Here is a 461373-nt window from a genome sequence, read left to right as displayed (position 1 = left end):
GCATCGCCGCCAGCGGCAATACCAAGTTCCTGCGTGCTGACCTCAGCGGCTCAGGCGATATCGATGCCGAGCACCTGGCCGCCGACAAGGCCAGCGTCAGCCTGCAAGGCTCCGGCACGAGCACCGTCTTCGTACGCGACGCCAGCAACCTGACCCTGCGCGGCAGCGGCGACATCCACGTCCACGGCAACCCGCGCCAGCGCGAGACGCAGAAAAGCGGCTCGGGCGAAATTACCTGGCACTAACGTTCTCTTCCAGCCAACTGACCGCCTGCTCGCCGGCCGCCTTGCCTTGCGCCAGGCAGGCCGTCAGCAGGTAGCCGCCCGTCGGCGCTTCCCAGTCCAGCATTTCCCCCGCCAGGAACACGCCCGGCATGGCGCGCAGCATGCTGCCTTTGACACCGTCGAATTCCACGCCGCCGGCGCTGCTGATGGCTTCATCGATGGGGCGCGGACGCACAAGTCGGACGGGCAGCAGCTTGATGGCGTCCGCCAGCCTGGCTTCATCGGCGAAGTCGGCCGCGCTCAGGCATTCGCGCAGCAAGCCCGATTTCACGCCCTTGATGCCCAGACGGCTATTCAGGTGGCTGGACATGGAGCGGGAACCGCGCGGGCGCGTCACTTCCTCGAACACGCGTTCATGCGTGTGGTCGGGCGCCAGGTCGAGCCAGATGGTGGTGCTGCCCTCGGCGGCGATCTGCTCGCGCAGCGCGGCCGACAGCGCGTAGATCAGGCTGCCCTCGACGCCGCCCGCCGTAATGACGAACTGGCCCTGGCGCTTGATGAGCAAGCCATCGATGTCGCGCGCCGTGATGGCCACCGTCGCCAGCGGTTCGCCGGCATGGCGGCTGCTGAAATACTCGCTCCAGTCCACGTCGAAGCCGCAATTGGCCGGCGCCAGGGGCGCCACGGCCACGCCCTGCTCTCGCAGCAGCGGCACCCAGGCGCCGTCCGATCCCAGCCGCGCCCAGCTGCCGCCACCGAGCGCCAGGATCACGGCGTCGAAAGCGAATAACCGCTCGCCGTCCGGCGTGGCGAAGGCCAGCTGGCCGTCTTGCCAGCCCGTCCAGCGGTGGCGCATGTGAAATTGCACGCCCGCCTCGCGCAGGCGGTGCAGCCAGGCGCGCAGCAAGGGCGCCGCCTTCATGTCCGTCGGGAAGACGCGGTTCGAGGAGCCGACGAAAGTATCCACGCCCAGGCCGTGCACCCAGTCGCGCACCTTTTGCGGGCCGAACTGGTCCAGCGCCGGCTTGAGCCAGCGGGCCTGCCTGCCGTAGCGCGAGACGAAGGACTGGTAGTCTTCCGCATGCGTGATATTCATGCCGCCGCGTCCCGCCAGCAGGAATTTGCGGCCGACGGACGGCATGGCATCGAACAGCTCCACCCTGGCTCCCTGGTCGGTGGCAGCCTGGGCGGCCATCAGGCCGGCAGGGCCGCCGCCGATGACGGCGATGTGAAAGGGAGGAAGGCTGGAATGGGTCATGGCAAGCTGGAAAGACGGTGAAAACCCCGGCATTTTAGTCGAGATAAGGCGCGGGGATGGCAAGAATGCCGAAAAATGATGCATACTGCGCCAACATGCTGCAGCGATCGGCACTTTGACTTCACGAGACAACGAGACGACAAGAGGAGAAACACATGGGTGCAGGATTCTGGATTTCCCGTTATTTGCTGGCCAGTTCGATCTTATTCATCATCCTGACGGTGGTCGAGTACAGCAAGGGCACCACCAGCCAGGCCGACATCCTCAGCGCGCTGGCCTGGTCGCTGGTGGCGTCGGCCATCTTCATCGGTTCGAAATACTGGCGCTACAAGAAAGCCATCGCCTGCGCCACGTGCAGCGGGGACAAACCGAAAACCAAGTCTTCATGAAAAAACGGCCACTTCGATGAAGTGGCCGTCTCATTTGGAAGCGGGATCAGCCGCCCGTCACGGGTGGAAAGAACGCCACCTCGTCGCCGTCGCCTACCACGGTAGCGGCATCGCACATCACCTGATTATGCGCCATGCGCAGCGCCCGCCCCTGCGCCAGCGCGTATTCCCAGTTGCCGCCGCGGGCGATCAGGAGATTTCGCACCTCGCCCACCGTCAGCCGTGACGCGGCCTCCGCGCTCACTTCCAGCACTTCATGGCCGGTTCCCACCAGCTCGCGCACGCTGGCAAAAAATCGCAGATTGATCTTCATCGCTACTTCCTTAGTACAGCAATTCGTTAAACGGGATAAACCGCAGCATGTCGCCGCGCGCAATCGACAGCCCCGGCGGGCAATCGATCAAGCCGTCGCCCCACACGGTGGACGTCAGCACGCCCGAACTCTGGTTGGCGAACAGTTCCAGCTCGCCCTCCTCATTGACCTTGGCGCGCAAGAACTCGTTGCGCTTGTCCGCCTTCAGGCGCTCGAACGCGGCCGGCAGCTTGTAGCTGCGCGGTGCCAGATTCCCCGCCACGCCTTGCAGGCGCAGGATGAAGGGGCGCACGAACAGCAGGAACGTGACGAAGCTGGAGACGGGATTGCCAGGCAAGCCGATAAAGAACGCATCCTGCACTTCGCCAAACGCCAGCGGCTTGCCCGGCTTGACGGCGATCTGCCACATGTTCAGCCGCCCTTCCGCTTCCACGGCCGGCTTGATATGGTCTTCCTCGCCTACGGACACGCCGCCCGAGGTGATGATCAGATCATTGCCCTGGGCCGCCTGGCGCAGCACGGCCTTTGTCGCTTCCAGGCTGTCGGGCACGATGCCCAGGTCCGTGATCTCGCAGCCCAGATTCTCCAGCAGGCCGCGCAAGGTAAAACGGTTCGAGTTGTAGACGGCGCCCGGCGCCAGAGCCTCACCGGGCATGGCCAGCTCGTCGCCCGTGAAGAAGACGGCGACGCGCACCTTGCGCAGCACCGGCAGCTGCGCCAGGCCCACCGAGGCGGCCAGGCCCATTTCCTGGCTGCGCAGGCGGCGGCCGGCACCGAGGATCTCGCCGCCGGCGCGGATATCCTCGCCCTGGCGGCGCACCCATTCACCCGCCTGCGGCACGTGACTGACCGTCACCACGCCGTCAAGCAAGGTGCACTGCTCCTGCATCACGACGCAATCGGCGCCATCCGGGATCAGGGCGCCCGTGAAGATGCGCGCCGCCGTCCCCGGCTGCAGGGGCTGGCCCACGTGGCCGGCCGCGATGCGCTGCGACACGGGCAAGCTGGCCGCGCCGCTGGCGCAATCCTGCGCGCGCACGGCATAGCCATCCATCTGCGTGTTGTCGCGCTCGGGGACGTTCAGGGTCGACGTTTGCGCGGCCGCCAGCACGCGGCCGTTGGCGCGCATGGTGTCGACCAGCTCCACTTCGGCCACCGGGCGCGCCGCGCCCAGCATGAAGGCTTGCGCCTCGGCCACGGACAGCATCGGTTTGCGTTGTGCGGTCGGATCGTTCATCACAGGCCCGCTCATCACAAACCCGTGTTGGCGGCGATATACGCCTTCATCTTTTCCACGTCCGCATCCATCACGACGAATTTTTGCGGCAAGTCTTCGATGTTCTCGAAGCCCTTTGGCCGTTCCGCGTCCACGCCCAGTGCTTCGAGGATGGTTTCGTTGAACTTGGCCGCCAGCGCCGTTTCCAGCACGATCATCGGCACGTTGGGCTCCAGGTGCTCGCGCGCCACCTTGATGCCGTCGGCCGTGTGCGTGTCGATAGTGATGCCGTAGTCGTCGGCCACGTCGCGGATGGTATCGAGGCGGTCCTGGTGCGTGGACTTGCCCGACTTGAAGCCGTACTTGGCCACCAGCTTGAATTCGTCGCCGTCGCTGCCAGGCTTGCCGGACAAGTCGAAGCCGCCATGCGTTTCCACTTTCGTGAACAGGGCGCGCACGCGGTCGCTGTCGCGGCCCACCAGATCGTAGACGAAGCGCTCGAAGTTCGACGCTTTCGAGATATCCATCGACGGGCTGCTCGTATGGTAGGTCTCGGCGGACTTGCGCACGCGGTAGACGCCCGTGCGGAAGAATTCGTCGAGCACGTCGTTTTCATTCGTCGCCGCCACCAGTTTCGAGATGGGCAGTCCCATCATGCGGGCGATATGGCCGGCGCAGATATTGCCAAAGTTGCCCGACGGCACCGTGAACGACACTTTTTGCTCGTTGCTGGTGGTGGCCGCCAGGTAGCCGCGGAAGTAGTACACGACCTGCGCCACGACGCGCGCCCAGTTGATGGAGTTGACGGTGCCGATCTTCTGTTTCGCCTTGAAAGGCAAGTCGTTCGAGACGGCCTTGACCATGTCCTGGCAATCGTCGAACACGCCTTCGACGGCGATGTTGTAGATATTCGGGTCTTGCAGGCTGAACATCTGCGCCGTCTGGAAGGCGCTCATTTTCTTGTGCGGCGACAGCATGAAGACGCGGATGCCCTTCTTGCCGCGCATCGCGTATTCGGCCGCGCTGCCCGTGTCGCCCGACGTGGCGCCGAAGATATTGAGTTCGGCGTCGTGCTTGGCCAAGGTGTATTCAAACAGGTTGCCCAGCAGCTGCATGGCCATGTCCTTGAAGGCCAGGGTCGGGCCGTTCGACAGCGCCTGCAGCATCAGGGTGGTCTGGCCGCCCTTGACGACGTTTTCTTCGAGCACGCGCAGCGGCGTGATGTCGGCCGCGTTTTCGCCGGCGCGGGCGTTCTTGTAGACTGCCTTGGTATAGGTTTTCGCCGTCAGTGCCTTCAGGTCCGCGGCCGGGATATCGGTGGCGAACTTCTTCAGGATTTCGTAGGCCAGGTCGGCATACGACAATGTGCGCCAGGCGCTCAGCTCGGCACCAGTGACTTGCGGGTAGTGTTCAGGGAGATACAGTCCGCCATCGGGGGCGAGGCCGCCCAGGAGGATGTCGGAAAATTGCTGCAAAGATGACTGTTGCGACTGCAATGGCGCTTTATCAGCGCGGGTAGACACGTAATGCATAGATTTGAAGAGTCCAGTTGAGCTGAGAGCGGTTAATCATGAATGGCAGCGGATATTATAGTGCCAGCCGCCGTCCAAGGCGAATCGCGTGGCGCCAGCCAGGTCAGGATGTGACAATTGGAGAGCCTGGATATTGTCAATGCAGCCATAATGGCATGAGATCAAGCCAGGCAAACATGGCCGGCGTGCGTACTGGCGTGCGCCGCCGATTTGCGCCACACTGTGCTTTCTGCCCTGTAAAGTGCCAATCATGGAGTCGAAAACCGGCCATGCCGATCAGTAAAAAACCGTATTTGCAAAGCGCCGCGCTGCGCCCCGACGCTGTCGTCGACATGGACCACTATCCGTTCACAATCCCCGCCATCCGCGACTTCGTGCACATGGACTTCCACCGCGACGTGACGTTTTTCGTGGGCGAGAATGGCAGCGGCAAGTCGACCATGCTGGAAGCGCTGGCCGTGGCGCTGGGCTTCGGCAAGGATGGCGGCACGCGCAACGTGCGCATCGCCCTGCCGTCGGACGAGGAATCGGGCTTGCACGTACACTTGCGCCTGAGCAAGAGCTACAAGAAGCCCGAGGACAGCTATTTCCTGCGCGCCGAAAGCTTTTTCAACGTCGCCACCTACATGGACGACATGCCCGAATACCTGGCCAGCTACGGCGGCAAGTCGCTGCACGCGCAATCGCACGGCGAAGCATTCATGGCGACCCTGATCAACAAGCTGCGCGGCAAGGGCTTGTATCTGCTGGACGAGCCCGAGGCGGCCCTGTCGCCGAGCCGCCAGATGGCGGCGCTATCGGTGATCCACCAGCTGGTGCAGGACGACTCGCAGCTGATCATCGCCACCCATTCGCCGATCCTGCTTGCCTACCCGAACGCGAAAATCCTGATGTTTACGGGCGGCGGCATCCACGAAGTGGCATATGAAGACACGGAACACTTCGCCGTGACGCGCGATTTTTTGAATAACTACCCCAGGAGGCTGGAGCAGTTGTTCGAGGAGGAGTGAGGGTGATGGCTTGCTGCCGTGGTGATGTCGGCTTACGCCGACCGTGGCGTATCGTAGGTCGGATTAGCGCTCCGCGCGTAATCCGACACTACCAGCAACACATCAGCAAGCGGCGTGGTTGACGGTGATTACATGCACGGCCAGGCCGCCCAGCGACGTTTCCTTGTACTTGTCCTGCATGTCCGCGCCCGTCTGGCGCATGGTTTCAATGACTTCGTCGAGGCTGACGAAATGGGTGCCGTCGCCCTTCAGCGCCAGCGAGGCGGCCGTGATGGCTTTCACGGCGCCCATGCCATTGCGCTCGATGCAGGGGATCTGCACCAGGCCGCCGATAGGGTCGCACGTCATGCCCAGGTGGTGTTCGATGCCGATTTCGGCCGCGTTTTCGATCTGCTCGTTCGTGCCGCCCAATGCCGCCACCAGGCCGGCGGCCGCCATGGCGCACGCCACGCCCACTTCGCCCTGGCAGCCCACTTCGGCGCCCGAGATCGAGGCATTGCGCTTGCACAGCATGCCGATGGCCGCTGCCGTCAGCATGAAGCGGCGCACGCCGCCGACCGGATCGCTGGGGCGGCAATCCTGCGCGTAGTAGCGCAGCACGGCCGGGATGATGCCGGCGGCGCCGTTGGTCGGCGCAGTAACCACGCGCCCGCCGGCCGCGTTTTCCTCGTTGACGGCCATCGCGTACAGGCTGACCAGGTGCACGGCATCGTGCGGCAAGTCATTGGCGCGGTTGTCGGATGCCTTCGCTTCCTGCGCCAGGCGCCACAATTTCGCGGCGCGGCGCTTCACGTTCAAGCCGCCCGGCAGGTTGCCCGTCGTTTCCAGGCCGTGCGCGATGCAGTCGCGCATGACGTGCCAGATGCGGTCCAGTCCTTCATTGAGTTCCGCGTCGCTGCGCTTGACGCATTCGTTCGCGCGCAGCATTTCAGGGATCGACAGGCCGCTTTCCACGCCATGCGCCAGCAACTGCTCCATGGTATCGAAAGGGAAGACGACCCGTGCGCTGGCGGCCGACTCCACGGCCGCTTCGGCTTGGGCCTCGCCCGCTTCGCGGATAAAACCGCCGCCGATCGAGTAATACACCTTGTCGACCCGGCTGCCGTCCGCCAGTTTCAGGGTAAAACGCATGCCGTTCGGATGTTCAGGCAGGGATTCGCTCTTATGCCAGATCAAGCCCGTGGCGGCCGTGAACGGCACCACGTGCGTGCCCAGCAAGGCGATCTCGCCGGCAGCCTCGATGGCGGCCAGCTTGCTGTCGACGGCATCGGGCGCCACGTCCTGCGGCGTTTCGCCCATCAGGCCAAGAATGACGGCCTTGTCAGTCGCATGGCCCACGCCCGTCAGCGCCAGCGAGCCATACAGGGCCGCCTCGACGCCCACTACCTGGTCCAGCGGACCGTATTCGACCAGGAACCGCCGCGCAGCCACCATCGGCCCCACCGTGTGGGAACTCGACGGCCCGATGCCGATCTTGAACAGGTCAAATACGCTCATATCCATGTAGTGTCTCTTTATATTAGTATGTTTTTAAATGCGCGGGCGTGCTTCAGGCAGCCTTGGCGGCGTGACCCACGTCGACATTGGCCAGCATGTCCGTGACCATCTGCTCGACGCCGATCTGCGCCTTCCAGCCCCAGTCCGCGCTGGCCTTGCTGTCGTCCAGGCTTTGCGGCCAGCTGTCGGCGATGGCCTGGCGGCTGTCCGGCTTGTAGCTGATCTTGAAGTCCGGCACCATGCGCACGATGGCCTTGGCCAGCTGCTCGGGGTTGAACGACACGCCGGCTACATTGTAGGACGAACGGATCTTGATCTGCGACACAGGAGCGTCCATCAGTTCGATGGTGGCGCGGATGGCGTCGGGCATGTAAATCATCGGCAAGGTGGTGTTCGCATCGAGGAAGCAGTCATAGCGCTCGCCGCGCAAGGCCGCATGGAAGATGGCGATGGCGTAATCGGTGGTGCCGCCGCCCGGAGGCGATTTGTAGCTGATGATGCCAGGATAGCGGATGCTGCGCACGTCCACGCCGTACTTGTTGAAGTAGTACTCGCACAGGCGCTCGCCGGCCAGCTTGCTGATGCCGTACATCGAGGTCGGGTCCATCACCGTCATTTGCGGCGTATTGACTTGCGGCGTATTCGGGCCGAAGGCGGCGATCGACGATGGCCAGAAGATGCGCAGCGGCTTGCCTGCCTCGCCGCGCTCGCGCGCCAGTTCCAGGATATTCAGCAAGCCATCCATGTTCAGGCTCCACGCCTTCAGCGGCGCCGCTTCGCCCGTGGCCGACAGCATGGCCGCCAGCTGGTACACCTGGGTGATGCCTTCATCGGCGATGATCTTCGCCAGGCCGTCCTTGTCCAGCACATTCAATTGCGCATAGCGCTTGGCCTGGTACAGGTTGTTCGTGCCGATGTCGCTGGCGATGACATTGTCCGCGCCGTGCTGCTGCGCCAGCGCGCCCACCAGCTCACTACCGATTTGGCCGTTTGCGCCAATGACTAAAATACGTTCCATCTTCTTATCCTGATTTCTTGTTAATTGGTAGTGGTCAGCAGACCGAGTTCCTTGCCAGCCTGCTCGAAGGCGGCCAGCACTTGCACCAGCTGTTCGCGGGTGTGGGCAGCCGACAGCTGCACGCGCACGCGGGCCTGGCCCATCGGCACGACCGGGTAGAAGAAGCCCGTCACCAGCACGCCCAGTTCATACAGGCGGGCGGCGAACTTCTGCGCCACGGGAGCGTCGAACAGCATCACGGGAACGACGGGATGGGTGCCCGGCTTGATGGTGAAGCCGATGCGTTCGATCTCGCTGCGGAAGAAGGCCGTGTTGTCATGCAGGCGGTCGCGCAGTTCCGTCGACTTGGCCAGGCGCTCCAGTACCGACAGCGAGGCGCCGGCGATCGATGGCGCCAGCGTGTTCGAGAACAGGTAGGGACGCGATTTCTGGCGCAGGGTGTCGATGACTTCCTTGCGCGCCGACGTGAAGCCGCCCATGGCGCCGCCCAGGGCCTTGCCCAGGGTGCCCGTGATGATGTCGATGCGGCCCATCACATTGTGGTGTTCGTGCGTGCCGCGGCCCGTCGCGCCCATGAAGCCGGAAGCGTGGCATTCGTCGATCATCACCAGCGCGCCGTACTGGTCGGCCAGGTCGCAGATCTTGTCGAGTTGCGCAATCGTGCCGTCCATCGAGAACACGCCGTCCGTGACGATGACTTTATGGCGCTTGCCGGCGGCAATCGCCGCTTTCAGCTGCACTTCCAGGTCGGCCATGTCGTTATGCAGGTAGCGGTAGCGGCCAGCCTTGCACAGGCGGATGCCGTCGATGATGGACGCGTGGTTCAGCGCATCGGAGATGATGGCGTCGTTTTCATCAAACAGTGGCTCGAACACGCCGCCGTTGGCGTCAAAAGCCGCCGCGTACAAAATCGTGTCTTCGGTCCCCAGGAACGCGGAAATCGCCTGTTCCAGTTCCTTGTGCACGGTTTGCGTGCCGCAGATGAAGCGCACGGACGACAGGCCGTAGCCGTACTTTTGCGTGGCGGCAATAGACGCTTCCTGCGTCTGCAGGTCGCCGGACAGGCCCAGGTAGTTATTCGCACACATATTGATCAGGGTACGGCCATCGTCGCACACCACTTCGGCGCCCTGGCGCGAGGCGATCACGCGCTCGGGCTTGTACAAGCCCTGCTGGCGCAGTTGATCGAGATTCTGTTGCAGACCGCTGAAAAAGGTGTTCTTCGCTTGCTCGCTCATGATGATCCTTGTGTGTCCCTGTTGTATGTGTGGTATCCGGGTGACCTCAGCCGCCATAGGGAAAAGCGGCCGCTTGACCGGTGCGCGCAGTATGCTGTACCGTGAAGCGCTGTTTGAAGTCTACACGTTTCCGTGTTTTTCCTCAAAATCCACTATTTCGAACTGAAATTCAATATAGTGGATATTACCCAAGCCTTTTGAACTTTGCAAGCCACCTGCCGATGAAAACCAGCGTTTCGACCAATTCTCCCCCTGAAGTAGGCGCCACCCTGCAACGGCTGCGCCTGGCGCGCGGCCTGACACTGGAGGATTTGTCGCGCATCGCGGGCGTCTCGAAGTCCATGCTGTCGCAGATCGAGCGCGAAAAAGCCAATCCCACCATCGCCATCACGTGGCGCCTGGCCAACGCCCTGGGCGTGCAGATCGGCGAATTGCTGTCCAGCGCGGAAAAAACCGTGGAAACCATCCGCATCACGGACGCCCACGAAACCCCCACCCTGCCCGGCGACCACGCGGGCTACGTGCTGCGCATCCTCGGGCCGATGGAACTGGCCGGCAAATACGAATGGTATGAAGTGACGCTGGCGCCGGGCGGCGAACTGGCGTCGCAACCGCACGATCCGGGCACCACCGAGCATTTGACGGTGATCCACGGCAACCTGGAGCTGGAAGTGGGCGCGGCGAAGAAAAAGGTCAAGAATGGCGGCACGGCACGCTATCCGGCGGACCAGCCGCATACCATCCGCAACCTGGGTAAGACGGAAGGCAAGGCCTTATTGGTGGTAATCCATAGATAGTTGCTTTTCAGCGGTGTGCAATAAGCTCTTTCGCCCATGCTAAGATTTTGGATTAGACAAGATTTTCACTGTCTTTCATGGAGCCTTAGCAATGACGATTTCCGAAAGCACCACCCTCTTCCACCAAAAAAAGGTCGTCCAGTACGACCCTGATATTGCGCTGCAATCCGGGCAGGATATCGTCTACCGCCTCTCGCTCGAGTATGACGACAAGCGCAAGATGCCGGACCTGATCGCCGGCTTCCTGGAAAAAACCGACAAGCATGCGCTTGAAGCGCTGATCATCGGCATGTGGGGCGACCCGTACGAGGCAGGCGCCGACGAGGTGATCGCCGCGCTGGCCAGCCACGCGCCGCAGTTGCCGAACTTGCGCGCCCTGTTCATCGGCGACATGACGTACGAGGAATGCGAAATCTCGTGGATCGTGCAAGGCAGCTACAAGCCGCTGCTGGACGCTTTCCCGCAGCTGGAAGAACTGCGCATCCGTGGCGGCAATGAATTGATCATCGAACCGTTCGCGCACCAGAACTTGCGCAAGTTCACCATCGAGTCCGGCGGCCTCGATCAGAAGATCGCGCAGGCGCTGGCCCAGTCGAGCATGCCCAAGCTGGAATACCTGGAACTGTGGCTGGGCACGGAGGACTACGGCTTCTCGGGCGACGTGGCGCTGTACCAGAAAGTACTGGCGCAACTGGCCACGCCAACCCTGCGTTACCTGGGCTTGCGCGATGCGCAGATCGCCGACGAGCTGGCCGTCTGGCTGGCCAACGAGCCGCTGCTGGCCACGGTCGAGACCCTGGATCTGTCGCTGGGCACCCTGGGCGACGTCGGCGCCGAAGCACTGCTGCACGGCACGCAATTGGGCAATCTGAAGCGCATGGACCTGTCGCATCACTATATCTCGGAAGCGAACCAGGAAAAACTCAAGGCCCTGCCCTTCCCGGTCAGGCTCGATGATCCGCAGGAAGACGACGAGGACGACGACGAAGTCTATCGCTATGTCGCCGTCGGCGAATAAATAGGGATGCTCTTGCTGGCCACCGGCGGCAGCAAGCGCGTGCGCCTGATGCAGGCGGCGCGCGCGCAACTGCGCCTGCCGCCCGCGCAGGTGCTGGAATGGCGCGACTGGCTGGCGCGGCCGGCGCTGCTGGAGGAAGCCCTGCGCCAGCCCTGCCTGTTCAAGATCGAGCCGCCCGGCGACGATCCGGCCGCCCACCTGCTGTTGCTGCATGACGGTTGCCGGCGGCTGGGCCGGCCGCCGGTCGAGGCGCCCGCGCATGGCGAGCTGCTGGCGATGGATGCCTGGTTTGCGGGCTTTGCCTCTGCAATGGCCTCGCTGGCGGCGCAACTGGTCGAGCTGCCGCAGGCGCGCGTCTTCAATGCGCCGGCCGACATCACCCTCATGACGGACAAGCTGGCTTGCCAGCGCCATCTGGCCGCGCACGGCATCGCCATTCCCGCCCTGCTCGGCCCCGTGCACGGCTATGACCATCTCCAGTCGCTGCTGCATGAACACCAGCTTGACCGCGTGTACCTGAAACCGCGCTACGGTTCGTCCGCGTCGGGCGTCGTTGCCTACCGCAGGAACAGAACTGGCCGCCAGCAAGCCACCACCTCTGCAACCTTATCGCGGGCGGACGGCCAGATACGCTTGTTCAACGTCAAGCGCATGGCCCGTTACGAGATGCAGCACGACATCGCCGCCCTCGTCGACGCGCTGGCCGCGCAACAGCTGTATGCGGAAGCATGGCTGAACAAGCCGCGCTGCGGCGACAGCCACTACGACTTGCGCGTCGTGACCCTGGCGGGCCAGCCCGCGCACCGGGTGGCGCGCATCGGCGACCGGATGATGACGAATCTGCACCTCGACAACCGGCGCGGCGATGCGGCAGACCTCTTGAACGCAGCCGACCTGGCGGCGCTGGAAGCGGCCAGCATCCTGGCCGCGCGCGCCTTCCCCGAGAGCCACGTGACGGGCTACGACCTCGTGGTGCGCCAGGGCCAGGCCAATGTGCTCGAAGCGAATGCCTTCGGCGACCTGCTGCCAGGCCTGCTGTGGCAAGGCGCGGACACCTATATAGCGCAACTGACACATGTTTAAAGACACACCAGCCATCCCCGACATGCGCGCCGTCGTGGGCAGCCACGACATCGTCTTCATCACGCTCGACACCCTGCGCTTTGACGTGGCGCAAGCGCTGCATGAAGCGGGCGAACTGCCCGTGCTGGGACGTTTTTTACCACCTGGCGGCTGGGAACGGCGCCACTCGCCCGCCACGTTCACGTATGCGGCGCACCAGGCCTTTTTTGCCGGCTTTTTGCCCACGCCCGCGGCGCCGGGCCGCCATCCGCGCCTGTTCGCCAGCGCTTTTGCCGGCAGCGAAACCACCTCGCCGCACACGTTTGCGTTCGAGGAAGCGGACCTTCCCGCCGCCCTGGCCGCGCGCGGCTACCGCACCATCTGCATCGGCGGCGTGGGCTTTTTCAATAAACAGACGGCGCTGGGCACGGTGCTGCCGTCGCTGTTCCAGGAAAGCCACTGGAGCGCCGGCATGGGCGTGGCCAGCCGCCATTCGACGCAAAAGCAGGTGGCGCTGGCCATAGCCCGCCTGGCCGCCAGCGACGAGCGCACTTTTTTGTTCATCAATGTGGCCGCCCTGCACACGCCGAACCGCGCCTACCTGCCCGGCTGCCGTGCCGACTGCCTGGAAAGCCATGCGGCGGCCCTGCGCTATGTGGATGGCGCGCTGGCGCCCCTGTTTACCGCGTGCGCCGCGCGCGCGCCCACGTTTGCCATCGTCTGTTCGGACCATGGCAGCGCGTATGGCGAAGACGGCTACCGGGGCCACAGGGTCGCCCACGACAGCGTGTGGCAGGTACCGTACGCGCACTTTTTTATCGTCCCCGAGACCGATACCGATACACCTCCCAAGGAATCCCCACCGTGAACCCAGCCGAACAACCTGGCACCCTGGCGCAGCGCATGCGCCACACGCCCTATCAGGCGTATTCATATTCGTATCCGCACAAGGCAGCCTATCGCGCCTTGCCACAGGCGGCGCCGCTTGCGCCCCTGTGGGCGCGGCAAGACCGATCCGCCCTCTTCGCCTACATCCACATCCCGTTTTGCGAGATGCGCTGCGGCTTTTGCAACCTGTTCGCCATGGCACGCCCCGGTGCAGACATGGTCGAGCGCTACGTGCAGCAAGTGCTGGTGCAGATGCGCGCCCTGGCCAGCGCGCTGGGCGAACGGCGCTTTGCCCGCTTTGCACTGGGCGGCGGGACCCCCACCTATCTGTCGCCGGCGCAGCTGGACACCTTGCTGTGCGGCGCGCGCGACATCCTCGGCATCGACCTGCAGCACACGCCGGCCGGCATCGAAGCGTCGCCCGAAACCATCACGGCCGAGCGCCTGGCCGTGTGCCGCGCGCACGGCATCGACCGGGTCAGCCTGGGCATCCAGAGCTTTGCCGCCGGCGAGATGCGCGCGCTGGCGCGCCCCCAGCAAAACGCCACCGTGCACCATGCCATCGGCCTGATACGCGCGGCCGGCTTTCCCACCCTGAACCTGGATCTGATCTACGGCATCGCCGGGCAAACCGTGGCCAGCCTGCTCGCGTCCATCGACAGCGCGCTGGCCTTCCAGCCGGAAGAAATCTACCTGTATCCGCTGTACGTGCGCGAACAGACAGGCCTTGGCAAGATCGCGCGGCGCAAAGGCGCCGATACGCTGAATCCCATCATGCTGGCACGCGACGGCGACAGCCGCCTGGCCCTGTACGCGGCCGCGCGCGACCATTTGCGCGCCCAGGGCTATGAGCAGGTATCGATGCGCATGTTCCGCGCCCCGCATGCACCGGAACAGAACGGCCCCTCGTACTGCTGCCAGAACGATGGCATGGTGGGGCTGGGCGCGGGCGCCCGCTCCTACACGGCCAGCCTCCATTATTCGAGCGAATACGCGGTGGCGCGCACGCAGACCATCGGCATCATCGAACAATACCTGGCGCTGGACGAGGCGCGCTTCGCGCAGGCCGAACACGGTTACCAGCTCGATGGCGAAGAACAGCGCCGCCGCTACGTGATCCAGTCGCTGCTGACGGAACCAGGCCTGGACCGCGACGCCTACACGGCGCGCTTCGGCAGCCGCTGCGAAGCAGACCTGCCGCAGCTGGCAGAACTGCACGCGCTGGAACTGGTGGAAGAGAGCGGCCCCCTGCTGCGCCTGAACGACCGGGGCTACAGCTACGCCGACACCATCGGCCCGTGGCTGGCATCCGACACCGTGCGCGCGCTGATGGCGCAAGAGGGACAGGCGTGCTGACAACGCCGCCGGGCACGCTGTCCCTGCTGTACCGGGGTACTCTGGCGAGCTGCAACTACGCCTGCGGCTACTGCCCGTTTGCCAAGAAGCGCGACAGCCGCGCCACCCTGGCACGCGATGCGCGCGAGGTGGCGCGTTTTACCAGCTGGGTGGCGGCACAAAAGCGGGACATCGGCATCCTGTTTACGCCGTGGGGCGAAGCGCTGGTGCGGCGCCATTACCGCGCAGCCATGCAGACGCTGGCCAGCCTGCCGCACGTGCGCCAGGTGGCGCTGCAGACGAATCTGTCCGGCCCCCTGAACTGGCTGCAAGGGATGGACGGGCTGGAAAAAATCGGCCTGTGGTGCACCTACCACCCGGACCAGACGACACTGGCCCGTTTTCTCGAACGCTGCGCGCGCCTGGACACGATGGGCGTGCGCTATTCCGTCGGCGTCGTGGCGATGAACGAGCACCTGGACGCCATCCGCGCCCTGCGCGCGGCGCTGCCGGCCCACGTCTACCTGTGGCTGAACGCCTATGACCGCCGTGGCCCCCACTACTACAGCGAGGAAGACCTGGCCTGGTTTGACGCCGTCGACCCGTGGTTCGCGCACAACCGCCGCCCCTCTTCCTCGCGCGGCAAACCATGCCTGGCGGGCGAAACGTCGCTGTCCGTCGATGGCGACGGCGAACTGGCGCGCTGCCACTTCGTGCCCGAGCGCCTGGGGAATTTATATGAGGATGACCTGGCTGACATGCTGCAAGAAAAATCCTGCCCGCGCTTCAAGTGCGATTGCTATATCGGCTATGCGCAGCGCAAGGATTTGCCGTTCCAGGCCGTGTTTGGGGAGGGGGTACTGGCGAGGATTACGGAGGCAGGTCGGAGTAGGTCGGATTAGCGGCGGCAGGCCGCGTAATCCGACACATTGTTGGCGCTGGTGGTGTCGGATTACGCCCTGCGGGCTAATCCGACCTACCGCTACCGGCTTACTGCGCCGCCACCTTGGCCGGCTCCACCACCACTGGCGTCATCTTCAGCGAACGGCTGAGGAAGCCCCAGCGGTCCGCCACTTCTTCGATCTGCTTGGTCGTCGGCTTGCCGGCGCCATGGCCGGCCTTGCTGTCGATGCGGATCAGCACGGGTGCCGCGCCGCCTTGCGCTGCCTGGGCAGCGGCGGCGAACTTGAAGCTGTGGGCAGGCACGACGCGGTCGTCATGGTCGGCCGTCGTGATCATGGTGGCTGGATAGCAGCCGCCCGCCTTCAGGTTGTGCAGTGGCGAGTATTTCACCAGCGCCTTGAACTGCTCGGCATCGTCCGACGAACCGTAGTCAGGCACCCAGCCCCAGCCCACGGTGAACTTATGGAAGCGCAACATGTCGAGCACGCCCACTTGCGGAATCGCCGCGGCGAACAGGTCCGGACGCTGCGTCATGGCTGCGCCCACCAGCAGGCCGCCATTGCTGCCGCCGCCGATCGCCAGCTTGGATGGCGAGGTGACCTTGTTATCCACCAGCCATTGCGCCGCGCCGATAAAATCGTCGAACACGTTTTGCTTGTTCAGCTTGGTGCCAGCCTGGTGCCAGGCTTCGCCGTATTCGCCGCCGCCGCGCAGGTTGGCCATCACGTAGACGCCGCCCATTTCCACCCAGGCAAGATTCGCCACGGAGAAGCTCGGTGTCAGCGAAATATTGAAGCCGCCATAGCCGTACAGATAGGTCGGGTTCGTGCCATCCAGCTTCATGCCTTTTTTCGAGACGATGAACATCGGCACCTTGGTGCCGTCGCGGCTGGTGAAGAATTGCTGGCGCGTTTCAAAGGCGTTCGGGTCGAAATCGACCTTCGGCTGGCGGTACACGCTGCTCTTGCCCGATTTCATGTCGTAGCGGTAGATGGTCGCTGGCGTCGTGAAGCTGGTAAACGAGTAGAACGTTTCCGTATCGCCACGCTTGCCCGCAAAGCCGCCCGCCGAACCGATGCCCGGCAAGGCCACTTCGCGCACCAGCTTGCCATTCAGGTCGACGATCTTGATCTGCGTTTGCGCATCTTTCAAGTAATCGAGCACCAGCTGGTTATTGATCAGGTTGACGGCAACGAGGGTTTCCGCGCTTTGCGGCACGATTTCCTTCCAGTCGGAGGGCAGCGGTTTACGCGTATCGATGGCGATCACGCGCGATTTTGGCGCCTTGTTGTCCGTCTTGAAGAAGAATACGGGGCCGTCATTGTCGATGAAGGAGTAGGAAGCGTCGAACGCTTCCAGCAAGCCGACCACCTTGGCGTTCTTTTGGCGCAAGTCCTTGTAGAAGATGCGGTTCTTGCGTTCCGTGCCTTGCGTGGCCGTGATGATCAGGTAATTGCCGTCATCGCTGACGGTGCTGCCGCCAAACGCCCATTCCTTCTGATCGGGACGGTCGAAGACCAGCACGTCGTCGCTTTGCGGCGTGCCGATCTTGTGGAAATACAATTTCTGGAAGTAATTGATATCGGCCAGCTTGGTGGCTTCGTTCGGCGCGTCATAGCGGCTGTAGAAGAAACCGGTGTTGTCCTTGGTCCACGAAGCGCCGGAGAACTTGGCCCACTTGATGTGGTCCGTCAAATCCTTGCCCGATTCAATGTCGCGCACTTTCCACTCGTTCCAGTCGGAACCGGAAGCCGACGTGGCATACGCCAAATACTTGCCGTTCGGGCTGATCGAGGTGCCGGCCAGCGCCACCGTGCCATCCGTGGACAGGGTATTCGGATCGAGCAGCAGACGGGGCTCGTCCGTCAATTTTTTCACCGTGTACAGCACGGCCTGGTTCTGCAAGCCGTCATTGCGGCTGTAGAAGTAACGGCCGCCCTGCTTCGTTGGCGTAGAGAAACGCTCATAGTTCCACAGCTTGGTCAGGCGCTGCTTGATCGCGGCGCGCTCCGGGATGGTACCCAGGTACGACTGCGTCAGCTTGTTTTGCGCCGTCACCCACTCGCCCGTTTCCGCGCTGTTGGCGTCTTCCAGCCAGCGGTACGGATCGGCGATGGTGGTGCCGAAATAGCTGTCTTGCTGGTCGACTTTTTTGCTGACAGGATACGTCACGGCAGCGCCGTCGCCGGCCGGGCACGATGGCGTCGCGGCGCTTTGCGCCAGGGCATTGCCACCGAAGGCGGCCATCAAGCTGAATATGAGGGTTGCACTACGTAATTGCATGGGTTGTCGTCTCATTGTTGGATGTCGGGGAAAGCATACCGCTCAAGCACGGCTGCCTATGTTGACTTTCGCCAAGAGAAATCATAGCGCGGATTGCCACTTTTAAAGCACAGTTATCGGATGGATTTGCCGTCTTTTGTTTGGGTAAATTCCATGGATGACCATGATAAATCTCGCTTTCGCCGGAATCGGCAAACTGACGTTCATGCAAGAAACATTATCAAAAACAAAGTCGTTTCATCAAGTTGTCATAAATCTTCTTTACTATCGGCAACATGTTCATGGCCCGTCCAGAGGCCGTGCCGCCACATCCGCCTATGCACACTCTCGCCCTCCCCACCGCCACCGCCGCGCCGCCCGGCGCGGTCCCATCGAATGTGGCTTACCTGAAGCCGCCATCGGTATCCATGAGCATCGAAGGGACGGATGCCTTGCATGAGATCATCGCGGGCCGCAAGCTCAGCGCGCTGTTCCAGCCCATCATCCACATGCACAGCGGCGACATCATCGGTTACGAAGGCTTGATACGAGGGCCGTCCGACAGCCCCTTGCACGCGCCGATGAATCTGTTCAAGGTGGCGCGCGCGCATGACCTGACCCTGGAAGTGGAACACCTGTGCCGGCAAGTGGTGCTCGAACGCTTTGCCGAACTGCAGTTGCCGGGCAAGCTGTTTCTCAATGTCAGCCCCGAATGCCTGCTGCTGCGCAATGCCCGCCATGGCGAAACCCTGGAATACATCGAACACATCGGCATCAATCCGGACCGCGTCATCATCGAGCTGACGGAAAACCAGCCCACGTATGACTACGAGCTGATGCGCGAAGCGGTGCTGCATTACCGCAATATGGGTTTCCAGATCGCTATCGACGACCTGGGCGAAGGCTTTTCCAGCCTGCGCCTGTGGTCCGAACTGCGCCCGGAATACGTGAAAATCGACATGCATTTCATCCAGGGCATCAATAATGACCCCGTGAAACTGCAATTCGTGCGCTCGATCCAGGAAATCGCGGAGAAATCGGGCACGCTGGTGATCGCCGAAGGCATCGAAGCGCAGACGGAATTGCTGGTCTTGCGCGACCTGGGCGTGGCGTTCGGACAAGGCTATCACCTGGGCCGGCCCAATGCGGTGCCGGCACGGGCCCTGCCGGCGGAAGTGGTGCAGGCGCTGGGGCGCAATGGCGTGGCCGTGTATCCGCAGCGCAGCAGCCTGGAAAAGAATGGCGCCAGCATCCGCAAGCTGCTGCACCGGGTGATAGCCGTTTCGCCTGAGAAAAATAATAACGAGGTGTACGACATCTTCCTGAAAGACCCGAAGCTGATGATCATTCCCGTCGTCGACGACGGCGTGCCGCTGGGCTTGATCAGCCGCTTCGAAATGATCGACCACTTCGCCCGCCCCTACCAGCGTGAACTGTACGGCAAGAAATCATGCAGCCTGTTCATGGATGCCACGCCCCTGATCGCCGACCACGAAACGAGCTTGCAGGAACTCAGCTACACCATGGTGCAGTCGGATGCCCACCACCTGTTCAACGGCTTCATCATCACCGAACACGGCCGCTACCTGGGCATGGGCACAGGACACGACCTGATGCGCGAAATCACGCAGATGCAGATCAACGCGGCCCGCTATGCCAACCCGCTGACGCAACTGCCCGGCAACGTGCCCATCAACGAGCATATCGACCGCTTATTGCACAGCGGCAGCCGCTTCTGGGTCTGCTATTGCGACCTCGACCACTTCAAACCCTTCAACGATGTGTACGGCTACCGCAAGGGCGACGACGTGATCCAGCTGACGGGAGAAATCCTCAGCGGTCATTGCGACCCGAACCGCGACTTCATCGGCCACATCGGCGGCGACGATTTCATGATTTTGTTCCAGAGCGAAGATTGGGAAGCGCGCTGCCAGGCCATGCTGGACGACTTCGCGGCCGCCATCCTCGCCTACTACAGCACCAGCGACTGCGAACGGGGCGGCTATATCAGCGAAGACCGGCAAGGCAAGAAAGTGTTTTACTCATTGATCAGCCTATCGCTGGGCGTCATCAAGGTGGAGGCGCACCAGTACTACACGCACCATCAGATCGCCACGCAAGCGGCCGAAGCAAAGAAGCAGGCAAAGAAAATCCACGGCAACAGCCTGTTCCTGGACCGGCGGCAAGGTGGGGGCGTGGCGCGCATGGATGCGTAGCCAGGGCCAAGAATCAGAAGCTGAACGGGAATCGGAGACGCACGATCAAATCCGCACGAGGTCGCCAAACGCATTGCTGCCGCGGGCATCGGGCACGAATGCCAGGCTGATGTGCGCCCCGTCGCGGCGCGCCTGCACGCGGTAGCTGCCCACAGGCACGTCCACGAAGAGGCCGCCGTATGCCGTGTCCGGTTCAAGGCCGCCACCCGTGACATCCTCCCCGGCACCGATGAAGACGCGGCCCGAGACGACAGCCAGATGCACTTCCACATGCGGTTCGGCAAGTTCGGCGTGCAAGGCAAGTTCATACGCGCCGTCGCCGCCCACGTTAAAAAACGCCACCTGCCCCGCATTCACGGCCGCCAATTCCGCACTGGGAAGGCTCCACCAGTCGCAGTCCTCTTCCAGCTTGTGGCGCAAGAGCGCCGGGTCGAACACGCACACGGTCGCCGTGCCGGTCACAATGCTGACGGAGGGGCCTGCCGTCATGCGGCCAGCGGCGCCGGCCCCAGCAAGGGCTGGCTTTCCACATACTGCGCACTGGCTTGCGCCTGCCACGGGAAATGGCCATCGCGCGACGGCCAGACGATCTGGTACAGCGTAAAATCATCGCCCTGGTAATACCAGCGCGCATAGCCGACATAGTTGCGGTATTGCTCGACGGGCACGCGCACGAAGGCGCACTGATGGCCTTCCAGCAAGACATCCGTGGTAGCCGTGAAATCCGTGATGGCGCCGCTGCGCGCGGCGTCCAGCGCCACATCGAGTATCTGGTGGGCCATGGCGCGCGGCAAGCCCATGATGAGGAACTCAGGCTGGCCGAAACTGTGACAAGCGCCTATCGTGAAGGCATAGCCGGGACCTTCTTCATCCGCACCGATATGCACGCCATGCCAGCCGTGCGTGGCGATGTCGTCGATGACTTTTTGCTCGGATGCATCCTCGCCTGCCTGCCTTACCATGGTTCACCTTTCACTGTGCCAAAAACCTTGCCGCCTTCGCGACATGCTTACCGGCAATTATCGCATGCAGCCCGCGTCTACGCCCACGCTTCAGTCGCGCGGAGGCCGCGCAGGGAAGCGCACCTGGTGCCATTGCCGCATGCGCTGCTGCGCCTCTTGCAGTTGGGCCGGCTCCAGCCTGGCGCCAGCCGCCTCCCTGGCCCTGGCAGCCCCGCTGTCGCCGCCCTCGGCCGCCAGTGCCAGCCACATGTAGCCACAGACGGGATCCTTCTCCACGCCGCGCCCGCTGTTATACATGCCGCCCAGGTTGTATTGCGCCAGCGCATGGCCCTGGCCGGCCGCGCGCGCATACCATTGCACGGCCAAGCCGTCGTCTTGCGGCACGCCATGGCCGTTCGCATACATGACACCCAGGTTGTTCTGCGCGCTCGCATCGCCCTGCTCGGCGGCCGTGCGATACCAGCGCACGGCGCACACCTCGTCGCGCTCCACGCCCTGGCCGTTGGCATACATCACGCCCAGGTTGAACTGCGCATTCGACGCGCCCTGGTCCGCCGCCCTGGCGTACCAGTCCAGTGCCTGGCGCAAGTCGCGGCCCACGCCGCGTCCACCCGCAAACATGCCGCCCAGATTGTATTGCGCCATGCAATGGCCTTGCATGGCGGCACGCCGGTACCAGACGACGGCACGCGCCTCGTCCTTGTCCACGCCCTGGCCGCGCGCCAGCATCAGGCCCAGGTTGAACTGGGCGTCGGCGTCGTCCTGCTCGGCCGCCCGCTGCAGCCAGGCATACGCGCGCAGCTGGTCGGGCGCCACGCCCAGGCCTTCCGCATAGGCCACGCCGAGTTGCCGCTGCGCCACGGCCAGGCCCTGGGCGGCGGCCTGGCGGAACCAGGCCAGCGCCTGCGCATCGCTCTGCACCACGCCCTGGCCCCGCTTGTAGACGAGCCCCAGGTTCAGCTGCGCCTGCGCATCGCCCTGCAAGGCTGCCTTGCGGAACCAGGCCAGGGCCAGCGCATCGTTCTTTTTCGCCCCCAGCCCTTGCGCATAGGCTTCGCCCAGCAGCGATTGCGCGCTGGCCACGCCCTGTTCGGAGGCGCGGTAAAACCACGCCAGGGCCAGCTCGTCGCTCTGCAGTACGCCCCGTCCCTTGCGGTACATCTGCCCCAGGTTTTGCTGCGCCGAGGCATCGCCCTGGGCGGCCGCGCGGCGAAACCACAGCACGGCGTCCTCGTCGCTCTGCGCCACGCCGCGGCCGTGGTAATACAGGGCGCCCAGGTGGTTCTGCGCGAAGGCCAGCCCTTGCAACGCGGCCAGGCGTAGCCAGACAAAGGCGCGCGCATCGTCCTGCGCCACGCCTTCGCCCTTCTTGTACATCAATCCCAGGTTGAACTGGGCGTAGGCATTGCCCTGCTCGGCCGCCGTGCGGAACCAGATATACGCCTGATGGCTATCTCTGGCAGTATGGTGCTTGTCCATGTGCGCCCCCATCCACATTGCGCTTGCCGGCAGCACGCGCAAAACGGCGGCCCAGGGCGGCGAAATCGTGTGTTGCTTAAATTTTAAATTCGATGCGGGGGAAGGACTTGAGCAGGCTCAAACGAAATAACAAAATTATATCGTTTGATGAGCCTGCTTAGAGGGGAATGGCGCTCAACGGCGCGACGGGTGCTTTTGCAGGAATTGCGGTACTTTCGCGGCGGCCAGCTTGTTCAGCGACACGAGCAAGTCCGCGTCGACATCGGCGATGCCATAGCTGCTGCGCAAATGGCGGCCGATATGGATCAGCACTTGCGCCGCCACTTCCGCATCGGACTCGGCCCTGTGGGCGGCGCTCTTGAAGGCGATGCCCAGCTGGCTGGACAGCAAGCCCAGCTTGTAGCTGGCCATGCCGGGAAACACGCGGCGCGACAGTTTCAAGGAACACACGAGCGACTGGTGCGCCGGTGTCAGGTTCAGCCTGGCGCTTTCCGCGCGCAGGAATTTCTCATCGAAGCTGGCATTGTGCGCCGACAGGGCATCGCTGCCGATGAAGTCCAGCAGCTGCGGCACCACCTCGGCCACGGGCGGCGCCTTGTCCACCATCGCCTGCGTGATGCCCGTCAAGCCCGTGATGAACGAGGGAATGCGCGCATTGCAGTTGATCAAGGTTACATAGCGGTCCGTGATCCGCCCGCCCTCGATGCGCAGCGCCGCCACTTCCGTGATGCGGTCGCCCATGTCGGGCGATAAACCGGTCGTCTCGAAGTCGATCATGACGATCGGTTTGTCAAACACATTCATGGGGCGCTCTTTCGTGGGTGCGGCATTGGGTGATGATTATCAACCAAATTTACGCACGGCGTCCAGCGCGAGTCCCGCGCCAATACTGCCGAACAGATCGCCCTCGACCTTCCGCGCGGCCGGCACCAGGGCTGCGATCTTTTCGCGCAGCAAGCGCACGCCGCTGGAGCCGCCCGTGAAGAACACGGTGTCGACGGCTTCCGGCGCCACGCCCGCGTCGCGCAGCAGGCGCAGCACGGTTTCTTCCACGGAACCGCACAGGTGGCCGATGGCCTCGTCGAACTGCGTGCGTTTGAGCAACAGACTCTGCGCGGGCGACAGGCGGTCCAGTTCCAGCTGCACTTCGGCCGCGTCGGACAGGGCAATCTTGCCCTCTTCCACTTTCATGGCCAGCCAGTGGCCGGCGCGCTCGTCGATCAGCTTTTGCAGACGCCCCATCTTGTCTTGCTCGCGCGCATCGCGGCACACGTCGGCCAGCTGCACCCAGATCTTCTTCGTGTACGCCAGGTTGATCGTGTGCCAGGTCGCCAGGTTGAAATAATAGCTGGATGGCACTTCGCTATTGTTATGCAGGCGGCTGCCATAACCGAGCAAGGGCATGACGGATGACAGGCTCAGGTATTTATCGAAATCCGTGCCGCCAATGTGCACGCCGCCGGTGGCAAGGATGTCGTCGCGCCGCTCGGTCTTTTTCGCCCGTTCCGGCGACAGCCGCACCAGCGAAAAGTCGGAGGTACCGCCGCCGATGTCGGCGATCAGCACCAGTTCTTCCTTGTCGATTTGCGACTCGTAGTCGAACGCGGCGGCAATCGGCTCGAACTGGAAGGCGACGTCCTTGAAACCGACGGAGCGGGCCACTTCGGCCAGGGTGTCCTGCGCCAGCTGGTCGGCTTGCGCATTGTCGTCGATAAAGAAGACGGGACGGCCGAACACGGCGGACGAGAATTCGCGGCCGGCGGACTGCTCGGCGCGGCGTTTCACTTCGCCAATGAATTGCGCCAGTAACATGCGAAATGGCAAGGCGCGGCCACCCACTTCCGTCTGGCCATCGATGAGGCTCGTGCCCAGCAAGCTTTTCAGCGAGCGCATCAAGCGCCCCTCGTAACCGGCCAGATAGCCGGCCAGCGCCGCGCGGCCAAAACTGACTTCCTCGTCTTCCGCATTGAAGAAGACGACGGACGGTAAGGTCGTCTTGCCATCTTCCAGGCCAAGCATGGTGCTCTGCCCGGGACGTGCCCAGCCTACCGTGGAATTTGACGTGCCGAAATCGACGCCGCAAGCATTGGCCATGTCGACCCTTCCCTGAATAAAGGGGCGTTATATTATCAGAAGGCAGGCCATTGCACCAGCAAAACCCGTTCGACGGGGTCAACAGCATAAACTTGCTTTGCATCAAGTAGCGGCCGCGCGCAAAAGCTACTCTTGGAAGTGATGCCGAGCAACTCGGCCAGCTCCCGGAGACCCATCGTGCCCCTCGCCCGCCTGCGCCACCCGCGCCACCTGCCCGCTGCCTTGCTGCCTGCTACCTTGCTGGCGGCCTTCCTCGTTTCCCTGGCCGGCTGCGGCGGCGGTTCGGCCGATACCCAGGCCGGCGCCGGCTGCTCGCTGCACAGCACGGCAGGCTGCGGCGGCAGCCCGCCGCCCACCGTGCCGCCCGTGAAGCCGCCAGTCACCCCGCCCGTGACGCCACCCGTGATTCCGCCGGTCACGCCGCCCGAGCCGGCCAGCCTGGCCAGCGCCGTCAACCTGGTCTTTTCCAGCACGGAACTGGCCTCGGCGGGATTGGCTGGCAGCGAAGTGAGCGTCACGGCCCTCGTCAAGGATGGCGCCAACCTGGCCTTGCCAAACGCAAAAATTTCTTTTGCCGCCGATTCCGGCATCCTCGGCAGCGTCGATGCCGTGACGGACAAGAACGGCCAGGCGCGCGCTTTGCTGGGGACCGGCGGCGCCAACAGCAACCGCAGCATCACCGTGACGGCGCATGTCGGCACGCGCAGCGGCAAGGGCACGGTGGCCGTCACGGGCAGCAGCGTGGAAGTGCTGGGCCCGGCCGCCTTGCTGCTGGGCCAGGGTGCCGACCTCACCGTCACCGTGCGCGACTCGGCGCGCAAGCCCGTGGCCGGTGCCGCCATCGCCTACAGCACGGGTGGCGGCAACGGCGTGCGCGTCAAGGATGGGAGCGCGGCGCTCAGCAATGCGCAAGGCCAGCTGGTGCTGCGCCTGACGGCTGGCAGCCTGGGCAAGGATGCCGTTTCCGTCAGCGCCCTGGGCGCCGCCGCCACGCAAGCGTATGCCGTAGCCGGCAGCGACCTGCGCCTGAGTCCGGCCGTGGGCCAGGACGCCAGCGGTGCGGACGTGCTGCCCGAGATCGCCACCCTGGCGTGCCAGCCCATCGACGCGCGCTATGACAGGGCGGGCGTGGCGCAAGCGGGCAGCGCCAGCCTGTCGACCTCGCGCGGCAGCCTGTTTGCGGACAGCGCCTGCAGCCAGGCCTTGCCTGCCAGCCTGATTTTCAGCGATGGCAACTTGCCGCGCAGCTACGTGCAATCGGCCAACGCGGGCGTGGCGACCGTCACGGCCGCCGTGGCAGGCGGGCCCACGGCGCAGACGCGGCTGGAATTCATCGCGCCATTGAGCGGCGCCAGCAAGCTGGCCGTGCAAGCGGATCCGGCGGTGCTGCGGGCCAATCCCGGCAATGGCGTGCCCGCCGACAGCATCAGCACAAGTATCAGCACAATCAGCGCCGTCGTGCGCGATGGCGCCGTTAACAACCTGGTCAAGAACGCGCCCGTGCTGTTTTCCATCTTGAGCGACCCCAGCGGCGGCTACCTGCGGCAGGCGGGCCGGGTACTGACGGGCAGCGATGGCCTGGCGCGCGCCGTGTATGTGGCGGGGCCGGCCGACAGCGGCCGCGACAGCGTGTTGATCCAGGCCCGCATCGAAGGCGCGCCGCAAGCGGCGGCCACGGCCCTCGTACGCCTGACGGTGGCGCGGCAAGCGCTGTCGATCAAGCTGGGCACGGGCAGCCTGCTGCGCGAATATTCACCCAGCGTGCTGCAGAAGGACTTTGCCGTATTCGTGTCCGACAGCGCCGGCAATGCCGTGCCCGGCGTTGCCATCACGGCCGCCGCCTGGCCCAGCCGCTACGCCAAGGGATATTATGTATGGCAAGCGGACAAGCCCGAATTCCCCGACACGGGCGTCTGGCGCCTGGCCCTGCCCCTCTACAGCTGCGCCAATGAAGATGTCTTGCGCAACGGCATCTTTGACGCCGCCTACGACCGCAACGGCAATGGCGTGCTCGACCCGGGCATCCCCCTGACCGTCAGCGCCAGCGGCCTGAGCGACGCGCTGGGCATGGCCACCGTCACCGTCAGCTATCCGCGCAACTACGGTTCCTGGGTGGACGTCGTGCTGACTGTGCGGGGCACCGTCAGCGGTACGGAGGCGAGCGCCACGGCGGAATGGCCATTGCCTACCATGGCCAGCGATTTCAGCGCCCGCCGCGTGGATCCGCCGGGACGCCTCAGCCCCTATGGCAGCGGGCCGTGCGACAGCAGCGATTGAGGGGCTGCCGAGCACTTGCCATTCAGTCATATTTTTTGCAACATGAACAATAAGCGTAAATAAGCATGTAGTCTTGCCATAAGGCAATCTTTTGCGCTATGCTCATTCTGCCCGCCCAGGCCGTCACAAGCGGCCGGGCCTGCAGGAATACTTTGAGACAGGTTGCTTGCCAGACCAATATGCGAAAAAAGAATACTGTAGCCCGGACACCCATCACCACCACCCGCGCCATACCCGGCGCCGGACGGCGCGTGACCTCGTATGACGTGGCCCTGCTGGCCGGCGTGTCGCAATCGGCCGTGTCACGCTGCTTCAAGCCGGGCGCCAGCATCTCGCCCGCCACCCATGCCAAGGTCATGCAGGCAGCCATCACCCTCGACTACATCCCGAACGCGGCCGCGCGCAGCCTGATCACGCGCCGCTCGAACTTGGTCGCCGTCATCATTTCCAACCTGGCCAATCTGTACTATCCGCAAGTGTTGTCCGACCTGAGCCAGCAAATCGCCCGCCTGGGCAAGCGTCTCTTATTGTTTACCCTGGAGCGCGAAGCAGACATCGGCAAGGTCTTGTGCGATGTGTGGCAATACCAGGTCGACGGCGCTGTCGTGGCCGCCTGCCTGTCGGACGAGCAGATGGCTGAATTCGGCCGGCGCGACGTGCCGCTGGTGCTGTTCAACCGCAGCCCGCGCGAACATGCCGTGCACGCCGTGCTGTGCGACCAGGCCGAAGCGGCGCGCCTGCTCGTCTCGCGCCTGGCCGAGGCAGGCCACCGCCAGTTTGCCATCATCGACGGCCCCGGCGACTCGGCCGTCGCGCAGGAACGCAAGGCTGGCATGCTGGACCGGCTGCTGACCCTGGGCTTGCCCGCGCCCATCGTCGTCAGCGGCAACTACGACTATGCCAGCGGCGGACGCGGCTTGCGCAAGGTCATCGACCGCCTGGGCCGCGTGCCGGACGCCGTCATTTGCGGCAACGACATCATGGCCATCGGCTGCCTGGACACGGCGCGCCACCAGATGGGCATCCAGGTGCCGCTGCAGATGTCGGTGGCCGGCTTCGATGCGCTGGAAGCGTCCGGCTGGCTCAGCTACGACATCACCACCCTGCGCCAGCCCGTGCAAAAGATGGCCACCGATGCCGTCGCCATGCTGGGCGAACTGATGGAGCGGCGCGGCGGCATCGCCGAGCGGAGACGGTATTGCTCGTATCTGGTCGAGGGGAGTACGGCGCGGCTGACTGCTGAGCAGCCCCACTTCGGCATGATGGCCGCCGCCTGAAAACAAAAAAACCTCGCATCGCTGCGAGGTTTTTCACTTGCAAGACCAGGAAATCAACCGAAGATCTTGCCCTTGAGCATATTCAAGCCCTGGCTGACGAGGTCATTGCCTTCCGGTACCTGGCCGTCCGGGGTCAGCTTGTCGATCAGCTGGGGCAGCAAGGCTGCCAGGCCGCCCGAGGCCGCGTCCGGTGCAACGCCCGCTTTTTCAGCGATCTGGGTGATCGTGTCGCTGCCCAGCGCATCCTTGATCTGTTCGCCGGAGACGGGCGCATTCGCGCCGGTGCCGATCCAGCTGGCCACCTGGTCGCCCAGGCCGCTTTCCTGGAACTTCTGCAGCAGGCCGGGCAAGCCGCCATGCTGGTTGACCAGGTCCATCACGCTGGCCATCAATCCCGATGGGGCTTCCCCGTCAGCACTTTTATTGCCCAAAGCGCTCATCGCCTGTCCTGCAAGTTGGTCTAGCAAACTCATCGTATTCTCCTGAACGCTATCGATTAGTGCCGCGTGACTGCGGCGTCGGTATGGCGCAGACCATTCTCCGCCATGGAAATCATTATACTATGAATAATAAAAATGCTATAATTACAATCTCAAGGCGAACGCACAGACGGCCTCACTGTCGAGGCGCCCACCTCCATCATATTTAGTTCGGCACAACTTGCAAGCGTAAATTGATCGTGCGCAAAAACGTGTAGAATTAATTTTCCTACTTACTGAGGAGTATCAACATATGAACATCAATAAAGCGGTAGACAAGGCTTACGAAAAAAAGACGTTCAAGGAAATCGCTGATGCCCCCGTCGACGCGCTGCAAGGCGTGAGCGAGAAGGATGCGGAGCTGCTCAAGCAGGCATTCAATATCAAGACCGTGCGCGATCTGGCGAACCTGAAATACTCGAAATGGGCGCGCGCCATCGTCACCCTGGCCGATACGGAAGAATAGACCGGGCCATGCTTTTGGCATCCCCGTCAGCACAGCCCGCCCGAATCGGCGGGCTTTTTCATTCCAGACAGCCAGCGGCTGGCAAGGCGATAGCCGCTGGGAGGCGCCCTTGGCCACGCCGCTGACCCTGCCCGGCATCTGCTGGCCCCTGCAAGCGAGCACAGGCCATCTTGCCGTTACCACATCCCACATCACGGGCCACTTTCGCGCCGGTGCGGGGCTGGACGCCATCGTCCTGTGCGATCTGCTGCCCGCTGGAAAATTTCGCAACGGCGCGGCGCGCCACTGGTGCCGCACGCACCAGTGCTACTGGGGTACGCAAGCCGATCTGGCCGGCTGGCAAGCAACACAGCCCATGCGTTGCCGCCAGCACGCCAGCCCCATGGGCTATGTGCTGTATCCGGAATTGTTCGACCCCACGCAATTTCACGCCAGCACCCTGCGCCTGGGCAATGATGGCCTGCTGCAACTGCGCGCCCGGGCCAATGACGGCGGCGCCCTGCTGGCGCGCGACGCGGCCGCGCTGGCCATCGACTGTCGCGCCCTGCCCGGCCTGTTTCCTCCCGACATAGTGCAACTGAATATCACGCCGCCCGCCGCGCAGGCGTTCGCCGCCGCGCTACAGGCTGGCGCACCGCTGGGCTGCAGCGACTGCGCCCGCTGCAGCCACCCGCACCTGGATCTGGGCGACTTCGCGCTGGTGCCGCACCGTCGCCACAGTTGCGGCCATTGTGGCCACGACGCCTCGCACAGCGCCACGGCCATCGTCTCGACACCGCTGTGGCGGCTGCGCGAATACGCCGCCCGCCTGCCTGGACGCGGCATGCAATACTTCTGAAGGTGCGCCCGCCCACAGTCAGGCAAGGCACTGCCGGGTAGACTGGCTCCATTACCATCACGAGGACGGTCCCATGCCACCAGCGCAGCACCAGGATGAAAATGACCAGCCAGGCGATGCAGGCGACTTGTCCGACCTGCTCAGCGAATTGCGCATCCTCTTGCCGGGCGCGCAGATGCTGACGGCTTTCCTCATCATCCTGCCCTTCAATGGCGGCTTCGCGAAGATCGTGCAGGCGGAAAAAATCGTCTTCCTGCTGACGTTTTTCCTGTCCATGACCAGCCTGGTGCTGCTCAGCGCGCCAGCCATCCAGCACCGCGTGATGCGCCCCCTGCAAGACCGCGAACGCTTCAAGCGCGTGGCCGACCGCATCATGATGTGCGGCGCCTTTTCCCTGGCGCTGGCGTTTATCTTAGGTACCAACCTGGTGATGTCGGAAGTGTTCGGCCACGTCGCCGGCATCATCGCCTGCGTGCTGATGGGCGCGCTCATCATTTGCATGTGGTGGTGGCTGCCCTTGCACTTGAAGCACGCCAGGAAAATCTAGAACACCTAACCAAACCTACTGCGCGTCGCGATTTGCGGCCTCCGATGCTCACTGTGCTCAAGCACAGCTCCGCTTCTCAGCCACAACTCATCCCGCTCGCTACGGTTTTGTTAGGTGTTGCTAAGCGGCTGCGCTCGCCTGCTGCAGCAAGGTTTCCCGGAAAATCCCCACCAGCGGACGCAAGTTCACCTTGTGCCAGGCCAGCCACAATGGCGTGCGATAGCTGAACCACGGCAATTCCCTTACGACGACGCCGGCCGGCGCGTGCTGGCGCAGGCTGTGCTGGATCATGGCCATGCCCAGCCCGGCCGCCACCAGGCCCAGCGCTGTCAGCGGTTCCGTTGCTTCCATGCGGATATCGGGCGTAAAACCGGCGCGCGCGCAGGCGGCGATGAAATTATCGTGTTTCAGCACGCTTTCCTTGTGCAGCACGGCAATCCATTCCTCCCCCGCCAGATCGTCCGGGCTCAGCTCGGCCTTGTGCGCCAGCGGATGCGTTTCCGGCAAGGCCAGCAGCATGGGGTCGCTCAGTACTTGCGCGCAATCGAGGTCCGGGTCGTTCGGCAGCGGCGGCTCGCACAGCAGCGCGATATCGAGGCTGCGCTGGCGCAAGCCTTCGATCTGCTCGGCCGAATGCAGGTTGTACAGGGCAATGTGCACTTGCGGCCGCGTGGCCCGCAAGGCGCGCAAGCCGTCCGGCAACACGCCCGCATGCATGGCGTTTTCGATGTAGCCTATGCACAGGCCACCCTCGTCGCCGCGCCCCAGCCGTTTCGCCAGCGCTTCCAGGCGGTTCCCGTGGGTGATAAACGCGCGCGCTTCGGCAAGGAAGGTATGGCCATCGCGCGTCAGGCGGATGCGCTGGGCGCTGCGCTCGAACAGGGTCAGGCCCAGCCTGTCTTCGAGCTGGGCGATTTGCCGGCTCAGCGGCGACTGGGAAATATGCAGGCGTTCGGCGGCCCGTCCCACGTGTTCTTCCTCGGCGACGGCGATGAAGTATTGCAATTGGCGTATGTCCAGCATATCAGACCTTTCAGGACTCAAGTTGCGCCAATTATGTCTTGGACAGGCTTAACTTGTCCAGCTATTCTGTCTTCACTGATCCACACATTGAAGGAAAACATCATGACAATCAAACACTTACTGACAGGCAAACTGGGTTTCGGCACGGCGCCGCTGGGCAATATGTTCCGCAACATTCCGGAACAGGAAGCGCTGGCAACCGTCGACGCGGCGTGGGAATCGGGCATCCGCTACTTCGACACGGCCCCGTTCTACGGCGCCGGCCTGGCCGAACTGCGCCTGGGCGCCGCCCTGAAGCAGCGCCGCCGCGACGATTACGTGCTCAGCACCAAGGTCGGCCGCCTGATCCTCGATGAACTGGAAGACCCCACTGCCCGCGAACTGGGCGAAAAAGGCGGCTTGTTCGAATTTGGCCGCAAGAACAAGATCGTCGATGACTACTCGGCCGACGCCACCCTGCGTTCGATCGAAGACAGTTTGAAACGCCTGGATACGGACCACCTCGATATCGTCTGGGTCCACGACATCGCCCAGGATTTTCATGGCGACAACTGGCTGGCGCAATTCGAGATTGCCCGCACGGGTGCCTTTCGCGTGCTGACCCGCTTGCGCGAAGAAGGCGTCATCAAGGCCTGGGGCGTGGGCGTGAACAAGGTGGAACCGCTGGAACTGACCCTGGACCTGGCCGAAGCCCAGCCGGACGCCTTCCTGCTGGCCGGCCGCTACACCCTGCTCGACCATGAACGGGCGCTGCAGCGCCTGATGCCGGCCGCAGCAAAACAGAACGTCGACATCGTCGTGGGCGGCCCATACAGTTCAGGCATCCTGGCCGGTGGCGCGCACTTCGAATACCAGAAGGCTTCGCCCGAAATCATTGCCAAAGTAGAACGCATCAAGGTGATTGCGGCACGCCACGGCGTCAGCGTCAAGGCTGCCGCCCTGCAATTTTCCCTGGCCAATCCGGCCGTGGCCGCCGTGATCCCCGGCGCCAGCCGTCCGGAACGCCTGGCCGAAGACCTGGCAGCCTTGAACAGCGTCATCCCCGCCGCATTCTGGCAAGACATGCGCGCCGAGCAACTGGTATCGGCCTTCGCCCCCCTGCCCGGCGACACTCTCTGATATAGACAAGGAATTCATCATGGCACATACCACTACTTCGATCGACATCGCCGCCACGCCGGCACAAGTGTGGCAACTGATCGGGGGCTTCAATTCGCTGCCCGACTGGCTGCCCTATATTCCCAGCAGCACATTAAGCGACGGGGGCCGCATCCGCCATCTGGCCAACCCGGCCGGCGACGTCATCGTCGAGCAGCTGGAAGCGTACGACAATGCAGCGCGCAGCTACAGCTATTCCATCCTGCAGGCGCCGTTTCCCGCCGCCGATTACCTGTCCACCCTGAAAGTGGAACCACTTGCCGGCAGCGATGGCGCGCAGGTCACCTGGTCGGGCCGCTTCACGCCGGTGGGCGTGAGCGAGCAGGAAGTGACGGACCTGTTCCACGGCATTTATGTGGCGGGACTGGAAGCGCTGCAGCAATCGTTAGCGAAGTAATACGCAAGGAAGACCATTTCCGCCACAGCCAGCTTTTCTTCGCTCTCCCTGTGGCGGAATCGCGCAGATTCCGTGTTATCGTTAACAACAAGAGCAAACGCTGTTGTGTGCAGTGCAGCAGATTTTAGCCGGCGCCCTGCAGAGCTTGCCCGAATCTCTTACAATGTTGTCTTTGGGCAGCTCTTCTAGCCCGAAAATACCGGCCATCCGTCGATTCTGGTGGCGCATTGCCACCTCCGGCTGGGCCACTGCGCGCCCCTCCGCCCTGTCATTCTTTACCCAACTAACAAGAACATGCACGCCTCCGTAGATCCCCTGATTCCGCGCGTCACCGCGCCTTTTGGCGCTGGCTATGCCGACCTGGCCCTGGCCATCGGCGGCCTCGCCATCGGCACGGGCGAATTCGCCTCCATGAGCATCCTGCCCGTGGTGGCCGACGACCTGGGCACGACCTTGCCGCAGATGAGCCACATGATCAGCGCCTACGCGCTGGGCGTGGTCATCGGCGCGCCTCTGATCACGATCTTCCTGGCGCGCATGCCGCGCCGTTTGATGCTGATCTGTCTGATGCTGATGTTCGCTGGCGGCAACTTGCTCAGCGCTATCGCCCCTAACTATGGCTTGCTGGTCGTCGCCCGCTTCGTGGCCGGCATCCCGCACGGCGCCTACTTTGGCGTGGCGGCGCTGGTGGCGGCCGCCCTGGCCGAACCGGACCGGCGTGGCCAGGCCGTGGCCCGCGTCCTGATGGGCTTGACCGTGGCGAATATCTTTGGCGTGCCGCTGGCCACGTATATCGGCCAGACACTGGGCTGGCGCTCGGCCTTTTTGCTGGTCGCCGCGCTGGGCTTGCTGACCATGCTGATGGTGCGCATCTTCGTGCCCATGGTCGCTGCCGGCGATTCGAGCCCGCGCCGCGAACTGGGCGTCTTCCGCCGCCTGCAAGTGTGGCTGACCCTGCTGATGGTGGCGATCGGCTTCGGCGGCATGTTCGCCGTCTACACGTTTATTACGCCAACCCTGCTGGAAGTGACGAAAGTGTCGCCCCTGGTCATTTCCATCTTGCTGGCCATTATCGGTATCGGCATGACCGTGGGTAATCTGATCGGCGGCTGGCTGGCCGACCGCTCGCGCCTGTGGACCATCTTCGGCGTGCTGCTGTGGAACGTGGCCGCCCTGGCCGCCTTTACCTATACCAGCAGCAATGTCTGGCTGACGGCGATCAACCTGTTCGCCATCGGCGCCGGCATCGCCGTCGCCCCGGCCGTGCAGACGCGCTTGATGGACGTGGCCGGCGACGCGCAAACCGTGGCCGCCGCCCTCAACCATTCCGCCTTCAACATCGCCAACGCGCTGGGCGCCTGGGCCGGCGGCATCGCGATCGCCATGGGCATGGGCTTGCGCTCGACGGGCTGGGTGGGCGCCATGCTGGCCTGCGGCGGCATCGTCGTGCTCGGCATTTCCGTGCTGGTGGAAAACCGCAGCCGCAATGTGAGCGGCGCGCAGCCGGCTTGATGGTGAATGAGCGGCCCCCCCCTTGCGGGCGCCGCTCATATGCGAGCATCTATTCTTCGGTGGCAAACGCCACCGCCGCCTCGCAATGAATCGCCGTGGTATTAAATAGCGGCAAATCGACATCGCCGGGCTTGACCAGCAATGGGATCTCCGTACAGCCCAGAATCACGCCCTGCACGCCTTGCAGCCGCAGTTTCTCGATGATCTCAAGGAAAATGTTCCGGCTGGCGTCGGTAACAATATTCTGCACCAGTTGCGTGTAGATAATGTCATGCAAGATTTCCTGGTCGGCCTCATCGGGCGTCACGGTCGTGATGCCCAACTGCTCCAGCGCATCGTGATAAAAGCGGCCCGTCATGGTCTGCTTAACGCCCAGCAAGCCGACCTTGCGCACACCCGACTGCTGCACCCGCTTCGCAGTTTCCTCGACGATGCTGATAAAAGGCAAGCCGATCCGCGGCACGACGGCCGGCGCGAAGCGGTGCGCACCGTTCGCGCACAGCAGGAAGAAATCCGCGCCCATGCCTTGCAGACGCAGCCCTTCGCCGATCAGAAATTGTTCGATGGCATGCGAATCGGGCTGCGCCGCGTGCGCAACGAAATCGGCCTGGTCCATGCTGACCAGCATGATGCGCGCGCTGTGCGCGGGCCCGATGCGCGCCACCAGCATTTCATTGATGAGCCGGTAGTATTCCAGGGTCGAGGCCCAGCCGATGCCGCCAAGTAAACCGATAGTCCTGTTTTGCACATTATTCCCAGCGAAAAGAATTGCGCAAATTATACGATAGCGACCACCCGCCACGCGCATGCCGACCTTAGGCGTCGATCCACGCAAACAACGCCTTGTCCGGCGTGGCGGATTGGTGCCAGGTCGATTGCAACTCCATCAGAAATCCGGCCAGATCGAAGGGATTGACATCCAGCCCGCTCCATGGCGCCGTCTGCGCCCATGCCACCGCGATATCGGCCAAGTCGTCGGCCGCCAGCCGCTCGAGAGCCTGTCCCATGGCCTGCGCAAACACGTAAAGCTCACGCCCCGGGATAGACACGGGCCTGATGACAGGCGCTGCCGAGTGGGTCAGCAATTGCCCCAGCGACGCAAAATCCAGTTCGCCGGGCAAGACAATGCCCGTAACGGAAAAGGAGTCAAAGGCATCTTGCCAGCTGGCACATGCGCGCATCTCGGCATCGGAACAGACAAAAATATCGATTTTTTTCATATTGCAGCCATTTGGCACAATCAAACGCTTGCCGCATCATGTTGGTTGGATGTCGCGCGGCTGTATTCGCGCTCGAACGCGGCCATGTTCTCCGCCTGCGACCACAGGCTGGCGATATAGTGAAATTCTTCCTCGAACGGCTGCTCGAAATCGGCCACGTCGATCGCGTATTCGCAATTGCGGCTCAGCATGACCAGCCAGTCGGGATAATCGAGCGCCGGGTACAGGCGGGTAAATATGGCATCGAGCGACGACACGCTTTCCTGGCCCGCCAGATAGGCGGCGCGCAGTTCGACGATGTATTTGCCAGCGAGGAATTCCTCCTCCACGCGCGCGTCGCCACGGTAGCGTCCGATGATGGCCTCGGCCAGCGGCAGCACCTCGTCGCGGCCACGGGCGCTGGCCAGCAGCACGATATTCAGGTCGTCACCCTCCTGGTCCAGGCGCAAGCGCTCCACGGCCCAGTCCACGCACCTGTCGGCATGGCCAAATCCCATGCGCAGCTGGAATACAGCGATTTCAAGCTCTGTCAGTTGTTCCATGTCTTTCCATCTATTACCGGTAACGGTCACACCGAGCATATTTCAATTGCATCCCGCCCCCCCATGTCTCAAGCCTTTTTTGCGCGAATACCACTATCGCGCACGAATGACAGCCAGCGCGACCATCTCCCCGGCAGGCCATCGTTGTCCGCAGATTCGCGCCAACAGTCGTCATAGGGCCACAGATCATCATGCGCTTTCGTGCTGCTGACCAAGCATCGCTGCGTCAGCAGCTCAACTCTTTCCCCCAAGGTCAACTCCGAGGAGCTCCCTGCATCTGCCGTTTTTGCCGTCAGAACGTGCTTGCCGTCGACATTGTAAAATCGCGTGTCGTCCAAGATATAGTCGCGGCGGAAAGACGTGCGCCATTGCGAATTGCCACCCCACCCATGCGACAGGTCGTTGACAGGTCGCCCCTTGCGTCGGTCAGCCCAGTACAGCGTCGATGCATCGGCGATACCTGGCTTGAAGACTGTCTTGCCAGCGCAGACATCCACGCCGCCACGCGAAAACAGCATGTTGCCAAGCATGACGCACGGCCATCGCCACGCCATGATCGCAGCAGGCGCACGCGCAGACTCAGCAGGCTTGAGTTCCACTATCTCATGATAAAAAGGCGAAAATTGTGCTGGCCGCAATACCGTCATCCCCAATGCCTCGACAAACGCCTCATACTCAGCGAGCAACAGCGGCGGTCCGGCCCAGCCTTCCCCATTGCCGCGCTCCTGTTGCAGGGGCAAGACCAGCACCTGGCATATGCGGCTGAACGCATGCAGTGCCCACAACTCCTCTTTGCTCGCCGACGGAACAGGGTTTCCTTGCCTTTGCGCAAATGAACGCAGCCAGGCCAACGCATGCGGATTATCGTGCAACCAAGGAATGAGCAGGTCTGCATACACGCCATCGCCTTCATAATCGAGCAAGGCATCGTGTAGCGCGCGGGCGTCATCGGACAAGTCAAGCAGATCCCATTTTTCCTGTATCACGCTCTGGAACAATTGCTGTTTATGCTGCATATATCGCTTACCCCGCCTGCAGCATCTTTTGCAGCACCGCATCGAGCTCATAAAAATCCACGGGCTTGGTCAGGTGCAAATCAAAGCCCGCATCGGACGCCATCTGGCGATCCTTGTCCTGGCCCCAGCCCGTGACGGCCACGAGGATGGCATCCTTGCCGCAGGGTTCACTACGCAGCAGCCGTGCCACGTCGTAGCCATTCATGTGCGGCAAGCCGATGTCGAGCAATATCACTTGCGGCATGAAGCTGTGCGCCGCCTCCATGCCGGCCGTGCCGTCGTAGGCCGTGCGCACGTCATAGCCGAGGATGTCGAGCGCCAGCGCCAGGCTTTCGGCCGCGTCGGCGCTGTCGTCGATCACCAGCACCTTGCCTTCGCGCGTGCCGGCCAGCAAGCGGCGGTTGGGCTCGGGCGGCGCCAGCAGAGGCACGGCCGGCAACGGCAGGCGCAATACAAAGGTGCTGCCCTGCCCCACGCCATCGCTGTGCGCGCTGATGCTACCACCATGCAATTCGGCCAGGCCCCGCACGAGAGACAGGCCGATGCCCAGGCCGCCCTGGGCCCGCGCCAGGGCCGGCTCCAGCTGCGAAAACAGCTCGAACACCTTGTCCAGGTGCCCGGGTGCGATGCCGATGCCCGAATCGCGCACGGTAATGTGTACTTCGTTTGCCGTGCAGGTCACCTCCAGCCCGATGACGCCATTGGCGGGCGTGTACTTGACGGCGTTGGTCAGCAGGTTGGCGATCATCTGCCCCAGGCGCGTGGCATCGGCGTCGAGCCAGATAGGCTGCGGCCATTGCTCCACGAGCACTTTGTGGCCGGATTGCGCGGCCAGCTCCGCCACGCTGTGCAGGGCCGCTTCCACCACGGGCGCCAGTTCCACGCTGGCGCGGCGCAGTTCCAGACGGCCCTGCGTGATGCGCGACACTTCCATCAAATCGTCGACCAGGTGCGTCATGTGCCCCACTTGCCGGCCCAGCACGTCCCGCGCCCAGCACAGTTGCGGGTCGTCCAGCTGCGTCAGGCGCAGCACTTCCAGCACATTGCGCATGGGCGCCAGCGGGTTGCGCAGCTCATGCGCCAGGGTGGCCAGGAACTCGTCCTTGCGCCGGTCGGCGGCCGCCAGCTGCTCGTTGAGCTCGCCGGCCTCCTTGCGCGCCAGCTGCAGCTGCTGTTCGTATTTGCGCCGGTCGCTGGCGATAAAGACGGCGATCTCGTCATAACGCACGCCCTCGTGCACGCGGCGCACGGCGTTGAACAGCATGGGGATGGATTGCCCCTGGCGCTGGCGCATGTCGAGCAAGATTTCCGACACGCTGCCCTGCACCTGCATCAGGGGCAGCCAGTGCGTCTGGTGGAATACGCGCCCGCCGATGGTCAGCAAATCCTGTAATGTCTTTTTCCCGAGCAATTCCCCGGCGCCATAGCCGAGCCAGCCACAGAAGGTGGCGTTCGCCTGCACGATGGTGCCATCGGCCGTGCACAGCAGCAAGCCGCACGCCGCGTGCTGGAACAGGGTACCGGTATCAGGCAGGGAAGGCATCGTGTCGCGCATTACAGGTGCAGGCCATCGAGAAAATGACGGATGGTGCGGTAGCTGGCGTCGGGCACGCTCATGTGCGGACAATGGCCCACATTCTCGATCACCTGCAGGCTGCTGTGCGGCAGCATCCGGCGCAGGTACTCGCCCACGGGCAGCGGTGCGATGAAGTCGTCGCTGCATTGCACGATCAGGGCAGGCGTGCTGTTGTGCGGCAAGACGGCGCGGTGGTCGGACAAAAAAGTGGTTTGCGCGAAATGCCGGGCGATGGCCGGATCCGTGCGGCAAAAACTGTTCACCAGGTCTTGCCCCAGCGCCGGCTGGCCGGGCGCGCCCATGATGGCGGGCGCCATGCCGGCGGACCAGCCCAGGTAATTGCTCTCCATGGCATCGAGCAAGTCATCGATATCGGCACGGCTGAAGCCGCCCCGGTAGCCGGCCGCCGCATCGTCGACATAGCACGGCGACGGCGCAAGCATGACTTGCGCGGCGAACAGATCCGGCTCGGCGATCGTCGCCAGCAAGGCGCTCATGGCGCTGACGGAATGGCCGATGCAAATCACGGGGCCGCCGCCGACCACATGGATGACCTGGCGCAAATCGGCCCCATGCGCGTCGAGCCGCGCATAGGTATCGAAATCATAGGCGGCCAGGTCCGAAGCGCCGCTGCCGACCAGGTCGAACAGCACGGTGCGGTAGCGCGCACGAAACAGCGGCTCCAGGTAGCGCCACATGGTTTGATCACAGCCAAAGCCGTGCATGAACACCATGGTAGCTGCCGCGCCCGCCTGCGGTGCACCGCTGCGTTCGCTAATGCGGACATTGTTCCTATCTTCTATGCGCATGCCGCTTCAGCCTTGAATATTTCCACATGGAATGTAAATTAACTTCTTGCTAGCATCTTAGCATGCGCTATTTAACATTGGGCAACACCATTGGCGCTGGACAAACGCTGCGCCACGGCGGATAATGAGAACGATTCCCATTATCAAAATACCAGGCCCGTGCCTGGCTTTTCCCTGTGCGCCCCGGTGGCGCCCGCTGGCGGCAACAAGCCGGTTTTATGTTGAAGGTTTGTACCGCATGCGCGCTTTCTGGACTGTCATACACCGCTGGGCCGGTCTTACCATCGCCCTCTTCCTCATCGTTGCCGGCCTCACGGGCGCCGTCACGTCATGGGACCATGAACTGGATGAATGGCTCAACGCCGACATCATGGACACGCCGGGCCGCGGCCCCCTGCAGCAACCATTTGCGCTGGCGCAAAAAGTCGCTGCCGCCGACCCGCGCGTGGAAGTCAATTACATGACCCTGGGCCTGGAAGAAGGCCATGCGGCCGCCTTCATGGTGCGCCCGCTAACCGACCCGGCCACGAACAAACCGTTCGTGCTCGACTACAACACCGTCTACATCGACCCCGTCACGGCGCAGATCACGGGCACGCGCGATTCGACGGCCATTTCCCTGTCGCGCCGCAGCCTGATGCCGTTCTTGCGCCATCTGCACTACAGCCTGCACGTGCCCGCCTTCTGGGGCACGGACCGCTGGGGCTACTGGCTGATGGGGAGCGTCGCCCTGATCTGGCTGCTCGACAGCATGGTGGCGTTCTACCTGACCACGCCGCGCCGCTTGCGCCCGCGCGCGCAAGACGAAACGCCGCGCCACCGCGATGCCGCCAGTTGGTGGCAGCGGTGGAAACCGTCGTGGGTGCTGCGCTGGGCGGCCGGCGGCTACAAGCTCAATTTCGATCTGCACCGCGCGGGCGGCCTGTGGGTGTGGATAATCATTATTGTCGTCGCGTTTACGTCGTTCTCGCTGAACCTGTACCGCGAAGTGTTTTATCCCGTCATGTCGCTGGTCTCCACCACCACGCCGGGGCCGTACGAAACCCAGACGCCGGCGCCCTACGGCACGTATATCACGCCCGTGATCGGTTTCGAGCAGGCGGTGGAGATCGCCAAAAAGCAGGCCGCGCAGCGCGGCATCACCTCGCCCATCGGCGGCATTTATTATGGCGGCAACTATTCGTTCTACAACGTCTCCTTCTTCGACCCCGCCGACGAATTCGGCGCGGCCGGCATGGGCCTGTCGAACCTGTACGTCGACGGCATGGATGGCAGCATCATCGGCCAGCACAAGCCGTGGGAAGGCACGGCCGCCGACGTCTTCGTGCAACTGCAGTTCCCCCTGCATTCAGGCCGCATCCTCGGCTTGCCCGGGCGCATCATGATGTCCTTCATGGGCGTGATGGTGGCCATGCTGTCCGTGACGGGCATCGTCATCTGGGAGAGGAAACGGCGCGCGCGCCGGCTGCAGGCGAAAAAGCCAGCAAACTTCACCTGAAGCAGCGACTCCATCACGGCGCAGGCGGACCAATGCAGTCTGCGCCGCATACCTTGCCAGCGGCCTGATCACGCGCAACGCACAAGGCCAGCACACCTCCCCACTTTACAACCCAGTAGCCGGCACATGCCGGCTGCCTGCGCTGCGCAGGTTCCGTGCGCCAGTCCGCTGACACCATCAAATGCAGTTTACTTGCAATAGCGTCAGGCGCAAGCTATTATTGCAACTCAATTGCATTTGCACCTTCACGCCGGGCCTGCGTCCAGCACCACCTTCCGCCTTTTTAGAAAGTCCTATGCGCCATCACGTATTCGCAGCTGCCATGCTGTCCACTGCCCCGCTCGCTTACGCGGCGGACGACGTCACCCTGCAAACCATCAAGGTCCGGGCAGACCGGCCTTCCAGCATCGACAGCGTCGTCCTCGTCGAGAATACGCAAGCCCAGAACCGGACCTTGGGCGGCATGCTCGAACATGTCTCGGGCGTGCAAAGCAGCGCCTTCGGGCCGAATGCGGGCGCGCCGGTGATACGCAGCCTGAGCGGCAGCCGCGTGCAGATCCTCGAGGATGGCCAGTCCATCCTCGGCATGAATGCGCTCAGCGGCGACATCAACATCCCGTTCGATCCGCTGTTTGCGCGCAGCGCGACCGTCAACAAATCGTCGGACGCCGTGCGTTTCGGCGGCAATGCGATTGGCGGCAGCGTCGACGTGGATTCCGGCCTCATTTCCAGGAAGATGGAAAGCAAGGAGAAGGACCTGGAATTTGTCCTGCGCAAGGGTTTCAACGATGCCAATGCCCAGGGCTTGCGCATGAACTTCAACGATGGCAAGCACTTCTCGACGAATCTGCAACTGTCCTTCCAGAAGATCGGGCATTACGATATTCCCGGCAACAGCAAGGCCAGCGTGTGCAACAGCCAGCTGTTTCCCTTGAAGGGCGGCGTGAATACCTTCCTGGCCGACAGTTGCCAGAAGGAAGCGCGCATTCAGCAAATCTACAACAAGGCTTCACAACCGTTTATCGACCAGTTCATGACGGAAAATCCGGACTGGGCAGATGGAGACTTTTCCTTCTATACCAATCAGCCGACGTCCGTCTGGCAGCGCAAGACCTACGTCAATCCGGCCAACCCCGCTTACGTGCCCGGTACGCCGTCGACGATCCAGAACAAGATCAACAAGGACGTGACCCCGGACTACCACGGCACCCTGGGCAACAGCTATGCCAGCAATTCCCATTTTGCCGTCGGCAGCACCTACTTTTTCAACCGTGGCTACGTGGCCGTCAGCATCGATACCAAGAATAGCGAGTATGGCGTGCCGGGTTTTTCCATGGAAAACAAGTCTTTCGGCGCGAACTATGACGAAGGACTGCCCGTCGGCGTGGTGATAGAGCAAGATAAATATGCGCTGGAAGCCAATCTGCTCGACCCCGTCGCGTACATTGAAAGCGCGCAACTACGCGTGTCCCACCTGAGCAATGCCTCGGGAGAACGCCTCGGTGCGGCCAAGGCGAATGACTACCAGTTCGACACCAATCAGGCCGAGCTCCTGCTGGCGCACCGGCGCGCAGGGCCATTGAGCGGCTTGCTTGGCCTCAGCCATAAAGCCAGGGATATCGCCGGCAGCGGCCCGCAGCTTTACCTGCCCGATGCGAGCACGACCAGCCGCGCGCTGTTCGTCAAGGAAAGCCTCGACGTCGACTGGGCCACCTTCGACGCGGGCTTGCGCCATGAAAAAGTGGAGCACGAGATCCGCAAGAGCGGATTCAAGACGTCGAGGAATGCGAGCAATTCCCGACTCGAGGACAGGTCGTTCAGCCTGAACAGCTACAGCCTGGGCGCCTCGGCCAAGCTTGGCCAGCTGTTCGGCGCGAAGCTGCGCTATGCCTCCTCGGAAAGAGCACCCGACGTCAATGAGTTGTATGCGAGCAACCGGCACTATTCGATCATGACCCAGGAAGAAGGCAACCAGGACTTGAAGGCGGAGCGCGCTCGAAATACCGAACTCACCGCCCTGTTCGGCAATCGCGGCTTTGCCATGTCGGCAACGGGCTATGTCATGAAGTACGAGAACTATCTCTACCTTGGACACTCGGGCGCCCAGATGGCCAATCGCCTGCCCTTGAAATATTGGAAGCAGACCGATACGACGGTCAAGGGATTCGAGATCGACGCCTCCCAGGTCATACAGCTTGGCAGCTACGGAAAACTGAACCTGTCCGCATTTGCCGACCTGGTCAAGAACAAGGCGGACAACCCCGACAAGCTGCGCGCGCACAACGATGGCGCGTATCTGCCCAACATGCCCACCAACCGCTATGGCGCGAATCTGCTGTGGGAAAACATGGGGTGGAAGGCCAGGCTGTCCGGCACCCGGTATGACAAGCAAAAGTACCTGGGCAAGAGTGTCAGCGAGGAAGTGCCGCTCGACGGCTACACCATGGTGAACTTCCAGGTGAGCCGCGCGCTGCAGGTGCCGAACTCGCCGTTTGCAGGCATCGACGTGTTCATCAGCGGCACCAACCTGCTCGATGACGATGCCCGGCCGCACAATTCTCCACTGAAATACATCGCGCCCTTGCCGGGCCGTGGATTCCAGATTGGCTTGAGCGCCAGGCTTTAAGGCACGGCGCCGTTGCGCTCCCGCTGTACCAGCGCCAGCAGGCTGTCGCCCCGGTTGCCTTCGCAGCAGATGGCCACGCCGTCCGTGAAGTCGGGCGCCGTCAGCCGCGTCAGGACGCTGCCGGGCGGCATTTCCAGCGCCAGGCGGGCGCCCCGCTCCCACGCCAGGCGCACGGTACTGCTCCACTGTACGCGCTGGGCCATGTTGGCCGCCAGGCTGTCGCGGATGCGGGCCGGGTCGAACAGCGCGCGCGCCGCGCTGCTGCTCAGATAGACGAGCGATGGCCGGCGCAGGGCCACGCCCTCGAAGGCGGCGGCCATGTCGCCCGCGGCGGCCTCCATCAACGGGCAATGCGACGGCACGCTGACGGCCAGGCGCTTGGCCTTGCTGGCGCCGTGCGCCAGGGCCAGCGCCATCACAGCTTGCAAGGCGGCTTCGCTGCCGGCAATGGCGATCTGGCGCGGCGCATTCAGGTTGGCGACATACACGGGCGTAGCTGCGCCGTGCACCTCGGCCAGCACGGGTTCGAGTTGCGCCAGATCAAGCCCGATGATGGCCGCCATGCCGTAGCCGTTGGGATATGCCTGCTCCATCAGCTCTCCGCGCCACGCCACCAGGCGCAAGGCATCCGCATAATCGAGCGCGCCGGCGACGACGGCCGCTGCATACTCGCCGATGGAAAAGCCGGCCACCATGTCGGGCAGCGCGCCGCGCGCCGCCAGGGAACGCGCCATGGCCACGCCCGCAATCAGCAAGCACAGTTGCACGGCCCGCGTCGACGCCAGCGCGGCAGCCGTGTCCAGCGCCAAAGGATCGTGGCCCAGCACGCCCGCAGCTTCGGCCAAAGCCCCCGCCACGGCCAAGTCGTCGGGCAGCGCATGCAGCATGCCCGGATACTGGGCGCCCTGGCCCGGAAAGGTAAACAACACGCTCATGCCAGCTCCCAGGGCGTGGCCGTCAGCACGGGACCGTGATCCGTTTTCAGCAAGACCTTGCCCCGGCCCGCCGCCCACTCGGCATACGCAAAGCCGCCACTGCCCGTGTCGATCTGCAGATCCAGCCGGCACGCCGTGACAGTCGCCGCGATGGTACGCAGGGCGCCGGCCTGCGCGGCGTCCGGCGGCGCGGCGATGCGCAGCACGAGATCGAGGTCGCTGTCGGCGCGCAGCACAGGCAAGCCGCTGGCCAGGGCGAAGCCCACGCCGCCCGTTGGCCCCCAGGCCCAGCCCGTGGCGTCGAGCAGCGGCGCCACCTGCCGCAGCGCACCGAGCGCAGTACAGTCAAAACCGGACGACGGGGTATGCGCCAGCCGCGCCAGCATTTCCGGCGTGACGCTACGCACGACGGCGGCCGCGTCTATTTCAAACCCGTGCCGCTCGCTGCGCAGCCGGCCGCGCAAGCCCACGGGGATGCGCCCGGGCGCGCTACTGGCGCGCCGCACCACCAGCGGAGCCGCCTGCAGCCACACTGCATCGCACCAGGCGGGCAAGGATGCGCCGTCCGGCAGGCCGGATACCCATAGCAAGTCATGCGCGCGCCAGGCTTCCATCAGGCCACCACCGCCTTGACGGCAAAGAACAGCAACGATGGTCCCAGCAAGCAGCCCAGGCCCGTGTGAAACGTGGCCACCAGCGCGCCATACGGCACCAGCTTGCGGTCCGTGGCGGCCAGTCCGGCCGACACGCCGCTGACGGTGCCGGCCAGGCCGCCGAAGACCATCGCCGAACGCGGCGTTTTCAGGCGCAAAAAGCGCGCCGCGGCGGGCGTGCCCACCATCACCAGGATAGCCTTGATGAGGCCTGCCGCGATGCTGAGCGCCATGACGTCGGAGCTGGCGCCGATGGCCGCGCCCGTGACGGGGCCGACGATGTACGTGACGGCGCCGGCGCCGATGGTGGTCATGCTGACGGCGTCCGAATAGCCAAAGGCATAGGCGACACCGGCGCCAACGAGGAAGGGCAGCACCACGCCCAGCACCAGCGCCACCAAGCCGATCAGGCCAGCCTTGCGCGCTTCCGTCGCCTGCACTTCGAAGGCCGTGGCGACGATGGCAAAATCGCGCAGCATGGCGCCGCCCATCAGGCCGATGCCGCCGAACAGCGACAAATCGGCCAGTCCCTTGTGGCCGCCGCTATGCACGCCGCCCCAGTAAGCGAGGCCCAGGCCGATCACGATGGCGATGGCCGAGCCGTGCACGCGGCCGAAGGTCAGGTACTTCGACAGGGCGATCGACAGCAGCATGATCAGGCCGACAAAGGCGAATGCCGTCACCAGGCCATTGTGGATGGCGGCTTTTTCAAAGATTTCAAGCATGACGGTGCTCCTTCATCAACATCGAGTCGGCTTGCACGCGGTCAGCTTCAGCGGCAGCGATTGCAGCAGGGCTTTCCGAACGGTTAATCAGCGAAATCACGGCGCCGCAAACGAGCACGGAACCGATGGCGGCCAGCACGGCAACCGGCCCGCCGCGCAGGGCCGCCACCACGTCCTGCTGCGCCGCCATCGCCACCACCACGGGAATATACATGGCGCCCCAGTATTCGACGCCCCGCTCCGTCATCTGCGGCAGCCACGCGCGGCGCTGCATATAGAGCCGGGCGCAGATCAATAGCAGCATGGCGATGCCCACGCCGCCCACGTTGGTCTTGACGCCCATCAGCTGCCCGAGCAGGTCGCCCAGGAAGATGCCGAGCAAATGGCACAGGGCCAGCAGTGCGGTTCCGTAAATGATCATGATTGTCTCCGTTATAGGAATAGGAATGACTTGATGTCTTCTCTTTTGATGCACCATCCGCCTACCACTGCTGCCCCAGCACCTCCCTTACTTTTGCCGACGCCTGGCGGTGCGGCGCGCCCAGACGGCTGGCCAGTCCCCGTTCCGGATCGGTGCGGATATCACTTAGCGCCGCCTGCAGGCTGGCGTCGACGGCGGCCGTATCCTGCGCCGACGGATCATCGGGCTGCGCCACCTGCAAGGTTTGCCACAACAGTCCCAGGCTGGCGTAGTTCCTGATGTCGTAGGCCATCGGCGCGATGGTCGCGGCCAGCGCTTCGAGCGCTGCCACGGTGCGCAGGGTGATGCGCGCCGCCGACGCCTTGCCCATGGCGTGCACCATCACTTGCGGATCGTCGAGCGCGACCAGGCGGTTGGCCTGGTAGCCGTGCGCGAGGAACGCGCCCGACATGGCCTTGCCGACGATCAGGCCGATCACGGGATGGCCGGCCAGACGCGCCTCGGCGTAAGCCCCCGCCGCGCCGGCCAGCGCCTGGTGGATGCCGTACGCTTCCTCGCGCCTGCCATAGGCCTGGCTGGCCACGTCGATGACGGCGACGATGGGCCGTTTCACGGCCAGCGCGCGGTCCTCGGCAACCACCTGCTGCACCGCGCGCGCCAGCTGCCACGCCTCGGCCAGGCCGATTTCTCCCGTGCGGGCACGCGCAAAACGGTTGTCCGGGTCGGGTAGCACGGCGAGGTAGCGCGCCGGCTCCCCCACCAGCGGCGCGTCGACCACGCGCACGGAAGGCGGATAGCCGTCCAGCGGCGCAGCGTTGTTCGTGAGTGCCGCCAGCCAGACGGCGCCGCGGCTCGTATCGGTGATGGCGTTCATGCTGCTGCTCCTTTGCTGTAGATCAAACGCACGGCTTCCGGCGTGGCTTGCGGGCCCGCGTCCACTTGCGCCAGGCGGGCCAGGAAGACGTCTGCCTGGTCGCTGCGGTGCTGCGCCGGCACGCCGCGTGCGAACAATGCGGCCACGGTGGCGCGCATCTGCGCCGTGTCGTCTTCCACATAGGCGTCGGCCAGGCCGCTGTGGAAGCGCTGCTCGCCGCCCGTCAGGCTCCAGATGAAGGGCTTGTTGCGCGAGTCGAATTCGTCCACGCCCGCTTCCTGCTCGATCACGGCCGGGCCGTTGAGACCCAGCCGCGCCTCGCGCGTGACGACCAGATAGCTGCACAGGCCCGCCGCGATCGACATGCCGCCGTAGCAGCCCACGGTGCCGGCGGCAATCCCGATGACGGGCTGGTAGCGGCGCAGGTCGACGATGGCCGCATGGATGTCGGCAATGGCAGCGAGGCCCAGGTTGGCTTCCTGCAGGCGCACGCCGCCCGTCTCGAACAGGATCACGGCCCGCGTCGGCACGCCATTGCGGTTATCGCGCGCCGCCAGTTCCAGCGCCCCGGCGATCTTCGCGCCGCCCACCTCGCCCATGCTGCCGCCCTGGTAAGCGCCCTCGATGGCCAGCACCACGGCCGGCTGGCCGTCGAACAGCCCCTTGGCCACCACCACGCCGTCGTCCGCCTGCGCCGTGACGCCTTGTTTCGGCAGCCAGGGCGAAGCGATGCCGTAGAACGGGTCGAGCAGTTCGCGCATGCTGCCATCATCCAGCAAGGCCCTGGCCCGGCTGCGTGCGCCCCGCTCGATGAAGCTGTCGCGCTCCAGCAATTCCTTCAAGGTACTCATGCCGCCCTCCCCGCTTGCAATTCTTCATAGGCTTGCTCGATGCGCATGCGCACCACGCCCGGCGTGGCGCCGCAGTCGTTGATGATGATGGTCGCCGCCGGCAGCGGCTCGCCGCCGAACACGCGCTGCAACAGCGCATCCCATACAGCACCCTTGCCGTCGACGGAGGTGTTGACGACGATGCGGATCACGCCGTCGTCGCCCGGCTGCAGCAGCACTTCCAGGTCGCCCGAGCCGACGACGCCGGCCAGGGCGCGCCCCGATGCCGGTGGCCCGGCCGGGAATGTATAGTCACGCGTTTCCATGCGCTTCTCCTTCTGTCAATCGGTCGAGGAACAGGGTGGCCGCCAGCAAGTCCGCCGCGCCGCCCGGCGACACGCCGCGCGCCAGCGCCACCGCTTCCAGCGCCAGCAGCGCCTCGGCGCCGGCGGCAGTGGCCGCGCCGCCGGCGGCCAGCACCCGCGCCGCTCCCGTCTGCAACGCCAGCAAGGCAGGCTCGCCGCCGCGCGACAGCACGCAGGTGTCGTCCAGGCCGCTGAGAATGGCCAGCAAGGCGTTCAGCCGCGCCGTCGTTTCATTGTCGCCGCGCAGCCGCGAGGCGTGCAAGGCGGGCAACCCGGCGCCCGTCACCAGGGGAAAACCGGCGCGGGCCTGGCCCCGCGCGCCATCGACCCGATACTGGCGGCACGCCAGCTCGCCCTTGTTGCCGGTGGCACCAGGCGCGCCGCGGTCATGCAAGCGGGCCAGTGCGCCGGCCCGCGCCGCCACGACGTGCGGCGCCAGCGATGCGCCCCTAGCCCCCTGCTGCGCCGCCGCCGTCACCAGCAGGCCCAGCGCCCAGATGGCGCCCCGGTGCGTGTTCACGCCGCCCGTGGCTGCCAGCATCAGCGCCTCGCCATCGCGGCCGATGGCGCCGATGCGCTGGCGCAGCAGGTCGTCGTCTTCACTCTGCGCGCCGGCGTCGGCCATGGCTTGAAACACGGGCTCCAGCACGCAAGCCGACTGGCACATCAGGGCCCAGTTCAAGTCCGCATGGGCGCCACGGCTGCGCAAATCGACCAGACCCGGTTTCGGCGTCAGGGTCACTTCATCGAGCAGCGCCTGCAGCACTTGCCGACCCAGCGCGGCGGCGCGTTCCCGCACCGGCACTGTCATCATCATTGTCGTCATCATTGTGCTCATTACCAGCTCCTGAATTTGGCGGGCGGTTGATACAGGCCGTCGGACCATTCGACCAGGTCGGCGATGCTTTTCGCGGCCAGCAGCGAGCGGTTCGCCGCGCCGCGCTGCACGCCGATATCCTCGGGCAGCGCGATCAGGCCATCGGCGCGCAGTTTGGCCGTCGTCTTCGGGTCGTGGCGCAGGCCGATGGGCGTCACGCCGGCCACGGCCGCCAGCATGGCCTTGCGCTCGTCCAGCGAACGGGCCTTGTACAGGTAGGCGATGCCCTCTTCCGTCAGCACGTGGGTGACGTCGTCGCCATAGATCATGACGGGCGCCAGCGGCATGCCGCTGGCCTGGCCCACGGCCACGGCGTCGAGCGATTCGACGATGGTCGGCTGGCCGCCGTCCTGGAAGGTTTCGACCATCTGCACCACCAGCTTCTTGCCGCGCGCGAGCGGGTCGTCCGTCTCGATCAGGTCCAGCCAGGCGGGCGTCGGGTGGCGCCGGCCGTGCGGATCGTGGCCCATATTGGGCGCGCCGCCGAAGCCGGCCAGGCGGCCATTCGTCACGGTCGACGAATTGCCCAGACCATCCATCTGCAGGGTGGCGCCGATGAACAGGTCGACCGCGTACTGGCCGGCCAGCTGGCACAGGGCGCGGTTCGAGCGCATGGAGCCGTCGCGGCCCGTGAAGAACACGTCGGGCCGCGCGGCCGCATAGCCTTCCATGCCCAGCTCCGCGCCGAAGCAGTGCACGCTCTCGACCCAGCCCGTCTCGATGGCGGGGATCAGGGTCGGATGGGGGTTGAGCACCCAGTTGCGGCAAATCTTGCCCTTCAAGCCCAGCTGCTCGCCATACGTGGGCAAGATCAGTTCGATGGCGGCCGTATTGAAGCCGATGCCGTGATTGAGCGACTGCACCTGGTGTTTTTCATACACGCCGCGGATCGCCATCATGGCCATCAGCACGTGCACGGGCTTGATCACGCGCGGGTCGCGGGTAAACAAGGGTTCGATGAAGAACGGTTTGTCGGACTGCACGACGAAATCGATCCACGAGCCGGGCACGTCGACGCGCGGCAAGTCGCTGACGTCGTCGACGATCTGGTTCACCTGGGCGATAACGATGCCGTCGCGAAAGGCGGCCGATTCCACCAGCGTGGGCGTATCCTCGGTGCTGGGGCCCGTGTACAGATTGCCCTGGCGGTCGGCCATGTAACCGGCCACCATGACGACGTTGGGCGTGAGGTCGACGAACAGCCGCGCATACAGCTCGATGTAGGTATGGATGGCGCCCACTTCCAGCAAGCCATCCTGCAGGAACTGGGCGATGCGCAGGCTTTGCGTGCCGGCAAACGAAAAATCGAGCTTGCGGGCGATGCCCCGCTCGAACAGGTCGAGGTGCTCGGGCAGGCTGACGCTGGGCATGATCAGGTGCAGATGGTGGATCTTATCGGGATTGACCTGGGTCAGCATGCGGGCGAGGAAATCGGCCTGCTTCTGGTTATTGCCTTCGAGGACGACGCGGTCGCCCGGCGCAAGCAGCGCTTCGAGCACCGCGACCATGTCGCCCTGTTGCAGCACGGGGCCGCTCGCGTACTGGCGCACGGCCTCCAGGCGGCGGCGCTTCTCGGTGCGCCGCGTGTCCCATTGTTTTTGCCGCTGCCCTGGCGCTGCTGTGGCGGTTGACATCTTGCCTCCGGAATGAGCTATCGAACCCCGACGATAGAGCGAAAACGGAACCGCGACAATCAACCTGCTACCATGTTCATTACCCTGAAGTTAATGAACTCACGATAATCACGGTGATTATGGCCATCAACGAAGAAATTACCCTGAAAAAGCTGGAAGTGTTTCTCAGCTTCATGGAATTGAACAACCTGGCCCGCGTGGCCGATGCGCTGGGCCAGAGCACCGTCAGCGTGCACCGCGCCCTGCATTCGCTGGAAGACGGCTTGCGCTGCCCCCTGTTCAAGCGCGAGGGCCGCAGCCTGATCCCCCTGCATGCGGCCTACACCTTCGCCGAATCGGCGCGGCGCGCGCTGGCAGAGTGCGAGGAAGGCGTGCGCAAGGTGCGCGAAATGTCGGGCATCAATCCCGTGCGCCTGAAGATCGGCTCCCTGTATTCATTGACCCTGCACTGCATCCCGCAACTGGTGATCGCCCTGAAGCTGCGCCGGCCGGGCCTGGACATCGACCTGACGCTGGGATCGAACCGCGAACTGCTGCAAAGCCTGGCCGATGGCAGGCTGGACGCCATCATCGTCGGCGTGCAGGAAGACGAGCAGCATGCGGGCCTCGTGGCCGTGCCCCTGTTCCAGGACGACATCTTCCTGGCCGCGCCGCTGGCTTCGCCCTATGCGGGGGCCGCTTCCGTGGATTTGCAGGCGCTGCGCGACGACAAATTCGTCACGCTCAACGAGGGTTTCGTCACTTCGCAAAGCTTCAACCATGCATTCGAGCTGGCGGGATTCGTGCCCGACACGGCCATGCGCGTGGGCGACATCTTCTCCCTGATCAACCTGGTGAGCGGCGGCATCGGCTACAGCCTGCTGCCCGGCCGCGTGCGCGCCTTCAGCTCCCGCATCGAACTGATTCCGCTGGACGCGCGCTACGGCTCGCACCAGCAAATCACCCTGCTGATGCTGAGCAGCCGCGAGCGCGACCCGAATCTGCTGGCACTGGCGGCGGAATGCAGGTTGTATGGGCGGCGCGAGCCTGCTCTACCCAAGACTTTGACTTAACATCTAAACAATGGCAAAGCAAACCATGGCCCGAACCCTCAACCCGGGCTCCCCGGGCCCAGCGGACCTGAAAAATGCCCAGGGCAAGGCGCGCGGGCGCAGACAGTACGAATGTACGGCAAGCCCAAGCAACGCAGCCATGGGCATTTTCTCAGGCCCGCGATCCAGGCCCGCACTTAAATAGCACTATCCCAAGGCGCCGACAACCTCACCGCGCAGTTGATGAGGCCCACCATCGAGTAAGTCTGCGGGAAATTCCCCCACATCTCTCCCGTCACGGGATGCGTATCTTCCGACAGCAAGCCCAGGTGGTTGCGCGCCATCAACATCGTTTCGAAGATTTTCCTTGCTTCATCTTTCCTGCCGATGCGGGCCAGGGCGTCGATGCGCCAGAAGGTGCAGATGTTGAAGGCCGTTTCCGGTTTGCCGAAGTCGTCGGGCGCTTCGTAGCGGCGCATGTAGGGGCCGTCGCACAGCGATGCTTCCAGCGCATCGACGGTGGCGATGAAACGCGGGTCCATGGGGTCGATGAAATTGACTTCCGCCATCAGCAGCACGGACGCGTCCAGGTCGCGCCCACCCAGGCTTTCCGCGAAGGCCTGGCGCTCCTCGCTCCACGCTTCGCGCAGCAACCTTTCGCGGATCAGCACGGCGCGGCTGTTCCAGTGGTCGGCGCGGTCCGGCAAGCCCAGCTTGTGCGCGACCTTGGCCAGGCGGTCGCAGGCCGCCCAGCTCATCAGCATGGACGAGGTATGGACCCTCGCCCGCGTGCGCAGTTCCCACATGCCCGCGTCCGGCTCCGCATGCAGGCGGAAGGCCTGGTCGCCCACGGCTTCCAGCGCGGCGAACTCGGCTTTTCCCGCCCGGTGGAACAAGCGGTGGTCGAGGAAGGCCTGCGCCGCGCCTAATACAATGTTGCCGTAGACATCGTGCTGGAAGTGTTCCTGCGCCTGGTTGCCGACGCGCACGGGGCCATTGCCGCGGTAGCCGGGCAAGTGGTCGAGCATGGATTCGGGCAACTGCTCTTCCAGGCCGATGCCGTACAGGGGCTGGATGTGGCCGCCTTTCGAGCGGGCGACGATATTCGTCAGCCAGCGCAAATACTCTTCCATCGTGCCCACTTCCGACAGGCTGTTCAACGCCCGCACGACGAAGAAGGCGTCGCGCAGCCAGCAGTAGCGGTAATCCCAGTTGCGGCTGCTGCCGGGCGCTTCCGGAATGCTGGTGGTCATGGCGGCGATGATGGCACCCGTGTCCTCATATAAAGACAGTTTCAGGGTGATGGCGGCGCGGATGACCACGTCCTGCCATTCCAGCGGCACGGCCAGGCGCCGCGTGTAGGTGCGCCAATAATTGATGGTTTCCTTTTCAAAGATGCGCGCCGTCTCGTCTATGCCGCCGGCCAAGGTTTCATCCGGGCCCAGCAGGAAGTTGGCCGTGCCCCCAAGCACGAAATACGTTTCGCTCAGTACATAATTGAGCGACACATCCGTGTTCAGGCGCAAGGTCTGTTCCGGCCCCACGTAGCGGATGTGGTGGCTGCCCTGCGTGATCTGCGGCGCCAGCTTGCCCCAGTCGTAGCGGGGGCGCAGGCGCACCCGGATGCGCACGGCATGATCGAGCGGCCGCACCCGGCGGATCAGCATCAGCGGGCGGAACATGCGGTCGCGGCTGAGGAATCGGGGCGCGAAATCCGTGATTTCCACGCCGCGCCCATCCGTGTCGTACAGCCGCGTGCGCAGCACGGCCGTGTTCGGCTCATAAAACTGTTCGCTGCGAGCAAAGTTTTCAATGTCGATGGCCCACACGCTGCCGTTTTCCGTGGCGTCCAGCAAGCCGTTGAAGACGGGATCGCCATCGAAACGGGGCAGGCAGGACCAGACGACCTGCCCCGCCTGGTCGATCAGCGCGCTGAAGGCGCAATTGCCCACCACGCCGCAGTTGAGGGATGCTTGCGCGGACGCGCCGCCGGGGGTGTCATCAGCTTGTTCAGTGGATATGGTCATCGGCTACTCCTTGAAAGGCGATACGGACGCGGCCAGCAGCGCGGCGCGCAAGGCGCCCGGGCTGGCCAGGCGCAGGGTGGCGGCGCTGGGGCCCTTGCCCACTTTCACGCCCTGCCCGCCTGCTAGTTGAACATAGGCAAAGCCTGCCTCGTCGGTGGTGTCGTCGCCCGCAAACACGGGCCGGCGGCCGGCGAATGGGATTTCCTGCATGAAGGCGGCAATCGCGCCGCCCTTGTCGGTGGCGGCCGGCTTGGCTTCCAGGACCATTTTGCCATGCAACAGCAATACCCCCGGGCACGCTTGCACGGCCGCCGTCATTTCCTGCAGGCACAATTGCTCAAGTTCGGGCGCCAGCCGGTAATGCAGGGCCACGGCACCGCGCTTCTGCTCCACCAGCAAACCGGGGTACCTCGCCGCCAACGCCTGCGCACGCGCCAGCACGGGCGAGACATCGGGCGTGGCCGCCACATGCAGCACGCCATCGGCGCCGCGCCGCTCCACGCCATGCACACCGGCAACCGGCAGGGTCAAGGGCGCCAGCATGGCATCGAGCTGGACTATGGGACGCCCGGAAATGAGGGCCAGCGCGCCGCCGTGGCGCTCGGCCAGCAGCGCCAGCGCTTCAACCACGCCCGCTTCCAGGCGCACGCCATCGGGCGTGGACGCCAGGTCGACCAGGGTGCCGTCGAAGTCGAGGAAGACGGCTGTGCCAGGTGTACCCAGCAGTTGCAGCAAGGCCGCGCTATCGTCAGGGGTATCGTCCATCAGATCCCCTTGCGCCGCTTGATGCGGCTGTGGGCGTCGATCTTGGTCATGACCTTGTCGCGCTGGCGCAAGCGGGCCGCGTCCAGCAGCATGCGCCCGGCCCAGCGGTAGACATTGAAATGTTTCACACGGGCCCGCATGCTCTTCATCCGCTCGCGCTGCTCCACGGGCGGCATCACAAGGGCGCGGTACAGGGCATCGGCGCCCTGCTCGATGTGATACGGGTTGATGATCAGCGCTTCATGCAGCTCGCGCGCGGCGCCCGTAAATTGCGACAGCACCAGCACGCCCAGCTCGTCGTCGCGCGCGGCGATGAATTCCTTGGCCACCAGATTCATGCCGTCATGCAAGCTCGTCACCATGCACACTTCCGAGGCGCGGAAATAGCGCTGTAAATCGTCCTGGCCGTGGTGCTCGGCTTTCAGCAGGATGGGCACGTAATCTCCGCTGCCGAAGCGGCGGTTGATGCGCTCGACCATCTTGCGCACGCGCGCGTCGAAGCTTTGATATTCATCGAGCGAAGCGCGGCTGGGGGCGGCGATTTGCACAAAGGTAAAATTGCCCACCATGCCAGGCTGCTGTTCCAGCATGCGCTCGACGGCCTGGAAGCGCTCGACGATGCCCTTCGTGTAGTCGAGGCGGTCCACGCCGATGCCCAGCAAATGGTCTTGGGACACGCCCAGCTCGCTGCGGATTTGCGCGCGGCAGGTGGCTACGTCCGGCTGCGCCGGATTGTCTTCCGGCCATGCGATGGAAATCGGGTAATCCTCGACCTGCGTCATCTCGCCGCCATAGGAAATCGTCGACGCTTCCGGCTCGATGCGCGTTTCCAGGTAGCGGTCCACCGTTTCCAGAAAATTCTTGCGGTGGAATGGCGTATGGAAACCGAGGATGGTGCTGCCCAGCAGGCCGTCGAGGATTTCTTCGCGCCAAGGGCAAATGCCGAACGATTCCGAGTTCGGCCAGGGGATATGCCAGAAAGTGATGATCGTCGCTTTCGGCAAGGCTTCGCGCACCATGCGCGGCAACAAGGCAAAGTGGTAATCCTGCACCAGCACGACGGGATTGTCCGTCTTCGCCTCCGCGATCACGGCGTCGGCGAAGCGGCGGTTGACCTTCACGTACTGCTCCCAGTCGGACGAGCGGAACACGGGGCGCACGTGGGCGATATGGCACAGCGGCCACATGCCTTCATTGGCGAAGCCATAATAGTAGCCCTGCTCTTCCTCGTCCGTCAGCCACACGCGGCGCAAGGTATAGCTGGGATTGTCCGGCGGCACTGGCACGTGGTCGAGCTTATCGACCGTCTCGCGGTCGGCGGAACCGGCGCCGTGCGCGATCCACGTGCCGGAACAGGCGCGCATCACGGCTTCCACGGCCGTCACCAGGCCGCTGGCGGGACGCTGCACGGTGACGCCGGCATCTGTTTTCGTGTGGATATACGGTTCGCGGTTCGACACGACGAGCACCTGGTCGCCCTGCAAGTCCGCTTCCAGCAAGGCGCGCAGCTTGTCCGGCGTCCAGTCGGACGACCAGCCGTTGTCGCCCTGGCGTTCCAGGTGGTATTCCTGCAGCAATTCGCGCAAGTCGCCGATCAGCGGCTGCATTTCCGGCGGCGGCGCGGGCGCCGCGGCGGGCGCCGTAGCGGCGGCCACTGCCCCATTACTTTTCGGCAGCAATTCGCCCCGTAGAATATCCTTCACGGCCGACAGCCAGCCGCGCCAGCTCAAATGGGCCACGAACACGGTCATCAGGGAAATCAATACGGCCAGCACGGCCAGGAAGGCAAAGATGAAGCGCTTGGTATCCGTATTGCGGCGCTCGACAAAGCTCATGTCCTGCACCAGTACCAAACGGCCCAGCTGGGATGCATCCTGCATGACGGGCGTTTCGCTGATGTGGACTTGCCCTTGCGGCAATTGCGCCAGGGATTTGTACAGGCCGCCCGTGGAAGGCGTGCTCCAGCAGCCGATGGAAGCGGGATATTGCGCGGACTGGTAAACCAGGTGGCCCGCGTTGTCGCAAAAGCCGATGGCGATCAGGCGTTCGTCGCGCGTGGCGCCCTGGAACAGTTCGCCGATGCGGGTGGCATCTTGCGCGGGCAGGTATTCGGTGAGCGAGGGCCGGAGGGTTCCAGCGAGCAATTCTGCCCGGCTGTCGAGGTCGCGCACATACCAGCGCAGGGTGATATTGTCGAGCAGGGGTACCACAATATAAGCAAACAATCCCAGCACCAGAGCCAGTGGCAGGATGAAGCGCAAGGACATTCGGAGTGATCGTACTATCATCGTTTTCCTTTGCAAAAACAAAAAGCATGGCAAGTATGACTATGTTTCCACTGCGGCGACGCCCGTTTGCTTTCCGTATTGAAATATCAACATGGCATGGCGCAGCGCAGCAATTTCTTCCAGTATCCACCTTGACGCAGGTCTTATCCGTACGGCAACGCACGCCCCCGTTACGCCATCTGCCCGTAAAATACCCGCTTCCGACATCCCCCCCACCAATTTCAAGGAGTTTTCGCCTATGGATCTCAGCACGTTCCACTCGCTGATGGGAGGCCCGCTGCGCTCGGCACTGACCGTGTTCGTTTCCGCCCTGCTCGTCACCGTGGTCGCCATCGGCGTGCACCGGGCCGGCATCAGCCTGCTGAAAAGACTGGCCAATGGCCGCCCATTCACCACCAATGCCACGCGTGTGGCCTTCCGCGCCAGCCAGCTGTGCGTGATCGTCTTCGGCCTGCGCATGGTGCTGGCCGGCGCGCCCGACGACACGCCGGGGCTGGTCGCCATGTCGCATATCACCAGCGTGGCGCTGATCATCGCGCTGACCTGGCTGGCCATGCAATGCATCCAGGCGCTTTCCATCACGATTTCCGAAGTCAACCCCGTCGACGTGGCTGACAACCTGCGCGCGCGCCGCCTGATCACCCAGGCCCGCGTGCTCACGCGCAGCGCGCACGCCATCGTCGTGATCCTGGGCCTGGCCTTCGTGCTGCTGACCTTGCCCGGCGCGCGGCAGATCGGCGCCAGCCTGCTGGCCTCGGCCGGCGTGGCGGGCCTGGTGGCCGGTATCGCCGCCCGTCCCGTGCTCGGCAATTTCATTGCTGGGTTGCAAATTGCATTTTCGCAACCCATCCGCATCGATGACGTTCTGATCGTCAATGGCGAATGGGGCAAGGTCGAAGAAATCAAGGGCACGTATGTCGTCGTGCGCGTGTGGGACGAGCGCCGCCTGATCGTGCCGCTGCAATGGTTCATTGAAAACCCGTTCGAGAACTGGACGCACAGCTCGTCCACCCTTCTGGGCACGGTGTTCCTGTGGCTCGATTTCAGTATCCCGCTCGAACCGCTGCGCGCGGAACTGACGCGCATCTGCGAGTCCGCCACGCAATGGGATGGCCGGGTCTGCACGGTGCAGGCGACAGATTCGAACGAGCGGGCCGTGCGCGTGCGCTTTCTGATCAGCGCGGCAGATTCAGGCCTGGCCTTCGAGCTGCGCTGTATCGTGCGCGAGCAGATGCTGGCATTTATTACGGCCCACTACCCGCACGGCCTGCCCCGTTTGCGCTCCACGCACGACCCCATCGAGCTGCACGCCATGCAGGCGCAGAACGACAGCGTGTCACTGCACAAGGCTTGAAAAACCTGCGGCGCGCTGCCCTTGCCCGCGCGCCGCTACAATGGTTCGCATGAGCACCACCGCCTGGTTCATCCTGATCGGCTGCCTGATGCTGGCGCGCGGCCTGGGCGCCGACGGCATCGCGCGCCTGCCCTTGACCTCGGCCATGGCTTACCTGGGCGTGGGCCTGCTGCTGGGCCCCATGTTCCTCGGCCTGTTTGCGTTCGACCTGGTGCAGCAAGCGCCCCTGCTGGAAACCCTGACGGAAATCGCCGTCCTCATCTCCCTGTTTTCCGCCGGCGTCAAGATGCCCGTGCCGTTCAGCCTGGCGCGCTGGCTGCCGTCGCTGCGCCTGGCGTGGCTGTCGATGGCTATTTCCGTGGCCCTGGTGGCCGCGTTCTCCTATTGGGTGCTGGGCCTGCCATGGGGCGCGGGCGTGCTGCTGGGCGCCATCCTCGCGCCCACCGACCCCGTGCTGGCCACCGACGTGCAGCTGCGCCATGCGGGCGACAGCGAGCAATTGCGCTTCATCCTGACCAGCGAGGCGGGCATGAACGATGGCAGCGGCTTTCCTTTCGTCATGCTGGGCCTGGGCTTGCTGGGCCTGCATGAACTGGGGCCGCACGGCGCCACCTGGCTGTGGCGCGATTTGGTCTGGGCCAGCGCAGGCGCCATGGCCCTGGGCGCGGCCGGCGGCGCGCTGCTGGCCTGGCTGGGCTGGCAGGTGCGCGCCAAGGAACCGAAACACGCGATGCTGGACGATCTGGCGGCCCTCGGCTTGATCGCCCTCGTCTACGGTCTGACTACCTGGCTGCACGCGTGGGGCTTCCTGGCCGTCTTCTTTGCCGGCGTGGCCTTGCGCCAGACGGAACTGCGGCTGGCCGGCGCACCGAAAGACCGGCAAGGCTTGCTGCAGGCGGAAGAAACCCATGCCGTGTCCGCCACCAAGCCGCACGGCAGCGACGTGCCGCTGACCGTCAGCGGCGAATCCCTTGTCTTCAAGGAACACCTGGAACGCCTGTCCGAACTGACCCTGGTGCTGTTGCTGGGCGGCGCCGTCACGGCCGCCGCCTGGAACTGGCAAGCGTGGAGCGTAGCGCTGTTCCTGCTGCTGGTGGCGCGCCCGGCCAGCGTGATGCTTGGCTTGCTGGCTTCGGGCACCAGCGTGCGCCTGCGCGGGCTGGCCGCGTGGTTCGGCGTGCGCGGCATCGGCTCGATGTACTACCTCAGCTATGCCATCGCGCATGGATTGCCGCGCGGCCTGGCGCGCGAACTGGCCGACATCACCCTGGTCGTCGTCATCCTGTCCATCGTCGCGCACGGCCTGACGGTCAAACCCCTGCTGGAGCGCTACTGGCGCAAATAGGCGCCGGCACCCCCATTACCATTGCTGTGTAGCAATGTTTTGTCAATTGCCCCTATGGCTGGCAGAAATATTGTTAAGATCATTCAAAATGGCAAAAGAGAGAAGCAATGAAACGAAGAAGCGTGCTGGGACTGGGCGTCTCACTGGCCCTGCTGCAAACGGGCTGCGCCACCGATCCGGCCAGGCTGGCGTGGGAAACGGCATTTGACGGCTTTATGCGCGATGGCCTGGCCCGCACGGAAACGCCGGGCATGAGCGTGGCCGTGGTGCGCGGCGAGCGCACCATATTCGCGCGCGGCTATGGCTGGGCCGATATCCAGGCCGGCAAGAAAGCCGATGCCAACACGGTGTTCCATGTCGCCTCCGTCAGCAAGCTGGTCACGGCCACGGCCATCATGATGCTGCTGGAACAAGGCGCCTTCCAGCTGGACGACAAGGTGGCGGCCCACCTGGACTTCCCGCTCATGCATCCGAAGTTTCCCGATGTGCCCATCACCTTCCGGCATTTGCTCAGCCACACCTCGGGCATTTCCGATGCCGTGTACGAAAAGACGACAGCGTTTGCCGTGCAGGGCGACCCGCGACTGCCCCTGCGCGACTTCGTCAAGGGCTATCTGTCGCGCGGCGGCGCCTGGTATGACGCGGATGTGTCGTTTGCCGCCCGGCCCGGCACGGAATGGCGCTACAGCAATGTCGGCATCGCCCTGCTCGGCTATCTGGTGGGCCGCTTGAACCCCGATGGCCTGGACGCCTTTGCGCACGAGCACCTGTTCGAACCGCTGGGCATGGACAGCACGGCCTGGAACCTGGCCGGCTTGCCGCGGCGCGCCGTCGTCGCCCAGCCGTATGCGCACAAGGAGCCGGGCCTGCAAGTGTTGCCGCCCGTCGGCTATCCGGACTGGCCGGCCGGCCTGCTGCGCAGCTCCGCGCATGACTTTGCCCGTTTCCTGGCCATCTTCAGCAATGGCGGCCGGGTCGATGGCCACCGTTACTTGCAAGACTCCACACTGCAATTGTTTTTCGCCCCGCAAGCGGCCCCAGTCGTGCCTGCCGATGCGTCCGTGCGCCAGGCTTTGGTGTGGCAGTTGCGCGACGTCGACGGCAAGCCGCTGGCCACGCACAGCGGCGGCGACCCGGGCGCCGCGTCCGTCGTCTGCGTCGACCGGGCCAGCAAGACTGCCGTGCTGGCCTTCGCCAACGTCAGCGCCGACAAGGAGTTTCGCTCATTCCAGAAGGAAGTCGTGCTGCGCCTGCTGGCGCATGGCGGCAGCGGCGCGCCAGCGAGGTAGGCATGCCGCTTGTGTGAGCGGACGCACGGTGGCGCGCGGGCAAGAAAGTATGCTGTGCTGGTCAGACTTGACACTCAACGAGGAGACCAGCATGACTAACCGTATCGGCAACAAGGACGTGGCGCAGCAGCGCAGCAAGAGTGAAAAAGCCCGCATCAAGGCGCAGAACATCGCCAGCGAAGCGGTCAAGAGGGCCGAGGCCAGGGCCCGCTACCGCAATGCCGTCAAGGGCCAACCGGGCCAGCCCGCTCCCGGCGGTTAGACGCCGAACCAGCCGCGCAATTTCTCGGCGGCCCGTTCCTTGACCTCGGCCGTGATGTAGGTGGCGACCGTGGCGACAGCCGCCGCCAGCACGGTCAGGTCATCCGCATAGCCAACCACGGGCGTGATGTCGGGAATCGCATCGATGGGCGAAATGAAATAGCCGAGCGCGCCATAGATCGCCGTCTTGGCCCACAGCGGAGTATTCGGCTGCTGTGCCGCGTAGTACAGCCACAGAGCTTTCTCGATGACTTCGCGTCCCGCCGTCTTGGCGAACTTGACGACCTTGTCCCAGAAGCTGTCATCCGTGTATTTCTTTTCATACTGTTTGTCGGCCTGGGGGGCGTGGTCCTCTTCCAGATTCTTTTTTCTGCCAAACATCTGCTGCTCCTGTCTGCCGCGCACGGCGTTACGAATGCGCACCTTAGCATAACGGCGCGGCGGGTGTGCGGCCTGCAAGGTAAGCTATCGTCATGGAAATATCTGCCACCACCACGGCCCGCGCCGCCGGCCTGCGCTACACGGGCGACCACCAGGGCGGCATCGCCCGCCTGGGCAAGCCCGGCAAGTTCCGCTACCGCGACGCGGACGGGTCGATCCTGCGCGATGCCACCATCTTGACGCGCATCAAGGCACTGGCCATTCCACCGGCCTGGACGGGCGTGTGGATCTGCCCGCACGCCAACGGCCACCTGCAGGCGACGGGACGCGACGCGCGCAGACGAAAACAGTACCGCTACCATGCGCGCTGGCGCCAGGTGCGCGACGAAGTGAAATATGAGCGCATGCTCAGCTTTGGCCGCGCCCTGCCCGCCATCCGCGCCGCCGTCGCGCGCGGCATGCAGTTGCCGGGCTTGCCCCGTGAAAAAGTGCTGGCCACCATCGTGCACCTGCTGGAATTGACGATGATGCGCATCGGCAACGAAGAATATGCGCGCACAAACAAATCGTTCGGCCTGACCACGCTGCGCACGCGCCACGTGCAGGTCGACGGCAGCGCCGTGGCCTTCCATTTCAAGGGCAAGAGCGGCGTGCGCCACGATATTCGCCTGAGCGACCGGCGCCTGGCCAGGGTGCTGCAGCGCATGCGCGAACTGCCGGGGCAGGAACTGTTTCAATATGTCGATGCGGAGGGCGAGCGCCACGGCATCGGCTCGGGCGACGTCAACGATTACCTGCGCGAGGTGACGGGCGAAGATTACACGGCCAAGGATTTCCGCACCTGGTCCGGCACCTTGCTGGCCGCGCTGGCCCTGCAAGCGTTCGAACAGGTCGACTCCGATGCGCAAGCCAAGAAAAACATCGTGCAGGCGATCGAGTCCGTGGCTAAAAAGCTGGGCAACACGCCGACGATCTGCCGCAAGTGCTATGTGCACCCTGCCGTGCTGGAGTCGTATCTGGATGGCAGCTTATTGGAAGGCATGCGCGCGCGGGCGCGGCAGCAAATGCAGGACGACCTACAGGCGCTGGCGCCGGAAGAAGCAGCCGTGCTGGCCTTGCTGCAGCAGCGCCTGCAGGCGCAGGCCGTCAACCAAGGGGCGCTCAAGCCTGGCGCGCGGGCTGCGGCTGGCACTGGGCCGACAGTGTGAGGGCATCGCTGCTGCAGATGGGCAAGGCGCCATGGCCAGCATCGCGCGCCACGGGCGCCGGCGCGGCATCACTAGCCGGCGTCTCGCCCGTATTGGTCAAGGTGGCCGCCAGGGTCGAGAAAGTAAACAGGCAGATCAGCAGGAACGGCTTGTTCACGTGAATGGACTGGTCTGGCTTTTGCATCGCATACTCCGTCGGAATGGTTGGCTGTTGCAGCATGAACATGATCATCGCGTGTTTCCGCAAGGCATACAATCAGACAGTTTCGACAAGACGGGTAGGACAGCGCTGACAGGCTCAGCCATAACGTCCCGTGTCGGCAGATTTGACACCTGCTCCGGCCCGCCTCGACCAAGCCCTTGTTTTTACAGAAAAAATTGTTCGGGAATGCTTCCTGCTTGACCTCTTGCCTGGGCACGCTTGGCGCCAGTCAACGGGGGAACGATCATGAGCTTTATCAAACAGGCGCTGCTGGTGCTGCTGCTATGCGCAATGTCTGCCGCGCACGCCACGAGCATCGGCTACACGGCGACTTCGCTGGGCGGCACGCAGTGGCGCTACGACTATACGGTCAGCAATACCACCCTGGCCATGTCCATCGAGGAATTCACCTTGTTCTTCAGCGTGGGCCAGTATGCCAACCTGCACAGCGTCTCCACTGCACCCGGCTGGGACGTACTGCTGGTGCAGCCCGATCCCGCCATCCCCGCCAGCGGCTACCTCGACGCGCTGGCGCTGGCGGGCGGCATCGCGCCCGGCGCCACGGCCACGGGATTTTCCGTCACCTTCGACTACCTGGGCGCGGGCAGCCCCGGCGCCCAGCCGTTTTCCATCCTCGACCCCGTCTCCTTCATCGAGCTCGAAGCGGGCGCCACGCAGCCGGCCGCCGTCGCCCTGCCCTCTACATATTGGCTGCTGCTGGCCGGCGTGCTGGCCATGGCCGGCCTGCGGCGCCGGCAACTGGCGGGCGCCGCGCTGGCCTCATTGCTGGCGCTGGGCCTGTGCGCGTGCGGCGGACCGAGCGATCCGACGCAGCCGCCCGCGCCGAAGGTCATGCTGGCCGGCACCGCAACCGCCGTCCAGGCCGCCGGGGACTTCGAAGTGACACAGCTGGAAAAGGTGGCCGAACAGCGCGTCAGCCGCACGGCCTGGGACTATACCTACCGCGTGCATATCCGCAACAACAGCGGCGCCGCGGCCAGCAATGTGCAAGCCGTGCTGGCCAGCGTGCCCGAAGGCAGCACCATCATCGATGGCGACGTGCTGGCCGGCAGCATCGATGCGGGCGCCACCGTCACGCCCGACGACACCATCATCGTGCGCATCGAGCGCAACATCGCCTTCCAGAGCAGCGGCCTGGCGTGGACTTTCAGCGCCAATGCCGGCATCGCACTCGATCCCGTGCGGCCCGCGCAGGTGGTCGTGCTGTCGCTGGCCGAGCTGGGTTTCACGGACGGCGCCGACAGCGTCAAGGCCAGCGGCGCCGACAGCGTCAAGGCCAGCGGCGCCGTCACGGACGTGCTGCTGCAGGACGGCAGCCTGCGCTTTTCCACGCCTGGCGACACGGGCGTGGACCAGCACGCGCAGTTTTTCCTCAGCAAGGGCAACAGCGTCACCACCCTCGACCTGCTGATCCAGACGGAATTGCCCACGGCCGTGGAAACCTATGTGGAGCCGGACGACGATGGCAACGTGCCCGCCACGGCGCCCGTGCTGGCCATCACCGGACTTGGGCCGAACAACCGGCTGCAGGCGACCGCGCTGGAATTTCGCCTGATGGGCGCCGCCCCCACGAGCCTGCAGGAGGACAGCGATGGCCTGCTGTCGACGCCGGGCGGCGCTTCCGTCAGCCTCAAGCAGTATTGGGTCTTCGATGCGGCCAGCAACAGTTTCCGCATCAGCGCCGCGGCCATGCAGCAGATGCTGATACTCCTGCCCAACGGCACCTACGAGATAAACCTCAATTTCGTTTCGCAGGACGGTGAATTCACGGCCAGCTATGCCCTGATTGCCATCAAGTCCGGTACCATGCTGCAAGGCCAGCTCCGCACTCCCGCGGGCGGCAATGCCACGGGGCTGGCCGGCAAGAAGATGTTATTGGCCGGCTACAACAGCCACCAGCGCCAGGTGGCCGTGGTCGACGCCACGGGCGCCTTCCATTTCGACGGCGTGCTGCCCGATACCTACCAGCTGACCTTAAACGATCTCGTCCACCCGGGCGTGGTCAGCGTCAGCACCGCCGTCTTCGACAACAGCACCACCATCAACGTGGACATCGTCTATCCGTACGGCCCCGGCCTGGCCCAGCGCGCCGCGCCGCAAAGCTACGCGGCCGCCACTGTCACGCAGGATGGCGCCGGTCCGCCCGCGCGCGCCGAGGCAGCCGCGCCCCGTGCCGTGCCGGACGTGACGCCGCAGGATGACGAGGGCAGCAAAACGTTCACGGCCACGGCCGCCGCGCAAAACCAGACCATCAGCGTGCCCGTCAGCTACACGGTACCCAAAGGCACGAAAAACGTGGGCGTGAAAATCACCGTCAGCACGGCCGAGTACCCCGTCTATACGACGGCGCAAAGCCAGTACAACGATACCTGGTCGTACGCCGTGACGGGACTGCCCGGCGTCAACCTGGCCGCCACGGGTGCCGTCAACCAGACGCATTACACGCAGGGCAGCATCGTCAGGACGGAATGCGTCGATGTCACCAAGCAAACCCAGGCCGGAGCGTTGAGCCTGGGCGGCAACGTTAGTGCCACGAATATCGGCGACAGCTCCCTGGCCACCGTGACGACGGTGGAACTGAGCCTCGTGTGCAAGGGTTTGAAGGTGACGCAGGCGAAATTCAGCTCGCCCAACAAGGCCGCCCACCCCGTGCTGCAGCCGATCAAGCTGACGGGCAATCTGCCGGGACCGTATGTATCCGTCTCGCAAGGAGCGGCGACGGCCACCCACACCTTGCCGCTGGAACTGCACTACACGCCGGCGGCGGCGACGATTACGGAGGTCAATATCGGCATTTCGGCCGGTGGCGGCAATCCCGCCTTCAGCACGGTGAATTTATTGTCCCAGGTCAATACCAAGAGCGCCGGCAAGGTGAAATTCCCCAGCCTGGTGCTGCCCGTCTTTGCCGGCGCCAAGCTCGACAAGAAGGCCGTCGTCACGGTGCGCCTGAAGGGCCGCATCGACAATACCGACGCCAGCTCCGACCCGGCCGAAGGGGGGCAAGTGCAATTCAAGGGCGATACGGCCTACATTCCCCTGTATCTGGCCAATAATGAAGCGGCGCTGGCGGCGCGGCGCTATGGCGCGCGCGATGCGGGCGGCGATTCGTGGGCCACGCGCCTGGCCATCGCCTGGCTGGCGGGCAATGCCTACCGCTTCGACGACATCAGCGGCCAGCACGTAACGCAGACGACTACGGGCCGCTCCATCCTCGGCCACAGCGGCCACAGCGACGGCCAGCAGATCGACTTGCGCTATGCGGACGGCGCGGGCGGCTACACGGATACACTGGGCGGCCAGAACAATGGCGCCGACATTGAGAAACTGATCATTGCGGCAAAGGCGGAAGTGGTCAACAACCCGGCGCAAAAGCCGAAGCTGGCGGCCTTGCTGGCCTGGATCGCGGCCAACCGCGCCATGCTGGCCCAGGAGGCGCTACCGGCCAGGACGCGCGTCGTCTACATCGGCCCCAGCTTCGTCAAGCTGGCGCTTGTCAACGGGCGCTTTTCCGCCGATCCGGCCGACAAGATCCCCGGCGCGGGCGCCTGGCTCAAGCCGATGAAAGTCCATATCGAGAAGGGACACCTGAGCCACTGGCACATCAGCCTGACGGCCCATCCGTGACCGCCACGCCGCGATGGCGTCAGGCGGGCAAATCGGACAGTTCCAGTTCCGAAAAGCCCGCCCGGCGCCGCGCTTCCAGGTTGAACGGGCCGCGCAGGGTCGGGGCTTCGTAGCGCAGCGCCAGCTCGGCATACGTGGCGCGCAATTCCAGGCCCCTTTGATCGCACAGGTAGCCATACCAGCGGTTGCCGATCTCGACGTGCCCCACTTCATCGCGCAGGATGATGTCGAGGATGGCGGCGGCGGCCATGTCGCCCGCCTGCGCCAGCTTGGCGCGCAGCGGCGGAATCGCGTCCAGGCCCCGCGCTTCCAGGGTGCGCGGCACCAGCGCCATGCGTGCGAGCACGTCGCCGCGCGTCTTGTCGACCATTTCCCACAGGCTGTCATGGCCAGGGAAATCGCCATACGTGTGGCCCAGCACCTGCAGGTGCGCCTGCAGCATGGCAAAGTGCGTGGCTTCCTCTTTCGCCACGCGCAGCCAGTCCGTGTAGTACTCGGCCGGCAAGTCCGGGAAGCGCCACAGGGCGTCGAGGGCCAGGTTCATGGCGTTGAATTCGATATGCGCGAGCGCATGCACGAGCATGGCGCGCCCTTCCGGCGTGATCATCGAACGCCGCCCCACCAGGCGCGGCGGCACCAGCTCCGGACGCACGGGGCGGCCCGGCACGGGGCCGGTCGGCGCCAGCGGCGCCTGCGCATCGAGCGCTAGCTGCGCTTCGGCCATGGCTGCCACCATCGCCACCTTGGTCGCCGGGTCCGGTTCGAGCAGGCAGGCCAGCGCAGATGCGCGCAATTCCGCTGGCGCGGTGGAGGTCAAGGGAGATGGTTGCATGGGGCTGCTTTCTGGCGCGTTGCTTGGTAAGGCGCGCAGTGTATCAAATTGCCTGCCCCAGCAGCCAGTCGAGCAAGGCCTGCACCCGTGCCGGCAGCGCGGCGCGCCCGCTGTGCACGAGGTAATACGCCTGCGGGCTGGCCAAGGCAAAACCGCCAAACGGCAAGACCAGCTGGCCGCTGGCCAGCCACGGCTGTACCAGCTGGCGCCGGCCCATGGCCACGCCCGCGTGGTGGATGGCCGCCTGCGCGCACAGGTCGGCGCGGTCGAAGCGCAGGCTGCGCGCGGGCAGACTCACGTCTGGCGCCTGCCTGTCCAACCACAGGCGCCACTCCGCATCGGGCGCGCAGGCGGGCCAGGCCAGCGTGTCGTGCAGCACCGTCGCGCTGGACAAGTGATGTGGCGTCTCCAGCAGGCCGTGTTCGCGCGCATAAGCGGGACTGCAGACGGGCGCCAGCCATTCATCCATCAGCTTGCGCGAGGCCAGGCCGGGAAAGCTGCCGTCGCCATAATGCAAGGCCAGGTCGACCTGGCCGGCGCGAAAGTCCACGCTATCATTACCCACGCGCAAATCAATCGACACGTCCGGATACTGCGCAGCGAACCCTGCCAGGCGCGGCACCAGCCAGCATTGCGCCACCGAGGGGCGCGCATGCACGGTGACGCTGCCCATCAGCGTGTCGCTGCCGGCAATGGCCGCATGCAGGCCATCCCAGCCCGCCTGCAGGGCGGCAAAGATGCGCTCGCCGTCCTGCGTCAGCCTGACTTGCCGCGTCAGGCGTTCGAACAAGCGCAGACCCAGACCCGCCTCCAGCCGGGCGATGCGGTGACTGACGGCGCTGGGCGTGAGCGCCAGTTCCTGTGCCGCCAGCGCGAAGCTGGCATGGCGCGCCGCTACGAGAAAGGTGTGCAGGTTGGCGAACTGGCTGGCCGTGAGCACCGCGCCGGCCGGCATCAAGCGGCTCCGGCCGCCAGCAGCGCGCGGCCCCGCGCCACGTAGGCGGCCATTTCCGCCTCGGGAACCATGCTGCCGCCCGTGCCCCACACCAGATGCGTGGCCTGCGCCAGATTCTGCTGATATTGCGGCGCAGCCAGCACGAAAGGGATACCCGCGAAACCGGCCACGGCCGACGGTTCCAGGCGCAGCTGCTCCGTTTGCTCCAGCGTCGCCAGCAAGCGGTACAGTTCTTCATCCGTGACGGTGGCGTAGCCATCGATCAGCCGCTGCATGGCCCGTCCGACGAAGCCCGACGGACGTCCCACAGCCAGGCCATCGGCGGCCGTGACATTGTCGATGCCGATCTCCTGCACGCTGATCCGATCGTGCAAGCCCGTGTGCACGCCCAGCAGCATGCACGGCGAATGGGTCGGCTCGACAAACACGCAGTGAACATGGTCGCCAAAGGCCAGCTTCAAGCCGAATGCCACACCGCCGGGGCCGCCGCCCACGCCGCACGGCAAGTACACGAACAGCGGGTGCGCGGCATCGACCGTGACGCCGCTTGCGGCGAATTGCTCTTTCAGGCGCTGGCCCGCCACCGCGTAGCCGAGAAACAGATCGTGCGAGTTTTCATCGTCGACAAAGTGGCAAGCCGGATCATTCTCCGCCTGCCTGCGGCCCGCTTCCACGGCCACGCTGTAGTCAGTAGCGTACTCGACGACAGTGACGCCGTGGCTGCGCAATTTGTCCTTCTTCCACTGGCGCGCATCGGCCGACATGTGCACAGTGGCGCGAAAGCCCAGGCGCGCGCTCATGATGCCGATCGACAAGCCCAGATTGCCCGTGGAACCGACGGCGATCGCATACTGGCCAAAGAAGGCCCGCACGGCGTCGCTGGCCAGCAAGCTGTAATCGTCGCCCTCCTTCAGCAAGCCGGCGTCCAGCGCCAGCATTTCCGCATGTTTCAGCACTTCATAGATGCCGCCACGGGCCTTGATGGAGCCGGAAATGGGTAAATGGCTATCCTGCTTGAGCCACAGCCGGCCGCCAGGCATGCCAAGCGCCGCCTGCATGGCTGGCAGCGGCACGACGGGAGACTCGATGATGCCGCCGCTGGCCTGCGTTTCCGGGAAAGCCTTGGCCAGATAGGGCGCAAAACGGGCCAGGCGCGCGCTGGCGGCCGCCACATCGTCCGCCGTCAAGCCCACGTCGTTCAAGGCCTCGGCCGCCGGCGCGATGGCGGGATTAAACCAGCTCAAGGGCTGCAAGGCCATCAGTTCTGTAATCAGGGGAAATCTTTCGCGCAGCGCGGCGATGGCGGAAGTGGGCAGCATGGCAACCTCGTGAAGGAACAAGCCCTGATTAGACCGCATCCGGGCGCCGCTGGCAAAGGATGGTTGATCAGGCAATGGGTGACGAAGAATCACCTGTAAGGGGATTGGTGGGGGCGATAGCATACCCAGAGACACCCATCCGGCCGGTCCACCGTGCACACTTGCGGCCTCGCGGCGCAAAACCCGGGCTCCGGCCTTTTGAATCAGCTGTCATCATCAGACGAGATATCGCTGGCAGTATCTATCCCGGCATCGGCGATCACGCCTTGTTTTATATTGCTACCAGCCAGATAGCTGACAAATGTCACCTTATCTTTGGCATCATACAAATTCAGTGCATTGCGCATACGGTTTTCGAATGCCTTGTACTTGCTGTTATTCGTCCCCCGTCCTGAGCGAAAACATTTTTGGGATCCATTCCATTGCCACCATTTTGAGTTGGCTGTGCGATTTGATGGCTGCTGTACGCCAGCGAATGAAAATCCATCGATTGCATCGGTTGATGGTAGCTACTGCCTGCCTCTTGCGTGTGAGTCGGCTCGCGCGCAAGCGATTTGCCTGCTTGATCTTGTGTCTTGTGAGCGTGCGTATGCATATTTCCCTTTTCAGATCTTCTTTTATTTCTATAAAATGGACCTGAAGACTGAAATGCTCATTATTTCAGGCTGCACACTAAACGTCGTCAAGACACTATAAAAGGTCAGTGGTACAGGCACAAGCTGAAGTCGTGGCGAACGGAGGCGGCATCAGCTTAGCCACCACCCTCCTCTGCACTCCAGATATCGCTCTTGGCGGGCGTCACTGTCACTTCGATAGCTTGCGCGCCAGACTTCATCGCCAGCAAGCGCTCCCGATACAAATAGAATGCCGCCTTACATACTTTATCCGTGTAATAGGCATTGAATCCGCCACTGATTGCGGCGCCGGCAACGGGAATGACATTCGCTAATTTGGCTTTTGTCAGATTGATGCTGAGGGCTTTCGCGATGGACAAGACTGCCTGAACAAACACGCTTTTTTCCAGCTGCTCCCACGTCTTCTTCTTCGCCACTTCCTGTGCAATTTTCACCAGATGCGACAAGGCGGCTTGCTTCCCGCCATCTGTAGTGCTCGATGCAAGCGCCAGGATATTCAACGAAAAAAGTCGCTCTTCCTGGGATGACATGTCAAAGCCGCAGTAGGTGCCGTATTCTCCAATTGCACGCAGATTCATTGCCAGCAGCGCTACCATGTCTGCCGGAATGGCGGCCAAGGCAACCAGTGGATTAATGACTGCCGTCCCTCCCGCAGCGGCACCCTCCACCAGCGCGATACCCTCATATTTCGTATCAAGCCAGCCAATTGCCCTATCAATTGTTTGCAGATCGAGCAACTGCACTTGATCCAGCTGTGTAATTTCCTGCTTGGATATTTCGGATAGCTCCTTGAGAATGGCAGGTGGCCTGACGGACCATTGCGAAGCATCATTCACCAAGCCCACGACACCATTCATCGCCTTGGCACAGGTTTCTGTGAAACCAGGAATTTTATCGGCTGCAGCCCCCGCAATTGCAAAGGGTTTGTTGACGTAACCCATAGCCGTGTCAAACCAGGTTTGACGTGGATTTTTCCACGCATGAATTTGCACAAGAGCGCGTTTTTCATATTCTGACAGCAAAAAAATCTCCTGAAATAGTGGCAAATGTGGCGGGATCGCAAAACATAAAATCGGGCATCCCGCTGCGCTACCCGATAACTTGAATCAAGGGAAATCTGCTACGCTTTCAACACAGCAGAACCGGCTTCATACCACACCCTAATACCGCATTCAACCTTGGCTATCGCCATCCAGCCCCTGGTTTCCATGATGGTTTCCATATTGACGGGGCGAACGCCGGTTTTCTCCAGCCATGCGTTGGCCAATACCAGCGACCTGTCCATGCCATCAGAGAGTGGGCTGCCCGAAGTGGAGGAACGAAAATCTTTAAATGCGATCATGTACACCCTTGTTGTGAGCCCGCATCATTGCAGCAGATAAGGCCAGCATCGCATCCATGTGCGCAACGCCTGATGCAGGCGCCGTAAAGGATAACAAATTAATGAAAAGAAACATGCACACATTCTCACAAGCACCCGGCCAGCGCCGATGCGGTGCATTCGGCAGGCGCCTTCCACCTGCCGCAGCGGCAACTGGAAGGCGCCCGCGGATTGCCAGCCTTAGAACTTCAGCTGCAGCCCCAGATCAATCGACCTGCCCTCGGCCGGCAAGGCTTGCAGCGCCCCACCGTTCGTTTTCAAGCCCGACAGGTACACGCCGCCCAGCGGGTCTGCATACGCGCGGTTGAACAGGTTGCTCACGCCCGCGCTCAGGCTGGCCATCTTGCCCAGCGCCACGCTGCTGCGCAGGTTGACGAGCGCATAACCGCCCGTTTCGGGTTCGAAGCGGCGCGCGTCGACCTTCTCCTTGCGCGCCACGATCTTCGTCTCGATGCGGTTGCTCCAGGCGCCCAGCTTGTGCTCGACGGCCAGCAAGGCGTTGAACGGCATCATCCGATACAGGTCGCCGCCATCGCTGCGCTTGCCCCGCGTATATGCGGCGTTGCCGCTGGCCATGAAACTGCCCCAGCGCGTGCTGCTGGCCAGCGGCAGCTGCCATGCCACATTGGCGCCGTACAGTTTGGCGTCGTGGTTGGCAAAGCGCAGCAAATTACCGTTCGCGCCCATTTTCATGTACGGGTGGAAAGATGCCAGCACGTCGACGTCGATGTAATTGTCGACCTTGCTGTAGTACGGGTTGACGCGCACGAACCAGCCCTCCTCGCCGCCGCCATGCCAGTCGGCCGTGAACGCCGCCGTGTAAGCCGTCTCGGGCTTGAGGTCGATACTGCCCACATAGCCATTGCCATCGCCAAACCAGTTGGTCATGGTCATCGCCATCGAGCCGCGGCCCCACGAGTAGCGCTCGTACAGGTTGGGTGAGCGCACCTTGCGCGCCAGTGCGAATTCATAGCTGCTGGCCGCATCGGGCGTGAAGGTGGCCTGGGCGGAGGCATCGATATTCGTGTCGCGCTGGCTGCGGCTGCGCGCATTGAACGCCCTGGCTGCCATCACGTCCGGCATGTTCATCATGTTGGTGCCGTACGATTGCACGTCGCCCGTATCCATGCGCACGGATTCGCCGCGCAAGCCCAGCACGCTCGTCCAGCGCGCATCCTGGCCATGGCGCGTCTCCAGCTCGCCAAACAGCACGGTACGGTCGCGTTTGCCGTCGTTGATGTTCAGATAGGTGCGCGGCCCCATCATCATGGAACCGGGCACGGCTGGCCAATAGTCGTCGAGGCGAAAACCGTGCCACTCCTGGCCCAGGCGCAACTCGCCCGCAGCGGTCGGCAAGCTGGCCATCAGCGCATAGCCCGTGTTGCGTCCATGCGTAATCATCGGCATCGTGCCCGTGCGCTCGGGCGTGAAAAAGCCCATTTCGTGGTCCGTCTGCTGCCAGTAGGCGCGCGCGTCCAGCACGCCCCAGGCAAATGTGCCCTGGTAAGCCAGGTTGGCGAACTGGCCGTGGTTATCCGTCATGTCCATGTACTGGTTGGGAAAACCCTGGTACGGGATGTGCTGCACGCCGGCGCGCAGGGTCAGCTGCTGGCCATCGCGTTTCGCCGCCAGCACGATGGACTGGTTGATGCTTTCAACCATGCTGGCCAGCACGGTGTTGCCATGCCCATCTTCATAACTGTGGCCGCGCGTGTAGGCGCCGCTGTAGCCGATGCTGAGCATATCATTGGCTGCCGAGGCATTCACGCTGGTCGCCACGCTGTTGTTGACGCTGCGGCCGGACACGGCAAAGCTGCCTTGCGTGAGCAGCCCTGCGCCGGGCTGGGCGAACACGGGGGCGTTTGACTGCACCTCGATGGTGCCGCCGATGCTGTCGCCGCCCGCGCTGACGGGCGTCACGCCGGCAATCAGCTTGATGCGCTGCACCTGCTGCGGGTCGATATAGGACAGCGGCGCATTCATATGGTTGGCGCAGGCCGACGTCAGTTCCATGCCGTCGATGCGAATCTTGATGCGATCATCGGCGAAACCATTGACGACTGGCAAGCCGGACACGCCGCCGCCGGCCGCGACGCTGTAACCGGGTGTACTGCTGAGCATCAGCGCCGTGTCGGCGGCGGGACGGTAGCCTTCCTTGACGCCCGCGACGATGACTTTCATCTCGGGCAAGACCTCTTCAGTGCGGGTTTGCGCCACGGCGGGCATGGCGATGGCGATGGCGAGGGAAATCAATAACGGTAAATGTTTCATGGTGCTGCTTTCAGATTCTGTATAGGTAAAACGAACAGACGCAAGCGCACGACACGCGCGGCGCAAGGCAGTTTAGGGAAAGGGACAGATCAGAAAGCGGCGGGCGGCCCGCGGGGCTGGACGGGCGTCCAGGCGAACAGGGGCGTGGCGGATTGGTAGAACAGCAGGGGCAGCAAGCCCGTGAGGATTTCTCCGGAAGCGAGCACGAGGGTCGTGGGGGGAATATCGAGGGTGGCCGCATGCATGCTGCAGCACGGGCAATCGCCCATGCGCATGCCGCCCTTGGAGGTATCGGGCGCGTCCGTGGAGAATGCTGCGGGCAGCATGTTCATGCCGCCCGCCACCGAGCAGATTTCCAGGCTGGGCACGGCCAGGCCGCTGGCGACCGTCAGCGCGCGCGACACCGTAGGGGCGAGCGTGGCCAGGAAGATGGCGATACACGCGATCCACAGGACGATGCTTGCCTTGCCTTTGCTGATGAACATGGCAACATTGTATCAGGGCAAGCACCCTGCGCACAGGGTCCAGGTCAAGCCTTCCCTACCAATCCACCTTCATCGACAGCTTGACGGCGCGCGGCGCGCCGGACGCCAAGCGCGTGCCGGCGCCGGCCCAGTAGCGCTTGTCGGCCGCATTTTCCACGTTGAGCTGCCACACGACGGCCTTGTCCATCACGCGGCTCGCATAGCGGGCGCCCGCGCTGAACAGGCTCACGCCGCCGAGGAAAGCCTGGTTCAGGTCGTTGACGGGACGGGCGCTGTAGTAATACGCGCCGCCGTTGAAGGACAGGCCCGGCACGGCGTCAAACGCGTAAGCCAAAAAGGCGCTGGCCGTGCGTTTCGATGCGTTTTCCGGCGCCTTGCCGTTGTAGTCGGCGTTGATGTGCGCAAAGCTTGGGTCGAGGAACTGGGCTGACGTCTGCCACGACAGCTGGCGCGTCAGCTTGCCCTGGGTCGACAGCTCCAGGCCACGGTAGCGCTGTTCGCCATCGGACGTGAACACATTGCTGGCGTTGGTGTAGTAGCCGGGGCGCGTGATGTCGAACAACGCGGCGGAGAGCAAGGTGCCGCTTGGGGTCAGCCAGCGCGCGCCCAGCTCTTTCTGTTTGCTGACTCCGGGCGCCATCTTGACGCCCTGGTTGGCGGTGCCCGTCGGCCCCGTCTCCCCCTCCTCCAGCCCGCGCGCCGTGGACACGTAAAACGACAGCTCGGGCGTGGCCTTGTAGATCACTGACGCCATCGGCGTCGTCTTGCTGACGTCGTAGTGGCTGGCGCCCTGGTCGCTTTGATAGCTGCTGCGGCGCACGCCGATGACGCTTTGCCATTGCGGGTTGAAGACCATGCGGTCAAGCGCGTACAAGCCCGTGTCGCGCGTGTCGAGCGCGGCCGTCGTGGGCGCCGTCGGCTTGGGACCGAACACGACATTCGTCACGGGCACGGGGTTGTACAGGTTTTGTGAGGCAATCGTATAGTTGCTCTGGTAAATCGGATCTTGCGACTTGTCCGTGCGCGAGGCGCCCAGGGTCAGTTCATGGGCGATAAAACCCGTATTGAAATTGCCAGCCAGTTCCGCGCGCAGCAGGTCCGACGCCGTCACGCTGTGCTGGATATTGCCCGTGATGCGGCCCGCGCCCGTGGCCAGCGCGGCCGCGTTGTTCAGGCGGAAGATGGCCAGGCGGCGGTCGCGCGCCGTTTCCGAGTGGCCCGCTTCCACCGTCAAGGCCCAGCCATCCGTGATGGCATAGTCGGCGCGCAATTGCGCGTTTTTCGTCTGCGCCTCGAAATTCGACCAGTCGGGGCCGATCAGCTTGCGCGGATCGACGGCACGGGGCAAGCTGATCACGCCTTTCACGGCCGTGGGCAAGGCCACGCCCGCCTGCTCCGTCACCCTGCGGCGCTCGTATTCCAGGTCCGCCTTCAGCAGCAGTTTGTTCGTTACTCTCCAGTCGAGCGCCGTGGAAAGGAAACGGCGGTTGCCGTTGCCGACATGGTCCAGCCAGGAACCCAGGGTGCCGCCGGCCGCGTTGATGCGCACGCCGAATTCCTGCTGCGCGCCAAAGCGGCGGCCCACGTCGACATGCGCCACGGCACTGCCGCGGTCGTCGAGGCTCAGGCCCATGCTCGTGACGGGCTGGCTGCCGGCCCGCTTGGTGACGAAGTTGACGACGCCGGCCGGCGAGGTAAACCCGTAATACAGGGCCGAGGCGCCCTTCAGCACTTCCACCCGCTCCTTGTTCTCCATGGGTACTTGCGAGAAGTTCATGATGGGCATGGAGCCGTTCAGGCGGTAATTCGTGCGGTTTTCCACGGCGATGCCGCGTATCACCAATTGATCCCAGGTCTCGCCGCCATTTTGCTGGCGCGTCACGCCCGCCGTATTGCGCACGGCGTCGTACAGGCCGGACACGGCTTGCTGCTCCAGCAATTCGCGCGTGATCACGTTGACGGTCGACGGCACGTCCATGATGCTGGCGCCACGAAAGCTGCCCGCCTCCGTGGTAAGCGGCACCAGGCCCTGCGCGCGGGCGCCCGTCACCTGCACCGCTTGCATGACTTTCTCATCGCCAGCCGTCAGGTCGTCCTGGCCGCTGGCCCCGTTGGCCGCCAACGCGGCGTGGGAAGCGAAGGCCAGCGACAGGGCTGCGGCGACTGGAAGTAAACGGGTGCGTGGAAAAGCGACAGGCATGACATCGGGCTTTCAATGAGAAAATATGTACAAATGGAAACTTACGGTTAGTGCTCATGATACCGGTAATGGGAATCATTATCAATAAAAGGTGAGTTTGTGTGAGTTTTACAGAAGAAACAAGATCACCGGGGCACCTGTTATCACTTGAACACGTTTGGATTTTGCAGACGAGGCCGCAAAGAGGCATACTGACAGCCACGGCGCGCAGATTGCGCCGCCTAACAAGAATATTAAAGGTAAGTTCGTGAACACAATCGACAACAAAAGCGTGCAGACGAAAACCTTTCGCTGGAAACGCTGGCAGCGCTGGGCCGTCGGCACAGGCTGCGCCCTGGCCGCCTACAGCGCGGCCGGCTTCTGGCTGGTGCCCTACGTCATCAAAAACCAGTTACCCAAATTTGCCGAGAAAGAACTCGCGCGCCAGGCCAGCATCGCTGACGTGCGCTTCAATCCGTTTACCTTGCGCCTGGAAGCGGACCAGATCGCTTTCAAGGAAGCGCCCGGCGCGGATGGCAAGAGCGGCGCGCCGCTGCTGTCCATCGGTGCCCTGGCCGTGCAGCTGGAATGGAAATCCATCGTGCGCCGCGCCTGGAGCCTGGCGGAAATCCGCATCACGGCGCCGCAAGCGCAACTGACGATCACGCCGGACGGCAAGTTCAACCTGGCCGAAGTGCTGGCCACCTGGCAACGCAACCATCCGGAAAAGAGCGACGGCGGCATGCCGCGCCTCGTCATCGCCCACTTTGCGCTGGAACAAGGCAAAGTGGATTGGCAAGACCAGAAGGCGGGGTATGCGGACAACTTCACGCCGATCAACTTTACGCTCGATAATATCTCGACCCTGCCCGACGCCAACGGCAGCTACAGCCTCAGCGCCGATGCGGCGCGCGGCGGCAAGCTGCACTGGCGCGGCACGGCCTCGCTGAGCCCCATCCGTGGCGAAGGCGAACTGATACTGAACGACGCTTCCCTGCCCGGCCTGGCCGCGTATCTGAAAGCCTATACGCGCGCCACAGTCACGAGCGGCCAATTGTCGGCGCGCCTGCCCTACGCCTTTTCCTATGCGGACGGCAAGCTGGAAGCCACCGTCAAAGGCGCGGGCCTGGCCTTGCGCGACCTGGCGCTGGTGCAAGATGGCAAGGGCGCGCCATTCACATCGCTGGATGCCTTGGGCATCGCCGGCGTGAACGTGGACCTGGCGCGCCAGAACGTCACCGTGGACAAAATCAATCTGTACGGCGGCAAGGTGGCCGTGCGGCGCGACAGCAAGGGCGAGATCGACGTGGCGAACCTGATGCTGCCGGGCAATCCCGCTCCCGCCGCCACCGCGCCAGCCGCACCAGCCAAGCCGGGCAAATGGAAGGTGGATTTAAAACAGCTGGCGCTGGCCAATGTGGACGTGTCCGCCATCGATGAAACCGTCTCGCCAGCCTTGCAGCTGAGCGCGAAACAATTGCAACTGCAGCTGCAACTGGGCTTGCAACAAGGTCCAGCGGGCATGGCCACCGTGATCGACGGCGCGAGCTTCAGCCTGGCCGACCTCGCCATGCAGCGGGGCGCGCAAACACCGTTCAAGCTGACCCAATTGGGCTTTACAGAGGGCAAGATCGACCTGGCGGCACATACCGTGCACCTGGGCGCCGTGACGGCCAGCGGCGCGCAGATCGACCTGGCGCGCAACCGCCAGGGCGAATTTGCGATTGCGCAAAAGCTGCCCGTGTTTGCCTCCGGCAAAGCCGACGCAGACAAGGAAACTCCGTCCGCGCCCTGGTCCACCAAGGTAGACAAGGTGGAACTGAGCAAGTTCGGCGCCCGTTTCGACGATGCGGGCACTGGCATCAAGGGCAACCTGCAGGATGCCAGATTGTCCCTGCAAAACGTCAGCAACGACATGCAGCAGGCGCTGCCTTTCGAGCTGGGCGTGGGCCTGCGCGAAGGCGGCTTGCTCACGGCCAATGGCAAGTTCGTGCCGGGCACAGGCGCCGTCGATGCGCAATTGAATTTGAAACAGCTGACCCTGGCCCCTGTGCAACCCTTGCTGGCGCAGCATGTGAAACTGAAGCTGGCGGGCGGGTCGTTCTCCGGCAGCGGCCGCCTGACGACGGGCGGCGGCGCGCCGAAAGTGCCGAAGGTACGCTATGTGGGCGGCGTGGATATCGCCGGCCTCGTGCTCAATGAAACGGATGGCAAGCGCTTTGCCTCGTGGAAGAGCGTGCGCGCCGACAAGCTGACGGCCAGCGTGGGGCCCGATTTTGTCGACATCCCCGAACTGCGCGTGGTGGAACCGAACGCCCAGCTGATCATCGAAAACGACCGCAGCCTGAACGCGCAGCGCCTGCTGGTCAAGGCGCCGGAACCAGCCACTGCACCCGCCCCGGCTCCTGCCACCGCCACGCCGGCAGCGGACGCCGCCTTCCCCGTGCGCATGCGCCGCGTGCGCCTGCAAAACGCCAAGCTGGACTTTGCCGACCTCAGCTTGCGGCCCCAGTTCGCCGCGAAGATATATGAATTGAATGGCGTCGTCACGGGCCTGTCGACGAAACGCGATGCGCGCAGCCAGATTGAACTTGACGGCCGCATCGACGAATTCGGCCTGGCCCGCGTGCGTGGCCAACTCAATCCGTTTGCGCCCACCGACAATACGGACTTGAACGTGGTCTTCAAGAATGTCGATATGGTGTCCGCCTCGCCGTACACGATGAAGTTTGCCGGCTACAAGGTGGCTGAAGGCAAGATTTCGCTGGACTTGCAATACAAGGTGCGCAACCGCCAGCTCGACGGCACGAACCAGATCGTGCTCGACAAGCTGACCCTGGGCGAGCGCATCGACAGTCCGGACGCCTTGAAACTGCCTTTGGAACTGGCGCTGGCCATCCTCAAGGACTCGGACGGACGCATCGACCTGGGTTTGCCCGTGTCGGGCGACATGAACGACCCGCAATTCAGCTATGGCGCCCTGATCTGGAAAGCCGTGGGCAATGTGCTGACGAAAATCGTCACGGCGCCCTTCCGCGCGCTGGGCAATTTGCTGGGCATCAGCGCCGACAAGCTCGAAGCCATCGACTTCGATGCGGGCAGCGCCGTGCTGCTGCCGCCGGAACGGGAAAAACTCAAGCAGGTGGCGCAAATCCTGGCCAAGCGCGAACAGCTGAAGCTGGCCGTGCCCGGTCAGTACAGCGATACGGACGCGGCCGCCCTGCGCGCCCAGGCCGTGCGCCGCGCCGTCGCCGCCAAGGCCGGCATCAAGCTGGAAGCGGGCGAGGAACCGGGACCGTTGAACCTGGGCGAGCGCAAGATACGGGGCGCCCTGCGCGACCTGTACGGCGAACGCTTCGGGAAGGCCGAGCTGGACAAGCAGAAAAAGGCGGCGGAATCGGCCGTACCAGCCACAGCGGCCGCAGCGGCGGCATCCGCCAGCGCCTCCGCCCCGGTGGCGGCCAAGATCCCCGTCTTGCAACGCCTGGGCAAACTGATCGAGGGAGAGCCGCAAGTGACCGACACGGGCGCTTTCTACAACGGCTTGCGCGAGCAGCTGGAAGCCAGGCAGCCCCTGCCTGCCGACGCCTTGAACAAGCTGGGCGCCCAGCGTAGCGCGGCCATCCTGGCAGCCCTGCAGCAGGACGGCACGCCTGCTGCCAGGGTCAGCGCGGGCGCGCCGGAAAAAACGGAGGCTGCGCCGGGCAAACTGGTGGGCTTGAAGCTGGGATTGGCAGCGAAATAAAAAAGGGCGTTGTCTGCAATAAGCTTGCGGACAACGCCCTTTTATCAGGAAGTGAATTTATTTCTTGGGCTGATATTGTTGGCGGTCAAATCCGCTGACATCAAATTCAAATACGGGTGCGCCTTCCTGAAAAATATCCACGGCAATCCGCACTCTTTTCGCTTTTTGCAGTTTTCCCAGGAATTTCTCATAATTGCGCAAGAAAATCGTATCTGAACTATTGTCCGCAGGAGCCACTGCGGAATAATTCACGGGCTTTTCGTCATCAAATCTCACCAGCACCGTGCAATCTTGATAGGAGGGGCACAATATCTGCCCCTTTCTAATGGAAAAAATCACATCTTTACCTTGACGGTATCCTGCCCGCAAAGTCAATTTGGCGTTTTGTAATCCGCTGTAGGGGAAGTCAAAATTAACGCTATTGGTGCTATACACGTTAGCGAAATAGGTCGTGCCGCCATCCATCTTGTCTTCACTCACATCATAATTCCACTGTTTTCCCGTCACAACTGTTTCGGCCACGGCAGCGGCGCTTGCCACTGGCGCAGAGGCTGCGGCACCGGCTACGGGAACTGGAGCGTTTTTCGCCTTTTCAAGCGCCAGCTCGGCTTCCAGCGCGGCGATCTTTTTATTCGCCGCATCCAGTTCGGCATTGGGTGTTTTAGGAGAACAAGCACCAAGGGAAAGTAATGCGGCAGTTATTACTGAGAGGGTCGTCGTTTTCATTAAGTCAGTCACAGATATGCGATATGGTCCGCTTCTGAGTCTAACAAACGGCATTCCCACAAGCAACATGCAAATTTGAAAACTCGCCAGCCCGACAATGAATGACGCTGCGGCGCCGCCAGCAGTGGCGGCGCCGCAGCGAGCGTAATTATTTCGTTTTCCCCGCCTCCTTCACCGCCTCGTCCGGCAAGGCAAACGCCACCAGGCTATCGCCCATCTTCGTGCCGAGCGAACCGTGGCCGCCGGCCATCACCACGACATATTGCTTGCCCGTCTTGTCGGAGACATAGCTCATCGGTGTCGCCTGGCCGCCGGCCGGCAGGCGGGCTTTCCACACGGTCTTGCCGTTGCGCACGTCGTAGCCGCGGATGTAGTAGTCGAGCGTGCTGCTGAGGAAAGCCACGCCGCCGCCCGTGGTGCTGATGCCGCCCAGGCTGGGCACGCCCAGCGGCAAGGCGATGGGGACTGGGGCGCTGTCGCGCGTGGTGCCGTTCTTGTGCATCCACACTTTTTTCATGGTGCGCAAGTCAACGGCGGCGATATAGCCCCACGGCGGTGCCTGGCACGGGAAGCCCAACGGCGACAAAAAGGGCTTGATTTCCACGGCGAATGGCACGCCCGTCTGCGGCTGCAAGCCCATTTCCGAACCAGTGCCGCCCTTCGCATTGGCTTGCGCGCGCGGCACCAGGCGTTCCAGGAAGCCCATGTAGTCGGGGTTGACCAGCAGCAATTGACGCACCGGATCGACGGCCGCCCCGCCCCACTCGAAGATGCCGAGCGGGCCCGGCGAGATAATGGCGCCCTTGATCTTGCCTTCGGCCACCGTCTGCGGCGTGAACGGGCCTTCGTAGCGGTGCTGGCGGAAGATGATGCGGCAAGCCAGCTGGTCGAACGGCGTCGTGCCCCACATATCCGTTTCGCTGATGTTTTTCTCGGGCAAGAAAGTGAGGGCCGAGAATGGCTGCGTGGGCGACAAGCGGTCGCCGGGAGCCGGGTTATTCGTCGGCACGGGTTTTTCCGGCGCCGGCACCACCAGGCTGCCATCGCGCCGGTCGATCACATAGATATCGCCCCGCTTGGTTGTGGCCACCACGGACGGTACTTTCCCTTTCGGCGTGTCGATATCGACCAGGGTGGGCTGGCCGCCGATGTCCATGTCCCAGATATCGTGGTGCACGGTCTGGTAGACCCAGCGTACCTTGCCCGTCGCCAGGTCCAGCGCGACGATGGCGCTATTGTATTTCTCGCCATGGGGATTGCGGTTGCCGCCCCATGTATCGGGCGTTTCATTGCCCATCGGAATATAGACCATGCCCAGCTTTTCATCGACGCTGGACACGCCCCAGGAATTGGGCGAGTTGTTCGTGTAGGTCTTGCCATCGGCAATCGGCGCCGTGTCGTCCGGGTTCGAGGCATCCCAGTTCCACATCAGCTTGCCGGTGACGGGATCGTAGCCACGGATCACGCCCGACGGCTCTTCCGTGGAAAAGTTGTCGGTGACGCTGGCGGCCATCACCACCACGTTTTGCGCCACGGCCGGCGGTGACGTGGGCATCAAAAAGCCCCGTTTCTTCATGCCCATGCCGTGGTACAGGCCGATCACGCCGTTTTCGCCAAAGCTTTTGCACGCTTCGCCCGTATCGGCATTCACGGCGATCAGGGTCGCATCCATGGTGGGCGCCAGGATGCGGCGCGGACATTCCATGGTGGCAGCTTCGGGGGCCGGGTCGCCCTTGGCGCGGCCCGCGTTGACGTCCCAGTACGCCACGCCGCGGCAGATCATGTGCTGGTAGCTGGATGCGTCGCGGTTGATCTTCGGATCGTGGCGCCAGATCTCCTTGCCCGTGTCCGGGTCCAGCGCGATGACGATGTTATGCGGCGTGCACAGGTACAGCATGCCGTTCACTTTCAGGGGCGTGACTTCGTTGGCGATCTCGCCCGGGTCGTTCGGTCCCTTGAAGTCGCCCGTGTGGTAGGTCCAGGCCTCTTTCAAGCCGGAAATATTCGCCGGCGTGATCTGCGCGGCCGGCGCATAGCGGTCGCCATAGCCGGAGCGGCCATACGCGGCCCAGTCGTTGGGCGCCACGCCGGGCGCGAAATCGCCTTGCGGCGTGGCGGCCATGTTCTCGGCCGGCACTTCGCCGTGCAAGGTGTAGTAATCCTGGAACAGCGAGAACACGCCTATGGCGGCCGTCAGCACCACGGCGGCGGCCAGCGCGCTCTTGCCCGCGTCGCGCGGTTTCGCCCCGGCCGTCAACGGCGGATCGAGGCGGCGGTCGATGAACGGCAGCAGCAGCCAGACGGCGGCGGCAAACCAGATATCGAGGCGCGGCAGCAATTGCCACCAATCGAATTTCACTTCGATCACGGACCAGATCAGGGTGGCGAACAGCAGCAGCGCGAGAAACAGCTGGGCGCTGCGCCGTCCCTTCCACACGAGCGCACCCGCGATAAGCATGCCAATACCGGCCACGACGTAATACCAGGAACCACCGAGGCTGACGAGCCAGGCGCCTCCGCCGGCAAGCGCCAGGCCCAGCACGATGAAGATGACTGCGGTGATGATAAGCAAGGGTCCAGGCCGGGCAGAGGCAGTCATGATGCTCCTTTACAAGAGTCAGTCGGCGGCACGCGCCTGCGCACCGTATTTGATGGCGATCAAGGAAATTGCATTTTTTCACTAATTGGCAAAGCGTGCCACACGCCACAGCGTCCGATGCATGCCGTGTGGCTTTTTATACACGAGCTGAGCGTACAGCCCGCCACAACCATATGATTTTTGATGAAAAAAATAAATAAACTAAATAAACAACAAATTTCTCGAATAAAACGATTTTTTATCGTAAAATGAAAACATCCAAGCCAAGCATTTCAGGTCAGTCATCACGCAGGATCACTTGCATAGACCGCACTGGAGCACTGCCATGAACGCATTCCTTGCCATTCACCCTTTCCTTCGCTGCGAAGACCTGTCGCTGATGCGTCCGGCGCTGGCGCTGGCAGGCCTGCTGTTGCTGCTGGCCGCCCTGCTCTGGCGCCGCACCCGCTGGCACCAGGCTGGCCGCGCGCCGGGCGCTGGCGGCACGCCGGCCGATCTGCATGCGCTGCTGCAAACGCGCAAGGCGGCGGCGCCGGCCAAAGCGGCTGACAGCGCACCGCCGCCGCAAGCGCCCAAGGCGCCGGATACGCCGCCATTCGAGGCAGCCCGCCTGGACGCCATGTTCGGCCACGACCGGCGCCTGCAGGGCGAGATTCTGGCACTGTTCGTGGCCGAGTCGCGCGACCGCCTGGCCGGCATCGCCCATGCACTGCGCTGCGAGCGGACGGCCCCGGCAAGAGTGCTGGCGCAGGAAATTCTCGACGGCAGCCACGCCATGGGCTTGCTCCCCTTGCAGGCGCTGGCGCGCCAGGCCGTGCATGCGGGCTTTTCCAACGATATCGGCGCGCTGCGCCGCCTGCACGCGGAACTGCTGGTGGCGCTCGATGCGCTGTCGCAAGCCGTCACGGCCCTGCAAACGGCGGACGTGGCGCGGGCCGATGACTGCAGCGGCGTAGCAAGCCAGCCATGAGCGTGCATCAGGACCCGGTGCGCGACATGCAAGGTTTTTAGTGAATTCATCTAATTCGTTAAAATTGATTTCTTCAGCGCGATTGCGTATCATTCCCTTTAACTTCATCCGCGACCATAGAACCCATCATGCACACTGCAGACGTTTGCACTACCCAAAAGGCCGCCGAAATCCTCGGCATCTCGGTCACATCGGTGCAGCAACTGGTCGAGGCCGGCGTTATCGAAGCCTGGAAGACCAAGGGTGGCCACCGGCGCATTCCCCTCGCGGCTGTCGAGGCTTACAAGGGCAATCCCGGCCAGCCGGGCCAGGACCAGCGCGCGGCGCGGACCAGCCGCCCCGCCCCATCGGGCCGCCCGCCCTCGATTTTGGTGATCGAAGACAATCCCATCGAACGCGCGCTGTATGAAAAGCAGATCGGCGCATGGGGCTTGCAGGCAAGCTTGCGCTTTTGCGAGAACGGCTACCAGGCGCTGATGGAAATTGCCCGCGACCAGCCCGATATCCTGCTGGCCGACATCATCATGGAAGGCATCGACGGCTACGAGGTGATCCGCACCATCCTGGCCGACCCGCTGCTGGCGGACATGCACATCGCCATGCTGTCGAGCCTGACGCCGGAGGAACTGGAAGAACGGGGCGGCGTACCGCCCGGCGTGGTGTTCTTTGCCAAGCCCGTCAATTACGACGAACTGCGCGGCTATCTGCGCGCCTGCTGCGCCGGCCATGCGCGGCGCAACAGCCTGGCCGCCTAGCCCGCCACCGCTTCCCCTCTCGTCCCGGAGCCGCCATGCCAGCCTATCGCCACATCGATCCTGCCGTGCTGTTCCAGGCCACCGGCCGCGACCTGGAGATGTTCCGCGCCCTGTCGCAGACCTACCTCGATACGTCGCCAGCCATGTTTGCGCGCGTGGAGCAGGCCGTGCGCGGCGGCGCGGCGCAAGCCATCGTGCATAGCTGCCATACCTTGCGCGGCACCGTGGTCCTGCTGGGCGCCAGTACCCTGGTGGCGCGGCTGGCGGAACTGGAGCACCTGGTGCGCCACCGGGGCGTGGCGGCGCCGGGCTGGCTCGCTGAAACGGCAGCGCTGGTCGGCGCAGTGGAGCAGGAGGTACGCCGCAGCATGCTTGAATACACGGGCGCGCAGGCATGAACGCGCGCCAGGCCCTTCTGCGTCTGGCGCACCGCTACCGGCCACGCACCACGGCGGCCGTCGCGGGCCTGGTGCTGGTGGGCCTGCTGGCGCTGGGCATCGTCGTCTCCGGCGTGCTGCTGCACCACGAAGCCGTCGATGACTGGAAACAGGACCTGTCCAAGCTGTCGCTGCTGCTGGCGGAAAACACGGCGCAGAGCATGACGGCGGCCAGCCTGGTGCTCGACAGCGTCAGCAACGAAATCGAAGCCGCCGCCCCCGTGGACGCGCAAGCGCTGGCAGCAACCGCCGGCACGCCGGCCATGCACCAGATGCTGTTGCACAAGATCGGCGGCGTGCCGCAAGTGGATGTGGTGTCCATCGTCGGCAGCGATGCCAGCGTGCTGGCCTTCAGCCGCGCCTTTCCCGCGCCCCCCATCCGCCTCGACGAGCGCGACTACTTCGAGTATCACCGGCGCCATGCGGACGGCGGCATGCATGTCAGCGCGCCCGTGCAAAACAAGGGCAATGGCGCATGGACCTTCTATATCAGCCGGCGCATCAGCGGGCCGGACGGCCGCTTCCTGGGCGTGGTGCTGGTCGGCCTGTCGTGCGACTTCTTCAGCAAATTCTTCCACAGCACCAGCATCGGCGAACACACGGCCTTTTCCCTGTACCGCAGCGACTACACGCTGCTGGCCCGCTGGCCGGCCGTGCCCGCCATGATGGGCAAGCGCAACCTGACGGGCAGCACCTACCGCCTGCTGGAACAGGGCAAGACCGATGGCGTGCTGCAAGTGGACTCGCCGCGCGCGGCCGACCAGGGACGCGCGGTCAACCGCCTGGCCGGCATACGGCTGGTACGCGACTATCCGCTGGCCATCAACGTGACGGTGACGGACGAGGTCTACCTGGCGGGCTGGCGGCGCATGCTGCGCACCATGGGCGGCGCGGCCGTGGTCAGCCTGCTCGTGCTGGCCGCGGCCATCGCCCTGATCATGTCCCTGCTGCGACGCCAGGAGCGCGACGCGGCCATGGCGTCGCAGACGGGCGCGGAGGCGGCGAATGCCGCCAAGCCGCCGGCGCCCGAGACAGCGCCGCCATCCGCATCCGAATCTGCACCGGCGCCGGCGCCGGGCGCGCGCATCCTGCTGGTCGAGGATACGGCGCTGAACCGCCAGCTGGTATGCCTGCAGCTGGGCACCTGCGGCTACAGCATCGACACGGCGGAGAACGGCGCGCTGGGCCTGCAGGCGCTGGCCGAACAGCAGTACGACCTGGTCCTGATGGATGGCATGATGCCCGTCATGGACGGCTACCAGGCGTGCCAGGCCCTGCGCGCCCGCGAAGCGGCCAGCGGCGCGCCACGCCTGCCCGTCATCGCCCTCACGGCCGGCGTCACCGCAGACGACCGGCAGCGCTGCGTGGCGGCCGGCATGGACGATTATCTGGCCAAGCCCTTCACGGCCGCCCAGCTGCGCGCAATGGTCGAGCGCTGGCTGGTGCGCTAGCCGGCGGCTGCCGCCTGGCGGCAAATTGGCCACACTATCACCTGCGTAGTCATGCGTAAAAGTTGTTCTCCGTGCATATCAGGTATAGCATCGCCACATGAGCTATCACACAGATGCGGCGGCGTTGCGCAGGCGACTGATCGAATGGCTGTTCTTGCTCCTCGGGCTGCTGATCGTCGCTGCCGCCCTCGCCTACGCGCACCTGGCCGAGGCGACGCGGCACGATGCGGCCGAGCGTGAACGGCTGAGCGTGCTGACAGCGCTGCTGGCAAAAAATATCGAAGTCGACCTGGCGGCGACGAATCAGGTACTCGACGGCGTGATCCGTGATTATCTTGCCGCCGGCGCCGCACCCGACGCCGGGCAAGCCCTGCCACGGCGCCTGGCCGCGCTGGTCGACGCCATGCCGGGCGTGCGCACCATGCTGGTCATCGATGCCAGCGGCAAGCCGGTCGCCACCAACATCCCGGAGCTGGCCGGCCAGGATTTTTCGCGCCGCGGCTACTTCCAGACGGCGCGCGACGCGCCCGATGCGCGCATGCTGTATATCTCGGCCCCTTTCCTGTCCTTCAGGCGGGACCTGGTCATCACGGCGTCGCGCATGGTGCAGGACCGGCAAGGCCGCTTTGCCGGCGTCGTGGTGGCCACCTTCGACCGCGAATACTTCACGGCCAAGTTCCGCACCGCCATGTATGCGGCCGATGTCTGGGCCGTGGTGGTGCATGGCGACGGCCGGCAATTCCTGAACTATCCGGCCAAAAGCGCCAATGGCGGCAATGTGGACCTGCCCGGCAGCTTCCTGCGGCGCTTCCGCGACAGCGGCTACCAGGCGGGCGTGCTGAGCGGCGTCGAGATTGCCGGGGCCGGTGCCTCCGCCGCCCCCCGCGTCATGGCCATGGCGACCATCGCCCCGCCTGAGCTGCACATGGACCGCGCCCTGATCATCGGCCTGAGCCGCGAAGAAGCGGCCATCGCCGCCCCGCTGCGGCAGCAGGCGCTGGGTTACACCCTCTGCTTTGCCATGCTGGCCCTGGCCGCGGCCAGCCTGCTGTTCTGGAGCCAGCGGCGGCGGCGGCAGCAAGCCGCCTGGCAGGTGGAGCAGGAAAGGGAACGCCAGGCCATGCAAGCCGTGTCCGATAGCGAAACGCGCTTTCGCACCTTGATCGAAGATGCGCCCGTGGCGATCGCCATCCTGCGCCACGGGCACTTCGTGTATTCCAATCCCCGCTACCGCCACCTGCACGGCTACGCGCTCGAGGATGACCTGAGCGGCCTGCCCTGGCGCACCATGCTCACGCCCGCCTCGCAAGTGGCGCTGGCAAGCAACGAGGCGCTGATCGAGGCCGATTCGGCCAGCGAACAGATGTTTGAAGCCGTCGGCGTGGACAAGCAGGGCCGGCCCGTGCCCATCCTCAAGACCAGCACGCGCGTGATGCTCAAGGATGGGCCGGCCACGCTGATCTTTGCCCAGGATATTTCCGCGCAAAAGCAGGCCGAGGCGGCCATGCTGCTGGCGCGCGATGGCGCCGAGGCGGCCAACCGTAGCAAGGCGGAATTCCTCGCCAACATGAGCCATGAAATCCGCTCGCCGCTCAACGCCATCCTCGGCATGGCATGGCTGCTGGAAAGGGGCAGCCAGGATGAAGAAGGACTGCTGATGACGCGCAAGATCCGCGCCGCCGGCCAGTCGCTGCTGGGCATCATCAACGACGTGCTGGACGTCTCGAAAATCGAGGCGGGCCACATGACCATCGAGCAGGCGCCGTTCCGCCTGGCCGAAGTGATCGAAAAGATTGCCGCCAGCATGGGCGTGGCCGCGCATGACAAGCCGGTTGAGGTGCGGATCGGGCCGCTGCCCGATGGCATCGACCACGTGCTGGGCGACGCGCTGCGGCTGGAACAGGTGCTGGTCAACCTGACCAGCAATGCCATCAAGTTCACCGCGCAAGGCACGGTCGAGCTGACGAGCACGCTGGAGAGCCGGGACGGCGACGCCGCCGTGCTGCGCTTTTGCGTGCGCGACACGGGCATCGGCATCGCCCCCGAAGTGCAGGAAGCGATCTTTTCCGCCTTCGCCCAGGCCGACACTTCCACCACGCGCCGCTTCGGCGGCACGGGCCTGGGCCTGACCATCTGCCGCCAGCTGGTGCGCCTGATGGGCGGCGCCCTGCACCTGAAAAGCGCATTGGGCCAGGGCAGCGCATTCAGTTTCACGGTGCCGCTGCAACTGCTGCCCGCCGGCGCCCTGTCAGCGCCCGACATGCAGGGCATGCAGGACCTGCGCGTCTTGCTGGCCGATGGCAACGCCGGCACGCGCGAAGCGGTGGGCGCCGTGGCGCGCGGCCTGGGCTGGCACGTGCATGCCGTGTCCGGCGGCCAGGCGGCACTCGATTATGCGCTGGCCTGCGCCGGGGATGCGCGGCCCGGCGTAGTGCTGCTGGCCGCGCGCATGCAGGGGCTCGATGGCGAAGCCACGGCGCGCGCGCTGCGCGAATACTTGCCGCCGCAGGACTGTCCCGTCGTCATCCTGGCAGCCAGCGGCGCGCCGGCGACAGCACCCGCGCGACGGTGCACCGACCCGGCCAATGCCGCCGATGCCATCCTCAACGAACCGGTGACCGCTTCCAGCCTGTACAACGCGACGATGGAGGCGCGCCAGCAGCGCGCCAGGGCCGCCGGCCTGGACGCCAGTCTCGTTCCGCTGGAAGAGCGCCAGCTGGCCGGCGTGCGTGTGCTGGTGGTCGACGACAGCGAGATCAACCGCGACGTGGTCAAGCATATCCTGTGCGACCAGGGGGCCGTGCCCTCATTCGCCTGCGATGGCCGGCAGGCGCTGGACTGGCTGCTGGCGCACCCCGCCGACGTCGACATCGTGCTGATGGATGTGCAGATGCCCGTCATGGATGGCTTGCAGGCGACGCGCGCGCTGCGCCAGCTGCCGCAATTCCAGGACCTGCCCGTAGTGGCACTGACGGCTGGGGCGTTCCAGACACAGCGCGCGGCGGCGCTGGAAGCGGGCGTGAACCATTTCATCAGCAAACCGTTCGACGTGCCGCAGACCATAGCCCTGATCGCGCGCGCGCACCGGCGCCATGCGCAAGGGCTGCCGTCCCTGCCGCCGTCCATGGCCGAAATGGCGATGCCCGTGCCGCCAAACGGCGCGGCGCCCGCGATCGACCTGGCGCAGGGGATGGCGCAGTGGCTCGATGCAGCGCCCTACCGCCAGCATCTGTCGCACTTTGGCAGCACTTATCGCAACACGGTGGACGCCATGCGCGCCCTGCTGGCGGCCAATGCCCGCAGCGACGCCGCCGCGCTGGCGCACAAGCTGGCCGGCGAGGCCGGCAGCCTCGCCCTGCCTGCCACCCTGCATGCGGCCCGGCATGCGGAACAGCTGCTGCACGCCGGCGACGATGCGGCCGCCGCCCTCGATGCACTGGAACAGGCGCTGGCGCAGGCCATCGAGGCCGTCGCCGCCTTTACAGCACAGACGCCGCCGCCCGAGCAGATGGCCATACCAGAAACGCAACATGGCCGGGCATGCCAATGATAAACTTGCCAATATGAAAATTTGGGAGACGCCATGATCTGGTGCAGGGATTTACTGCTGAAAGCCTTGATGCTGGGCCTGCTGCTATTCGTGGTGGGCGAATCGCTGTCCTACTGGACGCCGGAAATCAGGAAACTGCTGGCCTGGCGCCCTTCCTGATACCAGCCTAGCCTTCGCGGCCATCCACCCTGGCGCGCCACAGGTACGGCGCATACACGCACGCATACAGGCCAAAGGCCAGCGACCAGCACGCCCCGGCCGCCAGCAGCAGCGGCATGGAGAGCGAAACGGGACCGACGGCGGCCAGCAGGCGCGCCAGCGCGCCCAGCTGGATCAGCCAGTACATCGCCGCTTCCGCCCTGCCGCCTTTCAACGGGCGGCCCGTGTGGCCCAGGGTGGTGCGCGTCATCATGCCGATGATCAGGCCCGCCATCGACCCCACCGTCAGCGCGTGAAACGCGGCGCTGGCCGGCAGCAGGTGCAGGCTGGCCAGCGCCAGCAGCGCGAAGCCGATGCCGATCCACGCATACGACAGGTGCAGTATCCACAGCAGCGGCACGCGCAAGGTGCGCTGTGGCTGCCATGCCAGCAAGTTGGCCAGCGACACGCCGGCAGCACAGAAGGCCAACGGCGCCGTCAGCCAGGCCGGCGCACCAGCCAGCCACGCGATCGCAGCCGCCGCCATGCAGGCCACGGCGATCAAGGCCCGCTGCGGACTGGCCACGGGCGTACTGCCTGGCGCGCCATTGCGGGTGAACATGGGAATCACGCGCGCGCCGATCACCGATTCGATCAGCACGATGATGAAGATGGCCGCCTGCACGGGCACAAACAGCGACAGCGGCAGCCAGCCCAGCACGGACGCGTGGAACAGGCCATTGGCCAGCGCCAGCAAGGCCAGCAGACCGACGAGGAACAGGTTGCGCGTATTGCCCGAGCGGCGCAGCACTAGGTACAGGGGCCAGGCGGCCAGCGGCAGGAACAGCCAGTCGACCAGCGCTGGCAGCAGGCCGGCGCCGCACAGCATGGCCACGCGCCCCGCCAGCCACAACGCTGCCAGCGCCATCAGCTGGGCGCCGTGCGGCGTGGGCAAGCCCGTCCAGTTGCGCCCTGCCGTGTAGAGGAAACCAACAACGACGGCCAGCGCGAAGCCGAACACCATTTCATGCATATGCCAGCCCAGCCCCACGTGCAGGCCGCCCGCAAGCACGCCGAAATAGCTGGCTAGCCACAGGGGAATGCTGATGGCCGCAAACACGGCCGCCAGCAGGTAGAACGGGCGGAAACCCAGTTGCCAGACGGCGTGGCCGGCATGCCAGGGCGCCGCGCCAGGGGCGGCGGCAGAAGGAGATGGTTCGCTGATCGGGGTGATGGCCATGATGGGCTCGCTTTTAAAGATATATTCAATATACTACTTTAAAAGCACAAGGACGGCTATCGGCAAAAAGAACTAGCGAAATAGATGGCAGTGGTGGGCTTGGGTCCGACCCGGCGGGCCAGACCCTTCTACCGGGCTACTTGCCCTGGCGGTGCTCGACCGCATACACGGCAGCCTGCACGCGGCTGGTGAGGTTGAGTTTTTTCAGCACATTCTGCACGTGGATCTTGACCGTGCTTTCGGCCAGGTCGAGGGTGCGGGCGATGCCCTTGTTGCTCTCGCCGCGCGACAGGCAGTCGATGATTTCCTTTTCGCGCGGCGTGAGCTTGTCGAGTTCCGACACGGGTTCCTCGCGCCGCGTGCCCGCCTGCAGCTGCGCCACCAGCTTGCCCGTCATGGCTTCGGCGATGACGACTTCGCCGGCGGCCGCGCGGCGGATGGCGCGCACCAGGTAGTCGGCATCGATATTCTTGATCAGGTAACCGCAGGCGCCCGCGCGCAGGGCCGTCGCCAGGTCTTCCGCGTCTTCCGACACGGTCAGCATGACGATGGCCGTGTCGGGGCAGTCGTGCTGCATCAGTTGCAGCGCTTCGACGCCGGACATGCCGGCCATGTTCAGGTCCAGCAGCACCACGTCGGGCTGCAGCTGGATGGCGCGCTTGATGCCTTCCACGCCATCGGCCGCCTCGCCCACGACGGAAAAATCCGTATGCCGCTGCAGCAGCGAGCGTATGCCGCTGCGGAACAGCGCGTGGTCGTCCACCAGCATGACGGTGATCGGTTTATCGGGAGTCTCCATTTTTTGTACTTTCAGATAGTTACTTAGGCGGCGCGGCGCTGTTCGCGCGACAGGTGCAGTTCGACGGTCGTGCCGCCGCCGGGGCAGGCGTGCACGTCGAACGTGGCGTCGATGCGCTGTGCGCGCTCGCGCATGATATGGATGCCGACATGGCTGTCGCCCTTTTCCAGCACGGCGGCAGCATCGAAGCCGACGCCATTATCGCTGATCGTCAAGGTAAAGTCCTGGTGATCGGCGAGGCGCACCTCGACGTGGCTGGCCTGGGCGTGCTTGCGGATGTTCGACAGCGCTTCCTGCACGATGAATAATAACTGCAATTGCTGCTCGCGGGGGAATGGCGCGCCGTCGACGTCGGCCAGCAGATCGGCCTCGATGCCTGTCTGGCGGCGGAATTTGTCCACCGCCGCGCGCAGGGAGCCGATCAGGTCATCCTCCATCAGGCGGCTGCGGAAGTTCGCCAGCAGCTCGCGCACGTCCTCGTAGCTTTCCTTCACGCCAGCATGCAGGGCCGGCACGATGCCCGCCACCTCGTCGAAACGGGCGTTGCGCACGGAGTCGTCGAGCATCTGCACTTGCAGGTTGAGGAAATTGAGGCTTTGCGCGATGCTGTCGTGCAGGCCTTGCGCCACCAGGTTGCGCTCTTCGGAAATGGCCATTTCGCGCTCGCGCGCGGCCAGGCGCAGGTTTTCCAGCGCGATGCCCAGCAGCTGGCCCAGGGTTTCCAGCAAGGCCAGCTCGCGCGCGGAAAACACGCGCGCATGGCGGAAATGCAGGTTGAAAAAGCCCAGGTGCTGTTCATGCGCGTGGATATGGAAGACGGAGACGGTGGCAAAGCCTTCGCGGTGGCAGCGCAGCTCGTGCGCCTTGTCGATGCGGCGCATGTCGTGCACCTTCGCCACCTTCATCTCGACGGCCGTGCCGCACAGGCAGTCGCCCACCTTCAGGCAATGCTCGGACGCCACCAGTTCCTCGGACAGGCCCGTGTGCACCACCATGTGCAGGTTGCCCCGCTCGGCGTCGAGCACGCGCACGGTGGAGCCATCGGCTTCGAAATAGTCGACGATGCGCTGCATGAAGCCGCCGCAAATGTCTTCCAGGGGCTGCGGGCGCTGCAAAAAGGCGGCGCTTTCGTACAGCAGCGCCAGTTCGCGGTTGCGGTATTCGAGGGTGGCCGTCTTGCTGCGCACGCCCTCTTCCAGGTTGCCGTACAGCGCCTGCAGGCGGTCGGCCATCTGGTTGAAGCCACTGGCCAGCTGGCCGAATTCGTCATTGCTTTCCACTGCCAGGCGCACGCTGAAATCGCGCTCCTTCATGCGCTGCATGCCAAGGCGCAGCCGCGTCACCGGTTCGATGATCAGCATGAACATCAGGTAGATCATGCTGACCGTACCGATGACGGCCATGCCGACGAGGATCAGCTGCGAGGCGCGCAGCCAGAAGGTGCGCTGTTCGCTATCGTGCTCGATCAGGCGCACCAATTGATCGACCTGCCCCACGAAGGTATCGGCGTCATGCTCGAACTGGCGCGCGCGCGCGGTGGAATCGGCGGCCAGCGCGGACGGACGCAGGGCGCCGCGCCAGGCAACGCCGATGCGCTCGAATTCCGACTTGATAGCCGTGCTGGGAGGCAGGAACAAGGGGCGCTGCGGGTCGCCGTGGCCGATCTTGGCCAGGGTCTCGTCGATCAGCATCGCCTGCTGGCGCGCCTGTTCGCGGGCGTCGCTGGCAAGCAGCAGAGTCAGGCGGTAGGTCTGCATGCGCAGCCGGCCCGTCTCGTTGATGGCGGCCGAACTGCCTTCCAGCTGCCACGACAGGAACAGGGTGCAACCGATGGCGCTCAAGGCCAGCACCAGCATGAGCAGCAGCGCGCCGACGATCTTGGTCGACAGCTTCTGCCAGGAGGAAAACATCGCCTTGAATTTCATACCGCCCTTGAATGTAAATGCAAACTGCCTCAGCCGCCCGTCTGTGCCATGAACCGGATGATTTTATCGGGCTGCGTATTAAAATCATGCTGCTGCGGCTTGAGTTCGATGGCGGCGCGGATCGCCGCTTCGATCTCCGCATCCGTGGCCCCGCCGCGCAGCATGGGGCCGAAGGCGAATTTCTCTTCCTGGCCCAGGCACAGGTACAGGGTACCATCGACGGACAGGCGCACGCGGTTGCAGGTGGCGCAAAAATGCTGCGACATGGGCGTGATGAAGCCGATGCTCGAGCGCCCGTCGGCTGTCGCCATGTAGCGCGCCGGCCCGCCACCGAGCTCCATCGCCTGCGGCACCAGGCCAAAGCGGGCCGCCAGGCGCTCGCGCACGGGGCCCAGCGGCATGTAGCAGGCATTGCGGCCCGTGCTGCCCATGGGCATGGCTTCGATCAGGCGCAGGATGAACTGCTGCTCGATGCAGAACGCCGCCATGGCCTCGATCTGGCCGTCATTGACGCCGCGCATGGCCACCATATTGATCTTGATCGGGTCGAAACCGGCCGCCTTGCCCGCCATCAGGCCATCCAGAATCGGTTGCAGGCTGTCGCGCCCCGTGATCTGCTGCATGCAGGCGCGGTCCAGCGAATCCAGGCTGACGTTGATGCGGTCCACGCCCGCCGCGCGCAAGGCCACGGCATGCTTGCCCAGCTGCGTGGCATTCGTCGACAGCGACAGGTCCTGCAGGCCAGGCAGCGCCGTCAGCCGCTGCGCCAGTTGCGGCAGGTTGCGCCGCAACAGGGGCTCGCCGCCCGTCAGGCGCACGCGGCGCGTGCCGAGGCGAACGAAGATGCCCAGCAGGCGCTCGATCTCGTCGAACGTCAGCCAGTCCTTCGGTTCCTCGAAGCCGCGAAAGCCCTTGGGCATGCAGTAACTGCAGCGCAAATCGCAACGGTCGGTAACGGACAACCGCACATAATCGATCGAACGGCCAAAACGGTCCTGCAACTTGACGCTACCCATGACGCTACTCCTGTTTCTTTCTTGATTGTAAAGGCTGGGGCACGATCTGGCTGTGCCCCAGAAGGCCTAGCGGCCTACGCCTTTCGGACTACGCCTTTCAGCCTACTGAACCAGCGGACTGGCTGTGCCTTCCAGCTCGACACCGGCGATCTCGGCGCGCCCCACCAGCAAGTGCAGGTACTGGTGCACGGCGCGCTGCCACGCGGCGCGCGACAGGCGGTCGGCGATCTGCGCCTGCACCGCCTCATAGGCGATGGCCTGGCCTTCGACGCGGCGCAGTACTTGCACGATGTGGTAGCCGAAGCGCGTTTCCAGCAAGTGGCCGGCCAGCGCGCCCTCTTCCAGGCGGAACAGCAGCGCGTCGAATTCCGGCACGCTCTGGCCCGGCGACAGCTGGCCCAGATTCCCCCCCAGGGCGCCGGACGGGCAGTTCGAATACTGCGCCGCCAGTTCGCCGAAACGCTCGGGCGCCAGTTTCAGGGCATCGAGCACAGCTTGCGCCGTCGTGCGCAGCAGCTCCAGCGGCGCCTCGGGCGTCACCTGGAACAGGATGTGGCGCGCCTCGACCAGCGCCCCGCTACTGAACAGCTGCGGGCGCTGCGCATAAAAGGTGCGGCAAGCCGCATCGTCGGCGGGCGGCACGCGCACCTCCTGCGCAAACAGCGCTTCGATGCGGTCGTCAGTACTGCCGCCCTGCACGCCGAGGCGTTCGGCCTCGTCGAGCAGGAGCCGGCGCAGCACCAGTTCATGCACGGCCTGTTTCAGCGGATTGCCGGCGCCGTCGTGATGCGGCAGCTCCTGCGCGATGTCGGCATCGTCGATATCGATGCCATTGACGGAGATTCCCATGATGTAGCTCCTTTCTTAGCGGCGGCGCACCAGTTGATAGGCGCGGCCCAGATATCCAATGGCGCCAAAGCCGCTCCACACGTGCACCAGGCGGGTGAACGGGAAGATGACGAACAGCGACATGCCCATGAACAGGTGCAGCTTGAACACCAGCGGCGCATCGACGATGAAGCTGGCCGCGTCGCCGCGGAAGGTCACGATGTGCTGCGCCCAGTTCATCAGCAAGACCATCATGTGGCCATCCATGTGCGAAGCCGAGACGAAGATCGACGACAGGCCCAGCAGCAAGGTCAGCAAGATCCACACCATCACCAGCTTGTCGCCGGCCGTGGTGACGGCGCGCAGCCGTGCATTGCCGAAGCGGCGCGCCAGCAGGATCAGGATGCCGACCAGGCACAGGCCGCCCATCACGCCGCCGGCCGCCATGGCCACGCCCTGCTTCAGGCTATGCGACACGCCCAGGGTATCCCATACCCAGACAGGGGTCAGCAAGCCGGCCGCATGGCCGAACAGCAGGCCGATGATGCCGATGTGGAACAGGATATTGCCCAGGCGCAGGCTGCCGCGGTGCAGCAGCTGGCTGGAATCGGACTTCCACGTATATTGCTCGCGGTCGAAACGGATCAGGCTACCCAGGAAAAAGATGGCCAGCGCGATGTATGGATAAATGCCATACACAAATTGATGCAAGTAATTACTCATGATGTACTCTCCTCATGCGGACGCGATTCAAGCGGCGCGCCGCGGCTGCGGGTGAAAATGCACGGGATGGACGCCGCCCGGCGCTTGGCGCAGCAACGGCTCGACGCCGTCCGCACCGGGACCGAAGGTTTCCAGCGCTTCGTCCATGTCGCGCACCGGCGGTTCGGCCAGCATTTCTGCCGCCACGGGGCTCAGCCGTTCGAGCAGCGTGAAGACGGGCGCGTACGGGCTGCCGTTGGCCGTCAGCTTGCGGCCGATGTGCGCCAGCACGTGGACGGCGTCGCCCAGCAGCGGTGCCGAGACTTCCTCGTCGAGCTGCGCCAGAAACTCCAGGAACAGGGGCACGAAGTCGGGCAAGTCGTCGCCCACCATTTGCAGGCCGTGGCGCTTGTATTCCTCCATCAGGTCGACCATGGCCTGGCCCCGGTCGCGCGATTCGCCGTGGATATGCTCGAACAGGTGCAGCGAGTGCGACGGATTGCGGTCGAAGGTGGCCACGTACTGCTGCTGCAGGTCGATCAGGCTGCTGCTTTCCAGGTGCGCCAGCAAGGGCCGCAGCAGCGCGTGCTGCTCCGGCACGGCCGCCAGCGCGGCGCCGAGCTGCGGCAGGTGCGCGATCAGCTCTGGCTCGGGATACAGCAGCAGGCGAGACAGGACTTGGTAGTGATGCATAGCGTGTTCCATATGAGCTCCTTAAGCGCCTGGCGCCGTTTTGCGCGACTTCGGCATCTGCATGAAGATGGCCGAACCGTGCTTTTTCTTGCCGAACAAGGTCGGCTCGCTGGTGCCGTCCGAGCAGCCATTGCCGAAGCTGAAGCCGCACGAACCCTTCTCGTTGAAACTGTCCTCGGCCATTTCCTTGTGGCTGCTGGGGATGACGAAGCGGTCTTCGTAGTTGGCGATGGCCATGATGTGGTACATGTCCTCCACCTGCGCCTTGGTCAAGCCCACCTGTTTCAGAACCGTGAGGTTCTCCACCTTCTCGACGGTCTTGCTGCGCATGTAGGCACGCATGGCCAGCATGCGGTCCAGTGCCGTGACGATGGGCGGCTGGTCGCCGGCCGTCAGCAGATTGGCCAGGTACTGCACGGGAATGCGCAGGCTTTGCGTGTCCGGCAGCATGCCGTTCACGCCCAGCTTGCCCGATTCGGCCGCCGCCTGGATCGGCGACAGAGGCGGCACGTACCACACCATCGGCAAGGTGCGGTACTCGGGATGCAGCGGGAACGCCACTTTCCACTCGACGGCCATCTTGTAGACGGGCGACTTGACGGCCGCTTCCAGCCAAAGGTCCGGGATGCCCTGGCGGCGCGCCTCGGCGATGATGGCCGGGTCGTGCGGATCGAGGAACAGGTCGAGCTGCGCCTGGTACAGGTCCTGCTCCTGCGGCACGGAGGCGGCAGCCTCGATCTTGTCGGCGTCGTACAGCAGCACGCCCAGGTAGCGTATGCGGCCCACGCACGTTTCCGAGCACACGGTCGGCTGGCCCGCTTCGATGCGCGGGAAGCAGAAGGTGCACTTCTCCGCCTTGCCGGACGACCAATTGTAGTAAATCTTCTTGTACGGGCAACCGGAGATGCACATGCGCCAGCCGCGGCACTTGTCCTGGTCGATCAGCACGATGCCGTCGTCTTCGCGCTTGTACACGGAGCCGGAGGGGCAAGACGCCACGCACGTCGGGTTCAGGCAATGCTCGCACAGGCGCGGCAAGTACATCATGAAGGTGTTTTCGAACGTGCCGTACATCTCCTTCTGCATGTTGTCGAACAGTTTATCTTTGCTGCGCTGGGCGAATTCGCCGCCCAGGTCATCTTCCCAGTTCGGACCCCACTCGATTTTCTCCATCTTTTTCCCCGTCAGCACGGAGATCGGACGGGCCGTCGGCGGCGTCTGCGACAGCGGCGCGCTTTGCAGGTGCTCGTAGTCGTAGGTGAACGGCTCGTAATACTCATCGATGGCCGGCAGGTTCGGGTTGGCGAAGATGTTGGCCAGGATTTTCAGACGGCTGCCCTGGCGCGGCTCGATCTTGCCCGCGTCCGTGCGGCGCCAGCCGCCATTCCACTTGTCCTGGTTTTCCCACTGCTTCGGATAGCCGATGCCCGGCTTGGTTTCCACGTTGTTGAACCATGCGTATTCGACGCCGTCGCGGCTGGTCCATACGTTCTTGCAGGTGACGGAACAGGTGTGGCAGCCGATGCACTTGTCCAGGTTCAGCACCATGCCGATTTGCGCTCTGATTTTCATACTATGCTCCTTCTTCCTGCAACGGGCCTTCGAGCCAGTCGACCTTGTTCATCTTGCGCACCAATACGAATTCATCGCGGTTGGAGCCCACCGTGCCGTAGTAATTGAAGCCGTACGCCAGCTGGGCGTAGCCGCCGATCATGTGCGTCGGCTTGGGCACGGCCCGCGTCACCGAGTTATGGATGCCGCCCCGCTTGCCCGTCATCTCCGCGCCAGGCACGTTGATGATCTTTTCCTGGGCGTGGTACATCATCGTCATGCCGGCCGGGATGCGCTGGCTGACGATGGCGCGCGCCGTCAGGCTGCCGTTCACGTTGAACACTTCGATCCAGTCGTTGTCGACGATGCCGGCCGTCTTCGCGTCGGTCTCCGACAGCCACACGTGCGGTCCGCCGCGCGACAGGGTCAGCATGCGCAGGTTGTCCGAATACGTGGAGTGGATGCCCCACTTCTGGTGCGGCGTCAAAAAGTTCAGCGCCAGTTCCTTGTTGCCGTTCGGCTTGGTGCCCAGCAGCGCTTCCGTCGTCTTCGTGTTGATGGCCGGCTTGTACACGCACAGCCCTTCGCCGAAATCGCGCATCCACAAATGATCCTGGTAGAACTGCTGGCGGCCCGTCAGGGTGCGCCAAGGGATCAGTTCATGCACGTTGGTATAGCCGGCCGTGTAGCTGACTTCCTCGCTTTCCAGGCCCGACCAGGTGGGAGAGGAAATGATCTTGCGCGGCTGCGCCTGCACGTCGCGGAAGCGGATGCTGTCATGCTCGCGCGGCAGCGCCAGGTGCGTATGCTCGCGTCCCGTGATGGCGGACAGCGCGGCCCAGGCCTTGACGGCCACGTGGCCATTCGTTTCCGGCGCCAGCGACAAAATCATCTCGGCCGCGTCGATGGCCGTATCGAGGCGCGGCTGGCCCTTGGAGACGCCTTCTTCGAGCACCGTGCGGTTGATGCCGCGCAGGACCTCGACTTCATGCCCCGTTTTCCAGGAAATGCCCTTGCCGCCGTTGCCGATGGTTTCCAGCAGCGGGCCGATCGAGGTGAACTTCTTGTACACGTCGCGGTAATTGCGCTCGACCACCGTCATGTTCGGCATGGTCTTGCCGGGAATGGCGTCGCATTCGCCGGCGCGCCAATCCTTGGGATCGAAAGGCTGGCCCAGTTCGCCCGGGGTGTCGTGCATCAGCGGCGTGAGGATGATGTCTTGCTGGGTGCCCAGCAGCTCGCCGCCGATTTCCGAGAATTTCTCGGCGATGCCCTTGTAGATTTCCCAGTCCGACTTCGATTGCCACAAGGGCTGCACGGCTTCCGACAGCGGGTGGATGAACGGATGCATGTCCGACGTATTCAGATCATCCTTTTCGTACCAGGTGGCCGTCGGCAGCACCACGTCGCCATACAGGCAGGTGGTCGACATCCGGAAGTCCAGCACCACCAGCAGATCGAGCTTGCCTTCGGCGGCCGGGCGCACTTTCACCTGCTTCGGCGTGATGCAGTCGTCTTCGTCACTGAGCAAGCCGTTCTGCGTGCCGAGCAGGTATTTCAGGAAGTACTCGTGGCCCTTGCCGGAGCTGCCCAGGATATTCGAGCGCCAGACAAACATATTGCGCGGGAAGTTGGCCGGGTTGTCCGGGTCGTCGCACGAAAACTGCAGCTGGCCCGCCTTGATCTGGTCGAGCGCATATGCGGCCGGCGCCTGCCCCGCCGCCTTGGCGGCCTTGGCCACTTCCAGCGGATTGGTCTGCAGTTGCGGCGCCGATGGCAGCCAGCCCATGCGCTCGGCCTTGGCGTTGTAGTCGAGCAGGGTCAGGTCGCCCGTGCCGCCGGCCGCCGATGGCGAGGCGATATCGCCCGTTTCCAGCTTTTCATGGCGCCACTGGCTCGTGTGGGCATAGAAGAACGAGGTGCCGTTCATCTGGCGCATCGGACGCACCCAGTCCTGGGCGAAAGCCAAAGGCGTCCAGCCCGTTTGCGGACGCAGTTTTTCCTGGCCCACGTAATGGGCCCAGCCGCCGCCCGACTGGCCGATACAGCCGCACATCATCAGCATGTTGATGATGCCGCGGTACGTCATGTCCATGTGGTACCAGTGATTCAGGCCGGCGCCCACGATGACCATGCTCTTGCCGCGCGTCTGGTCCGCGTTTTCCGCGAACTGGCGCGCCACGGTGATGACATCGGCACGTTTCACGCCCGTGTGCTTCTCCTGCCATGCGGGGGTGTACGGCACGTCGTCGTCATAGCTTTCCGCCACGTTTTCGCCGCCGAGGCCACGGTCGATGCCGTAGTTGGCCAGGGTCAGGTCGAACACGGTGGTGACCAGGCCCGTCGTGCCGTCGACCAGGCGGATGGTTTTCACCGGTACCTTGCGCAGCAACATGTCCGACGCATCCTTGCCGCCGAAGTAGGCAAAGCCCACTTCCGTGACGGCATCGCTGTCGTTGATCATGGAGAGCATCGGCACGATAGGCTCGCCGCTGCCGCCCGCTTTTTGCTCCAGGTTCCACTTGCCCGATTCGCCCCAGCGGAAGCCGATGGAGCCTGCCGGCGCCGTGATGGCGCCCGTGGTTTCATCGATGACGAGGGTTTTCCATTCCGGATTGTTGGTTTCGTCGAGGTTGTTGTCCAGGTGCGAAGCGCGCAGGAAGTAGTCGGGCACCAGGGTGCCGTTATGCTCCTTGAGCAGCACCAGCATGGGGAAGTCCGTGTACTGGCGCGCATAGTCGCGGAAGTAGGCGCTCTGCCCTTCCGAGTGGAATTCCTTGAGGATGACGTGGCCCATGGCCAGCGCCAGCGCGGCATCCGTGCCCTGCTTCGGCGCCAGCCAGATGTCTCCGAATTTCACCATTTCGCCGTAGTCGGGCGAGATGGCCACGGTTTTCGTGCCCTTGTAGCGCACTTCCGTGTAGAAGTGGGCGTCCGGCGTGCGCGTCATCGGCACGTTCGAGCCCCACACCATCAGATAGGTCGAGTTGTACCAGTCGGCCGATTCCGGCACGTCCGTCTGCTCGCCCCACACTTGCGGGCTGGCCGGCGGCAAGTCGCAGTACCAGTCATAGAAACTCAGGGCCACGCCGCCGATCAGCGACAGATAGCGCGTGCCGGAGGCATAGCTGACCATGGACATGGCGGGAATCGGCGAAAAGCCGACGACGCGGTCCGGGCCGTATTTCTTGATCGTCAGCGCATTCGCGGCGGCGATGATTTCATTCGATTCGTCCCAGGTGGCGCGCACGAAGCCGCCCAGGCCGCGGATGGACTTGTACTGCTGCGAGCGCACGGGATCCTGGCTGATCCAGTCCCAGGCCGTGACGGGGTCCATGGTCTTGCGCGCTTCGCGCCACATTTCCATCAGGCGGCCGCGCACCATCGGGTATTTCACGCGCTGCGCCGAATACACGTACCAGGAATAGCTGGCGCCGCGCGGGCAGCCGCGCGGTTCGTGGTTCGGCAGGTCGGGCCGCGTGCGCGGATAATCGGTTTGCTGGGTTTCCCAGGTGATCAGGCCATTCTTGACGTATACCTTCCAGCTGCATGAGCCGGTGCAGTTCACGCCATGCGTGGAGCGCACGATCTTGTCGTGCTGCCAGCGCTGGCGGTAGGCGTTTTCCCAGATACGGTCTTCATCGACCACGGTGCCATGGCCGTTTGAAAACGGCTCGGCGGGCTTGCTAAAAAATTTCAGGCGGTCCAGAAAGTGACTCATGCTACCTCCACATTGCGCCGCGGACAGCGGCGCCAGGTCTTAAAAAACGCTGCAAGCAGGATGGCTCAAGCGTCGATACAAACAGTCTATCGATGTGCCGTGCCCGGCGGTATTGGCAAGAAGTCGGTTTCCGGCACCAGGAATGCATAGGCGCGTAGTCACCCGGATAGTCACTATTGCCTATGGGCGGCAAGGCGGCGCTGCGGTATACCTGTCGTCATCGTTCAACACAGAGAAAGAGCACCATGTCGATTACCGATTACGCCAGCCTGCTGCGCAGCGCCCGCAACCAGGAGCAGCCGCAACGCCTGCTGTTCACCTTTACCCAGGCGCAGGCCCAGCCTGGCGGCCAGGGCAAGTCCCTCACGCCCGTGATGTGCGCCGACAAGCTGCCCGAGGAACTGGACAGCTTCGAGACATTGAAAGAGGAGTCGAAACAGATGCAGACGCACTGGGACGTGGTCTTCGTGGCGGGACTGGCGGGCCAGGACGGCCAGCCGCCCGCGGCGCAGGAATGCGAGGCGCCCCTGCGCGCCATGGTGACGGCCATCGAGCAAGGCCGCATCGACAGCCTGCTGGCGTTTGACCGCAGCGGGGATTTGTTACGTTTTAGCTGAATCCGGCCAAGGGCGCTCGTGCAGATGACGCGCCCGTTCGATCGGGCAGACCAGCGGCAAAAACTGCTGCTGGCGCGCCGAATATGCCATCAGGGCCCCGCTGTCGATGTCGAAATACCATCCATGCAGTTTCAACACCCCCTGCTCCACCCGCCGCTTCAGCCAAGGGTAGGTAAGCAGGTTGTCCAGCGACTGCAGGATGCTGGCCAGCTCGCACGCGTGGTGCTGTTCCGCCGACGAGCGGTGCGCCAGCTCGCGCCGCACCCTTTGCGCCACCGGTTCGGCGATGCGCATCCACTGTCCCACAAAGTCCGTTTCCTGGCCTTCCGCGCGCGGCTGCGGTTCCAGCAGCGCGCGGATGCCGCCGCAGCGCGCATGTCCGAGCACGATGACCCTGGCCACTTCCAGCTTGCAGACGGCGAACTCGATGGCCGAGCTGACGCCGGGCGGCGCGTCGGGCGTACACGGTGGCACCAGGTTGGCGATATTACGCACGACGAACATGTCGCCCGGGTCGCTGCCCGTCAGCAGCATGGGATCGACCCGCGAATCGCAGCAGCCGATCAGCAAGGTCGAAGGCCGCTGCCCGTCGCGCAGGCTGTCGTACAAGGTTTGCGGCTCGCTGAAATACTGCTGCTGAAACAGGCTGAAGCCGTTGACAAATTTTTCCAGTTCTTCCATGACTACCTCGAATACTTTATACAGCGCCCGGCAAGCAGGACTTGCCAGGCGTTCTGACGCCAACTAGCAAGGCATCGGCGCATTCTTGCGCGCATAGCACCACCATGTGATGGCGATGCAGCTCACATAAAAGCCGATGAAGCACCACAAGGCCGCGTCGGGGCTGCCCGTCAGCGCAATCGAGGTGCCATAGCTTTTCGGGATGAAGAAGGCGCCATACGCGGCCACGGCCGATGTAAAGCCCAGGACGGCCGCGCCTTCCTTGTTGGCGTCGACGATGGCTTGCTCCTGCTCCGCCTTGCCCTTGCCGGCGGCCGCGCGCTGGTGCTCCGTCAAAAAGATCACGGGGATCATGCGGAAGGTCGACGCATTGCCGACGCCCGTGCCGGCGAACAGCAGCATGAACATCCAGAAGAAACCATTGAAGCTGCCACCCACGCCCGCTTGCGGCATGAAGTACAGCACGCCCAGCACGGCGCCGATCATCAGCAGGAACGACCACAGAGTGACGCGGGCGCCGCCCAATTTATCGGAAATCACGCCGCCGGCCACGCGCGCCAGCGCACCGACCAGGGGGCCGAGGAAGGCATAATCGAGCGGATTCACGTCGGGGAACTGGATCTTGATCAGCAGCGGAAAGGCAGCCGAATAACCGATGAAGGAGCCGAAGGTGCCCGTGTACAGCCAGCACATGAGCCAGTTGTGCTTGCGCTTGAAGATCACGGCCTGCTCGGAAAACGAAGCCTTCGCCGACGCCAGGTCATTCATGCCGAACCAGGCCAGCAAGGTGCTCAAGGCGATGAACGGCACCCAGATGAAGCCCGCGTTTTGCAGCCACATGTCCTTGCTCACGCCATTTTTCACCCAGGTGAGCGAATCGCCGCCCCAGGCGCCGAAGACGGCGAAGGTGATCACCAGCGGCACGACGAACTGCACCACCGACACGCCCAGGTTTCCCAGGCCCGCATTCATGCCCAGCGCGAAACCCTTGCTGGCCTTCGGGTAGAAAAAGCTGATGTTGGCCATCGACGAGGCGAAATTGCCGCCGCCGAAGCCGCACAGCAGCGCCAGGATCAGCATGGTCGGATAACCCGTGTTCACATCCTGCACGGCCAGGCCGATACCGATGGCGGGAATCAGGAGCGAGCCAGTGGAAATGGCCGTCCAGCGGCGGCCGCCGAAGATCGGCACCATGAACGAATAAAAGATGCGCAAGGTGGCGCCGGACAGGCCCGGCAAGGCCGTCAGCCAGAACAGCTGGTTGTTACTGTAGGTGAAGCCGATGTTGGGCAGGTTGACCACCACCACGCTCCACACCATCCACACGGCGAATGCCAGCAGCAGCGCGGGAATCGAGATCCACAGATTGCGCGCGGCCGTGGCCTTGCCCGTGTTTTGCCAGAAGCTCGGGGTTTCCGGCTCCCACGTATTGATCATGTAGCGGCTCATGCTTTAGCTCCTGCAGGTTGATTGATAGTGGCCGCGCGCAGCGGCTTGAACGAGAAATGCATCCAGACGAGGGAAACGCAGACGGTGCCGTACAGGAGCATGAAGGAGCTCGAACGCACGCCGGTAAAGTCCACCAGGGCGCCGAACATCACGGGCAGGATGAAGCCACCCAGGCCGCCGGCCAGGCCGACCACGCCCGAGACGGCGCCGATATTGTCGGAAAAATCATCGCCGATGAACTTGAAGACGGACGCCTTGCCCACGGCCATGGCGATGCCGACGATGAACAGCAGCACGGTGAACCACAGCGGCGACAGGCCGATATGGAAAGCCAGCGGACCCGTGACGGTTTCCACGACCATCTGCGTTTGCGGATAGGACAGCAGGAAGAAGCACACCCAGCACACCCACATCACGGCCCAGGTGACTTTCGCCGCACCGTATTTGTCGGAGATCCAGCCGCCCACGGCGCGCAGCACGCCGCCCGGCAGCGAGAAGCACGCGGCCAGCAGCGCCGCGTGTTTCAGGTCGAAGCCGTATTCGGCCACGTAGTACTTCGTCATCCACAGCGCCAGCGCCACGTAACCGCCAAACACCACCGAGTAGTACTGGCAGTAGCGCCACACGCGGGGATCCTTCAGCACCTTCATCTGCGCCGAAAAGCTCTCGCCCGATGGCGCCAGATGCGATTTGTCCGTGTACGAAAACAGCCAGAAGATGATGGCCGTGGCCAGCATGGCCACCGCATACACCTTGGGCAGCATTTGCCAGCCGAAGGCGGCGACGATGCCGGGCGCGACGAATTTGGTCAGCGCGGAACCGGAATTGCCGGCGCCGAAGATGCCCATCGCCAGGCCGCGGCGCTCCTTTTCATACCAGCGCGCCACGTAGGGCGTGCCGACGGAAAACGAGCCGCCCGCCAGGCCGACGAACATGCCCAGCACGAGGAAATGCCAGTAGGCGGTGGCGTAGGAAATCAGGTAGATCGGCACCACGCTGGCCAGCATCAGCCAGAAGAAGACGCGGCGTCCGCCGTATTTGTCCGTCCAGATGCCCAGCGGCACGCGCACGAGGGAGCCCGTCAGCACGGGCATGGCGGCCAGCAGGCCGAATTGTGTTTCAGTCAAACCCAGGCTGGTCTTGATGGGGATGCCCAGTACGGCAAACATCATCCAGACTGCAAAGCAGATGGTAAACGCGAAGGTGCTGCTGATCAGCACGGACGCCTGCTTGCGCCGCATGCCGGGTTCGACTGCCTTGTTACTACTGTTGTTCTTAGTGCCATCTAGGGTAGCCACGATGTTTCTCCATGAATGCACTGGCCGTCTGGCCAGCCGTCCCGACCAGCTTACGTGGCAGAGGGGAAAGGCACTATCGGCCACAGGGTGATTCTGGAAAGGCAATCTGGATAGCCGCATCGGCAAAAGTGACTAGATGGCGGAGGATGGATCTAGCCTGGATGGCGGGTGTTTTACAAACGCAGGTATTTTTGGCACACTCGGCGCCTGGAGAAAAAGGAACGGCATGCAGAACAAACACGACATGCACGAAACAGAGCCGGTCATCACCCGCGCGGCCCTGGCCGGCGATGTGGCAGCCATGCTGGCCTGCGACGCGTATGCGCAGGTGCACGCCAGCCGCGGCGATGCCGTGCGCGCCGCCGTCGGCAAGGGGCACTGCCAGGTGGCCATCCGGGCTGGCCAGGTCGCCGGCTATGTCCTCACGCACGACGACTTCTTCGGCTACGGCTTCGTCTCGCTGGTGATAGTCGCTCCCGGACAGCAGCTGCGCGGCGTGGGCTTGCGCCTGCTGGCCGCCGCCGAAGCCGCGTGCCAGACAGCCAAGCTGTTCACCTCGACGAACCAGTCCAACCTGGCCGCGCAACGGCTGTTCGCCAGAGCGGGCTTCGTGCGCAGCGGCCAGATCGACCATCTCGACGAGGGAGACCCGGAGCTGGTGTACGTGAAATGGTGCCGCTGATCGCGCCTCATCCCGACGGCGTATGGCGCGGCGCGCCAAAGGCGGCTATGCTGGCGCCACCGTCAATCAACGCCCACCACATCACGCATGGATTATCTGAGCCTCAAGCATTTCCACATGGGATGCGCCGCCGCCAGCGGCTTTCTTTTCCTCTTGCGCGGCGCCTGGATGCTGCGCGCCTCGCCCGCCTTGCAGCAGCGCTGGGTAAAAATCCTGCCGCACCTGGTCGACACGGCCTTGCTGGCCAGTGCCATCACGCTGGCCGTGTGGAGCGGCCAGTCGCCGGGCAGCCAGCCCTGGCTGGCTGCCAAGCTGTGCGCGCTGGTGGCTTACATCGTGCTGGGCACCATCGCGCTAAAACGCGGCAAGACGCCGGCCGCGCGCGGCGCCGCCTTCGCGCTCGCCGTGCTGGTATTCGCCTACATCGTCGCCGTGGCCGTCACCAAACAGGCCTGGCCGCTCTGATGCATCAGAAGATGTAGCGCAGGGTGACGCTGGCGTTGCGCGGCGCGCCCCAGTAAGCCTGGTTATACATGCCAAGCTGGCTGTAGTAACGCTTGTCGAACAGGTTGTTGATGTTCGCCTGCAGGGACAACTGGCGCGACAGCGCGTACTTCGCCATCAGGCTGGCCACGGCATAACCGCCCTGCTCCACGCGCTGCGTGCCTTTCGGCCCGGTGGCGTCGCGGTAGGCGCCGCTCTGCCAGTTCACGCCGCCGCCCACGGACAAGGCACGCCAGTCGCCGGGCATCTGCCAAGTGGAAAACACGCGCGCCAGCGTCTGCGGCACATAGCTGTTCAGGCGCGCGCCGGTATTGTCTTTGGCCGCCGCGTGCGACACGCTGGCCGAGACGTTCCAGCCCTGCGCCAGCTCGCCCGACAGATCGAGCTCCACGCCCTTGCTGGTGGTGCCCGATGCCGCGAAATACGCCTGCGTCAGCGAATTGCCGACAAAATGGCCAGTATCTTCCTGCGCCAGGCCATCTTGCGCGATGCGGAACACGGCCAGCGCCGCGTTCAATCGGCCGCCGAAATACTCGCCCTTCACGCCCGCTTCCAGATTCTTGCCCTGCACGGGATCGAGGTAGCGGCCGAACCGGTCCTGGTAGCCCTGCGGCTTGAAGATCTTGCTATAGCTGGTGTACAGCGCATGCTGTGCATCGATATCCCACACCAGGCCCGCATACGGCGTGACGGCATGCTTGGCATAGGCGTAGCTGCCGCCCCAGTCATCGACATGGTCCGCCTTGTAGCGGCTGTAGCGCGCGCCGACGATCAGTTTCAAGGGATCGGCCAGCGAAAAGCGCGCCGTGCCGTAGATGCCGCGCTGCTGCACCGTATCGAGCAGTTGCCAGCGCGAGAAATTCGGGTCATTCCAGTCCGGCTCCGGCGTCACGCCCTGCCATTGATGAAAATTGCCGTAATCGACGCTGCCACCCGAGATGCCCGGGTTGCTGGAGAACTGGTTGCTGCCCGAGACGCCAAACGCCAGATCGTGCGTGCGCCCCAGCAGCTGCAGCGGTCCCTGCACATAGGCGTCGACGCTGTCCTGGCGCCGCGTGCCCGAGTAAAACCCGGTGTAGCCCGTCACGCCCTGGCCCGTGGCCTTGTCCGGCCAGGTATTGGCGAAAAGCTCGGCTGCCGAATAATTGCCCCAGCCGTGATTCAGCATGGCCGTCAGGTTCCAGCCCTTGCCCAGGTCCTGCTCCAGGCGCAAGAACGCCGTCTGGCTGGTGCTGAACCAGCGGCTCCAGGTGGTTGCCGTGGTGGCAGAACGGGGCAAGGTGGCCCGTTCGCCATCCGCATACCACAGCGGCAAGCCGCCATACATGCCGCCGCGCGGGCGGTTGTCCTGGTATTCATAGCCGGCGATCAGCACGCTGCCCGGTGCCAGGTCCGCTTCCACGGTGGCATAGGCCATGGCTTTCTTGCCGTGATACAGGTTCACATACGATTCGCTGTCCTGGTAGCTGGCCACGACGCGCCCGCGCACCTTGCCATCGCTGCTCAAGGGCGTGGAGAGGTCGGCGCTGGCGCGCGCATTGTGCCAGGAACCGAGGCTCAGGGCCGCATTCCCGGCCATCTGCTTCGATGACGCGCGCTTGCGCACCAGGTTGATGGTGGCCGACGGTTCGCCCGCGCCAGTGAGCAAGCCCGTGGCGCCGCGCACGATCTCGACCCTGTCGTAGGCCGTCATGTCCAGGGTGCTGTCGCCCACGTTGTAGGCATTGTCGACCGTGGTGGGAATGCCGTCGTACTGGTAGCTGGCGATGGAAAAGCCGCGCGCGAAGAACGAGGTACGGTCGCTGTCGTAGCGGTTGATGGCCACGCCGGCCGCGTTTTGCAGCACCTCTTCCACCGTTTGCAGGTTCTGGTCATCCATCTGCTGGCGCGTGACCACGCTGACGGCTTGCGGCGTCTCGCGCACGGACAGGCCCAGGCGCGTGGCCGAGCGCATGGTCTGCGTCGTATACGAGCCGCTGCCTTCCGTCGCGCCATTCGCATCAAAGCTGGCGCTGACCTTCATCTCCGGCATGGTCTGGCCGCCATCGGAAGCTGCCACGTCGAGCACATAGCCGCCATTCGCCTGCGGCACGGCGCGCAGGCCCGAACCGGCGACGATGGCGCCCAGCGCTGCAGGGATGCTGTAGCTGCCCGTCAGTCCGGCGCTGCGCTTGCCGGCCACGGTGGCGGCCTGGTAAGAGATCATGGTGCCCGTCTGCTGGCCGAAACGCACCAGCACCTGTTCCAGGGTGCCGCCGGGTATCGCCAGTTCGATGCGCGCCCCATTGGCTGCCTGGGCAATAGGTGCGGCGGCCAATGCGCCGCCGGCGGCGAGCAGCCACAGGGCGTGGCTGACGGCCAGCGCCGCCACGCTGCGGCGGCATGTGCGGGAAGCGGAAGATGGGTAAGTAGGTGTTGTGCTGGGCATGCGGACTGTTTTCCTGAAAGTGAATGAGGGGTTCACTCGCTATGCCACGCGAAAATCGAAAAACCCTCACATTTTCAGAAAATAATCATGGATGCTTCCGATGCGGCACCACGCTCACCCAGAAGCGCGTGCTCTGGCGCACATCGACGGGCAAGGTACGCGTCAGCATGTCCAGCACTTGCGTCGTGTCGGCCAGCGGATAGATGCCTGAGACGCGCAGGTGGGCGACGGCAGGATCGCAGGCCAGGCGGCCATGCCGGTAGCGGGCCAGTTCGCCGACAAAATCGGCCAGCGGCATGTCGTGCGCCACCAGCATGCCGGCCGTCCACGCATCGGCGCCGGCAGGCAGAAGCTCGGCGGAGCCAACGCTGCCCGCCGTGAAAGTCGCTTGTTCGCCCGCCTGCAGCCTGCGCGCCGCATCGGGCGCTTGTTCCGGCACGATGTCGACAGCGCCCGCGAACACGCCCAGGCGCGTGGCTTCGCTGCCGGCTCGCACGGCAAAGCGCGTGCCCACGGGTTGCAAGCGGCCCTGGCCCGTGCGCACGAAAAAGGGCCGGCCAGCCGCATCGTGCGCGGTCGTGACCATGATCTCGCCTTTGAGTACCGTCACCAGGCGCTGGCCCGCATCGAAACGCACGTCAATGGAGGTGGCCGTGTTGAGGGCGATGCGCGTGCCGTCTGCCAGCACGATGTGGCGCAATTCGCCCGTACCCGTGCGGTAATCGGCCAGCCAGAAGCGCGCCTGCTCATCGCCACCAGCCAGCCAGGCGCCGCCACCCACAGCCAGCAGCGCCAGGAGTTTCAAAGACTGGCGCCGCGCCGCATTCGCTTGCGCGTGCAGCGGCTTGCGGGCCAGCGTGCCGTGCGCCAGCGGCGCGGGCAAGGCGCGCATGCGCGCCATGCAGCCTTCCACATGCTGCCAGGCTTGCTCGTTTTCCGGGTCGCTGCCGCGCCAGGCGCGCCATGCCTGCTCCACTTCCGGCGTGGCGTCACCGGCCTGCAGCCGCACCAGCCATTCGACAGCCTGCAAGCTGGCCGCTTCCGGCGTGAGGGCACCCATCACGGCGCCAGCGGAGAAAAGAAGCACTGGTGCATGGCTTTGACCAGGTAGCGCTGCACGGTGGCCAGCGAGACATTCAGCTCGGCGGCGATGGCCGCCTGCGGCATGCCATCGAGCTGCGACAGCAGAAAGGCGCGGCGCACGGCAGGCGCCAGGCCATCGAGGCGGCGGTCGATGTCGAACAGGGCTTCGAGCAGGATCGCCTGCGCCTCCGGGTCGGGCGCGCATTGCGCCGGCAGGCTGGCCAGGTTTTCCAGGTAGGCCGCCTCCAGGTCGCGCCGGCGGTACAGATTGCCCAGCACGCCCTTGGCCACCGTCGTCAAAAAGGCACGCGGCTCGCGCGCGGCGATGGTCTCGTCGCGATTGAGCAGGCGCATGAAGGTGTCGTGCGCCACGTCGGCCGCGTCAAACGCATTGCCCAGCTTGTGCCTGAGCCAGCCTTGCAGCCAGCGGTGGTGATCGTGATACAGGCTGCCCACCTCCTGGTGGACGCCGGATTGGGCAGGCGGCACGGAAAATCCTCACACGCAAACAATAATGATTCGCATTCTAACTGGCATGACACGGCTGGCGCAACCGCCGCGTAGCACGTAGAAATGATAGTATTTACAACATCTTGCACATGCCTCTCCCCTGGCCGTGCCCTACCCTGAAAGCCAAACATGCTCTTGTCTGAACTGCTGACCAAACTGACCTGCGGTGACCTGGAAGGAGAGGAACTCGACGAAGCCGTCGCCGCCATCACCGATGCGCCCTCCGCGCCACGCGACGAGTGGATCGACAGCGATGCGCAAGCCTACGCGGTGGCGATCCTCTGGCACCTGGGCGGCTATATGGCGTCGAGCGACAAGCTCGACGAACTGCACGAACAGATACAGGACATGTTCGACGCATTCCCCGACTTCCCGTACGAGCTGCTCAAGGACAGCGACGGTAGCGCGCTGCCCTATTTCGAGTGGCTGGACAAGGAACTGGCACAGCGCGCCGTGGACGAAGGCGGCTATGACCTGATCCAGATCGACGGCAACGGCAGCGACGAAATGGATGCGCTGGTCGTGTACCGGCGCGATACAAACGACATCATCCAGGCGGCGGCATTGATGGGAGTGACGATAGGCCGGCCGCTCACCTACTATCGCGGCATCGAAGCGATGGTGGGCAAGCGACCGGGCTGAAAACCAGCGCTTATTGCATCGGCAAGGCGTTCACATCGACGGTGGGCGCCTGGCCCGTGGCCGGACGCGTGAAGTTCTGGCTGGTTTGCACGTAATCGGCAAAGAAGCCGCCGTTATGCAGGTAGAACTTGCCGTTTTCCAGCCCGCCCGCATAATCCATGCGCTGCGCATTCGTGGCCGTGGCGTCGCCGGTGAACCTCCCTGCCGTCACTTCCGACCAGGTGCCCGATGCATTCCTTGCCCACTGGTTGCCGAACTGGACGCGGCGTTCCGTGTAGCCCAGGGTATCGATGAAGTTCTCGAGGAAGGAATGCACGCCCGTCAGATACGTACTGATGGCCGGCCGCTTCCAGGTGGCGATGTAGCGCCATTTGCCCGTCTCGGGCGCGAAGAACCAGGCCGAGTAATCGCTGCCGCCATTGCCGTCGGGCCGCGCGCGCGTGATGAAGCGGTACGTCGTGCCGGCTGCCCAGTTATACGACAGATAGGTCTGGCCTCCCGTGCCCTCGCCGCCAAAGGCGTTATCGACCACGCCGGCACCCTTGCTGACCAGGGTGGTCTTGGCGCCATTGTCGGCGTCCCACACGGAAAACAGTATCCAGCGCTCGCTCGGTGATTTCACCTGGATGCCCATGTAGCCCTGGCCAAAGCCGTTGGCCATGAAATAGGAGCCGATGGCGTCCTGCCCCTTGGGTATCGTCATCTCGTTATAAAAATACTCGGTATTGGCCGGCACCGTGTAGCCCATGTGCACGGACGGGCCGCGCCGCGACCAGTAGTAATTGGCGGGGTCATTGGCGTACGTGAGCGCGGCGTTCGACGTCACCTTCAGCGCGGTGACGTCGCCGAACGTGGCCTTCACGCGCGACAGCCCCTGCAAGTCCACCTTCACATAGCCGGCCGCCGCCACGTTCACCGTGCCCACGGCATAGGTCTTGCGCGCCTTGCCGGCCAGCTTCACGTCGAAGGGCTTGCCGTTGATCTTCACGCGGATGTTGCTGTTGCCGCCATCGGCCAGACTGGCGTCAAGCGCCACCTGGACAGGGCCCGCCCCGGAGACGCGGAAATACGTGCTGGCGACGGCAGCCGGATTGCTCCAGCCGGCCAGGCCATGTTCGCCGATGACCGCGCCCTCGTTCCCGCCCGTGATGAAGGCGTTGCCGGCCAGTTCCACGGTGGCGGTGGTGGCCGGCGCGGCCACGCTGGCGGCCAGCAAGGCGGTGCCGCCCATGTCGGGGGTAGCGGTGGCAGTGGCGCCGCCGCATGCGGCCAGCAGCAATGGCATGGAGGGAAGGACTGCGTAGAGTAATGAACTTCTGTGTTTCATCAACGTCTCCTGGTGGTACGGCGTGCAACAGGCGCAAGAAGTCCTGCGGCGTGCGCCGCGGTTTGAAAAGCTGGGATGGCTGGAAAAAACCCGCTACGGCGGCAGGCGCGGTAGCGGGTCGTGAAGGCTTAGTACTTGCCGTCGAGAGCGAAGATAGGCTTGCGCGCTTTCCACTGGCCGCCCGTGAAGTCCGGGAAGTCCAGGGTCTGGAAGTTGGCGGCGATCGACTGCTCGGACAGCGGCGTGATGGCGCTCCACGTCACGGCATCGTAGATATCGATCGGCATCGGCGCGTTGGCCTTCAGCGCTTCGACAAAGGCGTGGATGACGAAGAAGTCCATGCCGCCGTGGCCCGCGCCTTCCGCTTGCGCCGCATATTTGCGCCAGACCGGGTGCTCATACTTGTCCTGGTAGGTCTTGAAATCATCCCACTGGTGCGGCTTGCTGACGCCCTCGATATGGATGGAATTGTTCAGGTCCATCCACAGGCCGTCCGTGCCTTGCACGCGGAAGCCCAGCGAGTACGGGCGCGGCAGGCTCGTATCGTGCTGCAGGATAATGGTTTCGCCGTTCTCGCACGCCAGGGTGGTGGTGACCACGTCGCCCAGCTTGAACTTGACCTTGGCGTTCGCATGCTGTGCGCCGCCCGGCTGCTTGACGATGTAGTCGTGCAAGCCGCGCGCCTTGGTGGCGAAAGCGTTGATGCGCGTAAAACGGTTGCCGCGGTTGATGTTGGTGTACATGGCGCACGGGCCGATGCCGTGGCTCGGATACAGTTCGCCATTGCGTTCGACCGAGTGCTGCGTGCGCCAATGGGCTTCCGACCAGCCCTTTTCGCCGAATTCCACGCCGCCGCCATACGGCTTGGCCGGATTGCCGCTGTTGAATTTCACGGCGCGCAAATCGTGCTGGTAGCCGCCCTGCAGGTGCAGCAGTTCGCCGAACAGGCCCGCGCGCACCATCTGCAGCGCAGCCATCACGTCGCGGCGGTAGCACACGTTTTCCAGCAACATGTATGGCGTGCCCGTTTTCAGCTGGGTATTCAGGACGTCCCAGTGGTCTTGCAGGGTGATGCCGGCCACCACTTCGCAGCCGACGGCGATCTTCGCCTGCATGGCGGCGATCGCCATCGGCGCGTGGAATTCCCACGGCGTGGCGATGATCACGCCATCGAGGCCGCCCGCGTCCAGCATGCGCTTGTAGGCTTTCTGGTCGCGGTCTTCACCATACGTGCGCGGACGGGGCTTGCCAGCTTTGGCCACCTGGCCCAGCGCGTGTTTCAGCATGATCGGCTCGATATCGCACAGCGCAACCACTTCCACGTCATCGCGGCGCACCAGTTCAGCCAGCAGTACCTGGCCGCGCATGCCCGTGCCGATCAGGCCCAGGCGGACCTTGTCGCGGCCGGCCGCAGGGGCGGCGCTGGCGTCGCCAGGCAGCAAGGCGCTGCCGGCCATGGCGCCACCGGCCAGCGCGGCGCTGGCGGACAGGAAATTGCGTCGATTGATTTGTGTTGTCATTGGTCTCTTCTCGCTTCCATTGGTAATGTTCGTCACCGGCCCGCCTTGCAGCGGGCCGGCTGCAGTTTAATAGGTGTATTCCGCCGTGAAGCGCACGGAACGCGGCGCCGTGCGGCCAGCCACCTGCAGGTAGTTGCGGGCGATGGCGCCATGGTCTTCGCGCGTTTCGTTATAGCGGGTCACGGTCTGGCTGTTGAACACATTGAAGACATCCACTTTCAGGCTCAGGCCCTTGACGGCGCTGGGAGTATAGGCCAGATTCATGTCCAGCTGGGCTTGCCAAGGCAGGCGACCCTGGCTACCGCGCGGCGCCGGCTTGCCATTGCAATAGAAGTATGAATCGCCGTAATCGTTCTCGAACCGCAGGTTATCGGGCAGCGCGCCGATGCAGTTGCGCGGCGCGCCGGAGGTCAGCGACAGGTTGGCGCCGACCATCACGTCCGGGATGACCTGCATGAAACCGTAGGCCTTGAACGCGTGGCGATGGTCGCCTGGCAGGTAGCCATAGGCGTTGTACATCAGTTCCTTGTGGTCGTCGCTGACGGTCAGACCCACGTCACCGCCGCCGATGCTGTCCGTCTGGCCTTCCATATTGCCCTTCAGCGCAGACAGGGTGTAGGTCAGCTTGCCGTACCAGCCGTTCGTGTACGGGTGCTCGACGAACAGGTTCAAGGCGCGGTAGGTGCGCGATGGCAGCGGATTGCCCCACTCCGCCGCCGAAATATCCACGCGGCGCAAGCCTTTGCCATCGTCGAAGTCCACCATCAGGCTGTTGTCGCGGCCAGGGTTGATGATGGCGCACTGGAAGCCGCCCCAGTTGCTCGTGTCGACGCTGTTGCGCGTGGCCCAGGCTTGCAGCGGACGCGCATCGCAGACGTCGTCGTTGGTGTCGTTCAGCTTGCGGTACAGGACGCTGGCGCCCACTACCAGTTTCTTGCTCAGGGCGCGTTCGAAACCGAGCGAGAATTCATCCTGCGACAGCGGTTTCAAGCCGATGGCCGTCACTTCGCGCGCGTCGCGGCTCTGGCCGTACGCGTTGTTGGCCGAATACGGCTTGCTGATGGCGTGCAGGCCCGTCGGCGCGCCCGTGACGGGATCGACACCCGTGTAGGTGTACATCTCGCTGGTGGCCAGGAAGGGGCTGGCCATGTTGCTCGACAAATTCGACGGCACCGGCAAGTGGTAACGGCCGCCGTTGGCGAAGAATTTCAGGGTGCCGTCACCCAGGTAATCCCAGGTGGCGCCCACGCGCGGGGCGATCATGTTGCGCTGCGAAATGAAGGCCACGCCATCGGTGCTGTAGTTGGTGAACTGCTCGCGGCGCAGGCCCAGGTCCAGCAGCACCCGTTCCGTGACCTGGTAGTGATCCTGGATGTATTGCGCCGACTGCACGCTGGTCGGACGCGCCAGGTTGGCATTCAAGTCCTTGCTGACGTAATAGCCCTGCGCGCCGTAGCCGCCACCCTGTGCCGGTGTCTCGAACGCGCCGTTGATGGCCCGGTTCGGATCGTCCGCTTTCAGATAGCTCCAGCGGTAGCCGCCCGCCAGGCTCAGGCCCACCTTCGATTCCACGTCGATGCGGTCGATGCCGCCACGCAGCGAGTGCTTGCCCAGCTTGTATTCGAGGTCCAGACGCTTGGCCTTCTGGCGGTCTTCCGACGATGGGTCGACCAGAGTGCCCGTCACCGTTTGCGGATTGGCGTACGTCAGGCCAGGCACCTGGGTCGAGGTATTCGACGACGTTTGCGCCAGCAGCGGATTGTAGCCATTCGGCGTGCGGGTGTGCGACGTGCGCGATTCGCCCATCATGGCCGTCACGGTCAGGTTGTCCGTCAGGTAGCCCGTGTACTTGAAGATGTCGATGTTGGCGCCCGGCGCGGCCGATGATCCGCAGCAGTTGACCGTCGTCTCGCCCTTGCCCGCCTGTACGCCATTGCTCGCATGCGTGGCGTAGCTGTAGCCATACGCCTGGCTATCCGTCTTCGTGCGGTCATACAGCTTGGTGTATTCGAAGTGATGGTCGTCCGTCAGGTTGTAATCCAGCTTGGCCATCATGCGGTTCACCTTGCTCTGGCTGGTGCTCCAGCCGCGCGCCAGGGCCGTGCCCGAGTCGGCGGTGGCGGCAACGGCCTGGCTGTCCGTGCTCGTCTGTTCCAGCGCCACGAAGGCGAACAGTTTGTTCTTGATCAGCGGACCGCTGCCATACAGGCCCACCACCTTGCTGGTGCTGCCATTGTCGCGGTTCCAGTACAGCAGATTGCCATCCGTCTTCGGATTGGCGCCCGTGTTCGGGTAATAGGTGTTTTCCGGCTCGCCTTTCAGCGAACGGGGGATGATGGACACCTTGCCGCCGAATTCGACCTTGTTGCCGCCACTCTTGGTGGTGATGTTGATCACCCCGCCCGTGGAGCGGCCAAACTCCGAGCCATAGCCGCCCGACAGCACCTGCAGGTTCGAGATCGCGCCGAACGGCAGCTCCGATGCGCCCACCTGGGTCAGGATATTCGTGATCGGGAAGCCGTTGACGTAAAAGGCGTTTTCGGACTGGCCCGAGCCGCCGATCGATGGCGCATTGCCATACACGCTGTTGGTGCCGCGCGACACGCCCGGCGTCAGCTGCACGATGGAGGCGACGTCGTTCCCGACCGGCAGCGCTTTCAATTCCTTGGCCGTGAAGATCACGCCATTGTTGGTGTTCGACACGTCGATCGGATTGCGCGACGCCTTCACCACGACGGTCTGCTCCTGGCCCACCGTGCCGGCGGCGCTGGCCGGGCCGAAGTTCGCTTCCGCGCCCGCGCCGATCAGGGCTTCGACTTCCTGCGACGCTTCCACCGAACCGGCGCGCAGCACGCGCACCGCATAGCGGCCTGGCGGCATGGAGTTGGCCACGTAGCGGCCCGACGTATCGGGCGTCAGGCTGCGCTGCACGCCCGTCGCCAGGTTTTCCAGCACCACGGTGGCGCCGGCCGGCGCACTCACTTCACCGAAAATGGTGCTGGTGGCGTTCGACTGTGCCCAGGCCTGGCCTGGCACGCCGGCCGCCAGTGCGATCACTATCGCTGCGGCGCGGCTGATGTCGCGCAATTTGAGTCGGGTGGTATGCATGCTGTCTCTCCGTCTATATCGAGGGTTATGCGCGCCCTCCCCGCTCCAGGGCGAAGTCGGGGGGATGCAATTTTTATGGTGGTCGTCGGCCGGTGCAGCCAGGCAGTTGCACCTTCCGGGAAATCAGTCCGCATCGGCTGATTTTCTTTTCTTGGGATTACTTTAAAAAGAAAAATAAGTATCGTCAACAAAAAGAAAGTTATAACGTAAATTTATCGCTAAATTGAGCAAATAAAGAGTATTTATCTTTCGATTTAATCAGATTCGCGGCAGATAACTTTCGTTATCGTGGTATGACAGATACACGCGCAGGCAAGGAGTCGTCCGGCAGAGGATAATCCGCGTGGCAATCCGGGAAGAGCAACGCGAAAGAAGACATGCCTATCCTCTTTCACTTACGTTTATCTTTCGTATTGTGCATATTGGAGTATTGTATTTTCTTTTTCATGGCAATACCCCGGCCCGCACCATGCCGGCTGACGGACCGGGGCATCGTCACGCTCTAAAAGAACTTGTAGCTGGCCGACAGGGCAAACTGGCGGCCGAACAGGTCCTGGCTATGGTTGTAGCCTTCCCAGCCGTTCGGGTCGTAGTACGGCTGCTTGTTGAACGCGTTTTTCACGTTCAGGCCCACGTCCAGGTTCTTCAGCGGCTTCCAGCTGAAGGCCAGGTTCACCGTGGTGTATGACGGCGCGCCCTTGCACTGGCCGGCCGGCAAGGCCACCGAGGCGGCAGTGCAGTTTTCCGGCGTGTTGTCCTTGTCCCAGGGACCATACGCCCAGCGCGTCTTGCCTGAATAGTTGATAAAGACGCTGCTGACGAAGTTGCGGTAGCTCCAGTCGGCGTTGACGGTAGCGCGGTAGCGCGGCGAATCGTAATAGCCGACGGTATTGCCCTTGATGTCGCTGCCGTCTTCGCTGTCATGGGTGTCGCGCTTGCGGATGGTGGCCGCGATGCCAGTGCTCAGCTTGCCCCAGTCGCCGAGCGCAAAGCGCGTGCGCGCATCGATGTCCACGCCATCCATCAGGGTGCGGCCACGGTTCGAATACGAGTTGATCAAGCCGCCCAGGTTGCCCACCGAGTAGCCGGGCACGCCGCCGGCGCACACGCCCGCATTGGCGGGATTGGCGCACATGGCCGCCACGGCCGCGACGTTGCCCCGGTCCGTATCCGTCAGGTCGTTGCGGATGGCGCTGGGCGTGCCGGCCAGGGTCGGGCCGTACTTGGCCACCAGTTCCGTAAACAGTTCGTTGAAGTCCTGGCGCACGATTTCGTCGCGGCGGTTGATGAACCAGTAATCGATGGAGATGCTCACGTCCTTGGCCGGCTGCAGCACCAGGCCCACGGTCGATATCTTCGCCTTTTCCGGACGCAGATTCTGGTTCGGCGGCGTCAGGCCGCCCACCGTCGTGGAGCAGTTCGAATTGAGCAAACTCTTGCCCAGGTCCGCATCCGTCGCCACCGCGGACTTCATCAGGGCGCGCGCCATGGCATTCGTTTCGTCGCAGCGCACGGTGTCGCGGATGCCGCCCACCTGCGCAAAGACGCCGCCCGTTCCCGATTCGGCCAGGTTGGGTGCGCGGAAGCCTTCCGAATACGTCCCGCGCAGCATCAGGTCGGGCCGCGCGCGCCAGATCACGCCCAGCTTGGGCGCCAGGTTGGCGGCGAAGTGCGGGTATTTGTCCAGGCGCGCGGCCGCGTTGACTTCCAGGGTGTCGCTGAGCGGCACCACCACTTCGCCAAACACGGCGGCGATGGTGCGCTTGCCATCGAACCAGGAACCGCCCTGCTGCGTAATCAAGCCATTCGCCGCATCCGCGTTGCCGGGCGTGAGGAAGCTCTCGCGCATGATGTTGGTGCCCACGGCGGCGCGCACTTCGCGCTCGCCCAGCTTGAACAGGGTGCCTTCCAGCTTCGCATCCCACGTCATCAGCTTGGTCCACGATTCGATGGCGAAGGTCGGGTAGGCCGCGCGCACCAGCGCCGCATTGGCCTCGCTGATTTCGCCGAACTTGTAGGCGGGATTGTCGGAGATATACGTGCGGCCGCTGACGGGATCCTTTGTGAACGGGCCGAACGCCTGCTCGAATCCCTTGATGTTGATGTTCGCCGTCTGGAACAGGGTCGAATGGCTGCCCGCCACGCTGAGCGCCGTTTCAAAATCCCAGCCGCCGCCGATGCTGCCGCGCAGGCCGACGAGCGCGCGGTAGTTTTCATCGACATTCTTCTGGCCGAAGTGGCCCGTCGCATCCTGCAGCAGGTAATTCAAGCCGGCCGCGCCGCCCATCTTCGCCACCATATCGGCATCGAGCTTGCCTTTCAGGTAGACGTTGTTCGGGCTCAGGAAAGGCGTGGCGAAGGTATTCAGGGTATTGCCCGTATTGCGCGCGAACCAGTTATTCGTGCTGCCGCTATTGAAGCTGGACGGACCATTCTCGCCGCGCATCTTGATGTGGGTGAAGGCGCCTTCCGCGAACGCTTCCATGTCGCCGCCGAGTTTCAGCCGGCCGCTCAGGTAAGCCGTGGCGCGCTCCGAGGTAGGCCCCGTGTCAAGCTGGTTGGGCAGCGCATTCCACACGCAGCGCGTGCCCGACGCTTCGGTGATGCTGTTGTTGCAGCCATTGACGGCGCGCTGGGTGCGCGCATTGTTCTTCGCCTTGTCGAAGACAAAAAAGGTCCCGGGATTCATCGTGCCCGGTTCGCTGCCCACGCCCACGCGCATGTTCGGGATGAAATTGGGATTGTTCGCATAAAAATACGCGGGACGCTTGCGCCAGGTATCGGCCAGCGCGATGCGGTCGCGCTGGTAGACGTTCACGGAACCGTAGATGTTGTAGCCGTCGCTGGCCAGGTCGCCCAGGCCATACAGCACGCTGGCCTGGCGCTCGCCATAGGCTTTCACGCTGGGCGAAAATTCGCCATTGGCGCGCGCTTCCAGGCCTTGATACGACTTCTTGGTGATCACGTTGATGACGCCGGCCACGGCATCGGAGCCATATACGGCCGATGCACCGTCCGTCAAAATCTCCATGCGCTCGATGGCGGCGGCGGGAATGGCGTCAATATTGACGAACATGGTCTGGAAACCAGCCGGCGCGCCATAGAACGACAGGCGGCGGCCATTCAGCAGCACCAGGGTGCCCTGTGCACCGAGGCCGCGCAAGTTCGCTTGCGAGCCGCCATCGGAACCCGTGAACATCGAGCGGAAGTCCTGCTGCGCCGGACGGGCCGCGGGCAGGTTGTCCAGCACTTGCAGCAAGGTGAGCGCGCCCATGTTTTCGATCTGCTTGGCGTTGATCACCTGTACCGGCGACGCCGTTTCCGCGTTGATGCGCTTCAGGCTGGAACCCGTCACTTCGACGCGAGCCAGTTTCTCCTCCTCCGCTGCCAGCGCCATTGATGCCAGCGCAGTTGAGCCCAATCCTACCGCCGCCATGGCGGCCATCAGTTTTTTCAAGTGCATTCCCATCTCCCTTTTTATAAGTGATTTGTTTTCGTCAGGCTGCAAGAGCCCCTCCCCGGTCCGAAGAGGGGCTCGTTTTTAGTGAAATGATTGAGTGCCTAGCGCGGCTTGACCGTCGCGCCTTCCGTGCCGGTCAGCACGGCATTGGCCCAGTTGCCGCAGACCTGGGCCGCTCGGGCGCCGCGCGCGCCCAGGGTGCGCAAACTGAGCTGGCTCAGGCCGCGCACGTCGATTTCGGGTTTGACCACCCCGGGAGCCGTGACCAGGCCGCTGTCGTACAGCAGCCGCTCACCGCTCCAGACCTGGAATTGCAAGCCGCCCGCGCTGCGGCAGCTATCGTCCACGCCCAGGTCGGCGCGCAGCAGATTCCAGTTGCCCGCCAGCTGCAAGTCAATGCGGCTGGCAGGTCCCACGCCGAGGCCCTTGCGGAACCACAGCCCGTTCATGCGCATCTCGGCCGCCTTGCCGGCTGGCCGGTCTTTCGCGATATTCTTCGGCAGCGCCAGGTCCGACAGATAGCGCTGCACCTCCGCGCCTTCGGCCACGCGGTGTTCGAGTACGCGGAATTCGGACAAGGTGACGGGCGCCACGTCGGTGGCCAGCGCCGCATCGAACGCGCGCGCCACCGGCGCGCCTTGCGCCGCCGTCACCATCGGGTCCAGGGACGCCGCGCCATCGCCTTCCGGATTTTGCGTGCTCATCACGCGGAAGCGCAGCAAGCGCCCGGCCGTGGCGGGGAAGCTGATGGTCTGCGTCCCCTCTTGCAGTTTCAGGGTGCCGCGTGCCATCGGAGCGCCCCACTCGCCGTTGTTGTCGCCGATGTAGATTTCATAGTCGCGCACCTGGCCATGCTTCCAGTGCTGGTCGTTGCGCGGCGCCAGTTCGATGCCGTCCACCAGGCGCCGTTCCGTAAAGCCGACCACCCATTCGTGCGGACCGCTTTTCACGGACGGGCTGCGCACGGTGCGGAACCACGTCTCCGGCTTGCCATCGAAGGCGTTTTCCAGCGGGTAGCCGCTTTCTTCCGCAGGACGCGCCACCACCTGCATGGCGTCGGCCGGCAAGGCGCGGCCCGGCACGGGAGCGGCCGGGAAATCGGCGTCGGCTCGCGCCACGGCCAGCGCGCCGGCGACTTGCAGCATCAAAGGCTGGCGGATGTCCTGCGCCGCCACTTTCACGTGCAGGGTGCCTTTTCTATCGGCCGCATCGAAGAACCAGCCTTCTGCCGCCTTGTCGTAGGCGGCACGGTCGGCGAATGCCGCGATCAGCCGTTCGCCGGCGCGCACGGCGGCCGGGGCCTGGCCGGCCAGCATGCGCAGCGCATAGCCGCGGCGCCCTTCCTGGCCCTGATACTTGCCATCAACGACGCCGATATCGACCTGCACGTCGGCGCCCGTCTGGCGCATGCGGATGACTTGCTGGCTGAAGGCGCCGCCCTGGTACTGGCGCGTGTTGCCGTCGTCTTCATACAGGGTGTAGTCGGAATCGCCTTGCGGATACACATCGAGCGTGAGCTGGTCCTTCGGCTTCTGGCCGTCGTACAGCATTTCCGGATACATGGGCAGGATGGCGCCGGCGCGCACGAACACGGGCAGCTTGTCCAGCGTGACCTGCATATCCAGGTCGCGCCCTTGCGCGTCCGCCGTGGCCTGGCGGCCATCCCAGTAGTCGTACCACGTACCCTGCGGCAGGTGGATGCCCTTGCGCCAGCCGCCGCTGACGGCCTGGCTGCGGTAGACAGGCGCCACCAGCACATCGCGGCCCAGCAGGAATTGATATTTATAGGCTTCCGTGTAGGCGGCCGGGTCTTGCGGATAATCCCACATCAGGCCCCGCACCAGCGGCGCGCCCGATTGTTCGGCTTCGCGCACGAGGGTATACATATACGGCGTCAAACGCATCTTGAGCTTCAGATAGCGGCGGTTGATGTCGCGGTACGGCTGCTCGAACCACCACGGATGCTTGCGCTCGGCCGCGGCCCAGCCGGACATGCCCATCAGGACGGGCGTAAAACTTTTCCACTGCAAGTCGCGCAGATAGGTTTCCGGGCTGCCGCCAAAGATGGCGTCCACGTCGCCGGACGCATACGCCTGGCCGGACAGGCCCGAGCCGATCAGGGTCGGGATGTGCCAGCGGATGTAATCCCAGCTGGCGCTCTGGTCGCCCGTCCATGCCACGGCGTAGCGCTGGATGCCGGCCCAGCCCATCACCGTCCACAGGAACGGGCGGCTGTCGGAGTTGTTCAGGATGCCGTCATACGCCGACTTGTTCGCATCCATGGCGAACTGGTAGCCCTTGCCCGTCCACGCCACGTCCAGCTTTTGCACGCGGCTGCCCGCCTGGCCCACTTCCCAGGCAATCTTGTCGACGCCGTTTTCCGTCCACAGGCCCGTGCGGAAGCCATAGCCTGCCAGGCCCTTCACCGTTTCCGGCAAGTTCGTGTAGCCGCAGCCATAACCGTCGTTGGGCAGGATCCAGCCGCCCGGCATGTCGTGTTCGCGGTACTGGCGCGCCACGCTTTCCACCACGTCCGGCGTCTTGCCCGTGGGGCCGTCCGTCCAGCCCTTCGGCACGGAGCCGGGCTTTTTCACGTTGTCGCCATCGTTGTAGCAATCGGCGTCGCCGTATTCCAGCGCCCAGCGGGGCAGCATGCGCGCGCGGCCCGTCAAGTCCGTGTAGCGGGCGACGACGTCGCGCAGATCCTTGCCGACGAAGAAATACGCATCGAAGCGGCCTTCCGCGTGCTGCAGCGAGATCTGCTCCTGGTCGCGCAAGTCGTAATTGCCGTCTGCCCAGGTATTGCGCAGCATGCCCCAGCCCCGTGAACTCATCAAGAATGGCGCGGGATTCGGCCGGTCGCCCTCTTCCCAGCCGCCCGAATACGACACGGGCACCTGCTTGCCCTTGAATTCGAAGCGGCCATTCTGCTGGCCGCCGCCAAAGTACCGCTCGCCCGGCAGGCTCGATAACACTTGCACGCCCTGTTTGTCGTCGAGCGACAGCGGCTGCACCTCGCGCCACAGGGGCACCGCGTCGCCCTTGCGCAACAGGGTAAAGCGCAACGGTTTGCGGTCGATACGCAGGCTCAAGGCATCAGTGCTGATCAGGATGTGGTCGGGCTGTTCATTGATCCGGTACGCCACCTGCGCGGCAGGCTGGCCCACGACGATGGGCGCGGCCTTGTCGCCTGGCCCCGTCAAGCCGCCTTTGCCGCCCGCCTGGATGCGCAGCACGTCCGCCTGCGGCAGGCTGATACGCAGCTGCATGCCCGTATCGCTGCGCACATCCCAGCCCACTGCCTCGCCCTTGGCCACGTCGGCCGCGCGCACGGCGGAGAGCGACTGCAGATTGCCGATAGTCGCGGCATGCAGGCCGGGCGCAGACAGGGTGGCAAGGGCGGCGAGGACACAGGCGGCAAGGACGCGGCGGGGAAGCGGGAGAGGGTTCATCTGCTGGCTTTCAGAAGTGATTCAATGAAATTACTTTAAGAAGAAAAATAAATATCGTCAACCAAAAGAAAGTTATGGCGCCAATTTATTAATAAAATGCCTAAAATAAGCCAATTTATCTTACGTTTCATTCAAATTCCACAGCGCAATCTTTCGTTATCGTCGCATTTCAGCGACAAGCCGCGCCGCCACACGCTTTTGCGCTGCACCGCAGCATGTTTCACGGCCTTTAAAACGACATTATTTCGCAAGGCATACAACTATTTACTTTCGTTTTGCTTTCGTATTTGACTTTTCGAAATTTAGTATTTATGCTTTCTCCAACAAACACTTTACTGACACTCCATGACTACCCTTCTTCAGCGTGACATTCAAACCTGGCGCGACATCGGCGGCCTGCACACGGCCGAGGAAATCGCGCACCAGCCAGCCATCTGGCGCGCGCTGGCCACTATTTTGCGCAACGAACAAGCGGCCCTGGCCGCCTTCCTCGGCGACACGCTGTCCAATCCGCAGCAACGCGTCATCCTGACGGGCGCCGGCAGCTCGGCCTATGTGGGCGAAATCGTCGTCGATACCCTGAATGCGGCATGGCCCGCGCAGATCCGCGCCATCGCCACCACGACTTTGCTGACGCACCATGAGCTGTATCTGGAAGCGGACGCGCCCACCCTGCTCGTCTCGTTTGCCCGCAGCGGCGACAGCCCGGAAAGCCTGGCGGCCGTGGAACTGCTGCGCCAGGTCGTGCCCGGCGCGCGCTTCCTGAACATCACCTGCAACGCGGACGGCAAGCTGGCGCGCCAGGGCGCGAACGACGCCAATACGTATAACCTGCTGATGCCGGAAGGCAGCTGCGATCGCGGCTTCGCCATGACCAGCAGCTTTAGCAGCATGCTGCTGGCAGCCCTGTCGGTACTGGGCAAGGACACGGATCTGAACCGCCTGGAGACCCTGGCGCAGCTGGGCGAGCAAGCCTTGCGCGACTGGTCGGCCCCCGTGGCGGACCTGGGCTCGACTCCCGTGCAGCGCGTGGTCTACCTGGGCAGCGGCCCGCTGGAAGCGCTGGCCAAGGAAGCGGCATTGAAAATCCTGGAATTGACGGGTGGCCGCGTGATGGCGATGGCGAATACGCCGCTCGGTTTCCGCCACGGCCCGAAATCGGCTGTCACCACGGAGTCGCTGGTGATCCTGCTGCGCAGCAGCAAGCCGCTGGCGCGCCAGTACGAAGACGACCTGTTGAAAGAACTGCAGCGCGACAGCGTGGCGCAGACGTGCCTGACCGTAGGCATCGGCGGCGACCTGTCAGCCGATGCGCCGGCCTGGCCAGACGCCTGGCTGGCTCCGCTGTGGCTGCTGATGGCGCAGCAATATGCGCTGCACCAGTCCGCGCTGCTGCAACTGCGTCCCGACAATCCATTCGCCGGCGGCATCGTCAACCGTGTCGTGCAGGGCGTCACCATCTATGGCCATGACCAATTCTAACCACACAGCCGGCTACCACGGCATCGACATCGGCGGCAGCAAGATGGAGCTGGTCGCCTTTGCCGACCGCGACGGCGCGCTGACGGAAGTGTTCCGCGAACGGGTGGCCACGCCGGGCGACGATTTTGCCGCCTTCGTGCAAGCCATCGTCGACCTGGTGGCGCGCGGCGACGCCGCCCTGGGCACGACGGCGCCTGTCGGCATCGGCCTGCCCGGCGTGATCGACAGCGCCAGCGGCCGGCAACTGAGCTCCAACGTGCCGGCCCTGAACGGCCGCCTGGTGGCGCAAACCCTGCAGCAGGCCTTGAAACGTCCTGTCGCCATCGGCAACGATTGCCAGTGCTTCGCCCTGTCGGAAGCGCAAGGCGGCGCGGCCGACAATGCCGCCAGCATGTTCGGCGCCATCCTCGGCACGGGCGCTGGCGGCGGCTATTGCGTGGGTGGCCAGCTGCTGCGCGGCTTTAACGGCGTGGCCGGCGAATGGGGCCACTGGAGCCTGCCCGCCACCCTGCTGGCGCAGCATGGTTTGGCCGATTACCCCTGCCCGTGCGGCAAGGCGGGCTGCCTGGAGCGCTATGTCTCCGGCCCCGCCATGCGCAAAATCCACGCGCACTTTGGCGGCGACGGCGCAGAGCCTTTGGCCATCGTGGCGCGCGCCAACATGGGCGATGCCGTGGCCCAGCGCACGGTGGCCGTGCACCTCGATGTGCTGGGCCACGCGCTGGCCGGCCTGGTGCTGGCCTATGACCCGCACGTCATCGTGCTCGGCGGCGGCCTGTCCAAGCTGCCGCACCTGTACGACAAGCTGCCGGCCGCCGTCAAGCGCCACCTGTTCCCCGGCGTGCACGTGCCGCCCATTTTGCCGCCCCGCTTTGGCGATGCCGGCGGCGCGCGCGGCGCGGCCCTTTTGATACGACAACATACAAAGGCGTCAACATGATGAATCAAGCGGAAAACCCGACTTTTACCCTGTCCCCGATCCAGCAAGTGATCAAGGCGCACCGCCGCGGCGAGCGCGTGGGACTGTACGCCGTCTGCTGCAGCCACCCGAGCGTGCTGCACGCCGCCATGCGCGTGGCCAGCGAGTACGACACCGTGCTGCTGGTCGAGGCGACGTCGAACCAGGTCGACCAGTTCGGCGGCTACACGGGCATGACGCCGGCCGTTTTCCGCGACACCATGCTGGCACTGGCCCGCGAACAGGGTTTTCCCGCCAGCCGCCTTGTGCTGGGCGGCGACCATCTGGGTCCGAACGCCTGGCAGCACCTTGATGCGGCCACCGCGATGAACCACGCCGAAACCCTGATCGCCGCGTATGCGTCGGCCGGTTTCCACAAGATCCACCTCGATTGCAGCATGCGCTGCATTGATGACCCCTTGCAGCTCGACGATGAAACCGTGGCCGCCCGTTCGGCGCGCCTGTGCATCGTCGCCGAGGAAGCGGCAGCCGCCGCCGGCTTCGCGCCACCCGTCTACGTGATCGGCACGGAAGTGCCGATTCCCGGCGGCGAAGCGTCGCTGGCGCAGGCCGGCGCCGTCACCAGCCCGCAAGCGGCGCGCCGCACCCTCGACGTGCACCGCCGCGCGTTTCTCGAGAACGACCTGCATGGCGCCTGGCGGCGGGTCATCGCCATGGTGGTGCAGCCGGGCGTCGATTTCGACCAGAGCAGCATCCAGCATTACGACGCGGACGCCGCCACCGAGCTGTCGGCCTTTGTCGCCGAGCAGCCTGGCCTCGTGTTCGAAGCCCATTCCACCGACTATCAGCGCGAGTCCGCCCTGCATGCCATGGTGCGCGACCACTTCGCCATCCTGAAAGTGGGGCCTGCCGCCACCTTCGCCCTGCGCGAGGCGCTGTTCGCCCTGTGCCAGATCGAGGAAGAACTGCTGCCGGCGCACGCCACCTCGCAGCTGATGCAGGTGCTCGACGACGTGATGGTGGCCAAGCCGAAGAACTGGATCAAGCATTACCTGGGCACGCCGGAAGAACAGCGATTGATGCGCCGCTACGGCTTGAGCGACCGTTGCCGCTATTACTGGGGCGAGCCGGAAGTGGCGGCCGCCGTCGGCAAGCTGCTGGCCAATCTGGACACCGTGGCCATTCCGCTGCCGCTGCTGAGCCAGCATTTGCCGGAACAGTACCTGGCCGTGGTGCAGGGCAGCTTGCCAGCGCAGGCGCCAGCCTTGATCGAGCACAAGATCGGCAGCTTGCTGGCGCAATATGCGCGCGCCTGCAACCGCAATGCGGCAGTGGCCGTCATTGCCGAAGCGGCAATCTGTTAAGCTCGGTATTTTTCATTTTTTACTGAGCCCGCCACCATGCGAAATACCAGCCAACGCCGTGAATCCATCCTCCAAATGCTTGCCCAGCAGGGCTCGGTGCAGGTGACCGATCTGGTGGAAAAGCTCGGCGTGTCCGCGGTCACCATCCGCAGCGACTTGAATGCGCTGGAAGCGCAAGGCATGGCCACGCGCAGCCACGGCGGCGCGACCCTGACGCGCACGCCGCCGCCCGAGCACACGATACGCCAGAAGGATGCCATCAACCACGAGCAGAAGGAGCGCATCGGCGCCTATGCGGCGCGGCTGGTGGAACCGGGCGACAACATCATCATCGACTCGGGCACCACCACCATTTCGCTGGCGCGCCATCTGCGCGATGCGACGGGCGTGACGGTGGCCACGAATGGCCTGAACATCGCGTGGGAACTGGCCGACGCGCCGGGCGTGGACCTGATCCTGACCGGCGGCCTGCTGCGCAAGCAGTCGCTGTCGATCCAGGGCAGCCAGGCGGAAACCTGCCTGCAGGCGTACAGCTTCGACAAGCTGTTCCTGGGCGTGGACGGCTTCGACCTGCAATTTGGCGTGACCACCCACCACGAAGCGGAAGCAAGCCTGAACCACAAGATGGTGGAACGGGCCAAGAAAATCATCGTCCTCACGGACGCCTCCAAGTTCGGCCGCGTCAGCCTGCACCGCATCGTGCAGCTGGACCGGGTCGATACCGTCATCACCGATGCCAGCATCAGCCAGGAGTACCGCGAAGGGCTGCAAAAGCTGGGCATCGAACTTTTTATAGCGGAATAACACATGCTGAGCGGCAGAATCCTTACCCCATCTGGCTGGATCACGGGCACCATCACTTTTGACCAGCGCATCGTCCAGATACAAGAAGACCCTGCCGCCGACAGTGCGCTGACCATCCTGCCCGGCTTCATCGACCTGCACGTGCATGGCGCGGCCGGCGTCGACATCATGGAGGGCGGCGACGCCGGCGCCACCGTGGCGCAGTTGCATGCGCGCCACGGCACCACGGCCCTGCTGGGCACGACCCTGACAGCCAAGGAGCCATCGATCCTGCGCGCCCTGCAAGGCCTGGCCGGCGTCATCGCCGAGCGCCCGGCCAACGGCGCGCGCATGCTGGGCGTGCACCTGGAGGGCCCGTTCCTGAACCTGCACCGCCTGGGCGCGCAGCCGCCCGACGTGGTGCAGGCCAGCCTGGCGCTGGTGCAGCGCTTTCACGCCATCGCCCCCATCAAGGTCTTGACCATGGCGCCGGAAATCCCCGGCCACCTGGAACTGATCCCGCAACTGGCGGCGATGGGCATCCGCGTGCAGATCGGCCACAGCGCCGGCACGTATGACGAAGGCGTCGCGGCGTTGCAGGCCGGCGTCTCCGGTTTTACGCACCTGTACAACGGCATGACGGGCATGACGCATTACGACCCCGGCATGGTGGGCGCGGCGCTGGCGCATGCGGAATACGCGGAAATCATCCCCGACCTGCAGCACGTAGCCAAGGGTGCCCTGCGCGCGGCCCTGCGCGCCATCCCGCGCCTGTACGGCGTAACGGACGCCACCTCGGCCACCGGCATGCCCGATGGCGAATACGGCCTGGGCACGCAGCGCGTCTACAAATGCCTGGGCTGCGTGCGCCTGGCAACGGGCTCGCTGGCCGGCAGCGTGCTGACCATGGACCAGGCGCTGCGCAATTTCGTCGACCTGGGCCTGGACCTGGCCGACGCCTCGAACCGCTTGTCGCTGTACCCGGCCGACTACCTGGGCGAATCCGAACGGGGCCGCCTGGCGCCCGGCGCCTGGGCCGATATCGTCGTCCTCGATGCCAACTTGCAGCCAGTGTCCGTCTTCGTCGAAGGCGCGGCCATCGATCTTTCCACCCGCTAGATTCAGTCTCTAGACCCAGCCCCCCAACCTCAACCCCGTCCCGGAGTTTTCATGCACGACACGTCACACAAGGCCCCCGTGTGGGCCATGCGCTACCTGCTATTTATTGCCGGCATGGGGGGATTGCTGTACGGCATAGACATCGGCATCATCGCCGGTGCCCTGCCCTACCTGGAATCGACGGCCTCCGTGGCCTGGAAACTGACGGCTCAGCAGCTGAGCTTTATCGTCGCCGCCGTGCTGCTGGGCTCCGTCCTGTCATCGCTGTTCGCCGGCGCCCTGGCCGACCTGCTCGGCCGGCGCTGGGTGATGTTCCTGGCCGGCGCCCTGTTCAGCGCCAGCATCCCGCTGATCGCCCTGGCCGACGGCTACACGCCGCTGTTGCTGGGCCGCCTGCTGCAAGGCATCAGCGGCGGCTTGATCGGCGTCGTCGTGCCCCTGTACCTGGCAGAATGCCTGCCCGCGCAACAGCGCGGGCGCGGTGCCGCCCTGTTCCAGCTGCTGCTGACCATCGGCCTGGTGGCCGCCGCCCTGATCGGCCTGCTGCAAGCGCAGACGGTGGAAACGGCCACGCAGGCGGCGCAAGCCTTGCCGGAAGCGGGCCGCATCGCCGCCATCTTCACTGCCAAGGACCACGCCTGGCGCAGCATCTTCTGGGTCTGCCTGACGCCGGGCCTCGTATTTACCATCGGCGCCCTGCTGCTGGCCGAATCGCCGCGCTGGCTGGCGCAACGGGGCCGCATCGAGCAGGCGCGCCAGTCGCTGCTGCGCACGCGATTGCCAGCCGCCGCTGACATCGAACTGCGCGAGATGCAGGACACGCCGGAGAATACGGCCAAGGCAAGCGGCAAGGCCAGGGATCCGCTGCTGAGCCGCCGCTACGTGCTGCCCTTCCTGCTGGCCTGCCTGATCCTCGCCTGCACGCAGGCGACGGGCATCAATTCCATCCTCGCCTATGTCGTCAATATCCTCAACCAGGCGGGCCTGTCGGGCGCCTCGGCCAATATGGCGGACGTGTTATTGAAAGTACTGAACGCCGTGATGACGGTGGTGGCCGTGCTGCTGGTGGACCGCAAGGGCCGCAAATTCCTGCTGATGCTGGGCACGGGCGGCATCGTCGTCTCGCTGCTGGCGGCCGGCCTGCTGTTCCGCGGCGCCGAAGCGCACCTGGCCGACGTGCGCCCCGCCATCGCGGCGCAAGTGCAAGCGGACAGCCTGTCCTTGCACCTCGATGCGGCTACCTTGACGGCCCTGGGCGCGGCGGCCGACGGCACGCCGCAACAGCTGACCATCGCCTACGCCTACGGCCCGTTCACGAATGTGAAAAGCCTGCGCAGCGACGATCCCGTGCTGCGCCAGGTGTCCATCGCCCGCGAAGACGCCGTGCAGGCCGACAGCGTGATCGGCGTGTTCTTCCGCAAGCTGCACCTGAACCCGTTCGCCGACCCGGCCGCCGGACGCGAAGCGCCGCTGCGCATCGAGAAGGCCAGCCTGGGTCCCGTGCCCTCGTCCACCCACGGCTGGCTGGTAGCGATTGCCATCTGCGTGTTCGTTTCCAGCTTTGCAGTCGGCCCGGGCGTATGCGTGTGGCTGGCCCTGTCCGAGCTGATGCCGACCCGCATCCGCTCGAACGGCATGAGCATCGCCCTGCTCGTCAACCAGTTCGTCTCGACGGTGATCGCCGCCATCTTCCTGCCGACCGTGGGCTTGCATGGTTACTCGACGCTGTTCTTCTTTGGCGCCGGCTGCACCGTGCTGTACTTCCTGGCGGCCGCGTTTTTGCTCCCTGAAACGAAGGGCAAGACCCTGGAAGAGATCGAGGCGCATTTTTCAAAGTAAACCCACGTAACCATTTGTAGCAGTCTCCTTTCCAGCCCCGGTTCATCATCCCGGGGCTTTTTTTTGCCTGCCAGGCAAGCTGACAGGGCTGGCGCGCGCGGCACTGTACGGTTTTTCTTCAGGAATCACGGGCGCCTGGGCTAGAATCTGGCTGCGTCGTGCTACTCACGAGGCGGCAATGGCGCCATGACAAAAACCACCAGGAGACACAGTGAGCTTATTTAGAACCAAGAATTTGGATGACATGATTGCCCACAGCAAGAAGCCAGGAGGATTGGCCAAGGTGCTGGGGCCCTTCGACCTTGTCCTCATGGGCATTGGCGCCATCGTCGGCACGGGCATTTTCGTACTCACCGGCACGGGCGCACTGACGGCCGGCCCCGCCCTGTCGCTGTCGTTTGTCGTGGCGGCCGTCGCCTGCTGCTTCGCCGCCCTGTGCTACGCGGAATTCGCCTCCACCGTGCCCGTGGCCGGCTCCATCTACACCTACAGCTATGCCACCCTGGGCGAGCTGGCCGCCTGGATGATAGGCTGGGACTTGCTGCTCGAGTACGGCCTGGCCGCTGCCGCCGTCTCCGTCGGCTGGTCCGGCTACTTCCAGTCGCTGCTGTCGGGCTTTGGCATCGCCCTGCCCGTCGCACTCACCGCCGCGCCGGGCGCGCTGCCCGGCGTGACGACCTTCATCAACCTGCCGGCCCTCGTCATCATGCTGCTGCTGACGGCCATGCTGGGCTGGGGCGTGCGCGAATCGGCGCGCCTGAACAACATCATGGTGGCCATCAAGGTGGGCGTGGTGCTGCTGTTTATTATCTTCGGCGCGCGCCACGTGCAGCCGGCCAACTGGCAGCCCTACATGCCGTTCGGCTACCACGGCATGCTGAGCGCCGCCGCCCTCGTCTTCTTTGCCTTCATCGGCTTTGACGCCGTCACCTCGGCCGCCGAGGAAGTCAAGAAGCCGTCGCGCGACCTGCCTATCGGGATCATCGGTTCGCTGGCCGTGTGCGCCGTGCTGTACGTGGTGGTGTCGGCCATCATGACGGGCATCGTGCCATACCAGAAATTCCTCGGCGTCGACCATCCCGTCTCGCTGGCCCTGCAATATGCGGGCGAAAACTGGATCGCCGGCTTCGTCGACCTGGGCGCCATCCTCGGCATGACCACCGTGATCCTCGTGATGGCCTTCGGCCAGACGCGCATCATCTTCGCCATGTCGCGCGACGGCCTGCTGCCCAAGCGCCTGTCGACCGTGCACCCGCGCTTCCACACGCCGTTCTTCGCCACCTGGCTGGTCGGCATCGTCTTCGGCCTGATCGCCGCCGTGATCCCGCTCAACATCCTCGCCGAGCTGATCAACATCGGCACGCTGGCCGCCTTCACCATGGTGTCGATAGCTGTCGTGGTGCTGCGCAAAAAGCGTCCCGACCTGCCGCGCGCCTTCCGCTGCCCCGGCGTGCCGTATGTGCCGGCGCTGGCCGTGATCCTGTGCGTGGGCCTGATGAGCTTCCTCAGCTGGGTCACCTGGGTGGCCTTCACCATCTGGCTGGTGATCGGCCTGGTGATCTACTTCGGCTACGCGCGCCGCCGTTCGCTGCTGCATCCGCAACAGTAATCCCGTCACTGCGCCATCGCAGTAAGATGGCGGTCTCGCAACTCTGCAGGCCGCCATCCATGCAACCTTCCCCCGACCTCATCGCACAGCTGGACCAGAGCACGGACCAGCTCAAGCGCGCGCGCCTGCGCAACATGCAGTGGCTGGCCGTTGGCTTGCTGCTGCTGGCCGCGCTGGTCTTCGCCGTGGCCCGTTCGCAGCGGGGCGGCCACCCCGCATGGGGCTATGTGGAAGCGTTCGCCGAAGCGGCCATGGTGGGGGCGATTGCCGACTGGTTCGCCGTCGTGGCCCTGTTCCGCCACCCGCTGGGCATCCCCCTGTGGCATACGGCCATCATCCCGAACAGCAAGGCGGACATAGGCCGCAGTCTGGGCGCCTTCGTGGAAAACCATTTCATCACCGAGCAAGGCATCGCCGAGCGCATTGTGCAAGCCGACCCCGCCGCGCGGCTGGGCGCCTGGCTCGGTGACGAGGTCCACGCGCAGCGGCTGGGCATGGCCAGCGCCAGTGTCGCCAGGCAGCTGCTGGCGATGGCCGATCACGAGAAACTGGGGCGTCTGCTGCGTGTACAGGCCAGCAGCTACCTGGGTCAATTGAATCTGTCGGACGTGGCGGCCGACTGCATCGATGCGCTGATCGCCGACGGCAAGCCGCAGGAACTGCTGGACTTCATGCTCGACCGCAGCGCCGCCTACCTGGACGACGAAGGTCACCACGCCGCCATCGGCGACTTCGTGCTGGGCGCTTTCCAGATCGAGAACGCGCTGGTGAAAAAAGCCGTGAAAGCGTACGAGCCCCGCATGATCGCCTCGCTGCAAAAATTCGCCCTCGCCGTGCGCGTCGACCCGCAGCACCCGCTGCGCCAGCGCATCGCCGGCTGGATCGCCGACAGCGCCTTGCACCTGAAGGCCGACCCGCAGTGGCAGGCAACGGTGCGCCGCTACCAGTTGCAGCTGGTCGCCAGCGACACGGTGCAAGCCATGCTGGGCGACGTCTGGAAGCACATCAGCACGCGCCTGCTGGCCGACCTGCACGCCGACCAGCCCGTGCTGGCGCAAGCCATCGCCAGCCTGGCACGCAACACGGGCAAGGTGCTGGAGACGGACAAAGCTGCGCGGGCATGGCTGAACGACGCCATCGTCGCCGGCAGCGGCTCGCTGGTGCGCCGCTACCGGGGCGAAGTGGGCGCCTTCATCGCCGCCCGCCTGGACCTGTGGAGCAAGGATGAAATGAGCGAACGCATCGAACTGGCCATCGGGCGCGACCTGCAATTCATCCGCATCAATGGCACCATTGTGGGCGGCCTGGCCGGCTTGCTGATTTATTCAGTCAGCCAGGCGTTTTAGCGCCACTACCAGCGAAGAATATCCCCGCACGGCGCCGCATGCGACGGAAAGTGCGGCAGCACCTCCTCGGCCAGTTCCTGCAGCACCTCCGCAGCCGGGCGCTGGCCATGCTGAATGCCCAGCGCCGCATGGTTGACGCCCGCTTCGCGCCACTCCCCCAGCAAGTCGATCAAGCCCTTGCGCCCCGTGCGCAGCACATAGCCGCTGCGCATAGGCGTGCGCGGATAATCGGGGTCGTCCACCAGGTCCAGCCACTCGTTGCACATGTGCGGACGAAAGCCGCCATCCGGTATGCAGGCGCGCCAGGCGCGGATCTTTTCCGCCAACCGGCGCGGCCCGTCCGGCGTATCCGTCGCTTCCGGATACGTCAGCCAGCCGTCGGCATGACGCCCGATCCACGCCAGCGGCTGGCCCGAGGAACTGGTGACGACCAGGGGAATGACGCCCGCCACGGGCTTGGGCAGCAGTTCGAGGCCAGCCAGGCTGCCCAGCGGGCCGTCGATGCTGGCGGGGCCTGCCTGCAGCAACTGGCGGAACATGTGCACGGCCTGCGCATAGCGCGCGCCGCGCGTGGCATGCGGCACGCCATACGCGGGAAATTCGCTGGCGCGGTCGCCCGACGCCGTGCCCAGCACCAGGCGCCCGCCCGACAGCTGGTCGATGCTGGCGGCCGCCTTGGCCAGGTCGATGGGATGGCGAAGGGTAAAAATGGCGCTGCCCGTGGCCAGCGCCAGCGCATCCGTGCGTGCCGCCAGATACGCCAGATAGGTCCATGGATCGAACAGCTGGCCCGCATCGCCGAAGCGCGGGTCGAACAGGGGAATGTCGCGCACCCAGGCGGCGGCAAAGCCTTGCCGGTCCATGGCGGCGACCAGGTCGGCCTGGCCGGCCAGCGCCCGCATGTCGCCCTGGTAAAAACGCAGCGGCAGATAAATGCCGAGGGTGAGCGCGCCGGGCGCGAACATGCGGCGGTAGCCGCGGTGCTGCGTGAAAGCCTGCGACGAAGCGCCTTCTATGATGTCAATGCTCATGTTGTTCCTTGATAAAAATCAGGCGCCCGTGGCGGGCGCGGGAATGGAGATGCCCAGCTGCACGGCCTGACGGGCAGCCACGCGGGCATACCAGGCGGCCACGTGCGGCCAGTCATCGAGTTCGAAGCCGACGATGCGGACGATATGCAGCCAGCCAAAGCTGGCGATGTCGGCGATGGAATAGCCGTCGCCGGCCAGGTAGGCGTTGTCCGCCAGGCGGCCATCCATGGTGGCCAGCGCGGCGTCGCACAGCTGGCGAAAGTGCGCCGTGGCGGCCGCATTCGCGCCTCCGCCTGCGATCTCGAAATGCACGCGCTGACCCAGCATCGGCCCCATGCTGGCCGCGTGGAATTGCAGCCAGGTGATGGCGGCCCAGCGCTGCGCGGGAGCCTTCGGCAGCAGCCGCCCCGTTTTCTCGGCCAGGTACAGCAATATGGCGGCCGATTCGAACACGGTGATGCCCGTCTCGTGGTCGACCAGCACGGGAATGCGCCCGTGCGGATTGAGGGCCAGGAAAGCGGGCAGCCGGTGTTCGCCCTGCTCGATGCGCACATGGCGCAGCCGGTATGGCAAGCCCAGTTCGGCCAGCGCAATCGTGGCTTTGAAACCGTTCGGCGAGCTGTCGGTGTAGAGCTCCATCATGGCGCCGCCTCCTGGCGTGCGGCCTTGCCGGGCAGGATGGCGATGGCGCACGCCAGGCCCGCCACGACCAGGCAGGCGGAAACAAGGATGGCGCTGCTGTAGCCTTGCGCAGCCGTGCCGCCGCCGGCCAGCACGGCGATGCTGACAGCCACGCCCACGGCCAGGCCCACGGCGGACCCGACTTCCTGCGTGGTGGTCAGCATGCCGCCCGCCAGGCCATGGTCCGCTTCCGGCACGCCATCGATGCCGGCCACCGTCCAGGCGGGAAACGCCAGGCCGTAGCCGATGCCGGCCAGTACGGTACCGGGCAGGATGGAGGCGCCCCAGGCAGCCAGCGTGGCCAGCGAACTGCCCAGCATGGCCAGCCCGCCGATGAACAGCAGCATGCCGCCGACGATGACGGGCTTGGTGCCGCAGCGGGCGATCAATGCCGGCCCGGCCCACGCGCTGGCCACGGTAAAGGCGACGGCCATCGGCAACAGTCCCAGCCCCGTGCGCGTGGCACTGAAACCCAGCACTTCCTGCATGGCCAGCGCCACCACGACAAAGGTGGGACCCAGGGCCGTGTTGGCCAGCAGGGAGACGATATTCGCGCCGCCCGTGGAGCGGCGCAGGAAGACGGCCAGCGGCATCAGCGGCGCGGCCACGCGTCCCTCCACCCAGACGAACAGCGCCAGCAAGGCCAGCGCCAGCGCGACCAGGGCAAACGTGAGCGGATGCGCCAGTCCCACATGCTCGCTATTGGCAAAGGCAAACACCAGCGTCGCCGCGCCCGACGCCACCAGCAGCGCACCCCACACATCGAGCGTGCCGCCAGCGGCAGCGCTATCCGCATCGGGCCGGCCCAGGGGCAAGGCCGGCGACAGGGCCAGCACCAGCAAGCCGACGGGCACGTTAATCCACAGCACCCAGCGCCAGCCCAGCATATCCGTGATGAAGCCGCCCAGGATCAGTCCCGCGACAAAGCCGCTGGCCGCCACGGCCGTCCAGGCCCCCAGCGCCCGGTTGCGCTGCGCCGGCTCGGGAAACACGGCCAGCAGCAGCGAGAACGCGGCCGGCGAAAACATGGCGGCGCCGAAGCCCTGCAGCGCGCGCGTGGCTACCAGCATGGCCGGGCTGTGCGAAAAACCACCGAGCAGCGAGGCGGCAGTGAACAGCAGCAGCCCCGTGATGAAGACGCGGCGGCGGCCAAACATGTCGGCCGCGCGCCCGCCCAGCAGCAGGAAGCCGGCGATGGCCACGCCATAGGCATTGATCACCCATTGCAGCCCGCCGGGCGTAAAGCCCAGACTCTGCTGGATTTGCGGCAAGGGAATCATGGTGATGGAAAAATCGAGCAAGGCAACGAATTGCGTGGTGCACAGCAACACCAGACAAAGTTGCCGATGTGAAAGTAACATGGAGATCCTATCGATATAGTTTTACTCGACGTCAAAAGAACGCCGCATGCCCCTATAATGCGTTTTTCCAGAGCGAAACTGAAACGATGATTTTTCGCGTACAACTATAGAAAAACTATATCGATGAAGCATCCTTTACCGCTCCAGGCGCTGCGCGCCTTTGTCGAAGTGGGCCAGCGCGGCAGCATCAAGGCGGCCGCCGAGGCGCTGCACGTGACGTCCGGTGCCGTCAGCCAGCAGATCCGCCTGCTGGAAGAGCGGGTCGGCATGCCCCTGTTTACGCGCGAACGCCAGGGCTTGCGCCTGACCGAGGCGGGCGCCATGGTCCACCCCGCCCTGCTGGGCGCCTTTGCGCAGATCGCCGGCGCCAGCCAGGCGCTGGAAGACATGGGCGCGCGCCAGACGCTCACCGTCAGCACGGTCGCCACCTTTGCCGCCGCGTGGCTGGTGCCGCGCCTGGGTCGCTTCAACCAGCGCCATCCCCATATCGAGGTGCGCGTGGAAGCGACATCCGCGCTGGTCGACCTGCGCCGCGACCGGGTCGACGTGGCCTTGCGCCACGGCCTGGGCGACTATCCGGGCTTGCAGGTGACGCGATTGATGGCGCCCGTGCTGGTGCCCGTCGCCAGTCCATCCCTGATGGCGGGCCAGCCGCCCATCGCCACGCCGGCCGATTGCCTGCGCTACCCGCTGCTGCACGATACGGACCGCGCCGACTGGCCATTGTGGCTGGCCGCGCATGGCGCCCCGGACGACAGCACGGATGCGGCGCGGGCGCGGCGCGGCTCGGCCTTCGAAGATGACTTTCTATTGATACGCGCAGCCGAGGCGGGCCAGGGCCTGGCCCTGGTGCCGCAGCTGTACGCGCAGGAGGAAATCGCCGCCGGGCGACTGGTGCAAGTGCTGGACTTGCCCTGGCCCGCGCGCTTTGCCTACTACCTGGTGGCGCGGCCCGACGCGGCCACGCGCCCCGCCGTGCAGGCATTCATGGCATGGATCTGCGAGGAAGCGCAGGCAGTGCGCTAGAGCGCATGGCCTGCGGCCACGCACGACACCACGCCGCAGGCGGTGCTGAACGGCGCCGGTACGCCGGCGCGCCCCATGGCGATGCACGTTGCGGCCGGCAATATGGCCAGCAACAGGGCCAGGTAGCCGATCGCCTTCAGGCGCCGCACGGACGCATTGCCGGCACCCGCACCTGCCCCGTGTGAATAGCCCTTGCCCGCCTCTTCGCTGCCGCTTGCCGACATTTTCGTATGCATGTCAATCTCCTCTATCCACCGTGAGCGGTCTTGCTTCACTTCTTGCTTAACTACATCTTGCTACATAAATTTCTCAAATACAACAAATAAATTCACGAAAAAAACGTTTTTCTTATTCGGTGACCGGCAGAACGATGGAGGAAATATGTCCCGTCATAGTGAAAAATGGTTCACAGCAAGCTTTTCACGCCATCCAGGCCCGAACCCGCATGGATTAAAATTCAATATAATCATTTGAATCGCAATATTCGTTTAAATGGCTTTTATTCGAACTGCCATCCAGGTGGCAAGCCGCCTGCCGTACGCATCCGGCCAAACTTGATGTAGATCATAATTTTTTGAACAAGCTCTTGCTACCCTGTAAAAAAATGACAGGAGCCCTGGATGAGCAAGACGCAGCCGAGCGACGCGGAACACAACATTGAACATGAGCGCCTGGGCAGCGCCTGGCAAGGCGTGCCAGTGCCCGACTATCCGGAAAGCGCGCCGGAAGGCGCCACCCTGGACCTGCTGCTGAGCGCCTGGCTGGGCAAGTTCACGGGCGGCATTTCGCCTGCCGCGCTGGGCAACGCCTATGCCGACTGGCTCAGCCACCTGGCGCTGGCGCCATCGAAGCAGCAAACCCTGCTGCAGGAAGCGTGGAAGAAGATCGGCCGCTGGCAGCAGTACGCGCTGCAGTCGGCGCTGGCCGGCAGCGCCACTGAGCCGCCGTGCATCGCGCCGCTGCCGCAGGACCGGCGCTTCGACGACCCTGCCTGGCGGCGCTGGCCGTACAACCTCGTCTACCAGGGCTTCTTGCTGCAGCAGCAATGGTGGCACCGCGCCACCACGGGCGTGCGCGGCGTCTCGCCGCACCACGAAGATGTCGTCACGTTCACCGTGCGCCAGTGGCTCGACATGCTGGCGCCGTCGAACTTCATGCTGACCAATCCCGTGGTGCAGCAAGCGGCCCTCGACAGCGGCGGCGCCAGCCTGGCGCGCGGCATGGCCCACACGGCCGGCGACTGGCAGCGCGCCGCCATGGGAGCGCATGCCCCCGATGCGCACCGCTACAAGGTGGGCCAGAACCTGGCCGTCACGCCGGGCAAGGTGGTCTACCGCAATGACTTGATCGAATTGATCCAGTACGCTCCCGCCACCGCCAAGGTGCATGCCACGCCGCTGCTGTTCGTGCCCGCCTGGATCATGAAGTTCTATATTCTCGACCTGTCGCCGCACAATTCGCTGGTGCGCTACCTGGTGGGCCAGGGCCACACGGTATTCATGATTTCCTGGAAAAATCCGCTGGAAGAAGACCGCGAGTTGTCGCTGGAAGACTACCGGCAGCTGGGCGTGATGGATGCGCTCGACGCCGTTGCCCGCATCACGGGCGCGCCGCAGGTGCATGCGGCAGGCTACTGCCTGGGCGGCACCCTGCTGGCGATCGCCGCCGCGACGATGGCGCGCGACGGCGATGCGCGCCTGGCCAGCCTCACCATGCTGGCCTCGCAGGTCGACTTCAAGGAGCCGGGCGAACTGTCGCTGTTCATCGACGATAGCCAGGTCAGCTTCCTGGAAGCGGCCATGTGGAAGCAGGGCTACCTCGATACGAAGCAGATGGCGGGCGCCTTCCAGCTGCTGCGCTCGAACGACCTGGTCTGGTCGCGCCAGCTGCGCCATTACCTGATGGGACAAGACGAGCAGGACAGCGACCTGATGGCCTGGAACGGGGACGCCACGCGCATGCCCTGCCGCATGCATGCGGAATACCTGCGCCGCCTGTTCCTGCACAACGACCTGGCCGAAGGCCGCTACCGCACGGCGGGCCGCCACATCGCCCTGCGCGACATCGACGCGCCGATCTTTGCCGTCGGCACCCTGACGGACCATGTGGCGCCGTGGCGCTCCGTGTATAAACTGCAGCTGCTGACCGACACGGACGTCACCTTTTTGCTCACCTCGGGCGGCCACAATGCGGGCGTCGTCTCGCCGCCGGGCCAGCCGCGCCGCAGCTACCAGCTGGCCACGCACGGCCACGATGCGCCCTATGTCGACGCGGACAGCTGGCAGCGCGACGTGCCGCACCATGACGGTTCGTGGTGGCCCGCCTGGCAAGCGTGGCTGGAAGAACGCGCGGGCGCGCAAGTGGCGCCACCGGCCATGGGGCTTGCCCTGGGCGACGCGCCGGGCAGCTACGTGCTGCAGACCTGATAACCGACAACCGAGGAAAACGCCATGCCCTATACCACCCTGCTGGTCCACGTCGACAATTCCCGCCACTGCGCCCAGCGCATCCGCCTGGCCGTGCGCCTGGCCGTCGCCGAAGGGGCGCACCTGATCGGTTCGGCCATGAGCGGCATCTCGCGCTACGCGTATGGCGGCGGCGTGAACGCGCTGCAGTTTGCGCCGGCGCAGATGCAGGCGCTGCGCACCCAGGCCAGCGAGGCGCTGCACGACTTCGAGCGTATCGCCCGCGAGGAAGGCCTGGGCGCCTACGAAACGCGCTTCGTCGACGACGACGCGCAAGGCGCGCTGCTGCTGCAGGCGCGCTATTGCGACTTGCTGATCCTGGGCCAGACGGATGCGCAGGATACGCCGTCGCGCGTTATCGCCGGCACGGCCGAATACCTGATGCTGCATTGCGGCCGGCCCGTGCTGATGGTGCCGCACGCGCCCTCCGCCGCGCCGGCGGGCGCCGCGCAGCATCCGCTGCTGGCCTGGAACGGCAGCGCCGAAGCGCTGCGCGCCATCACCGATGCGCTGCCGCTGCTGCAAAGGGCGCGGCAAGTCACCCTGGCCGTCGTCAATTCGCACGCCCAGCCGGCCGCGCACGGCGAGCAGCCGGGCGCCGACCTGGCCCTGTACCTGGCGCGCCATGGCGTCAACGTCGAGGTGCTGCAGCACGATACGCCGCCGGGGCAGGACGTGGGCGCGGCCCTGCTGGCCATGGCCGCGCAGCGGCGCTGCGACCTGGTCGTGATGGGCTGCTACGGCCACATGCGCCTGCGCGAAGCGCTGCTGGGCGGCGTCACCCGCACCGTGCTGCAGGAGGCGACGTTGCCGGTGCTGGTGTCGCACTAGCGCGGCCGGCGGGTACTTCAGCCTTCCTTCACCCGCCCCTCAGCTGTACTTCATGCGCGGCGCCGATACTGGCCATGTCCCCGTCCAGCAAGGAGTGCCGCATGACCAGACCCACCGATGCCATCCCCCGTTTCCACGCCCGCAGGCGCCTGCTGTTCGGCATGGGCGCGCTGGCGGGCCTGGCCGCCTGTGGCGGCGGCAGCGGGCCGCGCGCCGCGGCGGTGATCGACCGGCAGATCGGCGTCGCCCCCGGCGTCAGCCTGTACGTGCGCGACTGGCCCGCGGCGCCAGGCGTCGCCAGCGGCGACGTGATCGTGCTGCTGGCAGGTCTGGGCGCCAATGCGCACGCCTTTGACAGCCTGGCGCCCGCGCTGGCGCGCCGCCACCGCGTGCTGGCCGTCACGCGGCGCGGCTATGGCGCCTCCAGCAAGCCGCTGCCCGGGAGCGACGCCAACGATATGACGTATGCTCCCGCCACCCTGGTGGCCGACCTGCTGGCCGTGCTGGACGCACTGAAGGTTCAACGCATCATCCTGGCCGGCCACTCCATCGCCGGCAACGAGCTGACCCTGTTCGCCGGCAGCCACCCGCAGCGCGTGCGGGGACTCGTCTATCTGGACACGACCTTCGATTACCTGACCAGCGGCGGCTATGAGGAACCCCAGTCCACGCCCTTCGACGAACCGCCGCCTGGCCCGGCCGACTTGGCATCGCTGGACGCCTCGATCGCCTATGCCAGGCGGATCAACAAGCAATGGTGGCCGGCGCTGGAAGCGAACTGGCGCGACGCGCTGGAAGTGCTGCCCGGCGGCGCCGTGCAAGCGAATACCCCGCCCGCCGTCGCCAGGGCCATGGACATGGCCGCTCACAATTTTTCGCCCGACTACCGCCGCGTGCGCGCGCCGGCGCTCGTCGTCACGGTCGATCCCGGCACCTTGCGCAACCTGTTTCCATGGCTGCTGCAAGCCGATCCCGCCACCCGGGCCGAAGCGCAAGCGCTGCTGGACTTTATCCGCCCGCTGCGCCTGGCCGACGGCGACCGCCTGGCCGCCGCCCTGCCCGGCAGCAGCCATCTGGTGATACGCAACGGCTTCCACAGCGATTTCTTCATCGAATACGAGAGCACGGTGGTCGGCGCCATCGAGGCCATGCGCTGGGAAGGTCTACAATGAGCGTGCACCTGCCCGCCGCGCGCTTGCCTTGAGGCACGCGCGCGGCCTACGCTGTTTTCCTACACCACAAGGAGTTCCGCATGAGCCAGCAAGCCACCATCATCCTCGTCCACGGTTTCTGGGGCGGCGCCGCCCACTGGAGCCGCGTCATCCTCGAATTGCGGCGCCAGGGCCACACGGCCATCCGCGCCGTCGAACTGCCCCTGACGTCGCTGGCCGACGACGCCGAGCGCACGCGCAAGATGGTGGCGCAGGTCGATGGCCCGGTATTACTGGTAGGACACTCCTACGGCGGCGCCGTCATCAGCGTGGCCGGCAATGCGCCGAATGTGATCGGCCTCGTGTACATCGCCGCCTTCGCGCCTGACGCGGGCGAAAGCCCGGGCAGCATCACGCAGGAACACCCGCCCATCGGCGCGGCCAATCTGGAAGGCGACAGCGACGGCTATCTGTGGGTCAAGCCCGGGCAATACCATGACAGCTTTTGCCAGGACCTCGACGCGGAAGAAGGTGCCGTGCTGGGCGTGGTGCAGAAAGCGCCGCTGGCCAGCACCTTCGGCGACACCGTCAGCGACCCGGCCTGGAAGCATAAACCCAGCTGGTACCAGATTTCCACTGCCGACCGCATGATTGCCCCCGTCAACCAGGAGCGCATGGCCGCGCGCCTGCAGGCGCGCAAAGTCATCACGCTCAACGCCAGCCACGCCTCGCTGGCCTCGCGTCCCGTGGAAGTGGCGGCGCTGATACTGGAGGCGGCAAGCGCGCTGGCCGAAGCGTAAGCCTGCCGGCTACAGCCAGCCTTCGCGCTTCAGGCGCCGGTGCAGCCACCAGCAGCCGGCGATGATGACGACGATCACGGCCGGATAGCTTCCGCGCCACTTCAGTTCCGGCATGAATTCGAAGTTCATGCCGTACAGGCTGAAGACCATGGTGGGCACGGCCAGGATGGCGGCCCAGGCGGCCAGGCGCTTGACGACCTCGTTCTGGCGGATCGAAATCTGCCCCAGCGCCACCTGCATGGCCGAATTGACCAGTTCGCGCATCTGCCCCGCCGTGTGCGTGACCCGTTTGACGTGGTCGAGAATGTCGCGGTAATAGATGCGGTTTTCCTTGGGCACGATATCGCCATGGAAACGGATCAGCTGGGTGCAGATGTCATGCAGGGGATTGACGGCCGCGTCGAGCTTCAGCAGTTCCGTCTTGAGCTGGTAGAAATCCTGCAGCTTGTCTTCGCTCAAGCTGGGCTTGAACAGCTGCAGCTCATGGTGCTGGAAGCGGGCCTGCAAATGGTCGATGCAGGGCTGGTACTGGTCGACGATGAAATCGATGATGGAATACAGCACGTAGCCAGGGCCGCTGGCCAGCTTCTCGGGCACGCTTTCCTTGCGCTCACGCAACTTCGCATAGCCGGCAGAGGCGCCGTGGCGCACCGTGATGATGAAGCGGGGGCCGAGAAAGACGTGGGTTTCGCCGTAGACGATGGCCTCGCCGTCCAGGGTGGCCGTGTGCATCACCATGAACAGGGTGTCGCCGTATTCTTCCAGCTTGGGCCGCTCGTGCGCGCCCTGCGCATCCTCGACGGCCAGTTCGTGCAAGCCGAAAGCCGTTTGCAGCGCCTGCATGGCCGTGACGTCGGGGCTGGCCAGGCCGATCCACACGAAACAATCGGGATCGCCGAGGAAGTCGCCCACCTTGTCGATATCGAAATGGGCGATCTTCCTGCCATCGCGATAGGCTTCGCCATTGACGACGGCGGCGTGGGTACTCAAGTCCATGGTGATTTTCAAAGAATGGCGGCAGTGCCGGGGGGCCAGTATAGCGGAAAGAGCATGATTGCCATGCCAATCCGGCTGCCGCATTGACATTCAGGCACGCCAATGTAAAATGAGAACCATTCGCATTCAAGAAGAACCTGCACTTGCCGGCGGCCTGGGGGAACTTCAGCGCCAACCTGGAGTGTATCGTGACGTCTGCCGTATCCCCCGCCGCCGATCCTGTCGCACTGCTGTATGGCCAGCACCATCCGTGGCTGCTGCGCTGGCTGCGCGGTAAATTGTCCTGCACGGATCACGCGGCCGACCTGGCGCAGGATACCTTCGTCAAGCTGCTGGCCACGCCCGGCGAGCGCGCCGTCACCCTGCGCGAGCCGCGCGCCTACCTGACCACCGTGGCGCGCCGCCTGCTGATCGACCATTACCGCCGCCAGTCGCTGGAACAGGCATGGCTGGCCACCCTGGCGCAGCTGCCCGCCCCCGTCGCGCCGTCCGCGGAAGACCGAATGCTGATCCTGGAAACCCTGCACCAGATCGACGCCATGCTCGACGGCCTGGGGGCAAAGGTGCGCACGGCCTTCCTGCTGTCGCAGCTGGAAGGCATGGCGTATGCGGACATCGCCGCGCGCCTGAACGTCAGCGAGCGCACCGTCAAGCGCTACATGGTGCAGGCGTTCGAACAATGCATCCTGCTGCTGGCCTGACATGAGCGCGACTCTCGATGCGCGCGCCGCGCACGAAGCGGCGCACTGGATGATGCGCCTGCAAGGCGGCGAACTGGACGCTGCCGCGCAACAGGGGCTGGCCCGCTGGCGCGCCGCCCACCCCGACCATGAAACGGCGTGGCAACGGGCCGAGCAAGTGTGCCGCACCTTTGGCATGCTGCCTCCGCCGCTGGCCATGCCCTTGTCCAGGCAAGTGCTGGACCGTCCGGCCCGCGCGCAGCGCCGCGCCATCCTGAAGACCCTGGCCGTGCTGATCGTCGCCGGCCCAGCCGGCTGGGCCATGCTGCGCGTGGCGCCATGGCAGGCCTGGACGGCCGACCTGCGCACGGCGACAGGCGAAATCCGCCACCTCACCTTGGCCGACGGCAGCGGCCTGAGCCTGAATACGGCCAGCGCCGCCGACATCGTCTTCGGCGCGTCCCTGCGCCTGGTGCACCTGCGCGGCGGAGAGATACACGTGGCGACCAGCCCCGATCCCCTCGGGCGTCCCTTCATCGTACGCACCAGCAACGGCAGCGTCCGCGCCATCGGCACGCGCTTCACGGTGCGCCAGGAGGACCGTCTGCTGGGCGCGCGCACCCACGTGGCCGTCTCGCAGGGCGCCGTGGAAGTGCGGCCCGCCGAAGGCCCGCCCGTCATCGTGCAGGCGGGCTGGCAAGCCAGTTTCGATGAAACGGCCGCCGGCGCGCCGCAGCCGCTGGCGCCGCATGCGTCCGCGTGGCTCAAGGGCCTGCTGTACGCGGACGACACGCCGCTGGACCAGGTGCTGGCGCAGCTGGCCCGCTACCGCCACGGCGTGGTGCGCTGCGATCCGGCCGTGGCGCGGCTGAGGGTGTCGGGCGTGTACCAGCTGCGCGACACGGACGCTCTGCTGGCCCTGCTGCAAGCGTCGCTGCCCATCCGCGTAAGGCGCCACAGCCGTTGGTGGATTTCCGTCGAGCCCGCATAAAAATTTTTGAGAACAATGTCCCTTTCCGTCATGTGCCCCGTCAATCCACACAGGACCAACACATGAACGAAGGGAAACAAGCAATGAAGCATTACCGCCACACCAGCATTACCCTGGCCCTGCTGGGCAGCCTGGCCTTGAGCGCGCCCGCATCCGCCCAGCAGCACCCGCAGCAGGCGCCCGCGCGCCACTACCAGGTGGCCGCCGGCCCCCTCGGCACCGTCCTGTCCGCGTTTGCGGCCGACGCCGGGGTCAGCATTTCCGGCGCCGCCAGCCTGTATGCGGGCTTGAACAGCCGCGGCTTGAACGGCAACTACCAGGTGGCCGACGGTTTCGCCCGCCTGCTGGACGGCAGCGGCTTATACGCTGTCGACCAGGGCGGCGGCCACTACGCCGTGCGCAGGCTGCCATCGGCGGCCGACGCGGCCACCCTGCCCGGCATCGCCGTGCGCGCCACGGCCGAGCGCAGCACGAGCACGGAAGGCACGGGCTCGTACACGACGCCGGCCACGGCCAGCGCCACGGGCCTGGTGCTGTCGCTGCGCGAGACGCCGCAATCGGTCAGCGTCATCACGCGCCAGCGCATGGACGACCAGGACTTGCTGACGGTGCGCGACGTGCTGCGCAATACGCCCGGCATCGCCGTCAACCAGTTCGACACGGAACGCAGCACCTTTTCCGCGCGCGGCTTCGACGTCGACAACTTCCAGTACGACGGCGTGCCCACCACCTATAAGGTGCAGTATTCGGGCGGCGAATCGGAAATGGATTCGCTGATCTACGACCGCGTGGAGGTGACGCGCGGCGCCACGGGCTTGCTGACGGGCGCCGGCTACCCGTCCGCCTCGATCAACCTGGTGCGCAAGCGGGCCAGCGCCAAGCAATTCGAAGGGCAATGGTCGCTGGCGGCCGGCTCGTGGAGCGATTACCGGGGCACGCTCGACCTGGCCACGCCGCTGAACGGGGACGGCTCCGTGCGTGGCCGGGTGGCGGGCGCCTGGCAAGACCGCAAGTCGTTTACCAATGGCTATTCGAACCAGCGCCAGCTCGTCTACGCCACCGCCGAGGCGGACCTGGCGCCCGGCACCGTGGCCATGGTGGGCGCCAGCTACCAGAAGAACGATCCGAAAGGCAGCAACTGGGGCGGCTTCCCCCTGTGGTACAGCGACGGCTCGCGCACCGATTTCGACCGTTCCGTCACGACGGCGCCCCGCTGGGCCGCCTGGGCCACGGAACAGACGAATGTGCACGCCACCGTCGAACACGCGCTGGGCCAGGGTTGGAAAGCGCAGGCGCAAGCCATGTACAGCAAGCATACGGAAGACACGCCGCTGGTGTTCCTGGCGGAACGGCCCGATAGAATCACGGGCCTGGGCATGCTCGGCTATCCGAACCGCTACATCGGCGCGCGCGACCAGAGCAGCGCCGACGTGAAGCTGTCCGGGCCATTTACCCTGGGCGGACGCCAGCATGAAATCATCGTCGGCGCCAACTACACGCTGCAGCACGCCGAGTTCAGCGTCAAGGAAGCGCTCGACCCTGAACCGATCGGCAATTTCCTCGCCTGGGATGGCAGCTACCCGCAGCCGGCCTGGGGCGAACTCGTGCTGTCGGAAAAATACACGACCAAGCAATATGGCGCCTACGGCGCGGCGCGGCTGAACCTTGCCGAGCACACCAAGCTGATCCTCGGCGGGCGTTTGAGCCGCTGGGACAAGGACCGCATCGGCTTTGACGGCAGCGCCCGCTTTGCCTTCGCCAAGAGCAAGTTCGTGCCCTACGCGGGCGTGGTGATCGATCTCAATGAAACGTATTCGGCCTATGCCAGCTACACGGACATCTTCCGCCCGCAGGAAAACCAGGACCGCGCGGGCGCCTGGCTGGACCCGCTGACGGGGCAAAGCATGGAAGTGGGCTTGAAGGGCGAACTGGCCGAGGGCCGGGCCAACGGTTCTATCGGCATCTTTGAAATCAAGCAGGACAAGCTGGCCCAGCCGGACGGCGCGCACCGGGTTCCCGGCACCACCACGCAAGCGTATTATGCGGCGCGCGGCGCCACCAGCCGCGGCATCGAGGGGGAATTGTCGGGCCGCCTGGCGCCGGGCTGGAACGTGACGGCCAGCGCCAGCCACTTCCGCGCCAGGGACCGCGAGCAGCAGGACATCAACACCCTGTCTCCACGCTCGACGGCGCGATTATTTACCACGTGGAAAGTACGCCCCGACCTCACCGTGGGCGGCGGCGTCAACTGGCAAAGCAAGTTCTACTTTGACGACGAAGGCCCGGACGGCAAGGAAAGAGTGACGCAGGAAGCCTACAGCACGGTGAGCCTGATGGCCACGTACCAGCTGTCGCGCCAGCTGACAGCCCAGCTGAACGTGGAAAACGCGCTGGACAAGAAATACATCAACATCAATACCTATGCGCAAGGCACGTATGGCGTGCCGCGCAGTGTCAGGGGGACGTTGACCTACCGCTTCTGATGCGCATGCAGGCCGGGCGGCATGCGCCCGGCCTGCGCTGACTACGCATCAATAGCGGTAACTCAAGCTCAGCATCGCATTGCGCGGATCGCCATAGCTGACCCGGCGGCCCGTGCTGATGCCGTAGTAAGTGCGGTCGCCCAGATTATTGAGGTTGAGCGACACGGCCAGGCGGTCGGAGATCTGGTAGCGCGCCATGACGTCAAAGACGGCATACGAGCCCTGGTGCACGGTGGTGGTGCCGCCGCGTACGGCCCGGGTTTTCTGCCAGGTGTGCGATTGCCAGCGGGCGCCGCCGCCCACCGTCAGGCGCGGCATCGGCTGCCAGGTGCTGTACAGGCTGAGCTGGTCTTCCGGCGCCAGCGTGTTGACCTTGCCGCTGGCGTCGCGCGCGATCTTGTGCGTGTAGCCGGCCTGCAACTGCCAGCCCGGCATGAGCTGGCCCGACACTTCCAGTTCCACGCCGCGCGAACGCACGCCGTCGATGGCGCGGTAGGCATCCATGCCCGTCACCTTGTTGACCTCGTCAACGTATTCCGCGTAGTTATCCTGGCGCACCTCGAAGGCGGCCGCACTGGCGTTCAGGCGGCCATTCAGGAACACGCCCTTCACGCCCGCCTCGATATTCTTGCCCAGCATCGGGTCCAGGGTCTTGTTGTCGACGTCGCGGCTGTTTTGCGGACTGAAGATATCGCTGTAGCTGGCAAACGCCGTCAGATCCGGCGCAAAGTCCCAGGTCAGGCCCGCATACGGCGTGAAGATCGACGACTCGTCGATGTCGGCCGTGGGATTGACGTAGGACGACAGGCGCCCGCCCACGATCACGTGCACGCCCTGCGGCAGCGAAAAGCGGCCCGTCGCATACACGGCCTTCTGACGGATGACTTCGCGGGCCGTGTCCAGCTCCCATTTTGGCTCAGCCACGATGCCCCGGTAGGTATAAATATTGTCGACCTTGATGAAGGAATACGGGCTGAAGACGTCGTCCGACTGCTTGCGGTAGGCGTTCGCGCCCACCACCAGCTCATGCGTGCGGCCCAGCAGGGTGAACGGGCCCTTGGCGTACATGTCCAGGCCATTGCTGGTGGCGTCGCTGTTGTACTGGCGCGCCGTGACGGACGTGCCGCTGCCGTCCGCCTTCGGGAAGCCGTCAAGGTAGGCGACGGGCGCATACAGCGCATTGGCCTGGTGGATCAGGCGCAAATTGGCCAGCCAGCCATTGTCAAACGTGTGCTCGAGCGAAGCGAAGACGGATTTGGCTTCCGTCTGCTGCGTGCTCCAGGTGGGCGCGCCGTTGAACGAACGGGGCATGGTGAAGCGCTTGCCGTCCGCGTCGAACAGGGGCGCGCCACCCCAGTCGCTATTGCGCGGCACGGTGTGCTGGTAGTCGGCGCCCACGGTCAGCAAAGTGCGCGGCGACAGATCCGCTTCCAGCGTGCCATACGCCAGTTCGGAGCGGCGCTGGTAGCGGTCGACAAAGGAATGCTTGTCCTGGTACGAGGCCACGGCGCGCGCGCGCACGCTGCCGCTGTCGTTCAGGGGGCCGCCCACATCGACCATGCCGCGGTAATTGCTCCACGATCCGGCCGACAGGTCGGCCAGCGCGCGCAGTTCGCGCGTGGGCTTCTTGCGGATCAGGTTGACGGTGGCGCCCGGCGTGCCGGCACCGCTCATCAGCGCATTCGCGCCCTTCAGCACCTCGACCCGGTCGTACAGGTCCATGTTGGCCAGGGACTCGCCCAGGTTCAGCGAGGCGTCGCGCGTCCACGGCAAGCCGTCGTAGCTGAAATTGTCGAGCGAAAAACCGCGCGCATAATAGATCGTGCGCTCGCTGTCGATGTGCTGCACGTACACGCCGGGCGTGTGGCTGAGCACCTCGCTGAGCTGCACCAGGCCGAAATCGTCCATCTGCTGGCGCGTGACGACGCTGACCGCGTGCGGCGTCTCGCGCGGCGACAGCACCAGGCGGTTCGCCGTGCTGACGGCGCCCGTCGTGTACGAGCCCGTGTCTTCCGTCACCTGGCCCAGGTAATTGGTGGTGATGAGCACTTCCGGCATGGTCGCTTCCGGCTGGACGGCGGAAGCTTGTGGTGCGGCTGCTTGTACCGTATAGACGCCGCTACCGGTCTTGAGCAAGGCCAGCTGCGTGCCCTGCAAGGCGCGGCGCAAGGCTTGCTCTGCCGTGAAATCGCCCTGCACGGCCGCCCCGCTGACGCCGCGCGCCAGGTCCGCATCGATGGAGATGCGCACGCCGCCACGGCTGGCAATGGCGATCAGGCTGGCATTCAGGGGCTGGGCCGGCACGTCATAGCGCACGGTGGCTGGCGCGATCTGGACCGATGGCGTCTGCGCCAGGACGGCAGGCACGGCGCAGGAAAGTAACATTACAGCCAGGGGAATCTGGCGCATCAACAATGGTGGCATGCTGGGACTCTATCTTGATGGTGAAGGAAAAGTGGGGCTACACCAGGTATGAGCCGCGACGCGCCAAAAGTGACAGTGCTGGCGCAAAAATATTTCAGCTTGCCTTCAGATCAAGGCCCGTCCACCAGCCACCGGGGCCCTGGCGCAGGGTCACGGGCAGGGTTTCGGCCAGCGCCAGCAAGGTGGCACCGCTGTCGTCGAGCGAGTAATTGCCCGACACGCGCAGCGCCGCGGCCGCCGGCGTGATGTCGATATAGCCGTGGCGGTAGGGACGCAAGGCCGCCACCACTTCGCCCAGCGGCTGGTCGACGGCCAGCAGCATGCCCTGCTCCCACGCCGTCGCCGGCCCTGCCGCCATGCCGGACAACATGGTCAGGCGGTCCTCGTCAAACCGCGCCGCCTGGCCCTGGCGCAGCACGCGCGCCAGGCCTTTGCCGGCCGAGCGCACTTCGAGGTCGCCCTGCACGGCCAGCGCGATGGTGCCCAGCGCTTCGCGCCGCAACATCAGTTCGCTGCCCAGCGCCGTCACCGTGCCGTGCGTGCTGCGCAGCAGGAAGGGATGGGCGCTTGCCGGCTGTGCCACGCGGGCCAGCAGCTGTCCCTGGCGCAAGGTGACTTGCCGGTGTTCATGGGTAACGTCCGTGTCGGCAGAGGAACGGGCATCCAAGGTCAGCACGCTGCCGTCGGCCAGCGCAAAGCGGCCCCGCCTGGCCGTGGCCGTATGCAGGTCCGCGCTCCAGTCCGGCAAAAACGGGCTGCCGCGCAGCAGCCAGGCGCCGCCGAATGCCGCGCCCGCCAGACACAGGGCGCCCTGCAGCAGCTGGCGCCGCTTGTTGTCGTGTTGCGCGGCGCGCGCCAGGGTTTGCCCGACGGTCCCCGCCCCGCCCGCCGCCTGCAGCGGGCCGACGCTATGCTCGACGGCGCGTCCCAGGGTATGCCACGCGGCCGCATGGCGCGCATCGGCGGCCAGCCAGCGGATGAAGGCCTGGCGCTGGCCCTCGTCCGCCTCGCCCGAGCTGAGCTCGACCAGCCAGCCAATGGCCGCATCCTGTACCGCAGGGGACATGCTCATGCGGAATCCGCCGCAGCCAGGCAGCAGCGCAAGCCTTGCGCCATGTACTGGCGCACCATGCTGGCCGACACGCCCAGTTCAACAGCGATCTGCGCATACGTGAGGCCGTCGAGCTGGCTCATCAGGAAAGCGCTGCGCGCCTTGCTGGACAAGGTATCGAGGGCGCGCGACAGGCGCTCCAGCGCTTCGAGCAGCACGGCACGCTCTTCCGGCGACGGCTGCACGGCGTCCGGCAGCTGCGCCAGGGTGTCGATGTACGCCTGCTCGATATCGCGCCGCCGCCACTGCTGCAGCAAGATGCTTTTCGCCACCGTCGTAAGATACGCGCGCGGCTCGCGGATGGCGGCCAGGCGCCCCGCATGCAATACGCGCAGAAACGTTTCAGAAGTGACATCTTCCGCCTCGGCCCGGTTACGCAAACGCAACAGCAGGCGCTGCAGCAGCCAGCCCTGGTGGCCCGTGAAGAGGCTGGCGGCCAGGGTCGTGTCATTCGAAGGGAAAGGCAAGGCAGACAAGAGCGGATCCGGCGACTTTAATGATAATGATTCTCATTATATTGCAGAGACCGGAGGATGTCGCGCAATTTTGCTATGCATATTGACATGCCGCGCCGCCAGCTGCGCCTATTCCAGCTTGAACAGGACATTCACGCTCTTTTCCAATGCGATGCTGCCCGGCGCACGGACGGCCGACGAAGGCTCCGTGGGAGGAATAAAGGGCGGCGGCGCGAAACCCTCATTGCCCGAACGCATCAGCGCGCGCTCGATCGATTGAAACGACACTTCCGATATGGCCATGACGGACGCAATCTTCCGGTTGAACGATTTGGCAATGCGCGCCGCCTTCGTCTCCGCATCCCTGGCAGCCTTCAAATCCAGTTCGGCGACCAGCGCGTCGTGCGCGCTGGTCTTGAATTCCGTATCCATCCGGGTGATATTTTTCATGGCGGCCAGCTCCGACACCAGTGGCGTCCATGCCGCCAAGTCCCGGACCCAGACGCGCAGGTTGCGGTTGATGACATACATGGGCGGCGAATCGCGTTTTTCCCTGCCTGAATAATCGAGCGTGCGCATGATTTCGGAGGCCTGGATATCCGCTTGCGCAATTTTCACCTTGCCCAGCAACTGGAAGACCTCCGCGGCACCAGCATTGACCACGCCCAGCGTCTTTGCCGCATCGGCGCCCCGGCTGGCAACGGTGATCTCCATGACGGCCATGTCCGGCGGCACTTCCACCTGGGCCGTCCCTGTCTGGAAAATGAAGGGGTAATCGGGCAAGGACGAGGCCTGGGCGGCCATATTCAAGTTAAACAGACCCACCACCAGCAACAGTGTGCGCTTCATGCCTCTCCCATACGATCGAATAATGTTTCGACAATATAGCAGTGCAGATACAAGAAACCAATAGCCCGCCCCGTTCAGGCAATACGGGCCGATTCCGGCAACTTCGCCAACAGCTTGTCCAGGGTCACCGGATAGTCGCGCACGCGCACGCCGGTGGCGTTGTAGACGGCATTGGCGATGGCCGCCGCCACGCCGCAGATGCCCAGCTCGCCCACGCCCTTGGCTTTCATGGGCGAGGACATGGGGTCGGTTTCATCGAGGAAGATGACATCCTGGTGCGGGATGTCGGCGTGCACGGGCACTTCGTAGCCGGCCAGGTCGTGGTTGACGAAGAAGCCGCGGCGCTGGTCGACCACCAGTTCTTCCATCAGGGCCGCGCCCACGCCCATGGTCATGGCGCCGATCACCTGGCTGCGGGCCGCTTTCGGGTTCAGGATGCGGCCGGCCGCGCACACGGCCAGCATGCGGCGCACGCGCACTTCGCCCGTGTCGCTGTCCACGCCCACTTCGACGAAATGGGCGCCAAACGTCGATTGCTGGAATTTTTTATCGAGGTCGCCGTATTCCATATGGTCTTCCGCGACGACGTCGCCATGGTAGGCGGCGGCAGCGAGCGGCACGCTGCGCTCGCCCTGGCTCACCTGGCCATCGGAAAAGCGCGCTTCTTTTTCATCGAAGCCCAGCTTGCCGGCGATGGCTTGGCGCAGGCGCACGCAGGCCGCGTAGACGCCGGCCGTGGAACTGTTGCCGCCCCATTGCCCGCCCGAACCGGCCGAGACGGGAAAATCCGAATCACCCAGGCGCACGACCACCTTGTTCAATGTCACGCCCAGCATTTCCGCCGCCGTCTGCGCGATGATGGTATAGCTGCCCGTGCCGATGTCCGTCATGTCCGTTTCCACCGTGATCACGCCATTGCCATCGAGGCGCACGCGGGCGGCGGACTTCATGACGAGGTTGTTGCGGAAGGCGGCCGCCACGCCCATGCCGACGAGCCAGCGGCCGTCGCGCCGCAAGCCCGGCTGTGTCGATCTCTCCTTCCAGCCGAATTCCACGGCGCCCGTGCGCAGGCAGTCGATCAGGCGGCGCTGGGAAAACGGCCTGCTCGGCTTTTCCGGGTCCACTTTCGTGTCGTTCAGGATGCGGAAAACGATGGGATCCATTTTCAGCTTGTCGGCCATCTCGTCCATGGCAATTTCCAGCGCCATCAGCCCCGGCGCCTCGCCCGGCGCACGCATGGCATTGCCTTCCGGCAAGTCGAGCACGGCCAGGCGCATGGCCGTCATGCGGTTCGGCCCCGCATACAGCAGCCGCGTCTGCATCACGGCCGTTTCCGGCTGGCCACCTTTCAAGTCGCCGGACCACGATTCATGGCCAATGGCCGTGATCTTGCCGTCGCGCGTGGCACCGATGCGCAGGCGCTGGATGGTGGCGGGCCGATGCGTCGTATTGTTGAACATCAGGGGCCGCGTCAGGGCCACCTTGACGGGACGCTGCGCCGCGCGCGCGCCCAAGGCCGCCAGCAAGGCTTCCGCGCGCACGAACAGCTTGCCGCCGAAGCCACCACCGATGTAGGGCGAAACGATGCGCACCTTGTCTTTCGGTATGCCCAAGGTACGGGCCAGGTCGCCGCGGCCCCAGTCCACCATCTGGTTCGCCGTCCACAGCGTCACCTTGTCGCCCTCCCAGGCGGCAATCGAGGCGTGCGGCTCCATCATGGCGTGCGACTGGTCAGGCGTCGTATAGGTGGCGTCCAGGCGCACTGGCGCATTGGCAAAGGCGCCAGCGAAGTTGCCCGTCTTGCTGTCGGGCTTGCCGTCCTTCGGCTTGGCCGCCGTGCCCTTTGCTTTCGCCAAATCGAAGGCGCCCTTCTGCTCGACATATTTGACGTCGAGCAATTGCGCAGCTGAGCGGGCCTGTTCGAAGGTTTCCGCCACCACCAGCGCGATGGCCTGGTGGTAATGTTCAATCTCCGGACCACCGAGCAGCTTCGCCGTGTTCATCTTGCCTTTGCCTAATTTTCCCGCCAATTCCGCCGTCACCACGGCCAGCACGCCAGGCGCGCGCCGCGCGGCGCTGGTGTCGATGGAGGCGATGCTGCCCCTGGCTATCGCAGCGCCGACCACATGGCCATAGGCCGCATGCGGCGCGGCCTTGTTCTGTTCATACGCATACGGCGCCGTGCCCGTGGTTTTCAGGGGGCCGTCGATGCGGTCCGTGGGACGGCCCACGACTTTCAGCTGGTCGATGGGATTGGTGGTCGCAGGTATCGTGAATTTCATGGCCCTAGCCTTTCTTCGCTTGCGCTTCAGCCAGCACCGCGGCAATCGTGCGCTGCGCCAGGGTCACCTTGAAGGCGTTGTCGTCAGTCGGTTTGGCGCCGGCCAGCAACTGCCGGGCCACGGCGGCGGCGCCATTCGGTATGGCCTGTTCGGCGCCAGAAATTCTCCACGGCTGCGGCGCGACGCCGCCCAGGGCCAGCCTGCCCGTGCCATTGGGTAAGATGATGGCCGCCACGGACACCAGCGCGAACGCGTACGAGGCGCGGTCGCGCACCTTGCGGTAGACATGCGTGCCGCCGGCGGGCCGGGGCAAGGTCACGCTGGTGATCAGTTCGCCCGGCTGCAGTACTGTTTCCAGCTGTGGCGTGTTGCCCGGCAAGCGGTAAAAGTCGGCGATGGGGATGGTGCGCACGGCGCCGTCGGCCCGCACCGTGTCGATGGCAGCGTCAAGCACGCGCATGGCCACGGCCATGTCGCTGGGATGCGTGGCGATGCAGGCATCGCTGCCGCCCACGATGGCCAGCGGCCGGCTGAAGCCGGCGATGGCCGAGCACCCGCTGCCCGGCACGCGCTTGTTGCACGCCTGGTTCGTATCATAAAAGTAAGGGCAGCGCGTGCGCTGCAGCAGGTTGCCGGCCGTCGTCGCCTTGTTGCGCAGTTGCGCCGAGGCGCCGGCCAGCAAGGCGCGCGACAGCACGGCATAATCGCGGCGCACGGTGGCGTGGGCTGCCAGGGCCGTATTGCGCACGAGGGCGCCGATGCGCAAGCCGCCGTCGGGAGTCGCTTCCACCTTGTCCAGGGCCAGGCCATTGACGTCGATCAAATGCGTGGGCGTTTCGATCTCCAGTTTCATCAGATCGAGCAGATTCGTGCCGCCCGCGATGAAGCGGGCGCCCGGCGTGTGCAGGGCGGCAGCCGCCGCTTCGGCCGGCGTGGCGGCCTTCTGGTAGCTGAACACTCTCATGCCCGCCTCCCCGCCACTTCGGCGATGGCCTCGATAATGTTGGAGTAGGCGCCGCAGCGGCAGATATTGCCGCTCATACGCTCGCGCAATTCTTCCGGAGTCGCCTGCGGGGCCGCATTCAAGTCGGTGCTGACGTGGCTGGGGATGCCCTGGCGGATCTCTGACAGCGCGGCAACGGCCGAACAGATCTGCCCGGGAGTGCAATAGCCGCATTGATAACCGTCATGCGCGACGAAGGCGGCTTGCATCGGGTGCAGCTTGTCGGGCGTGCCCAGTCCCTCGATGGTGGTGACCTTGGCCCCGTCATGCATCACAGCAAGAGTCAAGCAGGCATTGATGCGCTGGCCATCGAGCATGACGGTACAGGCGCCGCACTGGCCGTGGTCGCAACCCTTTTTGGTGCCCGTCAGGTGCAGTTGTTCGCGCAAGGCGTCGAGCAAGGTGGTGCGCGTGTCGAGTTCCAGGCTGTGGCGCCGGCCATTGACGTCCAGGCTGACTTGCATCAGGACGGGTGGCGGAGAAACACCGGCCTGGGTGGCCGTATTCACCGCTTCCGCCGCTCCCGCCACGCCGGGCACGGCCGCTGCCGTGGCAGACAGCGCGCCGGCGATCAGCAAACCGCGCCTGCCGGCATTGATGTGATTACACTCTGTCATCTCGCGCTTCCTCCTGGCTGTGGACTGGCTGGGTGGGCGCATGCAGGCCCGAAGCACCAGTCTGACGGCCGGATTACTGCGCGTCTGTACGCGAACGAACGTAAAACATCCGTGAGCGCCTATCCCTGGCGCAGGCGCAGGCTGCGCCGGGTCGTGCCGACGCCCCCCTGCGCCGCGTAACCCGTGTGGCGGGCGCAATGGTCAAGCGCCTGGCGCAGGGCCGTATCGACATTCCGCAAGGACATGTCGTGCCGCTCGGCCACTTCCTGGCGGGTCAGCTCGTCCACGCGCAGCGCTTCAAGCACTTGCCGGTGGCGCCGCGGCAGCAAGTCGACGGCCTGCGCCAGCCGCCGCACATCCGCCTGCAGCTCGGCCAGGCGTTCCGGCCCGGCCGCCGTATCGGCGAGGAAATCGACGAGGCCGGCAGCGCCGTCCCCATCGCCCTCGTCCGCATACAGCCAGGCGCGGTTGCGGCGCAGGCTGTCCATGGCCGCATTGCACGCCACGCGGAACACATAGGCGACGGGGCTGTGCGCCAGCGCGGCACCATCCCCTGCCGCCAAGCTGCCCAGCCGCAGCCAGGCGTCGTGCAGGCTGTCGCTGGCCAGCTCGGCGCAGCCCAGGTGGCGCGCCAGGCGCCGGTGCAGGGCCGCGTAATTGCTTTCCAGCACCGCCTGCAGGCGGGCGCCCTGCCCTGGCGGCGGAACTGGCAGGGGCGCCACGTCGTTGGCCGCCTGCAGACGGGGCCGGATGGCAGGCCGGCACCAGGCCATGCCGGTATGCCCCGCCATGCGCAAGGGCAAGGCAGCAGCCACATGGGTCATGCCGGCCATCATGGCGACAACCTGCTGCGCTCTTGCGCCGTCAGCTGGCGCGTGGCCGATTCCGGCAACGTCCCCAGGCCCAGCACGCGCACGGCGCTGCGCGGGTTGTAATCGGCCGCCTCGATGCGCGCGCCGTCGGCCGGAGTGGCTTGCGCGCTGTCGGGCGGCGCTTCGCTGCCAAAGCCCAGCACGCGCACCGTGAACACGGATGGCTGCGCGGAACGGGTGGCGGCGCGCTCGCGCTGTACCACTTCCTGCGCCGCCGCCGTGGCCTGTGTCGCCGCCGCGCTGGCGTTCGTCATGGCCGCCACGTTGACGGACGCCACCGTCGGCATGCCCTTCGCTTCGCCCTTGACCTGGATATTCGCCGCGTTCATCACCTTCAGCGCAGCCAGGTTGACGTTGCCCGAGACGCGGATGCCCGCCTCGCCCGCATCGATGGTGCCCAGCGGGGCCAGCAAGTCCACGTCGCCGGCCGGCACTTCCGCGATCGGCGCCAGGGTGGCGATGCCGGCGCCCGTGCTCGGCACGTCGGACGACAGGGTCACGTTGCCCCAGTTGTCATACACGCGCTTGGGCGGCGTGTAGACGATGGTCGACTTCGAACCGCGCCCCGCGTTGATGTCGCCCTGCGACGACCAGCCCAGAATGTCGCCGCCAAACGTCGTCATGATGCGGCTCTGGCCCAGCAGGATGCTGCCGTGCGAAAACAGGTCGATATTCCCGCCGCCCTTGGTGATGACGCCCGAGGTGGCCGGCGGCGCCTCGCCCTCGATGCCGAACACCTGCCTGCCGCCCGGCGTCAGCAGCTCGATGTCGCCGCCGAAGTTCGTGTGCACGTAGCCGCTGCGGGGGTAGTAATCCCAGCGCTGCTCGCCGTCATTGCGCACCGCGTACAGGCCGCGGTACATGACGATGTCGCCCGCATAGGCAATCGCCTTGCCATTGGTGTCCGTGGCCGGCGCCAGGGCCGCGATGGCGTTGCGGCTGCGCAGGAAGCTGCCATAACGCGAGCTGTCCCAGTCGTTGTACTCGCGCCCGCCCGCCTTCAGCTCGGCGAAATACACAGTGCGGGCGAACACGCGCTGCTGCGGCTCGGGCAAGGCGAGATAAAAGGCCAGCGCTTCGGCAGGCGTGCCCTTGAAACCGTAACGCTCACCGAGCCAGATCGCCAGTTCGCTGTCGTACGATTTCACCACCTTGCCGGCCTGGTCGGCCAGCGGCACGCCCTTCTGCGCCACGTTCGCCGGGTCGAGATACGGCTTGACGAAGCGCAGGTAATCGAGGCCGGCCGCGCCCACGCCCGCCTGCATGGCGATGCCGGCGCCCGGGCGCTTGTCGCCCGCCACGACGGGACCGAGGCTGACGACGCTGCCCTTGTCCTGCATCAATATGTTGCGCCCGGCGCTGATATCCAGCGTGCCGGGGCCGGCCACGTTGAAGGAGCTGTTCAGGATGTCGCGGCCGGCGGAGACCACCGATACGTCAAACGCATTGTTGTGCACGAACAAGTTGCTGTAATTGCGGAACATCATTTCGCCGTCGCCCCTGCCACTCACGGCTTCCAGCTGGGCCGTGCCGCTGCTGACGATATCGCGGCCCGCCTTCATCCACACCGGTTGTCCCCCCTCGTACCACGTGATGCCCGCATGCCTGGCATCGTAGAACTCGACCATGCGGCCGCTATTCACGCCCACCAGGTCGCCCTTCACGGCATAGATACGCGCCACTTGCGTGCCGCTGTTGGCGGGACCGGCGGCGGAATCGGGGCCGAACGCGAACAGCGGCAAACTCCACTGCGACGACGGTACGCCCGTGCTTGAGACATTGCCGCCTGCGGAAGTCAGGCTGCCAGGCCGGAGGTTCCAGGCCTCGAAGGCCGGCTTGAACGGCGTCGCCATGCTGTCGGCGGCAGCGCCGGACTGGCTGACGGCATAGCCGCCTGCATAGATGGAATCGCCGGCCAGCCATTGCAGCTGGGCATTGGGAGACGGCGCCAGCAGCAACGGCGAGGCATACGCGGATGCACCACCCCAATCCGTGATGGTCTTGCCGTAGTAAAGGCTGCCATGCGGCGCCGCGACCCGCACGATGGATGGGTAGACGATGGCCAGGTCGGTGGCCGTGTCGATGCCCGCCGTCAGCGGCGTCATGTTGCCGCCGGCGGAGAGCAGGTCGAGCGCCGTGCGCGGCGTCCACAGGCTGAACCAGCTGTAGCCGGCGCCCGCTTCGCCCGACGCGCTGGTAAACGACGAAGCGTTGAACATGGGTACGCGGCCGGGGTCGGCCACGTCCTGCAGCACCTGGTCGCCCAGGGTTGCGACGCTGAACGTGGCGTCACCGGGCACCAGGGTCATGCCCCCCTGCGGCGTCGCGCGCGTGGCGCGGAAGGCGTCGAAGGCGCGTGTTTCCAGCGGCACGTGGTCGGTCGAGCGCGTGCCGTACTGCAGCGCGACGCCGCCCAGCTGCGCAGCCGCCACCTCCACGTGGCCGCGCAAGTCGGCCAGCGCGCCATTCAGATGCCCTCCGCTGGATTGGCTGGCGGGATTGAGATCGCCGCCCACGCGCAGGTCCAGGTCGCCGCCGCCCGTCAGTTGCAGGCTGCCATCGGCCAGCACGCGGCCCGTGCTGCCCACCGCCAGCAGCAAGCCCTGCGAGCGCGGATTGATGTTGGTATTGAAAACGGTGGCAACCTTCGGTGCCAGCACGCCCGCATCGCCCGCCACGTCGGCGCGCACATTGCCGCCGCCCAGTGTGCCGAAGCCAGTAAAGCCCAGCACGGTATCGGCCAGGGTATCGCGGCCCACGTAGCTGCCGAAATTGATCCACCACGCCGTCGGCTGGGCCGGACCACCCGTGGCCACGCCGCCGCTGCCCTGGCGCCACAGCCAGTTGCCCACCGCCACAGAATCGCCCAGGCCATCCTTTTTGACGGGACGCCCGTTGCTGGCCGCCGCCGCGCCCACCAGCGAACCGCTCAGGTCGCCAGCCACCTGCAGCAGCAGATTGCCGCCCTGGTCCGGATACCAGGCGCGGTAGAGGCTGTCGGCGCCGCCATCGACCAGGCGTTCATGCGCACCATCGGGGTTGGACAGCACCGTGCCGTCCAGGTTGCGCGCGCGCGGCAGGTTGTACGGGTCGCCGGCCGCCGTCGCCACCGACGACATGCCGGCCGTGTACACGCCATACAGGCTGTCCATGCGCAGGTCGCCGCCGCTGACGAGGTCCAGGTCGCCCGTGCCCGTGCGCAGCACGCTGTAGCGCAGGCTGGACGCCTTGTAGTCATACGTGGGGCTGGAACTGGTGCACCAGGTGGGGTTTTCCTCGCAAATGGTCAGCCATTTCAGCCCCACCGGATCGACCACGTCGCCCGCCTTGACGCTGGGGTCGGCGAATTCTTCCGCGCCGGCCTTGGTCCAGACATAGGCCACCTTCAGCACGCACATGGTCGCGTCGCCAGCGCAGAATTCGGCCACGGTCTGGCCAAACTGGCTGATGAATTCCTCGGTGATGGGCGTGCCTGCCACGATGCCGACGATGCCCTCGCGCTCGCCCAGCTCCTGCGCCGCCTGCGTCCAGTGCTGCACGCCCTTCGGCGGCACCAGCACGCCATACATGCCGTAATGGCTGTCGGCCAGGCGCAGGGTGCCGTGATCCGGATGCGCCTGCACGCTGCGCGTGTCGGCCGCCTCCAGGTCGGCGCCGGCCGCCAGGCGCATGCCCCACGATTGCGAGCCTTCGGCCAGCATGGATGCGATGGCCCATAGCTTGCCCTGGCGGCCCGCCACTTCCGGGCGCAGTTCGATGGCCGTCACACCGGGCAGCAGCTTGACGTCGGTGCCGTTCGGGATCAGCGCGCCGACCGGCAGCGCCAGCTTGCCATTCAGCGTGACCACGTTGCGCTCGCCCAGCAAGCCCGGCAAGGCGATGCCTTTCGGCCAGGTCATGGCGCGCACCTTGACCATTTGCGCGATCACGCTGCCCGCATCGAGGCGCATGCCGGCAGTAAAGGTCTGTTCCGTGGCCAGCAAGGTGCCCGCCGCGTGGACGATATTGCCGGCGCTGTCGCGCACGGCTGCCGCCAGTACCGTGCCGGCCGGCAAGGTGAGCGCCTGGTTCAGGACCACGGCCACGGGCAGGCGCGTGTTGGCGCGGAAACTCAGGGCCTTGACGGGCACGTCGTAATTGAGCGTGGCGCCGCCCGGAAAGATGGTGCCGTCGGCCAGGGTCACGCCCTTGCCCGGCACGATGACGTCGCTGCCGTTGAAGTCGCGCCCCGGCAGCAGGCGCCAACCACTGTCGTCCTGGGTGGAAGGCGGCGGCGCGAAGCCGTCATTGATACTGCCATAGATGCTCAGATCGCCGCCGGCGCGCAGCAGCAGGCTGCCCACTTCGCCCGAGCCGCACAGATTGCTTACTTGAAAGCGCGGGTTCAGGCTGGCGTAGCGCATGCCCGACAGGTCCAGGTCGCCCTGCACCACCAGGTCGCCGTCCGCCGTCTTGCTGACGATATCGACGCCGGGACGCAAATGCAGCGCATCGGCATACGCGGCCGTGGCCAGGCCCGCCAACTTGCCGTTGCGCAAGTTCGTGTTGGCCAGCGCCGCATCGATGAAGGCCGTGCTGTCCCCGTGCTTGCTGTCAAGATACGCCTGGTTGATCACCTGGTAGGGGCGGCCGCTGGCCGACAGGTCTGGCACGGGCTGTCCATCGGCGCCCGGCACCAATGCGTAGGCCGCGTCGTCGTAGCGCTGCATGGCGTTGACGGCGATGGATTTCGCGCCGCGGATGGTCAAGCCGCCGCCGGCGGCGATGGCGACGTCGCCAAAGGTGGCGGCGTCAATATCCGTGCGCGCGCCGCCGCTGCCCAGGCGCGGCGCGCTCAGTTCCACCGTGCCGCGCGCGGCGCCGTCGTGCTCTCCCTTGCCCTTGCCGGCCACGGCCGCCGTGCCGTGGCGCACGTCGATCTGCGCGCCGCCAGCCAGGTCCAGTGTGCCCTCGCCCGCGTTCAGTTCCACCATGGCGCGGTTCGGGCTGTCGATGATCTTGCCATAGCTGTCGACGCGCAGGACGGTGCCATGCGCGTCGAGCACGGCGTTGCCGGCCAGGGTGACGCCATGCTTGCCGGCCAGGCGGATGCTGCCCACGCGCTCGCCGCTGGCATCGATCACGCCAGCGACGGCCAGGCGGCCGTTGTCGACGGACACCTGCACTTCGCCCGCCTTCATTTCATTACCGATGGTCAAGTCGCCCTGTTTCAGCTGGAAGTTGCGCCCGCCCGTCACCGCGCCTTCATTCAGGCGCTGGTTGAGCGAGGCGAACTGGCTGTCCAGGGTGCCGCCCGCGCCCAGGGTGTGTGCGCGCACGTCCACGCTACCCTTCTTGTACGGCACCATCGTGCCGCCCGCGTCGTAGCTGCCGCTGGCGCCTCCCAGGATCTTGCCCTGCAAATCGACCATGCCGGCCGCGCCATCGAGGGCCACGGCCTTCAGGCTGCCGGCGCGGTTGTTCTCGGCCGACAGGTCGATCACGGCGCCCGCAGCCTGGCGGATATCGCCGGCGCGGCTGTCCAGGGTCACGTCGCCGCCCCAGCTGTATTTATCCACGTCGAAGAAGGTGCTCTTGCGGCCCGCCATGTCGATGCGTGCCCCGTCGGCCACGGTGATGTCGTGCCGGGCGCTGACCGTGAGCTTGCCGCTCGGCAGCACTACGGCCGTGGCCACGCTCACGCTGTCGCCGTTCAAGCTCAGCTGGGCTCCCAGCGCGTCATTGTTCCTGACGGGAGCCGCTGGCGCCGCGCCGGCCGGCGCCGCCACCTTCAGCGCGCCGCCCGCCGTATAGCTGTGCGCGGAACCGGCGTCCCCCGTCAGCAGCGGCGTGCCGATGTTCAGATTGCCGCCGCTGTACTGGAAACCCTTGCCCGTCTCATATGCGCCCTGCGACTGGTAGACGGACAGGCTGCCCTTGTGGTTGGCCGTGACCTGGCCCGACGCTTTCAGGTTGACGTTGGCAAAGCCCAGCGCCAGGCGGTCGAACGAGGCGACGCCGGCCGGCTGGGTGAAGGGGCCGAAGCCGAAATCGATGCGTTCCGCCTCCAGGTTCAGGGAGCCGCTGCCCGTGCCGGCGCCGCGCGCAATCACATTGCCGGCCGCGGACAGGGCGCCGCCCCAGACCAGGTTGGCCGTGCGGATGGTGGCCACCGTACCCACATCGCCCTGGCCATACATGGCCGGGGTGGTCAGCACCAGGCGCTCCAGGTTCGATTTTCCGCTCGTCTTGTCGTAGGTATCGAGCACCACGTCGCCATAGAAATTGACGCTGTCGGCCGCGTTCAGCATCAGCGCCTGCAGGGCCGGCGCGCCCGTGCTGGTGTCGCCGCGCAGCAGGCGGTCCAGCACACCCTGGTTCAGGGTCAGGCCGGTGGGGCGCGTGCCACTGGCCTGGGCCGCCGCCAGCGCCTCGTTGGCGCCGATATTGATGGCGCCAACGGCCAGGCTCAGGTTGCGCGTGCCGTAGCGGGCCGTGTCGTCCAGCTGGAAGCTGCCGCTGGTGGCCAGCAGCAAGGTGCCTTCCGAGTACAGGCTGGCCGTGCCGGCGCAGGCGTCGTCGCACATGCCGATGCGGATGCCGCCGCGCGTCGCGCCACTGACGGGCGCCACATTGAGCATGCCGTTCGAGGCGGCCAGCACGTGCACGTCCGGGCGGCTCTTGTAGATGAAGCCGTCGTTGGCGTCGTACGCGGCCTTGCCACGGCCCAGGGTGCTGATGCCGGCGCCGGCCGCGATATCGATCACGCCATCGCCCAATTCCTCATTGCCAGGGTCCTGGGCGACCAGGAACACTTCGGGCGCCGACAGGACGGCGCCGGCGCGCAGGTAGATGGCGCGCGCCGACTGGACGCCGAAGTTCACATAATTGCCGCCCTGGCCATATTCCACGGTGGGGGAATTGCCCACCACGATGCGGGCCGCGCCGATATTGTTCAGGCTTGAAGCACGTATGCTGACCTGCCCGGCGCCGCTGCTAGCCGGCGCGCCGTCGGCAAGGATTTCGATATTGCCGGCGGCGCTATCGTTCGACATCAGCACCACGGTGCCGCCATAGCCGCCATCGGCCGCGGCGAACTTGCCCGTGCCCCGGAACTGGAATGTGTCCAGACCGCCGCCTTGCGCCAGGGTCAGCTTGAGCGTTTTCGCATCGGACGGCAGCATCGCGCGGGGTATGCCGCGCGTTTGCGCATCAGCCAGGGCAAACGCCGCATAGCCCATTTCATTGTACTGGGAATACGTGCGCAAGACCTTGGCCGGCGTGAGTATCAGCTGGCTGGCCAGCGGCGCGCGGATGTCCGTGCCGGCAATGGACAGGGTGCCGGGCGCGGCCCAGGAACCGTTGCGCAGCGGCTGCGCCAGATTGCCGGCGCTGCCCTGGCCCGCCAGGCCGTTCAGCTCCACGCGGAAGGCGCCTGGCAGCAAGGCATAGGTCGACGGCATCAGCGTGTAGGTGCCTGCCGCCAGGCCCGGCACGCCGCTGCCTATCGTCACCTGCCGGCCCACTGCCGGGTCGGACGCCGCCTTTTCGCCGCCCGCGGGTGCCTGCGGCGCCTGCGCGCCCGGCACGATGGCGTACACGGGATTGGTGGCCAGGCCAGGCAGGACGAAGCCGCCATTCGCCCCCACCTGCATCAGCGGATGGTAGCGCGCGTCGGTGGAGCCGCCGCGGCCCGCGATGAAGCCGGCCCCCGTCAGTTCGCCGCCGCCGGACAGGTCGAGCAGCGCACCCGGCTGCACGTCCACGGCCACGCCCGCCATTTCCACGCCGACGCGCAAGCTGCCCTGCGCATTGAAGCCGCCCACGCCCATGAAGGTGGCCAGCTTGCCGTCCACGTTCCAGTTCTGGCCGTCGACGGTGCCGCCATACGGCATGACAAGACCGGCGCCGCTGACGGAGGTGATGCTGTTGGCCAGCAGATTGACGCTCAGGCTCTTGTCATTGTCATAGCGGGCCGCGCCGATCGCCAGGCGGCCCAGCGGCGCACGCACCACGCCGCCCTGCTCGATATGCGCGGCCTCCAGGTCCAGCGAGCCGAAGGCGGAAGACGGCATGGCCGGCACGCCAGCCGTGCTGCGGCCGATGGTCAGGCTGTGCGCCGGATCGTAGCCGAACTTGCCGTTGACGGAGCTATAGCCCACGCGCACGGCCGCGCCGGCCCCCGTGGCCGGATACAGCTGGGCCACAACGAGGGTCATGTCGCCCGGCGAGGACAGCACCGTCGACGGCTGGTTGCCATCCCAGCCCAGCGGCGACAGCAGGAAGCGCAGGTCGCCGCGGCTGGTCAGGCGCACGTCCTTGGCGAGGATGTCGACCATGCCGCGCACGTCGATCAGGTCGCCCGCTATGCTGATCTGGCTGGCGACCGGCGATTCTCCCGCACTGCCTGGCGTCGTATAGAAATCGCGGCCGGCCGGCTTGATGCTGGCCAGGCGCACATACGGCGCCGCGATGCTGACCTTCGCGCCGGGCTCACTGCCGGGCGACAGCAGCGGCGCACCGTACAGCTGGAAGCTTTGCCGCATCGTCAGCGACACGTCGCCATCGAAGCTGGCGGCGCCCAGCAAAGCCAGGTTGCCGAAACCGCCCGCCTCCACCTGTTCCACGGAAAAGCGGCCATGGCCGTATTGCAGCGCCTGCGGCCCGTCCTCGGCCGCTTCCCGCGCCGTCACGCCGCCGGCCAGGTCGCTGGCCACCTGGCGCTGCGTCAGCCGCAGCTGGCGGCCCTGCAGCACCTTGGGCGTGGCCAGCACTTTCAGGTATTCGGGTGTGCCCGTGGCCACGGACAGGGTGCCGCCCGCCGCGCCCGCGCCGCCGGCCCTGGCCCGCAGCTGGCCATCGAGGTACAGGCCATTGTTCGACGCCAGCGCGATGCTGCCGCCCGCGCTGGCCACGTCGACGGCGTCGCCATTGACGTCGAGCACGGCGTGCGCGCCGGACGCATCGAGCACGGCACCGTCGCGCACGACGACGAACAGGCTGGCCGCCGAAGTGCTGCCCTGCGCATGGTCGATCTCGCCGCCGACGACGATGCTGCCGCCATCGACCACCTTGCCGTAGCGCCGGCCCTGCGCATCCGTGGCGCTGACGGCGCGCGATGCCACGTCGAGCACGGCATTCTCGCCGATCCAGATGGAGCGGCCATGGCCGGCCGCCTCCACCGCTTCGGACACAGGCCGGTCGACGGCCACGCTACCGAGGCTGACCTTGCCGCCCCAGGCGTTCAAGCGCCCTTCCACCGTCAGCTGGCCCACGCTGGACAGCTTGATGGACTGGCCCGCATCGACGCTGACCACGGCATTCTTGCCCACCAGCAGTTCGGCGATGGCCATGTCGGCCGCGCCGGACTGCATGTCGCCCACCTGCACGGCCAGGCTGGCACCCTTGCGCTGCGTCAAGGTACCCTTCAGCGGGTTTTCCGTGACCTGTTCCGGCGTCCACAGGGCCAGTTTTTCATTCTCCACCACGCGCAGCACGGGCATGCGCACATCCACCTGCGTGCCGTCCGCCACCGTCACGCCCTGCTTGCCGACCAGGCTATAGCTGGAAAAACCCTTGTCGAAGAAGCCGCCATCCAGCTGCACGGTGCCTGCCTCGGGTTTTTCAATGTAGCCGATCATGATCTTGTTGGCCTGCAATTCCAGCTTGCCGCCGCCGGCCACGCCATGGCCGCGCACTTGCGCGCCTTCGCCCAGCACCAGGTCCGCCTTCGCGCCATAGCTGGCCAGGGTCACGTTGCCGCCCTTGCCACCCTGCTGTTTCGCCTGCGCCAGGATGGCCGCGCCCGAGCTCACGTCGATCAGGCTGCCATTGCCGATGCGCACGTCGCCGTACGTTCGCAACGATACGCTGCCGCCATTCAGGTATGGCAGGCCGGCGGCGGCCAGCGGATCGCGCAGCACGTTACTGAGCAGACCGCTGGTATCGAGGCTGACGCCATCGGCCAGCACCAGTTTGCCCGGGGGCACGCCCGGATTGACGAAGGTATCGAGCATGCCCAGCGCACCGATCTGGTTCAACACGTTGCCGGCCGCGATGCTGCCGCCACGGCTGCGCAGGCTGGCGTTGATGGCCACTTCCTTGCCGAACAGGGTGATATTGCCGCCATCGGCCACCTGCAGCGCGCTGTCGACGGTGATCGCGCCTTTCGCGGCGATGCGGATGGCGCCCAGTTGCTGGCTGTTGAGCAAGTTGGTGTCGAGCAGCAGCTTGCCCTGACGCTCTGCAGCCAGCACGTCGGCCACGTCGAGGCCGGCGGCGATGCCGTCCTGCACGCGCGTCAGGCGCACCTCGTCCATGACGGCCGACAACGCATGCTGCAGCACGCCCGTGCGCTTGTCGAACATCGGCTGATACTGGCCGACGATCAATTGCCCCCGCTGCGCGGCCGCCAGCTGCGACTGCTGGTAGCCGTCCAGCAGCGCCTGCGGCGCCTGTGCCTGGCGCTCGCCCTGGAAGACGTCGCCCGCGATACCCCCTTCCAGCACGGCCGACCCCGTCGCCACCACCAGCTTGCCCGCGTCGCGGCCCACCGTGTAGCCGTTTTCCAGGCGCTTTTGCGCGGCGATCAATGGATTGGCATAGAAGGCGCTGGCATCCTTGCCCCAGCGCGCATGTTCTTCCTCGTAGCCCTTGTACACGCCCGCATACGCCAGGTCGGCGGGCGCGCTGCCTGCCTCATACAGCTTGCCGTCCGCGCCTTTCAGCCAGGTCTGGCGCAGCGCGCCCGTCTGCACGTCCAGGGTGCCGCCCGACAGGTTGATGCTGGAGCCAAGCTGCGTGACGACATCCTTGCCGCCGAAGCTGACCGTGCCGCCCTGCGCCATCCATTCACTGACGGAATGGCCCTGTGTGCCCAGATAACCGGCCACTTCCAGCAAACCGCCGGCCGTGTACCAGCGGTCGCTGTCGTAGCCGTTCGTGCCTTTCGGTACGAACACGAGCTTGCGGCGGTCGACCCAGATATTGTTGTTGATCAAGGCCTTGCCGTCGCGGTTGACGGGCGCGTCGCGCTGCTCGTTGCCCTGCACGTTGATCTCGACATTGTTCGCCTCCATCGCCACCTTCACGCCGACGGCGCCGGAAACGTCGAGCTGGGCGCCATCGCGCAGCAGGCTGCGGCTGGCCGCGTTGACGGCGATCTGGCCGCCCGTGGCCAGGGTCAGCGAGTCGCCCATGAATTCCACCGTGCCGGCGCTGCCGATCTCGATGCGCGACTGGTCGCGGCGGTCGTTCACGGCAAGGATGTTTTCCGTGGACGTCACGGCGGGGCCACGCATGGCGTCGCGCTGGCTGTCGAGCGCCGTCGTCTTGCCGTCGTCTTCGACCAGGATGGCCGTGGTGGCGCCGCGTCCCACGGTGACGGCAGCGTCGCTGCCCAGCGCGTTCAGGTGGATGGTGCCGCGCGTGGCCGTGGTGGTGGTGGCAAGCAGCACGCCGTCCTGCTGCACCGTGCGCCCGGCCAGGGTGATGTCGCCTTCGCGCGCCTGGATCAGGCCCGTGTTGACGACCTTGCCCGCCGTGCTGCCGGCCGCGAACTGCGGCACGACTTCGCTGCCGCGCGTGGTCGACAGCGGGTTGCCATCCGTGCCCACGCCTGTCTTGATGGTAAAGCTGTCGCCGGCGGCCAGCAGGGTCTGGCCCTTGGGCGTGCTGATCTCGCCCGCATTGTGCACTTCTTTACCCAGCAGCATCACATAGCCGCCGCCTTCCGTGCTGCCCTTGGGCGCATTGCTGGCCAGGCGCGCACCGGCCTGCACCTGCACCTTGCCGGCCGCATCCGTGAACGTCGTGGCGCCGGCCGTGCCGGGACTGTAGATGCCGTTTTTCTGGAATTGCGTATCGCTGACGCGGGCCGCGGCCGCCACCAGGCTGCGCGTGTCGACCTGGCTCGTGCCTGTAAACACAATGCCGTTGCGGTTGACGAGCAGCACCGTGCCGTCGGCCTTGATCTGGCCCTGGATCTGGCTGGGTCGCGCTTGCGGATCGTTGACCCGGTTCAATACGGCCCAGTCCTTCTGCTGCTGGAAGGTCAGAGTCGTGTCCTTGCCCACATTGAATGTTTCCCAGTTCAGGATGGCCTTGTCCGCCGTCTGCTGCACCACCACGGCCGTCTTGCCGTTCGCGACTGTCTGCACTGGACCCTGGGCATTGAGCCAGCCGGCCGTCAGGCTGTTGGTGTCGACCTGCAAGCCGCCCTGCGCCAGGCCATTTGGCACACTGGCGCCGCCGGCGGCAGCCTGGCGCGCCTGGGCCTGGGCCGCCTGCTGCGCGGCGATGGCGCGCGCGGCGAGGTTCAGGTTATTGAGCGAGCGCTGCAACTGCTGGTTTGCCTGCTGTTGCTGGCCTTCGGGCCGGCTACCCAGCGGCAGCGGCTGGCCATTCGGCAAACGGCCAGAGTTGGCCGCCGTATTTTGCGCCGCGCCCTTGGCCGCGAACCAGCCGCCGCTGAACGCCTGCTGCGCGCGGGCCGGCGTGCTGAAGGCGCCCGCCATCAGCATGGTGGTCAATGCGTAAGCGAGCGGCGTGAGCCGCAAGCGGCTGCCCAGCGTGGAGTTACGCTGCGCGCCCGTGTCAACGGTGGGGACTGGGCGCTGGGCAGTGTGAAGCTTGGTCATGGCAATGGTTTCCTGGCTAGAGAGAAGGGAACGGAGCCTGGCGTTGGCGCAAGCGTCCATGCCTCCATGACGTAGCTGGGCGGCGGAAGGGATAATGCTTTTGAAGAAATAATATGAAAAAGTTGCGTGGCAGCCGACACGCCATCAGCTGAGCAGCACGATGCCGCCCGGCAGGCTGGTCATTTGCGCGCCATACAGGTCGCGTATCATCGCCAGCGCGCCATCGGTTTGCCCGATGGAAAAGCGCATGCGCACGAGGCGGCGGCCCAGCTCGGCATTGCGCAGCACCACCCGGCCGGGCCGGTAGCGGTTGATTTCATCGACGACATCGGCCAGCGGCTTGCCGACAAACGACAGCGCGCCCGTGCGCCACGCGTTCGCTTCGCCCTTTGGAGCGGCCGTGGCCGCCTGCACGCCCCGCTCGTCGTACACCAGTTGCTGTCCCGCATCGAGGGTCTGGCGCCGCTGTTGCCAGACCACCTCCACGGCGCCCGCCAGGCAGGTGACGCACACGGCGTCGTCCGTGTGGCGCACATTGAAGCGGGCCGACTGCGCCAGCAAGCGCCCCGCGCCCGCCAGCACCGACACGGGCTGGCGCGCGCCGCTGGCGAGGATTTCCGCCTCGCCGCCCAGCAGTTCGATCGCTTCCGGCGCCCGCACATTGATGCGCGTCTGCGTATTCATCTGCACCGTCATCTGCTGCGACAGGGCCACTTGCCGCTGTTCGCCCGTGCCCGTGCGGTAGTCGGCGCTCAGCTCCTGCAGCGAAGGCCAGGCGCCCAGCGGTGGACGCAAGGCCAGCACGGCCACGCCGGCCGCCAGCGCGCCACCAAGGAAAGCCCGCCGGCCGGGGCGCGCCGGGAACGCCAGCACGGCCGCCCCCTGCGGCGCGGCGGCGGCGCGGGTCAGGGCGGGGTCCAGTGCCTGCCACACTTGCTTCAGTTCGCGCCAGGCGCGCGCATGGTCGGGGCTGCGCGCACACCAGGCGCGCAAGGCGTCGGCGTCGGCCTGCGTAAAATCGTCGGCACGCAGGCGCGCCCACCAGGCGGCGGCTTGCTGGCCGATGTCAGCATCGCTGTCGGCAGTATGGGAAGGGGCGCGTGGATCGCGGTCAGGAGCAGTCATGGGATTCATCAATATTTACGCCGGCCCGACACATCGCTGCGCTGGGCGGCATCGGCGCCGGCCATGCACGTTTTACAGTGTTGCATGGCGGCCTGCAATTCTTTCTTCACCATCGCCACGGAAATGCCGAAGCGCTCGGCGATTTCCGCGTTGAGCATGCCGTCGATGCGCGCCGCCGTCAGGATGGCGCGGCGGCGCGGCGACAGGCCCGCCAGCGCAGAGTCGAGCGCCTGCACGTCGAGCCGGGCCGAGACGATGCGCGCCGGGTCACTGATGTCGTCACCGGCCTCGTCGGCCATGTGCATCAGCTCTTCGCGTTCGCGCTCGGTGACGATGATGCGGTCGCGGCGATACGCATCGGTGGCGATATTGGCCGCCATGCGCAGCAGATAGGCGTCGGGATTGTGGACGGGCGCGGCGGCGGGACCAGGCGACACCATCGCTTCGAGGCGCAGCCAGGTTTCCTGCAGCGCATCGGCCGCATGGTGCTTGCAGCCGACCACCCTTTCGAGGCGCCAGCGCAGCACGGCATAGCGCGCACTGAGGTGGCCTTTGAGCTTGGTGCGCAGGTCGGGCATGCTCATGGCGCGTTTCTACCCGGCGCGCCAGCGGTGCAATCGACTTCGCTGCCCGGCCCTTGCGGCAGCAGCAGGATGGAAACGGGCTGCGGCATCGACGGCAGCGGCGCGGCGCCCACTCGCATGCCCAGCACCACGCGCGCAATGGCCGTATCGCGCGCGCGCAAGCCCGTGCTGTCGAGCAGGTGTACCCGGTCCACCACGCCGGCGCGGTTCAGATACAGCTGCAGCGCCAGGCGGTAGCCGCCGGGACGCGTCTGCGCCGCGCGGCACAGCAGCCCCAGCAGCACGTGCTGCAAGCGACTGACATAGGCCGCATGGTCGCCGCCGCCCTGCGTGGCGCCCGGTATGTCGGCGGCGGCCACGATGTTGACTTGTGGCAAGTCAACAGCGGTGGCTGAAGCGCCGGCCGGCGCATACACGATGACGGCTTGCGCATCGGACAGGCGCGATTGCAGGCCAGTGCCTTCCAGCAAGGCTTGCAGGGCCGCGCCGGCCGCATGGGGGCCGCGCACGGCGGCCGACTGGCGCTGCGCGTAGTGCTGGTCCATCAGCACGGCGATGCCCGTGCGGCGGCTGTACAAATCGAGCGCATCGCCGAGGTTTTGCGCGGCGATATCGAACTGCAGCACGGTGCCATCGGCCGGCTGCGCCCGCACGGGCCCCACCGCGGCCAGGAAACCCAGCAGTACCAGGTATCCCGCCAGCGCGAGCACATGAACGGATGCCGGGCTGCCTGTCATATCGCTATCGTGTCGCTATCGTGTGAGGGTGGAAATAGGCGGAAGCGAGGTCTTGCCAAGTGATAATTCTTGTATCAACTGCAATAGCCTACACATAAAAAATGACGGCTTCGTGACATGGCCGCCGCGTGCAAATTTCGCCATGCGGGACGTCGGGCGCGGCGCTTATTTCGGCTACACTGGCTGCTACTCTCCCTTTCAGACGCCTGATGATCGAAAAGAATCTGCCCGAGCTGGTCATGCTGAAGCGCCTCATCGACGAGGGCGGCAGCCACCTGGAAGTGGCCGCGCCCTGCAGCATCGCCATGGATGGGCGCGAGTTTCCCGTGTACTCGATCGCCATGGGCAATCCCAGCCCCGACGTGCCCGTGCTGGGCTTTTTCGGCGGCATCCATGGCCTGGAACGCATCGGCACGCAAGTCATCCTGTCTTTTCTGGAAAGCCTGGTCGCGCGCCTGCGCTGGGATGCCACCCTGCACCAGCAGCTGGAAAGCATGCGCCTCGTGTTCATGCCGCTGGTTAATCCGGGCGGCATGTGGCAAGCCACGCGCTGCAATCCGCAGGGCGTGGACCTGATGCGCAATGCGCCATTGAGCGCGCGCGAAAAAGTGCCGTTCATGCTCGGTGGACAGCGCTACAGCGCCCGCCTGCCCTGGTACCGCGGTGCGGCGGATGGCCCGATGGAAGTGGAAAGCCAGGCCGTGTGCGACCTGGTCGAGCGCGAACTGCTGTCGCGCCAGTTCAGCATCGCCCTCGATTGCCATTCCGGTTTCGGCTTGCGCGACCGCATCTGGTTTCCCCATGCGCATACCAAGGTGCCCATAGCCCACCTGGCCGAGATCGGCGCGCTGGAAGAACTGTTCAGCCAAAGCTACCCCAACCACAACTATGTGTTCGAGCCGCAAAGCCGGCAATACCGCACGCATGGCGACCTGTGGGACTATCTGTACCTGAACGGCACCAGCTACAGCGGGCGCGTGTTCCTGCCGCTGACCCTGGAAATGGGTTCCTGGCTGTGGGTCAAGAAAAACCCGCGCCAGCTGTTCAACCGGGTCAGCATCTTCAACCCCACGGCCGCGCACCGCTTGCAGCGCGTGCTGCGGCGGCACCTGGTGTGGTTCGATTTCCTCATGCGCGCCGCCAGCAGCCACGGCCGCTGGATGCCGGAAGGCTTGCTGCGCAAGGCGCAGCGCCGGCGCGCGCTGGCGCAATGGTACGAATCATGAGCGGATCGTCCACCTGGGTCCTGCTGCGCGGCCTGATGCGCGAACAGCGCCACTGGGGAAGCTTTCCCGCCACCCTCGCGCGTGCCCTGCCCGGCGCCAGCATCGTCACGCCCGACTTGCCCGGCAATGGCACGCGCCACGCGCACGACAGCGCCACCCGCGTGGCCGCCATGGTGGAAGACTGCCGCCGGGAGTTGCTGGCGCGCGGCATCCCGGCGCCTTACCACGTGCTGGCCCTGTCGCTGGGCGGCATGGTGGCCGTGGAATGGGCCAGCAGCTACCCGCAGGAAATCGCCCGCTGCGTGCTGGTCAACACCAGCATGCGGCCGTTCAATCCGTTTTACCGGCGCCTGCGCTGGCAAAACTACGGCGCCCTGCTGCGCCAGCTGCTGCTGGGCGATGCAAGCAGCCAGGAAGCGCTGATATTGCGCCTGACGAGCCGCAGACATGCACATGGCAACCCCGCGCTGCTGGCCGATTGGCTCGGTTACCAGCAGGAATATCCGGTCAGCCGGCGTAACGCGCTGCGCCAGTTGCTGTCGGCCGCCCGCTACCGCGCCCCGGCAATCCGCCCGGCCATGCCCGTGCTGGTGATGGCCGGCGCGCTAGACCGACTCGTCGACCACCGCTGCTCGCAGCGCCTGGCGCGCGCCTGGCAGGCCGATTGCCTGATCCACCGCGATGCCGGTCACGACCTGCCGCTCGACGAGGGGGAATGGCTGGCACAATCGGTGGCGCGCTGGCTGGGCGTGGCAGCAGCAGACAATGACAAGACAAGCACGGCACCATCATCATGCAGATAAGCACCCACACCGACCAACTGACAGCGCTGGTGGAAACCGGCGTGCACGAACAGATTTTTCCGGGCGCGGCCTGGGCCGTGGGCACCCTGGATCACCACGTCATGGGCGCGGCCGGGCGGCTCACGCCCGAACCCGCCAGTGCAGCGATGCAAGTCGACACCTTGTTCGACATCGCCTCGCTGACCAAGATCATCAGCGTCTGGCCGCTCATCGGCAGGCTGGTGAAGCAGAAACGCCTGCGCCTTGACAGCCGGCTGGCCGACGTACTGCCCGGCACCCAAGGTTATGCACTGGCGCCCATCACGATTTTCCAGCTGCTGACGCACACGGCCGGCTTGCCGCTGCGCGCCCGCCTGCGCGCCAGCTATGGCGAGGTGTACGACGATATCGTGCGCGGCGTGCTACGCGAACCGCTGGAAGGCGTACCAGATCAAGCTGTCGAATACACGGACCGCGCGGCCCTGATCCTCGGCCTGGTCATCGAGCGCCTGCTGGGCATGCCGCTGGACGTGGCCCTTGCCGAGCATGTGCTTCAGCCGCTGGGCATGGCCGCCACGGGATTCGGTCCTGTGGCGACCCGGCACGGCCAGCTGGTCGCGCCGACCGAGTATTGCGAGCAGGCGGGCGCCCACCTTGCCGGCGTGGTGCATGATTTTTCGGCCCGGCTGCTGGGCGGCGTGTGCGGCATCTCCGGCCTGTTTTCCAACGTGCCCGACCTGCAGCGCTTCCTGCAGGCGATGTTGGCGCCGCGCCAGCACGGCGGCGTGTTTGACGCCGATTGGCTGAAGGAATCGCTGACGGTGCGGACGGGCGAGCTGCAGCCGTCGCGCGGCCTGTTCTGGCACCCGGCGGCAGGCACGGGGCCAGATGACGACGTCTGGTGCCATCTGGGCTTCACCGGCACGGCGATGTGGCTCAGCCCTCGGCGCGGCCGCTATGCGGTGCTGCTGACAAACAAGCTGTATTACACGCGCGACTCCGCCAGGATCAACGAACTGCGGCGCGACTTCATGCGCGGCGCGTTCGATCTCTGAAACCGGAACTGGCGTACACGCAGGCGCCCGGTCGCAGCTTCTCCTGCGCAGCATGGAGGACGGCACAACGCACACGCCCCTCTCCCTCCGCTCCCTGACGCCCCCATCCACAGGTTTACTACCCTATCCGGCGGTCCAGCGGACCCCTGTTGTATTAAGAATTTCACGGAATGCTTTAGGACCAGTCCTATTTTTTCAGCTTTGCCCGCTCGGTATATTTGAAGTTGCTCATTGAGAAAAATACAATATTTCGATGAGCACTAGCCGCTGATGCATCAGGCCACACCGGTGCCACACCAGGCACCATGCGGCCAGGCGGCGAGTCACGTTATTGGCAACCACAACAATGGCTTCATATAACCAAAGAGGGTGCAATGTTACTCAACGAAAAAAAAATCGTCGTACTGGTCCGGCTGGCGCTGGCAACAGCCGCCAGTTTCAGCATTGCGGGGCAGGCACAGGCGCAGCAAACAGATGCGGGTACGCCCGCCTTACAAGAGGAAAAGCAGTCAGACAATCAGGCAAAAGCGGCTGAAAAAGCCGCCCCGCAAAGAGTCTACGTCACGGGCTCGAACGTGCGGCGCATCGAACTGGAATCGGCCTCTCCCGTGCAGATCATCACGCGCGAAGAACTGACGCGCGGCGGCGCCACTTCCATCAACGAGGTACTGCGCACCATCTCCGCGAATATGGGGGGGGTCAATGAAAACAAGACCAACGGATTCACGGCCGGTGCCGCCGGCATGAACCTGCGCGGCATCGGCAGCCAGGCGACCTTGATGCTGATCAACGGACGCCGGTTGGCCGCATATGCGCAACCGGACTTCCAGACCACCTTCGTCGATCTCAACTCCATTCCCGTCGGTGCCGTCGAGCGCATTGAAATCCTGAAGGATGGCGCCTCGGCGATCTACGGCTCCGAAGCGATGGCCGGTGTGATCAACATTATCCTTCGCAACAGTTACGAAGGCCTGGAACTGAGCGGTTCGCTGGGCCAGTCCAGCCGCAACGATGGCGAAACGCAGCGCGCCACCATCACCTTCGGTAAAGGCAGCCTGGTCAAGGATCACTTCAACGCCTATGCCACGCTCGACATGCGTTCGCGCAAGGAAATGTATCTGCACAAGCGCGACGCCTACCTGGGTACGGATGATTTGCGCGCCTGGGGCTACAAGGATAATCGCACGCTTTACACCTACCCTGGCAACGTTTTCTGGACCGACAAGGCGACTGGCCGGTATGTGATACGTACCCTGGACAGTCAATGTCCGGCGGACCGGCTGGTGCCGGCATCGTCGATTCTGGAAGCGAATGCCATGGGGCAAGCCTGTGTCTTCGACAATGCAAAAGACAGCACTATCAACGCGGGCGGCAAGACGGATCGCATCGGCCTGACGAGCAGGATTACCTGGCAGGCAAACGCCAGCACCACCGTATTCGGCGAGTTCATGTTGAACCGGAACACCGCGACGGTGACCGGCATCCCGCACTGGTTTGCAGGCCAAAATGGCCAGCCGACTCTTAGCCTGCCCATTACCCACCCGCAATACCCGAAAGAACTGATTGGTCCGGACGGCAAGACCCTTGCCGGCGGCAATGGCACGTTACGAGTGCGTGCCTCGCTGCGCGATTTCCCTTCCCAGGGCATGAAGAATACGACCGATTTCAGCCGCTATCTGGCAGGCGTCAAGGGCGACTATAAGAACTGGGATTGGGAGACGGCCATTCTTTTCACTGGCAGCAAAGTCCAATCCCACAATAGCAGCGCCATTCTGACCGCGCCCCTCGCCAAGGCCTACGAGGAAGGCCGCTTTATTTTTGGCGGCGGCAGCGCCAACGAGTCGCTGTACCGCACGATATTAAGCAGCTCCGACAGTACATTCAAGTCGTCCCTGGCACAAATCGACGCCAAGGTTTCCGGCGAATTGTTCACGCTGCCCGCCGGCGCCGTGGGTGTAGCGCTGGGTACGGAATTCCGACGCGAATCGCTGATGACCTCGCCCGACCCCCGCTCCATTGCTGGCGAACTCTTGCATCAAGCGCAATCGCCTCCTGGCATAGCGAACAGCCGCCATATCACCTCCGTGTTTGGCGAAGCCACCATTCCTCTGGTAAAGAACCTGGAAGCGAGCTTGGCTGCAAGGCATGACCGCTATTCTGACTATGGCAGTTCGACGACGCCAAAGCTGGGATTGAAATGGTCGGTCACGCCAGCATTCATGTTGCGCGGTACGTATGCGGAAGGTTTCCGTGCACCCACGCTGGTAGAAAATTCGACCGATATACGCAATGCCTATCTCACGTACAAGGATCCGGCCCGCTGCAATACCAATTTTAAGTTGGGCTGCAACAGTAACTTTTCGTATCGCAGCGGGGCCAACAAGGATCTCAAGCCGGAGACGGCAAAAAGCGTCACCCTTGGCATGGCCTGGGAGCCCAGCAGCGCATTCCTGAGCACGCTCGATGTGTGGCAGATCAAACGCGATAGCGAAATTTCCACCTTGGACCTGTCGAAAGTGCTGGATAATCCAGCGGCCTACGCCAACAATTCCGCCGTGTCCGTCGTACGCGCACCGCTCTCGTCCGCCGATCAACTGGCAGGGGCGACTGCGGGCGAAATCACCGCCGTTACCATGCTACTGACCAACTTGGCAGTGACACAGGTCCGCGGCCTGGACTTGAAGATGGTGGGCCGGCTCAACCTGGGCGAATACGGCACCCTGCATCCACAGCTGAACCTGAGCCATACCCATTCATACCAATATGCGGCATCGCCGGACGACAAACCGGCTCAGCAGGCTGGTCTCGCAGGAGTTCCTACCGTGCAGGGTAATCTGGGCGTGGCCTGGAAAAAGGCCGCCTACCAGCTGTCGGCGGATGTGGATTTTATCGGCAAGATGTCGTCTTTTACAGACCGAAGCCAACCATGCAAACTGGCAACAGAAGGTTATCCCGCCTTGTGCAAGGGCATCGCCTCTTTCACCGTCTTTAATCTGGGCGGCAGCTATTCCGGCTTCAAGAACACCAAGCTGAGTTTTGCGGTGCGCAATGCCTTTGACCGGAAATCGCCATTCTATCCACATTACGGCAATAACTTCATTTCCGGCCTGCATAGTGCAATGGGACGCTACGTCCAATTGACGGCCGATTACACCTTCAAGTAAGCCATGCATCAGGCCGCGCCAGTTTCTCTGGCGCGGCCTTGCCTGCCCTTGCCCCATTTTTCATGGAGATATAAGTGAAACACACTCCCACTCTCACCCTGCTCGCCTTGCTGCTCACCGGAGCCGGCATGCATACCTGCCCGGCCCACGCCGGCGAGACGATTCCTATCGCGGACTTCTTCAAGAAAAGCGAATTTAGCGGCAGCCCCGTGCTGTCGCCTGACGGACAGAACCTTGCCGTGCTCACGCCTCGCAACGGACGCTTTGTGCTGGCCATTATCAACCTCGAGACGCGCGCCTCCACTGTCGTTGCCTCCGATCCGGATTGGGATGTCGCCAGTCCGCTGTGGGTAAACAACCAGCGCCTGGTATTCAGCATCAGCAAGGGCAGCAGCGAAGTAATGGAAAAACAGACGGGCGGCGGCTTGTTTGCCGTCAACCGCGATGGCAGCGCTTTCCGCATCCTGGTAGCCAGCGTCAAGGACGCCATCAGTACCGGCAAACCCTACAAACCGGTGCGGGTATTGAAGCGGGTTGGCGACGACAGCAACGACTTGATTGTCTCCAATAACGAGCGCGGCCGCGGAGCCGACCTGGGCGCCAGCGACGTTTTTCGCCTCGACACGACTACTGGCCGCAAAACCTTGCTGACGTTTCACAATCCCGGCGCCGTCAGCAGTTGGCAACTCGATCACGCCAACGTGATCCGCGTAGCCTCGGCATTGACCGTGGAGCCGGGTAGCAAACGCATCAAGCAGACTGTCTACCATCGCGAAAGTGAATCCGCGCCGTGGAAATCCATACACCAGGCCTATCTTGACGAAGGCAAGGAAATGACGCTGCTGGGTTTTGATTTCGACAACAAAACCTTGTTTGTCGGAGGCCGCTTCAATGGCCGCGACAAGGCCGGCGTGCATATCTGGAACTTTGCCGATAACAGCGCTGGCGAACTGATTGCCGAAGATGCGCAGGCCGATGTCGACGATGGCCTGTTGTTTGACGTTGCGCGCAAGAAAATCATCGGCGTACAGGTGGATGGCATGAAAACGACGAAGCACTACTTCGATCCGGAATATGCCCGCCTGCAGGCGTCGTTGAACGCCAGCTTGCCTAACGAAGAGGTCAATTTCCAATGGCGCGGCGACCACGCGGTCGTCACCGCCACCAGCGTCAACAATGTGGGCAAGGTATATCTGTTCGATACCCACAAGAAAACGCTGGAATCGCTGTACAGCATGCAGCCCCTTCTGGACGGCAAGAAGCTTTCAGAACAAAAAGTGATCTCATACCAGGCGCGCGATGGACTGAACATTCCCGCCTACCTCACCTTGCCGCAAGGACGCCCTGCCAAGGCGCTGCCGCTGGTCGCCTACATCCATGGCGGACCGCATGCGCGCGATCATTTCGGCTATGACGGGCTGACTCAAATGCTCGCCTCGCGCGGTTACGCCGTGCTGCAGCCGCAATTTCGCATGTCGACGGGTTTTGGCTGGAAACACCACACGGCGGGCTGGAAGCAATGGGGCCTGGCCATGCAGGACGATATTACGGATGGCATCGAGGATTTGGTGAAGCAGGGCATCGTCGACCGCAAGCGCGTATGCATCATCGGCGCCAGTTACGGCGGTTACGCCACCATGTACGGCCTGGTGAAAAACCCGGATCTGTACAAATGCGGCATCAACTGGGTAGGCGTTACGGATGTCAAGATGCTATTCACCGTCAACTGGTCCGACATGTCCGGTCCGGTGATGGACGACATCGGCTCCAAGATGCACGGCGATCCGAAAACCGATGAAGCGTATTTCCAGAAAGCCTCGGCCATCGGCAATGCGGCCAGCATCAAGGCGCCCGTGCTGATGGCCTACGGCAGCGAAGACGTGCGCGTGCCGCTGATACACGGCGAGAAAATGCGCGATCAATTGCGCAAGCAAGGCAATACCGTCGAATGGATGGTGATGACGGGCGAGGGACATGGCTGGGCCAAGGAAAGCAATCAGATTCTGTGGGGCGAGAGCGTATTCCGCTTCATCGACCGTTATATCGGCCCAGGCGCGGCACGCTAACGTCGGGGCTTTTCAGAACAGTCCGATTTTCCCTGAAAGTCGGACTTCCTATACTGCATCCATCTTAAACTGTCGGGAAAATCGCCATGAGCGCTGCCGTGTATGCCCTTCCATCCATCACGATGAGACAGCGCCTGCCGGCGCGCCCCTTCGCAATGCCCGGCAACGGGCTGCAAGAAAGCAGAAAAATCCCGCAAGCGACCAGGCACCATCCATCTTCCCTGCCCAGCGACGCGGACGTCATCCATGCCATCCATTCGGGTGAGGGGCTGCGCGTCGTCTACCAGCCCCAGTATGACTTGCACAGCCGGCGCGTTGTCAGCGCGGAAGCGCTGCTGCGCTGGAACCATCCACAGCATGGCAGCGTGCCGCCGTCGGTACTCATTCCCATGGTGAACCGGCTCGGCCTGCATCTGCCCCTGTTCGACCTGGTCGTCAAGGAAGTCATCGCCATGTTGCAGCACCTGCGCCGTCAAGGTGGCGACGTGCCGGTTGCCGTCAACGCCTCGATCGATACCGTGTGCACGCCCGGCATGGCCGATCTGCTCGCCACAAAAATGTGGGATGCCTGCCTGCCGACGCGGCTGCTGAAAGTCGAAGTCACCGAAGACTTGCCGGTTCTCGACGAACTGTGCCTGTCGGCTTGCCTCAACACCTTGCGGGCGAAGGGCTTTCCCCTGTCGCTCGATGATTTCGGCGCCGGTTCCGCCACCTTCAACGTCCTGTTCAAGATGCCTTTCGATGAAGTCAAGATCGACGGCGCCTTCATTCGTGACATGGAAACCAACGCCCATTCGCACGCCATCGTCGCCACCCTCATTTCACTGGCACAAAGACTCAACCTCAAGCTGGTGGCCGAAGGCATCGAGAACGAATCGGTGCTGGCGGCCTTGCTGGGCATCGGCTGCCATATCGGCCAGGGCTATGCGCTGGCGCGCCCAATGGAGCGCGAAGAGTTTATCCGGCGTCAACTGACCAAGCCCGTGGCAATAGCATGAGCGATCTGATGCAATTCCCGCATAGCTTGGTCGTCGATGCAATTGGTACCAAGACGGGAGTCCACACACATGACAGCACAGCGCTCGTCGAGCGGCTCTTGACATACATGGGCCTGCGCAATGACGCCTGCTTAGCGCGCGAGCTGGGAGTGCCCCCCTACGCGGTCAGCAAGCTGCGAACAGGAAGTAGTGCGGTCGATACCGACATGCTGATACGCATGCACGAGGCATCCGGCCTGTCCATCGGCGAACTACGGGCACTTATCGTCGTCCACACGCGTCACTTACACACCTGAGCTACTGGCACCACACCGCCAGTTGGCAACGGCGTGAACCGCGCGTAAATTGAGCGCCCGGATGGCAACGAGCACGCAAACCCTACTGATAAGTCAGGCTGTAGGTCGCCACGGCATTAGCCCAGCCGGGTGTGACATTAGTCGCCGTTTGCAGATAGCGCGCGCCCAACTTGATGCTCACCGAGGTGGTATAGACCTTGAGATTGGGCACGCTGATATCCTTGGACAAGATCCAGGGTTGGCCAGATGCGTCGAGCAATTGTACCCCCACACCGGTAGCGGTCCATTTCTGCGCCGTCAGGCCCAGCACGCCTTTGCTAGCATCGATAGCAGTTTCCCCCGGCGCTATGCGGATCTTGACATTCACCGGCAAAAAAGAAGGAGCTTGGATAATGCCATCTTGTGAAGAGGATGGCGACGCAGCAGTGGTTCCAACATTAAATCTGCCAGGAAAACCAGGGCAGTCGGTCAAGCGGACCTCGAAAGTGACCGTCGGCGTAAAGGATCCGATCCCTTTCAGGGACGATACCTTATGACGGCTCAACGGCACGCTGACATTGGGAGTCGTGCAGGTTTTGCTGACAACCTGGATACTCCCTCTCAAGCTAAGCGTAGCGAAGTTCACTTCATTGCCGCCATCAAATTTTGCACTGTACCTCACCTGGCCTAAATCGCTTGCAAGTATGACTCCCGCTCCCACTGGTCCAGTCTTGACCAGAATAAACGCCGTTGCCGGTGAGAACTTCAACCAGTGGGTGCGACACGAAGTACGGTTATTCATCCCGCTGCACAGATAGTGCAAGCCGACGAAGTCTCCATTACCGCCCAAGAGATATTGCCCGCGCCCGTCCCACCACATCACACCGATGCCAGGTACGCCAGTTGCGTAGATCCTATTGCCTGGAATGGTATCAACACTTGCACCAATGTCTGCGAGCCTGCCGCTAGTCCTTCCTGATAAACGCCGCGCGTCGCATTCAATCTGCACACCGCTACCGCTTTGAAGAAAAACCTGTTGGTAGAGCCAGCTACCAACAGGCAAGTCGCGCGGTACGACAAGGCTGCCGATCTGCAGCGCCATTGTTCCGTTAAAAGGGCCGCCTACGGCAAAACATCTGGGCGCAGCCTGGGCAGGTCGCGGCGCCGCGCACAGTATCAGCACAGCTAGCAAGAAAAGCACTCCACGGATGTGCATGGTTTCTATCCTCGGTAATGTGCGCAACAATTTGCTTGTGTTTGCTGGCCGCGGCGGCCCCAGCCGCATCAGCCTGACGGAACCGAAGTCCTACTGATAGTTCAGGGTGTACGTCGCCACGGCATGGGCCCAGCCGGGCTTCACCTCGGCCGCCGTTTGGAGATAGCGTGCGCCGAACTTGATAGTCAGCGAATTGGAATTGCCGTTGATATTGGGTACGCTGACATCCTTCGACAAAGGCCAAGATTTGCCTGATTCGTCAAGCAGTTGTACACCCACTCCAGTGGCGCTATACTTCTGCGCCGTCAGACCCAGCACGCCATTGCTGGCATCGATCGCAGTGTCCCCCGGCACTATCCGGATGGTGAGTTTATTCTGCACAAACTCAGGGCCTTTGATAACCCCGTCCTGCGAAGAGATTGGCACTTTATCTTTATTAAATGTGCCGGGAAACCACGGACAATCGGTTAAGCGTATCTCGAAGCTGACCGTCGGCGTGGACTTTCCTATTCCCTTCAAGGGCGTTATCATTCTTCGGCCCATTGGCACATTGACATCGGATGTCGTGCAGGTTTTGCTGACAACGCTAATACTGCCTGTCAGCCTTAGTGAAGAAAACTCCACATCACCGCTACCCGCAAATGCCGCACTAAAGCTCACCCGGCCCAAATCGCTTGCCTGTATGACCCCCGCTCCCACCGGCCCGGTTTTTATCAGTGTCATCGACGCGTAATCTGGCACCTTCAACCAGTCGGTAGTACATATATAATTATCGGAGCTGTTGCAGTCAACGTCTGATGCGTTTCTTAATTCCGTGTCATTTAACCATGAACGTCCGCCCCACCACATCACGCCGATACCTGGTACGCCGGTAGCATAGACGAAGCCGGACGCATAGGCCGGAAGCGCAGGATTTTTGATGACACTGCCGCCGACGCCGAAAACTTTTGCGCCTTGGCTACCTATTGTGCGCCCCCTATCGCATCCCATCCTCACGCCGTTACCGGTCTGCTGAAAATACTGTTGATAGAGCCAAGTACCGACGGGCAAATCACGCGCCACGGTAAGGCTGCTGACCTGCAGAGGCATCGCTGCCACAAAAGGGCCGCCATAGGTAACACAGCTTGTGAGTGCAGCCTGGGCCAGCCGTGGCGCGGTGCACGCCAGCAGCCCGGCCAGCAGGAAAAGCAGTCTACGGATATTCATGGTTTTCTCTTTCGGGTGATTTTCATAGCGGTTTCATCATGTTGGCTGGCTGCGTCGGCCATGTGCATATCCCGGCGTGGCGACCGCGCCGTCAAAAGTTCAGACGGCACCTGTACATCGAGACGCTGGAAGCCGGCCTCATGGCGCCAGTTGGCGCCACGGATCGACGCCAGTACCTGCTGACACGGAAGCAGCAATTGCTCTTTGGACAGCTGCACGCCATACTCCTGCAAATCCACCGTGCTCATGCAAGGCGCCGGGCGTTGTTCTCCGTCCAGCGGCAGGAACGCAACATCACGCCGTTCCATGCGCTTGCCATTGACGAAGATGTCGACCGTATGCGTGCCGCCCAACAGTTCAACGTTGCGTTCATCGTCGGACGCCGCCTGGGCCGTGATCTGGTCAGGCGCACACACGGCAGCGGCTTGCTGCAATTTCCCGCGCTCGCCCTGCAACAGCGCTGCGGCGACGGGCACAGTGCAACGCTCGTGCGCCTTCCCGCCCCAGGTAATCGACAACTGACGGCTGTTTTCCTTCAGGCGCGCATACAACTGCCCATCCTGGCCCACCATGCCCACGGACTGCCCTTGCTCATCCTTGACCGTGGCGCCAAACGGCAGCGCGTCGCCGCCCGGCAGGCGCACCTGGAACAGGACCGCGCGGCCTGTGTTGGTGCCATATTTGAGGAAGACCACGGCGCCATCGCGCGGCGCCACCTGCTGGCTTGTTTCGCGCATTTCCACATCCATCGACGAGCCCACGGGATCGATCGCCACTTCGTTCAGTTCATATGGACGCAGATACGGCACCACCGCATTGCCGCTGGCGTCAAGCCTGAGACCCGGATAACCGGCCACCTTGGCGCCTGCGGCGCCAGGCGCGTGCACCACGGCCATGGTGTCACCGCGGTGCGGCGACAAGGTCACGCCACCAGGATGGGCCACCACGCTGCCGTTCATGTTGAACGAGGCGCTGGTATAGTCCTGGCCTCGCCCCAGGGTGGCGCCGGCAAACGCCCGCGCCCCCGTGTACTGGCCATTCAGCGTCCCACTGCTGGTGCCGCTTATGCCGTCGCGGCTGACCGACGCGCCGTATCCATACTGGCGATCCTCGCCAGCCGTGCCGCTGACGGTGGCCAGCTGGCTGTAGCGGCCATCGGCGTTGCGTGACAACTGTGCCGACATTTGCGGCGCGTCCATACCTGCGCTGCCACCAAGCGGCAAGTTGACGGACAGCAGCAAGCGGTTTTCCATGCCGCCGGACGACATCCGGCTGCGATTGGCGCTGATGCCGTAGCTGATGCGCCCCATCCGCTTGTGATAGCTGAACTGGTATTGCAAATCCTGCCCTTCCCGGTTCCAATAGTTTTGCGTATAACCGCTGATGCTTAGGTTGCCCCACTCGCCCAGGCTCTGGTCGGCCGTCAGCGACAGCCGGTTGCGGGGGCGATCCAGCATGTTCGTGGCATAGCCCTGCCGCTCGGCATCAAGCGCCTGCATAGCGTTGGCGAAATCCAGGTAGCCGCTGGTGGAAAAACGGTAAGCGGCCATCGAAAAGTTACTGCCAGTGCTCAGGATATTCTTGTTGTACGACAGACGCAGACTCTGGCCTTTTGCTTTCTCGGCATCCACGGCTGTCTGCGCATGGCTCAGATCGACGGACATGGCGCCGATCGGCGTGGCAAATGCCATGCCGCCCAGCAGCGCCAGATAGTCCGCGCTGGCTTGCACGCCGCCATAGCCGGTCATGCTGTTATTCAAGCCGTACTGCAGGGTGCCTTGCAGGAAATGCGCTTGCCGGCCCAGATAATGGCTGCGCGTCACGCCAGCCGTCGCGCCGAAACGCAGAGCACCCGGACGCAGCAGCTGCGTCACGGCGGCATACGGCACCACAAAGCGCTGTTCGCTGCCGTCCGCTTCGGACACGGTCACGTTCAGGTCGCCGCCGTAGCCAGTGGCGTAAAGGTCGTCGATGACGAAGGCGCCTGGCGCCACCGTCGTTTCCAGCAAAATATTGCCTGCCTGGCGTATCGTCACGCGGGCGCTGGTGCGGGCGATGCCGCGCACCACGGGCGCGTAGCCGCGCAGCGAGTTCGGCAGCATACGGTCATCGCTGGCCAATTGCACGCCGCGGAAGGACTGGGTGTCGAAAATCTCGCCACTGGTATTTGAGTCGCCCAGGGTCAGCTGACTTTTAAGCGGGATGATGTCGCGCCGGGCATAGGTATCGAGCACCTGGTACTGGCTGCCGCCGGTTTGCCGCCAGCTCAACGCCCCCTTGTGGCGCAAGCGCCACGCGCCGATGTTGAAGCCGCCATCAAGGCCCAGGTAGGCAGAACTGTATGCATCACCGCGACTCTTGCTGTAATTGCTGTTGAAGTTATAGCCCAATATGCCGGACGTGACGCCGCTATCCCACAATTCCGGGCTGACATAGCCGCGCGCATCGCGGCGCAGCGAAATCTGCGGAATACTGATGTCGACTTGCTGGCTCTCCGGCACGAAGGTGGCGGTCGCATTCTCGATCAGCTTGCCCAGTTCGGCACAGTTGTCCGCTTCCAGCAAGGCCGTCGCTTCCGGGGACAGACGAGCCATGTCGACGCCAAGCAATTCAAGTAGCTTGCGCGATACGCACACCACCGGATGGCTGCCATCGTCATTGGCGTGAATCCTGATATCCTGGCGGTTTTTCAGCTGGCCGTTGAGTGCGATATCGGCACGGTAAGTGCCTGGCAAAACAGGATTTCCTTTTTGATACACCGCCAGATCCAAGCCGCGCGACCCTTCCGGCAAGAACGCACCATTGAACTCGACCTCACCGGCGCGCACGGTCGGCGTGACCAGGGCACAGGAACTCAACGCCACCAACCTGACTATTGTGCACGCAAGCGTACTGGCGACCGGACGATAACACTGCGGCCGCTGATAACGGATACGTAAGCGAGCCGGTATCATTTCACACCTGAAGGTGCAAGTCTGGTGCTCGGCACCGACACGGCGCGCCGGGTCGGCACTTGCGCCCCGTAATCGTTTATCGCACTAAACTCCACCTGCGCGCCGGCGGCCGGAAAGGTTTTCAAGGTTGGCAGGGCAAATTGCTTCGTTTGACCAGGTTCAACCATGCCATCTTCACTATAATTTCGCTCGGCGCCTGAAACCAGGGTCAAGGCCACCAGCGAGACGTGAAAGGCAGATGGATTGTACGCTTCTAAGGCGTAACCTTCCCCATTACCGAGGGAGATGATACGCCATTGCACTTGTCCGATTGCCTCATCAGGAGAGCCGGGCAAGCCCTCATGACGATAAAAAACCTTGATGCGCGTACGGAACGCCATCTGCAAGGTATTTTCATCGGCCTGCTGCGCTTTCGGAGGAATTTCCAGCACATTCAGCCAAAACACGGATTCCTTATTCGAAGGCAAGGGCGTACCGGCAAACATCATACGCAAGCTCTGGCCCTTGCCCGGATCGATGCGAGCCAGTGGCGGCGTCAGCACGAATGGAGCTTTGGCCGTGGCAGGTGTCGAGGCGACATCACCGCTATCAACCCACGCTTGCACCAGTGCAGGCCGCACACCATCGTTATTCAGCTTGACGGTGATTTCTTTCTGCTTGGCTGGATACACCTGGCGCGTGCCGGTAATCACCACACTGGCCAGAGTGGAAGAACAAAACAGCAAGGCCAGGCTGAAGATAAGCGGGCGTTGCAGTGAAGAGCGACGAAACATGCGCGGATTCCTCGATAATTACCGCGAGAGCACCCAACCTTCCGGGCCAGGATGCTCTCGCTGGACTGTTTGATTACTGATAGTTAATCGAATACGTCACGGTACCGGCCACGGTGCCGGCAGTTGCTTCACCGGTCGCGACATATTGCACGGCATACGGCAGAACCGTGTCGCCGCTGGCGGCCTTGGTGACGCGGCTGGTGCTGGCGATCTGATCCAGGTCACCAGCCTTGATCGCCTTACCGTTTTGGGCATCGACCAATTGCAGCTGAACAAACTTGGCAGTTCCGGTGCTTTTGACGTTGAAGGTGAGCGGATCGACGCCTGGACCCGTTTCAAAAAACGCGGCAGCCGTTGTCGTGCTACCTGTGCAAGCGCTCAGATGAATGTTGAAACCGGTCTGGCCGGCAATGTTCTTGGCCGTCTTCAGCATGGCGGCCGACAGCTTGGGCAAGGTAACGGTCGAAGTGGCACCATTGACAGTAACGACGCAAGTCGAGTCCAACAGCTCACCGTTGAAGGTGATGGTGCCATCGGATGCGAAAGCGGACTGTGTGGTGGCGGCGGCGAGCAGAACGGCAAGGATGCGGGCGTGGAAACTCATTGAAGCGACTCCTGAAAAATATAGATAAATGCGCTCCTTTTAATGGGAACGCGGCTGTTGTTGCAGGTTGTACTGTACAGAGCCACGATACTTGTCGATATGAGAATGGTCTTAAAAATCCGGGCGGCAAGGCAATGCATGCTTATTTACACGTCGGCCCCAGAAGGCGCACGATGCGCGCGTGTCGATCCGGCCTTCTGGCATGGCTTGAAAAATGGACTAGGAGTCAGGAGTGAGGAGGGAGGGGACGGGGAAACAGCGCTTCACGGCAGACGAGCACACCGTATGGCCGTTGACTTGCGCGGGTGGAAAAGCGCCTGCAAGGTGGTGCTTGCAAGCGGGGTACATGACGGCCGGCCAATCAGCCAGGCGGTACCGCCTTGTCCGCAGGCGCCAATATTCTCTGCGCCAGCCAGACCAGAACGGTCGCCAGCACAAGGGGCAAGACAAGCTGCACCAACACCAGCGTCGTCCAGCCGACCATCTCTTTCAGATGAGTGAAAACCACCTCCGCGACAAGAATCCCCAAGTTGAACGCGACATAGAACAAGCCCACGGCCCGCATGTTCTGCATAGGTGGCACCGCTTGAATCAGGGCCGCCAGGATATTGACAAAAAATACCGAGGTCAAACCAAAACCCACCAGGAACGCCAATAACATGAGAATATCCAAGGTCATATGCCATCCGCAAAATAGCAGACCACTGACAGCGGCTATGATGGGAAGAGCAATCAGCAGCGTTTTCATGGCACCGTACCGGTCCCCCAGCCAGCCAGCCAGCGGCGACAGCAAGGCGGAAATCATGGCGACACTTATCACCATGTGTACTGTCTTGATGGGAAATTCCAATATCTCGCGCAGGTGCGCGCCACACAGGTATTCAAACTTACCCGCGCTCACTGGCATGCATACGGCTGCCAGAAACAGCAACAGCGGGCCTCGAGACCAGACCTCCCCCACCGGGCTTCTGACTTCAGGACGGACGAAACTGCGTTCGTCGGCGGTACTGATCTGCTGAAAAAAATGCCAGATCAGGATATACAGAAGAATAAGGATGAGCATGCCAACCAGGGCCGGTAACAGAGGCAGCGTCCCCTGTTCATTGATAGCATCGTGAATGGCGGTAAATCTGTTAGCGACCATGTTAACGGCCGTGGCAAGACAGTTCATGAGTCCCACCACTAAGGCACAATGGCGCGGAAAATACGTGGCCGCGATACTAATCCAGGCACAGATATTCATCGTACACCCTATACCACCCAGCAAGCTCCAGCAGCACAGCTCAAATGGCGAGCGGGAAAACAGGCCCATTAACGCAGCCACCGCAAGCAGTAGGAATCCGCTGAGCAATATTTTCTTGCGCGACAGGGTTGCTGGCAGGACTGCCAGCACGAGTCCCGTTAAACCCATGCTGGCAAAAAGGAGCACTGCGGCTATCGGGAGATTGCCGAGTGTGTCAGGCAGGCCGAATGGCAAAGGCTGGGATGCCAATGGCAGCAGCGCCGGATCCATGTTGGACAGCACCAGGAACAGCAAGGTAGTAGGCAACATCAACGCCAGCATCCCCATGGCCTCTTTTTTATTCTTGTTCATCCTGCGCAACATGATGCTCCTTCAAATTGAAATCAATGCTGGCCGCGGCTACGCCAGGCGGCCACGACGTCCTGCAAAAGCTGCTCGCAACGCGCATCGCCGAGCACTTCCGCACCGCGCAACAGGCTCTCGAGCTGCCCTGCCGGCTGCGCCATCTCCGTCCATTGCATGGCCAGGGCCGCGCCATGCAGGCGATGCGCGGCGCGCACCGCACCATCCCGCTCGTGCATGGCCATGGCCTGCAGCAAGTCTCCCATATCGTTGGCGAATGCTGCGCGCACTTGTGGCATATCAAATACCGCCAGGGTCTCCATCGGCGGCGCATGCAGCACCAAGCTCACGTCGCACCAGAGTTCGACGATATCCTGCAGTTTCGCCAACCGGATCGGCTTGCTCAATATGCCATCCATGCCGGCCTCAAAGCAGCGTTCCGCATGATCCTCGCCCGTCGAGGCGGAAATCGCGATGACCGGGCAGCGCGCCTGTTCCAGGTCCGCTTCGCGCCTGCGCCATTCGACCGTCAGACTGTAGCCGTCGATGTCGGGCAAGTCGCAATCCATCAGCACCAGGTCATATTCGCGCAGGCTGAAGCAGGCCAGGGCCCTGGCGCCATTCTCGGCAATGTCCGCATCGCAGCCGAGGCTGGCGAGCTGGGCCCGCAACACGGCCTGGTTGGCCGGCACATCCTCGATGACCAGGATGGACAGGCGCTGCGCCGCCGCGCCGCCCACCGGAGCGGGCCGGGTAGCGACCACGTCGGCCGCAGCAGCGGAGCCGGGTGCCCGATCCGCAGGCAAGGAAATCAGCATGCGCGTGCCCCTGCCCATCTCGCTGTCGATGGTGATCGTGCCCTGCATCAGGTTCACCAATTCACGGCAAATGACCAGGCCCAGGCCGGTGCCGCCCGAGCGTTTGTAGGTGCCCTCCACCTGTACATACGGGCGAAACAGGGTTGCCTGCATGGCAGCGCCGATGCCGATGCCCGTATCGGCAACGGCAATTTCCAGGCGCGCCTGGCCCTGCCCGTCGTCCGGCATGGCAATCTGTATCTCGACGCCGCCGCTTGCCGTAAATTTGATGGCGTTCGAGACCAGGTTGTGCAGCACCTGCAACAGCCTGGCCTCGTCCAGCATCAGCAGCGGTACCGCCACATGCACCGCCACATCGAGCGTGATGCCCTTCTCCCGCGCCCGCAGCTGCTGCAGGGCTGCCACGTCGTTGGCCAGGGCTGCGACATCGACCGCATCGAGGCTCAGCGTCAGTTGTCCCGCCTCCAGCTTGGACACGTCGAGCACGTCGTCAAGCAAACGCAGCAGGATATTCCCGCCGTTGCTGGCCAGGTCGACAAAGTGGCGCTGCTCCGCATTGATGGAGGTAAAGCGCAGCAATTCCACGGCGGCCAGCACGGCATTCATGGGCGAGCGGATTTCATGGCTCATCACGGCCAGGAACATGGCCGCCCTGCGTTCGTTGCGCAAGGCGCGCCGGTGCGCGCTGTATGCCTGGTATGCCAGGCCCGCCAGGATCAGCAGCAAGGCGCCAGCCAGGCCGGCATGCTCGCCAAAGTGGTCCCCCGCGAACAGCATGCCCGAATGATCATCGCCCGGCGCCCCCAGCCAATCCTGGCGTACCAGCCGGATTTGGGCCGGACTCATCGAAGCGAGCGACTTGTTCACGATCGATACCAGCAAGGGATCGCTATCGCGCAGCGCCATGCGCACATCGGACGTCATCGCCACGGGCAGTTCCGAAAAATAAAGCTGTGCGCCTTCATCGCGCATTAAATTTGGCAATAGCTGCGCCTTGCTGCCGACGGCAACGTCAGCGCCGCCCTGTGACAGCAGCGCCAGCGCCTGCCGCATGGTGGGACTGACAACGATGCGCATGCCGTCATGGCGCTCGCGCAGGAAGGCGCCGAGCAGATCCGCTTCCGCGGCCGGCAACGCCACGGTCTTGCCATCGAATGCGATGCCATCGGGACCAAGTTCACCCTGTTCACGCGTGGCGGCGATGGCCGCGGTTGAGAGATAGGGCAAGCTGTAGCTGATGCCGGGCACCTGCGGCGGCGTGCCAATGCTGCGCACCGCGGGAAGACAATCAACGCGCCTGTCACGCAGCGAGGCCAGGCCGCTGTCCGTGTTAGCCACGGTGACGATGTCAAAGTTCAGGTTGCTATGCCGCTCAATAACTTTGATGTAATCCGCGCCGATGCCCACCCCGGTCGCGCCGCGCTGGACGGCTTCGAACGGCGGCCGGTTCTGCAACATGCCCAGTTTCAGCACAGGATGCGCGCGTACCCAGGCTTGCTCCGCGGCGTTGAGCGCATACGCCCTTTCCTGCCCCTGCGCCGCCATGCAGCAGGCGGCCAGCAGGAAAGCGGCGATGCCGGCTCGCCAACGCCTCATGCTTCGCCTATGGTATGCCTGATCTTGAACAGTTCATTATTCGACGTGACACCGAGCTTGCGGAAGGCGGTGGTCTTTTGCGAGCTGATGGTCTTGATGCTGCGCTTGAATTTTTCCGCGATTTCCGTCACGGTCATACCCGCCAAATAGCAGCGAATCACCTCGCGCTCGCGCGCCGACAGCGCAGCTCCCAGCAGCAGCGCGTCAGCGCCGTCCTCTCCCTCTCGCGCATCGAAGGTAGTGCTCGCTTCCGCCACCCGATAGGACATCTCGGCGCTCAGGTACACGGCACCGGTGACCACCTTGCGCAGCGCCTTGACCAGCTCCGCCATTTCTTCGCCCTTGCCGACAAAACCGCGGGCGCCGACGCGCAAGGCCAGCGCCACCGTGGCTGGCTCATGATGCGTGGACAGCACCAGGATGGGACAATCGGGGAATTTGGCCCGCAATGCGCGGATCAGCGACACGCCATCGAGTTCGTCCGGGCCAAGCGCATAGTCGAGCAACAGGACGTCAGCCGGCGCCGCGAGCATGCCCGCGATCAGCTCCCGGCTGGTACTGTAGGCACCCACCACGTCGATATCCTGTTCGGCGCTGAGGCGCGCCACAAGCCCATGCCGCACCACTGCGTGATCATCGAGCAAGGCAATACGTAAACGTTTCATAGGCATGGGCAAGGACCAGACGCTGTATGAAAAAAGTTTCTTTTGATGAGATTACTCCTATTTGTGCCACGACCGCCATACAAGATGCAGTTTATTAACATAGGTGCTCCTGCGCAACAAAAATACTTCAATACGCCCTGCTGCAGACACACACGCAATAAAGTTGCTTATACTGCATCACCCAAAAATACGCCTTATTTATTGCTGACACTGGCGAAAAAATCGCGCAACTCCATAGGCCGCGCTAGTGCATAGCCTTGCCCCGTGGGACAGCCAAGCTGGCACAGCGCCTCGATGCAAGACGCATCTTCGATACCTTCCGCCACCACTTTCAGATTCATCAGCCGTGCCAGGTTCACCGTGGCGGTAATGACGGCCTGCGCGGAAGCACTGGTTTTCATGTCGCGCACAAACGCGCCATCGATCTTGACCTCGTCAAAGGTCATCTTGGCCAGCAGATTCAGAGTCGATGCCCCTTGCCCAAAATCATCGAGCGAAACGGGAAATCCTTTCGTCCGCAGCGTATTGAGCGAGGCGGACAGCAGCAGCTCATCGTCGACCGGCAGATCGCCGGTCAATTCAATTTTCAGCAATTGCGGCGGCACGCCTGCCCGCTGCATTTTTTCAGCCAGCCGCTGCGCGAGACCTGGCGTACACACGGTTTCGGCGGAAGCATTCAGGGCAATGGGCAAGGTCACCTGGCTGCTCTTGAGCACCAGCAGGACGTCGATCACGCGCGTCTCGATAAAACTGAACAACAGCAGATGCAGGCCAAGGCGGTTGACCATGGGAATCAGCACCGATGGCGGCACTTCGCCAACGCCGGGATGATGCCAGCGCAGCAGCGCCTCGGCGCCGATGATGCGCCTGGTACGCAAATCGTACTGCGGCTGCAGCATCACGCGCAGGTTCTTGCCTGTCGTCAACGCTTCGATCACATCGGCTTCCGTGGGGCCATCGGGTGACGCAAAACAGCATGCCTGCCGCTTGATCGACGGAACCAGCAGCAAGGCGCGCAAGGCCTCGGTAAACGCGGCATTGCCGCCACCGTAGACCATGCCGACATTGATGCCGGCGCGATGCGCCAGGCGGGCATGCGCCAATAATGCCGTCACGGACAAGCCGCCGATGCGAGCAACCGCCGGTTTTTCCAGCATCGCCGCGGCTTGCCCATGCAGCAAATTGAGCAGCGTCGGCTGGCCTACCCACAGTACATGCGGAAAACGCGCCAGCGGGCTGGTCGCATCCAGCGTCTTGAGCAAAGTCGGCACCATCAGGCCACCATGTTCGACATCCGCGACGATCACGTCAACATTCCCTTCGCGCAAGAGCGAGGGAATCAAGCTCAAGGAATTGATACTTTTCACATTGGCAACTCCAATGGCGTTCAGCATCGTGCCCAGCCATCGCGCACCACCCTTGTCTGAATCAGGCGACAAGGTCAGCACGCGCAGGGAGTGGAATTCGCTACGCACAGGGGAGCTGATGGTTTTCACGGAAGTTTTCCTTGAGTTAAGACACATGGGGAGGGACAAAGAGTGGGGATGCCAAGAAGTGACGCGCGGCAAACCTCTTAGTTGTTGTCCTCGTCATCGGGCATGCCGAAACGCGTGCGATGATCGCCCATGCATGCCCGCAGCTCATGAATACTCAGCCGGCTTACCTCGTGCATGCGTATGAGGATGGCGGCGCTGACCGGCAGCGAGCCATGTCTGATTTTGGAAAGGATGGGAGCCGATACCTGCAATTCACGCCCCAAGGCGGCATCGTTCTTCAAGCCCAGGAAATCGATGAGCACATCGAGCAGATCGGCGTTACGAAAACCGCTTGCAGCATTCTGTGGAAGCCGGTTGCGTAATCCCGTCACGCGTGGGGAACGCTGCTGCTGTATTTGCTTTGTCATAGCCGCTACTTTCAATAAGGAAGATCAGGAACCGGCCACGCCATGCGCATGGCGGCTGGCGCGAACCGGTGATGTATTGAAGTGTAGCGACAGACTTTCTTGACCGAAATCAGAACAGTCCTAAAATTCCCAATGAGAATTTAAAGCGACCTCCTACAGCCGCAGGCTGACGAAAATCGCCAGCAGCAGCGCGCTGGCCGCCGCCAATAGTGCGCTGTTGAAACTGTGCGACTGTGCATACAGGCTGCCGGCCAGCACGGGGCCGATGATCTGTCCGATGCCGTACACCACCGTCATGATGGCCATCATGTTGGCGCCAAACTTGCCCGCCTTGCCGGCGGCCCGCTGCGCGGCCGGCATGGCGATGGTCACCGTGCCGACAAACGTGCCGCCGACGAGGATGGCGCTGAGCAGATAAGCGGCGGCCGATGGCGCCAGCACGGGCAGCGCCACGCCCAGCGCCTGCAGCAGCAAATTGAGCCTGAGCGCCTGGCGCGTGCCGAGGCGCTCGTGCAGCCGGTGCCACAGGAAACACGAGGGCGCCGCGCCCAAACCGAATACGGCCCACACGTGGGCGGAGTTCAGTCCGGGCAAGGCCGCGCCGACCAGCACGGGCAAATACGTGGCCGTGACGATGTAGCCGAGTCCCGCCAAGCCGTAGATCAGCACCAGCGGCCATGGCGCCACGGGCGCCAAAGCGGTTGCGGCAACTTGCGCCGGCGCATCCGGCGCCGCCTGGCCGCTGGCGGCAATGGCGGGCGCGGCCGCCAGCCCCGCCAGCACGGTGACGCCGGCCAGCAGCAGCCACATGCCGGCACTGTGCCAGCCCAGGTGCGATGCCAGCACCAGCAATTCGGCCGACACGGCGATGCCGGCGCCCACGCCCGCGTACAGCAGCGGCGCGCCGCGCGCATGCCGGCGCCGTTCCAGCAGCCACAGCGAGGCGGCCACCATGGCCAGGGCGCTGAACACGCCGGCCACGCCGCGCACCGTCACGATGAGCCAGACGGGCATCGGCAAGGCCAGCACGCCCAAGCACAGCGCCGTACCGGCCACCGACCACAGGCACAGCCGGTGCGCGCTGTGCGCCCGCGCGCGCATGGCCAGGATGGCGCCCAGCAAGTAACCGGCATAGTTGGCCGAGGCGGCCAGGCTGCCGTCGCGCAAGCTCAAGACGCCTTCCCGCATCATGTGCGGGTAGATGGCCGTGAAGGCGAAGCGGCCAAAGCCCATGCCGGTGGCGAGGATGGTTGCCGCGGCCATGGCCTCGCGCAGCCTGGCCGACGCGCTCACGGCGCCGCCTTGCCGAGTTGCGCCAGCAAATGCTGAAAGGCGGGCACGTCGAATCCGGCGCGCCACACCAGCACGGTATCAATCTGCCCGGCGGGCAGCGTTGTCAAGATGGCAGGCGCATCCGACAGCGCCAGCACGCTGGCCGGCAGCAGAGTCACGCAAGCGCCGGCCGCCACGCAGGCGATCATGGTGTGATACGAACTCATTTCCTGCACCTGCCACTGCGTGCTGCCGGCCACGCCCAGCAGCTCTTCGGCGATGCCGCGGTAGGTGCAGCCCTGCGGAAACGCCGCCAGCGAGCGCGTGCGCACGTCCGAGGCGCGGCGCACCTGTCCTTCGCTGGCCGGCAGCAGCAGACACAGCTCCTCACGCCACACGGCTGCCGATGCCAGGCCCAGCTCCGCCAGGGCGGCGGCGGCGCCGAACGATGGCGGCAAGGCCACGAAGGCACAGTCGAGCAAGCCCGTGCGCACTTGCTCGATCAGGGGGCGCGACGGTCCCGTGCTCAGCGCCAGGCGCGTCGCCGGATGGCGGGCGTGATATGCGGCCAGCAATGCCGGCAAGCGGCTGGCCGCCGTGCTTTCCATGCTGCCGACGCGCAAGGTGCCGCCCTCGCGCCCGCCCGTGACGACATGCCGGGCTTCTTCCGCCAGCGCCAGCAGGCGCTGCGCATACTCGAGAAAGCGCTCGCCGGCAGCCGTCAGGGCCATGCGTTTATTGGTGCGCACGAACAACTCGGCGCCAATATCGGCTTCCAGCTGCTGGATGCGCGTGGTGACACTGGACGGCGCCCGTCCCAGCCGCGCTGCGGCCTGGGTGACACTCAGTTCACTGGCAACAGAGCAAAAAATTCGCAATGATTCGGTATCCATGTAATTCTTTATTTTGAAATGATTATGCTATTATATTCTCAAAATGCGAATCAAATACAGCATCCTCAACTTCATGAAGGAAACATCATGACTTCAATCCAGCCCTTCCTCGACCGTCTCGGCTTGCAACTGCCCATCATCCAGGCGCCGATGGCGGGCGTCTCCACGCCCCGGATGGCCGCCGCCGTCTCGAATGCGGGCGGCCTCGGTTCGCTGGCCATCGGCGCCGGCACGGTGGCGCAGGCGCGCCAGATGATCATGGACACGCGCGCGCTGACGGATGACCCCTTCAATGTGAATGTGTTCTGCCATGCGCCGGCGGTGAGGGATGCGCAACGCGAAGCGGCTTGGCTGGCCCATCTGGCGCCGCTGTTCGCGGAGCTGGGCGCAAGCGTGCCCGTGGAACTCGACGAGATCTACAAAACGTTCATCGGCAACGGGGCGGCATTCGATCTGTTGCTGGAGCAGCGTCCCGCTGTCGCCAGCTTTCATTTCGGCCTGCCAACGCCACAGCAGATTACCGCCCTGCGCCAGGCCGGCATCTACACTATGGCCACGGCCACCAACCTGCGCGAGGCGGCCCTGATCGAACAGGCCGGCGTCGACGCCATCGTGGCGCAAGGCGTGGAAGCGGGCGGGCATCGCGGCGTCTTCGACCCGCAAGCGCCGGACGAGCGCCACAGCACAGCCGTGCTGCTGCGCCTGCTGGCGGGCCGCAGCGCCCTGCCCCTGATCGCCGCCGGCGGCATCATGGATGGACAAGGCATCCGCGCCGCGCTGGACCTGGGCGCCGCGGCCGCCCAACTGGGCACGGCCTTCGTGCTGTGTCCGGAATCATCGGCCAATGCCGGCTACCGGACGAACTTAAAAGGCGAGCGGGCATCGGCCACGCGCCTGACCAGCGTGCTGTCGGGCCGCCTGGCGCGCGGCATGGCGAACCGCTTGATCGACCACGGCGAAGCGCCAGGCAGCCCGCCACCGGCCGACTACCCCGTCGCCTACGATGCCGCCAAACAATTGAACGCGCTGGCCAGCCGGCACGGCAACAGCGAATTCGCCGCGCAATGGGCCGGCCAGGGCGCGCCGCTGGCGCGGGAAATGGACGCGGCGCAGCTGGTGGCCACCCTGGTCAGGGAAATGACGGTTTAAGGCCTCCGCCGAATCGGTGCAGGTGCATATCCGGCATGAAAAAACCGCATGCGTCAAGCTTCATCCTGCAGTTCGGCCAAGCTTCACCTTTCGCGGCCGCCCGGCTTATTTTTTATACCGCGTCGCCAGTAAATAAACGCCAACCGCCAGGCTGACCATGCCGACCAGGCTCAATCCGGCTCGCGAGAAACCGGACCAGAACAATGAACTTGCCAAGGCTGCGGTCATCACGGGCTGCAATTTAAAAGCACACATGCCGATAACAAAAAAAATCAGTCCGCGGACCGTACGAGGAGACCAACTATTCATTTTCTTCCCATTCCTGTAAGCGCGCACCGGCGCCGGCTGGCAAATCTTACACCAGACGTGCTTTCAGGAAAGTAGCAAATTTCGCGCGCCCTATCCACGCCTACGCCGGCTGCTGCTGCGTGGTGCAGTGAATGCCGCCGCCACCGGCTGCGATGGCGTCGATATTCAGCTGCACGATGTCGCGCCCGGGGAAGTGTTCGCGCAGCTTGGCTTTCGTGTTGCGGTCGGCTGCCGCGTCGCCGAATTCCGGGCATAGCACGGCGCCGTTGCAGACATAAAAATTGATGTAGCCGGCGGCGAAATCCTTGTTTTCATAGCGCGGGCGTACCTGGCCCGGCCCCGGCAGCACCACCACCTGCAGCGCACGGCCACGCGCATCCGTGGCCTTGCGCAGGATGTCGAGGTGGCGCCGGGTTACGGCGTGCTCGGGCGAGGATGGGTCGCTGTCGAAGCCGGCCGCGACGACGCCGGGAGCGCAGAAGCGGGCATAAAAGTCCGTGTGGCCATCGGTGATGTCCTGGCCGGCGATGCCGGGCAGCCAGATGACTTTCTCGATGCCCAGCAGCCGGCGCAATTCACGTTCGCATGCTGCCTTGCCAACGCCGGGGTTGCGGTTGGCATTCAGCACGCAGCTTTCCGTGATGATGGCCGTGCCCTGCCCATCGACTTCGATGCCGCCCCCTTCCAGCACCAGGCTGCTTTCCAGCACGGCAACGCCGGCGCGTCCGGCCACGAAAGGGGCCACCAGCGCATCGTCGTCATAGTCCTGCTTTTCGCCCCAGCCATTGAAATTGAAATTCACGCCTGCCAGCGCCCCGCCCGCCTTTTTCACGAAGACGGGCCCCGTGTCGCGCATCCACAGGTCGTCGATGGGCTGCACCAGCAGCTTGACCTTGTTGCCGCACAGGCGAGCCGCCACGTCGTAGTCTTCCTCGTTGACCAGCATATGCACGGGTTCGACGCTGGCAATCGCCTGCGCGATGCGCGCCAGGTCCGCCTGCGCGCCCGCCTTCAGGCGCTTGCCCCATACCTCGTCATTCGCGCCGAAGGCCATCCAGGTGGCGGCGTGGCGCTCGCCTTCGTCGGGCATGCGCCAGCCCGCGCCCGCCGCCAGGGCGGGCAAGGCCGGCAAGCCCACGGCCGCCGCCAGGCCCATGGTGCCAATCAGGAAATGTCGTCGTTGCATGCTGATCTCCTTTATGCAATTTCCTGTTGCGTGGTGCAATGGATGCCGCCGCCACCGGCCGCGATGGGATCGATATTGATCTGGATCACGGCGCGCCCCGGATACAGCTGCGCGTACTGCGCCCTGGCGCTGGCGTCCGCCTGCGCGTCGCCGAATTCCGGCAGGAAAATGGCGTTCCTGGTGGCATAATAATTGATGTAGCCGGCGGCGAAGGTATTCGGGTTGTTTCCAGGCCGAATTTTCTCGGGGCCGTCGATGACGACGATCTGCAGCGGCTGGCCGTTCGCATCGGTGGCGCCGCGCAAGATCTCCAGGTGGCGCCGGGTCAGCGCGTAATCGTACGATTCCGGGTCCATCTCGCGGTGCGCCGCCACCACGCCGGGGCGCACGAAACGGGCGTAAAAGTCCGTGTGGGCATCCGTGATGTCCTGGTTCTTGATGCCTGGCAGCCAGATCACCTTGCGGATGCCCAGCAGGCGCAGCAATTCCGCTTCGCAATCGGCCTTGCTCCAGCCCGGGTTGCGGTTGCTGTTGAGCACGCAGCTTTCCGTGATGATGGCCGTGCCCTTGCCATCGACTTCCAGCGCGCCCCCTTCGAGCACCAGGCGCGTGGCCAGCAGCGGCACCCGGGCCTGGGCCGCGACCACGTCGGCCACCTGCCCATCCTTGCCGGACTGCTGCTTGTTGCCCCAGCCATTGAAGTTGAACTTCACGCCGGCCCGCTCGCCATTCGGCTTGCGCACGAAGACGGGCCCCGTGTCGCGCATCCACACATCATCCATCTCGGCGGGAATCAGGTTCACGCGCGCATCGAACAAGGGCCGCGCGCCGGCCAGCTCGTCCGGGCGCACCAGCATGTTGACGGGTTCATACGCGGCGATGGCATTGGCGATGCGCACCAGCGCCAGCTGCACCTGCGGCACTTGGGCGCGCGTCCACACGACGCTGGATGCGCCATACGCCATCCACGTCGCCTTGTGGGCTTCGGCCTCGTCGGGCATGCGCCAGCCATCGGCCTGCTGGGCGCCAGCGCCACTATTGATCGGTGGCGGTGGCGCAACGGGGCCGGTTTCCGGTCCGCCATCGGCGCCACCGCCGCAGCCGGCCAGCAAGCCGCCCAGGGCCAGCGCGCTGCCACCAGTCATGCAATGGCGCAAGAAATAACGACGTGTGTTCATGATTCATCCTTATAAATAAGCCACTTGGCATGCACGGCATTGTGGCGGGATCAAGACATGAAAACAAATGATATGATTTGCCTTAATTCATTAGGTTTTCTCATATGTCAGAACATCGCATTCCTTCGCTGAAGTTGTTGATGGGCTTCGAGGCAGCGGCCCGCCACGGCAATTTCTCGCGCGCGGCCGACGAGCTGCACGTGACGCAGTCGGCCATCAGCCACCAGGTGCAATTGCTGGAAGAACAAGTCAAGCAGCCGCTGTTCCGCCGCGCGGGACGGGGCGTGGAGCTGACGGTGGCCGGAGAAGTGCTGCTGCGCAGCGTGCAGCGCTCGATGACCGTGCTGCGCAGCGGCCTGGGGCGCATCGCCACCTATCTCGATCCGGGATTGGTCGTGCTGGTATGTCCGGCGCCACTGCTGCACGGCTGGCTGCAGCCCCGGCTGCGCGCGCTGGAATCGCAGCTGCCCGAATTGTGTCTGCTCTTGTCGGTCGATGAAAGCGCCCGTTTCGTCGATGAGATCGACGTCGATATCGCCATCAGCGACCGCCCCCTGCTGCAAGCGGACTTGCAGGAAATCCCCCTGCTGCACGATGAATGGATGCTGGTGGCCAACAGCGAGCTGGCGGCGCGGCTGGCCGGCGTGTCGCAGGATGCGCATCACCTGCACGCGGATCTGGTTTGCCTGGAAGAAAGCCTGACGGGCGACGCCACGGCGCCTTTATTCCTGGGGCCGCTGGCGCGCTTTCGCAAGCGGGCCATCTACGACGATGCGCGCCTCTTGCTGGACGCCACCCTGGACGGGCGCGGCATCGCCTGCCTGCCCCGCTTGCTGGCCGATGCCAGCCTGGCGCGTGGCCAGTTGCACATCCTGCCCGATTATCCGCGCGTGCCCGGTGCCACCTGGTGGCTGTCGGGCGTGGCGGAACACCCCCGTTCGCCCATCGTCGGGCAAGTATTCGACTGGCTGCGCGCGCAGGGGCAATGATCAGGGCAGCGGCGCAAGTGCCGCTGCAGGCCTTCGCGCATAGTCGATGCCGCTGGCCCAGCGGTTTTCCCAGTGCGCCAGGTACGATTGCGCCAGGCGCTCACTGTGCCACACGACGAGCACGTTTTCGCTGTTGGCGGTGGCCGCATCGGCCGTGTAATTGAAGCTGCCATTCTGCACGGTCACGCCATCGGCCACGATGTACTTGTCGTGATGCAAGGCATAGCGGGAAATCAGGCGCGTGGGAATGCCCGCGCCGACGAGCCTGTCCAGCGCAGCGCGGCTGTTCTTGCGCGCGTTGCGCCGCGTATCGGCCAGCACCCTGACATCCACGCCCCGCTGCCGCGCCCGCAGCAAGGCCTCGACCACATGGGGCGAGCTGAACGAATAGGCGGCCAGCCGTATCGTCGATGCCGCACTATCGATGACCTTGAGCACCAGCGCCTCCGCCCCGCCATCGGGAGAAAACGCATTCTCGATGGTGACTGTGCGCGCGGCGTCGGCGGCAAGCGATGGGACAGGAACGCCGTTAGCCAGGCACAGCGCAACGGCAAGTACAAGATTTTTCATCGCAGGCATTTCCCTGTTTCAATACAATGTTGACACAGCCTGCAGGCAGACTCGGAGCTTGGGCGACCGTCGGCTTTCGCCCCGAAGCGGACGTTTACAGATCGACTTCTCAAGTTCAAAGTCGTTGTTCAGCTAAACGTCGCCATCGCTATCGTCATCTGGACCGTAGATGTCCAGATCGAACTCGATTCCGCGTGAACCAAGAGCAAACATGGTTTCCGGACTGATCGAGAGGCCGTCGTTCGTACTCTGCATAAACGCGCCACAAAACATATCCACATCATAGGAAGAGGTCAGGGCCTGCCAGACCATAAGATCGTTAGTCATTTTGGCCAGCAACCATTTGATCTGACCATCAAGGTCTTCCGGCTCCGTGCGCTTAGCCGTAAGGAGCCAACTCCCGCAGGTAATTGTTCGCTCCCTTCCCGATGGATACTTGATCACTTCTCCCTTTACTCTTGCTTGGGTTGGTTCGCATTTCAACATGCGCGAGATTTCCGCCGGCTGGAGTTCGTCACCGAAAATTCTTAGGCCTGCTGCTGATTCACGGATTAGTCCCATAATTAGTGTAATCGTTCGTTATCCCGAGTTAAAAGGTCGGTTTCGGTTAATGCTTCAGAGTCCGCTCATGGCCGCCTGCTGTCGTTGGCAGCTTCCGCCCCATTGCTGCTGCTTGAAGTCACATTGAACGTCAAAGTAATCGCTGCGTCTCAGTCCGTCAAATGCACCATGGTGTGATCCATTTGCTGCAACTTTGCTTCGATCTGATTCAAGGCATGTAGCTTTTCTTCGCGATGAGACCAGTCCCCGGCGGCCAGCGCCTGGGCTCTTTGCTGCCCGATAGCGTCCAATGCCAGTTGTCGCGCCTGTTGGTTGCATGCCGCTCTTAACTTTATCTCCGCAAATGCGAGGGCAATCGACGCTTCGCAGCGCACATCATCGTCCATGGCGTGTATGTCGGCGTATCCCCACTGCTTTGCCAGTTTCTCGAGGAATCGAATTGGCGTGACATCCTTGTGCGTCTTGTGCCACTCGCGATAGCTCCCCAGAAGATCAGCTCCAGTATCATTACCGTTCGGCGAGAAATCATCCGTGCAGTTCCAAAAAAATGGATCATCCAGCATCTCGCGTGCCTTGGGATGAAAGTCTTCCCAGTCGATTCCCAACTGCTCCCAGGCTGACATCCCATCACGCTTGGCTTGTGCCGCTGCCTTCAGCCCGGATGCCAGGAGTTGAAGAGCTTCCTCGGAATCCGGGACGCGTTTCCTGGCAGCGTCACAGTGGTCCAGAAATTTCTCCAGGCTAAAATCATCAGTGCGCTTCAATCGCTTGCTCAATAGCCCTAATGCATGGATGACTTCATCCACACCTGCTTTAAAAAGTGGCAAAGACAATGTTGAAGAATGCGTCCAGTCCCGGCCTTCCATCAATTCGCTGGCGATGGCGATCTCGACCTTGCCCTTTGCTCTTCGATAAGTGACCTTGGGCAGCGTTGCGCGGAAATTGTTGTGCGTCTCCAACAGAGATTCCAGCGTCTTCTGTGCCGGACCAGAGTCCCTGAAGTGAAGCGTGACCGCAATTTCCTGAATCGCGCCGCCAAAATTGCCGCCTCCCGCCAGAAGAAAATCCCCAATCGGAGACAACGTAGTGTGACCGCCGTAGCAATTATAGGAATTTGCGACTACATGGAAATCCATTGAATGCTGCCTTTCATCCGAAATATCAATTGTTCTGAACATGCCGTGACTACGGCAGCCGGTGCCGGAACGTCGGTTCGATGTTGCGCGCATGCAGCCAGCGCACGATGTCTTCCAGCGTGGCGTCCTGCAGCAGCAAGCCGGGCTGGGTAACGGGCATGACCGTTGGCATCGGGGTGGCGGAGGGAACGGAGACAGGCGCTGCCTCGGCCAGCCCCGCATGTCCCTGCAACTGCGCCAGCGCCTGCGCGAATTGTCCCGGGTTGATGCTGCGCAAGCTTTCCAGGAAGCCCAGCTGGGCGGCTGGCGGCGGCGGCATGTCCAGGCCCGGTTCGTCGACGAAGGCGGCGCCCATACTGGGGTGGATGAAGGCGGCCCACTTGCCGGACGGCTGCAGGCTTGGCGGCAGCGCCACCTGCTCCACGTAAGCGGGCGGCGCCACGGCGAGAATGTCGGTCGAGGCAGGCAAAAAAGTGGAACGCAGCAGCTGCACGAACTGGCGCGCCTGGGCGGCGGGCACGGGCGTGGCCAGTGACAGCCATAACTGGAACGCCGTGCCCGAGATGCTGACGGCGGGCGCCGGCAAGTCCAGCTCGTGCTGCACGGCATTGGCGATCGTGCACAGCGCGCTCCAGTGCGCCTCGCCGCCGCCCTTGCCGCCAAACTCCAGCACCAGCGCGCGCGCCAGGCCGCTCCCGGTCACGAGTTGCACCGCTACCGTCTGCTCGCCCGACAGATGGCGCGCCAGCACGGCCGGCGTCAGCGGCTGCGCGCCACCGTCCGCATCGACGTATTGCTGCTGTTCATCGAACAGATACAGGCGGGTGAGTTCAGAAATCAGTTTATGCATGGGCGGCCTCGTAATGACGTTGAGCAACACTTGTCAACGTGCCCAGATTATAGCCTCCCCTGCCCCTGTATCTCAGCGCGCCGGCATGCCGGAAGCCTGCCGCGACCGTCCGGCGCCAAACACCAGCCAGCTGGCCACGGCGAACAGGCAGGCAGCCACGCCGCCGTACAGCATCACGGCGCCAAAGCCTTGTGCCAGCGCAAGCTTCGCCACGCCATCCGGCAGCGCGGCGGCGCCCTTGCCTGCCGACAAATTCTCCGCCATGGCGCGCAAGGTGGCCGCGTCCAGTCCCCCGGGCAGCTGCTGCCGCAAGGCGGACTGGATGGCTTCGACGAGGATAAAGCCCATCAGCGCGATATTGATGGACAGGCTGACCATGCGCGCGCTGATGTCGATGCTGGAAGCCATGCCGGCCCGTTCGCCGGGCACGGCACCCGTCGTCGTGTTGGTGACGGGCGTATTGGTCAATCCCAGGCCCGTGCCCGCCAGCAGGCAGCCGGGCAGGATCGTCAGCCAGCTGGCGGCGTCCGCATGGCTGCCCCAGCACATCAGCAGCAAGCCCGTGCCGATGGCCAGCAAGCCGGCAGGGATCACCGTATCGGCCCGGTAGCGCAGCGCCAGCCGCTCGGCCAGCGGCGGCACGAGCAAGGTGGGCAAGGTGTAGGCCAGCAAGGTCAGGCCCGTACCCAGGCTGCTATAGCCGAGACCGTGCTGCACGTACAGGGGCAGATAAATCATGAGGGGCCAAAAACTGCAGTTCATGCCCGCCGAACCGAGCAGTGCGCCCGAGAAGCGGCGGATGCGGAACACGGAAAAGTCGATCATCGGTTCGGCCTGGCGCCGTTCGATGACGGCAAACGCGGCAAAACCGGCCAGCGCCACGGCCAGGCTGGCCACCGTGCGGGGATCGCTGAAACCCAGCGCCGGCCCCTGCGTGATGCACCACGCCAGGCTGAACACGGCCAGCGACAGGGTAGCGATGCCCGCCACGTCCAGCTTGCGCCGCTGCGGGTCGCGCGACTCGCTCACGCCCAGGCCCGCCAGCAGCAGCGCAACGACGGCCAGCGGGCCGTGCACGAGAAATACCCATTGCCAGTTTGACAGCGCGACGATGGCCGCGCCGATGATGGGGCCGAAGCCCAGGCCCAGGCCAAACACGATGCCCCAGGCGCCAAACGCCCTGCCCCGTGCCGCGCCGGCCGGGAACTGCTGTGACAGCACGGCCACCTGGCAAATCAGCATGGCGCCGCCGGCCATGCCCTGCAGCGCGCGCGCGGCGATCAGCACGCCCGTGCTGCCGGCCCAGCCGCACGCCAGCGAACTGAGGCCGAACAGGACCAGGCTGGCGAGCAGCAAGCGCTTGCGGCCATAGCGGTCAGCCAGGGTGCCCGTGGCCATCAGCACGGTGGTGCAAGCCAGGGTGTAGGCGTTCATGATCCACTGCAAGTCCTTGAAGTCGCCATGCAGCACGGTTTCCAGCGTGGGCAGGATGACGGGCACGCTGGAAATTTCCAGGCCGAACATGAGAGAGGCCAGGCAGACGGCGGCCAGGGTCAGTGCATTTTGTTGCGAATTAGTCAGGTGCATCGAAGCCTTGATGTCGGTAGTCATGGAGGTGCGCGTGGAGACGGCGCACTGCGAGCCGCCATTCTAGAAAGCCTGAACTCATGAGGGAAATGATAAAATTTTGTACAATTCATTCATTTTCATCATGAATCACGGGAACCCCATGGACTTCGACACCGCCCTGCTGCGCGCCTTTGTGGCCGTCCAGGAAACGGGCGGCTTTACGCGCGCCGCCGAACGGCTGCACCTGAGCCAGTCCGCCATCAGCCACCAGATCCGCCGCCTGGAAGAGCAAGCGGGCACGGCGCTGCTGGTGCGCACGACGCGCAGCCTGAGCCTGACGGAAGATGGCGAGGATTTCCTGCGCCACGCGCGGCAGATCCTGGCTGCCCAGGATGCGCTGTCGCGGCGTTTCCAGCGTTCCTCGATTGCGGGCGCCGTGCGCTTTGGCGTGCCGGAAAATTTCATGGGCGTGCGCTTGCCGGCCCTGCTGGCGCAGTTCGCGCATCTGTTTCCCTCCGTGCGCCTGGATGTCACGGTGGGCACCTATCTTGACTTGCAAAAACTGGTCGCGGCCGATGCGCTGGACCTGGCCGTCGTCATGGTTCTGGCGGACGGGCAAGATGAGGCGGCCGTGCTGCGCCGCACGCGCTTCGTCTGGGCCGCGGCGCATGACTTCCGGCATGACGGCGCGCTGCCCCTGCCGCTGGCGTTTTCGCCGGCGCCCTGCATGCACCGGCAAGTGGGCGTCGACGCCCTCGATGGCGCCGGACTCGACTGGCGCGTGGCGTTCACCTCGCCCAGCCAGCAGGGCTTGCGCGCCGCCGTGCTGGCCGGGCTGGCCATCACGGCCTTGCCGCAAGGCGACCTGGAAGCGGGCATGGTGGTCATCGATGGCCAGCATGGCTTGCCCGCCCTGCCCGCCGCCCAGTTCCAGCTGCTGTGGCGCGCCGCCGGCAGCACGGCGGCGGCCGACGCGTTCGGACAATTGCTGCGCGAGTGGTCAACCGCTGCGGCGGCATGACAGCGCAGACAGCAAGCCCGGCAGCGAAGCATGCAATGGCAAAAAAGTGTACCCTTTCAAGCTGCATTTTCTGGCCAAAGGAAATCCTCTCCATGACATCCCGTACTTTTCTCGTCACTGGCGCGACCCGCGGCATCGGTTATGCCATCAGCACCTTGCTGCATCGGCAAGGCCATCGGGTCGTCGGCATCGCCCGGCACATCGAAGACATGGACTTTCCGGGCACGCTGGTGGCCTGCGATCTGGCCGACCTGGCGCAGACGGAGGCAGTGCTCAAGGCGCTTGAAAAACAGTTTGACATCGACGGCATCGTGAACAATGCAGGCATTGCCTCGCCCCAGCCACTGGGTCAAATCAACTTTGCCACGTTGCAGAACGTCTTCGATCTGAACGTGCGCGCCGCCATCCAGGTGACGCAGCAATTCGTGGAGGCGATGAAGCAGCGCCGGTATGGCCGGATAGTCAATATCTGCAGTCGTGCCATCCACGGCAGCGTGAACCGCACGGCCTATTCCGCCGCCAAAAGCGCCCTGGTCGGCTGCACGAGAACCTGGGCCCTGGAATTGGCCGAACACGGCGTGACGGTCAATGCGGTCGCGCCAGGCCCCGTGGAAACGGAACTGTTCCGCAAGACCCGTCCCGTCGGCAGCGAGATGGAACGCCAGGTTCTTGGAACAATCCCGATGCGGCGCCTGGGACAGCCCGATGAAATTGCCGCCGCCGTCGGCTTCCTGCTATCGGAACAAGCCAGTTACGTGACAGGTCAGGTGCTGGCGGTGGATGGGGGCGGCAGCTTGGGTGGCCGCGCCTGACAAGTCAGCACCAGCAGCAAGGCCAGCGCCAGCATGGCAGAGGCGCTGCCCAGAGCCACCGTCACGCGGTGCGCCAGCAGGGGCACGCCTGCCAGCTGGCCCGCGCCCAGGCCGGCCACGGCCACCAGCGCCGCCAGCCCCAGCGAACTTCCCAGCTGGTGCGCCACGTTGACGATGCCCGAGGCGGCGCCCGCATCCCGCGCCGGCACGCCGGCCACGCCGGCCGCCGTCAGGGGGCTCAAGGCCATGCCCTGCCCCGCGCCGATCAGCACCATGGGCAAGGCCACCCCCAGCCAGTAAGCCGTGCCCGCGTCGACGCGGCTCAGCCATGCCATGCCCAGCAGGGTCAATCCCAGTCCCATGGCCAGCAAGCGCGCATTGCCCAGGCGGCGCGTCAAACGCGGCACGCACAGGGCGACGCCGAAGTTGACCAGGGTCATGGGCAGGAAAGCCAGGCCAGTCAATGATGGCGGATAGCCGAGCACCACTTGCAAAAATTGCGTGGTGAAAAAGAAAAACCCGATCATGGCGCCCAGGAACAGCACCCTGGCTCCGTACGCCGCATTGCGCTGCGCATCGGCAAACAGGCGCAGCGGCAGGATCGGTTGCGCGGCGCGCCGCTCGATGAAGATGAAGGCGGCCAGCAGCAGCACTCCCGCCGCCAGCGCACCCTGCGTCAAGGCATCGCCCCAGCCGGCGCCGGCCGAGCGGATCAAGCCATACACGAGGGCCGACATGCCCATGGTCGAGCTGGCCGCGCCGGCCACGTCGAACTGGCCCCCGCTGCGCGCGCTTTCCGCGATGAAACGGCGCGCGGCCACCAGCATGGCGGCGCCAATCGGCAGATTGATGAAGAAACCGACCCGCCACGACAGCCATTCGGCCAGCACGCCGCCCAGCACCAGCCCCACGCTGGCGGCGATCCCCGCCACGGCGCTGTACAGGGCGATGGCCCGCGTGCGTTCGCGCCCCTCCGCAAACGTGGTTTGCAGCAAGGCCAGGGTCGACGGCGCCAGAATGGCCGCGCCCACGCCCTGGAAGGCGCGCGCGGCAATCATCATGGCCGGCGACTGCGCCAGGCCGATGGCCAGCGACGCCAACGTGAACAGCGCCAGGCCCAGCTGCAACAGGCGGCGCCGGCCATACGCATCGCCAGCGCGCGCGGCCAGCAGCAGCAAGCCGCCAAACGTCAGGGTGTAGGCGCTTTGCACCCAGGCCAGGCCCGTATCCGTAAAGCCCAGTTCCTGGTGGATTTTCGGCAAGCCCGTCAGCACGATGGACGTGTCGAGCACGATCATCACATAGCTGACGAGGATGATGGCAAGGATGGCCGCCTTGTGCGGCGCGGCGGAGATAGCGGAATCGGGAGCAGTTTTCATGCCTACACTGTAAGGCTGGCGCATTACCATGAATAGATGCTAAAGTCCGCATGAACTTATTAGCGCAACTAATGAATTGGAAAGACATCCGCCATGGCACAAACCAACTTCAACGACATCCTCGCCTTCGTGGCCGTGGCCCGTGAAGGCAGCTTTACCCGGGCGGCGGCCAAGCTGGGCGTGTCGCAGTCGGCGCTGAGCCAGACCGTGCGGGCGCTGGAAGAACGGCTCGACTTGCGCCTGCTGGTGCGCACCACGCGCAGCGTCTCGCCCACGGAAGCGGGCGAACAGCTGCTGCGCACGGTGGCGCCCCGCTTCGACGAGATCGAGGCGGAACTGGCCCTGCTCAGCGAGCGGCGCAACAAACCGGCCGGCAACATCCGCATCAGTGCGGGAGAACACTCGGCGCTGACGGTGCTGCAGCCGGCCATCGCCCGTTTGCTGCCGGACTATCCCGACATCCACATCGAAGTCGTCGTCGACAACGGCATGACCGACATCGTGGCCGCGCGCTGCGACGCGGGCGTGCGCCTGGGCGAGCAAGTGGCCAAGGACATGATCGCCATGCCCATCGGTCCCGATTTCCGCATGGCCATCGTCGCTTCGCCCGCGTATTTCAGCCGCCATGTGCCGCCCGCCACGCCGCAGGACTTGATGGCGCACAACTGCATCAACATGCGCCTGCCCACCCTGGGCGGCCTGTTTGCCTGGGAGTTTGCCAAGCATGGGCAGGAACTGAAAGTGCGGGTGGAAGGACAGATGATCTACAACAACATGGCCATGCGCCTGCATTCGGCGCTCGATGGACTGGGCGTGGCTTGCATGGCTGAAGATGTCGTCCTGCCCTATGTAGCCGATGGCCGCCTGGTCCGCGTGCTGGACGACTGGTGCCCCACGTACGCGGGCTACAAGCTGTATTACCCGAGCCGGCGCCACCCTTCTCCCGCGTTTACCTTGCTGCTCGACACCTTGCGCTATCCCCGGGTTTGAGCCAGCGCAATCCCGCACCGGGCATGCGCAGTCACCAAACGAACACGCGTTTACCGTGCGGCTGCGCAGGACTATAGTGGCTGTTTTCCCACCTGTTCAAGGATCGCCATGAAACTCTTTTACTCGCCGGGCGCCTGCTCGCAGGCACCGCACATCATCCTGCGCGAAACGGGCACGCCGTTCACCCTGGTCAAGGTCGACCTGGGCCAGCACAAGACGCAGGAAGGCGGCAATTACTACGAACTCAACCCGAAAGGCCAGGTGCCGCTGCTGGCGCTCGATGATGGCACGACCTTGAGCGAAGGCCCCGTCATCGCCCAGTACATCGCCGAACAGGCCGGCAGACAGGACCTGTTGCCGCCCGTGGGCAGTTTTGCCCGCTACAAGGTGCTGGAATGGCAGAACTACATCACGTCCGAGCTGCACAAATCGTTCAGCCCCCTGTTTGACTCCCGCATCGACGCCGCCACCAAGGCACTGTTCATCAAGCAACTGGGCAAGAAATACAAGTGGGTGGACAGCCGCCTGGAAGGCCAGGCTTACCTGACCGGCGACACGTTCACGGTCGCCGACGCCTACCTGCTCGTCATCACGGGCTGGGCGCCAGGCGTGGGCGTGGATTTGTCTGCGCTGGCGCAGGTACAAGCTTTCCTGGCGAGAGTGGGCCAGCGCGACAGCGTCAAGGCGGCGCAGGCAGCGGAAGCATAGACCCGGGCGTCTTAAAAGCAGTGTTGCGGGGCGGGGAAAGACCGCTCCTTGACGGCGCCGACATAGGCGGTGAAGGCGCCGCCGATGCTGGCCTGCCCCGTCATGAAGTCGCGCACGAAGCGCGCCTTCTTGCCGGGAAACACGTTGAGCATATCGTGCATGACGAGGATCTGGCCCGAGCAATCGGGCCCGGCGCCGATGCCGATAGTGGGAATGGCCAGCAGTGCCGACACTTCCCGGCCCAGCGTGGCAGGGATGGCTTCGAGCAGCAATAGCGCAGCGCCAGCCGCTGCAGGGCCAGTGCGTCGGCTTTCAACACCGCCGCGCCTTCCGCCGTCTTGCCCTGCACCTTGAAGCCGCCCAGCTGATGCACGGATTGCGGCGTCAAGCCCAGGTGGGCGAACACGGGTATGCCCCGCTCGGTCAGGAAACGCACCGTGTCGCACAGCCAGCTGCCGCCCTCCAGCTTGACCATATGTGCGCCCGCCTGCATCAACTGGACGGCGTTGGCATACGCCGCTTGCGGCGTGGCATAGCTGCCGAACGGCATGTCGGCCGCCAGCACGGCCGTACGGTTGCCGCGCGCCACGCTTGCCGTATGGTAAGCAATATCGGCCACGCTGACAGGCAAGGTCGTGCCCTGCCCCTGCACCACATTCCCAAGCGAATCGCCGACCAGCAGCAGCTCCACGCCGCAAGCGTTCATCAGGGTGGCGAAACTGGCGTCATAACAAGTCAGTGCGGCAATCTTTTGCCCCGCATCGCGCATCGCCAGCAAGGCTGGCGCCGTCAACGGCTTACTGTGCAGCAAGTGTGCATTGTGGTCTGGCGCGGCCATGCTTTCTCATTTCATTAAGTTAAGTTTTTTCGGACTTGCCGTGCATCACCATGATGGTTTGCTGCATCAGCGCGCACAAGGTTTCCTTGCCATCGCGCACGGCGAACACTTCGGCTTGCGTGACGATCAGGGTGCGCCCAGGGCGCACCACCTTGCCGCGCGCGATCAGTTTCTCGCCGTCGGCGGGCGCCAGCAGGTTCATCTTGTATTCCACCGTCAGCACGGATGCGCCGTCAGCCACCATGGTCATGGCCGCGTAGCCGGCGGCCGAGTCCGCGATCATGCCCACCACGCCGCCATGCACGAAGCCATGCTGCTGCTCGATGCCGCTCCAATGCGGCACATGGATTTCCGTGCTGCCATGCGCCACCACGGGCAGGCTGGCCTGGATCAAGGTCATGGCGTTCTGCAAATCAAAACTGGCGCGAACTTTGTCGGCGAATTGCGGATCGGGAAGTCGGGTCATGGTGGACTGCTTTCTCAAGTGAACAGGGAAAAATGACTACGGCTCCACTCTACCCTGCTTCTGACGCGCTGCGAACAACAGCGTCAGCGGGCCGCTTGCACTGACCAGCACGATGCCAGCCAGCACCAGCGCCGCGCCAAGGAGAAACGCCATCGATACATGCTCGTCCAGCAACATGGCGCCCAGCAGCATGCCGAACAGCGGCGTCAGGAAGGAAAAAATGCCCAGGCGCGATGCCAGGTAGCGGCGCAGCAAATGAAACCACGCCAGCAGGCTGGCAAATGAGACGATCACGGACTGGAACACCAGGTTGCCGATCACCAGGGGCGTGGCCGCGAAGTCCAGCTGGCCGAGCAACGCTGCCGCGCCCAGCAGCAGCACGCAGCCCGCCGTCAACTGGTACAGCACCACCTGCGTGGCAGGCACGTGCGCCAGGCGTGAACAGCGCACCACCAGGGTCGTCGCGCCCCAGGCCGCGCCAGCGGCCAGGCACAGCAAGTCGCCCAGCAAGCCGTGCGGGTTGGCCGGCGCGCCCGCTGACGCGGTGCCGGGCAAAAAGGCGACGACGATACCGGCAAAGGCCAGCGCTACGCCAGCCCATTGCAGCGGGGCAAGGCGCTCCGACGCCAGCCTGAAATGCAGGCCCAGCGCCACAAACAGCGGGCCCGTGTAGAGAAACACCACGGCATGCGCGGCGCTCGTATATTGCAATCCAGCTCCCAGCAGCACGTATTCGAGCGCGAACAGGCTGCCGGCCAGCAAGCCCGGGCGCCAGGCGGCGCGCGCTTGCGCCAGGTTTTCGCGGCGCGCCAGCATCAGCAGGCCCACCAGCATGGCCGCCAGGCCCGAACGCAGCGCGATCTGCAGTACGGGCGCCATGTCATGCGCGACCGCCTTGATACCCACCTGCTGCAAACTCCATACGAGGCACAGCAGGGTCATGACGACCACTGCCTGCCCATCCATTGCCTTGCGCGTTTCCACGGTATTCCTTCAGATAGTCGGCAGCAGGTAGTATGGCGGGTGCAGCTTTGCTTGATATAGTGAGAAACCGACAGCACCTCGCGCAATACAGCCACCCGCAAACATTTTCATGTCCGCTACCAAACACTTGCTGACCGCGCCCTACAGCGGCGCCCTGCCCGCTCCCATCTGCTTTCGCAGCGCAGCCATGCCCGCTGCGGCCAAGTATCCCAGCCACAGCCATTCCTGGGGCGAATTCGTCTATGCGCTTGGTGGTGTGGTGGAGGTGCTGGTGGCAGGAAAACACTATTTGGTGCCGCCCCAGTACGGCATCTGGCTGCCGCCGCGCGTGGCGCATACGGGACAAAACCGCCATCCCGCCTTCCACAGTTCGCTGTATGTAAGCGAAGAACTGTGCCGGGCGCTGCCCCCCGCGCCCTGCGCGCTGGCCGTCACGCCCTTCGTGCGCGCCATGCACGAGCACTTGCGCGCCCACCCGCCCGGCTTGCCGCAGACTATCCATGAAGAGCGCCTCTTGCAGGTCTTGCTGGACCAGCTGGCGCGCGCCACGCCCGTGGGCAGTTACTTGCCCAGCTCGGATGACCCCATGCTGGGCAAGGTACTGGCCATGCTTGACAGCAACCCCGGCGACCACCGCCCGCTGGCCGCTTTGGCACAGGCCGTCAACACCACCGAGCGCACCCTGATGCGCCGCTGCCAGCGCGACCTGGGCATGAGCTTTGCCCAATGGCGCGCGCGGCTGCGCGTCGTCAAGGCCATGGCCATGCTGGAAGCGGGCCAGACAGTCGAAAGCATTGCGTTCGACCTGGCGTATGCCAGCTCCTCGGCCTTCATCACCATGTTCCGCAAGGTGACGGGAGAAACGCCGGACGAGTACCGGCGGCGCAGCACCTAGCCGAACTCGTCCTTCCCCCGCAAGCGTGCCCGCGGTGCGAAAATGCCCGCCTCTGCCATTGCCGGATTCCGCCCATGCCGCACGCTGTCCTCGCTACCCTTGCCACCCTTTCCGGGCGCGACGCGCGCCGCATCGCGCGCCATGCGCCGGCGGCCGACGCCGCCCGCTTCCTGCATCCGGCCCAGCAAGCCTTGCTGCACCGGCGCGGCTGGCTGACGATGCTGGCGCCGCGCAGCGCGGGCGGCGCCGAGCTGCCCTTGCCGCAAGTGGTGCGTCTGGAAGAAGCCGTGGCGGCCGTCGATGGCAGCATGGGCTGGGTGCTGACCCTGTGCGCGGGCGCCGGCTGGTTCGCCGGCTTTCTGGCGCCCGACATGGCGCGCGCAATCATCGGCACGCCCCGGGTCTGCCTGGGCGGCAGCGGCGCGGCCACCGGTGATGCGGAAGAAGAAGGCGACGGCTACCGCATCTCGGGCAGCTGGGACTACGCCAGCGGCGCGCCGATGGCCACCCACTTCACCCTGAACGCCCGGCTGCGGCGCGATGGCCAGCCCCTGCTCGATGAGGATGGCAAGCCGCGCATCCGCGCCTTCCTCGTGCCCGCCGCGCTGGTGCAACTGGTGCCCTCGTGGAACAGCATCGGCATGCGCGCCAGCGCCTCGCACAGCTACCGCATCGACGGCCAGTGGCTCAGCAAGGCACATGGCTTTACAATCAGTCCCGACACCGCGACGGCCGATGGCCCCCTGTACCGCTACCCGTTTTACTCGCTGGCCTACGTGACCCTGGCCGCCAACGTGGCCGGCATGGCCGCGCATTTCATGCAGCTGGCAGAGGAATGCATGCGCCACCGCCGCCATGCGCGCGCCGGCTTGCCGCTGCTGGACGTGCCGGAAGTGGCGGCCATGCTGCAAGACAAGCAAGACGCGTTCGCGGCCGCCCGAGCCCGTTTTTACGCCGTGCTGGACAGCAGCTGGGCGCAGGTGGCGGGCGGCGCGGCGCTCCACGCGGACGCCATGCAGGCCGTGCAAGACCGTTCGCTGGATATGGTGGCCGTGTGCCGCGCCGCCGTCGATGGTCTGTACTCCTATTGCGGCCTGTACGCGGCCCGCGAAGACAGCACCATCAACCGCGTGTGGCGCGATTTTCATACGGCCAGCCAGCATTCCTTACTGCTGCCCTGACGGCCGCAGCTTCAACGGTTCGACAATCGTCAGCACCACCAGGAAGGTCAGGCAGGAAATGGCCGCCATGAAGCCGAAGACATAATCCCAGCCGTAGTGGTCGAGCAGCATGCCGACGATCCACGGCGTAGCGGCGCCGCCCAGCTGGCCGCCCATGTTCACGACCGCATTGGCGACGGGGAATTTTTCCTTCGATACGAATTGCATCGGATACACCATGTAGGCGGAAAAACCTATGCTCAGCAGCACGCCCGTGAGGAACAGCAGCGCGCCGTATTGCAGCGGGTCGGCTGGCGCATGGATGAGCAAATACATCATGACGGCCGTCGACAGGGCGGAAATGAGCATGCCGGGTTTCCTGCGCTTGTCGAGCACGCGGTCGGCCAGCAAGCCGCCGAGGATGTTGCCGAAGACGGCGCCTACCCACGGTGCGGCCGCCACCATGCCCATGTTCATGATGGAAAACTGCTTTACCGTCAGCAAATACGTGGGGATCCAGGCCAGCAGCACGCTGGAAATGCCCAGCTGGCAGCAATAGCCGAGCGCGCAACCGAGGATATTCCACGAAGCAAACACGCCACGGCTGGTGCTGACAATGGGCACCGCGCGCACGCGGATCAGCCTGTCGAGCCAGGGCATGGACCGCGACGTGGCCGCCGCGCCGGTGCTGCTGCCATCAAGCGCCTTTTCTTCGATGACGGCCAGTTCTTCGGCATTGACGAAGCGGCTCTCCAACGGCTTGTTGGTCACCAGGAAATACCAGAAGATGGCCAGGATTACGCCGGGCACGGAAAACCAGATGAACACTTCGCGCCAGCCCCAGGCGGCGATGATGGCAGCACCGAGGATCGGCGTGATGACGGGGCCGAACTTGACGGCGGACAAGAACAGACCCGACGCCGTTCCCTTCTCGCGCGAAGGAAACCAGTGATTGATGGTGGTCGTCACGCCGATCGGCAATGGTCCTTCGGCCAGGCCCAGGCCGATGCGGCACAGTTTTAATGACAGCAAGGAGCCCACGAGCCCCGTCAGTCCCGTGGCAATCGACGTGAGGATCATGGAAATCGTAAACACCTTGCGCACGCCAAACTTCGACAGCAGCCAGGCGGAAGGCAGTTGCGCCAGCGCATAGGCGACGAGGAACAGGCTGACGAGGCCGCCCGCGTCGGTATTACTCATTTCAAATTCCTTGCGCAAGAACGGCAAGACCACGCCCAGGTTGGCGCGGTCGGCGGCGGCAATCGTGTAAACGATGAAAAACAGGGCCGCAACGACCCAGCGGTAGCGCGTGGGACGCGATGCGACGGGCGCCGCAGCCGAGGCGGTGATGGTGGTATGCATGGGGTGTCTCCTGGTTTTTATAGTGGTGTTCGCGTATCAGCCCAGCTGCAGCCGGCGCAGCGTCTCGTCCAGGCCCAGCAGTTCGACGGTCGTGGCGCCGTCTCGGATCTGCTGGCGGAATTGCGCTTCCTTCTCTTCGCGCTGGCGGCTTTTCAGCAGCACGTCGTCCACCTCGTGGCGCCGCACCACCACCACGCCATCCTGGTCGCCGACGATGATGTCGCCGGGATCGATGCCAACGTCGCCGATGGTGATGGTCACGTTGAGGCGCCCCGGCTGGTGCTTGCCCGTGCCCTTGATCGACAGGCCCCTGCTAAAGACGGGAAAGCCGGCCTGCGTCATGGCGGCCGCGTCGCGCACGGCGCCGTGGATCACCAGGCCGGCCAGGCCGATCCGCTGCGCTTGCTCGGTAAACACGTCGCCCCACACGCCCGCTTCCATGAAACCCTTGGCGTCGACCACCAGCACGTCGCCGGGCCGGGCCTTGAGCATGGCGTAGTGCAGCATCAGGTTATCGGCCGGCCGCGTATCGACGGTCAGGGCGGGGCCGGCCAGGCGCATGCCGGGCGCAATCGGCTTGATGCCGCTGTCGAGCGCGCCTTTCGCGCCCTGCGCTTCATAGATGGTGGCCGCGCCCAGCTGGCGCAGGGCGTGAAGGGTGGCAATGGAAACAGTCTGATCCATGGTGTGCTTTCAGGTAAGTGGGGAAGATGACTTGCTTCAGGCGGCGGGCACGGGCTTGCGCTGCAAGGTGTGATAGCCGAACTGGCGCCGCGCGTCGCGCAGGGACATGCCGTCCAGCGCGGCGGCGACGATGGCGTGTTCGACCGCCTGCATGGCCAGGGCGCGCTGGAACACCGCATGTGCCCTGCCCGCCGGCACGATGACGATGCCATCCTGGTCGGCCACGACGATGTCACCTGGCGCCACGCGCACGCCGGCCAGGCTGGCGGGGGCGCCGATGGCGTCCACCTGTACGCGGTCCTTGCCGGTGCGCATGAAACGTCCCAGCGCAAACAGCGGGTAGCCGGCGGCGTCCGCTTCCGCCGTGTCGCGGCACACGCCATCGATGACCGTGCCCGCCACGCTGCGGTGCGCCGCCAGCTGGCTCATGATGCCGCCCCACACAGTGCAATCGCCGCGGCCGGCGTTGTCGAGCACGGCAATGGCGCCAGCAGGAATATCGTCGAGGTAATCGCCCACCGTGCCGTGGCACTGGCTGTCGATGGGGGCGAAACGCACGGTGAAGGCGGGGCCGAACAGGCGCTGCGGTCCGGCCACGGGAACGATGCCGGGCACGCTGCCGGGCAAGCCGAAATAGTCGAGCGCGTCCGACACTTCCGCGCTGCTCAAGCCCCGCGCCTGCGTGAATACACTGTCTTCCATGAAACATCTCCAGATCTTGTTGTCGTGGAACCCAGTTTCATATAAAGTGTTTTCAATATCAAACATCGATTATTGACTCTTAAATCAATAAAAATGAACTTAAGACAGTTGCGGTATTTTTGCGAGGTGGTGGAAGCGGGCAGCGCCGCGCACGCGGCCGAGCGCCTGCACGTGGCGCCGACGGCCATCAGCATGCAGCTGGGGCAGCTGGAAACCCACCTGGGCGGCGAGCTGTTCGACCGTTCGCGCCGGCCCATGGAGCCGACGCCGCTGGGCCGGTTTTTCTATCCGCGCGCCAAGGAGCTGCTGCAGCAGACGGCGCGCCTGGACGACGAGGCCAAGGGGCTGGCGACGGGCAGCCACGGCTGGCTGGGCATCGCATTTACCCGCTCGGCCACATTTTCCGTGCTGCCGCGGGCCATCCGGCAATTTCGCGCCGCCTATCCCCAAGTGCAGCTGGACCTGGTCGAGGCGCTGTCCGAATACCAGCCGGCGCAGCTGCGCCAGGGGCGCATCGATATTGGCCTGTCGCGCTTCATCGGTCCCTGCGAAGCGCCGCCCGACCTGTGTCACGCGGTCACACTGAACGACCCGCTGGTGGCCGCCCTGCCCCTGCACCATCGACTGGCGGGACGGACATCGCTGCGTGCAGCCGAACTGGCGGACATTCCCTTCATCCTGTATCCGAAAGATCCGATCAGCCCGTTTGGCCAGCAGATTGTCGCCGCGCTGAAGGCGGCGGGCGCCGAGCCGGCCGTGGCGTATTCAGCCGTGGAAATCTACACCGCCCTGTCGCTGGTGGCCGCCGGCCTGGGCGCCACTCTGGTGGCCCGCTCGATCGCGGAAAACAACCGCACCGATGTGGTCTTCCTGCCCGTGGACGATATCGCCACCAGCACCACGGTGGTGGCCGTTACGCGGGCCGATGAAAAAAGCCGCCTGGTGGCGGCTTTCCTGGAGATCCTGGCGCACGGCGGGCAGCCCTGATTACCTGGGGTAGCTGGCATCCGCCACCTGTTCCAGCCACGTCACCGCCGTGCCATCTTGCGCCTCCGCAATCGCAACATGCTGCATGGCGGACGTGGCCGTCGCGCCATGCCAGTGCTTGACGCCGGGCGGTATCCACGCCACGTCGCCGACCGCCAGCGCCTGCAGCGGGCCCTGCCAGTGCTGTACCCAGCCACTGCCTTGCGTGACGATCAGGGTCTGGCCCAGCGGATGCGTATGCCAAGCCGTGCGGGCGCCGGGCGCAAAGGTGACGATGCCGCCGCCCACGCGGGCCGGAGACGGCCGCTGGAACATGGCGTCGACTTCGACCGTGCCCGTGAAATAGGCGGCGTCGCCCGTGATGGTGGGCATGGCGGCGGCGCGCGTGACGGTGACGGCGGCGTGCGTGGCAGCGGCCTCGGCAGACGCGGAGGCAGAGACGGCCCCGGCGGGCAGGCAAAGCGGCAAGAGTGCTGCGGCGTATCGATGCATGGGTGATTTCCTTTCTTGCCGGTAAGATCGGCTCCCAGAATGGGCGTGCCGCCGGGCAGCCGGCTTCGCCTGTCCTGGCAATCCAAGCTTAACAGCGCTGGCCCGCGCTGATTAGCGGCGCATAGCCACTAGGACCTATAAGCTGGGCTGATGAATGGGCCGATGCGCGGCCGATGCGCCACTTGTTTCGCAGGAAAGGCAGGCGGACGCCATGCAGGCCGCATTGCCTGATAATATGCAGACATTGCTACTTCTCGCTCCCCTATCCATGCACGTCAACACGCTCAGCAGCCTGGCGCAACTTTTGGCCAGCGCCGAAACGGAAACCCTGGCCTTTCCCACCAGCATCAATACGGCACTGCTTTTGCAAAAGGAACTGGCCAACCCGGATTGCCACTCGGCCGACATCAGCCGGCTGCTGCTGTGCGAACCGACCTTGTCGGCGCGCGCTGTGGCGCTGGCCAATTCGGCCCTGTTCTCGCCCGGCCATACGCCCGCCATCACCAGCGTGCGCGCCGCCGTCGAGCGACTGGGACACCGCAACCTGTATTCGCTGGCGACGGCGGCCGTCATCCGCCAGCTGAACGCGGGCATCCGCGACGAAGCCTTGCGCGCCCGCGCCACCCAGCTGTGGGCGCACACCGTGCACGTGGCGGCGCTGGCGCATGGACTGGCCAGCGCCGTCACGCATACGGATGCCGATACGGCGCTGTTTGCCGGCATCGTGCATGAAGTGGCCGGCTTTTATTTGCTGGCCCAGGCCGACAAGACCCCGGGCCTGTACGCCCACCTGGAAACGCAGATGGCGTCCGCCCTGGAAGTGATCGGCCGCTCGCTGATGCGCCAGCTGGGCGTGCCGCAGCCGGTGGCCGATGCCGTCAATGCCTTGCCCGGCTCGACCATCATGCTGCCGCCCGAGGGCTTGCGCGACACCCTGCTGCTGGCCAAGGCGCTGGCACCCGTCCCTTCGCCGCTGCCGCAGGCCGGCATCACCGTCAGCACGCAGCTGCAAGCCTACCTGGAACACGATCCCGTTCTGCAGGCGCTGCGCACGCAGCCGTCGGCCGAAGCAAAGGGCCTGATCGAGGTACTGCTCAGCTGATGGCCGATCTGCTATGATGGCGCGGGCCGGGATGGACCCGGTCCGCTTTCATTGATGTCCACTGGAAAACTGCCTTGACTACCTCCACCTTACGCATGCTCGGCCTGGCCGCAGCTCTGACCATGGCGTGCAACGCCAACGCCGACAGCTTCGTTTCCTCGGCCTCCAGCGCCGGCTCCCAGTCGAGCGGCAGCATTTCCGACTCGCTCAACGGTTCGAGCAACAGCTCCTCGCGCGACAACAAGGTGGCCAATGGCCCCTACCGCATCATCGACGTGGCCGCCGTGCCGGGCCGCGACGGCATGACGCGCCTGACCATGCAGGCTGACGCCACGGCAACGCCGCTGGTGCTGGACTTGCCGCAAGCGGCGCTCGACAAGCAGCAGCTGGCGCAGGGCGACGTGGTGCATGCGCAAAACCGCGCCTACGGCATCGAATTCTCGCGCAACGACACGCGCGCCGCCTTCTTCCTCGTGCTGGCCGACGACTGGTACGGCGAAATGGCCACGCGTCCCGTCAGCCTTTGATTCGTTTTCTCCCGCGCCGCCCGGCGCTGATGCTGGGAGTTTGCGCCATCTTCAGCATGGGCGCCGCCCAGGCGGGCACGTCGCTCGCCTCCTCGCGTTTTTGCGACCGCGCACAGGAGCTCACGGCCACGGAACAGGATCGCCTGTTGCGCTTTGCCGCCGTCGTGCGCGAGGAACTGGCCGCCAGCGAAGGCAGCGTGGCCCTGATCAGCCGCTCCGGCCTGGACCTGGCCCGCTTCGGCATCCGCTATTCGCATGCGGCACTGGCCTGGCGCCACGACAACGACAGCGGCTGGTCCGCGCGCCAGCTGTACTACGCTTGCGACGAGGGCCGCCCGCGCATCTTCGACCAGGGCACGGCCGGTTTCGCCATGGGCACGGAAAACCCGGCGCTCGGCTACATCTCGCTCGTGAAACTGCCGGCCGAGACCGTGCCGCCCCTGCGCCGCGCCCTGCTCGACCCCGTGCGCGTGCAGCAGTTGCTGGCAGGCCGCTACAGCGCCAACGCGTATGCCTTCAGCCTGAAATACCAGAATTGCAATCAGTGGGTGGTGGAATTGCTGGCCTCGGCCTGGGGTGAGCTGGCCGCCGGCAGCGACTTGCGCGCCCGCGCCCAGGACTGGCTGCGCGCCGCGCCCTATGCGCCCGCCCCCGTCGACGTGGGTGCGCGCTGGCTGATGCTCGGTTCGATCTTCGTGCCGCTTGTGCACATTGATGACCACCCGCCGGAAGCCATCGGCACGATGCAGCTGGAAACGAGCCTGCCGGCCAGCCTGGAAGCGTTCGCGCGCCAGCGCCTGCCGGCCAGCGAGCGCGTGGAAATCTGCCACGATGGCAAGCAGGTGGTGGTGCATCGGGGCTGGGAACCGATCGCCGACGGCTGCGTGCCCGGCGCAAACGACCGGGTCATCGCCCTCGACGATACCTAGCTCCCCTGGGCAGACTAAGCTGCCAGGGCCGCTTCGACGTGATCCAGCAGGCGCGCTGATTCAAGCCCCTGCCCCATCTGGCGGGCCACCTCGCCGCACGCCAGCTTGACCTCGGGCGCGGCGAGCAGGCGCGCCAGCTGCCGCCGCATGCGCCCCGCCGACAGGCGCCTGGCCAGCAAGACATCCCCCACACCGATCCGTTTGGCGCGCCAGCCATTATCGAACTGGTCGTACGCGAACGGCACGATCAGTTGCGGGATGCCCGCGCGGAAGGCGTCCGCGCTGGTACCGATGCCGCCATGGTGCACCACGGCCGCCGTGCGCGGCAACAGCGCCGCAAACGGTGCGTGCGCTTGCCACATGACGCTGGCCGGCAAGTGCTGCGGCAGTTGCGCCGCATGGGGCGTGAGGAACAGGCCGCGCCGCCCCAGCCGCTGCAAGACTGCGAGGGCGATGCTGAAATAGCGCTGCGCGTGCTGGTGCCCGGTACCGGGCGTAAACACGATGGGTGGCTCGCCCTCGCCCAGAAAACGTTCCAGCTCCGGTGGCAGCGCCGCAGCGCCATGCGTGGCGGCGCCGGCGAAATCGGCTTGCGCGAAATGCGGCGGCCAGTCCGCCTGCGGGGCGGCGAACCACGCGGGAAACAAGCCGAGCGAGGCGTCCGGCGCGGCCAGCATATGTGCAAAAAAATGCGCTTCCGGCGGCAAGCCGTGCTGCGCGCGCGCGCCGTTCAGGCCAGGCAGCATCACCGGATCGATCATGCCGCGGTGGATCATCCGCCACAGGGCCTGGCGCCAGGCCAGCGGCACCCAGGCGGGAATGCGCAAGGAGCCGGCCGCCAGGAAATCATGGCTGCTGCACAGGTTCGATGGCGCGAGATACGCCGCGACGATGCGCAGGTCCGGCCGCGCGGAGCGCGCCAGGGCCGCCATCGGCACGAGGATGGGATGGCACAGCACCACGCAAGCCTCATCGGCCGGCAAGCCTTGCACGACGTCGCGCACGGCGCCCAGGTGCGGCACCAGGCCATTCCACACCACGCCCCAGCCCTTGCGCTCATCCCACAGGCCGGGGTCGTCCAGCATGGCCTGGCCCTCTTCCGCGCTGCCGAAGGTGCGATATGGCAGCCGCGAGGCTTGCGCGGCCGCTTCCTGCCAGCCCGGCACCAGCAGCAGCACGCGCCGGCCCCGTTGCTGCAAACCCTGCGCCAGCGCGATAAACGGCTGCATGTCGCCGCCGGTGCCACTGCTGGCGACGATGACGAGCGGCGTCGTGGCGGCCTGGCCCGCCAGCGGGTCAGCTCGGGGCAGCATCGAGCGCCTCGCCGATCGCATAGAAGCGTCCGCCGGCGATGTAGTGCAGGCTGCGCCAGGATGGATCGGCCTGTTCGAAATGCCAGTGCCCGTCGCGGAACACGCGCGTGTCGGCCCAGGCGCCCACCACTTCGCCGATGAACAGGTCATACGCAACCTGGTTGTGCGCTTCGGGGATCAAACGGCAGGCCAGCCAGGCGGAACAGCCGGCCACGAACGGCACATCAACGCCGTCCATGTGAAACAGCTGCACGCCAGCGCGCGCCAGTTTATCGGGCTGCGCATCGAGGCTGTGCGTGCCGACGGCGTGGGTCAGTTGCAACTGCGCCGCCGTCGGCACCTGGATGACAAACGTGCCGCTGCCTTCGACCAGCGCGCGCGTGCGCGTTGCCTTGTCCAGCACCACGGTCAGTTTCGGCGGCGCGAAATCGAGGGCGCAGGCCCAGGCGGCGGCCATTACGTTATCGATGCCGGCGTGGCGGGCCGAAACGAGGATGGACGGACCGTGATTGAGCAGGCGGTAGGCTTTTTCCAGCGGCACCGGGGCGATATGGTGGTCAGCGGCTTCCATCAACGCCCCCGGCGCGCGGCAGCGGCAAAACCATATCCCATTGATCGAGGCCAGGTCCGATGCCATCCGGCGTCACCTTCGCGGCCACGAAGCCGAAGCGCGCATAAAAGCCCTGCGTGTGCTGGCTGGTATTCATGGTCACACTGGTCAGCTGCGGCATGGCGCTGATCGCATCGAGGCGCGCCTGCGTCAGTGCCTGGCCCAGCCCCTGGCCGTGCAGATCCTGCGCCACCATGCCCCAGGACAGGCTGGCAGTCATGCCGTCCGCCTCGATGGCGTGGCCGCCGCAGGCGACGATGCGCGCATCACCATCGATGACGCGCTCGATGACAAGATAGGGCTGCGCCGCTGCATCGATCCAGGCGGCAAAGCGGACGCGCTCCGAAGGGTCGAAAAAGCGCGGCGTATTGCCGTCGAAGAGGGCCAGGCAGGCGTCGCGGTCGCTGGCCTGGTAAACACGTACTGTCTGCATTGTCTGTACTCGCAAGTAGATGAACGAGAATTATACGGGGGCGCGTTCACAAAAGGTGCTCGGACGTCACCATGTGCACGCCCGGGGCGGCGGCAATCGCCACTTCCAGCAAGGCGCTGGCGATGCGCGGCGCGGGATTGATGCGCCAGCGGCGCGGCAGCACGGGAGCCAGCACGCGCAGGATGCGCAAGGCGGCGCCCTCGCCCGCCCGCGCCTCCTCGCGTTCGCCGCCGATCAGGCCCGGCCGCACGTGCGTGAGCGATCTGAAACCCAGCACTTCCAGGTCGCGTTCCAGCTCGCCCTTGACGCGGTTATAGAAGAAACGCGAGGCCGCGTTGGCGCCGGCGGCGGAATTGAGCGCATACGTGGGCGTGCCGGCCGCCAGCGCCAGCCGCGCCGCGGCCAGCGGATAGCCATGGTCGACCCGCCGGAAGGCCTGCCGCGTGCCCGCCACCTTCATGGTCGTGCCCAGGGTGCAGATGACGGCGTCGGCCTGCCACCAGGGCGCATCCACCGGCAAGCGGTCGAAATCGACAAGGGGCGCGTCCAGCTTGGGATGCGCCGGCAAGGCCTTGCGCACGGGCGCGACGATGGCCGTGACGCGCGCGTCACTCAGCGCCAGGCGCAGCACTTCGCGGCCCACCAGGCCCGTGGCGCCTATCAGTATCAGTTTCATTGCTTCTCCCCGCATGCTGGACGCCACACGATACAGCATCGGGCGCCCAGCCAGTGCATCAGGCGCCCGCGTGCGTGTGATAGATCTTGCTGACGATGGTCCACTCGCCCTGCACCTTGAGCAAATTGAAAAAGTCGGTAAAGCGGAAACCCGAGATATCGTCCGTATCGACGCGCGCGCTGGCCGCCGTGCCCACGATGTCGATGCGCACGATGGCCGCCTTCGCCTGCGGCGATGGCCGGAAGGCGCTGTCGATGATCTCGAACAAGCCTTCGATGGGTCCGCCCGTCAGTTTATCGCCGCCATCGACGCCGAAAATGGTGGCCTGGCTGCTGAAAGCCGGGCGCATGATGCTGCTGTCGGCCTGCGCGCCGCCCGCATTGTATTGATTCAGCACGGCGACAATCGCCTGGTAATCCTGCACATACGTAGGGTTGTTCATGTTGCGCTCCTTGGGTGGGTGAAGAGAAATCAGAACTGGCTGGCGGGCCAGTCGGTATAGCCGTTGGCGCCACCGCCGTAATACGCCTCGCGCGGCGCCACGGCCAGCGCCACGCCATGGCGCAGTCGCGCCACCAGATCCGGGTTGGCGATGAAGGGACGGCCAAACGCCACCGCATCGACCTTGCCTTGCGCGCGGCGCGCCTGCGCCAGCGGCAAGTCATAGTGGTTGTTGCCGATGTACGGGCCGTTGAACAGCGCCCGCAGCGCATCGAGGTCGATGCCATCGGGCACATCGCGCGAGGTGGCCGTGGCGCCCTCGACGAAGTGCAGGTACGCCAGTCCATGCCGGTTCAACCGTTCGATCAGGTAGCCATAGGTGGCCATCACGTCGCTGTCGATCGGCGTGTTGCCCGCATCGGGCGTGACGGGAGACAGGCGGATGCCGACCCGCGCCGCGCCCCACACGTTCACTACGGCGTGCGTTACCTCCAAGGTCAGCCGCGCGCGGTTTTCGATGCTGCCGCCATAAGCGTCCGTGCGCCGGTTGGTCGAGTCCCGCAAGAACTGGTCAAGCAGGTAGCTGTTGGCCGAATGCACTTCGACGCCATCGAAACCGGCGCGCAGCGCGCATGCGGCCGCATGCGCATACTGCGCGACGACGCCGGCGATTTCCCCCGTTGCCAGCGCGCGCGGCATGGACACGGGCTGCATGCCGCTGGCGGTGTAGGTGCTGCCCTCGGCCCGGATGGCGGATGGCGCGACGGGCGCGGCGCCATCGGGCTGCAGGCTGGCATGCGAAAACCGTCCCACATGCCACAGCTGGCAAACGATCTTGCCGCCGGCCGCATGCACGGCATCGGTGACCAGCTTCCAGCCGACCACCTGCTCGTCCGTCCAGATTCCCGGGGTCAGGGCATAGCCGCGGCCCTGGGCCGAAATATTCGTCGCTTCGCTGATGATCAGGCCGGCGCTGGCGCGCTGGGCGTAATACTCGGCGTGCAAGGCGTTCGGCACGCCATCGTCGCCCATGCGGCTGCGCGTGAGCGGCGCCATGACGATGCGGTTGGCCAATGCCAGCGCGCCCAGATCGACCGGGGAAAATAAATCGCTTTCATGCTGTTCGGTCATCGTATTGCTTTCATGTTAAGTCAGAAAAAACCGGACATAACTGACCGGTCGTCTAGTTAATGGTCAAAAAAACGGCTACGACAGCAGCTGTTGCGTGGTCGCCATGGCAGCGTCGAACGGTCCGCCGCTCCTGGCCACCTTGACCATCAGGGACGCGCCCAGCCACAACTGGTAAAGGGATTCGGCCAGCACGCGCGCCGGCATTGCCACCGCCAAGGAACCGTCGAGATGGCCCGCTTCCACGCACTGAGTCAGGCGGTCCAGGATGGCGCCCGTACCGTGCTGCAGCACGGCGCCCATGTCCACGGACAAGTCGCACACTTCAGCGCCCAGCTTGACCACCAGGCACTTGCCTTCCGGCGCGCTGCTGGCCTGCGTCGCGCGCCAGTAGTCAAAATAGGCCAGCAGCCGCTCGCGGGCATTGCCAGGCCCCGCCAGCAAGGCGTCGACCGTCTGCAGATAGGTGGTGAAATAGTCATCGAGCAAGGCTTGGCCAAACTCTTCCTTCGACTTGAAGTAATAGTAGAAGGAACCTTTCGGCACGCCAGCCGCCGCCACCAGTTCGGCCAGGCCCACGGCCGTATAACCCTTCTCGGCCATCAGGGCCTTGGCGATATCGATCAGGTGCTGGCGCATGTCGGCGGAAGATTTTTTGCTCATGCAGCCAGTATAGCAAAAAATCTGACCGGTCGTCTAGTTAACTATCTCCCCCTCTGACATCACCCCAGACGCAGCGCCAGCGCGGCCAGGGTCACCAGCAGCACGGGCACGGTCAGCACGATGCCGACGCGGAAATAGTATCCCCAGGAAATGTGGATGTTCTTGCTGTCGAGCACATGCAACCACAGCAAGGTGGCCAGGCTGCCGATGGGCGTGATCTTCGGGCCCAGGTCGCTGCCGATGACGTTCGCGTAGATCATCGCCTCGCGCACGGCCCCCTGCGCCGTCGTCGGGTCGATGGCCAGCGCGCCGACGAGCACCGTCGGCAGATTGTTCATCACGGACGACAGCAAGGCCGTCAGCACGCCCGTGCCCATGGCCGCGCCCCACACGCCGTACTGCGCAAAGTGGTTCAGCATGTCCGTCAGGTAAGCCGTCAAACCCGCATTGCGCAAGCCGTACACGACCAGGTACATGCCCAGCGAAAAGACGACGATGTGCCACGGCGCATGGCGCAGCACGTGGCGCGTGGAAATCACGTGGCCCTTGCCGGCCACGCCCAGCAACAGCGCGGCGCCCACGGCGGCGATCAGGCTGATGGGCACGCCCAGGTGTTCTTGCGAGAAGAATCCCACCAGCAGCAGCGCCAGCACCAGCCAGCCGGCGCGAAAGGTGCCCAGGTCGCGGATGGCGGCGTCCGGGCGCTTCAGTTGCGCCACTGCATAGTCGCGGGGAATATCCCGGTGGAAAAAGAGCAGCAAGGCCCCCAGGGTGGCGGCCACGGCGACGACGTTGACGGGCACCATCACGGATGCATATTCGGCAAAGCCGATCTTGAAGAAATCGGCCGAGACGATATTCACCAGGTTCGACACCACCAGCGGCAGGCTGGCCGTGTCGGCGATGAAGCCGGCCGCCATCACGTAGGCCAGCGTGGCCTTGGCGGAAAACTTCAGCGCCCGCAGCATGGCGATGACGATGGGCGTCAGGATCAGCGCGGCGCCGTCATTGGCGAACACGGCGGAAACGAGCGCGCCGAGCAAGACCAGCAGCACGAACAGTTTTCGTCCGCTGCCGCCGCCCCAACGCGCCACGTGCAGCGCGGCCCATTCGAAGAAGCCGGCCGCGTCCAGCAGCAGGCTGATGATGATCACGGCGATGAAGGTGCCGGTGGCGTTCCACACGATATGCCAGACGACGGGGATGTCGCCCCAGTGGATCACGCCGGCCAGCAAGGCGACACAGGCGCCGATGACGGCGCTCCAGCCGATGCCCAGGCCGCGCGGCTGCCAGATGACGAGGATTAAGGTGGCGAAAAAGATCAGGAAAGCGGTCAGCATGCGGTGAGGTTCCGTTCGATGCGGCGTCGCGGGCACCATGCGCCGCAGCCTGCGTATATCAACAATATTTCCATAATACTGGAATTATTGAATCAAAGCAAAGCTGCGGCGCATTTTCTTACTTGAGCGCGATAGCGATATCCACCAGTCCCACCGTGCCGTTGCCGATGGCGGACGCCGCCGACGTGGCCGCGCCGCCGCTCAGCACCGCCGCGCCTGTCGCCAGATCGATGCGGTACAGGGAGCTGGGGCCCGTGGCGGCAGTGCGCAGGGCCGCCAGCGCCAGGCCGTTGGCGCCGCCCGCGATATCGAAGCCCACGTCGCCCGCCGCCGCCACGCCCAGCAGCCCCACGTTGACGAGGGTACCGTCATTCGGCGGATTTTGCAGGGCGAGACTGGCGCTGGCCGTGTCGATATCGAACAGCATGGTTGCCGTCGTGCCGGCAAAGCTGTTGCTGTAGGCCGCCGCCGTCACGGCCGGCGTCGCCCCTGCCCGGTTGATGGCGCCATCGGTGGTGGTGGCGCCCGTATCGACATTGATGCGCAAGCTTTGCCCCGTGTTACCGATCACGCGCAGGCGGTCGGCGACGGGATTGAAGTCCACGCCAAAGGCCGTGCCGGCGATGGCCGTGTAGGGCGCGCTGGCGTCCGCCGCATCGGCGGCCAGCGTCGCCTTGACCGTGGCCGCGCCAGTGGCCGGATCCATGGTGACGATGCGCCCCGCCGAGGAGATGCCGTACAGCAGGCCATCCTTGGGACGGATGTCAAAACCCAGCAGGCGTTCGCCCGCCGCCAGGCCCGTGATGGCCACATTGGCATCCAGCGTGTTCGGCGTGGCCGTCTTGAAGGTGACGATGCGGGCGTCGTCCGTCAAGCCATAGGCGATGGGCGCGGCCGGCACTTTCAAGGCGATGCCGCGCAGGTCTTCCGTCACGCCGATGGCCGCCACCAGGGTCGCCGGCGCAGCAGCAGCCGCCAGGTTCACGGTGTACAGATTGCGCACGCCGGCCACCGTCATGACGGCGTAGCCCGTATTCGTGCGTGCATCGATGTCGAAACCGGCCACGCCGGTCGCCGCCACGCCCAGCGGCACGGCACTGGCCAGGGTGCCGTTGTTGGGCGGATTTTGCGTGTACAGGGTGGCGTTGGCCGCGTCGATGACAAATAAAGTGGTACTGGCCGTGCCGGCGAAGCTGTTGGTATAGGCGGCGGCCGTGATGGCGGTGCTGGCCACGCCGCCGTTGATGTTGCCATCCGTCGTGGTCGCGCCCGTATCGACATTGATGCGCAGGCTTTGCCCCGTGTTGCTGACGATGCGCAGGCGGTCGGCCACCGGGTTGAAATCGACGCCGAATTCCGTGCCGGCCAGTGCCGTATAGGGGGCCGTCGCGTCGCCCGCATCGGCCGCCAGGGTGGCTTTCACGGTGGCGGCGCCCGTCACGCCATTCAGGTTGTAGATGCGCCCCGTGCTGCCGACGCCATACAGCTGGCCATCGGCGGGACGGACATCGATGCCCAGCAGGTTTTCGCCGGCCTGCAAGCCCGTCACGGTGGCCGTGGTGCGGATGGTGGCTGGCGTGGCGCGGTCGAACGACAGCAGCTTGTTGCTGGCGGTGAGCACGAAGACATCGCCGGCCACCACCACGGGCGGCGGTGGCGTGACGACGACATCATCATGGTCATCGCCGCCGCAAGCGGCGAGCGACATGGCGACGGCGGAAACAAGCAGCAGCTTGGCAAATGGCAAGGTCGGTAATATCGGCATGATCGTGGCCCCTGAAAGAGTGGAAGTGCCGCTCGTGCCGCCGTTGCGGTGAGCGCACCCCTGTACTACGCGCCGGGCCGGCGTTTGGATGCAGTGGCACAAAAAAAGTTATTTCGGCTCGATTTATGGTTGTGTTTAGGCAACTTTTTCGGTGTATAGTCTTGGGCAGGAAAATCAACAACATGGAGCGGACCGTGGCAATCGTGTATCAGACAACAAACTTGGAGGAAGCGCAGCTGAGCGTGGCACTGGTGGAACGCAGCCAGGCTGACCTGCTGGTGCGCCGCGTGGACAGCATCGGCCAGGCGCAAGGCGACGCCCTGTGGTACATCACCCATGACCGCCAGAGCGCCACCGTCATCGTGCGCTTCACGTCACCGAATACGGCGCAGGTAAAAGTCTGTCTTGTCGACGACGACGGCGAGGAGGGTTGGCAAGGGCGACGCCCGCGCAATATCCACCTGTAGCGCATGAAGGCCCGTGTACACTGACTTGAAGGAAGCATCGCCATGGATTTGATCTTGCTGGAACCCGGCAACCCGGAACTCGTGTTCGGCAAGACGCCGGACGGTGGCAGCGCCGGCATCGACGCCATCTGGCGCGATGGCGGCGCCCTGCAGGACCTGGGCCCGTGCATCGAGCTGGTCTCGCTGCACCAGGGTATGAAACAGCAAATGACGACGGACGTCAGCAATTCGGCGCGCACGTCAGGGCGGCCCGTGATCACGGAATTTACCTGCGTCAAATATGTCGACCAGACGTCCATCAAGCTGTATGAACTGTGCCTGCGCGCCGAGCCACTGGGCAGGGGTGCGGCCCAGCCGACCAGGCTGTACATCGCCCGTTATTCGAGCGGCAAGACGGCCAACATCATCACCATTGCCCTGCGCGACGTCCTGATCAGCGAAATCCAGCTGCAAACCCATCCCGACGACATGCCCACCGAGCAGTTCAAGCTGAGCTTTACGGAAATACTCTGGAGCCACAGCGTGCAGCAGGCGGATGGCCAGCCAGGTACCCAGTACACGACAGGCTGGAGTCTTGCGCGCAACCGCCCGATCGGGGTGTTTACAGCGTAACAGACGGGATAAACGCATGAACGACGCTGCAAATTCGCCTGACATCGCCGGCATCAGGAACGCCGGCCTGGTGCTGCTCCACCCGTTCCTGCCGGCAATGTTCCAGCGGCTGGACTTGCTCGCCACTGGCGGCGATGGCAGGCCGCAGCTGCGCGGCGAACACGGCGCGCACGCCGTTCACTTGCTGCAATACCTGGTCGATGGCAGGAGCGATGCACCGGAGCAGCAATTGCTGCTGAACAAGCTGCTGTGCGGCCTGGAACCGGACTTCCCTGCTCCACCCGTCGACCTCGGAGAAGAAGAAAGGGCCCTGTGCGAACAAGTGCTGGCCGCCGTGATGCGCCATTGGCCAGCGGTGGGACAAACCTCGCCCGAGGGATTGCGCCAGGTCTTTCTGCAGCGCGAAGGCCGACTGCAAAAAGGCGACGGGAAATGCACGCTGGCTGTCGCGCGCAATCCCTTCGATGTACTGCTGAGCCGCTTGCCGTGGAACCTGGCTGCCATCCGGCACCCGTGGATGCCGCAACCGCTGTTGATCGACTGGCCCGGCGCGTAGCCTGGCAAGCCCACGCCCGGCTGGCCGCCACCCCGCAAGGCGGGCTACTCCGCCAGCCCGCCCCCCAGCGCCTTGTACAGGGCCACGGACGACTTGAACTGGTCGCGCCGCACGTCGAGCAGGGTTTGCTGGGCAGCATACGACTGGCGCTGCGCGTCGAGCAATTCCAGGCGGCTGTCCTGGCCCGCGTCGTAGCGCAGCTGCGACAGCCGCTGGCGCTGCTGCGCCGCAACCACCACGCGCTGCTGCGCATCGATCTGCTGCGCATACGTGGCGCTGCCGGCCAGCCCGTCGCGCACGTCGCGGAAGGCCGCCTGGATGGCCTGCTCGTATTGCAGCACGGCCATGTCCTTGCGCAGGCGCGACAGTTGCAATTCCGCGCGCAGCTGGCCGCCCTGGAACAGCGGCTGCGTCACTTGCGGCGCGAACGACCAGCTGCGCGCGCTGCCACGGAACAGGTCGCCGAGCTCAGGGCTGGCAAAGCCCAGCGACGCCGTCAGCGACAGACGGGGGAAGAAGGCGGCGCGGGCCGCGCCGATTTCCGCATTCGCCGCCACCAGCGCGTATTCCGCTTGCAGGATGTCGGGACGGCGCGCCAGCAAGTCCGACGGCAGGCCGGGCGGCAGCTGCGTCAGCACGGGCTGGCCATCGAGCGGCCGGCCCGCCGGCAAGTCCGTTGGCAGCGGCGCGCCCAGCAGCAATTCCAGGCTGTTGCGGGCCAAGGCGCTGGCCCGCTCCCGGGCCTGCACGTCCGCTTCCGCCGTGGCCGCCTGTCCTTCCGCCTGCGCCACGTCCAGGCCGCTGCCCTGCTGCGCGCCGTGCAGGCGCTGCGTCAGGGTCAAAGCCTGGCGCCAGTCAAGCAGGGTTTGCCGCGCCAGCGCCAGCTGCTCCTCGGCCAGCCGCTGTTCCAGGTACGCATCGGCGACAGCGCCGATCAGGGCCATGTGCGCGGCGCGCTGGCCCTGCTGCGTGGCCAGGTAGCGCGCAAACGCCGCGTCCGACAAGGACCGCAGGCGGCCGAACAGGTCGATCTCGAACGCGCTCATGGCGATGCCGGCAGAAAATTGGCTTTGTACTGCGTGGTTCTGGGTCACCGCATCGGCGCCGCGCTGGCGCACGCCGCCGGCATTCGCGCCGATGGCCGGATAGCGGCCCGCATCCTGGATCTGGTACTGCGCCCGCACGGCTTCCACGTTAAGGGATGCCACGCGCAAGTCGCGGTTGTTTTCCAGTGCGATGTCGACCAGACGCTGCAGGCGCGCATCGAGCAGCATCTGGCGCCAGCCCAGGTCGGCCGCAGTGTCGGCCATGCCTGGCGCGGCGACCTCGCCATAGCTGGCCGGTATCGGCGCCGCCGGCTTGACCAGCGGCGGCGTCAATGAACACGCCGACAACAGCCCGGCGATCGGTAACAGATGAAACCAACGCATTACAACTCCCCTTCCACCGCCTTGACGGCGATGCGATTACTGCGTTTGTTGAAATAGCTGCCCATCTTGTCGACGGCGCCCAGCACCACGACAAAGAACACGGGCACGAAAAACACGGCCAGCACGGTGGCGGTAATCATGCCGCCGAACACGCCCGTGCCGATCGCATGCTGCGTTTCGGCGCTGGCGCCCGTGGCCAGCATCAGCGGCACGACGCCCAGCGCGAAGGCCAAGGACGTCATCAAGATCGGACGCAAACGCAAGCGGGCCGCTTCCACCGTCGCCTCGACCAGACCCTTGCCCTGCGCCTGCAGCTGGCGCGCATATTCGACGATCAGGATCGCATTCTTCGCCGACAGGCCGATGATCGTGATCATGCCCACCTTGAAGAACACATCGTTCGGCATGCCGCGCAACATCACGGCCAGCACTGCGCCCAGCAAGCCCAAAGGCACGACCAGCATCACGGAGACGGGAATGCTCCAGCTTTCATACAGGGCCGCCAGCACGAGGAAGACCACCAGCATCGACAGCGCCATCAGCATGGGCGCTTGCGACGCCGATTCCTTCTCTTGCAGCGACTGCCCCGTCCACGCCAGCGCGAAGCCGGGCGGCAGCTGTTTCACCAGGCGCTCCATTTCCAGCATGGCGTCGCCGCTCGATACGCCCGGCGCCGCGCTGCCCGAAATGCGCGCCGCAGGATAACCCTGGTAGCGCACCAGTTGCAGCGGCGACTCGCTCCACACGGGGCGCACCAGTTCGCCCAAGGCCACCATGCCGCCCGCGTTATTGCGGATGCGCAGGGCCAGCACGTCGTTCAACTGCATGCGCGACGGCGCATCGGCCTGGATGATCACCTGCTGCATGCGGCCCGCATTCGGGAAATCGTTGACATAGGTCGAGCCCATGGCCGCCGTCAGCATGTCGGCAATGGCCGTAAACGACACACCCAGCGCTTCCGCCTTCGTGCGGTCGATGTCGAGGCGCACGCTGGCGCCTGGCGGCAGGCCGTCCGGATACACGCCCGCCACCTTGCTGCTTTGCGCGGCCAGGCCCAGCAGCTGGTTCTGCGCCGCCTGCAGGGCAGCGATACCCTGGTTGGCGCGGTCTTGCAAGCGCATGGAAAAGCCGGACGAGTTGCCCAGTTCATCGATGGCGGGCGGCATCAGGCTCATGATCACGCCCTCCTTCGCCTGCGACATGGCTTCCTGCGCCAGCGCCACTTCTTCCTGCGCCGTGGCGCCGTTGCGCTGTTTCCAGTCCTTCAGCATGGTGAAGGCCAGGCCAGCATTCGGCCCCGCGCCGGAAAAGCTGAAGCCGAGGATCGACTGATTCACTTCGATGCCGGGCCGCGTGGCCACGTGCTGCTCGTACAGTTTGACGACATCGAGCGTGCGCTCCATGGTGGCGTCGGACGGCAGCTGGATCGAGGTGATGAAATAGCCCTGGTCTTCTTCCGGCAAAAAGGCCGAAGGCAGCTGCATGAAGGCCACGCCCAGCGCCGCGACGATGGCGCCATACACGACCATCGAACGGCCCGCGCGTTTGAGCATCGCCACCACGCCCTTCTCATAGCGGGCCGTCATGCGCTCGAACTGACGGTCGAACCACAGGAAGAAGCCCTTCTTGTCATGGTCGTGCGGACCGATCGGTTTCAACATGGTGGCGCACAGGGCCGGCGTCAGGGTCAGCGCCAAAAACGCCGAGAACAGGATCGACACGGCCATGGCCAGGGTGAACTGGCGGTAGATGGCGCCCACGGAACCGCTGGCCAGCGCCATCGGGATGAACACGGCCGTCAGCACCAGGGTGATGCCCACGACGGCACCGGTGATTTCGCGCATGGCCTTCGACGTCGCTTCCTTCGGCGACAAGCCTTCGGTCGCCATCAGGCGCTCGACGGCTTCCACCACCACGATGGCGTCATCGACGATGATGCCGATCGCCAGCACCATGCCGAACATGGTCAGCACGTTGACGGAATAGCCGGCCATCAGCATCACCGTGAAGGTGCCCATCAGGGCAATCGGCGCGACGATGGCGGGAATCAGCGTGTAGCGTATCTTTTGCAGGAACAGATACATGACGAGGAACACCAGCACCATCGCTTCCAGCAGGGTAACGACGACCTTTTCGATCGAGATCTTCACGAACGGCGCCGTATCGAACGGCACCGAATACTTGATCCCGGCCGGCATCGTGTGCGCCAGTTCGGCCATGCGCGCGCGCACGGCGCTGGCCGTCTGCACGGCGTTGGCGCCCGGCGACAGCATGATGGCGGCGCCCGAAGCGGCCTGGCCGTTTTCGCGGATGCTGAAATTGAAGCTTTGCGCGCCCAGCGACACTTTCGCCACGTCGCCGATGGTCACTTTCGAGCCATCCGCATTCGCGCGCAGGACGATGGCGGCAAATTCGGCCGGCGTTTGCAGCTGGCCCTGCACCGTCAGCGGAATCGTGACGCGCTGGCCGTGCACGGCGGGCGAATCGCCCAGGCGGCCCGGGGCGATCTGCGCATTCTGCTGCGCCACCGCTGCCGTCAGCTCGCCCATGGCGATGTTGTACGACACCAGCTTGGCCGGATCGACCCAGATGCGCATGGCCCGCTCGGAGCCGAACAGCTGCACCTTGCCCACGCCGGGAATGCGGCGCAGTTCTTCCGTCACGTTGCGCGCCAGGTAGTCGCCCAGCGCCACTTCGTCATGCTGGCCATTCTCGGAAATCAGGCTGACGATCATCAGGAAGCCGGACGATGCCGACTCCACCGTCAAGCCATTTTGCCGCACGGCTTGCGGCAGGCGCGGTTCGATGGCTTTCAGGCGGTTTTGCACGTCCACCTGCGCCATTTCCGGGTTCGTTCCCGGCTGGAAGGTGACGGTGATCGAGGCCGAACCCGAGGTATCGGTGGACGACTCGAAATACAGCAGGTGCTTGACGCCCGACAGTTCGCGTTCGATCAGACCCACCACGGAATCGTTCATGGTTTGCGGCGTGGCGCCAGGATAGTTGGCGCTGATGCTGACGCTGGGCGGCGCCACCGAAGGGAAGCGCGCAATCGGCAATTGCGGTATGGCGATCAGTCCGAACAGGACGATGAAGACCGCCACCACCCACGCAAAGACGGGGCGGTTGATGAAAAATTGAGGCATGTCGTTACACTTTCAATATGTACGGGTCAGCGCACGGCGCTGACGGCAGGTGCGGCGGCAACGGCTGCGGCGCGCTTCCATGGCTGCGGTGCGGCGGTGGCGCCCGGCTGCAAGCGTTCCTGGCCTTCGATGACGACGGTTTCGCCAGCCTTCAAGCCGCCGTTGACCACGTACTGGTGGTCGATCACGTCGCCCACGCTGATGGGTTTAAGGCTTGCTTTGTTCGTGCCATCGAGCACCCAGGCCTGCGCCTGGCCGCCGCTGCTGTGCAAGACGGCTTGCTGCGGCAGCAGCATGCCATCTGCCTGCACGGCGCGGGCGATGCGGGCGCGCACGAACATGCCCGGCAGCAGTTGGCGCCGCGGATTGTCGACCAGCACGCGGATGACGGCGTCGCCCGTGCCCGCATCGACGCTGATGCCCGAGAACAGGATGCGGCCCGTGACGGGATGCGGCTGGCCATCGGCGCCTAAAATGGTCACGGGCAGCTTGTCGGCACCGCCGGTGCCGGAGGCTTGCAGCGCGGCCAGCGCGGCGGCCGGCTGGCGCACGTCGACATACACCTTGTCGATCTGCTGGATGCGCGCCATCGGCGTGGCATCGGCCAGGCCCACGAGCGCGCCTTCCGTCACCAGTTCGGAGCCGATGCGCCCGGCAATGGGCGCCTCGATGCTGGCAAAGGCCAGGTCCAGGCGGCGGCGCGCCAGGGCCGCGCGCGCCTGGGCCACGGTGGCCACGGCTTGCTCGCGCTGGGCCACGGCATCGTCATACGCCTGGCGGCTGATGGCGTCCGCTTCCACCAGCGGCTTCAACCTGTCGGCCTGGCTGCTGGCGCGGTTCGCCGTGGCCACCGCATGCTGCAGGGCGGCGGCGGCCGAATCGACGTCCGCCTGGAATGGCGCCGGGTTCAGCTGGAACAGCTTCTGCCCCGCTTTCACTTCGGCGCCCTGCTCGAACTGGCGGCGCAGCACGATGCCGCCCACCTGCGGGCGGATATCGGCCGTGCGGAAAGCGGCCACCCTGCCCGGCAATTCATCGCTGAGGACGACAGGCACCGCTTGCAGCTTGAGCACAGTAACGGCGGCGGGCGGCGCGGCGCCTTCTTCCGGCGCGGGTTTGGAACAGGCGGCAAGGCTGAGCAGTGCCGCGGCGATCAACATGTTTTTCTTGGTGAGGTGGCTCGGATGCATGGTCTTTCTCTATGGCAGATCCCAACCGGCGGTCCGGTCGACAGATAACAAGAGCATAGAAGGCCAAGATGGATGTTCCGTCAAAGAAATGTGGAGATTCGATGGAGACGGCGAAGAATGCTAGACTATTTATATGAACTATCATCACAGCGCCAGCCAGCCCTCCTTCCTTGCCACCACGCCGCCTTCCGCCCTCGTCCTGATCGCCGAAGATGAACCGCAAATCGCCCGCATCCTCGCCGGCTACCTGGAGCGCGACGGCTACCGCACGGCCTTCGCGCACGATGGCCAGGAAGCGCTGCAGCAGCACCTGGCGCTGGCGCCGGACCTGCTGCTGCTCGACGTGCAAATGCCCAGAGTCGATGGCTGGGGCGTGCTGGCGGAAGTGCGGCGGCGCGGCGAGACGCCCGTCATCATGCTGACGGCGCGCGACCAGGATGCGGATAAACTGGCCGCCCTGCGCGTGGGCGCCGACGACTACATCATCAAGCCCTTCAATCCGGCCGAAGTGGTGGCGCGCGTGGCGGCCGTGCTGCGCCGCTCGCGCGTGCGCCACCACCCCGTCGGCGGCCAGCGCCTGCGCTGCGGCCCCATCGAGATCGACCAGGAAACCTATGTGGCCAGCGTGCTGCGCGAAGGCGCGCCCGTGCCTTTGAGCCTGACCTTGACGGAGTTCCGCCTGCTGGCCCACCTGGCGCGCACGCCGCGCCGCGTCTGCAGCCGCCTGGAATTGCTGGAGTCGTGCATGCCCGAGAGCAATTCGCTGGAACGCACGGTGGACAGCCACGTCAGCAAGCTGCGCAAGAAGCTGGAAGAAGCGGGCGTGATGAACATGCCGGCCAGCCTGCGCGGTGTGGGCTACCGCCTGGAAAGCGACCTCTGATGCGCTTCACAGGCTTGAACCGGCAGATCGTGCTGTCGATGTCCGTGCTGATGGTCATCAGCATCCTCGTCATCTGGATTTTTTCGTGGACGTTTTTCGCCGTCGTCTTCAAGATCGACCCCAACATGCTGTCCGAGCCGGACGACTGGTCGCCGACGACGGTGGAATGGCTATGGATACTGTCGATTACCATCTTTGGCTTGCTGCTGGCCGCGTTCTTCGCCATCAAGCTCGCGTCGCGCATTTTAAAACCGATCAATTCCGTGATGGACAGCGTGCGCCGCGTGGCGCATGGCGACCTGTCTGCGCGCGCCTTCGCCGGCGACCGCACCTTGGGTGAAACGGCCATGCTGGTCGACGATTTCAACAGCATGGCCGAGCGCCTGCAGCGGGCGGCCAAGGAAAGCGAGACGTGGAATGCGGCCATCGCGCACGAGCTGCGCACGCCCGTGACCATCCTGCGCGGCACCCTGCAAGGCGTCGTCGATGGCGTCTTCAAGCCAGAGGAAGTGCCGTTTTCCAGCCTGCTGTCGCAAGTGGAAGACCTGGGCCGCCTGATCGAGGACTTGCGCACCCTGAGCCTGGCCGACAGCGGCCACATGCAGCTGCGCATGGCATGGACGGACCTGACGCTGGAAATCGAGGAAGTGCGCCGCCTGCTGGCGCCGGACATGGAAGCGGCCGGCTTTGCCCTGCAACTGCACCTGTCCGACCATCCCGTCTGCTGCGACGCGGCGCGCATCCGGCAAATCGTGCTGGCCCTGCTCGACAACGCGCGCCGCTATGCGCATCCGGGCCTGCTGCGCGTGCGCACCCGCGTGCAGGCCGGCCAGTACTACCTGAGCGTCGAAGATGCAGGCCCCGGCATTGCCGAGGAACTGGCGCCGCACGTGTTCGAAGCATTCCGCCGCGGCGACAGCGACAGGGTCGACTTGAACGCGGGCAGCGGCCTGGGCCTGGCCGTGGTCGAAGCCATCGCGCGCGCGCATGGCGGCAGCGCCGTCTGCACGCGTGGCAAGGCGGGCGGCAGCCTGTTCACCATCAAGTGGCCGGTCGAGCACGCCGCGCCGCCGCACGCCGGCTGACTATATCGCCGGCGCGCGCAGCATGTCGACAAAGGCGCGCAGCACGGGCGGCATCTGCCGCCGGCTCGGGTAGTACAGGAAGTAACGGGGCGGCGGCGGCAGGCAACGTTCCAGCACGCACGCCAGGCGTCCCGCCGCGATATCGGCGCGCGCATCGGCTTCGTACACATACGCCAGTCCCGCGCCATCACGGGCCGCGCGCAGCATCAGTTCATCGTCGTCGAACACCAGCGGCCCGCCGACGGCGATGCTGACACCCTCGCCTGCCTGCTCGAACTCCCACGCATACTGGCGCCCGCTGGGAAAACGCCGGCCGATGCAGGCATGCCCCAGCAAGTCGCGCGGCGTGCTTGGCGCCCCATGCGCCGCCAGGTAGGCGGGCGACGCCACCACCACGAAAGGTTGCGGCGCGCCCACGGGCACGGCGATCATGTCGGCCGCCACCTGCTCGCCGAAGCGGATGCCCGCGTCAAAACCGTCGCGCACGATATCGATCATGCCGTCATCCGTCACCACTTCCACCTGCACGCGCGGATAGCGGGCGATGAAGCTGGCCAGCATGGGCGCCAGCAGCAGCCGGGCGGCCGGACGGGGCACGTTCAGGCGCAGCTTGCCTGCGGGCACATCCTGCAAGGCGCTCAAGTCCTGCAAGGCATCATCGATTTCGCGCATGGCCGGCGCCAGCCGCGCCAGCAACTGCTGCCCCGCCTCGGTCGGCGTGACGCTGCGCGTGGTGCGGTTCAGCAGGCGCACGCCCAGGCGCTCTTCCAGCGCCCGCAGCGCATGGCTGAGGGCGGAAGCGGACACGCCCCGTTCAAGGGCCGCCTTGCGAAAGCTGCGCAGTCGGGCGACGGCGGCAAAGGCCGTCAATTCATTGAGGTCAGCCATTATTCATGAGTAAAATTCAGTAATGCATGCAGGATAAGCCATCTTATCGCATGCTGTTGCTTCATCCATACTCCTTGCATCTTTTTTTGAAGAGGAGTGAAAAATGGAACACAGAACACTGGGCAACTCCGGCTTGCGCGTCGCCCCCATCGGCCTGGGCTGCATGGGCATGAGCTTTGCCTACGGCGGCGCCGACGAGGCCACCTCGCTGCGCGTATTGCACCGCGCCGTGGAACTGGGCGTGACCCTGATCGATACGGCGGAAGTCTACGGCCCCTACGCCAACGAGGACTTGGTAGGCCGCGCCCTGAAGGAGCTGCGCGGCAAGGTCAGCATCGCCACCAAGTTCGGCTTCAGAATCTTGCCCCACGGCCAGGGCGTGGAACGCATGGCGGGCGTCGACAGCCGCCCCGGACACATCGTCCGGGCCGTGGAAGCGTCGCTGTCCCGGCTGGGCATCGATTGCATCGACTTGCTGTACCAGCACCGCGTGGACCCCGCCGTGCCCATCGAAGACGTCGTCGGCGCCATGGCGGATCTGGTGCGGGCCGGCAAGGTGCGCCACCTGGGGCTGTCGGAAGTGTCGGCCGCCACCCTGCGCCGCGCCCACGCCGTGCATCCGATTGCGGCCGTCCAGTCCGAGTATTCGCTGTGGAGCCGCGATGTGGAGGCCGAGGTGCTGCCCGCTTGCCGCGCGCTCGGTATCGGCTTCGTGCCGTACAGCCCGCTGGGCCGGGGCTTCCTGACGGGCCGGCTCGCATCCAGCGCCGCGCTGGCGCCAGACGACTACCGCCACAGCCTGCCCCGTTTCCAGCCGCAGGCGATGGAAGCCAACGCGAAGCTGGTAGCTGAACTGCAGCGCCTGGCGGCGGCGCGCGGCGCCACGGCGGCCCAGCTGGCCCTGGCCTGGCTGCTGGCCCAAGGCAGCGATATCGTGCCGATACCGGGCGCCCGCAGCCTGGCGCACCTGGAAGAGATTGTGGCCGCCGCGCGGATTACCCTGAACAAAGCCGAGCTGGGCGCCATCGGCGCCGCCATCGCTCCCGCCGCCGTGCAGGGCGCGCGCTATCCGCAGCATGAGCTTGCCATGCTTGGCCTGTAGACAACCGTGCCTGGCTCGGCTATACAAGTTCTTTTGCCCGCCGCACTTGAAATGCCTGAATCCGCTATCATTTCCAATCTGAACTATTCATTATGAAAGGGATTTATATGTCCGCACTGCTCGAAACACTGCAATGGCGCTACGCCACCAAGAAGATGGACCCGACAAAAACGGTGCCGCAAGACAAGGTCGAGCGCATCCTGGAAGCCGTGCGCCTGACGGCCAGCTCCAGCGGACTGCATCCTTACGAAGTCTTCGTCGTGACGAATCCGGCCCTGCGCGAACAGATCAAGCCGCATGCATGGAACCAGTCGCAAGTGACGGACGCCTCGCACCTGCTGGTGTTCGCCGCCTGGGACAATTACACGGCAGAACGCATCAACGCGCGCTTTGACCTGGTCAACACCGTGCGCGGCTTCAAGAATGAAGGTTGGGAAGCCTACCGCCAGCAAATCCTGGCCACGTATCCGCAGCGCGATGCGGAAACCAACTACCAGCACGCGGCGCGCCAGGCCTACATCGGCGTCGGCACGGCCCTGATCGCCGCGGCCCAGGAAAAGGTCGATTCGACGCCGATGGAAGGGTTTGATCCAGCCAAGGTCGATGAAATCCTGAACCTGCGTGAAAAAGGTCTGCGTTCCGTCGTCATGCTGCCGCTCGGCTACCGCGCCGACGCAGGCGACTGGCTGGTGGACTTGAAAAAAGTGCGCCCTGCGCGCGAGCAATTCATCACCGAGCTGGCGTAAGCGCCTCGCCCGTGATTGAAAAGCGGATGCCCTGACCGGCATCCGCTTTTTTTTGTCCGTTCAGGCCGCTTACGGAAAACGCACCGTCACCTGCAGGCCCCGCCCCGCCTCGCCCTCGGCCAGCGCGATATCGGCCTGGTGGTGCTCGGCGATGTGGCGCACGATGGACAGGCCCAGGCCGCAGCCCCAGGCGTCGTTGCCGTCGGGGCGGAAGAAGCGGTCGAACAGGCGCGCGTGGTGTTGTTGCGGCACGCCGGGGCCGTTGTCGGACACGCGCAGCAGGGGCCGGCCCTCTTCCACGGCCGCCTGCAAGTCGACCCTGCCGCCCTGCTGCGTGTAGCGCAAGGCGTTGTCGATCAGGTTATTCAGCAACACTTGCAAGCCATCGGGATCGGCCTGTACCAGCACCCTGGCCGGCAACGTTTCCACCACGCCCAGGTCGATCTCCCGGCTGTCGGCCAGCGCGCTGTGGTCGGCCACGGCCGCTTCCAGCAATTGTCCCAGGTCCACCGTGTGCAGCTGACTGGCCGCCAGCGCCGTTTCATGGCGCGCCAGGCTGAGCAGCTGACGCACGAGGTGCGTGCTGCGATCCAGCCGCTCATGCAGCCGCGCCAGCGCCACGCGGCGTTCTTCCTCGCTGCCGGCCCGCTCGGCCACCTGCAGCTGCAGTTTCAGCGCCGTCAGCGGCGAGCGCAATTCATGCGCCGCATCGGCAACAAAGGTGCGCTGCGCCGTCAGCGCCGCTTCGAACTGCCCCATCAGGCTATTCAACGCCAGCGCCACGGGCCGCAGTTCGGGCGGCATGTCGTCGGCCGCCAGCGGCGTGAGCGCATCCGGTGAACGGCCCGCCACGGATTCGGCCAGCCGGTGCAGCGGCGCCAGCGCCCGCCCCACGACGACGACGATCAGCAGCGCCAGGATCAGTGCGAACACCAGCAGGGGCGCGCCGGCCCGCATGGTCATCTGCCAGGCCAGCTGGTCGCGCACGGCCTGCGCCTGCGCCACCTGCACGTAGCGGCCGCGCCGCGTTTCGCCGTACAGGCGCCAGTCCTCGCCGTGCAGCACGACATCGGCAAAACCGGCCAGCGCATAGCGCGGCAGTGCCGGCTGGCCCTGCAGGACGGGCAATGGCTGGCCATCCTCGTCCCAGGCCTGCAGCACGAACGCTTCTTCCGGGTCTTGCGCGGCGGCCAGGCCCGTCTGCGTCTCGAATTCGTCGGGCAAGGCCACGGCCAGCTGGCGCAGCTGCAGATCGGCCAGTTCATTGGTTTCTTCCAGCAGCGAACGGAACAGCGAAATGCCGGCGCCGAGCACGCACAGCAAGGTGGCGGCCAGCAAACCGAGCAGCAATTGGCGGCGGATGGTCAGCAAGATGCTACCCGCATCTTGTAGCCCACGCCGCGCACGGTCTGGATGCAGTCGGCACCGAGCTTCTTGCGCAGCTGGTACACGTACACATCGACGGTATTGCTTTCCACTTCGCAATCCCAGCCATACAGCTTTTCGCTCAGCTGGCGCTTCGACACCACCTTGCCCGGATGGTCGAGCAAGGCGCGCAGCACGGAAAACTCGCGCGGCGGCAGCTTGATCAATTCGCCCTCGAACGTGACCTCGTGGCTGGCCAGGTCGAGGATCAGCGCGCCGTGCTCGATGACGGAGCGCGAACGGCTGACCCGGCGGCGCAGCAGCGCGCGGATGCGCGCCAGCAGCTCGTCGAGGTCAAACGGCTTGACCAGGTAATCGTCGGCGCCGCTGTCGAGCCCGTCGACGCGGGCCGGCGTACCGTCGCGCGCCGTGATGATCAGCACGGGCAACTCGGCGCCCCGCGCACGCATGGTGCGCAGCACGTCCATGCCCTCCTTGCCGGGCAAGCCCAGGTCCAGCAGCATCAAATCGTAGGCGAAGCCGGCCAGCGCCAGCTCCGCATCGTGGCCATCGCGCACCCAGTCCACGGCATAGCACTCGCCGCGCAAGCCCTCGACCAGGCTTTCCCCGATCATCGGATCGTCTTCCACCAGCAACACGCGCACCCGGGCCTCTCAATGTCTTGAAAAAGTCACCATCTTACCTTGACTGGCGCCGCGCCGCAGGACCTGCCGCGGTGGCCTTACCTGGACCCGGACCCGCGGAACGGTGGAATATTGCCTTCTTGCGGAAACAGGGCCGCACCTTTCGCAAGCGGTACCGCCGCAGCGAGCGCCTCGCCAGGCTGGGCCGCTTGCGATACCGGCAGAAAAGCCAGCAGGGATAGCGCGCCAACACAGAAAATAGCCTTGATTTTCATATCATTCCTTAAAGGTTGCATAGAAAAATATCGGATCAATACATTATCTTATATATTGATAAACAGGCAATGCCGATCCAAGATACCTGCGTGCCGGCAACAAGTCAATCTCCGCAGCAACTGAATTGCCCGGCCTGGCGCCCGATTTCACGCCAGCGTGACTATGTGCGCATTTGGCGCATTTTTTATGCGGTATATTTTCCTTCCCTCCACGCATCTGGAAAGGCCCGCCATGTCCACCCCCACTTTGGATACCGTCATCGTCAAGGCGGCGATTTATCCGCCCATCGGCATTGCCCGCGTGGGCAACAGCCCCAGCGAGTACTTTCTGGGACCGGAGGTGCCGGAACCGGCGGCACGGCCGGCCGGTTATTACCGCGATGCGTCCGGGGCCATCAAGCGCCAGGCGGCCAGCTTTCGCATCTACGGCCTGAACGCGGCCGGCGTGGCGGTGGCCGAATTGAACGCCAGCAATGCCGACATCGAATGGTCCGTCACCCTGGCCAACACCAAGGCGGCGTGGTACCAGTTCCAGATCGCGCTCGATATTCCCGAGGCGAATGTCACCCAGCCCTCGTTCCTGCGCAACATGGCCGTCACCGACCGCGCGCAACTGTCCATCACGCCGGGCGAGCGCAAGATCAGCGGCAGCGACAGCCAAGGCGTGGCCTTCGACAGCGGCCGCTTCATGGGCACGCCCGTCTACCTGGGCGAATTGCGCACGGATGCCATGGGACGGCTGATCGTGCTGGGCGGCCATGGCAAGTCGGCCTCATGGAATGGCGCGCGCGCCATCACCTTCGCCAACAACGAAGGCTGGCATGACGACACGGCCGACGGCCCCGTCTGCGCCAAGGTCCACTACCAGGGCCATGCCTTGCCCGTCGACATGGCCTGGGTGGTCGTCGCGCCGCCCGACTATGCACCGCAGCAAAAGTCGGTGCGCACCATGTGGGACTTGATGCGCGACTTGTTTGTTTCCGAAGGCAAAATTGCCGCGCCTGCCGTTCCCTCGTTCCAGGACGATATCCGCCCCATTTTCGAGCGCCTGTCCAATCTGCAATGGGTGAATGCCGGCTTTGCGGCCGCCTTTGGCTGGGATGGCAGCACGCCGTTCAGCCGCGACGAATGGATGGCGCGCCTGGCCAGCCCGTCCGACAACCGCAAGGAGTGGCGCAACGTCATCTATAACCAGTTCCGCCAGTTCGAGCGCGACGCCTGGGCGCCATCGCCGTGGCCGTGGCTGTATGGCGATGCGATGGCCATCCCGCCGGCAGACACGCCGCGCCAGAACTGCGCGCTGAGCAATTTGCAATTGCGCTTCCTCAAGCAATGGGCCGACGGCAAGTTCACGGACGACTACGCGCCCGGCAAGACGCCGCCGCAAAGCCTGGCCGACGTGGAACTGGCGCAGCAACCGGACACCCTGCTGCGCGCGGCCATGGAATTCTGCCTGGCCGACGCCTTCCACCCCGGCTGCGAAATGACCTGGCCCATGCGTCAGGCCAGCATGTACAGCGCACCGTTCCGCCTGGCGCACCGGCCGCCCGGCTGGGTGGAGCCCGACTACGGCGCCGTCTTGACACCGGACAATATCAGCAGCCCCTGCTCGGCGCAGATCGCCGGCGGCGTGACGCGCTGGATGGCCGTGCCATGGCAGACGGACACGGCCAGCTGCCGCTCCGGCTACCAGTCCGACTACGATCCCTACGTACCCACGTTCTGGCCCGCGCGCGTGCCCAACCAGGTGATGAGCAAGCTCGCCTACGACACGGTGATGAACCGCGAAGTTCCCGTCGACGACCGCCTGGCCGCCTTCGCCCGGCGCGCCGCGTGGATACGTCCGCTGGGCAACATCAGCTATGAAGAGCAGATCAACAACATGATCGCCGACTTGGCGCAAGTGGGCGTGGTGGAAGTACGCCCAGGCCCCACAGACGTGACGGGCTTCCCTGCCTTCCTGCAGGTGGAAAACCTGCCGCAGCCGATAGCCGGCAAGCACCAGTTGCGCGCGGCGGCGGGCATACCGGACGAGTTCGTCGACGTCGACCTGGAAGGCACGGAAAAAGCGCGCCATCTGCAGCGACACCGCTTGTGACCCAGCTGCAGGCCGACGTGCTCATCGTTGGCGCCGGTCCGGCCGGCGCCACGGCCGCGCTGAACCTGGCGGGGCGGCACCGGGTCTTGCTGGTCGACCGGCTGGCCGGCCCGCTGGCGCGCATCGGCGAATCGCTGCCGCCGGCCGCCGCGCGCCTGTTGCAGGACATGGGCTTGCTTGACGCCTTCCTGCGCCAGGGCCATGCGCCCTACCACGGCAACCGCGCCTGGTGGAACGGCGCCTGGACGGAACACCACTTCCTCAGCGATCCCGACGGGCACGGCTGGCACCTGGCGCGCGGCACCTTCGACCTGTGGCTGCGCGACGAGGCGCGCCGGCGCGGCGCCGCCCTGCTGGCTTCGGCCAAGATCGTGGGCATCGTACCGGACGATGCCGGCTGGAAAGTACACCTGCTAACGCAGCACGGCCCCTGCGACGCGGCGGCGCGCATCATCATCGACGCCACGGGACGCAACGCCCGGCTGGCCCGCAGAATCGGGGCGCGGCGCCAGCGCGGCGACCGGCTGGTATCGGTATGGCAATACGGGCAGGATCGCACGCCCTCCGCGCGGGGCTTTGCCCACATCGAGGCGTGCGAAGACGGCTGGTGGTACAGCGCGCCCCTGCCCGGCAAGCGCCGCGTGCTGGCCCTGCATACGGATGCGGACTTGCTCGACACCAACATCTTGCGCGATGCCGGCTGGCTGGAAGCGGCGGCGCGCCGCTTGCCGGCCACGCGGGAATTGCTGGAGCAGCAAGGCTATGCGGCCGAGACACTCGCCATGGCCACGCCCGCGCATACGGCGACCCTGGACGCCGGCGCCGGCCCAGGCTGGTTCGCCGTCGGCGACGCCGCGCTGAGCTTCGATCCGCTGTCATCGCAAGGCATCTTCAACGCCCTGTACACGGGCCTGGCCGCGGCCGCGGCCGCCGACCGCACGCTGCACGGCGACGTGAATGCCTATCATAAATACAATGGGGAACTGACAGCCATCAGCGCGGCGTACGAACGCCACCTGGCGTACTGCTACGGCCAGGAAACGCGCTGGCCGTCAGCGCCGTTCTGGCGCCGGCGCAGGCTGGCCATGCAAGCAAGCTGAGCCTGACGAAGTTATAGTTCTGGCAATATTGCGCGCCATTACGGCCGCATCGTCAGCACCCCGATGACCAGCGCGCGCATGCCCAGGTCGAACTCGGCCTCAATGGCCATGTCGTCCGCGTCCCCGTCCTGCCATGCCTCGCCGGCCGACGCATACACGGTGTCGGCCAGGGCCACGCAGTGAAACGCCACGGTCGACAGCAGCCAGCGGGCGCGCTCCAGCGGCAGCTGATAGTCGTGCGCCACCTGCGCCTGGTGGGCCTCGATGCGCGCCAGCATGGCCGGTGGCGTCGCTTTCCGGCGCAGCAGATAGGGCGCCAGGCCGGGATGCGACTTGACCAGCTGGCGCAGCGAAGCGCTGAAACGCAGCAGGTAGTGCTCCAGGTCATCCTCCCCGGGCGCCGGCAATTGCCAGCGCGCAAAAATCTCCGCAGCCACCAGCAGCTTGAGCTCGGCCAGGTGTGCCACGTGCTTGTACAGCGCCACGTGGCTGACGCCGAGCAAGGCGGCCACGCCCGTAAAGGTCATGGCGGGCAAGCCCATGGTGATGCCGGCGTCGGCAATGCGCGCGCGCGTGATGCTGGGGGGACGCCCGGGGCGCGGGGTATCGGTGGCGATAGTCATGATTATTTTCCGTGGCGGCTGCTGCGTTGTCGTTTTTCCGCAATTAGTTTAGCATGATGAAACTAATTACCCAAGATACAGGAGTACTTACCATGGCAACACCCCCAGAACCGCAATCGGGCGGCGCCTTGCGCAACGCCGAGCATGACCGCAGCCTGCATGCAGTCACGGCCAGCGTCGTCGCCATCACGCGCCCCGTTCCCAGCGTGCTGCGCGTGACGGCCAGTCTGGCCCGCTCGGGCGACGATCCGCACTGGGCGCTGCCCAACGTGGCCTTCCGCATCCATCTCGACGGCGCTGTCGATGGCGGCGCCTCGCGCATCTACACCGTGCGCAGCTATGACGCGGCGGCGTCAGCGTTTACCTTCGATATCGTGCTGCATGAACATGCCAGCCCCATGATGCGCTGGGGCGACAGCCTGCGCGTGGGCGACGCATTCCGCCTGACGGGGCCGCGCCCGCAGTTCACAGTGCCAGGGGGCGGCGAACGCAAGCTCGCCCTCTTCCTCGACGAGACGGGCATACCCGCGCTGTACGCCATGCTGCAGCAGTGGCCCGCCGGCGCGAGCGGCATCGGCTGGGTGGTGACCGATGATGAAGCGGCGTTCCAGGAATTACCCGAGGTGCCGGGCCTGGCATTGCAGCGCCTCGGCACGGCCCACGTGGCGCCGGACGGGCCGCTGGCCGCCCAGGCCAGGGCGTTACAAGATCCGCACGATTACGCGATATGGGGCGCGGGCGAACGCGATGAAATGCGCGCCATCCGCCAGCACTTCCGCATCGATGCAGGCCTGGACAAGGAACAGGTGCTGGTGGCCGGTTACTGGAAGCGCGGCGTCAGCAATACGCACATCGACGCGCGCCGCAAGCACAGCTTCGAGCAGCTGATCGCCAACGGCGGCACCCTGGCCGACTTCGACGACCTGGCCGTCGAAGTGTGAGCCGTGGCGGTCGCGGCGCGCGCTAGCGGGCGGCGAAGTCGAAGCGCCACGCGTCCTGGCTGCGGTGCAAGGTCACGTCCACTTCGGTAGCCGAAACCGGCATCGCATACTGCGTCATGTCCTGGAAGCTCTCCAGGCTGTAGGTCTGGCCCGCCGCTGGCCGCATGGCGACCACAAAATAGAGGCTGGGCAGGTATTCGAAACCGACCGTCATGTTGGCGTCGACATCGGACATGGTCGCGACCGGCCGGTCGTTCACGTACCAGTTGCAGCTGAATGGGATGAATGGGCTGGTCTCGTTCATGACGCCGCATTGCGCCGGCGTCAGCTTCGATTGCGCCAGCGAGGCGGCGGCCGGCTGCAGCAGCGGCGACAAGCCATGCGGGCTCACGGCCGACAGCAGCTGTCCCGGCGCGATGACCTGGCGGCCCGAGACGATGGTGTTCCCGGTGATGCCGAAACTGTTCACGTCGGTCGAGATCCTGTCCTCGTAGTGAAACGATTCGGTGGCGCCGGCCGACCCCGTCAACACTTGCCAGGCATGGCTGTGGTAATGGCCCTGCGGGTTTTGCAGCTTCAGGAAAACCAGCACGGAGTTGCCTTGCAAATCGTCTGTTTCCACGTTGTAGCGGACGTTGAATTGAATGCCCATCGCTTGTTCCCTGCCTGGAATCTGCACGAACTCAGGAAAGACAGCGCCGGAGGACGAGTCCGCGATTTCCTCCGGCGCCGGTTGTCACTGCTCATGCCCTGGCTGATGCAGGGCCTTGGCACGCTACTCGCGAACGATTACTGCGCCAGGTAGCGTTCCGAACGGGGACCGTACAGCAAGCCATTCGGCACGCCGGCCGACAGCATGCGCGCATTTGCCGTGCCGGCGAGCGGATGGCTGGCATCGGTGCTGGTGTTGATGATCTGCTTGACGGCCGCCGTCACCAGCGCGCCGATCAGGCCGCCGCCACCGCTGTTATTGCCTTCGTTGCTGGACGCGCTGGCCGCACCCTGCCACAGCAAGGCGCCCGTCTTCAGGTCGACCAGCTTGGCATCGACCGAGACCACCGTCACGCTGTCGATCACGGCGTAGGTCGTGCCGTACTTGGAGATCGTCACGTACAGGCCCGCATCGGCGCCAAAGATCTCGTTGAGCTTTTTCGCATCGACGCCATGGATATCGGCGGCATTCGTCAAGCCGTTCTGCTTGAAGGTTTCACCGACCACGGCCACCGGCAGCACGTAGTAGCCCGCCTCGGCCAGCGGATAGGTCACTTGTGCGTAGACGCTGTTGCCGGCATTGACTTCCGGCGAGTTGTTCAGCGGTGGCAAGACCACGATCGAGCGGGGCTTGGCAGCCTTGAAGGCCGTGTAATCATACGCGGCCTGCTTGGTGGCGCAACCGACCATGAAGATGGCGGGGCCCAGGCACAGGGCCATTTTCAACATGCGCGACATCATAATTTCTCGCCTTTTTTCAATTTACCCAACAGGAAGTCCATGTACGGCGTCGATTCCGGGAACAGTTTTTTCTCGTCTTCGAACTGCGCTTCGACCTGCTCCGGCTTGCCCGCGATCGAATACAGCATGCCCAGGTGGGCGTGGTAGCCCGGTGGCGCATGGTTGCCCTTCGCACCGATCACCTGCAAGTCTTTTTCCATGGCGGCGATCTGCTGTTCAGGGCTTTCACCCTTCAGGTATTCGTACACTTGCGGCTGGTAGCCTTCCCATTGGTACAGGGTCTTCGATTGCGTGGCGCAACCGGTCAGGGCGGCACAGGCGAGCAGCGCCAGCAGGGCCGCGCCCTTGTTCATCATTGTTTTCATGGGATACCTTATTGTTTGCGCATTGCGCCGGCTTCGACACCAGCCACCAGGCGCTCGACCGCTTCGCGCATGGCCAGGTCCAGGACTTTGCCGTTGAGGGTCGCGTCATAGCTGGCGGTGCCGCCAAAACCCAGTACTTCGCGGTTCGACAGGCTGTATTCGCCGGCGCCAGCGGCCGAAAACACGACTTCAGACGTAGCGATATTGACGACGTTCAAGGTGACCTTGGCATAGGCCACTTGCGTCTTGCCGCGGCCCATGATGCCGAACAATTGCTTGTCGCCCACTTCCTTGCGGCCGAATTCGGTCACGTCGCCCGTGACGACGAAATCGGCGCCCTTGATATTCTGGCCCTGCTTCTTGAACTCGGCTTCCTGCTTGAGTTCCGCCATGTTGTCGCGGTCGAGCACGTTGAAACGGTTAGACGTTTGCAGGTGCGCGATCAGGATCGTTTTCGACTGGCTGCCCAGGCGGTCGACGCCATCGGAAAAGATGCCGCGCATGAAGTTCGAGCGGTTGTCGAACTTACCGACAGCGATCAGGGTGCGCGGACCAACGTAGGGACGGGCTGCACTGGCAACCGTGGGGACTGCCACGGCTTGCGAGGTTTCGGAAGCGCAGCCAGCCAAGGCCGCGCCAATCAGCGCTGCAATCAACAACGCGCCGGGTTTATTCTTGTTCATAGTGCCCTTATGATATGGAGGATCAGGAGCAACCTGCAAAATTGATTTTAGGCAAGTTAATTTCCTAATTGCAATTATATGGTATTGCATGTCTCACAATTCTATCCAAAAGTAACAATAACAAGATTGCATTATTGCCAGTGCTGCGCATGCAACAGACTTGCGGGACGGAGGCGGCAGCGGCTTGACTTCTCAAGGCCAATTCATTAACTTGACAGTAAAAAACGGCCTGCGGTGAGCGCCGTATGCCACTGCCGCCACAGACCTTGCCCGCCGGCCTGCCCCACCCCGGCGCCAACTCCACGCTTTTCATCTAGACGGGTCTCCAGGCCATGCCGACACACGATCATTCCCCGGCCCATCCGCTGGCCACGGCGCTGGCGCTTTCGCTGGGCGCGGCCGTCGCCCTGGGCCTGTCGCGCTTTTCCTATGGCTTGCTGCTTCCGCCCATGCGTGCCGACCTGGGCTGGTCCTACCTGCTGGCCGGGGCCATGAACACCTTCAATGCGCTCGGCTATTTTCTCGGCGCCCTGGCCACGCCGGCCCTGATGCGCCGCCTGGGCGTGTGGCGCTTGCTGATCATCGGTTCCGTGCTGGCCAGCATCTTCATGCTGATGTCGGGCCTCGTCAGCGACACCACCACCCTGTTCCTGCAGCGCGTGTGCGCGGGCGTGGCCAGCGCCTTCATGTTCATCGCCGGCGGCGTGCTGGCGGCACGGCTCGGTTCCATGCACAGCCAGCGCGCCGGCTTCTACATCGGCCTGTACTATGGCGGCACGGGCTTTGGCATTGCCTTGTCTGCCCTGCTGGTGCCGGCCGCGTTGGCGTCCGCCCGGGAACACGGCGCCGCGCATGCGTGGCAATGGCCCTGGCTGGCACTGGGCATCGCCTGCCTGCTGGCCACCGCCATCATGGCCTTGCCGGCCAAAGCGATCGGCGAAGCGCCGCGCGCCGTCGATACGCCGCGGCGCTTCGCCTGGCGCGACTTTACCCCCAGCCTGGCCGGCTACTTCATGTTCGGCGTCGGCTACATCGGCTACATGACCTTTGTCATCGCGCTGCTCAAGCAGCAAGGCATGCCGCCCACCCTGGTCACCGTGTTCTACACTTTATTGGGCCTGGCGGTGGTGGCGTCGTCGCGCATCTGGGCGCGCATGCTGGACCGCTACAGGGGCGGCGAATCGCTGGCGATATTGAATGGCGTGCTGGGCGTGGTGGCCATCCTGCCCGCGCTGACGAGCTTCATACCCGTCGTGTTCCTCTCCGGCCTGGTCTTCGGCGCCGTATTCCTGTCGGTGGTAGCGTCGACCACGGCCCTGGTGCGGCATAACCTGCCGCAGCAATCCTGGACAGCCGGCATCAGCGCCTACACGACGGTCTTTGCGCTGGGGCAGATCGTCGGCCCCATCGTGGTTGGCTGGATCGCCGACGGCCCGGCCGGACTGGAACGGGGCTTGATCGCCTCGGCCATCGCCCTCTTCATCGGCGCGGTGCTTGCCTCGCGGCAAAAGGCGCTGGCGCCGGCCGCATAGTAGACTACAGGCATAGCCCCCCTCAAGGAAAGAACACGATGAACACCGATGCACGAAAAATCCCCGCAACGATGGATGCCGAAACGCTGGAATTCATCCAGGGCCTGTTTGCCCTGGTACGCGAAGGCGATACGCAACAACTGGGCGCCATGGTGGCCCAAGGCGTGCCAGTCAACTTCCGCAACGAAAAAGGCGACAGCCTGATCATGCTGGCCAGCTATCATGGCCACCTGGAAACATCGCGCCTACTGCTCGAAGCGGGCGCCGACGCCAACGTCCCCAACGACCAGGGCCAGACGCCGCTGGCCGGCGTGGCCTATAAAGGCTACCTGGACATCGCCGCGCTGCTGCTACAGCACGGCGCCAGGGTGGACGGCGCCAGCCCGGACGGCAAGACCCCGTTGATGATGGCAGCCATGTTCAACCGCCTGGCCATCCTCGACCTGCTGCTACAGCACGGCGCCCGCATCGATGCCGTGGACAGCCGCGGCATGACTGCCGTCTCGCTGGCCAAGAGCATGAACGCGCAAGAGACCCTGGCACGGCTGGTCAGCCTGGGCCAAGCGGAATAAACAGGGGTACTGTCTGCCAGTAATCGCGCGACTGCATCGCGGGGGGATGGCGCGCGATTACGACCGACAGAGCATCGAACTCTAAGTACCTGCCGCCATCCTTGTCTAGAAAAATGAAGATGCTTCATTTCTACTCCAGAGAGGAGCAGCTCATCAGGAACATCAATGGGATCATACATTTTACTTATCTAATTTAAAGATAGTACACGCCCATCGGCAAAGCGGGCTTTCCTGATTTTCTGAATTTTCTCGTACTTTTAAAAAGATCAATTTTTTCCGGATCAGCGATCCCAAGTGCCTTCCCCACTCTATTCATCTCCTTTGAAAAATCCATAAAGTCCTTCCAACTCAAGCCAACAGTTACAAACAAAATAATTGGATTAATGAAAGCAGAGCAAATCAAAACAAACCACATTGGAAAACCGGAAAAAAATCCCAATAAAATTTCAAAAATACATAATCCAATAAAGGAATATCCACAGCATTTTAAAAGATGATATTTTTTTGCGAGTGTTCCACGTTCAGAATGTGGTTGCATCCATATCTTGCTTTCCTTTACATCAACGACTGCGACAGCGATGAAGTCATTGCCTTTTTGATAGCCAACAACCTGAACCTCGTCCCCGGCGCTAAAACCTACTTCCCAAAAACTCCCGCTAACCCACTTGCCGCCCACGCTCATGCTGAAGACGGCGACAGGATCTCCGTCACTTGTGGCCGCCTGTGCGCTGTGAACAGCGCCTGATTCACCCGTGGCAGCCTGCACGATCGAGGTCAAACCGGACATTCGTTTGAACGATTCGGCACTCTTCAAATAATTCACATGCATGTCGGAAGTTCTTAAATCCTCAACAACACCGCTGACCAACTTATAGGAGAATTCATGCATATGATTTTCTCGATCGCTGAACTGGCAATATCTTTACAGCACTGCCATCAATTTCGAGGAGGAAGCGAATCAGATCCAACTTGAAAAGTAACGGAAATGTATCGAGGAAATTATCAAGCAGATTGAATTTTGTATTTCGACATGTGTTTCTTCAAGGCCAATTCACAACTGTATCCAATAAAACCATAGCTATGATCCTTGAATAAAGTAGCGCCAGCGCGCATATCAAAGTCACTTGGCCTTGGAAAGCCATGGGCAGAGAAAATTTCCGTCGCACATATCGAATAATCACGCATGGTTCTGAAGCTCCAATATTCGAAAGGAATCCAGAAAATCAAAGGAACCAGGAATATAGTGCCACATGCCAAAATTATATATTCTTTTTTTTCAACAGATATATCAACATAGGAAAAAAATGCAGCAAAAGCCATAACCCACATAAACAATATCATATTCCGTGCAAATTTCATGCAATTCCAAAAAAAGGCTCGCTCTCCACAATAGGTATTCAGTGGCATCAGCAACAAACTATCGTCAATACGGAGCAAACTATGCACATACAGTACATCCTTTCTCTGTGTCACCACCAATTTGACGATATCGCCATCCTTGATCTTGTCAGCGTCTCTAAAAACACCGCATACTACTTTCCCGTTGACCAACCCGGCAAAATTGTACATATCTTCGCCATCGTAAAAACTCAGCATGGCTGCATTTGCCAACGCCCCTGGCATGCCATTGATGGCGGCCGCGACACCACCTGCCAGATTCTTTTCCGCAAGGCTTCTTTCAATTTTACTAAGTAAATTCACATTTGTTGCAGCCATATGAAATTCTGTGAGTTTTCCTTCCACAGTAAAAAAAACCTCTTCGGAAGAAATATTTTCAGCACCCTCTTTTTTCATCATGTGCTTCCTAAAAGTTATGATTGAACCGTTTTGAATGCCTTCTGCAACTCCATTAATTCTTTCTCAACAGAATCAAACGGCTTTTCACTGAATAAACCTCTTCTCTTCCTGAAACTGCATGCTTGAAACCAATTCTCCAGATCATCGTCCATGATCCATACCCGATATCCGACTTCGACCACTGTTATCCCTAAGCCAATCAGATTAAACCGGGCCAATCGTATTAATAAAAGGGTTCTCCCGTCTGCCACCTTTTTAGCAAGTGCAGCAGTTCCGACAAGAAATTTTGCCATATTCAGGGAAAGACTTGAATTTCTCGCCAATAACGATCCGGCCAATCGCGACATTAAAGGAGCGGAATACGAAAATGCTGCGGCCAAACCTAAACCTATGTTACCCAGACCCAGAAATGCCCTCCCCGCATAAATTCCCACCAGAATTCTATCAGTTCTTTCCTTTTTGCTCTCTTCATGAGCGGAAAGAACATCCAACCAAAATATAATTGCACCAGAAAGTGCCCCAAGAATTCCCGCAGCCATTTTAAAGCCACCACGAATAATATCTGCGCCCTTATTTATGCCCGAAATCTTGTTGTAAGGAGAAATTTCCCTTATAGATTTTGTCACAGAATAAGCCAGATCAAATGACATACTGCTCAATGAAAATATTGAAGCTGCCACCTCAGCCTGCAGCCTGGGGGAATCGAAAAAATGAGGCAATTTTGTTGCCAGGGAAAGGCTTTCGATTGACATTAAAAGGACACCAATGCGGGCATGGCGAAAATTATTGGTCTCGGGCCGTTTCCCTACGTCCAATTCATCCAATGCAATCTTGACCTTATTTTTTACCTTTATCTGCTCATCCTCTATCAGTTTTCCTATGCTACCTTCCACTTTTGCCGCATCTGCCTGAGCAATTCTGGTGGCCTCCGCTCGCGCCATGCGCTCAGCTTTATTTTCTATTTTCTGCTCTAATTTATTTTTTTTATTTTCCGTTTTCAGCGTTTCAGCGTATTTCTTTGATTTTTCTCTTAATTCATCAATATTTTTCTGTTTCAGAGGAGCCATCAATTCCTCGAAGGTTATTTTTTCAGCCAGATCCGCCAATTTTGAGTACAGCAATACACCGACAATGCTGGAAATTGCCTTGTCCAGCTTCCCGCTTTTGGTGGACAGTGCTTGGGTCCACTCCGATATTTTTGCAAATGCCATTCCTTCAATAGTACGGTGATATTTTGACAGATTACGAATCGATTTATTCTTCTTGGCATTTGGATCATTATTGTGAATCTTAAGAATTTCACCATCACGCAACCATTCATCCCATGCGGAATCAATTTTTTTAAAGGAATCAATCAGGCCTTTGCAGGCCTTTAACCACGGTGCAGCCTGTACTTTTGAAATGTCTCCTGCAGCCTCGACCTGGTCTTTAGCGTCCTTGAAAGCTTTTTCCGCAGCATCGTATAAAGATTTGTGATTGTAAAAATTTGAACGCATGTACAAATTTTTTCTTTCAATGGAATTGACATCCATCCAATTTTTAAGAACAGGCTCATTTTCCTTACCCGAGAACATGCCAAACACGCACCGGGAGTATTCAAAATTAAAGCAAAACCCGCTGCTGATATTTTCTTCATCATAACTATCAAATGCCTCAACCAGTTCCGTGGACATCACCCACTTGACGTGATCGGCAGTTCTCTTCCTCGATGTTGCTTCCGCTTCTTTCGACAGTTTATCCAGCGTTTTCCGAAGCAAATCAATTTCAGAAACAGAGATGAGCGATTCATATTTCTTTTCAAATTTATCGCGCGCATCCTGCTCACTGCCCGCAAGAAGCTGCTCGCGCCGTCTCTCCCGCGCTTCAGAAGTTTTTCTTATTCTCTCTTCAATTATTTCAGCTTCTTTTACACGATTTAATTTCCTGAGCATTTCGGCGTTATTTTTATTAATATCCGGAAGCGCCCTCGAATCCATGTCATCGAGATTTTTCTTTCTGATTTCCACGCCGTATTTGATGACACAGTCCTTGACATCATCAATGCCAACCATAACGTCCATCTTCCGCCGATTGCTGACTTTTTCCTTGTCCACCTGCTCAAGAAAATTCTCAAGCGGTTGCAGTGCTGCATTACGAAAATCGTTCAATTCCTGCGTGATGCCGATTGGGTCAAACACAGCAAACGCTGCCGCCTTGGTCGCTACCATTTTCTCTTCCAGCTTTCCGATCCGGCCGCCCGGCGTCGCCAGTGGAAGATTGGCTATGCCTTCATAAGCATCGCAACTTGCCATGTAAAGCTGCTGCATGAGAATTTTTCCCAAAGGGCTCTTGCCGGCATTTTGATACTGCCGGGCGAGCACGGCCTCAGGGACGTATTTGCCAAGCTCTTCAGGCTTCAGGCTGTGCGGCTGTTCGGTACTGCCCGCCGCCCATTCCTTTGGCAGAAAAACCTGCATTTGTCCTTTTTTAACGCTGGCCTCGGCATTGGCCGCATACGCGTCCAACCGCTCTCTCGTCATGGCAGTCGGCGTGAACAACAGATAAATTTTTTCGACAAACTCGATCTTGTCGATCGCGATCAGGCTGGCGTTGATGCCGCAGGTGGTGCGGTCGCAAGAAAAATTCACGGCCGCCGATGGTGGCGAATCGACGGGGAATTTGGACAGGAAGGCGTCGTCGTCGGCAAAATAGCCTTCCCAATACAGCAATCCCGACCGCTTGATCAGCACGTACAGGAAACCGGCGCGCAGCAGGCGCGGCGCATAGCTGGCGTTTTCCAGCGTGATGTGCTTTACCTTGTCGCCTAGCTTGCCGGGCAAGGCTGGCACATGATTCGCCGCGCCCTCGCCCACCACTGCCGCATAACGCAAGGGCAAAATGAACAAGCCGTTTTTATCGCAAAATTTACAGTCTTTCATCGCTCTTCCTGTTGAGTGGGCGGCACGCGGTCATCCTGCTGGGCATCAAGTCAGGGAATGAAGATGGGCGTTTAATACTATGTCCAGCGGCAAGCCTTGCGTGGCTGCCATCCGCATCAGTTCCCCTAGGGCGGGGTGCATGGTGAATGCCTGGCCGTGTGCGACGGCGCGCCAGGCATAGGCGATCTGGTCATCAGGCTGGTCCAGGCTCGCACTTGCGCTGTAGACAAGATGGTGGTCGATTTGCGCATCGATGCCTGGCCCGATTGCCGTTTGCCTGGCGCTCAGGATGCGCACTACCAGATTGATCTGCTCGATGCGCTCCATCGCCTGCCTGGTTGGCTCATCGATGCGCAGGGGAATGTCTTGCACTGCCGACACCGGTTGCGCATTGCCATGCTGGATCAGCTGCCCATCTCGGTCGAGCTGGCACCATCTCTCGACAGGGCCGAGCAGATCGTCAAAACTGCTGCGCCCCGACACGCCTGCAGTAGATGACGGAAACAGTCTCGCCAGATGCGGCATGACGCGAGGGTCGAAATAGCGCAGGTAAACGGCATCGCCGGACGCATAGCGCACATTCAGGCGCGCCAGCATGGCGCTACGCAGACGTTCCAGCGTCACGTGACTAAATAGCCAGGCACAGATCCGGGGTACTGCGCCCGGTTCGGCATGCTGCTCTTGCGCCAGCTTCAAACTATATTCGACCAGCGCATAGTGCTCGGGCCGCTTGTTTGACAACGCGAGCAGCATCGGTGCGCGCTGCAAGTCATCCTGGAAGATCGGGTCATCGAGCAGCACGCTGGCCGCGGGCGGCGACAGAGCCTCGATCGCCTCGCGCAAAGGATTGTCGATGAACTGGTCGATCAGGACGACGGTCCTGTCATAGCCGCGGGCCACGTTATAGAGCACTTCATCGGCGCGCGCCGTCGATCCCCCCGCCGAAGACAGGGCAGGCGATGACACTTTATCGTTTGACACTGGCCGCTCCCGCCTGCGTGGCATCGAGCAGTTTCAGTGCACAGCCTTTCAATTGTCCTGCCGGCAAGGCCAAAGGGGCAGGACTGGCGCTGGCCGGCCCCGTGAGCTCCTTCATGCCGGCCTTGAATTCCATCTTGCCGGGCCCATGAATCTCGATATTGCCGCCTTCGAGCTTGATATAGGCGCCCTGCACCGTCATCAGCACATGCTGCTTGCCGTTGATATTGACGCTTTTGCTGACGCTGGCAACGGTCACGGCCTTGTCTGCGGTTAATTTTGTTTCATCGGACTGGCTCTGGCTGCTGACCTTGCCGCTGGCCGCGTGCAGGCGAATGCCCGTTTCCTGGTTGGGTTTGTCGGGCTTGCTGGCCTTGCCATAAGTAAACAGGCTGATGCCGGAACTGATCGCATGGAAATGGTTGCCTTGCGCGCCGAAATTGATATCCTGCCCTGCCGCGATGCTGCTGGTATTGCCGGCGGCAAAAAGCGCGTTGAGCGGCGTGGTCGCGGCGATGCCGGCCGGACTGGACAATTGCAGCTGCGGCGCGCCATAGGCCGTCGCCTGGCCATCGCCCGTGCCCGCCGTGCCCTTGAGCATTTCGATGCTGTTCGCCAATTGCTTCAGCGCCGACAGCGTATCGGGCGCCGCTTCGGCCTGGCCTTGCCCACCGCCTAACACAGCCTTGTGCTTTTGCGCCGTCTCGGCAAGCGATGTCAGCAAGGCCAGGCTTTGTTCGATCTGGGCCGTGGCTTCCTTGGTATCCATCTGCGTGCCGCTGGCATTGGTGCGCCCGTCGGTCGACAGCAGCAGTCCCTGCCCCGCACGCAGCGCGGCGCTGTGCTCGGTTTTCAGTTCCGCCCCGAAGCCGGCGGCGGCCAGCCGCTGGTTGTCCGTCTGATGGCGCAAGTGTCCCAGGTTCAGCTCGGCAGTACCCTGGTGTGCGCCGGCATGGCGCTGCAGCGCCACGCGCGGCTGGCCCGGGCTGTCGTCGAATACCAGCTGGCTGTACGCCGCGCCGCCCTGCTGGCTGGCCTGCATGGCCTGGCTCTTGATGCCGGACAGTGCGGCCGGGTGGGCATGCGCGCCCGCTTCCCCCGGAAACCAGGCCGGCGCATTGCCGGTGGCCGGCCCGGCGCCATGGGCCACGCGGTTATTCTGGGCATCGGCCGTGCCTTGGCCGTTGTAAACGGTACCGATCACCAGCGGCCGGTCGATATTGCCTTCCAGGAAATCGATCAATACTTCCTGGCCGATGCGCGGCAAGGCATGTCCGCCCCAGTTGGCGCCCGCCACCGGCGCCATCGTGGAGGCCACGCGCACCCAGGTGCCGGCACTGTCGTCGCCAGGCGCGCCGGTATGCTTGCCGCCTGGCGGATGGTCGAGGCGGCTGTGGCTCATGACACCGCGCTGCCAGTGAAATTGCACCTTGATGCGGTGGTCGCGGTCGGTGTGAATCACGGCGCCGGCCGGACCCACCACGACGGCCGTCTGCTGGCCATGCACGGTCGGGCGCGGATGCAGCAGCTGGCCATGCTGGTCCTTGCCGCTGGCGCGATAAGGAATATTGCTGCGGATGGCATCGATGCGGTTGCGGTACAGGGGCCGCTCGGCAATGGCGCCCAGCAGCGCGGGCATGCGGTGCAGGCTGCCGGCTTGCTCCTTGCGGATGGCCGCATCGAGCAAGCCCGTCTTGAGCGTCTGCACAATGGACGACTGCAGATCCGCGCTCAGGTTGTTGTGCATCAGGTGGACCGTGCGCGCGATCAGGAAGCTGCGTTCGTCGTCGCTGCCCGCCTGGTCGAACACCGGCTGCCCCTGCAAGCTAAACGTGGTGCCCGGCGACAAGGTACGCACGGTACCGGCCGCCACGTGGACTTCCTTGCCCGCTTCCAGCGCCTGCAACTGGTTGCGCGCGATGCGCTGGCCCTGCTCACGCGAGGCATAGGCATAGGCCCCGGGCGCGTCGCGGCTGAGCAGCTCCACGCCCTGCACCTGGCCGGCCGCGCTGGCAACACGCTGGTCGAGCGAGCGGTAGTCCCAGCTGCCCATTTCGATCGCATTGGTCTGCTGGCGCAATTCGGTGCGCCAGCGGTCGATGCTGTCAACCTTCATGACGGCGCCCGGCTGCGTGAAATTGATGCTGCTCTGGGCATTCGGCTTGAACGCGCCGTTATGGTCCGCGATCACCAGGCAGTGGCTGCCCAGGCTGGGGCTGCCGGGATCGCCGCCGTGTTCGTAGTAATAGAACAGCCCTTCCTCGTGCATCAGGCGCTGCGCGTAGGCCCAGTCGCTTTCCTGGTACTGGGTGCTCAGGCTGCGCTTCGGGTATGCCGCGCGGTCGAGGATATCGAAACGCCAGGCCGGCGCCAGCTTGCCCTGCGCCTGGTAAGCGGCAAACAGCGCGTCGAGGATGTCGAATACCGTCATGTCCTGGAACACGCGGCTGTCGCGGCCGTGGGCAAGAAACGCGCTCCACGGTTCCAGGGTCAGGTGATAGCGCGCCATGCCGCCGTTCGCGCCAACCAGCTCGACGGCGGTGATATGGCCGTGGAACGGGCGCAGCGCGTCGGCGCTGGTAGCGGTCAGCAATTGCAGCAGGGCCGGCTGGCCAATCAGGGTACGCAAGGAAATGGCGGCGTCCGTCGACAGGGCCGCGATCTGGAACACGAAGCCTGTGCTCAAGCCTTCCTCGCCGCGCACGCATTCCGCCAGCAGGCGGTCGGCGCCGAGGGGCGTGGTCAGCTGTAGCAATCTGCTGGCTTGCGTGAAACTGGCGGGCAAGGACATGGACATCCGGAACTCCATCACGCGGCTTCCCGCACAAAATTAGTAAATAAGCATTTTTATCGAAGCCATTACACCCTAGAAATTTTTTTATAGCAAGAGTGTTTCGATTGAAATCTCGGCTCAGCAATCATTGCGTGCCGCTCAGACCGCGGAACTCCGGCATGGCCGGTTCGGTGGGCCGCAAATGCGTACTCTTCAACAAGGTTTCCAGGCGCGCGTAGCTGCTCTTGAACGGCGGCGGATTCTGCTTCAGTTCCGGTGCCTGCTCCATGCTGCGGCTGCCAAGTTCGATCAGGATGTAGGGCAGCACCGCCGTGCCCAGCCATCCCGCGTAACCGGTGAATACCGTATAGGTTTCAAACGGCGCGCTGCCTGGCCGCTCCACTTTCAGCGCCACGCCGCCCTGCTGCGCCGTCAGCGCGCCGATGCGGACGCTACGGGGCGCGATGCGCTCGACAATGAAAGGCTTGGCTTCCTGCTCGCCGCGGCTGCCGAACTGGCCGATGCCGCCGGTGGCGACCGCCTGGACCAGCGGCACCTTCAAGGCGCGCGGATCGACGTTGCCGGTGCTGATCGTATACAACACGCCGGGCGCGTCGGGCCAGCGCAAGGACTGCTTGATAGCGCTGACCGTCTTGCCATCGTCAGCGATAAAGCCATGCGGAATGCACAGGCCCAGCTCTTTCGGCACTTCATTGGCGGCGCGCGGGCGGAAGCTTTTCAGGAAGCGGATGAACTGCTGGCCATGCGCCGCCTCGCTATTGTTGTCGCGTATTTCTTGCATGGATTCAAACACATACACATACTCGCCGCGCTTCAGGTGGCTGCGATAGATGGAATAGCGGGTGGGGTTGGCCGTTCCCGAACCTTCGCTGCTGCGGTAACCGTCACTGTCCGGCAGGCCGGAATCAAATGTCTGGTAGTTGCTTTGCAGTTCCTTGATCTGCGCCTGCCTGCCGGTGAGCGACTTCTGCGCCAGATAGCTCGCCTGGCGGGTCTTCGCGTTGGCGGGCTGGCCTTTCAATGCGGCCAGTTCCGCCTCATCGTCCTTGAGCAGCGCCTGCAGGCGGTCGATCCTGGGTTGCGGCATGGCTTCCCGCAAGGCGGCCATATCTTCCTTGCCTAGCGGCCCCAGCACACCGATGCGGACATTTCCAACCTGTATCTCATCACCCTGGTGAAATACGTCTTCGCTGAAAGACCGGTAAAAGATGCCCGTGTCGGAAGCGTCCTTGTAGCGGGTCGGCCACTGTACCGGTGCATGCACGTCGAACACCAGCCGCCCCAGGCACTCGCGCGCCATGCCGGCCGGCGTCGCGTACCCGGGCGCGGTCGCTTGCATCAGTTCCTGCGCCGTGGGCCTGCGCGATGGCGCCGCCGGATCGGCCTGGTTGGCGGCCATGCCTTCGCCATACGCGCCGGCAAACAGCAGGAGAGTGGCGAGATGGCGTGCGGCAAAACGCGGAAGACAAACTATCATCATGGCTACCAATCAAAAAAAGCACTATTCTTCAAGCCGAGCTTTCGCCCTGCCCGGCTGGCGGGCGCTTGCCTGATTCAACCTGGGCGTAGGTTTCTTGCGGCAATGGATGGTCTGCATCGCGCGGCGGTTTCTTCTCCTGATGGGCCAGCAGGGTCAGATTCATGCCTGAAATATTGTTTTCGCCTGCCGTCCAGGTGACCGGCAAGGCCACGATAAATCCCTCGACACCCACCGGCGCCGATTCGGGCGCGCGCGTTTGCGCCTCCCAGGAATGCGATTTGTCGCGCAAGATATCGGCATCACGCCAGAAGCGCTCGTGGAACGGCATGTGGTGTTCCAGGCTGCGCGTCCTGGCATTCCAGGTGGGCCAGATCGAACTGGGCTTGCCGCTTGGGCGGGCCAGGAAAGCGAAGGCCTTGGCATACGCTTCCGCATTGGCCAGCGCCAATTTTTGAATCGCCTCCCAAGTGTCCGGAGCCGCCGGACGCAACAGGTGCTTGATCAAGCCCTTGGCCGGGGTGGCGCCATCGGTCAGGCCGAACAGTTTTTTCCACAGGCGCACCCGCAAGTCATGCACGTTGACGCTGACCTTGTCGCTATCGACACCATCGAGCTCGACATCGGTCTGATTGTCATCCCTGACGACGACCGCCAGTTCCGAATCGCGCCCGCCCAGCTGGCTGCGGTCGTTGATATTGGCGCTGCCCAGGATCGCCACCCGGTCGTCGGCGATCAGCAGCTTGGAGTGCACATAAATCTGCTCCGTCACGTGACGCGGGCCCAGGGTTTCCCAGGAACGCAAGTTGAGCAAGGTCAGGTAGCTGGTCCACTTGTCGCCGGCCAGTTCGGCCAGGCGGTCCGGCGCGTAGCCGGCAACGGTTTTCCTGGCCTCTTCCGCCCCCAGCTTTTTGCTCTTGCGCAGATCCCGCACCAGGATGGCGCGCCGGATCCGGTTGACCAGGCTATCCTTGCCGAACACCAGCGATTGCATCGTCAAATGCAGCTGCGTCATGATATTGAGGGTGTCGAGCGTGCCTTCCGGATGCACCGGCAGCACCATGTAGACATGGAAAGGCAAGCCATCGTTGATAGCCCGCTCGATGCGCTGCGACAATGCCAGGCCGATCGGATTGAGGATGCCTGGCTCTTCCTTGCCCATCATGCGGGTCGAGGTGATATCGGCGTAGTTGCTCATCACATTGAACAGATCGGCCATGAAATCGCTGCCGCCACCGGTAATGTCGGCCTTGACATCGTCGATCTGCGACCAGATCAGCTTGTCGATCATGTCTGCCGGCGGCACGCCATACACGCCGAGCTGCCGCGCATACTTTTCATAGGCCGGCGACTTGCTGATGTCGAGCAGCGCCGCCATCGGACCGGACAGCGGCCTGGTCTTGCTCGCATCGCTGCCATATTCCGACTGGAAAAACTGGCCTTCGATATAGATGAACTTCTGCGCCCCATTAATTGCCGTCAACATCGCCTTCAGACAGTTGTTCTGCGGCCATTCCGGCCTGGCCGCGGGTTTGCTGCCGCGCGCATGTGCGGCCAGCTCGTCATTGAGCAACCTCATCGGCGCGCTGCGCAACACTTGCACCCAGGCATCGCCGGGCGGCTTCGCAGGCGTTTTGGGCGGCGGCGCGGCGGCGATGCGCTGCAAGACCAGCCTGGGCGTGCCGGACATGCCCAGCGCCTGGAACATCTTGATCAGCGAAGGCGGCATGCTGGCCTGGTACGATTTTTCATATCGCTGGGCAATGCCGTTCCAGCGCTCGATGAAATTGCGGCTCAAGTCGCTGACCGACGGCCCGACGATGGCCGCATGCACATCGTGCCATGGCATGCGCGGCTGCGTGGCGGCGAAGGTCTTGGCCCCGGTCGGCATGATCTTGCGCAATTTTTTCAGGTTTTCATAGCGCGTGGGACGCGCGTCGGCCAAGGTCGACAGATAAGTGAGGACGCCGATCACGAAAGTCTCGATCAGCTTGACCGTGCCGCTGCGCAATTCGGGCGGCAGCTTGTTCAGCGAGCCGGCGTTCAGCCAGGACATCAGCGCCGTGCCGCCGTCGATCACATGCGCGCTGCCCGTGGTGCGCACGGCATCGACCTTGTCGCGCAAGCCTTTGTCGAGCTGGCCGTAAGCCCAGCGCGATATATCCTGCGCGACATCGATCGGTATGTCTTGCAGCTTGCCGATAAAGTCGGGCATCAGGTCGATCGCATCCCATTTGGCGGAAATATTCCTCGATATCCGCGCGATACCATCCTTGGCGTCCTGCACCACGTCGAGCGCGACGGCGATCGGCCTGATCGTTGCCGAGGTGGCAAACGTGGCCGCGCCACCGACTTTTCCGCCGATGCAACCGGCCAGCAGTTCGGCGCGCGTCAGGTAGGCCGTTTGCGCTTCATGGTTCATCGGCTCGATGGCCGGGATGCAGGTGTTGTACACCTCGTTGCCCTTGCGCGTGCCGTGGCTGAGGGCGAACTTGCCGTTGTCGCGACGGCCATAGGCAAGGTCGATGCCGCCGACAAACGCGCGCTCATTGTCGATCACCACGAGTTTCTGGTGATGGGAAAAGCCGATGCCCAGCATGCCTTCCATGTCGCTCTGGGCGATCGCCGGCAAGGCGAAGGCCTTGGCGGGGCCGCCGACGCCTGCATTGAGCTGGAAGATCGCCAGCACGGTTTCGAAGTCGCCCGTATCGACTCCGACCTTGGGCGAAAGCCACGGCATCACATACACTTTCGGACGGTGGGGATTGCTTATCGCCGTTTCCAGGCATTCGAACAAGGTCTTGCTCGCCGTCAGTTCGACATCGAAATTGACTTGCCAGCCCGTAATAAAAATCGATTTCTTGGCGCCTTCGATGGCTTTCGCCACTGCCGTGAAATACTCTTCGCCGGTGACATAGAATTCGACCTGGTTGCCCTTTTGCTGTTCCGAAAAGATGCTGCCCCACTTTTGCTCGGGGAAATTCGGCAGTTCTTCGCCATCGTGCACGAAACAGCCGGGCGCCGACGTGGCCGGCGCGCTCGGCGTACCGTCCTTGCCCGTCAGCTGGGAGATATTTTTATTTGTCATGACGCATGTCGCAGTGTGTCGCCGGTTGGCTTGCATGGAAGGAAAATGTCAGCATCAGACTTTCACCTTCGGCAGGATGTTTTTCAGGGTAAGCGAGGCCAGCGCTTCTTTCGCATAGCGCGCCTGCGGCCCGGCGGCCGCCTCGAAGATGGTGGCATAGCGCCCGGCGCTGAAGTCTGCCGCCTGCATCGCATGGAACAGCTTTTCCTTGTCGGTCCAGTCGGGCGATTCGGTTTCCACGTTCAGCCGCACGCTGTGGCCCGGATACACGATCCATGTATGGTCCGGATTGCTCGCATAGACGGCGGCAAGCTTTTCTTCCTCCGCATCGCTGAGCTTGATATTCCCCGATGCATCGGTCTTGCCCTGCGCTACCAGCTTGTCGTCGTCGATGAAATCCATGCCGTCGGGCTGCGCGCCATGGGTGATCTTCCACGGCGTGTGCGCCAGCGCATGGCCTTTCAGCCCCGGCGTGTCTGCCAGGCGCAGCAAGAATTTCAACGGCCGCAACGCCAGTTCGGAACGCGGCAGACGGGGCAATGGATAACCGAGTCCTGTCGGCCCCAGAAAACTTTTCTTGCCTGCAAACACCGTGATCTTCCCGGGGCACTGGATCGTGATATTGCCGCCCTCGATGGTGATGTTGGCGCCGCCCGCCGTGGACAGGCGAATGCTTTTTGCCGCCGCCCAGTCGATATGCGCGCTGGCGCTGACGACATTGACCTCTTCGCGCGCCTGCACCTTGATCTCGTCGGACTGGGCTTGCACCTCGATGGGCTGGCTGGCCGCCACCAGCTGCATGCCCAGCTCGCCCTCACCCGGCTTGACCACGCCGCCCAGCAGACCGATCGCCTGGCCCGTGTGCAATCGCCACTTGCCGCCCCCGGCGAACTGCGTATCGAGCCCGCTCATCACTGTTACCGTTTCGCCATTCGACAATTGCAAATCCTGTCCAGCCACCGCGCCCAGGCCCCCCTTGGCCGCCACGGCGATGATGGCGTCGCTGCTGTGCGGCAGCTTGTCGTCGGCTGGCGCGACGGGCTTGCCGGCCGCATCGCTCCTGGCGGCCGCCACGCTGTCGCGGCTCAGCATGCCCGAGGCACTGGTCAGGAAGGCCGGCAACGGCGCGGCCTTCGCATCGAGCGTACTGCTGCCGGGCGCCGTCGCCCCCAGATGCGCCGCATAGGCCACGCCCTGGTGCGTGACGGCCGCCGCGCTGAAGGTCTCGCCCAGCTTGGCTGCCTGCTTGAGCAGCGCCATGCCGGGCGCATTGTCGCCGGCCGGGTCGCGCGCGCCGGCGCCATGGTTGAGTACATAACTGGATACCAGCAGGCCTGCGCCCGCCCGCACCGCGCCATACGCGTCCGTGCGCAGCTCGGCGCCGGCGCCGCGCAGGCTGCCGCGGTAATTGTCGGCCGCGTGGATCAGATGGCCCAGGCTCAGTTCGCTGGCCGCATGGCTGCTTTTCAGCTGCACCCGGCCCTGGCTGTCGGTGTCGTCGAACAGCAGCTGGTTGTAGCCGGCCATGCCGCCCGCCTTGCCGAACTCCTTGCTGCGGATGCCCCATTGCGCGCTGGCGTTCCGGTGCGCCGCGCTGGCCCCGGCGGCGCCATGCCATAGCGGGCTATTGCCGCCCGCCAGGTTGCCCTGGGCTGTTGCGCCATGGTCGTGGGCCGGCGCGAACAATGTCTCCGTGTCGGCCTGGGCAGCAGTGGCGCCGCCCGGCGTGGGCGCGCCGCCACCCTCGCCCTGGCCGTTATACAGCGCGCCGACGATGATGGGCCGGTCGATATCGTTTTCCAGGAACTGCACCAGCACTTCCTGGCCGATGCGCGGCAGGAACTGGCTGCCCATGCCGCCGCCGGCCGCGCGCTGCGCGACCCGCACCCAGCAAGTTGCGCCAGTCTCCTGCTGCCAGTGAAAGCGGATGCGCACCCGGCCCAGGCTGTCGCAATATATTTCATCGGCGCCGCTGGCCGCGTCATTGCCATCGGCTCCCACGACGATGGCGCTCTGGCTGCCGAAGGCGGTCGGTTTCGGATGCTGGCGCAATCCGTTCTCACCCAGCACCGGGCGCCACGGCGTAGCGGCGGGAATCGCTTCCAGATGATTGGCGTAGCCGCTGGCCACCGCCTGGGCGATCACCTGCTCAAAATGTTCGATGTGGCGCGGGCCCAGGTTCAACGTGCCCAGGCTTTCCTGCAGCAGTTCCGGGATCGGGCCGAACAGTTCGGCCAGACCTTGCCTGGCCGGCGCCGGCAGGTTGTTGACGCCCACGCTGCAAACGCGCAGCACCGTATAAGCGGGGGCCGGCGCATCGCCGCCCGCCGCCTGCAGCGGTCCCTGCGTCAGGCTGAAGCGCGTGCCGGCGCGCAAGGTGCGCACCGTCGAACGGGCAACGCAGCGTTCGCTGCGCGCTTCGATCGATTGCATCCGCAACAGCGCGTAGCGGCTGGCCTGGGCCGAGTCGGCATAGTAATACTGGCCCGGCGTATCGTAGCTTTCCAGCAGCGGCGCATGCTGGCCGCCCACCGCCGTCCGGGTCGGCACGCTGGCCGCGACCGCCTGCTTGGCCTTGTAGTCATAACTGAGCACGGTCGCCAGCGCCGTGTTCAGCGAACGCGCCGTGCTGAACGCCTGCAGCGTGTCGCCCTGCTCGCCGGCGCGCGCGCCATGAAAGCGGATGCCGCCGCCGGCCGCGCTGGACGCGTCTTCCGGCACCGCGCTGTCGCTGCTGCTGTCGGCAAACAGCACCAGGCAATGGCCGCCTTCCTGTTCCTCGAAGCGCCACGCCAGCCCTTCTTCGGTCAGCAGGCGGCTGACGAAATCGAGGTCCGACTCGCGGTACTGGCAGCAATAGCTGCGCGCCGCGGCGCCATCCATGAACGGACGCGTGTCATCGCTCCAGCGCCACCGCGCCGCCGGCGCGTAGGACTGGAACACGGACTCGACGATCTCGATCACGCTCTTGTCTTGCCAGACTCTGCTGTTACGCACCTGGCCCAGCCGCCACAACCAGGGCGTCAGGCGCAGCCGGTAGCGCGCCAGGCCGCCCATGCTGCCCAGCATGGCCGCCTCGCTGACGTGGCCGCTGAAGCTGGCGCGGCTGCCATCAAACAAGCTCACTTGCAGCGTGGCCAGCTTGCCCAGCATGGGTGCCAGCGCCAGCTGCGCGCTGGTCGACAGCACGATGACATCGCGCGCGCCGGGCGTCTGCAACTGCTCGTCGCAGGCGAACGCTTCCACCAGCAGCGGGTCCGCATCCTGCGCGCTGTCGCCTTCAAGCTTGATTTCGTACAAGCGCGTGATGCTGGAGAACGCTCCCAGCGCGGCGCCCACCTGGTCCAGCTGCGCTGCGCTCATTGCGCGCCTTTCGACGCAGCCCTGGCGGCCTTGCATAGCGGCTTGCCGGTACGGCCGGCGCAAGTTCGCTGCCGGCAGCTATCGGCGGCGGCCGGTTTCAACTTGCTGCATTGCTGTAACTGGGCTTGCAGGCTGGACGGCGCTTTTTTGGGCGGCGTGCCAGCCTGGGCATGCGACACCAGCGCGGCCAGGAGGGCTACGTCGCTTTCCTGTTCCGGCGTGGCGGCGGGCTTGGCCTTATCAGCGGGATTGAGCGGTTTGGCTGGCGGTTTTTTCTGCGGCGCGCGCGCCGGCTTGGGCGCGTTCTTCTGCGGACTTTCCAGTGCCTTGCTCAGCACATCCCTGGGACCGGGCACCGGCGCCGGGACGGGAGCTGGCAGGTCGGCGCCCAGCATTTCGCTCAAGCTCTGCCGCGGCGGCGCCGGCTGTTCCTCTTCGCGTATGCTGGCCGCGGCGGTGACGGGAGCGGTGGCCGCGGCCGGTGTTTCCGCTGCCGGCGCCGTGCTGCGCAACCCCGGGTCCTCCACCGCCGCCGTCTCGCGTTGTCCCAGCCAGGCGCCGGTGGCCAGCAACAGCAAGGCGCCGGCCAGCATGCCACCCCAGACCGGCCACCGGCTGGCGCGCCTGCCGCCAAGCGGCACGGGCGCAGGCCGCTTGCCGCCTTCGAGATGGTTGAGGATACGGCTACGGTCCGCCTCGGCCTGTTGCGCGGGCGTCAATAAGCTGGGCCGTGTCGATGGCCGCGGGCTGTCGTCATTGCTTGGCAAAATCTTAACTCCTGTCAATATTTGCAATACCTTACGACAATAAAAAAAAGCGTGACGCATGTTAGGAAATCAACAGTGTGCACCCGGCGCACAATTGAAACTAAGCCCCCGTAATTAGCAAGTTAGTAAGATATACTCAGCGGCAATATTAGCGCAAACGCTGGCACAGCGGCATTCAACTGCCCATGCCTGGCGCCTTTTTTGGAACGGGGTGGGCGTGTTTCTACTGGCGGTGGCACTCTATTTTTTACTCGCATGCCTGATCAGCTGGCTCGTGCTGTTTCCATCCGGCCGCGAACTGGTGATGCGGGCGCTGGCGACGGCCGAACGGGGCATCGGGGCGCGGCTCGAGCGGCTGGCCCGGCGCAGGAACGCCGGACTGGACACGCTGCGCCGTGGCGGCGCCAGCACCTTGCTCGGCAGCGCGGCGTTCGTGCGCCGCCATTACCTGCTGTTTCTGGGCGGTGCGGCGGTGATGTGCCTGCCACCGGCGATCGCCTTGCTGGCAGGCAGCAAGAACGTGTTGGGCGGCTACGAGGTGTCGACGCGCGAAATGAATACGCAAGTGTCGGCCCTGCTGCAAGGGGAACAGCTGGTGCCGCCAGTGGATCTGCCGCCGCTGGTGTTCGCCACCGAGGAAGTGCAGCAAGTGCGGCCGATGCTGGTATCGGCCAGCCGCAACTGGACGCTGCTCAATGCCGAATACGCGCAAAGGCTGCTGCTGGTGTTCAAGATCATGAAGGAAAAACATGGCTACGACATGGCCATCCTGGAAGGTTACCGCAGTCCGGAACGGCAAAACATGCTGGCCGGCATGGGCAGCAATGTCACCAATGCGGCCGCGTTCCAGAGCTGGCATCAGTATGGTCTGGCCGCCGATTGCGCCTTTTTGCGCGACGGCAAGCTGGTGATATCAGAGAAAGATCCATGGGCCATGCGCGGCTATCAGCTGTATGGCGAAGTGGCTGAATCGGTCGGCATGACATGGGGCGGCCGCTGGAAAATGATGGACTTCGGCCACACCGAACTGCGCGTGCCTGGTGTAATGAAAAAACAACGATGACTGGAAGGAGCACATATGGCTGGTCCCGTAATCAGATTGGGCGACAAGACATCGCATGGCGGCAGCGTGCTGGAGGCCTCGGCGGTGACGGACAGCGGCGGCATCGGCATCGCGCGCGTAGGCGACAAGGTGTCGTGCCCGCGGCCAGGCCATGGCATCTGTCCCATCGTCAGCGGCGACGCCAGCTGGATCGTCGATGGCAAGCCGGTGGCCCGCCAGGGCGACAAGACCAGTTGTGGCGCGGTGCTGATCGCCAGCCAGCAAGCCACCACGGATCAGCTATGACCTCCGGTCGCCACTGCAAGGGAGCGCACTGATGCGCCCGTGGCTTCGGCGCAGCCTGCTGATACTGGCCGTGTTCGCCTTATGCTGGGGCGGCGCGATCTGGTACTGGCGCACCAGCACGCGCATGCCATCGACGGGCGACCTGGCCGGCAGCATGCTGGCATTGCCGCTGGCGCTGCTCATCAGCTGGTGGCTGGGCAAGAAACTGGTAACGAGGCTGGCCGCGCCGGCTGCGGTGCCGGCGCTGTTTGACGCCGCCGACGGCGACGCCGGGGCGCCCGGCAATGACCCTGCGCCGCGCGCGCCGCTGCACCTGGCCGCCGCCGCACTGCGCATGCCGGGTGGCGCCTCGGCGCCGGAACTGGCGGCCGCGCTGCTGGACAAGCAGCAGCGTCCCGAACTCGATCCGGAACTGACCGACGCGCAAGGCTACCCGGTGATGAGCGCCCGCGTGGCGGACCTCGATGAACATGGCCAGAAAGCCCTGCTGGACGACTGGCTGCAGACCCGTCCGGCCGATACGGCGCCGGGCGCAGCACCGCATTTCGATGCCGAACACCTGCGCGCACTGGCGCTGGGCGCCGAGGTATTGACCGAACTGATGCAGGAAGCGGCGATGCACGCGCAGCTCGACGACTACCAGGCGGCACAACCGGGATCGCGCGCCGCGCTGCCGTTGCCGACCCTGCAACTGCATCTGCTGTTGCCGCCCGATTGGAACAAGCCGCAGCGCGACACGGGCGCCGCCTGGCTGCACGGGCAGGCGCAACAGCAAGGCTGGCCTGCCGACAAGCTCAGCGTGCACCTGGCCAGCGACAGCGGGCCGCTGGCGCTGATCGAACAGCTGGCCGCGCAGGCGGCCTTGCAGGAGCTGCCGTGCCTGGCCATCGTGCTGGCCTGCGGTTCGCATATCGGCGAGCTGACCGTGCATGACTGGACCTCGCGCGGCCTGCTGTTCAATACCGGCCAGCCGGGCGGGCAGATTCCCGGCGAAGGCGCGGCCGGCCTGCTGCTGGCCGATGCGGCCCAGGCGGCGGCGCTGCAGGCGGACACGCCGGTACTGCTGCACCATGCCAGCATGGCCGTGCGCGGCCAGTCGGCGGATGGCCGCGGCCATGGCGATGCCACCTTGCTGGCCGAGCTGGGCGGCAAGGCGATGTCGGCGGCGTCTGTCGCCCCGGACGCGATCACGCGGCTCTACGCCGATGCCGACCAGCGCTCCAGCCGCATGATCGAACTGATGAACAATGCCGGCACGCTGCTGCCCGATATCGATCTCAGCAACGACGTACTCAGCGTGGCGGCGGCCTGCGGCCAGAGTGGCCATGTAGCCACCCTGGCGGCGCTGGTGCTGGCGCGGCACGAGGCGGCCGAGAATGCCAGCCAGGTGCTATGCCTGAGCAACCTCGACGCCTTCCACCGGGCCGCCGTGGTAGTGGGTCCGGAAGCCCTTGCCCCTGAATCCCTCGCCGCGACATGACCCCTTCCTCCACCATGCCTATCAACCTCTCGCCCCTCATACTATGATGCAACGATTCTGGCATTCCATTACTACCCGTTTCAGCCTGTTCGCCATCGGCTTCGTGGCGCTGGCCGCGCTGCTGGTCAGTTGCGCCGTCATCTTTGAATGGCCGCTGGTATGGATCGTGCCGCCGCTGGCGCTGGTCCTGCTGGTCGCCAGCGCGGTATGGTGGCTGCAGCGCAGGCGCCGCCAGCGCGACGCCGCCAGCTTCGGCGGCATGCTGGAACAGCAGACGGCCGGCGCGGTACCCAAGGCGGGGCCCACGCAGCGCGAGGAAACCGAAGCCATCCGCAAACGCATGCTCGAAGCGATCGGCACCATCAAGACGTCCAAACTGGGCCAACTGTCGGGCGACGCCGCCCTGTACGAGTTGCCCTGGTATATGGTCATCGGCAATCCGGCGGCCGGCAAGAGCACGGCGATCGCCAATTCCGGCCTGCAGTTTCCTTTTGCCGACAGCAAGATCGTGCAAGGCATCGGCGGCACCCGCAATTGCGACTGGTTCTTCACCACCGACGGCATCCTGCTCGACACGGCTGGCCGTTATTCCGTCAACGACGAAGACCGTGCCGAATGGTTCGGCTTCCTGGCGCTGCTGAAAAAACACCGCAAGCGCGCGCCGATCAACGGCATCATCATCGCCGTCAGCATTGCCGAACTGACCGGCAGCCGGCCCGAATTCGCCATCAACCTGGCCAAGAACCTGCGCCAGCGGGTGCAGGAGCTGACGGAAAAACTGGAAGTGCACGCGCCCGTCTACGTGGTGTTCACCAAGGCCGACCTGATTACCGGTTTCAACGAATTTTTCCAGGACACGGAACGGGGCGAACGCGACCGGGTATGGGGCGCCACCCTGCCCTACAGCCAGACCAGTTCCAGGCAGGACGTGCTGGAGCAGTTCGACCAGCGTTTCGACGAACTGTATGACGGCTTGAAAGAGCTGAGCCTGGCCAGCATGGCGCTGCAGCAGCAGGAACGCATGCCGCCGGGCGTGTTTACCTTCCCGCTCGAGTTCAGCGCGATCAAGGGGTCGCTGCGCGCCTTCATCGCCACCCTGTTCGAGGAAAACCCGTTCCAGTTCAAGCCCGTCATGCGCGGCTTCTATTTCACCAGCGCGCTGCAGGAAGGCATGTCGGTATCGGCCTCGTCGGAACGCGTGGCGCAGCGCTTCGATTTGAAATTGCAGCCGCAGCAGCAGAACGCGGTACAGGACCAACACGGCTATTTCCTGCTCAATCTGTTCCGCAAGGTGATCTTCGCCGACAAGGAACTGGTCGCCCAGTACGCCAGTCCGGCCAAGACCCGCGTGCGCTACGCCACTTTCTTTGCCGCCACCGCGCTGGTGGGCCTGGCGCTGGCCGGCTGGAGCTGGTCTTACATGGCCAACCGCCAGCTCGTGGCCAACGTGCAGGCCGACCTGGACCAGGCGATCAAGGTGCAGGACAAGCGGCTCGACCTGCAATCGCGTTTCGAAGCGTTGGAAATCATGCAGGACCGGATCGAGCAGCTCGATTCCTACCGCAACAGCCGGCCTGTCTCGCTGGGCTTGGGCCTGTACCAGGGGGACTTGCTGGAACGCAAACTGCGCGAAGAGTATTTTTCGGGCGTGCGTGAAGTGATGCTGGCGCCGGTGTCGCAATCGCTGGAAGCCTTCCTGGCCGAGGTCAATGCCGGCGCCAGCCGCTTGCAGCCGATGGCCAGCACGCCGCAGTCGGGCGCGGTGTCGGCCAGCGCGGCCGCCACCCTGCCCGCGCCGGCCGGCACCCTGGCGGCACCGGTAGCCGCCACGCCGACGGCGGCCCTGGCCAGCGCCCCGGCCGCCGCGCCGCCAGCCACGGCCGCCGCCGTCAACCTCGGCGCGCAGCAGTTCAAGGATGCCTCGCCGGCCAATGTGGAAGACGCCTATAACGCCCTGAAAACCTATCTGATGCTGAGCGACAAGTCGCGCGCCGAAGCAAGCCACTTGAATGACCAGCTGACCCGCTTCTGGAGAGTCTGGCTCGACAGCAACCGCGGCAGCATGCCGCGCGAACAGATGATACGCAGCGCCGAACGCATGATTTCGTTTTACCTCACCCAGATCAACGACCCGTCCTGGCCGCAGATCGACAGCAAGCTGGCGCTGGTCGACCAGTCGCGCGACAGCCTGCGCCGCGTGGTGCGGGGCATGCCGGCGCGCGAACGCGTGTACGCCGACGTCAAGGCACGCGCCGCCACGCGCTTCGCCTCGATGACGGTGGCGCGCATCGTCGGCGAGCAGGACAAGGAGCTGGTGCTGGGCAGCTACGCCATTCCCGGCACCTTCACGCGCGACGCATGGGAACAATTCATCCAGCAAGCGTTCCAGGAGGCGGCCAACCGCGAACTGCAAAGCGCCGACTGGGTGCTGAAAACGGCGTCGAAGGACGACCTGACGCTGGAAGGCAGCCCGGAGCAGATCCAGAAAGCGCTGGTCGAACTGTACAAGACGGATTACGCCAAGGAATGGCAGAAATTCATCCAGGGCGTCAGCATCCGCGAGTTGAACGGCTTCGACAATGCGGCGGCGGCCATGAACCGGCTCGGCGATCCGCAAACCTCGCCGATCAACAAGCTGATCGAAACCGTGTACAAGGAAACCTCGTGGGACAACCCGTCACTGCTGGGCCAGGGCTTGCAGCGCGCCCAGCGCGGCGTGATGGGCTGGTTCAAGGAAACCATCCTGCGCCAGAAACCCTCCGGCATCAACGTCAACATCGGCAGCGGCGCGCCCGCCGCCGGCGCCTTGCCGATGGGACCGGTGGGTCGCGAATTCTCCGGCGTGGCCCGCCTGGTGGTTACCAAGGACAAGGATGCATCGCTGATGCGCGGCTACATGGAAGCGCTATCGAAGCTGCGCGCCCGCTTCAACCAGATCAAGAACCAGGGCGATACGGGTCCCGGCGCCAAGCAGTTCATGCAGCAGACGCTGGACGGCACCGGCTCGGAACTGGCCGATGCGCTCAAATACGTGGATGAACAGATGCTGACCGGCATGACCGATGCGCAAAAGCAGGCGATCCGGCCGCTGCTGGTGCGTCCGCTGATGCAGACGTTCGCCGTCATCATCAAGCCGACCGAAACGGAAATCAACAAGGTCTGGCTGGCGCAGGTGCTCGAACCGTTCCAGAAAACCCTGGCGCCCAAGTATCCGTTCGCGCCCGCCTCGGGTAGCGAGGCCAGCAATGCCGACATCGGCCAGGTATTCGGACCGGAAGGCAGCATCGCCAAGTTCTTCAATACCACCATCGGCCCGCTGGTGGTGCGCCGTGGCGATTCACTCAGCGCCAAGACCTGGGCCAACATGGGCATCGGCCTGGCGCCGTCGGTGGTGGCCAGCTTCCCCGGCTGGATCGCTCCGCTCAGCGCCAACGGCGTGGCCACGGCGGCCGGCGCCGGCGAAGCGCAAACCCGTTTCGACCTGCAGGCGCTGGCCGCCACCGGCGCCACCGAGTACACGATCGAGATCGATGGCCAGGCGCTGCGCTGGCGCGGCCAGCCGCAGCCGTGGATCCATATGGTCTGGCCGAATCCGCAAGGCACGCCAGGCGCACGCATCAGCGCCATCACGCCGGAGGGCCGCACGGTCGTGTTGCTCAACGAACCCGGCCATTTCGGCCTGAAGAAAATGATCGATTCGGCCAAGCGCAAGCGCAAGGATGGCGGCGTATTCGAATTGAGCTGGGAAAACAGCGGCGTGAGCGTGGCGGCCAACCTGAAGATCGTCGCCACGCCGGCGCCGCCCGCGGCACCGGCCACCGCCTCGGGCGCCGCGGGCTTCCGCGGCCTGAAGCTGCCGGAAGTCGTGGCCCAGAGCGTACCGGCCGTGAATGCGCCTGGCGCCGCCCCCACCGCCACCGGCAATGCGGCCAGCGCCGCCGTCGCGCCATGAGCCGCACCACCGCCACCCCGATCGGCTATTTCGGCAAGCTGCCCAGCCGCGGCGACTTCGTCAAGGCCAGCGACAACCCGGCCCTGCTGAAGATCCTCGACGACTGGCTGGCGCAGGCGATGGACCTGCTCAGCGCCGACGCGCGCTGGAAGCTGACCTACGATGCGTTGCCGCCCATGCATTTCGCCTTCATCGGCCCGCGCCGGGGACGCGCCATCGCCGGCCATATCGCCGCCAGCAGCGATGCGTCGTCGCGCCGTTTCCCCTTCCTGATGATGAGCACCATGGAAGTGGACCAGCCGGCCGCGTTTGTCGCCAACAGTCCGCTGGTGCTGTCGCGCCTGTGGAACCGTTGTGAGGCGCTCAGCAACGACATGCGCGGCCCCGATGCGGGCAACGCGCTGCACGCGGCCAGCCATGCCAGCATCGACCTCGACCTGCGTGCCGCCGCCTATGAAGCCACCTTCAACGATTTCCTCGACATGCAGACCGTGGGCGAACTCGACGCGCTGCTGGCGCCCACCGGGTTCACGGGCACGGTGCGGCAGGTGCTGCTGGCACTGGGTCTGCTGCTGCAGCCGGTGATGGCCAGCAGTTCCAGCCGGCTGGAGAAAAGTCTCGAATTGCCGCTGCCGGCCGACCCGCTGTACCGCAACATGGTGGCGGCTTTCTGGATGCACCTGATCACGCCGTTCCTGGCGCGTGCCGACTTCGAGCTGGCGCTGTTCATCACGCGGCTGCGCGGCCGGCAGACGCTGGTGCTGGGATTTTCCGGCGCGTCGGCGCAGACCCTGCATGTACTGATGAACCCGCAGGCGGCACTGGAACACCATATCGCGTTCGACGACCTGGAGTGGGTCGAGGAACACGTCGGCAACGACTACGCGATCAAGAAAGTGTCGACCTATCTGGCGCAAGCCAACCTCTCGCTCAAATCGGCGCACGATTCCCTGCGCGCCGCCTTTATCGGAACCTGACCATGCGCGTATCCCGGATCGTTCTCTTCCTCGGCATGGCGCTGGCCGCCATGTCCGCTTCAGCGCAAGCGCCCATCTCGATACCCACGGCCGCCACGCCGCAACCAGGCCAGGTGCTGGCCGCTGGCACCGTGCCTGACGAAGCGAGCAAGGCCGCCGTGCTGGCGCGCCTGCGCGAACTTTACGGCGCCGACAAGGTGGTCGACCAGATCGCCGTCGGCCAAGTGGTGCTGCCTGCCAACTGGAACGCCTATGTGCAAAAGCTGCTGTCGCCCAACCTCAAGCAGATCAGCCGCGGCCAGCTGAAAATCGACGGCAGCGTCGTCAGCGTGCGCGGTGAAGTGGCCAACGAGGCGCAGCGGCAAAAAATCGCCAGCGACATCGCCACCAGCCTCAATCCCACCTACAGCGTCAACAATGGCCTGCGCGTGTCGGCCAGCGAACAGGGCGTACTCGACACCACCCTGGCCAACCGCACCATCGAGTTTGAAAGCGGCAAAGCCACCTTGACGCCATCGGGCCGCGCCATCCTCGATGAAATGGCGGCAGCCATGCAAAAACTGGCCGGCCGCAAGGTCGAAATCATCGGCCATACCGATAACCAGGGCTTGCGCGCCAGTAACCAGAGCCTGAGCCAGGCGCGGGCCGAGGCCGTCAAATTCTACCTGGCATCGAAAGGCATCCACGGCGACCTGCTGACGGCCTCGGGCCAGGGCTCCGACCGGCCGATCGCCAGCAATGACACGGCGGACGGGCGCGCCCGCAACCGGCGCATTGAATTTCGCATGGCGCAATAATCATCCATCAGGGGACCACATGTTTTCAGCCGAACAATTATTACTTCCAATTAGCAATGAACAACCGGCAGGCGTGGACCTGGCGTTTTCGCCCGAACTCGACGCCATTACCCTGGCGCGCAAGTTCGACGATCCCACGCTCGACCAGGGCGAATGGGTCGCCGACCTGAAGGAAGCCGACTGGGACTTCGTCGTGCGCAGCTGCGCCGGCCTGCTTGCCGGCAGCAGCAAGGATCTGCGCCTGGCCGTCTGGCTGACGGAAGCGGGCACCAAGCGCCACCACCTGCGCGGCATGGCCGAAGGCTTGCTGGTGCTGGCGGGGCTGTGCGAAAAATTCTGGGACCGGGGCCTGTTCCCGGAAGCCGAGGATGGCGACCAGGAGCAGCGCATCGGCAACCTCAGCTGGATACTCTCGCGCATCCCCGCGCTGCTGCGCGAGGTGCCCGTCACGGGCGGCCCTGGCGGCGCCTTTTCCACCATCGATTTCGAGACGGCGCGGCGCCAGGCCGCCCCGGGTGATTCCGCCAGACAGCATGAGGGCGTCAAGTTGTCCGATATGGAAGCGGCGCGGCGCAACAACTCGGCCGCCTTCTGCGCCAGCTTCGCCGTCGACGCGCAAGATTGCCTGGAAGCGCTGCGCAAGCTTGAAAGAGTCGTCGACGCCCGGCTGGGCAACGACAGCCCGGCCTTCTCCACGGCGCGCGAAGCCGTCGAAGCGATGCTGCGCGTGATGCCCGCCGGTGCCGGCGCGGCGCCAGCCGTGCCTGCCGCAGCAGCGGGCGGCACGGCCGTTGCAGAAAGCACGATGGCGCCGGCCCTGCCAGCGGTCCCGGCCGGCCCGCCCGGCGCCATCGCCACCCGCGCGCAGGCGATCGAGCAACTGCGCGCCGTGGCGCAATTCTTCCGCCGCAGCGAGCCGCACAGCCCCGTCTCCTATTTTGCCGACAAGGCCGCCAATGCGGCCGACCAGGATTTGCACAGCTGGCTGCGCACGGTAGTCAAGGATCCCCATTCGCTCGCGCATATCGAAGAACTGCTGGGCGTGCAACCGCCCGGCAATGGTTAAGCGTATGCCCCCTCCCCCTTGGCGGCGCATCTGCCGTCGCCGAGGGTGTTCTACCTGCCTCGGTCTTATTTCGCTTTTTCCCGTTCTTCCTCGCGCCAGCGCTTTTCCAGCTGCGCCTTCCACTCGGCCTCTGCCTTCGCATATTTCAAGATGACCTTTTTTTCGGCCTGATAATAAAGCCGCGCTTCCTGGCTGGCTTGCTGCATGGCGTTTTTCGCGGTCTTGACTGCGCGGTCCAATTTCTTTTCCGCCTCCACCCCGGCATCATGCACTTCGTGACCGGCGCGGGTGGCGCCATCGACGATCATCCGGCTCGTTTCCCTGTACGTTGCCACCGCCTGCCGCTCCAGCCGTTTTTCGGCCTCGGCCACCGCCTTCGCGGTCGCGGCAACCTTTCTGCGCGCTGCCCGGTAAGTGCTGACCGTATAGCCATACAACTTCTGGAAGTAGGTCACGGCCGCGTCGCCTGCTGCCTTGACGGCCTTCAAAGATTCATTGGCGATATTCGACATGTTCGAATAATCATCGCTTTGCACGAAAACGTTGCGGAAGCGGCCATAGCCGCCGGTCAGCCATACCGGTTCGTGCTTGCCCAGGATGCGAAAGCCGGCGCGCGAATCGTGCACATAATCTTCAAACAGCGTGACGCAGCCGGCCGGCGGCTGCGCGCCTTCCGTCATGATTTTCAAAAACCGCTCTTCCCAGTCGCTTAACGGGTCTTTGCCGTCTTCGACAAACAGCATGCCAGCCGGGCTGACGCGATTCAAGACCGTCTTGGCACGTTCATTGAGCCACCCCGCCACGGTTGCGTTGGCCTTCTTTCGTTCGCGCCAGGAGCGCAAATATATCCCCAGATCGGTGTCGGCCTCCAGCAAGTCTTTCTGGCCCGGCTTATCCGACTCCTTGAAAAAGCGCTTGCTCTTCAATTGCGTTTTTCCCTGCGCGTGCAACATGCCGCGCCAGCGCAGATATTGTTTTGTATGCGCCTCGGTAAAGGTCTTCACGTCCGCGCCCTTGATGCCGTTATGGGTCAGCCAGTTGTTGTAGGAGGCGATCAGTCTTGGGTCGGTGGAAAAAGACTTTCGAACGGCAACACGCTGTTTCTCGTTCATTTCATTGATCGTCAATAACGGCACTCCCGCTTTGAGGGCGGCGAAATGCATGTCGATCAACGGTATCTGCGACAAGTGAGGTGAGGGCCCCCAGGCCGGCATGGATCTGCCCTGCTCTCCCGGGTAATAACCGCCGCCCACATCGGAATGCATGCCGGGATATCCTACATTACCCCGTCCAGTTGCCGATTCCAACGGGAAACTCGCGCGCTGTTCATGCAGAGCAATAAAGTGGGCACATTCTTCGACAACTGGATGGATGCTCTGCGTTCCATCTCCCCACGCCATATGACCAAAGGTGACTGGCGTCACATCACCCACACCTACTGCCGCAACGGTATCAAAAATTCCCAGGAAACCTATCCGAATGGGTACGCCGGCAAGCTCAAATGCGCCATTTTCCCGTTCAAATATCTGATGCAGCCAATGTGCACTGGCACGCGCTTCGGCAGCGCCACGGGAAAAACCGAAAATGGAAACATTAATTTGCTTTACCTTGCGCTGATGGGTTTTCACGACCTTTGCAAGACGCTCTTCCAGAGCAGTCAACATCGTCCAGCGCCGCACGCCCTCTTTACCCAGCAGCATCTGAGAACTCATCAAGTTAACCAGCACCCGCTGTGCGTCGGACTCAATTAAGTTGGATCCGGTCAAGTATGAATGCACTGCATTGAACAGCGAGGTAATACCCCAATTTATTCTATCGGCGCCCATAAAGCCAAATCCACCGCCAGCATTATCGGTAAGGGTTGAAATAGTGTCACCAATAGCAGCAAACGGAGTTCCTACACCTGGCATGTAGACACTAAAATATCCATTTCTCTCTTGCTCAAGATGCGCATCCCACAACTTGGCAACGTTGCTGTGCTTGTTACGTTGCCGTTGTGTAAGATTTTTCGGATTGACAACCGGATCAACCTGCCTCCACGCAGCATTATTTCCGCTCCCATCATAAAACAGCCCGATATAAACTTGCCCTTGGCATTCAGTTTTATGAGGTGATCTAATACATGCCATGGCTTTGGCACGTTGTGACGATTCTTTTGCCGTGAGCCTGCGACGCCCATCCAAGGGTGCTTTACGTCCAGTATAAATAATAGACATTTATATAAGCTCCATGAACAATTTTGAAGTTGGAATTACTCCCATATAATCTCCAATGGCACGCCTGGCTCAAGCTCTGTCTCCTTGCCCGAGAGTGGATACTTTCTATGTCCCAATGCATATTTAGTCACAAATACCTTGTAATTTCCATTATGCAGAAAATGTACTATAAATCTTCCAGCGTCGCTCGAGACATACTTAGGCACGGGAACGGTTTTTTCCACACTAATTTCTTTTCCATTTTTTATGGTGCTCATGCGGATTGTTGCCGTCATCCCCGGTTGCCATACGGCTGGAATTGAAAGGCAACAGGTATATCCACCGCCACCAGCACCCGCATCGAGATAACCCACTTCCACTTCCGACCCTGTCGACAAGGTCACTAAATAACCCCCGATCCCGTGTTCGGTATGATTGTATCCACTTACATTGACTGGCAACATCATCTTTTCCTTGCCACATGCCGCATTTGAAAATGCCATAAAAATACATAAAAATACATTGAGTAAATTTTTCGGCAATGGTTTTTTTATCATGTGATCTCCTGAAATTCGCCGGCCAAATAAATCTTGTGATTAAAATTACATGAAATCAATTTCAAGAATCATTATCCCTTTGGCTCATACGACTCCCACAACGGCGGCCCCGCTTCCCAAACGGTTTTCGGCAAGGCTTGCAGCGCGTCGTAAAAAGCATCGAGCGATGCGGGTGGGTTTTTCATGAATGCAATAAACAAGGGCTATTCCATGGCCTTGCCGGAGGTATATAGCGCCAGCAAGACGTACTGCGTTTGCCGGTCGAGGTCATCGATCCCGGCATCGAGCGCCCGCTGCTGGTATTTCGCGACAAAGGCGTTCAGCACGCGCGGCGGCGTGTCATTGGTTTCATCGGTGATCACGCGCCGCAAATGGCTGACCAGGTTGGCGGTGTCGGCCGGTTTCAGCTTGGCGTGCTTCTCCGTGCTTGACGCTTGCGGCCCGGCTTTTACCGTTGTCTGCGCCACGACGTTGCCGCAAGCAAACGCTAAGGCCAAGGCCAAACTCAGGCACAGTGCCAGCGCCGGCAGCCGGTCAAGCTTCAACCTGTACGCCCCATAAAGGTGGGCCGGCTTCCCATACGTCGTCGGACAAGGCTTGCATGGCTTCATAAAAACTTTCGATAGAGGTGGGTGGGTCTTGCATCAGGGCGATGAAATCGGGATGTTCAATGCCTGCGCCGGACGTATACAGGGCCAGCAGCAGGTATTGCGTCTGGCGGTCCAGGTCGTCGATGCCGGCGGCCAGCGCGCGCTGCTGGTAGCGGGCGACGAATTCGTACAGCAGCCGGGGCGGGGTATCGCTGGTTTCGTCCGTGATCACCCGCCGCAAATGGCTGATCAGCGTATCGGCGTCGCCGGCATCGACCAGCATGCCGTATTGCGCATCGTCCAGGTGGATGAGCGGCGAGTCCATGAGCGCAGCGTCCGGTGCAGCACCGGCAGTGTCGACCTCCAGCAGGACGGCAACGTCGCCAAAACGGTTGATGTACTGCAAGCTCAACAGCCCAGCCACGAACTGCTCGCGCTGCAGCGGCTCCAGGCAGGCCAGCCAGACGGGCAGGATGCGCGTGTCATACCAGCGCAGCATCATCTGCTGCTCGTCGCTCAGGCCGACGGCGTGAAACTGGCGCAAATGCCGCGCCAGTTCGGGCAAGGGCCATGGACTTTCCATCCAGCTCAGGCAAGGCGCGCCATAACCGAGCTTTTCGGCCCAGTCGCAGACTTTTTCCAGCATGGCCGGCGCAAGGCCGGACAGCCGTATCAGCAGGGGCGCGATCTCGGGCAGGCTCGCTTCGTGGGTTTCCTCGAACAGCGACGCATATGGCACTTTCCAGCGCTGCAGCGTCAGGTGGCTGTTTTCGGCTTGCGCGCTGTCGAGCAGCAGATAAGGCAGGCGTTGCCGCTCAAGACTGGCCCGGACCCAGTTGTGCAATGCTGAAACGCTGTCGGGTGTCACCGCAGCACTCCCGCTGCGCCCTGTTGCATGGCGCTCAAAATGCAGCTTTTGCACGTGCTCGATGGCAGCGGCGGCATCACATACGGTGCGCGCGTGGGGCCGACAAAACTCTTCTTGCCTGCAAACACGGTGATCTTGCCAGGACACTGGATGGTGATGTTCCCGCCCTCGATGGTGATGTTGGCGCCGCCCGCCGTCGACAGGCGGATGCTTTTCGCCGCCGCCCAGTCGACATGCGCGTTGGCGCTGATGACGTTGACCTCGTCGCACGCCTGGAGCCGCAAGGTGTCGCCTTGCGCCTGCGCGTCGATGGTGCCCTGGGCGGCGATCAGTTGCACCCCGGCATCCCCCTCCCCGGCCTTGACGGCACCACCGAGCATGCCAATGGCCTGGCCCGTGTGCAGGCGCCACTGCCCGCCGCTGCTCCATTGCGTGTCCTGCCCGCTCATTAGGACGACGCTCTCGCCATTGGCCAGTTGCAGGTCCTGCCCGGCGATCAGGCCCAGGTCAGCCTTGGCGGCAATCGCGATCAGCGAGTCCTTGGTGTGCGGCAATTGTTCGTGCATGCCCGCCACGCTGGCCTGCACGGCTTTCAGGGGCGCCGCCTGCTCGTCGAGTTCGCTGGCATTCGGTGCGGTGACGCCCACATGGCTGGCGTAGGCGACCGTTTCGTGCGTTTTGGCGGCAGCGCTGAAGGTGTCGCCCAGCATCACTGCTTGCTTCAATAGCGCGATGCCGCCGGCATTGTCGCCGGCAGGATCGCGTTGCGACGCGTCGTGCCCGAGCAGATAGCTGGTCACCAGCAAGCCCGCCTTGGCGCGCACCGCGCCATACGCATCGGTGCGCAGCTCGGCGCCGGCACCGCGCAGGCTGCCGCGGTAATTGTCGGCACCGTGGATCAGATGCCCCAGGCTCAGCTCGCTGGCCGCATGGCTGCTTTTCAGCTGCACCCGGCCCTGGCTGTCGGTGTCGTCGAACAGCAGCTGGTTGTAACCGGCCATGCTGCCCGCCTTGCCGAACTCCTTGCTGCGGATTCCCCATTGCGCGCTGGCATTCCGATGCGCCGCGCTGGCGCCTGCGGCGCCATGCCACAAGGGACTGTTGCCGCCCGCCAGGTTGCCCTGTCCCGCTACGGCGTGATCGTGTGCTGGCTGGAAAACGCCAGCGTCGTTTTGATCGCGCGCAATACCGCCCGGCGTGGGCGCGCCGCCGCCCTCGCCCTGCCCGTTGTACAGCGCGCCGATGATGACGGGACGGTCGATATCGTTTTCCAGGAATTGCACCAACACTTCCTGGCCGATGCGCGGCAGGAACTGGCTGCCCATGCCGCCGCCGGTCGCGCGCTGTGCCACGCGCACCCAGCAAGTCGCGCCCGTCTCCTGTTGCCAGTGGAAGCGGATGCGCACCCGGCCCAGCCTGTCGCAGTAAATTTCATCGGCGCCGCTGGCCGCGTCATTGCCATCGGCGCCGACGACGATGGCGCTCTGGCTGCCCAGGGCGGTCGGCGTGGCGTGCTGGCGCGCATCGTTGCTGTCATGCACCGGACGCCACGGCGTGCTTGCGGTGATCATCTCGATGCAGTTGGCGTAACCGCTGGCTTGCGCCTGGGCGATCGCGGCAGCGACATCGGGAAATCCTGCGCCCCACTCTGCCACGGTTTCTTCCAGCAATTCCGGTATCGGGCCGAACAGTTCCGCCAATCCCTCCAGCGCAGGCGCCGGCAGGTTGTTGACGCCGATGCTGGCCACGCGCAGCACGACATATTCGGACGCGGCCCCATCGGCCTGCGATAACGGTCCCTGCGTCAGGGTAAAACGCGTGCCGGCGCGCAGGGTGCGCACGGTCGAACGGGCCTGCCACAGCTGGGCGCGCGCTTCATGGGCCTGCATCTGCAACTGCGCGTAGCGCTGTGCCTGGGCGGCGCTGGCGTACCAGTACTGGCCCGGTGTATCGTAGCTTTCCAGCACCGGCGCATTCTTGCCGCCAAGCGCGATGTTGGCCGGCACGCTGGCGGCCACGGCCTTTTTCGCCTTGTAGTCATAGCTGAGCACGCTGCTCAGGCACACCTGCAGGCTGCGCCGCGCACTCAAGGCTTGCACGCTGTCGCCCGGCTCGCCGACGCGCGCGCCATGAAAGCGCAGTCCGCCCGCCTGTGCGCTGCTGGCGTCCTCGGGCGTGGCGCAGGGCTGGCTGCTATCGGCGAACAGGACCAGTGTGTGCGCCTCGAAGCGCCAGGCGATGCCCTCTTCCGTCAGCAGCCGGCGCACGAAATCGAAATCCGATTCGCGGTACTGGCAGCAATAGCTGCGTTCGCCCGCGTCCTGCATGAAAGATGCGACCTCGTCGCTCCAGCGCCACAGCGCATATGGCGCATATGCCTGCAATACCTCGTCGACGATGGCCGTCACGCTCCGATCTTGCCAGACGCGGCTGTTACGCACTTGCGTCAGCAGCCACAACCAAGGCGTGATGCGCAGCCGGTAGCGCGCCAGGCCACCATTGCTGCCCAGCATGGCCGCCTCGCTGATGTAGCCGGAAAACTGCGTGCGCGTGCCATCCGCCAGGCTGATATGCAGGCTGGCAGGCTGGCCCAGCAGGGACGCCAGCGCAACATGGGCGCTGGTCGACAAGGCGATGATGTCGCGCGCGCCGACCTCCTGCAGCCGTTCGTCGGCGGCAAAGGCTTCGACCAGCAAGCCGCTGTCCGCGTCCTCGCCGAAGGTCAACTCGTACAGCCGCGTGGCGCTCGTGAAAGCGGCCAGTGCATCAGCAATCTTGTCGGTCGAGGTGGATGACATGCGATTCCCGTCAGTCGTTTACCACGATTTGCATATTTTGCAATTATTGTAGCGAGGAATGTATATCGCAGGAGCGCGATTGAAACCATTGCATGTGCACCCTTGCCGCTCAGGCGGGCATTACCACGACGCCAGCGCACTGTCCACCGGTGGTGCCGAGCGCCAGCGCCGGTTTTTCACTGGCCAGTTCTACCGCCAGCGCAAGATGGACCAGATCGGCTGCAGCGCCGAAACTGCCTGCCGATTCCATGGGGCTCATCCGCTGTTCCAGCGGGTCGAGACCGGCCAGCAGCTGCAACATGGCGGCAACCACGGCCATGCTTGCCTGCGGGCGGTGATCGGCATCGCTGACAACATGGGCGATATCGGCGGCGTCCATGCCCGACGCCATGAGCGCGGCGGACATCACGCTATGCACGGCGGCGTACGTCGCGGCACCCTGCGCGGTGCTGACCGGTCCCAGTATTGCGGCATGCGCCCAACCCTGCTCCGGCGCCCTGTCCGGGTTCCACAGCACGATGCCGCCCGCGCCTTCGGCAGGAATGAAGCCCTGCGGCGCGCTGGCGGAAAACACCTGTCCCAGCGCCAAGGCAGGCGCCAGTTCCTCGGGGTCCAGCAAGCTGTCGGCGCCGACGATGATGGCGCACACGGCAGGCTGGCGAATGCCGTGCTGCAGGGCCGACAGTACCGTGAAAAGACAGGCTTCGCCGGTCGCCATCGGCTGCAAGACATAGGGCATGTCACGCCAGGCCGAATGCTGCCATGCCCGTGCAAAGACTGCGCCCTGCGCCGCGCCGCCGGATATCGCATCGGGCGCCAGCCAATACACGCTCACCGGGCCATCGATGCGGCGAACCAGGCTGCCCTGCTGCGCATGCAGGTCGTCAAGGATGGCGGCGAGCAGGGTCATCACGCGGGGGAGACGCAGGCGCGTGCCGGCGGCATGTCCCATCGCACCGAGGTCGAGGGGATCCACGATACCGGCATGGGCCGGGTAGCCGGACGGGTGCAGGATCGCCTTGTCAGGCTTGAAGACTTGCTTGCGCGCCTTGCTGCCTTCGGCCGTTTCGGTCACGGCACCATGGGGCGTCAGCGCGCTCCAGGCACCGATATGCAGGCGCACCAGGGGAATCGGCGGCGCCGGCGGTTCCTGCGGCAGCTCCTGCGCCGGCGCCGGGATCGCCGTGCTGGCAGGCAAAGACGGCACGGGTCCTGGGGTTGCCAGAAATTGCAGGCCTGTCCAGCCCAGAAAAGCCAGCAGCACGGGCGGTGCGCAGAGCATCAGTATCGCGCGCCCACCCGACAAATCCAGGCGCGATGGCGCCACGCTTGCCAGCAGAGCAATCCAGGCAATGCCGACAATTGCCAGCACAAGTATCCACAAGATTATCCTGAACACCAGCCGGCGGCGCGGACGGTGTACGGGCGGTGCTTGCGGCAAGGAAATATCGCTCATGCTCCGCCTACCCTATCGTGGCCACGGGCAGGCTGGCGATCAGCGCGCAGCCGCAAGCGCTTTTATGCCCATGCAGCGCCACCTTGCGTCCGCCGATACTGAATACGGCACTGCCCTCGATGATCGGATTGCTGCCATGGCCCGGCAATGGACACGCGACCATGTCGCCCACCCTGGCGATGCCGATGCCGCGGATCGTATGCACGGGAGAGGCGCTTGCCACGACGCCGCCGTGGGTCGTCTTGTCGCCGAGCCGGATGATTGCGAGCGCCATGTCAGAATCCCAGCTGATTGCGCCGGAAGGCACTCCAGCCATCTTCAATCGCTTTTACCTGCGTATCGACGCCGTCGCTGATCGCCTTGGCCGCCTTGCTGGCGCCGCCCTGCACCTTGCGTGCGGCCTCGGTGGCCATGTCCCGGGCCTGGCTGGCGCCGCTCTGCACCTTGCGCCCGGCTTCGGTGGCCATGTCCTTGGCCTGGTTGACGCCGCTTTGCACCTTGCGCCCGGCGTCCGCCGCCAGCTCCTGGGTTGCGTCCGCCACCTCGCCGGCCTTTTTCTGCACGGCCGTCGCGGCATCGGTGATTTCTTTCTTGACGACGTTGACCGAAGTAATGACCATCTGCTGGCCGCGCTTCACGGCAGCGATGACGACCTGCTTGCCGCTCTGATACACCTCCACCGTATAGGTGACGCCAGCACGCACGGTATCGACGACAAATTTTTCACCCACCTTGTACGTATGCGTGGCCACCCGCTTGCCGCCTTCCCAGGTTTCCACCACCACGCCCTCGGCCCGGTGATACACCTTGATCACGCCCTTCTTGATGGCAGTGACGGTATCGTCCAGCCAGTCCAAGCCTTGCGCCAGCACATTGCGCGATGATTCTGTCATGCCGCGCGGACGGAAATAACTGAACGGTTCCACGCCGCCCATGAAGCCGGCCTTGGAATCATGCACTGCGGATTTGATGAAATTGAGTACGGGATCGGATGCCGTCGCTTGCCAGGCATCGAGCCGCCACTTTTCCGGGCGTACGATCATGCTGTACTTCATGCCGATGACCTGCAGCGTTGCTGCCGATACCGTGGGCAGAATATGCGACACGGCAAATTCTTTTGCTTTGGCGGCATCCAGCAACAACTCGGCTTCACGCGCAATGCCGGGATGACCTTTTTTGCTGCCACCTGCGCTCTCGGCTTCAATCAGGTCCGGGGTCTTGATTTTTCGCTTGGTCATGGTGCCCCATGTGGAATACAGGGCTTTCATGTGGGCCGTAACAGCTTGCTCCACGGTGGCGGGAGCACCAATTGCTGCCATGTATTGCTTATAAGACGCTTCGACTTCAGGCTTAAACTCAAAACGTTCTTCAAAAATTACCTTACTAGACTTATGGATATCGTCATAATCGACCAACCGTACACCGCTCTTTACTGCCTCGCGCATCATGTCGCGCATCGGAATACGCGCATAGCTATTCAAAATATTCTGGTTTTTCGGTTCGTACCCTCCCCCAACATCGGAATGGGCTCCCGGATACACTGTTTCAGTCCAACCAGACTTGAGCGCCCCATTCTTCCGGATCAGATCGACTGGAAACGAAAAACGCAACTCATGCGCCGCTACATAGTGCACGCAACGCTCGACCGCATGCGGTACTACCAGATTCTTTTCATTAAAGGGCGTATCGACGTTCAGCGCTGGCAAGCCAAACGAGGCAACCGTATCGAACAATCCCATAAAGTTGAAGCGTATGGGTACTCCCTTGTAACGCAGCAAGCCATCTTTTCCAGTGGTGCATGCTTTCAGCATGTCGTTGCTGAAAGCCCTGGCCAATGCTGCGCCGCGTGAAAAGCCAAAGATAGAAAGATTAATGATGGTAATCAGGCCATGTGCCTCGATCGCGGCAGCGAGACCATTGATATTGGCTGGCTTCCCCTTTTCTCTATAGGCCTTTAATGGGATGTTCAGCTTGGCAGCATTTTGCATAAGGACGACACGCAAACCTTCATCAACGTTAGTTTGCCCAAACTCGGTTCGGCGTGTTCCGCCAGCACCAAGCCCACGTCCGGCGGCTTCCGAATCTTCCACCCTCCTCAGCTTCTCGTCCATCCAGTCTGTCGCTGTACCATTAAAACGCGTCCCGACCCCAGCGATATAAATAGCGTAATTTGGAAAATTACCCCCCAGAAGAAATTGAGCCGACTGCCACAGCCGCGCCGGATTCGACCAACGCCGGAGGTCTTTATCCGCGTCTCTATTATTTCCAGTTCCATCAAAGTAGATACTGATATTTACAGTATCCGCGCAATTCTGTTTCGCACTGGGTTCTACGCCGGCAACATCACGGTTGCATGCCCGCGCCGCAATCAATTTGTCTCCTTCGGCCATATTATTTCTTCCTGTTAGCAAGAATTTTTTGACCTCTGGCTGTTTGTTCTGGTATGGAGTCCGCAAAGGTGAACTCGACCGTATCATCGGGATAAAGATGTATACCGAGATAACGCGTTCCCGGAGATATCTGCTCCGGCGAAATGACGAGTTGGTTCTTTGGGGTCACCACCTCGCCATTACGCGGTGTACCCTCTGGCCCATCCAATCTCCATCGCAATGTTTGAATTCCAAACGGAATGTAAACATCGGTAATAGTGCCCGTGCGCCCGTACCTATTCATCACGCCCAAGCCGGTGCCGTTAAAAGAAATATCAATAATGATTCGATCAATATAAGAGAACACTTCTACATGCAGCGCTGTTTCTTTTTGCATTTTTTTCTTTCCTTGTCCACAAGCCGCAAGCGGCATCATCAAACCCAAACCTATCAAGCCGATGACACTCCGCCGGCCTGATAGCAATGATCGTGATTTATGAATAACCATATCTCGTTCGTCGCCTGTCATGATGTTATGCCCTTATGCTGTGTGTGTGACCAAGTGTGCTGCTAGCTATCATTTCAACGCAGCCTTGCGCCGGTTTTCACCGCAGCGATATCACGGCTGCAGGCGCGGACACCTACCGCCCTGTTTCGTGTATCGGCTTGCCTAGATAGAGAACATCTACACTTTCAGCCGATTTCTTTTCGCAAGGCCTGACTGCGTCCACCAGCGAGATTGCCAGCCCAGTGCAATCACCATGGTGGCGTGACGCCTGCCTGGCGGCGAAAGTGCCAATTTTTGATTTGCCGCGTTTCTTCCATCATTGCACCCATATTATTTTTTCCTGTCAGCACGAATTTTTTGACCTCTGGCTGTTGGTTCTGGTGGGCCCTCAACAAAGGTGAACTCGACCCTATCGTCGGGGTAAAGATGTATGCCAAGATAGCGCGTTCGTGGCGGTATCTGTTCCGGAGAAATCACCAGCGGCCCCTTAGCAGTCACCACCTCGCCAATGGCGGCGTACCCTTTGGCCCATCCAACTCCCAATGCAATGTCTGAACGCCGAACGGGATCTGGACACCAGCAATAGTTCCCGTAGCACCATACCGATTCATTACACCTAGGGGCGTACCGTTAAAAAAAATGTTGGTAATGACATGATCAATATAGGAGATCACTTCAACATTCAGCCATATCTCTTTCCGTACCGATTGCCTGCACGCCGCCAGCGGCATCATCAAACCCAGGCCTATCAAGCCGAGGGAGTGACGCCTGCTTCGCGGCGAAGGTGCCAATGTTTGAGTTGCCGCATTTCTTCCATCCTTGTCACGCATGTTGTTTCTTCCTCGCCGCCAGAATTTTCTCGCCTCGGGCTGTTCGTTCAGGTACGGAATCCGCAAAGGTGAGCTCGACCGTATCATCGGGGTAAAGATGTATGCCGAGATAACGCGTTCCCGGCGGTATCTGCTCCGGCGAAATCACAAGTTGATTCTTCGGAGTCATACGCTCGCCATTGCGTGGCGTTCCTTTTGGCCCGCCCAAAGTCCATTTCAATGCCTGAATCCCGAACGGAATATAAACATCAGTAACGGTCCCAGTGCCACCATACCTGTTCATCACGCCCAGGCCGGTGCCGTTAAAAGAAATGTCGGTAATGACCCGATCAACGTAGGAGAACACTTCTACATTCAATGCTGTTTCTTTTTGCACTCTCTGGCCGCAAGCCGCCAGCGGCAGTAGCAAACCGCACGCCATCAATCCAAGCGCCAGCCGCCGGCCTGACTTCGTTGCCTCCTGTTCCCAGATGCTCATGGAAACTGGTCCATGGCAGCTTCAAAGCTGATATCGCCAGCCTTTACCTGCGCCAGCAGTGACGCAATGGCCGGGTTGGTCTGCAGCTTGTCGCCGTAGATCAGGGCGGCGCAGGTGTAGTTAAGAATGTCGCGCATGCCGGACAGCTTCAGTTTGCGCGCGGCCAACAGGTGTTTTTGCACGAGGCGGTAGTGTTGCGCGGGTGGAATATCCATCAGCAGCTGCGGCTGGTTTTCCTGCAGCATCGACAAGAGCTGGTCCGGCATGCCCGCTTCCACCAGCATGTCGACCTGCACCTGGGCCAGCTTGAGCGGCAAGGTAACCCTGTGGGGAGCCAGGCCGTTGTCGTTTTCCCCTGGCAGCACCTGCTGGGGATGGCCATCGCGGTCCCAATACCACCATGCTACTATGCCTTGCAGTAGGCGCTCGCGCTGGGAAACGGTCAGCGCCTGCACCCCCACGTGCAAAGTCAGGTCGCTTTTCTGTCCCGTCAGGGTGCCCAGGATGGCCGGGTCCCAGAAGGCAAAAATCATGTCGGTGCCGTCCGGCAGCAGTATTTCAGTAAACGCCGCCAGGCTTTCCCACAGCGTGTCGAAATCATCAGTACTTGCAAGCAGCGTAAAGCTGGCGGGATGGCTGGCGGCGCCTTGCACGATGTCCGGCCACGCTTCGGTATCGGCAGCCAGTGGCGACAGCGCCACCAGCTGGGGCGCGTACGCTTCCGTATCGGACCCGAGCGCCGCCGGCAGCAGGCACTTGCTGTGCATGCTGATCTGCTCTTTTTCAAAGCGCGCCAGCAGCGTGCCGTCCTGCGCCTGGTCGACAATGGCATAACAGCTCAGTTCACGATTGTCGAGCGCGCTTGCCAGGTTTGCTGCAAACGAAGCCTGATCCAGAGGTAAAAATTTCATCGTTGAGGTCCTTTGTTGACGAAGGCGGAGCGCTGTTTTGCGCGCTTTTGCAGGCATTCACGGCAAACTTCCTGGCGCCGTACTCCCCCAAGTGCTGGGGCCGCCTTTTTCGTGGTTTTATTTTTTTGTCCGAAAGCCGCAAGCGGCATCAGCGCACCCAGGCCGATCAAGCCCAGCACACTGCGCCGGCCTGACAACAGTGGCTGCAATGACTTCTCGAGCCGATCTCGTTTGTCGTTCCTCACAATGTTCTATCCTTTATGTACTCCAGCGATGAAAAAGTCATCGCTGCGACCCTTTGTTGACGAAGGCGGTACGCTGTTTTGCGCGCTTTTTCAGGCATTCCAGGCAGACTTCCTTGGGCAGCACCGGCAGCGCATACGGCATCGTCTTGGGGCCTGGCATCGAGAAATCGGCGTTATGGCTGATGCGCTGGCCACTCGTCATGTCGGTAATGCCCGCGCCGTTGATCCTGATGGCCGAGCCATCGGCACCGAGGATGATTTCCTTCTTGGCGAAAATTTCAATGCGGTCGGTGGCTGACAGCAGGCGCAATACCTTTTCGGCGATGATGTCGATGTCGCCGCCGTGCGCCTGGATCTCGACCTTTCCTTTCGATGCGAACAGCTTGATGCCCGCGTTGTATGCAAACAGGCTGATCTTTTCCTTGACGCTGGCGATCAGGCTTTTACCGACAGCCAGGTTGGCATCCTCGCCCGTCGACATCGTGAGCTGTTCGCCGCTGTGCAGGTGCGTGCTCTTCGGCGTGGCGAGGCCGATGCCGGCCGGCGACGCCGCCAGCAGTACCGGCTCGGCGAAGCGGTTGGCGCCCTGCTGGCCGGCGCCGTCGTATTGCGCCTGGGTCGCGTCGATGAATTGCTGGAACGCCTGCTGCCCCGGCAGCGCCTCGGCACTGGACTTTTCCGCCACGTCCGACAGGTTTTGCGCCAGCTCGTGCGCCTGCGTCAGTTGATCGTACGCCTCGCGCACGTCGAGCTGGGAACCGCGCCCGCCGGGCCGGCCGTAGGTGCTGATGTACAGTCCCTTTTGCGTGGTGATGGCGCCATACGCATCCGAATTGAGGGCGAAGCCGGAACCGAAAAAGCCATCGCGCTGATTGCCCTGCTGCCCCACCAGATAGCCCAGGTTGAGCTGTGCATGGGTATTGCTGCTGTACAGCTGCACCCGGTTCTGCTCGGTGTTGTCGTCCATCACCAGCTGGTTGAAGCCCGCGCCCTTGTATTCTTTCGATTTGTAGCCCGACATGCGCCCATCGGTATGCCACTGCGGCGCTTGTTCGCCGTTGTAGATGCGGCCCGTGATGATGGGCCGGTCCACGTCCCCGTCGAGGAAGGTGATGATCACTTCCTGGCCGACGCGCGGCACATGCACGGCGCCATAGCCCTCGCCGGCGTTCGGATAGCTCACGCGCACCCAGCACGACGCCTTTTCATCGCCGGGATTGAGGCGGTCCCAATGGAAGCGCACCTTCACGCGGTTCAGGGTATCGGTATGGATTTCCTCGCCGGCCGGGCCGACCACGGTGGCCGTTTGCGGATGCATGGCCGGTTTGGCGTGCACGAAGGCACTGCGGTACTCCACGCTGCGGCGCTGCACTTCGAAGCGGTTGAAGCAGTGGCCGGTGCGCTCATCGCCGGTACCGGTCGGGGCCAGGTCGGCACGGTTCAAGCCCGCCTCTTCCTTGAACTGCTGCAGCCGGCCTTTCAGGCTGCCCGAAAAATCCTGTTGCATGCTGGACAGCGGCAGGTTGTTTTCGATTGCCCATTCCACGCCCAGCACGACGAACTGGCGCTCCTCGGCCGCCTCTTCGGCGTGGGCCGGATGGTCGAGCAGCGTAAACCAGCAGCCTACCGGCAGCCGGCGCACGCCCGAGGTGCCAAAAAACCGCTTGATGCGCGATTCCCACTCCTGCACCCTGAGGCGCGATTGTTCCGCGCCATGCTCGGTGTCGGCGCTGCTGTAGGCGCCCGTATATTCGTAGACCTCGAGCTGCGACGGAATACTGCCGTGCCCGGGCAATATCTGCACGGCATCCTGGTGATTGCTACGGGGCGCCTTGTAATCATAAGTGCGGGTCGCCAGCTGGCTGTTTGACAGCGTGCGGGTGCCGCCCCACTGGACGATCTTGTCCAGTTCCTCGGTGCCAGCTGCGCGGTGAAAGGCAATCTGCCCGGGCTGCAGCGGCTTGAGCGATTGCACCGAATCGGTGATGATCCACTGATGGCCGCTGCCATCGGCCGCCTGTTCGACATAGCCGTACCAGCCTTCGCTTTCCAGCATGCGCATGACGAATTGCCAGTCCGTCTCGTATTGCGTGCAATACGAGCGCTGGCGCACCGCCTGGTTCAGGTCGAACCTGAACTTGCCCTGGCATTGCGGATGGCCGCCCAGCACGTCAGCGATGATGTCGTCGGCGCCCTTGTTCTGCCAGATGCGCGCATCCTTGCGGAACTTGAGGAAGTGCAGGCAGCTGGCAAAAGCGATCTGGTAGGCCGACAGCTGCCCATCGCTGCCCAGCTTCCTGGCCGTATGCACGTAACCGTGGATGGGGCTGTAACTGGCGTCGGGCTGCAATACCCACAAGGTCACTTCCTGGGCGATCAGCTGCTTGAGTTCCACCGCATCGTCGAGCGACAGCAGATCGACGACATAGTCGTATCCCTGGCTCACGCGGTCGACCGCATGGACGCGCTGCGCCAGCAAGGCGTCGGCGCCCAGCGGCGTGTCCAGCTTGAGCAGCCGGGCGTGCTGTCCGATCCCTGCAAACAGATTGTCTGTTCCCTGCTCCGGATTAGCCATGCATGTCCATTCCCTTGAGTGACGCTGCGCCTGCCGGCGCAGCCATGTTGCTTCGCGTGCGCATGCTTACTTGATGGTGTACTTGAACTGCCCCTGCTTGCTGGCGCTGACCTTGATCTTCGTGATCGCGGCGCCTTCGGCCATTTTGGCCAGCACCGACTCGGCGATCTCGGGCAGCACGGTGCCGTTGAGGATATTGTCGACGTTGCGCGCACCCGAATCGACTTCCGTGCAGCGCGCCAGCACGGCGTCGACCAGCGCCTCGTCGTGGCTGAATTCGGCCTTGTGATTGGCCGCGATGCGCTGGGCGATCTTGCCCAGTTTCAGGCCGATGATATTGACCAGCACATCGTCCGAGATCGGATAGAACGGGATCACTTTCAAGCGTCCCAGGAAGGCCGGCTTGAAGGTCTTCACCAGTTGCGGGCGGATCTTTTCCTCCAGCTGTTCCGGCGTCGGCAGGTCAGCCGCCGCCACATTCAGGCAGGCCTGCATCAGGATGCTCGAACCGACGTTCGAGGTGAGGATGATGATGGTATTTTTAAAGTCGATCTCGCGCCCTTCGGCATCCTCCATCACGCCCTTGTCGAAGACCTGGAAGAACAGTTCGAGCACGTCCGGGTGGGCTTTTTCCACTTCGTCGAGCAGCACCACGCTGTACGGGTTGCGCCGCACCGCCTCGGTCAGCACGCCGCCTTCGCCGTAACCGACATAGCCGGGCGGCGAGCCTTTCAGGCCCGATACGCTGTGCGCTTCCTGGTATTCGCTCATGTTGATGGTGATCAGCTTGCGTTCGCCGCCATACAGCACGTCGGCCAGCGCCAGCGCCGTTTCCGTCTTGCCCACGCCGGACGGGCCGACGAACAGGAACACGCCCTTCGGCTTGTTCGGGTCGTCCAGGTTGGCGCGCGAGGTGCGCACGCGCTGCGCCACCGCCTCGATCGCATGCGACTGGCCCAGTACGCGCTCTTCCAGCATATCCTTCAGCTTGAGCACCGTGCGGATTTCATCCTTGACCATCTTGCCGAGCGGGATGCCGGTCCAGCCGGCGACGATTTCCGCCACCACGTGGCCGTCGACCTGCACCGGCACCATCGGCGTTTCGCCCTGCAGCGCGCGCAAGTCCTTGAGCAAGGCCTGCAGGTCGCCGGCCTGGCTGGCATCGGGTTTCGCACCGGCGCTTTCCAGCTCCTCGCGTGCCGCCTTGACCTTCCCGGTCAGGGTCTTTTCGTTTTCCCAGCGCGCTGCCAGCGCCGCATGCTCGCCGGCGGCCGCGCTGCGCTGCGTGCGCAAGTCTTTCAGGCGCACCGGGTGGTTCCCGCCACTCTTTTCCTCGCGCTCGAGCGTGGCGACTTCGGCATCGATGCGGTCAAGCTTTTTGACCAGGTTTTCCAGCAAGGCCGGCGTGGCGTTCTGGCCCAGCGCCACCTTGGCGCAGGCGGTATCGAGCACGCTGATGGCCTTGTCGGGCAGCTGCCGGCCCATGATGTAGCGGTGCGACAGCCGTACCGCTTCGGTGATGGCTTCGTCGTAGATGCGCACGTTGAAATGCTTTTCCATCAACGGCGCCATGCCGCGCAACATGGCGCAGGCCAGTTCCTCGCTCGGCTCCTCGATCTTGACGACCTGGAAGCGGCGCGCCAGCGCGGCGTCCTTTTCAAAATATTTCTTGTACTCGCCCCAGGTGGTGGCGGCGATCGTGCGCAGCTCGCCGCGCGCCAAGGCCGGCTTGAGCAGGTTGGCCGCGTCGTTCTGGCCGGCCGTGCCGCCGGCGCCGATCATGGTGTGCGCTTCGTCGATGAACAGGATGATGGCGTGCGGGCTTTTCTTGACTTCGTCGATGACGTTTTTCAGGCGGTTCTCGAACTCGCCCTTGACGCTGGCGCCAGCCTGCAGCAGGCCCATGTCCAGCGTATGGATCTCGACGCCCTTCAACACATCGGGCACGTCGTCCTGCGCGATGCGCAGCGCCAGCCCTTCGACCACGGCCGTCTTGCCCACGCCCGCCTCGCCCGTCAGGATGGGATTGTTCTGGCGGCGGCGCATCAGGATATCGATCGCCTGGCGGATCTCGGCATCGCGCCCGATCACCGGGTCGACCTTGCCGTCGCGCGCGCGCGCCGTCAGGTTGGTGGTGAACTGGTCCAGCGCCGGGGTTTTCGACGCGGCCGCGCGCCCTTCCAGTTCGCCGACCGGATCGCCGCCCTCCCCCGCCTCGCCATCGGCAGCCGGGGCGCCTGCCGCCTCCTGCGAGCCTTGCGTGATCTTGTCGAGGTTGTGCTTCAGGTCGTCGAGCTTGAATTTGTTGAACAGTTTCGAACCGCGGTAAGCCAGTTGCGCCAGCTCCGGGTCGGTCAGCAGCGCCTGCAGCAGATGGGCGCTGCGGATGCTGGCCTGGCGGCCGGCCTGCACGTCGAGCGACGCGATCAGCCAGGCGTTTTCAAACAGCTTCGGCAGCCTGGGAGAAAACACGGGGGTGCGCGCATTGCCGGTCTGCAGGCGCGCCACCTCGGCCTGCAGGTCCGCTTCTAGCATGCTGACGCTGATGCCGCTGTGGCGGGCGATCAGCGCAAAGTCGCTGGCCGGCTGTTCCAGCAGGGCCAGGAACAGGTGTTCCAGGTCGACCTCGTATTGTCCGAGGCCGACGCAGATGCCGGCCGCGCGGGTGGCGGCGGTGCGGCTGGTGTCATTGAGCTTGCTGATCAGCGTCTTGAGGTTGATGCTCATGGGGCAAAGGTCCTTGTGTGGAAACGGATAAAAAAGAAAGATGGTTCATGCCAGCGCATGCAGTTCGTAGCGCACGTCGCCACGGTCCTGCGCGGCGCCGGAGGTGATCAGGAAGCTGTCCCAGCCCAGCCGCCCGCCGCTGCGCGGCTGCTCCAGCGTGACGCCATGCACATCCTCGGCGCGCAACACCAGCTGCACTTCGTATTCGAGGCACAGGCCGGTAAACATGGTGAGCATTTTTTCCAGCGCACGCGCCGCCGCGCCGCCCGGCAGAAAGGCGTCGAAATGCATGCGCGCCAGCGGTCCGACCACCAGCCGCATGCGCAAGTCGCGCTGCCAGACGCGCGCGCCGACCAGCGCGGTCGAACCCAGCATGGCGTTCATGCCGCCCAGGCTGCTTTGCTGGTCGGGCGGCACGTCGTACCAGCAGCCGACAAACTGGGTCACCTTGATGGTCTGGCCGAAATAGGCCGACAATACCTGGCCGATCGCCACCGCCGATGGCGGCCGGTGCCGCATGGCGGCCGCAAAAAACCCCACCGACTCGTCGAGGACACCATCGCCATCGTCGTACAGGCGCTGGCGCAGCGACGCATGGCCCAGGCCTGCCAGCGACAGCAGCAGCGGCAGGAACTTGTCCCTGCCATCGAGCTGGTACTTGAGTTCCAGGCGGTACTTGCGCCACGCTTCGTAGAACAGCGCCAGCGCGCGGCTGGAAAAGGTGTCGAGAAAGGCGCGCGGTCCTTCGTCCTTTTCGTACAGCTGGTGCGCGGCGATGCGTTCGGTGTAATGGGCCGGCAGCGCGCCGGCCACGCCGAGAAAGCCCATGAAGGCAGGCGTGATGCGGACGTATTTCAGTTCGCCGCCCCGCACGGCCTCGCCCAGCGCGCGCATGTCGGCCGCCAGGGCGCCCAGCTCGCGCGGTTCCGCCTGCACCGCTTCAAGCTGGCTGGGCGCAAAATTGAGCGACACCGAATTTTGAAAGCGCAGGTAGTTGGCCACCGCGCCTTCACGCGCCATGCCGTTGCGAACCAGCCAGAGTTCGAGCATGCGCACCGCCTGGAAGTACTGGAAGCGGTAAGGCTCGGCGAACAGGCGCTCGATTACACTAGGCTCAAATCGCCGCTGCGTGGTTTGCATCGCAACAACTCCTCTCCCGATTTTTTCGACAGCACCACCAGTTGGGTAAAACTGTTGGCATGCACGTACAGGCCGAGAAAACACTCGACGATATGGGCAAACGCATGGATGCCGCTGCCCACAAACGCTTCCTCGTCGAGCGTCAGCCGCACTTCCAGGCCGCGCACCAGGCAGGCGAAGGGATTGCCGGGCAGCCAGGCGTTGGCCGCCTTGTGGTCGATTGCAGCAATGCCGCTGATCTGCCGTTGCGAGGTCGCCGAGCGGGGCAAGTCATACAGGGTCAGCATTTCCTGGAACGCTTCCAGGCCGCTGCCCGACAGCGACAGATGGTTCAGCGACAGGTGCGAGATCAGGCGCCAGTGCGCGCCGCGCCCCCGCTCGAAGCGGTGCGATTCCGTCGGCTTGCGCAGGAAGTGGATGCTGCGCACGCTCGATCCGCCTTCCAGGAACAGGTCGCCGCCGCGCAGGCCATAGGTAAGTTGCGCCGGCAGGTCGCGGTTGGTGCAGCTCAGCTCCAGGCTGAGGGTATCGGTTTCAATCGCGGCCGGATCGAAATCGATGTCGACGATGGAAATCTCGGTCTCGTAACCGGGGCTTTTCTCGCTGATGGTGTCATCGCGCCGCATTACCCAGTAATGGCCATCCCTGGCCGGCATCTGGCCGTGGCGCAGCGAATAGAACGGGCGAAATTCCGTGATCGACTCCCCTTGCGGCGTCTGGCGTACCAGCTTGACCGATTCGATGGCCTGCACCTCGAAGGCGTAGGCGCGGCGCGCATCGGCCAGCACCGGATAGCTGGCGGCCGTATGCGTCAGCCGGATCGGCTCGCCGCGCAGGCGGAACAGGTTGACCACCGGGGTGCAGCCCAGCAGCAGGTTATTCGTCGACATGGTGCCCAGCATGCGCGCCGTATTCGAATCCGTGCGCAGCCCGGCCAGGGCCAGGTGCAAGGTGATGCGCCGGCAGCCGGACGGCAGCGGCGCGCACAGCGCGGCCAGGTCGATGTCGAAAAAATTGAATTTTTCGGGAAAGCAGAAGTATTCGGTCAGCAGCCGGTAGGCCGGATGCGAACGGGCCGAAAACGGGATCAGCGCATCGTCCTCGGCATAGCCGGCGGCGCTGACGGGGATCTGCGCCAGCGCGCTCCAGCGTCCGCTGTCATCCGCTTCCACATAGGCCTTGAGCGTGCGCATGAACAGCGCGTCGCGCAGCGCCGCGCAAAACGAAGGCTCGCCGTCGATGAACACGCGCAGCTTCTTGACACCCAGTTGCGCCAGACTGATCTGATCGGCGGTCGCTTCGATGACGATGCTGACGCTGGAGGTGGCGTTGGGCGGCAGTTGCACCTGCTCGGGCGCGTCGATGATGGCGGCAAACGCCGCATGCGTCAGCGCCAGCGGCGCCACGGTGACCGGATACGCGGTGCGGAAGGTGCACGCGACGCCCTTGACGGGGCGTGTCGCCAGTTCCGTGCCGCGCGCAATCTCGGTGGCGGCCGTCAGCTGCGCCGCCGCACCGCTGTAGTCGAGACGCGCGATCGAGCACGAAGGAAACGGCCGCAGGTAATGCGGATACAGCACCTCGAACAGCGCCTCGGTGAATTCAGGGTAATCGTCATCGAGGCGTTTCGAGATACGCGAATTGAGCAGCGCGAAGGACTGGATCATGCGCTCGATATGCGGGTCTTCGCAGACTTCGCCGCCGATCAGCAGCCGTCCCGCGATCTTCGGGTAGCGCTCGGAAAACTCGCGCGAATAGCGGCGCAGGAAACCCAGTTCACGTTCGTAATACGGCAATAATTCTTCCAAGTTCAGGCTCCTTGCGCCGCACGGCGCGCCTTGCTGATCGTGTAATGCAGGCTGGACGGCTGCAGGATGGCGTCGAAGTTGACGGGTTCCTGGGCCGAGTGCACCACCAATAGCGCGGTAATGGCGAAATTAAGGCGGTTGATCGAGCCTTCCTGGATTTCCAGCGAAGCGCGCACGCTGCGCAGGCGCGGCTCATGGCGCGCGATGGCCTTTTCCAGGCACTGGCAGATATACGCGCGGTCATCGGAACTCGACAAGCTCAGGCCGGCGAAATCATTGAGGCCGTAGGTAACAATCGAGCGGCCGCATTCGGGAAATTTTTTCAGCAGCGCTTCCGGTATCACGGTGCGCGTGTTGAGCAGCGCCTCCAGGTCGCGCGCCACGGTGTCTTTCAAATCCTCCAGCGACAGGCGCGAGACGGTGCTACTGGAAGCGCCCTGGACAGGCGTGTCCATCAGGCGGTCGAACAATCCCGGCGTAAAACCCTTCATCGGTATCCCGTCATTGGCAGTGGGAAGGAACAAAAGGGCGGCCTGCGGCGGCCCTTTGATTCAGGAGCATCAGTCACGCAGGCACAAGCCGGAGTCACCGTCGGCGGCTAGCCGGAACGGCTTCATCCGGCAAGGGCCGTTGCCGATCAAATCGTCTTGTTGGCCGACAGATCCCAGCCGCCAGAGGTATTGCCGCCTGAGCCGCCACCGACTTTTTGCTGCGTGTATTTCCACTTGACCTTGGAATACTTGATCGACACATTTTCGCCGAGGATGTCGCCAGCCGCGACGGATGGCGCCACGCTGCTGATCAGCACGTTTTCCAGTTCGATCTCGAAGTACTTGATGCGCTCGCCCTGGCCGTCAGCACGCAGGAATTCGAATTTGGCTTTCGGGATCGTTTTACCGGATGAGCAATTTTGCAGCAGCAGCGGCGTGGCGAGGTCGGCCAGCTTGGCGACCACGATATCCTTGTGCTCGGTACGTTCGGCGGTATGCCCGCCGCCGGTCGAGGCGGTGGCGGACTTCGGCTGCAGTACTTCCCACTGGACCGACTTGCATTCGATCCAATCTTTGTGGGAGGTGTCGGTGGATTCGCCTTTGATACCATCAATTTGCAAGTAAACGTCGATTGCCATGTCATTCCTTTCGGTTGTTTATGAAAAAATCAGGATTTGGTCGATTGCGGCAGCTCCGCGACCAAACGGAGTGAAACGGACAGCTCATCGAGCTGGAAATGGGGACGCAAGAAGGAAATCGCCCGGTAGACGCCGGGACGGCCAGGCACTTCCGACACCTGCACCGATGCTTCGCGCAGTGGAAACTGGGCCTTCTGCTCCTGGCTGGCGTTATCGTCGAGCAGCACGTATTGCATCAGCCAGCGGTTGAGGAAATCTTCGACGTTGGACGCGGCGGCAAAGCTGCCGATCTTGTCGCGCATCATCGCCTTCATGTAATGGGCGATGCGCGAGACGGCAAAGATGTATTGCAGCTGCGACGACAGCACCGCATTCGCATTGGCGGAATCGGTGTTGTACTTCTTGGCCTTCTGCGCCGACTGGGCGCCGAAGAACGCCGCGTAATCCGTGTTTTTGCAATGCACCAGCGAAATGAAACCCAGGTCGCTCAGCTCTTTTTCGCGGCGGTCGGTAATCGCAATCTCGGTCGGGCATTTCAGCGCCACTTCGCCCTCGTCGGTCTTGAAGGTATGGGTCGGCAAGTCTTCGACCAGGCCGCCGCCTTCCACGCCGCGGATCGCCGCGCACCAGCCGTAATCGTCGAAGGCCGCCGTCAGCTTGGCGCCGAAGGCATAAGCGGCATTGCACCACAGGTATTTCTGGTGGTTGGTGCCATCGACATCCTCGACGAAGTTGAAGCCGTCGACGGTGGCGCCGTCGGCCGGATTGAACGGCAGGCGCCCCAGGTAGCGCGGCAGCGTCAGGCCGACGTAGCGCGCATCTTCCGATTCGCGGAACGACTTCCACTTCGCATATTCGACCGTGTCGAACACCTTGGCCAGGTCGCGCGGCTTGCCGAGGTCGGAATAGCTCTCGAGGCCGAACAGCTCGGGCGATGCGGCCGAAATGAAGGGCGCGTGGGCGGCAGCGGCCACATGCGACATCTGTTCGAGGAAATACATGTCTTCGGGCTGGCGCGTGAATTCGAAGTCGCCCAGCAGCGCGCCGAATGGAGCACCGCCGAAAGTGCCGAACTCTTCCTCATACACTTTCTTGAACATGGTCGACTGATCGAATTCCAGCGCGCTCTGGAAATCGCGCACCAGCTCGCGCTTGGTGGCGTTCAGCAGCTTGATCTTCAGGTTGGTGCCGGTGGGCGTGTTATCGACCAGGTGATGCAGGCCGGTCCAGCTGCTTTCCAGCTTCTGGAATTCGGGCGCATGCATGATGACGCTGAGCTGGCGCGAAATGAGTCTGTCCAGCTCGGCAACGCGCGCATCGATGGTGGCCGCCAGGTTGTCCGACACCACCACGGTGCCCTCCATCACCTGGCTGACCAGTTCTGAAATCAGATCCTTGGCGCGTGCATGCTCGACGCTGGATTTGGCAACCTTGCTTTGTTCGACGATCTGGTCAAGCAAGCCGATATCGGTGGTCGCGGCAGCGCCGGACGCGGGGGTCAGTTGAGCGGACATGGGATCAGTCTTTCTTGGCGGTGGATTGTTGTTCCAGCTGGGCCAGCTTTTCCGTGCTGTTGAGCACGTCGTTCAGGATATCTTCCAGCTTGTCGTTGCCGGCCAGCTTGTTGCGCAGGTCAGCCAGCTTGGTGCGCGCCTCGAGCAGGCGGCGCAATGGCGCCACCTGCTCCACCACCGCCTCGGGACGGAAGTCATTGAGCGACTTGAAGCGCAGGTCGACGCGCAACTGGCCGCCTTCATCGCTGAGCTCATTGCTGACGCCAAACGCGGCGCGCGGCTCGACGCCCTTGAGCACCTCGTCGAAATTGTCGCGGTCAATGCCGATGAACTTGCGGTCCTTCAGCCGTTTCTGCTCGACTTCCGAATTGCCGCCGAAGTCGCCCACGACGCCCATCACGAAGGGCAGTTCCTTGTTTTCAATCGCATCGCCGATTTCCACGTCATACGTCATCTGCACGCGTGGCGGCCTGACCTTTTGCAGGCGTTTTTGAACACTTTCTTTTTTTGACATGACACATCCCTTCACGAGTAATCGGCGGCATCCGCGATGCCCTGGTAGATTGCTACTGCCTCAGCTTCACTTCAAACCATCGAAGGGATTGGCACTGCTGTCAGCAGTCTTGCTCTGTCCCTTGCGCGGCGGACGCGCCGGCTGCTTGTCGCGCGCCTGCGCCGCGGCAGGCGCCGGTACCAGCACGGTTTCGCCCAGGCTTTCGCGCAACAGCTTGGCCAGATCCTGCGATTCCGTGCGCAGCGGGCCGGACAGGTTGTTCTGGCGGCTCAGGTCGGCCAAGGCACGCGTCGACAGGCGCAGTCCGCTGATCGCAATGACGCTGTTGGCCAGTTTGTCGGCGGGGTCGCGCACCAGCACTTCCTGGGCATTGATAATGGCGTCGCCGTACTGGCCCGCCTCATAGCGGGTCTGCGCCATGCGGACCCATGGATTCTTATCGGCTGGGAATTCGACAGCGGCTTGTTTCCACAAACCCATGGCCGCTTCGTTGTTGCCCGAACTGGCAGCCTGGGTCGCCTTTGCCATCAGATCGTCGAGCGAGGGCGGCGGCGGCGCCGTCTTGACCGCTGGCGCGGTGCTGCAGGCACTGAGCGTCAATGCGCAGGCAACCGCGGCAAAAAAATGGAGTGTGAATTGGCGAGACATGGTCTGATTTCCCTCAAAAAAAAAGATGACGCGGTCATTAAAAAACTTGCAATTTATAGTTGCCAAATTCTTATTTTTGCGAGACTAACACGGATTGAATATTGACTCCGTTCAATAGAAAATACGCGAAAACTCACAATCCGATCGGCCGCAAAGGCAGGCGCCATGCGGGAAACGTACCGTACGCGCCTTTCTTCCAGATAATGTTAATGTTGTTGCAGTTGCGAAAAAAGCACATAATTTCTTATTGCAAAGATTGAATGATCGGCTGCACCTGCAAGGCGCCGATCGCGCTGCAAAAGAGCCCGGGAGCGGCAGCGTTCTCCGCGCTTTTACTTCCTCGGGAAAAAGGGCAATCGATGAGCATTACAAGCAAATTGTTATGGGGTGAAGGCCTGTTTCTGCGCCCCCAGCACTTCCAGCAGCAAGACCGGTACCATGAACATCGCCTGCACGAAAGCATCAAGGCGCTGCATCCCTACGCCTGGGGTGTCAACCACATGCAGATCGACCGCGATGCGCTGAGCAATAACACGCTGCGGCTGCTGGAACTGTCGCTGGTGTTCCAGGATGGCGAAATCTACAACGCGCCCGGCGCCGACGAGTTGCCCGAAGCCCTGGACCTGAGCAAGCTGCTGCAATCACAGCAAACCGTCACGTTTTATGCCGCCCTGCCCGCCTTCAAACACTTCGGCGGCAACTTTGCCGCGCCCGACCAAACCAACAGCGCAGCCCGCTACGGTCAGACCAACCTGGAAACGCCCGACCTGTACACCCATGCGGCGCAGGCCGAACTGGCGTACCTGCAAAAATCGCTGCGCCTGGTGGCCGAATCGGAACCGCGCGATTCGTATGTGAATTTTCCGTTGCTGCGCCTGCGGCGCCTGTCGACCGGCGGCTTCGAGCCGGACCCGTCGTTCGTGCCGCCGAGCCTGTCGATCCGCAGCGCCCCGCTGCTGTTCCTGCAACTGCGCCGCCTGATCGATGCGCTGCAGGCAAAGGTCAACGCCCTGTACGGCCACCACCGCGAGCCGAGCAAGAATGTGATCGAATTTCGCTCCGGCGACATGTCTTCGTTCTGGCTGCTGCACACGGCCAGTTCAGCCTTTGCCTCGCTCAGCCATTACTTCCATCATCCGGCGCTGCACCCGGAGCGCCTGTACGAAGCGCTGCTGGCCCTGGCCGGCGCGCTGATGACGTTCTCGAAAACCCATGCGCTGGCCGACCTGCCGGCTTACCAGCACACCGATCCGGGGCCGTCGTTCGCGCGCCTGCACGCGATCATCCGCGAACTGCTCGACACGGTGATCTCGTCAAAATATTTCGCCATTGCATTGACCGAAATCAAGCCGTCTTACCATCACGGCAAGCTCGATTCGGGCAAGATCGACGACAAGACCGCGTTTTACCTGGGCGTCTCGGCCGACCTGCCGGGTGTGGAACTGGTGGACGTGGTACCGCTGCGCTTCAAGATCGGCGCGCCCGACGATGTGGAAAAATTCGTGCTGTCGGCCCTGCCCGGCGTGCGCCTGCAGCACACGCCGCAAGTGCCGGCCGCCGTGCCCGTGCGGCCCGATACGTACTATTTCACCATCGAAGCGAAGGGCCAGATGTACGACCGCATGCTGCAGGCCCAGTCGATTTCGATCTACGTTCCGTCCGGCATGCGGGATCTGAAACTTGAACTTGTCGCCATTACTTCCTGAAGATAAACGATGAATGCAAACGCCCCCTCCCTGATGTCCGCCGGCTCCGCCGCTTACGCATCGAGCGTACCTGCCGGCCCGGGCACGGAACACACGCTGACGGACCTGATGTACGACGGTTTCTACGCGCTGTTCATGCTGAAAAACGGCAGCGGCCCGCAAGACAATGCCGACTTCATCAGAAAGATGACGCAGTTTCTCGACGAATTCGGGCACGCGGCGAAAAAACATGCGGCCTCGGCCGACGATATCGATGCCGCCAAATATGCATTTTGCGCGGCTGTCGACGAAATCATCCTGCGCTCGCCGTATGCCATCCGCGACGACTGGGCGCGCCGCCCGCTGCAACTGGTGCTGTTCGGCGACCAGCTGGCCGGCGAGAATTTCTTCATCCGTCTCGAAGCCCTGCGCGCGCGCGGCAGCGCACACCTGCAGGCGCTGGAAGTGTTTCACATGTGCCTGCTGCTCGGCTTCCAGGGGCGGTACATCCTGGAAGGCTCGGAAAAACTGGCCTACCTGACGGCCCGCCTGGGTGACGAGATCGCCCAGATGAAGGGCAAGAAAGCCGGCTTTGCGCCACATGCGGAACGCCCCGACCAGATTGCGCACAAGTTGCGCAACGACGTGCCGCTGTGGGTGCTGTGCTCGATATTCGCGCTGATCTGTGCACTCGGTTACCTGGGCCTGCGCACCATGCTGGCCAAAAACACCGAACAGCAGATGAACGCCTACAGCGATATCGTCAAACTGGCGCCGCGCACGGCCAACCTGACCATCACGTTGCCTTAATGAGCGGCCCGGCAACGACAGAGGCCGCCCTGGGGGTGTTCGGCACCGGCCTGTCCCAGCATGCGCGGCTGATCACGCTTGCCACGGCGCAGGAATCGAACCTGCCCGAATCGCTGATGGCCGAGCGGATGACGGGCCGCGAGGCGGTCAATGAGCTGTTCCGCTTCGAGGTCGATGCCTTGAGCACGGCGGCGGGCCTGGACCTGGTCAGCTTTCTCGGGGAAGAAATCACGCTCAAGCTGCTGCAGCCCGACGGCAGCTGGCGCGCCTGGCACGGACTGTGCACCGACTGCGGCTTTGCCGGCGCCGATGGCGGCGTGGCGCGCTACCGGCTGCGCCTCGAGCCTGCCCTGGCCTTGCTGGGCTTGCGCCGCGACAGCTATATCTTCCAGGACAAGAACGCGCGCGACCTCATCACGGAGCTGCTCGGCGACTATCCGCAGATCCGTTTCGAATTCGATGTCAGCCAGGAACTGGCGCCACGCCCCGTCTGGACCCAATACCGCGAAAGCGACCTGGCCTTCCTGACCCGCGTGCTGGCCTTCGAAGGCCTGAGCTGGCGCTTCGAGCACGAACAGGAGGATGGCGCGGCGCAACAAGGCGAACAACAGAACGCGCAGCAGGCAAAACACAAGCTCGTGATTTTCGACAGCAAGGCAGTCGCGCCGCCGACGCCGGGCGTGGCTGGCCTGCGCTTTCACGGCGTGCGCGCCAGCGATACCGATGACGCCATCGACAGCTTCAGCGCGCGGCGCCAGGTGCGGCCCAATGCGGTCGGCATCAGCAGCTGGGACCCGCAGCAACTGGCGGCGCCGGCCGCCGAACACAGTTCGAGCCTGCAGGCGGGCAAGCTGCCACCCCTGCCCCTGTACGACGGCTCCGGCGAACGGCGCTATGCCGACAGCACGGCGGCCGATCCGCACGGCCTGCGCATGCTGCAGGCGCTGGAACTGGAGAACAAGCAATTCACGGGCGCTGGCGCGGTGCGGCGCATGGCGGCCGGCCACGCCTTTAACCTGCTGCAGCACGAGCACTATGCCGATGGCGCCAACCAGTTCACCGTGCTCTGGGTCGAGCACGAGGCACGCAACAACCTGGGGCCGGCCGGCGGCGCGCTGACGGCGCTACTGTCAAAACTGTCGGCAGTGGCCAGCCTGAGCGACGTCGCCAGCCTGCTCGATGGCCAGCTCGAGGCCGGCACCTACCGCAATACCTTTGCTTGCGCGCGGACCAGCGTGGCCATCGTGCCGCTCGCCACCGCCGCGCGCGTGGCCAGCAGCGCGCTGGGGCCGCAAACGGCGCTGGTGGTCGGCCTGCCCGACAGCGTGGCGACCACCGGGCGCGACCACCAGGTACGCATCCAGTTCGCCTGGCAACGGGGCGGCGCCGCCAATCCGGGCGGCATGGCGCACAACACGGATCAACAGGGCAACGCACCCGGCAATGAAGCGTCAGGCACCTGGGTGCGCGTTGCCGAAGCCTTGGCCGGCCCGAACTGGGGTTCACAATTTACGCCGCGCATCGGCACCGAAGTGCTGGTCGACTTCATCGAAGGCGACATGGACCGTCCGCTGGTAGTGGCCCAGCTGTATACCGGCAGCGACGCGCCACCGTATGCGGCCGGCGTCGGCTCGGACGTCAATCACGCCGGTGTCATTTCCGGCATCCACAGCCACAATTTCGATGGCGGCGGCTATAACCAGTGGGTGATCGACGACACGCCGGGCCAGTTGCGCACCCGCCTGGCGACAAGCAGCGCGGCCACGCAGCTGAACCTCGGCTACCTGGTACAGCAGGGCCCCAACACGGCCCAGCGCGGCAGTTACCGCGGCAGCGGTTTCGAGCTGCGCACCGATGCCTGGACGGTGCTGCGCGGCGGCGAAGGCGTGCTCATCTCGACCACCGCCCGCGCACAGACTGGCGCGGGCGTTGCTTCTACCCAGCTCGACACCATGGAAGCGCTGGCCCAGCTGAAAGGCGCGGCCGAACTGAACAAGTCGCTGGCCGAGGCCGCACAGCAACAAACCGCCCTGTTCAGCCAGGACGCGAAACAGGCCCAGCTGGACCTGATCAAGCAGATCGATCCGCAGCAGGATGGCAAATACCAAGCGAGCGTGGGCGGTCAGGAAGCACTTAAGGCCAGCGCAGGCGAGCGCAAGCTGGCCGCCGACCAGCCGGTGGAAAAGTTCGGCCAGCCGCTGGTACTGATGGAAGCGCCTGCCAGCATCAACTGGGCCACGCCCGGCTCGACCGTGGTGTTTGCCGCCCAGCAGTTGCACTGGACGACGCAAGCGGACTTGCACATGACGGCCGGCCACACCTATTCATCCGTGTCGGCCAGCGCGCAAGGACTGTTTACCCACACCGGCGGCATCCAGGCGATTGCCGCGAACGGCCCCGTATCGCTGCAGGCGCATACGGGGCAACTGGAAATCCTGGCCGACAAGGCCATTACCGTGATCTCGGTCAACGACTGCATCGACATCAAGGCCAATCAGAAGATCACGCTGCAGGCCGGGCAATCGTCGATCACGCTTGAAGGCGGCAATATCACGTTTACCTGTCCCGGCAACTTCACGGTGAAGGGCGGCCAGCACGTGTTCAACGGCGGCGCCAGCGCGGCGGGCGTGCTGCCGGCGCTGCCGGACACGCGCATCAAGCTGTTCGATGAAGGCTTTGTGCTGCGCGACCGCGACACGGGCGAAGCGATGCCGCGCCAGCCCTACCGCATCAAGCGCGAAGATGGCAGCTATGAGAGCGGCATGACCGACGAAAAGGGCTTGACGCATGTGATTGCGGCCGCCGCCACCGAGGCGCTGGTGATCGAGCTGCTGAAAACCGTGGGCGGCCAGGATTCGGCACCGGCACCGGCATCCGCCCCCTCTTCCGCACCGGCGCCGGTGCCAGGTTCGCCAGGGCAGCCGGCAGCCAGGGCCAGCACCCCGCCGGAACCCAAATACAAGCCGGCAGGCGACTCCAGCACCACGCCGGTGGACAACAAGCGCCGCAAGGAAGTGCTGGTCAAGCTGCCGGCCTGCTGGATCGAGGACTACGAAAAGGAAATCGCCGGTCCCTCGTATGGCCGCTATGCGCAGCCTTACCAGCACGACGGCACGCCGCACAAATACAAGGACAGGATCTGGTTCAAACTGTACGTGCCGTCAAAATCGGACGGTCCGGTGGTGGTGGAAGTGCGCTTCAAGGCCATCACGGTACTGGACGCCGCAGGACAGGCGCTGGAAGAGAGCGACAAGGGCACGGAATCGGCGGCGCTGCGCGTCAAGCAGCGCGCCAACGTGGTGGCGCTGGCGAAGAAAAACGCGACGGCCGGCATCGAAGGCAACTGGAACAACAAGTTCCGGCTTGAAATCAATGATCCGCAATGCGGACAAAAAGTATTGCCCGTGGTTTTCCGCGTCCTCTGGGTCGACGAAAATCAGCATTACACGCTGCAGATCCACAAGCGCTATGACCGCGAAAACGTGACCGGCGACGTCATGAACGTCTCGCTGGCAACGGCACTGACCACGTATGCGCATGAATTCGGGCATTGCGTCGGCATGCCCGACGAATATTCGTACACGGAATTCGAAGAAACGGTACGCTATTTCAAGCCGGACGGCACGCTCGACGAGCCCATCGTCTGCCACGTCAACGGCACCTCGCCGGAAGACCTGACGCAATCGATCATGTCGTACGCAGAAGGCGCGCGGATCCTGAAACGCCACGGCTGGAATATCGCGATTGAGGCGCAGGAATTACTGAGCAAAAAAATCGGCAGGAAAATACGATGCGATATTGTCTGACCCTGCTTATCTATGCCATGCTGATGGCACTACCATTGAAAGCGAACACCATGACGAGCACCCACGCGCCCCTCTCCATCTCCCTGCAATGCCTGGGCAACGCTGGCTGCGTCTATGAGCGCAAGCCGATCGACCTGCTGGTTACCATCCGCAACGATGGCAGCCGCGATATCGGTTTTCCGCTCGACTACCTGCGCAAGTCGGGCCCGATCGTCAAATTCATCGATACCGATACCGGCGCCGTCACCTACGCCCGCCGTGGCCTGGCCAATCCGGCGCTGAAAACGCAATTCACCACGATTGCGCCAGGCGCCTCGATTTCCATGGAAATCGACGTGCATCCAACCGACATTGAAACGTTTCGCATCAAAAAAGTCGATATCAGCGTGGAAGTGATATTGAAGGGCGACATACGCATCGATGGCGAAGCGCAGTTGCAGGACTACCAGGGCGGCGCGAAGATCCGCATCTTTGAAAAAGAGGAGTAAGACGATGCTGGTGCGGATGGTGTTGTGCGGAACAAGCGTTTCGCCGGACGCCTGAGGCAGCGCCCGCGAGCCGGCTCAAACAGCCACTTCGATCTCCTCCCACGGCACAGCTGCCGGATCCAGCAGCCACAGCAAGGCAAACTGTCGCTGCGCGATGACCTGCCCGATCAATCCCCCTGGAACGTTGACGAAGCGCGCTTGCTGGCACACGGCCAGCAGGCGCGTGTTCAGGTCAAGCGCATCGAGAAGTTCCCCATCGCCGCGCAATGGCTCAGCCAGCGCATCGATCGAGCCGGCTCCCGTGATCATGGCGGCGATGCGCTGCGGGTCGCAAGTGGCCGTCGGCGTCTCCAGACTGCCAGCCTTGCCCAAGGCCCATAACAGCGCCCAGCACGCTTCGAAGCCCCACTGGAACACGGGTCCCCTCTGTGCCGGATCGGTCTGCGGGTCGAGAAATGCGGCTTCGAGGGGACGTAATGCGGACGCGGCGCCCAGGTCCGCGATCAGGTCGGAGGCAAGCTCCGGCGCGAGCCCTTCGGCGCGCGAGGCGCACATGCACAGGCAAATGGCGCGCCCTGCCGTGTCGCGTGCGCTGCGCACGGCACCGCTCAATGTCCGTGGCAAAGGCAATTGGCCTGGGGGAAGCGGCAGGCCCAATGATGTCAGATGACGAACCGAACGATCCAGGCGCGCCAGCGCCACGTCAGAAGGGATGGTGTTCATGGCTAGGCCGCTTTCCAATCGATCTAAATAAATTTGCCCATCAGGTGTTCATTGTATTTCTTTTGTTCATCCTCGATCACCTTGCGGATATCCGGATGCAGCGCATTGTAGTTCACCTTCCCGGTGCCTGGTTTCATCGCATGGAGGGACTTGTGAAATTCCGACAAGGTCGCTGTCGAGCCTGTTGGTGGAGCGGCCGCATACATCAGATTATCGAAATCGGTTTGCCCGCCACCGAATTTCGCGCCCTTGTTGACCATGTGCTCCTTGTTGACCTTGAAGGTCGTGACGGTGCTGGCCTTGGCCGCCAGCGTAGGGAAGTCCGTGCTGATTTCGTCCAGCAACTCAGTAAACTTGTCCTTGAATTTTCCGCCCACCAGGCTGTAATCTTTCCAGTTCGACGTGGCGTCCCGGCAACGCCGCCATGCCTCGGCCAGCACCGGATTGACCTTGAAGCTGAGCTCCGCCACTTGCTGATAAAACAGCGAGATTTCCTTCAATATCGCCTTGGTCGGGCCACTGGTCTGCAGCTTGACATTGATCGAATCGACCCAGCTGATCCAGCTGTCCGGATCGAGCACCGTGCCATTTTGCGCCTCGATGATGGCGTCCAGCGCATCGCTGATGATCGTTCTATTATTGTGTTTCGGATCGTCCTTGTAATCGGTGCCATTGAAGATGACCCGTTGCGCCACCATTGCCCCCGGCTCGGCGGCGGCTGGCGCGTGAGCCTGCAGGCTTGCCGGTTGCCCAGGCATCGCGTTCATGGCCCGGCTTCCCATCCGGTCTGCCTCCTGCTCGAGCGCGCGGTCATCGTTGATTGCCATGCCGTGCGCCGCCATCGTGGGCCTCACCCTGCCTTGCCTTTGCTGCAGCACATGCCAGGCCTCATGCGGCAAGTGTCGCTCCTGGCCAGGTCCCAGATGAATATCGCCGCCTTGCGCATAGGCATGCGCCTGCACCAGGCCAGGCTGGTGCGAATTGTAGTGAACCGTTACCCGGTCCATCGCCATGCCCGACAGCTGCTCGATGCCGGTCCTGAGCGCCGATGGCAGCGGCGCGCGCCTGGCATCGGGCGCAGGCCCGCCGGCCGGGCTGCGCACATAGCGAAAGTTCGCCATGGCGGTGCCGCCGTGCCCGCCCTGCCGCTGGGCGACAGGAAGCGCGCGGCGCGTGTCCGTGGCGGGCTGCATGGGCGGCCTGTGCCGCAATGGCTCATGCGTCATGGTCAGCTTTGCTGGCGGGCATTTTCACGAATCCTCCTTGCGCTTGCGCTTGCCTGCGACCTTACTCGTGCCGGTTTGTGCATCGAGCAACAACGATGCGTGATGGTAGAGCGCAGACGGCACGGCCGGCACATAGGCTGGTTTTTTTGACACCCTTGTTGCCCCCATATCCCACACCGCGCCCTTCGGCAAATAGCTGCCGACTGGCGCTTCATCCCCGGCCTTTTGCAAATGCATGACGAAGCCCAGATTGGTGCTGTCGGTTCCGAACTGGAAGTGTTTCGAAAGGCTTGCATACAGCGTGATCCTGGCATGCGTATTTTTCCCCAGCAGGCCAGGCAGCGCGGCAGGGTCCATATTCGTCATGTCGTAGATCTGCGCATCACCGGTTTTTTGCTTGCCAAAGTCAGCCAGTTCTTCTCTGGTGGTAAAGTTATAGGCAGGGTCGACCAGGCTGAGCGACTTGGTGCCCGCCGTGGAGGTCATGGTTTCAAAGTACACCGGCCCCCTGTCCTTGACCTTTTTTTTCACGAAGGCCGCGTCGGCCCCGTGAAACATCATCGCGCTGCTCGAACCTTGCTGCCCGCTGTGGGTAAGGTAGAACGATGCAATGGTATAGCCGGCCTCCCGGACGGGGCCCGTGTAATGGCGCAAGACAGCCGCTTCCATTTTTCCCCTGGCCTCGCTCTGCTCATACTCCGTCGACAGGTGGAGTGCCGCCTCATTGAGGTTTTCAATGACTTGCGTCGCCTCTGCAAACAACACGTCGGTCCGCCAGCTGCGCCACTGCTGCAATATTTGCAATCCTTTGCCATAGTTACTCGCTATACGATTGAGCAAAACTTTGACCTTGTCGTTTTCCAGTGCCACCCGATTTACTGCGCCCTTTGCAAGATTCATGCTGCGCTTGAGCGTGTTTTGCAGCAGGGACAAGCGGCCGCCCCGCCTGCGGCGGCTGCGCGCCACATCGGCGTGAGGTGATATCACCTTCTGCAGCGTGGCGAGAAACCCCTCGATGTCATACTGCCCTGGCCATATCCGGATCGATTTTTCGAGGTCGCTGATGGCGGGATACAAAAAACCAAAACTTTGCCGCTCGGTCATTTTTATATCACTGACAGCATTCCATTTATCAAGAATTCCCTCTTTGATTTTGGGAACTTTGATACTAAGTTCTTCCTTGTCCTGAATTTCGAAAATAAGGGCCGGGTAAGTAAAGAAATCCGTTTCACCATCCATACCGGCATACACCAGTTTCAGCGCATATTCACCGAACACGCACTCTTTATCCCCGTAAATCCGCTTTGCCCCGGACACGATTTGCCGATAATGCCTGAACAGTTCCGCCTCATAGTCTTCTGGAGTATCGAAGTCGTGATGCACCAGCTTCCTTGCCTCAGTACGGTATTTTTTGGAACTAAGGTACTGCTTGGGAACGCCGATTTTTTTCGCGGGTGCGTAAGTCCTGGTTGTCGAATTTTTCAGCAGCAGATTGTAAGTAAAGCTGTTGACCTCGGCGCCCAATTTGGGACCGGGATGTCCTTGCCCACCCGAATTCCGATACACGATGGTACCGAGCGGACTGCCCTCATCCGGCTCGACATCAGCTTTCAGCAGTGCCGTTTGCTCTTCCTCTTCATTTGCAAGCGTCGAACTGGCGGGTTTGTAGATCTGACTCAACTGATTAACAAACGCTGCGTCACCACGCTTGGTATCTCCTGTCAGTCCAAGAATATCCCTTTGTACATTGGCTGCGCTGGAACGGAAGTAATCGAACTGATTCTGGTTGAAAAAAACGCTCTTTCCCTGGCCTCCCGGCGGCTGCTTGTTCTTCGTCGGGGCGGTCTTGGCATGGTATAACTTCAGGCTGTCGCCTGCGGCATTCATCACCTTGGAGCGTTTCCTGGCGGCGTCCGAGCTCTTCTCTTTCCTGCGTGCCAGTCCCTGCCGCGAAACCTTGCCATTCCATTCAATGACTCTGTCGCGCACGCCTTCCGGCATGTCGCCATACATGGCACCCAACTTCTCGATTTCCTCCGCCAAGAACATTTCCGCGTCAACAGAGGTCACGGGATCCCAGCCATCCGTCGCCGGACCGGGAAATTCAGGCAGGTCCTGCATCAACTCCCGGTAAATCTCGTCATACTCGTCAGATCCTTCCCAGTACAGCTCTGCCAGCAGGGAAAACACGTCGTTGCGGCCATTCCGCCACAGCTCGTTGTCACTGATGTAGCGGTTCGCAGAGCCGATGGTGCGCTGCACGGGGCCGTTATCATGCTCCTGGCCGCTTGCCGCGAGCGGCTGGGGCGGCGCTGCCTTGCGTTGCAGCGGCTGCCGCATCAGGCGATCAGCGCCGGCTTCATCGCTGGTATTGACGGCTTGCCCATTGACGCGGCCATCGGTCCGGGGCGGCGTGCCCCGCAAGACATTGATGATGTGATGCCCGACCTCGTGCCTGATGTTCGGCTCGCTATCCTTGCCGGGCGCGAAATGGACCCTGTTACCCTGCAAGGTTGCATCGGCTTCCACGGTGGCGGGAAACGGGGAATTATGCGTGGCGCGCAGCGTCGAGGTGTCGACGCCATGCTGCTCGCCCATCGCCGCCGCGATGGCCCGGAATGCGGGCGATCCCTGCGCCCCCATGGGCGCCGCCGGGCCTGGCTGCCGTGGCAGGCTGGCCGGGCTGCGCGCATAGCGGTACTGCTGCATCGGCATACCGCCATCGGCAACGCGCAGTTGCGGCGTGTCCGGCCTGTCGTGCGCTGCCGTGTGCGCCGTCGAACGCGGTTTATGCCGCAGGCGCTCATGCTCCATCGGCCGTGCCCCCTTCCGGCATGCCGGCAGGCAGCCATCCGCGCGCAGGCGCCCTCGCGCTACGCATCATCGTCCCAGCGAAAATCATCGGGCGCAAACACCTTGCCCAGCTTGTGGTACTCGCGCTCCGTCGCCTTGAGCAAGTGCCGCTGCCCCACCGCCTGCTGCTCGGCCGCCGCGAGAAAGGCGGCGCTCACGGCGATGCTGTTGATATTTGCGCCGCTCAGGGGCGCGCGTTCGGCCAGCAGCTCGAAATCGATGTCGCCGGCCAGCGGCACGGCGGGCGGAAAGGCGCTGCGCCACAATTGCAGGCGCTGCGCGCCTCCCGGAAACGGATATTCGATCATGAACTTGAAGCGCCGCGTAAAGGCCTTGTCCATATTCGCCATCAGGTTGGTCGACAGGATGACGATCCCCGTATAGCTTTCGATGCGCTGCAGCAAATAACCGGTTTGCAGGTTGGCATAGCGGTCGTGCGCATCCTTCGTTTCCGTGCGTTTCGAAAACAGGCTTTCGGCCTCGTCGAAGAACAGCACGATGTTCATCGCTTCGGCCTGGTCGAACAATTGGGCCAGGTGTTTTTCCGTCTCGCCGATGTATTTGCTGACGATGCTGGCCAGGTCGATGCGGTACAGGCCCAGTCCCAGTTCATTGGCGATGATCGACGCGGCCATGGTCTTGCCCGTCCCGGACGGACCATAGAACAGGATGCACAGATTGCTGCCATGCTCGTTCTTGCGGTTGAAACCCCATTCCTCGATGACCTGATGGCGCTGCTGCGCATATTGCAGTACTTCCTGCAGCCACTGCCGCGTGGCATCCGGCAAGACGATATCGCCGAAGCGGTAGGTGGTCTTGACTTCATGGGCAACGCTCATCTGTTCACGGTTGCTCTGCGCGCGGCAGGCGTCGAGCAGCATTTCGCCGGCGCTTCCCTCTTCACCCTCGGCCTGCAGCATGCGCCGGCTCGCCGTCTCCTTCAGCGCCAGCACGATCTGTTCCTGCGTCAGCAGATATTGATTGACCAGCCTGGCGAGCAAGGCATCGTCGATGTCCACGCCGAAAGTACCCGCATGGCGCTGCCAGCTGGCGCGCCGCAAGCGGCTGTCCGGCGCCGGGACGCGCACCAGAACGGCTGCCACCTCGTGCCGGGCATACCGAAAGGCAAGGTCGGACAGCCGCCGCGCGGGACCGTTCAAGACCGCCAGGTAGGGCTGGCTCTCGAACATTACCTGCATGACCTCGTCGAGCAGGTCGTCGTCGGCGCCCTCCTGCGTGCCGAGCCAGTGGCAATGCAGGAGCACGAAAATGCGGTTGCACAACAACGCGTCACGGCACAGCAGGCGCAGGCGCGCCAGCAAGGTGCGGCGGTTCTTTTGCCCATTCAGATAGGCTTGCCAGATTTCCTTGCCGTCGAGTTCGACGCATGCCATGCCCATCGTCGCAAACGTCGCCGCGCACAGGCTGCGGGCCAGCCACAGGTCCGGCCCTTGCAATTGCAGCACATGGCTGGCCGCGCGCGCCTGCGCCGGGCCGCAGTGCCCGATGAAACGCGCCAGCTGCGCGAGGGCCTGGGCATCGGCCAGGTGCTCGTCGAGCGCCAGAGTACTGTCCAGACTGGTCAGCGGGCGCTCGAGACACAGGCGCGGCGCGGACTGGGCCAGCAGATACGCGGCAATCGGCTCGCTCAGGCGATAGCCGCCGTCCAGTCCGGCCAGGCTGGTGTCGGGCGCCAGCACGATCAGTTCCCAGTGCAGCAAGGCGGCATCGGCCAGCAGGCAGCGTTGCAAGCCCGGGCGCGTGCCGCGGCAAGCGGCGAGCATGGCATCCAGGCCGGCCAGGTCGATCCAGCCTTCGCTGCCCTCGGCGCCGGCGGCGCGGCCGAAAGCGCGCACGATGGCGCCATAGCGCCATTCAATTTCGCTGAGCAAACCGAACAGCAAGACTTCCTGTTGCGGCCGGTCCAGGTTGAACAGGGCGCAGACATGGATCCAGGGAATGAAAATCTGCGCCTCGACGGTGGCTGCCGCACGCTGGCCCAGCAATTGCCACTGCTGTTCGATGCGCGCGCCCAGCCGCGCGGCCGCATCGGCGCCGCCCGCGCTCCCCGCGCCCAGCTGGCTGGCTTGCCGGTACAGGCGCTCGAGGGTGGCGCCGGACGCCGCTTCGGGTGGGGCGGACGCCTCCGCCTGGCGTGCCAGCAGGGCCAGCTCGATCATATTGTCGGCCAGCGTGCGCAGCGCCTGCAGCAGGGCCGCGTTGTCCGCATAGGCGCCGCTCTCGGTGGCGGCCGTGGCTGGCTGGGCGCTCATCGTTTCACACCCCGTCCGGCTTGGTGAAATCGGCGAGCAGCACCAGGCGGTCGCTGGCGCCCCGGTTCCAGGCAGCATGTTCCTGCGTGTCGTCGAAGACCAGGCAGCGCCCGGGCTGCCAATGGCGCACGGCAGTACCCACCCGCAAGGCGCAGTCGGGAGAACTGCGCAGGCCCAGGTGCAGGCGCAGCACCCGGTCCGTATAACCGACGTGCGGCGCGATCTCGGTGCCGGGCGCCAGGCGCGAAAAGCCCGCCGTCACCAGACCCGGAATGCAGCCGAGCAAGGCCAGCGTGCGCGGACAGAAGATGGCGTTCTCGAGCATCGGACGGCCTTCGAGCACCAGGCCGTAGACATCCCAACCGCGGTTGTACAGCCCCGTTTCGGGCCATGCGTCGAACTCGGCGTGTGGCAGCGCCAGGCATTCGTCGAGCACGCATTCCCAGCCTTGCTCGAGGCAGGCCGTAAAGGAGAACTGGTCGTTGCGAAAGAACATGTGTCACCAGAAAAGTTGCCATTGCCCGGCCTGCCAAACGGCATGGCCCTGCAAGGTGATGCGATAGTCCCCGGGCGCGCCGTCGAAGCCGCGGGCCTGGTGGTAGCGACGACCGGAATGGATGAAGGCGGCCCCGGTCTGGTAATGGATCTGCTCGAACGGTTCGCGCTGCAGCAGCGCAAGGATTTCGCTTTCGCCCAGATTGCCCGTGCGTTCGAGTCCGAACGGCCACATTTTCATGCCGGCGCCCCGCCCCGCAGCGGCGATCAGCAAGGTTACCGATAGCGTCGGCGCCGCGCCCAGGCCGACAGCCAGGTGGCCGCGGTCGAGGTGGATGGGATTGCCCGGAAAGTCGGTCGTCTCGCGCCCGCCCTGCCATTGCTCGTGCACCAGGTCGAGGTCTTCCGAGGCACGCAGGGCGGGATGGCCGCCGAACATGTGAAAGCCGGGCAAGGCGAGCGCCGGATGGTAAACAACAGGCTGGCCCAGCGCGGCGCCCAGGGATGCCAGCAAGGCGTCATAGACTTCGCCGAAATTATCCAGCAGAAAAGGATTATATTGGCGGGCCAGCCGCTCGTAGGGACGCGCCGGCATGCCCACGATATCGTAGTAATACGTGGCGCCCAGGGTGTGGATCGGGAAATGCCGGGTGCGCCTGAGCCAGAACGGTTCCAGGTCGAGCAGGCGCTCGACGACGTCCGCGCATTGCTGCTGCGTCAGCACGGGCAGGTGGAACGATGCGATCTCTTCAGCGCTGTGGTCAGGATTCATGCTCTTACCAATACAAAAGAAGTTGTCCATCCAGGCGGACGGCATGGCCTTGCATGGTGATGCGCTCGAGGCCGCCTTTGCCGCAGGCCAGCACCGCCTGGTGTATCGCCAGCCCGTCGTGCACGATCATCTGTCCGTGGCGGTAGGCGATGAAGTCGGGTTGACCATCCTCGCGCCGCCACAGATGCAGGCCGCTGCCCGCCGGCACGCTCAGCGGCAGGGTAAAGCTCAGCAAGTCCTGCGCGCCAAAATGCCGGCCTGCAAACACGTCGCGGTATTGCAAGTCGCGGTGCACGCTGGCCACCGGCTCGGCGAATGCCGGGTGCGGCAGGTAGATATGAAAGCCGGGCCAGGCGGCCTCGGGCGCCAACCGGGCCGGCAGCCCGCAATGGCGCTCCAGGCAATCGAGCACCAGTTGCAGCAGCGCGCCAAAATGGGCCGCGAGCAGGCGGTTGCTGCGTTCGCGCTCCGGCCGGTTCCAGTAGAGGCCGGCCGGCCCCGCGCCGGCGTCGAGGTAGGCCGCCAGTCCCAATGAATAAAAGGGCACTTCGGCATGGCGCCGCCGCCAGTGGCGTGCCAGCAGCGACACCCGCAAGACCCAATCGTCACAGGCGCCCTCGTCCAGCAAAGGGAAGAACGGAACGGGCATCAGCCGTGGCGTCCGTCGCCCACCAGGCGCACCAGGGCACGCGTGAGCAGGCGCCGGTCAGAATTGCCGAGGCTGATATCCGTGGCGCGCTGCACATTGTCGAGGAACAGACGGACATTCGCATCGATCAGGCCGAGGTCGCCCCGGTTGGCCGCATTTTCATTGATTTTCACAAGCGCGCGGATGCCTTCCTTGAGCAAATCCTGCTGTTGCACGCCGAAGTTGCGTCCGGTAGCCTGCCCGAAGGCGGCGACCAGACCGGCCAGGTCGGCATCGTCGACCCGGTTATCGACGGGCTGGCCGGCGGGCCTGGCACTGCAGACGATTTTTTGCAGGCCCTGCACGAAGCGCGTCCGGTCGCCCTCGTCATTGCTCATCTTCGTGGCGTCGCCAAACACATGGGCAAAGTCGCCCACCCGTTCATCGATCGTGCGCTGGGCCGAGGCCAGCAGGTTTTCCTGCAAGCGCCCCGACGAGACTTCCTCGCGCAACTGCGCCATTGCCGCAGCCGTGGGGCTGGGACGCGTCTCCAGCGCGATGGAGCTGGCGTTTTCCGGCGTCCAGACGAACTCCACCAGGGGTGCGGGACCGATCGCCGGTTCGGCCGTCAACTGGATCTTCCAGGTTTCGCCGGCCCGCACCGTCATCGTGAAGTTCCCTGGCAAGGGGATGAAATACGTGTGCGCTCCTTTCTTGCCGGACGATGCGGTGACCGCCTGAGTGCAACCGGTGGCATAGGTATGGCTGGTTACGCTGCCGCCAGCATCGATGGTGCTGCCCTCGAGCATGCCCAGGTAGGCGGCGGTAATGGTCGGCTGCCCGATGCTGGCCATGACGAAGCCGTCGCTGATGGCCACCGTGCTGAAAACGCCTTCGACCAGGTCGGCCTGCGAATAAGTGGTGCGCGCGCCAAAGTCATTGCTATGTTTATGCTTACGGTTCATGACAACTCCATGGTTGGATGCAACATCAAAATGTCTTGCCCTGTGAGGCAAGTGCGAAAATGCTTCACATATCGTTCTGCCTGCCGTCGCCGACCAGCCGTACCAGCGCCCGTGTCAGCAGCCGCGTGTCGGTGCTGCTGAACTCGATGCCCAGCACCTGCTGCACGTTGCCGATGAACATGCCGATATTCTTCTTGATCAATCCCAGGTCGGCGCGGCTGGCCTCGCTGTCATTGATTTGCACCAGCGCCTCGACGCCGGCCTGGAGCAGGCCGCGTTGCTCGTCGGTAAAGCTGTGGCCGCTGGCCTTGCCGAAGGTGTCGATCAAATCCTGGACCGCCTGCGGATCGAGCGGCTTGGCGACTTCCGCTTCGCCAGGCAAGGCTGGCGAGCAGACGATCTTTTGCAGGTCGCGCACGAACTGCGCCCGCTCTTCCTCGTCCGCGCTCATGTGGGTAAGGTCGCCAAAGACCTGGGTCAGGTCGTTGACGCGCCCATCGATCACTTCCTGGGCCGTGGCGGTGACCGTGCCTGGCACCTGGCCGCTGGCCATGCGCTCCTGCAGGTTCAGGAACGAGTCGGCCATGAGCCGGTTCGGGTTGATGTCCGGCCCCGCCGTGACGGCGTTCAACGCCGATGCGCCTGCACCGGCGGGTATCCAGGTCAGCACGACATCGGGCGGCGCTTCGCCTGCATCTTGATTGGTGACCAACGTGACCTGCCACGTCTCGCCCTGCCTCACCGGCAGCGTAAACACGCCAGGAACGGGAACGTTGTACGTCGTGACGCCCTTTTTTCCGGTTTTCACGGTCACGGGCTTGGTAAAAGCCGTTACATAGGTGGCGCTGGTCGATTGGCTGCTGGCGTCAACCGTCGCGCCCTGCAAGATGCCAAAAAATGCCGGTAGGCGCGGATCGAGAGTCAGTGTTCCCATGAAAGCCATCAGGATGCCGTCGCTCGCCGCAAGCTGTTTGAAAGGAAACGACGGATTGTGATATTGCGCGCGCTCACCGAGCATTTCGCCCGCCAGGATGCCCGCCTGCAGCGTGCCCGTCGCCGTGACGTTGCCGGCGACATTGATATTGCCCGTCACCGCCACCTCACTGGGCGTAACGGCCAGCGTGGGCGCCGCGCCGCCCACCGCGGCCACGCTGAGCAGATTGGCGCCGGCGGCAAAGCCGGTGCCACCGATCGCCACCGACTCCTGGGCCCAGATGGTGTCGGCCGTCAAATCGCTGAAGGTCGCCGCGCCGCTGGCAAAACTGACGGGGCCGTTTACCTGCAGGGCGTATTGCGTGTCGACGTCGGTGAGCGCGAGATTGATGGCGACCGTGTTGTAGTTGGGCGGCTCGCTATTGCTGACGATGAGCATGGCCGGCGGCAGCCCCGCCTCTTCTGCGGGTGCCAGGATGGCATTGTCGTCGTTGGCCTTGAACTGGGCCAGCAGGCCCGCGCTGACCATGTAGGCCGACGTGGCAGCCGCGAACGGGGACGTGGCGGCGCCGCCTTCCAGCAAGGTCAGCTGGGTCTGGCTATCGACCGACTTGACGCGCAGCAGCCGCGGCAGTGTCTGCGGATCGGCCGCGGCAAACAGCTGGTCGCCCGCCTTCGCCGCGCTCAGAAAGGCGGTGCCAGCGCCCGTGACCACGGTCGGCGTGGCCGGATCGATGCTGATGGTCCCCTTCCCGTCCACCTTCACGCCGTCGGCCCCCTGTAGCTGGTACGGCAGGCTGTCGACCTTCCCCGCGTACGGCGCGGACAAGGTCAGTTGCGTATCGCTGGCAACCTGCGCGACGCTCTGTACCTGCACTGCCGCCGGAGTGAAACGGGGAATGAGCAGGGTATCGCCGGCCGACAAGGCGGTAAACTTGGTGCCCTCCGTGCCGGTGATGGTCGTGCCGTTGCTGCTGACCTTGCCGGGGCCGGTGACCGGTTCAACCGTGCCCGACACCAGGTAGCTGTAGGGTGAATTGATGACGGGGATTTCAAACTGCGTCGTCAGGACCAGTTCCGTATCGCTGGCTGGCGTCTTGGCCAGCACCGCCTGCTGCTGGTTCAGGGTGCCGATGGCGATCAGGTCGCCCACCTTGACCTGGTCCTGGAACGTGGTGTTGTAACCCTGCACGACATCGGCGCTGATCGAGCTGATGACGCCATTGCCGATAAAGGCGCTGCCGCCGCCCACGCTCAGCGAGGCGGCCGGGCTGCGGTCGAAGATGCCGACGTTGCCGCCATCGTAGAACAGCCGGCTCGCCGCCTGCCCCGGCGACTCCTTGGTCCAGTAGCTGAGCATGGCCATGCCCTGCAGCTTGGAGCCGTTGCCCTCGAAACTCTGGGCCTTGATGGCGCCGCTGGCAGTCAGGCTGTCGGCCAGGATCTGCCCCTGCACGTCGAGGGCGGCGCGCGGCGCGCCTTCGTTCAGGCCGATGCCGACGTTGCGGTCCCGCCCGATGACCAGCGCATTCGGCCCGGCGCTGGCGGAGCCCCCCTTGGCCAGCGCCTGCACCCCCAGGCCGACGGTGCCGTCCAGGCTTACCTGCAGCAAGGTGCCGTCGCTGCGCGAAAAACGGGCCAGGGCCGAACGCATGTAGGTGTAGCCCGATCCGGGCGCCGGCATCGTGGTGGGCGAAAACGCAGCGTCGATCTCGACTTGCAAACCATCCTGGACGATCTTGCTGACGGTGCGCCACTGGGCCGTCCCCATGCGCACCGAGGGGTCCGCGATGAGCTGGTCGCCCACTTGCAGGAACGGCGCGGGCGCATCCGAGAAGGTGACCAGCTGGTTGTCCCAGCTGATCGTGCCCTTGCCCTTGATGGTCACGGCGTCGACCTGCAGGTTGGCGACCGGATTGTCGGTCCCCACGCCGAGGTTGTTGCGCGCCGTCAGCAAACCCATGAACTGCCCGCGCGGGGCATCGAACTCCAGGTAATAGTCATCGGCGCGGCTGCCTTCGCGGCGCGCGCTGATGCTGGCGTAGTCCGCCGGCACCGTGGCGCCGGTAATATTGGATGGCGCGGAAAAGGCCTGGTTCACGCCCGCCCCTTCCGTGACGAAATTGACCGAACCGACGCTGCTGCCCACATAGCGGCGCTCGTTGCGCCCGGATTTGTAGGTCAGGCTGTTGATGCTGCCCTCGGTGGTCAGGGAAATGACCGCCAGTAAAATGTTCGTGCCGGGCTGGTCGAGATTGCGCAAGTACTGGATCTGCGGTTGCTGCACGATGCGCTTGTAGCCGGCCGTGCCGCTCTCGTCGCTGAGGTCGGCGAACACCTCGAAATAGTTAATGGTAATGAAATAGGTCGCGCCGGGGTCCAGCTTGTCGAACGTCAGCACGGCCGGCTCGAGCAGGATGATTTGCCGGCCCAGGGCATCGATCGCCATACCGCGCGACACTTCGAGCTGGCTCGGCTGCCCATCCGCCGAGGCGGCAACCTCGAGACCGTGCGCTATGCCATACAGGTACAGGCTGACATTGCGCGCCGCCAGCATGTCCATCTGATACTGCTGCTCGCAGCGGAAATCGTCCGTCAGCAAGGCTTCGCCCGAAAAATAGTTGGGCCGTTCGACACGTGGCTGTTTCATGGTTTTTCCCGGATGCTGGCGCTGGACACGGAACTGGTGCCGGGGATGGCGATCCACGACAATGCGATATCGCCACCGCCGCCAGCCGCCTGCAGCGCCAGCAGCGTGACGACGAATTGCGCCGTGCCGGAGGCAACGGCGGTGGCGTACGGAACGCTGCCGCCCACCGTCACCATCACGGTGGGCGGCGTGCTGAAGGCATCCTGCTGCGTATCATAGAAATTGACGGTGACGCTGGTGCTGGCGCCCGCGCCTTGCAGCTGGGCCGCCGGCACCGTCAGCGTGCCCTGCAAGAAGCTATCGGGCGCGGCGCCTACCCTCGCGTCCCCCAGCGCGGCCGGCAGCCGGCTCGTCACAGGAATCCGGCTGTCCGTCACGCTGACGATGGCCTTGTTGGCGTCGAGCGTGACGGTGGCCAGCAGCACGCCATTCGCGGGCACCCTCTTCGCGGCAAGCAGCTGGGCCGCCTCGCTGACCACGTTGGCGGTCGACGCGCTGGTGTCGGGATAGCAGGCGTACACCAGCATGGGATTGCTGGCATCCGACGGCAGCGTGAGCGGCGTCCCACCGGACGGCAGGATCAGGAAACGGCCTGCATCGTCGAAGGCCACGCCCTGGCTGACGGCCAGTGTATTGCCGGCCTGGCTCACCAGCATGCCGTTCAGCACGCCGGACGAGAACAGGTACTGGTTTTGCAGCCAGAACCAGTTGCTGAAATAATTCTGCTCGAGCGTCATGTAGTCCGACGTGAGGAACATGCCGGTATGGTAGTTCAGGTGGTCGGCGACGTCCGCCTTGATGATGGTGCTCATGTCTGGATTCCTTGTTGGCCGAGTAAGGTATTGACGCCCAGCGCGCTGGCATAGCCTTGCGCCTGCAACTGCATGCTGGGTACGATCGTGATGATGTAGTTGCTGGCGGCAGGCTTCATGACGCGCAGGAACTGCTCGAGCCGGCCGTACAGCGCCTGGATCTGCGCCACGTTGGAAGCCGTCAGGATGAACAGCGGATTGTGCGCGTTCGGCAGCACCATCTGCACGTTGAACAGCCACGGCAGGTAGCCCGCCACGACGGGCGCGCCGGCAACGTAAGCGTCGTGCACGATGAAGGCGCTGCCGGCCAGGTCGCTTGCCACGATATCGGGCGCTGCCGGCGCGCTGATGGCCACCGACACGGTACCGTCGATGGCAATCCACTTGCCACTGTCGTCCAGTTGCTGGCCGTGCATGGCCATGGGCAGCCCGAGCAGCAGGTTGGCCAGCATGCTCAAGCCCTGCAAGGTCCCGCGCATGCGGTACAGGGCCATGATTTCCGCGATCACGGTGCGCTTCTGGTCGATGTCCCAGTCGTTGTCGACGGCCAGCGCGACCCAGCCGCCGAGCCAGTCGAGAAAATCATCGAGCCAGGCTTCGATGGGCGCGTTCGGGTCCGATGCACCCGGCGCGGCGGCCACGTAGCCAGCCAGCGGATCGTTGGGCGCGGGCACCTGGATATAGGTGTCGAGGTCGGCCAGGATGGCCGTTTCCTGCTTTGCCGTCGCGCCTGAGATGGGCGGAATGAAACTCGTGTCCGACGGGGGAAACAGGAAACTCAGGCGCGGATAGAACAGGTTGCCGATGACGTCCGCCTGCAACAGCTCATGGATGCCCTTGCGCCCGCCCAGCTCCGCATCGCCGATGCCGGTCAATATCTTTTCAAAAATCTTCAGGTACTGCGCCAGAAAAGCCGGCTGCGTGGTGCTGTACACGGCAGGCAGGTAGCGCAGGTAGCTTGACGGCGCGCTCATGCGGCATTGCTCCTGACGCTGACATCGAGGCAGCGCAGGCGCGGCAATCCCCGGTAAAACATCGCGGGCGTGCCGGGCGGCAGATCGGCAAGCTGGGCGTTGACGTCCAGCACGGCCATCCGGTCGAGCGCCAGGGTGGGGATGAAATCGAAGACCAGCTCGTCGATGGCATCGATGCCCGGCATGCCCAGGACCAGCTGGCGCAGCGCCGCTTCGGTGGGCGCCTCGTCATATGGCCAACCCTGACCGGCCGGCCCTCCCTCGCAGGGCAGGAAGTAGGCGAAGAGGCGCGCGAACAGCAGGCCCAGCGTGACATCCAGGCGCACCGTCGGCACGCAGCCGGCGACCAGCGTCACGTTGATGTCGGTGAACTGCGCCGCACGCGCCTGCACCCGGTTGCCGGCGATCACGCGCGGGGCCAGGTATTTGTTTACGGCCGTGAGCAAGGTACGCTCGGCGGCCGCGTCGGCGGCGGCCTCGATCATCAGCACCTTGCGCCGCGTGGTGCTATTGCTTTTGCCGTTGCCGGCCTGGTTCGGATACGGCGGATACTGGTAGCGCCATTGCGCATCGCTGAGTATCCAGGCAACGCTGCCCTCCCCCGCGCTTTGCGCATATGCGCGCCGCACCAGCAGCGGCGTGGCGGCGGCACTGCCCGCGGCGGCACCCGCTGCCTGCTGTGCGATGACCTGGTTGGTTTCCAGCGCCAGCGTGTCGATGTTCGGCAAGGTCAGCGCCATGTAAGGACGGCCGACATAGGCCAGCACATATTGCTGCAGCGTCGGCTTGTTCAGCACGACGCCCTGTTCGAGCTGCGCCAGCACCTGCTGCAAGGCCAGGAAGGCGGCGTCATGGTTGGCCTTGGCGGCCAGGCTGTAGGCGGTCTGGTTGCCGGAAAAGGCCAGGCCCAGCACCCAGCGCAGGTAGTTCTCGTCCGTCTGCACGGGAATCGCATTGGCCTGGTACAGCAGCGACTCGTCCAGCCAGGCCAGCAATTGCAGCAGGGTGATGCCCGGATCGCTATCGTTGTAATCCGTCCACTGGCGCGTGTACTGCGGGATCCGGCGCACCAGGTCGGCTGCCAGTTCCTGGTAGCTCTTGCGGTCGAGGTCGGGCAGCTCGAAGGCCATGGCTACACCGCCGAGATATACACGAGCATGCTGCCAGCGACGGGCAGCTCGGTGGGCGCCAGCACGACATTGCCATCCTGGCGCCCATTCACGTTCAGGGCAAGCACGCCGGTCACGCCAGGCAGGCTGCGCAGCAGCAAATGGATGGCGGACGCCTGCACGGTCTGGCCGAAACGCCAGCCCTGCCCGGGAGGACCGCCATACACCGGCTGGAAATAGGCGCGCAGCAGCGCCGCGATACGCGCCTGTTCGGCTTGCACCTGGTCGGGCGCGATGCGGGCCGCCAGTTGCGCCGTGACGGACACCGGCACATAACGCGCCGCCTCGATGCCGATGCGCCCGACCAGCGCCGCCAGGCAGTATTGCCGGACATACGCGCCCACCTGGTCCAGCAGCGCCGGGGTGGCGTACGGCAGCGGATCGGTGGACAGGGGCAGCACCGCGATGCGGATGGTATTGCCTTCGGCCTCCACCGCGCGCGCCTGTGCCACCTGGGCGCTGGCGGCGCCGGCCAGGGCCGTGAAATCCTGCAGTTGCACGGCCCAGCCACCCGCCCGCACCAGCGCGGGACTGGTGGCCGCCAGTTCCGCCCGCGTAGCGCAGCCGACCCCGCCGGCCGCCGGGGCCGGATTGGCCACTGCGGCGATGTTGGCGATGCCGGGACGCAGCACCGTCAGCGTGCCAGCGCCCACATTTCCTGCCAACCCTTGCGTATGGTGGTAGCGGATGGCGACGATATTGTTGTGCCCAGGCGGCGGGATCATGCCGTTGTAGCCATCGCCAAAGGTCAGCAGCCCGTTTGCATAGTCGAGCGTATACACGCGGTCGGTCGGGCCGCTGAAGGCGAAGTTCTCGACCTGGGTCCAGCGCCGCGCCACCTCGCCGGCGCCCACGCGCACGTCCGCCAGCTCCGCATCGGCAAATTCGGCCGCGCCAGGGTCCTGCCCCGCCATCAGCCCGGCAGGTTCGATCACGCACAGCAGCAGGTCGGCCAGCACGGGTGGATAGTCGAGCGTGAACTGCTGGAACATCTGCTCGTTGCTCGATCCGAGCACTTCATCGACCAGGGTGGTCAGGTTCGACGCCATGACCGTGTTCGGATACATGCCATACAGACGGATGATACGGTCGACATGGGCATTGTTGATGCGGAACCAGAATGCCATCTGCGAAAACAGGTAGGCCGCCTGCATCGCGGCCGGAACCACGAAGCCGACCAGGCCAGAGCGGCTCAAGCCGTAGGTGGCATCGTCCACCGCCAGCGCCCGCCACTGCTGGCCGTCGTGATATTCCCACTGCAGGGTGCGCCCGGGGGCGGCCTGTTCCTGCTGCAGATAGAAGTACAGGACCAGCTTGTTGCCGGCACAGGCGGCGGCGAATCCCCCGTCGTCGAAGGCAAAATAGAAGCCGGTCAGCAGCGCGTCGACCGGTTTGAACGGGCTGAACAGGAAACGGCTCAGGGTGAAGGCGTTGTAGCTCCAGAAGCTCTGCGGCTTGGCCGCGAAGCTGTATTCGATACGCGCCGAGAGCACGAACGGCGGGTAGTAGCTCGGCTGGGAAATCGTGTAGCTGAAATTGACGCCGGCCACGTCGTTGAGGTATTTGCTCACCCCCAGTTTTTGCGCCTGGCCCAGCACATCCGCGGGGATGGCGTCGATGGTGGTGCTGACGCTGGTGCTGGCAATGCCGCCCTGCTGCCCGTAACCGCCTTCGGCGATCACGCAGCGTATCCACAGCCCTTCGGAACCGGCCACGGTGCCCGGACCGAACTTCGGGCAGGCGAACTGGATGCAGGTGGGGCCGTCCGGGCTATCGTACTGAAAATTGTTGATCCTGTCGACGAATTGGTAGGTGCTGGCGTCCGTGGTGGTGGCGTTGAAGGCGCTCCATTGCAAGCCGTCCCAGAATTGCCAGACCAGCCGCACGGGAAAAGTGTACTGCAAGGTCGTCAGCGTGAAATAGATCGTCACCAGGGCGCCGGTCCTGGCGAACACGCTGTCCGAGCGCAGGTAGAACGCATCGTTGGTTTTCGGCGTTTCGCCGAACGGATAGGCGCCATTGGCGATATCGAGCAGCACGCCATTGCAGGCGGCCTGCTGCGGCACGATGGCCTTGCCCTTGAAGGTGCAGTTCAACCCCGTGATGACGGGCAATTGCTGGGCCAGCGAGGCCAGCACCTTGACTTGCGGCGCGGGCTTGACCAGCAGCCAGTATTGCGCTTCGCCATCCTGCCCGCTCAAGGGCGCGGCGTCGAAACCGGCGCCCGGCTCGCCCGCCCGGTACAACTGCCGCTGGAGCTGCGCCAGCGGCACGGCGGCCGCGCGCGGCGGCATGCCCAGCACGATGTCGAGCTGCCGCTCCGACGATGAACTCGTCAACTGCGTCGTCAGCGGCGTCAGCGCGCCATCGAACCATTGTCCGAAATATTCAGGGTACAGCTGCTTGCCGGTCAGGGTGACGGTGATGCTCTGCAGCGCGTCGTCAGGCTTGAACAGGGTCGGATCGCCCATCATGAACCAATGCCCGAGCGGCTGTTCGGCCGGATCGACCAGCTGGCTGGCCACGAAGATCGGCACCCCGGCCTGGTCCCCGAGCAGGCTGGGCAAAGCATCGATGAACTGGTCCTGCGCCGGAATGACCGTCAGCGCCGCCGACAGCGTGGCGGGCAGCACCAGCAGCGTCTCATTGGTCTGGAAGCGGATCGTCTGGTCTTGCGCATCGAGCACCGCGCACTGGGCCGGCACCGTCGCCGCCGGCTGGCCGGCCTTGAGCAGGAAGCGCAGCGGCGCCTGCGCCGCCAGCGGCGCGCGCAACTGCATATTCATGAACTGGAAAAACCCCAGGCGGCGCTGCTCCGGCATGGCGTTCTCGATATCGGCCGTGTACGCGGCCAGCTGCGAAAACAGTTTCAGCAGCACCAGCCCCGGATCCTGGTCGACGTCCGACGCACTTGGCGGCAGCGTATTCCAGTAGCCGCTCCATTCGGGGACATAGGCCTTGGCCAGCGCCAGCGTCTGCGCATAAAACTGCTCGGCGTCGCGGAAGTCGAGCGTCGGGGAAGTCATGGACGCGGCTCGCCTGCCGCTTCCGCGCGCAGCTCTTCAAGCACCTGGATGGCGCCGCTGATGCGCAGCAAGGTTGCCTGGAGCTGGCGTTTGCGCTCGTTGAATTCGTCCTGCAGCGCCTGCAGCTGCGCCTGTCCCGCACTTTCGTTGCTTTTTAATTCGGCAAGGCGGTCGTTAATCAATTGTATGTCCATGCGTATGTCCTGGCTTATTTGAGAAAGAATGGGTAGACCAGATTGGCCGGCTGGTTGTGCGAGCGGATCAGGTAATCGACCGACACCTGCAGGCAATTGGGCTGTTGCGCGTCGATGAGGGCGGCCACGCCGGTGACCTGGATGCGCGGCTCCCAGCGGTCCAGCGCCTGTTTCACGTACAGCTGCGCCAGGCTGCTGGCGCTGGCATTGCCGGCCGAGAACACCAGCTCATTGATGCGGCAGCCGAAGGCCGGCAGCATCACTCTTTCGCCGGGCGCCGTCTGCAGGATGATCAGGATGGCTTCGGCGATGTCGTCGGCGCCGGCCGCGAACAGCACGCGCCCGCCGCTGGTCTGCACGGGGAACGCCCAGCCCTGGCCCAGGAAATCGGCGCCGGTGGCCATCGCTAGCCCATCCTCACGGTGCTCATGCCGGCCACCTGCACGGTCGGCGGCGGCGCCTGCGGACCGGCCGGCGGCAGGTCGTGGCAGGTTTCGCACAGGTCGCCCGCGCGCGCGGCGCCCTTGCCGTTGATGCGTACCGTCAAACTGCCAAGCATCACCTGCCCGAGATTGGTGGGCGGCACCTGGAACTGGCCGCTGGCGGCGATATGCGGCGGCACATTGTTGGCCATCGAACCGACGGTCGCCGCAGGCCTGCCGTTGATGCGCACGTTCGGACTGGTATTGCTGGCGATCTTGCCGGAAAACGGGAACGGCTGCGGGGTCGGCACCGGTCCGCCCGGGCTCGGTACCAGTACGATGTGGATGTCGGCGGCGTTGACGATACTGTCGCCCGCCTTGGCTGCGCCCATGCCCATCAGTTCAGATCGATCATGGCGGCTTGCAGCTTGAGCGCCTTTGCGCCCTGCAACTGCATGCCCTCGGCCGACAAATCGGCCTTGACGCTGCCGTCCTTGGTCTGCAGCACCACGTGGGGCGCGCTGATGGTCAGCGTGCCCTTGGCGCTGATCGCCAGGTCGCCTTCGCTGCTGATGCTGATCTTGTTGTTGGCGGTATCGAGCTCGATCTGGTTGTTCTTTTCGTCGATGATGGTGATCTTGCCCTGCGCACTATCATCGAGCACGATGGTCTTGCCCAACTGCGTCCTGAGCATGCGCACTTCCTGCTGCTGGGCCGCCTCGACGGGCGGCTTTTGCACGCCGTTCCACAGGAAGCCCAGCACATACGGCTGGTTCGGGTCGCCGTCGGCGAAGGCCAGCAAGGCCGAATCGTCTTTCCTGGGCAGGAAAAAGGCGCCATAGCCGGGGCCGGCGAAAAAGCTCATCACCTGCAGCCAGTCCGACTCGATGGTGGCGCCACTCAGCGTCAAAAATACACGGATGCGTCCCAGGCCCTTGGGGTCTTCGGTGTTGCTGACCTTGCCGAGCGTGACCCCGGATGCGTTGCCGTTCATATACCCGTCCTGCGCACGTTGATGTCCGTCTTGTAGCCGCTGCTGTCGTCATAGTCGTGGGTGCTCGAGGTGACGTAATAGGTGCCGTCAAAACGCTCGCTCAGCCCGGTGATCTTGATGTTCACGCCAGCCACCAGGTCGCTGTCGCCCACCAGGCTGGCCTGGCCTTCGATAAAACTCTGCAACTGGCTCTGGAACTGCGCGTCGGCCACCGCCTGCAGCGCGGCCGGATCGCTGATGCCGGGACATTGCAGCGTCATTTCCGAACTGGGAAAATCTTCCGCCGCCTCGTAGCCCGTTTCGCTGCCGCCCATCTTGTCCTGGCTGGTGCCGGACTGCGCCACGGCCGTGATGACGGCATTCGTTTCGACGTCGTAGCCGATGGCCGTCACCTTCTGGCCCATGGTCGGCACTTTCAGGTTCAGGCTCACCGCACTCAGGTCGCGCGGATAACTGAGCGTCTTGATGGCGCCGTTGCCCTCGGCCGAGGGACGGAACACGAGCGTCGTGTCGGCCATGAGCAGTTCATAGTCGAGCTGCTTGCAGCGCTCCATCAGGAAGGCGTAGTTGGAAACATTGTTCTGGATGACGTACTGGTTGATGGTGTCCGGCTGGCCCTCCAGGCTCACCGGCAAACGTGCCGCGCGCGCCACGTCGCTGACGATCTCGTTATCATTGAGCAAGCTGTAGGTTTTGGTGCGGGTACCGAACTTGAGCCGGTACATGCGGTCGAAACCGCGTATCGTGGCGGCCGAAGATGCCGTGCTGAAACTCGGTTCGATGGCCGTGATATCGCCGCTGATCAGTTGATGCAACTGGTTCAGGCCCAGGAAAATCGTGATCTGGTCGCCCGGCTTGAATACGTCGAGATCGACGTCCTGCCAGGCGCCGTCCGCCTTCACCATGTCGAGCGTGAAGCTGAACATGGCCGGTACATTGATTTCATCGTGCACGCGCACGTTGTGGATGGCGGCCACGATCGAGGATGGCAAAGGGCTGCGGTTCTTCAGGATCTTGAATGCCCCGGTCTGGACGCTAAGCATACACGGCTCCCGCGGTGCCGGCATGCACGTCGGGAATGACCAGATTGCGGCCGATATCCTTGCGCTGCGGGAAATTCAAGGCATCCTCGATGCTGTTCTGAGCGGCGATCAGGCGCCACTGGTTCGGGTCGCCCAGGGTCGCTTGCGCGATCAGGTACAGGCGGTCGCCCTGCTTGACCTGCCACAGCTGGCGGCAATTGAAATAGCCGCGCGACTGCAAGTCCTCCTCTTCCGTCAGCACCGACTTGAACGTCACGTTCAGCTCGGCGCGCACGGGAATGCCGGAACTGAGGAACATCGTGAATTTCTGGTCGAGCTTGACGATAATGCCCGTAAACAGCGGACCGGCCCAGGTAAACACCAGCACCGGCGGCTCCTTGCGCACATTCGTGCCCACGCTGGGCACGGTGAGCGCGACGATCTTGTTGGTCTTGCTGCGCACGTCGACCTGGCGCTCGTAGGTATCGAAAAACAGCGACACGGTCAGGTCGTCATTATTGACCCGCTGAAACTGGATGTTCGAGCCCTCGCCCTGCACCATCACGGTCTTGTTCAGCGACAGTTCGGTCGGGTTGTACATCACGGGAATTTCCTCGCGCGTCGCATGCACGACGATCTTGGCCATTTCCAGCATCAGGCGCCTCCCCGGCGATAGCGTTCGGTGGCGCTGCGGCGGGCCATGGCGCTTGCCATGCGGTCGGTCAGCGAGGCCAGCACTGGCGCGGAAAACAGCGTCTCGGCCAGCACCTTGCGCAACTGCTCCTGCGACTGCCCGTCATGGACGATTTCATGCACCACCCGGGTCTGCACCGCGCGTTCCACGCCGAGCATGCGCGTATCGACAATATGCTCGATGCGGCTTTGCAGCTCGGCCGTGGCAGCCGGCGCCGCCTGGCGCATGTCGCGCCGCACGGGCTGGCGGGCCTGGTAGCGTCCGAGGACGATGGCGGCGCGCGCGGCCGGCGCGGGCAATGGCGCCGGCACGGCCTGCACCGGGGGGCGCCAGGCGCCTGCCTGCCGGGCGGGCACGGCCGGGCGCGTTGCGCGCGGAAACTGTGCCGGATGCGATGCGGGACGCAGGAACGGCGCGCCGGGTGCGGCAATGCCATTGCGGGCCGGCGCCCGTCTGGCCAAGCTGCCGCGCCGCGCCGCCTCGCGTGGCGCAGGGCTGGCCGTGCCGCCAGCGGCCGGTTGGGAAGGGGCCCCGTGTGCCGCCGGCTGCGCGCGCCGGATGGCTGTCCGGGTCGGCGCCGGCGAAGACGCTGCCGCTATGGCGCGCAGGCTGGCGCAACGCGCGACGGCACGCGCCAACGCTGCGGCGTCCCGCTGCCCTGCTGCCGGCTGCGCGATGAAACGTCGCACGGCCAGCGCCAGGGCTGGCTGCTCCGCACCGCGCGCCAGCCAGGCGATGGTCGCCGCCCTGGCCTGCTGCGCCTGCGCCACGCCGCGCTCCAGGCGCGGCAGCACCAGGCGCACGAGGGTTTGCTGCCGCGCGTGCGCCTGCATCAGCTGGCCCCGCAATTCCAGCAGGCGCACCTCGATGCGTTCGGCCATGTCCGCCTTGCGCGCCATACCCTGCATGCGCACCACCAGCCCCATGGCCGAGCGAAATTGCTGCCAATAGTGCAACACCGACGTCGTGTGCCGGCCTGCCCCTCCGCCATGTGCCATGCGCAGCTGCAGCGGCGCGCCGGAATGGGCGAAACGCCACAGCGGTGCGCCGCGCGCCGCATGGAAGCGCTGTGCCAGGCCGGCGCAGCCAAGGCGCATGGCGCGCATCAGAGTATCCCCGCCGCTGCCGAATACACGCTGCTCGCGAGGCTCTTGCGGATGCCTTCGTGCGCCAGCGTAAACGACTGGCATGCCACCAGGCTGCCGCCCGCATCCAGGCTTGGCCCCTGCCACTGCACCGGCCAGGCATTGTAGAAATCCCACCAGACGCTGGGCAAGCCGCGGTCATCCAACAGGTAGATGGAACCGTTCCGGCGCCGGATGGCGCCGCTCAGCGTCGACTGGTACCACAGCCACATCGGGTCGAGCGACGTGATGCCGGCCTTGAGCACCAGGTCGGAACAGGTCACCTGGCCGGGCAGCTTGTACTCGATGTCGTTGACGCCGCCCTGGCGCACGGTGCGCACCTCGGTCTTCGATTCGAGCCCTTCGACGGACATGAAGCCGCCCACCAGGATGCCTTCAACTTCGACGAAAAAATTGTAGGCCTTGAACGGGTCGATACGCAGGCCCAGCTGGCGCTGCGCGGCACCCATGACTGCATTGACACCGACCACCATCTCATGCTCCCAGGTTATGCATCGACTTGTGCCGCTCGTCGGCATTCATCGTCTGGTTGATCTTGCTGATTTCGCCGCACCAGCGGCGCCGCTCGGCGTGTTCCATCGCCATCAGGTCCTCATGGGACCAGTGAAAGTGATAGGCGAGGAAGGCTATCTCTGCGTAAAGCTGGTCGGAAACTGGAGCAAGCCCGGCTTTCCCAGGGCGCCCTGCGCCTCCCCCGGCAAGCCGGCGTCGTCAGTGTCGACCTGGTTGATCTTGTTGTACAGCTGCTGCAGGTGGAAGAAGTCGGCCGCGAACAGCTCCTCGACCACCTTGGTGCTGACCATTTCAAGGCTGCCCAGACGAACGATCACGCGCGACAGCACGATGATGATCAGGTAGGCCGGGTTGCTCTGGACGCGGTGGTCCTTGAGCGGCAGGATCTCGTCGCCGGCGGTGGCCAGGCGCATCACGCCATTGCGGTGCAGGTTGCCGTCGCCGTCGCGGTAACCCAAGGGCAGGATAAATTCGATTTCGGTACAGATCACGCTCATTGCCGCTTCCCCTTGTGCGCGTTACGACACGCGCGTCATGTATTGCATCGTCAGTTCGAACGTCTCGATCATCACGTCGCTGCTGGCCGCGTTGAGGCCCGAGCTTTCGTATTTGCTGGCCCAGGCGCTGATCACGTTCCAGCGCGCCTTGTCGGCGCCGCCTGCATCCATGAGTATCAGCGAAACGTTCTTTTGCGCCCCCTTCGCGCCCGAGCCCTGGGTCGACACCAGCTGGTACCAGTTGTACAGGTCCATCGAGTCGGTCAGGCCCTTCTTCAGGCTCAGCTTGCCGTAGCTGGTGAGCCCCGACAACGAACGCTTGTAGACCGGGTCGGTGCCTTCGCGGTATTCGACCGCCTCGATCGTACTGTCGGGTACGCTCGCCTCGGAAAACGCGGCGATCTGGATGCCGGCAATCTCGACCCGGAAGCGGAATCCCCGGTAGGGATCGGTTAATTGTGTGGCCATGCGCGTTCTCCGCAATCAATCGGTGTGGATGGGGTCAGCTGCCGGAATCGGGCGCGCTGGTTTTTTGGGTCAGGCGCAGGATGACGAACTCGGCCGGATACACTGCCGCCAGGCCGATGTCGATGTACAGCTGCCCCAGCATGCGCGTCTCGAGCGGATTGTTCGATTCGTCGCAGGTGACGAAAAACGCTTCGGCGGCCGTCGCGCCGAACAGGCCGCCCTGCTGCCACAGAGTGGTCAGGAAAGCGCTGACGTCGCGCGTGATGGATGACCAGAGTTGCTGGTCGTTGGGTTCGAACACCACCCACATCAGGCTCTGGCGCAGGCTTTGCTCGACATAGATGAACAGGCGCCGCACGCTCACATAGGTCCATTCCGTGTTGAGCGCCAGCGTGCGCGCGCCCCAGATCACGTTGCCGTAGTTGATGAAATTGCGCACCGCGTTGATGCCTTCGGGGTTCAGCAAGTCCTGGTCGGCATCGGTCAGGGCTTGGTCGAGCAGCACCGCGCTCATCAAGGCGCCGTCATTGACCCCGGCAGGCGACTTGAACACCCCCACATTGATATCGGTATACGCGTAGCGGCCGAGCACCGGACCGGATGGCGGGATCGGCACGTTGGCCCCGGCGATCGGATTGTAGATGTAGACCCATGGGTAATACAGCGCGCCGAAGTCGGAGTTGAGCGCGTTCGGATTGCCTTTCGGCGCCTGGCCCTGGCCGGACTTGAATGACAGGATGTCCTGCACGCTCTGGCCGAATGGCGGATCGATCACATAGAACAGGTTGCGTTTGTCGATGCAGAACATCAGGCCGGCATTGATCAGGGTGCCCTGCAGCGCCAGCGACTGCTTGCCGCTGTTGTCGGTGGCCGTGACGGTGTCGGGCACGGACAGCAGGCTCAGGCCCTGCACCTTGTCGAGCAGCTTGGTGGCATCGGTCAGATCGTAATTCGGGTTGCCGCCGTTGCTCAGCGCCGTCGGCCCGCCATTCGGTGGCCGCACTGGCGGCGTGGGCGAAGCGGTGCTGTTGACCGCCACGCGAATGAACATGGAATTGGCGTTGATCTGCGTCGCCAGCGCGCTGGGCTTGTTGGCCTCGTTGATCATGCTGTTGGCCGTAAAGCCGTTGAACTGCTCCAGTACGTAATAGGAGGCCGTGCCGAAGGTTTGCGGGCTGAGGCTGTTTTGCACGATGTATTGCTGCAGCAGCAAGTTCGGCATGGTCGCCACCACGGGCGCGGCGGGCGTGCCCATCAGCGCCGCCGCCACCATCACGGTGACATTGAAGACGGGCGTGGTGGGCGCCGGCGTGATGCTCGGGTCGGTCGCGCTGGCGTTGCTGACCATGATGCTAATGGCGTTGCCCCAGGGGCCGGGCGTGACCGCCGTGACGGCCAGCGGCTGTTTGGCGCTGGCACACTTGGCGCTCGCCTTGTCGCTGGCGCGCACCACGTAGCAGGCGGCGCCTCCTTCATTGAAAAACTCGTAGACCGACCACGACACCATCGCATACCAGGCCAGCTGGCCGAACGTGCGCTGATAGGCGGCCCAGCTGGTGAGCAGGATGGGCTGCATGTACGGCCCCGTTTCCGTCACGCCGACGAAAGCCGGGGTCGATGTCGAAGCGCCCTGGATGCTGCGGGTGCCTGGCACTTCCTGAATATAAATACCGGGATGGTTATAAGTGGCCAAAATAAGTCTCTCGTGTGGATTACGGCATCTCGATGTCAAGGAACAGCATGGAACCTGGTTGCACGCTGACCTGCCTGCTGACCTTCGCGTGGCCGGCCTTGCTAAAACCGAGCGCGACCGTGGTCGGCTCGTCCAGTTTACCCCGCAGCGCCAGCGCGTAGCGGCCCGCATAGCGGCCATAGCCGGACGATTCGCCCGCCACTGCCTGCGCCTTGGCGCGCGCGCCCTGGTAGCCGGCACTGATGGCGACCTGGCCCAGCGGTTGCGCGGCGGCGTCGACGATCTTGCCGCGGATCAGCGTGGTCCCCTCGGGATACGGATAGAGGGGACTGGGCGCCAGCACACAGGCGACGATGGCGTCGGCCAGCGGCTCCTTGAGCGGCACCTCGAACGTCAGCTGCTGGTCGAAATAGCGGTGGTCGGTGCTGAGCACGTCGAGCCGGTAGCTGCCGTCGTCGAGGCCGGCAAAGGCGTAAAAGGCCTGCGCCTTGTCCTGCGGCACAATCGGCTTGTCGTTCAGCAGGAAATGCGCGCGCACGCCCACCGCCGGCGCCATGCTGAAACCGTCGATCAGCTGGATCACGGCGCTCAGCTTCATGCCGCTCCCGCCCCGGCGATGGCGCGCCGCGTCGTCTCCAATGTGCTGTCGGCAACCATCTCGGCGCTCGGCTGCAGGGACGAGGCGATGCGCACCGGCGACAGCGTGTACAGCTTGGTAAGCTTGTAGGGCTTGTTCGGAAAGCCGCTCCAGATATTGTGCAAGGTCAGGATCGGACTGGCGTCGGGCACGATGGCGATCGAATCGTTGCCGCTGGCCTTGAGCTGGGGGTGCAGCCAGGCGCCCGCGAGCGCCGGCACGTCGTGGAACAGGCGCACCAGCTTGTCCACCAGCACCAGTTCGAGTTCGGCCGAGCGCGCATACGGCACCATCATGTAGAGCAGGTCCGACACCAGCGGCGACGGCGTCACGGCCAGCGAGTTCGGCCCGGCCCTGCCCTGGCTGCGGTTGAGCGTGGGCGGCAGGTTGCGCAGGTAGGGATTGATCTCGATGTTGTAGAGGTAGAGCGAGAGCATGGTCGCGCCCTGGCTGTCGATCTCGGCGGGCGAGTCGAACACGACCGCCGATTCATTCGCAAGTTCCGGGATGTGCGCGCGGATCAGCGAGCGCAGCGACTCGCTCACGCAGCGCAGCACCTGTCCGGAATCGATGGTCGCCGGTCCCATGGCTAGAGCGTAAACACGGTGAAGGTCTGGCTGACCAGTTGCGGCTGGCGGTTGCCGATGTGGGCAAACAGGCTCACGTTGGGGTCGCAGGTGGCCTTGAGGTAGATGTACGGCAAATCGTGCGGTTGCCAGCTCAGGTAAGCCTGCATGAAGAAGTCCAGCGTGGCGCCGGCGTCGGCGCTCTGGCTCGTCTCGAATTCCAGCACGCGGGTGCCGTACGCAAAGAACTTGAGCGGCACGCTGGGCTGGGCGCCGGCCAGGCGGATGCCGCCCGACTCTTCTCCTCCCGGTCCCAGGCACCAGGTGGCCAGTCCCAGACCTTTCTTGGTCGACAGTTCGAGGGCGATGCGGTCGCCCGGATAAGCATTCTGCACCGACACGATCACGCTGCGCGAATTGGCGTCGGGATCGCGCAGGACTGCGCTGATGCGCCCGTTGCGCCACTCCATCGCGCGCTGCGAACCGAAAAACGCCATCACGCTCGCTTCGTTATTGAGCGTGCAATAGCCCTGCAGATAATCGACGCCGGGGGCCACGCGCAGGAACAGGGTCATGGTGAAGGCGTTGAGCGCGGCGCCGCCGCTGGCGGTGCGGATGGCCAGCAAGCCGCCGGAAAATTCAACCGAGCGGATACATGACTGGCGCTGGCCGCCGTTCTGATCGGCCACCACCGTGAAACCCATGCTGTCGCCCGAGCGCGCGCCCAGCGACCATTCGGTGCCGGCCGTGGTGAACGTGAAATTGATGTTCGAGTCGGCCGCGATATTCTTGAATATCAACACGACCGGCAAGGGGTCGCCTTGCATGCGCTGGCCGTGTGCGGTGTCAAGCTGGAGCGTTGGAGTATTCATCAGGCAAGATCGATCGCAAATGAACTCAGGCCGATGACCGTGCTGCGGTCGCCGCGCGATTGCAGGCAGACGCTGGCACCGGGCGGCAGGTCGACCCGGCCCTGCAGCTGCGGCTGGCTGGTCTGCACGTATAGTTCGATGCTGACTTCGTCGCAGTCCTGGTAGGTTTCGAGGATGATTTCGCGCGCATTGATGAGCAAGCTGCTCAGATACATGGCGGGCGCGTTGCTGGACATGCACAGTCCGACCATGCGGCTGTCCTCGCCGCCTTCGCTCCAGATCGCCTTCTGGTCGGGGCGGATGGTCAGGAAGGCCTTGCTGTTGGCACGCAACTGGAAAAAACGGATGCTCAGCTGGCGAAACGTCGTCACCTCGTGGTAGCACTGCTCGTTGAGCGCGTGCAGCGGGTTGCTCAGCAGGTGCGATTGCAGGTGCTGCAATTCATGCGGATTCAAGGCCAGGGCATCGATCTGGATGCGCGCCATGACCAGCTTTGCCTCGGCCTGCGCCAGCGCCTGGCCGGCCGGCTTGCTGACGGACGCGGAGCGCTTGCGCGGCGCGGCGGCCGGCGTATGCTCCGCAAGCGTCGTCGCCGCCAGGTCGGTACCGCCCGTAGTCCGCTTGCTCATCGCGCGTTTATTCCGGGAAGGTGATGGTGTTCTTGCCCACTTTCAGGGGCACCTGGCCGCTGCCGCCGAGGAAGCGGTAATAGCCCAGCACGGTCACATCGACATAGGTGAAGTTGACGGTCATGCTGGCGCCGGCCGGGACCACGCCGACCACCACTTCCAGCGCTTGCTGGTCGCCCGATGGATTGGCGCCTGCCTGCAGGTTGATGCCATTTTCCTTCACGTTCAGGTAAGCCAGCGGAGGCGTGGCAGGCGCGCCGCCCCAGGGCTGGATCTGCACCGGTGTTCCGGTTAGCGAAATCCTGTTGGCATCGGTGATCGACAGGACGGCGTTCAGCGGGACCGTATTGTCGGACCTGACTTCAAAGATGAATGCGATCGAATATTCTTGCACGGTAATTCCTCGAAGAGCCAAAAAAGATGAATGCCCTGCCGCGGGCGGGCATTCACACGGGTGCCGATACGCCAGCTTCAGCAAGGCTTAATTCGGCCACTCCAGGATGACAAAGTTCTGGCTCAGCGTGATCGGCTTCTTGCCATCGAAATTGAAGGTCAGCACGGGACCGCTATCGCTGGTCGACTTGATCTTCAGCAGCGACAGGCTGCCATTGGCCGTCAGGCAAGGCGAAATGTTGAAGGTTACCGAATCCGAACCGCCGGCGCTGATCTGCAGGTCGATCAGGACGCCATTGACGCTCAGGCTGCTCAACGGCAGGGCCACGCCGCCCGAGGCGTTAATGGTGATGCCCGAATTGCTGTCTTCCGATGGATCGCCGGTGCTCCAGCACAGGGTGTCCGATTTCGTTTCGATGTCCAGTGTGACCGAGATGCGCTGGCCAGGCTGGGCGTTTTGCACACTGATTTCCGCCGTGGCGTACTTGTACTCAGATGTCATGATGCATTCCTCTAAGAGTGAAAATTCGTTGATCTACACGCGTCCGTTTTTTCAAGTCGACTGACAATGCATTGGTCAGCAACGACATTAAGCCACGCTGGCGCGGCGTGAGTCACCTGACAAATGTGCCAGTTTGCGCTGACATGGCTTTGGTGTATCCGCGACACGCCGCGCGAGCCGGGCCGGCGATGGGCCAGATAATCACGCATTCTCACCGGCGAGCGGGACAAAAAGAGGGGTTTCTCCGCATTACTTGCATCATCAGAAACCTTATACGGCCTCTGCTTGTGACAATGTAACGATTGCTAGAAAACTATTATTTTTACTAGGTGTTGCTAATGCTCAAATCCTGCAACATACAAATCTGCCCTTCGTTTAACCTTCGTATTGTGATGCTGCGCCCGCCCCTGCCACCGCGCCTGATGACAGGCAGCGATTGCGACGACACCGTGATCGCCGGGACGCGTCTTGCATGTTGGCGTTACGAACCACCATCATCAACCCGAGGAGTATTCCATGCTGCTGCTGGATGACCTGTTTAGCCTGGTGCGATGCCAAACCGAAGCGGACTGGACCCGTCTCCTGTTCAGCATCGGCGCACAATGCGGCTACGAGCATGTGTATTACGGCGTCGCGCCGGAAAAGACGGTGGCTTTTCACTGGCCGGCACCGGAGGCGTCCTTTGTCGTGAGCAACTATCCGCCGTCCTGGCGCGCGCTGTATGTCTCGGAACGCCTGCATGAAAGCGATCCCAGCATCTCCCATTGCCTGGCCAATACCATGCCGCTGTTATGGCGGCCGGAAAGTTTCACCAGCCCCGCACAGCGCGCCTTCTATGAACAGGCGTGCCAGCACGGCATGCGCTCCGGTTTTTGCTTCCCGGTGCACGGCGCAAGCGGTGAAACGGGCATGTTGAGTTTTATCCGCAACGCGCCGCCGATGGATGCGGAACGCGACAGCTTCGCCACGATTGCGCAGCTGGCCCTGATCCGCGACTACGTGATCGAATCGTCCGCCCGCTTCATCAAGCACGACGCGCCGCCCGTGCCTGGCGCCAATCCGCTGACCACGCGCGAAATGGAATGCCTGCAGTGGATCATGGCGGGCAAGTCCTCGTGGGAAATTTCGCGCATCCTGCTGCGTTCCGAAGGCACCATCAATTTCCATGTCTCCAATGCGAAGAAGAAATTCAATGTACAGACGCGCCAACAAGCCGTCCTCAAGGCCATCAAGGCCGGCTTCCTGATCCCCTCCTGAGCCGGGCCAGATTTGCCATGCAATCCGAGCCGCCTGGCGGCATGGGCTACCGGCTGTCCGGGTATAACAGTCCAGCGCCATAAAAAAAGGCCCTGTAAAAACAGGGCCCTGCTTACTGAATCACCATGATGAGCATGACGATGAAAATGCTCCCCTAGGGAAACTCACTCCCACTCGATGGTCGCCGGCGGCTTGCCCGAGATATCGTAGACGACGCGGTTGATGCCGCGCACTTCATTGATGATGCGGTTGGAGACCTTGCCCAGCAAGCTGTGCGGCAGGTGCGCCCAGTGGGCCGTCATGAAGTCCTGCGTTTGCACGGCGCGCAAGGCCACCACGTATTCGTAGGTACGGCCATCTCCCATCACGCCCACCGATTTGACGGGCAGGAAGACGGCGAAAGCCTGGCTCGTCGCTTCATACCAGTTCGCTGGCAGCGCGTCCGGGTCGACGGCCTGGCCGGCGACGAATTCGTACGGCGTGTTGCGCAATTCTTCGATGAAGATGGCGTCGGCGCGGCGCAGCAGATCGGCGTAGTCTTTCTTGACTTCGCCGAGGATACGCACGCCCAGGCCCGGGCCAGGGAACGGGTGGCGGTAGACCATGTCATGCGGCAAGCCCAGGGCTACGCCCAGTTTGCGCACTTCGTCCTTGAACAGTTCGCGCAAAGGCTCAAGCAACTTGAGCTTCATGGTGTCCGGCAAGCCGCCCACGTTGTGGTGGCTCTTGATGGTCTGGCCTTTTTTACCTTTACCGGCCGATTCGATGACGTCCGGGTAGATCGTGCCTTGCGCCAGCCATTTGGCGTTGACCAGCTTGCCCGACTCGGCCTGGAAGACTTCGACGAATTCGCGGCCGATGATCTTGCGCTTTTGCTCGGGATCGGTAACGCCGGCCAGGTGGCCCATGAACTGGTCTTCCGCATCGACGCGGATGACTTTCACGCCCAGGTTCTTGGCGAACATGTCCATCACCATCTTGCCTTCGTCCAGGCGCAGCAAGCCGTGGTCGACGAAGACGCAGGTCAGCTGGTCGCCGATGGCGCGGTGGATCAGGGCCGCAGCCACGGACGAATCGACGCCGCCGGACAGGCCCAAGATGACGTCATCGCTACCGACTTGCGCGCGGATTTTTTCCACCGCTTCGCTGATGTAGTCGGGCATGTTCCAGTCCGACTTGCAGCCGCAGATTTCATGCACGAAACGGCCGATCATGGCCTTGCCCTGCACCGTGTGCGTCACTTCCGGGTGGAATTGCACGCCGTAGAACTGGCGCTCTTCGTCGGCCATGGCCGCGATCGGGCAGCTCGGGGTGTTGCCCATCAGCTTGAAGCCTGGCGGCATTTCCAGCACCTTGTCGCCATGGCTCATCCACACTTTCAGCATGCCGTGGCCTTCGTCTGTGACGAAGTCGGCAATACCGTTGAGCAACTTGGTATGGCTGCGGGCGCGCACTTCGGCGTAGCCGAATTCGCGCACCAGGCCATTTTCCACTTTGCCGCCCAGCTGGGCCGCCATGGTTTGCATGCCGTAGCAGATGCCCAGCACGGGCACGCCCAGCTCGAACACGGCTTGCGGCGCGCGCGGCGAGTCGCCATCCAGCGTGGAATTGTGGCTGCCCGACAGGATCACGCCGGCGGCGCCATAGTTGCGCACGAATTCATCGCTGACGTCATACGGGAAGACTTCGGAAAACACGCCGGAATCGCGCACGCGGCGGGCGATCAACTGGGTGACTTGGGAACCGAAATCGAGAATGAGGATTTTAGAGTGCATGGTCGGAGCTTTATTCAGGGTCAATTGCAAAACCGGCGCACTGGGCGCCGGTCTGGACTTTCGTTACCGCTTACTCGGAGCGATAATTTGGCGCTTCTTTCGTGATCTGCACATCATGGACATGCGACTCGCGCATGCCGGCCGAGGTGATTTCCACGAATTCCGCTTTTTCGCGCAGTTCGTCGATGGTGGCGCAACCGCAGTAACCCATCGATTGACGCACGCCGCCCACCAGCTGGAAGATGATCGCCAGCACGCTGCCCTTGTAGGCGACGCGGCCTTCGATACCTTCAGGCACGAATTTGTCGGCCTTCATGGTGGCGTCTTGGAAATAACGGTCAGCCGAGCCATCGGACATCGCGCCCAGCGAACCCATGCCGCGGTACGATTTGTAGCTGCGGCCCTGGTACAGGATCACTTCGCCCGGTGCTTCTTCCGTACCGGCAAACATGGAACCCATCATGACGGTCGAGGCGCCAGCGGCCAGCGCTTTCGAGATATCGCCCGAGAAGCGGATACCGCCGTCGGCGATACATGGCACGCCCGTACCGGCCAAAGCTTCGGCAACATTCGAAATGGCCGTGATTTGCGGCACGCCCACGCCGGCAACGATACGCGTGGTGCAGATCGAGCCAGGACCGATGCCGACCTTGACCGCATCGGCGCCGTATTCCACCAGCGCCTTGGCGGCAGCGGCGGTAGCGATATTGCCGCCAATCACTTCCACTTGCGGGTACTTGGTCTTGATCCAGCGTACGCGGTCGAGGATGCCTTGCGAGTGACCGTGGGCCGTATCGACCACCAGCACGTCGACACCGGCAGCGACCAGCAGGTCGATGCGTTCTTCATCCTTGGCGCCTACGCCGACAGCGGCGCCGACCAGCAGTTTGCCCTGGCTGTCTTTCGACGCGAACGGGTGCGAGGTCGATTTCTGGATATCCTTGACGGTGATCAGGCCGCGCAGCTCAAACGCGTCGTTGACGACCAGCACGCGCTCGAGGCGGTGCTTGTTCATCAGGCGCTTGGCTTCGGCCGTATCGGCATCTTCGTTGACGACCACCAGCTTTTCGCGCGGGGTCATCTTGGCGGAAGCTTCCGCGTCGAGTTCCTTTTCAAAGCGCAAATCGCGGTTGGTGATGATGCCGACGACTTCCTTGCCCTTGACAACAGGGAAACCGCTGATGCCGTACTGTTCCGTCAGAGCGATCACGTCGCGGATTTTCATTTCCGGTGGAATCGTGATCGGATCACGCAACACACCTGCTTCGAAACGCTTTACGCGGGCCACTTCACGTGCCTGGTCCTTCGGATTCAAATTCTTGTGGATGATGCCGATGCCGCCTTCCTGGGCCATCGCGATCGCCAGACGGGCTTCCGTCACCGTATCCATGGCTGCGGACAGCAAGGGAATATTCAGGGTGATATTGCGGGTCAGGCGAGTTTTGAGGGACGTATCGGCGGGCAGAACGTTGGAGTAGGCTGGGACGAGCAGCACGTCATCGAATGTGAGTGCTTTTTGAAGTAGACGCATAGCATTTCCTATTGGCGCAAAAGCAGATTATACAGAAAAAAGCGCCCTCCGTCCTTGCAGCATAAAAAAGATATTTGGAAATAGCAAAAAGTGGCGCTCACCAGGCAACGGCTTCGCGGCGATAGGCCTGCCCGCTCAGCCCTTCGCAGGCTTACCGCCAGCCCTGCGCCGACGCGCTTCTTTCGGGTCCGCCTGCAGAGGACGGTACACCTCGATACGGTCATGCTCGCGCAAAACGGTGTCCACCGGCTTCTTCTTGCCATAGATGCCGACCATATTCACGGCCAGGTCGATGGTGGGGACTTCCCGCAGCAAACCGCTCAACGCCACCGCCTGCTCGATGGTGGTGCCGGCAGGCACGTTCAAGGAGCGCAGGAACGTGCTGTCCGGCAGCGCGTGGCATACTTGCACCGTGATGCCTGCTTCAGCCATACACCGTCTCCGCGCGCTTGCAGAAGGAATCGACCATGCTGTTGGCGATCATGCCGAAGACGGGGCCGATGATCTGTTCCAGTACGCGGCTGGAAAACTCGTAGTGCAGGTCCAGTTCGATCTTGCACGCATCTTCGCGCAGGGCCTTGAAGGTCCACACGCCGTCGAGGGTCTTGAAAGGACCGTCCACCAGCTTCATCTTGATGGAAGTCGGCGGCACGTTCTCGTTGGACGTGGTGAAGCTTTGGCGCACGCCGTGGTAATGTATGCCCACGCTGGCGACAACCGTGTTCTCGCCCCGCTCGCGAATCTCGACCGCACCACACCAGGGCAGGAATTTGGGATAATCCTCCACCGCCGCCACCAGCGCGAACATTTGTTCGGCGCTATAGCCGAGAAAAACTGATTTATGTACTACTGCCATTGAAGAACCATTTGCTATGATGTTGGATACATTTGATTTTATCGCGCTTGCGCGAGACAGTAGTTTAACCGACCCGCGCACATTTACCATCTCATGACCATAGCAGACAACAGAAAAGCCTTCCACGACTACTTTATCGAGGATCGCTACGAAGCCGGCATCGTGCTGGAAGGCTGGGAAGTCAAAGCCATCCGCGACGCCCGCGTACAAATCAAGGAAGCCTACGTCGTCGTCCGCGGCGATGAACTCTTCCTGTTCGGTGCGCATATCAGCGCCCTGCCGACCGCCTCCACCCATATCCATCCGGAAGCCGTGCGCACGCGCAAGCTGCTGCTGCACCGTGCGGAAATGGATAAACTGATCGGCAAGGTGGAACGCTCCGGCTATACCCTGGTGCCGCTCAACCTGCACTACAAGGGCGGCCGCGTGAAATGCGAAATCGGCCTGGCCAAGGGCAAGAAGCAGCACGACAAGCGGGCAGCGGAACGCGACCGCGACGGCGCGCGCGAAGTCCAGGCGGCGATGAAGTCGCACCGCCGCTGATCCGGCGCTACGCGCAGCGTGCTGCGCCGATACCATCAAGCCCGGCTATATGCCGGGTTTTATTTTGCCGGTGCCTGCGGCAAGCGGAAACGCACAGCGCAATGGGATAAAAACAGGGAATGGAAAGAGATACGGCGGGAAAAAACTGGTATTGGTGAAAACACCATGAAGATAAGCGAATGAATCAGCTTTGCCTGCCTGGCCAAAGACGATAAATCAGGAAAGTTCCGGATGCTTGCATGCTGCCTTGTACTACACCTGTACCACTGCACAGGACAAGCATCCGAATGAACGGTTTTTAAACCTTCAGAATCAAACCTTCAGCAAATCACGCGACTTGCCCGAATCGGTCCACTCTTTGACCCATTTCGGCTGACGGCCACGGCCAGTCCATTGCTGCGTCGCGTCATCCGGATTGCGATAGCGTACTGCGACCGTGCCGGTTTTAGCGCGGATACCCGTACCAACCAGATCTTTTACGGAAACGCCAACGCTCTGGGCGATTGCCAGGATTTGCTCGCGCGCTTTGGACAGATCGTCCTGTTCGCGTTTCTTCATTTGCTTCTTGATGTCGTCCTGCAAGGTGCGCAGTTCGGACAGGGATAAGCTGGACAGATCCATGATATTTCCTTGTTTGAGTTGAAAAATATAACTGAACAGTTAAATTCTATCCAATTGTAACGCGACTGAGGTGATTTTTCTTCAGATTTGATTGTTTTTTACAATTCTTTTACCAAAAAACCTGCTTCCCTGGCTTTCAAACAGTGTAATCCTTCCAGCATGGGGAACCGGCATCGCGCATGAACTGCCTGTACAAGCGTCTCCGCTTTGTACGGCTGCGGTTCAATACAGCCCCATCGGCAGTATTTATTTTGCAGTACTTTTTGTTTCATTGCAATTTATAGTAATTATAAATTGCAATTCAAAATATACATGGGAGCAATACTATCGTCCCTTATGCATCAACTCCCAAATTCCTCCCAAGTATCCGTCGCGGATATCGGCGCAATCATAGCCATGCATGAGCCGCAGATTCTACTTAATCAAAAAGATAAGCGTCGCACGACAGCATATAAGCCCGAAAGTGCGCACAGCATAGCATAAAGAAAATATTTCAAGGTTATGGATTCAAGCGCAGATACTCCAGCCCGTCTGCCAGCATATATTCCAATGGCGCAATTGAAAACTGCCCGCGATATGGCGGGCAGTATTAAAGACAAACCTGCTACGAGTTTGCTATTCACCAGGCAATCAGGGAATCGCCACGCTGCCTTTCGGCTTCTGCGTTTTCACCACCTGCATCGCCGTGGCGATCAAACCGCTCATATCGCCCAGATTCGCCGGCACGATAATCGAGTTATTGGTTTTCGCCAATTGTGCGAACGCGCCCACATACTGCTCGGCTACTTTCAGGTTCACGGCATCTTCCCCGCCCGGTTCGCGAATGGCGGCACCCACCTGGCGCAGCGCCTCGGCACTGGCCTGAGCCAGCGCGACGATGGCCGTGGCCTGGCCTTCGGCACGGTTGATCGAGGCCTGCTTCTCGCCTTCGGAGCGGGCAATGGCCGCTTCGCGCTCACCGCTGGCGATATTGATCTGTTCCTGCTTGCGCCCTTCCGAGGCGGCAATCAGGGCGCGCTTCTCGCGTTCGGCCGTAATCTGTGCCTGCATCGCATGCAGGATTTCCTTGGGCGGCGTCAAATCCTTGATTTCATAGCGCAATACCTTGACGCCCCAATTCGCCGCCGATTCATCGATGGCATTCACGATGGCCGTATTGATATGGTCGCGTTCTTCAAATGTCTTGTCGAGTTCCATTTTACCGATCACCGAACGCAAGGTCGTTTGCGCCAGCTGCGTAATGGCGGCAATATAATTCGACGAGCCATATGAAGCACGCATGGCATCGGTAATCTGGAAATACAGAATGCCATCGACCTGCAATTGCGTATTGTCGCGCGTGATGCACACCTGCGGCGGTACGTCGAGCGGAATTTCCTTGAGCACGTGCTTGTAGGCGATACGGTCGACAAAAGGCACGACAATATTCAGGCCAGGACCCAATACCGCGTGAAACTTGCCCAGACGCTCCACCACCCAGGCATGCTGCTGCGGCACCACATTGACCGTCTTGAAGACAAATACCAATGCCAGCAATAACAAGATCAGCGACACGCTACCAGTGCTTACTTCCATAATCTACTCTCCAGGTTATCCAACAATCAAACGGCTGCCACGCACGGCATGTATGGTGTAATGGCCGGCTTGCGTATCGCCGCCGGGAATCAGCTCCACATCCCACAAGGCGCCGCGGTACATGACGCGCGCCGCGCCGTCGACCCAATGCGCGACCGCCACGCTTTGGCCGATATCGAGATTCACATTCGGGTCCTGCGCCGCATCGCGCCGCGCCGCCTTGCCAAAACGGCTGCGCCGCAATAACAGGGTGGCAGCCACGCCGACAATGGCGGCCGTCAGGGCTTGCCAGCCGCCATTGCCGCCCGCCAGCGCCACCAGTCCTCCGGCACTGATGCCGATGGCAATCATCAGCAAATAAAACGTGCCCGTAAACAGCTCCAGGATCAATACCGCGCCAGCCGCCACAAACCAGCCTACCCATTCAGCCATGATGCCTCCATCTTTGCGAATCCGAAAATAAAAAACCCCGTAGCCTATATAAGCGACGGGGTTTAATGAGTATTACTGCCTGATATTATTCTTGCCAAACACCTATATACAAGCAGTCTAACGCAATTCCTGATGACGTCAATAGGCGGGGGCGAATTAGCGCCGCAGGCCCGGCCTTTATTCCTCGAGCAGGCTGCGCAACATCCACGCCGTCTTTTCATGCAAATCCAGGCGCTGCGTGATCAGGTCGGCCGTCGGCTGGTCATTGGCTTTTTCCAGCAGCGGGAACAGGCGGCGCGCCGTGCGCGCGGTTGCTTCCTGTGCCGATACCAGGTGGCTGACCATGTCCAGCGCCGGCGGCACGCCGTCGATTTCCTTGATCGAGGCCAGCTTGACGAATTCCTTGTAGGTACCGGGCGCCGGGTAGCCGAGAGCGCGGATGCGCTCGGCGATCAGGTCCAGCGCGGCCCACTGCTCCGTGTATTGCGTCATGAACATCAGGTGCAGGGTGTTGAACATCGGCCCCTTGACGTTCCAGTGAAAATTATGGGTCATCAGGTACAAGGTGTAGCTGTCGGCCAGCAGGCCGGACAGGCCTTCCGCAATCTTCGCGCGGTCCGCTTCGGAAATGCCGATATCGATCTTTGCCACTTTGCTCGGTTTCTTGCTTGCCATGTGAACTCCTGTTTCAATGTATTGGTGGAATCATTTTAGCTGATCTGGAGCAAGCCCATCGAATACTGCCGTGCGCCGCGTGGCAGGCATAAAAAAACCCGCTGCCGGGTGAGCGGCAGCGGGTTTTCAAAGGGCGGGAAAGATGCTTACGCTTTCAGCGCAGCCAGTTTCTGCCAGGTGTCGATCACCGAATCCGGATTCAGCGACATCGATTCGATGCCCTGCTCCATCAGCCAGACGGCGAAGTCCGGATGGTCGGAAGGACCCTGACCGCAAATGCCGATGTACTTGCCGCGTGCCAGGCAAGCCTTGATGGCCAGGGCCAGCAGCGCTTTCACGGCAGGATCGCGCTCGTCGAAGTCGGCGGCCAGCAATTCCATGCCGGAATCGCGGTCCAGGCCCAGAGTCAGCTGGGTCAGGTCGTTCGAACCGATCGAGAAGCCATCGAAATGGTCGAGGAACTGGTCGGCCAGGATGGCGTTCGACGGCACTTCGCACATCATGATGACGCGCAGGTCGTTCTCGCCGCGCTTCAAGCCATTCTTTGCCAGCAAGTCGATGACTTTCTCGGCCTGGCCCAGGGTGCGCACGAAGGGCACCATGATTTCCACGTTCGTCAGGCCCATGTCATTGCGCACGCGCTTCATCGCTTCGCATTCCATGTTGAACGCTTCGGAGAAGTCGGCCGACAGGTAGCGCGCCGCGCCGCGGAAGCCCAGCATCGGGTTTTCTTCGTCCGGCTCATAGCGCGAACCGCCGATCAGCTTCTTGTACTCGTTCGACTTGAAGTCGGACAGGCGCACGATGACTTTTTTCGGCCAGAACGCGGCGGCGATGGTGGCGATGCCTTCGGCCAGCTTGTCGATGTAGAACGCCTTTGGCGAAGCGTGGCCGCGCGCCACCGATTCCACGGCCTTTTTCAGGTCGGCATCGATGTTCGGGTATTCCAGGATCGCGCGCGGGTGCACACCAATATTGTTATTGATGATGAATTCCAGGCGCGCCAGACCCACGCCGGCATTCGGCACGGACTGGAAGTCGAACGCCAGCTGCGGATTGCCCACGTTGAGCATGATCTTGGTGTCGAGCTTCGGCAATTCGCCGCGCGACACTTCCGACACTTCTGTTTCCAGCAAGCCATCGTAGATCTTGCCTTCGTCGCCTTCGGAGCACACCACGGTGACAAACGTGCCATCTTTCAGCACGTCGGTCGCGTCGCCGCAGCCGACGACGGCAGGCACGCCCAGTTCACGCGCAATAATTGCTGCGTGGCAAGTACGACCGCCGCGGTTGGTGACGATGGCCGAAGCGCGCTTCATGACCGGCTCCCAGTTCGGGTCTGTCATGTCGGCAACAAGCACGTCGCCTGGCTGCACGCGCTCCATGTCGGCCGGGTCGTGAATCACGCGCACGGGGCCGGCGCCGATCTTCTGGCCGATGGCGCGGCCGGAGGTCAGCACGGTGCCGGTGCTTTTCAGCTTGAAGCGTTCTTGCACGTCGGTCGCCTTTTGCTGCGACTTGACGGTCTCGGGACGCGCTTGCAGGATGTACAGCTTGCCGTCGCGGCCATCCTTGCCCCACTCGATGTCCATCGGACGGCCGTAGTGGTTTTCGATGATGACGGCGTATTTGGCCAGCTCCACCACTTCGCTGTCGTTCAGCGAATAGCGGTTGCGCATTTCGACGGGCACGTCGACGGTTTTCACGGAACGGCCAGCTTTCGCTTCGTTCGTGAATTCCATCTTCAGCAGCTTCGAGCCGATATTGCGGCGGATCACGGGCGACTTGCCTTTTTCCAGCATCGGCTTGTGCACATAGAATTCGTCGGGATTGACGGCGCCCTGCACCACGGTCTCGCCCAGGCCATAGCTGGAGGTGACGAAGACCACGTCCTTGAAGCCCGATTCCGTATCGATGGTAAACATCACGCCAGCCGCGCCCAGGTCGGAGCGCACCATGCGCTGCACGCCGGCCGACAAGGCCACTTCAGCGTGCGTAAAGCCCTTGTGCACGCGGTACGAGATGGCGCGGTCGTTGTACAGCGACGCGAACACCTGCTTCATGGCCTCGAGCACGTTGTCGATGCCGACCACGTTCAGGAAGGTTTCTTGCTGGCCAGCAAAAGAAGCATCCGGCAAGTCTTCCGCCGTGGCGGAGGAACGCACGGCAAACGACATTTCCGTATCGGAATCGGCCACCAGCTTGGCGTAGAACTGGTCGATTTCGGCGGCCAGGCGTGGCTGGAATGGCGTTTCCACGATCCATTGACGGATCTCGGCACCGGCTTGCGCCAGCGAGCGCACGTCATCGATGTTCAGCCCTTCGAGGCGCTGGGCGATGCGTTCGGCCAGCGGCAAGCCGCCATTGGCGCTATACGACAGGAAATCGCGGAATGCCTGCGCCGTGGTGGCAAAGCCACCGGGCACGCGCACGCCGGCTTCCGCCAGCTGGCTGATCATTTCGCCCAGGGAGGCGTTCTTGCCGCCGACGGATTCGACATCCGTCATGCGCAAATGCTCGAACGAGGCAACATACACCGCGTCCTTGTCTTCCTGCTGTTGCGATACTGCGTTGGTCATAATGACACCCTTACTGATGATAGAAATCTTTACGCGCGGCGCACAGACAGTCTTCTTGTTATTCTTGGCGTCGTGCAGCACAATCATACCGTTGCAGCCATTTTACCTTGTGCGGCGCAAATTGACGACGCACAATCTTGATCCGAAAACCCATGACACAAGATCCACGCCCCCCTCTGCCCTCCGCGGCCCGCACCGTTTTCTTCGTTTCCGACGGCACCGGCATCACCGCCGAGACGTTCGGCCACTCGGTGCTGACGCAGTTCGATCTGCGCTTCCGCCAGATCCGCCTGCCCTTCATCGACACCATGGACAAGGCCTACGAGGCGGCGCGCAAGATCAACGAAGCGTTCGCCACCGATGGCCAGCGCCCGATCATTTTCTCCACCCTGGTGAAGAACGACCTGTCGGCCGTGATCCGCAAGTCCAGCGGCATGCACATGGACCTGATCCAGACCTTTGTCGCCCCGCTGGAGCAGGAACTGGGCGTCATGTCGACCCATACCATCGGGCGCTCGCACAATATCGTCGACAGCGAGGAATACAAGAACCGCATCGAGGCGATCAACTATTCGCTGGCGCACGACGATGGCCAGTCGCACAAGAACCTGTCCTCGGCCGATGTCATTCTGGTGGGTGTGTCACGCTCTGGCAAGACCCCGACCAGCCTGTATCTGGCCATGCAATACGGTATCAAGGCGGCCAATTATCCGCTGATTCCCGATGATTTCGAGCGCGACAAGCTGCCATCGGCCCTGCTGGAATTTAAGAATAAAATTTTCGGATTGAGCATTACGCCCGAACGTTTGTCGGAAATACGCAACGAAAGGCGCGCTGGAAGCAAGTATGCGGCCATCGAAAATTGCCGTTACGAGGTCAACGAGGCGGAAAAAATGATGAAACGCGAGGGCATCCGCTGGCTCTCCTCGACCACCAAGTCGATCGAAGAGATCTCCACGACGATCCTGCAGGAGATCAAGCCGAACCGCCGCGAGTACTAGTACGCTTGACCAAACCTGCTGCGCGTCGGTTTTGTCAGGTGTCCGTTTCTCTGGATAGTGCCGTCAGCGCCGCCACCAACCGGTCCAGTTCACCGATGGTGGTGGTGATGGCCACAGTGGCGCGCACGATGTCGGTATCGCCGATATTGCGTTCGACGGTAAACACGCCGAAGCGGTGCAATAAAACCTGCTGCAGCTCCCGCGCACGCATGCCATCGACGGCAAACGCCACCAGCGCCGTGCCGCGCCTGGCGTCGAGCGGAGACAACATGCGCACGCCGGGCAGTTGCGCGGCGCGGCTGACCCAGTAATTGCGCAGCCAGGCCAGGCGTTCGGTCTTGGCCGGCGTGCCACCCAGGCGCGCATGGAAGTCCAATGCGGCAGGCGCGGCCAGGATGGCACCGATCGGCGGCATGCCCATGTGCAGGCGGCTGCGGATATCGTCAAGCGGATAATCATCATCGCCAAAGTGCGGCTCGATCTTGTGCAGCTGCGATGCGCGGATATACACGACACCCAGTCCCGCCGGCGCCCCCAGCCATTTGTGCAGATTGAAGCCGGCGAAATCGATGCCCATGGCCTGCACGTCCACGTCAACCTGCCCCAGCGCATGGGCGCTGTCGAGCAGCACGTCGATGCCGTGCTCGCGCGCCAGCGCCATGATGGCCTGCACTGGCAGTTGCTGGCCATTGGCCGGCGTTACCTGCGACAGCAGCAGCAACTTGGGCTTGACGGGCTGGCGCATGGCTTGCGCATAACTGGCGATGATCTCGTCATCGCCGATGGGCAAGCTCAGCTTGATTTGCGTGCTGGTGACGCCACGGCTCTGCGCCAGCCAGCGCATGGCCGTGCGCATGGCCGGATAATCGAGATTACTCCACAGCACCGTATCACCGGGCGCCAGGCCATGGTATTGCGTAATCAGCACCTGCATCGACTCGGTGCCGCTGCGGGTCAGCAGTATCTCGCGCGGTTCGGCATGGATCAGCGCAGCGACGCGCTGGCGCAGGATATCCACATGCGTGCGCGTGAACTCGCCGCGCACGAAAGGACTCAGTTGCTCGTTGGTGTAGCGCACGGCCTGCTCGAAGGCGGCTTGCACGGGCGCGGCCATGGCGCCGAAATAGCCATGCTCGAGATTGACGATGGTGTCCGGCGGCGCGGGATACAACGCGGCCACCTGGCGCCACCAGGCCTCGTCGCGTGTGACACCGTCGGCGGGCAAAGGCGGAACTGGATGATCAGGCATGGCGGCTCTGCTTGGAAAGCGTCAGGCCTGGCCCTGGCGCAGCTGTTCGAAGAAGCACACGGCGGCGCAGGCGGCCACGTTCAGCGATTCGATCTGGCCCAGGTGGGGAATGACCACCTGGTGCGTGGCCATCGACAGCAGGTCGTCGGCCACGCCCTGCCCTTCATGGCCGAACAGCCACGCGACGGGCTGGCGCAGGTCGACGTCGTACAGGCGCTGGGTGGCGTAGCCGCTGGTGGCGAGGGTCGCCACCTTGGCGCCGGAAACGAGCGCCGCCAGGTCGACGTTTTCAAAGATGTCGAGCACGAAATGCGCGCCCATCGCCGCGCGCAGCACCTTCGGCGACCAGCAGAAAGCCGTGCCGGCGCTGCAATACACCTGCGTGATGCCGGCGGCGGCCGCGCTGCGCAGGATGGAGCCCACATTGCCCGGGTCTTGCAGGTTATCGAGCAGCACGGCCGACACGCCCAGGGGCTGCGTGACGGCCCGTTCCGGCGTCTCGATGAGGAACATCACGCCCACGCCGTGCTCGACCTGGCTCACCGCGTTATACAGCGCGTCAGGCAAGCCCAGCACGTGCGCGCGCTGGCTTTCCAGCTGGCCGACGATGTCCGCCACTTCCCCGTTCTGCAAGGCGCTTTCGCTGACGATGCATTGCTCCGGCATGCCGCGCAGCTGCAGGTAGGACTGGCACAGGTGCACGCCGTCGAGCAAGGTGCGGCCCGACTTGCGGCGCGCCTGCGAGCTGCCCGCCAGCTTCAGCAAATCCTTGTATTGCGCGTTGTCGCGCGAGGTAATCGTCTTCATGCCGCCACCTCCTGTCCACCAAACAGGGCGATCACGTTGCGCACGGGCGCGAACGAGCGGCGGTGCACGGGCGAGGCGCCGTGCAGGTGCAGGCGCTCGAGGTGCAGCTTGGTGCCGTAGCCCTTGTGCTGGTCGAAGCAGTATTCGGGATAGGCCGCATGCAGGTGTACCAGGGCCGCGTCGCGCGCCGTCTTGGCCAGGATCGAGGCGGCGGAAATCGAATCGACCTTGTCGTCGCCACCAATGATGGCCATGCCGCGTATCGGCATCACGGGGCAGCGGTTGCCGTCGATCAGGGCCAGGGTCGGCACGGTAGCCAACGCCTCGACGGCGCGGCGCATGGCCAGCATCGACGCCTGCAAAATGTTCAGGCGGTCGATCTCTTCTTCCGACGCTTCGGCGATGGCCCAGGCCAGGGCCTTGGCCTTGATCTGCGGCGCCAGCAGGTCGCGCCTGGTTTCGCTGAGTTTTTTCGAGTCGCGCAGGCCGTCGATGGGCTGGTTCGGGTCGAGGATCACGGCGGCGGCGAACACGGGGCCGGCCAGCGGACCGCGTCCTGCCTCGTCGACGCCGCAGATGATTTCATCGAGCGAGAATGGCAAGTCGTCAAACAGGCCGGGATAGATATTTTTCACGTTGAATCTTTGGTTGGTACTGCGGTTGAAGCGGTGATCGGGGCTTACTTGCGGTTGGCGGCGATGACTTGCATGACGGCGTTGGCGCTCTCTCGCGCGCTGTCGCGCAGCAGGCTGTGGTGCATGTCCGTGAAGCGCTGCACCAGGCGCAAACGGCCCGGCACGTCGCTCAGCTGCTGCCACATGGCCTCGGCCAGCGATTCGGGGCTGGCCGCGTTTTGCAGCAGCTCGGGCACCAGGTAGTCGCGCGCCAGGATGTTTGGCAAACCGATCCACGGCTGGTAACCCATGTGGCGCATGATTTCCCACGACGCGCGCATCATCTTGTAGGCGATGACCATGGGCTTCTTGTACAGCGCCACTTCCAGCGAGGCCGTGCCGGACGCCACCAGCACCGCATCGGCGGCGCAGATGGCCGTGTGCGAGCCGCCGTCGGTGAGCAGGATCTCGACGTCCTGCAAGCCGGCTTCCGCGATCAATTGCAGGAAGTACTGGCGCTGCTTTTCGCCGGCCATGGGCGCGACGAAACGCAGGGAGCGGTCGCGCGCCAGCAGCAGCTTGCAGGCACCGACAAAGGCCACCGTATTGTATTTGAGTTCGCCCATGCGGCTGCCCGGCATCAGGGTCACGACATTCGCGTCTTCCGGCAAGCCCAGGGTGCGGCGCGCGGCCGCTTCGTCGGGCTGCAACGGAATCATTTCAGCCAGCGGATGGCCGACATAGGTGACGGGCACGCCCGCCTTGCGGTAGATCTCTTCCTCGAAGGGGAAGATCACCAGCATGTGCGAGACGGCCTTGATGATTTTCTTGATGCGGCCACCGCGCCAGGCCCATATCTGCGGCCCGATGTAGTGCACGGTAGGGATGCCGCCTTCCTTGAGCTGCTGTTCCAGCCCCAGGTTGAAGCCCGGATAGTCGGCGCCGATGAAGACGGCGGGACGCTCCGCCAGCAGCTGGTCGCGCAATGCGTTCTGGATGCCCTTGATCTCGCGGTAGCGGGGAATGATCTCGAACAGGCCCCGCACAGTCAGCTTGTCGAGCGGCCAGTCGGACACGAAGCCCTGCCTGGCCATGTGCTCGCCGCCAATGCCGTGAAAGCGGGCGCCGGGCAGCTGCGGCACGAGGCCGGACAGCAGCCGGCTGGCCAGCAGGTCGCCCGACACCTCGCCGGCGACGATGGCGACATTGGCGACCGGCCGGCCGCCGGACTGGTCAGCGGACGATGCCACGCGACGCCACGCCAAGGAATTCGCGCATGGCACGAATGTGTTCCGCCACCTCGGGCGACGATGCCGCTTCTTCTTCGAACAGGGCAGCCTTGGATTCTTCCAGGGTCAGTCCCGAGCGGTAGATGAGTTTATACGCGGTGCGGATGCCGTTGATCTGCTCGCGCGTAAAGCCGCGGCGTTTCAAGCCCTCGATATTGACGCCATGCGCCTGCGCCGGATTACCGTTCAACAGGACGAACGGTGGCACGTCCTGCGTCAGGCTGGTGCTCATGCCGACGAAGGCGTGCGCGCCGATCTTGCAGAACTGGTGCACATTGGCGAAGCCGCTCATGATGACCCAGTCGCCGATCTCCACGTGGCCCGCCAGCTGCGCATTGTTCGAAAAAATCGTGTTGTTGCCCACCAGGCAGTCGTGCGCCAGATGCACATACGCCGAAATCCAGTTGTCATTACCCAGGCGCGTCACGCCGCCGCCCTGCACGGTGCCCGTGTTGAAGGTGCAGAATTCGCGGATGGTGTTGCGGTCGCCGATTTCCAGGCGCGTCGCCTCGCCCGCCCATTTTTTGTCCTGCGGCTGCGCGCCGATGGAGGAAAACTGGAACAGGTGGTTATCGCTGCCGATCGTCGTGTGCCCGTCGATCACCACGTGCGGGCCAACCTTGGTGCCGGCGCCGATGCGCACGTGCGGACCGATGATGGTGTACGGACCCACCTCGACCGAACTGTCGAGCTCGGCCTTCGGGTCGATGACTGCCGTGGAGTGGATGGCCGCCATGTTACTGCCCCGCTGGCTGGCTCGCAGACTGGCTCGCATCCTGCGCGCTGCGGATGGTGCACATCAGTTCCGCTTCCACCGCCAGCTTGCCGTCGACCGTACCGACGGCCTTGTATTTCCAGATGCCGCGCGAGACGCGCAGGATTTCCACATCCATCTTCAGCTGGTCGCCCGGCTCGACAGGACGCTTGAAGCGCGCATTGTCGATGCCGACAAAGTACACCACCGAATTTTCGTCCGGCTTCACGCCCATCGTCAGGAACGACAGCAAGGCCGCCGTCTGCGCCAGCGCTTCGATCATCAGCACGCCAGGCATGACTGGCTTGTGCGGGAAATGGCCCTGGAAGAACTCTTCGTTGACCGTCACGTTCTTGATGGCGGTGATGGTTTTGTTCGCTTCCCAATCCAGCACGCGGTCAACCAGCAGCAGCGGGTAACGGTGCGGCAGCAGCGATTTGATGGCGAGGATGTCGAGGGTCTTTTTTTCAGTAGTCATTTTTCGTCTTGCGTGGTCAGTGTTTTAATTGTTTTTTCAAGCGCGCGTATCTTCTCGCGCATGCTTGACAGGTTGCGCACGATGGCGGCGCTCTTTTCCCAGTCGGCGTTCTTGGCCAGCGGATAGAAGCCCGTGTACTGGCCCGCTTCCAGGATCGAACGCGAAACCATGCTGCCCGAGCCCACGTGGACGCGGTCGGCAATGGTCAGGTGGCCCAGCACCATGGCGGCACCGCCAAAGGTGCAGTACTTGCCGATGATGGCGCTGCCGGCCACGCCGACGCAGCCGGCCATGGCCGTGTGCGCGCCGATATGGCAGTTGTGGCCGATCTGGATCTGGTTATCGAGCTTGACGCCATCTTCGATGATGGTGTCGGCCAGTGCGCCACGGTCGATGGTGGTGTTGGCGCCGATATCGACATCGTCACCGATCACCACCCTGCCCGTCTGCGGAATCTTGATATACACGCCGCCTTCGTTGGCGAAGCCGAATCCGTCGGTGCCGATCACGGCGCCCGAATGGATGATGCCGCGCTGGCCGATCACGCAGCGCGCGTGGAAGGTCACGTTGGCGAACAGCTGGGTACCGGCGCCGATGACGGCGTCGCGGCCCACCACGCAGCCGGCGCCGATGACGCAGCCGGCACCGATCACGGCGCCCGCTTCGATCACCGCATGCACGCCGACGGAGGCGCTGGCGTCAACCTGCGCGCTGGCGTCGACAAAGGCGCCCGGATGGATGCCGACCGGGGCCTTGATCTCGTGCAGGGCGGCAAAATACTGCGCCGCACGCGCGAAATACACATAGGGATTCGGGGTGACGATACGCGCGCCGGCGTAGTCGTCGCCGATCAGCGCGTCGTCGGCCGGCGTGAGGATCAGCGCCGCGGCGCCACTCTGGGCGGCCTGTGCGCGGAATTTGCTATTGCTGAGAAAGCTGATGTGCGAAGCGCCGGCGTCGGCCAGCGGTGCGATGCCTGAAACTTCCAGGTTCGGATCGCCCGCCAACTGCCCGCCGAAGCGTTCGACCAAGTCTCCTAGTCGAGTGCCCATCTTTTACCTTTATAAGAACGCCTGACTATGCCTGCTGCGCGGCGCGATTTGCGGTCTCCGATGCTCACTGTGCTCCAGCACAGCTCCGCTTCTCAATCACAACTCACATCCGCTCGCCACGGCACTGTCAGGCGTAAAAACTATTACAGTTACTTGTCCAGCGCCTTCAATACCTTGTCGGTAATGTCGATGCGCGGGCTGGCCCACAGGGCTTCCTGCAGCACGATGTCATATCCTTCGATATGCGCCATCTGCTGGATGATGGTGTTGGCCTTTTCCGCGATGGCGCTGCGCTCTTCGTTCGTACGCTGGCTCAGGTCTTCGCGAAACTCGCGCTGGCGGCGTTGCAGCTCCTTGTCCAGCTCGAAAAACTCGCGCTGGCGCTTGGCGCGCTCCGCCTCGCTCAGGGTCGGCATGTCCTTTTCCAGGGCTTCGTTGGCGACCTTGAAGCGGCTGGCCAGTTCCTGCACGGCTTTTTCACGCGAGCGGAACTCTTCGGCCAGCTTGGCGCTGGCCAGCTTGGCCAGCCTCGATTCGTTATAAATACGTTCGCTGCTGATCCAGGCGATCTTCGACTCCTGAGCCTGCGCCTGCACCGGCAACAGCGAACTCCAGCACAATGCGATCACGGCAAGGGTCTTGGGCAGGGTAGCGGATGCGGTGTTCATGATACTCCATGGTCAAAAAGTAAAAGCTGTCGCCCCGGTTCAGATGGCCGGTCAGAAACCGGTGCCCATCTGGAACTGGAAGCGCTCCAGGCGGTCCGTCGGCTTGGCGTTCAGCGGCTTGGCATAGCTCAGCTTGAGCGGGCCCACCGGGGAAATCCAGCTGATGCCCAAGCCAGCAGAATAGCGCAATTGCGACAAACGCATTTTTTCGCCTTCCTGGTAGACCTGGCCGCCGTCAAGGAAACCGAACCAGCGCAAGCTGCGGTCATTGCCCGAACCGGGGAATGGCATCTGCAGTTCCGCGTTACCGATCAGGCGCGAAGCGCCGCCCAGGGCATCGTTGGTGCTCGGTTCGACCGCGCCCAGCGAAGAACTCAGGTAGCCGCGCACCGAACCGATACCGCCGCCGTAGAAGTTCTTGAAGACCGGGTAAACGTGCTTGCCGATGCCGTGGCCGTAATCGAGTTCGCCCTTCAGCGCCAGGGTGACCTTGCTGAACAGCGGACGGAAATACTGGTGCTCATAGATGGCACGGAAGTATTTCTGGTCGCCGATCAGGTCAGCCTCCAGGTTGACGCGCTGGTAGCGGCCGATCGACGGCGTCAGGGCGCTGTCGCGGCTGTCGCGCTGCCATGCCGCCGTCAGCGGGATGGAATTGGTGGTGGCCGAACCGATACCGTCGGACGGGCCGCCATTGTCAACCACATACTGCTTGAAGCGGATCGGGCTGGTGATGTCGGTTTCGATGCGCGAGCGCTCGGCGCCGATACCGAAGAAGACGGTGTCGACTTCCGAGAACGGCACGCCGAAACTGACACGGCCACCGGTTTGCTTGATCTTGTAGCTGCCGATGTTCAGCGCCGGCGGTTCCGTCGTACGCAGGTAGACTTCAAAGCTGCGCGAAATGCCGTCGTCCGTGTAGTACGGATTGGTTTGCGAAAACGCGATCGTGCGACTGTAGTGGCTGGTATTGAGTTCGATGCCGACCGTGTTGCCGCTACCGGCAAAGTTGGCCTGCGAAATCGACGCCGACAGGGTAAATTTTTCCGATTGCGAGAAAGCGCCGCCGATCAGGAAGTTACCGGTTGGTTTTTCCACCACCGTCACGTTGACGTCGACCTGGTCGGTCGTGCCCTGCGCTTCCGGCGTGTCGATGGTCACGTCCTTGAAGTAGCCAAGGCGGTCGACACGGTCGCGCGACAGCTTGATCTTGTTGCTGTCATACCAGGACGATTCGAACTGGCGGAATTCGCGGCGGATGACTTCATCGCGCGTGGTGGTGTTGCCGGCGATATTCATGTGGCGCACGTACACGCGCTTGCCCGGATCGATGAAGAAGGTAAAGCCCACTTCATGCTTTTCACGGTTGATTTCCGGATTCGCGTTGACGTTGGCAAACGCATAGCCGAACGTGGCCAGGCGATCCTGGATGCGCTTGTTCGTCGCCGTCAGGCGCGCGCCCGAATAGATTTCGCCTTCGCGCATCAGGTTCAGCGCTTTCAGCTCTTCTTCGCGGCCAAACATCTCGCCTTCGAACTTGGTGCCGGCGATCTTGTACTTCTCGCCTTCGGTGATATTGATCGTCAGGTAGATGTCTTTTTTATCGGGCGTGATCGACACTTGCGTCGAGTCGACCTGCATCTCGATATAGCCGCGGTCCAGGTAGTAGGACTTGAGCGACTCGATGTCGCCCGTCAGCTTGGTCTTCGAATATTGGTCGGCCTTGGTGTACCAGCTGAACCAGCCGCCAGTGTTCAGGGCCAGCTGCTCGCGCAGTTCCTTGTCGGTGAAGGCCTTGTTGCCGACGATGTTGATCTGCTTGATGCGGGCCACGTCGCCCTCGTCGACGGCGAACACCACGTTGACGCGGTTACGCTCGATCGGCGTGACGGTGGTGGTGATCTTCACGCCGTACAGGCCATGCGACAGGTACTGGCGCTTGAGCTCCTGTTCCGCGCGGTCAACGGAGGCCTTGTCGAAAATCTTGGCTTCACCGACGCCGATTTCCTTCAAGGCCTTGACCAGCACATCCTTCTCAAATTCCTTGGTACCGGTAAATTCCACGGTGGCGATGGCTGGACGTTCCTCGACCAGCACCACCAGCACGTCGCCATCGGCTTCCAGGCGCACATCCTTGAACATGCCCGTCGCGTACAGGGCCTTGATGGCGGCCACGCTCTTCTCGTCGGAGAACGTTTCGCCGACCCGCACCGGCAGGTAGGCAAACACGGTGCCCGCTTCGGTACGCTGGATCCCTTCGACCCGGATGTCCTTGACAGTAAATGGCTGGACGGCCAGCGCGTGGCCGGAACAGAAGGCCATGACGGCGGCGCCGATCAGGCTGCGGCGAAAGGAAGGCAAGGCAAAACGAGCAGAATGTAATTTCATTGGGGTTATTCAATGGGTAAATCAATGGACAACATACACAAAAGATTGCTTGTGCGACTCACGCAATGGCATCAACCACCGCCCTAATTCAGCAATCGCAACACGTCATTAAAGACGGCAAGCACCATCAAGGTCAGCAACAAACCGATCCCCAGGCGCTGGGCAATCTCGCCTACGCGCTCCGGCAAGGGGCGTCCGGTCAAAACTTCCAGCGAATAATACAGCAAATGCCCGCCATCCAGAACAGGAATGGGTAGCAAATTCATCACGCCCAGACTGATACTGATGAAGGCAATGAAGCTCAGGTAGCTTACCAGGCCGATGCGCGCCGTCTGGCCCGCGTAATCGGCGATGGTAATGGGTCCCGTCACATTCTTCAGCGAGACCTGGCCGGTGATCATCTTGCCCAGCATTTTCAGGCTCATGACACTGGTATCCCAGACCTTGGCGGACGCCTTGCCCACGGCGGCGAACGGTCCGGATGCCACGGTGATCATATCCGGCACCTGCCCCAGCTTTGCCTGTATCTTACCAACTGTTACAGCTCCCTCTGCCCCGGCGCCCGGCACGGCGTCCGGCGTAATGGCCAAGGTCAGGTCCTGGCCCTGGCGCAAGAGTTGCAATTGCAAGGTCCGGCCCGGCGCCTGGCTCAGGGTGGCGATAACGGCCGCCACGTCGTGCACGGGCTGTTCGTCGATGGCCAGGATCTGGTCGTCTTTCTGCAAGCCGGCGCGCGCGGCGGCGCCACCGGGCATGATTTCCATCAGGGTGGGCGCGGAACGGGCCAGGGTCAGGCCCAGCTTGCCCAGCACGTCGCCTTCCAGATCGGTTTCCGTCAGGCTGGCCGTCGGCAAGGTCGCTTCCTGCTCGCCGCGGTCAGGCCGGCGCACTTCGATGCGGGCCGGCTGCTTGTCGAGCGTGGCCTGGATCAGCTCCCAGCGCAGCTCGGACCAGCTGGCCACAGCCTTGCCATTCACCGCTTCGACCGTATCGCCGCTGCGCAAGCCGGCCGCATAGGCGGCCGTCTGCTCGGCCACGGGGCCGAGCTTGCTCGAAGGCTCTTCGATGCCATGCATGAACAGGCCCGCGTACAGCACGATGGCGACGAGGAAGTTGGCCAGCGGGCCGGCAGCCACGATGGCGATGCGGCGCCACACGCTCTGGCGCGTGAATTCGCGGCGCAATTCGCTTTCCGGCAAGTCGCTGAGGTCTTGCGCGCGGCTGTCGAGCATGCTCACATAGCCGCCCAGCGGCAGCGCGGAAATCGCCCATTCCGTCTGGTCCTTGCCAAACTTGCGCGAATACACCACTTTTCCCATGCCGATCGAGAAACGCAGCACCTTTACGCCGCACCAGCGCGCCACCAGGTAGTGGCCCAGCTCGTGCAGGGTAATCAGTGAACCGAGCGCGACAATAAAGGCCAGCAACGTGGTGATGAGCGTCATGCAGCCAGCCTCTGGGCGATGTATGCTCGCGCAGCCGCTCTGGCCAAGCGGTCCTGCTCCATCACGGCCTCGATGCTGGAAGCGGCGCCATGCGGCACCGTCTCGATCACGTGCGCGATGACCCGGTCGATCTGGCGGAAGCCGATCTGTTCGTCGAGGAAGGCTTGCACGGCCACTTCATTGGCCGCATTGAGCAAAGCCGGGGCCGTGCCGCCCGCGCGCAGGGCGTCGAAGGCCAGCGCCAGGCAAGGGAAACGGCGGAAGTCGGGACGCTCGAACTGCAGGGTGGCCACTTGCGCCAGGTCCAGTTGCGCCACGCCGGAAGCGATACGCTGCGGATATGCCAGCGCATGCGCGATCGGCGTGCGCATGTCCGGATTGCCCAGCTGGGCCAGCACGGAACCGTCGACATACGACACCATCGAATGGATCACGCTTTGCGGGTGGATCAGCACCTCGATCTGCTCGGCAGGGGCGCCGAACAGCCAGTGCGCCTCGATCACTTCCAGGCCCTTGTTCATCATGGTGGCCGAATCGACGGAAATCTTTCGCCCCATGGCCCAGGTCGGATGCTTGCACGCCTGGTCCGGCGTGACCGAGTCGAGCGTTTCGACGTCGCGCGTGAGGAAGGGGCCGCCGGAAGCGGTGAGCACGATTTTTGCCACGCCTGCGGCGCCTGGCGCGCGGCCATGGGCGTGCGGCATGCATTGGAAGATGGCGTTATGTTCGCTGTCGATCGGCAGCAGCACGGCGCCGTTATCGTGCACGGCATCGATGAACAGCTGGCCGGACATGACGAGCGCTTCTTTATTGGCCAGCAATACTTTCTTTCCGGCACGCGCCGCCGCCAGGGTGGGCGCCAGGCCGGCCGCGCCGACGATGGCCGCCATCACGCCCGTCACTTGCGGCGCGCTGGCGATGGCGCACAGGGCTTCCTCGCCGTACTCGACTTGCGTATCGACGCCCTGCCCGCGCAGCAAGCGCGTCAGTTCAAGGGCGGCGTCCGCCGTGCCGACGACGGCGCGCTGGGGACGAAATTGCAGGCACTGGGCGGCCAGTTCGGCCACACGCGTATGCGCGCTCAGCGCATACACGCTGTATTGCTCCGGATGACGCGCGAGCACGTCCAGGGTGGACACGCCGACCGAACCGGTCGCGCCAAGAATGGTGATGTATTGCATGAGTTTCCTTAAAGCCAGCTGGCCACGAGGGCGGCAAATGGCAGGACCGGGATCAACGCGTCGATACGGTCGAGTACGCCGCCATGGCCAGGCAGCAGGCTGCTGCTGTCCTTGATGCCGGCGCGGCGCTTCAATTGGGATTCGAACAGGTCGCCGACGATGCTGGCGGCGACGATCAGCAGCAGCACCAGCAGGGCCACCAGCCAACCGCGGCGCAATTGCAGCTGCACGGCAAAGGTGTCTTGCAAGACCGGCAGCGATGGCGCGGCCACGATGGTGATGGCGGCAATGACCAGCACGGCGATGCCGCCGCCAATGGCGCCTTCCCAGGATTTACCTGGAGAAATGCTTGGCGCCAGCTTGCGCTTGCCGAAAGCCTTGCCCGAGAAATAGGCGCCGATATCGGCGATCCACACGAGGGCCATGACGGACAGCAGGTACAAAGGGCTATGCAGGAACAGGGCGATGATGGCGACGAAGCAGCCGACGATGGTCACCGGGTACACGAGGCTGAGCAAGGTATTGCCCAGGCCTTCGGTAGGCGGCAAGCCCGTCGCCAGCGAGGGCACGAAGCGGATCAGCCAGATGGCCACGCACAGGGCGAACCAGAAATTGAGCTGCGCCATGCCGTTACCGACAAAAAACGTATACGCGAAGGCGGCAGTCCAGACGGCGGCAATCACGAGCGCGTGGCGATTTTTGAAAATGCGGAAGCTTTCCCAGACGGCGGCGCCGAAGAACGCCGTGGCGATCACGGCGAAGGCGGGGAAATAATTCAGATACAGAACCGGCAGCAAGACCGCCAACAAGACCAGGGCGGTGATTATCCGTGTTTTCAGCATCAGTTTGTCTTTTCAGTTAATTGCGCGCTGGTACGGCCAAAGCGCCGTTCGCGCTGCTGGTAAGACGCGATTGCCGCGTCGAGGCACTCGTCATTGAAGTCGGGCCAGAAAGTCTCGGTGAAAAACAACTCAGTGTACGCCAGTTGCCACAGGAGGAAATTGGAAATGCGCTGCTCACCGCCCGTGCGGATGAACAGGTCGGGCTCGGGCGCGTAGGCCATGGCCAGGTGCGGCGCCAGTTGCTCTTCCGTATAAGCGTGCGCGGCGGGCTGGCCATTGGCTGCCGCCTCGGCCGTCATTTTGTTGACTGCCTGCATGATGTCCCAGCGGCCGCCGTAATTGGCGCAGATGGATACCGTCAGGCGCGTGTTGTTCGCCGTCTTGCGCTCCGCATTGGCGATCAGGGTTTGCAGCTCGCCATTGAAGCGCGACAGGTCGCCCACCACCTTCAGGCGGATGTCGCTGGCATGCATCTTGACCACTTCACGTTCCAGCATCGTGACGAACAGGCGCATCAGCATCGACACCTCTTCTTCCGGGCGGCGCCAGTTTTCCGAACTGAAGGCAAACAGGGTCAGATATTCGACACCGCGGTCGAGGCAAGTCTCGACGATGCCGCGCACGGCGTCGGCGCCCTTGACGTGGCCAGCCACGCGGGGCAGGAAGCGCTTGGTTGCCCAGCGACCATTGCCATCCATAATGATTGCCACATGGCGCGGCACCGTGCCCACCTCAGGTACTGCCGTTGTCGAACTCGAATAGATCATGAAAACACGAATACCAAAAATAAAAGATAGCTATTATGCGCCAAATAGCACTGCCCGGAAAAGCCATGCTTTCCCGGGCAGTGTCAAAAGGACTGAAAACTAGACCGTCAGTACTTCTTTTTCTTTGTCGACGACCATCTTGTCGATGTCGGCAATAAACTTGTCCGTCAGTTTCTGCACTTCTTCCGACGAGCGGCGCTCATCGTCCTCGGAGCAGGCTTTTTCCTTGACCAGTTTCTTCAGCGACTCGTTCGCATCGCGGCGAATATTACGCACGGCAATCTTCGCGTCTTCCGCCTCGCTCTTGACCAGCTTGACCATTTCCTTGCGGCGCTCTTCCGTCAGCGGCGGCGTCGGAACGCGGATCAGGTCGCCCTGTGCCGATGGGTTCAAGCCCAGGTCCGCGTCGCGGATGGCTTTTTCAATGGTGTTGGCCATCTTCTTTTCGTACGGCTGCACACCGATGGTGCGCGCGTCGATCAGGGTCACGTTGGCGACCTGGGTCAGCGCCGTCGGCGAACCGTAGTAATCGACCATCACGTGGTCCAGGATACCCGTATGGGCGCGGCCGGTACGCACTTTGGCCAGATCGGCCCGCAGTGTTTCCAGCGACTTCGTCATGCGTTCCTGGGTGTTCTTTTTAACGTCAGCTAAGGACATTACCTACTCCTTGTCTTGATAATAATGAATATTCTATTGCGCTTGCGGCTTGAATGGTACCGCAGCCGGGAGTGCCGAAAACCGTTCAGGGCAAGGCGCAGCGCCGAAGACAGTACTTAATGTACGGCGAGGCGCTGCAACGCAGCCATGGGCGGTTTCTCGGCGCTCCGCTTCCCTTATACGTGCACCAGGGTGCCTTCATCTTCACCCATGATGACGCGCATCAGCGCGCCTGGCTTGGTGATCGAAAACACCTTGATCGGCAGTTTCTGGTCGCGGCACAGGGCGAATGCGGTGGCATCCATCACTTGCAGGTGCTTGGCGATGGCGTCGTCGAACGTAATCGTGTGGAACAGGGTGGCGTTCGGATCCTTCTTCGGATCGGCCGTGTAGACGCCGTCGACCTTGGTGGCCTTCAGGACGATCTCGGCGCTGATCTCGGAACCGCGCAGGGCAGCTGCCGTGTCGGTGGTGAAGAATGGATTGCCGGTGCCGGCGGCGAAGACCACCACTTTACCTTCTTCCAGGTATTGCAGGGCTTTCGGGCGGACGTACGGCTCGACCACTTGTTCGATGCCGATGGCCGACATGACGCGCGCGGTAATGCCGACGTGGCGCATGGCATCGGCCAGGGCCAGTGCATTCATCACCGTGGCAAGCATGCCCATGTAGTCGGCGGTGGCACGGTCCATGCCTTGCGCACCAGGCGCGACGCCGCGGAAGATATTGCCGCCGCCAATCACGATTGCCAGTTCCACACCCAACTTCGCCACCTCGGCCACATCGGCCACCATGCGCTCGATCGTGGCGCGGTTGATGCCGTAGGGATCATCACCCATCAGGGCTTCGCCGGACAACTTGAGGAGGACGCGCTTGTAGGCTGGTTTTGACATGAGCTGGGGCTCCATAAATGAGGTTATTCGAGTATGACATGGCGCAGCGCCTTGCAGCGCCGGATAGGCGCGCGGGGCTGCCCATGCCGCCGCCCGGCACGACAGGTGCGGGCGGGCCAAAAAAACGGGCCTCTCGGCCCGCTTTACTTACGCTCCCTGGGAGGCAGCCATCTGTGCTGCGACTTCTGCTGCGAAGTCGTCTTGCTTCTTCTCGATGCCCTCGCCCACTACGTACATGGCGAAACCTTTGACGCTGGTGTTAGCCGCCTTCAGCATTTGCTCAACCGACAGCTTGTCGTTTTTCACGAAAGCTTGGTTCAGCAGGGAAACTTCTTTCAGGAACTTCTGTACGGAACCTTCCAGGCGCTTGGCCAGGATTTCCGGCGATTGCGCTGGCTTGCCTTCGGCGGCCGCTTTGGCTGCGTCTTCTTCGGCTTTCAGTTGGGCAACCGAACGCTCTTTTTCGATCAGTTCCGCTGGAACTTCGTTCGAGGACAGCGACACTGGCTTCATGGCAGCGATGTGCATGGCCACGTCTTTGCCGACTTGCTCATCGGCGCCGTCGAATTCGACGATCACGCCAATGCGCGAACCGTGCAGGTACGAAGCCAGCTTGTTGCTGGTTTCGAAACGCTGGAAGCGGCGGATGGTCATGTTTTCGCCGATTTTGCCGATCAGGGCAGCGCGCACGTCTTCCAGGGTCTTGCCATCGAGTGGCAGGGCCAGCAGGGCAGCTACGTCAGCCGGGTTGTGTTCTGCTACCAGACGGGCAGCGTTGTTGGCCAGTGCCAGGAAATCGTCGTTTTTCGCAACGAAGTCGGTTTCCGAGTTCACTTCGACCAGGGCGCCTACGCCATTGGCGATGTAGGTTGCCACGACGCCTTCAGCGGTGATGCGTGCCGATGCTTTCGATGCCTTGCCGCCCAGCTTGACGCGCAGGATCTCTTCCGCACGAGCCATGTCGCCATCGGCTTCGGTCAGTGCTTTTTTGCATTCCATCATTGGTGCGTCGGTTTTGCCGCGCAATTCGCCTACCATCGCTGCTGTAATCGCTGCCATGTGTTTCTCCTGATTCGGTGAGTCGATAGTCGCGGCCGGGCATGCATGCCTCGCCAGCGGTCACTATCGTTTTTTTGTTAAAAAAAAGGGGGAGCTGCTGCCACCCCTTTTCCCTTACTGCTGTGCTTACAAACGGCTATCTTGCGATAGCCTGGCCATTAAGCCTGTTCGTTTACTTCGACGAATTCGTCGCCAGCGGCTGCTTTAACCATTTCAACAACTTCGTTACCGGCAGCTGCACGGCCTTCGATGATTGCATCAGCAACACCGCGAGCGTACAACATGATGGCTTTCGAGGAGTCATCGTTACCTGGGATCACGAAGTTCACGCCTTCTGGGGAGTGGTTGGTATCGACAACGCCGATGACCGGGATACCCAGTTTAGCTGCTTCGGTGATCGCACCTTTGTGGTAGCCGACGTCGACGACGAAGATTGCGTCAGGAATGCCGCCCATGTCCTTGATGCCGCCGATCGATTTTTGCAGCTTGATCATTTCGCGGGAGAACATCAGCGCTTCTTTTTTCGACAGCTTCTCGATCGAACCATCTTCGATCATCACTTCCATGTCTTTCAGACGCTTGATCGAGGTCTTGATCGTTTTGAAGTTGGTCAGCATGCCGCCCAACCAACGTTGATCAACGAAAGGCACGCCAGCGCGTTGTGCTTCAGCAGCGATGATTTCGCGAGCTTGACGCTTGGTGCCAACCATCAGGATGGTGCCACGGTTTGCAGCCAGTTGACGCACGTGCTTCATTGCGTCCTGGTACATCGCCATGGTTTTTTCCAGGTTGATGATGTGGATCTTGTTGCGATGGCCGAAGATGAACGGTGCCATTTTTGGATTCCAAAAACGGGTTTGGTGACCAAAGTGGACACCGGCTTCCAGCATTTCGCGCATTGTTACGGACATTATTAACTCCAGGGTTGGGTCTGGAATCCGATCAGTCACCATACAGGCACCCTTGTCGACCGGATTCGCGTGTTTATATAAATTAAAGACACTGTTTTACTGCATTGCTTAAAAGAGAATTCAAGCAACCCGGGATTCTACACCGAAATGCCCGCCGCATCAAGTCCGCGCTGCAAATCGCGCGCCCTGCGGAAACACCCAATGCACCATGCTGGTGCAAGGTGTGGCGCCGCCGCCTGCTGGCCGCCACTTCCCCCACAAATCCCTGCCTGGCCATAGGAAGGAGGCGGCGGATTCAGGGCGCCTCGTTTATAATTTCGACATATTTGCAGACTTTTTCCCATACAGCAGAAATCGTCTGTGCTTTTCACCTGAATTCTTGCAGATTGCGAAATACACCATGTCCACCATCCGTATCAATAGCGCCGCCGACATCGAAGGCATGCGCGTTGCCGGCAAGCTCGGCGCCGAAGTACTCGACTACATCACCCCCTTCGTCAAGGTCGGCGTCACGACCGGCGAACTGGACCGCCTGTGCCACGAATACATGGTCAACGTGCAGGGCACTATCCCTGCCCCGCTGAACTATTGCCCACCCGGCTACACGCCGTACCCGAAAGCCATCTGCACCTCCGTCAACGACGTCATCTGCCATGGCATTCCCGGCGACAAGGTCCTCAAGAGCGGCGACTCCGTTAACCTCGACATTACCGTCATCAAGGATGGCTACCACGGCGACAACAGCCGCATGTTCCTCGTCGGCACGCCGACCATCCTGGCCAAGCGCCTGTCGGAAATCACCTATGAATGCATGTGGCTGGGCATCGACCAGATCAAGCCGGGCGCCCACCTGGGCGATATCGGCCACGCCATCCAGCAGCATGCCGAGAAGGCCGGATACAGCGTGGTGCGCGAATTCTGCGGCCACGGCATCGGCAAGGTCTTCCATGAAGAGCCGCAAGTATTGCATTACGGCAAACCAGGCACCCTGGAGCGCCTGGAAGCGGGCATGATTTTTACCGTCGAACCGATGATCAACTCGGGCCGCCGCGAAATCCGCGAAATGAACGATGGATGGACCATCAAAACCAAGGACCGTAGCCTGTCGGCGCAATGGGAACACACGGTGCTGGTGACGGAAACGGGCTATGAAGTGCTGACCGTCTCGCCCGGCATGCCGCCGCCGCCCGCCTTTATCGGCAATAAAGCCTGATTCATCAGGCTTGACCGCACCCCGACCCACCGCCACCCAGGGCCCAGATGAAAAAGCAAGTTCGGGAACAGCTGAAGCAGCAACTGAAAGCCGACCGCCAGGTCGTCATTGCGGCCTTCCAGGCCGACGGCAAGCCTGAAAAACTGCTGCGCAGCCTGCGCCACAGCGTCGACGGCGTACTGGCGCGTGCCTGGCAGGAAACCGGCTTGCCGCCCGGCACGGCCCTGGTCGGCGTGGGCGGTTATGGCCGCGGAGAACTGTTTCCCTATTCCGATGTCGACCTGCTGATCCTGCTGCAACAGGCGCCCGATGCGGCCACGCAGGAAAAGCTCGAGGAACTGGTGCAACTGCTGTGGGATCTGGGCCTGGAAATCGGCCACAGCATCCGCACAGTGGATGAATGCATGGTCGAATCGAAGGCCGACATCACTGTGCAAACGAGCTTGCTCGAAGCGCGCCTCGTGTGCGGCAACGCGGACTTGTTCGCGCAATTGCAGCAGCGCTATGACGCGGCCATGGATCCGCAGGCATTCTTCCAGGCGAAAACGGCGGAAATGCGCCAGCGCCATGCCAAATACGAAGACACGGCCTTCAGCCTGGAACCGAATTGCAAGGAAAGCCCGGGCGGCCTGCGCGACTTGCAGGTGATCCTGTGGGTGGCCAAGGCGGCCGGCTTGGCGAACTCGTGGCGCACGCTGGCCACGGGCGGCCTGATCACCCTGACGGAAGCGCGCCAGCTGATGGAAAAGGAGCGCGCCTTCAAGGATATCCGCGTGCGCCTGCACCTGCATGCGGGACGGCGCGAAGACCGCCTCGTGTTCGACGTGCAGACGGCCATCGCCGAATCGCTGGGCCTGCAAGCGACGGGCAGCGGGCCGCACATGCGCCGCGCCAGCGAATTCTTGATGCAGCGCTACTACTGGGCCGCCAAGACGGTGACCCAGCTCAACACGATTCTGCTGCAAAACATCGAGGCACGATTGTTTCCGCAAGACGACGTGGCTGTGCCCATCAACGAACGCTTCAATGAAGTCAACAGCCTGATCGACATCAGCGCCGACGACACGTTCGAGCAATACCCGTCGGCCATGCTGGAAGTCTTCGTGCTGATGACGGAACGCCCCGCCCTGAAGGGCATGACGTCGCGCGCCACGCGGGCCCTGTGGCACGTGCGCTTCAAGATCGATGGCGCCTTCCGCCAGGATCCCGTCAACCGCGCCCTCTTCCTGCGCATCATGCAAGCCCCGGTCGGCATCATCCATGCGCTGCGGCGCATGAACGAGATGAGCATCCTGGGGCGCTATCTGCCGAATTTCCGCCGCATCGTGGGTCAGATGCAGCACGACCTGTTCCACGTGTACACGGTCGACCAGCACATTTTGATGGTGGTGCGCAACATGCGCCGCTTCACGATGAGCGAACACGCGCACGAATATCCGTTCTGCAGCCAGCTGATGGCCGATTTCTCGCAGTCGTGGCTGCTGTACGTGGCGGCCCTGTTCCACGACATCGCCAAGGGCCGCGGCGGCGACCACTCGAAGCTGGGCGTGGCCGACGCCACCCAGTTCTGCCAGGACCACGGCCTGTCGGCGGAAGACACGGAACTGGTGGCTTTCTTGGTGGAAAATCACCTGACCATGTCGCAAGTGGCGCAAAAACAGGACCTCTCCGATCCCGACGTCATCGCCGCCTTTGCGAAAGTGGTCAAGGACGAGCGCCACCTGACGGGCCTGTACCTGCTGACGGTGGCCGACATCCGCGGCACCAGCCCGAAAGTGTGGAATGCCTGGAAGGGCAAGCTGCTGGAAGACCTGTACAAGATCACCCTGCGCGTGCTGGGCGGCGAGCCGCACACGGCCGACCGCGAACTGAAGAACCGCCAGCAGGAAGCGCTGGCCACCCTGCGCCTGTACGGCTTGCCGCCGGATGCCCACCTGAAACTGTGGCAGCAGCTGGACGTGGCGTATTTCCTGCGCCACGACGCGTCCGACATCGCCTGGCAGACCCGCTCGCTGTATGACAAGCTCGACAGCAAGTTGCCGGTGGTAAAATGCCGGCTGGCGCCCATAGGCGAAGGCTTGCAGGTGGCCGTGTACATTCCCGACCAGCCCGACCTGTTCGCGCGCATCTGCAGCTATTTCGACCGCAAGAACTTCAGCATTCTCGACGCGAAGATCCACACGACCAAGAATGGCTATGCGCTCGATACGTTCCTGGTCACTGAGCAAAACTTCGCCAAGAGCTACCGCGACATCATCAGCCTGATCGAGCATGAGCTGGGTGAACTGCTGCAGTCGCAAACGCCGCTGCCGCCACCGGGCAAGGGACGGCTGTCGCGCCTGTCGCGCACCTTCCCCTTCCAGCCGACCGTGGATTTGCGGCCCGATGAAAAGGGCCAATACTATTTGCTGTCGGTGGCGGCCAACGACCGCACGGGCTTGCTGTATGCGATCGCCAACGTGCTGACCAAGTACCGCATTAACTTGCACACGGCCAAGATCATGACCCTGGGCGAGCGGGTCGAAGACGTCTTCCTCGTCGACGGTCCCGCGCTCAACAATGCCCGCAACCAGATATTGCTGGAAACCGATTTACTCGATGCGCTAAAGGTTTGATGACCTCCCGCGCAGCGCCTACCTTTACTGAAACTGAAACAACATGACCGAAGAATTATTACGCTTGTCCAAACGCATGTCCGAACTGGGCCTGTGCTCCCGCCGCGAAGCCGATGAATGGATCGCGCGCGGCTGGGTCCGTGTGGACGGCAAGGTGGTGTCCGAACTGGGCAGCAAGGTCTACCCGAGCCAGAGAGTCACCGTGGAACGCCAGGCGGCGGCCGAGCAATCGAAGCGGGTGACCGTGCTGATCAACAAACCTGTCGGCTATGTCAGCGGCCAGGCGGAAGACGGCTACACGCCTGCCGTGGCCCTGATCAAGGCGGAAAACCGCTGGGCGGAAGACCGCAGCCCGGAACAGTTCCACCCCACGCAGCTGCGCAGCCTGGTGGCGGCCGGCCGACTGGACATCGATTCCGTCGGCTTGCTGGTCCTGACGCAGGACGGCCGCGTGGCCAAGCAGCTGATCGGCCACGATACCGATATCGACAAGGAATACCTGGTGCGCGTGAGCTACACCAAGGGCGGCACCCTGCCCGACAGCGAACTGAAAAAGCTCAACCACGGTCTGTGGCTCGACGGCAAGCCGCTGTTGCCGGCCAAGGTGCGCTGGCAAAACGAAGACCAGCTGAGCTTTACCCTGCGCGAAGGCAAGAAACGCCAGATCCGCCGCATGTGCGAAGCCGTGGGCCTGAAAGTGCTGGGCCTGAAACGCGTGCGCATCGGCAAGGTCAAGTTGGGCGACTTGCCGACAGGCCAATGGCGTTACCTGAGCGCGGACGAACAATTTTAAGCGGCGACATCTGGATGGCATGCCGCAGCGTGCCATTCCGCATAAGCAACAGGAATATAGTGATATAAAAACAATTATTGTGATTTACTTAGTAAATATTGCTTTAAACCTATACACTATTCCCCATTAGAACAAAAGAGATACGCTGTCGTGAACGATCCCATTCCCAATCCCCTGCGCAAAGGCGCGCCCAGCCTGGCTGACGTGGCCGAGCCGATGGCGCCCGGCACCAAGCCGCACCATATGAGCGATCCGTGGGATATCGGCGAAACCCTGTGCAGCCTGGCTGACAATGGCGACGCCATCTCCATCTACCCGACGGGCGGCGAAGACGTCATCATGGCGCGCATCCTGTCCGTCGACGACGACTTGCCGCAATTCGTGCTGGAACTCAATGAAGGCGCGACCCTGCCCGAAGGCGGCGCCACATTTGTATCGTGGGTGCAAAGCGCCAAGCTGCAATTTACCATCAATGGCGAATGGCAGGCGTATCCCGAACGCCCGAACGTGTATCTGACCAACTTCCCCAGCCATTGCCTGGTGCTGGAACGGCGCGAATCGACGCGCCTGGAAACGCCGCTGGGCGTGTACTACCTGGCCGCCTTCGTACTCGAAGGTCGTCCGTATGAATTGCAGCTGTATGATTTCTCGGCCGGCGGCATCGGCATGCGCGCCCATCCGCGCGACACGGTGGGCCTGTACGTGGGGCGCAAGCTGTCGCGCGTGCGCCTGGAACTGGGGCCAAACAAGGTCATGATCGCCGACCTGGAAATCCGCCTGTCACGCACCTTCCGCTCCTTCCTGCTGGGAGAACAAGTGCAGATCGGCTGCCGCTTCCTGAACCTGACGGATGCCATGCAGGATGAATTAAAGATGCTGCTGGATAACTTGGGCAGCAGCCGCAAGGTACGCTAGGTTTGCTTCAGGCATAAAAAATGGCCGCCCAGCTCATGCTGCGCGGCCATTTTTTGTTTAACAGCCAAAGTCACGAGGCGCCTGAAAAACGATCAGGGCAAGGCGCATTGCCGAAGACAGTACGAATAGTACGGCGAGGCAATGCAACGCAGCCATGGACGTTTTCTCAGGCGCCGATCAGTCGTCGTCGTTTGGATCCAGGTCGGGAAACATCACTTCCGTATAGCCGAACTGGGTAAAGTCAACGATACGCATCGGATACAGAATGCCGTGCAAGTGGTCGACCTCGTGCTGCACCACGCGGGCATGGAAGCCGTCGCAGTCGCGGCTGATGGGCTGGCCGAACTGGTCCACGCCTTCGTAATGCAGTTCACTCCAGCGCGGCACGCTGCCGCGCAGGCCGGGCACGGACAGGCAGCCTTCAAAGCCCTCTTCCTTGCGTTCCGACAAAGGCGTCAGCACAGGGTTGATCAGCACGGTTTCCGGTACTTGCGGCGCGTCGGGATAGCGCAGGTTTTGCTTGAAGCCGTAGATCACCAGCTGCAGGTTGACCCCGATCTGCGGCGCCGCCAGGCCCGCGCCATTGGCCGCATGCATGGTGTCGAACATGTCGGCGATCAAGGCATGCAATTCGGGCGTATCGAATTCACGCACAGGCTCGGCCATGCGCAACAGACGCGGATCACCCATCTTGAGGATTTCACGTACGGTCATTTTACTTCCAGTGCCGATTGCAGTTCTTGCAGGTAAGTGCGGAAGGCCGCGCCCGTTTCCGGATGTTTCATGCCCATCGCCGTCGTTGCCTTCAGGTAGCCAAGCTTGGAGCCGCAATCATAACGCTGCCCCTGGTAGCGGTAAGCCAGCACGCGCTCTTCGCGCATCAGGGCGGCGATGCCGTCCGTCAACTGGATTTCGCCGCCGGCACCCGTGCCGATATTTTCCAGGTGGTTAAAGATACGGCTGGTCAGCACATAACGGCCCACCACGGCCAGGGTCGATGGCGCCTCTTCGGGCGCAGGCTTTTCCACGATGGCCGAGACCAATTCGAGGTCCGGCTGATAATTCTTTGCCGATACAATACCGTACTGCTTGGTTTCCGCGCGCGGCACATCCTGCACCGCCAGCAGCGAGCAATTTTCATACTGGAAGACATCGGTCATCTGCGCCAGCACGGGGCGCACGCCCTCTTCCACATCCATGAAATCGTCGGCCAGCAAGACGGCAAACGGCTCGTCGCCGATCACGGGACGGGCGCACAGCACGGCATGCCCCAGGCCCAGCGGCGCCGACTGGCGTATGTAAATGCAATTGATGTGCTTGGGAATGACGTTTTGCACCATGTCGAGCAACTGGCGCTTGCCGGCCGCTTCCAGTTCCGACTCCAGCTCGTAGGCCGTATCGAAATGGTCTTCGATGGCGCGCTTGTTGCGGCCCGTGATGAAGATCATTTCCGTGATGCCGGCCGCCACGGCTTCTTCCACCGCGTACTGGATCAATGGCTTGTCGACGATGGGTAACATTTCCTTCGGTTGCGCCTTGGTCGCTGGCAAGAAACGGCTGCCCAGGCCGGCGACGGGGAAAACTGCTTTTCTGATTTTTTTCATGGGTCTTTTGTAGTATTTTGAATGATTAGTCCTGCGCCAGCAGAGCCAGCAGAGCCAGCAAGCCAGCCTCGTCGAGTATGGCCACACCCAGCTCCTGGGCCTTGGCCAGCTTGCTGCCGGCATCCGAACCGGCCACGACATAGCCTGTCTTCTTCGATACAGAACCGCTGACCTTGCCACCGGCCGCCTCGATCAGCTCCGCAGCTTCGTCGCGGCTCATGTTGGGCAAGGTGCCCGTCAGGACGAAAGTCTTGCCGTCCAGTTTGCCGCCAGCGGCTGGCATTTCAGGCAATTGTGACAGTAATTCATTTCGCAGGGCGTCCAGTTGACCAAGCAGCTTGACATTGCCCTCATCGGCCAGCCATTGCGCCAGCGCTTCGGCCACGACGGCGGGCAAGCCCGCGTGGAAGCTGGCGCCTTGCGCAGCCAGGCTGGCCAGGGTCACGCCCCGCTCCACCAGCTGCTTGCTGCGCGGCTCCGTCAGCTTCGGGATGCCGATGGCTGCCAGCAGCGTGGTCTGCTCCAGCTGCGTGCGCAGCTTGGCGCTGGGCGCGTGTTCGCCCTGGGGCGTGACACCGGCATCCAGCAATGCCTGCAGCGCCTGCTGATTCTTTTCTTCCGCAAAGAAGTCGGCGATCGATTCGGCCACGGTGCCGCCGATGTCGGGCAGCACGCGCAGCAAGGCCGCCGGCGCTTTGCGTACATACGCCAGGCTGCCCAGCCATTCGGCCAGGGTCTTCGCCGTCGACTCGCCCACGTGGCGGATGCCCAGCGCGAACAGGAAACGTTCAAGCGGCGGGCGCTTGCTCGCCTCGATGCCGGCCAGCAGATTTTCCGCCCACTTGGTAGGAATCTTGCCTTGTTGCACTGTTTCAGGCGTCGAACCGTCGCGCTCGTCGGCGCGCACTTTCATTTCCAGCAGTTTATCCAGGGTCAGGCCGTACAAGTCGGCCAAGCCATGCACGTATTCCAGTTCGACCAGGGTATCGATATAACGTTCGCCCAGGCCTTCGATATCCATCATGCGGCGGCCCGCAAAATGGCGGAACGCTTCCTTGCGCTGCGCCGAGCAGAACAGGCCACCCGAGCAGCGGGCAATCGCCTCGCCCTCTTCACGCACCACGTGCGAGCCGCAGACGGGACAGGCTTCCAGCATCTTGAACGGCAGCGGCGCCGGTTCCGGACGTTTTTCCAGCACCACGCTCAGCACTTCGGGAATCACGTCGCCGGCGCGGCGCACGATGACGGTGTCGCCCACGCGCACATCCTTGCGCAGCACTTCGTCTTCATTGTGCAAGGTGGCGTTGGTCACCGTCACGCCGCCCACGGACACGGGCGCCAGGCGCGCCACGGGTGTCATGGCACCCGTGCGGCCCACCTGGATATCGATGCCCAGCACCTGCGTCAGCGCCTCTTCGGCGGGGAACTTGTGCGCCAGCGCAAAACGGGGCGCACGCGACACAAAGCCCAGTTCCTGCTGGTCTTCCGTCGCATTCACCTTGTAGACGACGCCGTCGATTTCGTAGGGCAAGACGGGCCGGCGCGCGCCGATATCGGCGTAATATGCCAGCAAGCCTTGCGCGCCCTGCACCACCTTGCGCTCCTTCGACACGGGGATGCCCAGCGTTTCGTACCAGTCCAGCAAGGCCGAATGCGACACCGGCATGGCGGCGCCATCGAGGGCGCCGATGCCATACGCATAGAAACGCAGCTTGCGCTGCGCCGTGATACGCGAATCGAGCTGGCGCAGGCTGCCGGCGGCCGCATTGCGCGGGTTGGCGAATTCCTTCTGCCCCGCTTCACGCTGGCGTTCGTTCAAACGGGCAAAATCGGCCTTGAACATCATCACTTCGCCGCGCACATCGAGCACGGCAGGAATCTTGTCGCCATGCAGGCGCAGCGGGATGCCGGAAATGGTGCGGATATTCGCCGTCACGTCTTCGCCCGTGGCGCCGTCGCCGCGCGTGGCCGCCTGCACGAACAGGCCGTTTTCATAGCGCAGGTTGATGGCCAGGCCGTCGAATTTCACTTCGACCGCATAGTCGACCTCTGCACCGTCAAGGTCCAGGCCTTCGCGCACGCGGCGGTCGAAATTGACGATATCGTCATCGGAGAAACCATTATTCAGCGACAACATCGGCACCGTGTGCGTGACTTGCTCGAATTGCGGCAAGGGCGCCGCACCCACGCGCAAGGTGGGCGAATCGGGCGTGCGCAATTCGGGATGGGCCGCTTCCAGCGCTTGCAGTTCGACAAACAGCTTGTCGTACTCGGCGTCGGGAATGGTGGGATTGTCGAGCACGTGGTAGGCGTGCAAATGCCGATTAAGTTCGGCCGTGAGTGCCAGGACGCGCTGGGCGGCGTCCTGGTTGATCGGATCATTCATTGTTGCGAGATTCTTCAGCTAAATAAACGCAGGGCGCGGGTGGAGCCGGCCGGAATGTCGGCCGCGTCCATTTCCTGGTAAAACTCTTGCACCTGGCCGGCAATCTCGGCCAGCGCCGCATCGGACAAGGCCTGGTTGTAATCGTCGACGATGGTCGCGTCCAGGCGGCCCACCAGTGCCTTGGCGCAGGCGACCATGGCGCCGAAGCCGTCGCGTGCAGGCGCCACGCATGGCACGTCCAGCAACAGAGTCAGGCGTGGCGTCGTTTCTTCGGCCAGGGTGACATTCGTCGACAGCGAGAACAGATAGCCGCCGTCGCCGTCCGGCATGACGAAACGGCCATCAGGACGCACGTCAAAGCCCTGTTTTTCCAGCGCGAACAGCAAGGTGGAAATGGCCCATGGCGCGCCATTCGTGTGCAGGTTCACACCCAGCTGGGCATCGTGGCCGGCCACGAAACGGTGCAGATTGCGCGCTTCGGCCATCACTTCCATCATGTCGGGCACTTCCGGCTCGGCGCCGATCTCGTCTGCCACACCGCGCAGGCGCGTGACCAGTTCCGAATATTCCAGTTCATTCAAGGCCGTGCTGCGGCTGGCCAGCTGCACGCCGCCCTGCATCTTGGTGTAGACACCGCCATGCGTGATCGGTTCCCAGTCGCCATTCACATGCAAGCCGATGAAGTGCACGGGCTTGTTGCCCACCAGGCGCAGGGTTTGCAGCACGGGCAGGATCTTGTCGCCGCGCACGGGCGCTTCCAGCGACAGGGGCAGCAGGCAATCGATCAGCGGGTCGACCAGGCTGGTCGCCTGTTCGCTGGCGGCGCTGACTTCCTGCTGCGCCGGCGCGGCAGGCGTGGCGGGTGCAGGGTCGGCATCGGCCAGCGAAGGTTCCGCATGCACGGGCGCGTCAGGTACGGGGGCCGCTGGCGGCGCGCCGAACGATGGTTCGGCCTTGGCGGCGGGCGCCGCGTCGAAGCGCGGCTCCTGGCGCAAGACGGGTTCCTGGGCTTCCACCGCGGGGGCGTCGCCCTCGCGCATCAGCACATCGTCGTGGTCAGTGGAAAAAGCCCGTTCCACGCTTTTCTTGGCCTTGTATTCCTGCCATTTGTTATACGAGAAAACGCCGACGATAAAGACGCCGCCGGCGCCGAACAAGGTAATTTGAAGGTCTGTCATGCTGCTTGTGCCTCGGTTGCAAAATTTGCGGCGGACTCCATGTCCACCGCCACGATGCGCGATACGCCCTGCTCCTGCATCGTCACACCGATCAATTGATGGGCCATTTCCATCGCAATCTTGTTATGCGAAATGAAAAGGAATTGGGTCTGGTCGGACATGCGCTTGACCATGCGGCAGAAGCGTTCCGTGTTCGAATCGTCCAGCGGTGCATCGACTTCGTCGAGCAGGCAGAACGGCGCCGGATTCAGGCGGAACATGGAAAACACCAATGCGGTCGCGGTCAGCGCCTTCTCTCCACCCGATAACAGGTGGATGGTGGCATTTTTCTTGCCGGGAGGCTGTGCCATGACTTGTACACCGGAATCGAGAATCTCGTCGCCCGTCATGGTCAGTTTCGCCTGGCCGCCGCCGAACAGAATCGGGAACAGCTCGGAAAAGTGATGGTTGACCTTGTCGAACGTGTCTTGCAGCAAGTCACGCGTTTCCTTGTCGATCTTGTGGATCGCGTCTTCCAGCGTATTGATCGCTTCCGTCAGGTCGGCATTCTGGGCATCGAGGAAATTCTTGCGCTCGGATGCCTGCGCCAGCTCGTCCAGCGCGGCCAGGTTGACGGCGCCCAGGCCCGTGATGGCATTCGTCAAACGCGTCACTTCGCCCTGCAGATACGAGGGACGCATGTCCGGGTGCAATTTTTCCGTCAGGACCGCTTCATCGGCGCCCGACTCCAGCAATTGCTGGGCGAATTGCTCCTGGTTCAGGCGCGCGGCCTGTTCCTTGAGCTGCATTTCCATGATCTTGTCGCGCTGCGGCTGCAGGCTGCGTTCCGACTGCGTGCGCGCGTCTTCGGACAGGCGCAACTGCTGCGTAATCTGATCGAGTTCGTGGCGCGCATCGGCCAGCGCCCGCTCCTGCGTCGTGCGGCGCTCGAGCAAGTCCTGCAAGCCGTCGGCGGCCGCGCCGCTTTCCAGGTTGGCCAGTTCCAGTTCGCCCGCCTGCAGGCTGGCAGTCACTTGCTGCGCCTGCGTACTGGCCGTGGCGATGTTGCGGCGCAATTCCTCGATCTTCGCGCGGTGGGCTTTTTCCGCGTATTCCGTATCCTTGGCGTTTCGTTCCAGGTCGCGCAAGGCTTCGCGCGCTTCGGCCAAGCGCTGTTCCTTCTGCAGGAAGTCCGTATGGCCGTCTTCGTGCGCTTCCTGCAAGTTGCCCAGCTCCATGTCCAGCTGTTCGAATTTTTCTTCCGATTCCAGCTTGGTCTGCATCTGTTCCGCTTCCTGCGCGGCGATTTCGGCCAGGTCGGCGCCGATCTGCGTGCTGCGCTGGTTGAAACGCGCTTCCACTTCCGACAATTTGACCACGTCGAGCTGCAAGGTATGCACGGACGCCGTCAGTTGCTGGATGCGCAGGCGCAGGTCGGACAGGTTGCGCGTCAAGGCCCCCACGGCCGCGTCGGCCCGTACGGAACGGGCGCGCGCCTCTTCGGCCAGCAATTGCTGGGCGCGCAACTGTTTGCCGATATTCTCGATTTCCTGCTGGCGGCCCAGCATGCCTTCCTGCTCCGAATCAGCCGCATAGAAGCGCACGCTGGTGGCCGTGACCACGTGACCGGCGCGCGTGACGAAGTAGCCGCCTGGCGGCAGCTTGCCCCGTTCGGCCAGGGCTTCGGCCGCGTCTTCCACGGCGTAGGCGTTATACAGCCAATCCTGCAGCAAGCCGCGCAAGCCCGGATCATTGAGTTTGAGCAAGTTCAGGAACGGTTTCAGACCTGCCACTTCCGGCATCGGCAGCGGCGCCACGGTGGATGGCGCATACAGGGCCAGCTTGGCCGGCGGCGCATCGGCAAAGAATGCCTTGGCCCAGTCGATGTTCGACAGTTGCAGGGCCGACGTGCGCTCGCGCAAGATCGATTCCATGGCCGCTTCCCAGCCCGCTTCGATCTGCAGCTTTTGCCACAGGCGCGGCAAAGTGTCGAGCTCGTGCTTTTTCAGCCATGGCTGAACCTTGCCCTGGGTCTGTACCCGTTCCTGCAATTGTTTCAAAGCGGAAAGACGCGCTTCCAGCTGGGCGTTGGCGGCTGTTTCGGCATTGACCTGCGCCTGCGCCTCCATCCGTTCCTGCTCCAGTTTGGGCTGCTGCTCCAGCGCTTCTTCCAGGTAGAAACCCTGTTCTTCCAGCGTTTGCTGCTTTTCTTCCAGCTGCAGTTTCAGGTTTTCCAGATGGCTGCTGTCGGGCAAACTCAGGCTGTTCTTTTCCTGCTGCAGGCGCTCGCGGCGGCTCAGGAGACTGGCCAGGATGTTCGAGGCGTTGCGCTGGTGTGCCGATTCCAGTTCCAGCTGCTGCTGCGCCTGCATGATCCGGGCGCGCGATTCCGTGCTCTTGTTTTGCGCGGCGCGCCAAGCGGCGTCGAGCTCGGGCAATTGCTCGCCCTTCTGCTCCGCCATCATTTGCGATTGCTCGACCTTGGCAGCCAGCTCTTCGAGATGAAATTCCGCCTCTTCGATCTGTTCCTGGTATTCGCCACCCTGCTGCGTCCACTGGTCGCGCTGGGCCGTCAGGGTCGCCAGCTGCGCCTGCAGGCGCGCGCGCGATTCGATGACGAACTTGATCTGCGCTTCCAGGCTGCCGATTTCCGCATTCGTCTGGTACAGATGGCCTTGCGCCGTGTGCAAACGGTCGCCCACGGCAAAGTGCGCCTGGCGCATCTGCTCGAGGGTCAGTTCCAAATTGCGCAGCTTGGCCGTCTGCTCTTCCAGGTCCGTCTGCGCCTGTTCCACTTCGCGGAAATAGCGCGTCTGCTCGTTTTGCGCCTCGTTCTTGCGCAGCAACCACAACAGTTTTTGTTTTTCTTCCTGGTCCGCCTGCAAGGCGTGGAAACGGGTGGCCACGGCCGCCTGCGCTTCCAGCTTTTCCAGGTTGGCATTGAGTTCGCGCAAGATGTCTTCCACGCGCAGCAAATTCTCGCGCGTGTCCTGCAGGCGGTTTTCCGTCTCGCGGCGGCGTTCCTTGTATTTGGAGACGCCGGCCGCCTCTTCCAGGAAGACGCGCAATTCTTCGGGGCGCGATTCGATGATGCGCGAAATCATGCCCTGGCCGATGATGGCGTAGGCGCGCGGACCGAGGCCCGTGCCAAGGAAAATATCCTGGATGTCGCGCCGGCGCACGGGCTGGCCATTGATGTAATAGGTAGACGTGCCGTCGCGCGTCAGGGTGCGCTTGACGGCGATCTCGGCGTACTGGCCCCATTGGCCCGAGGCCTTGCCATCGTTGTTGTCGAATACCAGCTCGACCGAGGCGCGCCCGGCCGGCTTGCGGTGCGTGGAGCCATTGAAAATGACGTCCTGCATGGACTCGCCGCGCAGTTCCGACGCTTTCGATTCGCCCAGCACCCAGCGCACGGCGTCGATGATGTTCGACTTGCCGCAGCCATTCGGCCCGACCACGCCCACGAGCTGGCCTGGCACCTGGAAATTGGTGGGATCGACGAAAGACTTAAATCCCGACAACTTGATGGAAGAGAGACGCACGTGTTTTAGAGTTCCTGGCCTATGCTGGCGGTTATATTATGGGTGAACCCGGTTCATATTCACTTCAGATGCACCATCGCGGCGGCTGTCTGGCCATGCACCGCAAAAAAAAGTGGTTCATCATACCATTTCCTGATGCTTTTCTGGCCAAAAAACCGTGGCGCCAGGCGCCAGCGTGCCCCGCATCATGGGGCTGGGCGGCCATCCTGTGCCAGTTTCCAGTCTTCGCGGGAAAAAACACGCTCATGGCCAGACAGCACCAGGGCCAGTTTTTGCAGCCATTGCTCGGTCGGCATGGGTTCGGCCTTGAAGCTGAGCACCACCATCAGCACCAGGCTGGCCAGGGCCAGCGCATGGCTGACGGCGAAATTGACGGCGCCGCGGGCATTCCACATGAAGCCCAGCGCCAGCGCCAGGCCCAGCACGCAGCCGCTGACGGCTTCCGACACGCTGTGCGCATGGACGACCACGCGGGAAATAGCCACCAGCACGGCAAACGCCACGCCGACGAGCACGCCGGCATGGCGCCAGCGCGGTGCGGCCCGCTGCAGCAGCACATACATCAGCACGGGAAACACGGCGCCGGCGCGCATGGCGTGGCCGCTGAAACCCGTAAAATCGAGCGCGCTGCTGCCCACGCCCCAGCTCATGAAGGCCAGCTTCGACAGCACCACGAGGGCCAGGCCGCCGCCGTACCACAGGCTCCAGCTCAGTACCAGGCGCCACTGGCGCGAAACGAGCAACCAGAGGGCGATCGCCACGCCAGCCGGCCCCATCACGGCCATATCGGCCGCAAAAGAAATTCCATTCCACCAAGTCATCGTGCCTGCACTTATTTCATGATCAGCTTGCACTATGCCACGACTCAGTGCTGTTCCGCGCGGCTTTTGCTGTGCTGCAGCGAAGAATTACATTCGATTACAAAATTTCCACGCCAAAACCATCCGCCGGGCATTGCAAGGCAGGCGTCAGATATTCGTCAAGCGCTTGCCCTTGGGCGGCGCAAAGTCGCGAATCGATTCGATCATGCCCACTTCCAGCGCCTGGTCAGCCGTCAGGTGCAGGTCGGAATACGCGTGCACCTGCCACTGCTCTTCCGTCAGGCTGACGTGGCCGCGCAGGATGCGCTCGGTGCGCATGTCGTCGGCGCGCAAGCCCTCGACGATGATGCTGAGCGCGTCGGGGCGCGATCCGGGCGAGGCTGTCGCATGCGACTTGTGCACCATGAAACGGGCCGTGTCGCTGGCGTGGCGGTGCCGCCCCGCCAGGAACAGGGTGACGGCGATGGACGCCACGGCGCCCGCATTGTAGGTAATGATGTCGAGCGGCAACTTGCTGAGGAAGTTGTACAGACAGATGCCGTCGCTGACATAGCCGCCGTTGGACTGGATCAAAATGTGCGCGGTGGTAAGCTTGTCTTCCGTGATGTCGGCCACGGCGTTGAAGACGCGCCGCACCATGTCACTGTTGACGTCGCCCGAGAGGGTAAAGTAACCGTGCTGCTCGGTGTTGTTTTGCGTCTCGCTTTGTGTAGTGTTCATGGCAGGCACCCGCAAGAAAGCCAGGATTTCATCATAGCGCATTCCCGCGCGGCCGGGCGCCCTTTTGCACCGGGCCAGCGCCCCTCCCAGCCCCGCAAACCGGGGCTTTTGCTGCAATCTGGCAACGTCTTTTCAGATTGACAGAAACACCTTGCTGGCATATATTCCTTCCACTTGATCGGGAGAGGGCAAACCAGCGTTGCCGCCGAAGGGGCACTACCCAAAAACTCTCAGGCAAAAGGACCGATCAGGCGAACTGAAGCTGTTGCTTTGGCGACACGTTTCAGCTCAACTCTGGAGAGCGGCCGCGGCTATTGCCGGCGGCCCACCGAAGGGGCGCACGGGGCAAGCCCCCGTAATCTCTCAGGTACAAAGGACAGGGGGGTCAGTGATCACGCTGGAAAGCCGTGTTTGGCTATTCTATGTTTTGTTAACTCCCCTTTTACCTTCGTCCCGAGGAATCCATGACGCTCAAAGCGACCCCACTCAATAACGCCCACCGTGCCCTCGGCGCCCGCATGGTCGATTTCGGCGGCTGGGACATGCCCGTCAACTACGGCTCGCAAATCGAAGAACACAATGCCGTGCGCGGCGACGCCGGCATGTTCGACGTGTCCCATATGTGCGTGGTCGATATCGAAGGTCCGAACGTGCGCGCTTTCCTGCGCGGCTTGCTGGCCAACAACGTTGACAAGCTGCAAGTGTCGGGCAAGGCGCTGTACTCGTGCATGCTCAATGCCGAAGGTACCGTCATCGATGACTTGATCGTCTACTTCTTCAATGAAAACTGGTTCCGCCTCGTCGTCAACGCGGGCACGGCGGAAAAAGACGTGGCGTGGATGCAGCAGCAAAACACCAACACCAGCAGCGGCCTGACGATCACCCAGCGCCGCGACGGTAATGACGCCATGGCGCTGGTCGCCGTGCAAGGCCCGAACGCCCGCGCCAAGGTGTGGCAAGTACTGCCGGAAACGCAAGCGGCCTCCGAAGCCATCAAGCCATTCAACGTCGTCATCGTCAAGGACACGGCTTTCGGCGAAGTCATGCTGGCGCGCACCGGTTACACGGGCGAAGACGGCTTTGAAATCGGCGTGGCCGCCACCCAGGTGGAAGCGCTGTGGAACGCCCTGGCAGCGGCCGGCGTCAAGCCGGCAGGCCTGGGCGCGCGCGACACCCTGCGCCTGGAAGCGGGCATGAATCTGTACGGCCAGGACATGGATGAAACCGTCAACCCGCTCGACGCGGGCCTGGCGTGGACCATCGACCTGGTCAGCGAGCGCGACTTCATCGGCAAGGCCGCCCTGCTGGCCAAAGGCCAGAACGCGCAATTCGTGGGCCTGATCCTGCGCGAAAAAGGCGGCGTGCTGCGCGCCCACCAGAAAGTCATCATCGCCGGCAGCGAAGCCACGGGCGAAATCACCAGCGGCACCTTCAGCCCGACGATGCAGGAAGCGATTGCCCTGGCGCGCGTGCCGAACGGCGTGAACGTGGGCGACACCGTGCACGTGGAAATCCGCGGCAAGCAGCTGGCCGCTTCTGTTGTCAAGCTGCCTTTCGTGCGTAACGGTAAAATCCTGGCTGCGTAAGCGTATTAGAGCCGCCCGCAAGACCGTACAACCATAATCAATAACGAACACTTACTATCTGGAGCCACACATGAACATTCCTGCAGAACTGAAGTACACCGCTTCCCACGAATGGGTACGCCTTGAAGGCGACGGCACGATCACCGTCGGCATCACCGAGTACGCGCAGGACGCCCTGGGCGACATCGTCTTCGTCGAACTGCCAACCGTGGGCAATACCTACGGCGCCGGCGACGACGCCGCCGTGGTGGAATCGGTCAAGGCAGCGAGCGACATCTACGCGCCGATCGCCGGCGAAGTCGTGGCCGTCAACGACGACGTGGTCAACTCGCCTGAGTCGATCAACGCCGACGCCTACGCCAACTGGCTGTTCAAGATCAAGCCAGCCGACGTGTCGGCCCTGGACGGCTTGCTCGACGCTGCCGCCTATGGCGCCACCACCGGCGCGTAATCGCGTTTGACTCACGGGCCGCAATCGCGGCCCGTTTGCATTTTTTCTGCGCTGCGTCCGCGCGCCGCATCCCGGTTTTTCAGTCTTTTTTGGCCTCTATATCATGACCCGCACCAGCCTGACCCAACTCGAAGCACGCGATGCCTTCATCGCCCGCCACATCGGCCCTTCTGCCACCGAACAGCAAGCCATGCTGGCGACCCTCGGCTATCCATCGCGCGCCGCGCTGATCGACGCCCTGGTACCGGCCAACATCCGCAACAAGGGCGCCCTGCCCCTGGGCGCGTACTCGCAGCCGATGCCGGAACAGGAAGCCCTGTCGCGCCTGAAAGCCATCGCCGGCAAGAACCAGGTATTGAAATCCCTGATCGGCCAGGGCTACTACAACACGTTCACCCCTGGCGTCGTGTTGCGCAACATCTTTGAAAACCCGGCCTGGTACACGGCGTACACGCCTTACCAGCCAGAGATTTCGCAAGGCCGCCTTGAAGCGATTTTGAACTTCCAGCAAGTGATCACGGATTTGACCGGCATGGGCATATCGAACGCCTCGATGCTGGACGAGGGCACGGCCGCCGCCGAGGCGATGACCCTGATCCAGCGCGTCGGCAAGTCGAAGTCGAACGTGCTGTACGTCGCCAATGACGTGCTGCCGCAAACCCTGGAAGTGGTGCAAACGCGCGCCCAGCCGATCGGCATCGAAGTGCGCACCTTCGATCCGGCTGAAATCGAGTCGCTGGACGCCTGCTTCGGCGTGCTGCTGCAATACCCTGGCGTCAACGGCGTCGTGCGCGACTACCGCGCCGGCGTGGAAAAACTGCACGCGAATGGCGCCATGGTCATCGTCGCGGCCGACCTGCTGGCCCTGACCATGCTGACGCCGCCGGGCGAATGGGGCGCCGACGTCGTCGTCGGCAACAGCCAGCGCTTCGGCGTGCCGCTCGGTTTCGGCGGCCCGCACGCGGGCTATCTGTCCACGCGCGATGAATTCAAGCGCAATATGTCGGGCCGCCTGGTCGGCGTGACCGTCGATGCGCAAGGCAACAAGGCGTATCGCCTGGCCCTGCAAACGCGCGAACAGCATATCCGCCGCGAAAAAGCGACCTCGAACATCTGCACGGCGCAAGTGCTGCTGGCCGTGATGGCTTCGATGTACGCCGTCTACCACGGGCCTGCCGGCCTGCTGCAGATCGCCCAGCGCGTACACCGCTACACGGGCGTGCTGGCCGCCAACCTGAAGACACTCGGCTATGGCGTCGTCAACGCAAGCTACTTCGACACGCTGACCATCAACGTTGCCGATGCGGCGCAACTGCACGCGACGGCCATGCACCACGGCGTTAATCTGCGCAAGATCGACAATACCCACGTCGGCGTGTCGCTCGATGAAACCACCACGCGCGACGATATCGCGCTGCTGTGGAAAGTGTTCGCGCACGGTCTGGCCAACGCGCCTGCCGCGCCTGACCTGGACAGCGTGGAAGCTGGCGTCACCAGCGCCCTGCCGGCACAGCTGGCGCGCGAGAGCGCCTACCTGACCCACCCCGTCTTCAACAGCTACCACTCGGAACACGAAATGCTGCGCTACCTGCGCAGCCTGGCCGACAAGGACCTGGCGCTGGACCGCACCATGATCCCGCTCGGCTCGTGCACCATGAAGCTGAACGCCACGTCGGAAATGATTCCCGTCACCTGGCCCGAATTCTCCAACATCCACCCGTTCGCTCCCGATGCGCAAACGGTCGGCTACCGCGAAATGATCTCGCAACTGGAAGAGATGCTGTGCGCGCTGACAGGCTACGCGGCCGTCTCGCTGCAGCCGAACGCCGGCTCGCAGGGCGAATACGCAGGTCTGCTGGTGATCAAGGCCTACCACGAATCGCGCGGCGAAGGCCACCGCAACATCTGCCTGATCCCGTCGTCGGCGCACGGCACCAACCCGGCATCGGCCAACATGGTCGGCATGCAGGTGGTCGTCACCAGCTGCGACGCCAACGGCAACGTGGACCTGGCCGACCTGAAAGCGAAAGCGGAAAAGCACAGCGCCAACCTGGCCTGCGTAATGGTCACCTACCCATCCACCCACGGCGTGTTTGAAGAAGGCATCCAGGAACTGTGCGAGATCATCCACTCGCACGGCGGCCAGGTCTACATCGACGGCGCCAACATGAACGCGCTGGTCGGCGTGGCCGCTCCCGGCTCGTTTGGCGGCGACGTGTCGCACCTGAACCTGCACAAGACCTTCTGCATCCCGCACGGCGGCGGCGGACCAGGCGTCGGCCCGATCGGCGTCGGCGCCCACCTGGCGAAATTCCTGCCGAACCAGCGTTCCTCCGGCTACCAGCGCGATGTGGCCGGCATCGGCGCCGTCAGCGCCGCGCCATTCGGCTCGGCCAGCATCCTGCCGATTTCGTGGATGTACATCGCCATGATGGGCGCGGAAGGCTTGACGGCAGCGACCGAGACGGCGATCCTGGCGGCGAACTACATCGCGCGCCGCCTGGCGCCGCACTACCCCGTGCTGTACTCGGGCCACGATGGCCTGGTCGCGCACGAGTGCATCCTGGACCTGCGCCCGATCACGGACGCCACCGGCATCAGCAACGAAGACGTGGCCAAGCGTTTGATGGACTTCGGTTTCCATGCGCCGACCATGAGCTTCCCCGTGCCGGGCACCCTGATGATCGAGCCGACGGAAAGCGAATCGAAAGTGGAAATCGACCGTTTCATCGACGCCATGATCGCCATCCGCGCGGAAATCGCCAAGGTCGCCAGCGGTGAATTCGACCACGACGACAACCCGCTGAAAAACGCGCCGCACACGGCACAGGTGCTGATGTCGGACAACTGGGAACGCAAGTACAGCCGCGAAATCGCCGCCTACCCCGTCGCTTCCCTGCGCCAGCGCAAATACTGGCCACCAGTCGGCCGCGCCGACAACGTGTACGGCGACCGCAACCTGTTCTGCGGCTGCGCGCCTATCAGCTCGTACGAAGAAGAGTAAGCGCCGGGCGCCCGCTTCCGCGGGCCTGTCGACGACAAGAAGGCAGGCCACGCGGCCTGCCTTTTTTTATGCCTGCACATCCACGTAGGTCGGATTAGCGCGCAAGCGCGTAATCCGACACATGGTTGGCGCTTGTGGCGATGTCGGATTACGCTCCGCTAATCCGACCTACAACGTGACAACGTCACAGCGCCAGCAAGGCCGCGCCCGGCAACCCCAGCACGGTGCCCAGCATCGTCAACAGCACGACATCGCGCCGCTCGCAGCGGGCGCGGTGCGAACTCCAGGCGGCAAACAGCAGCGCTACGGCCACGCCGCTGAGCGAAATACCCACTTCCGTCATGTCCGCTCTCCCCGCAGATGCGGCGCAGCCGCCATTGTTACGTTCATCATCGTCGTCATCCTTTGCCTTTATTGAGTTGACTACCTATCGGTAGGTAGTCAGTGTACAATAAAAAAGACGGCAATGTCCATGCCGTGTTTTTTGACGATACAAAGGAAGCGCAATGCAGCAGAAAACCCCTCTTCCCGCCGCCAGTCTCGGGCTGGCGGCTTCCCTGGCCCTGGTCGCCGTGCTCGGTCCGGCCGGCATCGACATGTATCTGGCCTCGATGCCCGCCATGGCGCGCGAGCTGCACACCTCGTACGCGAATGTGCAGCTGAGCCTGACCGTCTTCCTGCTGGCACTGGGCGGCGGGCAGCTGCTGTGCGGCCCGCTGACCGACATGCTGGGCCGGCGCCGTCCGCTGCTGGCCGGCATCGCCGTCTACATTCTTGCCGCCGTATGGGCGTCGCAGGCCGACCAATTGACCACCCTGCTGCTGGCGCGCACCCTGCAGGGCCTGGGCGCGGCGCTGACCCTGGTCGTCGTGATGAGCATGGTGCGCGACGTGGCCGATGGCGTGCAGGCGGCGCAGCTGTTTGCCCTCCTGATGACCATCGTGGGCCTGGCGCCCGTGCTGGCGCCGGCCGTGGGCGGCTTGCTCGACGCGCATTACGGCTGGCGCGCCGTGATGCTGGCCCTGGCCGCGCTCGGTGTCTTGACCCTGCTCAATAGCGCGCTGTTCCTGCCGGAAACGCTGCCCCGCGCCCGCCGCGTCTCGCCGCAAGGCATGCACCGCACGTATGCGCGCATCGCGCTGGACCGCGCCTTCCTGCTGCCCGCGCTGGCCCTGTCCGCCACTTTCTTTTTCCTGTTTGCCTATATCGGCGGCGCGTCGCTCGTGTACCAGCGCGATTTCGGCCTGTCCGCCGGCAGCTTCGGCCTCGTCTTCGGCGCCACGGGCGTGGCCGTGCTGCTCGGCGCGATGGCCAGCGGCCGCCTGGTGGAAAAATATGGCGTGGCGCGGTTGAGCGTGACGGGCAGCGCGGCCATGCTGTGCGGCGCGGGACTGGCCCTGCTCGGTGCCTGGGCGGGAGCCGGCATCGCCGCCGTCGTGCCGGGCATGTTCGTGGCCCTGTTTGGCCTGGGCATCGCGGAAGCGGCGCTGATGGCCATGGCCATGGGTTCGCAGCAGCGCGCGCTCGGCTCCACGGCCGCCCTGCTGGGCGCCATCCAGATGACCTTGTCGTCGCTGGCCACGCCGCTGGCGGCCAGCCTGTCCGAATGGGGGCCATTGCCCTGGCTGCTGTTCTTGACCGTGGCCGGCCTGCTGGTATCATGGCTGACCCTGGCCACTGCGCGCGTCCATCCGGTCCATGCCAGCAGCCTGGGAGCGCACTGACGCCTCACTCACACTCACCTCAATGATGAAAAAACGCTCGGCCTCGGCCGATAACATCTGTGCCGTCGCGGTCGTGCACTTTTCGGAGCACGGCTACGATGCCTCGTCCCTCAGCGACATCGCCGGGCAGGCGGGCATGCGCAAGGCTTCGCTGTACTCGCACTTCGCCGGCAAGGATGCCCTGTTCCTCGACGTGTTTGCCGACGCCCTGGCCGAAGAGCAAGCCTTCATGGATGCCTGTTTCGCCGATGAAGCGGCGCTGGCGGCCACGGCCGGCAGTGCCCTGGCCGGCTCCCTGTACTGCGACCGCATGGCGCAGCGCTATGCGGACTCGGCCCACCTGCGCTTTTTACTGCGCACGGCGTATTTGCCGCCCGCGCCCCTGCGCGTGGAAGTGGGCACGGGTTACGAAGCGCTGCTGGCGCAATTGCAGCGGCACTACGTGGCCAGCCTGGGCCGGCTGGCGCCCGCGCTGCCGCCGCAGCGCGTCGACCTGTACGCGCAAGCCTACCTGGGCATCGTCGACAGCCTGCACGTGGAGCTGATCTACGCGGGCGGCGCCGCGCTGCAGCAGCGCCACGCGGCCTTGTGGCAGATATTGTCCGATTCGCTGGCGATGGCCACGCAACATGGCTGAGCAAGTGGCCGGCAACACCCACATTACACTTTGGAAACCTAAGATTTCTTCAGTTGACACTCTTGCAGCACATCCATAAGATGCCCTCATTATTCATTTACGGAGTCCCACGTGGGTACTTGTTCTAGTGACAGTAGCCGATCTTGTATCGGTGATTGCCTCGGCAGCTAAACAGCAAGCAACACGGAATTCCGTTTTCTCCGTGCCTTGCTGAGCAAGGTGCGGTGTCTCGCGCGGCCAGTACGGCTGCGCGCCTCTCCCCCTCTTTCCGATCGCGACCGGCTACTGACCCGGATTGCCCGCCAGCGCCATGCCTCGCCATGTTGCGTTGGCGGCACGCAAGTCTTGCCTGCGGCTGCGCCGCCCGTCAACACCTCGTCGTGAAAGGAAGAGCCATGAATCTCTTCACCCGCTTATTCGAATCGTTCCTGCGCAAGCGCCATACGGCCGGCCACTTCCGCCGGCGCGCCATGCCGCCGGAAAACAGCACGGCCCGCCCCGTGCCCGACCACCTGGCGCGCCAGCTGCTGGCTGCCGCCCATGAAGACCTCGATAGCGCGCTGAACCGCCTGCACACGCGCATCGAAGGCTTGCGCGATGCCGAAGCGCAAGTCATCGGCGCGCAAACGGGCCCCAATGAAGTCGAGCATGAAAAGCCGCTGGCCTGGTACCAGCACCTGTGGCTGTGCTACAAGAATCCGTTCAACCTGTTACTGACCGTGCTGGCCATCGTGTCCTACCTGACGGAAGACCCGAAAGCCACCATCGTCATCGGCACCATGGTGATTTTGTCGACCCTGCTGCGCTTCGTGCAGGAAGGCCGCTCGAACCGTGCCGCCGAGCGCCTGAAAGCCATGGTCAGCAATACGGCCACCGTGCTGCGCAATGGCCAGCAGATCGAGCTGCCGATCCGCCAGCTGGTGCAGGGCGACATCATCGTGCTGTCGGCCGGCGACATGATACCCGCCGACTGCCGATTGCTTTCCGCGAAAGACCTGTTCGTCAGCCAGGCCGCCATGACGGGTGAATCCTTGCCGGTGGAAAAAATGGCCGAGCTGGCCGACAGCGCAGGCCGCGATCCCATGGAACTGGCCAACCTGCTGTTCATGGGCACCAACGTGATCTCCGGCGCCGCCACGGCGCTGGTGCTGGCCACCGGCAACCGCACCTACTTCGGCACCATCGCCACGCGCGTGACGGCCACCGAGCGCACGCCGACGGCCTTCGAAGCGGGCGTCAACAGCGTCAGCTGGCTGCTGATCCGCTTCGCCCTCGTGATGGCGCCGCTCGTGTTCCTCATCAATGGCTGGACCAAGGGCGACTGGATGGAAGCGTTTTTGTTCGCCCTGTCCGTCTCCGTCGGCCTGACGCCGGAAATGCTGCCCATGATCGTCACCAGCACTCTAGCCAAGGGCGCCGTGAAACTGTCGAAAAAGAAAGTCGTCGTGAAACGCCTGGACGCCATCCAGAACTTCGGCGCCATGGACGTGCTGTGCACGGACAAGACGGGCACCTTGACGCAGGACAAGATCGTGCTCGAGCGCCACACGGACGTGTTCGGCCAGCCCTCCGACGAAGTGCTGCAATTCGCTTATCTGAACAGCCACTACCAGACGGGCCTCAAAAACCTGCTGGACCGCGCCGTACTCGACCACGTGGAATTGCAGACGGAAATGCAGCTGGCCCGCGATTACGTGAAAGTCGATGAAATCCCGTTTGATTTCGTGCGCCGCCGCATGTCAGTCGTCGTTTCCGAAAAAAACGACCACCATGAGCTGATCTGCAAGGGCGCCGTCGAGGAAATCCTCGCCGCCTGCAGCCATCTGCGCCTGGGCGGCGTGAATATTCCCCTCGATGCGGCCCTGCTGGCCAAGGTGCTGGAAACCACGCATGGCCTGAACGCGGAAGGTTTGCGCGTGGTGGCCGTGGCCGTCAAGGAAGTGCCGCCCCACAAAACCGTGTACGGCGTGGCCGATGAAACGGCGCTGACCCTGATCGGCTATGTGGCCTTCCTCGATCCGCCGAAGGAATCGACGGCGCCGGCCCTGCGCGCGCTGGCGGAACACGGCGTGACCGTAAAAGTCCTGACGGGCGACAACCACCTGGTGACGGCGAAGATTTGCCGCGAAGTGGGCCTGGCCGTGCATGGCGTGCTGCAAGGCCCGCAGCTCGACGACATGGACGACGCCACCCTGGCCAGGGCAGCGGAAGACAATACCGTGTTTGCCAAGCTCAGCCCGCTGCACAAGGAGCGCCTCGTGCGCGCCCTGCGCGGCAATGGCCACATCGTCGGCTTCATGGGCGACGGCATCAACGACGCGCCCGCCCTGCGCGCGGCCGACATCGGCATTTCCGTCGATTCCGCCGTCGATATCGCCAAGGAAGCGGCCGACATCATCCTGCTGGAAAAGAGCCTGATGGTGCTGGAAGAAGGCGTGCTGGAAGGCCGCCGCACCTTCAGCAACATGCTCAAATACATCCGCATGACGGCCAGCTCGAACTTCGGCAATGTGTTTTCCGTGCTGGTGGCCAGCGCCTTTTTGCCGTTCTTGCCCATGCTGCCGCTGCACTTGCTGGTGCAGAACCTGCTGTATGACGTGTCGCAGATCGCCATTCCCTTCGACAATGTCGACGCCGAACTGATCCAGCAGCCGCTGAGCTGGAATCCGCGCGACATCGGCCGCTTCATGGTCTTTTTCGGCCCGATCAGCTCGATCTTCGACATCAGCACGTTTATCTTGATGTGGCATGTGTTTGGCGCGAATACGCCAGAGCAGCAAACCCTGTTCCAGTCCGGCTGGTTCGTCGTGGGGCTGTTGACCCAAACCCTGATCGTGCACCTGATCCGCACGCCCAAGCTGCCCTTCATCGACAGCATCGCCTCCGTGCCCCTGCTGGTGGCCACCACCGCCATCATGGCCGTGGGCGTCTTCCTGCCGATGGGGCCGCTGGCGACCTACTTCAAGCTGCAGGCCTTGCCGTTGGGCTACTTCCCCTGGCTGCTGGGCATCCTCGTCTGCTACACGGTGCTGACGACGTTCATGAAACGCGTGTATCTGCGCAAATTCGGCTGGCAATAGTATGATGAGCCGCTCTTCCACCCACACAAGGCACGCATGAGCGGCTCCCCTCCTTCCAAGCGTAATCTCGCCCTGCTGCTGTCGGCCCTGGTTTTTCCCGGCAGCGGGCATTTCGTATTGCAACGCAAGGCACGCGGCTGCCTCTTCCTCGTGCCGGCCCTGGTCGCGCTGGTGCTCGTAGTGCGCCAGATCATGGCACGTTTGGACCAGATAATGGCACAGATCGACAGCGGTGCCCTGCCCTTCGACGTGCAGCTGATCGTGGAAAAAGTCGATGCCCTGTCCGCCAATGACGGCCCCGCCATGACGGTGGCCGTGGGCGTGCTGGTGCTATGCTGGATTGGCAGCCTGGTCGATACCGTGCTGTTGAAACCGTGAAGTAGCGTCAAATGAGCGTCAAACCACGTCGCCCTTGATGCGGCGCGACTTCGGTCCGCGGACGGCGGCGATGCGCGCCTCGCTGCGCTCCTGCACGCGGCCGCTGAACCAGCCCTGCACATCCGCGCCAAAGCCGGCCGGCGCGACACTGCCAAAACCTTGCGCCAAGTCAAGCAAGGTGGTCTTGCCCAGTTCGGCGCGCATGCTTTTCTCGGCGCGCAGCATGAGGGCATGGATGCCGCATACGCCGCTGGTCATCCAGCCGGGCGGCTCGCCTTCGTACAGGGTGCAGCGGCTGCGGATCTGCTGGCAATCGAACAGGGGTTTCGGGCCTTCGATGGCATCCACCACGTCGAGCACGCTGATGTCGCCGGGCGGGCGCGCCAGCTGATAACCGCCGCGTATGCCTTCCGACGCGGTCACGATGCCCGCCTTCTCCAGCTTGGGAAAGATTTTCGCCAGGAAGGAGACGGAAATACCCTGCAACTCCGCCAGGTCGCGGCTGCTGGCAGGCTCGGCAAGCGGCTGTGCCAGATATAGCAGGCAATGCAAGCCATACTCGGTGCCGCTTCCATAATGTGCCATGATGCCATTCCTCCGTTGCAAAACGGGGACTGTAGCACTCCCCGTTTGCAGCCGCAAGGCTACAGCGACAGCTCGAACGCCGGATCGGCGGCGGCCAGCGCCGCGGCACTATCGGCAGGCGGATAAATCACACGGCCATTGATGGCCACCTTCATGGCCTTGCCCTCGCTGCCCGTCAGCCACACCTTGCGCTCCCAGCCCTGCGTCACGACCGCACCCCATGCTCCGAGGTCCAGGCAGGTCACATAATAGGGTTGGCGGTAGGGCCGCGTGGCCAGTCCCAGCAGGTCAGCCACGGCATTGTCGCCCGAGGAGCGCCCAAGGAACATGGCGTGCTGGCAGCTCATCAGCGTGTGATTGCCTTCGTCATCCGTGGCGGCAACGGCGGCGTCGCCCGTGGCAAATACCCTGCCGGCGCCAGGCACGCGCAAATCATGCGCCACCCGCAGGCGTCCCGCGGCGTCTTTCTCACCGGGAACCTGCGCCGTCAACGCACTGGCCCGCACGCCCGCCGTCCACACCACGGTGGACGCCTCGATGCGCTCGCCATCGGCCGTCGTCAATCCATCCGCGTCGATGGCGGCCACCGCCGAACCGAGCCGGCATGCCACGCCCAGCTCCGCCAGCGCCTGCTCGATCACGGGGCGCGGTCCCGGCCCCAGATCCGGACCGATATCGGACGCCCGCTCGACGATGATCACCTTGATATCGGCATCTTCGCCCAGGATGGCGCGCAGGCGGGCCGGCAGCTCGGCCGCCAGCTCGATGCCCGTGAAGCCGCCGCCGGCCACCACGACGGTATTGCGCGCGGCCGATGCGGGCCGGGCGGCCAGCGCATGCAGGTGCGCATCGAGCGCCACCGCTTCGCTGCGCTGGTCGGCGCTGAAGGCAAATTCTTGCAGACCCGGAATATTCGGCCGGAACAGGCTGCTACCGGCCGCCAGTACCAGGCGGTCGTAGGCCAGGGTCGAACGGCTGCCATCGGCGGCCACGATGTCGACTTCGTCGCTGTCGCTGCGGATGGCATCGACCTTGCCGGCGATGAAGCGCACGCCCGTCTCGTCAAACAGTTGCTGCAACGGCGCCACCATGCTGGCGGGCGCCGGTTCGTACAGGCGGGGGCGCATCGTCAGCATGGCTTCCGGCGCCACCAGCGCCACTTCGATCTCGCCTGCGGCAATGTTTTCCAGCTTCAGGCGACGCACGGCTGCCAGGGCACTCCACAATCCGGCAAAGCCGGCACCAATGATCAATACGCGCTGTGTCATGTTTTTCTCCTTGATTTGATAACGCAGACTATATCACTCCGCGTTATGAGTTGCAAGCTAACCCGCCAAAATCGCAACAGCCTGCCTTGCGGACTGTGCCGCACTCGCGTAGATTCGCGGCACGATGATGAGGGAAAGTCCCATGCAAGAGGAATTGGAAACATTGCTGGCAGCAGCGTTCAAGAGCGAGCGGGCACAGGCACGCCGCCTGGCCGCGCTGGAAGGCATCGCCGGCGACGCGGCGCTGCGGCGGATACTGGAACAGGCATCCGGCACCTTGGGCCTGGCCGCCCTGCTGGCGACGCGGCTGCAGGCGCACGCCGCCGAAGCGCAGCGCAAGGCGCAAAAGATCAGCGATCGCCAGCAGGCGCAGGCGGCGCGGCGGGTGATGGCCGTGCCGGCTTCGGCCTGGCGCGGCTGGTTCGACGGTTCCGCCCATCCGAACCCGGGCAAGCTGGGCATAGGCGCCCTGCTGCTGGGGCCAAACGGCGAGCGCATCGAAGTGAGCGAGGCTGCCGGCTATGGCAGCAGCAGCGACGCGGAATATGCGGCCCTGACGGCCGTGCTGCAGGCGGCACTCAAGGTGCGTCCGCCGCCCGTGCAACTGCTGCTGTACGGCGACAGCCAGGTGGTGATCAATGATGTGCTGGGAACGACGCCGCTGGGGGCCAAGGGACTGGAAACGCAAAGGGCCACCGTAGTGGCCCTGCTGGAACAATTTACTGATGTGAGCTTGCGCTGGCTGCCGCGCCACAGGAATGGCGAGGCGGACCGGCTGTCCCAGCTGGCCATTACCGGCTGGGTAGAAGAGGATTAAGCGGCGCGGCCGATCCGCAACGCTTCCTTCGGCTCTTTCGCCACCGGACGTTTCACCCCCTTCAATCCGCTGACACTGGCCTGCTGCCCGTTCAGCTTGAACACGCTGACCACTTGCGCCAGGTTGTGCGCCTGGTGCTGCATCGATTCGGCGGCGGCCGCCGACTCTTCCACCAGCGCCGCATTTTGCTGCGTGACGGCATCCATCTGGCCGATGGCGCGGTTGATCTCGTCGATGCCCACGCTTTGCTCGCTGCTGGCCGCCGTGATTTCCGTGATGATGTCGCTCACGCGCTGCACGCTGTCGACGATATCGTTCATGGTGGAACCGGCTTGCGCCACCAGCATGCTGCCCGCGTTGACTTGCTCCACGGACGCGCCGATCAGGGTCTTGATTTCTTTCGCCGCCGAAGCGGAACGCTGCGCCAGGTTGCGCACTTCGGACGCCACGACGGCAAAGCCACGGCCCTGCTCGCCCGCACGGGCCGCTTCCACGGCCGCGTTCAAGGCCAGGATATTCGTCTGGAAGGCGATGCCATCAATCACACTGATGATGTCGACGATCTTGTTCGATGATGCATTGATCGATTCCATCGTGCCCACCACCTGCGCCACGACTTCGCCGCCCTTGACAGCCACTTGCGCCGCCGAGGCAGCCAACTGGTTCGCCTGGCGCGCATTGTCCGCGTTCTGTTTCACGGTCGAGGTCAGCTCTTCCATCGACGAAGCCGTCTCTTCCAGCGAACCGGCCTGCTCTTCCGTGCGGGAAGACAGATCCTGGTTGCCGGCGGCAATTTCCGTCGACGAGGTAGCGATGCTGTCCGTGCCCGTGCGCACTTCGCTGACGATATTGAGCAGGCTGGTGTTCATGTCCTTCAGGGCCAGCAGCAGTTGCCCCGTTTCATCCTTGGCGCTGGCGTCGATCTGCGCCGTCAAGTCGCCATCGGCTACCTTGCGGGCGATGTCGACGGCCGTGCGCAGGGGGCGCACAATGCCCATCGTCAACAACCAGGCGCAGACGACGCCAAAGCCCAGCGCCAGCACGGCCAGGGTCAGCAGCAAGTTGCGGCTCGTCTTGGCGACCTCGTCGATCTCGCGCGCCGTCTTGTCAATGCTGGCGCGCTGGTGTTGCAGCATGTCGTTGACCACTTTCAGGTATTTCGTCGAACCGGGCACGAAGATGCCCTGGAACGCCTGCTCCGCTTCCGCTTCCTGTCCATCCGCTTTCAGCTTCGACACTTGCGCGCGCGAATCGAGGTAAACCTTGCGTTGTTCGCTCACCAGGCGGAACAGTTCCTTTTCTTCCGGGCTGGAAATCAAGGCTTCGATTTTCTTTTGCAATTCGCCCGATACGACGGACGATTGCTTGGCCTCTTCCGCAAAATACGCGCCCAGTGTGGTGTCGCTGCTGCGCGCGATGGCCGTGGTGCGGCGCACGCCGCTGTCGATCTTCGCGTACCAGTCGGAAATATAGCGTTCCTTCGCCAGCGGCAGCTCCATCATGGTGCGCGTGGCCATGGCCACATCATGCAAGCGCCACACGCTGATGCCCGTGATGACCATGGAAAACAGCAAAATCACGGCAAAACCCAGGCCGAGGCGCACACCAATACTGACGTTTCTTAACAAATTCATGTGAATATCCTAAAAAAGCGGAACCAGACTATATAAAAGGGGGACAGCAGAAAGCGGCTGCTCGGGGCAGCCGCGGCGCCATCAGCGTGTGCCGATGCGCAAGGCGGTTTTCGGCGCAGCCGGGCGTTTCAGCGCTTTAGCACCACTCTGCTCATTGAGCTTGAACACGCTGACGACCTGCGCCAGGTTGTGTGCCTGGTGCTGCATCGATTCGGCGGCGGCCGCCGACTCCTCCACCAGCGCCGCATTTTGCTGCGTGACGGCATCCATCTGGCCGATGGCGCGGTTGATCTCGTCGATGCCCACGCTTTGCTCGCTGCTGGCCGCCGTGATTTCCGTGATGATGTCGCTCACGCGCTGCACGCTGTCGACGATATCGTTCATGGTCGAGCCGGCTTGCGCCACCAGCATGCTGCCCGCGTTGACTTGCTCCACGGACGCGCCGATCAGGGTCTTGATTTCTTTCGCCGCCGACGCCGAACGCTGCGCCAGGTTGCGCACTTCGGACGCCACGACGGCAAAGCCACGGCCCTGCTCGCCCGCGCGGGCAGCTTCCACGGCCGCGTTCAAGGCCAGGATATTCGTCTGGAAGGCGATGCCATCGATGACGGAAATGATGTCGACGATCTTGTTCGATGACGCATTGATCGATTCCATCGTGCCCACCACCTGCGCCACGACTTCGCCGCCCTTGACAGCCACTTGCGCCGCCGAGGCCGCCAATTGGTTCGCCTGGCGCGCATTGTCCGCGTTCTGTTTCACGGTGCTGGTCAGCTCTTCCATCGACGAAGCCGTCTCTTCCAGGGAACCGGCCTGCTCTTCCGTACGGGAAGACAGGTCCTGGTTGCCGGCGGCGATCTGCGTCGATGACGTGGCGATGCTGTCCGTGCCGCTGCGCACTTCGCCGACGATGTTGAGCAGGCTGGTGTTCATGTCTTTCAGGGCCAGCAACAGTTGCCCGGTTTCATCCTTGGCGCTGGCGTCGATCTGCGCCGTCAAGTCGCCATCGGCTACCTTGCGGGCGATGTCCACGGCCGTGCGCAGGGGACGCACGATGCCCATCGTCAAGACCCAGGCGCAGACTACGCCGAATGCCAGCGCCAGCGCGGCCAGCACCAGCATCAGGTTGCGGCTGGTATTGGCGACGGCATCGATCTCGCGTGCCGTCGTGTCGATCGTCGCGCGCTGGTGCTCCAGCAAGTCCGAGACCATTTTCTGGTATTTCGCGGCGGCCGGCACGAAGGTCTTTTCAAACACGTCATTGGCGGCATCGACCTGCGCTTCGCCCTTCAGCTTGTAGACCTGGTCGCGCGAACCGATGTACACCTTGCGCTGTTCCAGCAAGCCCGCGAACATGGCTTTTTCCTCCGGCTTGTCGATCAGCGCCTCGATCTTCTTTTGCAGCTCGGCCGAACTGGACGACGAGACTTTCGATTCTTCGGCGAAATAGCCGCTGAGCGAGGTATCGCTGCTGCGGGCAATGGCGATGGTACGGCGCACGGCGCTGTCGATACGGCCATACCAGTCGGAAATATAGCGTTCCTTGGCCAGCGGCTGCTCCATCATGACGCGCGTGGCGCTGGCCACGTCGTGCAGGCGCCAGACGCTGATGCCCGTAATGAGCATGGAAAACAGCAAAATCACGGCAAAACCGAGTCCGAGGCGGACACCGATGCTGACGTTGCGTAATAAATTCATGTGACTATCCTAAAAAGCCCTGCCGTCAGCCTGATAACGAGCTGACGATCTCGCTCATGGGCGGGCGCTGACTGGCCGCTGTAGCGAGTTGGCGTGACAAGTGAAACTGGCGCACGGTTCGGCTGAACCGTGCGCCAGGAAATGCGCTAGCGTGCGCCTTGCAGAAAAAGCAAACAATGCTTGGGGTCAATTGTTTCTAAAAAACCCTCTCGGCACCGGGGTGTCAGGAAATGTGCAGGTCAAGGCGCGTGGCCGAAGGCAGTACGAATGTACGGCGAGGCAACGCCGCCCTGGACTTTTCCTGGCGGCCTAGGCGGCCAGCTTCTCGATCAAACCCATGTCGGCGCTGGACATCAGCTGGTCGATATCGACCAGGATCAGCATGCGCTCGTCGATGGTGCCCAGGCCGATCACGTATTCCGTGTTGATCGAACGGCCCATGTCCGGCGCCGGCTTGATCTGTTCCGGCATCAGGGTGGTGACGTCGGAGACGCGGTCGACGACCATGCCGACGACGCGGTTGCCGATATTGAGGATGATGACAACGGTAAACTGGTCATAGCTGGGCGTGCCCAGGTTGAACTTGATGCGCATGTCGACGATCGGCACGATGATGCCGCGCAGGTTGACCACGCCCTTGACGAACTCGGGGGCGTTGGCGATGCGGGTCGGCGTTTCATAGCTGCGGATTTCGCTGACTTTCTGGATGTCGATGCCATACTCTTCCTGGCCCAGGGTAAAAGCCAGGTATTCGGCAGCCTTGGCAACGGTTGCGCCAGTGTCGCTGGAAATGGTGCTCATGATAATCCTTTAGTTAAATCGCCCAAGGGCGCAGGCCACGGCACGCTGCACGCAGGCCTTGGACGTGACAAGAGCCATCCGCAAGGCATGGCTCCTACTTGTATGTTTTGCAAATACTTTCTTGCAATTAGCTTATGCTTCTAATTTCCATGCGGCAATGTTACCCCATGTAAATTTTACATGCACTAAAAAAGAGCGTCTGCCGACCTGCCTCGTTATCAAAGGGGAAATTACGTGGCAAAAACGGCACGCTGCATGGCACTCGCCGGACCGCAAATGCAAGTACCGGCACTGCCGAGCTCGCCGTTTTATGCCACACTTGCGGCCTTTGCCTTTTAGAAGTTCGAACCATGCAATCCTTGCTTTCCCAATGGCAACCACGCCTGCTGGCGCTGGCCACGGCCGGCCTGGGCGACGACAGCGCCCACGACATCAACCACCTGCAACGCGTCTGGCGCAATGCCAGTGTCTTGCTGCAGAACCATGCGGAAGCGGACGCCCTCACCGTGATGGCCGCCTGCTATCTGCACGACCTGGTCAACCTGCCGAAAAACCATCCCGAGCGCCACCTGGCCTCGCGCCAGGCGGCAGCACTGGCTTGCCGCCAATTGGCGGAACTGGATTTCCCATCAGAAAAACTGGCCGGCGTGGCACACGCCATCGAGACGCACAGTTTTTCCGCCAACTTGCCGCCGCACACCATCGAAGCGCAAATCGTGCAGGATGCCGACCGCATCGACGCGCTGGGCGCCGTAGGACTGGCACGCCTGTTTTACACGGCGGCGCGCATGGATAGCGCGCTGGCGCATGGCAGCGATCCGCTGGCAGCCCATCGCCCGCTCGACGACAAGGCATACGCGCTCGACCATATCGTCACCAAGCTCGACAAACTGCCCGGCAAGATGCAGACGGCGGCAGGCCGCGCGCTGGCCGAACAGCGGCTGGCCGTGCTGACGGATTTCCGCGCCGCCTTTGCCGGCGAATGGGGTATTAGTACATAAACCCTGGTGGCGATAGCCAGCATGGCCCATGCTGTCTATAATGCAAGGCTCAGCTATCGCGCCGCGCGTCAGCAGAAACCTGCAACGCGCCGGCGCAACGCCAACAACTGAACCCCGCCAGCCGCACGGCGGCGCGGGGTGCGCGCCGAAAGCATGCATGTCCGATAAAACCAGCACCGACAGCCCTTCCCCATCATCGCCCGCCGCGCCCGCGCGCGCCGGCAACCTCAATTTCATCCTCGTCTGCGTCTTCATCGACATGCTGGGCATCGGCCTGGTAGTGCCCGTGCTGCCCATCCTGATTGGCAACTTTGTCGACGGCAAGGATGCCCAGGCGTTCTGGTACGGCATCATGGCAGCCCTCTTCGGCTTGCTGCAATTCATCTTCATGCCCATGCTGGGCGCCATCAGCGACCGCGTGGGACGCCGTCCCGTGCTGCTCTACTCGATGGCCGGCATGGGCATCAACTTTCTCGCCACGGGCTGGGCGCCGAACCTGGCCTGCCTGTTCATCGGCAGGGTCATCGGCGGCGTCTCGTCGGCCAGCATGTCGGTCGCGTCCGCCTACGCCTCCGACGTGTCCACGCCGGACAACCGAGCCAAGAGCTTCGGCAAGATCGGCGCCGCTTTCGGTCTGGGTTTCATTTGCGGCCCCATGCTGGGCGGCCTGCTGGGCGAAATCGATCTGCGCCTGCCGTTCTACGTGGCGGCGGGCCTGTCGGCGGCCAATTTCATCTATGGCTATTTCTGCGTGCCCGAATCGCTGCAGCCGGGCCCGCGCGCACCGTTCACCCTGGCGCGCATCAATCCGTTTGCCGCCCTGCTGAAGCTGGTGCGCCGCGTGGAAATCCGCGGCCTGGTACTGGCTTTCGGCCTGATGACGTTTGCGCAAATGATGCTCAACACCACCTGGGTGCTGTACACGCATTTCCGTTTCGACTGGACGCCGCGCCAGAACGGCATCGCCCTGTTCTGCGTGGGCCTGTGCGCGGCCGTCGTGCAGGCGGGCTTGCTGGGCATACTCATCAAGCGCTTCGGCGAGGTGCGGTTGTCGCTGCTGGGCATGGCTTCGGGCGCCCTCACCTATTTGCTGTACGGCCTGGCGACGCAGGGCTGGATGATGTATGCGCTGATCCTCTGCAACCTGCTGGCCTTTGCCGCCGGACCGGCCCTGCAAGGCATCATCTCGAAATCATCGAACGCCAGCGAACAGGGAGAACTGATGGGCTCTCTGCAATCGATCAGCAGCCTGGGCATCATCATGATGCCTTTGCTGGGCAGCATGATCCTCGGCAAAGTGAGCCATTTGCCGCCGCAGGACTGGCGCATCGGCAGCACTTTCTACCTGTGCGCGATCATGCAAATTCTGGCCATCCTGGTGGCCTGGCGCTACTTCAAGGCGCAACGCGAGGCAAGACTTATGGTTTCCACCACAAAGTAGTCAGCGGGATAATGTTGTATTTGGGAAATAAATAGGCGAGAATGGGATAATCAGCGGGGCGTTACCGATGCCCGGCATTCGATGGTGAGCAAGGATGGGTATGACTGACTTTTATTCCAGCGCCTGGCGCCGAACCGTGGCCATGCTGGCGCTGGCGCTGCCGCCGCTGGCGGGCGCGCAATGTTCGCGCGACATCCAGGTGCCCGTCTCGGCCATCGGCGCCAGCGTGGTGGTCAATGGCGCCACGATCGGCGGCATCTATCCCGACTTGCTGCGCAGCATGGGCGCCAAGCTCGGCTGCAATTTCATCTTCACGGCCGTGCCCCGCGCGCGCCTGGAAGCGATGTTCGAGGCGGGCAAGGCCGACTTGCTGATCCCCGCCAGCAGCACCTTGCGGCGCGACCAGCATGGCTTGTTCATCCCCATGCTGGGCAGCCGCCCCCTGCTGATCTCGCTACAGGGCGCGCGCGCGCCCATCAACACCATGCAGGAACTGATCGAGCGGCGCGAATTGCGCGTGGCGCTCGTGCGCGGCTACGACTATGGCGCACCGTACCAGGCGCTGGCGAAGGAACTGAGCAGCCAGGGACGCCTGTTCTACGAAGTCGACGCGCTCTCCGTGGCGCGCCTGATGCAAAGCGGCTTCATCGATGCCACCATCATGAGCCCCACCATCCTGGCAGGCGTGGCGCAGAACGATGCGCGCGTGTATGGCCTGGCCGACCGCTTGCGCCTGGAAGCGCTGCCGGAATTGCCTTGGGGCATGAGCGGTGTCTACCTGTCGCGCAAATCCCTCACGGCGGAAGACCAGGCCACCCTGCGCGACCTGCTGGACAAGGCGGGGCGCTCGGGTTCCGTGATGGAAGGCTTCCAGCGCCATCACCGCCAGGAATTGCTGTCGCTGAGCATACGCCCCCGCTAAGGCCTGCATGTCCAGTCTGGTCGTCGCCGTCGTCCTGTTTGCCGCCCTGCTGCACGCCAGCTGGAATGCCATCGTCAAGTCCGGCAAGGATACCTTTCTCAGCACGGTGCTCGTCTCCGCCGGCGCGGCCCTGATTTCACTGGCCGTCCTGCCCTTTGTTCATGCTCCCGCACCCGCCAGCTGGCCCTACCTGGCCGCTTCGGCCGTGGCGCAGCTGGCCTATTACTCGCTGCTGGCGGCCGCCTACAAGGCGGGCGACATGAGCCATGCCTATCCCCTGATGCGCGGCAGCGCGCCGCTTATCGTCGCGCTAGCCAGCTGGCCGCTGATCGGCGAGCGCCTGTCCGCCATGCAGATGGGCGCCGTCGCCTGCATCTGCGCGGGGATCCTCGGCCTGTATGTTGCCGCGCGCACGAGCGCCATCGGCACGGTGCCGAAAACCACGGGGCGCGCCACCGCCTTTGCGCTGGGCAACGCCTGCGTCATCGCCAGCTATACCCTGATCGACGGCATCGGCGTGCGCCTGTCCGGCGCGCCAGCCGCCTACACGATGTGGATTTTTGTCTTGAACGGAACCGGATTGCTGCTGTGGACGGCGTTGCGCCGTCCCGCCGATTTGCTTGCGTATGCGCAAACGCAATGGCGCCTGGCCGCCGTTGGCGGTTTCGGCACCCTCGCCTCGTATGGCCTGGCCCTGTGGGCCATGACGCAGGCGCCCGTGGCCGCCATTGCCGCCCTGCGCGAAACATCGATTTTGTTCGCCATCGCCATTGCGGCCCTGTTCCTGCGCGAAAAAATCAGCCCCCGCCGCTACGTGGCCATAGCCCTGATCGCGGCGGGCGCCATGCTGATGCGAATGGCCTAGCGGGCGTCGAGCGGCGCAATCGGCAACTCGATTGCGCTGGTCGCCCCTGTCGCGTGGTACACGCGCTGCGTCGCCTTTCTATAATGGCCTGGGTCGGCCAGGAAGATGTTCGGCACGTAGTTTTGCGGATTGCGGTCGTACAGGGGGAACCAGCTCGACTGTACTTGCACGGCGATGCGGTGGCCGGGCAGGAAGACGTGATTCGCGTTCGGCAAGGCGAAACGGTAGCGCTCCACTTTGCCCGCAGGTATCGGCGTCGGGTGCTCGAAGCTGTCGCGGTAGCGGCCGCGGAAGATATCCATCGCCACGCCCAGCTGATACCCGCCCATGGCCGGCTGCGACGGCACCTCATCCGGATACACGTCGATCAGTTTCACCACCCAGTCCGCATCCGTGCCACTGGTGGCGGCAAACAGGTTGACCATCGGCGCGCCGGCGATGCGCACGGCCGTTTTCAACGGTTCGGAAACATAGCTGAGCACGTCCGTGCGGTCCGCATAGCCGCGCTGGTCGCTGACCAGCCATGGCTTCCACACGTCGCCATCGTTCAGGCGCACGGGACGGGGCACGAAAGGCACGGGCTTGGCGGGATCGGCCACGTATTCATCGAAGGCGCCTTCAGCCGCATCCGCAGCGCCCGATGGCGCCGCAAAGCCCAGCTTGTAGCCATCCTGCAGGTAGATCGGCGTCAGCTTCGTGTCGCAGGTCTCGCAAGCCAGCGGCCACTGCTGCAGGCGCTGCCACTGGTTCGTGCCGCTCTGGTACGACACCACGGGCGCCGTATTCGCGTCCGGCGCGCCATCTTTCAGGTATTGATTGAGGAATGGCTGCATGACTTTTTCGCGGAACTGGCGCGCCGTGTCGCCGTCAAACTTCAGGGCGCCCAGGCTGGAACCGTGATAGTTGACGCCGCTATGGCGCCACGGGCCTATGGCCAGGTAATTGAGGTTGTTGCGCTTGTCGCGTCCCTCCATCGCCCAATAGGTGGCGTAGGGGCCATAGATATCTTCCTGGTCCCACTGCCCCACCACGTGCATGGTGGGCACGATCAACGGGCGTTTCGCGAGGATCTTGTCGAGCGCCTGTTCTTGCCAGTAACTGTCGTAAGCCGGATGTTCGAACAGCTTTTTCGTGTACGTCAGCTTGTCGATGCCGAATTTTTTCGCGTAGTCACCGGCCGAGCCGATGCGCAGATACGCGTCGTAATCGTCATAGACGCCCAGCGCCGGCGATTCGCCGCCGCCGCGCACGCTCGTCTGTCCCGCGATGTACGACAGGCTGGGCATGCGGAAGGCACCGTTATGGAACCAGTCGTCGCCGCGCCAGCCATCGACCATGGCGCTCATGGGAATGGCCACCTTCAGGGCCGGATGCGGGTCGACCAGGGCCATCAGCACCGTATGCCCCTCGTACGAGGAACCGAGCATGCCCACCTTGCCATTCGTTTCCGGCACGTTTTTGACGAGCCAGTCGATGGTGTCCCACGCATCCGTGACGTTGTCGACCTTGGTATTGTTCAGCGGACCGCGCACGGGGCGCGTCATGACGTAATCGCCTTCCGAGCCATACTTGCCGCGCACGTCCTGGAACACGCGAATGTAGCCGTTTTCCACCAGGGTGTCGTCGCCCGGCGGCAAAGTGACCAGCATGCTGGGGCTGGCGGCGCGCTGGGCGCGGCGGGCCGCATTGTACGGCGTGCGCGTGAGCATGATCGGCGCCTTTTGCGCGCCTTTCGGCACGACAATCACCGTGTACAGCTTGACGCCGTCGCGCATGGGGATCATCACCACGCGCTTGACGTAGTCATTCATGTCGGGCATCACCAGCTTGGCGCCGATATCGGGCGTCATCGGCGGCGTTTGCGCCATCGCCGGTACTGCAAACAAGGAACTGATAACAAAAGCCAGACCGGTGAGCCGGACGGGGGACGACACGCGCATACTGTTCTCCAATGATTCATGCCACGCAAAAGTGGCCGAACGGCAATAGTACCCGGAAAGCAAGTTCTGCATAAGGCTAGCATCTGACGCAACGCAGCAGATAAATCGGGGCGCAAACTTGACAGAACGCGTGCGAACTGCAACCATAACGCCATGAAATTTATTCATTCACAACACGCCTGCTTGAATTGGTGGTCCCGCTCACTTCCGCGCGGCCACTGCATAGTGATGTGAATTATGATCAACGCCGCCTCGATCGGTGGCGTAACAGGCTCAGCCTGGATCATCCCCGATGCAGGCGGCTCGAAAGGAAACTTGATGAGCTTGCCTAACACCCCCGATACCCCCGACACCGAGAATACCCCGGCAGCGCCGCTGTCCGCCGCCGCCATCGCGTCGCAATCCGTGATCCTGACGGGCGACCGCCCGACCGGCCCCTTGCACCTGGGCCACTACGTGGGCAGCCTGCGCGACCGCGTCCGCTACCAGAACAGCTACAAGCAATTCATCATGCTGGCCGACGCCCAGGCGCTGACGGACAATATGGAAGACATCGACAAGGTGCACCGCAATGTCGTCGAAGTGGCGCTCGATTACCTGGCTGTCGGCATCGACCCGACGAAGACCACGGTATTCATCCAGTCGCAAATCCCGGAACTGGCCGAACTGACGTTTTACTACCTGAACATCGTCACCGTGGCGCGCCTCGAGCGCAATCCCACCGTCAAGGAAGAAATCCGCCTGCGCGGCTTCGAGCGCGACATCCCGGCCGGCTTTTTGACCTACCCTGCCAGCCAGGCGGCCGACATCACGGCCTTCAAGGCGGGCGTGGTGCCCGTGGGCGAAGACCAGATTCCGATGATCGAGCAAACGAATGAAATCGTGCGCCGCTTCAACCGCATGTACAACCGCGAAGTGCTGATGGAATGCAAGGCGCTGGTACCCGACATCGGCCGCCTGCCCGGCATCGACGGCAAGGCGAAGATGAGCAAGTCGCTGGGCAACACCATCAACCTGGGTGCGACCTCGGCCGAAATCACGGCCGCCGTGAAAAAAGTCTATACCGACCCGCTGCACCTGCGCGTGGAAGACCCGGGCCACCTGGAAGGCAACATCGCGTTTACCTACCTGGACGCCTTCGATCCGGAAAAAGCGGCGCTGGCCGAAATGAAGGCCCATTATGTGCGTGGCGGCCTGGGCGACAGCATTGTGAAGAAGCGCCTGGATGTAGTCTTGCAGGAAATGCTGGCGCCGATCCGTGCCCGCCGCGAAGAATTCGCCAAGGACAAGGGCCAGGTCATCCAGATGCTGAAGGAAGGCACCTTCAAGGCACGCGAAGTGGCGGCCCGCACGGCCGATGAAGTCAAGTCGGCGCTGGGCCTGAACTACTTCTGATCACCAGCAGTCATAGCAAACTGATATAGCAAACTGATGCGCCCAGGCGGAGTCGGGTAAAATCCCGCTTTCGCCTGGGCGCAATTCGTTTGTCACCGTGGCATCAGCAATCCGTAGAGAAGACAACGCGCCATGACCGATACCCCTATCGAACAGCTGCTGCAGCAGCATTTTTCCATCGATGCGCTGCAACGCTCGCCCGCTCCCCTGCAGCAGGCGCTGGGCATGCTGGGCGGCTGGCTGGCCGCCGAACGCGACACGCCCTATCCGCACACGCCGTATGCGCAATTGCTGACGCAACTGTCCGACACTTGCCTGCCCGCGCACGGCATGCCCGTGGCGCAATTCCTGCAAGAACTCGACACCACCGTGCTGGCCAATACGGCCCAGCTGAACCATCCGCAATACATCGGCCACATGACGCAGGCCCTGCCCTGGATCAGCGTGCTGGCCGAAGCGTTTACGGCCACCCTGAACCAGAACCAGGTGAAGATCGAGACGGCGTATGTGTCGACCCTGATCGAAAAGCAGATCCTCGGCTGGCTGCACCGCCAGGTGTACCAGCAGGCCGATAGCGTCTACGCGCAGGCGATGGCCGCCACCAGCGGCGCGCTGGGCAATGTCGTCAATGGCGGCACCATGGGCAACCTGACGGCCCTGGCCGTGGCGCTGGAACGGCAGTTGCCCGGCACGCGCAAACGGGGCCTGTTTGCCGCCATGCAGGATTCCAGCTACGCGGGGCTGGCCGTGATCGGTTCGGCGCGCAGCCATTACTCCGTGAAAAAGGCGCTGGCGACCCTGGGCCTCGGCGAAAACGCCTTGCACCTGGTGGCAGTCGACCGCGACAACCGCATCGATATCGCCGCGCTGGAATCGACCATTGCCGACTTGAAATTGCGCAAGATCAAGGTCGTCGCCATGATCGGCATCGCCGGCACGACGGAAACGGGCGCCATCGATCCATTGGCCGCCATGGCAGCCATTGCCGCGCGGGAAAGCATCTGGTTCCACGTGGATGCGGCCTGGGGCGGCGCCCTCTTGATCGCGGAACAGTACCGCGCCCTGTACGACGGGATTGCCCTGGCGGACTCCGTCGTCATCGACGGGCATAAATTGCTGTGGGTGCCGATGGCGCAAAGCATGGTGCTGTTCAAGGATAGCGCCAGCCTGAACTTGCTGAAACACAACGCCAACTACATCCTGCGCGACAATTCGGGCGACCTGGGCCAGACCTCGCTGGAAGGCTCGCGCCGCTTTGATGCCTTGAAACTGTGGACGTCGTTCAAGGTGCTGGGCGTATCCGGCTACACGACCTTGCTGCGGCAGGCGGCCACCCTGTCCGGCCAGCTACAGGACTTGCTGGCCGACCAGCAGGATTTCGAGCTCGTCACGCGCTCCGACACCTTCATCCTGACCTACCGCTATGTGCCCGCGCACTTGCGCCAGCGCATGGAAAGCTTGCTGGCCAGCGGCCAGATGGACGCGGCGGCAGAGCTGAACACGCAACTGAACACATTGAACGCCAAGCTGCAGAACCGGCAAAAGGCGCAAGGCCACAGCTTTGTGTCGCGCACGGTACTGGAATCGACGCGCTACCCCGGCCCGACCAACGTGCTGCGCGTGGTCATGACCAACGTCAAGACGCGCCCCCACCACCTGCGCGCCATCCTGGACGAGCAGCGCGCCATCGGCCAAACGCTGGTGGCGGAACTGGGCTTGTAAGGAAACACCCACCGATCAGCCTTGACTGGATGCACGATGCAGCGTCTTAGCGCCCTCACCGACCTCTTGCGGCATCTGCTGAAATGGCTGCTGCTGGCCTTTGTTGTGGCCGTGCTGGCGGGATCGGCTTCGGCCGGCTTCCTGTTTGCCCTTGAATGGGCAACCGCTACGCGGCGGGCGCACGCCTGGCTGATCTGGCTGCTGCCCGTGGCGGGCTTTGCCGTCGGCTGGCTGTATTTGCGCTATGGCAGCAGTGTCGAAGGCGGCGCGAACCTCCTCATCGATGAAATCCACGACCCGAAGAAAATCATCCCCTTGCGCATGGCGCCGCTGGTGCTGGGCGGCACCGTCATCTCGCATTTGTTTGGCGCCTCCGTGGGGCGCGAAGGCACGGCCGTGCAAATGGGCGGCGCGCTGGCAGACCAGCTGACCCGCATGTTTCGTCTGAACAATGAAGACCGCCGCATCGTCCTGATGGCCGGCATCAGCGCCGGCTTTGCCTCCGTCTTCGGCACGCCGCTGGCGGGCGCCATCTTTGGCCTGGAAGTGCTGGCCATCGGCCGCTTGCGCTACGAAGCCATGCTGCCCTGCCTGCTAGCTGCCGTCATCGCCGACCAGGTGGGCTTGCTGTGGGGGCAGTTATTCAACATTCACCACACGCATTACGCCGTGCCTTTGATCCCCGCCCTCTCCGCCTGGACCTTGTCCGCCATGGTGATCGCTGGCGTGCTGTTCGGCGTGACCGGCAACGTGTTTGCGCAGGCCACGCACGGCTTGAGCGGGCTGATGAAGCGCTGGATCCGCTACGCCCCGCTGCGCCCCCTGGCCGGCGGCGTGATCATCGCCATCGCCGTGTGGCTGATCGGCACGGACCAGTATATCGGCCTGGGCATCCCCACCATCGTCGACGCGCTCAAGGAACCGCTACCGGCATACGATTTCCTGGCCAAGATGGCGTTTACCATCGTCTCGCTGGGCACGGGATTCAAGGGCGGCGAAGTGACGCCATTGTTCTTCATCGGCGCGACCCTGGGCAATGCGCTGGGGCCGCTGCTGCATCAGCCCGTCACCTTGCTGGCCGCCATCGGCTTCGTCGCCGTCTTCGCCGGTGCCGCCAATACGCCGATCGCCTCGACCCTGATGGCCATGGAACTGTTCGGCGCCGAGATCGGCGTGTACGCAGCCATCGCCTGCGTCGTGGCCTATCTGTTTTCCGGCCACGCGGGCATTTACCGGGCGCAACGGGGCGGGCATGCCAAGCGCACCGTCCACAAGGATATCGACACATGACACAGAATATCTACGACAACGACGCCTTCTTTACCGGCTACAGCCAGCTGCCCCGCTCCGTCGGCGGACTCGACAGCGCCCCCGAATGGCCAGCCCTGCGCGCCATGCTGCCGGAGATACAAGGAAAAAGCGTGCTCGACCTGGGCTGCGGCTATGGCTGGTTCTGCCGCTGGGCAGCCGACGCTGGCGCGGCGCAGGTACTGGGCGTGGACGTGTCGGAAAAGATGCTGGCGCAGGCGAACGCCATGGGGACGCACGCGGCCGTCAGCTATGCCCGGCTGGACCTGGAACAACTGGCCCTGCCGCCCGCCAGCTACGACCTCGTCTACAGTTCACTCGCGTTTCACTACATCAAGGATTTCACCACCTTGCTGGCTGCCATCCGCCACGGCTTGAAGCCGGGCGGCAAGCTGGTATTTTCCATCGAGCACCCGATCTTCATGGCCCCCCGCCAGCCGGGCTGGCTGACGGACGCGCAAGGCCGCAAGCGCTGGCCCGTCGACAGCTACCAGCAGCAAGGCCCGCGCGTGTCGGACTGGCTGGCGCCAGGCGTGATCAAGCAGCATCGGACCTTGGGCACGACCATCAATGCGCTGCTACGCGCCGGTTTCCAGCTGGAACACGTGGAAGAATGGGGTCCCACCGACGCACAGGTCACGCAACAGCCGGCGCTGGCGGAAGAGCGCGAGCGGCCGATGCTGTTGCTGGTGGGCTGCGGCCTGCCGTAATCGCGCTGTCAGCTGGCCACATTGCGCGTAAAGCGCAAGGTGGACTCGCCCGCATTCACATAGGCATATGCTTGCGCGCTGCTGAAGACGAAAAAATCGCCCGTGCCCAGCGTTCTCGTCCCGGCCGCCAGTTCCAGCTGCAGCTCGCCTTCCAGCACGTAGATCATTTCGCTGAAACCCGCCGGATCGGCTTGCGCATCGTAGCGCTCGCCAGGCGCCAGGCGCCAGGCCCACAGTTCCACCTGGCGGCTGGCGGGCGCGGCACCCAGCAGCATGGCCTGGCTGGCCTGCGACGCGCTTTGCCACATCAGCACGCGCAGGCTGTCGTGCGGCTGTTGCGGCGGCTGCACCAGGTCGACAAAGGCCACGTTCAGGGCGGCTGCCACATGGTCGAGGTTGGCCAGGCTGATGTTGGTGCTGCCTGCCTCGACGCCATTGACCATGCGCCGGCTCAGGCCCGACTTGCGCGCCAGCTCTTCCTGGCTGAGGCCGGCAGCCAGGCGCAAGCGCCGCAGATTGGTGGCCAGGTGTGCCAGCACGCCACCGGCCTCGGCTTGACTGCGCAATATATTGCTCCTATGATGATGGGAAATATTTTGCTCATAGCATAGCGCCCCATGAAAACACACGCAAGTCCCCCGCCCGCCTTCGGCCTGCCCGAACTGGCCCTGATCGCCATCACCTTCATCTGGGGCGGCACATTTCTCGTCGTGCAACATGCCGTGACGGTCAGCGGCCCGCTGGCGTTTGTCGCCGCCCGCTTTGCCGTGGCCGCCAGTATCGGCGCCCTGATTTGCCGGGGCCAGCTGCGCCACCTGACGAAGGCCGAATTATTGACAGGCATGGCCATCGGCGTGAGCATCTTTGGCGGCTACGCGCTGCAAACCTATGGCTTGATGTATATCACGAGCAGCAAGTCGGCCTTTATCACGGCCTTCTATGTGCCCATCGTGCCGCTGGTGCAATGGCTGGCCTTCAAGCAGCGGCCCCACCCTGCCGTATGGGCGGCCGTCGTGCTGGCGTTCGCCGGCTTGCTGCTGCTCACCGGCACGGATGGCTTGAGCATGGGCTTCGGCACGGGCGAACTGATCACTGCTGTGGGCGCCATCGCGATCGCCCTGGAAATCATCCTCATCAGCCGCGTCTCGCCGCAATTGAACATCCTGCGCGTGACCATCGTGCAACTGGCCACGGCGTCATTGATCGCCTTGCTGCTGATGCCCGTCATGGGCGAAGCGCCACCGATCCTCAGCAAGACTTTCATCCTCAGCGTGCTGGCACTGGGCTGCGCCAGCGCACTGATCCAATATGTGATGAACTGGGCGCAAAAGCGCATTTCCGCCACGAAAGCGACGCTGATCTACGCGGGTGAACCCGTGTGGGCCGGCGTGATCGGCCGCATCGCCGGCGAGCGCCTGCCAGCCCTGGCCATCGTTGGCGCGGTATTGATCATTTGTGCGGGCATCCTCAGCGAGTGGCGTCCCAAGCGCCGTGTGCGCGCTGCCGGCAAGGCCGTGCAGCCCTAAGGTTTATTCCACGCCCCGCCGCAGCGCCGCATCTGCATGCAGCGCCAGCGGCACGGCCCTGGCCCAGCGGTTCGACGACAGGGAAAACGTCAGCGCGCGCACCTGGTGGTACCAGCCGGCAGGCACGTACAGCATGTCGCCCGGCTCGACGATGCATTCGATCATGCTGGCCTGGCGCGCCAGGGGAAAACGTTCGAAATCGGGCGCTTCCGGGTCGAACGGTGAACCGAACAGGATGGCGTTCGCTTCGCTGGGATAGAGAAAGACGTCGTGGTGCGGCGGCGATAAAAAGATGCGCTTGCGGCCCCACACTTGCGCGAAGATATTGTCGTCGTAATCGCAATGCAAGGGCGTGACCGTGCCGCCCGGCCCCACCCAGAAGCGCGGCGGGCCCATCTTGTCAAAATACGTGGGCCAGTGGCACAGGCGGTTCAGCTCGCGCAATTCCAGGTTGCCCAGGTATGGCGGCAGCGCGTAGTTGCCCTCCGCCACCAGGTCCAGATATTGCCCCATCGACATGTCCTGCATGGCGCGGTCTGCCGCGAATGCCGTGTTGATGTAGTCGCCCACGCGCGCGCGCACGGGCACATGGCTGAATTGCTCGCGCAAGACTTCGGGTTCCAGCTTGGATAAGGGCCAGCGTTGCACCAGCCCGCGCATCAGGAAGGGCAGGCCCAGCGTGGCGCGCGCGCGAAAGGCGGCGGCGTCCAGCATGGCCAGGCGCGGCACCTCGGTGATGGCCGGCAAGTCACGCGCCGCCTGCTTGATGGCCTCGCGCATGGCGTCGATGGACGTGACGCCACGCACCTGCGCATCCTTGCCCTCGCGTGCCTGCTTGCGTGCGAGGGCCGCTTCGGGCGAACTGAATTGTGCTGGCGGCCGGGGCGGCAGCGCGCGCGGCGATATGGGCGTGGCCGCAAGCGGGAGCGGCACTTTCTTTTCTACGGGCATAAACCTTCTTTGCGATCAAGGCGTCGCACGACATGGCGCGACAGTGCGCCATTTTAAGCCAGCAAGGCCCGCATGACCTATTCCCCCCGACGTCTCGACACCTGACAAAACCGTCGCGAGCGGCAGTGATTTGTGGCTAAGAAGCGCAACCGTACTCCAGTACGGTGAGCATCGCAGGCCGCAAAGCGCGACGCGCAGCAGGTTTGGTCAGGTGTCCTCAGACAGGGGTCTTGAATATCGGATCGACGATGAACTGCTGCGCCTTGATGCGCAAGGTGCGCTCTTCGTCCAGCTCGGCGCGCGTTTCGCCCAGCTCTTCGCGTTCCGCTTCCAGTTCCAGGCGCGCGGCCGCCAGTTCCGTTTCCACGCGCGTCAGGCTTTCCAGCTTCAACTGGGCCTGGATCAGTTCGGCACGCGCCGCTTCGGCCGCTTCTTCCAGGCGCGGGATGCCTTCGAGCTTGAATTGCGCCTTGGCCAGATCCATGCGTGCCTGCTCGGCCGCCTCTTCCAGGCGCGGCAAGCCTTCCAGGCGCAGCTGCGCCTTGGCCAGGTCCGTGCGGGCCTGGTTCGCCACTTGCCGTTCGCGCTCGAGCTCCTCGCGCAAGGTTTCCAGCTCGCCCGCCTGCAGGTCGAGCAACTCTTGCTGGCGCTCGTTCTCGCTGGCCAGGTCCATCAATTCCTGTTGATTGTCATTCATCTCGGCTTCATGCGCGCTGTGGCTGGCGCTTAATTCCTGTCCTACATAATCGAGGATGGCTTGCTGCAGCACGGGCGACAGTTCGGCGGCGGCAGCGATCTGGCGTTGCGCGCCTGCCTTGCGGCGCAGCAAGAGCTTGCTGATGGTGCCCAGGCAGGCGCCGTTGCCCAGCCGTTCGCGCAAGGCGCGTACCGTGATGGCCTGGCCTTCGGCCGCCATCGCTTCCATTGCCGCATTGATCTGTTCCGCGCTTACTTTTGCCATGTCGTGTACTCTTGAATGTTGCCCAGGGCAATCTTGCCCAGGGGCATTATCTTATGCCAGCGGCGGCAAAGCGTAAAGTATTTCTCAATGGAAATTGCAATTGCACAACGAAACCATGTGCAAACATGCGGCTTCAGGTACTTTACTCTTCCAGCAAACCGTTCTCCGTGAGCATATCCTGCACCAGTTCCAGGCGCAGCACGGGATTGTCCTGGCTCAGCAACAATTGCTTTTGCATGGTGCTCAGGGACAGCAGCTCGCACCAGCGGTTCGCCACCCAGCCGCACTCGTCGAGCCGGTACGGCGGCTGCAGCGGCATTTGGTCGGGCGGGATCTTTTGCTCCTGCAAGGTACGGATCAGGGCGCCGAGCGCGTCGGCCACGTTCTGCTGCTCTTGCGGAATGGGAATGGTTTTATCGGGCGGTAAAGTTTCGACCTGCGCCATCCACAAGCCATGCTTCAGCTGTTCGCTGGAAACGATGTGAAAGCGCTGCATGCCCATGCATTTGATTTGCAGCAAGCCGGACAAGGGCGCGGCCCAGTCAATGACGCGCGCCAGGGTGCCCACGGGCGCCAGGGTTTCCTGATGGCCCGGCTTGCGCACTTCCGTTCCATCCAGCAGTTGCACCACGCCGAACGGCTGCTCGCCCATGATGCACTGACGTATCATGTCCAGATAGCGTACCTCGAAGATCTGCAGGGGCAGATAGCCATCGGGATACAGCACCGTATTGAGCGGGAACAAAGGTATCGAGGTCATAAGCGCATGATGGCACGAATGGCATATCCGTGCTGCGCGCCTGGCGTCCCTGATTATTTGTAGAAGCGCCTTTTCTTGGCCCGCTCCGCCGCCTTCGGCGCCAGCACTTTCACGGCCTTCTTCTGGATGGTGCCGCCGGCGGACGTGCCCGGCACGCGGTGTTCCGCCTCGAAACCGGGCTCTTCGGTGCGTTTCAGTGTTTGCCGGGTCAGCGCTTCCACGGCCGACAGCAGCTCCACCTCGTCGGCACAGACGAGCGAAATGGCTGCACCCGAAGCGCCCGCGCGGCCCGTGCGGCCGATGCGGTGGATATAGTCTTCCGCCACGGTGGGCAAGTCGAAATTGACGACGACGGGCAATTGCTCGATATCGAGGCCACGGGCGGCCACGTCGGTAGCCACCAGCACCTGCACCTCGGCGGCCTTGAAGCGGGCCAGCGCGCGCAGGCGGTTCGGCTGCGTCTTGTCGCCATGAATGGAATCGGCACGCACGCCCTGCTCCAGCAAGGTGTTCACCAGCAGCTCGACACCCTTGCGCGTCTTGACGAAGACCAGGACCTGGCCCCAGCGCATTTTCTTCAGCAGGTGCAGAAACAGTTCCGGCTTGCGCTTCTTGTCGCACACGATGACCGATTGCTTGACGGCCTTGACGGTGCTGTTGCGCGCGCTCACCTCGACCGAGACGGGATCCTTCAGCATGGTTTTCGCCATGGCGCGGATGGCGTCCGAGAAGGTGGCCGAGAACAGCAGGGTCTGGCGCTGCTTGGGCATGGTCATCAGCAATATGTCGAGCTCGCGCTCGAAGCCCAGATCCAGCATGCGGTCAGCCTCGTCCAGCACCAGCGTCTGCACTTGCTCGAACTTGACGGCGCCCTGCGTCTGCAAGTCCAGCAAGCGGCCCGGCGTGGCCACCAGCACGTCGAGGCCCTTGCGCAATTTGCTGATCTGCGGCTCGATGGGTACGCCGCCATACGCGACAAAGCTGCGCAGCGGCAAGTTGCCGCCATAGCTGCGGAAGCTGGCATAGACTTGCTCGGCCAGTTCGCGCGTGGGCACGAGCACCAGCACGCGCACGCACTGGGGCGCCACCACGCCTTCCAGGGTCAGGCGCTGCAGCAGCGGCACGGCAAAGCCTGCCGTCTTGCCCGTGCCCGTCTGGGCGGCGGCCATCAAGTCGCGTCCGGCCAGCACGGCAGGAATCGATTGCGCCTGCACGGGGGTCGGCTTGGCATAGCCGAGCTCATCGAGTTTGCGGACCAGGGGATCGATCAGGCCGAGGGAGGAAAACGTCATGGGGAAAGCAATCTTGGCAAATGAAAAGGTGGCGCGCACGGACCGGCCGCGCGCGCGATTGCCGAGATTATAGGCCAGCGGGGAGGCTGGCCGGGGTTTTCAGTGCGGGAACGTCACGATCAGAACTTCATTTCCAGGGTGGCGCGCGCCTGCGGCGAACTTGGTGAAATGCTGTTGCGGGTGATCGTGCCGCTGGCATCCGCATACGTGGTGGTGCTTTCGAAGTCTTGCGCCAGCAGATTCGACACGGCCAGGCGCAGCTGGTTCTTCGCATCGAACTTCCACAGCGCATAAATATCGAGGTCGCGCCGCGGCGACGTATAGGCGCTCTGGCGCTCGGTGATGCGCACGGGGCCGCCATTGCGGAAGTTGAAGCTGCCGCCCGTCGTCAGCACGCCATCGGGCGTCTTGTAATCGAGGCCGAAGTTGCCGCTGACGGGCGTTTGCTGGTCGAGCCGGTTGTCCGGCCCCGGCACCTGCTCCACCTGCGACCAGTTGCGGCTGACGCTGGCGCGCAGGTCGATGGCCGGCACAGGCGCGGCCAGCACGGCGCGCAGCGGGAACTTCGCTTCCAGTTCCAGTGTCTGTGTATTGGCGCGGCCATCGTTGACAGGCGTGGAGACCCAGCGGTCATTGATGAACAGCAAGCCCTGGCGCGTGTAGCCATCGATGCGACGGGCCGAGGCGCGCGCGCTGAGCAAGGCGCCTTCGGCCCAGTAGTGCTCGTACGAAACATCGATGCCCAGCGCCAGCTCCGGTTTCAGATACGGATTGCCTTCGCGGTCAGGGTCCGTCTGGCTATTGTTGGTCGAGGTATTGCGGCGTGGAATCAGGCTTGACGTAGGCTGCGCCTTGTAGGTGCGCGTCAGGGCCAGGCGTACCTGGTCGCCCTTGGTATCGGGCAATTTCCACAGGGTTTGCAGCAGCGGGCTCCACACGCTGGTGCGCTGCTGCACTTCGTCATAGGTGTCGCCCGCGCTGCGCGTGTCGATGCCTTCCCAGCGCACGCCCGCATACATGGACCAGCGCGGCGTGATTTCCCAGTCATCCTGCACGAACACGGCCAGGCGCTTGATCGTGGCGTCGAAACCTTCGTCGCTGTTGACGGGCGGACGGGCACCCAAGGTGCCCAGGGCCGCTTCGCGCTGCCGGCGCGATTCCTCGCGCTCCGTGTAGGCGCCATCCCAGCCCATCGACAGGGCATGGCCGGGCAGCAAGGGCGTGGAATACTTGCCAGTCGAACTGACGCCGTTTTCCGTCGCCTTCACGCCCACCTTGCGCTCGAGCGCCAGGCCACTGCCATCGATAAAGCCCTGCTGCAGGCTGTCGGACGTATTGCGGGCGGCCGAGGCGCCCACTTTCAGTTCCAGCCTGGCGCCGCCGGCCAGCTTGTGCATCCACGTCAGGTCGCTGCGGCCGAAGGCATTGTGGTTGCTCGAGCTGCCCGTATTGCTGTCGTAGTCGGGGCGCACGCCCTGCTCCGTTTCCGCGCGGCTGAAATTGCGGTGGTTCGAACGCCCGCCATTGAAAAAGAATTGTGCCGTCACATTGTCGCCGTTGGCCAGCACCCAGTTCAGGCGTGGCGACAGGTTGATGCCTTCCGGACGGCCATCGCCCGTGCCGTTCGTGCGGCGCAGCAGGTTTTGCCGGCCGTCGGGCGCGTAGCCCAGTTCCAGCCCGGGATTGTCGTAATGGTAGTCGTAGCGGAACAGCGAGCCGGCCAGCGAATACGAGAAATTGCCGTCGCGGTCGGACAATTGCACGTTGACGCTGGGCGAAAAGCTCACGTCGCTGCCCTGCACGCCCAGCTTGAGTTCGCGCTGCGCCGTCTTGACGGCTTTTTTCAGCACCACATTGATGGTGCCGGCAATCGACTGCGTGCTGTATTCGGCGCTGGCCGCATGCAAAATCTCGATGCGTTCGATCACGTCGGGCGACAGGGTGTCGAGCGAGAAACCGGCCGGCGCCCGCTCGCCATTGAGCAGTATCTGCGTGTAGCCGCTGCCCAGGCCACGCATGCGGATTTCGCCGCCCGAGCGCCCGGCCGCGCCGGACACGGTAATGCCGGGCAGGCGCTTGAGCACGTCGGTGACATTCGTGTCGCCATACTTGAGGATTTCCTCGCTGCCAACGACCATCTTGCTGGCCGTATCGTCGCGGCGCGGATCATAGCCGCTGCCCTTGACTTCGACGGTTTGCATGGCGGCCACAGCGGATTTCTCGGCCTTCTCGGCCTTCAGCGGCACCGCGGCGTCAGTGGCGGCGGGCGTTTCGGATTGCTGGGCCTGGGCATTCCAGGCAAGTAACACGGAGGAACAAAGGATGGTAAGGCGAAGGCAACGGCGTGGCATCATGACCTGGCTAAAAAAGTTGGCTGAATAAAAATGGCTAAAAGCTAAAAAACAGGCCGCTGTATTGTGCTGTAATTTTTTCCGAGTGACACAGTTTCCTGAAAATATTTCCTATGGCAAATTAAATTCGGCGGCCGGCTGCACTACGCCCCCTTGCATACGGTACATATCATTGCGCGCCACATCGCCGCTATAATGCGTTTTCATCATTGTTCCCATCACCCCGTCAAAGGCTTCCCATCGTGTCTGACCGTCTTGCCGTCCTGCCTCAATATCTGCTGCCCAAGGGAGCGTTGACCAATTTTGCCGGCCGTGTCGCCGGCGCCAAGGGCGGCGCCATGACGACGCGTTTGATCCGCTGGTTCGTCGGCCGCTACAACGTCAACATGGATGAGGCGCTGGACCCGGACATCACGCATTACACGAGCTTCAACGACTTTTTCACGCGCGCGCTGCGCCCCGATGCGCGTCCGCTGGCCCAGGCCGACTACGTCTGCCCCGTCGATGGCCGCATCAGCCAGTTCGGCACGATCGACAGGGACCAGATCTTCCAGGCCAAGGGGCACAGCTTCAGCACCACGGCCCTGGTGGGCGGCGATGCGGCACTGGCGGCCCAGTTCGAACACGGCAGCTTCGCCAATCTGTACCTGAGCCCGCGCGACTACCACCGCATCCACATGCCCTGCGACGGCCGCCTGACGCGCATGATTTATGTGCCCGGTGAACTGTTCTCCGTCAACCCGACGACGGCGCGCGGCATCCCCGGCCTGTTCGCCCGCAACGAGCGGGTCGTCTGCGTGTTCGATACGGCCAACGGTCCCTTCGTCATGACCCTGGTGGGCGCCACCATCGTCGGCAGCATGGCCACCGTCTGGCACGGTGTCGTCAACCCGCCCCGCACGGGCGAGATCCGCGACTGGAGCTATGCGAACGACAATGTCGTGCTGAAGCAGGGCGAAGAGCTGGGCCGCTTCCTGCTCGGTTCCACCGTCGTCATGCTGTTCCCGAAAGATACCGTGACGTTCAATGCCAACTGGCAACCGGCCGGCCCCGTGCAGCTGGGCGAAGTCATGGGCAAGCTGCCCAAGTAAGGCAGCAAGACGCGCGCCTACACGGGCGCGTCGGTTTGGTACATTTCCTCCATCAAGTCCAGAAATGCGCGCGTCTTGGCCGGCATCAAACGCCGGCCGGGAAACACGGCCCAGCCCGTGACCAGCGGAAAACTCCACTCCGGCAAAACCCGCACCAGTTCCCCCGTCGCCACATACGCCTTGGCAAAGCGGTCCGTGCTGGCCGCGATGCCCACGCCCGTGCACGCCATGCGCACCAGCAATTCCGGCGAATTGGCCAGCAGGCGCACGGGCAAATCGCGCTCCCACGTCGTCTTGCCGCGGATCAAAGTCCAGTGCACGAGGCCATGCACGGCCCGTGGCAAGCTGAGCAAATCGTGGCCATACAGATCGTCGGGATGCTCGGGCAAGCCGTGCACGCTCGTGTATTGCGGCGAGGCATACAGGGCAAGCGTACTGAACGCCACGCGGCGCGCGGCCAGGCTGGCGTCGTCGGGCAAGTTGCCCATGCGGATGGCCAGGTCGAAGTTCTCTTCCAGCAAATCCACGCGGCGTGCCGACAAGTCCAGTTCCAGCGAAATGGCCGGATAGCGGCGCACGAACTCGGCCAACACCTGGCGCATCAGGGTGTCGCCAAAGTCGGCCGGCATGGAAATGCGCAGCAAGCCGCTGGGTCCTGCCTGGCGGTGCTGTGCCAGCGCGCCGGCCGCCTCCGTCTCTTCCACCACCTTGCGCGCATGCTCGAGCAGGCTGGCGCCAAACTCCGTCAGCGCCAGCTTGCGCGTGGTGCGCAGCAATAGGCGTTCGCCCAATTTCGCTTCCAGCAGCGAGATGCGCCGCGACAGGGTCGACTTGGGCAAGTCCACGCGCACGGCGGCGCGCGAGAAACTGCCGCACTCGACGACGCGCGCAAACAGCAGCAAATCTCCGGGATCGATATCCATATACTTACCTTTAACTCGATTGTTCCACTAGTGGATTAATGTTATCCATTTTAACGGCTTCCGCATCAATTTTGGAATTGCTATAGTTCATCCATCGCAAGACACCTCACAACGGAGAAAACAAGATGAACATCCTGCAAATCAATTCCAGCGCCCGCAGCACCGGTTCCGCCTCGACCCGCCTGGCTGACGCCATCGTTACCCGCGTACAAGCGGCCAACCCCGGCGCTACCCTGGCCCGCCGCGACCTGGCTGCCGCACCGCACCCCGTACTCGACGAGCCGACCCTGCAAGCGCTGTTCACCCCGGCAGACAAGCGCACCCCGGAGCAAGCAGCCCGCATCGCCCTGGACGACGCGCTGATTGCGCAAGTGCAAGCGGCTGACGTGATCGTCATCGGCGCGCCGATGTACAACTTCGGCATCACCGTGCAACTGAAAAGCTGGTTCGACGCGATTGCCCGCGCCAACGTCACCTTCAAATACACGGAAAACGGCCCCGTGGGCCTCTTGACCGGCAAGAAAGTCTACGTGGGCCTGTCCCGCGGCGGCTTGCACCGCGACAGCGCCAACGATAGCCAGGTGCCTTACCTGAACACCATGTTCGGTTTCCTGGGCCTGAGCGACGTGCAATACGTGTATTCGGAAGGCATGGGCATGGGCCCGGAAGCCGTGGCCAAGGCGCAAGCCCAGGCGGACGCCGAGATCAACGCCATCCTGGTGTAATCCCCAGCAGTGAAAGGGACGGCGCACTGGCGCCGTCCTGGCCTAGAGGAGAGAACAATGAGCGACATCACCACCGTCAACAAGCCACGCGCCGTCGAGCGCGTGATTGCCGGCCAGGCCGTCATGGATGGCGCCGGCGTGAAGATCAACCGCGTGCTGACGCAGCAGTTGCAGCGCCGCCTCGACCCTTTCCTGATGCTCGACAACTTTGCCAGCGACAAGCCGAACGACTATATCGCCGGCTTCCCCGAGCATCCGCACCGCGGTTTCGAGACCGTGTCGTACATGATCACGGGACGCATGCGCCACAAGGACAGCGCGGGCAATGAAGGCTTGCTGAGCTCGGGCGGCGTGCAATGGATGACGGCCGGCAGCGGCGTGATCCACTCGGAAATGCCGGAACAGGAAGAAGGCGTGATGGAAGGTTTTCAGCTGTGGCTGAACCTGCCCGCGCGCGACAAGATGCGCACGCCGTGGTACCGCGACTTCGACAGCAGCGAAATCCCCCGCTACACGACGGACGCGGGCGTGACCGTGCAAGTGATCGCAGGCGAGAGCCATGGCGTGACGGGCGCCGTGCAGCGCGAACTGACGGAACCGCTGTACCTCGACATCGACTTGCCGGCCGGCAGCAGCTTCGAGCAGCCATTGCCGCCAGGCCATAACGCTTTCATCTACACCTTCCGTGGCGAAGTGCAGGTCGACGGCAAGGCCGTGCCCGCACTGCGCATGGCGATCTTCGCCAACACGCCGGGCAGCGATGGCGTGCGCATCGAGGCGCCGCAAGGCGGCCGCGTAATCCTCGTCGCCGGCCAGCCCTTGAACGAACCGATCGCGCAGTATGGCCCGTTCGTCATGAATACGCAGGCGGAAGTGTTCCAGGCCGTTCAGGATTTCCGTGAGGGCAAGTTTGGCGAGACGGCCGTGCAGTAAAGTTGTCTGCCTCATCAAAAACCTGCAGTGCCTCCGGGCCTGCAGGTTTTTTTACGTGCCGACTACTTTGTTGCTTTTCAATTACACTGGCGGCAACATCATTCCACAAAGCATTCCATGCAGCCCACGCACACCGAACACGACGCCACCCATTTGCACGCCCACCTGAAAGGCGACGCCAAGCACACCCACTCGTTCGAGGGGCGCAGCCAGAGCATCCTCGCGTGGGCGCTGGGCCTGACCCTGTCGTTTGCCGGGATCGAAGTGGCGGCCGGCTTCCTGTCCAATTCGCTGGCCCTGATTTCCGACGCGGGCCACATGGTCACGGACGCGGCCGCGCTGGGCCTGGCACTGCTGGCGCAACTGATCGCGCGCCGCCCTCCTTCGCCCCGCCACTCGTTCGGCTTTGGCCGCGCCGAAGCGCTGGCCGCCTTCGTCAACGGCCTGGCCATGCTGTGCGTGGTGGGCTGGATCTGCTACGAAGCGGCGCTGCGCTTTTCCTCCCCGCAACCCGTAAAGGGCGGCATGGTCTTCATCGTCGCCTTCATCGGCCTGGCGATCAATATAGTCGTGGCGTGGGTATTGTCGAAAGACAAGCAAAGCGTGAACACGCGCGCCGCCCTCGTGCACGTGATGGGCGATTTGCTCGGTTCGGTCGCCGCCATCGTCGCCGGCGCCGTGATTTACTTTACGGGCTGGATGCAGATCGACCCGCTGCTGTCCGTGCTGGTGTCCCTGCTGATTTTAAAGTCGACATTCGGCGTGCTGCGCGAGTCCTACCATTTCCTGATGGAAGGCGTGCCCATGCATATCGACTACATCCAGGTGGGCGCTGACGTGGAGCAGGTGGATGGCGTGATCGCCGTGCACGACCTGCATGTGTGGGATATGTCGCCGGGCCAGCCTGCCCTGATCGGCCACGTGGAAATCGAACACCTCGACCATTGGCCGAAGGTCTTGCGGGCGATCAAGAAGATGTTACTGAGTAAGCATGGCATCGACCACATCACCTTGCAGCCGGAGACGGCGGCCATGGCGGGCTTGCATCAAGATGATCACAGCCACAGGAAGTTGACTTAAGGTCGCAAAGAAAGGCAGATGTTTGATGATGAATACCTCTCAGATTGAACACAAGGCAATCCTCAGAACACTTTGGTATCAAAAAGACGAGGCAAACACGGGCACACTTTCGCAGACTGAACTTGTTCAGCGTGCTGAACCAATGATCATCCTTGGCGAAGCAGGAATGGGGAAGTCCTATCTTCTTGAATGGCTGGCCACAAATTCAGCTTATGCGCGCTGCACTGCTCGCCAACTCCTTAATCGTCATAATCCTCATACCCTTCTTGGCGATGCCAAAATTTTGTTAATTGACGCTTTAGATGAAGTGAGCACACAACAGGGTGGAGATGCAGTTGACCAAGTCCTTCAAAAACTGGGAGAGCTTGGCTACCCGACTTTTGTATTGTCATGTCGTGTAGCGGATTGGCGTAGTGCTACTGGCCTGGCAGCTATTAACGAGCAATATGTAGACAAACCACTTGAACTGCACCTTGAACCTTTCAATGATGATGATGCAGTCAATTTTCTTGGTTCCAGACTGGGAATCGATACAGCACAAAAAGTAATCGAACATTTCAATGCGCGTAACCTGCAGGGCCTGCTCGGCAATCCACAAACATTAGAGCTAATAGTCAGAGTTGCTGATAAGGGAGAATTACCAGAGACGCGTAGTGAACTTTTCTCAAAAGCAATCGAAGTATTACGAGTTGAACACCAGGATAGCAAAGCGTCCTACCAGCCCGCGGAGGAAGCCGGACTCAACGCTGCTGGAGCAGCTTTTGCGGCATTAATCCTGACTGGTAGCGAAGCTTTGGTGCGCAAAGCAGCAGCAAATCTAAGCGAAGGAGAGCTACTATTTTCCGATATCGCTATTCTTCCGGGCGCCAATGATATCCGGGCAATGCTATCAAGCAGACTATTCAAGGCGGACGGCGCAGACCGGTTCAGCTACTGGCATCGCCGGATCGGTGAATTCCTGGCTGCACATTGGCTGGCAAAGAACGCTAACACGCCACGCAAACGCAGACGTCTTCTTACTCTGTTTCACAGTCATGGTTTGGTGCCTGCAAACCTTCGGGGACTTCATGCTTGGCTAGCGCGCGAACCCTCGCTTGCATTGCAAGTAATTGCGGCAGACCCTATGGGAGTCATCGAATATGGCGACGCCGATGACCTCTCACTTGAACAAGCACGTGCGCTTATTAACGCCCTGCAACGCCTTGCTATTGATAATCCTGATTTCCGCGACTGGGGTTCCTATGCGGTACGTGGGATCGTTCAATCAGAACTCCTCAGCGAGGTGCGCGAACTGATCACTCATCCTAAAACACCATTCGGTCTGCGTCTGCTTATACTTGAAGCGATGAAGGGAGCGAAGATTGCGTCTGATCTCACGAACGAACTACGTGCTCTTGTACTAGACGACAGCGCTTTTTTCGCAAATAGAAGCGCAGCAGCGGAGGCGCTTGGGGGATTATTAGTCGATGAAGATTGGACGACTATCATACGAACTCTACACGCATATGGAAACGATCTCTCCGTTCGTCTAGCGATAGAAATAAGCGATGAAGTCGGCTATGCCCATTTAGATGACAGTTTGATTGTCGACCTAATCATAAGCCATGCACAGATCGACAATCACACGATTGGTATCCTTCTACGTATGCAGCAACACTTACCGCTCTCACGTCTTGATGGGATTCTTGATCACCTTGCATCTGCTACGAAAGCACTAGGTAATCCACTCAATCCCCATACAACTTACGATATTGCCGATTTTTCCAATCATCTCATCGTAAGGCGCGTTAGCGCTGGCGGAGTATCGGCAGATAATCTCTGGTCGTGGCTAGATACATTTAATAGCTGGGTAGGGTATCAACAAACACATAAACAACAGTTAGATGAGCTTATTCGAAATGATGACTCTCTACGTCAATGCATCCAAAGTCTCGCGCTGTTAGAAAAAAACAATGATGACTCTATCGAAAAAAGAGCATTTTCTCTGACCAGAAGAGCCCCAAGCCTTTTTCCGACATCTAGCGATGACGTTATTGCCTTGCTAAAAAAACTCGATCCAACCAATCGAAACGATCTGCGCTGGCGTGAAATTGTAAATCTTGCGATGTATACGGATGAGACTAGCGCCATAATAAAAGAGGCTGCACTTCCCTTCGCAGCACATAGGCCAGACTTGCAAGCTTGGATAAACAAACCCCGAGTATCTCAATTAACTAAATTTCAGATCCACAACAAAAGACTAGAACTTCGCCAATCGGCAAAGCGCGCCAGAAAATACGCTGAACAACGTCAATATTTCACAGCTCAAATAGACCGTATTCGTTTGGGTGAAGGCGATATACTCATCCAACCAGCCAAAGCCTATCTCAACCTGTTCAGCGATCTCGACAAGTCGATCGCAGCTCATGAACGTATTGCGAATTGGCTCGGAGATGAACTCGCTGATGCTGCGCGCAACGGTTTTGAGGTATTCCTAAAAAGAAACCCGCCATCTCCTACGGCCGAGGAAATTGCCAACTCGCTTGCAAAAGGCCGGCATTGGGAGTTGGCTTACGTCATAGTTGTGGCTCTTGCAGAACGCTTCCGGCAAGATATTGAGTTGGATGACCTTACTGATGAGTGCTTAATGGCGGGATTTTTCGAGTTACGCCGCAGCAAAACAGAAAAAGACGCAGGAATCGACGGTTTAGATGGAGCGCTAGAGGCAGCACTCCATAAACGTGGGGTATGGTGCACCGCGATGCGACTGTATTATGAGCCTCAGTTTGTGGCGCGGCTCACCTATGTTGATGAACTCTATGCATTGATGCGGGATGAAAAAAATGCGATTGCCGCAGCCGATCTCGCAGACGATTGGTTGAGGCGCTTTCCAAAAATGCCGCACATCCCAGAATTGGAACTAGTTACCCGCCTCCTCCGGTCCGGTGATTTCGACAAACTACGTCACGCAAGAAAACGATTTACAGAAATAAACGATGAAGAGCGCCGTCGTAATTGGTTCGCTATTGGCGTGCTAGTTGATTTCAAAAGAACTTTGACATGTCTTGAGACTTCCACGGTTGATCCAGAAGTGCTTTGGAATTTAAGAAAACTGATCGTCGGGGCCTCTACTGATGGCGCCAATGTCGCACTCAGTTCCTCGCAGTTAGAATGGATCATTGGAACCTTTCGTCCATTCTGGCCATTTACTCATCGTCAGACTGGCGGTTTTGTTGGGGATAAAAATGCCTGGGATGCCAGCGATCAACTGATTTACCTTATTCGCCGCCTTGGTAACGATGCTAGCAGCGAAGCCAGTGCATCACTCCAACGCCTGAAAAACGCGCCGGATGATGGCTATACAGAAACAATCAAATCCGTAGCTTCCGAGCAAGCACGAATCCGTGTCGAGGTTGCCTATACAGCCCCTACGCTTGACGCTATTAATGCAATCGTTCTCGATCGCGCACCTTCGAATGCCGCAGATATCCAATCCTTCATGATAGAAGAACTGTCAGTGGTGCAAGCAAAAATCAAAAGTGACGATGCAGAATCATGGAGGGGCTTCTATAACAACGACACCGCGTGCGATGAGGAGCGCTGCCGGGATCATCTGCTCGGACTCCTGCGCCAAGGTTCAGAGGGAATAGTACTCGAACCAGAAACCCATATTGCCGCAGATAAAGAAGTCGACATCACCTGTTCGGTGGGATCGATACGTATCCCAATTGAAATTAAGGGGCAATGGCATCCTCAGCTTTGGCAGGGCGCCGACGCACAACTCGATGCACTATACACACAAGACTGGCGCGCAAATGGATACGGTATTTATCTCGTGCTGTGGTTTGGAGAAGGACAACCAGCCAATAAACTCCTCAAGAACCCAGGTCACTCCAAGGAACGTCCTCAAAGCCCGGAGGAACTTCGTCAGATGCTAACGACCTCTAGCAGAGCCGCATCAGAAGGACGCGTCATAGTCGTTGTGCTTGATTTGAGACGTCCTAAAAAGTAGCAGATTTACATGAGCAGGCTTCGAAGCAATACGAGCATCAACGCTCATCATTTTATTTATATCGAACAATAATCAGCTAATTTTTAAGACTAGTTTCATTGGCCGATATGACATAGCCTGCTTCAAAAATTAGCTCCTCCTTGCCTCCAGCACCCCACTGACATCCTTGATCACATTCAGCGCCTTCAACAACTGCGCCGTCGAGCTGATCTCGGCCGTAAAGGTCATGCGGGCCTGGCCCTTGGCGCTTTGGGTATTGACGCCGATCACGTTGATCTTTTCGCGCGAGAAGATTTCGGAGATATCGCGCAACAAGCCCTGACGGTCGCCGGCCAGGATGAAGATATCGACCGGATACACGGTGTCGTGCCCGCCCGTGCTGCCCCATTCCGTGAAGATCACGCGCTCGGGCGACTTGGCGCGCATTTCCTCGAAGTTCTTGCACGTAGCGCGGTGGATGGAGACGCCCTTGCCGCGCGTCACAAAACCAACGATGCTGTCCGGCGGCGCAGGCTTGCAGCACTTGGCCAGCACTGTCATCAAGCCTTCCGTCCCCACCACCAGCACGCCGGACTTGGCGCCCTGCTCCACGCTGGAAGCGCGGCTCTTGCCGACCAGCACGGCGTCTTCCGGCACCACCACTTCGCCGTTGTCGTGCAGCGCCTGCTCCACATGGCGCAGGCTGAATTCATCCTTGCCGACCGACAGGAACAGTTCGTCGACCTTGGCAAAGCCCAGCTTTTGCGCCAGCGCCTCGAGGTTGACGGCCGTCTTGCCTTCGCGCTGCAAGGATCTCTCCACCAGCGCGCGGCCATGGGCCAGGGTTTCCTGCATGTCGATGGCGTGGAACCAGGCACGGATCTTCGAGCGCGTGCGCGTGCTGACGGCGTAGCCGGCGCTGAGCCAGTCGCGCGACGGCCCAGCCGTGCCAGGCGCGCCCTTGGCCGTGATGATTTCGCAGGTCTGGCCGTTTTTCAGCTGGGTATTCAGGGGCACCATGATGCCGTCGACCTTGGCGCCGCGGCAGCGGTGGCCCACGTCCGTGTGCAGGTGATACGCAAAATCGACGGGCGTGGCGCCCACGGGCAATTCCAGCACCCGCGCCTGCGGCGTCATGACGAAGATACGGTCGTCCAAGGTGGCGGATTTCAGCTTTTCCACCCATTCGCGCTGGATTTCTTCCTGGCCCACGACGGCGTCGGCGACCTCGGTTTTCCACGCCAGCAGCTGGCGCAGCCAGGCGATCTTTTCGTCGTATTTCTGGCCGGCAAAGTTCGAGCCGCCCTCTTCCTTGTAGCGCCAGTGCGCGGCCACGCCGTATTCGGCAAAGCTGTGCATTTCATTCGTGCGGATTTGCACTTCCAGCGGGCGGCCATCTTCGGCCGTCACCACCGTGTGCAGCGACTGGTAACCGTTCGGTTTCGGCCGCGAAATGTAATCGTCGAATTCTTTCGGGATGGGGGTCCAGATATTGTGGACCACGCCCAGCACCGTATAGCAAGTCTTCACGTCGGCAACGATGACGCGGAAGGCGCGCACATCGTACAGGGCCGTGAAATCAAGTTCCTTGCCGCGCATCTTGTTCCAGATGCTGTAAATGTGTTTCGGGCGGCCAAACACTTCCGCCTGGATACCGGCCGAGGCCAGCTCCGTCTGCAGGCGCAGAATCGCCGAGGATACGAAGCCCTCGCGCATCATGCGCTTTTCTTCCAGCATCTTGGCGATGCGTTTATACGCTTCCGGCTCGATGAAGCGGAACGACAAGTCTTCCAGCTCCCACTTCAGCTGCCAGATACCGAGGCGGTTGGCCAGCGGCGCGTACAGGTCCAGCGTTTCCTTGCCGTACTCGCGCGTCATTTCATTGAACAATTTCAACTCGGCGAAATAGCGCAAGGTCGTCACGCAGGAAGCCAGGCGCACCAGCACGACACGCATGTCGGAAGCCATCGCCAGCAACATCTTGCGCAAGGTTTCCACCTGGGCCACGGCTTGCTGCGCCGCATTCTTGCCACGCCCGCCAGCGCTGCCGTGCTGCGCCTGGGTCAGCGCGCGCAAGCGGATCAGCTGGCGCACGCCTGTCGCCAGGTCGCACACCTGCTTGCCGAAGCGCGGCTCGATGTCGGCCGCCGTGTCCGGTTCCAACAGGGTCAGCTCGAACATCAGGCCGGCGATACGCGTTTCCGCATCGCTGCGCAGGAACGCCAGGGTGGTGGCCACGCCGACGGCGAAGTCCAGCGCGGAGCGGCCGGCAAAGGTCAGCTTGTCGCCATACGCTTCGGTGGCATACGCGAGCGCGTCCAGCACGCGCGCACTGTCCGGCGCACTCAAGCCCTCTACCAGTTGTTCCGAGGTGACGCTATTCGGGGCCGAGATGGAAACCATGTATTACCTTTTAAACTTAATAACTCAACAACTTGATGACTTAACGCTCTGCAGCGATGATGACGATTTCAACCAGGCATGCCGGATTGGCCAGCTTCGCTTCCACCGTGGCGCGCGGCGGCGTGTGGCCGGAAGCGACCCAGTCGTCCCACACTTCATTCATGCCGGGAAAATCCTTCATGTCGGCGATGTAGATCTGGCACGACAGGATGCAAGTCTTGTCGCTGCCCGCTTCCATCAGCAGACGGTCGACGTGGCCGAGCACTTCGCGCGTCTGGCCGACGATGCCCTGCGTGGTGTCTTCCGCGATCTGGCCCGCCAGGTAGATGGTGTTGTTGTGTATGGCTACTTCGGAGAGGCGTTTGCCTACGTGCAGTCGTGTAATTTCCATGCTTCTTCTTTCGGTTGTTTCAAAATCTGTACAGCGTTATTGCTTGTTGCCTTCTTATTTGCCCAGCAAAAACTTGCGGGCGATGGCGATTTGGTCATCGTGGACAAAAGTGGGCGCATGGCCCACGCCGGCGATTTCCACCAGCTCCGCCTTCGGGCCGCGGCCCAGCATGCTTTGCGCCGTTTCGTGCGACAGCAGATCGGATTCCGACCCGCGCACCAGCAAGGTGGGGCAACGCACGGCATCATACGCGGCCCACAGCATGGCTTCGTCGCTGGCCGCCGATTCCGGCGTGGCCGAGCGGAACGGCATGGCCAGTCCCATATCATAGTGGCGGCGCCAGTGGCCATCCTTATCCTGACGCAACACATCCACCGCCAGTTTATGCCATTCCGCGTCCGTGTGCGGGCCGAAGCTGGCGGACACGTCGCGCACAAACTTGGCGCCCTGTTCAAATGTCTCGAAACGCAAGTCCTGGCCGATATAGTCGCCGATGCGCTGCAAGGCTTCCGGCGCCAGGGTCGGGCCGATATCGTTCAGCACCAGCTTGCTGATCGGGCTGTCCGGCAACGATGCCAGGCCCAGGCCGATCAAGCCGCCCATCGACGTGCCGAACCAGTCCACCGTCTGGCGCTCGCCATTGGCCAGCACGCGCGCCAGCAGGGTCACCATGTCGCTCACATATTGCGGCACGCGGTAGAACTGGGGATTGGCCAGCCAGCCCGAGCGCCCGCGTCCCACCACGTCGGGGCAGATCACGCGGTAATCGCTGGCCATGGCGCGCGCCAGGTTGTCGAAGTCGTCCGCCACGCGCGTCACGCCATGGGCGCAGACGAGCACGTTCGGATTGTCCGCCGCGCCCCACTCCTTGTACGACATGGTGTGCAAGCCTGCGGGGGAGATGCACTGGACGGATTTGATGCTCGCTTCGATCATGCCAATTCCTTATTCGATATAAAAAGAGCACCGCTTCCTGCCTGCCATGGGGTGTCCCGTGCGCGACGCTACGGCAGTGTAGCGCAGCGCGGGCAATGCTCCAAGCGCACGCCTGAAATGCTGCGCCGCAGCACGCCAGTCATGGCGCAATACCCGATATAGCGAAAATGCATATCTGCGGTTATCCACAATTGAGGCGGCCTGGCAATGAGTGGATGATCGCAGCATCAACCCGCAAGAGGAGACCACTCGTGAAAAAACCATTCTATAAAATCCTGTACGTGCAGGTGCTGTTCGCCATCGTGGCCGGCGTGCTGCTGGGCGTGTTCTACCCTTCCAACGCTGTCGACATGAAACCGCTGGGCGACGGCTTTATCAAACTGATCAAGATGATCATCGCCCCGGTGATCTTCTGTACCGTCGTCTCCGGCATCGCCGGCATGCAGGACGTCAAGAAGATCGGCCGCGTGGGCGGCAAGGCCCTGATCTACTTCGAAGTGGTCTCCACCTTCGCGCTGGCCATCGGTTTGCTGGTTGCTAACATCCTGAAACCGGGCGCCGGCTTCAACGCCGATCCGGCCCATCTGGACGCCAAGTCGATCGCGCAATACACGCACGCCGAAGGCATGACGACCATCGATTTCCTGATGAACATCATCCCGAAGACTTTCGTCGATGCGTTCGCCAAGGGCGACATCCTGCAAGTGCTGCTGATCGCCATCCTGTTCGGCTTCTCGCTGTCCCTGCTGGGCGAGCGCGGCCGTCCCGTCACCAAGCTGATCGACGAGCTGTCGCACGCCATCTTCGGCATGGTCAACATCATCATGAAAGTCGCCCCTGTCGGCGCGTTCGGCGCGATGGCATTTACCATCGGCAAATACGGCCTGGCTTCGCTGATCCCGCTGGCTAAACTGATGGGTTCGTTCTACCTGACCTGCTTCCTGTTCGTCTTCGTCGTGCTGGGCCTGATCGCCAAGTACACGGGCTTCTCCATCGGCCGCTTCTTGCTGTACATCAAGGAAGAACTGCTGATCGTGCTCGGTACCAGCTCGTCGGAATCGGCCCTGCCGGCCCTGATGAAAAAACTCGAGCGCCTCGGCTGCTCGAAACCGGTGGTCGGCCTGGTCGTGCCTACCGGCTACTCGTTCAACCTGGACGGCACCAACATCTACATGACCATGGCGGCCCTGTTCGTGGCGCAAGCCACCAACACGGAACTGACGATCTGGCAAGAGCTCACCATCCTGGGCGTGGCGATGCTGACCTCGAAAGGCGCGTCCGGCATCACGGGCGCCGGCTTCATCACCCTGGCCGCCACCCTGGCCGTGGTGCCGACCATCCCCGTGGCCGGCATGGCGCTGATCCTGGGCATCGACCGCTTCATGAGCGAATGCCGTGCGCTGACGAATTTCGTGGGCAACGGCGTGGCCACCATCGTCGTGTCGAAATGGGAAAAAGAACTGGACATGGACAAGCTGCACAGCGAGCTGGCCCATCCCACCCACCCGACCGACGACGCGTACGTCGCCCCGGCCGTGAATATCGTCAAGTAAGCCGTACTTTTCATTGAAAAGCCCCGCAGAGCGATCTGCGGGGCTTTTTTCATGGCGCGCGCATCTTATCGCATCATCAACCCATGGTAAATCATGCATCAATATTTCACTGGATGATCAATGAATCAAAAACAATTACAGTTACAACACTGTTCGCCCGCAAGCTCCCGCATAATGTCATTGCGTTAATGCAAGCCTGACACCGAACCATCCTCACTTTTGAATGGAGTACGTCATGTCCCTCTCGCCCGCCTTCTACGCCACCTGGAGTCCACGCCTGCTGGGCGTGCTGCGCATCATCCTCGGTTTCCTCTTCCTGCAACACGGCACGGCCAAACTGTTCGGCGCGCCGCATGTGGCCATGTTCGACGGCCTGCAACTGTTTTCCGTGATGGGGGCGGCCGGCGTTATCGAGCTGGTCGGCGGCACCTTGCTGCTGGTCGGCCTGTTTACGCGCCCCGTCGCCTTCATCCTGTCGGGCCAGATGGCGGCCGCCTACTTCATGGCGCATGCGCCAGCCGGTTTCCTGCCGATCCTGAACGGCGGCGAAATGGCCGTGATGTACTGCTTCACCTTCCTGTATTTCGCGGCAGCGGGCGGCGGCGCCTACAGCCTGGACGGGCTGCGCGGCAAGGCCGGCGCATAAAAAAAAGGGCGGACATCGCTGTCCGCCCTTTTATTCCATACAACAAGCCATTTATACGGCCGACACGTCCAGCTCAGCGCCCGTGGCCTCTTGCACTTGTTCCTTGGTCACGCCCGGCGCCAGTTCCACCAGCTTCAGGCCGTTTTCCGTCACGTCGATGACGCCCAGGTCGCTGATGATGACGTCGACCACGCCCACGCCCGTCAGCGGCAAGTCGCACTGCTTCAGCAGCTTGTGCGACGTCGTGCCATCCTTGGCCGTGGCCACGTGCTCCATCAGCACGACGACGCGCTTGACGCCGGCGACCAGGTCCATCGCGCCGCCCATGCCCTTGACCATCTTGCCTGGAATCATCCAGTTCGCCAGGTCGCCCTTTTCCGACACTTGCATGGCGCCCAGGATGGCCAGGTTGATCTTGCCGCCACGAATCATGCCAAACGAGTCGGCCGAGCTGAAGTAGGCTGCGCCCGGCAAGGCCGTCACCGTCTGCTTGCCAGCGTTGATCAGGTCGGCATCGACCTCATCGTCCGTGGGGAACGGGCCGATGCCCAGCAAGCCGTTTTCCGACTGCAGGAACACTTCGATATTCTCCGGCACATAGTTCGCCACCAGGGTCGGCAAGCCGATGCCCAGGTTCACATAAAAGCCATCCTGCAATTCTTTCGCCGCGCGCGCGGCCATTTCATCTCTAGTCCAAGCCATGATGTTCTCCGTATTCTTTTTTATGCTTCAGTGCGCACGGTGCGCTGCTCGATGCGTTTTTCCGGGTTCGCGTTGACCACGATGCGGTGCACGAAGATGCTCGGCGTGTGGACCTGGTCCGGGTCGATCTCGCCCACTTCGACCAGTTTTTCCACTTCGACGATGGTGATCTTGCCGGCCATGGCCACGTTCGGGTTGAAATTGCGCGCCGTCTTTCGATAGACCAAATTGCCCGCGCGGTCGGCCATGTAGGCTTTCACCAGCGACACATCGGCCACCAGGCTGCGTTCCATCACGTATTGCTCGCCGTCGAATTCGCGCAGCTCCTTGCCGTCGGCAACGATGGTACCCACGCCCGTCTTGGTGAAGAAGGCGGGAATGCCGGCGCCGCCGGCACGCAGTTTCTCGGCCAGGGTGCCTTGCGGGGTGAATTCCAGTTCCAGCTCGCCGGCCAGGTACTGGCGCGCGAATTCCTTGTTTTCGCCCACATAGGAGGCGATCATTTTCTTGATCTGGCGCGTGGTCAGCAGCTGGCCCAGGCCGAAGCCATCCACGCCGGCGTTATTCGAAATGGCCGTCAGGCCCGTCACGCCCGAATCGCGCAAGGCGCCGATCAGGGCTTCGGGAATGCCGCACAGGCCGAAGCCGCCGACGGCGATGGTCTGACCATCTTGGACGATACCGGCCAGCGCCGAAGCGGCGTCAGGATAAACTTTATTCATGGGTGTCCCTCTATCTTTTGTTAAGCTTTGGTCTTGAGTCCATGACTCAGGCAGCGACTCAGCATAAAATACGCGAGTGGAAAGTACAATACCGTAGAACTACCGGCGCCGTGCCCGCAATCCCCCTGTGAGAGTGATACGTATCAGATGAACGCCGCGTCAGCCATCGATTATGAAAGCATCTTCCTGCACGCGCCCGTGGGCATGTGCATGTCGGAAAACCGCATCATGCGCAGCTGCAACGAAGCGCTGGCAGCCATGTTCGGCTATGCGCGCGCCCAGCTGGACGACCAGTCGTTCGAAGTACTCTACCCCACGCACGATGAATTCCTGCGCACGGGTGACCGCATCATCCCCATCATGAACGCCAAGGGACGCTATTCGGACGAGCGCATCATGCGCCGCAGTAATGGTGAATTGTTCTGGTGCCACGTCACGGGCCACGCCATGCTGGCCGCACAGCCGCTGGGGCCGGGCATCTGGACGTTCGAGGATGTCAGCGAGAAACGTCCCGTGACGGCGGAGCTGACCCCGCGCGAGCGCGAAATCGCCGCCCTGCTGGTCGAAGGCAAGACCAGCAAGGTCATCGCCCGCCAGATCGACCTCAGCCCCCGCACGGTGGAAATGCACCGTGCCAAGCTGATGCGCAAGTTCGCCGCTTCGACCTCGTCCGAGCTGGTGCACAAGCTGGTGGGACTGCAGCTGCAGCGCTAGGGCTGCAGCGCAAGCCGGTGCCTTAGAAGGTACTCATTCCACCGTCTGCAGAAATGATGGCGCCATTGATGAAATGCGAATCCTCGCCCGCCAGCAACAGCAGCAGGCCGTCGAGGTCTTCCGGTTTGCCCGGACGTTTATTCGGCAGCATTTCGATCAATTTCTTGCCCTGCTCTGTGGCAAAGTAATCTTCGTTGATTTCCGTGGAAATATAGCCGGGGCAGATGGCGTTCGTGTTGATGCCGTACTTGCCCCACTCCACGGCCATGGCGCGCGTCATATGCACCATGCCCGCCTTGCTCATGCAGTACACGCCGATCTGCGGCAGCACCTGCAAGCCTGCCATCGAGGCGATATTGATGATGCGGTGCTGTTTCTTCGGGTCGCCCTTGGCGCGCGCGATCATGCGCTTGGCCGTTTGCTGGGCCACGAAGAACGATCCGCGCAGGTTGGTGTCCATCACGAACGAGTAATCTTCGGGCGTGACGTCGACCAGGCGTTGCGTGGTGGAGACACCGGAATTGTTGACGAGGATATCGATGGGGCCCGCTTCCGTTTCCGCATGCGCGATGGCCGATTTGATGCTGGCGAAATCGGTCACGTCGAGCGACACCACGTGCGCGGCGCCGCCATCCGCTTCGATCTCGGCGCGCAATTCCTTCAGGCGTTCGGTGCGGCGCGACGCCAGCACGACCTGTGCGCCAGCCTGGGCCAGCACTTTCGCAAAGCGCGCGCCGAGGCCGCTCGATGCGCCGGTAATCAGGGCAATCTTGCCCTCGAAATTGACTTCTATGCCCACGAGCTACTCCTGTTTTATTTTAGACAACACTTTACGCCGTGCCACTGGCACAGGGGCAAAATACCCTGCATCGCACTTGAGCAAAGGTAAACGCCATCATTACACAAAATGGCCGGATTTAGATTGCGGCGAGGGGCAATGTCACGCAAAATGGCGCCAAAGTTGCAATCCTCGCCAAAAACAAGCACACTCGTGCTTAAATTTCCCCGATGATGCTTTATTCCCTATCCTTGCTACCTAATTGAGTGACTATAAATCGAGACCATGACACAGCCTAATAACTTAGTTGAACAGTACGGACCGCGCGAAACCATGGAGTATGACGTGGTGATCGTCGGCGGTGGCCCCGCAGGCTTGGCCGCGGCGATCCGCCTGAAGCAGCTGGCCGCTGAAAAGAGCCAGGAAGTGTCCGTCTGCGTGCTGGAAAAAGGCGGCGAACTGGGCGCGCATATCCTGTCGGGCGCCATCATGGACCCGAAAGCGCTGACGGAACTGATTCCAAACTGGAAAGAACTGGGCGCGCCCCTGAACACGGAAGTGACGGAAGACCGCATCCTGTTCCTGACCGAAACCAAAGCGTATAAAACGCCAGGCTTCGCCGTGCCGGCCTGCTTTGAAAACCACGGCAACTACATCGTCTCGCTGGGCAATGTGGTGCGCTGGATGGGCCAGCAGGCGGAAAACCTGGGCGTGGAAATCTTCCCCGGCTTCCCTGCCGCGGAAATCCTCTACAACGACGACGGCTCCGTGAAAGGCGTGGCGACCGGCAACATGGGCGTCAAGCGCGACGGTGAGCCGGGCCCCGACTTCCAGCTGGGCATGGAATTGCACGCCAAGTACACCCTGTTCGCCGAAGGCGCGCGCGGCCACCTGGGCAAGCAATTGATGGCCAAGTATGACTTGAACGCCGGCAAGGATCCCCAATCCTACGGCATCGGCATCAAGGAATTGTGGGAAATCGACCCGGCCCAGCACAAGCCCGGCCTGGTGATCCACTCGAGCGGCTGGCCGCTGGACACGAAAACCTATGGCGGCTCCTTCCTGTACCACCTGGAAAACAACCAGGTCATGGTGGGGTATGTGGTCGGCTTGAACTACGAAAACCCCTATCTGTCCCCGTACGAGGAATTCCAGCGCTACAAGACGCATCCGGAAATCCGCAAGTTCTTCGAAGGCGGCAAGCGCATCTCGTACGGCGCGCGGGCGATTGCGGCCGGCGGCCTGCAATCGCTGCCGAAACTGGTATTTGCCGGCGGCGCGCTGATCGGCTGCGATGCGGGCTTCCTGAACATGAGCCGCATCAAGGGCAGCCACGCGGCCATCAAGAGCGGCATGCTGGCGGCGGACGCGGCCTTCTGCGCGCTGGGCGAACAGCGCCAGCACGATGAACTGACGAGCTACCCTGTCGCCTTTGAAAAATCGTGGCTGCATGAAGAACTGCATGTGGCGCGCAACGTCAAGCCATGGCTGTCGAAAGGCCTGTACCTGGGCAGCCTGATGACGGGCATCGACCAGCTGATCTTCCGCGGCAAGGCGCCATGGACCCTGCACCACTCGCATGGCGACCACGAATGCCTGAAACCGGCCGCCCAGTCGAAAAAGATCGTGTATCCGAAACCCGATGGCAAGCTGACCTTCGACAAGATGTCGTCCGTGTTCATCTCGAACACGAACCACGCGGAAGACCAGCCGATCCACCTGACGCTGAAGAATGCCAGCGTGCCCGTCGACGTCAACCTGGCCACGTATGCGGGTCCGGAAGCCCGTTACTGTCCCGCCGGCGTGTACGAGTTCGTGAAGAACGACGACGGCGCCGAACGCCTGCAGATCAATGCGCAGAACTGCGTGCACTGTAAAACCTGCGACATCAAGGATCCAACGCAGAACATCGTGTGGGTGACACCGGAAGGCGGCGGCGGGCCGAACTATCCGAACATGTAAGTTTCCCGCACGCCCCGGCTTCTTCGCCGGGGCGTTTTTCATACGGCCGCGATAAATTTCCTATTGGAAATTTTCCCATCGCTTCCCGCGCCAGTTACAATTCCCGCCACGGCAGCGGCCGACCTGGCCGGACAGCCGCATATCGCATCACCCTCCCGCAACTTCACCGTCACAAAGAGCAATGTAGTGCAAATCACAACAGAAGCCAATTACACAGGCACCCTGCAAGATCATCCCCTCTCCGCCCACTTTACCGTGCTCGGCTATGCCGATGGCGCCAGCAGCACCTTGCCGCCGCAGTTTTTCCGCGACTGGCTCGACCAGGAGCCGGGCTTTGGCCATTTCTTCATCGGCCGCTGCTCCGGTTTCGGCGTCGGTTCGCAAGTGAAATACGACAGCGGCAAGCAAAACCTGTGCGTGGGGCGCTTTGTCGCCGGCGGCGCGCGCCTGCGCTTCGTGCTGAATGGCCAGCATGAAATGCGCACGATATCTACCTATATGCTCGGCGTGCTGGGCGGCGGCCTGAAATCGGCCGAGCCACCGCAGTACGACGACACCGTTATCAAGAACGATGTCTGGATCGGCGATGAAGTCATGGTGTTGGGCGGCAGCGTGATTGAAAACGGCTGCGTCATCGGCGCGCGGGCGCTGCTGCCGCCCAATTTCCGCTCCGAGCCCTACGGGATATATGCGGGCTCGCCGGCGCGCCTGCTGCGCTACCGCTTTTCCGAAAAGGTGCGCGCCGGGCTGGTGGAACTGGCCTGGTGGGAAATGCCGCTGGCCTGGATACGCGCCAACAATGCCATGTTCATGGAAGACCTTTCCACGGATGAGGCAAAAGCGCTGCTGGTCATCGACATCCTGAAGACCAGCCGCAAGCAATGGGAACAGGAGCACGGCGCCATCGCCGTGTGAAGCCGCCGCCGGGGCGGCACTGCCATTCGCACAATATTTTCCGGTGCGCTGTGGCTTTGCGGGCACGCCGCTGCCAGCGGCGCATCGCCACGCAATAAAATTCCCATGGGAAAGTTTCTATTCCCCTCCCCAACAGTTACAATTCCAGCTGACCTTACTTTTCCCACTTGCCATGACCGATAGCGCCACCACTGAGATGCCTCTCGACAACGACCTGCAAGCAGCGCTTGCAGCGCACCAGGGGGGGCTGCTGGAGCAGGCAGAAGAACTGTACCTGGCTATTTTGCAGGCCCAGCCTTATCACGCCATCGCCAATCACAACATGGGCTTGCTGGCGGGACAGGTTGGCCAATTCAAGGCCGGCCTGCCATACCTGCACAAGGCGCTGTCGGTGAATCCGGACGAAGGCCAGTTCTGGCTCTCGTACGCGGACGGTTTGCTGAAAGCGGGCGAGCGTGAGCAGGCGCTGGAAATCGTCAACGAAGCGATCACCCGGGGGCTGGACAACGAACAGTCGCAAACGCTGCGCAAGCGCGTGGAAACGGCGATTGCCGCCGCGCCGGACGCACAGGAAATCCAGGCCGTCATCGACCTGTACCAGGCCGGCCGCCATGCCGAGCTGGAAGCGGCCAGCCGCGACCTGACGCAGCGCTACCCGCTCTCCGACTTTGCCTGGAGCGTGCTGGGCACCGCGCTGCAACAGCAGGGCAAGGATGCGCTGCAGGCATGGCAACGCACCGTGGAACTGGCGCCGCATGACGCCGAAGCGCATGGCAACCTGGGCACCGCCTGCCAGGCGCGCGGCATGCACGAGGAGGCCGTCGCCAGTTATACGCGCGCGCTGCAGCTGAATCCGGACTTTGTCGAAGCTTATGGCAATCTGGCCGTGACCTTGCAGTCGCTGGGCCAGCTGGAGCAGGCCGAACAGGCTTACCGGCAGGCGCTGGCGCTGCGCCCCGACTATGCCAAGGCCCACTTCAATCTTGGCAATACGTTAAAGGCCATGCAGCGCAATGACGACGCCATCGCCAGCTACAAGGCGGCGCTGGCTCTGCTGCCCGGCGACGCGGAAGTCTACCTCAATCTCGGCAACGCCCAGCAAGACCTGAAACAATGGCAAGCCGCCATTTTCAGTTACCGCGCCGTGCTGCAGCTGGCGCCGCATAACACCGCCGTGCATGCCAACCTGGCCAGCGCGCTGCATGAAGCGGACGACTTCAAGGGCGCAGCAGCCAGCTACCGGCGCGCCATCGAGGCGACGCCGAACGAAGCCATGCTGTACAACAACCTGGCCCGCGCGCTGCAATCGCAGGGCCACGTCAGCGATGCCATCGCCGCCTATGAACAGGCACTGGCCATCGATGGCAACTTCGTGCAGGCGCTGAGCAGCCTGGGATTGCTGCAATGCCAGGAAAAAAATTATGCGTCGGCCATCGCCTTGTGCCAGCGCGCGCAGCTTCTGCAACCCGGCGATGCCCAGGCCTGCGGCCAGCTGGCCATCGTCTACGGCGCCGCCGAAGAGCAGGACAATGCTCTGCTGTACTTCCAGCGCGCGATCGACCTGGCGCCCGGCAGCGCCCTCGCCTACAACCAGCTGGGTGATTATTACAACACCATCCGCCGCTATGCCTTGGCCGTCGAAGCCTATCACGGCGCGACCGAGCGCGAACCGGACAACGACGAGGTACACAACAATCTCGGCGTGGCGCTGCAGGCACTGCAGCGCTACGACGAAGCCCATGCCGCCTATCTGCGCGCGCTGGAACTCAACCCGAAGAACGTCTCGGCCATGTGCAACCTGGGCTCCGTGTTCCAGGCGCAAAAAAACTATGGGCAGGCGCAGACACACTACCAGGCGGCAGTTGCGCTCGACCCCACGTACGAGCGCGCCCACTTCGCGCTCGGCAACTGCCACGCACTGACCAATGCGCCAACTGCGGCGCTGGAATGCTACCGCGCGGCACTGGCCCTGAATCCCGACTTCCGCGACGCCTATGTCAACATCAGCGCCACCCTGAGCAATCTCGGCCGCATCGATGAAGCCATCGAAACCTGCCGCGCCGGCCTGAAAGTGTGCCCGCTGTGGGAGACCCTGTTCAGCAACTACCTGTTCCTGCTGTCGCACAGCGCCAAGCTCGATGCGGCCACCCTGTTTGCCGAGCATCTGCGCTTTAGCGATACGTTCGAGACGCATGTGGCGAAAAGTGTCAAGGAGCACGGCAATGCGCGCGACCCGCTGCGCACCCTGAAAGTGGGCCTGGTCTCGGGCGACCTGCACAACCATCCCGTGCCACATTTCATCATCCCGGTGCTGGAGAATATCCGCGCCGAAGCGGGACTGTTGCTGCATGCCTACCATAACAATGCGCAGGATGACCACGTCACGCAGCGCTTGCGCGAAGTCATCCCCCACTGGCGCCAGGTCGAGCAGATGACCGACCTCGAACTGGCGCAGCAGATCCGCGACGACGGCATCGACATCCTGATCGACCTGTCGGGCCACACGGGCAAGAACCGCCTGCTGGTCTTTGCCAGCAAGCCGGCCCCCATCCAGGCCAGCTGGATCGGCTATCCGCTGACGACGGGCCTGCGCGCCATGGATTATTACCTGACCGATCCCTATTTCGCGCCGGACGGCATACTCGACAGTCAATTCACGGAAAAGCTGGTCCTGCTGCCGGCCTGCTCGCCGTTCCTGCCATCGGAATATGCACCCGGCATCCACCCTGCTCCCGCGCTGGCGAATGGCTACCTCACCTTCGGCAGCTTCAACCGCCTCAGCAAGATCAACCGCCAGGTCATCGCGCGCTGGTCCATGCTGCTGCGCGCCATTCCGGATGCCCGCATGCTGATCGCGGCCATGCCCACTTCCACGCCGTATCCGCTGCTGATGGACTGGTTCGAGGAAGAAGGCATCGCGCCGGAACGCCTGACCTTCGAGGGCCGCACGGGCATGACGCAGTTCATGGCCATGCACCATCGCGTCGATATCTGCCTCGACACTTTCCCGTACGGCGGCGGCACGACGACCTTCCACGCGCTGTGGATGGGCGTGCCCACCCTGACGACGGCTGGCGCCACCATGCCCAGCCGCGCCGGCACGTCGATCCTGCTGCAGGTGGGACTGGAAGAATTCATCGCCAAGGATGACGACGACTATGTACGCAAGGCACAGGCCATGGCGGCCAACCCGATGCTGCTGGGCGCCTACCGCTACAGCATGCGCCACCGCCTGGAACAATCGGCCATGGGCAACCCCAAGCTGATTACGGAAGGCCTGGAAAACAGCCTGCGCATCATGTGGCAGCGCTGGTGCGAAGGCTTGCCGCCCGTCTCGTTCGAGGCCCCCGTGGCCATCCCCAACCCGCCGATTGGACTCGCATGAGCACGCAAAACAAGAAACCCGTGTATGTCACGCAGCCGCTGCTGCCTGACTTGCAGGACTTCCTGCCCTATCTGGAAACCATCTGGGAAAACAAGATCCTGACGAATGGCGGCCCGTTCCACCAGCAACTCGAACAGGCATTGTGCGACTACCTGGGCGTGAAATACATCAGCCTGTTCGCCAATGGCACCCTGGCGCTGATGACGGCGCTGCAGGCGCTGCGCATCAACGGTGAAGTCATCACCACGCCGTATTCGTTTGTCGCCACCGCGCACTCGCTGCTGTGGAACAGCATCAAGCCCGTGTTCGTCGATATCGATCCGGACAGCCTGAACCTCGACCCGGCCAAGATCGAGGCCGCCATCACGCCGCAAACCACCGCCATCATGCCGGTGCACTGCTACGGCCGGCCATGCGACGTCGCCGCCATTGAAAAGATCGCCGACAACTACAACCTCAAGGTGATCTATGACGCGGCACACGCGTTCGGCGTGCGCCACCAGGGAAGTAGTGTGCTCAACCATGGCGACCTGTCCGTCCTCAGTTTTCACGCCACGAAGGTCTTCAACACCTTCGAAGGCGGCGCCATCATCTCGCCGGACGCCAAGACCAAGCAGCGCATCGACCACCTGAAAAATTTCGGCTTCGTCGACGAAGTCACGGTGGTGGCGCCTGGCATCAACGGCAAGATGAGCGAAATCAACGCCGCCTTCGGCCTGCTGCAGCTGAAAAATATCGATGCGGCACTGGCCCAGCGCAAGGAAATCGATGCGCGCTACCGGCGCAACCTGGCGCCCGTGCATGGCATCGACTGCCTGCAGCCGGCGCTGGACGCCACCACCAATCACGCATACTTCCCCATCCTCGTGCGGCCGGAATTTCCGCTGAGCCGCGACGCGCTGTTTGCCATACTGCGCGAAAACAATATCTATGCGCGGCGCTATTTCTACCCGCTCATCAGTGACTTCCCCATGTACCGCGGCATGCCATCGGCGGCGCCCGCCAACCTGCCCGTGGCCCGCAGAGCGGCGGAGCAGGTGATTTGCCTGCCCCTGTACCCGACCCTGGAAACGGCGCAGATCGACGCCATCAGCGACCTCATCGCCATGCACGGGGCGCCAGCGGCGCTGCTGAAAACAGCATGAGAGTGGCCATCATGCAGCCGTATTTCCTGCCGTACATTGGCTATTACCAGCTGATCGCGGCGGCCGACCTGTTCATCGTGTACGACAACATCAAGTACACGAAGAAAGGCTGGATCAACCGCAACCGCATGCTGCTCAACGGGCAAGACGCGACCTTCAGCGTGCCGCTGAAAAACGGCTCGGACCAGCTGCACATCGGCGAGCGCGAGGTCTCGCCCCAGTTTGACGGGGAAAAGCTGCTGAACCAGCTGAAGGCGGCGTATGCGCGCGCGCCGCACTTCCAGGACATCTTCCCGCTGCTCGAAGCGGTGGTGCGCCACCCTGCCGCCAACCTGTTCGACTTCCTGCTGCACAGCCTGCAAGCGACCTGCCGCCAGCTGGGCATCGACACGCCCCTGGTGCGCTCGTCCGGCATTGCCATCGATCATGCGCTCAAGAGCCAGGACAAGGTGCTGGCCCTGTGCCAGGCGGTGGGTGCGCAGCGCTACATCAATGCATCCGGCGGCCAGGAGCTGTACCAGGCGGAGGCTTTCCAGGCCCGCGGCATCGTCCTGGAATTCATCCAGCCGCGCCCGGCGAGCTATGCGCAGTTCGGCGGCGAATTCGTGCCGTGGCTGTCGATCGTCGATGCCATGATGTTCAATGCCCCGCAAACATTGCAACTTGCCATCCAGAATCAGTATGATGTCATTCATCCGCCTGCCTGACAGCGGCAGCGCGCAAGCATCAGCCCATGACGACCTCTAACCATGCCCGTGCAGGCATCCACGCCACGCCAGCCGTGGACGCGCCCGGCGCAAGCAAGGAATAACAATGATTCAATCCTCCCCACGCGAAGCGCCCTTCCGCTGGAAAAAACTCGGCAAGGTATTCACGCCCCAGGCCGTCGAAGGACGGCCCTGGCTGAAGGAATTTGCCCAGGCGCCCGCCACGCTCGTGTTCGACGACTACGTGCGCGTGTACTTCTCGTGCCGCCCTGGTCCCGACGCGCAGGGCCAGTACGTCAGCTATTCAGCCTTTGTCGATCTCGAACGCAGCGACCTGTTCAAGATACGCCGGGTCAGCGAGCAGCCGATTCTCGCCCTGGGCGGCCTGGGCGAGTTTGATGAATTCGGCACCTATCCTGTCTCCGTGATCCGCGACGGCGGCCAGGTGCGCGCCTATTACGCGGGCTGGACGCGCTGCGAATCCGTGCCCTTCAACGTGGCCATCGGCGGCGCCGTCAGCGACGACGACGGCGTCACCTTCAGCAAGCTGGGCAAAGGTCCCGTGCTGCCCTACACGCCCGACGAGCCATTCGTCCTCAGCGGACCGAAGATCCGCCGTTTCGGCGACCTCTGGTACCTCTGGTATATCGCGGGCAGCAACTGGAAGATGGTCGATGGCCGCGCCGAGCCTGTCTACAAGATCCGTATGGCCACCTCCGACGACGGGCTGCACTGGAACAAGGTCAACCGCGACCTGATCGACAGCCGCGTCGAGGCCGACGAGGCGCAGGCCAGCCCCGACGTGTTTTATGCGAATGGCAAGTACCACATGTTCTTTTGCTATCGCTACAGCGGCAATTACCGCGGCAAGGAATTTGGCTACCGCATCGGCTACGCTTCCAGCAGCAACCTGCTCGACTGGGTGCGCGACGACAGCAAGGCGGGCATCGACGTGGCAGAGGAAGGCTGGGATGCTGAAATGATCAGCTATCCACATGTCTTCGAGCTCGACGGCAGCATCTACATGGCTTACCTGGGCGACCAGGTGGGCCGCCACGGTTTCGGCCTGGCCGTATTGGAAGGAAACCTCGCATGAGCAAGACCCTGCAGTGGAAAAAGCTGGGCCATATCTTCGATCCCGCCGAACACGTCCTGCCAAATGGCTGCCAGCACTTCGCCCAGTCGCCGCAGGCGCTGGTCTTCGACGACTTCGTGCGCATCTATTTCTCGACCCGCGCGGTGGACCCGGTGAACGGCAAGTACCTGAGCCATATCGCCTTCGTCGACATGCAAAAGGACTTGCGCACCGTCATTGGGGTGGCGCAGCAGCCCGTCATCGCCCTGGGCGCCCTGGGCTGCTTCGATGAACACGGCATTTTCCCCATGAGCGTCATGCGCCATGGCGACGCCGTGTATGGCTACACCTGCGGCTGGAACCGGCGCGTTTCCGTGTCCGTGGATACCGCCATCGGACTGGCCATCAGCCATGACGATGGCCTCACGTTCGAACGCATCGGCCCAGGCCCCGTGCTGGGCCCGTCCCTGCACGAACCCTGCCTGGTCGGCGATGGCTTCGTCAAGCGCATCGGCGACGTGTTCCACATGTGGTACATCTTCGGCACGGGCTGGCGCCGCTACAGCGCCGACAGCGCGCCCGACCGCACCTACAAGATCGGCCATGCCGTCTCCAGCGACGGCATCAACTGGACCAAGGAAGAGGCACGCCAGATCATCAGCGACCGGCTCGGCGCCGACGAAAGCCAGGCCCTGCCCACAGTGGTGACGATCGACGGGCGCCACCACATGTTCTTCTGCTATCGCCAATCGTCGGATTTCCGCGTCAACAGCGGGCGCGGCTACCGCATCGGCCATGCCTGGTCCGACGACCTGGTCAACTGGACGCGCGACGACGAGCAACCGGCGCTGCACGGCACTGATGGCGCATGGGACAGCGACATGCAATGCTATCCGCACGTGTTCGAATGCGACGGCGCAGTCTACCTGCTCTACAACGGCAACCAGTTCGGCCGCCACGGCTTCGGCCTGGCCGTGCTGGAACAATGATGCCAGTGCTCGACTACCGGCACGGGCAGGCGGGTGAAGACGCGCTGCTGGCGCACTTCCTGGCCTGCGATGCCGGTTTTTTGGCCGCCTTGCGCGCGCGCACGGAGTTGGTCGCCTACGTCAGCAAGCTGCATGCGCGGGCACTGCGCTACGAGGCGTGGTCGGGTCCGCGCCTGGCGGGCTTGCTGGCCGCCTACCAACACGACGCGTCGGCAACCGTCCACATCAGCAATGTCAGCGTACTCGGCGACTTTTGGCGCCTGGGCATCGCGGGCCGCCTGCTGGAACTGTGCCTGGAAAAGGCGCGCCGCGATGGCATGCGGCACGCCTCCCTGGAAGTGGCCGGCGACAACCATGCCGCACTTGCCCTGTATGGCGCAGCGGGGTTCCTGCCGGCCGGCCCGGCGGAAGGCACGATGCTGCGCATGCAGCTACAACTAATTCACCCATAGCGAGACCGCCATGACCAATACACGTGATTACAATCAAGAAATGATCGACAGCCAGGCCAGGAAATATGCCTACGGCTTCGATTTCGATGTCATGCATCCCTATATGCTGACGTCGTTCCAGCCTTTTTTCCGCCCTGGCAGCCTGCTTGAACTGGGCAGCTTCAAGGGCGACCTGACGCGGCGCCTGGCCAGCCACTTCGACGACATCACCTGCGTCGAGGCGTCCGAAGTGGCCGCCGCGGAGGCACGCGCGAAACTGGGCACGGCGGCGCAGATCATCGTCTCGCGCTTCGAACAGGCCGTCCTGCCGCGCAAATATGACAATATCGTGCTCACGCACGTGCTGGAACATATCGATGATCCCGTTGCGGTGCTCAAGCGCATCAATGACGAATGGCTGGCCGACGGCGGCAGTTTTTTCCTCGTCTGCCCCAACGCGAATGCGCCGTCGCGCCAGATCGCCGTCAAAATGGGCTTGATCAGCCACAATACGGCCGTCACGCCGGCCGAGGCCGAACATGGCCACCGCTGCACCTACACGCTCGATACCCTGGAACGCGATGCGCGCGCCGCTGGCCTGAACGTGGTGCACCGCTCCGGCATCTTCTTCAAGGCCCTGGCCAATTTCCAATGGGATCGCTTGCTGCAGACAGACATCATTTCTCCCGCGTACCTGGATGGCTGTTATCAATTAGGCCAGCAATATCCGGATTTATGCTCGAGTATTTTCCTGCTCTGCACGCGCGGCCCCACGGCGCCGGCACCAGCGGTTTGAGCAGTCAGTCGATATGCGGGGAAAAAATAAAAATATTTCCTCATTGCATTTAATAAGTGCCGCGGCCCGGTCGTCTTGTACTGATAGGAGCAGCTAAAAGTCGCTCCTCACCGCAACCACCCAATTAGGAATGACACCATGCTGAGCCTTCACACCAACGCTGCCTCCCTGTCGGCACAAAATTCGATCACGAACACCCAATCCAAACTGTCGACTTCGATGACGCGCCTGAGCACCGGCTTCCGCATCAACTCGGCCATGGACGATGCTGCCGGCCTGCAGATCGCAACCCGCCTGAAAGCACAAACCAGCGGCATGACCGTTGCGATGAACAACACGCAAAACAGCACCTCGCTGCTGCAAACGGCTGAAGGCGCGTTCGCCGAAGTGACCAACATGCTGGTACGCATGAAAGACTTGGCAACCCAGGCAGCCGATGCCTCGTCGACCGCCAACGACAAGACCGCCATGCAAGCTGAATACAATGCATTGGGCCAGGAACTGTACAACGTCATGACCAACACCACGTTCGGCGGCACCAAGCTGCTGGGCGACGGTTCGGCTGCTACGGCTGGCACGCTGTCGGCATCGATGACGTTCCAGATCGGCGCCAGCTCGACCGAAAAAATGAGCTTCGACGTT

At 63.4% G+C, this 461373-nt stretch carries 384 protein-coding genes, 1 pseudogene and 2 riboswitches (2 of these 387 only partly in view); of the genes and pseudogenes, 139 read left to right on the top strand and 246 right to left on the bottom strand.

Features of this window, described 5'->3' with window-relative positions; all coding sequences use genetic code 11:
• On the top strand, positions 1–245 hold the 3' portion of the coding sequence (locus tag CSQ92_RS06050) for a head GIN domain-containing protein (protein ID WP_034787287.1). The gene continues 562 nt to the left of window position 1, outside the view; the window shows 245 of its 807 coding nt (coding positions 563–807); the start codon falls outside the window, past its left edge; its stop codon occupies positions 243–245.
• Here the strand turns inward: CSQ92_RS06050 and CSQ92_RS06045 are convergent.
• Positions 232–1482 (bottom strand): TIGR03862 family flavoprotein, encoded by a 1251-nt coding sequence (locus CSQ92_RS06045; RefSeq protein ID WP_099393528.1) that lies wholly within the window; start codon positions 1480–1482, stop codon positions 232–234. The genes CSQ92_RS06050 and CSQ92_RS06045 overlap by 14 nt on opposite strands.
• 155 nt (positions 1483–1637) lie before the next feature.
• On the opposite strand from CSQ92_RS06045, the gene CSQ92_RS06040 reads away from it, so the two are divergent.
• Positions 1638–1871 carry a hypothetical protein gene (locus CSQ92_RS06040; RefSeq protein WP_034781412.1) on the top strand — a complete coding sequence of 78 codons (234 nt, stop codon included), beginning with the start codon at positions 1638–1640 and terminating at the stop codon, positions 1869–1871.
• Between the two features lie 46 nt (positions 1872–1917).
• Here the strand turns inward: CSQ92_RS06040 and moaD are convergent, their stop codons facing one another.
• From moaD to thrC, 3 genes are read right to left on the bottom strand one after another with little or no spacing between them, the layout of a single operon-like run.
• Positions 1918–2184 carry a molybdopterin converting factor subunit 1 gene (moaD, locus tag CSQ92_RS06035; protein ID WP_092604782.1) on the bottom strand — a complete coding sequence of 89 codons (267 nt, stop codon included), beginning with the start codon at positions 2182–2184 and terminating at the stop codon, positions 1918–1920.
• A gap of 10 nt (positions 2185–2194) precedes the next feature.
• Positions 2195–3421: a molybdopterin molybdotransferase MoeA gene (locus CSQ92_RS06030; RefSeq protein WP_099394598.1), complete on the bottom strand. Its 1227-nt coding sequence runs from the start codon at positions 3419–3421 to the stop codon at positions 2195–2197.
• Positions 3422–3435: 14 nt separating this feature from the next.
• Complete coding sequence (gene thrC / locus CSQ92_RS06025) at positions 3436–4932, bottom strand: threonine synthase (protein ID WP_099393527.1); 1497 nt, start codon at positions 4930–4932, stop codon at positions 3436–3438.
• Positions 4933–5201: 269 nt separating this feature from the next.
• Between thrC and CSQ92_RS06020 the strand changes: the two genes are divergently transcribed.
• Positions 5202–5942 carry an AAA family ATPase gene (locus CSQ92_RS06020; RefSeq protein ID WP_099393526.1) on the top strand — a complete coding sequence of 247 codons (741 nt, stop codon included), beginning with the start codon at positions 5202–5204 and terminating at the stop codon, positions 5940–5942.
• A gap of 102 nt (positions 5943–6044) precedes the next feature.
• Here the strand turns inward: CSQ92_RS06020 and CSQ92_RS06015 are convergent, their stop codons facing one another.
• Genes CSQ92_RS06015 through kbl form a run of 3 tightly spaced genes read right to left on the bottom strand, consistent with a single transcriptional unit; the run spans position 6045 to position 9695 of the window.
• Positions 6045–7445: an L-serine ammonia-lyase gene (locus tag CSQ92_RS06015; RefSeq protein WP_099393525.1), complete on the bottom strand. Its 1401-nt coding sequence runs from the start codon at positions 7443–7445 to the stop codon at positions 6045–6047.
• 46 nt (positions 7446–7491) lie between these two features.
• Complete coding sequence (locus tag CSQ92_RS06010; protein ID WP_034781432.1) at positions 7492–8457, bottom strand: NAD-dependent epimerase/dehydratase family protein; 966 nt, start codon at positions 8455–8457, stop codon at positions 7492–7494.
• A 20-nt stretch (positions 8458–8477) separates the two neighbouring features.
• Positions 8478–9695 carry a glycine C-acetyltransferase gene (kbl, locus tag CSQ92_RS06005; RefSeq protein ID WP_070279496.1) on the bottom strand — a complete coding sequence of 406 codons (1218 nt, stop codon included), beginning with the start codon at positions 9693–9695 and terminating at the stop codon, positions 8478–8480.
• A gap of 221 nt (positions 9696–9916) precedes the next feature.
• On the opposite strand from kbl, the gene CSQ92_RS06000 reads away from it, so the two are divergent.
• The 6 genes from CSQ92_RS06000 (at position 9917) to CSQ92_RS05975 (ending at position 15697) form a co-directional block, all read left to right on the top strand.
• The gene (locus CSQ92_RS06000; RefSeq protein WP_034781438.1) at positions 9917–10492 is read left to right on the top strand and encodes a helix-turn-helix domain-containing protein; all 576 of its coding nucleotides are present in this window, start codon (positions 9917–9919) and stop codon (positions 10490–10492) included.
• Between the two features lie 91 nt (positions 10493–10583).
• The gene (locus CSQ92_RS05995; protein WP_070279495.1) at positions 10584–11510 is read left to right on the top strand and encodes an STM4015 family protein; all 927 of its coding nucleotides are present in this window, start codon (positions 10584–10586) and stop codon (positions 11508–11510) included.
• Positions 11511–11522: 12 nt separating this feature from the next.
• Positions 11523–12593 (top strand): STM4014 family protein, encoded by a 1071-nt coding sequence (locus CSQ92_RS05990; protein ID WP_143450291.1) that lies wholly within the window; start codon positions 11523–11525, stop codon positions 12591–12593.
• Positions 12586–13440 carry an STM4013/SEN3800 family hydrolase gene (locus CSQ92_RS05985; RefSeq protein ID WP_070256178.1) on the top strand — a complete coding sequence of 285 codons (855 nt, stop codon included), beginning with the start codon at positions 12586–12588 and terminating at the stop codon, positions 13438–13440. The genes CSQ92_RS05990 and CSQ92_RS05985 overlap by 8 nt, the downstream gene beginning before the upstream one ends.
• Positions 13437–14816 carry an STM4012 family radical SAM protein gene (locus CSQ92_RS05980; RefSeq protein WP_218964039.1) on the top strand — a complete coding sequence of 460 codons (1380 nt, stop codon included), beginning with the start codon at positions 13437–13439 and terminating at the stop codon, positions 14814–14816. Before CSQ92_RS05985 ends, CSQ92_RS05980 begins: the two co-directional genes overlap by 4 nt.
• On the top strand, positions 14810–15697 hold the full coding sequence (locus CSQ92_RS05975) for an STM4011 family radical SAM protein (RefSeq protein ID WP_099393523.1): 888 nt from the start codon (positions 14810–14812) through the stop codon (positions 15695–15697). Before CSQ92_RS05980 ends, CSQ92_RS05975 begins: the two co-directional genes overlap by 7 nt.
• 88 nt (positions 15698–15785) lie before the next feature.
• On the opposite strand, the gene CSQ92_RS05970 is transcribed toward CSQ92_RS05975, so the two are convergent.
• Positions 15786–17981 (bottom strand): prolyl oligopeptidase family serine peptidase, encoded by a 2196-nt coding sequence (locus tag CSQ92_RS05970; protein WP_099393522.1) that lies wholly within the window; start codon positions 17979–17981, stop codon positions 15786–15788.
• Between the two features lie 407 nt (positions 17982–18388).
• Here CSQ92_RS05970 and CSQ92_RS05965 point away from each other — a divergent pair, with 407 nt between their 5' ends.
• Positions 18389–20176 carry a GGDEF domain-containing protein gene (locus CSQ92_RS05965; RefSeq protein ID WP_099393521.1) on the top strand — a complete coding sequence of 596 codons (1788 nt, stop codon included), beginning with the start codon at positions 18389–18391 and terminating at the stop codon, positions 20174–20176.
• Between the two features lie 45 nt (positions 20177–20221).
• Here the strand turns inward: CSQ92_RS05965 and CSQ92_RS05960 are convergent, their stop codons facing one another.
• The 5 genes from CSQ92_RS05960 to CSQ92_RS05940 all read right to left on the bottom strand — a co-directional run bounded on the left by CSQ92_RS05960 (position 20222) and on the right by CSQ92_RS05940 (position 24711).
• Positions 20222–20665 carry a DUF6386 family protein gene (locus CSQ92_RS05960; protein ID WP_099387645.1) on the bottom strand — a complete coding sequence of 148 codons (444 nt, stop codon included), beginning with the start codon at positions 20663–20665 and terminating at the stop codon, positions 20222–20224.
• Positions 20662–21138, bottom strand: coding sequence for a DUF4262 domain-containing protein (locus CSQ92_RS05955; protein ID WP_034781444.1), 477 nt, complete (start codon positions 21136–21138; stop codon positions 20662–20664). Before CSQ92_RS05955 ends, CSQ92_RS05960 begins: the two co-directional genes overlap by 4 nt.
• A 90-nt stretch (positions 21139–21228) precedes the next feature.
• Entirely contained in the window at positions 21229–22617 is a 1389-nt protein-coding gene (locus CSQ92_RS05950) for a tetratricopeptide repeat protein (protein WP_070256189.1), read from the bottom strand.
• A gap of 174 nt (positions 22618–22791) precedes the next feature.
• Complete coding sequence (locus CSQ92_RS05945) at positions 22792–23421, bottom strand: 3'-5' exonuclease (protein ID WP_170846245.1); 630 nt, start codon at positions 23419–23421, stop codon at positions 22792–22794.
• A 39-nt stretch (positions 23422–23460) separates the two neighbouring features.
• Positions 23461–24711: an Hsp70 family protein gene (locus tag CSQ92_RS05940; RefSeq protein WP_034781446.1), complete on the bottom strand. Its 1251-nt coding sequence runs from the start codon at positions 24709–24711 to the stop codon at positions 23461–23463.
• A gap of 177 nt (positions 24712–24888) precedes the next feature.
• Between CSQ92_RS05940 and CSQ92_RS05930 the strand changes: the two genes are divergently transcribed.
• Positions 24889–26988 carry an Ig-like domain-containing protein gene (locus CSQ92_RS05930; RefSeq protein ID WP_180276949.1) on the top strand — a complete coding sequence of 700 codons (2100 nt, stop codon included), beginning with the start codon at positions 24889–24891 and terminating at the stop codon, positions 26986–26988.
• A 179-nt stretch (positions 26989–27167) separates the two neighbouring features.
• The gene (locus CSQ92_RS05925; protein WP_080753310.1) at positions 27168–28265 is read left to right on the top strand and encodes a LacI family DNA-binding transcriptional regulator; all 1098 of its coding nucleotides are present in this window, start codon (positions 27168–27170) and stop codon (positions 28263–28265) included.
• Between the two features lie 53 nt (positions 28266–28318).
• Here CSQ92_RS05925 and CSQ92_RS05920 read toward each other — a convergent pair whose 3' ends face one another.
• Positions 28319–28738 carry a YidB family protein gene (locus CSQ92_RS05920; RefSeq protein WP_034751100.1) on the bottom strand — a complete coding sequence of 140 codons (420 nt, stop codon included), beginning with the start codon at positions 28736–28738 and terminating at the stop codon, positions 28319–28321.
• A 259-nt stretch (positions 28739–28997) separates the two neighbouring features.
• Between CSQ92_RS05920 and CSQ92_RS05915 the strand changes: the two genes are divergently transcribed.
• From CSQ92_RS05915 to CSQ92_RS05905, 3 genes are all read left to right on the top strand, one after another.
• A complete protein-coding gene (locus tag CSQ92_RS05915) occupies positions 28998–29210 on the top strand; it encodes a hypothetical protein (RefSeq protein ID WP_034751103.1) in 213 nt (70 codons plus the stop codon).
• Between the two features lie 109 nt (positions 29211–29319).
• Entirely contained in the window at positions 29320–30048 is a 729-nt protein-coding gene (locus tag CSQ92_RS05910; RefSeq protein WP_099393519.1) for a hypothetical protein, read from the top strand.
• A 73-nt stretch (positions 30049–30121) separates the two neighbouring features.
• On the top strand, positions 30122–30595 hold the full coding sequence (locus CSQ92_RS05905; protein WP_034781452.1) for a DUF6328 family protein: 474 nt from the start codon (positions 30122–30124) through the stop codon (positions 30593–30595).
• Between the two features lie 120 nt (positions 30596–30715).
• Here CSQ92_RS05905 and CSQ92_RS05900 read toward each other — a convergent pair whose 3' ends face one another.
• Positions 30716–31618: a LysR family transcriptional regulator gene (locus tag CSQ92_RS05900; protein WP_099393518.1), complete on the bottom strand. Its 903-nt coding sequence runs from the start codon at positions 31616–31618 to the stop codon at positions 30716–30718.
• Between the two features lie 102 nt (positions 31619–31720).
• Between CSQ92_RS05900 and CSQ92_RS05895 the strand changes: the two genes are divergently transcribed.
• From CSQ92_RS05895 to CSQ92_RS05885, 3 genes are all read left to right on the top strand, one after another.
• Positions 31721–32737 carry an aldo/keto reductase gene (locus CSQ92_RS05895; protein ID WP_180276948.1) on the top strand — a complete coding sequence of 339 codons (1017 nt, stop codon included), beginning with the start codon at positions 31721–31723 and terminating at the stop codon, positions 32735–32737.
• A gap of 19 nt (positions 32738–32756) precedes the next feature.
• A complete protein-coding gene (locus CSQ92_RS05890; protein ID WP_099393517.1) occupies positions 32757–33173 on the top strand; it encodes an SRPBCC family protein in 417 nt (138 codons plus the stop codon).
• Positions 33174–33467: 294 nt separating this feature from the next.
• Positions 33468–34685, top strand: coding sequence for an MFS transporter (locus CSQ92_RS05885; RefSeq protein ID WP_083299622.1), 1218 nt, complete (start codon positions 33468–33470; stop codon positions 34683–34685).
• Positions 34686–34734: 49 nt separating this feature from the next.
• Here the strand turns inward: CSQ92_RS05885 and CSQ92_RS05880 are convergent, their stop codons facing one another.
• The 6 genes from CSQ92_RS05880 to CSQ92_RS05855 all read right to left on the bottom strand — a co-directional run bounded on the left by CSQ92_RS05880 (position 34735) and on the right by CSQ92_RS05855 (position 39848).
• A complete protein-coding gene (locus CSQ92_RS05880) occupies positions 34735–35433 on the bottom strand; it encodes an aspartate/glutamate racemase family protein (RefSeq protein ID WP_180276947.1) in 699 nt (232 codons plus the stop codon).
• Positions 35434–35500: 67 nt separating this feature from the next.
• The gene (locus CSQ92_RS05875; protein ID WP_143450288.1) at positions 35501–35905 is read right to left on the bottom strand and encodes a hypothetical protein; all 405 of its coding nucleotides are present in this window, start codon (positions 35903–35905) and stop codon (positions 35501–35503) included.
• Positions 35906–35925: 20 nt separating this feature from the next.
• Positions 35926–36447, bottom strand: coding sequence for a hypothetical protein (locus CSQ92_RS05870; protein WP_099393514.1), 522 nt, complete (start codon positions 36445–36447; stop codon positions 35926–35928).
• 68 nt (positions 36448–36515) lie between these two features.
• On the bottom strand, positions 36516–37463 hold the full coding sequence (locus tag CSQ92_RS05865; protein WP_099393513.1) for a hypothetical protein: 948 nt from the start codon (positions 37461–37463) through the stop codon (positions 36516–36518).
• 7 nt (positions 37464–37470) lie between these two features.
• Positions 37471–39006, bottom strand: coding sequence for a hybrid sensor histidine kinase/response regulator (locus CSQ92_RS05860; protein ID WP_099394595.1), 1536 nt, complete (start codon positions 39004–39006; stop codon positions 37471–37473).
• Positions 39007–39017: 11 nt separating this feature from the next.
• The gene (locus CSQ92_RS05855; protein ID WP_099393512.1) at positions 39018–39848 is read right to left on the bottom strand and encodes an alpha/beta fold hydrolase; all 831 of its coding nucleotides are present in this window, start codon (positions 39846–39848) and stop codon (positions 39018–39020) included.
• A gap of 238 nt (positions 39849–40086) precedes the next feature.
• Here CSQ92_RS05855 and CSQ92_RS05850 point away from each other — a divergent pair, with 238 nt between their 5' ends.
• Both CSQ92_RS05850 and CSQ92_RS05845 read left to right on the top strand, forming a co-directional pair.
• Positions 40087–41346 carry a PepSY-associated TM helix domain-containing protein gene (locus CSQ92_RS05850; RefSeq protein ID WP_099394594.1) on the top strand — a complete coding sequence of 420 codons (1260 nt, stop codon included), beginning with the start codon at positions 40087–40089 and terminating at the stop codon, positions 41344–41346.
• A gap of 322 nt (positions 41347–41668) precedes the next feature.
• Entirely contained in the window at positions 41669–43972 is a 2304-nt protein-coding gene (locus CSQ92_RS05845) for a TonB-dependent receptor (RefSeq protein WP_257219134.1), read from the top strand.
• On the opposite strand, the gene mdcH is transcribed toward CSQ92_RS05845, so the two are convergent.
• The 9 genes from mdcH to mdcA form a co-directional block, all read right to left on the bottom strand.
• A complete protein-coding gene (gene mdcH / locus CSQ92_RS05840) occupies positions 43969–44907 on the bottom strand; it encodes a malonate decarboxylase subunit epsilon (RefSeq protein WP_099393510.1) in 939 nt (312 codons plus the stop codon). The genes CSQ92_RS05845 and mdcH overlap by 4 nt on opposite strands.
• Complete coding sequence (locus CSQ92_RS05835) at positions 44904–45521, bottom strand: malonate decarboxylase holo-ACP synthase (RefSeq protein ID WP_099393509.1); 618 nt, start codon at positions 45519–45521, stop codon at positions 44904–44906. The genes mdcH and CSQ92_RS05835 overlap by 4 nt, the downstream gene beginning before the upstream one ends.
• Positions 45521–46285 (bottom strand): malonate transporter subunit MadM, encoded by a 765-nt coding sequence (gene madM / locus CSQ92_RS05830; RefSeq protein WP_034781494.1) that lies wholly within the window; start codon positions 46283–46285, stop codon positions 45521–45523. Before madM ends, CSQ92_RS05835 begins: the two co-directional genes overlap by 1 nt.
• The gene (gene madL, locus CSQ92_RS05825) at positions 46278–46706 is read right to left on the bottom strand and encodes a malonate transporter subunit MadL (RefSeq protein ID WP_070288196.1); all 429 of its coding nucleotides are present in this window, start codon (positions 46704–46706) and stop codon (positions 46278–46280) included. Before madL ends, madM begins: the two co-directional genes overlap by 8 nt.
• A 61-nt stretch (positions 46707–46767) precedes the next feature.
• A complete protein-coding gene (mdcE, locus tag CSQ92_RS05820) occupies positions 46768–47580 on the bottom strand; it encodes a biotin-independent malonate decarboxylase subunit gamma (protein WP_099393508.1) in 813 nt (270 codons plus the stop codon).
• Positions 47577–48431: a biotin-independent malonate decarboxylase subunit beta gene (locus CSQ92_RS05815; protein WP_099393507.1), complete on the bottom strand. Its 855-nt coding sequence runs from the start codon at positions 48429–48431 to the stop codon at positions 47577–47579. Before CSQ92_RS05815 ends, mdcE begins: the two co-directional genes overlap by 4 nt.
• Positions 48428–48736, bottom strand: coding sequence for a malonate decarboxylase subunit delta (locus CSQ92_RS05810; RefSeq protein WP_099393506.1), 309 nt, complete (start codon positions 48734–48736; stop codon positions 48428–48430). Before CSQ92_RS05810 ends, CSQ92_RS05815 begins: the two co-directional genes overlap by 4 nt.
• Positions 48723–49613, bottom strand: a complete 891-nt coding sequence (locus CSQ92_RS05805) for a triphosphoribosyl-dephospho-CoA synthase (RefSeq protein WP_373606015.1) — start codon at positions 49611–49613, stop codon at positions 48723–48725. Before CSQ92_RS05805 ends, CSQ92_RS05810 begins: the two co-directional genes overlap by 14 nt.
• Positions 49613–51286, bottom strand: a complete 1674-nt coding sequence (gene mdcA / locus CSQ92_RS05800; protein ID WP_035818452.1) for a malonate decarboxylase subunit alpha — start codon at positions 51284–51286, stop codon at positions 49613–49615. Before mdcA ends, CSQ92_RS05805 begins: the two co-directional genes overlap by 1 nt.
• A 119-nt stretch (positions 51287–51405) precedes the next feature.
• Between mdcA and CSQ92_RS05795 the strand changes: the two genes are divergently transcribed.
• Positions 51406–52338 (top strand): LysR family transcriptional regulator, encoded by a 933-nt coding sequence (locus tag CSQ92_RS05795; protein ID WP_070279472.1) that lies wholly within the window; start codon positions 51406–51408, stop codon positions 52336–52338.
• Between the two features lie 176 nt (positions 52339–52514).
• On the opposite strand, the gene CSQ92_RS05790 is transcribed toward CSQ92_RS05795, so the two are convergent.
• From CSQ92_RS05790 to CSQ92_RS05780, 3 genes are read right to left on the bottom strand one after another with little or no spacing between them, the layout of a single operon-like run.
• Positions 52515–54344: a glycoside hydrolase family 15 protein gene (locus CSQ92_RS05790; RefSeq protein ID WP_099393504.1), complete on the bottom strand. Its 1830-nt coding sequence runs from the start codon at positions 54342–54344 to the stop codon at positions 52515–52517.
• A gap of 3 nt (positions 54345–54347) precedes the next feature.
• Positions 54348–55109, bottom strand: a complete 762-nt coding sequence (otsB, locus tag CSQ92_RS05785; RefSeq protein WP_099393503.1) for a trehalose-phosphatase — start codon at positions 55107–55109, stop codon at positions 54348–54350.
• The gene (locus CSQ92_RS05780) at positions 55109–57397 is read right to left on the bottom strand and encodes an alpha,alpha-trehalose-phosphate synthase (UDP-forming) (protein WP_180276946.1); all 2289 of its coding nucleotides are present in this window, start codon (positions 57395–57397) and stop codon (positions 55109–55111) included. The genes otsB and CSQ92_RS05780 overlap by 1 nt, the downstream gene beginning before the upstream one ends.
• Positions 57398–57635: 238 nt before the next feature.
• Between CSQ92_RS05780 and CSQ92_RS05775 the strand changes: the two genes are divergently transcribed.
• The 4 genes from CSQ92_RS05775 to CSQ92_RS29000 all read left to right on the top strand — a co-directional run bounded on the left by CSQ92_RS05775 (position 57636) and on the right by CSQ92_RS29000 (position 61647).
• The gene (locus CSQ92_RS05775; RefSeq protein ID WP_034781527.1) at positions 57636–58751 is read left to right on the top strand and encodes a mechanosensitive ion channel family protein; all 1116 of its coding nucleotides are present in this window, start codon (positions 57636–57638) and stop codon (positions 58749–58751) included.
• Between the two features lie 49 nt (positions 58752–58800).
• Positions 58801–60096, top strand: coding sequence for a cation:proton antiporter (locus CSQ92_RS05770; protein ID WP_099393501.1), 1296 nt, complete (start codon positions 58801–58803; stop codon positions 60094–60096).
• Positions 60097–60203: 107 nt separating this feature from the next.
• Complete coding sequence (locus CSQ92_RS05765; protein ID WP_099393500.1) at positions 60204–61385, top strand: serine hydrolase domain-containing protein; 1182 nt, start codon at positions 60204–60206, stop codon at positions 61383–61385.
• Positions 61386–61476: 91 nt separating this feature from the next.
• A complete protein-coding gene (locus CSQ92_RS29000) occupies positions 61477–61647 on the top strand; it encodes a hypothetical protein (RefSeq protein WP_180276945.1) in 171 nt (56 codons plus the stop codon).
• Here the strand turns inward: CSQ92_RS29000 and CSQ92_RS05760 are convergent.
• The gene (locus CSQ92_RS05760) at positions 61644–62027 is read right to left on the bottom strand and encodes a YkvA family protein (RefSeq protein ID WP_099393499.1); all 384 of its coding nucleotides are present in this window, start codon (positions 62025–62027) and stop codon (positions 61644–61646) included. The two genes, CSQ92_RS29000 and CSQ92_RS05760, sit on opposite strands and share 4 nt — an antisense overlap.
• 92 nt (positions 62028–62119) lie before the next feature.
• Here CSQ92_RS05760 and CSQ92_RS05755 point away from each other — a divergent pair, with 92 nt between their 5' ends.
• Positions 62120–63235: a DNA topoisomerase IB gene (locus CSQ92_RS05755; RefSeq protein WP_099393498.1), complete on the top strand. Its 1116-nt coding sequence runs from the start codon at positions 62120–62122 to the stop codon at positions 63233–63235.
• Here the strand turns inward: CSQ92_RS05755 and CSQ92_RS05750 are convergent.
• The gene (locus tag CSQ92_RS05750) at positions 63189–63419 is read right to left on the bottom strand and encodes a hypothetical protein (RefSeq protein WP_143450287.1); all 231 of its coding nucleotides are present in this window, start codon (positions 63417–63419) and stop codon (positions 63189–63191) included. The two genes, CSQ92_RS05755 and CSQ92_RS05750, sit on opposite strands and share 47 nt — an antisense overlap.
• 264 nt (positions 63420–63683) lie before the next feature.
• On the opposite strand from CSQ92_RS05750, the gene CSQ92_RS05745 reads away from it, so the two are divergent.
• On the top strand, positions 63684–67082 hold the full coding sequence (locus CSQ92_RS05745) for a hypothetical protein (RefSeq protein ID WP_099393496.1): 3399 nt from the start codon (positions 63684–63686) through the stop codon (positions 67080–67082).
• A 19-nt stretch (positions 67083–67101) separates the two neighbouring features.
• Here the strand turns inward: CSQ92_RS05745 and CSQ92_RS05740 are convergent, their stop codons facing one another.
• The 9 genes from CSQ92_RS05740 to CSQ92_RS05705 form a co-directional block, all read right to left on the bottom strand.
• The gene (locus tag CSQ92_RS05740; protein ID WP_099393495.1) at positions 67102–67914 is read right to left on the bottom strand and encodes a ferritin-like domain-containing protein; all 813 of its coding nucleotides are present in this window, start codon (positions 67912–67914) and stop codon (positions 67102–67104) included.
• Between the two features lie 43 nt (positions 67915–67957).
• Positions 67958–68869 (bottom strand): DNA-binding transcriptional regulator DsdC, encoded by a 912-nt coding sequence (gene dsdC, locus CSQ92_RS05735; protein WP_099393494.1) that lies wholly within the window; start codon positions 68867–68869, stop codon positions 67958–67960.
• Positions 68869–70188: a D-serine ammonia-lyase gene (locus CSQ92_RS05730; protein WP_099393493.1), complete on the bottom strand. Its 1320-nt coding sequence runs from the start codon at positions 70186–70188 to the stop codon at positions 68869–68871. Before CSQ92_RS05730 ends, dsdC begins: the two co-directional genes overlap by 1 nt.
• Positions 70189–70391: 203 nt before the next feature.
• Positions 70392–70535, bottom strand: a complete 144-nt coding sequence (locus tag CSQ92_RS28995) for a hypothetical protein (RefSeq protein WP_180276944.1) — start codon at positions 70533–70535, stop codon at positions 70392–70394.
• A gap of 404 nt (positions 70536–70939) precedes the next feature.
• Positions 70940–71845 (bottom strand): EcsC family protein, encoded by a 906-nt coding sequence (locus CSQ92_RS05725; RefSeq protein WP_034781566.1) that lies wholly within the window; start codon positions 71843–71845, stop codon positions 70940–70942.
• A 98-nt stretch (positions 71846–71943) separates the two neighbouring features.
• Positions 71944–72165 carry a hypothetical protein gene (locus tag CSQ92_RS05720; RefSeq protein ID WP_070256308.1) on the bottom strand — a complete coding sequence of 74 codons (222 nt, stop codon included), beginning with the start codon at positions 72163–72165 and terminating at the stop codon, positions 71944–71946.
• A 219-nt stretch (positions 72166–72384) separates the two neighbouring features.
• Positions 72385–74475, bottom strand: coding sequence for a TonB-dependent receptor (locus tag CSQ92_RS05715; RefSeq protein ID WP_099393492.1), 2091 nt, complete (start codon positions 74473–74475; stop codon positions 72385–72387).
• Between the two features lie 89 nt (positions 74476–74564).
• Positions 74565–74960, bottom strand: coding sequence for a DUF2946 domain-containing protein (locus CSQ92_RS05710; RefSeq protein ID WP_099387614.1), 396 nt, complete (start codon positions 74958–74960; stop codon positions 74565–74567).
• Between the two features lie 55 nt (positions 74961–75015).
• Complete coding sequence (locus CSQ92_RS05705; RefSeq protein WP_099393491.1) at positions 75016–77160, bottom strand: TonB-dependent siderophore receptor; 2145 nt, start codon at positions 77158–77160, stop codon at positions 75016–75018.
• A 247-nt stretch (positions 77161–77407) separates the two neighbouring features.
• Between CSQ92_RS05705 and CSQ92_RS05700 the strand changes: the two genes are divergently transcribed.
• Positions 77408–80884 carry a DUF748 domain-containing protein gene (locus CSQ92_RS05700; RefSeq protein WP_257219133.1) on the top strand — a complete coding sequence of 1159 codons (3477 nt, stop codon included), beginning with the start codon at positions 77408–77410 and terminating at the stop codon, positions 80882–80884.
• A 57-nt stretch (positions 80885–80941) separates the two neighbouring features.
• Here CSQ92_RS05700 and CSQ92_RS28590 read toward each other — a convergent pair whose 3' ends face one another.
• Both CSQ92_RS28590 and CSQ92_RS05690 read right to left on the bottom strand, forming a co-directional pair.
• Positions 80942–81610: a hypothetical protein gene (locus tag CSQ92_RS28590; protein ID WP_070256319.1), complete on the bottom strand. Its 669-nt coding sequence runs from the start codon at positions 81608–81610 to the stop codon at positions 80942–80944.
• 148 nt (positions 81611–81758) lie between these two features.
• Positions 81759–84209 carry a membrane-bound PQQ-dependent dehydrogenase, glucose/quinate/shikimate family gene (locus CSQ92_RS05690; RefSeq protein ID WP_099393490.1) on the bottom strand — a complete coding sequence of 817 codons (2451 nt, stop codon included), beginning with the start codon at positions 84207–84209 and terminating at the stop codon, positions 81759–81761.
• A gap of 325 nt (positions 84210–84534) precedes the next feature.
• Here CSQ92_RS05690 and CSQ92_RS05685 point away from each other — a divergent pair, with 325 nt between their 5' ends.
• From CSQ92_RS05685 to CSQ92_RS29300, 6 genes are all read left to right on the top strand, one after another.
• Complete coding sequence (locus CSQ92_RS05685; protein WP_099393489.1) at positions 84535–85179, top strand: hypothetical protein; 645 nt, start codon at positions 84535–84537, stop codon at positions 85177–85179.
• A 128-nt stretch (positions 85180–85307) separates the two neighbouring features.
• Complete coding sequence (locus tag CSQ92_RS05680; RefSeq protein ID WP_099393488.1) at positions 85308–85934, top strand: response regulator; 627 nt, start codon at positions 85308–85310, stop codon at positions 85932–85934.
• Positions 85935–85969: 35 nt separating this feature from the next.
• Positions 85970–86332, top strand: coding sequence for an Hpt domain-containing protein (locus CSQ92_RS05675; protein ID WP_052140072.1), 363 nt, complete (start codon positions 85970–85972; stop codon positions 86330–86332).
• Positions 86329–87822 carry a response regulator gene (locus tag CSQ92_RS05670; protein WP_099393487.1) on the top strand — a complete coding sequence of 498 codons (1494 nt, stop codon included), beginning with the start codon at positions 86329–86331 and terminating at the stop codon, positions 87820–87822. Before CSQ92_RS05675 ends, CSQ92_RS05670 begins: the two co-directional genes overlap by 4 nt.
• Before the next feature lie 97 nt (positions 87823–87919).
• Positions 87920–91372, top strand: a complete 3453-nt coding sequence (locus tag CSQ92_RS05665) for a response regulator (RefSeq protein ID WP_099393486.1) — start codon at positions 87920–87922, stop codon at positions 91370–91372.
• Between the two features lie 33 nt (positions 91373–91405).
• Entirely contained in the window at positions 91406–91531 is a 126-nt protein-coding gene (locus CSQ92_RS29300; protein ID WP_257219132.1) for a hypothetical protein, read from the top strand.
• A 7-nt stretch (positions 91532–91538) separates the two neighbouring features.
• Here the strand turns inward: CSQ92_RS29300 and CSQ92_RS05660 are convergent, their stop codons facing one another.
• The 9 genes from CSQ92_RS05660 to CSQ92_RS05620 form a co-directional block, all read right to left on the bottom strand.
• On the bottom strand, positions 91539–92750 hold the full coding sequence (locus CSQ92_RS05660; protein ID WP_099393485.1) for an NnrS family protein: 1212 nt from the start codon (positions 92748–92750) through the stop codon (positions 91539–91541).
• Between the two features lie 136 nt (positions 92751–92886).
• On the bottom strand, positions 92887–93549 hold the full coding sequence (locus tag CSQ92_RS05655) for a response regulator (RefSeq protein WP_034781594.1): 663 nt from the start codon (positions 93547–93549) through the stop codon (positions 92887–92889).
• Positions 93550–93572: 23 nt separating this feature from the next.
• Positions 93573–95459, bottom strand: a complete 1887-nt coding sequence (locus CSQ92_RS05650) for a type IV pili methyl-accepting chemotaxis transducer N-terminal domain-containing protein (protein ID WP_306532415.1) — start codon at positions 95457–95459, stop codon at positions 93573–93575.
• Between the two features lie 44 nt (positions 95460–95503).
• The gene (moaA, locus tag CSQ92_RS05645; RefSeq protein WP_070279447.1) at positions 95504–96490 is read right to left on the bottom strand and encodes a GTP 3',8-cyclase MoaA; all 987 of its coding nucleotides are present in this window, start codon (positions 96488–96490) and stop codon (positions 95504–95506) included.
• A 102-nt stretch (positions 96491–96592) separates the two neighbouring features.
• Positions 96593–97339: a peptidylprolyl isomerase gene (locus CSQ92_RS05640; RefSeq protein WP_034781603.1), complete on the bottom strand. Its 747-nt coding sequence runs from the start codon at positions 97337–97339 to the stop codon at positions 96593–96595.
• Between the two features lie 15 nt (positions 97340–97354).
• A complete protein-coding gene (gene narI, locus CSQ92_RS05635) occupies positions 97355–98041 on the bottom strand; it encodes a respiratory nitrate reductase subunit gamma (protein ID WP_099393483.1) in 687 nt (228 codons plus the stop codon).
• A 27-nt stretch (positions 98042–98068) separates the two neighbouring features.
• A complete protein-coding gene (gene narJ, locus CSQ92_RS05630; RefSeq protein WP_231958226.1) occupies positions 98069–98725 on the bottom strand; it encodes a nitrate reductase molybdenum cofactor assembly chaperone in 657 nt (218 codons plus the stop codon).
• Positions 98726–98734: 9 nt separating this feature from the next.
• Positions 98735–100285 carry a nitrate reductase subunit beta gene (narH, locus tag CSQ92_RS05625; RefSeq protein ID WP_034781611.1) on the bottom strand — a complete coding sequence of 517 codons (1551 nt, stop codon included), beginning with the start codon at positions 100283–100285 and terminating at the stop codon, positions 98735–98737.
• A gap of 1 nt (position 100286) precedes the next feature.
• Positions 100287–103985: a nitrate reductase subunit alpha gene (locus CSQ92_RS05620; protein WP_099393482.1), complete on the bottom strand. Its 3699-nt coding sequence runs from the start codon at positions 103983–103985 to the stop codon at positions 100287–100289.
• 245 nt (positions 103986–104230) lie between these two features.
• Between CSQ92_RS05620 and CSQ92_RS05615 the strand changes: the two genes are divergently transcribed.
• Positions 104231–104602: a ribonucleotide reductase subunit alpha gene (locus tag CSQ92_RS05615; RefSeq protein ID WP_099393481.1), complete on the top strand. Its 372-nt coding sequence runs from the start codon at positions 104231–104233 to the stop codon at positions 104600–104602.
• Here CSQ92_RS05615 and CSQ92_RS05610 read toward each other — a convergent pair.
• From CSQ92_RS05610 to CSQ92_RS05600, 3 genes are all read right to left on the bottom strand, one after another.
• On the bottom strand, positions 104588–105283 hold the full coding sequence (locus CSQ92_RS05610; RefSeq protein WP_034781617.1) for a carbonic anhydrase: 696 nt from the start codon (positions 105281–105283) through the stop codon (positions 104588–104590). The two genes, CSQ92_RS05615 and CSQ92_RS05610, sit on opposite strands and share 15 nt — an antisense overlap.
• 63 nt (positions 105284–105346) lie before the next feature.
• Positions 105347–106732, bottom strand: a complete 1386-nt coding sequence (locus tag CSQ92_RS05605; RefSeq protein ID WP_034781619.1) for a NarK family nitrate/nitrite MFS transporter — start codon at positions 106730–106732, stop codon at positions 105347–105349.
• Entirely contained in the window at positions 106729–107973 is a 1245-nt protein-coding gene (locus CSQ92_RS05600; protein WP_034781620.1) for an MFS transporter, read from the bottom strand. The genes CSQ92_RS05605 and CSQ92_RS05600 overlap by 4 nt, the downstream gene beginning before the upstream one ends.
• Before the next feature lie 283 nt (positions 107974–108256).
• On the opposite strand from CSQ92_RS05600, the gene CSQ92_RS05595 reads away from it, so the two are divergent.
• Positions 108257–108712, top strand: a complete 456-nt coding sequence (locus CSQ92_RS05595; protein ID WP_218964038.1) for a GNAT family N-acetyltransferase — start codon at positions 108257–108259, stop codon at positions 108710–108712.
• Positions 108713–108799: 87 nt separating this feature from the next.
• Positions 108800–109177: a SirB2 family protein gene (locus tag CSQ92_RS05590; protein ID WP_099393480.1), complete on the top strand. Its 378-nt coding sequence runs from the start codon at positions 108800–108802 to the stop codon at positions 109175–109177.
• 4 nt (positions 109178–109181) lie between these two features.
• Here CSQ92_RS05590 and CSQ92_RS05585 read toward each other — a convergent pair whose 3' ends face one another.
• The 3 genes from CSQ92_RS05585 to CSQ92_RS05575 all read right to left on the bottom strand — a co-directional run bounded on the left by CSQ92_RS05585 (position 109182) and on the right by CSQ92_RS05575 (position 113216).
• Positions 109182–111644 carry a TonB-dependent siderophore receptor gene (locus tag CSQ92_RS05585; RefSeq protein WP_099393479.1) on the bottom strand — a complete coding sequence of 821 codons (2463 nt, stop codon included), beginning with the start codon at positions 111642–111644 and terminating at the stop codon, positions 109182–109184.
• 85 nt (positions 111645–111729) lie between these two features.
• Positions 111730–112704 carry a FecR domain-containing protein gene (locus tag CSQ92_RS05580; protein WP_099393478.1) on the bottom strand — a complete coding sequence of 325 codons (975 nt, stop codon included), beginning with the start codon at positions 112702–112704 and terminating at the stop codon, positions 111730–111732.
• Complete coding sequence (locus tag CSQ92_RS05575; protein WP_099393477.1) at positions 112704–113216, bottom strand: sigma-70 family RNA polymerase sigma factor; 513 nt, start codon at positions 113214–113216, stop codon at positions 112704–112706. The genes CSQ92_RS05580 and CSQ92_RS05575 overlap by 1 nt, the downstream gene beginning before the upstream one ends.
• 150 nt (positions 113217–113366) lie before the next feature.
• On the opposite strand from CSQ92_RS05575, the gene CSQ92_RS05570 reads away from it, so the two are divergent.
• Positions 113367–113879 carry a hypothetical protein gene (locus CSQ92_RS05570; RefSeq protein ID WP_099393476.1) on the top strand — a complete coding sequence of 171 codons (513 nt, stop codon included), beginning with the start codon at positions 113367–113369 and terminating at the stop codon, positions 113877–113879.
• 10 nt (positions 113880–113889) lie between these two features.
• On the opposite strand, the gene CSQ92_RS05565 is transcribed toward CSQ92_RS05570, so the two are convergent.
• From CSQ92_RS05565 to CSQ92_RS05545, 5 genes are all read right to left on the bottom strand, one after another.
• On the bottom strand, positions 113890–115206 hold the full coding sequence (locus CSQ92_RS05565) for a DUF3472 domain-containing protein (protein WP_249936060.1): 1317 nt from the start codon (positions 115204–115206) through the stop codon (positions 113890–113892).
• A gap of 128 nt (positions 115207–115334) precedes the next feature.
• The gene (locus CSQ92_RS05560) at positions 115335–116726 is read right to left on the bottom strand and encodes a Gfo/Idh/MocA family protein (protein WP_211615137.1); all 1392 of its coding nucleotides are present in this window, start codon (positions 116724–116726) and stop codon (positions 115335–115337) included.
• Between the two features lie 66 nt (positions 116727–116792).
• The gene (locus CSQ92_RS05555; protein ID WP_099393474.1) at positions 116793–119834 is read right to left on the bottom strand and encodes a TonB-dependent receptor; all 3042 of its coding nucleotides are present in this window, start codon (positions 119832–119834) and stop codon (positions 116793–116795) included.
• A 502-nt stretch (positions 119835–120336) separates the two neighbouring features.
• Positions 120337–123297 (bottom strand): TonB-dependent receptor plug domain-containing protein, encoded by a 2961-nt coding sequence (locus CSQ92_RS05550; protein WP_099393473.1) that lies wholly within the window; start codon positions 123295–123297, stop codon positions 120337–120339.
• Between the two features lie 98 nt (positions 123298–123395).
• Positions 123396–126746, bottom strand: coding sequence for a TIM-barrel domain-containing protein (locus CSQ92_RS05545; RefSeq protein WP_257219131.1), 3351 nt, complete (start codon positions 126744–126746; stop codon positions 123396–123398).
• 345 nt (positions 126747–127091) lie between these two features.
• Here CSQ92_RS05545 and CSQ92_RS05540 point away from each other — a divergent pair, with 345 nt between their 5' ends.
• From CSQ92_RS05540 to CSQ92_RS05505, 8 genes are all read left to right on the top strand, one after another.
• On the top strand, positions 127092–128228 hold the full coding sequence (locus tag CSQ92_RS05540) for an SIS domain-containing protein (RefSeq protein ID WP_099393472.1): 1137 nt from the start codon (positions 127092–127094) through the stop codon (positions 128226–128228).
• Positions 128215–129168, top strand: a complete 954-nt coding sequence (locus tag CSQ92_RS05535) for an ROK family protein (protein WP_034781636.1) — start codon at positions 128215–128217, stop codon at positions 129166–129168. Before CSQ92_RS05540 ends, CSQ92_RS05535 begins: the two co-directional genes overlap by 14 nt.
• Positions 129168–130511 carry a D-tagatose-bisphosphate aldolase, class II, non-catalytic subunit gene (locus CSQ92_RS05530; protein WP_218964059.1) on the top strand — a complete coding sequence of 448 codons (1344 nt, stop codon included), beginning with the start codon at positions 129168–129170 and terminating at the stop codon, positions 130509–130511. The genes CSQ92_RS05535 and CSQ92_RS05530 overlap by 1 nt, the downstream gene beginning before the upstream one ends.
• Before the next feature lie 36 nt (positions 130512–130547).
• Positions 130548–131315 (top strand): DeoR family transcriptional regulator, encoded by a 768-nt coding sequence (locus tag CSQ92_RS05525; RefSeq protein ID WP_034781637.1) that lies wholly within the window; start codon positions 130548–130550, stop codon positions 131313–131315.
• Between the two features lie 3 nt (positions 131316–131318).
• Entirely contained in the window at positions 131319–132413 is a 1095-nt protein-coding gene (locus CSQ92_RS05520; RefSeq protein ID WP_099393471.1) for an N-acetylglucosamine-6-phosphate deacetylase, read from the top strand.
• A 51-nt stretch (positions 132414–132464) separates the two neighbouring features.
• The gene (locus CSQ92_RS05515; protein ID WP_099393470.1) at positions 132465–134252 is read left to right on the top strand and encodes an MFS transporter; all 1788 of its coding nucleotides are present in this window, start codon (positions 132465–132467) and stop codon (positions 134250–134252) included.
• A gap of 211 nt (positions 134253–134463) precedes the next feature.
• Positions 134464–135861: an amino acid permease gene (locus CSQ92_RS05510; protein ID WP_099393469.1), complete on the top strand. Its 1398-nt coding sequence runs from the start codon at positions 134464–134466 to the stop codon at positions 135859–135861.
• Between the two features lie 59 nt (positions 135862–135920).
• The gene (locus CSQ92_RS05505; protein ID WP_099393468.1) at positions 135921–137207 is read left to right on the top strand and encodes a DUF445 domain-containing protein; all 1287 of its coding nucleotides are present in this window, start codon (positions 135921–135923) and stop codon (positions 137205–137207) included.
• Positions 137208–137212: 5 nt separating this feature from the next.
• Here CSQ92_RS05505 and CSQ92_RS05500 read toward each other — a convergent pair whose 3' ends face one another.
• The 3 genes from CSQ92_RS05500 to CSQ92_RS05490 are packed head-to-tail and all read right to left on the bottom strand — an operon-like array spanning position 137213 to position 140280.
• Complete coding sequence (locus CSQ92_RS05500) at positions 137213–138238, bottom strand: LLM class oxidoreductase (RefSeq protein WP_099393467.1); 1026 nt, start codon at positions 138236–138238, stop codon at positions 137213–137215.
• Positions 138239–138256: 18 nt separating this feature from the next.
• On the bottom strand, positions 138257–138880 hold the full coding sequence (locus CSQ92_RS05495; RefSeq protein WP_099393466.1) for a glutathione S-transferase family protein: 624 nt from the start codon (positions 138878–138880) through the stop codon (positions 138257–138259).
• The gene (locus CSQ92_RS05490; protein ID WP_099393465.1) at positions 138877–140280 is read right to left on the bottom strand and encodes an MFS transporter; all 1404 of its coding nucleotides are present in this window, start codon (positions 140278–140280) and stop codon (positions 138877–138879) included. Before CSQ92_RS05490 ends, CSQ92_RS05495 begins: the two co-directional genes overlap by 4 nt.
• A 123-nt stretch (positions 140281–140403) precedes the next feature.
• Between CSQ92_RS05490 and gcvA the strand changes: the two genes are divergently transcribed.
• A complete protein-coding gene (gcvA, locus tag CSQ92_RS05485) occupies positions 140404–141306 on the top strand; it encodes a transcriptional regulator GcvA (protein ID WP_092613595.1) in 903 nt (300 codons plus the stop codon).
• Here gcvA and CSQ92_RS05480 read toward each other — a convergent pair.
• Positions 141303–141542 (bottom strand): hypothetical protein, encoded by a 240-nt coding sequence (locus CSQ92_RS05480; RefSeq protein ID WP_099393464.1) that lies wholly within the window; start codon positions 141540–141542, stop codon positions 141303–141305. The genes gcvA and CSQ92_RS05480 overlap by 4 nt on opposite strands.
• Before the next feature lie 384 nt (positions 141543–141926).
• Here CSQ92_RS05480 and CSQ92_RS05475 point away from each other — a divergent pair, with 384 nt between their 5' ends.
• From CSQ92_RS05475 to CSQ92_RS05460, 4 genes are all read left to right on the top strand, one after another.
• Positions 141927–143732 (top strand): PHA/PHB synthase family protein, encoded by a 1806-nt coding sequence (locus CSQ92_RS05475; RefSeq protein WP_099393463.1) that lies wholly within the window; start codon positions 141927–141929, stop codon positions 143730–143732.
• 24 nt (positions 143733–143756) lie between these two features.
• On the top strand, positions 143757–144602 hold the full coding sequence (locus tag CSQ92_RS05470; RefSeq protein WP_099393462.1) for a universal stress protein: 846 nt from the start codon (positions 143757–143759) through the stop codon (positions 144600–144602).
• 101 nt (positions 144603–144703) lie between these two features.
• Entirely contained in the window at positions 144704–145774 is a 1071-nt protein-coding gene (locus CSQ92_RS05465) for an alpha/beta hydrolase (RefSeq protein WP_180276943.1), read from the top strand.
• Between the two features lie 80 nt (positions 145775–145854).
• Positions 145855–146553: an alpha/beta hydrolase gene (locus CSQ92_RS05460; RefSeq protein ID WP_099393460.1), complete on the top strand. Its 699-nt coding sequence runs from the start codon at positions 145855–145857 to the stop codon at positions 146551–146553.
• 9 nt (positions 146554–146562) lie between these two features.
• Here the strand turns inward: CSQ92_RS05460 and CSQ92_RS05455 are convergent, their stop codons facing one another.
• A complete protein-coding gene (locus CSQ92_RS05455) occupies positions 146563–147549 on the bottom strand; it encodes a magnesium and cobalt transport protein CorA (protein ID WP_099387579.1) in 987 nt (328 codons plus the stop codon).
• Positions 147550–147737: 188 nt separating this feature from the next.
• Here CSQ92_RS05455 and CSQ92_RS05450 point away from each other — a divergent pair, with 188 nt between their 5' ends.
• From CSQ92_RS05450 to CSQ92_RS05440, 3 genes are all read left to right on the top strand, one after another.
• Positions 147738–148250 (top strand): sigma-70 family RNA polymerase sigma factor, encoded by a 513-nt coding sequence (locus tag CSQ92_RS05450; RefSeq protein WP_099394588.1) that lies wholly within the window; start codon positions 147738–147740, stop codon positions 148248–148250.
• 1 nt (position 148251) lies between these two features.
• A complete protein-coding gene (locus CSQ92_RS05445) occupies positions 148252–149220 on the top strand; it encodes a FecR domain-containing protein (protein WP_099393459.1) in 969 nt (322 codons plus the stop codon).
• Between the two features lie 62 nt (positions 149221–149282).
• Entirely contained in the window at positions 149283–151703 is a 2421-nt protein-coding gene (locus CSQ92_RS05440; RefSeq protein ID WP_257219130.1) for a TonB-dependent siderophore receptor, read from the top strand.
• 48 nt (positions 151704–151751) lie between these two features.
• On the opposite strand, the gene CSQ92_RS05435 is transcribed toward CSQ92_RS05440, so the two are convergent.
• From CSQ92_RS05435 to CSQ92_RS05380, 12 genes are all read right to left on the bottom strand, one after another.
• The gene (locus CSQ92_RS05435) at positions 151752–154127 is read right to left on the bottom strand and encodes a TonB-dependent siderophore receptor (RefSeq protein WP_099393457.1); all 2376 of its coding nucleotides are present in this window, start codon (positions 154125–154127) and stop codon (positions 151752–151754) included.
• A gap of 94 nt (positions 154128–154221) precedes the next feature.
• Positions 154222–155199: a FecR family protein gene (locus CSQ92_RS05430; protein ID WP_099393456.1), complete on the bottom strand. Its 978-nt coding sequence runs from the start codon at positions 155197–155199 to the stop codon at positions 154222–154224.
• Entirely contained in the window at positions 155196–155714 is a 519-nt protein-coding gene (locus tag CSQ92_RS05425) for a sigma-70 family RNA polymerase sigma factor (protein ID WP_099393455.1), read from the bottom strand. The genes CSQ92_RS05430 and CSQ92_RS05425 overlap by 4 nt, the downstream gene beginning before the upstream one ends.
• Positions 155715–155822: 108 nt before the next feature.
• Complete coding sequence (locus CSQ92_RS05420; RefSeq protein WP_099393454.1) at positions 155823–156542, bottom strand: SIMPL domain-containing protein; 720 nt, start codon at positions 156540–156542, stop codon at positions 155823–155825.
• Between the two features lie 74 nt (positions 156543–156616).
• Entirely contained in the window at positions 156617–158824 is a 2208-nt protein-coding gene (gene paoC / locus CSQ92_RS05415) for an aldehyde oxidoreductase molybdenum-binding subunit PaoC (RefSeq protein WP_099393453.1), read from the bottom strand.
• Positions 158825–158828: 4 nt separating this feature from the next.
• Positions 158829–159788 (bottom strand): FAD binding domain-containing protein, encoded by a 960-nt coding sequence (locus CSQ92_RS05410; RefSeq protein WP_099393452.1) that lies wholly within the window; start codon positions 159786–159788, stop codon positions 158829–158831.
• Positions 159785–160444 carry an aldehyde dehydrogenase iron-sulfur subunit PaoA gene (paoA, locus tag CSQ92_RS05405; protein WP_099393451.1) on the bottom strand — a complete coding sequence of 220 codons (660 nt, stop codon included), beginning with the start codon at positions 160442–160444 and terminating at the stop codon, positions 159785–159787. Before paoA ends, CSQ92_RS05410 begins: the two co-directional genes overlap by 4 nt.
• A gap of 119 nt (positions 160445–160563) precedes the next feature.
• Positions 160564–161268 carry an RNA polymerase sigma factor gene (locus CSQ92_RS05400; RefSeq protein ID WP_180276942.1) on the bottom strand — a complete coding sequence of 235 codons (705 nt, stop codon included), beginning with the start codon at positions 161266–161268 and terminating at the stop codon, positions 160564–160566.
• An 8-nt stretch (positions 161269–161276) separates the two neighbouring features.
• Entirely contained in the window at positions 161277–173933 is a 12657-nt protein-coding gene (locus tag CSQ92_RS05395) for a filamentous haemagglutinin family protein (RefSeq protein ID WP_099393449.1), read from the bottom strand.
• Between the two features lie 144 nt (positions 173934–174077).
• Positions 174078–175058, bottom strand: a complete 981-nt coding sequence (locus tag CSQ92_RS05390) for a FecR family protein (RefSeq protein WP_099393448.1) — start codon at positions 175056–175058, stop codon at positions 174078–174080.
• Positions 175059–175066: 8 nt separating this feature from the next.
• Positions 175067–175642 carry an RNA polymerase sigma factor gene (locus tag CSQ92_RS05385; RefSeq protein ID WP_099393447.1) on the bottom strand — a complete coding sequence of 192 codons (576 nt, stop codon included), beginning with the start codon at positions 175640–175642 and terminating at the stop codon, positions 175067–175069.
• Positions 175639–176379, bottom strand: a complete 741-nt coding sequence (locus CSQ92_RS05380; RefSeq protein WP_143450286.1) for a hypothetical protein — start codon at positions 176377–176379, stop codon at positions 175639–175641. Before CSQ92_RS05380 ends, CSQ92_RS05385 begins: the two co-directional genes overlap by 4 nt.
• 209 nt (positions 176380–176588) lie before the next feature.
• On the opposite strand from CSQ92_RS05380, the gene CSQ92_RS05375 reads away from it, so the two are divergent.
• From CSQ92_RS05375 to CSQ92_RS05345, 7 genes are all read left to right on the top strand, one after another.
• Positions 176589–177605 (top strand): M14 family zinc carboxypeptidase, encoded by a 1017-nt coding sequence (locus CSQ92_RS05375; protein ID WP_099393445.1) that lies wholly within the window; start codon positions 176589–176591, stop codon positions 177603–177605.
• Positions 177602–178408 carry an alpha/beta fold hydrolase gene (locus CSQ92_RS05370; RefSeq protein WP_099393444.1) on the top strand — a complete coding sequence of 269 codons (807 nt, stop codon included), beginning with the start codon at positions 177602–177604 and terminating at the stop codon, positions 178406–178408. The genes CSQ92_RS05375 and CSQ92_RS05370 overlap by 4 nt, the downstream gene beginning before the upstream one ends.
• A complete protein-coding gene (locus CSQ92_RS05365) occupies positions 178399–179442 on the top strand; it encodes a serine hydrolase domain-containing protein (RefSeq protein ID WP_099393443.1) in 1044 nt (347 codons plus the stop codon). The genes CSQ92_RS05370 and CSQ92_RS05365 overlap by 10 nt, the downstream gene beginning before the upstream one ends.
• A 374-nt stretch (positions 179443–179816) precedes the next feature.
• Entirely contained in the window at positions 179817–182606 is a 2790-nt protein-coding gene (locus CSQ92_RS05360) for a TonB-dependent receptor (protein WP_180276941.1), read from the top strand.
• Positions 182607–182680: 74 nt separating this feature from the next.
• A complete protein-coding gene (locus CSQ92_RS05355; RefSeq protein ID WP_143450285.1) occupies positions 182681–184672 on the top strand; it encodes a S9 family peptidase in 1992 nt (663 codons plus the stop codon).
• A gap of 86 nt (positions 184673–184758) precedes the next feature.
• Entirely contained in the window at positions 184759–185670 is a 912-nt protein-coding gene (locus CSQ92_RS05350; protein WP_099393440.1) for an EAL domain-containing protein, read from the top strand.
• Positions 185667–185966, top strand: coding sequence for a hypothetical protein (locus CSQ92_RS05345; protein WP_099393439.1), 300 nt, complete (start codon positions 185667–185669; stop codon positions 185964–185966). The genes CSQ92_RS05350 and CSQ92_RS05345 overlap by 4 nt, the downstream gene beginning before the upstream one ends.
• A gap of 82 nt (positions 185967–186048) precedes the next feature.
• Here the strand turns inward: CSQ92_RS05345 and CSQ92_RS05340 are convergent, their stop codons facing one another.
• From CSQ92_RS05340 to CSQ92_RS05330, 3 genes are all read right to left on the bottom strand, one after another.
• Positions 186049–187161, bottom strand: a complete 1113-nt coding sequence (locus CSQ92_RS05340; protein WP_180276940.1) for a fimbrial protein — start codon at positions 187159–187161, stop codon at positions 186049–186051.
• 90 nt (positions 187162–187251) lie between these two features.
• Positions 187252–188367 carry a fimbrial protein gene (locus tag CSQ92_RS05335; RefSeq protein ID WP_099393437.1) on the bottom strand — a complete coding sequence of 372 codons (1116 nt, stop codon included), beginning with the start codon at positions 188365–188367 and terminating at the stop codon, positions 187252–187254.
• Positions 188364–191126, bottom strand: coding sequence for a fimbria/pilus outer membrane usher protein (locus CSQ92_RS05330; RefSeq protein WP_257219236.1), 2763 nt, complete (start codon positions 191124–191126; stop codon positions 188364–188366). Before CSQ92_RS05330 ends, CSQ92_RS05335 begins: the two co-directional genes overlap by 4 nt.
• Between CSQ92_RS05330 and CSQ92_RS29295 the strand changes: the two genes are divergently transcribed.
• Entirely contained in the window at positions 191010–191306 is a 297-nt protein-coding gene (locus tag CSQ92_RS29295; protein ID WP_257219245.1) for a hypothetical protein, read from the top strand. The genes CSQ92_RS05330 and CSQ92_RS29295 overlap by 117 nt on opposite strands.
• An 11-nt stretch (positions 191307–191317) precedes the next feature.
• Here CSQ92_RS29295 and CSQ92_RS05325 read toward each other — a convergent pair whose 3' ends face one another.
• The 9 genes from CSQ92_RS05325 to CSQ92_RS05285 all read right to left on the bottom strand — a co-directional run bounded on the left by CSQ92_RS05325 (position 191318) and on the right by CSQ92_RS05285 (position 201430).
• Positions 191318–192094, bottom strand: a complete 777-nt coding sequence (locus tag CSQ92_RS05325) for a fimbrial biogenesis chaperone (RefSeq protein ID WP_099393436.1) — start codon at positions 192092–192094, stop codon at positions 191318–191320.
• A 73-nt stretch (positions 192095–192167) separates the two neighbouring features.
• Positions 192168–192698: a fimbrial protein gene (locus tag CSQ92_RS05320; protein ID WP_099393435.1), complete on the bottom strand. Its 531-nt coding sequence runs from the start codon at positions 192696–192698 to the stop codon at positions 192168–192170.
• Between the two features lie 361 nt (positions 192699–193059).
• Complete coding sequence (locus CSQ92_RS05315) at positions 193060–194304, bottom strand: MFS transporter (RefSeq protein ID WP_099393434.1); 1245 nt, start codon at positions 194302–194304, stop codon at positions 193060–193062.
• 20 nt (positions 194305–194324) lie between these two features.
• Entirely contained in the window at positions 194325–196697 is a 2373-nt protein-coding gene (locus CSQ92_RS05310) for an ATP-binding protein (RefSeq protein WP_099393433.1), read from the bottom strand.
• Complete coding sequence (locus tag CSQ92_RS05305) at positions 196694–197362, bottom strand: response regulator transcription factor (protein ID WP_099393432.1); 669 nt, start codon at positions 197360–197362, stop codon at positions 196694–196696. The genes CSQ92_RS05310 and CSQ92_RS05305 overlap by 4 nt, the downstream gene beginning before the upstream one ends.
• A gap of 194 nt (positions 197363–197556) precedes the next feature.
• Positions 197557–198858: an EAL domain-containing protein gene (locus tag CSQ92_RS05300; RefSeq protein WP_180276938.1), complete on the bottom strand. Its 1302-nt coding sequence runs from the start codon at positions 198856–198858 to the stop codon at positions 197557–197559.
• Positions 198859–198935: 77 nt separating this feature from the next.
• Positions 198936–199265: a hypothetical protein gene (locus tag CSQ92_RS05295; RefSeq protein WP_257219129.1), complete on the bottom strand. Its 330-nt coding sequence runs from the start codon at positions 199263–199265 to the stop codon at positions 198936–198938.
• A gap of 153 nt (positions 199266–199418) precedes the next feature.
• On the bottom strand, positions 199419–200558 hold the full coding sequence (locus CSQ92_RS05290; protein WP_257219128.1) for a YbfB/YjiJ family MFS transporter: 1140 nt from the start codon (positions 200556–200558) through the stop codon (positions 199419–199421).
• Entirely contained in the window at positions 200555–201430 is an 876-nt protein-coding gene (locus CSQ92_RS05285) for a LysR substrate-binding domain-containing protein (RefSeq protein WP_099393430.1), read from the bottom strand. Before CSQ92_RS05285 ends, CSQ92_RS05290 begins: the two co-directional genes overlap by 4 nt.
• Positions 201431–201517: 87 nt before the next feature.
• On the opposite strand from CSQ92_RS05285, the gene CSQ92_RS05280 reads away from it, so the two are divergent.
• On the top strand, positions 201518–202579 hold the full coding sequence (locus tag CSQ92_RS05280) for an NAD(P)H-dependent flavin oxidoreductase (RefSeq protein ID WP_099393429.1): 1062 nt from the start codon (positions 201518–201520) through the stop codon (positions 202577–202579).
• 105 nt (positions 202580–202684) lie between these two features.
• On the opposite strand, the gene CSQ92_RS28585 is transcribed toward CSQ92_RS05280, so the two are convergent.
• From CSQ92_RS28585 to CSQ92_RS05270, 3 genes are all read right to left on the bottom strand, one after another.
• A complete protein-coding gene (locus tag CSQ92_RS28585) occupies positions 202685–202888 on the bottom strand; it encodes a hypothetical protein (protein WP_143450284.1) in 204 nt (67 codons plus the stop codon).
• A 100-nt stretch (positions 202889–202988) separates the two neighbouring features.
• Positions 202989–204074, bottom strand: a complete 1086-nt coding sequence (locus CSQ92_RS05275) for an agmatine deiminase family protein (RefSeq protein WP_099393428.1) — start codon at positions 204072–204074, stop codon at positions 202989–202991.
• 11 nt (positions 204075–204085) lie between these two features.
• Positions 204086–205252, bottom strand: coding sequence for an agmatine deiminase family protein (locus tag CSQ92_RS05270; RefSeq protein ID WP_099393427.1), 1167 nt, complete (start codon positions 205250–205252; stop codon positions 204086–204088).
• Positions 205253–205356: 104 nt separating this feature from the next.
• On the opposite strand from CSQ92_RS05270, the gene CSQ92_RS05265 reads away from it, so the two are divergent.
• Positions 205357–206241: a LysR family transcriptional regulator gene (locus CSQ92_RS05265; RefSeq protein WP_099393426.1), complete on the top strand. Its 885-nt coding sequence runs from the start codon at positions 205357–205359 to the stop codon at positions 206239–206241.
• On the opposite strand, the gene CSQ92_RS05260 is transcribed toward CSQ92_RS05265, so the two are convergent.
• From CSQ92_RS05260 to CSQ92_RS05240, 5 genes are all read right to left on the bottom strand, one after another.
• The gene (locus CSQ92_RS05260) at positions 206242–206811 is read right to left on the bottom strand and encodes a phospholipase D family nuclease (RefSeq protein WP_257219127.1); all 570 of its coding nucleotides are present in this window, start codon (positions 206809–206811) and stop codon (positions 206242–206244) included. It abuts the gene before it with no gap.
• 132 nt (positions 206812–206943) lie between these two features.
• Positions 206944–207372, bottom strand: a complete 429-nt coding sequence (locus CSQ92_RS05255; RefSeq protein WP_099393424.1) for a DUF4279 domain-containing protein — start codon at positions 207370–207372, stop codon at positions 206944–206946.
• Between the two features lie 149 nt (positions 207373–207521).
• Complete coding sequence (locus tag CSQ92_RS05250; RefSeq protein ID WP_099393423.1) at positions 207522–208508, bottom strand: hypothetical protein; 987 nt, start codon at positions 208506–208508, stop codon at positions 207522–207524.
• 49 nt (positions 208509–208557) lie between these two features.
• Entirely contained in the window at positions 208558–209358 is an 801-nt protein-coding gene (locus CSQ92_RS05245; protein WP_099393422.1) for a TOTE conflict system archaeo-eukaryotic primase domain-containing protein, read from the bottom strand.
• A 72-nt stretch (positions 209359–209430) separates the two neighbouring features.
• Positions 209431–210969, bottom strand: a complete 1539-nt coding sequence (locus CSQ92_RS05240; RefSeq protein ID WP_257219126.1) for an MFS transporter — start codon at positions 210967–210969, stop codon at positions 209431–209433.
• A 118-nt stretch (positions 210970–211087) separates the two neighbouring features.
• On the opposite strand from CSQ92_RS05240, the gene CSQ92_RS05235 reads away from it, so the two are divergent.
• Entirely contained in the window at positions 211088–211948 is an 861-nt protein-coding gene (locus CSQ92_RS05235; protein WP_099394584.1) for a LysR substrate-binding domain-containing protein, read from the top strand.
• Positions 211949–212040: 92 nt separating this feature from the next.
• Positions 212041–212760, top strand: a complete 720-nt coding sequence (locus CSQ92_RS05230) for an SDR family oxidoreductase (protein ID WP_099393421.1) — start codon at positions 212041–212043, stop codon at positions 212758–212760.
• On the opposite strand, the gene CSQ92_RS05225 is transcribed toward CSQ92_RS05230, so the two are convergent.
• A complete protein-coding gene (locus tag CSQ92_RS05225) occupies positions 212712–214139 on the bottom strand; it encodes an MFS transporter (RefSeq protein ID WP_099393420.1) in 1428 nt (475 codons plus the stop codon). The genes CSQ92_RS05230 and CSQ92_RS05225 overlap by 49 nt on opposite strands.
• A gap of 93 nt (positions 214140–214232) precedes the next feature.
• Between CSQ92_RS05225 and CSQ92_RS05220 the strand changes: the two genes are divergently transcribed.
• Together CSQ92_RS05220 and gstA are read left to right on the top strand one after the other, a co-directional pair.
• The gene (locus CSQ92_RS05220) at positions 214233–215129 is read left to right on the top strand and encodes a LysR family transcriptional regulator (RefSeq protein WP_099393419.1); all 897 of its coding nucleotides are present in this window, start codon (positions 214233–214235) and stop codon (positions 215127–215129) included.
• 108 nt (positions 215130–215237) lie between these two features.
• Positions 215238–215837, top strand: a complete 600-nt coding sequence (gstA, locus tag CSQ92_RS05215; RefSeq protein WP_099393418.1) for a glutathione transferase GstA — start codon at positions 215238–215240, stop codon at positions 215835–215837.
• 11 nt (positions 215838–215848) lie between these two features.
• Here the strand turns inward: gstA and panB are convergent.
• From panB to CSQ92_RS05200, 3 genes and pseudogenes are all read right to left on the bottom strand, one after another.
• Positions 215849–216675: pseudogene (panB, locus tag CSQ92_RS05210) on the bottom strand (3-methyl-2-oxobutanoate hydroxymethyltransferase).
• A gap of 19 nt (positions 216676–216694) precedes the next feature.
• Positions 216695–217141 (bottom strand): PaaI family thioesterase, encoded by a 447-nt coding sequence (locus CSQ92_RS05205; protein ID WP_070256458.1) that lies wholly within the window; start codon positions 217139–217141, stop codon positions 216695–216697.
• Positions 217142–217177: 36 nt separating this feature from the next.
• Positions 217178–218125, bottom strand: coding sequence for a DMT family transporter (locus CSQ92_RS05200; RefSeq protein WP_099393417.1), 948 nt, complete (start codon positions 218123–218125; stop codon positions 217178–217180).
• 109 nt (positions 218126–218234) lie between these two features.
• Between CSQ92_RS05200 and CSQ92_RS05195 the strand changes: the two genes are divergently transcribed.
• Both CSQ92_RS05195 and CSQ92_RS05190 read left to right on the top strand, forming a co-directional pair.
• Positions 218235–219020, top strand: a complete 786-nt coding sequence (locus CSQ92_RS05195; protein ID WP_099393416.1) for an AraC family transcriptional regulator — start codon at positions 218235–218237, stop codon at positions 219018–219020.
• Between the two features lie 74 nt (positions 219021–219094).
• Positions 219095–220201 (top strand): acyl-CoA dehydrogenase, encoded by a 1107-nt coding sequence (locus CSQ92_RS05190; protein ID WP_099393415.1) that lies wholly within the window; start codon positions 219095–219097, stop codon positions 220199–220201.
• Here the strand turns inward: CSQ92_RS05190 and CSQ92_RS05185 are convergent.
• From CSQ92_RS05185 to CSQ92_RS05175, 3 genes are read right to left on the bottom strand one after another with little or no spacing between them, the layout of a single operon-like run.
• Positions 220187–221542, bottom strand: a complete 1356-nt coding sequence (locus CSQ92_RS05185; RefSeq protein ID WP_070256466.1) for an MFS transporter — start codon at positions 221540–221542, stop codon at positions 220187–220189. The two genes, CSQ92_RS05190 and CSQ92_RS05185, sit on opposite strands and share 15 nt — an antisense overlap.
• Before the next feature lie 36 nt (positions 221543–221578).
• Complete coding sequence (locus CSQ92_RS05180; RefSeq protein ID WP_070256467.1) at positions 221579–222226, bottom strand: 4-carboxy-4-hydroxy-2-oxoadipate aldolase/oxaloacetate decarboxylase; 648 nt, start codon at positions 222224–222226, stop codon at positions 221579–221581.
• A 36-nt stretch (positions 222227–222262) separates the two neighbouring features.
• Positions 222263–222928 carry an RraA family protein gene (locus CSQ92_RS05175; RefSeq protein WP_099393414.1) on the bottom strand — a complete coding sequence of 222 codons (666 nt, stop codon included), beginning with the start codon at positions 222926–222928 and terminating at the stop codon, positions 222263–222265.
• Between the two features lie 93 nt (positions 222929–223021).
• Here CSQ92_RS05175 and CSQ92_RS05170 point away from each other — a divergent pair, with 93 nt between their 5' ends.
• Entirely contained in the window at positions 223022–223915 is an 894-nt protein-coding gene (locus CSQ92_RS05170; protein ID WP_099393413.1) for a LysR family transcriptional regulator, read from the top strand.
• Here CSQ92_RS05170 and CSQ92_RS05165 read toward each other — a convergent pair whose 3' ends face one another.
• Complete coding sequence (locus CSQ92_RS05165; protein WP_099393412.1) at positions 223916–224407, bottom strand: (R)-mandelonitrile lyase; 492 nt, start codon at positions 224405–224407, stop codon at positions 223916–223918. It abuts the gene before it with no gap.
• Between the two features lie 268 nt (positions 224408–224675).
• Here CSQ92_RS05165 and CSQ92_RS05160 point away from each other — a divergent pair, with 268 nt between their 5' ends.
• From CSQ92_RS05160 to CSQ92_RS05150, 3 genes are all read left to right on the top strand, one after another.
• On the top strand, positions 224676–225509 hold the full coding sequence (locus CSQ92_RS05160; protein WP_180276937.1) for an HDOD domain-containing protein: 834 nt from the start codon (positions 224676–224678) through the stop codon (positions 225507–225509).
• 95 nt (positions 225510–225604) lie between these two features.
• A complete protein-coding gene (locus CSQ92_RS05155) occupies positions 225605–226036 on the top strand; it encodes a hypothetical protein (protein ID WP_034788152.1) in 432 nt (143 codons plus the stop codon).
• Between the two features lie 29 nt (positions 226037–226065).
• Positions 226066–226965 carry a DUF2145 domain-containing protein gene (locus CSQ92_RS05150; RefSeq protein ID WP_099393410.1) on the top strand — a complete coding sequence of 300 codons (900 nt, stop codon included), beginning with the start codon at positions 226066–226068 and terminating at the stop codon, positions 226963–226965.
• 14 nt (positions 226966–226979) lie between these two features.
• Here the strand turns inward: CSQ92_RS05150 and CSQ92_RS05145 are convergent, their stop codons facing one another.
• The 9 genes from CSQ92_RS05145 to CSQ92_RS05105 form a co-directional block, all read right to left on the bottom strand.
• A complete protein-coding gene (locus tag CSQ92_RS05145) occupies positions 226980–228278 on the bottom strand; it encodes a glycosyltransferase (protein WP_180276936.1) in 1299 nt (432 codons plus the stop codon).
• A complete protein-coding gene (locus tag CSQ92_RS05140) occupies positions 228262–228849 on the bottom strand; it encodes a flavin reductase family protein (protein ID WP_099393408.1) in 588 nt (195 codons plus the stop codon). Before CSQ92_RS05140 ends, CSQ92_RS05145 begins: the two co-directional genes overlap by 17 nt.
• Positions 228836–229321, bottom strand: a complete 486-nt coding sequence (locus CSQ92_RS05135) for a GNAT family N-acetyltransferase (RefSeq protein WP_099393407.1) — start codon at positions 229319–229321, stop codon at positions 228836–228838. The genes CSQ92_RS05140 and CSQ92_RS05135 overlap by 14 nt, the downstream gene beginning before the upstream one ends.
• Positions 229322–229367: 46 nt before the next feature.
• On the bottom strand, positions 229368–229997 hold the full coding sequence (locus tag CSQ92_RS05130; protein WP_099393406.1) for an NAD-dependent dehydratase: 630 nt from the start codon (positions 229995–229997) through the stop codon (positions 229368–229370).
• 58 nt (positions 229998–230055) lie between these two features.
• Entirely contained in the window at positions 230056–230439 is a 384-nt protein-coding gene (locus CSQ92_RS05125) for a nuclear transport factor 2 family protein (RefSeq protein ID WP_099393405.1), read from the bottom strand.
• A gap of 29 nt (positions 230440–230468) precedes the next feature.
• Entirely contained in the window at positions 230469–231569 is a 1101-nt protein-coding gene (locus CSQ92_RS05120) for an alkene reductase (RefSeq protein WP_099393404.1), read from the bottom strand.
• 75 nt (positions 231570–231644) lie between these two features.
• A complete protein-coding gene (locus CSQ92_RS05115; RefSeq protein ID WP_218964034.1) occupies positions 231645–232229 on the bottom strand; it encodes a TetR/AcrR family transcriptional regulator in 585 nt (194 codons plus the stop codon).
• Between the two features lie 59 nt (positions 232230–232288).
• On the bottom strand, positions 232289–233569 hold the full coding sequence (locus CSQ92_RS05110; RefSeq protein WP_070256487.1) for an arsenic transporter: 1281 nt from the start codon (positions 233567–233569) through the stop codon (positions 232289–232291).
• Between the two features lie 118 nt (positions 233570–233687).
• On the bottom strand, positions 233688–235334 hold the full coding sequence (locus CSQ92_RS05105) for a DUF4394 domain-containing protein (RefSeq protein WP_099393403.1): 1647 nt from the start codon (positions 235332–235334) through the stop codon (positions 233688–233690).
• A gap of 194 nt (positions 235335–235528) precedes the next feature.
• Between CSQ92_RS05105 and CSQ92_RS05100 the strand changes: the two genes are divergently transcribed.
• From CSQ92_RS05100 to CSQ92_RS05090, 3 genes are read left to right on the top strand one after another with little or no spacing between them, the layout of a single operon-like run.
• Positions 235529–235801: a DUF6150 family protein gene (locus tag CSQ92_RS05100; protein ID WP_099394582.1), complete on the top strand. Its 273-nt coding sequence runs from the start codon at positions 235529–235531 to the stop codon at positions 235799–235801.
• 42 nt (positions 235802–235843) lie between these two features.
• Positions 235844–236413, top strand: coding sequence for an Hcp family type VI secretion system effector (locus CSQ92_RS05095; RefSeq protein ID WP_099393402.1), 570 nt, complete (start codon positions 235844–235846; stop codon positions 236411–236413).
• A 16-nt stretch (positions 236414–236429) separates the two neighbouring features.
• Positions 236430–236969, top strand: coding sequence for a contractile injection system tape measure protein (locus tag CSQ92_RS05090; protein WP_034788123.1), 540 nt, complete (start codon positions 236430–236432; stop codon positions 236967–236969).
• Between the two features lie 44 nt (positions 236970–237013).
• On the opposite strand, the gene CSQ92_RS05085 is transcribed toward CSQ92_RS05090, so the two are convergent.
• From CSQ92_RS05085 to CSQ92_RS05075, 3 genes are read right to left on the bottom strand one after another with little or no spacing between them, the layout of a single operon-like run.
• Positions 237014–238399, bottom strand: a complete 1386-nt coding sequence (locus CSQ92_RS05085) for an efflux transporter outer membrane subunit (protein WP_099393401.1) — start codon at positions 238397–238399, stop codon at positions 237014–237016.
• Positions 238399–241545 (bottom strand): efflux RND transporter permease subunit, encoded by a 3147-nt coding sequence (locus tag CSQ92_RS05080; protein ID WP_099393400.1) that lies wholly within the window; start codon positions 241543–241545, stop codon positions 238399–238401. The genes CSQ92_RS05085 and CSQ92_RS05080 overlap by 1 nt, the downstream gene beginning before the upstream one ends.
• A gap of 26 nt (positions 241546–241571) precedes the next feature.
• Complete coding sequence (locus tag CSQ92_RS05075) at positions 241572–242735, bottom strand: efflux RND transporter periplasmic adaptor subunit (protein ID WP_257219125.1); 1164 nt, start codon at positions 242733–242735, stop codon at positions 241572–241574.
• 133 nt (positions 242736–242868) lie between these two features.
• On the opposite strand from CSQ92_RS05075, the gene CSQ92_RS05070 reads away from it, so the two are divergent.
• Complete coding sequence (locus CSQ92_RS05070; RefSeq protein ID WP_034788109.1) at positions 242869–243618, top strand: response regulator; 750 nt, start codon at positions 242869–242871, stop codon at positions 243616–243618.
• The gene (locus tag CSQ92_RS05065) at positions 243618–244703 is read left to right on the top strand and encodes an ATP-binding protein (RefSeq protein ID WP_070256502.1); all 1086 of its coding nucleotides are present in this window, start codon (positions 243618–243620) and stop codon (positions 244701–244703) included. The genes CSQ92_RS05070 and CSQ92_RS05065 overlap by 1 nt, the downstream gene beginning before the upstream one ends.
• Here CSQ92_RS05065 and CSQ92_RS05060 read toward each other — a convergent pair whose 3' ends face one another.
• The gene (locus CSQ92_RS05060; RefSeq protein WP_099393399.1) at positions 244704–245591 is read right to left on the bottom strand and encodes a LysR family transcriptional regulator; all 888 of its coding nucleotides are present in this window, start codon (positions 245589–245591) and stop codon (positions 244704–244706) included.
• A gap of 103 nt (positions 245592–245694) precedes the next feature.
• On the opposite strand from CSQ92_RS05060, the gene CSQ92_RS05055 reads away from it, so the two are divergent.
• Both CSQ92_RS05055 and CSQ92_RS05050 read left to right on the top strand, forming a co-directional pair.
• Entirely contained in the window at positions 245695–246693 is a 999-nt protein-coding gene (locus tag CSQ92_RS05055) for an aldo/keto reductase (protein ID WP_099393398.1), read from the top strand.
• 107 nt (positions 246694–246800) lie between these two features.
• Complete coding sequence (locus CSQ92_RS05050; RefSeq protein ID WP_034788098.1) at positions 246801–247439, top strand: NAD(P)H-dependent oxidoreductase; 639 nt, start codon at positions 246801–246803, stop codon at positions 247437–247439.
• A 69-nt stretch (positions 247440–247508) separates the two neighbouring features.
• Here CSQ92_RS05050 and CSQ92_RS05045 read toward each other — a convergent pair whose 3' ends face one another.
• The 3 genes from CSQ92_RS05045 to CSQ92_RS28990 form a co-directional block, all read right to left on the bottom strand.
• Positions 247509–248810 (bottom strand): ATP-binding protein, encoded by a 1302-nt coding sequence (locus CSQ92_RS05045; RefSeq protein WP_143450282.1) that lies wholly within the window; start codon positions 248808–248810, stop codon positions 247509–247511.
• Positions 248804–249469 (bottom strand): response regulator transcription factor, encoded by a 666-nt coding sequence (locus CSQ92_RS05040; protein WP_034788094.1) that lies wholly within the window; start codon positions 249467–249469, stop codon positions 248804–248806. Before CSQ92_RS05040 ends, CSQ92_RS05045 begins: the two co-directional genes overlap by 7 nt.
• A 77-nt stretch (positions 249470–249546) precedes the next feature.
• Positions 249547–249723, bottom strand: a complete 177-nt coding sequence (locus tag CSQ92_RS28990) for a hypothetical protein (RefSeq protein WP_180276935.1) — start codon at positions 249721–249723, stop codon at positions 249547–249549.
• Between the two features lie 232 nt (positions 249724–249955).
• Here CSQ92_RS28990 and CSQ92_RS05035 point away from each other — a divergent pair, with 232 nt between their 5' ends.
• Positions 249956–251821, top strand: coding sequence for a LodA/GoxA family CTQ-dependent oxidase (locus CSQ92_RS05035; RefSeq protein ID WP_143450281.1), 1866 nt, complete (start codon positions 249956–249958; stop codon positions 251819–251821).
• Positions 251818–252921: a tryptophan 7-halogenase gene (locus CSQ92_RS05030; protein WP_099393395.1), complete on the top strand. Its 1104-nt coding sequence runs from the start codon at positions 251818–251820 to the stop codon at positions 252919–252921. The genes CSQ92_RS05035 and CSQ92_RS05030 overlap by 4 nt, the downstream gene beginning before the upstream one ends.
• Positions 252922–252959: 38 nt before the next feature.
• Here CSQ92_RS05030 and CSQ92_RS05025 read toward each other — a convergent pair whose 3' ends face one another.
• Positions 252960–253544 (bottom strand): TetR/AcrR family transcriptional regulator, encoded by a 585-nt coding sequence (locus CSQ92_RS05025; RefSeq protein WP_180276934.1) that lies wholly within the window; start codon positions 253542–253544, stop codon positions 252960–252962.
• 92 nt (positions 253545–253636) lie between these two features.
• Here CSQ92_RS05025 and CSQ92_RS05020 point away from each other — a divergent pair, with 92 nt between their 5' ends.
• Positions 253637–254485 (top strand): siderophore-interacting protein, encoded by an 849-nt coding sequence (locus CSQ92_RS05020; protein WP_099393393.1) that lies wholly within the window; start codon positions 253637–253639, stop codon positions 254483–254485.
• Positions 254486–254507: 22 nt separating this feature from the next.
• Here the strand turns inward: CSQ92_RS05020 and CSQ92_RS05015 are convergent, their stop codons facing one another.
• The 4 genes from CSQ92_RS05015 to CSQ92_RS05000 all read right to left on the bottom strand — a co-directional run bounded on the left by CSQ92_RS05015 (position 254508) and on the right by CSQ92_RS05000 (position 256985).
• Positions 254508–255137 carry a hypothetical protein gene (locus CSQ92_RS05015; RefSeq protein ID WP_099393392.1) on the bottom strand — a complete coding sequence of 210 codons (630 nt, stop codon included), beginning with the start codon at positions 255135–255137 and terminating at the stop codon, positions 254508–254510.
• Positions 255138–255274: 137 nt separating this feature from the next.
• Positions 255275–255937: a DUF799 domain-containing protein gene (locus tag CSQ92_RS05010; RefSeq protein WP_099393391.1), complete on the bottom strand. Its 663-nt coding sequence runs from the start codon at positions 255935–255937 to the stop codon at positions 255275–255277.
• Positions 255934–256302: a DUF4810 domain-containing protein gene (locus CSQ92_RS05005; RefSeq protein ID WP_257219124.1), complete on the bottom strand. Its 369-nt coding sequence runs from the start codon at positions 256300–256302 to the stop codon at positions 255934–255936. Before CSQ92_RS05005 ends, CSQ92_RS05010 begins: the two co-directional genes overlap by 4 nt.
• Before the next feature lie 8 nt (positions 256303–256310).
• Positions 256311–256985, bottom strand: coding sequence for a CsgG/HfaB family protein (locus CSQ92_RS05000; RefSeq protein WP_034788077.1), 675 nt, complete (start codon positions 256983–256985; stop codon positions 256311–256313).
• Positions 256986–257317: 332 nt separating this feature from the next.
• Between CSQ92_RS05000 and CSQ92_RS04995 the strand changes: the two genes are divergently transcribed.
• On the top strand, positions 257318–258517 hold the full coding sequence (locus CSQ92_RS04995) for a YbfB/YjiJ family MFS transporter (protein WP_099393390.1): 1200 nt from the start codon (positions 257318–257320) through the stop codon (positions 258515–258517).
• A gap of 38 nt (positions 258518–258555) precedes the next feature.
• Positions 258556–259089, top strand: a complete 534-nt coding sequence (locus tag CSQ92_RS04990) for an ankyrin repeat domain-containing protein (protein ID WP_099393389.1) — start codon at positions 258556–258558, stop codon at positions 259087–259089.
• 193 nt (positions 259090–259282) lie between these two features.
• On the opposite strand, the gene CSQ92_RS28580 is transcribed toward CSQ92_RS04990, so the two are convergent.
• From CSQ92_RS28580 to CSQ92_RS04940, 9 genes are all read right to left on the bottom strand, one after another.
• Positions 259283–259978 carry a putative type VI secretion system effector gene (locus CSQ92_RS28580; protein WP_143450280.1) on the bottom strand — a complete coding sequence of 232 codons (696 nt, stop codon included), beginning with the start codon at positions 259976–259978 and terminating at the stop codon, positions 259283–259285.
• Positions 259979–260091: 113 nt separating this feature from the next.
• Positions 260092–260886: a hypothetical protein gene (locus CSQ92_RS04975; protein ID WP_099393386.1), complete on the bottom strand. Its 795-nt coding sequence runs from the start codon at positions 260884–260886 to the stop codon at positions 260092–260094.
• 14 nt (positions 260887–260900) lie between these two features.
• Positions 260901–263804: a T6SS effector BTH_I2691 family protein gene (locus CSQ92_RS04970; RefSeq protein ID WP_099393385.1), complete on the bottom strand. Its 2904-nt coding sequence runs from the start codon at positions 263802–263804 to the stop codon at positions 260901–260903.
• A gap of 45 nt (positions 263805–263849) precedes the next feature.
• Positions 263850–264785: a DUF4123 domain-containing protein gene (locus CSQ92_RS04965; RefSeq protein ID WP_180276933.1), complete on the bottom strand. Its 936-nt coding sequence runs from the start codon at positions 264783–264785 to the stop codon at positions 263850–263852.
• The gene (locus CSQ92_RS04960; protein ID WP_257219123.1) at positions 264772–267579 is read right to left on the bottom strand and encodes a type VI secretion system Vgr family protein; all 2808 of its coding nucleotides are present in this window, start codon (positions 267577–267579) and stop codon (positions 264772–264774) included. Before CSQ92_RS04960 ends, CSQ92_RS04965 begins: the two co-directional genes overlap by 14 nt.
• Before the next feature lie 121 nt (positions 267580–267700).
• Positions 267701–269056, bottom strand: a complete 1356-nt coding sequence (locus CSQ92_RS04955; RefSeq protein WP_143450279.1) for a T6SS immunity protein Tli4 family protein — start codon at positions 269054–269056, stop codon at positions 267701–267703.
• Between the two features lie 28 nt (positions 269057–269084).
• Complete coding sequence (locus tag CSQ92_RS04950; RefSeq protein WP_180276932.1) at positions 269085–272141, bottom strand: phospholipase; 3057 nt, start codon at positions 272139–272141, stop codon at positions 269085–269087.
• Positions 272142–272195: 54 nt separating this feature from the next.
• Positions 272196–275504, bottom strand: coding sequence for a type VI secretion system Vgr family protein (locus CSQ92_RS04945; RefSeq protein WP_099393380.1), 3309 nt, complete (start codon positions 275502–275504; stop codon positions 272196–272198).
• Positions 275501–276271 (bottom strand): hypothetical protein, encoded by a 771-nt coding sequence (locus tag CSQ92_RS04940; protein ID WP_143450278.1) that lies wholly within the window; start codon positions 276269–276271, stop codon positions 275501–275503. Before CSQ92_RS04940 ends, CSQ92_RS04945 begins: the two co-directional genes overlap by 4 nt.
• Before the next feature lie 217 nt (positions 276272–276488).
• On the opposite strand from CSQ92_RS04940, the gene CSQ92_RS04935 reads away from it, so the two are divergent.
• Genes CSQ92_RS04935 through tssA form a run of 7 tightly spaced genes read left to right on the top strand, consistent with a single transcriptional unit; the run spans position 276489 to position 285891 of the window.
• Positions 276489–277334, top strand: a complete 846-nt coding sequence (locus CSQ92_RS04935; RefSeq protein WP_034788266.1) for a M15 family metallopeptidase — start codon at positions 276489–276491, stop codon at positions 277332–277334.
• Positions 277335–277349: 15 nt separating this feature from the next.
• The gene (locus CSQ92_RS04930; RefSeq protein WP_034788054.1) at positions 277350–277619 is read left to right on the top strand and encodes a PAAR domain-containing protein; all 270 of its coding nucleotides are present in this window, start codon (positions 277350–277352) and stop codon (positions 277617–277619) included.
• A 31-nt stretch (positions 277620–277650) separates the two neighbouring features.
• Positions 277651–279099 (top strand): hypothetical protein, encoded by a 1449-nt coding sequence (locus CSQ92_RS04925; RefSeq protein ID WP_099393378.1) that lies wholly within the window; start codon positions 277651–277653, stop codon positions 279097–279099.
• 46 nt (positions 279100–279145) lie between these two features.
• Positions 279146–283051 (top strand): type VI secretion system membrane subunit TssM, encoded by a 3906-nt coding sequence (gene tssM / locus CSQ92_RS04920; RefSeq protein ID WP_099394579.1) that lies wholly within the window; start codon positions 279146–279148, stop codon positions 283049–283051.
• Entirely contained in the window at positions 283048–284028 is a 981-nt protein-coding gene (gene tagF / locus CSQ92_RS04915; RefSeq protein ID WP_070279356.1) for a type VI secretion system-associated protein TagF, read from the top strand. The genes tssM and tagF overlap by 4 nt, the downstream gene beginning before the upstream one ends.
• 2 nt (positions 284029–284030) lie before the next feature.
• Entirely contained in the window at positions 284031–284825 is a 795-nt protein-coding gene (locus CSQ92_RS04910) for an OmpA family protein (protein WP_099393377.1), read from the top strand.
• Positions 284826–284844: 19 nt separating this feature from the next.
• A complete protein-coding gene (gene tssA / locus CSQ92_RS04905; protein WP_099393376.1) occupies positions 284845–285891 on the top strand; it encodes a type VI secretion system protein TssA in 1047 nt (348 codons plus the stop codon).
• A gap of 65 nt (positions 285892–285956) precedes the next feature.
• Here the strand turns inward: tssA and CSQ92_RS04900 are convergent, their stop codons facing one another.
• From CSQ92_RS04900 to CSQ92_RS04810, 21 genes are all read right to left on the bottom strand, one after another.
• The gene (locus CSQ92_RS04900; RefSeq protein WP_099393375.1) at positions 285957–288107 is read right to left on the bottom strand and encodes a T6SS phospholipase effector Tle1-like catalytic domain-containing protein; all 2151 of its coding nucleotides are present in this window, start codon (positions 288105–288107) and stop codon (positions 285957–285959) included.
• Between the two features lie 35 nt (positions 288108–288142).
• Positions 288143–288643 (bottom strand): DUF3304 domain-containing protein, encoded by a 501-nt coding sequence (locus CSQ92_RS04895; protein ID WP_099393374.1) that lies wholly within the window; start codon positions 288641–288643, stop codon positions 288143–288145.
• A gap of 203 nt (positions 288644–288846) precedes the next feature.
• Complete coding sequence (locus CSQ92_RS04890) at positions 288847–289140, bottom strand: hypothetical protein (RefSeq protein ID WP_143450277.1); 294 nt, start codon at positions 289138–289140, stop codon at positions 288847–288849.
• 37 nt (positions 289141–289177) lie between these two features.
• The gene (locus CSQ92_RS04885) at positions 289178–290101 is read right to left on the bottom strand and encodes a DUF4123 domain-containing protein (RefSeq protein ID WP_099393372.1); all 924 of its coding nucleotides are present in this window, start codon (positions 290099–290101) and stop codon (positions 289178–289180) included.
• Complete coding sequence (locus tag CSQ92_RS04880) at positions 290098–292899, bottom strand: type VI secretion system Vgr family protein (RefSeq protein WP_099393371.1); 2802 nt, start codon at positions 292897–292899, stop codon at positions 290098–290100. The genes CSQ92_RS04885 and CSQ92_RS04880 overlap by 4 nt, the downstream gene beginning before the upstream one ends.
• 109 nt (positions 292900–293008) lie before the next feature.
• On the bottom strand, positions 293009–294355 hold the full coding sequence (locus tag CSQ92_RS04875) for a hypothetical protein (protein ID WP_143450276.1): 1347 nt from the start codon (positions 294353–294355) through the stop codon (positions 293009–293011).
• Positions 294356–294362: 7 nt separating this feature from the next.
• On the bottom strand, positions 294363–294629 hold the full coding sequence (locus CSQ92_RS04870; RefSeq protein ID WP_034788038.1) for a PAAR domain-containing protein: 267 nt from the start codon (positions 294627–294629) through the stop codon (positions 294363–294365).
• A 1-nt stretch (position 294630) separates the two neighbouring features.
• Complete coding sequence (locus tag CSQ92_RS04865) at positions 294631–296745, bottom strand: phospholipase effector Tle1 domain-containing protein (RefSeq protein WP_180276931.1); 2115 nt, start codon at positions 296743–296745, stop codon at positions 294631–294633.
• 1 nt (position 296746) lies between these two features.
• Positions 296747–297253, bottom strand: a complete 507-nt coding sequence (locus tag CSQ92_RS28575) for a hypothetical protein (protein ID WP_143450275.1) — start codon at positions 297251–297253, stop codon at positions 296747–296749.
• Positions 297254–297726: 473 nt separating this feature from the next.
• Positions 297727–298062 (bottom strand): hypothetical protein, encoded by a 336-nt coding sequence (locus CSQ92_RS28570; RefSeq protein ID WP_143450274.1) that lies wholly within the window; start codon positions 298060–298062, stop codon positions 297727–297729.
• On the bottom strand, positions 298055–298540 hold the full coding sequence (locus tag CSQ92_RS04860; RefSeq protein WP_099393368.1) for a hypothetical protein: 486 nt from the start codon (positions 298538–298540) through the stop codon (positions 298055–298057). Before CSQ92_RS04860 ends, CSQ92_RS28570 begins: the two co-directional genes overlap by 8 nt.
• Positions 298537–299451 (bottom strand): DUF4123 domain-containing protein, encoded by a 915-nt coding sequence (locus CSQ92_RS04855; RefSeq protein WP_180276930.1) that lies wholly within the window; start codon positions 299449–299451, stop codon positions 298537–298539. Before CSQ92_RS04855 ends, CSQ92_RS04860 begins: the two co-directional genes overlap by 4 nt.
• Before the next feature lie 282 nt (positions 299452–299733).
• Positions 299734–302271, bottom strand: a complete 2538-nt coding sequence (locus tag CSQ92_RS04850; RefSeq protein ID WP_099393366.1) for a type VI secretion system Vgr family protein — start codon at positions 302269–302271, stop codon at positions 299734–299736.
• A gap of 66 nt (positions 302272–302337) precedes the next feature.
• Positions 302338–304998, bottom strand: coding sequence for a type VI secretion system ATPase TssH (tssH, locus tag CSQ92_RS04845; protein ID WP_099393365.1), 2661 nt, complete (start codon positions 304996–304998; stop codon positions 302338–302340).
• A gap of 45 nt (positions 304999–305043) precedes the next feature.
• The gene (gene tssG / locus CSQ92_RS04840; RefSeq protein WP_034777849.1) at positions 305044–306138 is read right to left on the bottom strand and encodes a type VI secretion system baseplate subunit TssG; all 1095 of its coding nucleotides are present in this window, start codon (positions 306136–306138) and stop codon (positions 305044–305046) included.
• Positions 306102–307946 carry a type VI secretion system baseplate subunit TssF gene (gene tssF / locus CSQ92_RS04835; RefSeq protein WP_070257334.1) on the bottom strand — a complete coding sequence of 615 codons (1845 nt, stop codon included), beginning with the start codon at positions 307944–307946 and terminating at the stop codon, positions 306102–306104. The genes tssG and tssF overlap by 37 nt, the downstream gene beginning before the upstream one ends.
• A 2-nt stretch (positions 307947–307948) precedes the next feature.
• Positions 307949–308437, bottom strand: a complete 489-nt coding sequence (gene tssE / locus CSQ92_RS04830) for a type VI secretion system baseplate subunit TssE (RefSeq protein WP_034777804.1) — start codon at positions 308435–308437, stop codon at positions 307949–307951.
• 146 nt (positions 308438–308583) lie between these two features.
• Entirely contained in the window at positions 308584–309075 is a 492-nt protein-coding gene (locus CSQ92_RS04825; RefSeq protein WP_034752191.1) for an Hcp family type VI secretion system effector, read from the bottom strand.
• Positions 309076–309104: 29 nt separating this feature from the next.
• Positions 309105–310589: a type VI secretion system contractile sheath large subunit gene (gene tssC / locus CSQ92_RS04820; protein ID WP_034777802.1), complete on the bottom strand. Its 1485-nt coding sequence runs from the start codon at positions 310587–310589 to the stop codon at positions 309105–309107.
• Positions 310590–310593: 4 nt separating this feature from the next.
• On the bottom strand, positions 310594–311103 hold the full coding sequence (gene tssB, locus CSQ92_RS04815) for a type VI secretion system contractile sheath small subunit (RefSeq protein ID WP_070257339.1): 510 nt from the start codon (positions 311101–311103) through the stop codon (positions 310594–310596).
• 66 nt (positions 311104–311169) lie between these two features.
• Positions 311170–311751 carry a tetratricopeptide repeat protein gene (locus CSQ92_RS04810; protein ID WP_244517603.1) on the bottom strand — a complete coding sequence of 194 codons (582 nt, stop codon included), beginning with the start codon at positions 311749–311751 and terminating at the stop codon, positions 311170–311172.
• 359 nt (positions 311752–312110) lie between these two features.
• Here CSQ92_RS04810 and tssK point away from each other — a divergent pair, with 359 nt between their 5' ends.
• Genes tssK through CSQ92_RS04790 form a run of 4 tightly spaced genes read left to right on the top strand, consistent with a single transcriptional unit; the run spans position 312111 to position 318540 of the window.
• The gene (tssK, locus tag CSQ92_RS04805) at positions 312111–313457 is read left to right on the top strand and encodes a type VI secretion system baseplate subunit TssK (RefSeq protein WP_099393364.1); all 1347 of its coding nucleotides are present in this window, start codon (positions 312111–312113) and stop codon (positions 313455–313457) included.
• A 9-nt stretch (positions 313458–313466) separates the two neighbouring features.
• Positions 313467–314246, top strand: coding sequence for a type IVB secretion system protein IcmH/DotU (gene icmH, locus CSQ92_RS04800; protein ID WP_099393363.1), 780 nt, complete (start codon positions 313467–313469; stop codon positions 314244–314246).
• Positions 314246–318052, top strand: coding sequence for a type VI secretion system Vgr family protein (gene tssI / locus CSQ92_RS04795; protein WP_099393362.1), 3807 nt, complete (start codon positions 314246–314248; stop codon positions 318050–318052). Before icmH ends, tssI begins: the two co-directional genes overlap by 1 nt.
• Before the next feature lie 50 nt (positions 318053–318102).
• A complete protein-coding gene (locus tag CSQ92_RS04790; RefSeq protein WP_092611025.1) occupies positions 318103–318540 on the top strand; it encodes a hypothetical protein in 438 nt (145 codons plus the stop codon).
• A gap of 75 nt (positions 318541–318615) precedes the next feature.
• Here CSQ92_RS04790 and CSQ92_RS04785 read toward each other — a convergent pair whose 3' ends face one another.
• The 31 genes from CSQ92_RS04785 to CSQ92_RS04640 all read right to left on the bottom strand — a co-directional run bounded on the left by CSQ92_RS04785 (position 318616) and on the right by CSQ92_RS04640 (position 349280).
• The gene (locus tag CSQ92_RS04785; protein ID WP_080753168.1) at positions 318616–319263 is read right to left on the bottom strand and encodes a DUF4272 domain-containing protein; all 648 of its coding nucleotides are present in this window, start codon (positions 319261–319263) and stop codon (positions 318616–318618) included.
• Positions 319264–319286: 23 nt separating this feature from the next.
• Positions 319287–320456: an eCIS core domain-containing protein gene (locus CSQ92_RS04780; protein ID WP_257219122.1), complete on the bottom strand. Its 1170-nt coding sequence runs from the start codon at positions 320454–320456 to the stop codon at positions 319287–319289.
• A 57-nt stretch (positions 320457–320513) separates the two neighbouring features.
• A complete protein-coding gene (locus tag CSQ92_RS04775; protein ID WP_099393360.1) occupies positions 320514–323303 on the bottom strand; it encodes a hypothetical protein in 2790 nt (929 codons plus the stop codon).
• A 59-nt stretch (positions 323304–323362) separates the two neighbouring features.
• Positions 323363–325615, bottom strand: coding sequence for an ATP-binding protein (locus tag CSQ92_RS04770; protein WP_099393359.1), 2253 nt, complete (start codon positions 325613–325615; stop codon positions 323363–323365).
• Positions 325616–325619: 4 nt separating this feature from the next.
• Entirely contained in the window at positions 325620–326111 is a 492-nt protein-coding gene (locus CSQ92_RS04765; RefSeq protein ID WP_099393358.1) for an aspartyl/asparaginyl beta-hydroxylase domain-containing protein, read from the bottom strand.
• A gap of 3 nt (positions 326112–326114) precedes the next feature.
• Positions 326115–326882: a hypothetical protein gene (locus tag CSQ92_RS04760; protein WP_099393357.1), complete on the bottom strand. Its 768-nt coding sequence runs from the start codon at positions 326880–326882 to the stop codon at positions 326115–326117.
• A 4-nt stretch (positions 326883–326886) separates the two neighbouring features.
• The gene (locus CSQ92_RS04755) at positions 326887–327531 is read right to left on the bottom strand and encodes a hypothetical protein (protein WP_099393356.1); all 645 of its coding nucleotides are present in this window, start codon (positions 327529–327531) and stop codon (positions 326887–326889) included.
• Positions 327531–328475: a hypothetical protein gene (locus CSQ92_RS04750; protein WP_092611001.1), complete on the bottom strand. Its 945-nt coding sequence runs from the start codon at positions 328473–328475 to the stop codon at positions 327531–327533. Before CSQ92_RS04750 ends, CSQ92_RS04755 begins: the two co-directional genes overlap by 1 nt.
• 64 nt (positions 328476–328539) lie before the next feature.
• On the bottom strand, positions 328540–332058 hold the full coding sequence (locus tag CSQ92_RS04745; RefSeq protein ID WP_099393355.1) for a hypothetical protein: 3519 nt from the start codon (positions 332056–332058) through the stop codon (positions 328540–328542).
• Positions 332055–332870 (bottom strand): hypothetical protein, encoded by an 816-nt coding sequence (locus tag CSQ92_RS04740; protein ID WP_099393354.1) that lies wholly within the window; start codon positions 332868–332870, stop codon positions 332055–332057. Before CSQ92_RS04740 ends, CSQ92_RS04745 begins: the two co-directional genes overlap by 4 nt.
• Positions 332867–333844, bottom strand: a complete 978-nt coding sequence (locus CSQ92_RS04735) for a phage tail protein (protein ID WP_099393353.1) — start codon at positions 333842–333844, stop codon at positions 332867–332869. The genes CSQ92_RS04740 and CSQ92_RS04735 overlap by 4 nt, the downstream gene beginning before the upstream one ends.
• A complete protein-coding gene (locus CSQ92_RS04730) occupies positions 333841–334974 on the bottom strand; it encodes a hypothetical protein (RefSeq protein ID WP_099393352.1) in 1134 nt (377 codons plus the stop codon). The genes CSQ92_RS04735 and CSQ92_RS04730 overlap by 4 nt, the downstream gene beginning before the upstream one ends.
• A 2-nt stretch (positions 334975–334976) precedes the next feature.
• Positions 334977–338039: a baseplate J/gp47 family protein gene (locus CSQ92_RS04725; protein ID WP_099393351.1), complete on the bottom strand. Its 3063-nt coding sequence runs from the start codon at positions 338037–338039 to the stop codon at positions 334977–334979.
• Positions 338036–338233: a hypothetical protein gene (locus tag CSQ92_RS04720; protein WP_034777761.1), complete on the bottom strand. Its 198-nt coding sequence runs from the start codon at positions 338231–338233 to the stop codon at positions 338036–338038. Before CSQ92_RS04720 ends, CSQ92_RS04725 begins: the two co-directional genes overlap by 4 nt.
• Before the next feature lie 14 nt (positions 338234–338247).
• Entirely contained in the window at positions 338248–338637 is a 390-nt protein-coding gene (locus tag CSQ92_RS04715) for a GPW/gp25 family protein (RefSeq protein ID WP_034777759.1), read from the bottom strand.
• A gap of 2 nt (positions 338638–338639) precedes the next feature.
• Entirely contained in the window at positions 338640–339047 is a 408-nt protein-coding gene (locus tag CSQ92_RS04710) for a PAAR domain-containing protein (RefSeq protein ID WP_257219121.1), read from the bottom strand.
• 5 nt (positions 339048–339052) lie between these two features.
• Positions 339053–339649: a phage baseplate assembly protein V gene (locus CSQ92_RS04705; protein WP_099393349.1), complete on the bottom strand. Its 597-nt coding sequence runs from the start codon at positions 339647–339649 to the stop codon at positions 339053–339055.
• Positions 339646–340692, bottom strand: coding sequence for a phage late control D family protein (locus CSQ92_RS04700; RefSeq protein WP_070279323.1), 1047 nt, complete (start codon positions 340690–340692; stop codon positions 339646–339648). The genes CSQ92_RS04705 and CSQ92_RS04700 overlap by 4 nt, the downstream gene beginning before the upstream one ends.
• Positions 340685–341326, bottom strand: coding sequence for a CIS tube protein (locus CSQ92_RS04695; protein WP_070279322.1), 642 nt, complete (start codon positions 341324–341326; stop codon positions 340685–340687). Before CSQ92_RS04695 ends, CSQ92_RS04700 begins: the two co-directional genes overlap by 8 nt.
• Positions 341326–342471 carry a hypothetical protein gene (locus CSQ92_RS04690; RefSeq protein ID WP_099393348.1) on the bottom strand — a complete coding sequence of 382 codons (1146 nt, stop codon included), beginning with the start codon at positions 342469–342471 and terminating at the stop codon, positions 341326–341328. The genes CSQ92_RS04695 and CSQ92_RS04690 overlap by 1 nt, the downstream gene beginning before the upstream one ends.
• Positions 342471–342983 carry a phage tail protein gene (locus CSQ92_RS04685; protein ID WP_099393347.1) on the bottom strand — a complete coding sequence of 171 codons (513 nt, stop codon included), beginning with the start codon at positions 342981–342983 and terminating at the stop codon, positions 342471–342473. Before CSQ92_RS04685 ends, CSQ92_RS04690 begins: the two co-directional genes overlap by 1 nt.
• Position 342984: 1 nt before the next feature.
• Complete coding sequence (locus CSQ92_RS29540; RefSeq protein ID WP_306508707.1) at positions 342985–343098, bottom strand: DUF6760 family protein; 114 nt, start codon at positions 343096–343098, stop codon at positions 342985–342987.
• Positions 343099–343136: 38 nt separating this feature from the next.
• Complete coding sequence (locus CSQ92_RS04680) at positions 343137–343520, bottom strand: hypothetical protein (protein WP_052139831.1); 384 nt, start codon at positions 343518–343520, stop codon at positions 343137–343139.
• Positions 343521–343541: 21 nt separating this feature from the next.
• On the bottom strand, positions 343542–343988 hold the full coding sequence (locus CSQ92_RS04675; protein WP_034777734.1) for a phage tail protein: 447 nt from the start codon (positions 343986–343988) through the stop codon (positions 343542–343544).
• A 34-nt stretch (positions 343989–344022) separates the two neighbouring features.
• Positions 344023–345681 carry a phage tail sheath C-terminal domain-containing protein gene (locus CSQ92_RS04670; RefSeq protein WP_257219120.1) on the bottom strand — a complete coding sequence of 553 codons (1659 nt, stop codon included), beginning with the start codon at positions 345679–345681 and terminating at the stop codon, positions 344023–344025.
• A 19-nt stretch (positions 345682–345700) separates the two neighbouring features.
• The gene (locus tag CSQ92_RS04665; protein WP_099393346.1) at positions 345701–346279 is read right to left on the bottom strand and encodes a hypothetical protein; all 579 of its coding nucleotides are present in this window, start codon (positions 346277–346279) and stop codon (positions 345701–345703) included.
• On the bottom strand, positions 346276–346905 hold the full coding sequence (locus CSQ92_RS04660) for a DUF4255 domain-containing protein (RefSeq protein ID WP_099393345.1): 630 nt from the start codon (positions 346903–346905) through the stop codon (positions 346276–346278). The genes CSQ92_RS04665 and CSQ92_RS04660 overlap by 4 nt, the downstream gene beginning before the upstream one ends.
• 2 nt (positions 346906–346907) lie before the next feature.
• A complete protein-coding gene (locus CSQ92_RS04655; protein WP_139144177.1) occupies positions 346908–347756 on the bottom strand; it encodes a hypothetical protein in 849 nt (282 codons plus the stop codon).
• Positions 347756–348385, bottom strand: a complete 630-nt coding sequence (locus tag CSQ92_RS04650; protein ID WP_052139826.1) for a hypothetical protein — start codon at positions 348383–348385, stop codon at positions 347756–347758. The genes CSQ92_RS04655 and CSQ92_RS04650 overlap by 1 nt, the downstream gene beginning before the upstream one ends.
• A gap of 7 nt (positions 348386–348392) precedes the next feature.
• The gene (locus CSQ92_RS04645) at positions 348393–348779 is read right to left on the bottom strand and encodes a hypothetical protein (protein ID WP_099393344.1); all 387 of its coding nucleotides are present in this window, start codon (positions 348777–348779) and stop codon (positions 348393–348395) included.
• Between the two features lie 87 nt (positions 348780–348866).
• Entirely contained in the window at positions 348867–349280 is a 414-nt protein-coding gene (locus CSQ92_RS04640; protein WP_034777728.1) for a hypothetical protein, read from the bottom strand.
• 516 nt (positions 349281–349796) lie between these two features.
• Here CSQ92_RS04640 and CSQ92_RS04635 point away from each other — a divergent pair.
• A complete protein-coding gene (locus tag CSQ92_RS04635) occupies positions 349797–350537 on the top strand; it encodes a helix-turn-helix transcriptional regulator (RefSeq protein ID WP_071653309.1) in 741 nt (246 codons plus the stop codon).
• 164 nt (positions 350538–350701) lie between these two features.
• Here the strand turns inward: CSQ92_RS04635 and guaA are convergent, their stop codons facing one another.
• The 4 genes from guaA to CSQ92_RS04615 form a co-directional block, all read right to left on the bottom strand.
• Complete coding sequence (gene guaA, locus CSQ92_RS04630; protein ID WP_099393343.1) at positions 350702–352312, bottom strand: glutamine-hydrolyzing GMP synthase; 1611 nt, start codon at positions 352310–352312, stop codon at positions 350702–350704.
• A gap of 70 nt (positions 352313–352382) precedes the next feature.
• Positions 352383–353843 carry an IMP dehydrogenase gene (gene guaB / locus CSQ92_RS04625; protein ID WP_034777711.1) on the bottom strand — a complete coding sequence of 487 codons (1461 nt, stop codon included), beginning with the start codon at positions 353841–353843 and terminating at the stop codon, positions 352383–352385.
• 135 nt (positions 353844–353978) lie between these two features.
• Positions 353979–354275 (bottom strand): RnfH family protein, encoded by a 297-nt coding sequence (locus CSQ92_RS04620; RefSeq protein WP_099393342.1) that lies wholly within the window; start codon positions 354273–354275, stop codon positions 353979–353981.
• Positions 354268–354699 carry a type II toxin-antitoxin system RatA family toxin gene (locus CSQ92_RS04615; RefSeq protein ID WP_035818194.1) on the bottom strand — a complete coding sequence of 144 codons (432 nt, stop codon included), beginning with the start codon at positions 354697–354699 and terminating at the stop codon, positions 354268–354270. Before CSQ92_RS04615 ends, CSQ92_RS04620 begins: the two co-directional genes overlap by 8 nt.
• Positions 354700–354792: 93 nt before the next feature.
• Here CSQ92_RS04615 and smpB point away from each other — a divergent pair, with 93 nt between their 5' ends.
• A complete protein-coding gene (gene smpB / locus CSQ92_RS04610) occupies positions 354793–355242 on the top strand; it encodes an SsrA-binding protein SmpB (RefSeq protein ID WP_034784131.1) in 450 nt (149 codons plus the stop codon).
• A gap of 312 nt (positions 355243–355554) precedes the next feature.
• Here the strand turns inward: smpB and CSQ92_RS04605 are convergent, their stop codons facing one another.
• From CSQ92_RS04605 to ppsA, 5 genes are all read right to left on the bottom strand, one after another.
• A complete protein-coding gene (locus CSQ92_RS04605; RefSeq protein WP_010397665.1) occupies positions 355555–355863 on the bottom strand; it encodes an H-NS histone family protein in 309 nt (102 codons plus the stop codon).
• Positions 355864–356493: 630 nt separating this feature from the next.
• Complete coding sequence (locus CSQ92_RS04600; RefSeq protein ID WP_070257384.1) at positions 356494–357438, bottom strand: SPFH domain-containing protein; 945 nt, start codon at positions 357436–357438, stop codon at positions 356494–356496.
• Between the two features lie 15 nt (positions 357439–357453).
• Positions 357454–357870, bottom strand: a complete 417-nt coding sequence (locus CSQ92_RS04595; protein WP_034784134.1) for an NfeD family protein — start codon at positions 357868–357870, stop codon at positions 357454–357456.
• A 177-nt stretch (positions 357871–358047) separates the two neighbouring features.
• Positions 358048–358545, bottom strand: a complete 498-nt coding sequence (locus CSQ92_RS04590; protein WP_034752224.1) for a Dps family protein — start codon at positions 358543–358545, stop codon at positions 358048–358050.
• Positions 358546–358691: 146 nt separating this feature from the next.
• Entirely contained in the window at positions 358692–361124 is a 2433-nt protein-coding gene (gene ppsA / locus CSQ92_RS04585; protein WP_034752367.1) for a phosphoenolpyruvate synthase, read from the bottom strand.
• A gap of 152 nt (positions 361125–361276) precedes the next feature.
• Here ppsA and ppsR point away from each other — a divergent pair, with 152 nt between their 5' ends.
• Positions 361277–362125 carry a posphoenolpyruvate synthetase regulatory kinase/phosphorylase PpsR gene (gene ppsR / locus CSQ92_RS04580; protein ID WP_034784135.1) on the top strand — a complete coding sequence of 283 codons (849 nt, stop codon included), beginning with the start codon at positions 361277–361279 and terminating at the stop codon, positions 362123–362125.
• A gap of 34 nt (positions 362126–362159) precedes the next feature.
• Here ppsR and CSQ92_RS04575 read toward each other — a convergent pair whose 3' ends face one another.
• From CSQ92_RS04575 to rpsB, 17 genes are all read right to left on the bottom strand, one after another.
• Positions 362160–363374, bottom strand: a complete 1215-nt coding sequence (locus CSQ92_RS04575) for an aminotransferase class V-fold PLP-dependent enzyme (protein WP_099393341.1) — start codon at positions 363372–363374, stop codon at positions 362160–362162.
• Positions 363375–363395: 21 nt separating this feature from the next.
• Complete coding sequence (locus CSQ92_RS04570) at positions 363396–364181, bottom strand: TrmH family RNA methyltransferase (protein ID WP_034784137.1); 786 nt, start codon at positions 364179–364181, stop codon at positions 363396–363398.
• Positions 364178–364816 carry a ribonuclease HII gene (rnhB, locus tag CSQ92_RS04565; RefSeq protein ID WP_099393340.1) on the bottom strand — a complete coding sequence of 213 codons (639 nt, stop codon included), beginning with the start codon at positions 364814–364816 and terminating at the stop codon, positions 364178–364180. The genes CSQ92_RS04570 and rnhB overlap by 4 nt, the downstream gene beginning before the upstream one ends.
• Before the next feature lie 44 nt (positions 364817–364860).
• Positions 364861–366045 (bottom strand): lipid-A-disaccharide synthase, encoded by a 1185-nt coding sequence (gene lpxB / locus CSQ92_RS04560; protein ID WP_099388559.1) that lies wholly within the window; start codon positions 366043–366045, stop codon positions 364861–364863.
• A complete protein-coding gene (gene lpxA / locus CSQ92_RS04555; RefSeq protein ID WP_092610952.1) occupies positions 366029–366820 on the bottom strand; it encodes an acyl-ACP--UDP-N-acetylglucosamine O-acyltransferase in 792 nt (263 codons plus the stop codon). The genes lpxB and lpxA overlap by 17 nt, the downstream gene beginning before the upstream one ends.
• A gap of 1 nt (position 366821) precedes the next feature.
• Positions 366822–367316: a 3-hydroxyacyl-ACP dehydratase FabZ gene (fabZ, locus tag CSQ92_RS04550; RefSeq protein WP_070257388.1), complete on the bottom strand. Its 495-nt coding sequence runs from the start codon at positions 367314–367316 to the stop codon at positions 366822–366824.
• Entirely contained in the window at positions 367313–368368 is a 1056-nt protein-coding gene (gene lpxD, locus CSQ92_RS04545; RefSeq protein ID WP_034784143.1) for a UDP-3-O-(3-hydroxymyristoyl)glucosamine N-acyltransferase, read from the bottom strand. Before lpxD ends, fabZ begins: the two co-directional genes overlap by 4 nt.
• 149 nt (positions 368369–368517) lie before the next feature.
• Positions 368518–369036: an OmpH family outer membrane protein gene (locus CSQ92_RS04540; RefSeq protein ID WP_051958405.1), complete on the bottom strand. Its 519-nt coding sequence runs from the start codon at positions 369034–369036 to the stop codon at positions 368518–368520.
• 51 nt (positions 369037–369087) lie between these two features.
• The gene (bamA, locus tag CSQ92_RS04535) at positions 369088–371424 is read right to left on the bottom strand and encodes an outer membrane protein assembly factor BamA (protein ID WP_034784144.1); all 2337 of its coding nucleotides are present in this window, start codon (positions 371422–371424) and stop codon (positions 369088–369090) included.
• A gap of 83 nt (positions 371425–371507) precedes the next feature.
• On the bottom strand, positions 371508–372869 hold the full coding sequence (gene rseP / locus CSQ92_RS04530) for an RIP metalloprotease RseP (RefSeq protein ID WP_099393339.1): 1362 nt from the start codon (positions 372867–372869) through the stop codon (positions 371508–371510).
• Positions 372866–374050: a 1-deoxy-D-xylulose-5-phosphate reductoisomerase gene (gene ispC / locus CSQ92_RS04525; RefSeq protein ID WP_092610943.1), complete on the bottom strand. Its 1185-nt coding sequence runs from the start codon at positions 374048–374050 to the stop codon at positions 372866–372868. Before ispC ends, rseP begins: the two co-directional genes overlap by 4 nt.
• An 8-nt stretch (positions 374051–374058) precedes the next feature.
• Positions 374059–374892 carry a phosphatidate cytidylyltransferase gene (locus tag CSQ92_RS04520; protein ID WP_099393338.1) on the bottom strand — a complete coding sequence of 278 codons (834 nt, stop codon included), beginning with the start codon at positions 374890–374892 and terminating at the stop codon, positions 374059–374061.
• Positions 374892–375659, bottom strand: coding sequence for a polyprenyl diphosphate synthase (gene uppS / locus CSQ92_RS04515; protein ID WP_034784151.1), 768 nt, complete (start codon positions 375657–375659; stop codon positions 374892–374894). The genes CSQ92_RS04520 and uppS overlap by 1 nt, the downstream gene beginning before the upstream one ends.
• A gap of 99 nt (positions 375660–375758) precedes the next feature.
• Complete coding sequence (frr, locus tag CSQ92_RS04510; protein ID WP_034784152.1) at positions 375759–376319, bottom strand: ribosome recycling factor; 561 nt, start codon at positions 376317–376319, stop codon at positions 375759–375761.
• A gap of 176 nt (positions 376320–376495) precedes the next feature.
• Positions 376496–377212, bottom strand: coding sequence for a UMP kinase (pyrH, locus tag CSQ92_RS04505; protein WP_034752258.1), 717 nt, complete (start codon positions 377210–377212; stop codon positions 376496–376498).
• A gap of 147 nt (positions 377213–377359) precedes the next feature.
• On the bottom strand, positions 377360–378271 hold the full coding sequence (gene tsf / locus CSQ92_RS04500) for a translation elongation factor Ts (RefSeq protein WP_034784153.1): 912 nt from the start codon (positions 378269–378271) through the stop codon (positions 377360–377362).
• 158 nt (positions 378272–378429) lie between these two features.
• Positions 378430–379182: a 30S ribosomal protein S2 gene (gene rpsB, locus CSQ92_RS04495; RefSeq protein WP_010397614.1), complete on the bottom strand. Its 753-nt coding sequence runs from the start codon at positions 379180–379182 to the stop codon at positions 378430–378432.
• Between the two features lie 400 nt (positions 379183–379582).
• Here rpsB and map point away from each other — a divergent pair, with 400 nt between their 5' ends.
• From map to CSQ92_RS04475, 4 genes are all read left to right on the top strand, one after another.
• Positions 379583–380395: a type I methionyl aminopeptidase gene (gene map / locus CSQ92_RS04490; protein ID WP_034784155.1), complete on the top strand. Its 813-nt coding sequence runs from the start codon at positions 379583–379585 to the stop codon at positions 380393–380395.
• A 47-nt stretch (positions 380396–380442) separates the two neighbouring features.
• Entirely contained in the window at positions 380443–383010 is a 2568-nt protein-coding gene (locus CSQ92_RS04485; protein ID WP_099393337.1) for a [protein-PII] uridylyltransferase, read from the top strand.
• Positions 383011–383053: 43 nt separating this feature from the next.
• Positions 383054–383803, top strand: coding sequence for a pseudouridine synthase (locus CSQ92_RS04480; RefSeq protein WP_034752263.1), 750 nt, complete (start codon positions 383054–383056; stop codon positions 383801–383803).
• A gap of 150 nt (positions 383804–383953) precedes the next feature.
• The gene (locus tag CSQ92_RS04475; protein WP_080753528.1) at positions 383954–384718 is read left to right on the top strand and encodes a flagellar brake protein; all 765 of its coding nucleotides are present in this window, start codon (positions 383954–383956) and stop codon (positions 384716–384718) included.
• Positions 384719–384895: 177 nt separating this feature from the next.
• Here CSQ92_RS04475 and def read toward each other — a convergent pair whose 3' ends face one another.
• The 7 genes from def to CSQ92_RS04440 all read right to left on the bottom strand — a co-directional run bounded on the left by def (position 384896) and on the right by CSQ92_RS04440 (position 394951).
• Positions 384896–385432, bottom strand: a complete 537-nt coding sequence (gene def, locus CSQ92_RS04470) for a peptide deformylase (RefSeq protein ID WP_034752265.1) — start codon at positions 385430–385432, stop codon at positions 384896–384898.
• The gene (gene galU, locus CSQ92_RS04465; RefSeq protein ID WP_034784160.1) at positions 385429–386322 is read right to left on the bottom strand and encodes a UTP--glucose-1-phosphate uridylyltransferase GalU; all 894 of its coding nucleotides are present in this window, start codon (positions 386320–386322) and stop codon (positions 385429–385431) included. The genes def and galU overlap by 4 nt, the downstream gene beginning before the upstream one ends.
• A 25-nt stretch (positions 386323–386347) precedes the next feature.
• Positions 386348–388708, bottom strand: coding sequence for an NAD-dependent DNA ligase LigA (gene ligA / locus CSQ92_RS04460; RefSeq protein ID WP_099393336.1), 2361 nt, complete (start codon positions 388706–388708; stop codon positions 386348–386350).
• 14 nt (positions 388709–388722) lie between these two features.
• Entirely contained in the window at positions 388723–389886 is a 1164-nt protein-coding gene (locus tag CSQ92_RS04455; RefSeq protein WP_034784162.1) for a cell division protein ZipA C-terminal FtsZ-binding domain-containing protein, read from the bottom strand.
• Positions 389883–393410 carry a chromosome segregation protein SMC gene (gene smc / locus CSQ92_RS04450; RefSeq protein WP_099393335.1) on the bottom strand — a complete coding sequence of 1176 codons (3528 nt, stop codon included), beginning with the start codon at positions 393408–393410 and terminating at the stop codon, positions 389883–389885. Before smc ends, CSQ92_RS04455 begins: the two co-directional genes overlap by 4 nt.
• Before the next feature lie 185 nt (positions 393411–393595).
• Entirely contained in the window at positions 393596–394231 is a 636-nt protein-coding gene (locus CSQ92_RS04445) for a phosphatase PAP2 family protein (RefSeq protein WP_225317295.1), read from the bottom strand.
• A gap of 147 nt (positions 394232–394378) precedes the next feature.
• A complete protein-coding gene (locus CSQ92_RS04440) occupies positions 394379–394951 on the bottom strand; it encodes an ATP-dependent Clp protease proteolytic subunit (protein ID WP_034784247.1) in 573 nt (190 codons plus the stop codon).
• Positions 394952–395120: 169 nt separating this feature from the next.
• Positions 395121–395207: riboswitch (glycine riboswitch) on the top strand.
• Between the two features lie 28 nt (positions 395208–395235).
• Positions 395236–395341, top strand: a riboswitch (glycine riboswitch).
• Between the two features lie 74 nt (positions 395342–395415).
• Here CSQ92_RS04440 and gcvT point away from each other — a divergent pair.
• From gcvT to gcvP, 3 genes are all read left to right on the top strand, one after another.
• Positions 395416–396537 (top strand): glycine cleavage system aminomethyltransferase GcvT, encoded by a 1122-nt coding sequence (gcvT, locus tag CSQ92_RS04435; protein WP_099393334.1) that lies wholly within the window; start codon positions 395416–395418, stop codon positions 396535–396537.
• 70 nt (positions 396538–396607) lie between these two features.
• Positions 396608–396988 carry a glycine cleavage system protein GcvH gene (gene gcvH / locus CSQ92_RS04430; RefSeq protein WP_034784168.1) on the top strand — a complete coding sequence of 127 codons (381 nt, stop codon included), beginning with the start codon at positions 396608–396610 and terminating at the stop codon, positions 396986–396988.
• 103 nt (positions 396989–397091) lie between these two features.
• Positions 397092–399992 (top strand): aminomethyl-transferring glycine dehydrogenase, encoded by a 2901-nt coding sequence (gcvP, locus tag CSQ92_RS04425; RefSeq protein WP_070279244.1) that lies wholly within the window; start codon positions 397092–397094, stop codon positions 399990–399992.
• Between the two features lie 184 nt (positions 399993–400176).
• Here the strand turns inward: gcvP and CSQ92_RS28985 are convergent, their stop codons facing one another.
• Positions 400177–400335 carry a hypothetical protein gene (locus tag CSQ92_RS28985; RefSeq protein ID WP_161789584.1) on the bottom strand — a complete coding sequence of 53 codons (159 nt, stop codon included), beginning with the start codon at positions 400333–400335 and terminating at the stop codon, positions 400177–400179.
• Positions 400336–400498: 163 nt separating this feature from the next.
• On the opposite strand from CSQ92_RS28985, the gene CSQ92_RS04420 reads away from it, so the two are divergent.
• From CSQ92_RS04420 to CSQ92_RS04405, 4 genes are all read left to right on the top strand, one after another.
• Positions 400499–401716 carry a Bcr/CflA family efflux MFS transporter gene (locus tag CSQ92_RS04420; RefSeq protein WP_099393333.1) on the top strand — a complete coding sequence of 406 codons (1218 nt, stop codon included), beginning with the start codon at positions 400499–400501 and terminating at the stop codon, positions 401714–401716.
• Positions 401717–401738: 22 nt separating this feature from the next.
• Positions 401739–402353, top strand: a complete 615-nt coding sequence (locus CSQ92_RS04415) for a TetR/AcrR family transcriptional regulator (protein ID WP_099393332.1) — start codon at positions 401739–401741, stop codon at positions 402351–402353.
• A 395-nt stretch (positions 402354–402748) separates the two neighbouring features.
• Complete coding sequence (gene mgtA / locus CSQ92_RS04410; RefSeq protein ID WP_099393331.1) at positions 402749–405433, top strand: magnesium-translocating P-type ATPase; 2685 nt, start codon at positions 402749–402751, stop codon at positions 405431–405433.
• Positions 405434–405469: 36 nt separating this feature from the next.
• Complete coding sequence (locus CSQ92_RS04405) at positions 405470–405811, top strand: hypothetical protein (RefSeq protein WP_034784175.1); 342 nt, start codon at positions 405470–405472, stop codon at positions 405809–405811.
• Between the two features lie 18 nt (positions 405812–405829).
• On the opposite strand, the gene CSQ92_RS04400 is transcribed toward CSQ92_RS04405, so the two are convergent.
• Both CSQ92_RS04400 and CSQ92_RS04395 read right to left on the bottom strand, forming a co-directional pair.
• Entirely contained in the window at positions 405830–406396 is a 567-nt protein-coding gene (locus CSQ92_RS04400) for an RrF2 family transcriptional regulator (RefSeq protein WP_092610917.1), read from the bottom strand.
• 59 nt (positions 406397–406455) lie between these two features.
• Positions 406456–407664, bottom strand: a complete 1209-nt coding sequence (locus CSQ92_RS04395; protein WP_099393330.1) for an NAD(P)/FAD-dependent oxidoreductase — start codon at positions 407662–407664, stop codon at positions 406456–406458.
• Positions 407665–407806: 142 nt separating this feature from the next.
• Here CSQ92_RS04395 and CSQ92_RS04390 point away from each other — a divergent pair, with 142 nt between their 5' ends.
• On the top strand, positions 407807–408481 hold the full coding sequence (locus tag CSQ92_RS04390) for a ribonuclease HI family protein (protein ID WP_099393329.1): 675 nt from the start codon (positions 407807–407809) through the stop codon (positions 408479–408481).
• On the opposite strand, the gene CSQ92_RS04385 is transcribed toward CSQ92_RS04390, so the two are convergent.
• From CSQ92_RS04385 to CSQ92_RS04375, 3 genes are all read right to left on the bottom strand, one after another.
• Entirely contained in the window at positions 408478–410115 is a 1638-nt protein-coding gene (locus CSQ92_RS04385) for a methyl-accepting chemotaxis protein (RefSeq protein ID WP_099393328.1), read from the bottom strand. The two genes, CSQ92_RS04390 and CSQ92_RS04385, sit on opposite strands and share 4 nt — an antisense overlap.
• 81 nt (positions 410116–410196) lie before the next feature.
• Complete coding sequence (locus CSQ92_RS04380) at positions 410197–411813, bottom strand: methyl-accepting chemotaxis protein (RefSeq protein ID WP_099393327.1); 1617 nt, start codon at positions 411811–411813, stop codon at positions 410197–410199.
• Positions 411814–412122: 309 nt separating this feature from the next.
• Positions 412123–412614: a chemotaxis protein CheW gene (locus CSQ92_RS04375; RefSeq protein ID WP_034784183.1), complete on the bottom strand. Its 492-nt coding sequence runs from the start codon at positions 412612–412614 to the stop codon at positions 412123–412125.
• A gap of 350 nt (positions 412615–412964) precedes the next feature.
• Here CSQ92_RS04375 and CSQ92_RS04370 point away from each other — a divergent pair, with 350 nt between their 5' ends.
• The 4 genes from CSQ92_RS04370 (at position 412965) to CSQ92_RS04355 (ending at position 416843) form a co-directional block, all read left to right on the top strand.
• Complete coding sequence (locus CSQ92_RS04370; RefSeq protein ID WP_070257408.1) at positions 412965–413615, top strand: HD domain-containing protein; 651 nt, start codon at positions 412965–412967, stop codon at positions 413613–413615.
• Between the two features lie 157 nt (positions 413616–413772).
• Entirely contained in the window at positions 413773–415056 is a 1284-nt protein-coding gene (locus tag CSQ92_RS04365; RefSeq protein WP_034784187.1) for a TCR/Tet family MFS transporter, read from the top strand.
• Positions 415057–415156: 100 nt separating this feature from the next.
• Positions 415157–415978, top strand: coding sequence for a substrate-binding periplasmic protein (locus tag CSQ92_RS04360; RefSeq protein ID WP_034784189.1), 822 nt, complete (start codon positions 415157–415159; stop codon positions 415976–415978).
• A 7-nt stretch (positions 415979–415985) separates the two neighbouring features.
• Positions 415986–416843 carry a DMT family transporter gene (locus CSQ92_RS04355; protein WP_099393326.1) on the top strand — a complete coding sequence of 286 codons (858 nt, stop codon included), beginning with the start codon at positions 415986–415988 and terminating at the stop codon, positions 416841–416843.
• Here CSQ92_RS04355 and CSQ92_RS04350 read toward each other — a convergent pair.
• Complete coding sequence (locus CSQ92_RS04350; protein ID WP_099393325.1) at positions 416840–418783, bottom strand: CocE/NonD family hydrolase; 1944 nt, start codon at positions 418781–418783, stop codon at positions 416840–416842. The two genes, CSQ92_RS04355 and CSQ92_RS04350, sit on opposite strands and share 4 nt — an antisense overlap.
• A gap of 318 nt (positions 418784–419101) precedes the next feature.
• On the opposite strand from CSQ92_RS04350, the gene trpS reads away from it, so the two are divergent.
• The 4 genes from trpS (at position 419102) to CSQ92_RS04330 (ending at position 423918) form a co-directional block, all read left to right on the top strand.
• Complete coding sequence (trpS, locus tag CSQ92_RS04345; RefSeq protein WP_225317293.1) at positions 419102–420178, top strand: tryptophan--tRNA ligase; 1077 nt, start codon at positions 419102–419104, stop codon at positions 420176–420178.
• 132 nt (positions 420179–420310) lie between these two features.
• Positions 420311–421900 carry a pyridoxal-dependent decarboxylase gene (locus CSQ92_RS04340; RefSeq protein WP_099393324.1) on the top strand — a complete coding sequence of 530 codons (1590 nt, stop codon included), beginning with the start codon at positions 420311–420313 and terminating at the stop codon, positions 421898–421900.
• Between the two features lie 36 nt (positions 421901–421936).
• Positions 421937–423190: a voltage-gated chloride channel family protein gene (locus CSQ92_RS04335; RefSeq protein ID WP_099393323.1), complete on the top strand. Its 1254-nt coding sequence runs from the start codon at positions 421937–421939 to the stop codon at positions 423188–423190.
• Complete coding sequence (locus tag CSQ92_RS04330) at positions 423187–423918, top strand: class I SAM-dependent methyltransferase (RefSeq protein ID WP_099393322.1); 732 nt, start codon at positions 423187–423189, stop codon at positions 423916–423918. Before CSQ92_RS04335 ends, CSQ92_RS04330 begins: the two co-directional genes overlap by 4 nt.
• Positions 423919–423926: 8 nt before the next feature.
• Here CSQ92_RS04330 and CSQ92_RS04325 read toward each other — a convergent pair whose 3' ends face one another.
• The gene (locus tag CSQ92_RS04325) at positions 423927–424484 is read right to left on the bottom strand and encodes a helix-turn-helix domain-containing protein (protein ID WP_225317292.1); all 558 of its coding nucleotides are present in this window, start codon (positions 424482–424484) and stop codon (positions 423927–423929) included.
• Positions 424485–424535: 51 nt separating this feature from the next.
• On the opposite strand from CSQ92_RS04325, the gene CSQ92_RS04320 reads away from it, so the two are divergent.
• Positions 424536–425444, top strand: a complete 909-nt coding sequence (locus tag CSQ92_RS04320) for a DMT family transporter (RefSeq protein WP_099393320.1) — start codon at positions 424536–424538, stop codon at positions 425442–425444.
• Positions 425445–425447: 3 nt separating this feature from the next.
• Here CSQ92_RS04320 and CSQ92_RS04315 read toward each other — a convergent pair whose 3' ends face one another.
• The 5 genes from CSQ92_RS04315 to CSQ92_RS04295 form a co-directional block, all read right to left on the bottom strand.
• Complete coding sequence (locus tag CSQ92_RS04315) at positions 425448–426395, bottom strand: cupin-like domain-containing protein (protein WP_099393319.1); 948 nt, start codon at positions 426393–426395, stop codon at positions 425448–425450.
• Between the two features lie 217 nt (positions 426396–426612).
• Positions 426613–427356, bottom strand: coding sequence for a DNA-binding protein (locus CSQ92_RS04310; RefSeq protein ID WP_099393318.1), 744 nt, complete (start codon positions 427354–427356; stop codon positions 426613–426615).
• Between the two features lie 142 nt (positions 427357–427498).
• On the bottom strand, positions 427499–428116 hold the full coding sequence (locus tag CSQ92_RS04305) for an LON peptidase substrate-binding domain-containing protein (protein WP_099393317.1): 618 nt from the start codon (positions 428114–428116) through the stop codon (positions 427499–427501).
• A gap of 53 nt (positions 428117–428169) precedes the next feature.
• Positions 428170–429408 (bottom strand): DEAD/DEAH box helicase, encoded by a 1239-nt coding sequence (locus tag CSQ92_RS04300; RefSeq protein WP_099393316.1) that lies wholly within the window; start codon positions 429406–429408, stop codon positions 428170–428172.
• 119 nt (positions 429409–429527) lie between these two features.
• Positions 429528–431717: a TonB-dependent receptor plug domain-containing protein gene (locus CSQ92_RS04295; protein ID WP_306532412.1), complete on the bottom strand. Its 2190-nt coding sequence runs from the start codon at positions 431715–431717 to the stop codon at positions 429528–429530.
• A 284-nt stretch (positions 431718–432001) separates the two neighbouring features.
• Here CSQ92_RS04295 and asd point away from each other — a divergent pair, with 284 nt between their 5' ends.
• On the top strand, positions 432002–432850 hold the full coding sequence (gene asd / locus CSQ92_RS04290; protein ID WP_099393314.1) for an archaetidylserine decarboxylase: 849 nt from the start codon (positions 432002–432004) through the stop codon (positions 432848–432850).
• Between the two features lie 17 nt (positions 432851–432867).
• Here asd and CSQ92_RS04285 read toward each other — a convergent pair whose 3' ends face one another.
• A complete protein-coding gene (locus CSQ92_RS04285) occupies positions 432868–433773 on the bottom strand; it encodes a LysR family transcriptional regulator (RefSeq protein ID WP_034784204.1) in 906 nt (301 codons plus the stop codon).
• A 125-nt stretch (positions 433774–433898) separates the two neighbouring features.
• Here CSQ92_RS04285 and CSQ92_RS04280 point away from each other — a divergent pair, with 125 nt between their 5' ends.
• From CSQ92_RS04280 to CSQ92_RS29175, 4 genes are all read left to right on the top strand, one after another.
• Positions 433899–434498, top strand: coding sequence for an FMN-dependent NADH-azoreductase (locus CSQ92_RS04280; protein ID WP_099393313.1), 600 nt, complete (start codon positions 433899–433901; stop codon positions 434496–434498).
• Between the two features lie 57 nt (positions 434499–434555).
• Complete coding sequence (locus CSQ92_RS04275; protein ID WP_099393312.1) at positions 434556–435431, top strand: pirin family protein; 876 nt, start codon at positions 434556–434558, stop codon at positions 435429–435431.
• 117 nt (positions 435432–435548) lie between these two features.
• Complete coding sequence (locus tag CSQ92_RS04270; protein ID WP_099393311.1) at positions 435549–436511, top strand: cation diffusion facilitator family transporter; 963 nt, start codon at positions 435549–435551, stop codon at positions 436509–436511.
• Between the two features lie 25 nt (positions 436512–436536).
• Positions 436537–440502: an NACHT domain-containing protein gene (locus CSQ92_RS29175; protein WP_218964033.1), complete on the top strand. Its 3966-nt coding sequence runs from the start codon at positions 436537–436539 to the stop codon at positions 440500–440502.
• A gap of 129 nt (positions 440503–440631) precedes the next feature.
• On the opposite strand, the gene CSQ92_RS04255 is transcribed toward CSQ92_RS29175, so the two are convergent.
• The 3 genes from CSQ92_RS04255 to CSQ92_RS04245 are packed head-to-tail and all read right to left on the bottom strand — an operon-like array spanning position 440632 to position 444211.
• Positions 440632–442884: a RelA/SpoT family protein gene (locus CSQ92_RS04255; RefSeq protein ID WP_034784208.1), complete on the bottom strand. Its 2253-nt coding sequence runs from the start codon at positions 442882–442884 to the stop codon at positions 440632–440634.
• A gap of 40 nt (positions 442885–442924) precedes the next feature.
• On the bottom strand, positions 442925–443275 hold the full coding sequence (locus CSQ92_RS04250; RefSeq protein ID WP_034784210.1) for a RidA family protein: 351 nt from the start codon (positions 443273–443275) through the stop codon (positions 442925–442927).
• 54 nt (positions 443276–443329) lie between these two features.
• Positions 443330–444211, bottom strand: coding sequence for an alpha/beta fold hydrolase (locus CSQ92_RS04245; RefSeq protein ID WP_099393309.1), 882 nt, complete (start codon positions 444209–444211; stop codon positions 443330–443332).
• A 215-nt stretch (positions 444212–444426) separates the two neighbouring features.
• On the opposite strand from CSQ92_RS04245, the gene CSQ92_RS04240 reads away from it, so the two are divergent.
• Positions 444427–445764, top strand: coding sequence for a dicarboxylate/amino acid:cation symporter (locus CSQ92_RS04240; RefSeq protein ID WP_230521989.1), 1338 nt, complete (start codon positions 444427–444429; stop codon positions 445762–445764).
• Positions 445765–445999: 235 nt separating this feature from the next.
• A complete protein-coding gene (locus CSQ92_RS04235; protein ID WP_070253676.1) occupies positions 446000–446410 on the top strand; it encodes a DoxX family protein in 411 nt (136 codons plus the stop codon).
• 51 nt (positions 446411–446461) lie between these two features.
• Here the strand turns inward: CSQ92_RS04235 and CSQ92_RS04230 are convergent, their stop codons facing one another.
• On the bottom strand, positions 446462–447112 hold the full coding sequence (locus CSQ92_RS04230) for a CoA transferase subunit B (RefSeq protein WP_070253603.1): 651 nt from the start codon (positions 447110–447112) through the stop codon (positions 446462–446464).
• Positions 447113–447132: 20 nt separating this feature from the next.
• Positions 447133–447834 (bottom strand): CoA transferase subunit A, encoded by a 702-nt coding sequence (locus CSQ92_RS04225; protein ID WP_034784215.1) that lies wholly within the window; start codon positions 447832–447834, stop codon positions 447133–447135.
• A 147-nt stretch (positions 447835–447981) separates the two neighbouring features.
• On the opposite strand from CSQ92_RS04225, the gene CSQ92_RS04220 reads away from it, so the two are divergent.
• The gene (locus tag CSQ92_RS04220) at positions 447982–448548 is read left to right on the top strand and encodes a LuxR C-terminal-related transcriptional regulator (protein ID WP_034784217.1); all 567 of its coding nucleotides are present in this window, start codon (positions 447982–447984) and stop codon (positions 448546–448548) included.
• A 22-nt stretch (positions 448549–448570) separates the two neighbouring features.
• Here the strand turns inward: CSQ92_RS04220 and CSQ92_RS04215 are convergent, their stop codons facing one another.
• A complete protein-coding gene (locus CSQ92_RS04215) occupies positions 448571–449347 on the bottom strand; it encodes an SDR family oxidoreductase (RefSeq protein WP_034752351.1) in 777 nt (258 codons plus the stop codon).
• 264 nt (positions 449348–449611) lie between these two features.
• Here CSQ92_RS04215 and CSQ92_RS04210 point away from each other — a divergent pair, with 264 nt between their 5' ends.
• The 10 genes from CSQ92_RS04210 to CSQ92_RS04165 all read left to right on the top strand — a co-directional run.
• Positions 449612–451288, top strand: coding sequence for an electron transfer flavoprotein-ubiquinone oxidoreductase (locus tag CSQ92_RS04210; protein WP_180276929.1), 1677 nt, complete (start codon positions 449612–449614; stop codon positions 451286–451288).
• A 186-nt stretch (positions 451289–451474) separates the two neighbouring features.
• Entirely contained in the window at positions 451475–452203 is a 729-nt protein-coding gene (locus CSQ92_RS04205; protein WP_099393307.1) for an acetyltransferase, read from the top strand.
• A 196-nt stretch (positions 452204–452399) separates the two neighbouring features.
• Positions 452400–455588 (top strand): tetratricopeptide repeat protein, encoded by a 3189-nt coding sequence (locus CSQ92_RS04200; RefSeq protein WP_180276928.1) that lies wholly within the window; start codon positions 452400–452402, stop codon positions 455586–455588.
• A complete protein-coding gene (gene vioA / locus CSQ92_RS04195) occupies positions 455585–456733 on the top strand; it encodes a dTDP-4-amino-4,6-dideoxy-D-glucose aminotransferase VioA (protein ID WP_092610873.1) in 1149 nt (382 codons plus the stop codon). The genes CSQ92_RS04200 and vioA overlap by 4 nt, the downstream gene beginning before the upstream one ends.
• Positions 456730–457440, top strand: coding sequence for a WbqC family protein (locus tag CSQ92_RS04190; RefSeq protein ID WP_099393305.1), 711 nt, complete (start codon positions 456730–456732; stop codon positions 457438–457440). Before vioA ends, CSQ92_RS04190 begins: the two co-directional genes overlap by 4 nt.
• 106 nt (positions 457441–457546) lie before the next feature.
• Positions 457547–458536 (top strand): glycosylase, encoded by a 990-nt coding sequence (locus tag CSQ92_RS04185; RefSeq protein WP_070253613.1) that lies wholly within the window; start codon positions 457547–457549, stop codon positions 458534–458536.
• On the top strand, positions 458533–459504 hold the full coding sequence (locus CSQ92_RS04180; RefSeq protein ID WP_092610863.1) for a hypothetical protein: 972 nt from the start codon (positions 458533–458535) through the stop codon (positions 459502–459504). The genes CSQ92_RS04185 and CSQ92_RS04180 overlap by 4 nt, the downstream gene beginning before the upstream one ends.
• Entirely contained in the window at positions 459501–459956 is a 456-nt protein-coding gene (locus CSQ92_RS04175) for a GNAT family N-acetyltransferase (RefSeq protein WP_180276927.1), read from the top strand. Before CSQ92_RS04180 ends, CSQ92_RS04175 begins: the two co-directional genes overlap by 4 nt.
• 10 nt (positions 459957–459966) lie before the next feature.
• The gene (locus CSQ92_RS04170; protein WP_034784226.1) at positions 459967–460731 is read left to right on the top strand and encodes a class I SAM-dependent methyltransferase; all 765 of its coding nucleotides are present in this window, start codon (positions 459967–459969) and stop codon (positions 460729–460731) included.
• Positions 460732–460869: 138 nt separating this feature from the next.
• On the top strand, positions 460870–461373 hold the 5' portion of the coding sequence (locus tag CSQ92_RS04165) for a flagellin N-terminal helical domain-containing protein (protein WP_070253616.1). Its footprint extends 372 nt past the window's final position; only the first 504 of its 876 coding nucleotides appear in the window; its start codon is at positions 460870–460872; the stop codon falls past the right edge of the window.

It is taken from the genome of Janthinobacterium sp. BJB446 (genome assembly GCF_002735655.1).
Lineage (GTDB): Bacteria > Pseudomonadota > Gammaproteobacteria > Burkholderiales > Burkholderiaceae_D > Janthinobacterium > Janthinobacterium lividum.
The sequence above is the reverse complement of the archived record's forward strand: the minus strand, read 5'-3'. Positions and strand labels throughout refer to the sequence as shown.

Coding starts and splice junctions, on each gene's coding strand:
- CSQ92_RS06045 (WP_099393528.1), bottom strand. CDS start 1,482: ATGACCCATTCCAGCCTTCCTCCCTTTCACATCGCCGTCATCGGCGGC.
- CSQ92_RS06040 (WP_034781412.1), top strand. CDS start 1,638: ATGGGTGCAGGATTCTGGATTTCCCGTTATTTGCTGGCCAGTTCGATC.
- moaD (WP_092604782.1), bottom strand. CDS start 2,184: ATGAAGATCAATCTGCGATTTTTTGCCAGCGTGCGCGAGCTGGTGGGA.
- CSQ92_RS06030 (WP_099394598.1), bottom strand. CDS start 3,421: ATGAACGATCCGACCGCACAACGCAAACCGATGCTGTCCGTGGCCGAG.
- thrC (WP_099393527.1), bottom strand. CDS start 4,932: ATGCATTACGTGTCTACCCGCGCTGATAAAGCGCCATTGCAGTCGCAA.
- CSQ92_RS06020 (WP_099393526.1), top strand. CDS start 5,202: ATGCCGATCAGTAAAAAACCGTATTTGCAAAGCGCCGCGCTGCGCCCC.
- CSQ92_RS06015 (WP_099393525.1), bottom strand. CDS start 7,445: ATGGATATGAGCGTATTTGACCTGTTCAAGATCGGCATCGGGCCGTCG.
- CSQ92_RS06010 (WP_034781432.1), bottom strand. CDS start 8,457: ATGGAACGTATTTTAGTCATTGGCGCAAACGGCCAAATCGGTAGTGAG.
- kbl (WP_070279496.1), bottom strand. CDS start 9,695: ATGAGCGAGCAAGCGAAGAACACCTTTTTCAGCGGTCTGCAACAGAAT.
- CSQ92_RS06000 (WP_034781438.1), top strand. CDS start 9,917: ATGAAAACCAGCGTTTCGACCAATTCTCCCCCTGAAGTAGGCGCCACC.
- CSQ92_RS05995 (WP_070279495.1), top strand. CDS start 10,584: ATGACGATTTCCGAAAGCACCACCCTCTTCCACCAAAAAAAGGTCGTC.
- CSQ92_RS05985 (WP_070256178.1), top strand. CDS start 12,586: ATGTTTAAAGACACACCAGCCATCCCCGACATGCGCGCCGTCGTGGGC.
- CSQ92_RS05970 (WP_099393522.1), bottom strand. CDS start 17,981: ATGCAATTACGTAGTGCAACCCTCATATTCAGCTTGATGGCCGCCTTC.
- CSQ92_RS05965 (WP_099393521.1), top strand. CDS start 18,389: ATGAGCATCGAAGGGACGGATGCCTTGCATGAGATCATCGCGGGCCGC.
- CSQ92_RS05960 (WP_099387645.1), bottom strand. CDS start 20,665: ATGACGGCAGGCCCCTCCGTCAGCATTGTGACCGGCACGGCGACCGTG.
- CSQ92_RS05955 (WP_034781444.1), bottom strand. CDS start 21,138: ATGGTAAGGCAGGCAGGCGAGGATGCATCCGAGCAAAAAGTCATCGAC.
- CSQ92_RS05950 (WP_070256189.1), bottom strand. CDS start 22,617: ATGGACAAGCACCATACTGCCAGAGATAGCCATCAGGCGTATATCTGG.
- CSQ92_RS05945 (WP_170846245.1), bottom strand. CDS start 23,421: ATGAATGTGTTTGACAAACCGATCGTCATGATCGACTTCGAGACGACC.
- CSQ92_RS05940 (WP_034781446.1), bottom strand. CDS start 24,711: ATGGCCAATGCTTGCGGCGTCGATTTCGGCACGTCAAATTCCACGGTA.
- CSQ92_RS05925 (WP_080753310.1), top strand. CDS start 27,168: ATGCGAAAAAAGAATACTGTAGCCCGGACACCCATCACCACCACCCGC.
- CSQ92_RS05920 (WP_034751100.1), bottom strand. CDS start 28,738: ATGAGTTTGCTAGACCAACTTGCAGGACAGGCGATGAGCGCTTTGGGC.
- CSQ92_RS05915 (WP_034751103.1), top strand. CDS start 28,998: ATGAACATCAATAAAGCGGTAGACAAGGCTTACGAAAAAAAGACGTTC.
- CSQ92_RS05905 (WP_034781452.1), top strand. CDS start 30,122: ATGCCACCAGCGCAGCACCAGGATGAAAATGACCAGCCAGGCGATGCA.
- CSQ92_RS05900 (WP_099393518.1), bottom strand. CDS start 31,618: ATGCTGGACATACGCCAATTGCAATACTTCATCGCCGTCGCCGAGGAA.
- CSQ92_RS05895 (WP_180276948.1), top strand. CDS start 31,721: ATGACAATCAAACACTTACTGACAGGCAAACTGGGTTTCGGCACGGCG.
- CSQ92_RS05890 (WP_099393517.1), top strand. CDS start 32,757: ATGGCACATACCACTACTTCGATCGACATCGCCGCCACGCCGGCACAA.
- CSQ92_RS05885 (WP_083299622.1), top strand. CDS start 33,468: ATGCACGCCTCCGTAGATCCCCTGATTCCGCGCGTCACCGCGCCTTTT.
- CSQ92_RS05875 (WP_143450288.1), bottom strand. CDS start 35,905: ATGAAAAAAATCGATATTTTTGTCTGTTCCGATGCCGAGATGCGCGCA.
- CSQ92_RS05870 (WP_099393514.1), bottom strand. CDS start 36,447: ATGGAACAACTGACAGAGCTTGAAATCGCTGTATTCCAGCTGCGCATG.
- CSQ92_RS05865 (WP_099393513.1), bottom strand. CDS start 37,463: ATGCAGCATAAACAGCAATTGTTCCAGAGCGTGATACAGGAAAAATGG.
- CSQ92_RS05860 (WP_099394595.1), bottom strand. CDS start 39,006: ATGCCTTCCCTGCCTGATACCGGTACCCTGTTCCAGCACGCGGCGTGC.
- CSQ92_RS05855 (WP_099393512.1), bottom strand. CDS start 39,848: ATGCGCATAGAAGATAGGAACAATGTCCGCATTAGCGAACGCAGCGGT.
- CSQ92_RS05850 (WP_099394594.1), top strand. CDS start 40,087: ATGCGCGCTTTCTGGACTGTCATACACCGCTGGGCCGGTCTTACCATC.
- CSQ92_RS05845 (WP_257219134.1), top strand. CDS start 41,669: ATGCTGTCCACTGCCCCGCTCGCTTACGCGGCGGACGACGTCACCCTG.
- mdcH (WP_099393510.1), bottom strand. CDS start 44,907: ATGAGCGTGTTGTTTACCTTTCCGGGCCAGGGCGCCCAGTATCCGGGC.
- CSQ92_RS05835 (WP_099393509.1), bottom strand. CDS start 45,521: ATGGAAGCCTGGCGCGCGCATGACTTGCTATGGGTATCCGGCCTGCCG.
- madM (WP_034781494.1), bottom strand. CDS start 46,285: ATGCTTGAAATCTTTGAAAAAGCCGCCATCCACAATGGCCTGGTGACG.
- madL (WP_070288196.1), bottom strand. CDS start 46,706: ATGATCATTTACGGAACCGCACTGCTGGCCCTGTGCCATTTGCTCGGC.
- mdcE (WP_099393508.1), bottom strand. CDS start 47,580: ATGAACGCCATCACCGATACGAGCCGCGGCGCCGTCTGGCTGGCGGCA.
- CSQ92_RS05815 (WP_099393507.1), bottom strand. CDS start 48,431: ATGAGTACCTTGAAGGAATTGCTGGAGCGCGACAGCTTCATCGAGCGG.
- CSQ92_RS05810 (WP_099393506.1), bottom strand. CDS start 48,736: ATGGAAACGCGTGACTATACATTCCCGGCCGGGCCACCGGCATCGGGG.
- CSQ92_RS05805 (WP_373606015.1), bottom strand. CDS start 49,613: ATGAGCACAATGATGACGACAATGATGATGACAGTGCCGGTGCGGGAA.
- mdcA (WP_035818452.1), bottom strand. CDS start 51,286: ATGTCAACCGCCACAGCAGCGCCAGGGCAGCGGCAAAAACAATGGGAC.
- CSQ92_RS05795 (WP_070279472.1), top strand. CDS start 51,406: ATGGCCATCAACGAAGAAATTACCCTGAAAAAGCTGGAAGTGTTTCTC.
- CSQ92_RS05790 (WP_099393504.1), bottom strand. CDS start 54,344: ATGACCATATCCACTGAACAAGCTGATGACACCCCCGGCGGCGCGTCC.
- otsB (WP_099393503.1), bottom strand. CDS start 55,109: ATGGACGATACCCCTGACGATAGCGCGGCCTTGCTGCAACTGCTGGGT.
- CSQ92_RS05780 (WP_180276946.1), bottom strand. CDS start 57,397: ATGATAGTACGATCACTCCGAATGTCCTTGCGCTTCATCCTGCCACTG.
- CSQ92_RS05775 (WP_034781527.1), top strand. CDS start 57,636: ATGGATCTCAGCACGTTCCACTCGCTGATGGGAGGCCCGCTGCGCTCG.
- CSQ92_RS05770 (WP_099393501.1), top strand. CDS start 58,801: ATGAGCACCACCGCCTGGTTCATCCTGATCGGCTGCCTGATGCTGGCG.
- CSQ92_RS05765 (WP_099393500.1), top strand. CDS start 60,204: ATGAAACGAAGAAGCGTGCTGGGACTGGGCGTCTCACTGGCCCTGCTG.
- CSQ92_RS29000 (WP_180276945.1), top strand. CDS start 61,477: ATGACTAACCGTATCGGCAACAAGGACGTGGCGCAGCAGCGCAGCAAG.
- CSQ92_RS05760 (WP_099393499.1), bottom strand. CDS start 62,027: ATGTTTGGCAGAAAAAAGAATCTGGAAGAGGACCACGCCCCCCAGGCC.
- CSQ92_RS05755 (WP_099393498.1), top strand. CDS start 62,120: ATGGAAATATCTGCCACCACCACGGCCCGCGCCGCCGGCCTGCGCTAC.
- CSQ92_RS05750 (WP_143450287.1), bottom strand. CDS start 63,419: ATGCAAAAGCCAGACCAGTCCATTCACGTGAACAAGCCGTTCCTGCTG.
- CSQ92_RS05745 (WP_099393496.1), top strand. CDS start 63,684: ATGAGCTTTATCAAACAGGCGCTGCTGGTGCTGCTGCTATGCGCAATG.
- CSQ92_RS05740 (WP_099393495.1), bottom strand. CDS start 67,914: ATGCAACCATCTCCCTTGACCTCCACCGCGCCAGCGGAATTGCGCGCA.
- dsdC (WP_099393494.1), bottom strand. CDS start 68,869: ATGCCGGCCGGCGCGGTGCTCACGGCCAGCCAGTTCGCCAACCTGCAC.
- CSQ92_RS05730 (WP_099393493.1), bottom strand. CDS start 70,188: ATGCTGCCCACTTCCGCCATCGCCGCGCTGCGCGAAAGATTTCCCCTG.
- CSQ92_RS28995 (WP_180276944.1), bottom strand. CDS start 70,535: ATGCGCAATGCACTGAATTTGTATGATGCCAAAGATAAGGTGACATTT.
- CSQ92_RS05720 (WP_070256308.1), bottom strand. CDS start 72,165: ATGATCGCATTTAAAGATTTTCGTTCCTCCACTTCGGGCAGCCCACTC.
- CSQ92_RS05715 (WP_099393492.1), bottom strand. CDS start 74,475: ATGAAACATTTACCGTTATTGATTTCCCTCGCCATCGCCATCGCCATG.
- CSQ92_RS05710 (WP_099387614.1), bottom strand. CDS start 74,960: ATGTTCATCAGCAAAGGCAAGGCAAGCATCGTCCTGTGGATCGCGTGT.
- CSQ92_RS05705 (WP_099393491.1), bottom strand. CDS start 77,160: ATGCCTGTCGCTTTTCCACGCACCCGTTTACTTCCAGTCGCCGCAGCC.
- CSQ92_RS28590 (WP_070256319.1), bottom strand. CDS start 81,610: ATGAAAACGACGACCCTCTCAGTAATAACTGCCGCATTACTTTCCCTT.
- CSQ92_RS05690 (WP_099393490.1), bottom strand. CDS start 84,209: ATGACTGCCTCTGCCCGGCCTGGACCCTTGCTTATCATCACCGCAGTC.
- CSQ92_RS05685 (WP_099393489.1), top strand. CDS start 84,535: ATGAACGCATTCCTTGCCATTCACCCTTTCCTTCGCTGCGAAGACCTG.
- CSQ92_RS05680 (WP_099393488.1), top strand. CDS start 85,308: ATGCACACTGCAGACGTTTGCACTACCCAAAAGGCCGCCGAAATCCTC.
- CSQ92_RS05675 (WP_052140072.1), top strand. CDS start 85,970: ATGCCAGCCTATCGCCACATCGATCCTGCCGTGCTGTTCCAGGCCACC.
- CSQ92_RS05670 (WP_099393487.1), top strand. CDS start 86,329: ATGAACGCGCGCCAGGCCCTTCTGCGTCTGGCGCACCGCTACCGGCCA.
- CSQ92_RS05665 (WP_099393486.1), top strand. CDS start 87,920: ATGAGCTATCACACAGATGCGGCGGCGTTGCGCAGGCGACTGATCGAA.
- CSQ92_RS29300 (WP_257219132.1), top strand. CDS start 91,406: ATGATCTGGTGCAGGGATTTACTGCTGAAAGCCTTGATGCTGGGCCTG.
- CSQ92_RS05660 (WP_099393485.1), bottom strand. CDS start 92,750: ATGGCCATCACCCCGATCAGCGAACCATCTCCTTCTGCCGCCGCCCCT.
- CSQ92_RS05655 (WP_034781594.1), bottom strand. CDS start 93,549: ATGGAGACTCCCGATAAACCGATCACCGTCATGCTGGTGGACGACCAC.
- CSQ92_RS05650 (WP_306532415.1), bottom strand. CDS start 95,459: ATGTTTTCCTCCTGGCAGAAGCTGTCGACCAAGATCGTCGGCGCGCTG.
- moaA (WP_070279447.1), bottom strand. CDS start 96,490: ATGGGTAGCGTCAAGTTGCAGGACCGTTTTGGCCGTTCGATCGATTAT.
- CSQ92_RS05640 (WP_034781603.1), bottom strand. CDS start 97,339: ATGGGAATCTCCGTCAATGGCATCGATATCGACGATGCCGACATCGCG.
- narI (WP_099393483.1), bottom strand. CDS start 98,041: ATGAGTAATTACTTGCATCAATTTGTGTATGGCATTTATCCATACATC.
- narJ (WP_231958226.1), bottom strand. CDS start 98,725: ATGGAACACGCTATGCATCACTACCAAGTCCTGTCTCGCCTGCTGCTG.
- narH (WP_034781611.1), bottom strand. CDS start 100,285: ATGAAAATCAGAGCGCAAATCGGCATGGTGCTGAACCTGGACAAGTGC.
- CSQ92_RS05620 (WP_099393482.1), bottom strand. CDS start 103,985: ATGAGTCACTTTCTGGACCGCCTGAAATTTTTTAGCAAGCCCGCCGAG.
- CSQ92_RS05615 (WP_099393481.1), top strand. CDS start 104,231: ATGTCGATTACCGATTACGCCAGCCTGCTGCGCAGCGCCCGCAACCAG.
- CSQ92_RS05610 (WP_034781617.1), bottom strand. CDS start 105,283: ATGGAAGAACTGGAAAAATTTGTCAACGGCTTCAGCCTGTTTCAGCAG.
- CSQ92_RS05605 (WP_034781619.1), bottom strand. CDS start 106,732: ATGAGCCGCTACATGATCAATACGTGGGAGCCGGAAACCCCGAGCTTC.
- CSQ92_RS05600 (WP_034781620.1), bottom strand. CDS start 107,973: ATGCGGCGCAAGCAGGCGTCCGTGCTGATCAGCAGCACCTTCGCGTTT.
- CSQ92_RS05595 (WP_218964038.1), top strand. CDS start 108,257: ATGCAGAACAAACACGACATGCACGAAACAGAGCCGGTCATCACCCGC.
- CSQ92_RS05590 (WP_099393480.1), top strand. CDS start 108,800: ATGGATTATCTGAGCCTCAAGCATTTCCACATGGGATGCGCCGCCGCC.
- CSQ92_RS05585 (WP_099393479.1), bottom strand. CDS start 111,644: ATGCCCAGCACAACACCTACTTACCCATCTTCCGCTTCCCGCACATGC.
- CSQ92_RS05580 (WP_099393478.1), bottom strand. CDS start 112,704: ATGGGTGCCCTCACGCCGGAAGCGGCCAGCTTGCAGGCTGTCGAATGG.
- CSQ92_RS05570 (WP_099393476.1), top strand. CDS start 113,367: ATGCTCTTGTCTGAACTGCTGACCAAACTGACCTGCGGTGACCTGGAA.
- CSQ92_RS05565 (WP_249936060.1), bottom strand. CDS start 115,206: ATGAAACACAGAAGTTCATTACTCTACGCAGTCCTTCCCTCCATGCCA.
- CSQ92_RS05560 (WP_211615137.1), bottom strand. CDS start 116,726: ATGACAACACAAATCAATCGACGCAATTTCCTGTCCGCCAGCGCCGCG.
- CSQ92_RS05555 (WP_099393474.1), bottom strand. CDS start 119,834: ATGCATACCACCCGACTCAAATTGCGCGACATCAGCCGCGCCGCAGCG.
- CSQ92_RS05550 (WP_099393473.1), bottom strand. CDS start 123,297: ATGCACTTGAAAAAACTGATGGCCGCCATGGCGGCGGTAGGATTGGGC.
- CSQ92_RS05545 (WP_257219131.1), bottom strand. CDS start 126,746: ATGAACCCTCTCCCGCTTCCCCGCCGCGTCCTTGCCGCCTGTGTCCTC.
- CSQ92_RS05540 (WP_099393472.1), top strand. CDS start 127,092: ATGACTACCCTTCTTCAGCGTGACATTCAAACCTGGCGCGACATCGGC.
- CSQ92_RS05535 (WP_034781636.1), top strand. CDS start 128,215: ATGACCAATTCTAACCACACAGCCGGCTACCACGGCATCGACATCGGC.
- CSQ92_RS05530 (WP_218964059.1), top strand. CDS start 129,168: ATGAATCAAGCGGAAAACCCGACTTTTACCCTGTCCCCGATCCAGCAA.
- CSQ92_RS05525 (WP_034781637.1), top strand. CDS start 130,548: ATGCGAAATACCAGCCAACGCCGTGAATCCATCCTCCAAATGCTTGCC.
- CSQ92_RS05520 (WP_099393471.1), top strand. CDS start 131,319: ATGCTGAGCGGCAGAATCCTTACCCCATCTGGCTGGATCACGGGCACC.
- CSQ92_RS05515 (WP_099393470.1), top strand. CDS start 132,465: ATGCACGACACGTCACACAAGGCCCCCGTGTGGGCCATGCGCTACCTG.
- CSQ92_RS05505 (WP_099393468.1), top strand. CDS start 135,921: ATGCAACCTTCCCCCGACCTCATCGCACAGCTGGACCAGAGCACGGAC.
- CSQ92_RS05500 (WP_099393467.1), bottom strand. CDS start 138,238: ATGAGCATTGACATCATAGAAGGCGCTTCGTCGCAGGCTTTCACGCAG.
- CSQ92_RS05495 (WP_099393466.1), bottom strand. CDS start 138,880: ATGATGGAGCTCTACACCGACAGCTCGCCGAACGGTTTCAAAGCCACG.
- CSQ92_RS05490 (WP_099393465.1), bottom strand. CDS start 140,280: ATGTTACTTTCACATCGGCAACTTTGTCTGGTGTTGCTGTGCACCACG.
- gcvA (WP_092613595.1), top strand. CDS start 140,404: ATGAAGCATCCTTTACCGCTCCAGGCGCTGCGCGCCTTTGTCGAAGTG.
- CSQ92_RS05480 (WP_099393464.1), bottom strand. CDS start 141,542: ATGCATACGAAAATGTCGGCAAGCGGCAGCGAAGAGGCGGGCAAGGGC.
- CSQ92_RS05475 (WP_099393463.1), top strand. CDS start 141,927: ATGAGCAAGACGCAGCCGAGCGACGCGGAACACAACATTGAACATGAG.
- CSQ92_RS05470 (WP_099393462.1), top strand. CDS start 143,757: ATGCCCTATACCACCCTGCTGGTCCACGTCGACAATTCCCGCCACTGC.
- CSQ92_RS05465 (WP_180276943.1), top strand. CDS start 144,704: ATGACCAGACCCACCGATGCCATCCCCCGTTTCCACGCCCGCAGGCGC.
- CSQ92_RS05460 (WP_099393460.1), top strand. CDS start 145,855: ATGAGCCAGCAAGCCACCATCATCCTCGTCCACGGTTTCTGGGGCGGC.
- CSQ92_RS05455 (WP_099387579.1), bottom strand. CDS start 147,549: ATGGACTTGAGTACCCACGCCGCCGTCGTCAATGGCGAAGCCTATCGC.
- CSQ92_RS05445 (WP_099393459.1), top strand. CDS start 148,252: ATGAGCGCGACTCTCGATGCGCGCGCCGCGCACGAAGCGGCGCACTGG.
- CSQ92_RS05440 (WP_257219130.1), top strand. CDS start 149,283: ATGAACGAAGGGAAACAAGCAATGAAGCATTACCGCCACACCAGCATT.
- CSQ92_RS05435 (WP_099393457.1), bottom strand. CDS start 154,127: ATGCCACCATTGTTGATGCGCCAGATTCCCCTGGCTGTAATGTTACTT.
- CSQ92_RS05430 (WP_099393456.1), bottom strand. CDS start 155,199: ATGAGCATGTCCCCTGCGGTACAGGATGCGGCCATTGGCTGGCTGGTC.
- CSQ92_RS05420 (WP_099393454.1), bottom strand. CDS start 156,542: ATGAAGCGCACACTGTTGCTGGTGGTGGGTCTGTTTAACTTGAATATG.
- paoC (WP_099393453.1), bottom strand. CDS start 158,824: ATGAAATTCACGATACCTGCGACCACCAATCCCATCGACCAGCTGAAA.
- CSQ92_RS05410 (WP_099393452.1), bottom strand. CDS start 159,788: ATGAGAGTGTTCAGCTACCAGAAGGCCGCCACGCCGGCCGAAGCGGCG.
- paoA (WP_099393451.1), bottom strand. CDS start 160,444: ATGACAGAGTGTAATCACATCAATGCCGGCAGGCGCGGTTTGCTGATC.
- CSQ92_RS05400 (WP_180276942.1), bottom strand. CDS start 161,268: ATGACCCATGTGGCTGCTGCCTTGCCCTTGCGCATGGCGGGGCATACC.
- CSQ92_RS05395 (WP_099393449.1), bottom strand. CDS start 173,933: ATGACCAAGCTTCACACTGCCCAGCGCCCAGTCCCCACCGTTGACACG.
- CSQ92_RS05390 (WP_099393448.1), bottom strand. CDS start 175,058: ATGACTGCTCCTGACCGCGATCCACGCGCCCCTTCCCATACTGCCGAC.
- CSQ92_RS05385 (WP_099393447.1), bottom strand. CDS start 175,642: ATGAGCATGCCCGACCTGCGCACCAAGCTCAAAGGCCACCTCAGTGCG.
- CSQ92_RS05380 (WP_143450286.1), bottom strand. CDS start 176,379: ATGACAGGCAGCCCGGCATCCGTTCATGTGCTCGCGCTGGCGGGATAC.
- CSQ92_RS05375 (WP_099393445.1), top strand. CDS start 176,589: ATGATCGAAAAGAATCTGCCCGAGCTGGTCATGCTGAAGCGCCTCATC.
- CSQ92_RS05370 (WP_099393444.1), top strand. CDS start 177,602: ATGAGCGGATCGTCCACCTGGGTCCTGCTGCGCGGCCTGATGCGCGAA.
- CSQ92_RS05365 (WP_099393443.1), top strand. CDS start 178,399: ATGCAGATAAGCACCCACACCGACCAACTGACAGCGCTGGTGGAAACC.
- CSQ92_RS05360 (WP_180276941.1), top strand. CDS start 179,817: ATGTTACTCAACGAAAAAAAAATCGTCGTACTGGTCCGGCTGGCGCTG.
- CSQ92_RS05350 (WP_099393440.1), top strand. CDS start 184,759: ATGAGCGCTGCCGTGTATGCCCTTCCATCCATCACGATGAGACAGCGC.
- CSQ92_RS05345 (WP_099393439.1), top strand. CDS start 185,667: ATGAGCGATCTGATGCAATTCCCGCATAGCTTGGTCGTCGATGCAATT.
- CSQ92_RS05340 (WP_180276940.1), bottom strand. CDS start 187,161: ATGCACATCCGTGGAGTGCTTTTCTTGCTAGCTGTGCTGATACTGTGC.
- CSQ92_RS05335 (WP_099393437.1), bottom strand. CDS start 188,367: ATGAATATCCGTAGACTGCTTTTCCTGCTGGCCGGGCTGCTGGCGTGC.
- CSQ92_RS29295 (WP_257219245.1), top strand. CDS start 191,010: ATGGCTGCCATCGTCATTGGCGTGAATCCTGATATCCTGGCGGTTTTT.
- CSQ92_RS05325 (WP_099393436.1), bottom strand. CDS start 192,094: ATGTTTCGTCGCTCTTCACTGCAACGCCCGCTTATCTTCAGCCTGGCC.
- CSQ92_RS05320 (WP_099393435.1), bottom strand. CDS start 192,698: ATGAGTTTCCACGCCCGCATCCTTGCCGTTCTGCTCGCCGCCGCCACC.
- CSQ92_RS05315 (WP_099393434.1), bottom strand. CDS start 194,304: ATGTTGCGCAGGATGAACAAGAATAAAAAAGAGGCCATGGGGATGCTG.
- CSQ92_RS05310 (WP_099393433.1), bottom strand. CDS start 196,697: ATGAGGCGTTGGCGAGCCGGCATCGCCGCTTTCCTGCTGGCCGCCTGC.
- CSQ92_RS05305 (WP_099393432.1), bottom strand. CDS start 197,362: ATGAAACGTTTACGTATTGCCTTGCTCGATGATCACGCAGTGGTGCGG.
- CSQ92_RS05295 (WP_257219129.1), bottom strand. CDS start 199,265: ATGACAAAGCAAATACAGCAGCAGCGTTCCCCACGCGTGACGGGATTA.
- CSQ92_RS05285 (WP_099393430.1), bottom strand. CDS start 201,430: ATGGATACCGAATCATTGCGAATTTTTTGCTCTGTTGCCAGTGAACTG.
- CSQ92_RS05280 (WP_099393429.1), top strand. CDS start 201,518: ATGACTTCAATCCAGCCCTTCCTCGACCGTCTCGGCTTGCAACTGCCC.
- CSQ92_RS28585 (WP_143450284.1), bottom strand. CDS start 202,888: ATGAATAGTTGGTCTCCTCGTACGGTCCGCGGACTGATTTTTTTTGTT.
- CSQ92_RS05275 (WP_099393428.1), bottom strand. CDS start 204,074: ATGCAACGACGACATTTCCTGATTGGCACCATGGGCCTGGCGGCGGCC.
- CSQ92_RS05270 (WP_099393427.1), bottom strand. CDS start 205,252: ATGAACACACGTCGTTATTTCTTGCGCCATTGCATGACTGGTGGCAGC.
- CSQ92_RS05265 (WP_099393426.1), top strand. CDS start 205,357: ATGTCAGAACATCGCATTCCTTCGCTGAAGTTGTTGATGGGCTTCGAG.
- CSQ92_RS05260 (WP_257219127.1), bottom strand. CDS start 206,811: ATGAAAAATCTTGTACTTGCCGTTGCGCTGTGCCTGGCTAACGGCGTT.
- CSQ92_RS05255 (WP_099393424.1), bottom strand. CDS start 207,372: ATGGGACTAATCCGTGAATCAGCAGCAGGCCTAAGAATTTTCGGTGAC.
- CSQ92_RS05250 (WP_099393423.1), bottom strand. CDS start 208,508: ATGGATTTCCATGTAGTCGCAAATTCCTATAATTGCTACGGCGGTCAC.
- CSQ92_RS05245 (WP_099393422.1), bottom strand. CDS start 209,358: ATGCATAAACTGATTTCTGAACTCACCCGCCTGTATCTGTTCGATGAA.
- CSQ92_RS05240 (WP_257219126.1), bottom strand. CDS start 210,969: ATGACTACCGACATCAAGGCTTCGATGCACCTGACTAATTCGCAACAA.
- CSQ92_RS05235 (WP_099394584.1), top strand. CDS start 211,088: ATGGACTTCGACACCGCCCTGCTGCGCGCCTTTGTGGCCGTCCAGGAA.
- CSQ92_RS05230 (WP_099393421.1), top strand. CDS start 212,041: ATGACATCCCGTACTTTTCTCGTCACTGGCGCGACCCGCGGCATCGGT.
- CSQ92_RS05225 (WP_099393420.1), bottom strand. CDS start 214,139: ATGAAAACTGCTCCCGATTCCGCTATCTCCGCCGCGCCGCACAAGGCG.
- CSQ92_RS05220 (WP_099393419.1), top strand. CDS start 214,233: ATGGCACAAACCAACTTCAACGACATCCTCGCCTTCGTGGCCGTGGCC.
- gstA (WP_099393418.1), top strand. CDS start 215,238: ATGAAACTCTTTTACTCGCCGGGCGCCTGCTCGCAGGCACCGCACATC.
- CSQ92_RS05205 (WP_070256458.1), bottom strand. CDS start 217,141: ATGACCCGACTTCCCGATCCGCAATTCGCCGACAAAGTTCGCGCCAGT.
- CSQ92_RS05195 (WP_099393416.1), top strand. CDS start 218,235: ATGTCCGCTACCAAACACTTGCTGACCGCGCCCTACAGCGGCGCCCTG.
- CSQ92_RS05190 (WP_099393415.1), top strand. CDS start 219,095: ATGCCGCACGCTGTCCTCGCTACCCTTGCCACCCTTTCCGGGCGCGAC.
- CSQ92_RS05185 (WP_070256466.1), bottom strand. CDS start 221,542: ATGCATACCACCATCACCGCCTCGGCTGCGGCGCCCGTCGCATCGCGT.
- CSQ92_RS05180 (WP_070256467.1), bottom strand. CDS start 222,226: ATGGATCAGACTGTTTCCATTGCCACCCTTCACGCCCTGCGCCAGCTG.
- CSQ92_RS05175 (WP_099393414.1), bottom strand. CDS start 222,928: ATGGAAGACAGTGTATTCACGCAGGCGCGGGGCTTGAGCAGCGCGGAA.
- CSQ92_RS05170 (WP_099393413.1), top strand. CDS start 223,022: ATGAACTTAAGACAGTTGCGGTATTTTTGCGAGGTGGTGGAAGCGGGC.
- CSQ92_RS05165 (WP_099393412.1), bottom strand. CDS start 224,407: ATGCATCGATACGCCGCAGCACTCTTGCCGCTTTGCCTGCCCGCCGGG.
- CSQ92_RS05160 (WP_180276937.1), top strand. CDS start 224,676: ATGCACGTCAACACGCTCAGCAGCCTGGCGCAACTTTTGGCCAGCGCC.
- CSQ92_RS05155 (WP_034788152.1), top strand. CDS start 225,605: ATGCTCGGCCTGGCCGCAGCTCTGACCATGGCGTGCAACGCCAACGCC.
- CSQ92_RS05150 (WP_099393410.1), top strand. CDS start 226,066: ATGCTGGGAGTTTGCGCCATCTTCAGCATGGGCGCCGCCCAGGCGGGC.
- CSQ92_RS05145 (WP_180276936.1), bottom strand. CDS start 228,278: ATGCTGCCCCGAGCTGACCCGCTGGCGGGCCAGGCCGCCACGACGCCG.
- CSQ92_RS05140 (WP_099393408.1), bottom strand. CDS start 228,849: ATGGAAGCCGCTGACCACCATATCGCCCCGGTGCCGCTGGAAAAAGCC.
- CSQ92_RS05135 (WP_099393407.1), bottom strand. CDS start 229,321: ATGCAGACAGTACGTGTTTACCAGGCCAGCGACCGCGACGCCTGCCTG.
- CSQ92_RS05130 (WP_099393406.1), bottom strand. CDS start 229,997: ATGAAACTGATACTGATAGGCGCCACGGGCCTGGTGGGCCGCGAAGTG.
- CSQ92_RS05125 (WP_099393405.1), bottom strand. CDS start 230,439: ATGAACAACCCTACGTATGTGCAGGATTACCAGGCGATTGTCGCCGTG.
- CSQ92_RS05120 (WP_099393404.1), bottom strand. CDS start 231,569: ATGACCGAACAGCATGAAAGCGATTTATTTTCCCCGGTCGATCTGGGC.
- CSQ92_RS05115 (WP_218964034.1), bottom strand. CDS start 232,229: ATGAGCAAAAAATCTTCCGCCGACATGCGCCAGCACCTGATCGATATC.
- CSQ92_RS05110 (WP_070256487.1), bottom strand. CDS start 233,569: ATGCTGACCGCTTTCCTGATCTTTTTCGCCACCTTAATCCTCGTCATC.
- CSQ92_RS05105 (WP_099393403.1), bottom strand. CDS start 235,334: ATGCCGATATTACCGACCTTGCCATTTGCCAAGCTGCTGCTTGTTTCC.
- CSQ92_RS05095 (WP_099393402.1), top strand. CDS start 235,844: ATGGATTTGATCTTGCTGGAACCCGGCAACCCGGAACTCGTGTTCGGC.
- CSQ92_RS05090 (WP_034788123.1), top strand. CDS start 236,430: ATGAACGACGCTGCAAATTCGCCTGACATCGCCGGCATCAGGAACGCC.
- CSQ92_RS05085 (WP_099393401.1), bottom strand. CDS start 238,399: ATGCGTTGGTTTCATCTGTTACCGATCGCCGGGCTGTTGTCGGCGTGT.
- CSQ92_RS05080 (WP_099393400.1), bottom strand. CDS start 241,545: ATGCCTCAATTTTTCATCAACCGCCCCGTCTTTGCGTGGGTGGTGGCG.
- CSQ92_RS05075 (WP_257219125.1), bottom strand. CDS start 242,735: ATGCATCCGAGCCACCTCACCAAGAAAAACATGTTGATCGCCGCGGCA.
- CSQ92_RS05070 (WP_034788109.1), top strand. CDS start 242,869: ATGAACTATCATCACAGCGCCAGCCAGCCCTCCTTCCTTGCCACCACG.
- CSQ92_RS05065 (WP_070256502.1), top strand. CDS start 243,618: ATGCGCTTCACAGGCTTGAACCGGCAGATCGTGCTGTCGATGTCCGTG.
- CSQ92_RS05060 (WP_099393399.1), bottom strand. CDS start 245,591: ATGGCTGACCTCAATGAATTGACGGCCTTTGCCGCCGTCGCCCGACTG.
- CSQ92_RS05055 (WP_099393398.1), top strand. CDS start 245,695: ATGGAACACAGAACACTGGGCAACTCCGGCTTGCGCGTCGCCCCCATC.
- CSQ92_RS05050 (WP_034788098.1), top strand. CDS start 246,801: ATGTCCGCACTGCTCGAAACACTGCAATGGCGCTACGCCACCAAGAAG.
- CSQ92_RS28990 (WP_180276935.1), bottom strand. CDS start 249,723: ATGAAAATCAAGGCTATTTTCTGTGTTGGCGCGCTATCCCTGCTGGCT.
- CSQ92_RS05035 (WP_143450281.1), top strand. CDS start 249,956: ATGTCCACCCCCACTTTGGATACCGTCATCGTCAAGGCGGCGATTTAT.
- CSQ92_RS05025 (WP_180276934.1), bottom strand. CDS start 253,544: ATGACTATCGCCACCGATACCCCGCGCCCCGGGCGTCCCCCCAGCATC.
- CSQ92_RS05020 (WP_099393393.1), top strand. CDS start 253,637: ATGGCAACACCCCCAGAACCGCAATCGGGCGGCGCCTTGCGCAACGCC.
- CSQ92_RS05015 (WP_099393392.1), bottom strand. CDS start 255,137: ATGGGCATTCAATTCAACGTCCGCTACAACGTGGAAACAGACGATTTG.
- CSQ92_RS05010 (WP_099393391.1), bottom strand. CDS start 255,937: ATGATGTCGCGCATGTTGAAAATGGCCCTGTGCCTGGGCCCCGCCATC.
- CSQ92_RS05005 (WP_257219124.1), bottom strand. CDS start 256,302: ATGAAAACAATGATGAACAAGGGCGCGGCCCTGCTGGCGCTGCTCGCC.
- CSQ92_RS05000 (WP_034788077.1), bottom strand. CDS start 256,985: ATGAACAAGAATAAACCCGGCGCGTTGTTGATTGCAGCGCTGATTGGC.
- CSQ92_RS04995 (WP_099393390.1), top strand. CDS start 257,318: ATGCCGACACACGATCATTCCCCGGCCCATCCGCTGGCCACGGCGCTG.
- CSQ92_RS04990 (WP_099393389.1), top strand. CDS start 258,556: ATGAACACCGATGCACGAAAAATCCCCGCAACGATGGATGCCGAAACG.
- CSQ92_RS28580 (WP_143450280.1), bottom strand. CDS start 259,978: ATGCATGAATTCTCCTATAAGTTGGTCAGCGGTGTTGTTGAGGATTTA.
- CSQ92_RS04975 (WP_099393386.1), bottom strand. CDS start 260,886: ATGATGAAAAAAGAGGGTGCTGAAAATATTTCTTCCGAAGAGGTTTTT.
- CSQ92_RS04970 (WP_099393385.1), bottom strand. CDS start 263,804: ATGAAAGACTGTAAATTTTGCGATAAAAACGGCTTGTTCATTTTGCCC.
- CSQ92_RS04960 (WP_257219123.1), bottom strand. CDS start 267,579: ATGTCCATGTCCTTGCCCGCCAGTTTCACGCAAGCCAGCAGATTGCTA.
- CSQ92_RS04955 (WP_143450279.1), bottom strand. CDS start 269,056: ATGATGATAGTTTGTCTTCCGCGTTTTGCCGCACGCCATCTCGCCACT.
- CSQ92_RS04950 (WP_180276932.1), bottom strand. CDS start 272,141: ATGACAAATAAAAATATCTCCCAGCTGACGGGCAAGGACGGTACGCCG.
- CSQ92_RS04945 (WP_099393380.1), bottom strand. CDS start 275,504: ATGAGCGCAGCGCAGCTGGACCAGGTGGGCGCCGCGCTGGGAGCGTTC.
- CSQ92_RS04930 (WP_034788054.1), top strand. CDS start 277,350: ATGGCTGGTCCCGTAATCAGATTGGGCGACAAGACATCGCATGGCGGC.
- CSQ92_RS04925 (WP_099393378.1), top strand. CDS start 277,651: ATGCGCCCGTGGCTTCGGCGCAGCCTGCTGATACTGGCCGTGTTCGCC.
- tssM (WP_099394579.1), top strand. CDS start 279,146: ATGCAACGATTCTGGCATTCCATTACTACCCGTTTCAGCCTGTTCGCC.
- tagF (WP_070279356.1), top strand. CDS start 283,048: ATGAGCCGCACCACCGCCACCCCGATCGGCTATTTCGGCAAGCTGCCC.
- CSQ92_RS04910 (WP_099393377.1), top strand. CDS start 284,031: ATGCGCGTATCCCGGATCGTTCTCTTCCTCGGCATGGCGCTGGCCGCC.
- tssA (WP_099393376.1), top strand. CDS start 284,845: ATGTTTTCAGCCGAACAATTATTACTTCCAATTAGCAATGAACAACCG.
- CSQ92_RS04900 (WP_099393375.1), bottom strand. CDS start 288,107: ATGTCTATTATTTATACTGGACGTAAAGCACCCTTGGATGGGCGTCGC.
- CSQ92_RS04895 (WP_099393374.1), bottom strand. CDS start 288,643: ATGATAAAAAAACCATTGCCGAAAAATTTACTCAATGTATTTTTATGT.
- CSQ92_RS04880 (WP_099393371.1), bottom strand. CDS start 292,899: ATGTCATCCACCTCGACCGACAAGATTGCTGATGCACTGGCCGCTTTC.
- CSQ92_RS04875 (WP_143450276.1), bottom strand. CDS start 294,355: ATGAGCGATATTTCCTTGCCGCAAGCACCGCCCGTACACCGTCCGCGC.
- CSQ92_RS04870 (WP_034788038.1), bottom strand. CDS start 294,629: ATGGCGCTCGCAATCATCCGGCTCGGCGACAAGACGACCCACGGCGGC.
- CSQ92_RS04865 (WP_180276931.1), bottom strand. CDS start 296,745: ATGGCCGAAGGAGACAAATTGATTGCGGCGCGGGCATGCAACCGTGAT.
- CSQ92_RS28575 (WP_143450275.1), bottom strand. CDS start 297,253: ATGACAGGCGACGAACGAGATATGGTTATTCATAAATCACGATCATTG.
- CSQ92_RS28570 (WP_143450274.1), bottom strand. CDS start 298,062: ATGCGTGACAAGGATGGAAGAAATGCGGCAACTCAAACATTGGCACCT.
- CSQ92_RS04860 (WP_099393368.1), bottom strand. CDS start 298,540: ATGAGCATCTGGGAACAGGAGGCAACGAAGTCAGGCCGGCGGCTGGCG.
- CSQ92_RS04855 (WP_180276930.1), bottom strand. CDS start 299,451: ATGAAATTTTTACCTCTGGATCAGGCTTCGTTTGCAGCAAACCTGGCA.
- CSQ92_RS04850 (WP_099393366.1), bottom strand. CDS start 302,271: ATGGCTAATCCGGAGCAGGGAACAGACAATCTGTTTGCAGGGATCGGA.
- tssH (WP_099393365.1), bottom strand. CDS start 304,998: ATGAGCATCAACCTCAAGACGCTGATCAGCAAGCTCAATGACACCAGC.
- tssG (WP_034777849.1), bottom strand. CDS start 306,138: ATGCAAACCACGCAGCGGCGATTTGAGCCTAGTGTAATCGAGCGCCTG.
- tssE (WP_034777804.1), bottom strand. CDS start 308,437: ATGAAGGGTTTTACGCCGGGATTGTTCGACCGCCTGATGGACACGCCT.
- CSQ92_RS04825 (WP_034752191.1), bottom strand. CDS start 309,075: ATGGCAATCGACGTTTACTTGCAAATTGATGGTATCAAAGGCGAATCC.
- tssC (WP_034777802.1), bottom strand. CDS start 310,589: ATGTCCGCTCAACTGACCCCCGCGTCCGGCGCTGCCGCGACCACCGAT.
- tssB (WP_070257339.1), bottom strand. CDS start 311,103: ATGTCAAAAAAAGAAAGTGTTCAAAAACGCCTGCAAAAGGTCAGGCCG.
- CSQ92_RS04810 (WP_244517603.1), bottom strand. CDS start 311,751: ATGTCTCGCCAATTCACACTCCATTTTTTTGCCGCGGTTGCCTGCGCA.
- tssK (WP_099393364.1), top strand. CDS start 312,111: ATGAGCATTACAAGCAAATTGTTATGGGGTGAAGGCCTGTTTCTGCGC.
- icmH (WP_099393363.1), top strand. CDS start 313,467: ATGAATGCAAACGCCCCCTCCCTGATGTCCGCCGGCTCCGCCGCTTAC.
- tssI (WP_099393362.1), top strand. CDS start 314,246: ATGAGCGGCCCGGCAACGACAGAGGCCGCCCTGGGGGTGTTCGGCACC.
- CSQ92_RS04790 (WP_092611025.1), top strand. CDS start 318,103: ATGACGAGCACCCACGCGCCCCTCTCCATCTCCCTGCAATGCCTGGGC.
- CSQ92_RS04785 (WP_080753168.1), bottom strand. CDS start 319,263: ATGAACACCATCCCTTCTGACGTGGCGCTGGCGCGCCTGGATCGTTCG.
- CSQ92_RS04780 (WP_257219122.1), bottom strand. CDS start 320,456: ATGCAGCCCGCCACGGACACGCGCCGCGCGCTTCCTGTCGCCCAGCGG.
- CSQ92_RS04775 (WP_099393360.1), bottom strand. CDS start 323,303: ATGGAGCATGAGCGCCTGCGGCATAAACCGCGTTCGACGGCGCACACG.
- CSQ92_RS04770 (WP_099393359.1), bottom strand. CDS start 325,615: ATGAGCGCCCAGCCAGCCACGGCCGCCACCGAGAGCGGCGCCTATGCG.
- CSQ92_RS04765 (WP_099393358.1), bottom strand. CDS start 326,111: ATGTTCTTTCGCAACGACCAGTTCTCCTTTACGGCCTGCCTCGAGCAA.
- CSQ92_RS04760 (WP_099393357.1), bottom strand. CDS start 326,882: ATGAATCCTGACCACAGCGCTGAAGAGATCGCATCGTTCCACCTGCCC.
- CSQ92_RS04755 (WP_099393356.1), bottom strand. CDS start 327,531: ATGCCCGTTCCGTTCTTCCCTTTGCTGGACGAGGGCGCCTGTGACGAT.
- CSQ92_RS04750 (WP_092611001.1), bottom strand. CDS start 328,475: ATGAACCGTAAGCATAAACATAGCAATGACTTTGGCGCGCGCACCACT.
- CSQ92_RS04745 (WP_099393355.1), bottom strand. CDS start 332,058: ATGAAACAGCCACGTGTCGAACGGCCCAACTATTTTTCGGGCGAAGCC.
- CSQ92_RS04740 (WP_099393354.1), bottom strand. CDS start 332,870: ATGAGCACCATCATCAAGGCGGACGTCGCCGACCACCTGAACTACCAT.
- CSQ92_RS04735 (WP_099393353.1), bottom strand. CDS start 333,844: ATGAGCGCGCCGTCAAGCTACCTGCGCTACCTGCCTGCCGTGTACAGC.
- CSQ92_RS04730 (WP_099393352.1), bottom strand. CDS start 334,974: ATGGCCTTCGAGCTGCCCGACCTCGACCGCAAGAGCTACCAGGAACTG.
- CSQ92_RS04725 (WP_099393351.1), bottom strand. CDS start 338,039: ATGACTTCCCCGACGCTCGACTTCCGCGACGCCGAGCAGTTTTATGCG.
- CSQ92_RS04720 (WP_034777761.1), bottom strand. CDS start 338,233: ATGGACATACAATTGATTAACGACCGCCTTGCCGAATTAAAAAGCAAC.
- CSQ92_RS04715 (WP_034777759.1), bottom strand. CDS start 338,637: ATGGCCACCGGCGCCGATTTCCTGGGCCAGGGCTGGGCGTTCCCCGTG.
- CSQ92_RS04710 (WP_257219121.1), bottom strand. CDS start 339,047: ATGGGCGCAGCCAAGGCGGGCGACAGTATCGTCAACGCCGCCGACATC.
- CSQ92_RS04705 (WP_099393349.1), bottom strand. CDS start 339,649: ATGAACGGCAACGCATCCGGGGTCACGCTCGGCAAGGTCAGCAACACC.
- CSQ92_RS04700 (WP_070279323.1), bottom strand. CDS start 340,692: ATGCTTAGCGTCCAGACCGGGGCATTCAAGATCCTGAAGAACCGCAGC.
- CSQ92_RS04695 (WP_070279322.1), bottom strand. CDS start 341,326: ATGCTGGAAATGGCCAAGATCGTCGTGCATGCGACGCGCGAGGAAATT.
- CSQ92_RS04690 (WP_099393348.1), bottom strand. CDS start 342,471: ATGCGCGCCATGCGCCTTGGCTGCGCCGGCCTGGCACAGCGCTTCCAT.
- CSQ92_RS04685 (WP_099393347.1), bottom strand. CDS start 342,983: ATGGTGGTCGGTGTCAATGCAGTCATGGGTGCCGCGCAGCGCCAGCTG.
- CSQ92_RS04680 (WP_052139831.1), bottom strand. CDS start 343,520: ATGAGCGTGATCTGTACCGAAATCGAATTTATCCTGCCCTTGGGTTAC.
- CSQ92_RS04675 (WP_034777734.1), bottom strand. CDS start 343,988: ATGGCCACACAATTAACCGATCCCTACCGGGGATTCCGCTTCCGGGTC.
- CSQ92_RS04665 (WP_099393346.1), bottom strand. CDS start 346,279: ATGAAGCTGAGCGCCGTGATCCAGCTGATCGACGGTTTCAGCATGGCG.
- CSQ92_RS04660 (WP_099393345.1), bottom strand. CDS start 346,905: ATGGGACCGGCGACCATCGATTCCGGACAGGTGCTGCGCTGCGTGAGC.
- CSQ92_RS04655 (WP_139144177.1), bottom strand. CDS start 347,756: ATGAATACTCCAACGCTCCAGCTTGACACCGCACACGGCCAGCGCATG.
- CSQ92_RS04650 (WP_052139826.1), bottom strand. CDS start 348,385: ATGAGCAAGCGGACTACGGGCGGTACCGACCTGGCGGCGACGACGCTT.
- CSQ92_RS04640 (WP_034777728.1), bottom strand. CDS start 349,280: ATGACATCTGAGTACAAGTACGCCACGGCGGAAATCAGTGTGCAAAAC.
- CSQ92_RS04635 (WP_071653309.1), top strand. CDS start 349,797: ATGCTGCTGCTGGATGACCTGTTTAGCCTGGTGCGATGCCAAACCGAA.
- guaA (WP_099393343.1), bottom strand. CDS start 352,312: ATGCACTCTAAAATCCTCATTCTCGATTTCGGTTCCCAAGTCACCCAG.
- guaB (WP_034777711.1), bottom strand. CDS start 353,843: ATGCGTCTACTTCAAAAAGCACTCACATTCGATGACGTGCTGCTCGTC.
- CSQ92_RS04620 (WP_099393342.1), bottom strand. CDS start 354,275: ATGGCTGAAGCAGGCATCACGGTGCAAGTATGCCACGCGCTGCCGGAC.
- CSQ92_RS04615 (WP_035818194.1), bottom strand. CDS start 354,699: ATGGCAGTAGTACATAAATCAGTTTTTCTCGGCTATAGCGCCGAACAA.
- smpB (WP_034784131.1), top strand. CDS start 354,793: ATGACCATAGCAGACAACAGAAAAGCCTTCCACGACTACTTTATCGAG.
- CSQ92_RS04605 (WP_010397665.1), bottom strand. CDS start 355,863: ATGGATCTGTCCAGCTTATCCCTGTCCGAACTGCGCACCTTGCAGGAC.
- CSQ92_RS04600 (WP_070257384.1), bottom strand. CDS start 357,438: ATGGAAGTAAGCACTGGTAGCGTGTCGCTGATCTTGTTATTGCTGGCA.
- CSQ92_RS04595 (WP_034784134.1), bottom strand. CDS start 357,870: ATGGCTGAATGGGTAGGCTGGTTTGTGGCGGCTGGCGCGGTATTGATC.
- CSQ92_RS04590 (WP_034752224.1), bottom strand. CDS start 358,545: ATGGCAAGCAAGAAACCGAGCAAAGTGGCAAAGATCGATATCGGCATT.
- ppsA (WP_034752367.1), bottom strand. CDS start 361,124: ATGACCAACGCAGTATCGCAACAGCAGGAAGACAAGGACGCGGTGTAT.
- ppsR (WP_034784135.1), top strand. CDS start 361,277: ATGACACAAGATCCACGCCCCCCTCTGCCCTCCGCGGCCCGCACCGTT.
- CSQ92_RS04575 (WP_099393341.1), bottom strand. CDS start 363,374: ATGCCTGATCATCCAGTTCCGCCTTTGCCCGCCGACGGTGTCACACGC.
- CSQ92_RS04570 (WP_034784137.1), bottom strand. CDS start 364,181: ATGAAGACGATTACCTCGCGCGACAACGCGCAATACAAGGATTTGCTG.
- lpxA (WP_092610952.1), bottom strand. CDS start 366,820: ATGGCGGCCATCCACTCCACGGCAGTCATCGACCCGAAGGCCGAGCTC.
- fabZ (WP_070257388.1), bottom strand. CDS start 367,316: ATGACTACTGAAAAAAAGACCCTCGACATCCTCGCCATCAAATCGCTG.
- lpxD (WP_034784143.1), bottom strand. CDS start 368,368: ATGGGCACTCGACTAGGAGACTTGGTCGAACGCTTCGGCGGGCAGTTG.
- CSQ92_RS04540 (WP_051958405.1), bottom strand. CDS start 369,036: ATGAACACCGCATCCGCTACCCTGCCCAAGACCCTTGCCGTGATCGCA.
- bamA (WP_034784144.1), bottom strand. CDS start 371,424: ATGAAATTACATTCTGCTCGTTTTGCCTTGCCTTCCTTTCGCCGCAGC.
- rseP (WP_099393339.1), bottom strand. CDS start 372,869: ATGACGCTCATCACCACGTTGCTGGCCTTTATTGTCGCGCTCGGTTCA.
- ispC (WP_092610943.1), bottom strand. CDS start 374,050: ATGCAATACATCACCATTCTTGGCGCGACCGGTTCGGTCGGCGTGTCC.
- CSQ92_RS04520 (WP_099393338.1), bottom strand. CDS start 374,892: ATGCTGAAAACACGGATAATCACCGCCCTGGTCTTGTTGGCGGTCTTG.
- uppS (WP_034784151.1), bottom strand. CDS start 375,659: ATGATCTATTCGAGTTCGACAACGGCAGTACCTGAGGTGGGCACGGTG.
- frr (WP_034784152.1), bottom strand. CDS start 376,319: ATGTCCTTAGCTGACGTTAAAAAGAACACCCAGGAACGCATGACGAAG.
- pyrH (WP_034752258.1), bottom strand. CDS start 377,212: ATGTCAAAACCAGCCTACAAGCGCGTCCTCCTCAAGTTGTCCGGCGAA.
- tsf (WP_034784153.1), bottom strand. CDS start 378,271: ATGGCAGCGATTACAGCAGCGATGGTAGGCGAATTGCGCGGCAAAACC.
- rpsB (WP_010397614.1), bottom strand. CDS start 379,182: ATGTCCGTAACAATGCGCGAAATGCTGGAAGCCGGTGTCCACTTTGGT.
- map (WP_034784155.1), top strand. CDS start 379,583: ATGTCCACCATCCGTATCAATAGCGCCGCCGACATCGAAGGCATGCGC.
- CSQ92_RS04485 (WP_099393337.1), top strand. CDS start 380,443: ATGAAAAAGCAAGTTCGGGAACAGCTGAAGCAGCAACTGAAAGCCGAC.
- CSQ92_RS04480 (WP_034752263.1), top strand. CDS start 383,054: ATGACCGAAGAATTATTACGCTTGTCCAAACGCATGTCCGAACTGGGC.
- def (WP_034752265.1), bottom strand. CDS start 385,432: ATGACCGTACGTGAAATCCTCAAGATGGGTGATCCGCGTCTGTTGCGC.
- galU (WP_034784160.1), bottom strand. CDS start 386,322: ATGAAAAAAATCAGAAAAGCAGTTTTCCCCGTCGCCGGCCTGGGCAGC.
- ligA (WP_099393336.1), bottom strand. CDS start 388,708: ATGAATGATCCGATCAACCAGGACGCCGCCCAGCGCGTCCTGGCACTC.
- CSQ92_RS04455 (WP_034784162.1), bottom strand. CDS start 389,886: ATGACAGACCTTCAAATTACCTTGTTCGGCGCCGGCGGCGTCTTTATC.
- CSQ92_RS04445 (WP_225317295.1), bottom strand. CDS start 394,231: ATGACTTGGTGGAATGGAATTTCTTTTGCGGCCGATATGGCCGTGATG.
- CSQ92_RS04440 (WP_034784247.1), bottom strand. CDS start 394,951: ATGAACACTACACAAAGCGAGACGCAAAACAACACCGAGCAGCACGGT.
- gcvT (WP_099393334.1), top strand. CDS start 395,416: ATGACGCTCAAAGCGACCCCACTCAATAACGCCCACCGTGCCCTCGGC.
- gcvH (WP_034784168.1), top strand. CDS start 396,608: ATGAACATTCCTGCAGAACTGAAGTACACCGCTTCCCACGAATGGGTA.
- gcvP (WP_070279244.1), top strand. CDS start 397,092: ATGACCCGCACCAGCCTGACCCAACTCGAAGCACGCGATGCCTTCATC.
- CSQ92_RS28985 (WP_161789584.1), bottom strand. CDS start 400,335: ATGACGGAAGTGGGTATTTCGCTCAGCGGCGTGGCCGTAGCGCTGCTG.
- CSQ92_RS04420 (WP_099393333.1), top strand. CDS start 400,499: ATGCAGCAGAAAACCCCTCTTCCCGCCGCCAGTCTCGGGCTGGCGGCT.
- CSQ92_RS04415 (WP_099393332.1), top strand. CDS start 401,739: ATGATGAAAAAACGCTCGGCCTCGGCCGATAACATCTGTGCCGTCGCG.
- mgtA (WP_099393331.1), top strand. CDS start 402,749: ATGAATCTCTTCACCCGCTTATTCGAATCGTTCCTGCGCAAGCGCCAT.
- CSQ92_RS04405 (WP_034784175.1), top strand. CDS start 405,470: ATGAGCGGCTCCCCTCCTTCCAAGCGTAATCTCGCCCTGCTGCTGTCG.
- CSQ92_RS04400 (WP_092610917.1), bottom strand. CDS start 406,396: ATGGCACATTATGGAAGCGGCACCGAGTATGGCTTGCATTGCCTGCTA.
- CSQ92_RS04395 (WP_099393330.1), bottom strand. CDS start 407,664: ATGACACAGCGCGTATTGATCATTGGTGCCGGCTTTGCCGGATTGTGG.
- CSQ92_RS04390 (WP_099393329.1), top strand. CDS start 407,807: ATGCAAGAGGAATTGGAAACATTGCTGGCAGCAGCGTTCAAGAGCGAG.
- CSQ92_RS04385 (WP_099393328.1), bottom strand. CDS start 410,115: ATGAATTTGTTAAGAAACGTCAGTATTGGTGTGCGCCTCGGCCTGGGT.
- CSQ92_RS04380 (WP_099393327.1), bottom strand. CDS start 411,813: ATGAATTTATTACGCAACGTCAGCATCGGTGTCCGCCTCGGACTCGGT.
- CSQ92_RS04375 (WP_034784183.1), bottom strand. CDS start 412,614: ATGAGCACCATTTCCAGCGACACTGGCGCAACCGTTGCCAAGGCTGCC.
- CSQ92_RS04370 (WP_070257408.1), top strand. CDS start 412,965: ATGCAATCCTTGCTTTCCCAATGGCAACCACGCCTGCTGGCGCTGGCC.
- CSQ92_RS04365 (WP_034784187.1), top strand. CDS start 413,773: ATGTCCGATAAAACCAGCACCGACAGCCCTTCCCCATCATCGCCCGCC.
- CSQ92_RS04360 (WP_034784189.1), top strand. CDS start 415,157: ATGACTGACTTTTATTCCAGCGCCTGGCGCCGAACCGTGGCCATGCTG.
- CSQ92_RS04355 (WP_099393326.1), top strand. CDS start 415,986: ATGTCCAGTCTGGTCGTCGCCGTCGTCCTGTTTGCCGCCCTGCTGCAC.
- CSQ92_RS04350 (WP_099393325.1), bottom strand. CDS start 418,783: ATGCGCGTGTCGTCCCCCGTCCGGCTCACCGGTCTGGCTTTTGTTATC.
- trpS (WP_225317293.1), top strand. CDS start 419,102: ATGAGCTTGCCTAACACCCCCGATACCCCCGACACCGAGAATACCCCG.
- CSQ92_RS04340 (WP_099393324.1), top strand. CDS start 420,311: ATGACCGATACCCCTATCGAACAGCTGCTGCAGCAGCATTTTTCCATC.
- CSQ92_RS04335 (WP_099393323.1), top strand. CDS start 421,937: ATGCAGCGTCTTAGCGCCCTCACCGACCTCTTGCGGCATCTGCTGAAA.
- CSQ92_RS04330 (WP_099393322.1), top strand. CDS start 423,187: ATGACACAGAATATCTACGACAACGACGCCTTCTTTACCGGCTACAGC.
- CSQ92_RS04320 (WP_099393320.1), top strand. CDS start 424,536: ATGAAAACACACGCAAGTCCCCCGCCCGCCTTCGGCCTGCCCGAACTG.
- CSQ92_RS04315 (WP_099393319.1), bottom strand. CDS start 426,395: ATGCCCGTAGAAAAGAAAGTGCCGCTCCCGCTTGCGGCCACGCCCATA.
- CSQ92_RS04310 (WP_099393318.1), bottom strand. CDS start 427,356: ATGGCAAAAGTAAGCGCGGAACAGATCAATGCGGCAATGGAAGCGATG.
- CSQ92_RS04305 (WP_099393317.1), bottom strand. CDS start 428,116: ATGACCTCGATACCTTTGTTCCCGCTCAATACGGTGCTGTATCCCGAT.
- CSQ92_RS04300 (WP_099393316.1), bottom strand. CDS start 429,408: ATGACGTTTTCCTCCCTCGGCCTGATCGATCCCCTGGTCCGCAAACTC.
- CSQ92_RS04285 (WP_034784204.1), bottom strand. CDS start 433,773: ATGGATATCGATCCCGGAGATTTGCTGCTGTTTGCGCGCGTCGTCGAG.
- CSQ92_RS04280 (WP_099393313.1), top strand. CDS start 433,899: ATGAACATCCTGCAAATCAATTCCAGCGCCCGCAGCACCGGTTCCGCC.
- CSQ92_RS04275 (WP_099393312.1), top strand. CDS start 434,556: ATGAGCGACATCACCACCGTCAACAAGCCACGCGCCGTCGAGCGCGTG.
- CSQ92_RS04270 (WP_099393311.1), top strand. CDS start 435,549: ATGCAGCCCACGCACACCGAACACGACGCCACCCATTTGCACGCCCAC.
- CSQ92_RS29175 (WP_218964033.1), top strand. CDS start 436,537: ATGATGAATACCTCTCAGATTGAACACAAGGCAATCCTCAGAACACTT.
- CSQ92_RS04255 (WP_034784208.1), bottom strand. CDS start 442,884: ATGGTTTCCATCTCGGCCCCGAATAGCGTCACCTCGGAACAACTGGTA.
- CSQ92_RS04250 (WP_034784210.1), bottom strand. CDS start 443,275: ATGGAAATTACACGACTGCACGTAGGCAAACGCCTCTCCGAAGTAGCC.
- CSQ92_RS04245 (WP_099393309.1), bottom strand. CDS start 444,211: ATGATCGAAGCGAGCATCAAATCCGTCCAGTGCATCTCCCCCGCAGGC.
- CSQ92_RS04240 (WP_230521989.1), top strand. CDS start 444,427: ATGATCGCAGCATCAACCCGCAAGAGGAGACCACTCGTGAAAAAACCA.
- CSQ92_RS04235 (WP_070253676.1), top strand. CDS start 446,000: ATGTCCCTCTCGCCCGCCTTCTACGCCACCTGGAGTCCACGCCTGCTG.
- CSQ92_RS04230 (WP_070253603.1), bottom strand. CDS start 447,112: ATGGCTTGGACTAGAGATGAAATGGCCGCGCGCGCGGCGAAAGAATTG.
- CSQ92_RS04225 (WP_034784215.1), bottom strand. CDS start 447,834: ATGAATAAAGTTTATCCTGACGCCGCTTCGGCGCTGGCCGGTATCGTC.
- CSQ92_RS04220 (WP_034784217.1), top strand. CDS start 447,982: ATGAACGCCGCGTCAGCCATCGATTATGAAAGCATCTTCCTGCACGCG.
- CSQ92_RS04210 (WP_180276929.1), top strand. CDS start 449,612: ATGACACAGCCTAATAACTTAGTTGAACAGTACGGACCGCGCGAAACC.
- CSQ92_RS04200 (WP_180276928.1), top strand. CDS start 452,400: ATGCCTCTCGACAACGACCTGCAAGCAGCGCTTGCAGCGCACCAGGGG.
- vioA (WP_092610873.1), top strand. CDS start 455,585: ATGAGCACGCAAAACAAGAAACCCGTGTATGTCACGCAGCCGCTGCTG.
- CSQ92_RS04190 (WP_099393305.1), top strand. CDS start 456,730: ATGAGAGTGGCCATCATGCAGCCGTATTTCCTGCCGTACATTGGCTAT.
- CSQ92_RS04185 (WP_070253613.1), top strand. CDS start 457,547: ATGATTCAATCCTCCCCACGCGAAGCGCCCTTCCGCTGGAAAAAACTC.
- CSQ92_RS04180 (WP_092610863.1), top strand. CDS start 458,533: ATGAGCAAGACCCTGCAGTGGAAAAAGCTGGGCCATATCTTCGATCCC.
- CSQ92_RS04175 (WP_180276927.1), top strand. CDS start 459,501: ATGATGCCAGTGCTCGACTACCGGCACGGGCAGGCGGGTGAAGACGCG.
- CSQ92_RS04170 (WP_034784226.1), top strand. CDS start 459,967: ATGACCAATACACGTGATTACAATCAAGAAATGATCGACAGCCAGGCC.